Source organism: Rhizobium sp. UGM030330-04, from assembly GCF_003208455.1.
In the GTDB taxonomy this organism is placed as follows: Bacteria; Pseudomonadota; Alphaproteobacteria; order Rhizobiales; family Rhizobiaceae; genus Agrobacterium; species Agrobacterium rhizogenes_A.
The window spans coordinates 57,365-451,694 of record NZ_QKML01000002.1 but is presented as its reverse complement, the minus strand read 5'-3'; the positions used below and the strand labels follow the sequence as shown (position 1 = coordinate 451,694).

370 protein-coding genes, 2 tRNA genes and 2 pseudogenes (1 of these 374 only partly in view) are annotated in these 394,330 nt (G+C 60.4%); 196 read left to right on the top strand and 178 right to left on the bottom strand.

Annotated features, from left to right (window positions below):
* Positions 1–379: 379 nt before the first annotated feature.
* From N434_RS25705 to N434_RS05150, 9 genes are all read right to left on the bottom strand, one after another.
* Positions 380–1,687 (bottom strand): SecDF P1 head subdomain-containing protein, encoded by a 1,308-nt coding sequence (locus tag N434_RS25705; RefSeq protein WP_181423879.1) that lies wholly within the window; start codon positions 1,685–1,687, stop codon positions 380–382.
* 408 nt (positions 1,688–2,095) lie between these two features.
* Positions 2,096–3,139, bottom strand: coding sequence for an ABC transporter ATP-binding protein (locus tag N434_RS05185; RefSeq protein ID WP_110756435.1), 1,044 nt, complete (start codon positions 3,137–3,139; stop codon positions 2,096–2,098).
* A 15-nt stretch (positions 3,140–3,154) separates the two neighbouring features.
* Entirely contained in the window at positions 3,155–3,997 is an 843-nt protein-coding gene (locus N434_RS05180) for a carbohydrate ABC transporter permease (protein WP_080813145.1), read from the bottom strand.
* Entirely contained in the window at positions 3,987–4,913 is a 927-nt protein-coding gene (locus N434_RS05175) for a carbohydrate ABC transporter permease (protein WP_110756434.1), read from the bottom strand. The genes N434_RS05180 and N434_RS05175 overlap by 11 nt, the downstream gene beginning before the upstream one ends.
* Before the next feature lie 55 nt (positions 4,914–4,968).
* The gene (locus tag N434_RS05170; RefSeq protein WP_080819653.1) at positions 4,969–6,228 is read right to left on the bottom strand and encodes an ABC transporter substrate-binding protein; all 1,260 of its coding nucleotides are present in this window, start codon (positions 6,226–6,228) and stop codon (positions 4,969–4,971) included.
* A 29-nt stretch (positions 6,229–6,257) separates the two neighbouring features.
* Positions 6,258–7,868, bottom strand: coding sequence for an FAD-dependent oxidoreductase (locus tag N434_RS05165; protein WP_110756433.1), 1,611 nt, complete (start codon positions 7,866–7,868; stop codon positions 6,258–6,260).
* A gap of 1 nt (position 7,869) precedes the next feature.
* Positions 7,870–8,928: a LacI family DNA-binding transcriptional regulator gene (locus N434_RS05160; protein ID WP_110756432.1), complete on the bottom strand. Its 1,059-nt coding sequence runs from the start codon at positions 8,926–8,928 to the stop codon at positions 7,870–7,872.
* A gap of 293 nt (positions 8,929–9,221) precedes the next feature.
* Positions 9,222–9,596 (bottom strand): hypothetical protein, encoded by a 375-nt coding sequence (locus N434_RS05155; RefSeq protein WP_110756431.1) that lies wholly within the window; start codon positions 9,594–9,596, stop codon positions 9,222–9,224.
* Positions 9,597–10,144: 548 nt separating this feature from the next.
* Positions 10,145–10,585 carry an NUDIX domain-containing protein gene (locus N434_RS05150; RefSeq protein ID WP_210206040.1) on the bottom strand — a complete coding sequence of 147 codons (441 nt, stop codon included), beginning with the start codon at positions 10,583–10,585 and terminating at the stop codon, positions 10,145–10,147.
* 486 nt (positions 10,586–11,071) lie between these two features.
* Between N434_RS05150 and N434_RS05145 the strand changes: the two genes are divergently transcribed.
* Together N434_RS05145 and N434_RS05140 are read left to right on the top strand one after the other, a co-directional pair.
* A complete protein-coding gene (locus N434_RS05145; protein WP_110756428.1) occupies positions 11,072–12,235 on the top strand; it encodes a hypothetical protein in 1,164 nt (387 codons plus the stop codon).
* Positions 12,236–12,412: 177 nt separating this feature from the next.
* On the top strand, positions 12,413–13,252 hold the full coding sequence (locus N434_RS05140) for a hypothetical protein (RefSeq protein ID WP_110756427.1): 840 nt from the start codon (positions 12,413–12,415) through the stop codon (positions 13,250–13,252).
* Positions 13,253–13,559: 307 nt separating this feature from the next.
* Here the strand turns inward: N434_RS05140 and N434_RS05135 are convergent, their stop codons facing one another.
* From N434_RS05135 to N434_RS05100, 8 genes are all read right to left on the bottom strand, one after another.
* The gene (locus N434_RS05135) at positions 13,560–15,665 is read right to left on the bottom strand and encodes a beta-galactosidase (RefSeq protein ID WP_110756425.1); all 2,106 of its coding nucleotides are present in this window, start codon (positions 15,663–15,665) and stop codon (positions 13,560–13,562) included.
* 95 nt (positions 15,666–15,760) lie between these two features.
* Positions 15,761–16,639, bottom strand: coding sequence for a 2-hydroxy-3-oxopropionate reductase (locus tag N434_RS05130; protein ID WP_110756423.1), 879 nt, complete (start codon positions 16,637–16,639; stop codon positions 15,761–15,763).
* 11 nt (positions 16,640–16,650) lie between these two features.
* Positions 16,651–17,430, bottom strand: coding sequence for a 2-oxo-tetronate isomerase (gene otnI / locus N434_RS05125; RefSeq protein ID WP_110756503.1), 780 nt, complete (start codon positions 17,428–17,430; stop codon positions 16,651–16,653).
* A gap of 13 nt (positions 17,431–17,443) precedes the next feature.
* A complete protein-coding gene (locus N434_RS05120) occupies positions 17,444–19,141 on the bottom strand; it encodes an ABC transporter ATP-binding protein (RefSeq protein WP_110756501.1) in 1,698 nt (565 codons plus the stop codon).
* Positions 19,142–19,151: 10 nt separating this feature from the next.
* Complete coding sequence (locus tag N434_RS05115; protein WP_110756421.1) at positions 19,152–20,333, bottom strand: ABC transporter permease; 1,182 nt, start codon at positions 20,331–20,333, stop codon at positions 19,152–19,154.
* 10 nt (positions 20,334–20,343) lie between these two features.
* Entirely contained in the window at positions 20,344–21,330 is a 987-nt protein-coding gene (locus N434_RS05110) for an ABC transporter permease (protein WP_110756419.1), read from the bottom strand.
* 95 nt (positions 21,331–21,425) lie between these two features.
* Entirely contained in the window at positions 21,426–23,534 is a 2,109-nt protein-coding gene (locus N434_RS05105) for a family 10 glycosylhydrolase (protein WP_110756417.1), read from the bottom strand.
* An 86-nt stretch (positions 23,535–23,620) separates the two neighbouring features.
* Positions 23,621–25,546 (bottom strand): ABC transporter substrate-binding protein, encoded by a 1,926-nt coding sequence (locus N434_RS05100; RefSeq protein WP_065114177.1) that lies wholly within the window; start codon positions 25,544–25,546, stop codon positions 23,621–23,623.
* A gap of 151 nt (positions 25,547–25,697) precedes the next feature.
* On the opposite strand from N434_RS05100, the gene N434_RS05095 reads away from it, so the two are divergent.
* Positions 25,698–26,699 carry a LacI family DNA-binding transcriptional regulator gene (locus tag N434_RS05095; RefSeq protein WP_065114176.1) on the top strand — a complete coding sequence of 334 codons (1,002 nt, stop codon included), beginning with the start codon at positions 25,698–25,700 and terminating at the stop codon, positions 26,697–26,699.
* A 729-nt stretch (positions 26,700–27,428) separates the two neighbouring features.
* On the opposite strand, the gene N434_RS05085 is transcribed toward N434_RS05095, so the two are convergent.
* The gene (locus tag N434_RS05085; RefSeq protein WP_110756413.1) at positions 27,429–28,484 is read right to left on the bottom strand and encodes an alkene reductase; all 1,056 of its coding nucleotides are present in this window, start codon (positions 28,482–28,484) and stop codon (positions 27,429–27,431) included.
* Between the two features lie 171 nt (positions 28,485–28,655).
* The gene (locus tag N434_RS05080; protein WP_181423878.1) at positions 28,656–29,531 is read right to left on the bottom strand and encodes a LysR family transcriptional regulator; all 876 of its coding nucleotides are present in this window, start codon (positions 29,529–29,531) and stop codon (positions 28,656–28,658) included.
* 492 nt (positions 29,532–30,023) lie between these two features.
* Here N434_RS05080 and N434_RS05075 point away from each other — a divergent pair, with 492 nt between their 5' ends.
* A complete protein-coding gene (locus tag N434_RS05075; protein WP_065114173.1) occupies positions 30,024–30,983 on the top strand; it encodes a LysR family transcriptional regulator in 960 nt (319 codons plus the stop codon).
* Between the two features lie 147 nt (positions 30,984–31,130).
* Here the strand turns inward: N434_RS05075 and N434_RS05070 are convergent, their stop codons facing one another.
* On the bottom strand, positions 31,131–32,381 hold the full coding sequence (locus tag N434_RS05070) for a Zn-dependent hydrolase (RefSeq protein WP_110756412.1): 1,251 nt from the start codon (positions 32,379–32,381) through the stop codon (positions 31,131–31,133).
* A gap of 548 nt (positions 32,382–32,929) precedes the next feature.
* On the opposite strand from N434_RS05070, the gene N434_RS05060 reads away from it, so the two are divergent.
* Positions 32,930–34,246: an MFS transporter gene (locus N434_RS05060; RefSeq protein ID WP_246753462.1), complete on the top strand. Its 1,317-nt coding sequence runs from the start codon at positions 32,930–32,932 to the stop codon at positions 34,244–34,246.
* A gap of 60 nt (positions 34,247–34,306) precedes the next feature.
* The gene (locus N434_RS05055; RefSeq protein WP_110756406.1) at positions 34,307–34,945 is read left to right on the top strand and encodes an RraA family protein; all 639 of its coding nucleotides are present in this window, start codon (positions 34,307–34,309) and stop codon (positions 34,943–34,945) included.
* Between the two features lie 89 nt (positions 34,946–35,034).
* Here the strand turns inward: N434_RS05055 and N434_RS05050 are convergent, their stop codons facing one another.
* On the bottom strand, positions 35,035–35,439 hold the full coding sequence (locus N434_RS05050) for a RidA family protein (RefSeq protein ID WP_110756404.1): 405 nt from the start codon (positions 35,437–35,439) through the stop codon (positions 35,035–35,037).
* A complete protein-coding gene (lhpI, locus tag N434_RS05045; protein WP_110756403.1) occupies positions 35,436–36,398 on the bottom strand; it encodes a bifunctional Delta(1)-pyrroline-2-carboxylate/Delta(1)-piperideine-2-carboxylate reductase in 963 nt (320 codons plus the stop codon). Before lhpI ends, N434_RS05050 begins: the two co-directional genes overlap by 4 nt.
* Positions 36,399–36,569: 171 nt before the next feature.
* Between lhpI and N434_RS05040 the strand changes: the two are divergent.
* Positions 36,570–37,016, top strand: a pseudogene (locus N434_RS05040) (transposase family protein); the annotation flags it as partial.
* Positions 37,017–37,388: 372 nt separating this feature from the next.
* Here the strand turns inward: N434_RS05040 and N434_RS05035 are convergent.
* The 3 genes from N434_RS05035 to N434_RS05025 are packed head-to-tail and all read right to left on the bottom strand — an operon-like array spanning position 37,389 to position 39,143.
* Positions 37,389–38,144, bottom strand: coding sequence for a YggS family pyridoxal phosphate-dependent enzyme (locus tag N434_RS05035; RefSeq protein WP_110756401.1), 756 nt, complete (start codon positions 38,142–38,144; stop codon positions 37,389–37,391).
* Positions 38,141–38,890 (bottom strand): glutamine amidotransferase, encoded by a 750-nt coding sequence (locus tag N434_RS05030; protein ID WP_110756498.1) that lies wholly within the window; start codon positions 38,888–38,890, stop codon positions 38,141–38,143. The genes N434_RS05035 and N434_RS05030 overlap by 4 nt, the downstream gene beginning before the upstream one ends.
* A gap of 16 nt (positions 38,891–38,906) precedes the next feature.
* Positions 38,907–39,143 carry a thioredoxin family protein gene (locus N434_RS05025; RefSeq protein WP_065114164.1) on the bottom strand — a complete coding sequence of 79 codons (237 nt, stop codon included), beginning with the start codon at positions 39,141–39,143 and terminating at the stop codon, positions 38,907–38,909.
* A gap of 116 nt (positions 39,144–39,259) precedes the next feature.
* Here N434_RS05025 and pdxR point away from each other — a divergent pair, with 116 nt between their 5' ends.
* Positions 39,260–40,696: a MocR-like pyridoxine biosynthesis transcription factor PdxR gene (gene pdxR / locus N434_RS05020; protein WP_110756400.1), complete on the top strand. Its 1,437-nt coding sequence runs from the start codon at positions 39,260–39,262 to the stop codon at positions 40,694–40,696.
* A gap of 143 nt (positions 40,697–40,839) precedes the next feature.
* Here pdxR and ycaC read toward each other — a convergent pair whose 3' ends face one another.
* On the bottom strand, positions 40,840–41,466 hold the full coding sequence (ycaC, locus tag N434_RS05015; protein WP_065114162.1) for an isochorismate family cysteine hydrolase YcaC: 627 nt from the start codon (positions 41,464–41,466) through the stop codon (positions 40,840–40,842).
* Positions 41,467–41,612: 146 nt separating this feature from the next.
* Between ycaC and N434_RS05010 the strand changes: the two genes are divergently transcribed.
* On the top strand, positions 41,613–42,551 hold the full coding sequence (locus N434_RS05010) for a LysR substrate-binding domain-containing protein (RefSeq protein WP_110756398.1): 939 nt from the start codon (positions 41,613–41,615) through the stop codon (positions 42,549–42,551).
* A 42-nt stretch (positions 42,552–42,593) separates the two neighbouring features.
* On the opposite strand, the gene N434_RS05005 is transcribed toward N434_RS05010, so the two are convergent.
* On the bottom strand, positions 42,594–43,520 hold the full coding sequence (locus N434_RS05005; RefSeq protein WP_110756397.1) for a LysR family transcriptional regulator: 927 nt from the start codon (positions 43,518–43,520) through the stop codon (positions 42,594–42,596).
* A 141-nt stretch (positions 43,521–43,661) separates the two neighbouring features.
* Between N434_RS05005 and N434_RS05000 the strand changes: the two genes are divergently transcribed.
* From N434_RS05000 to N434_RS04990, 3 genes are all read left to right on the top strand, one after another.
* Entirely contained in the window at positions 43,662–44,528 is an 867-nt protein-coding gene (locus tag N434_RS05000; RefSeq protein ID WP_110756395.1) for a pirin family protein, read from the top strand.
* A 94-nt stretch (positions 44,529–44,622) separates the two neighbouring features.
* The gene (locus N434_RS04995) at positions 44,623–45,303 is read left to right on the top strand and encodes a hydrolase (protein ID WP_006311664.1); all 681 of its coding nucleotides are present in this window, start codon (positions 44,623–44,625) and stop codon (positions 45,301–45,303) included.
* 69 nt (positions 45,304–45,372) lie between these two features.
* The gene (locus tag N434_RS04990) at positions 45,373–47,064 is read left to right on the top strand and encodes an amidohydrolase (RefSeq protein WP_110756393.1); all 1,692 of its coding nucleotides are present in this window, start codon (positions 45,373–45,375) and stop codon (positions 47,062–47,064) included.
* A gap of 26 nt (positions 47,065–47,090) precedes the next feature.
* On the opposite strand, the gene N434_RS04985 is transcribed toward N434_RS04990, so the two are convergent.
* The gene (locus tag N434_RS04985) at positions 47,091–48,011 is read right to left on the bottom strand and encodes a LysR substrate-binding domain-containing protein (protein WP_110756392.1); all 921 of its coding nucleotides are present in this window, start codon (positions 48,009–48,011) and stop codon (positions 47,091–47,093) included.
* 395 nt (positions 48,012–48,406) lie between these two features.
* Here N434_RS04985 and N434_RS04980 point away from each other — a divergent pair, with 395 nt between their 5' ends.
* Complete coding sequence (locus N434_RS04980) at positions 48,407–48,814, top strand: DoxX family protein (protein ID WP_065114156.1); 408 nt, start codon at positions 48,407–48,409, stop codon at positions 48,812–48,814.
* Between the two features lie 44 nt (positions 48,815–48,858).
* On the opposite strand, the gene N434_RS04975 is transcribed toward N434_RS04980, so the two are convergent.
* On the bottom strand, positions 48,859–49,731 hold the full coding sequence (locus tag N434_RS04975; RefSeq protein ID WP_110756390.1) for a helix-turn-helix domain-containing protein: 873 nt from the start codon (positions 49,729–49,731) through the stop codon (positions 48,859–48,861).
* A 131-nt stretch (positions 49,732–49,862) separates the two neighbouring features.
* Between N434_RS04975 and N434_RS04970 the strand changes: the two genes are divergently transcribed.
* From N434_RS04970 to N434_RS04960, 3 genes are all read left to right on the top strand, one after another.
* Positions 49,863–50,801 (top strand): phytanoyl-CoA dioxygenase family protein, encoded by a 939-nt coding sequence (locus N434_RS04970; RefSeq protein WP_110756388.1) that lies wholly within the window; start codon positions 49,863–49,865, stop codon positions 50,799–50,801.
* 166 nt (positions 50,802–50,967) lie between these two features.
* The gene (locus N434_RS04965; RefSeq protein ID WP_110756386.1) at positions 50,968–51,696 is read left to right on the top strand and encodes a L,D-transpeptidase; all 729 of its coding nucleotides are present in this window, start codon (positions 50,968–50,970) and stop codon (positions 51,694–51,696) included.
* 34 nt (positions 51,697–51,730) lie between these two features.
* Entirely contained in the window at positions 51,731–52,393 is a 663-nt protein-coding gene (locus N434_RS04960; RefSeq protein ID WP_110756384.1) for a DsbA family protein, read from the top strand.
* A gap of 98 nt (positions 52,394–52,491) precedes the next feature.
* Here N434_RS04960 and N434_RS04955 read toward each other — a convergent pair whose 3' ends face one another.
* Both N434_RS04955 and dsbD read right to left on the bottom strand, forming a co-directional pair.
* Positions 52,492–53,100: a DsbA family protein gene (locus N434_RS04955; RefSeq protein WP_210206039.1), complete on the bottom strand. Its 609-nt coding sequence runs from the start codon at positions 53,098–53,100 to the stop codon at positions 52,492–52,494.
* Entirely contained in the window at positions 53,097–54,959 is a 1,863-nt protein-coding gene (gene dsbD / locus N434_RS04950) for a protein-disulfide reductase DsbD (protein ID WP_110756380.1), read from the bottom strand. Before dsbD ends, N434_RS04955 begins: the two co-directional genes overlap by 4 nt.
* A 142-nt stretch (positions 54,960–55,101) precedes the next feature.
* On the opposite strand from dsbD, the gene N434_RS04945 reads away from it, so the two are divergent.
* Entirely contained in the window at positions 55,102–55,764 is a 663-nt protein-coding gene (locus N434_RS04945; RefSeq protein WP_046801585.1) for a response regulator transcription factor, read from the top strand.
* Entirely contained in the window at positions 55,764–57,122 is a 1,359-nt protein-coding gene (locus tag N434_RS04940; RefSeq protein WP_110756378.1) for an ATP-binding protein, read from the top strand. The genes N434_RS04945 and N434_RS04940 overlap by 1 nt, the downstream gene beginning before the upstream one ends.
* Positions 57,123–57,147: 25 nt before the next feature.
* Here N434_RS04940 and N434_RS04935 read toward each other — a convergent pair whose 3' ends face one another.
* Positions 57,148–59,184: an NADH:flavin oxidoreductase gene (locus tag N434_RS04935; protein WP_110756376.1), complete on the bottom strand. Its 2,037-nt coding sequence runs from the start codon at positions 59,182–59,184 to the stop codon at positions 57,148–57,150.
* Positions 59,185–59,325: 141 nt separating this feature from the next.
* Here N434_RS04935 and N434_RS04930 point away from each other — a divergent pair, with 141 nt between their 5' ends.
* The 4 genes from N434_RS04930 to N434_RS04915 all read left to right on the top strand — a co-directional run bounded on the left by N434_RS04930 (position 59,326) and on the right by N434_RS04915 (position 63,147).
* Positions 59,326–59,964, top strand: coding sequence for a TetR/AcrR family transcriptional regulator (locus tag N434_RS04930; RefSeq protein WP_181423877.1), 639 nt, complete (start codon positions 59,326–59,328; stop codon positions 59,962–59,964).
* Between the two features lie 196 nt (positions 59,965–60,160).
* Positions 60,161–60,835 carry a response regulator transcription factor gene (locus N434_RS04925; protein WP_110756374.1) on the top strand — a complete coding sequence of 225 codons (675 nt, stop codon included), beginning with the start codon at positions 60,161–60,163 and terminating at the stop codon, positions 60,833–60,835.
* A 35-nt stretch (positions 60,836–60,870) separates the two neighbouring features.
* Positions 60,871–62,262, top strand: a complete 1,392-nt coding sequence (locus tag N434_RS04920; protein WP_181423876.1) for a sensor histidine kinase — start codon at positions 60,871–60,873, stop codon at positions 62,260–62,262.
* A gap of 258 nt (positions 62,263–62,520) precedes the next feature.
* Positions 62,521–63,147, top strand: coding sequence for an outer membrane protein (locus N434_RS04915; RefSeq protein ID WP_065114146.1), 627 nt, complete (start codon positions 62,521–62,523; stop codon positions 63,145–63,147).
* Between the two features lie 115 nt (positions 63,148–63,262).
* On the opposite strand, the gene N434_RS04910 is transcribed toward N434_RS04915, so the two are convergent.
* Entirely contained in the window at positions 63,263–63,652 is a 390-nt protein-coding gene (locus tag N434_RS04910) for a hypothetical protein (RefSeq protein ID WP_065114145.1), read from the bottom strand.
* Positions 63,653–63,775: 123 nt separating this feature from the next.
* Positions 63,776–64,207 carry a MarR family winged helix-turn-helix transcriptional regulator gene (locus N434_RS04905; protein WP_065116053.1) on the bottom strand — a complete coding sequence of 144 codons (432 nt, stop codon included), beginning with the start codon at positions 64,205–64,207 and terminating at the stop codon, positions 63,776–63,778.
* A gap of 205 nt (positions 64,208–64,412) precedes the next feature.
* Here N434_RS04905 and graD point away from each other — a divergent pair, with 205 nt between their 5' ends.
* The 7 genes from graD to N434_RS04870 all read left to right on the top strand — a co-directional run bounded on the left by graD (position 64,413) and on the right by N434_RS04870 (position 71,062).
* Positions 64,413–64,952 carry an FADH(2)-dependent resorcinol hydroxylase reductase component gene (graD, locus tag N434_RS04900; RefSeq protein ID WP_065114144.1) on the top strand — a complete coding sequence of 180 codons (540 nt, stop codon included), beginning with the start codon at positions 64,413–64,415 and terminating at the stop codon, positions 64,950–64,952.
* Positions 64,953–65,003: 51 nt separating this feature from the next.
* A complete protein-coding gene (gene graA, locus N434_RS04895; RefSeq protein ID WP_110756371.1) occupies positions 65,004–66,233 on the top strand; it encodes an FADH(2)-dependent resorcinol hydroxylase oxygenase component in 1,230 nt (409 codons plus the stop codon).
* 45 nt (positions 66,234–66,278) lie between these two features.
* Positions 66,279–67,262: a gamma-resorcylate decarboxylase gene (tsdA, locus tag N434_RS04890; RefSeq protein ID WP_110756369.1), complete on the top strand. Its 984-nt coding sequence runs from the start codon at positions 66,279–66,281 to the stop codon at positions 67,260–67,262.
* Positions 67,263–67,265: 3 nt separating this feature from the next.
* A complete protein-coding gene (gene graC / locus N434_RS04885; RefSeq protein WP_110756368.1) occupies positions 67,266–68,321 on the top strand; it encodes a maleylacetate reductase in 1,056 nt (351 codons plus the stop codon).
* A gap of 12 nt (positions 68,322–68,333) precedes the next feature.
* Positions 68,334–69,224, top strand: a complete 891-nt coding sequence (gene graB, locus N434_RS04880) for a hydroxyquinol 1,2-dioxygenase (protein WP_110756366.1) — start codon at positions 68,334–68,336, stop codon at positions 69,222–69,224.
* 14 nt (positions 69,225–69,238) lie between these two features.
* Positions 69,239–69,556: a YciI family protein gene (locus N434_RS04875; RefSeq protein WP_286172111.1), complete on the top strand. Its 318-nt coding sequence runs from the start codon at positions 69,239–69,241 to the stop codon at positions 69,554–69,556.
* Positions 69,557–69,775: 219 nt separating this feature from the next.
* Positions 69,776–71,062 carry an MFS transporter gene (locus tag N434_RS04870; protein ID WP_181423875.1) on the top strand — a complete coding sequence of 429 codons (1,287 nt, stop codon included), beginning with the start codon at positions 69,776–69,778 and terminating at the stop codon, positions 71,060–71,062.
* Positions 71,063–71,108: 46 nt separating this feature from the next.
* Here N434_RS04870 and telA read toward each other — a convergent pair whose 3' ends face one another.
* The 3 genes from telA to mprF form a co-directional block, all read right to left on the bottom strand.
* Complete coding sequence (gene telA / locus N434_RS04865; protein WP_065114137.1) at positions 71,109–72,437, bottom strand: telomere resolvase TelA; 1,329 nt, start codon at positions 72,435–72,437, stop codon at positions 71,109–71,111.
* Between the two features lie 294 nt (positions 72,438–72,731).
* Positions 72,732–74,102 carry a virulence factor gene (locus tag N434_RS04860; RefSeq protein ID WP_110756360.1) on the bottom strand — a complete coding sequence of 457 codons (1,371 nt, stop codon included), beginning with the start codon at positions 74,100–74,102 and terminating at the stop codon, positions 72,732–72,734.
* Positions 74,099–76,699, bottom strand: a complete 2,601-nt coding sequence (gene mprF, locus N434_RS04855) for a bifunctional lysylphosphatidylglycerol flippase/synthetase MprF (RefSeq protein ID WP_110756358.1) — start codon at positions 76,697–76,699, stop codon at positions 74,099–74,101. The genes N434_RS04860 and mprF overlap by 4 nt, the downstream gene beginning before the upstream one ends.
* 278 nt (positions 76,700–76,977) lie before the next feature.
* On the opposite strand from mprF, the gene N434_RS04850 reads away from it, so the two are divergent.
* A complete protein-coding gene (locus tag N434_RS04850) occupies positions 76,978–77,271 on the top strand; it encodes a hypothetical protein (RefSeq protein ID WP_065114134.1) in 294 nt (97 codons plus the stop codon).
* 58 nt (positions 77,272–77,329) lie between these two features.
* Here N434_RS04850 and N434_RS04845 read toward each other — a convergent pair whose 3' ends face one another.
* Positions 77,330–78,370, bottom strand: coding sequence for a dipeptidase (locus tag N434_RS04845; protein WP_110756496.1), 1,041 nt, complete (start codon positions 78,368–78,370; stop codon positions 77,330–77,332).
* Between the two features lie 235 nt (positions 78,371–78,605).
* Between N434_RS04845 and N434_RS04840 the strand changes: the two genes are divergently transcribed.
* From N434_RS04840 to N434_RS04810, 7 genes are all read left to right on the top strand, one after another.
* Positions 78,606–80,201, top strand: a complete 1,596-nt coding sequence (locus N434_RS04840) for an ABC transporter substrate-binding protein (RefSeq protein ID WP_110756357.1) — start codon at positions 78,606–78,608, stop codon at positions 80,199–80,201.
* A 2-nt stretch (positions 80,202–80,203) separates the two neighbouring features.
* On the top strand, positions 80,204–81,217 hold the full coding sequence (locus N434_RS04835) for an ABC transporter permease (protein ID WP_065114132.1): 1,014 nt from the start codon (positions 80,204–80,206) through the stop codon (positions 81,215–81,217).
* Positions 81,214–82,116, top strand: a complete 903-nt coding sequence (nikC, locus tag N434_RS04830) for a nickel transporter permease (RefSeq protein ID WP_110756355.1) — start codon at positions 81,214–81,216, stop codon at positions 82,114–82,116. Before N434_RS04835 ends, nikC begins: the two co-directional genes overlap by 4 nt.
* A gap of 3 nt (positions 82,117–82,119) precedes the next feature.
* Positions 82,120–82,950 carry an ABC transporter ATP-binding protein gene (locus tag N434_RS04825; protein WP_004433197.1) on the top strand — a complete coding sequence of 277 codons (831 nt, stop codon included), beginning with the start codon at positions 82,120–82,122 and terminating at the stop codon, positions 82,948–82,950.
* Positions 82,947–83,687 carry an ABC transporter ATP-binding protein gene (locus N434_RS04820; protein WP_065114131.1) on the top strand — a complete coding sequence of 247 codons (741 nt, stop codon included), beginning with the start codon at positions 82,947–82,949 and terminating at the stop codon, positions 83,685–83,687. Before N434_RS04825 ends, N434_RS04820 begins: the two co-directional genes overlap by 4 nt.
* 116 nt (positions 83,688–83,803) lie before the next feature.
* Positions 83,804–85,315, top strand: coding sequence for a serine hydrolase domain-containing protein (locus N434_RS04815; protein WP_110756354.1), 1,512 nt, complete (start codon positions 83,804–83,806; stop codon positions 85,313–85,315).
* 87 nt (positions 85,316–85,402) lie between these two features.
* The gene (locus tag N434_RS04810) at positions 85,403–86,299 is read left to right on the top strand and encodes a LysR substrate-binding domain-containing protein (protein ID WP_065114129.1); all 897 of its coding nucleotides are present in this window, start codon (positions 85,403–85,405) and stop codon (positions 86,297–86,299) included.
* Positions 86,300–86,364: 65 nt separating this feature from the next.
* Here the strand turns inward: N434_RS04810 and N434_RS04805 are convergent, their stop codons facing one another.
* The 9 genes from N434_RS04805 to N434_RS04765 form a co-directional block, all read right to left on the bottom strand.
* Positions 86,365–87,231, bottom strand: coding sequence for a D-amino-acid transaminase (locus tag N434_RS04805; protein ID WP_065114128.1), 867 nt, complete (start codon positions 87,229–87,231; stop codon positions 86,365–86,367).
* A 20-nt stretch (positions 87,232–87,251) separates the two neighbouring features.
* On the bottom strand, positions 87,252–88,310 hold the full coding sequence (locus N434_RS04800; RefSeq protein WP_110756494.1) for a P1 family peptidase: 1,059 nt from the start codon (positions 88,308–88,310) through the stop codon (positions 87,252–87,254).
* A gap of 144 nt (positions 88,311–88,454) precedes the next feature.
* Positions 88,455–89,414, bottom strand: coding sequence for a sugar kinase (locus N434_RS04795; protein WP_110756353.1), 960 nt, complete (start codon positions 89,412–89,414; stop codon positions 88,455–88,457).
* Positions 89,415–89,434: 20 nt separating this feature from the next.
* Positions 89,435–90,493, bottom strand: a complete 1,059-nt coding sequence (locus tag N434_RS04790; RefSeq protein WP_110756351.1) for an ABC transporter ATP-binding protein — start codon at positions 90,491–90,493, stop codon at positions 89,435–89,437.
* Positions 90,494–90,593: 100 nt separating this feature from the next.
* Positions 90,594–91,415 (bottom strand): carbohydrate ABC transporter permease, encoded by an 822-nt coding sequence (locus tag N434_RS04785; protein WP_031233854.1) that lies wholly within the window; start codon positions 91,413–91,415, stop codon positions 90,594–90,596.
* A gap of 14 nt (positions 91,416–91,429) precedes the next feature.
* Positions 91,430–92,368, bottom strand: a complete 939-nt coding sequence (locus N434_RS04780) for a carbohydrate ABC transporter permease (protein ID WP_065114124.1) — start codon at positions 92,366–92,368, stop codon at positions 91,430–91,432.
* Positions 92,368–93,699, bottom strand: a complete 1,332-nt coding sequence (locus tag N434_RS04775; RefSeq protein WP_110756348.1) for an ABC transporter substrate-binding protein — start codon at positions 93,697–93,699, stop codon at positions 92,368–92,370. Before N434_RS04775 ends, N434_RS04780 begins: the two co-directional genes overlap by 1 nt.
* 105 nt (positions 93,700–93,804) lie before the next feature.
* Positions 93,805–94,461, bottom strand: coding sequence for a GntR family transcriptional regulator (locus N434_RS04770; protein ID WP_110756346.1), 657 nt, complete (start codon positions 94,459–94,461; stop codon positions 93,805–93,807).
* Between the two features lie 21 nt (positions 94,462–94,482).
* Complete coding sequence (locus N434_RS04765) at positions 94,483–95,367, bottom strand: dihydrodipicolinate synthase family protein (RefSeq protein ID WP_110756344.1); 885 nt, start codon at positions 95,365–95,367, stop codon at positions 94,483–94,485.
* Positions 95,368–95,678: 311 nt separating this feature from the next.
* Between N434_RS04765 and N434_RS04760 the strand changes: the two genes are divergently transcribed.
* The 7 genes from N434_RS04760 (at position 95,679) to rutF (ending at position 100,954) form a co-directional block, all read left to right on the top strand.
* A complete protein-coding gene (locus N434_RS04760) occupies positions 95,679–96,290 on the top strand; it encodes a biliverdin-producing heme oxygenase (protein WP_110756343.1) in 612 nt (203 codons plus the stop codon).
* A gap of 460 nt (positions 96,291–96,750) precedes the next feature.
* Positions 96,751–97,842, top strand: a complete 1,092-nt coding sequence (gene rutA, locus N434_RS04755) for a pyrimidine utilization protein A (protein WP_046801552.1) — start codon at positions 96,751–96,753, stop codon at positions 97,840–97,842.
* The gene (gene rutB, locus N434_RS04750) at positions 97,839–98,579 is read left to right on the top strand and encodes a pyrimidine utilization protein B (RefSeq protein WP_006312121.1); all 741 of its coding nucleotides are present in this window, start codon (positions 97,839–97,841) and stop codon (positions 98,577–98,579) included. Before rutA ends, rutB begins: the two co-directional genes overlap by 4 nt.
* Before the next feature lie 24 nt (positions 98,580–98,603).
* Positions 98,604–98,990 (top strand): pyrimidine utilization protein C, encoded by a 387-nt coding sequence (rutC, locus tag N434_RS04745; RefSeq protein WP_045023399.1) that lies wholly within the window; start codon positions 98,604–98,606, stop codon positions 98,988–98,990.
* Positions 98,991–99,003: 13 nt separating this feature from the next.
* Positions 99,004–99,795 (top strand): pyrimidine utilization protein D, encoded by a 792-nt coding sequence (gene rutD, locus N434_RS04740; RefSeq protein ID WP_181423874.1) that lies wholly within the window; start codon positions 99,004–99,006, stop codon positions 99,793–99,795.
* A 17-nt stretch (positions 99,796–99,812) separates the two neighbouring features.
* The gene (locus N434_RS04735; RefSeq protein WP_110756341.1) at positions 99,813–100,403 is read left to right on the top strand and encodes a malonic semialdehyde reductase; all 591 of its coding nucleotides are present in this window, start codon (positions 99,813–99,815) and stop codon (positions 100,401–100,403) included.
* Between the two features lie 26 nt (positions 100,404–100,429).
* The gene (rutF, locus tag N434_RS04730; RefSeq protein ID WP_110756340.1) at positions 100,430–100,954 is read left to right on the top strand and encodes an NADH-dependent FMN reductase RutF; all 525 of its coding nucleotides are present in this window, start codon (positions 100,430–100,432) and stop codon (positions 100,952–100,954) included.
* Between the two features lie 247 nt (positions 100,955–101,201).
* On the opposite strand, the gene N434_RS04725 is transcribed toward rutF, so the two are convergent.
* From N434_RS04725 to N434_RS04715, 3 genes are all read right to left on the bottom strand, one after another.
* The gene (locus N434_RS04725) at positions 101,202–102,635 is read right to left on the bottom strand and encodes an NAD(P)(+) transhydrogenase (Re/Si-specific) subunit beta (protein ID WP_110756338.1); all 1,434 of its coding nucleotides are present in this window, start codon (positions 102,633–102,635) and stop codon (positions 101,202–101,204) included.
* A 19-nt stretch (positions 102,636–102,654) separates the two neighbouring features.
* Positions 102,655–104,229: a Re/Si-specific NAD(P)(+) transhydrogenase subunit alpha gene (locus tag N434_RS04720; protein ID WP_110756336.1), complete on the bottom strand. Its 1,575-nt coding sequence runs from the start codon at positions 104,227–104,229 to the stop codon at positions 102,655–102,657.
* 197 nt (positions 104,230–104,426) lie between these two features.
* Entirely contained in the window at positions 104,427–106,310 is a 1,884-nt protein-coding gene (locus N434_RS04715; RefSeq protein WP_110756335.1) for an MFS transporter, read from the bottom strand.
* A gap of 507 nt (positions 106,311–106,817) precedes the next feature.
* Between N434_RS04715 and N434_RS04705 the strand changes: the two genes are divergently transcribed.
* Together N434_RS04705 and N434_RS04700 are read left to right on the top strand one after the other, a co-directional pair.
* Positions 106,818–107,852, top strand: coding sequence for an aspartate-semialdehyde dehydrogenase (locus N434_RS04705; protein WP_003522626.1), 1,035 nt, complete (start codon positions 106,818–106,820; stop codon positions 107,850–107,852).
* Positions 107,853–108,066: 214 nt separating this feature from the next.
* Complete coding sequence (locus tag N434_RS04700; RefSeq protein ID WP_065114111.1) at positions 108,067–108,882, top strand: lytic murein transglycosylase; 816 nt, start codon at positions 108,067–108,069, stop codon at positions 108,880–108,882.
* Positions 108,883–109,061: 179 nt separating this feature from the next.
* On the opposite strand, the gene N434_RS04695 is transcribed toward N434_RS04700, so the two are convergent.
* Positions 109,062–109,703 carry a carbonic anhydrase gene (locus N434_RS04695; RefSeq protein ID WP_003522624.1) on the bottom strand — a complete coding sequence of 214 codons (642 nt, stop codon included), beginning with the start codon at positions 109,701–109,703 and terminating at the stop codon, positions 109,062–109,064.
* A gap of 174 nt (positions 109,704–109,877) precedes the next feature.
* Positions 109,878–110,753, bottom strand: coding sequence for a pyridoxal kinase PdxY (gene pdxY, locus N434_RS04690; RefSeq protein ID WP_110756490.1), 876 nt, complete (start codon positions 110,751–110,753; stop codon positions 109,878–109,880).
* A 267-nt stretch (positions 110,754–111,020) separates the two neighbouring features.
* Between pdxY and N434_RS04685 the strand changes: the two genes are divergently transcribed.
* Positions 111,021–112,481, top strand: a complete 1,461-nt coding sequence (locus tag N434_RS04685) for a phospholipase D-like domain-containing protein (protein WP_110756333.1) — start codon at positions 111,021–111,023, stop codon at positions 112,479–112,481.
* 28 nt (positions 112,482–112,509) lie between these two features.
* Positions 112,510–113,355 carry an endonuclease/exonuclease/phosphatase family protein gene (locus N434_RS04680; protein WP_065114109.1) on the top strand — a complete coding sequence of 282 codons (846 nt, stop codon included), beginning with the start codon at positions 112,510–112,512 and terminating at the stop codon, positions 113,353–113,355.
* A gap of 49 nt (positions 113,356–113,404) precedes the next feature.
* On the opposite strand, the gene N434_RS04675 is transcribed toward N434_RS04680, so the two are convergent.
* From N434_RS04675 to N434_RS04660, 4 genes are all read right to left on the bottom strand, one after another.
* Complete coding sequence (locus N434_RS04675) at positions 113,405–113,608, bottom strand: hypothetical protein (RefSeq protein WP_065114108.1); 204 nt, start codon at positions 113,606–113,608, stop codon at positions 113,405–113,407.
* A 290-nt stretch (positions 113,609–113,898) separates the two neighbouring features.
* Positions 113,899–117,093 carry an efflux RND transporter permease subunit gene (locus N434_RS04670; RefSeq protein WP_065114107.1) on the bottom strand — a complete coding sequence of 1,065 codons (3,195 nt, stop codon included), beginning with the start codon at positions 117,091–117,093 and terminating at the stop codon, positions 113,899–113,901.
* 130 nt (positions 117,094–117,223) lie between these two features.
* Complete coding sequence (locus tag N434_RS04665) at positions 117,224–118,411, bottom strand: efflux RND transporter periplasmic adaptor subunit (protein ID WP_065114106.1); 1,188 nt, start codon at positions 118,409–118,411, stop codon at positions 117,224–117,226.
* A 181-nt stretch (positions 118,412–118,592) separates the two neighbouring features.
* Positions 118,593–119,402, bottom strand: a complete 810-nt coding sequence (locus N434_RS04660) for an alpha/beta hydrolase fold domain-containing protein (protein ID WP_065114105.1) — start codon at positions 119,400–119,402, stop codon at positions 118,593–118,595.
* Between the two features lie 148 nt (positions 119,403–119,550).
* Here N434_RS04660 and N434_RS04655 point away from each other — a divergent pair, with 148 nt between their 5' ends.
* On the top strand, positions 119,551–120,450 hold the full coding sequence (locus tag N434_RS04655; protein WP_065114104.1) for a LysR family transcriptional regulator: 900 nt from the start codon (positions 119,551–119,553) through the stop codon (positions 120,448–120,450).
* A 9-nt stretch (positions 120,451–120,459) separates the two neighbouring features.
* On the opposite strand, the gene N434_RS04650 is transcribed toward N434_RS04655, so the two are convergent.
* A complete protein-coding gene (locus N434_RS04650) occupies positions 120,460–121,359 on the bottom strand; it encodes a LysR family transcriptional regulator (RefSeq protein ID WP_110756331.1) in 900 nt (299 codons plus the stop codon).
* Positions 121,360–121,555: 196 nt separating this feature from the next.
* Here N434_RS04650 and N434_RS04645 point away from each other — a divergent pair, with 196 nt between their 5' ends.
* Together N434_RS04645 and N434_RS04640 are read left to right on the top strand one after the other, a co-directional pair.
* Positions 121,556–122,737, top strand: a complete 1,182-nt coding sequence (locus tag N434_RS04645) for an MFS transporter (protein WP_110756330.1) — start codon at positions 121,556–121,558, stop codon at positions 122,735–122,737.
* 61 nt (positions 122,738–122,798) lie between these two features.
* Positions 122,799–123,632, top strand: coding sequence for an aldo/keto reductase (locus N434_RS04640; protein WP_110756328.1), 834 nt, complete (start codon positions 122,799–122,801; stop codon positions 123,630–123,632).
* A 149-nt stretch (positions 123,633–123,781) separates the two neighbouring features.
* On the opposite strand, the gene N434_RS04635 is transcribed toward N434_RS04640, so the two are convergent.
* Positions 123,782–123,856 (bottom strand) — tRNA-Gly (locus tag N434_RS04635).
* A 371-nt stretch (positions 123,857–124,227) separates the two neighbouring features.
* Here N434_RS04635 and N434_RS04630 point away from each other — a divergent pair.
* A complete protein-coding gene (locus N434_RS04630) occupies positions 124,228–124,449 on the top strand; it encodes a hypothetical protein (protein ID WP_004443464.1) in 222 nt (73 codons plus the stop codon).
* A 68-nt stretch (positions 124,450–124,517) separates the two neighbouring features.
* Here the strand turns inward: N434_RS04630 and dps are convergent, their stop codons facing one another.
* The 10 genes from dps to N434_RS04580 all read right to left on the bottom strand — a co-directional run bounded on the left by dps (position 124,518) and on the right by N434_RS04580 (position 134,077).
* Positions 124,518–125,006: a DNA starvation/stationary phase protection protein Dps gene (gene dps / locus N434_RS04625; protein WP_110756326.1), complete on the bottom strand. Its 489-nt coding sequence runs from the start codon at positions 125,004–125,006 to the stop codon at positions 124,518–124,520.
* Between the two features lie 122 nt (positions 125,007–125,128).
* A complete protein-coding gene (locus N434_RS04620) occupies positions 125,129–125,887 on the bottom strand; it encodes an iron ABC transporter ATP-binding protein (protein ID WP_110756325.1) in 759 nt (252 codons plus the stop codon).
* Positions 125,884–126,852, bottom strand: coding sequence for an iron chelate uptake ABC transporter family permease subunit (locus tag N434_RS04615; protein ID WP_110756323.1), 969 nt, complete (start codon positions 126,850–126,852; stop codon positions 125,884–125,886). Before N434_RS04615 ends, N434_RS04620 begins: the two co-directional genes overlap by 4 nt.
* Positions 126,845–127,810, bottom strand: coding sequence for an ABC transporter permease (locus N434_RS04610; RefSeq protein WP_110756321.1), 966 nt, complete (start codon positions 127,808–127,810; stop codon positions 126,845–126,847). Before N434_RS04610 ends, N434_RS04615 begins: the two co-directional genes overlap by 8 nt.
* Before the next feature lie 193 nt (positions 127,811–128,003).
* A complete protein-coding gene (locus N434_RS04605) occupies positions 128,004–128,942 on the bottom strand; it encodes a siderophore ABC transporter substrate-binding protein (protein WP_110756488.1) in 939 nt (312 codons plus the stop codon).
* A 262-nt stretch (positions 128,943–129,204) separates the two neighbouring features.
* Entirely contained in the window at positions 129,205–129,465 is a 261-nt protein-coding gene (locus tag N434_RS04600) for a hypothetical protein (RefSeq protein ID WP_065114096.1), read from the bottom strand.
* Between the two features lie 130 nt (positions 129,466–129,595).
* The gene (locus N434_RS04595; protein ID WP_065114095.1) at positions 129,596–131,113 is read right to left on the bottom strand and encodes a tripartite tricarboxylate transporter permease; all 1,518 of its coding nucleotides are present in this window, start codon (positions 131,111–131,113) and stop codon (positions 129,596–129,598) included.
* A gap of 105 nt (positions 131,114–131,218) precedes the next feature.
* Positions 131,219–131,713, bottom strand: a complete 495-nt coding sequence (locus tag N434_RS04590; RefSeq protein ID WP_110756320.1) for a tripartite tricarboxylate transporter TctB family protein — start codon at positions 131,711–131,713, stop codon at positions 131,219–131,221.
* Positions 131,710–132,654 carry a Bug family tripartite tricarboxylate transporter substrate binding protein gene (locus tag N434_RS04585; RefSeq protein WP_065114093.1) on the bottom strand — a complete coding sequence of 315 codons (945 nt, stop codon included), beginning with the start codon at positions 132,652–132,654 and terminating at the stop codon, positions 131,710–131,712. The genes N434_RS04590 and N434_RS04585 overlap by 4 nt, the downstream gene beginning before the upstream one ends.
* A gap of 355 nt (positions 132,655–133,009) precedes the next feature.
* A complete protein-coding gene (locus N434_RS04580) occupies positions 133,010–134,077 on the bottom strand; it encodes an ABC transporter substrate-binding protein (protein ID WP_065116048.1) in 1,068 nt (355 codons plus the stop codon).
* An 81-nt stretch (positions 134,078–134,158) separates the two neighbouring features.
* Here N434_RS04580 and N434_RS04575 point away from each other — a divergent pair, with 81 nt between their 5' ends.
* Both N434_RS04575 and N434_RS04570 read left to right on the top strand, forming a co-directional pair.
* Positions 134,159–134,839, top strand: coding sequence for a response regulator (locus tag N434_RS04575; protein ID WP_010972345.1), 681 nt, complete (start codon positions 134,159–134,161; stop codon positions 134,837–134,839).
* Positions 134,836–136,221, top strand: coding sequence for a sensor histidine kinase (locus N434_RS04570; RefSeq protein ID WP_110756318.1), 1,386 nt, complete (start codon positions 134,836–134,838; stop codon positions 136,219–136,221). Before N434_RS04575 ends, N434_RS04570 begins: the two co-directional genes overlap by 4 nt.
* 612 nt (positions 136,222–136,833) lie before the next feature.
* On the opposite strand, the gene purU is transcribed toward N434_RS04570, so the two are convergent.
* From purU to hmuQ, 4 genes are all read right to left on the bottom strand, one after another.
* A complete protein-coding gene (purU, locus tag N434_RS04565; RefSeq protein ID WP_110756317.1) occupies positions 136,834–137,718 on the bottom strand; it encodes a formyltetrahydrofolate deformylase in 885 nt (294 codons plus the stop codon).
* 207 nt (positions 137,719–137,925) lie between these two features.
* Entirely contained in the window at positions 137,926–138,702 is a 777-nt protein-coding gene (locus N434_RS04555; protein WP_110756315.1) for a YbaY family lipoprotein, read from the bottom strand.
* 332 nt (positions 138,703–139,034) lie between these two features.
* On the bottom strand, positions 139,035–139,556 hold the full coding sequence (gene hutX, locus N434_RS04545) for a heme utilization cystosolic carrier protein HutX (RefSeq protein ID WP_110756312.1): 522 nt from the start codon (positions 139,554–139,556) through the stop codon (positions 139,035–139,037).
* A gap of 8 nt (positions 139,557–139,564) precedes the next feature.
* Positions 139,565–139,912, bottom strand: a complete 348-nt coding sequence (gene hmuQ, locus N434_RS04540; protein ID WP_065114087.1) for a heme-degrading protein HmuQ — start codon at positions 139,910–139,912, stop codon at positions 139,565–139,567.
* A gap of 196 nt (positions 139,913–140,108) precedes the next feature.
* Here hmuQ and N434_RS04535 point away from each other — a divergent pair, with 196 nt between their 5' ends.
* The 3 genes from N434_RS04535 to N434_RS04525 are packed head-to-tail and all read left to right on the top strand — an operon-like array spanning position 140,109 to position 142,866.
* Positions 140,109–141,002 (top strand): heme/hemin ABC transporter substrate-binding protein, encoded by an 894-nt coding sequence (locus N434_RS04535; protein WP_110756310.1) that lies wholly within the window; start codon positions 140,109–140,111, stop codon positions 141,000–141,002.
* Positions 140,999–142,087: a FecCD family ABC transporter permease gene (locus tag N434_RS04530; RefSeq protein ID WP_065114086.1), complete on the top strand. Its 1,089-nt coding sequence runs from the start codon at positions 140,999–141,001 to the stop codon at positions 142,085–142,087. The genes N434_RS04535 and N434_RS04530 overlap by 4 nt, the downstream gene beginning before the upstream one ends.
* Entirely contained in the window at positions 142,084–142,866 is a 783-nt protein-coding gene (locus tag N434_RS04525) for a heme ABC transporter ATP-binding protein (protein WP_065114085.1), read from the top strand. The genes N434_RS04530 and N434_RS04525 overlap by 4 nt, the downstream gene beginning before the upstream one ends.
* A gap of 8 nt (positions 142,867–142,874) precedes the next feature.
* On the opposite strand, the gene N434_RS04520 is transcribed toward N434_RS04525, so the two are convergent.
* Entirely contained in the window at positions 142,875–143,231 is a 357-nt protein-coding gene (locus N434_RS04520; RefSeq protein ID WP_065114084.1) for a YbaN family protein, read from the bottom strand.
* A 252-nt stretch (positions 143,232–143,483) separates the two neighbouring features.
* Here N434_RS04520 and N434_RS04515 point away from each other — a divergent pair, with 252 nt between their 5' ends.
* The 5 genes from N434_RS04515 to N434_RS04495 all read left to right on the top strand — a co-directional run bounded on the left by N434_RS04515 (position 143,484) and on the right by N434_RS04495 (position 147,647).
* Complete coding sequence (locus tag N434_RS04515) at positions 143,484–143,879, top strand: VOC family protein (protein WP_065114083.1); 396 nt, start codon at positions 143,484–143,486, stop codon at positions 143,877–143,879.
* Positions 143,880–143,902: 23 nt separating this feature from the next.
* A complete protein-coding gene (ung, locus tag N434_RS04510) occupies positions 143,903–144,616 on the top strand; it encodes a uracil-DNA glycosylase (RefSeq protein WP_065114082.1) in 714 nt (237 codons plus the stop codon).
* 70 nt (positions 144,617–144,686) lie between these two features.
* Complete coding sequence (locus N434_RS04505; RefSeq protein WP_110756308.1) at positions 144,687–145,763, top strand: DUF2218 domain-containing protein; 1,077 nt, start codon at positions 144,687–144,689, stop codon at positions 145,761–145,763.
* Between the two features lie 165 nt (positions 145,764–145,928).
* Complete coding sequence (locus N434_RS04500; RefSeq protein ID WP_110756306.1) at positions 145,929–146,873, top strand: VOC family protein; 945 nt, start codon at positions 145,929–145,931, stop codon at positions 146,871–146,873.
* 159 nt (positions 146,874–147,032) lie between these two features.
* Entirely contained in the window at positions 147,033–147,647 is a 615-nt protein-coding gene (locus N434_RS04495) for an alpha/beta hydrolase (RefSeq protein ID WP_110756304.1), read from the top strand.
* A gap of 54 nt (positions 147,648–147,701) precedes the next feature.
* Here N434_RS04495 and N434_RS04490 read toward each other — a convergent pair whose 3' ends face one another.
* Positions 147,702–148,286: a transglycosylase SLT domain-containing protein gene (locus N434_RS04490; RefSeq protein WP_065114078.1), complete on the bottom strand. Its 585-nt coding sequence runs from the start codon at positions 148,284–148,286 to the stop codon at positions 147,702–147,704.
* 675 nt (positions 148,287–148,961) lie between these two features.
* Between N434_RS04490 and N434_RS04480 the strand changes: the two genes are divergently transcribed.
* Complete coding sequence (locus N434_RS04480) at positions 148,962–149,495, top strand: transglutaminase-like cysteine peptidase (RefSeq protein ID WP_110756303.1); 534 nt, start codon at positions 148,962–148,964, stop codon at positions 149,493–149,495.
* Between the two features lie 52 nt (positions 149,496–149,547).
* Here the strand turns inward: N434_RS04480 and N434_RS04475 are convergent, their stop codons facing one another.
* On the bottom strand, positions 149,548–150,435 hold the full coding sequence (locus N434_RS04475) for a DMT family transporter (protein WP_065116046.1): 888 nt from the start codon (positions 150,433–150,435) through the stop codon (positions 149,548–149,550).
* A gap of 240 nt (positions 150,436–150,675) precedes the next feature.
* Here N434_RS04475 and N434_RS04470 point away from each other — a divergent pair, with 240 nt between their 5' ends.
* Entirely contained in the window at positions 150,676–151,974 is a 1,299-nt protein-coding gene (locus N434_RS04470) for an adenylosuccinate synthase (RefSeq protein ID WP_065114076.1), read from the top strand.
* 70 nt (positions 151,975–152,044) lie between these two features.
* Complete coding sequence (locus N434_RS04465) at positions 152,045–154,327, top strand: hypothetical protein (protein WP_181423873.1); 2,283 nt, start codon at positions 152,045–152,047, stop codon at positions 154,325–154,327.
* Positions 154,328–154,769: 442 nt separating this feature from the next.
* Here N434_RS04465 and rpoH read toward each other — a convergent pair whose 3' ends face one another.
* The 3 genes from rpoH to N434_RS04445 form a co-directional block, all read right to left on the bottom strand.
* Positions 154,770–155,672, bottom strand: a complete 903-nt coding sequence (rpoH, locus tag N434_RS04455) for an RNA polymerase sigma factor RpoH (RefSeq protein WP_065114074.1) — start codon at positions 155,670–155,672, stop codon at positions 154,770–154,772.
* A gap of 166 nt (positions 155,673–155,838) precedes the next feature.
* Positions 155,839–156,663, bottom strand: a complete 825-nt coding sequence (locus N434_RS04450; protein ID WP_110756299.1) for a class I SAM-dependent methyltransferase — start codon at positions 156,661–156,663, stop codon at positions 155,839–155,841.
* A gap of 274 nt (positions 156,664–156,937) precedes the next feature.
* Entirely contained in the window at positions 156,938–157,960 is a 1,023-nt protein-coding gene (locus tag N434_RS04445) for an RluA family pseudouridine synthase (protein WP_110756298.1), read from the bottom strand.
* 38 nt (positions 157,961–157,998) lie between these two features.
* Here N434_RS04445 and N434_RS04440 point away from each other — a divergent pair, with 38 nt between their 5' ends.
* Together N434_RS04440 and N434_RS04435 are read left to right on the top strand one after the other, a co-directional pair.
* The gene (locus N434_RS04440; protein ID WP_059754555.1) at positions 157,999–158,391 is read left to right on the top strand and encodes a hypothetical protein; all 393 of its coding nucleotides are present in this window, start codon (positions 157,999–158,001) and stop codon (positions 158,389–158,391) included.
* Entirely contained in the window at positions 158,381–159,235 is an 855-nt protein-coding gene (locus N434_RS04435; RefSeq protein ID WP_110756296.1) for a TrmH family RNA methyltransferase, read from the top strand. The genes N434_RS04440 and N434_RS04435 overlap by 11 nt, the downstream gene beginning before the upstream one ends.
* Before the next feature lie 187 nt (positions 159,236–159,422).
* Here N434_RS04435 and N434_RS04425 read toward each other — a convergent pair whose 3' ends face one another.
* Both N434_RS04425 and N434_RS04420 read right to left on the bottom strand, forming a co-directional pair.
* Positions 159,423–160,652, bottom strand: coding sequence for a coiled-coil domain-containing protein (locus tag N434_RS04425; protein WP_110756293.1), 1,230 nt, complete (start codon positions 160,650–160,652; stop codon positions 159,423–159,425).
* Positions 160,653–160,966: 314 nt separating this feature from the next.
* Positions 160,967–161,563, bottom strand: a complete 597-nt coding sequence (locus N434_RS04420; protein WP_065114069.1) for a DUF1134 domain-containing protein — start codon at positions 161,561–161,563, stop codon at positions 160,967–160,969.
* 248 nt (positions 161,564–161,811) lie between these two features.
* Between N434_RS04420 and chpT the strand changes: the two genes are divergently transcribed.
* From chpT to N434_RS04405, 3 genes are all read left to right on the top strand, one after another.
* On the top strand, positions 161,812–162,459 hold the full coding sequence (gene chpT, locus N434_RS04415) for a histidine phosphotransferase ChpT (protein ID WP_110756291.1): 648 nt from the start codon (positions 161,812–161,814) through the stop codon (positions 162,457–162,459).
* A gap of 86 nt (positions 162,460–162,545) precedes the next feature.
* Positions 162,546–163,085, top strand: a complete 540-nt coding sequence (locus N434_RS04410) for a GNAT family N-acetyltransferase (RefSeq protein WP_110756289.1) — start codon at positions 162,546–162,548, stop codon at positions 163,083–163,085.
* Between the two features lie 107 nt (positions 163,086–163,192).
* A complete protein-coding gene (locus N434_RS04405) occupies positions 163,193–164,239 on the top strand; it encodes an alpha/beta hydrolase family protein (RefSeq protein ID WP_110756287.1) in 1,047 nt (348 codons plus the stop codon).
* A gap of 78 nt (positions 164,240–164,317) precedes the next feature.
* On the opposite strand, the gene N434_RS04400 is transcribed toward N434_RS04405, so the two are convergent.
* Both N434_RS04400 and ctrA read right to left on the bottom strand, forming a co-directional pair.
* Entirely contained in the window at positions 164,318–164,833 is a 516-nt protein-coding gene (locus tag N434_RS04400; protein WP_065114066.1) for a GNAT family N-acetyltransferase, read from the bottom strand.
* A 138-nt stretch (positions 164,834–164,971) separates the two neighbouring features.
* Positions 164,972–165,676, bottom strand: coding sequence for a response regulator transcription factor CtrA (gene ctrA / locus N434_RS04395; protein WP_065114065.1), 705 nt, complete (start codon positions 165,674–165,676; stop codon positions 164,972–164,974).
* Between the two features lie 481 nt (positions 165,677–166,157).
* Between ctrA and N434_RS04390 the strand changes: the two genes are divergently transcribed.
* Positions 166,158–166,508 (top strand): flagellar export protein FliJ, encoded by a 351-nt coding sequence (locus tag N434_RS04390; protein WP_003491821.1) that lies wholly within the window; start codon positions 166,158–166,160, stop codon positions 166,506–166,508.
* Positions 166,509–166,789: 281 nt separating this feature from the next.
* Positions 166,790–166,993, top strand: a complete 204-nt coding sequence (locus tag N434_RS04385) for a DUF1059 domain-containing protein (protein ID WP_110756286.1) — start codon at positions 166,790–166,792, stop codon at positions 166,991–166,993.
* A gap of 218 nt (positions 166,994–167,211) precedes the next feature.
* Here the strand turns inward: N434_RS04385 and N434_RS04380 are convergent, their stop codons facing one another.
* The 4 genes from N434_RS04380 to cysQ all read right to left on the bottom strand — a co-directional run bounded on the left by N434_RS04380 (position 167,212) and on the right by cysQ (position 170,369).
* Entirely contained in the window at positions 167,212–167,493 is a 282-nt protein-coding gene (locus tag N434_RS04380) for a GNAT family N-acetyltransferase (RefSeq protein WP_065114063.1), read from the bottom strand.
* A 222-nt stretch (positions 167,494–167,715) separates the two neighbouring features.
* Positions 167,716–167,991, bottom strand: a complete 276-nt coding sequence (gene sciP, locus N434_RS04375) for a CtrA inhibitor SciP (protein ID WP_003513963.1) — start codon at positions 167,989–167,991, stop codon at positions 167,716–167,718.
* A 191-nt stretch (positions 167,992–168,182) separates the two neighbouring features.
* Positions 168,183–169,223, bottom strand: coding sequence for a DUF2793 domain-containing protein (locus N434_RS04370; protein ID WP_110756285.1), 1,041 nt, complete (start codon positions 169,221–169,223; stop codon positions 168,183–168,185).
* 357 nt (positions 169,224–169,580) lie between these two features.
* Entirely contained in the window at positions 169,581–170,369 is a 789-nt protein-coding gene (cysQ, locus tag N434_RS04360) for a 3'(2'),5'-bisphosphate nucleotidase CysQ (protein WP_110756283.1), read from the bottom strand.
* Positions 170,370–170,702: 333 nt separating this feature from the next.
* On the opposite strand from cysQ, the gene N434_RS04355 reads away from it, so the two are divergent.
* The 7 genes from N434_RS04355 to N434_RS04325 all read left to right on the top strand — a co-directional run bounded on the left by N434_RS04355 (position 170,703) and on the right by N434_RS04325 (position 177,231).
* On the top strand, positions 170,703–171,605 hold the full coding sequence (locus N434_RS04355; protein ID WP_004430050.1) for a branched-chain amino acid ABC transporter permease: 903 nt from the start codon (positions 170,703–170,705) through the stop codon (positions 171,603–171,605).
* 4 nt (positions 171,606–171,609) lie between these two features.
* A complete protein-coding gene (livM, locus tag N434_RS04350; protein WP_110756281.1) occupies positions 171,610–173,007 on the top strand; it encodes a high-affinity branched-chain amino acid ABC transporter permease LivM in 1,398 nt (465 codons plus the stop codon).
* The gene (locus N434_RS04345; protein WP_065114059.1) at positions 173,007–173,885 is read left to right on the top strand and encodes an ABC transporter ATP-binding protein; all 879 of its coding nucleotides are present in this window, start codon (positions 173,007–173,009) and stop codon (positions 173,883–173,885) included. Before livM ends, N434_RS04345 begins: the two co-directional genes overlap by 1 nt.
* A complete protein-coding gene (locus tag N434_RS04340) occupies positions 173,885–174,613 on the top strand; it encodes an ABC transporter ATP-binding protein (protein ID WP_046797799.1) in 729 nt (242 codons plus the stop codon). The genes N434_RS04345 and N434_RS04340 overlap by 1 nt, the downstream gene beginning before the upstream one ends.
* A 166-nt stretch (positions 174,614–174,779) precedes the next feature.
* On the top strand, positions 174,780–175,133 hold the full coding sequence (locus N434_RS04335; protein ID WP_065114058.1) for a DUF6867 family protein: 354 nt from the start codon (positions 174,780–174,782) through the stop codon (positions 175,131–175,133).
* A gap of 118 nt (positions 175,134–175,251) precedes the next feature.
* Entirely contained in the window at positions 175,252–176,370 is a 1,119-nt protein-coding gene (locus N434_RS04330) for a branched-chain amino acid ABC transporter substrate-binding protein (RefSeq protein ID WP_065114057.1), read from the top strand.
* 144 nt (positions 176,371–176,514) lie between these two features.
* Entirely contained in the window at positions 176,515–177,231 is a 717-nt protein-coding gene (locus N434_RS04325) for a polysaccharide deacetylase family protein (RefSeq protein WP_110756279.1), read from the top strand.
* A gap of 28 nt (positions 177,232–177,259) precedes the next feature.
* Here N434_RS04325 and N434_RS04320 read toward each other — a convergent pair whose 3' ends face one another.
* The 5 genes from N434_RS04320 to N434_RS04300 all read right to left on the bottom strand — a co-directional run bounded on the left by N434_RS04320 (position 177,260) and on the right by N434_RS04300 (position 184,369).
* Positions 177,260–177,784: an AAA family ATPase gene (locus tag N434_RS04320; RefSeq protein ID WP_110756278.1), complete on the bottom strand. Its 525-nt coding sequence runs from the start codon at positions 177,782–177,784 to the stop codon at positions 177,260–177,262.
* 266 nt (positions 177,785–178,050) lie between these two features.
* On the bottom strand, positions 178,051–178,980 hold the full coding sequence (locus N434_RS04315; protein WP_065114054.1) for a response regulator transcription factor: 930 nt from the start codon (positions 178,978–178,980) through the stop codon (positions 178,051–178,053).
* Positions 178,977–182,372: a hybrid sensor histidine kinase/response regulator gene (locus N434_RS04310; protein WP_110756276.1), complete on the bottom strand. Its 3,396-nt coding sequence runs from the start codon at positions 182,370–182,372 to the stop codon at positions 178,977–178,979. The genes N434_RS04315 and N434_RS04310 overlap by 4 nt, the downstream gene beginning before the upstream one ends.
* A 31-nt stretch (positions 182,373–182,403) precedes the next feature.
* The gene (locus N434_RS04305; RefSeq protein WP_110756274.1) at positions 182,404–183,174 is read right to left on the bottom strand and encodes an SDR family oxidoreductase; all 771 of its coding nucleotides are present in this window, start codon (positions 183,172–183,174) and stop codon (positions 182,404–182,406) included.
* A gap of 160 nt (positions 183,175–183,334) precedes the next feature.
* Positions 183,335–184,369 carry a glutamine synthetase beta-grasp domain-containing protein gene (locus N434_RS04300; RefSeq protein WP_065116044.1) on the bottom strand — a complete coding sequence of 345 codons (1,035 nt, stop codon included), beginning with the start codon at positions 184,367–184,369 and terminating at the stop codon, positions 183,335–183,337.
* A gap of 480 nt (positions 184,370–184,849) precedes the next feature.
* Here N434_RS04300 and N434_RS04295 point away from each other — a divergent pair, with 480 nt between their 5' ends.
* From N434_RS04295 to urtD, 5 genes are all read left to right on the top strand, one after another.
* Positions 184,850–185,056, top strand: a complete 207-nt coding sequence (locus tag N434_RS04295; protein ID WP_181423872.1) for a DUF2735 domain-containing protein — start codon at positions 184,850–184,852, stop codon at positions 185,054–185,056.
* A gap of 486 nt (positions 185,057–185,542) precedes the next feature.
* Entirely contained in the window at positions 185,543–186,832 is a 1,290-nt protein-coding gene (gene urtA, locus N434_RS04290) for an urea ABC transporter substrate-binding protein (protein WP_065114050.1), read from the top strand.
* Positions 186,833–187,113: 281 nt separating this feature from the next.
* Complete coding sequence (gene urtB, locus N434_RS04280; protein ID WP_110756484.1) at positions 187,114–188,727, top strand: urea ABC transporter permease subunit UrtB; 1,614 nt, start codon at positions 187,114–187,116, stop codon at positions 188,725–188,727.
* A complete protein-coding gene (gene urtC, locus N434_RS04275) occupies positions 188,724–189,896 on the top strand; it encodes an urea ABC transporter permease subunit UrtC (protein ID WP_110756272.1) in 1,173 nt (390 codons plus the stop codon). The genes urtB and urtC overlap by 4 nt, the downstream gene beginning before the upstream one ends.
* A gap of 4 nt (positions 189,897–189,900) precedes the next feature.
* Entirely contained in the window at positions 189,901–190,662 is a 762-nt protein-coding gene (gene urtD / locus N434_RS04270; RefSeq protein ID WP_110756270.1) for an urea ABC transporter ATP-binding protein UrtD, read from the top strand.
* A gap of 149 nt (positions 190,663–190,811) precedes the next feature.
* Here the strand turns inward: urtD and N434_RS04265 are convergent, their stop codons facing one another.
* Positions 190,812–191,096 (bottom strand): GIY-YIG nuclease family protein, encoded by a 285-nt coding sequence (locus tag N434_RS04265; RefSeq protein ID WP_110756268.1) that lies wholly within the window; start codon positions 191,094–191,096, stop codon positions 190,812–190,814.
* Positions 191,097–191,332: 236 nt separating this feature from the next.
* Between N434_RS04265 and urtE the strand changes: the two genes are divergently transcribed.
* The 16 genes from urtE to aidB all read left to right on the top strand — a co-directional run bounded on the left by urtE (position 191,333) and on the right by aidB (position 203,039).
* A complete protein-coding gene (gene urtE, locus N434_RS04260) occupies positions 191,333–192,028 on the top strand; it encodes an urea ABC transporter ATP-binding subunit UrtE (RefSeq protein WP_110756266.1) in 696 nt (231 codons plus the stop codon).
* Positions 192,029–192,282: 254 nt separating this feature from the next.
* Positions 192,283–193,539, top strand: coding sequence for a CE1 family esterase (locus N434_RS04255; RefSeq protein ID WP_110756264.1), 1,257 nt, complete (start codon positions 192,283–192,285; stop codon positions 193,537–193,539).
* On the top strand, positions 193,443–194,297 hold the full coding sequence (locus N434_RS04250; protein ID WP_181423871.1) for an urease accessory protein UreD: 855 nt from the start codon (positions 193,443–193,445) through the stop codon (positions 194,295–194,297). The genes N434_RS04255 and N434_RS04250 overlap by 97 nt, the downstream gene beginning before the upstream one ends.
* Positions 194,298–194,403: 106 nt before the next feature.
* The gene (locus tag N434_RS04245; protein ID WP_110756262.1) at positions 194,404–194,706 is read left to right on the top strand and encodes an urease subunit gamma; all 303 of its coding nucleotides are present in this window, start codon (positions 194,404–194,406) and stop codon (positions 194,704–194,706) included.
* An 11-nt stretch (positions 194,707–194,717) separates the two neighbouring features.
* Positions 194,718–194,975, top strand: a complete 258-nt coding sequence (locus N434_RS04240) for a DUF1272 domain-containing protein (RefSeq protein WP_110756260.1) — start codon at positions 194,718–194,720, stop codon at positions 194,973–194,975.
* A gap of 20 nt (positions 194,976–194,995) precedes the next feature.
* A complete protein-coding gene (locus tag N434_RS04235; protein WP_046797816.1) occupies positions 194,996–195,301 on the top strand; it encodes an urease subunit beta in 306 nt (101 codons plus the stop codon).
* 1 nt (position 195,302) lies between these two features.
* Positions 195,303–195,659, top strand: coding sequence for a GFA family protein (locus N434_RS04230; RefSeq protein WP_110756258.1), 357 nt, complete (start codon positions 195,303–195,305; stop codon positions 195,657–195,659).
* Positions 195,660–195,662: 3 nt separating this feature from the next.
* Positions 195,663–196,085: a lysozyme inhibitor LprI family protein gene (locus N434_RS04225; protein ID WP_181423870.1), complete on the top strand. Its 423-nt coding sequence runs from the start codon at positions 195,663–195,665 to the stop codon at positions 196,083–196,085.
* Between the two features lie 5 nt (positions 196,086–196,090).
* Positions 196,091–196,735 carry a Urease operon accessory protein gene (locus N434_RS04220; protein ID WP_110756257.1) on the top strand — a complete coding sequence of 215 codons (645 nt, stop codon included), beginning with the start codon at positions 196,091–196,093 and terminating at the stop codon, positions 196,733–196,735.
* A 4-nt stretch (positions 196,736–196,739) separates the two neighbouring features.
* Positions 196,740–198,449, top strand: a complete 1,710-nt coding sequence (gene ureC / locus N434_RS04215; RefSeq protein ID WP_110756255.1) for an urease subunit alpha — start codon at positions 196,740–196,742, stop codon at positions 198,447–198,449.
* A gap of 9 nt (positions 198,450–198,458) precedes the next feature.
* On the top strand, positions 198,459–199,127 hold the full coding sequence (locus N434_RS04210) for a TIGR02117 family protein (protein WP_181423869.1): 669 nt from the start codon (positions 198,459–198,461) through the stop codon (positions 199,125–199,127).
* 153 nt (positions 199,128–199,280) lie between these two features.
* A complete protein-coding gene (locus N434_RS04205) occupies positions 199,281–199,817 on the top strand; it encodes a peroxiredoxin (RefSeq protein ID WP_046797821.1) in 537 nt (178 codons plus the stop codon).
* A 354-nt stretch (positions 199,818–200,171) separates the two neighbouring features.
* The gene (gene ureE, locus N434_RS04200) at positions 200,172–200,663 is read left to right on the top strand and encodes an urease accessory protein UreE (protein ID WP_046797822.1); all 492 of its coding nucleotides are present in this window, start codon (positions 200,172–200,174) and stop codon (positions 200,661–200,663) included.
* A 3-nt stretch (positions 200,664–200,666) separates the two neighbouring features.
* A complete protein-coding gene (locus tag N434_RS04195; RefSeq protein WP_181423868.1) occupies positions 200,667–201,338 on the top strand; it encodes an urease accessory protein UreF in 672 nt (223 codons plus the stop codon).
* A gap of 261 nt (positions 201,339–201,599) precedes the next feature.
* Positions 201,600–202,211, top strand: coding sequence for an urease accessory protein UreG (gene ureG, locus N434_RS04185; RefSeq protein ID WP_065114033.1), 612 nt, complete (start codon positions 201,600–201,602; stop codon positions 202,209–202,211).
* A 3-nt stretch (positions 202,212–202,214) separates the two neighbouring features.
* A complete protein-coding gene (gene aidB / locus N434_RS04180; RefSeq protein ID WP_110756248.1) occupies positions 202,215–203,039 on the top strand; it encodes an AidB family quorum-quenching N-acyl homoserine lactonase in 825 nt (274 codons plus the stop codon).
* 71 nt (positions 203,040–203,110) lie between these two features.
* Here the strand turns inward: aidB and N434_RS04175 are convergent, their stop codons facing one another.
* The 10 genes from N434_RS04175 to N434_RS04125 all read right to left on the bottom strand — a co-directional run bounded on the left by N434_RS04175 (position 203,111) and on the right by N434_RS04125 (position 216,281).
* Positions 203,111–203,800, bottom strand: a complete 690-nt coding sequence (locus N434_RS04175) for a Crp/Fnr family transcriptional regulator (protein ID WP_065114031.1) — start codon at positions 203,798–203,800, stop codon at positions 203,111–203,113.
* Between the two features lie 466 nt (positions 203,801–204,266).
* Entirely contained in the window at positions 204,267–207,587 is a 3,321-nt protein-coding gene (locus N434_RS04165; protein WP_065114029.1) for an efflux RND transporter permease subunit, read from the bottom strand.
* Between the two features lie 13 nt (positions 207,588–207,600).
* Positions 207,601–208,794, bottom strand: a complete 1,194-nt coding sequence (locus N434_RS04160; protein ID WP_065114028.1) for an efflux RND transporter periplasmic adaptor subunit — start codon at positions 208,792–208,794, stop codon at positions 207,601–207,603.
* 585 nt (positions 208,795–209,379) lie between these two features.
* Positions 209,380–210,372, bottom strand: coding sequence for an ABC transporter substrate-binding protein (locus N434_RS04155; protein WP_110756244.1), 993 nt, complete (start codon positions 210,370–210,372; stop codon positions 209,380–209,382).
* Positions 210,373–210,393: 21 nt separating this feature from the next.
* Positions 210,394–211,266, bottom strand: coding sequence for an ABC transporter permease (locus tag N434_RS04150; RefSeq protein ID WP_110756242.1), 873 nt, complete (start codon positions 211,264–211,266; stop codon positions 210,394–210,396).
* Entirely contained in the window at positions 211,263–212,138 is an 876-nt protein-coding gene (locus tag N434_RS04145) for an ABC transporter permease (protein ID WP_110756240.1), read from the bottom strand. The genes N434_RS04150 and N434_RS04145 overlap by 4 nt, the downstream gene beginning before the upstream one ends.
* Before the next feature lie 210 nt (positions 212,139–212,348).
* Positions 212,349–213,143 carry an ABC transporter ATP-binding protein gene (locus N434_RS04140; RefSeq protein WP_065114024.1) on the bottom strand — a complete coding sequence of 265 codons (795 nt, stop codon included), beginning with the start codon at positions 213,141–213,143 and terminating at the stop codon, positions 212,349–212,351.
* Positions 213,144–213,148: 5 nt separating this feature from the next.
* Positions 213,149–213,583, bottom strand: coding sequence for an NUDIX hydrolase (locus N434_RS04135; RefSeq protein WP_181423867.1), 435 nt, complete (start codon positions 213,581–213,583; stop codon positions 213,149–213,151).
* Positions 213,580–215,034: a dihydropyrimidinase gene (gene hydA / locus N434_RS04130; RefSeq protein WP_181423881.1), complete on the bottom strand. Its 1,455-nt coding sequence runs from the start codon at positions 215,032–215,034 to the stop codon at positions 213,580–213,582. Before hydA ends, N434_RS04135 begins: the two co-directional genes overlap by 4 nt.
* Positions 215,034–216,281: a Zn-dependent hydrolase gene (locus N434_RS04125; protein WP_110756237.1), complete on the bottom strand. Its 1,248-nt coding sequence runs from the start codon at positions 216,279–216,281 to the stop codon at positions 215,034–215,036. Before N434_RS04125 ends, hydA begins: the two co-directional genes overlap by 1 nt.
* Before the next feature lie 260 nt (positions 216,282–216,541).
* On the opposite strand from N434_RS04125, the gene N434_RS04120 reads away from it, so the two are divergent.
* From N434_RS04120 to N434_RS04110, 3 genes and pseudogenes are all read left to right on the top strand, one after another.
* Positions 216,542–217,183: a TetR family transcriptional regulator C-terminal domain-containing protein gene (locus N434_RS04120; RefSeq protein ID WP_065114021.1), complete on the top strand. Its 642-nt coding sequence runs from the start codon at positions 216,542–216,544 to the stop codon at positions 217,181–217,183.
* 254 nt (positions 217,184–217,437) lie between these two features.
* A pseudogene (locus tag N434_RS04115) lies at positions 217,438–217,761 on the top strand (DUF2325 domain-containing protein); the annotation flags it as partial.
* A complete protein-coding gene (locus tag N434_RS04110) occupies positions 217,742–218,029 on the top strand; it encodes a hypothetical protein (RefSeq protein WP_110756235.1) in 288 nt (95 codons plus the stop codon). The pseudogene N434_RS04115 and the gene N434_RS04110, both read left to right, overlap by 20 nt.
* A 6-nt stretch (positions 218,030–218,035) precedes the next feature.
* Here the strand turns inward: N434_RS04110 and N434_RS04105 are convergent, their stop codons facing one another.
* The 3 genes from N434_RS04105 to uppO form a co-directional block, all read right to left on the bottom strand.
* Positions 218,036–218,401, bottom strand: a complete 366-nt coding sequence (locus tag N434_RS04105) for a DUF423 domain-containing protein (RefSeq protein WP_110756232.1) — start codon at positions 218,399–218,401, stop codon at positions 218,036–218,038.
* Positions 218,398–218,799 (bottom strand): group II truncated hemoglobin, encoded by a 402-nt coding sequence (locus N434_RS04100; protein ID WP_110756231.1) that lies wholly within the window; start codon positions 218,797–218,799, stop codon positions 218,398–218,400. The genes N434_RS04105 and N434_RS04100 overlap by 4 nt, the downstream gene beginning before the upstream one ends.
* A 131-nt stretch (positions 218,800–218,930) precedes the next feature.
* Complete coding sequence (gene uppO, locus N434_RS04095; RefSeq protein WP_110756473.1) at positions 218,931–220,346, bottom strand: polysaccharide biosynthesis phosphomannomutase UppO; 1,416 nt, start codon at positions 220,344–220,346, stop codon at positions 218,931–218,933.
* 258 nt (positions 220,347–220,604) lie between these two features.
* Here uppO and uppM point away from each other — a divergent pair, with 258 nt between their 5' ends.
* Entirely contained in the window at positions 220,605–222,236 is a 1,632-nt protein-coding gene (gene uppM, locus N434_RS04085; RefSeq protein WP_181423866.1) for a polysaccharide biosynthesis protein UppM, read from the top strand.
* 19 nt (positions 222,237–222,255) lie between these two features.
* On the opposite strand, the gene N434_RS25700 is transcribed toward uppM, so the two are convergent.
* Positions 222,256–222,465 carry a hypothetical protein gene (locus tag N434_RS25700; RefSeq protein WP_003509414.1) on the bottom strand — a complete coding sequence of 70 codons (210 nt, stop codon included), beginning with the start codon at positions 222,463–222,465 and terminating at the stop codon, positions 222,256–222,258.
* A 248-nt stretch (positions 222,466–222,713) separates the two neighbouring features.
* Here N434_RS25700 and uppL point away from each other — a divergent pair, with 248 nt between their 5' ends.
* Both uppL and N434_RS04070 read left to right on the top strand, forming a co-directional pair.
* Positions 222,714–223,508, top strand: a complete 795-nt coding sequence (gene uppL, locus N434_RS04075) for a polysaccharide biosynthesis UDP-hexose transferase UppL (RefSeq protein WP_065114016.1) — start codon at positions 222,714–222,716, stop codon at positions 223,506–223,508.
* 265 nt (positions 223,509–223,773) lie between these two features.
* Positions 223,774–224,019: a hypothetical protein gene (locus tag N434_RS04070; RefSeq protein WP_110756227.1), complete on the top strand. Its 246-nt coding sequence runs from the start codon at positions 223,774–223,776 to the stop codon at positions 224,017–224,019.
* 24 nt (positions 224,020–224,043) lie between these two features.
* On the opposite strand, the gene uppJ is transcribed toward N434_RS04070, so the two are convergent.
* Positions 224,044–224,988 carry a polysaccharide biosynthesis UDP-hexose transferase UppJ gene (gene uppJ, locus N434_RS04065; RefSeq protein WP_110756226.1) on the bottom strand — a complete coding sequence of 315 codons (945 nt, stop codon included), beginning with the start codon at positions 224,986–224,988 and terminating at the stop codon, positions 224,044–224,046.
* A gap of 8 nt (positions 224,989–224,996) precedes the next feature.
* Positions 224,997–225,908 (bottom strand): polysaccharide biosynthesis endo-1,4-beta-xylanase UppH, encoded by a 912-nt coding sequence (gene uppH / locus N434_RS04060; protein ID WP_236773771.1) that lies wholly within the window; start codon positions 225,906–225,908, stop codon positions 224,997–224,999.
* A 212-nt stretch (positions 225,909–226,120) separates the two neighbouring features.
* On the opposite strand from uppH, the gene uppI reads away from it, so the two are divergent.
* Positions 226,121–227,188 (top strand): polysaccharide biosynthesis UDP-hexose transferase UppI, encoded by a 1,068-nt coding sequence (uppI, locus tag N434_RS04055; RefSeq protein WP_065114012.1) that lies wholly within the window; start codon positions 226,121–226,123, stop codon positions 227,186–227,188.
* 2 nt (positions 227,189–227,190) lie between these two features.
* The gene (gene uppG, locus N434_RS04050; RefSeq protein ID WP_065114011.1) at positions 227,191–228,270 is read left to right on the top strand and encodes a polysaccharide biosynthesis glycosyltransferase UppG; all 1,080 of its coding nucleotides are present in this window, start codon (positions 227,191–227,193) and stop codon (positions 228,268–228,270) included.
* Between the two features lie 145 nt (positions 228,271–228,415).
* On the opposite strand, the gene N434_RS04045 is transcribed toward uppG, so the two are convergent.
* Positions 228,416–229,486 carry a GNAT family N-acetyltransferase gene (locus tag N434_RS04045; protein ID WP_181423880.1) on the bottom strand — a complete coding sequence of 357 codons (1,071 nt, stop codon included), beginning with the start codon at positions 229,484–229,486 and terminating at the stop codon, positions 228,416–228,418.
* Between the two features lie 524 nt (positions 229,487–230,010).
* On the opposite strand from N434_RS04045, the gene uppW reads away from it, so the two are divergent.
* From uppW to N434_RS04000, 9 genes are all read left to right on the top strand, one after another.
* Positions 230,011–231,381: a Wzy-type polysaccharide biosynthesis protein UppW gene (gene uppW / locus N434_RS04040; RefSeq protein ID WP_161991727.1), complete on the top strand. Its 1,371-nt coding sequence runs from the start codon at positions 230,011–230,013 to the stop codon at positions 231,379–231,381.
* A gap of 120 nt (positions 231,382–231,501) precedes the next feature.
* A complete protein-coding gene (locus N434_RS04035; protein WP_065114009.1) occupies positions 231,502–232,281 on the top strand; it encodes an ABC transporter ATP-binding protein in 780 nt (259 codons plus the stop codon).
* 40 nt (positions 232,282–232,321) lie between these two features.
* The gene (locus N434_RS04030; RefSeq protein WP_110756219.1) at positions 232,322–233,092 is read left to right on the top strand and encodes a transporter substrate-binding domain-containing protein; all 771 of its coding nucleotides are present in this window, start codon (positions 232,322–232,324) and stop codon (positions 233,090–233,092) included.
* Positions 233,093–233,112: 20 nt separating this feature from the next.
* Complete coding sequence (locus N434_RS04025) at positions 233,113–233,835, top strand: ABC transporter permease (protein WP_110756217.1); 723 nt, start codon at positions 233,113–233,115, stop codon at positions 233,833–233,835.
* Positions 233,836–233,844: 9 nt separating this feature from the next.
* Positions 233,845–234,534, top strand: a complete 690-nt coding sequence (locus N434_RS04020) for an ABC transporter permease (protein WP_110756215.1) — start codon at positions 233,845–233,847, stop codon at positions 234,532–234,534.
* Between the two features lie 20 nt (positions 234,535–234,554).
* Complete coding sequence (locus N434_RS04015; RefSeq protein ID WP_110756213.1) at positions 234,555–235,469, top strand: homocysteine S-methyltransferase family protein; 915 nt, start codon at positions 234,555–234,557, stop codon at positions 235,467–235,469.
* Between the two features lie 131 nt (positions 235,470–235,600).
* Entirely contained in the window at positions 235,601–236,173 is a 573-nt protein-coding gene (locus N434_RS04010; RefSeq protein ID WP_065114004.1) for an NADPH-dependent FMN reductase, read from the top strand.
* 2 nt (positions 236,174–236,175) lie between these two features.
* The gene (locus N434_RS04005) at positions 236,176–237,375 is read left to right on the top strand and encodes an MFS transporter (protein WP_110756211.1); all 1,200 of its coding nucleotides are present in this window, start codon (positions 236,176–236,178) and stop codon (positions 237,373–237,375) included.
* A 439-nt stretch (positions 237,376–237,814) separates the two neighbouring features.
* Positions 237,815–239,764, top strand: a complete 1,950-nt coding sequence (locus tag N434_RS04000; RefSeq protein WP_110756469.1) for a methyl-accepting chemotaxis protein — start codon at positions 237,815–237,817, stop codon at positions 239,762–239,764.
* Positions 239,765–239,862: 98 nt separating this feature from the next.
* On the opposite strand, the gene N434_RS03995 is transcribed toward N434_RS04000, so the two are convergent.
* From N434_RS03995 to N434_RS03980, 4 genes are all read right to left on the bottom strand, one after another.
* The gene (locus N434_RS03995) at positions 239,863–240,300 is read right to left on the bottom strand and encodes a DMT family transporter (RefSeq protein WP_110756467.1); all 438 of its coding nucleotides are present in this window, start codon (positions 240,298–240,300) and stop codon (positions 239,863–239,865) included.
* A gap of 10 nt (positions 240,301–240,310) precedes the next feature.
* Positions 240,311–240,823, bottom strand: coding sequence for a GNAT family N-acetyltransferase (locus tag N434_RS03990; RefSeq protein ID WP_065114002.1), 513 nt, complete (start codon positions 240,821–240,823; stop codon positions 240,311–240,313).
* 69 nt (positions 240,824–240,892) lie between these two features.
* On the bottom strand, positions 240,893–241,441 hold the full coding sequence (locus N434_RS03985; protein ID WP_286172095.1) for a helix-turn-helix domain-containing protein: 549 nt from the start codon (positions 241,439–241,441) through the stop codon (positions 240,893–240,895).
* 150 nt (positions 241,442–241,591) lie between these two features.
* Positions 241,592–241,668: transfer RNA gene (locus tag N434_RS03980), tRNA-Arg, on the bottom strand.
* Positions 241,669–242,188: 520 nt separating this feature from the next.
* On the opposite strand from N434_RS03980, the gene N434_RS03975 reads away from it, so the two are divergent.
* Entirely contained in the window at positions 242,189–242,695 is a 507-nt protein-coding gene (locus N434_RS03975) for a MarR family winged helix-turn-helix transcriptional regulator (RefSeq protein WP_065113980.1), read from the top strand.
* 253 nt (positions 242,696–242,948) lie between these two features.
* Positions 242,949–243,224 (top strand): hypothetical protein, encoded by a 276-nt coding sequence (locus N434_RS03970; protein ID WP_110756207.1) that lies wholly within the window; start codon positions 242,949–242,951, stop codon positions 243,222–243,224.
* 47 nt (positions 243,225–243,271) lie between these two features.
* Here the strand turns inward: N434_RS03970 and N434_RS03965 are convergent, their stop codons facing one another.
* Together N434_RS03965 and N434_RS03960 are read right to left on the bottom strand one after the other, a co-directional pair.
* Complete coding sequence (locus N434_RS03965) at positions 243,272–243,733, bottom strand: hypothetical protein (RefSeq protein ID WP_110756465.1); 462 nt, start codon at positions 243,731–243,733, stop codon at positions 243,272–243,274.
* Positions 243,734–243,807: 74 nt separating this feature from the next.
* Entirely contained in the window at positions 243,808–244,812 is a 1,005-nt protein-coding gene (locus tag N434_RS03960) for a LysR family transcriptional regulator (RefSeq protein ID WP_110756206.1), read from the bottom strand.
* A gap of 255 nt (positions 244,813–245,067) precedes the next feature.
* On the opposite strand from N434_RS03960, the gene chvE reads away from it, so the two are divergent.
* The 4 genes from chvE (at position 245,068) to araD1 (ending at position 250,066) form a co-directional block, all read left to right on the top strand.
* Entirely contained in the window at positions 245,068–246,132 is a 1,065-nt protein-coding gene (chvE, locus tag N434_RS03950; protein WP_065113976.1) for a sugar ABC transporter substrate-binding protein ChvE, read from the top strand.
* Positions 246,133–246,223: 91 nt separating this feature from the next.
* Positions 246,224–247,762: a sugar ABC transporter ATP-binding protein GguA gene (gene gguA, locus N434_RS03945; RefSeq protein WP_065113975.1), complete on the top strand. Its 1,539-nt coding sequence runs from the start codon at positions 246,224–246,226 to the stop codon at positions 247,760–247,762.
* On the top strand, positions 247,759–248,955 hold the full coding sequence (gene gguB / locus N434_RS03940) for a sugar ABC transporter permease GguB (protein ID WP_110756204.1): 1,197 nt from the start codon (positions 247,759–247,761) through the stop codon (positions 248,953–248,955). The genes gguA and gguB overlap by 4 nt, the downstream gene beginning before the upstream one ends.
* A 115-nt stretch (positions 248,956–249,070) precedes the next feature.
* Entirely contained in the window at positions 249,071–250,066 is a 996-nt protein-coding gene (gene araD1, locus N434_RS03935; protein ID WP_110756202.1) for a 2-keto-3-deoxy-L-arabinonate dehydratase AraD1, read from the top strand.
* Between the two features lie 199 nt (positions 250,067–250,265).
* Here araD1 and N434_RS03930 read toward each other — a convergent pair whose 3' ends face one another.
* The gene (locus N434_RS03930; protein WP_110756463.1) at positions 250,266–250,676 is read right to left on the bottom strand and encodes a VOC family protein; all 411 of its coding nucleotides are present in this window, start codon (positions 250,674–250,676) and stop codon (positions 250,266–250,268) included.
* 166 nt (positions 250,677–250,842) lie between these two features.
* Between N434_RS03930 and N434_RS03925 the strand changes: the two genes are divergently transcribed.
* Positions 250,843–251,355 carry a GNAT family N-acetyltransferase gene (locus N434_RS03925; RefSeq protein WP_110756200.1) on the top strand — a complete coding sequence of 171 codons (513 nt, stop codon included), beginning with the start codon at positions 250,843–250,845 and terminating at the stop codon, positions 251,353–251,355.
* Positions 251,356–251,419: 64 nt separating this feature from the next.
* On the opposite strand, the gene N434_RS03920 is transcribed toward N434_RS03925, so the two are convergent.
* From N434_RS03920 to N434_RS03900, 5 genes are all read right to left on the bottom strand, one after another.
* Positions 251,420–251,884 carry a GNAT family N-acetyltransferase gene (locus N434_RS03920; protein WP_110756198.1) on the bottom strand — a complete coding sequence of 155 codons (465 nt, stop codon included), beginning with the start codon at positions 251,882–251,884 and terminating at the stop codon, positions 251,420–251,422.
* 117 nt (positions 251,885–252,001) lie between these two features.
* Positions 252,002–252,598 (bottom strand): class I SAM-dependent methyltransferase, encoded by a 597-nt coding sequence (locus tag N434_RS03915; protein ID WP_110756462.1) that lies wholly within the window; start codon positions 252,596–252,598, stop codon positions 252,002–252,004.
* 4 nt (positions 252,599–252,602) lie between these two features.
* The gene (locus N434_RS03910; protein ID WP_110756196.1) at positions 252,603–253,424 is read right to left on the bottom strand and encodes a transglutaminase family protein; all 822 of its coding nucleotides are present in this window, start codon (positions 253,422–253,424) and stop codon (positions 252,603–252,605) included.
* A 21-nt stretch (positions 253,425–253,445) separates the two neighbouring features.
* Positions 253,446–254,387, bottom strand: coding sequence for an alpha-E domain-containing protein (locus N434_RS03905; RefSeq protein ID WP_065113969.1), 942 nt, complete (start codon positions 254,385–254,387; stop codon positions 253,446–253,448).
* 3 nt (positions 254,388–254,390) lie between these two features.
* The gene (locus N434_RS03900; protein WP_065113968.1) at positions 254,391–255,800 is read right to left on the bottom strand and encodes a circularly permuted type 2 ATP-grasp protein; all 1,410 of its coding nucleotides are present in this window, start codon (positions 255,798–255,800) and stop codon (positions 254,391–254,393) included.
* Positions 255,801–256,286: 486 nt separating this feature from the next.
* Here N434_RS03900 and N434_RS03895 point away from each other — a divergent pair, with 486 nt between their 5' ends.
* The 4 genes from N434_RS03895 (at position 256,287) to N434_RS03880 (ending at position 259,582) form a co-directional block, all read left to right on the top strand.
* Complete coding sequence (locus tag N434_RS03895; RefSeq protein ID WP_110756194.1) at positions 256,287–257,183, top strand: DMT family transporter; 897 nt, start codon at positions 256,287–256,289, stop codon at positions 257,181–257,183.
* A gap of 78 nt (positions 257,184–257,261) precedes the next feature.
* On the top strand, positions 257,262–257,879 hold the full coding sequence (locus tag N434_RS03890; protein WP_065113966.1) for a L,D-transpeptidase: 618 nt from the start codon (positions 257,262–257,264) through the stop codon (positions 257,877–257,879).
* A gap of 240 nt (positions 257,880–258,119) precedes the next feature.
* Positions 258,120–258,509: a DoxX family protein gene (locus N434_RS03885; protein ID WP_181423865.1), complete on the top strand. Its 390-nt coding sequence runs from the start codon at positions 258,120–258,122 to the stop codon at positions 258,507–258,509.
* 164 nt (positions 258,510–258,673) lie between these two features.
* Positions 258,674–259,582, top strand: coding sequence for a DMT family transporter (locus tag N434_RS03880; protein ID WP_110756460.1), 909 nt, complete (start codon positions 258,674–258,676; stop codon positions 259,580–259,582).
* Between the two features lie 265 nt (positions 259,583–259,847).
* On the opposite strand, the gene N434_RS03875 is transcribed toward N434_RS03880, so the two are convergent.
* Positions 259,848–261,317 (bottom strand): DEAD/DEAH box helicase, encoded by a 1,470-nt coding sequence (locus N434_RS03875; RefSeq protein ID WP_110756192.1) that lies wholly within the window; start codon positions 261,315–261,317, stop codon positions 259,848–259,850.
* Between the two features lie 505 nt (positions 261,318–261,822).
* Here N434_RS03875 and N434_RS03870 point away from each other — a divergent pair.
* Positions 261,823–265,494 carry a response regulator gene (locus N434_RS03870; protein ID WP_110756191.1) on the top strand — a complete coding sequence of 1,224 codons (3,672 nt, stop codon included), beginning with the start codon at positions 261,823–261,825 and terminating at the stop codon, positions 265,492–265,494.
* Positions 265,495–265,527: 33 nt separating this feature from the next.
* On the opposite strand, the gene mnmC2 is transcribed toward N434_RS03870, so the two are convergent.
* On the bottom strand, positions 265,528–266,283 hold the full coding sequence (gene mnmC2, locus N434_RS03865) for a tRNA (5-methylaminomethyl-2-thiouridine)(34)-methyltransferase MnmC2 (protein WP_110756189.1): 756 nt from the start codon (positions 266,281–266,283) through the stop codon (positions 265,528–265,530).
* On the opposite strand from mnmC2, the gene N434_RS03860 reads away from it, so the two are divergent.
* The 9 genes from N434_RS03860 (at position 266,282) to N434_RS03820 (ending at position 272,242) form a co-directional block, all read left to right on the top strand.
* Positions 266,282–267,505, top strand: coding sequence for an NAD(P)/FAD-dependent oxidoreductase (locus tag N434_RS03860; RefSeq protein ID WP_110756187.1), 1,224 nt, complete (start codon positions 266,282–266,284; stop codon positions 267,503–267,505). The two genes, mnmC2 and N434_RS03860, sit on opposite strands and share 2 nt — an antisense overlap.
* A gap of 96 nt (positions 267,506–267,601) precedes the next feature.
* Positions 267,602–268,309, top strand: coding sequence for a DUF1045 domain-containing protein (locus N434_RS03855; protein ID WP_110756185.1), 708 nt, complete (start codon positions 267,602–267,604; stop codon positions 268,307–268,309).
* A gap of 204 nt (positions 268,310–268,513) precedes the next feature.
* Positions 268,514–269,437, top strand: coding sequence for an allantoinase PuuE (gene puuE / locus N434_RS03850; protein WP_110756183.1), 924 nt, complete (start codon positions 268,514–268,516; stop codon positions 269,435–269,437).
* Positions 269,437–269,934 (top strand): 2-oxo-4-hydroxy-4-carboxy-5-ureidoimidazoline decarboxylase, encoded by a 498-nt coding sequence (gene uraD / locus N434_RS03845; protein WP_110756181.1) that lies wholly within the window; start codon positions 269,437–269,439, stop codon positions 269,932–269,934. Before puuE ends, uraD begins: the two co-directional genes overlap by 1 nt.
* Positions 269,935–269,986: 52 nt before the next feature.
* Positions 269,987–270,277 (top strand): nucleotidyltransferase family protein, encoded by a 291-nt coding sequence (locus N434_RS03840; protein WP_035220685.1) that lies wholly within the window; start codon positions 269,987–269,989, stop codon positions 270,275–270,277.
* The gene (locus N434_RS03835) at positions 270,274–270,636 is read left to right on the top strand and encodes a HepT-like ribonuclease domain-containing protein (protein WP_065113955.1); all 363 of its coding nucleotides are present in this window, start codon (positions 270,274–270,276) and stop codon (positions 270,634–270,636) included. Before N434_RS03840 ends, N434_RS03835 begins: the two co-directional genes overlap by 4 nt.
* Positions 270,637–270,639: 3 nt before the next feature.
* Positions 270,640–271,140 carry an ureidoglycolate lyase gene (locus tag N434_RS03830; protein WP_110756179.1) on the top strand — a complete coding sequence of 167 codons (501 nt, stop codon included), beginning with the start codon at positions 270,640–270,642 and terminating at the stop codon, positions 271,138–271,140.
* Positions 271,137–271,493, top strand: coding sequence for a hydroxyisourate hydrolase (gene uraH / locus N434_RS03825; RefSeq protein WP_110756178.1), 357 nt, complete (start codon positions 271,137–271,139; stop codon positions 271,491–271,493). Before N434_RS03830 ends, uraH begins: the two co-directional genes overlap by 4 nt.
* A 5-nt stretch (positions 271,494–271,498) precedes the next feature.
* Positions 271,499–272,242, top strand: coding sequence for a metallophosphoesterase family protein (locus N434_RS03820; RefSeq protein WP_110756176.1), 744 nt, complete (start codon positions 271,499–271,501; stop codon positions 272,240–272,242).
* A 3-nt stretch (positions 272,243–272,245) separates the two neighbouring features.
* On the opposite strand, the gene N434_RS03815 is transcribed toward N434_RS03820, so the two are convergent.
* The gene (locus N434_RS03815) at positions 272,246–273,514 is read right to left on the bottom strand and encodes a D-alanyl-D-alanine carboxypeptidase (RefSeq protein ID WP_174034434.1); all 1,269 of its coding nucleotides are present in this window, start codon (positions 273,512–273,514) and stop codon (positions 272,246–272,248) included.
* Positions 273,515–273,717: 203 nt separating this feature from the next.
* Between N434_RS03815 and N434_RS03810 the strand changes: the two genes are divergently transcribed.
* Positions 273,718–274,290, top strand: coding sequence for a TetR/AcrR family transcriptional regulator (locus N434_RS03810; RefSeq protein ID WP_110756173.1), 573 nt, complete (start codon positions 273,718–273,720; stop codon positions 274,288–274,290).
* Positions 274,287–274,631: a DMT family transporter gene (locus N434_RS03805; protein WP_110756171.1), complete on the top strand. Its 345-nt coding sequence runs from the start codon at positions 274,287–274,289 to the stop codon at positions 274,629–274,631. Before N434_RS03810 ends, N434_RS03805 begins: the two co-directional genes overlap by 4 nt.
* A 213-nt stretch (positions 274,632–274,844) precedes the next feature.
* Here N434_RS03805 and N434_RS03800 read toward each other — a convergent pair whose 3' ends face one another.
* The 4 genes from N434_RS03800 to puuD form a co-directional block, all read right to left on the bottom strand.
* Positions 274,845–275,978, bottom strand: a complete 1,134-nt coding sequence (locus N434_RS03800) for an alpha-hydroxy acid oxidase (protein WP_181423864.1) — start codon at positions 275,976–275,978, stop codon at positions 274,845–274,847.
* Positions 275,979–276,058: 80 nt separating this feature from the next.
* On the bottom strand, positions 276,059–276,778 hold the full coding sequence (locus N434_RS03795; RefSeq protein WP_110756167.1) for a sulfite exporter TauE/SafE family protein: 720 nt from the start codon (positions 276,776–276,778) through the stop codon (positions 276,059–276,061).
* 304 nt (positions 276,779–277,082) lie between these two features.
* Complete coding sequence (gene guaD, locus N434_RS03790; RefSeq protein WP_110756165.1) at positions 277,083–278,393, bottom strand: guanine deaminase; 1,311 nt, start codon at positions 278,391–278,393, stop codon at positions 277,083–277,085.
* Complete coding sequence (gene puuD, locus N434_RS03785; RefSeq protein ID WP_065113945.1) at positions 278,390–279,652, bottom strand: urate hydroxylase PuuD; 1,263 nt, start codon at positions 279,650–279,652, stop codon at positions 278,390–278,392. Before puuD ends, guaD begins: the two co-directional genes overlap by 4 nt.
* 462 nt (positions 279,653–280,114) lie before the next feature.
* Here puuD and N434_RS03780 point away from each other — a divergent pair, with 462 nt between their 5' ends.
* Positions 280,115–280,453 (top strand): hypothetical protein, encoded by a 339-nt coding sequence (locus N434_RS03780; RefSeq protein ID WP_161991717.1) that lies wholly within the window; start codon positions 280,115–280,117, stop codon positions 280,451–280,453.
* On the opposite strand, the gene N434_RS03775 is transcribed toward N434_RS03780, so the two are convergent.
* The 5 genes from N434_RS03775 to N434_RS03755 form a co-directional block, all read right to left on the bottom strand.
* Entirely contained in the window at positions 280,429–281,358 is a 930-nt protein-coding gene (locus N434_RS03775; protein ID WP_110756164.1) for a LysR substrate-binding domain-containing protein, read from the bottom strand. The two genes, N434_RS03780 and N434_RS03775, sit on opposite strands and share 25 nt — an antisense overlap.
* A gap of 237 nt (positions 281,359–281,595) precedes the next feature.
* Positions 281,596–282,450, bottom strand: a complete 855-nt coding sequence (xdhC, locus tag N434_RS03770) for a xanthine dehydrogenase accessory protein XdhC (protein ID WP_181423863.1) — start codon at positions 282,448–282,450, stop codon at positions 281,596–281,598.
* 195 nt (positions 282,451–282,645) lie between these two features.
* Positions 282,646–284,985, bottom strand: coding sequence for a xanthine dehydrogenase molybdopterin binding subunit (gene xdhB, locus N434_RS03765; protein WP_181423862.1), 2,340 nt, complete (start codon positions 284,983–284,985; stop codon positions 282,646–282,648).
* Positions 284,986–284,988: 3 nt separating this feature from the next.
* Complete coding sequence (gene xdhA / locus N434_RS03760; protein ID WP_110756454.1) at positions 284,989–286,458, bottom strand: xanthine dehydrogenase small subunit; 1,470 nt, start codon at positions 286,456–286,458, stop codon at positions 284,989–284,991.
* A gap of 137 nt (positions 286,459–286,595) precedes the next feature.
* Complete coding sequence (locus N434_RS03755; RefSeq protein ID WP_065113941.1) at positions 286,596–287,372, bottom strand: 3-hydroxybutyrate dehydrogenase; 777 nt, start codon at positions 287,370–287,372, stop codon at positions 286,596–286,598.
* 232 nt (positions 287,373–287,604) lie between these two features.
* Here N434_RS03755 and N434_RS03745 point away from each other — a divergent pair, with 232 nt between their 5' ends.
* The 4 genes from N434_RS03745 to sbmA all read left to right on the top strand — a co-directional run bounded on the left by N434_RS03745 (position 287,605) and on the right by sbmA (position 292,421).
* Positions 287,605–288,666, top strand: a complete 1,062-nt coding sequence (locus tag N434_RS03745) for an LLM class flavin-dependent oxidoreductase (protein ID WP_110756158.1) — start codon at positions 287,605–287,607, stop codon at positions 288,664–288,666.
* Between the two features lie 54 nt (positions 288,667–288,720).
* A complete protein-coding gene (gene map / locus N434_RS03740; protein WP_110756156.1) occupies positions 288,721–289,473 on the top strand; it encodes a type I methionyl aminopeptidase in 753 nt (250 codons plus the stop codon).
* A gap of 297 nt (positions 289,474–289,770) precedes the next feature.
* Positions 289,771–290,961 (top strand): MFS transporter, encoded by a 1,191-nt coding sequence (locus N434_RS03735; protein WP_110756154.1) that lies wholly within the window; start codon positions 289,771–289,773, stop codon positions 290,959–290,961.
* Positions 290,962–291,152: 191 nt separating this feature from the next.
* A complete protein-coding gene (sbmA, locus tag N434_RS03730; RefSeq protein WP_110756152.1) occupies positions 291,153–292,421 on the top strand; it encodes a peptide antibiotic transporter SbmA in 1,269 nt (422 codons plus the stop codon).
* A gap of 262 nt (positions 292,422–292,683) precedes the next feature.
* Here sbmA and N434_RS03725 read toward each other — a convergent pair whose 3' ends face one another.
* Positions 292,684–293,667 (bottom strand): polysaccharide deacetylase family protein, encoded by a 984-nt coding sequence (locus tag N434_RS03725; RefSeq protein WP_110756150.1) that lies wholly within the window; start codon positions 293,665–293,667, stop codon positions 292,684–292,686.
* A gap of 149 nt (positions 293,668–293,816) precedes the next feature.
* Here N434_RS03725 and N434_RS03720 point away from each other — a divergent pair, with 149 nt between their 5' ends.
* The 5 genes from N434_RS03720 (at position 293,817) to N434_RS03700 (ending at position 298,355) form a co-directional block, all read left to right on the top strand.
* Entirely contained in the window at positions 293,817–294,401 is a 585-nt protein-coding gene (locus tag N434_RS03720; protein WP_110756148.1) for an NnrU family protein, read from the top strand.
* A 155-nt stretch (positions 294,402–294,556) separates the two neighbouring features.
* Positions 294,557–295,228: a tetratricopeptide repeat protein gene (locus N434_RS03715; RefSeq protein WP_065113933.1), complete on the top strand. Its 672-nt coding sequence runs from the start codon at positions 294,557–294,559 to the stop codon at positions 295,226–295,228.
* Between the two features lie 133 nt (positions 295,229–295,361).
* A complete protein-coding gene (gene der, locus N434_RS03710; RefSeq protein WP_110756147.1) occupies positions 295,362–296,792 on the top strand; it encodes a ribosome biogenesis GTPase Der in 1,431 nt (476 codons plus the stop codon).
* 210 nt (positions 296,793–297,002) lie between these two features.
* A complete protein-coding gene (locus tag N434_RS03705; protein ID WP_110756145.1) occupies positions 297,003–297,611 on the top strand; it encodes a DUF2026 family protein in 609 nt (202 codons plus the stop codon).
* A 120-nt stretch (positions 297,612–297,731) separates the two neighbouring features.
* Positions 297,732–298,355: a hypothetical protein gene (locus tag N434_RS03700; protein WP_174034272.1), complete on the top strand. Its 624-nt coding sequence runs from the start codon at positions 297,732–297,734 to the stop codon at positions 298,353–298,355.
* A 164-nt stretch (positions 298,356–298,519) separates the two neighbouring features.
* Here the strand turns inward: N434_RS03700 and N434_RS03695 are convergent, their stop codons facing one another.
* On the bottom strand, positions 298,520–299,569 hold the full coding sequence (locus N434_RS03695) for a bifunctional monoglucosyl/glucuronosyl diacylglycerol synthase (RefSeq protein ID WP_110756143.1): 1,050 nt from the start codon (positions 299,567–299,569) through the stop codon (positions 298,520–298,522).
* A gap of 172 nt (positions 299,570–299,741) precedes the next feature.
* Positions 299,742–300,662 (bottom strand): sugar kinase, encoded by a 921-nt coding sequence (locus N434_RS03690; protein WP_181423861.1) that lies wholly within the window; start codon positions 300,660–300,662, stop codon positions 299,742–299,744.
* Between the two features lie 154 nt (positions 300,663–300,816).
* On the opposite strand from N434_RS03690, the gene bglA reads away from it, so the two are divergent.
* Positions 300,817–302,481, top strand: a complete 1,665-nt coding sequence (bglA, locus tag N434_RS03685) for a beta-galactosidase BglA (RefSeq protein WP_110756139.1) — start codon at positions 300,817–300,819, stop codon at positions 302,479–302,481.
* Complete coding sequence (aac(6'), locus tag N434_RS03680; RefSeq protein ID WP_110756138.1) at positions 302,478–302,930, top strand: aminoglycoside 6'-N-acetyltransferase; 453 nt, start codon at positions 302,478–302,480, stop codon at positions 302,928–302,930. Before bglA ends, aac(6') begins: the two co-directional genes overlap by 4 nt.
* Before the next feature lie 99 nt (positions 302,931–303,029).
* Here the strand turns inward: aac(6') and ade are convergent, their stop codons facing one another.
* The gene (gene ade / locus N434_RS03675) at positions 303,030–304,724 is read right to left on the bottom strand and encodes an adenine deaminase (RefSeq protein ID WP_110756136.1); all 1,695 of its coding nucleotides are present in this window, start codon (positions 304,722–304,724) and stop codon (positions 303,030–303,032) included.
* Positions 304,725–304,996: 272 nt separating this feature from the next.
* On the opposite strand from ade, the gene N434_RS03670 reads away from it, so the two are divergent.
* Positions 304,997–305,944 carry an HD-GYP domain-containing protein gene (locus N434_RS03670; RefSeq protein WP_110756134.1) on the top strand — a complete coding sequence of 316 codons (948 nt, stop codon included), beginning with the start codon at positions 304,997–304,999 and terminating at the stop codon, positions 305,942–305,944.
* On the opposite strand, the gene N434_RS03665 is transcribed toward N434_RS03670, so the two are convergent.
* Complete coding sequence (locus N434_RS03665; protein WP_110756132.1) at positions 305,941–306,450, bottom strand: GNAT family N-acetyltransferase; 510 nt, start codon at positions 306,448–306,450, stop codon at positions 305,941–305,943. The two genes, N434_RS03670 and N434_RS03665, sit on opposite strands and share 4 nt — an antisense overlap.
* The gene (locus N434_RS03660; protein WP_110756131.1) at positions 306,450–308,639 is read right to left on the bottom strand and encodes an anthranilate synthase; all 2,190 of its coding nucleotides are present in this window, start codon (positions 308,637–308,639) and stop codon (positions 306,450–306,452) included. Before N434_RS03660 ends, N434_RS03665 begins: the two co-directional genes overlap by 1 nt.
* A gap of 281 nt (positions 308,640–308,920) precedes the next feature.
* Here N434_RS03660 and N434_RS03650 point away from each other — a divergent pair, with 281 nt between their 5' ends.
* A complete protein-coding gene (locus N434_RS03650; RefSeq protein WP_110756127.1) occupies positions 308,921–309,829 on the top strand; it encodes an extensin-like domain-containing protein in 909 nt (302 codons plus the stop codon).
* Positions 309,830–309,884: 55 nt separating this feature from the next.
* On the opposite strand, the gene N434_RS03645 is transcribed toward N434_RS03650, so the two are convergent.
* Positions 309,885–312,131, bottom strand: a complete 2,247-nt coding sequence (locus N434_RS03645) for a TonB-dependent hemoglobin/transferrin/lactoferrin family receptor (RefSeq protein WP_110756125.1) — start codon at positions 312,129–312,131, stop codon at positions 309,885–309,887.
* 356 nt (positions 312,132–312,487) lie between these two features.
* Here N434_RS03645 and N434_RS03640 point away from each other — a divergent pair, with 356 nt between their 5' ends.
* On the top strand, positions 312,488–313,009 hold the full coding sequence (locus tag N434_RS03640) for a TIGR00645 family protein (protein WP_065113919.1): 522 nt from the start codon (positions 312,488–312,490) through the stop codon (positions 313,007–313,009).
* A gap of 99 nt (positions 313,010–313,108) precedes the next feature.
* Positions 313,109–313,825, top strand: a complete 717-nt coding sequence (locus N434_RS03635; RefSeq protein ID WP_110756123.1) for a helix-turn-helix transcriptional regulator — start codon at positions 313,109–313,111, stop codon at positions 313,823–313,825.
* A gap of 27 nt (positions 313,826–313,852) precedes the next feature.
* Here the strand turns inward: N434_RS03635 and N434_RS03630 are convergent, their stop codons facing one another.
* The 3 genes from N434_RS03630 to N434_RS03620 form a co-directional block, all read right to left on the bottom strand.
* Positions 313,853–315,010 carry a DUF2333 family protein gene (locus N434_RS03630; protein WP_065113917.1) on the bottom strand — a complete coding sequence of 386 codons (1,158 nt, stop codon included), beginning with the start codon at positions 315,008–315,010 and terminating at the stop codon, positions 313,853–313,855.
* 241 nt (positions 315,011–315,251) lie between these two features.
* A complete protein-coding gene (locus N434_RS03625) occupies positions 315,252–315,704 on the bottom strand; it encodes a pseudoazurin (protein WP_065113916.1) in 453 nt (150 codons plus the stop codon).
* Positions 315,705–315,816: 112 nt separating this feature from the next.
* Positions 315,817–316,398 carry a thymidine kinase gene (locus N434_RS03620; protein ID WP_065113915.1) on the bottom strand — a complete coding sequence of 194 codons (582 nt, stop codon included), beginning with the start codon at positions 316,396–316,398 and terminating at the stop codon, positions 315,817–315,819.
* Positions 316,399–316,780: 382 nt separating this feature from the next.
* Between N434_RS03620 and N434_RS03615 the strand changes: the two genes are divergently transcribed.
* The 4 genes from N434_RS03615 (at position 316,781) to N434_RS03595 (ending at position 320,740) form a co-directional block, all read left to right on the top strand.
* Positions 316,781–317,692 carry a choline ABC transporter substrate-binding protein gene (locus N434_RS03615; RefSeq protein WP_286172093.1) on the top strand — a complete coding sequence of 304 codons (912 nt, stop codon included), beginning with the start codon at positions 316,781–316,783 and terminating at the stop codon, positions 317,690–317,692.
* 290 nt (positions 317,693–317,982) lie between these two features.
* A complete protein-coding gene (choW, locus tag N434_RS03610) occupies positions 317,983–318,834 on the top strand; it encodes a choline ABC transporter permease subunit (protein ID WP_065116031.1) in 852 nt (283 codons plus the stop codon).
* On the top strand, positions 318,831–319,877 hold the full coding sequence (gene choV, locus N434_RS03605) for a choline ABC transporter ATP-binding protein (protein ID WP_065113913.1): 1,047 nt from the start codon (positions 318,831–318,833) through the stop codon (positions 319,875–319,877). The genes choW and choV overlap by 4 nt, the downstream gene beginning before the upstream one ends.
* 542 nt (positions 319,878–320,419) lie before the next feature.
* Positions 320,420–320,740, top strand: a complete 321-nt coding sequence (locus N434_RS03595) for an ArsR/SmtB family transcription factor (RefSeq protein ID WP_045019117.1) — start codon at positions 320,420–320,422, stop codon at positions 320,738–320,740.
* A 153-nt stretch (positions 320,741–320,893) separates the two neighbouring features.
* Here N434_RS03595 and N434_RS03590 read toward each other — a convergent pair whose 3' ends face one another.
* A complete protein-coding gene (locus N434_RS03590; RefSeq protein WP_110756120.1) occupies positions 320,894–322,069 on the bottom strand; it encodes a DUF3095 domain-containing protein in 1,176 nt (391 codons plus the stop codon).
* 285 nt (positions 322,070–322,354) lie between these two features.
* On the opposite strand from N434_RS03590, the gene N434_RS03585 reads away from it, so the two are divergent.
* From N434_RS03585 to queF, 4 genes are all read left to right on the top strand, one after another.
* Positions 322,355–323,461, top strand: a complete 1,107-nt coding sequence (locus tag N434_RS03585; protein ID WP_110756118.1) for a branched-chain amino acid ABC transporter substrate-binding protein — start codon at positions 322,355–322,357, stop codon at positions 323,459–323,461.
* 68 nt (positions 323,462–323,529) lie between these two features.
* Entirely contained in the window at positions 323,530–323,931 is a 402-nt protein-coding gene (locus N434_RS03580) for a glyoxalase superfamily protein (protein WP_110756117.1), read from the top strand.
* 155 nt (positions 323,932–324,086) lie between these two features.
* Positions 324,087–324,989 carry a cation diffusion facilitator family transporter gene (locus tag N434_RS03575; RefSeq protein WP_065116030.1) on the top strand — a complete coding sequence of 301 codons (903 nt, stop codon included), beginning with the start codon at positions 324,087–324,089 and terminating at the stop codon, positions 324,987–324,989.
* Positions 324,990–325,006: 17 nt separating this feature from the next.
* Positions 325,007–325,471, top strand: a complete 465-nt coding sequence (queF, locus tag N434_RS03570) for a preQ(1) synthase (protein WP_110756115.1) — start codon at positions 325,007–325,009, stop codon at positions 325,469–325,471.
* A 24-nt stretch (positions 325,472–325,495) separates the two neighbouring features.
* Here queF and N434_RS03565 read toward each other — a convergent pair whose 3' ends face one another.
* Both N434_RS03565 and N434_RS03560 read right to left on the bottom strand, forming a co-directional pair.
* Complete coding sequence (locus N434_RS03565; protein ID WP_110756113.1) at positions 325,496–326,248, bottom strand: DUF2076 domain-containing protein; 753 nt, start codon at positions 326,246–326,248, stop codon at positions 325,496–325,498.
* 100 nt (positions 326,249–326,348) lie between these two features.
* Entirely contained in the window at positions 326,349–326,939 is a 591-nt protein-coding gene (locus tag N434_RS03560) for a HupE/UreJ family protein (RefSeq protein WP_110756111.1), read from the bottom strand.
* A 230-nt stretch (positions 326,940–327,169) separates the two neighbouring features.
* On the opposite strand from N434_RS03560, the gene N434_RS03555 reads away from it, so the two are divergent.
* Positions 327,170–327,751 carry an ATP-dependent Clp protease proteolytic subunit gene (locus N434_RS03555; RefSeq protein ID WP_065113906.1) on the top strand — a complete coding sequence of 194 codons (582 nt, stop codon included), beginning with the start codon at positions 327,170–327,172 and terminating at the stop codon, positions 327,749–327,751.
* 109 nt (positions 327,752–327,860) lie between these two features.
* Here N434_RS03555 and N434_RS03550 read toward each other — a convergent pair whose 3' ends face one another.
* Entirely contained in the window at positions 327,861–328,118 is a 258-nt protein-coding gene (locus N434_RS03550; protein ID WP_110756110.1) for a pentapeptide MXKDX repeat protein, read from the bottom strand.
* A gap of 186 nt (positions 328,119–328,304) precedes the next feature.
* Between N434_RS03550 and N434_RS03545 the strand changes: the two genes are divergently transcribed.
* Together N434_RS03545 and N434_RS03540 are read left to right on the top strand one after the other, a co-directional pair.
* Positions 328,305–328,853, top strand: coding sequence for a sigma-70 family RNA polymerase sigma factor (locus N434_RS03545; RefSeq protein WP_110756451.1), 549 nt, complete (start codon positions 328,305–328,307; stop codon positions 328,851–328,853).
* Positions 328,850–329,494 carry an NrsF family protein gene (locus tag N434_RS03540; protein ID WP_110756108.1) on the top strand — a complete coding sequence of 215 codons (645 nt, stop codon included), beginning with the start codon at positions 328,850–328,852 and terminating at the stop codon, positions 329,492–329,494. Before N434_RS03545 ends, N434_RS03540 begins: the two co-directional genes overlap by 4 nt.
* An 82-nt stretch (positions 329,495–329,576) precedes the next feature.
* Here N434_RS03540 and N434_RS03535 read toward each other — a convergent pair whose 3' ends face one another.
* Complete coding sequence (locus N434_RS03535) at positions 329,577–330,659, bottom strand: esterase-like activity of phytase family protein (protein ID WP_110756106.1); 1,083 nt, start codon at positions 330,657–330,659, stop codon at positions 329,577–329,579.
* 282 nt (positions 330,660–330,941) lie between these two features.
* Here N434_RS03535 and N434_RS03530 point away from each other — a divergent pair, with 282 nt between their 5' ends.
* The 4 genes from N434_RS03530 (at position 330,942) to leuA (ending at position 334,669) form a co-directional block, all read left to right on the top strand.
* Entirely contained in the window at positions 330,942–332,120 is a 1,179-nt protein-coding gene (locus N434_RS03530; protein ID WP_110756449.1) for a benzoate/H(+) symporter BenE family transporter, read from the top strand.
* Between the two features lie 24 nt (positions 332,121–332,144).
* Complete coding sequence (locus N434_RS03525; protein ID WP_353618449.1) at positions 332,145–332,423, top strand: BrnT family toxin; 279 nt, start codon at positions 332,145–332,147, stop codon at positions 332,421–332,423.
* Positions 332,404–332,640, top strand: a complete 237-nt coding sequence (gene brnA / locus N434_RS03520) for a type II toxin-antitoxin system BrnA family antitoxin (protein WP_110756104.1) — start codon at positions 332,404–332,406, stop codon at positions 332,638–332,640. The genes N434_RS03525 and brnA overlap by 20 nt, the downstream gene beginning before the upstream one ends.
* Before the next feature lie 319 nt (positions 332,641–332,959).
* Positions 332,960–334,669 (top strand): 2-isopropylmalate synthase, encoded by a 1,710-nt coding sequence (gene leuA / locus N434_RS03515; protein ID WP_110756102.1) that lies wholly within the window; start codon positions 332,960–332,962, stop codon positions 334,667–334,669.
* A gap of 211 nt (positions 334,670–334,880) precedes the next feature.
* Here the strand turns inward: leuA and N434_RS03505 are convergent, their stop codons facing one another.
* A complete protein-coding gene (locus tag N434_RS03505) occupies positions 334,881–335,831 on the bottom strand; it encodes a metallophosphoesterase family protein (RefSeq protein WP_110756100.1) in 951 nt (316 codons plus the stop codon).
* 66 nt (positions 335,832–335,897) lie between these two features.
* Here N434_RS03505 and N434_RS03500 point away from each other — a divergent pair, with 66 nt between their 5' ends.
* Complete coding sequence (locus N434_RS03500) at positions 335,898–336,389, top strand: NUDIX domain-containing protein (RefSeq protein WP_110756098.1); 492 nt, start codon at positions 335,898–335,900, stop codon at positions 336,387–336,389.
* Between the two features lie 17 nt (positions 336,390–336,406).
* On the opposite strand, the gene N434_RS03495 is transcribed toward N434_RS03500, so the two are convergent.
* The gene (locus tag N434_RS03495) at positions 336,407–337,399 is read right to left on the bottom strand and encodes a glutathione S-transferase family protein (protein WP_110756096.1); all 993 of its coding nucleotides are present in this window, start codon (positions 337,397–337,399) and stop codon (positions 336,407–336,409) included.
* Positions 337,400–337,695: 296 nt separating this feature from the next.
* On the opposite strand from N434_RS03495, the gene N434_RS03490 reads away from it, so the two are divergent.
* Entirely contained in the window at positions 337,696–338,265 is a 570-nt protein-coding gene (locus tag N434_RS03490) for a GNAT family N-acetyltransferase (protein ID WP_110756094.1), read from the top strand.
* Positions 338,266–338,313: 48 nt separating this feature from the next.
* On the opposite strand, the gene N434_RS25475 is transcribed toward N434_RS03490, so the two are convergent.
* Positions 338,314–338,541, bottom strand: a complete 228-nt coding sequence (locus N434_RS25475; protein WP_146227639.1) for a hypothetical protein — start codon at positions 338,539–338,541, stop codon at positions 338,314–338,316.
* Positions 338,542–338,601: 60 nt separating this feature from the next.
* Here N434_RS25475 and N434_RS03485 point away from each other — a divergent pair, with 60 nt between their 5' ends.
* A complete protein-coding gene (locus tag N434_RS03485; RefSeq protein WP_110756092.1) occupies positions 338,602–339,915 on the top strand; it encodes an MFS transporter in 1,314 nt (437 codons plus the stop codon).
* A 57-nt stretch (positions 339,916–339,972) separates the two neighbouring features.
* On the opposite strand, the gene N434_RS03480 is transcribed toward N434_RS03485, so the two are convergent.
* Positions 339,973–340,938 carry an MBL fold metallo-hydrolase gene (locus N434_RS03480; protein WP_110756090.1) on the bottom strand — a complete coding sequence of 322 codons (966 nt, stop codon included), beginning with the start codon at positions 340,936–340,938 and terminating at the stop codon, positions 339,973–339,975.
* A gap of 87 nt (positions 340,939–341,025) precedes the next feature.
* Between N434_RS03480 and N434_RS03475 the strand changes: the two genes are divergently transcribed.
* Positions 341,026–341,979 (top strand): LysR family transcriptional regulator, encoded by a 954-nt coding sequence (locus N434_RS03475; RefSeq protein WP_110756088.1) that lies wholly within the window; start codon positions 341,026–341,028, stop codon positions 341,977–341,979.
* 13 nt (positions 341,980–341,992) lie between these two features.
* On the opposite strand, the gene N434_RS03470 is transcribed toward N434_RS03475, so the two are convergent.
* The 5 genes from N434_RS03470 to N434_RS03450 form a co-directional block, all read right to left on the bottom strand.
* Entirely contained in the window at positions 341,993–342,406 is a 414-nt protein-coding gene (locus N434_RS03470) for a GNAT family N-acetyltransferase (protein ID WP_065113892.1), read from the bottom strand.
* An 84-nt stretch (positions 342,407–342,490) separates the two neighbouring features.
* Positions 342,491–344,575: a hypothetical protein gene (locus N434_RS03465; RefSeq protein WP_110756087.1), complete on the bottom strand. Its 2,085-nt coding sequence runs from the start codon at positions 344,573–344,575 to the stop codon at positions 342,491–342,493.
* Between the two features lies 1 nt (position 344,576).
* A complete protein-coding gene (locus N434_RS03460) occupies positions 344,577–347,387 on the bottom strand; it encodes a DUF4159 domain-containing protein (protein ID WP_110756085.1) in 2,811 nt (936 codons plus the stop codon).
* A complete protein-coding gene (locus tag N434_RS03455) occupies positions 347,384–348,298 on the bottom strand; it encodes a DUF58 domain-containing protein (RefSeq protein ID WP_110756083.1) in 915 nt (304 codons plus the stop codon). The genes N434_RS03460 and N434_RS03455 overlap by 4 nt, the downstream gene beginning before the upstream one ends.
* A gap of 36 nt (positions 348,299–348,334) precedes the next feature.
* Entirely contained in the window at positions 348,335–349,345 is a 1,011-nt protein-coding gene (locus N434_RS03450) for an AAA family ATPase (protein WP_110756081.1), read from the bottom strand.
* 175 nt (positions 349,346–349,520) lie between these two features.
* Here N434_RS03450 and N434_RS03445 point away from each other — a divergent pair, with 175 nt between their 5' ends.
* The 3 genes from N434_RS03445 to N434_RS03435 are packed head-to-tail and all read left to right on the top strand — an operon-like array spanning position 349,521 to position 352,038.
* The gene (locus tag N434_RS03445; RefSeq protein ID WP_110756080.1) at positions 349,521–350,150 is read left to right on the top strand and encodes a DUF1285 domain-containing protein; all 630 of its coding nucleotides are present in this window, start codon (positions 349,521–349,523) and stop codon (positions 350,148–350,150) included.
* Entirely contained in the window at positions 350,147–350,785 is a 639-nt protein-coding gene (locus tag N434_RS03440; protein ID WP_080816253.1) for an NUDIX hydrolase, read from the top strand. The genes N434_RS03445 and N434_RS03440 overlap by 4 nt, the downstream gene beginning before the upstream one ends.
* The gene (locus N434_RS03435) at positions 350,782–352,038 is read left to right on the top strand and encodes a CCA tRNA nucleotidyltransferase (protein WP_110756078.1); all 1,257 of its coding nucleotides are present in this window, start codon (positions 350,782–350,784) and stop codon (positions 352,036–352,038) included. The genes N434_RS03440 and N434_RS03435 overlap by 4 nt, the downstream gene beginning before the upstream one ends.
* A gap of 26 nt (positions 352,039–352,064) precedes the next feature.
* On the opposite strand, the gene N434_RS03430 is transcribed toward N434_RS03435, so the two are convergent.
* The 3 genes from N434_RS03430 to hemF all read right to left on the bottom strand — a co-directional run bounded on the left by N434_RS03430 (position 352,065) and on the right by hemF (position 353,663).
* Entirely contained in the window at positions 352,065–352,250 is a 186-nt protein-coding gene (locus N434_RS03430; protein ID WP_004442982.1) for a DUF1059 domain-containing protein, read from the bottom strand.
* Between the two features lie 109 nt (positions 352,251–352,359).
* A complete protein-coding gene (locus tag N434_RS03425; protein WP_065113885.1) occupies positions 352,360–352,629 on the bottom strand; it encodes a hypothetical protein in 270 nt (89 codons plus the stop codon).
* 122 nt (positions 352,630–352,751) lie between these two features.
* Complete coding sequence (gene hemF, locus N434_RS03420; protein ID WP_065113884.1) at positions 352,752–353,663, bottom strand: oxygen-dependent coproporphyrinogen oxidase; 912 nt, start codon at positions 353,661–353,663, stop codon at positions 352,752–352,754.
* A gap of 131 nt (positions 353,664–353,794) precedes the next feature.
* On the opposite strand from hemF, the gene N434_RS03415 reads away from it, so the two are divergent.
* Positions 353,795–354,070, top strand: coding sequence for a hypothetical protein (locus N434_RS03415; RefSeq protein WP_065113883.1), 276 nt, complete (start codon positions 353,795–353,797; stop codon positions 354,068–354,070).
* Positions 354,071–354,077: 7 nt separating this feature from the next.
* On the opposite strand, the gene N434_RS03410 is transcribed toward N434_RS03415, so the two are convergent.
* The 3 genes from N434_RS03410 to N434_RS03400 form a co-directional block, all read right to left on the bottom strand.
* Positions 354,078–355,730, bottom strand: coding sequence for a Na/Pi cotransporter family protein (locus N434_RS03410; protein ID WP_110756076.1), 1,653 nt, complete (start codon positions 355,728–355,730; stop codon positions 354,078–354,080).
* A gap of 173 nt (positions 355,731–355,903) precedes the next feature.
* Positions 355,904–356,365, bottom strand: a complete 462-nt coding sequence (locus N434_RS03405) for a tRNA (cytidine(34)-2'-O)-methyltransferase (protein WP_065113881.1) — start codon at positions 356,363–356,365, stop codon at positions 355,904–355,906.
* Between the two features lie 53 nt (positions 356,366–356,418).
* Positions 356,419–356,979: a nucleotidyltransferase family protein gene (locus N434_RS03400; protein ID WP_110756074.1), complete on the bottom strand. Its 561-nt coding sequence runs from the start codon at positions 356,977–356,979 to the stop codon at positions 356,419–356,421.
* Between the two features lie 144 nt (positions 356,980–357,123).
* On the opposite strand from N434_RS03400, the gene N434_RS03395 reads away from it, so the two are divergent.
* From N434_RS03395 to N434_RS03375, 5 genes are all read left to right on the top strand, one after another.
* Positions 357,124–357,999, top strand: a complete 876-nt coding sequence (locus N434_RS03395; protein ID WP_110756072.1) for a phosphodiesterase — start codon at positions 357,124–357,126, stop codon at positions 357,997–357,999.
* Between the two features lie 381 nt (positions 358,000–358,380).
* Entirely contained in the window at positions 358,381–360,231 is a 1,851-nt protein-coding gene (locus N434_RS03390; protein WP_065113878.1) for an ABC transporter ATP-binding protein, read from the top strand.
* Between the two features lie 177 nt (positions 360,232–360,408).
* Positions 360,409–360,840 (top strand): GNAT family N-acetyltransferase, encoded by a 432-nt coding sequence (locus tag N434_RS03385; RefSeq protein ID WP_110756447.1) that lies wholly within the window; start codon positions 360,409–360,411, stop codon positions 360,838–360,840.
* 107 nt (positions 360,841–360,947) lie between these two features.
* Positions 360,948–362,813 (top strand): ABC transporter ATP-binding protein, encoded by a 1,866-nt coding sequence (locus tag N434_RS03380; protein WP_110756446.1) that lies wholly within the window; start codon positions 360,948–360,950, stop codon positions 362,811–362,813.
* A gap of 198 nt (positions 362,814–363,011) precedes the next feature.
* Entirely contained in the window at positions 363,012–364,925 is a 1,914-nt protein-coding gene (locus N434_RS03375; protein ID WP_110756070.1) for a HAMP domain-containing methyl-accepting chemotaxis protein, read from the top strand.
* Positions 364,926–364,997: 72 nt separating this feature from the next.
* Here N434_RS03375 and N434_RS03370 read toward each other — a convergent pair whose 3' ends face one another.
* Positions 364,998–365,930 (bottom strand): endonuclease/exonuclease/phosphatase family protein, encoded by a 933-nt coding sequence (locus N434_RS03370; protein ID WP_110756068.1) that lies wholly within the window; start codon positions 365,928–365,930, stop codon positions 364,998–365,000.
* A gap of 307 nt (positions 365,931–366,237) precedes the next feature.
* Here N434_RS03370 and petA point away from each other — a divergent pair, with 307 nt between their 5' ends.
* From petA to N434_RS03350, 4 genes are all read left to right on the top strand, one after another.
* The gene (gene petA, locus N434_RS03365) at positions 366,238–366,816 is read left to right on the top strand and encodes a ubiquinol-cytochrome c reductase iron-sulfur subunit (RefSeq protein ID WP_065113875.1); all 579 of its coding nucleotides are present in this window, start codon (positions 366,238–366,240) and stop codon (positions 366,814–366,816) included.
* A 14-nt stretch (positions 366,817–366,830) separates the two neighbouring features.
* Positions 366,831–368,114 (top strand): cytochrome b, encoded by a 1,284-nt coding sequence (locus N434_RS03360; RefSeq protein ID WP_065113874.1) that lies wholly within the window; start codon positions 366,831–366,833, stop codon positions 368,112–368,114.
* Positions 368,115–368,136: 22 nt separating this feature from the next.
* On the top strand, positions 368,137–369,021 hold the full coding sequence (locus tag N434_RS03355) for a cytochrome c1 (RefSeq protein ID WP_110756066.1): 885 nt from the start codon (positions 368,137–368,139) through the stop codon (positions 369,019–369,021).
* Between the two features lie 230 nt (positions 369,022–369,251).
* Entirely contained in the window at positions 369,252–369,794 is a 543-nt protein-coding gene (locus tag N434_RS03350) for an adenine phosphoribosyltransferase (RefSeq protein WP_110756065.1), read from the top strand.
* A gap of 15 nt (positions 369,795–369,809) precedes the next feature.
* On the opposite strand, the gene N434_RS03345 is transcribed toward N434_RS03350, so the two are convergent.
* The 4 genes from N434_RS03345 to ychF form a co-directional block, all read right to left on the bottom strand.
* Positions 369,810–370,445: a class I SAM-dependent methyltransferase gene (locus N434_RS03345; protein ID WP_110756063.1), complete on the bottom strand. Its 636-nt coding sequence runs from the start codon at positions 370,443–370,445 to the stop codon at positions 369,810–369,812.
* A 63-nt stretch (positions 370,446–370,508) separates the two neighbouring features.
* Positions 370,509–370,976, bottom strand: coding sequence for a MaoC family dehydratase (locus N434_RS03340; protein ID WP_065113870.1), 468 nt, complete (start codon positions 370,974–370,976; stop codon positions 370,509–370,511).
* Positions 370,973–371,446 carry a MaoC family dehydratase gene (locus N434_RS03335; protein WP_110756061.1) on the bottom strand — a complete coding sequence of 158 codons (474 nt, stop codon included), beginning with the start codon at positions 371,444–371,446 and terminating at the stop codon, positions 370,973–370,975. The genes N434_RS03340 and N434_RS03335 overlap by 4 nt, the downstream gene beginning before the upstream one ends.
* 299 nt (positions 371,447–371,745) lie before the next feature.
* On the bottom strand, positions 371,746–372,849 hold the full coding sequence (gene ychF / locus N434_RS03330) for a redox-regulated ATPase YchF (RefSeq protein WP_110756060.1): 1,104 nt from the start codon (positions 372,847–372,849) through the stop codon (positions 371,746–371,748).
* A gap of 252 nt (positions 372,850–373,101) precedes the next feature.
* Between ychF and clpS the strand changes: the two genes are divergently transcribed.
* The gene (gene clpS / locus N434_RS03325) at positions 373,102–373,413 is read left to right on the top strand and encodes an ATP-dependent Clp protease adapter ClpS (RefSeq protein WP_065116025.1); all 312 of its coding nucleotides are present in this window, start codon (positions 373,102–373,104) and stop codon (positions 373,411–373,413) included.
* Between the two features lie 214 nt (positions 373,414–373,627).
* Here clpS and N434_RS03320 read toward each other — a convergent pair whose 3' ends face one another.
* From N434_RS03320 to N434_RS03300, 5 genes are all read right to left on the bottom strand, one after another.
* Positions 373,628–374,080, bottom strand: coding sequence for a GNAT family N-acetyltransferase (locus N434_RS03320; RefSeq protein ID WP_110756058.1), 453 nt, complete (start codon positions 374,078–374,080; stop codon positions 373,628–373,630).
* A 7-nt stretch (positions 374,081–374,087) separates the two neighbouring features.
* A complete protein-coding gene (gene pth / locus N434_RS03315; protein WP_110756056.1) occupies positions 374,088–374,804 on the bottom strand; it encodes an aminoacyl-tRNA hydrolase in 717 nt (238 codons plus the stop codon).
* A 91-nt stretch (positions 374,805–374,895) separates the two neighbouring features.
* Entirely contained in the window at positions 374,896–375,609 is a 714-nt protein-coding gene (locus N434_RS03310; RefSeq protein ID WP_065113866.1) for a substrate-binding periplasmic protein, read from the bottom strand.
* Between the two features lie 16 nt (positions 375,610–375,625).
* The gene (locus N434_RS03305; RefSeq protein ID WP_110756054.1) at positions 375,626–378,013 is read right to left on the bottom strand and encodes an EAL domain-containing protein; all 2,388 of its coding nucleotides are present in this window, start codon (positions 378,011–378,013) and stop codon (positions 375,626–375,628) included.
* A gap of 299 nt (positions 378,014–378,312) precedes the next feature.
* Positions 378,313–378,921, bottom strand: coding sequence for a 50S ribosomal protein L25/general stress protein Ctc (locus tag N434_RS03300; RefSeq protein ID WP_065113864.1), 609 nt, complete (start codon positions 378,919–378,921; stop codon positions 378,313–378,315).
* A gap of 306 nt (positions 378,922–379,227) precedes the next feature.
* On the opposite strand from N434_RS03300, the gene N434_RS03295 reads away from it, so the two are divergent.
* From N434_RS03295 to adh, 3 genes are all read left to right on the top strand, one after another.
* On the top strand, positions 379,228–381,312 hold the full coding sequence (locus N434_RS03295) for a putative bifunctional diguanylate cyclase/phosphodiesterase (RefSeq protein WP_065113863.1): 2,085 nt from the start codon (positions 379,228–379,230) through the stop codon (positions 381,310–381,312).
* 108 nt (positions 381,313–381,420) lie between these two features.
* The gene (locus N434_RS03290; protein WP_065116024.1) at positions 381,421–382,380 is read left to right on the top strand and encodes a helix-turn-helix domain-containing protein; all 960 of its coding nucleotides are present in this window, start codon (positions 381,421–381,423) and stop codon (positions 382,378–382,380) included.
* Between the two features lie 152 nt (positions 382,381–382,532).
* Positions 382,533–384,050 (top strand): aldehyde dehydrogenase, encoded by a 1,518-nt coding sequence (adh, locus tag N434_RS03285; RefSeq protein ID WP_065113862.1) that lies wholly within the window; start codon positions 382,533–382,535, stop codon positions 384,048–384,050.
* A 334-nt stretch (positions 384,051–384,384) separates the two neighbouring features.
* On the opposite strand, the gene N434_RS03280 is transcribed toward adh, so the two are convergent.
* Positions 384,385–386,649, bottom strand: coding sequence for a methyl-accepting chemotaxis protein (locus N434_RS03280; RefSeq protein ID WP_110756052.1), 2,265 nt, complete (start codon positions 386,647–386,649; stop codon positions 384,385–384,387).
* Between the two features lie 188 nt (positions 386,650–386,837).
* Between N434_RS03280 and N434_RS03275 the strand changes: the two genes are divergently transcribed.
* The 4 genes from N434_RS03275 to N434_RS03260 are packed head-to-tail and all read left to right on the top strand — an operon-like array spanning position 386,838 to position 390,306.
* Positions 386,838–387,677 (top strand): glycosyltransferase family 2 protein, encoded by an 840-nt coding sequence (locus N434_RS03275; protein WP_065116023.1) that lies wholly within the window; start codon positions 386,838–386,840, stop codon positions 387,675–387,677.
* A 20-nt stretch (positions 387,678–387,697) separates the two neighbouring features.
* Positions 387,698–387,985 (top strand): lipid-A-disaccharide synthase N-terminal domain-containing protein, encoded by a 288-nt coding sequence (locus N434_RS03270; RefSeq protein ID WP_065113860.1) that lies wholly within the window; start codon positions 387,698–387,700, stop codon positions 387,983–387,985.
* On the top strand, positions 387,960–389,468 hold the full coding sequence (locus tag N434_RS03265; protein WP_110756051.1) for an ArnT family glycosyltransferase: 1,509 nt from the start codon (positions 387,960–387,962) through the stop codon (positions 389,466–389,468). The genes N434_RS03270 and N434_RS03265 overlap by 26 nt, the downstream gene beginning before the upstream one ends.
* On the top strand, positions 389,458–390,306 hold the full coding sequence (locus N434_RS03260) for a phosphatase PAP2 family protein (protein WP_110756049.1): 849 nt from the start codon (positions 389,458–389,460) through the stop codon (positions 390,304–390,306). Before N434_RS03265 ends, N434_RS03260 begins: the two co-directional genes overlap by 11 nt.
* A gap of 243 nt (positions 390,307–390,549) precedes the next feature.
* On the opposite strand, the gene N434_RS03255 is transcribed toward N434_RS03260, so the two are convergent.
* The 4 genes from N434_RS03255 to pgeF all read right to left on the bottom strand — a co-directional run.
* A complete protein-coding gene (locus N434_RS03255) occupies positions 390,550–391,482 on the bottom strand; it encodes a ribose-phosphate pyrophosphokinase (RefSeq protein ID WP_065113857.1) in 933 nt (310 codons plus the stop codon).
* Positions 391,483–391,702: 220 nt separating this feature from the next.
* Positions 391,703–392,470, bottom strand: coding sequence for a hypothetical protein (locus N434_RS03250; protein WP_110756047.1), 768 nt, complete (start codon positions 392,468–392,470; stop codon positions 391,703–391,705).
* Positions 392,471–392,560: 90 nt separating this feature from the next.
* On the bottom strand, positions 392,561–393,712 hold the full coding sequence (locus N434_RS03245; RefSeq protein WP_110756045.1) for a M24 family metallopeptidase: 1,152 nt from the start codon (positions 393,710–393,712) through the stop codon (positions 392,561–392,563).
* 1 nt (position 393,713) lies between these two features.
* A protein-coding gene (pgeF, locus tag N434_RS03240; protein ID WP_065113854.1) for a peptidoglycan editing factor PgeF crosses the window boundary here: on the bottom strand, positions 393,714–394,330 show its 3' portion. Its footprint extends 178 nt past the window's final position; the window shows 617 of its 795 coding nt (coding positions 179–795); its start codon lies beyond the right edge, outside the window; its stop codon occupies positions 393,714–393,716.

The window sequence follows — 394,330 nt, the reverse complement described above, 5'->3', positions numbered from 1 at the left end:
TGCCCCCGCAACCAAAATTTACCGGAATATCAAGACTTTGTCGGCCTCCCAACGGGAGGCCTAAGTCGTTTTTAAGCCTAGCACAACGCAAGCACAGAATCCGGTGTCAAAATGATGTGCCTGGACGATGACGGCCTGAAACCTCGTGTTGAATTTGTCATTCAATCGCATTTGCTGATCTCATCAGATTGGGAGATAGCAATGGCCGCAAGCGCACTTGTCCAAACATGTATTGATGCCGAGATTCGGGATCGTGCTTATGAAGCCCATTGAGCACAATTCCGGACGATCAGCGATTGTAGTACGAAGACTCTCGGTCTGTCCGACATTCGAAAACACAGGGTGCGCCCGCCTACCGGAAGAAAACTTTATCGCAGGGTCATGGCGCCAGCCGCACGATGACCGTGGCCTCAGAAGACGACAATTGCCGCTCGACCATTTCTGCTTGCGATGAATCAAGGCCATTGATGGTCACGTTGCCGCCCTTAATTGGCTCTCTCACCACCGGCTCGAAGATGACGTCTCCATTGACCAGCAACTGGGTCTTCTTCCCGAGAGCTGCGCGCGTGAAATCCTCGAAGGCCTTGGCGCTTTCCGGTGTCAATGCAATTTCCACCGCAGGTCCGGCAGCGGCATCGACCGAGGTTTTTACCTTTGCGACCCTGAGCGAAATCGGTGCGATGTCCCCGCCGCCGTCGGCAGCAGTTTTGCCGCCATCATTCTGGTTGGGGGAGGACGCGGTATCGGCTTCGGTTTTCGGGCGGTACTGATCCAGATCGATCGAAGCCTGGGTATTGTTTTCGGGTAACGGCTCGACGCGTTGGCCAGACAGGGTCTCGGCGGTCCATGCATGCGGCGCAGGCAGGACCGGTGGCTGATCCTCCCGCCAGATATGCACAGCCATGGTGACCTTCATGCCGCCGACACTTGCGACCGTGTTTTCCAGCACCTCGATTGTCGAGCCGTCGCGTGTTGAGTTCACATAGGTCACAGTCCGCGATTTGCCGGCGCTTCTGGCCTGCGCCAGCTGGGCATCGGTCAGTTGTTTCGCCCGGTCTGCGAAGCTTGCGATCATGCCATCGATAGAGGATTGCTGGGATTGCAGCAGGGCAGCCGGATCGTAGGTTACCTTCGCGCTGAAGGTGGCTGTTTGCCTGATCTTGTCGGCAGCTTCGAGTTTCCAGACGGTGCTTGTCGGAACGAGCACCCCTTTCAGCTCTTCGTTCCCCGCAACCGTCCATTCCCGCCCGATATCTGTCGTGAAAGCTTCGGAGGACTGCCCAAGCGCAAGGATCATGCTTTCCGGCGCAAGCACGTCTATGACCACAAGGGGATTGCCTTTAACGGTCTGGAGCATGCGGGAGGCCGTATTATCGGGCGCGGAGGTGGACAGAAGCATTTCCATATTGGCAATGATCTGATCGGCGCCGAGAAGCGTCATCGGAGCACCGCTCGGATCTGCATCGAATTCCAGCTCTTTAATGCCATAAGCAGCGAGCGAATTGCGAAACATGGCGTTCATCGCATAGGAATCCGCAGCGCCTGCCGCATCCGGGGGAATGTCGGCGGAAAGCCTCCATTTCACCCGCATTCCCTCGTCGTTTCGCGACAGGACCGTTGCTGACTGACGGAAATCGCCCCGCATGACAGCGGACGATGCTTCCGGCCTGTCGAACCAAAGCGACATGTCGGTCTCGGTCGTCTTTTGAACGCGATAATGAAGCTCAGCTCCTACCGCAGGCTCATAAGGTGGAACGGTGACGCTCTCCGCTGCGTGCGCCGGACCGACTGCCATGGTTGCCTGGAATATCAGCCCGGCAGCGAGAAAGAGGGGAGAGACCAGACGGATATTACGGCGCGTTATGTTCGTGCGAATTTGCATGCCCCTCCGATTACGGCTTTCCAACACCTGACACGTCGATTTCATACTGTCTATCCCGCGTTCAATGCCGCGAGGCTCCTATAAGCCGCGACCTTTAATCTCCATGAGGAACCCGATGTAATTTCGGATGGTGACAATATGCCGGGAGGTGGCGTGTCGGAGCGGCGCTTCTTCAGATCCGGTTTGCGATGGCGTGTCATGGCGAGCGGTCCGCTAGTTGAGGCGTTGACTCGTTCCGGCATCGAACAGGTGGATCGATGCCAGATCCGGCTGAATCTGGATGGTCGCGCCCGGCTGCGCCTGTACGCGCTCGCGGAAAACACCGATGACCTGGTGATTGCCGAGCATCATCGTAACCTGCGTTTCCGATCCCATTGGCTCCACCAGCAAAACCGTTGCGGTGAGGCCTTGGTTGACCAGTTCGAAATGTTCCGGGCGGATGCCGTATATCGCTTCGCCTGTGGCAGAACCGGGCGGGAGGGGCAAAACGACGCCATCAGCCTCGAAGCCATTGGCCGTAAGTTGTCCCTTGATGAAATTCATCGCCGGCGAACCGATGAAGCCGGCGACGAAGGGATTGGCGGGCCGGTCATAAAGCTCGAGCGGCGCCCCGCATTGCTCGACCCGCCCGGCATTCATCACCACGATCTTGTCGGCCATGGTCATGGCTTCCACCTGGTCATGCGTGACATAAACGGTCGTGACCCCCAGACGCTGGTGCAGCCCCTTGATTTCACCGCGCATCACCACGCGCAGTTTGGCATCGAGATTGCTGAGTGGTTCGTCGAACAGAAAAACCTGAGGATTGCGGACGATTGCGCGGCCCATGGCGACACGCTGCCGTTGGCCGCCGGAAAGCTGGCGGGGGAACCGTTCGAGCAATGGCGTCAGCCCCAATATCTCGGCTGCCCAACTCACCCGCTCGGCGATCTCGGTCTTGCTGCCGCCGCGATGCTCGAGCGAGAAGGCCATGTTCCTGGCGACGCTCATGTGCGGATAAAGCGCGTAGTTCTGAAAGACCATGGCGATGTCGCGGTCTTTCGGTTCGATCTCGTTGACGACACGGCTGCTGATCGAGATATCGCCGCTGGTCACGGTTTCAAGGCCTGCGATCATCCGCAGCAAAGTGGATTTGCCACAGCCCGAAGGGCCGACGAGGACAACGAATTCGCCATCGGCAATATCGATATCGACACCATGGATGGTGGCGAATGCGCCATAGCTTTTCTTGACGGATCTAAGGGTAACGGGTGCCATGGGTCAGCCTTTCGATTAGCCTTTAAGCCCGGTATGGGCGAGGCCTTCGACGAATTGTTTCTGCGCAACGATGAAGACGATGAGTACCGGGATGGCGGTCATTGTTGCGGCGGCAAGCTGGATGTTCCACATCGGTCCGCCATAGGCGTCGGTAAATTGTGTTAGTGCCTGGGGCAGGGTGAACTTGTCGGGGCTGGAGAGAAAGACGATGGGTTCGAGATAGAGGTTCCAGCTGCCGAGAAATGTGAAGATTGCAACGGCCGCCAGCGCCGGACGGGCAAGCGGCAGGGCGATGGTCCAGAATATCTTGAACCGGCCGAGGCCATCGACCCGCGCAGCCTCCTCCAGTTCCACGGGCAGGGAGATAAAGAACTGGCGCATGATGAAGGTGGCGAAGACCGCCGGTGCGCCGAAGATCGGCACCAGGATCAGCGGCCAGTGTGTGTTGATCATGCCCCATTTGAGAAACATCCGGAACAGCGGAACCAGCGTCACTTCTGACGGGATGAGCAACCCCACCAGCACCACCATGAAGATGGCGTTGGCGAAGGGGAACCTGATGCGCGCAAAGGCATATCCGGCCATCGACGCCACGGCCATGGTGCCGATGGTGACGATTGCGGCGATATAGGCGGAGTTCCAGTATTGCAGCGCGAAGGGCTGTATTCTGAAAACGTCGGAATAGGAGGAAAAATCAAAGGCACGCGGCCAGATATCCGGCGGAAAGGCAAATATCTGGCTGACGGGTTTGACCGACGACGTGACCATCCACCAGGTCGGAAAAACGAAGGGGACAAGCAGCACGCAGAGTATGAAATAGATCAGCGTCTGCGCGCGTGGGCTGAGTTCAGTTTTCATAGAATACGAACTTTCTGCGCAGGTGCCATTGGATGAAGGTGAGCGCGCCGACAATGACCAGCAGGATGATGGAGAGTGTCGAGCCATAACCGAAGAGGTAGAACTGGAAGGCCTGCTGGTAGAGGTAATAGACGAGAACCGTCGTGGAAAAGCCCGGCCCGCCCTGCGTGAGGATCATGATCTGCGCAAAGACCTGCAACGCGCCGACGATGGTGACGATGGAGGCGAGCAGGATCGTCGGGCTGATCATCGGCAGGGTGATGCGATAGAATTGCTTGAAGCGCGGCACACCGTCGACGCGTGCGGCTTCAAACAGTTCCCGCGGCACGCCCTGTAGTGCGGCAAGAAACAGGATCATGTTGAGACCGAGATTCTTGAGTGCCTGTACAACGATGACCGAGATCATCGCGGTTGTTGGGTGGCGCAGCCAGTTGGGCCCCCCGACGCCGATCATTTGCAGGAGGCCGTTGATGCCGCCATTGTTCTGCAGAAGGAAACTCCAGACGATTGTCCAGGCGACCAGTGACACCACGACAGGCGAAAAGAACAGTGTACGGAACACGGTCATGAAGGCCAGCTTCTGGTTCAGGAGCAACGCAAGCCCCAGCGCCAGGCTCATATTGAGCAGGGCAAGCCCGGCGGAGAACACGGCGGTCACACCCAGCACTTCGCCCATGGCCGGGTCGCTGAGCAGCTTCTGGTAGTTGGTGACGCCGGTGAACCGGAACGATCCCGCCAGCACGTTCCATTCATGCAGTGAATACCAGAAGACCAGCACCAGCGGCACGAGCACGAAGACAACGATACCGATGAGTTGCGGCGCTATGAACAGATAACCGGTGGCGGCGTCACGGCGCGCCATGGTCCAGAAGCCACGCCGGGCCTGTGTCTGCGCTGTCTGGAGGGCAAGCGTCATGGCTTTTCTTCCTTCTGCTTTTCACATCCACGAAAAATCGGATGACTACCAAGCCTCAATTGGCCGCCAGCAACGGATCGAGACGGCCGCAAAGCGCTTGCAGGACAGCCGTGACGTCGGCATCGGGACGCCAGAGACCGTCAAGGCCAGCGCGAACGGTCTGTTGCAGCCGGGCAAAATTGAGGACCTGCTGCGTTGATTGACCGGTGGCGACGCCACGAATGACCACGGCCTCTATCTGTTTACGCGACAGCAATGGGTTGGCGGCTGCGAGGACATCGGCGGTGAGCAGGCTCTGCCGTGCCGGCGGAAAAAACCGCGCGAGCTTGGCCACATTAGGCTTGGAGGAGAAAAACGCCAGGAATTCCGCCGCAAGCTTCGGGTTTTTGCCGCTGGCCATGACGCCAATGCCTGCCCGACCTGTTACGGCATAGTCACCTGCGGGTCCTTTAGGCAACGGCACGAGATCCCAGTCGAAGGCCTTGTCGCCTTTCGGCAGCAGCGCTGCGCGGCTGATCTGAGTGGTCGTCATCGCCGCATCCCCGGCAAAAAAGTCGGCAGAAACACCGGGGCCTGGCATGGCTTTTTTCACGAAGATCGCATCGTGGATGAAGCGCATCGCATCAACCATCTCCGGGCTGGCAAAAGCGCAGGACTTGGTGTCTTTCGACCAGGGATAGGCATTCCAGCCGGTATAGACTTCGGCAAGGTTTTCCCAGGCCTTGTATTCGAAATCACGAATGATCAATCCCTGTTTGCCGGTGGCCGCGACTTTCGCCGCCGTCGCAATGGCATTGTCCCAGTTCCATTCGCCGGCGGCGATCATCTCGGCTGGTGTCTTTGCGCCTGCCGCCCGGATCATGTCATTGTTGACGAAAACGCCGAAGGGCGATGTCGAGAAGGGATAGAGATATTGTACCCCTTCATACGACCAGGCGGTGAGTGTTGCCGGAGGAAAGTCGCCCATGTCGTAACCTTCGGTATTGGCAAAGGTTTCGGTGAGGGGATAAAGCGCCCCGGCCGCCATGAAGTCAGGTGCAGTCGTGTCGAAAAGCCAGGCCAGATCGGGAGGGTTGCCGCCGGCAATCTGGGTGGTCAGGGTGGTGGCATAACCTTCGTAGGCAAGCGAATCGTAGGTGATCTTGACGCCGGGATGGCTGGCCTCGAACTCATCGGCGATCTCGTTGAAGAGGGCGAGATGGGCTTCGTTGGCGCTCCAGATGGCCATCCGCAATTCTTGCGACAAAGCCGGCGAAACCAGCCCGGATGTGACCAGAAAACCGGTCAAAGCAATTTTGACTATACTCCTGCGCATGAATAATCCTCCCAGATTATACGTTTTGGCTAGTAGCCGCGAATATCAGGCCAATGGCGCTCCACCCCTTGGCGTTCGATGTGGGTGTGAAACTCCGCCAGCCGCTTTTCATCGGCATGCACGCCATGCGGGGTCTCGCCCCTGTCAAGGCAATAGGCGGCCAGCATGCCGGCCACTTCCCCGATGTTCCATTCGACCGGATGCAGCCTGTAACAACCATTGGTGATATGCGTCGTGCCGATATTCTTGGATGCTGCCAGCAGGTTCGTTTTGTGGCGGGGAATAAGGGCACCCAGCGGAATTTCGAAAGGGCAGGCGCCGACATCGATATAGTTATCGCCGCCCGTCGAGGGGTGCAGGTCGATGCGGTACATGCCGATACCGATACTGTCGGGGTAGTGCACCGCGCCGCGATCGCCGCGCACGGCAAGCGACAGATCCTGTTCGACCACCGTGGTCAGGGCACGAATGCGACGGCTTTCACGGATATAGGGCGCCATGGCCAGGCCATGCTCCGTGCCGGTAATGTCGCCGCGCAGGCGCAGGCCCGGAAAACCCTGACCACCATCCGGGCGGGGCGCCTCGGTCTGCATCCAGTAGAACATGGAATAGGAGAGGCTTGCCGCATCGGCCAGCCGCTCGGCATATTGTTCGGGAGTAACGTCGATGATCGGCGCCTCGAAATAATCGATCATTGGCCAGTTCACGAGGCAGATATCGCTGGCATAGGCGCCGGGCCGAAATGTATGGCGGGCGGCAATGCGGCGGAATATCCACAGGCTCATATCGCCGGCGCTGTGGCGTTGGTCGGCAACGTCGCGTGTTGCGTTGTCAACCGGGTTGGGATCGAAGAACCGGCGGCTGCGCTCCAGTGTCCGCGGATTGGGCGAGTCCCAGCTCAACAGCGGGCCGCCCCAGAATTCGGGGGCAACCTGACGCCAGTGGTCGTACCGGGCGGGCTTGTCGATGACATGATTGCCGTCAACCTGATCGACGGCGAAACAGATCGAGACGGCCTGCTGATTGTGCGGTTGCGCCTCTGCCGGCGCGCTCGGCTCGCCGGTTTCGGATTGCGCTTCGAAACCAGTGACATAGTCGGTTGCGGTCAGCGGCAGCAGATCGCCCAGTTCGGTGGCGTCGATGATATAGCGGGCCGAACAGGAAATGAGGTCGCCGGTATTGCAATGGCGCAGCGTCACGGCCTGCACGGTATCGCCGTCGACCTCCGCTGATATCGGCTCATAGGGCTTGAGGATGGTCAGCTTGCCGCCTGCCGCGTAAGGCGCAAGCATTGCCTCCATCACCGCCAGCGAAACGCGTGGTTCATGACACAGGCGAGATACATTGCCGTCACCGGGGTTGAGTGTCAGATCCGCGCGGGCGGTGTCGGTGAGCGGATAGTGGTCGCGGTAATATTGCCGCACACCCGTGCGCAGGGCGCGATAGCTGGCGGTGATCCCGAACTGTTCCACCCAGCTGTGTTCGTCGGGCGGTACGGCCTGGCTGGTCAGCTGGCCGCCAATCCATTCGAATGCTTCGGTCAGGATAACGCTGCGGCCGTTGCGCAAGGCTCCAAGCGCCGCCGCCACGCCGCCAAGTCCGCCGCCAACCACAAGAATATCTGCATTGTATTCTCTCACGTCAGGTTCTCTTTCCTTGAGTTGGGCCTTGAATTGGGGAGGCAAGCGTTTCGCCCGCCACGATGTCGCAGCCCAGCAATATCTGCTTTACGGGGCCGGGGGGGCTGGTGAGGGTCTCGACCAGCATGGAAGTCGCCTGCCTGCCCATTTCTTCGCGGGGGATGGCATAGGAGGTGAAGACGCGTTGCAAGCGAAGCGTATGCGTGCGGGTGCCGCTGCCCAGCACCACGATGGAAAGATCGCCGGGGACGCTCACCCCCTGCGCACGGGCATGATTGTCGAAGACCACCGCTTCGGCCACCTCGGCAAAAAAAACGACGCTTGCTCCGCTGGCGCGAACGGCGGCCAGCTGCTCGGCCGGATCGCCATTTTCACTTTCGTGGGAATAGACCAGCTCCGCCGCGCCCTCGATTGCGGCGAGAAAACCACGCCAGCGGTCGCTGATGGATTCCGCCGGACCCGTCGAGCCGATAAAGGCGAAACGGCGATGGCCGGCGGCAAGTGCTTCGCGGACAAGAGCATGCGTGGCTGTCACGTAATCCGCGCCAACATAACGCACCGGCCCGCCGGCATCGTCACGGCGACCGACTGCGACGTAAGGATAGTCACTGGCAACCAGTCGGGCCAGCTCATCGCGGTCGAACTGGCTGCCCAGAATGAGGCATCCGTCGGCTAGTCGAAGCCGACCCGTTTCCCCGAAGATACGCTTGCGGCCGTTATCGTCGCGCGTCGCCGCCGTCATCAGCAGGAGGTCATAGCCCAGCTTCTCCGCTTCCTCCTCTATTCCCATCAGAAACGGCGTGTAGAAATCCGCCTGCGCGATCGGGAAAGCCGGCTGATAGGTGAATACGCCCAGAATCCGGTTGGCGCCCTTGACCATGCTGCGTGCGACGGGATCCGCCACATAACCGGTGTCGCGAATGGCCTTCAGCACGCGCTCTCGCGTTTCAGGCGGGATACGACCCTCAGCGGATTTCGCCTCGTTGAGCACGAGCGAAACCGTTGCCTGGCTGACCCCCGCGAAGATCGCAATGTCACGTTGCGTCAAGCGCCTAACCATCGAAACCCCATTTTCTGCATCTGCTAATTCGTATTAGCTGCTTATGCGTATAAACAAGGTTTGCGAGAGGATGTCAAGAGTGAGACGTTCCACGCTGGTATGTCAGCGCGGACCGCTCCATTTGTGGGGTCTATCAGACATTACCCAGCGATGGACTTGGTGCCGTCAGCAGCATCGTGTTGTTTTGAAAACGTTTTCTTTCGATGTATTCGAGTTCGAATCTCATCAAGACCACAGAAGGAGTGTGAAGAGCTTTGATAAATCTTCGGCATCCACCAGGCCGCCGCCAGCAGTCATTTCGTGAGTAATGCCGCTCCGCTATTGGTTGCCAGGCAGATCAGACCGGAGCCGATAGTGGTGTATTCTTTATCACCGTGGGGCCAGCCTGCTCCGACCTCTTCTATCATCTTTTTCCAATAGGCCTGGTATGTGGACCACATGGCGGGGTCTGCAGGATCGGCCTCAAATGGCTTCATGATAAGAAAGCGATCGAAGTCGCGCATGTTTCCGATGGAAAATCCACCACCAAGAAGAGGATCAAGGACATCGCGGGCGATCCGGGTATGGCCGGGTATGAGGCGGCCTTCACGATCAACCAACGCGTCAGTCAGAATAGGAGCAACCTTAGCTGGCAACCCGTCTTTTTTGCCTGCCCCACGATGAAGCATCCCGCGATGCACCGTCGGCCACTGAGGCGCGCCAGTATTTCAGAACGGATGGATTGGCTTTCATGTGTTGCCTCAAGAAGGTGCATATTGTTCACGCCGGAGCCCGGCCGTCTAGTGCGCACCTTTGCAATTTACGCGTTAACGCTTTGTGTCGCGCTCGCGGAAAACTAGTTGTCCAGGCTGGCAATGTGCCGCCGACGGTTCCTATTTCACCGGGAATTTTGCGCTCGATGTTGCCGAACTCTCAAGGGAATATTCTGTCCGCGGTGATGTTTGGGCCGCTCAGTGCCCGTCTTCCGGCTGCAAGGAGTCAACCAGCCGAGCCTCAATAAAGACCATCTAGTGGATAGGGCACGGCGGCATGTTCGCGCCTTCTTTGCGGTCGTTGGCACTTCGTTTGCTTAGCGGCACAGGGTCGCATTCACCGCTTGGCGCGGCGGCAACCGGAATTGGCGTCATCGATGCGCGATATCAGAAGCCCATCTCAAACGGCGTTCGGGGAGATACCTGACTGAGTAAGGTGCCGTGATACTTCGCGCCACCCGACGCTAGGCATCAAAAGGGATCACGACCCGCAAGCGTTCCAGCACTTCGGCGCACATATGGCTGGTTTCCGAGAGCTTCAAAACCTCAATCGCATCCGTGATTGGAAATGGTTTCCGTTCCCGCACCCCTTGCTCAGGGTATTGGTCAACGATCCGATCTTGCACAAGAACGTGAACCGCCAGTCGGTACCGATCGACGTTACCGTGTTTTGTATAATCGAAGTGTCCGACGGGTGACGATTCCGCGACACCGATGACTCCGGCCTCTTCAAAAGCCTCACGTTCTGCGGCCTTCCGGCTTGGTTCTCCCGGCTCTATCTCGCCCTTCGGAAGCCCCCACTGACCTGTCCGCCTGCTACGCACAAGCATCACCTGAGGGTCATTGCCCTCGCGGATGGCCAAGCAAATGGCAGCCGCCTGGGGAACTACTCTACTGGTGATCAACAATTGATCCTCGGCACGGCGCCTTTGGTGCAACATGTCGGTTGTTCCTGTTGGGACGTAGAACCGCGCACTTCGAGGGGCGTTATGTCAGAAAACTGTTATAAAGAGAAGGGCCTCAAGTGGCGCCTCGATAGCCTGGTTCAGTACCAGTCCAACAAGATATGCAATGCTGCGGCGCCTGGATTGCAGAGAAAAAATTCACCTAATGACCTGTATTCATTTGATATTTCAGTGATTGCGATGGTGGGGTGTGGTTCTCTTTTTCGGCGTTCCCGGGTACGGTGCCGCAGTTTCCGCTCTAAAAATAGCTGCCGGCCGAGTTGTGTGAGAGTGCAATCAATGGAACGAAGAGGATCTTCGGAAAAGCGGGCGGAACTGAAATTACCCATTGAAACGGTGCGCGATACTTCCGGAAAATGGACAGATATAATGCACATAAGGAATTTCAGGGCGATGATTATGGGGAGAATATATCGAAGCAGATTGATGGCGGCCGTTGGCGCATTGCTACTCTCTGCCCTGGTTTTTTCTGATGCGGCCATCGCCCGGAACTATTCGGCGGAGCGAATTTTTGCGACCATTAACGAGGTCTCGGGCAATTTTTCCCGAAAGAGGGTCAAGCTTGGAAATACGGGTTTCAGCTTCTCGACCATCCTGCAGAATGGCATGAATATCTGGGCAGAGGCCAATCCCGACGGAAAGGAAGGCGTAATCGCTCGCATTTACGAGCCTGAAAACCGCGACAAGCTGATGATCGAGGTTCATCATATCCGCTTCCCGTCATTTGCGGAGGCGCCGACAGCGGGACACGGGTTCCTTGCTCTCAACAACTACAATCGGATCATCACGGATCGTCAGAAATCAAATAGCGTTTTTGGTTTTCTTGCTGGTGGCGAGTTCCAGGACGGGAGGGGTTACGGCCGGATGGCGCGCATCGCCGCTATCAGTCACGGGCGTGACGTTCTCATTATCCACGCGGCGTTCGATTACGATGATTACCCCAAATACGAGAATGCTCTTGCACGTTTCTTCGGCGGGCTGGAGATGGAGAATGAGAGCGACGCGCTTAAAAGCTTGAACGAAGAAACAGCAAAAGGGGGCGAAGTCTTCCTCTATCCGCAGGGCTGGAAAGTAAAGGAGGCGGACACGGGCGACAAGCCGCGAGGGACGTCCGACTACAATCTGTCCTTGGAAGGTGAGGAATATCCCAATCTCGTTGTCCATATCCGCCCGGTCGATCTCGCCAAGGGACGGGAAGTGGCCGCTGGTATGATATCTGCTTTCACCAAGCAGATCAGCGAGAGCCCCAAGGCGTCTTTCGCCGGTGAGGCCGAAATGGAAACGGTCAGGAATTCGTCAGGCGAGAATTTGGCATATTCCTATGCGCGCGGCTGGGATACGACGCAGGGCGGCCGTTTTGTTACCGAGATTTACGTCCAAAAAAACGCGGCATTATCATCAATTTCCATTCTCGGGTTGAACACCTACGATGTCCGGAGAAATATCGGCTCCTTCGATAAGGATGCCCAGCACATCATCTTCAAAGGCTGGGTGACTGGCGTATCTGCTTATTTGCTGGCTCAGAACTCGCTGGCGCAGGACAGGAATGACGTAGTGCGGAATTTCGATTTGAAAGAGATTGTCCGCTGATCGTTGCTAGTTCAGATTGCTGGACGGGAAGCAGGCAGCGTTCGCAGGTTCGGTGGGAGGCGGCAAATGTGACCGGAGGATTGCTCGGTACACGCGATGGGAAATCGGAGAATCGTCTAATGCGGTCGGGTCCGATGCGACCCTTCCCGAAAAGATATTTCCGTTGCGGAGTGTAGCATGTCCGACCATGTGAAAGAGATATTGAGACAACCTTCCGAAGCTCTTCCGCTCTACCTCCGTTCTTTCCGTCTCGAGATTGTCTATAATGACGGTGCAGCCCCCGATGCGGAGCGCCGTCAGGTGCTGGAGGCCGCTTTCGCTGAGCTGAAGGATGCTTTGCGCCTCGGTTTTTTCTGTGGTGAACGGTTTTCTGCGCGTGCGACGACCGACATTGGCATCAGCTGGAGCGGCCGGGGCGATATGTCAGTCACCGTGTCCGCCGATGGCATTCATTACAACGCACTTGTCGCAGCCGTTCGGATCGCCGTCCGGCTGCATCATATGAGTCGTGAAGGATATGAGGCGATGAGAGCGATCCTGGGGGACGACGCCGATGTTCTTTCTCCGCCGGTGAGTTTAAGGGAGAATATAGCCAATCTTGCCATCGTTGATGTAATGGGCACTGGACGGGATGGGGTCGCCACGACGGATGTCCTGAATTATACCTCCGAGGGCATGGGGCTGCCAGCCTACACTCCGCTTCAGGGTGATATCGCAGAGAATTATGAGGGAGACAGACTGGTCATCACGTCGCGTGCCAACGGCGCCTTTCGGGCAGGTGATCTTGACGACATCGAGGATTGTTTCCTGCGTCTGTTTGGCAGCGGTGTTTTTACGTCCCTCGATGATCTCGATTGTGAGGTGTCCGACGATGAAGCGGAAATCTTCACACGCGGTAGCGATGGCCGCATCGAGCTTCTATTTGGCAATTATCGCGACCAGAAATACGGAGTGATTGAATTCCTCAACGTCGTTTCTGCCGGGAACATGATGAGCCTCACAATCCGTCGCGAATAGCGATCTCGAATGTCCCTTGCACGATACAAGCCGTTTTCCTCATCTTTCATCCGGACGTCTGGTCGGTTTTGGAGCGCGATCGGATGGTGGGTTTCCCTGCCAAACGGTTCCCATCGCGTCGATGTGAAGGCAATCGCCAGATCGCGCGCCAGCGCCATCGTGGTTAAAACATTCAGGACATTGGTCATGAAGGTGATCCGGACAGCGCAGTAAAAAAGCCGACAGCATTCGAAGAAGAACGTTTCGCCGTTTGGCCGCGCGGCCATGGGATGATCGCGCGGGTTCGCTGGCGGATGTTGTCCGGTGATTATGCAAGCTTGAGGATCAGCACGTCGCGGGCCGGAACGACGACGCTCGTGCCGCTGTCTTGAACATGGCCGATGGGCCAGATCGCCGGTCCCGCCGCAAGTCCGCCAAGTCCCTCGGCAATCGACACCTCGATGGTCTGTGGTGTGCGTGAAGGGTTGACTAGCCACAGGAAGCAGCCGCTTTCACCCTTGTGTACGCGGGCGAACACCGCCCTGTTCGAGAGGGTTACATGCGACGTGGCCCCGCTCCATTTCAGGAGTTCGGCAAAGAACCTGCCATTCGCCTTGCCATCGGTCTGGTGATAGGCAACGGAGGGGTTGGTGCCTATCAGGAGGGTGCGTCCCCTGCCGAAGCTGTTTTCCACCACGGCCAGACGTCCGTCCGAAAAGTCGCCGCGGCCGTTGCCGCCATTCAGGGCGTAGGATTGCAGATAGCCGCCACCATCCACAGCCATGTCGCCGAACCTGAACTTGATGCGGTCGCCGATATCGGGCATGAATTCGACGTCGGCCTGACGAACGCCGAAAAGCGTATCCAGCCCCATATTCGGCTGCACCTGTCCAACATGGCCGCGGTCGCCAAAATAACCGGGGCAGGCCTCGGCAATGAGTGTGCCGCCTTTTTCCACCCAGGCCTTGATGCGTGCCGCCTGCTCAGCGGTGAACATGATTGGATAAGGGAAGTACAGGATGTCATAGGCATCTATGTCATCAATATGCACCCAGTCCGGCTGGACACTGTTGTCGAGGAAGCCACGGAAGGCTCCCCACATCGCATCGCGATAAGGTTTCTCGTCGCGATCGAAATTAAGAAGATAGTCCCAGTCCTGTGTTTCGGGGATGAGCAGGATGCCGATCTCTCCGCGTATCGGCCTGGCGGCCCATAGATCGGCCTGTGCCGGATCGTTCGCCCATTTGGCCATCAGGCTCTGCATCTCGGAACGGGGCGTGCGCGAGCCGTCCATGTCATAGGCACCGAAGGCGCCGAAAAGCGGGCCATCGAGCAGCGGTCTCCAGCGCAGATTGAGAATACCGCGTGCGCCGCCGGCAAACGATGTCATGCTCCAGATGCGGATATCCTCCGGCTCTGCGACGCGGCCATCCTCCTTGTCGCGACCGATTACCTGTGGCTGCAACCATAATGGTCCGCCCTGGCGTTCGGCGTGCCAGAAGGGCTTGCCGCGCGCCGCACCGCGATTGATATCCACTCCGTACCAGGTCTTCCAGGGTTCGGTCCCTTTGCGTGCCTGAATCCAGGTGAAGCCGTAAAGCTCGACCTTTGATGCTGCCAGCCAGTCATCGCAGCCATGCTTGGCCATATAGGGAATCGAGCCGGAAATGCCGTGCGCGGCAATGAGATTGGTCTTGTCCACGGCGCGGATCGTGTCGATGCGCCACTGCATCTGTTCGTAAAAATTATCACGCTTGAAGCGCAACCAGTCGAGGCATTCCGGGTAGGCGGCCATCTGCACTGGCGGCTGGATATCGTCCCATTCGGCGTAGCTGTAGCGGTACCATGCCTTGGCCAAAGCCTTCAGACTTCCATACTTGTCTTTCAGCCAGTTGCGGAAAGCGGCCTTGGAATAGTCGCTGTAATCCACGTCCTCGGCATAATTGCATTCGTTCCAGATATCGTAGCCGTAAATGGCTGGATGATCCCTGTAGCGTTCGGCGAGTGCCGTCAGGAAGTTACCGGCGGCCTCGCGCACCTCAGGGCAATTCAGCGTCAGCGTGCCGCCGCCATTCTTGCCGAAACCGCCCGTGGCCGTGGACACACCCATGTTGAGCGTCATCTTGCGACCTTCCGCGGTTAATTGCACGGCCTGCGGATATTTGCGCAGCGCCCAGTCGGGCATTGATTGCACCATCTCGGCGATAATCGTCTTTATGCCGTTTTTGGCGGCAAGGTCGAGCTGGCGGTCATATTCCTCCCAGTCATAGACGTCGGGTGCCACCTCGATCGCGCTCCACATGAACCAGTGGCGGAAGATATTCATGCCGTCTTCGCGGGCGACGCCATAGTCCCGCTCCCAATGTTCCTGCGGTGGATTGGATTTTCTGAAGTAAACGGCTCCGGTTGGGAACTGAATATCGTTTCTGGGCATGATGTTGTCCTTCGGTTTTTGGACACGGCTTCGCCGGTCCGGATCGTGTTCCGGTTGGAAAATTAACTGTCGGGATGATGGTGGGTTTGGCGGACTTACATTCGTCCGCCCCCTGCGATCCGTTCAAGCGTGCGGATCAGGGCGGAATGGTCCTGGTCCCCATCGCCGCCGGCAATCGCGGCGTTCATCAACTGCTGTACCATCGCCGTATTCGGCAGTGCCAGATCAAGCGCCCTTGCGGCGTCAACGGCAAGCGTCATGTCCTTTCGATGCAGCCTCATGCGGAAGCCCGGACCGAAGGTTTCCCTGACCATGCGCTCGCCATGCACCTCAAGAACCCGCGACGCGGCGAAACCGCCCATCAGTGCTGACCGCACTTTGGCCGGGTCTGCTCCGGCGCGTTTGGCAAAGAGCAGGGCTTCGGAGACGGCCTCTATGGTCAATCCGACAATGATCTGATTGGCGACCTTGGCGGTCTGCCCGTCGCCCACGCCGCCGACGAGCGTAATGTTCTTGCCCATCGCCTCGAACAGGGGCCTGGCACGATCGAAGGCGGCCTGTCTGCCGCCGATCATGATCGTCAGCGAGGCCGATCTGGCGCCGACCTCACCGCCTGAAACGGGCGCATCGAGATAGTCGCATCCGAGCGCCTCGATACGGGCAGCGAAATCCTTGGTGGCAACCGGTGAGATCGAGCTCATGTCGATAACCAGCTTGCCTTTCGACAGGCCTTCGGCAACGCCATCCTTGCCAAACAGCACCGCTTCGACATCCGGCGTGTCGGGCAGCATGAGGATGACGATGTCGGCGGACTGCGCCACCGCCCGCGGGGTGTCCGCGGCCTTGCCACCCTTGTCCAGGAGATGTTGTGAGACCGGTTTGATGCGGTTGAGAACGAGCGCGTGTCCGGCATCGATGAGGTTTTCCGCCATCGGGCGCCCCATGACGCCAAGTCCGATAAATCCGATATTCATGATGCTTCACCTCACTTCTGCAATGATTTCATCCAGCCAAGGCCTTCGCTGGTGCCGGCCCTTGGCCTGTATTCGCAACCCACCCAGCCGTCGTAACCAAGGCGATCGAGTTCAGAGAAAATGAAGCCGTAAGCGATCTCGCCGGTGCCCGGTTCGTTTCTGCCGGGATTGTCGGCGATCTGGACATGGGCGATCTTCTCCTGAAGCCGCAGGAAGGTTGGTATCAGGTCGCCCTGCATGATTTGCATGTGGTAGAAATCATACTGGATAAAGAGATTGTCTGAGCCGACCTTGCCGAGGATGCGCTCGGCGTGATCCGTGGTGGACAGGAAGAAGCCGGGCATATCGCGCAGGTTGATCGGTTCGATCAGCAGCCTGACGCCGGCTTCGGCGCAACGCGCTGCGGCATACTTCAGATTGTCCACCAAAACGGCTTCCAGCGTCCCCGTATCGACGCCCACAGGCTCGAGGCCGGCAATGACATTGACCTGAGGGCATTGCAGCGCGACGGCGTAGTCGAGAGCGAGGCCGACACCTTTGCGAAACTCGTCTATCCGGTCTGGAAGGCAGGCGATCCCGCGTTCACCTCCAGCCCAGTCGCCGGACGGCACATTGAACAAGGCCTGCTGTAACCCGCTTTCGGAAAGTGCGGCCGATACCCTTTCCTTCGGGTCGGAATAAGGGCCCAGATATTCGACGGCGCTGAAGCCGTCCCTGGCAGCGGCGGCAAAGCGCTCCAGGAATGGCAGGTCCTGATAGAGAAAGGACAGGTTGGCTGAAAATCTTGGCATCATATCTTCCTTGCTATTCGTTGACGGGTGCGACGAAGCGATGCCGGAGCAGCAGGCGCTTGTCGCGCGGGTCGGGATTGGGAACGGCTGAAATCAGGCTCTTGGTGTAGGCCTCGCGCGGGGCGGTGCAGATCTGCTCGGCCTCGCCAAGTTCGACGATCTTGCCGCGATGCATGACGGCAACGCGATCGCAGAAATATCGCACCACTGAAATATCGTGGGAGATGAAGATGAAACTGAGATTGAGCCGCTGGCGAATGTCGAGCAGGAGATCGAGAATCTGGCTGCGGATCGACACGTCAAGCGCTGCAGTCGCCTCGTCAGCGATGATGATCTTCGGGTCGAGTGCCAGGGCCCGCGCGATACAGATACGTTGCCGCTGGCCACCCGAAAAGGCATGCGGATAACGCTCCATGCTCATCGGGTCGAGACCGACGAGCCGCATGAGTTCAGCGACACGCTCGTCAAGCGACCGACCTTTGGCCAGCCCGTTGACGATCAGCGGGTCGCCGATCACCTCCTTGACCGTCATGCGCGGATTGAGCGAGGAGAAGGGGTCCTGGAAGACGAGCCGGACATCGCGATGGAAGCCGCGCAATTGCTTCTTGTCGAGACGCGCGACATCGGTTTCGCCGCCGCGGCCATCGCGGTAGATGACGGACCCATTGCTCGGTTCGATGATCCTGAGGATCAGCCGGCCGAGCGTCGTCTTGCCGGAACCGCTCTCGCCGACAATGCCGAGATTTTCTCCCGGATACAGATCGAAGCTGGCATCATCGACCGCGCGCAGCGCCGCCGGGTTCGACGGCGTACCGAAGATCTTGCTGAGATTGCGCACGGAAAGGACCGGGGCAGGGGCATCGGCGGAAAAGGTCTGCGCTGCGGGCACCTTCGCATGCCGGGTGAGCTTCACCGTCGATGCAAGCAACTGCCGGGTATAGGCATGTTCAGCGTGGTGGAAGATCTTGTCCACGGTGCCGCTTTCGACGATGCGGCCGTAGCGCATGACTGCGACGTCATCGGCGACTTCGGCAACGACGCCCATGTCATGGGTGATCAGCAACATGGACATGCCACGCTCCACTTGCAGTCGCTTGATCAGGTCGAGGATTTCCGCCTGCGTCGTCACGTCGAGAGCCGTGGTCGGTTCGTCGGCGATCAGGATGTCGGGATTGCCGGCAAGCGCCATGGCGATCATGGCGCGCTGGCGCATGCCGCCGGAAAACTCGAACGTGTAGCGATCGCCCATTGTCTCAGGATTGGGGATTTCGACCTGCCGCAACAGTTCGATCATGCGGGCGCGGGCAGCCTTCTTGTCGAGGTTGCTATGCAGACGGATCGCTTCGACGATCTGCGAACCGATCGTATGGACGGGTGACAACGAACTCATCGGCTCCTGGAAAATCAGGCCGATACGCCGGCCGCGGATGGCCCGCATCTCGCGGCTGCCGGGTGCGAGTGCGGTGATGTCGACGGTCTGGCTGCCGGCATTCAAGAGGATGCTGCCGCCGACGATGCGGCCGGGACGGTCAACGATTTGCAAGAGCGATCGCGCCGTGACGCTCTTGCCGGAACCGCTTTCACCGACGAGGCAGAGCGTCTTGCCTCGCTCCAGCTCGAAACTCACCTTCTCCACGGCATGCAGGATATGCGTTCTGAGCGGGAAGTCGATTGACAGGTTCTGCACCGAAAGAACGGTTTTCTCGGACATGGTCAGCTCCTCAGTTCTCGTAGGGATCGGCAGCATCGCGCAAGCCATCACCGAAAAAGTTGAAGGACAGAACGGCGAGCACCACCGCCAGCGAGGGCCATATCAACAGCCATGGCGCGGTTGCCACGGTGCGGATATTCTGGGCGTCCTGGAGCAGCACGCCCCAGCTGACAACGGGGGGCTTCAAACCGATGCCGAGGAAGGAGAGCGAGGTCTCCGCCACGATCATTGTCGGCACTGCGAGCGTCACCACCGCCAGGATGTGGCTGGTGAGCGACGGCAGGATATGGCGGAAGATCAGCCGCATTTCGCTGGAGCCGTCAAGCTTGGCGGCCGTGACGAAATCTTCCCCCCTCAGGGACAGGAACCTGCCTCGAACCTCGCGGGCGAGACTGGTCCAGCCAAGCAGCGAAACGATCACGGTAATCACCAGATAGACGTTGACCGGCGACCAGGTGAGCGGGACCGCGGCCGCCAACCCGAGCCAGAGCGGGATTGTCGGCATGGCGCTGATAACCTCGATGATGCGTTGAATGAAAGTATCGACGCGGCCGCCGTAAAAGCCGGAAATCGAACCGATTACCACACCGAGCACCAGCGAAATGGCAACGCCGATCAGGCCGATCGACATCGATACGCGCGTGCCATAAACAAGGCGCGAGAACACATCGCGACCGAGGCGATCGGCACCAAGCAGATACATCGGGTCGTTCGGATTGATCGGGCCGATCAGGTGGCGCTCCATCGGGATGATACCCCAGAGCTTGTAGGCCGGGCCTTTGACGAAAAGGCCGATCGGCACGGTCTTGGTGTCATCCACGACGAAGGTGCGGCGTAGCGCTACCTTGTCGATCTCCACCTTGTAGCCTTTGACATGCAGCTGGAATTTCGAGCCCCCGTCGGGCGTCGGTGCGAAGAGGCTGATGCCCTGAGGCGGTGCATAAGTATATTGCGACTTGGCGGTCATTGGCAGGGCAGGCGCCAGAAATTCGGCGAACAGGCCGACGAGATAAAGGAATATGATAACGCCGCCAGCGGTCATCGCCACTTTCTGGCGGACCAGCTTGCCGAAGATCAGCCGCCACGGACCGACCGCAGCGTTTGAAACAGCCTTGCCCTGTTTGAGCGGGCTGATCGAAGGACCATCGGCCAATGCCGACGTCGTTCCGGTGAGGTTCTTGTTTACGGTCATGGGCTTCTCCTCAGTTGAACCGGATGCGCGGGTCGAGCAGCGCAAGCAGCAGGTCGGAGAGCAGGACGCCTATAAGCGTCAATGCGGAGAGCAGCAGAATGAAACTGCCGGCGAGATACATGTCCTGCGAGACCAGAGCCCGAAAGAGCAACGGCCCGGCTGTCGGCAGGTTGAGCACGATGGCGATAATCGTGACACCGGAAACGAGATGCGGCAGAACCCAGCCGATTGCCGATACGAACGGATTGAGGGCGATGCGTACCGGATATTTGAGGATGACCTTGTATTCCGGCAGGCCCTTTGCACGTGCCGTGATCACATAGGGCTTGTGCAATTCGTCGGTGAGGTTTGCGCGCAGGATGCGGATCAGTGCGGCGGTGCCGGAGGCGCCGATGATGATGACGGGAATCCAGACATGCTTCAGGAAATCCCAGACCTTGGCGGTGCTCCAGGGCGCTTCTGCGAAGGCCTGCGAATTAAGGCCACCGACACTCTGCCCGAGATAGCGGTAAGCGACATACATCAGAGTCAGCGCCAGAATGAAGTTTGGCACGGCGAGACCGATGAAACCGAGAAAGGTGAAAACGTGGTCGCCGACGGAATGGCGGCGCACAGCCGAATAAATACCGATCGGAAGAGCCACAATCCAGACGAACAGCAGGCTGAGCAGCGAGATTACCAGCGTTGAACCCATGCGCGCCCAGATCAGCCCGGATACGGGTTGGTTCCACTCGAAAGACCAGCCGAAATCGCCGCGGCTGAGGATTCCCCACATCCACTTCATATATTGAATGTAGAACGGGTCATCGAAGCCATAGATTTCCTTCAGGCGCTCGATCTGGGCCGGATCGACCGGCTGGCCGTTTTCGCTCATTGTCGCGATCATCGAGGTCAGGTAGTCGCCGGGCGGCAGCTGGATGATCAGGAATGCAATCAGCGACATGCCGAACAGGGTCGGGATCATGTAGAGCATACGCTTGCAGATATAGCCAAGCATCGGTTGTTTTCCTCCCATTCCGATGCGCCGGAGCGCAAGGCCAATATGCGATCCGCTACGGTCTCCTCCAGCCGCAGCGGATGCTTCATGTCAACTTAGCTCCAGTTCAGATGGAGCACCTCCAGCCGCTCGATTTCGGGAACCGTGATGATCGCCCGCCCATTCTCGATCGACAATTCCGCAGCGCGATCGGCCACCACCAGCCATGCCCGATGCAACGTCTTGCCGTTCGGAATTTCGACGGCGACCTTTTGTTTCGACAGCGGAATATTGTCCCTGACCGGTCCTTTCATCATCATCGGATTGGTAAGGTTGAGCAGGCTGATCGCAAGTCCGTCTTCACTCTCGCGCACGGCTATATCAACCACGCCCGGCCCTTCGACCTCGACGCGCTGCGCCTTGCCGAGCGCCCAGCGCACCGCATTTGAAACCAGTCGGCCATGATCGGCCGCCAGCACTTCCCAGAAAATCTCCCCGATATTCCATGGAATATAAACGGTGCGTCCGCCTTTGCCAGTCTCGCGGGCGATGACGGCAGCGCCATCCGCCTGCTTGCGGGGATAGACTTCCTCCATCGGAAGATCGGGGAAATCCGGAACGTAGAGGAACGGTGTGGAGGTCCCGGCCGCTGGCTTGACATCAATGAGACGTGTACCGCCCATGATCCGCTCGGCGCCGTCATAGCCGTCATTGATCGGGTGATCGCCGGAGATTTCCACATAGGTGTTCTTGACGATGCCGCGCGGGCCGGAGACGAGATTGACGCCCAGCACGTCGGCAAGGCCGAAGTCGGATCGGAGTATGCCGTTCTCGTCCCTGAGTGAGGTTTCATAGGCGGCAACGACGCTGCCGCCTCGATCGGCATAGGCGCGTATCGCCACGATCTGTTCGTCCGACAGGCAGGAGGCGTTGGCGAGCACGATCACCTTGAAGCGATCCAGATGATCCGCCGTCAGTACCTGGTCGGAGACCAGTTCGAAGGGGATGCGTGCTTCCACCAGCGCATGATAGAGGCCAAGATCATGGCGCTCCGCCATGCTGCGTTCTTCCGGTGCCCAGTGGCGCAGCGTGGTGGAGGGATCGACGACGGCAACTTCCGCGGTTGGCGTCATGGTGTTGATCACGGGTTCCACCGCCGCCTGTAGCAGGAAGGAATCGACCACCGGCTCGACCCAGCGCTTGTCGGGTACGACACCGTTGAATTTGGTGAACCACGCATAGAGGCCGTGCGCCGTGCCGTTATTCATCCAGAGCTGCATTTCCTCCGGCGTCGTCACGGCATCTTTCCAGCGATATTCCTCTTCAGGACCGATCGAGGTGATCAGCACGACGGGGCGATCCGGGAAAGTCGCTCGAATGCGCTTGCCGTTGCGGCCGGCGGACCAGCCGATCTCCACCCCGCGCCGTCCCTGGTGGTCGACGACCAGGAACGGGCAATGCTTGCGGATGACTGACAGATCGAATTCCATGAGAGAGGAACCGGACATATTGGGGATGAAGCTTGCATGCGGACGGATCGCCTTCACCGCGTCATCCCACTGGACGATGATATCGGTCAGCACATGGCGGCGCCATTGCAGCCAGGCGCGCCAGGCAGGATCTTCCGCATCGGGTTTCAGGGGCAGATCATAGCCGGACATGTCCTTGAAACGCCGGGCACTATCCTCGCTGTAATCGACACCATGGCCCTGCCATCGGTTGGCGAAGACCGCATCGATATCGTAATCGCGGACGATTTCCTTCACTACTTCCGGCATGAATTCGGTGTTGTAGGAGCCATAGGCATTGGTGATCCAGATGCCGGGGTAGGCCCAATGTTCGCGGGGCGTGCCGTCGGCATTGATCATCACCCATTCCGGATGGGCCTTGGCGGCATCGTCATGGATGGCATGGGGGTCGACACGCGCCATGACATGCATGTCCAGCCTGCGCGCTGCATCGACAAGAGCGCCGAAGATGTCGCGATCACCCAGCACGTTGCTGACATAATGATAGGGAATCCTGCTCGGATAAAAGGCGATGTAGCCGCCGGCGCTGAGGCAGACCGCGTTCGACTTGGTGCGCTTGAAGACATCGATCCAGAAGGCCGGATCGTATTTCTCCGGGTCGTTTTCCACGAAGGTCAGCTGGGTCCAGCGTGTCGCGGACCTGAACCATTCGGGCGTGCGGAGAGTGTCGATATTCTGTTGTCTCGCGTCGAGCATTCTTCGGTCCTATCTTCAGACAATGAGGGAGCGTTCGGTGCCGGCACGTGGCCGGCACCGCAGACATTCGTATGAGGCGCGTGGGCTCAGACCTTGTAGAACTGTTCCGGCATGGTCGGGGCAGGGGTTGGCCAGCCGAAGGAGTTCGGCATCGTCTTCAGGATGTTACGCATGTTGTTCTTGACGATGCCGTAGCCATCGGACGGCAGCGAGATGCCGAAGACGTAGAAATTATCGGCGGCCCCCTGCAGGATCTGCTTCATCACGTCCTGCTGGCTGGCCGCGTCGGGTTTGGCCTTGAGGTCATCATAAAGAGCAAGCTGCCGTTTGGTTTCTTCTGGCGGCTCTTCGGCACTCGGATTGTTCGGGTCGACATACCAGAGAGACCATGCGGGGCCATAAACGGCATTGTTGTCCGTAGGCGCATAATAACGCGGATCAAGCATTGCCGCGACGCCGCCATTGGCGCCGAACTGATGCGCGGTGGCATCGAAACTGCGGCCACGGCGTACGCGCGTTTCCCACAGCGAGCGATCCATGGTGCGCAGCTGTGCGTCGATGCCGACCGCCTGGAACATGGGTATCGCAAGCTGAAAGAAATCCAGGAAGATCGGGCGAGCCTGATCGATCTCGAAGATGATCGAGACACGACGTCCGGCCTCGTCCAGTCGAAAATTCTGATCATCGCGTTTGGGGATGATGACGTCGAGCAGAGCATTGGCCTTGTCGATGTCATACTCGGTAAACTGACCAGCGAGCTGCTCATTGTAAAGCGGATCATCCGGCTTGATCGAAGGCTGGGCCGGAGCCCCCTGACTGACCAGCACGGCGTCGATCAATGTCTGCCTGTCGAGAGACATGGAAAGCGCGGCACGAAAATCCCTGTTGCGGAAGAGTTTGCGCTTCGTCTCGTCACTATGGTTGAGGTTGAGGATGAAATTCATCACATTGGCCTCCGTCGAGGTCAGCGTGTAGAAATCATAGTCGCCCTGCGCGCGGGCGTCGTAAAGCACCGCCTTGTTGGTCGGCGTCCCGATATACTGGTCCATCATGTCGATTTCGCCCTGCATGGCCTTCAGCAGAAGAACCTGCGGGTCGGCGACCATCTGATAGACGATGCGCTCCATGTAGGGGAGCTGGTTGCCCTCGGTATCGACTTTCCAATAGTACGGATTGCGTTCCGCGACGGCGCGTTCGGTGTTTTCGCCCGGCGCAATCGTAAACATCCAGGCATTCAGGCAAGGCTTCTTCGATGAATTGAGGAAGAAGGAATTGTCGTCCTGAAAGCCGGCAATTGCCTGGAAAGCGGCGATCCAGCCTTCAAAACCTCTCTGCTTGGCAGCCTCGTCGGCTTTCGGATTATAGTCGATGTGGAACTGCTGGAGATAATGTTTCGGGCAGCGCGTGGTCTGGTCCAGATTCGACCATGCGACCTGCAATGGAAAGAGACCGTTAGGCTCGGCGAAGATAACCCGGAAGGTCTGCTCGTCGACCACTTCAAGCCTGGCGGGTTCGCCGTTGCTTCGCCAGTGGCCTTGCCCGGCAAACGCGACACGATCGTCTGTCAGAACCGTATCATACCAGAATTTGATATCGGCGGTGGTATAGGGATGCCCATCCGACCATTTCATGCCCTTGCGCAGCCGTATCGTATACTGCGTTGCATCTTCGTTGGCATCGAAGGCTTCCGCGACATTCAGCGTTACGCCGGACCAGTCGGGTGAATAGCGCACAAGCGGCTCGTAGGCCTGGAACCGAAAGATATGTGAGAGAGAGCCGCCGCCAACCAGCGCCAGATTCCATGTGCCGCCATAAGTGCCGACACTTTCATGAGGCTTGATCACCAGCGGCTTTTCCGGCAGCCGTTGATCCAGTGCGGGCAATTCGCCAGCGTCCACTTTCGTCTTGAGGCTTTCTGCCTCCCGGAACTTTGCTGCGACGACCGGCAATGCCGGCAGGATTAGGGCGGCCGAGGTCCCGGCCAGAAACGCTCGGCGTTTCAGCTCAAACATGGGTTTTTCCTCCTCAAAAATCCGATCTGCTTTTCTCTGTTCGGATAACAAAAGAGATTCCATGTGAATTTTGTTAGGTAAAGCGTTATGTTACTGATTGCTAATTTTATTGCGACGCAATATGTATTGTTAGGTAATTGCGAGGGATAAGATGAGAGCAAAAAACCGGGTTACGCTACAGGCGATCGCGGATGAGGTCGGACTTTCAAAATATGCCGTCTCCCGGTCACTGGCAGGAAAGTCAGGCGTGAGCGAGGAGACGCGCCAGCTTATTCTCGGCGCTGCCGAACGCCTCGGATATACCAAGCAGGCAAGTCGTCATGACACGCTGGAGCTCGGTTTGGTGTTCCATGACGTCGATCTGGTCAACAGCGAGCTCAATCAAGAAGTTCAGGCGGGTGCGCAGCGCGAAGCCGAGCGGCTTGGTGTCAATCTTCGCGTTCGATGGGCGCATGGCGACGACATTCTTGCGCAGCACGCGAAGTCATTTTCCGGCCTTATCCTGGCTGGGCCTCACTCGCGCGATGCGATAGCCAGAGCAGAAGCAGTCGGACGGCCGATCATTCGCATGGGCTGGACGGAGCCCCTTGAGCAGGTTGACTATGTTGGCGGGACGGACCATGAGGGTGGGCAGGCAGTCGTCAAGTTTTTGCTTGGACTGGGCCACAAGACAATCGCCTATGTTTATGGATCGACGGTCTATCGGGGGCGGAACGAACGCTATTACGGCGCGCGCGAGGTCATCGAGCAGGCAGGTGATGCGGAACTTCACCTCATGAAGTTTGATGAGACCCTGGGCTTTGCCGGCGCTCTTGGGAAACTTGAGTCGAACGGGATTTACCCGACGGCATATTTTTGCGCCCACGACGGTCTGGCGCTCACTGTCGTATCCGAATTGCTCGGTCGTGGCTATCGGATACCGGATGACGTATCGGTCGTTGGATTTGGCGATTATTCTGCGGCCACCCAGATTTCACCACCGCTAACGACAGTTCGCGTGTTTGGTCGCGAAGCTGGAGCCGCCGCGCTTGCCTTGCTGCTAGAGCGGATTGACCGGCCGCGAAACCAGGATCAGCCGCCCCGTAGCATAAGGATCGTGTCGCGCCTGATCGAGCGGAAATCCACTGCGCAGGCGAAGCTCTTGCACACGTAGTCGTACAAATCGCTGAAGCAAGGAGCCATGAATACTTCCTGATGGTTCTACTGCGTAAACCCCGGAGCGGGAAAACAGCTTCCGGGGCGGCAACGTTGTGCATCAGATCGGCAACTCCATGGGTACGGCGCCCTCATCGCCATAGCCGCGATCGGTTCGCTTGACGAAAATGCCAGCAGCTTCTTCGATCATCGTGATCCGGCAATGGTGCAGTGACCTTACACGCGCAAGTTCTGATTTAAGACTGCCGGGTATGGTGCCTGGCCGGATTCCAGGTATTGAACCAGTGCCTTTGCGTTTCGCTCGACTTCGACGATGACCTGTTGCAGCCGTTCTCGACAGTGCCGGACCTGACGCCGGCAGCCATCGGGATAATCGCGGACGATGATCTTTTGACGGGCGAACCACTTTGCAATAGCACCGCGCGCACGTCCTGCGGCGCACGGCTTCATCGCGGTGTGGGAACGGTGAATGTCGTTCGGATTGCCCGGTTATTTGCAAGGCCGTGAATTCAAATCCGCAATCAACTCAGGTGTATAGGCGTTGGCTTCGATCGTAAGCCGCTGTCACCTGTGCGAGGATTGAACCTGGGAAAGAGGATATCTATCCTGAAGCTACCGACGATATGATCTTTCTTCATGGAACGGCGGGGTTTGATGGGAGCATTCATTGCTCTTACTCTCCTCGAGAATGGTTCAGGCGGGACTGTACCCGCCCGATTGTTGAGGCTCAAAGCGCTGGATAGTCAGTGTAGCCTTTCTCGGCACCGCCGAAGAAAGTCATGCGGTCGGCTTCGTTGAAGGCGGCGCCCGTCTTCATGCGCTGGACGAAATCCGGGTTTGCCAGAATCATCGCACCATAGGCCTCCATGTCGGCGAGACCCGACGCGACATCGGCACCGATCTGGTCACGAGGTCGCCCCGGCCGATTGACGATCAGTGTACCGGTACGCAGCTTGCGGATGTCGGTCAGCAATTCCTCATTGCCCTGGTGCATGATGTGGACATAAGCAGGGTTCAGCTTGTCGAGTACACCGACCAGATGGCGATAAAGCTCGGGGCCTTCCGGACCCTCGTCGATGCCCCACATCGCCGTGCCGGGCGAAAGACGGATCGCGGTCTTGTCGGCGCCGATTTCCTCGGTGACCGCTCTGGCAACTTCAATTGCAAAACGGGCCCGGTTCTGGATTGATCCACCGTATTCATCCGTGCGCACATTGGCGCTCGGCGCCAGGAACTGTTGGATCAGATAGGCATTCGCACCGTGGATCTCAACGCCGTCAGCACCCGCCTCGATCGCGCGCTTGGCCGCATAGGCAAAGTCCCTTACCGTCTGGCGCACTTCCTCGGTGGTCAGCGCGCGTGGGGTCGGAATATCCTGCATGCCGGTCGCCGTGAACATGCCGGCACCCGGTGTGATCGCCGACGGTGCCACGCCCTGACGATGATGCGGCGTGTTGTCGGGATGTGACATACGGCCGGCATGCATGAGCTGAATATAGATATGGCCGCCTTTTGCATGCACCGCATCGGCAACCTTCTTCCAGCCGGCGACATGGGCGTCGGTGTAGATGCCCGGCGTGGTAAGATACCCCTGTCCATCGTCGGAAGGCTGAGTTCCTTCGCTGACGATCAGGCCGACGCTGGCGCGTTGCGCATAATATTCAGCGGCGAGGGGGCCAGGCGTGCCATCAGGGTTGGCGCGTGAGCGGGTCATCGGGGCCATGACGAAACGGTTGGGAAACTCGGTGTTGCCGAGCGTGATAGGCTGCCAGATGTCGGTCATTGTCAAATATCTCCGGTTCGCACTGATACTGCGGATGCTGTGTTTGTCTCGGGAAATCCGTCGAGACAGGATGCCAACCTAGATATGGGACAAGCTTAATCCGGGATAAATCCGGTAAACAGGAAATCATTGATCCATAAATGGAGCAATAATTGTGGTGTACGATCCGGCTCATGCTTGCTTCAGATGCTCGCGCAGGAATTCGATGAAACGCTGGGTTTTTGCTGGCAACAACCGTGTCTCGGTAAGCGCATAGACCGGCAAGGACGTCCCCTGCCACTCGGGAAGGATACGACGCAGCCGACCATCGGCGAGATACTCTGCGACAACCTCCGGCGGGATGAGGGTGATGCCGAGATCAAGTGTTGCAAGGCGGCAGATCATGCCTCGGCTGTTGAGGTGGAACCGGCTGCCGACTGGAATTTCGACAGAATGACTTCCATTGTTCAACTTCCAGTGTGCCGCCTTCGGAAAGTCGAGGCATTCGTGCCGTGAGAGATCCGAAGGCTGGGTCGGTTCACCGAACCGTTCAAGGTATTTGGGCGAAGCATAAAGGTAAGGCGTTAGCTTGGCCAAGGGGCGCGCTATAAGAGCGGAATCCGATTGCGATCCCATACGGATCGCAACGTCGAACGGTTCCGCGACCAGATCTACGTTTCGCGGCGTAAGATCGAATTCGAAGCTGATGCCCGGATAGCAAACAGAGAACTTGGCGATCAGCGGTGCAAGATATGTCGTTGCAAAGTCGACCGGCAGTGAAGCGCGCAAGATGCCGCTCGGTTGCTCCAGCATCTCGCCAAGTTGCTCATGCGCAAGCCGCGCCTCATCGACAATGCGCTTGCAGCGTTCGAAATAAATCTGCCCCGCCTCAGTCAGTTCGATCTTCCGGGTGGTCCGATGAAGGAGCCTCAAACCGATGCTCTTCTCCAGCCCGCTAATCCGGCGAGACAGCGTGGAGTTTGGCATACTGAGGCTATCGGCCGCCCGGCGGAAGCTCTTCATTTTTACGACCTCAACGAACAGGGCCATGTCGTCGAGATGCATCATTTCTATTGCTCCGCAGATGGATCAGTTTTTCAAGACTAGCCTATTTATCCCAAAATCTGAGCGGGTAACAATGCGCTTGCCCGGTCTGTGGGGCCTCGGGGTGAAGCATGCTTGAGGCTGCAATAATGCCCTGTGCCAGAATATGTACCCCCTGGGCACCTTCGGCAAACGTCGCTCACCGCTCCAGCCGTTGTCAGTGGTTATGCTGCTCGATATCTCTTTGCAGGCCCATACCTTGCTGAGAGTGCCTTTGGCATATCGGTTTTTGATACGGTGGAAATTGGCGGCCAGGTTTTTGACCGGGAATATCTGACGCTCCCATCTTTTCCGGCACAAAAAACACATGCCATTGTCCTGAAGGCCAAGAAAGTGTCTGGCAGGTTGACGCCGCCATTTCGCAAGCCGGGTAGTCGAACTCTCCGATGAAGAATCGCTATTGGTTCAGGAATAAACTATAGCGAAACCGCCAACGCTGTTTTTGAGGATCGATAGTTGCCAAACAACACGCCCCGCATCCAGCATTTGAACTGGAACCTGCTGCGGACCTTTCTGGTCATCGTTGAGGAAGGCAGCATCACACGGGCGGCCAACCGGCTTTTCGTGCGCCAGCCTTCCGTAACTGCGGCCCTGCAAAAGCTGGAGGAAACGCTGGGGTGCCAGTTGATTCAGCGCGACAGCCGCCGTTTCGTGCTGACGGTCCAGGGTGAAATGCTTCGCCAGGAATGTGCCGAAATTTTCCTGCGTGTCGAACGTATCGGCGAAAAACTGTCGACCGAGGCGGATGATCTGACGGGTCAGGTGCGTGTCCTCATTGTCACCAATCTCGTGCTTCCACAGCTCGATCAGGCTCTTCGTCAATTGCGGCGGCGCCATCCATCCGTCACCATCCGCATCGATGTCGCCAATACGCAGGATATCGTTCGCGCCATCGGCCAAAAACAGGCTACCTTCGGGATTTGCCTGCTGCCGAAACCGCTCGCCGGAATGGACTGCAAATTTCTGCTCAGGGAAACATTCGGGATTTATTGCGGTGCTTCCCATCCCTTTTACGGCCGTGGCGACATCACCATGGAGGAATTGCGGCAGGAAGCCTTCGTGGCCTTCGCCTGCAGCCAGGAAGGCGGCGCGCTGGAGCCGATGATCGCCCTCCGCGACGGCGTGGGGCTCGGCAAATGGACCGTCGGCTCCAGCCCGCATATGGAAGAAGTCCGGCGAATGATCATCGCCGGCATCGGCGTGGGCATTCTGCCACTGGATGCGGCGCGCGGTTTTGAGGAAGACGAGCTTTGGCAGATCCCGCTGCTTCAGGATTCGCTGGGAGCCGACGCCTATTTCCTCCGCAACCCCGATATGGAACTCGGCGGCGCCGAGCAGGCGTTCCTGACGATTTTCGAAAACGAGCTTTTCGATGCCCAGGCTGCGGCCGCCCTTGTGGAACCGGGTGGAGAATAGGAAAACGGCGAAAAGTGATCACACCGTTCGCCGTTCCATTTAAAGTATTTTCCAACGAAACCGGACCCGGCATTGCCGGTCGGGAATACGCTAAAACAGGGTATTGGAGCCCTTTCGCGCTTCATAGAAAAGCGAAAGCGCTCCAGCTCAGTCCGCCCGGTTTGCGCGTTCCAGCACGGCCTGAACGAGAACGTTCACACCGGGTTCGATGTCAGCAACCGTGACATTTTCCGCCTCGTTGTGGGAAAGACCGCCCTCGCACGGGGTGAAGATCATCGCTGTCGGCAGATATTCGGCGACATGCATGGCGTCATGCCCTGCCTCGGTGAGAAGGTCCATCGAGGAATAACCGAAAGCACCCGTGGCATTGCGGATGAGTTCGATGCAGCCGGCGTCAAAATGCATGCCGCCATAGGCCCAGCCTTCCTTGACGACGATCCTGCAACGGGACCGCTCTTCCAGCTCGGGAAGTCTCGCCTTGAAGGCATCAAACATGGTGCTGACCACCGCATCATCGGGGTGGCGCATGTCGCAGGTCATTTCCACGAAATTCGGCAGCGCGCCAAGGAGATTGGGTTCCGCCCTGATGCGCATCGTCGTGGACTTGCCGCCGGTCTCGTGATTGGCCCAGCCGATCTCGTTGATTGCCAGCGTCACCTCAGCCGCGCCCACCAGCGCGTTCTTGCGCGCCGGCATCGGCGTTGGGCCGACATGGCCGGTTTCGCCGTGTACTTCCACCACGAAACCACGCACGCCGAAGGCGCCGGTGACGATACCGAGTTGTTTGCCCGCTGCCTCCAGGCGCGGCCCCTGTTCGATATGCAGCTCGAACAGACTGTCGAAAGCCTCCGCCGAAATCGCGTCTTTACCCTTGAAACCGATGCGCTCCAACTCGCCGCCAAGCGTAAAGCCATCGCGATCCTTGCGGGAATAGGCGAATTCCGCCGCCTTGGCGCCGGTAAAAACCGCCGAACCGATCATCGGCGGCTCGAAACGCGCGCCTTCCTCGTTGGTCCAGTTCACAAGGGTGATCGGCCGGCGTGTGGCAATGGCATGGTCATTCAGTGTGCGCACGAGTTCCAGCCCGGCCAGCACGCCAAGAATACCGTCGAAGCGGCCGCCATGAACCTGCGTGTCGAGGTGGCTGCCGACCAGTACGGGCTTGGCATCCGCATCGGCTCCTGCCCGTTCGGCGAAGATATTGCCGACGGCGTCGACCCTGACCGTCAGGCCCGCCTCCTCGCACCAGTGAATGAACTGGTGACGCATCGCCGCATCCTCGTCGGAAAGCGCCAGCCGCTTCAGGCCGCCCTTTTCGGTCGCGCCGATTTCGGCGGAACGCATCAGCGTTGCCCAAAGGCGTGACATGTCTGGCCGGATATTGCTCAATCTCTTCATTTCGGTCCCCTGTTATGGTCTCGCTGCTGCAATGCCCCGGCGTAACCGGCAGCCCGCAGGCGACCTCTTTTCAGTCCATGGAGTGACAAAGGGGATAAGACCAAACCGGAAAATTCAAAAATAGATAGATTCGATACTTAGAATAAGAGTGGCGTTTTTTCCGGTCGAAAAAGAAATTTCAGCCGGTCAAAAGACAGGCAGGGGCTGCGCAGCCGAGCGGCAAAGAAAAACAGTGCCTGCGATATTTCCCTGATTTTATTATCTATTTCAAAATTTATATTCGGCGCCGAGATGCCCGAAAATGCTCAGGATTTGGTCTATAGCGCCGCCCTATGGAAGAAATCTGCATTATCTATTTGTCGGGAGCCTCCCGCTTTCCCATCATTGCGCAAAACAGGGGAACATCGCAGCATGTCGGACTGACGGAGAGAACCGAAAAACGGTTGCTCCGCCGGAAATGGCTATCGGCATCTCATGCCTTCGGCATGCGGCCGCTCCGCTTCGTCGTTTCCCCGTTTTCCTTCACGGCAACATAAAGGGGAATGTTCATGCAAGGGGAAACCGCACTCGTGGGCTCCGTCGAAAAACAGCCGGTCGGCGTTCGGCGGATCGCCGTCGCAAGCGTCATCGGCACCACCGTCGAATGGTACGATCTTTTCGTCTTCGCCACCGCTTCGGCACTGGTCTTCAACAAGGTCTTCTTTCCAAGCTTCGACGCAATCGTCGGCACGCTTCTGGCTTTCGGCACCTTCGCCTCGGCCTACCTCGCCCGCATCGTCGGGGCAGCGCTTTTCGGCCATTTCGGTGACAGGATCGGCCGCAAGTCGATGCTGCTTGTTTCCCTGATCATGATGGGTGTTGCGACCTTCGCCATCGGCCTTCTGCCGAACTACGAACAGATCGGCGTCTGGGCGCCCATCCTACTTTTGGCGCTGCGCGTCGTGCAGGGTCTTGCGCTCGGCGGCGAATGGGGCGGGGCGGTGCTGATGGCGGTCGAGCACGCGCCGCAGAACCGGCGCGGCCTTTATGGCTCCTGGGTGCAGATCGGTGTTCCGGCCGGCACATTGATCGCCAACCTCGCTTTCCTTGCCATTGGTTTCACGATGGCGCCCGAGGACCTGATTTCCTGGGGCTGGCGCATTCCGTTCCTCGTCAGCATTCTTCTGGTCGCTGTCGGTGCCTATGTTCGGCTCAACACCGCCGAAACGCCGTCCTTCGCCAAGGTGAAGACCGAAGAGGCGACCGTGCGCGTGCCCTTCTTCGAACTGCTTTCCAAATCCTGGAAGACGGTTCTTCTTGGCGGCATTGCCACCATGTCCACCGGATCGTCCTTCAACCTTATCGTCGCCTTCGGTCTGAGCTATGGTACGCAGGCGCTCAACATCTCCCGCAACGAAATGCTGGTGATCGTGCTGATTTCCTGCATGGCGTGTATTTTCCTGCTGCCGCTCTTCGGCCTGCTTTCCGACAAGATCGGCCGCCGGCCGGTCATTCTCGGCGGCATTCTGGCCGAAGCGCTCGTCGCTTTCCCGATGTTCTGGCTGATGGATACCGCCACCTTTGCCGGCGCACTTGCGGGCTACCTGCTGATGATGACGGCCTTTGCCGCCAATTACGGCCCGATCGCCACCTTCCTCGCCGAACTTTTCGGCACCAAGGTTCGCTATTCGGGCCTGTCCATCGCCTATATGCTCTCGGGGGTTCTGGGCAGCGCGCTTACTCCCGTCATCACCACCTGGCTGCTTTCCGCAACCGGCAGCGGCGCATCCGTTGCGTGGTACATGATCGGCTCCGCGCTGCTCTCTGCCGTCGCCCTGCTGGCGCTGACCGAGACCGTGAAACGCGATCTGGCCAAGACCAACTGATCCATATTGCCATATCACGGACGCCGGCCCCACGCCGGCGTCTTTCTTTTGGAGAAGTCAATGGAAAGTCCAGACACAATCAATGAGGCGCTCGAACTGCTCCGGAGCGTCGAGACGGCGACGATCGGTCATTTCAGATCGGATGGATTTATGGATCCGGCGATGCAATGCGTCATCGATGGCGTTCGCATCGCCGGTCGCGCGCTGACCGTCAGCCTGCCGGGAGATGACGGAACGGCGCTTCCGCATGCTCTTTCCCGCGCCATGCCCGGCGATATCCTCGTTATCGAGCGACTGAGCGACGATCGGCACGCCTGTTGGGGCGCGGTCATGACCGCCGCAGCGCTCGCGCGTGGTGTCACCGCCATCATCCTCGATGGTTATGTCACGGATATTGGTTCGATCCGCAGCGCCGGCTTGCCGGTCTGGTGCCGGGGGCGCTCGCCCGTCACCACCAAGCTCAGAGGTCGGGGAAATGTCGCGGGGCCGGTTGTCTGCGGCGGGGTCAAGGTTCAGAACGGCGATATCGTGCTGGCCGATGAAAACGGCGTGTGCATTTTGCCACCCGAGGAAGCATTGGCAACGGCACGGCATGCTTTCGCCATTCAGGAAAAGGAGCCCGGCATCGTTGCAAGGCTCGAAAAGGGGGAAGATATCGTGGCGGTTTATGGACTTTCACCGCTGGAGCAGTCCACGTAAAGCCGACCTGCAATCTTGCGCCCTGGGAAATGCTTGTGGGCGCGTCAGCCGATCCGGCCGACGCCCCCTTTTTTCATGCCCACCTGACCTCAGAGGACAGCGAGGCACTCGATTTCGATATCGAAGGGCAAGGGCCAGGGTTTGATGGTTGCCGAGGTGCGCGCCGGAAAACCGGCTGCGAAATATTCGCGGTATATGTCGTTCACTGTTCCCATCAGCGCTGCATCGGTGACATAGATGGTGGTCTTGATCACATCTTCGAAGGTGGCGCCCGCTGTGGCCAGTGTCACCCGCAGGGCTTCCAGCGTGGCCCGCGTCTGGGCGGCGATATCGCCCCTGACGATGTCGCCCGTTTCAAGATCGACGGGCGGCATGCCGCAGGTGGCGATGATGTTGCCGGAGCGGACAAGCGCCGAGGTCGGCGCTCCCAGCCGGCGGACCGCCTCTGAAACCACCGGCACTTCAAGGATTTCGCGTTTGGCCATGTCTGTCATCCTTTTCTGTTCAGCGTCGCGGCCTCATAGACCATGGTGGCCGCCGCAAGATCGGCAAGTGCGGTTCCGACAGCCTTATAGAGCGTGATCTCATCGTCACCACTGCGCGCAAACCGGTTTGCCCTGCAAAGTCCGGCAAGTGTGGATCTGACGCTCTCCTCAGAAAACAGGCCCGCTTCGATCGGTTGAACGAGATCGCCCGCTTCGTGCAGCGCTTCCTCCGTGTCGATAAAGACCGAGGCACGGCTTATGGCCTCGTCATCCGCCTCGCGCATGCCGGGTGTGAAGCCACCGATGAGATCGACATGCGTGCCGGGGCGCAGCCATGCGCCCCGGATGAGCGGCGTGGTGGCGAGCGTCGCGGCGCTGACGATATCGGCCTCGGCAACCGCCCTCTCCAGATCATCGACCACCGTGGCCGCAAGCCCCGACGCTTCGATGGTTTGCGCCAGCCGTTCGGCATTGCCACGATCGATATCCCAGACGGCCACCTGCTCAAGTGGTCTGATGGCCCGGTAGGCGTCGGGAATGAGGCTCGCGACGCGGCCGGCGCCCAACACCAAAAGCCGGCTGGCATTCTTGCGCGCCAGATAATCCGCTGCAAGCGCCGACGCCGCAACAGTCCGGCGGCCGGTAATGACATTGCCGTCCAGTGTGGCCAGTTGGATGCCGGTCTGTGCGTCGTAAAGCATATAGGTCGAGGTCAGTCCCGGCAGGTTTCTGTTAGCATTTCCAGGAAAAACGGTGACGATCTTGATCCCCAGATAACGAGAGGACCGCTGGGAGCCATGCCAGGCGGGCATCAACAGCAGTGTCGCGGCGGCCTCATCTGGCACATCGATCGTGTGATGGTGCCGGACCGGCATCTCGCAACCTTCCGCGAAGGCGGAAGCAAGCGCTTTGATGAGCCCGTCAAACGGCAAAAGACCGGCTGTTTCCTGTGAATTGATCATGAGCATATGCGCCTCCCTTCAGCTTTCTGGCGGAGGTCAAAATGGCGCAAGTCAGTGCGTTTTATAACGTCGAATCTCGCTATTCTATTTATAGCCTATATGAAGGCAACATAAACGCATGCCGCAAAGGCGGAATGTCACGTTCCCCGGGTTTGAACGATGCCTGGGAGATTGCGGATGGGATCGATGGCGATGAGCGAGCGCGATCTGCGGCGGATCGGAATTTTATCAAAAGTGACGCCGGTCGGATGACCATGGTGTCAGCGACACACGTGCTTGACCTGGACACGCTCCAGGTGCGTTGGGTGCTGGAGCGGATACGAATTGGCGGCGCGGCGTCGATCCGGCGCAAGGCGATCGGCCGGCCATCGAACAATCGGATCAGCGACGGGGTTCGGGATTATGCGATGACGCTGGTTTGCGAACGTTATGCGGATTTCGGGCCGACCTTGGCGACGGAGAAGTTGACTGCGCGAGACGGTGCGCGGCCGGATGTCAGAGGCCGGACCATGGCTGTCACGCAGGCAGCGCCGGAGATTTTATCAGCCGCGGTTGTGACGCGAAGCCTATGGCGCGCTGGTGCAGATCGACGGGTTGGAGCATCGCTGGTTTGAGGATCGCGGATCATACTCAAAACAAGCCTGTCGCCTGCTCCACCGCCCGATAACCGTGTAGGCAGCAAGCGGCCGTTGCCCGAGCGAAGCGCAAGTTGCCAAAATGGAGTCGGAAACAGTTGGCAAGGGCACAGCATGCCTAGCGACAGCTTATCGATGCCTGACCTCCGAAATCAGACTGTCTGGAGATGGCCCCGCATCGGATACCATTCCACATGGAGCGCCTGGTTTCTTTCAGTGCGAGTCGGAGGAGAAAATGATTTCTGCCAATGCCGGACCTATCGAGCTGCATTTACAAGTCTCCGTGCAGTCAGGCTCCTGCAACCAGATCAAGAAACAAGACAGACAAGAAAGCCGTCCAACATCGCCGCCTCCGGATACCTCACATAGCTCCCGCAGCGCCGGGCCAGTAATGGGACGCAGAAAGCAGCCGTCGGCCGAAAACTGCCTGGCCAACGCGGATGATCGTCGCGCCCTCTTCAATCGCCCATTCAAAATCTCCCGACATCCCCATCGACAGTTCCGTCAGCGCGGATCCTTGCGGTGCATCGCAAAGCGCACGGTCGCGGATGTCGCGTAGAACACGGAAGCAACGGCGTACCTCCGTTTCTTCCGGCGTGAAGGTTGCCAGCGTCATGAAGCCCCTTGGGCGCAATGCGTCAAATGCGGTGAGCTCCTTGAGAAAAGGAGCCACGGCATCGGGCGTCAGGCCGAACTTGCTGGCTTCGCCGGATGTATTGACCTGCACCAGCACGTCCAGACCGCGCCCCAGAAACTGCAGGCGCTTTTCAAGCGCTGTCGCCAATGACAGGCGGTCGAGCGACTGTACTTCAGAGGCGAAGCGCAGGACATCCTTGACCTTGTTGGACTGAAGATGGCCGATCATCGACCATTGCGCCGGTTCGCCGGAAAGCGCTTCGGCCTTGCTGCGCCCTTCCTGCACCTTGTTTTCACCGAGATCGCCTGCGCCGAGCCGGATGGCCTCACGGACGCGCTCGGCCTCGATCGTTTTCGTGACCAGCACGAAGCGGACCGCTTCGGCTGGCCGGCCGGCGCGCGACGCGGCGGCGGCGATCCGCGCCGTGACGCTGGAGAGATTGGTGGCAAGAGTGTTCGTCTTTTCGGGAGTGCAGGTCATGTGTGAGCCAGCCTGTGCGTGTTGTAGTGGCCCATTTCGTTTTCGAGATCGAGGTCCTGCAGCCATTCGGCGAACATCCTGCGGGCAGCTTCGCGCAGCGCTGGTCCGTGACGCAGGGCATCCCTGCGCATGGTGCGCGGATCGATCCCCGCATTCGCCAGTTCAGCGGCATGGCCGACGAGCCATTTTTCAAGGCCGGAACCCGCATCAACCTCGGGGTGGAACTGAAGCGCCAGGACGTTGCGATCAATCGCGAAGCCCTGCGTTGCGCAAAGAGGCGTTGTTGCCAGATTGGTCGCTTCCCTCGGGGTTTCGAAGGTATCGCCATGCCAATGCAGCATGGCGACGCCCTCAAGATGCCGCAGCGGCCCCAGCCGTCCCGCATCGGTCAGCGTCAGTTCCGAAAAGCCGATTTCCTGGTAGCCCATCGGCTCGACATTGGCGCCGAGTGTAGCAGCGATCTGCTGCGCGCCGAGGCAGATGCCGAGGATCGGCCGCCCCGTGTAAAGTCGATGGCGGATCAAGGCCCGTTCCTCGACAAGAAAGGGATAGGCCTCGGTTTCGTAAACGCCGACCGGACCGCCCAGTATGATGAGCAGATCCGGTTCCGTCGGCTTGAAGGTTGCAAGATCCACCTCACCCAGATCGCAATAACGCAGGTCGTAACCGGCTTCGAAAAGCACGCTTTCGAAACTGCCCAGATCTTCGAAATGAACGTGGCGAATGGCTGTTGCAGTCTTCGGCATCATCCTGCTCCCGGCATCAGCGAAGGGCTGCAAGATCGGCGCCGTGGTTTATATGATAGACGGTGCCTTCGATAACGAAAGCCGGCACGGACTTGACGCCCGCCCGCTCGGCTTCCGCGAGGCGAAGCTTGTTTTCTCCCAGATGAACGATCTCGACGTCGAATTTGCTTTTGTCGAGGGAGGCTGCGAAGCGCTGTTCTGCATCGACGCAGACCGGGCATCCGGCATGATAGAATATTGCTTTCTCGGCCATCGTATTTTCCTTTCGGCTTCATCGGAGCGGCGGGGTTGTCGCGCCGGTATCTGCCATGCAATAAATCCTATCCGGCCTAGTGTAGTGAGCCGGATTTGAGAAAATGGATATGCCGGATGGGCAAGGGTGCGACACTTGTGATCGAATGGCGGCAGAAGGAGGGGGAGCCTGTCTTTCTTGCCATAGCGCAGGCGATCATTACGGAGATCGAACGCGGGCGGCTGAAACCCGGTGATCCCCTGCCGGGTACCCGCGCACTTTCGAAAAACCTCGGTGTGAACAGGAATACCGTGGATGCGGCCTATCATGAGCTGCTGATGCAGGGCTGGCTGGTGGCCGAGGCATCGCGGGGCACATTCGTTGCAAGAGACTTGCCGGACTTTGCACAACACCGGCCCATACAGGAGCCCGACGGTGCGAGGAAGGCCAGTGCCGCATCTGGCTTGCAGCCGGTGCTGAACCTCTCCGATGGCGCGCCTGATTCCCGCTTGGCGCCGACCGTGCCGCTGGCGCAGGCATTTCGCCGTGCGCTGAATTCGCCCGTATTCAGCGCCGATCATGGTTATGGCGATCCACGCGGCAGCGCCCATCTGCGAAGTACGCTGTCTGACTACCTCAAGGACGAGCGTGGGCTTGCGGCGGATGCCGGCGATATCATGGTGACACGCGGCAGCCAGATGGCGCTTTTCCTCGCTGCCGCAACCTGTGTCGAGCCGGGCTCGGCCATCGCGGTTGAAAATCCGGGTTATCCGCTGGCCTGGGCGGCATTCCGCGCGGCAGGAGCCCGGACTGTCGGGGTGCCGGTGGATGCCGGCGGGATCGATATTGATGCGCTGGAACAGCTCGCGGCACGAGACGCAACGCTCAGAGCCATTTATGTCACGCCGCACCATCAATATCCCACCACTGCCACCCTCAGCGTCTCCAGGCGTTTGCGTTTGCTCGATCTGGCGCGCCGTCACCGTCTGACGATCATCGAGGACGATTATGACCATGAATATCGCTTCGATGGGCGTCCGGTCCTGCCGCTTGCTGCCAGAGCGGAGACGGAAACGCCTGTTATTTACATCGGGTCGCTTTCCAAGCTCATCGCACCGGGGATCCGTATCGGCTACGCGGTTGCATCGCCGATCCTGCTGCGCCGGATGGCCGATCTGCGCGAAGCGGTTGACCGGCAGGGTGACCTGCCACTGGAACATGCCCTTGGTGAGTTGATCCTCGATGGCACGCTCAAGCGTCATGCACGCAAGGCACGCCGGATCTATCATGCGCGCCGGGATCATGCCGCCGCCCTGCTTGCCGAGCATTTTTCCGAAGTGGCGGATTTCACGCTGCCCGCCGGTGGGCTGGCCATCTGGCTGCGCATACGTCCGGGGGTGAGTGCTGAAAGCTGGGCGCTGAACGCTGGCCGGCTTGGCCTTGGCATTCTTCCCGGGCTTCGCTTCGCGCTTGATCCCGCGCATCCGCCGGAAGCTTTCAGGTTCGGCTTTGCCAGCCTCAGGGAAGCGGAGCTTGAGCGGGCGGTGAGAATATTGAAACAGGCGGGACCGTAATGGCAGGCCTGCGATCCGCGGGAATGCGCTTTGCGAAGACAGGAAACGCCGGGCTTTTGGCCCGGCGCCGTCCAACAAGGGGGCAAACCCTTCTTATATGGTCTCGATGCAGGTTCAGCGTGTTCGCCTGCTGCCGCGACGGTTTATTTTTTGGATGTCAGCGTGCTGTAGCTGGTCATCAGGTTGCGGTAGTCGGGAATGTGGTTCGCGAAAAGCGCGCCCAGCCCTTCAATATCGTTACGCCAGTCCCGATGCAGTTCGCAGGCAACTCCGAACCAGCTCATCAGCTGCACGCCGGCCGCACTCATGCGGTCCCATGCCGAATGGCGGGTGACCTCGTTGAAGGTGCCTGATGCGTCGGTGACGACAAATACGTCGAAACCGGCCTCGATGGCTGACAATGCGGGGAAGGCCACGCAGACTTCGGTCACGACGCCAGCGATCAGCAGCTGCTTCTTGCCGGTCGCCTTCACCGCCTTGACGAAGTCCTCGTTGTCCCAGGCATTGATCTGGCCGGGGCGGGCGATGTAAGGCGCGTCAGGGAACAGTTCCTTCAGTTCCGGCACCAGCGGCCCGTTCGGCCCGTCTTCGAAGCTGGTGGTGAGAACGGTCGGAAGTTTGAAATATTTTGCAAGATCGCCCAGTGCAAGAACGTTGTTCTTGAACTTGTCCGGATCGAAATCCCGTACCAGCGACAGCAGGCCGGTCTGATGGTCGACGAGAAGAACGGCAACATCGTCCTTGTTGAGACGTACATATGGCTTGGTCATTGACGTGTCCTTTCATGAGCCGAGGTTGGATCGCCGCCCGTATGATTGGTCTTGCGGTCGGCGTCTGTGGAATGAATTAAAGCTATATCAGCAACAAAATCGGGAAAAGGTTGTCATAATCGACGCTGCGTTCTATCAGTGAGACGATGGATGATTTGAATGATCTTTATTATTTCGTGCAGGTGGTGGACCACGGCGGTTTTGCCGCGGCCGGCCGCGCCATCGGCCTGCAGAAATCCAAGCTCAGCCGCCGTATCACGCTGCTGGAGGCGCGGCTGGGCGTTCGCCTGATCCAGCGTTCCTCACGCCGTTTCTCCGTTACCGATATCGGGCAGGAATATTATCGTCGCTGCCTGGCTGTTCTGGTCGAGGCGGAGGCCGCGAATGCGTTGATTGCGCAGCATCACGACGAACCCCGGGGCCTGTTGCGGGTAAGCTGCCCCACCGCGCTGATCTCATTCCAGTTTGGCGCCCTGTTCGCGAAATTTCTCACCGCCTATCCCAAGGTTGATCTGCATCTGGAGAGTACCAATCGCCGGGTGGATGTGATCGGCGAACGGTTCGATGTTTCCATTCGCGTGCGTTTTCCGCCGCTGGAACAGGCCGATCTGATGATGCGGAAACTGGACGACAGTTCGCAATATCTCGTCGCGCGACCGGGGCTCCTTAAAACACCTGTCACGACGCCTGCCGATCTGGCCGGGTTGCCGAGCCTTGCATGGACATCCGCTTCGCAAAATTACGAATGGCGGCTGGAAAGCGAGAATGGTGAACGGGTGGTCATCCCGCATCGTCCCCGTCTCCTCACGGATGACATGGCCGCCCTGCGCGATGCGGCGCTTGACGGCGCCGGGATCGTGCAATTGCCGACGATGATGATCTGGCAGGACCTTTCCGCCGGCACATTGGTTCCTGTCCTGTCAGGATGGCGCCCTGCATCGGGCATCGTGCATGCCGTTTTTCCTTCGCGGCGCGGTTTGCTGCCATCGGTGCGCACGCTGATCGATTTTCTGGCGCGGGAATGTGCCGCGCAACGACAGGCAATCGATGAGAGTCTTTTCCTGCGGAAAACGGACGCGATGTAACAGAGGCAGTGTGGGCAGGTTCCGGCTGATGCGCCGCAGCGGTCATTTATTGGTAACGGCCGTTGTCTTCTCCTCGGCCGAAATCATCGCATATTCATCCGCCAGAAAATCCAGCAGCGCGCGCACCGATGGCAGCAGGCCGCGGCGGGACGGGAAGGCGGCATGAATGATGCCGCTTCGCGGTGCCCAGTCCGGCAGGAGGTCGATCAGCCGCCCTGCCGCCACATCCTCCCTGACGACCATGGTGGGAAACTGGCAGACGCCAATGCCCTGGAGCGTTGCAAGCCGCAGGGCCACCATGTCATCGGTAATCAGCAGCGGCTGATAGGGAATGGCTGCCGAGGCACCGTTGGGACCAAGCAGGTTCCATTCGAAACTGCTGTGGGATGAACCCCAGGCGAGGCCGGGCATGTTGACGAGATCGGCCGGAACGGTGACGCCTGATTTGACGATTTTTGGACTTGCGACCAGCCGCTGCTCACTTTCCGCCAGCTTGCGGATGACGAGATCGCTGTCTTCGAGCGGTGGAAACCGCACCCGGATGGCAAGGTCGAAACCCTCGCGGATAACATCCACCCGGCGGTTGGTGCTTTCGAGATGGACTTTCACCTTGGGATATCTGGCCATGAAGCGGGCGATCATTTCTCCGACCTGAAAATAGATCACCGATGCGGGGCAGCTGACCCGCACCGTGCCCTGCGGTTCCGCCCGCATGCGATCGATCACTTCCAGCGCGGCGTCCGCCTCCACCACCATCGCCAGACAATGGCGGTAGAACTCCTGGCCGATCTCGGTAATGGCAAACTGCCGGGTCGTGCGCTGCACCAGCCTCACGCCAAGATCCTCCTCCAGCAGGCCGATGCGGCGGCTCAGCCGTGAGCGGGGTACGTCCAGTTTCCTGGCGGCGGCCGAAAACCCGCCTTGTTCCACAACGTCGACGAAGAGGCGCAGATCGTTCAGATCGGTCATGATGGTGGCCTTTCATTGTCCTGTTTTCAGGACGGTATATCCTGATCTTCGATCTACCGGCCAGTTTGTTCCAGAACTATTTTGCTCTCACACGATCACCAGTGACCCTTCGCAAGAAAGAAGGGCATCCAGGAGACTATGATGAGACAGGTTCTTGGTATTTACAGCAGCACATCGCCGCATTGGGTGGGGGACGGATTTCCGGTTCGTTCCATGCTTTCGTACATGACCCAGGGCGAACATATCAGCCCCTTCCTGCATCTTGACTATGCCGGGCCGGAACGGTTTGCGCCGGGCAAGACGCCACGGGGCGTCGGCGCTCACCCGCATCGCGGGTTCGAAACGGTGACCATCGTCTATCAGGGCGAGGTGGAGCATCGCGACTCGACCGGCAGCGGCGGTCTGATCGGCCCGGGCGATGTTCAATGGATGACGGCCGCTGCTGGCATCCTGCATGAGGAACGCCATTCGCAGGCCTTTACGAAACAGGGCGGTACGCTGGAAATGGTGCAGCTCTGGGTGAACCTGCCGGCCAGGGACAAGTCCGCGCCGCCCGCCTATCAGACCGTGCTCGACGGCGATATTCCCGCCGTGGCGCTGCCGGACAATGCCGGAACCGTGCGTGTCATCGCCGGCGACTATGCCGGGCACAAGGGGCCGGCGCGCACCTTCACGCCGATCAATGTGTGGGATTTGCGCCTGACGCAGGGAGGGCGCACGATATTCGATCTGCCGGAAGGGCATAGCGTCGGTCTTGCCGTTCTCCGCGGAACCATCACGGTCAACGGCACGCGATCGGCACGGGACGTCCAGTTCGTCATGCTTGATCGCGAGGGAGGCAGTTTCGAGATCACCGCCGACAGCGACGCAACGGTGCTTCTGCTGAGCGGTGCGCCGCTTGGCGAGCCGGTTGCCATGCAGGGGCCGTTCGTCATGAACACGCCTGAAGAATTGCAGGAAGCCTTCATGGATTTCCGGGCCGGAAAATTCGGCGGCATTCCTGCCTGAGCCATTCCCGTGGCTTTGCAAGGAGCCACGGGCCTCACCGGGCGGAAGTGATTTCGGCCCACAAGTCCATGCCTACCAACCAAGGAGACTTACAATGAGTACACCTGCCAATTTTAACGGCCAGCGGCCTGTCATCGATCCCGATGATGCGGTGATGCTTTTGATCGACCACCAGAGCGGTCTGTTCCAGACGGTGGCGGACATGCCGATGCCTGTTCTGCGCAACCACGCCACAGCGCTTGCCAGAATGGCAACGCTGACGAAGATGCCCGTTATCACCACGGCATCGGTACCGCAGGGCCCCAATGGTCCGCTGATCCCGGAAATCCATGAAAACGCACCGCATGCGCAATATGTCGCGCGTCGCGGCGAGATCAATGCCTGGGACAATCCGGAGTTCGTCGCCGCCGTCAAGGCGACCGGCCGCAAGACGCTGATCATTGCCGGCACCATTACCAGCGTGTGCATGGCCTTCCCGGCGATTGCAGCGGTTCAGGATGGCTACCGGGTGTTTGCGGTTGTTGATGCTTCCGGCACCTATTCCAAGATGGCGCAGGAAATCACCCTTGCACGGGTGGTTCAGGCCGGTGTGGTGCCGATGGACACGGCTGCGGTTGCCTCGGAACTGCAGAAGACATGGCATCGCGACGATGCCCAGGAATGGGCGGCAGTCTACACCAAGATCTTCCCTCCCTACCAGCTTCTGATCGAAAGCTACATGAAGGCGCAGGCGGTCGAGAAGAACCACGAACAGCTCGATTCACAGCGCGGCTGATCGCAAGAGGCAAAAGGGCGGCGCAGCTTGCGCCGCCCCTGTGGTTTATTTTCAGGAGGTTTCGGGACCATGAGGCAAGCTTTAGGTAAAACGGCTTTTCTGGCGGCGGGCTGGTTTCTTTTGGCCGGTACGGCCCTTGCTGGAAGCCCGGATTTGATCCTCTATAACGGTGCCATCGTAACGATGGATGACAGCAGACCGCGCGCCAGCGCACTGGCGATCGCTGGTGACCGCATTTCCGCCGTTGGTGATGACGAGACGGTCAGGGCGTTGAAGACGGACGCCACGCGACTGGTGGATCTTGAAGGAAGAACCGTCATTCCGGGTCTGGTGGATACCCACATCCATGCCATTCGGGGTGGCCAGACCTACAAGTTCGAGACCTACTGGTACGACATGTCTTCGCTTGAAGAAGCGCTGGACCGTCTTGCGCAGGCGGCAAGAGCGCGGCCAAGAGACGCATGGGTTGCCGTTGGCGGCTCATGGATTCCCGAGCAGTTCGATGAAAAGCGGCCGCCCGCCGTCGAGGAACTGGATCGCGCGGTGCCCGATCATCCCGCATATGTGCAATATCTCTACGACTACGCCCTGCTGAACACCAAAGGTATGGAAAGACTGAAGCTCGACAGTCCCGAACCCGCCGTTCCCCCTGGTATCAGGATCGAACGTGATGAAAAAGGCGTCGCCACCGGCAAGCTCTACGGCCATATCGGTGCGTTCAACGCCCTGTTCGCCGCAATCGACCGGACTGGCGAGGAGGCGAAGACAGCCAGTCTGGTGGCCTTTTTCGAGCGGCTGAACCAGGTGGGCGTGACCGGCCTCGTCGACCCATCCGCCGGTCCGGCGGAGGCCTATGAACCGGTCTTCGCGTTGCAGCGGCAAGGCAAGCTGACGCTGCGCGTGGGTTATCGCATACCCGCGCTGCAACCGGGCAATGAAGCCGCCTGGTTCACCGATGTCATGGCCTTCCGGCCTGCGGTGCAACCGGAGGGAATGGTCAATTTCCTTGGCATGGGTGAAAATCTGGTGTTCGGCATGAATGACGGTGTGCTTATGGGGTCCGGGTTCAATCCGCCGCAAGCCTCTCGTCTTGAGCTCGCGCGGGTCGCCACTTTTGCGGCAAAGCGGAAAATTCCGCTGGAGATCCATGCCTATACCGATGATGCGGCGAGCGCGATCCTGGACGTGTTCGAAGTGGTCGACCAGACCTATCCGCTCAAAGGCCTTCGCTGGGCAATGGCGCATCTGAATACGGGCTCCCTGCGGACCCTTGATCGGATGAAGCGGCTCGATATTGCGTTCAGCGTGCAGATGGGCCCCTATTTCGAAGGCCCGTCCATTCTGCGGGCGAATTCGCGCAAGATCGTCGAGATGTCGCCGCCGACGCGGCAGGCGCTGGACCGGGGCATAATGGTTGCGGGTGGGACGGATTCGACCCGGATCGGTGTTTTCGGTGTTTGGCAGGCCATCGAATATCACGTGACGGGACGTTCGCTCGGCAATGCTATCCGGAAGCCGGAGGATCAGCTGCTGACGCGCGAGGAAGCATTGCGGCTTTATACCAAAAACGCCGCGTGGATCAGTTTTGCCGAAGAGAGCCGCGGCACATTGGCGGAAGGCAAGCTCGCCGATCTGGCGGTCCTCGATAAATCCTATCTCACCATTCCCGTGGAAGAAATCGACCGGATCCGTTCGGTTCTCACCATCGTCAATGGCAATGTCGTGCACGACCAGATGGCCGCGTCCGGGCTGCGGCGTTAGCGGCGGATAAACGCTGTCACGCTCAACTAGGACCGAAGCGCCTGATCCGTGACGCCCCTCTCAAGGGCGCATTCCTGTGCGAGAAAGTCGAGCAGCGCGCGAACCGATGGCAGCAGCCCGCGCCGCGAGGCGAATACGGCGTGTACGATGGCGGATCGTGGTCGCCAGTCCGGCAGCAGGTGGATCAGACGTCCGGCCTTGACGTCCTGCCAGACGAGGGATGTCGGAAGTTGAACGACGCCCAGCCCATCCATCGCCGCCAGATGCAGGGTCGTCAGGTCGTCGGTGACGATACGGGGATTGTGGGACACTCTGACGGTTTGCCCTTCATGGTTTTCCAGTTCCCATTGATAGGCCGGCCGCGACTGGCCCTGTTCGAGGCTCGGAAGGCTGTGAAGATCGGCGGGTGTGTTGACTTCGCCGGAGACGAGGCGAGGGCTGGCGACGAGGCACTGATGGCTGTCATCGAGCTTGCGCATGACGAGACCGGTATCGTTGAGCGGCGGAAAGCTTGCGCGGATTGCCAGATCGAAACCCTCGGCGATAACGTCGACCGGCCGGTTGAAGCTCTTGAGATGCACCTCGACGGCGGGATGCGCCCGGGCAAAACGGGCGACTATCGCCCCGAACTGGAATTGCAGCAGGCCAACCGGACAAGCCATGCGGACGACGCCGCGCGGCTCGGCATGAAATTCGGCAACGGCCTGTTCGGCGGCATCGGCCTGGGTGAGCATGGCGACGCAATGGCGGTAATATTCCTGGCCGACTTCAGTGACCGAGAAGCGGCGTGACGAGCGGTTGAGCAATCGGACGCCCAGCCGATCCTCGAGAACGCAGAGCCGTCTGCTCAATTTGGACTTCTGCAATCCAACCGCGCGTGCGGCTGGCGCAAAGCCTCCGTGGTCGACGATCTGAACGAAGTAATAAAGGTCATTCAAATTTCGCATCGTTTCCCAGTTAGAACGATGCGTCCGAAAAAGCAACCTATCGAGCTGAAATTGGAACACTCATACTCTTTCAATGGCTGCTCCCAAAAGCCTCCGGCCTTGCTGTCCGGTATTCGTATGAGCCTGAATTAAAAAGGCTTTTTATCGAAAATGCCACCAGTCAGTGGCGTGCCCTCCAAATGAAAAGGAAGATCCGCGAATAAAACAGCCAATTTTGAAGGTCTGCGTCCTGTTATCGATCCCGATGACGCGGTGACGTATCGAGTGGCTACCAGACATGCACACGACAAGTTGTTCAGGTCGTTACTGCCGCTCCCCCAATCGTCAATTTCAGAGGTGCGCGGCGATGATAGATTTGCCGAAAGCACCGAAGCAAGATTCACCAGGAACCTCCCATGACTGCAAAGATAAACGATGTGATAATCCTTCTGGCGCGCCTTTCCATCAGCGCCCTCTTCCTGCAGGCCGGTGTCGGCAAGCTTTTCGAAATTTCCGGTTTTGCCGGGTCTTTGGCTGCAAAGGGCGTGCCTTTTGCCGGCCTTGTCGTATACCTCGTGATCTTGGTGGAAATCCTCGGCGCCGCTGCCTTGATATTCGGAGTAAGGGCCAGAGAGACAAGTGTGATACTGCTGGCTTTCACCTGTGTCGCGACCTTGCTCAGCCATGCGTTCTGGTCGTTTCCGGAAGAGGCGCGTTCTGCCCAGCAGGGGCAGTTCTTCAAGAACCTGGCCATCGTCGGGGGCCTGTTCTTGTATTTTGTAACCGGGCCCGGCAGGTACCGCCTGGGGCAGGGTGCGAAGTAACGCAGGCCGCTGCGGCATAGGGGCAATCCGGTGGTGTCGGTACGTTACCGGATTTTCCTGCCGCTGCCGTGAAACGAGGCGCGATAGTCGCGCGGTGTCATGCCGCGCAGACGCAGGAACTGGCGATTGAAATTGGCCAGCGAGGCATAACCGACATCGGCAGCGATATGCCGGATTGGCTGGGTGGTGCCTGAAAGCCGGGCGCAGGCTTCGCCGACCCTGAGGCCGATCAGATAATCCGACATGCTGACCTGCGTATGTTTCCTGAACATGCGGTGCAGGCCGGATTCGCTGAGAGCGGCTATTGCGGCAATCTGCTCCATGCGGAGCGGCTCATGGTAGTGACGGTGCAGATGGATCAGGACACGGTCAATCCGCGAGCGGTCCCCTTCCACCTGCTGCGGCACGACGGTCGAAAGAGGCGCGCCGTTGTCCTCTGCCGCCAGCCGCGCCAGAATATCCAGAAGTCCGATCAGCTGCCCGACTGGCGGACGGGAAAATATCGCTTCAAAATCATCCGCCAGAGCCCGGCCAAGCGCGGGATCGAACGCCAGCCCGGTTGCGGCGTTCTGGATGAGACGTCTGACGGGCGCCAGTTCCACCGATCCGCCGGCCAGTCCTTCGATCCATTCTTTCCTGAACCAGAAGACAAGGGCGACATGTGGTTCAGCCGGATCGAGTTTGTCACGCGACGCCCAGGTGTGCGGCAGGTTTGGGCCGATGAGCACGAGGTCGCCGTGATCGTAATCGGCAACATGATTACCCACGAACCGCTGCCCGCGGGAATTCAGCGTTAATGTCAGCTCGAACTCGGGATGGTGGTGCCATTCGAACGGAATGGCGTCGTCAAGCCGCCGGTTGAGCCTGCTCCAGGATGACTCCGGCGATGTCGGCAGATGTTCGAGATGTGGTCTCATTCCGCGCCTTTTGGGATCTATACGCTGGAATAGTATCAGTATTGTCCATCTGCGGACAACACGTCCGCCCGGAAAGCCGTAGTTTTCCTTTCATCGCCTGATGGTCAGGGAGATGATGATGGGAGAACGACATGCAATCCACCGCAGCAATCAAACGCGACAGCCATCCGACGACGGTCGCCACGACCCAACTCAAGGATATCAAAAAGACCTTGCCGCTGCGCGTCCTGTCGGAAGCGGACTGGCAGCACTGGACGACGAGGGGATATATCATTGTCCGTCAGGCGGTGCCTGCGGCGAATGTGGAACGCCTTGTCGATCTGCTCTGGAAATTCGATGAGAAGGATCCCGCCGACGCTTCGACCTGGTATGCGCCGCAAAGGCGCGAACACAAGATGAAGGAATTGAACAATACCGGCATGCTGGAGATCTATAATCACCAGTATCTCTGGGACAATCGCGTAGAGCAGCGGGTCTATGACGTCTTCGTCGACATATGGGACCGGGAGGATCTGTGGGTCACCATCGACCGCGCCAATCTCAATCCGCCGAAAAAGGTGAAAGGCAATCCCAATGGTTTTATCCACTGGGATGTGGATACGTCCATCCGCCCGCTGCCGATCGGCGTACAGGGCGTGCTGAGCCTGCAGAAACAGGATGGCGATGTCGGCGGTTTTCAGTGCGTGCCCTATCTTTTTGAGCATTTTGACGAATGGGTGAAGACGCAGCCGGAAGATCGTGATCCGATGCATCCGGATATGGCTGGCCTCTCCGTCGTCAATATCGATATGGAACCGGGCGACCTGATGATTTTCAACTCGCTGCTTGCCCATGGCGTGCGTCCCAATCATTCCGATGGCCGCGTGCGCATGGCGCAATACATCTCCATGCACCCGGCGGAATTCGACAATGAGGCAGAACGGCAGGAGCGGATCCGGCTCTGGAGGGAACTCGATCATCCGCAGCGCGACGCCTTTCCGGGTGATCCGCGTGAATGGGAGAAACGCCATGCCGAAACCGCCAGGCTCAACCCGCTCGGCGAAAAGCTGCTTGGCCTGACCCGCTGGTGAACTGCATCGAGCACAGAGAAAATGACCGCTCCAGGGGGCGGTCATTTATCTTGTCGATGATCCGCAGTAACGCCGATCCGAACGAATTGCCGTGCGGGTGGTGGCCTTAAGACTGGCTTAAGGTGGGGACCGGCTATGTGTCGCCGAATAGGAGACACAGCCCAGAATGCACGATATCCCGATTTTCACCACCCGCAGAAACCTTCTTGCCCTTGGGCTTGCGGGCCTGCTGGCGGGTTGCGCCACGTCCGGTCAGCCGCCAAAGCCGGCGACGCTGTCGAGGAACGACGACCCCTTGCCCGAGACGCCTGCGCCGGTCACGCCGGCAATGTATGCGGCGCTTCCCGATGAGACATTCCCGATCCCGGCGGTGAACATCAAGCAGGTGGACCCGCGCTTCTGGCGGCAGGTCGTCGATTATCCGACCGACGAAAAGCCCGGCACACTGATCGTCGATACGCCGAACAAGTTTCTCTATCACATTCTGCCGGGCGGCAAGGCGACCCGTTACGGGATCGGCGTCGGCCGCGACGGCTTCTCATGGGCCGGCCGGGCGATTGTCGCCTACAAGCGGGCATGGCCGAAATGGACCCCGCCGGACGAGATGGTGGCGCGGCAGCCCAGTCTTCAGCCCTACAGCATCGCCAATGGCGGAATGCCGCCCGGCCTCAAGAACCCGCTCGGCGCGCGGGCGCTCTACATTCATCAGGGCGGCCGGGACACGCTTTACCGCCTGCACGGAACACCGGAGGCCTTTTCGATCGGTAAGGCGGTTTCCTCCGGCTGCATCCGGCTGCTGAACCAGGATGTCATCAACCTCTTCAACAATGTGAGGGACGGCAGCACCATCGTGGTTATTCCCGACCCCTCGAAACGCCAGCAACTCGCCGCCTGACGAACGGTACGGAAAAGAAAGAAGGCCCATCACCATGGCACATGATGTTCGAAACCGCGCGGATGTTTCAGCCCTTGCCGGGCTCAGACGCCGTGCCTTTCTCCTCGGCTCGATTTCGGTGGTCTCGGCCGTCGCATCGCCGGCAGCAGCCTCGCCCAACGGTCTGAAGCTCGAGATGATCCTGCGCGATCCAGCGGCACCCGTCTCCGGCAATCCCGCCGGCAAGCTCACCATGGTCGCCTTTCTCGACTATAATTGCCCCTGGTGCAAAAAGACGGCCGTTCCCATGAGCAATGCGGTCACGGCAGACGGGGATGTCAGGATGGTCTACAAGGACTGGCCGATCATAACGCCCGACTCCGTCGAGGGAGCGCGACTGGCGCTGGCGGCGAAATATCAGGACGCTTATCACATCGTCCATGATGCGCTGATGGCGATCAAGACGCCGAAGGTGAAGGCCGACGAGATGCGCGACACCGTGCGTGCGACAAGCATCGACTTTGCCCGTCTCGAGCGCGACATGAAGTCGAAAGCGGCGGAGATCGATGATCTGCTTGCGCGCAATCATGAACAGGCGATGTCGCTGCAATTGACGGGAACGCCTGCTTTCATCATCGGCAAGTTCCTCGTCCCCGGTGCGGTACAGAGCGCGGAAGCCTTTACCGATCTTTTCAAAAGAGCGCGTGAACAGGCTTAACGTTCGGAGAATGATGGTTTCAGGTCCAGTCGGACTGAAACCATCGCTTTAACATTCCGGCCGGGCATCGCAGTGGCGATGCCCTTTGCCGTCTCGTCCTATCCCCGTGCCTTGGCGATTGCTTCCTTCAGGCCCTTGCGGTCGAGGACACCGGCAAAGCTCGTCGTTCCCACCACAAATGATGGCGTGCCGACGAATTTAAAGGCGGCGGCCTGTACCCAGTTCCGGTCCAGCAGGCCGGAAATCCATGCCTGATGCTCGATGACGGCCTTGCCGACGCCGTCGAAGGTCAGGCCCGCTTTCTTGAGGGCCTTTTCGACATCGGCCTGCTGCAGCTTGTTCGGCGTGTGAAACATGGCGTCGAGCGTTTTTTCATATTTGCCGAGCCTGGCGCTGGCGAGCACCGCCTGCGCGGCCATGACCGATGCGCCACCGAAGACCGGCCAGTCTTTCAGCACAAGCCTCACCTTGCCATCCTGTTCGACCACGTCGCGCACCATGCCGTAGGAGGATTTGCAATAGGGACACTGGTAGTCGAAATATTCCACCACCGTCACGTCGCCTTTCGGATTGCCAAGGACCGGGGCATCCGGATCGTGCAGCACCATCTCCCGGCTTGTCGGGTCTGTCTCGGCAAAAACAAATGAGGGGGGAGCAATGGCGGCAAGGCCGGCCATTGCGACAAGCTGTCGGCGTGTAAGGGTCATTGGCGGGCTCCTGCGGTATTGTCGATTGCCGGTTTTGCAAGCGCCTGCTGCGTTTGCGCGGCCGCATCGATGAGTGAACGGACCGAAATTTCGCCCACCATGCGGATGGAGGGGAGTTCGGTTCCTTTTCTGTCGAAGAACAGCATGGTCGGCGGGCCGATGACATTGCTATCCTTCATCAATTGCTGTTTGTCTGACGTCATGTCCGAAAGATCGACCGAGATAAGGTTCGTATCCTTAAGGCTTTCCGCGACCTGTGGATCGCTCAGAACGGAGCGTTCGATGACGCGGCAGGAAACGCACCAGTCCGCGGTGAAGTAGACGAGGCTTGGCTTTCCTGCGTCAGCGACCGCGGCTTTCAGTTCTTGATTGGAACTCACCGTTGCAAAACTCGCCTTTGTCAGGCCGGGCAGGGAGCGGCTGGCGACCGGGCTGCCGGAGAATTGCAGCGGCTGGAGCATGCTGGTGCTGCCGCTTGCCGCGCCAAAAGCGAGAAACGCTCCGTAGAGCATGGAAAGAAGGCTGGCCGATTTCATCAGCCGGCGGCCAATGCCGGCCTGTTGCGGCAGCGCGTCGAGAGCACCGAAAAAAACACCGATGATAACGAGCAGCGCTGCGGAAAGCGCGAGCGTTGCGGATGGAGGAATGAGCCGGTCGAGATACCAGATCGCGGTGGCAAGGAAGATGAAGCCGAACAGCCAACGTATCTGCGCCATCCATGCGCCGGCCCGCGGCAGCAATGCCGCGCCGGAGGTGCCGATGAGGATGAGGGGAATGCCCTTGCCGATGCCGAGCGCAAAGAGCGCTGCTGCGCCGAGCAGCAGGTTGCCGCTCTTGGCGATATAGAGAAGTGCGCCTGCAAGCGGCGCCGTCACGCAGGGGCCGATCAGCAGCGCCGAGCTGAAACCGAGAATGGCGGTCGAGCCGAACGATCCGCCGAGCGAACGCTGCGATCGCGCCAGCCGGTCGCGAAGGCCGGCCGGAAGCTGGACCTCGACCATGCCGAAACTGGCGATCGCCAGAATGATAAAGACGGCGGCGGTGATGAGAATGGCCGGTGGCGACTGGAGGGCAATCTGGAAGCTCTGGCCAAGCCATGCGGCCAGTATGCCGAACAGGCTGAAGGCGGCGGCAAGCGCGACGACATAGGTTGAGGAGAGGAGAAAACTGCGACCGGGCGACAGTGAAGCGCCCTGCCGGCCGAGCGTGGCCGCGAGGATGGGGTACATGGGAAATACGCAGGGCGTGAATGCGAGGAGTACGCCAAGACCCATGAAGGAGGCGAGAAGCAGCGCCGTGCCGCCCCGGGCAAGAAAACCTTCCACCATGCCCGGCTCGGCCGGGGGTACGGGTGCGGGTACTGACTGCTCAGCCTTTTCCGGTTCTGCGGACGGCGCGATCAGGGCGAAGGACTGAAATTCGGGTGGATCCTGCGGCCTTATGCCGAACGGCGCTTCTGCTTCGATCCGCAAACCGTCGATGGCGACCGTTCTGAACGGATAGCAGATGCCGCCATCCTGGCATCCCTGAAATGTCAGCTTCATTGTCTGCGGCGCGTCGGCAAGCGTGGCGGCGGCTTGCCCGAAATAGACTTCGGTATTGCCGAAACCGGGATCATCCTTCATCTCGCCGGCCTGCGTCCTGAGATCGAGCTTCGTTCCGTCCTCAGTGCTGGCCTGCAGGCTCTCCCGATAGAGATAATATCCCTCGGCGATTTGCCAGCGGAAGGTGGCCGCCGTTCCCGTGCGGTCTATCGAAAGCTTGAACGCATCCGCCATGTCCATCGGCGGACCGAGCGCGAGCGCCGGTCCGCAAATGGACATGAGAATAAGGAGCACGAACGAAAAATTGAAACGCATTCTCTTTCCTTATGGGGTAGGCCTTGTGGGATAAGCCATGGATGGCGCAGGCTTCCGGCTGGAAGCTTAAGCCAGCCTTAAGGTTCGTTTCTCAGGTTCCCGCGCATCAAAATACCCCTGTGCCGGAATGATGGAGTGCTCAATGCGTCTGTTGGTGGTCGAGGACGATGATGTCCTGCTTGATGGTCTGCGTGTCGGGCTGCAGCTTGCCGGCTTCACCGTCGATGCCGTCATGACGCTTGGCGACGCAAAAATCGCCCTCGAGAATTGCCGTTTCGATGCCGTTGTCCTTGATGTGATGTTGCCTGACGGGTCAGGTCTCGATCTTCTGCGCCACACCCGTAATGAACGCAACCGGGTGCCGATCCTCCTGCTCACCGCCAAGGATGCGACCACGGACAAGATTTGCGGCCTCGATGCCGGCGCGGATGATTATCTGGGCAAGCCTTTCGATCTTGATGAGGTTGCCGCCCGGCTGCGGGCGATCATCCGCCGTGGCGAGGGGCGTTCCGAAGGCACGCTGTCGGCGCTGGGCGTGACGCTCGATCCGGCGAAGATGGTGGCGAAGAAGGATGACAGTGTCATTGCGCTGTCGCGCCGTGAATTTGCGATCATCCATGCTCTCATGCAGAATCCCGGCATGATTTTTTCAAAGCCGGTTCTGGAAGAAAAGCTCTATGGCTGGCAGGAGGATGTGGAAAGCAACACCATCGAGGTCCACATCCACAAGCTTCGTTCCAAGCTGGGCGCTGGTTTCATCGAGACGGTGCGCGGTGTCGGTTACCGCGTCGGGAGGGTTGCGTGATGTCGATCCGGGCAAGATTGTTTACCGTGCTTCTGTTGATGACGGGCCTCGTCTGGCTGTCGGCCTGCGTGTGGATCTACACCAGCACGAAGGCGCGGCTGGAGCACGTTCTCGATGCGCGGCTGGTGGAATCGGCAAGAATGGTCGGATCCCTCGTCGGCGACCGCCCGGTCGATATCCGCCTGATAGACGGCCATTCACCGACGCATGATGAGGACGCGAACGCTGATGCGGCGGCGATACCCTCCTACGAACGCCAGCTCGCCTGCCAGATATGGTCCATCAGCGGCCGTCTGCTCAGCAAATCGGACAGCGCCCCGGATGCTTCCCTTTCGGATCATGCCTCGGGCTTCCAGAATACGGTCATCAACGGCATCGAATGGCGCGTCTATGCGGTCGTGAAACCCGACCTCGGTGTCAGGGTTCTGGTGGGCGACAGTGTCGAGGTTCGCGACCGGCTGGTTGACGATGTCATCAAGGGGCTTCTTTATCCGGCGCTTTTCATCATGCCGCTGATGGCTGGCCTTATCTGGCTATGTGTTTCCCGGGGGCTTGCGCCCCTGCAAAAGCTCGCAAACGGCATGAAAGCACGCGACGCGACTGAGCTCCACGGCTTTGCCGACAAGGGAACGCCATCGGAGCTTCGGCCGATGATCCATGCGCTGAACAGCCTTCTGGCGCGTGTTCAGGCGACGCGGGAAAGGGAACGCGAGTTCACGACCTATGCCGCACATGAATTGAAGACGCCGCTTGCCGGGCTGAAGACGCAGGCGCAGGTGGCCATGCGTTCCACCGATCCCGAGGTGCAGCAACAGGCGCTGCGGCGCATCGAGCAGAGCGTCGACCGGACAAGCCGGATGGCAAAACAGCTTATCGACCTGGCTGCCGTCGATGCCACTGAAGCGCAGGCGACGAAAGCCGGCGTCGACATTCCCCGTCTGATCCTCGATGTCATACAGGAGCTGGAGCCGCTCAGGCGAGCGCGCGAGGTGGAAATTACCTGCCGGCTTTCGGAAGAGGCGGATACGATCCTCATCGAGGCGGATCGGTCCCTGCTTCGTCTTGCGATCCGCAACGTGATGGAAAACGCCGTGCAGCATTCGCCGAAGGGATCGACGGTGGAATGCCGGGCGGAATTGGCAAACGGCAAGGTCAATGTCGTGGTCATCGACGAAGGGGCGGGGATCGCGGTGGAGGAGCAGGAACGGGTGCTGCAGCGCTTCTACCGTTCGCCGCGATCGGAACCGGGTGGAAGCGGCCTTGGGCTTGCCATCGTCAAGATGGCAATCGACCGGTTGGGCGGGCGACTGCAGTTTTCGCAATTCGGTCAGCGGTTCGCGGTATCGCTTGAGTTATGAAGGAGGCCGCCACGGGGCAGCTCTCTCAGAGGTCCTTTGCGAGGCGCAGCGCGTCATAGATTGCCGCATGGGTGTTGCGCGCTGCGACCGCATCACCAATCCGGAACAGCCGATAGGCGCCGGCAGGATTGCGCTCGACGGTCTGGGCCGCGCCCGCAATCAGCGCGTCATAGGATATTTCGCCGAGGTTCTTTGAGCCGGGCTTCAGCTCGAAATAAAGCTCGTCCAGCGGGATTGTGCCGTGATTGACGACGATCTGGTCGACAACGCGCTGTTTCGAAACGCCGCCATAATCGCTGCCGACATGGGCGATGATCTGATTGCCGCTTCTTTCCGCCGCCTCCAGCCGGTAGGTGACGGTGAATGTCGTGTCGTGTTTCTGCAGCGAACGCATATAGGGCACGAGATTCATGGCCATGACTTCCGGGGCGAAAGAGCGATCCGGCGTCATGATCTCGACCTTGCCGCCCGCCTTGGCGATGAATTCCGCGGCCTGAAGCCCGGTGTGGTCGCCGGCATCGTCATAGACGAGAACATTGGTGCCCGGCTTGACGTCGCCGGAAATGATATCCCATGCGGAGACGACCAGCTCGTTGCCCTTCGAAAGCACCTCGGTATGCGGCAGTCCGCCGGTGGCGATAATCACCACGTCGGGTTTTTCGGCGACAACCGTATCCGCCTCCGCCCAGCTGTTGAAATGGAAGATGACGCCGAGCTTCTCGCACTGGCTCATGCGCCAGTCGATGATGCCGATCATTTCACGGCGGCGTTCGCTCTGTGCGGTCAGGCGGATCTGGCCGCCGGCGTCGCTGGCGGCTTCGAAGACCACGACCGCGTGGCCGCGCTCGGCGCAGACCCTTGCGGCTTCAAGGCCTGCCGGGCCAGCGCCGACAATCACCACCTTCAGGCTTTTCTCAGCCCGGGTGATTTCATGCGGCATGGTTTCCTCGCGGCCGGTTGCCGCATTGTGAATGCAGAAGGCGAGGCCGCCCTGATAAATGCGATCAAGGCAATAATTGGCGCCGACGCAGGGGCGGATGTCCTCCTCCCGCTTTTCCATGATCTTGCGGACGATATGCGGATCGGTCATGTGGGCGCGGGTCATGCCGACCATGTCGACCTTGCCGGCGGCAATCGCATGCCGGGCGGTGGCGACATCCTGGATCTTGGCGGCATGGAAGATGGGGAAGCTGGTCGCCGCGCGGATTTCGCCTGCGAAATCAAGATGCGGCGCGCTGGCCATGCCCTGAATGGGGATGACGTCGGTCAGGCCGGGATCGGTGTCGATATGCCCCCTGATGACGTTGAGATAGTCGATCAGGCCACTCTCCTTCAGCCGTCTGGAGATTTCGATGCCTTCCGCCTTGCCGGTGCCGTTCTCAAGACATTCATCGGCGGTGTAACGAACCCCGAGGATGAAATCGTCGCCGACGCGTTGGCGTATCGCCCTGAAGACGTCGAGACAGAAGCGCATGCGGTTTTCAAGCGAGCCGCCATAGGGGCCGTCAAGCTCGTTGGTCAGGGGTGAGACGAACTGGTCGATGAGGTGGCCATAGGCTTCCAGTTCCACGCCATCCATGCCGCCCGCCTTCATTCGTTCGGCAGCGTCGGCGAAATCCTTGATGATGCGCTCGATATCCCAGTCCTCGATCTTTTTCGGAAAGGCGCGGTGCGCCGCTTCCCGCTGGTGTGATGGCGCGAGGACCGGCAGCCAGTCGCCCTTGTCCCAGCGGGTGCGGCGGCCAAGATGCGTCAGCTGGATCATGATCGCCGAACCGGCCTCATGCACGGCGTCGGTCATTTCCCGGATCCACGGAACGATTTCATCCTTGTAGGCCAAGAGATTGTTGAAAACGGGCGGGCTGTCTTTCGACACGGCGGCAGAGCCCGCCGTCATCGTCAGCGCCACGCCGCCCCTGGCCCGCTCGACTGTATAGGCGCGGTAGCGCCCTTTCGGCATGCCGTCTTCGGGGTAGGCGGGTTCGTGGGAGGTGACGATGATGCGGTTGCGCAGCGTCAGATGCTTGAGCTGATAGGGCTGAAGAAGGGGATCGTTCGACATGTGCCTGCTCCAAAACGGTTATGACACAAGGCTAAGAAAAATGTACATATGTGTCAATTAAGAAAACACTGGTGTTTGTGAGTTCGACAAGAGTGTACGCTTTGCCTTGTCGCGCAGGGACTGATTTGCTACGCAATTGTCATGGAAGCGACATTGAACGAAACCGGTTGGCGTGGATCGCAGGAGGGTTGGCTTGAGGCCGCCTACGAGGCGCTGCTGGAATCCGGGGTGGATTCCGTCAAAATCCTGCCTCTGGCGAAAAAGCTCAATCTCTCGCGCACCAGCTTCTACTGGTTCTTCAAGGACCGGGAGGAATTGCTGGCGGCGCTGTTGTCCCGCTGGCGCGACAAGAACACGGGAAGCATCCTCAGGCAATCGGAGGCCTATGCGGAAACCCTGGCCGAGGCGATGCTGAATGTTTTCGATTGCTGGCTGGATTCCTCGCTTTTTGACAGCAAATTCGAATTCGCGGTTCGCAGCTGGGCGCTGCAGTCCGATGATATTCTTGCCGAGCTTCGCAAAGCCGACCAGGTGAGAATGGAGGCGCTTTCGCGCATGTTCATGCGTTACGGCCACCCTGAAAATACGGCAGACGTGCGCGCCCGCACCACTTATCTCGTGCAGATCGGTTACATTTCCATGCAGGTCGAAGAGGATGTGGCGGTGCGGATGAGAAGGATTGCGGACTATATCGCGATCTATACCGGCGAGGTGCCGCAGCAGCGCGAGCTTGACCGCTTTTATGCGAGACACGGATACAGGCCAAACCCCGAGGCCTGACGCCTGTTTGCTGATCACAACATGCCCGGACGACACACGGGACAGCAATAAGTGGAGTCGCCAAAACACCGGCGATGCCAGTCGGATTATGTTGGTTGCGGTGCTACAAGAAGAAGGTCGGCCCGCCTGCAATCTACCTGCAACCTTCACCGAACAGTGGTGAGGACGGCAAGAGCTCGTCTTTGGGGGAAAGTCATTGCGAATCCTGCTTCTTGAGGATGAACCCGAAATGGCGCGTGCGCTGCTCGAGGCCCTGCGCCGGCGTGATGTGCTTGCCGATCATGTCAGCACCATCAGCGATGCCGATGCGCTTGCGCGGGATGGCTCCTACGATGTGCTGGTTCTGGATCGCCGCCTGCCGGATGGCGAGGGGCTGAGCCTCGTATCCTCACTTCGCCGCCGGAAACATTCCGTACCGATATTGGTTCTGACGGCGCTTGGAAGCGTCGATCACCGGGTCGATGGGCTGGATGCGGGGGCGGATGATTATCTCGCCAAGCCTTTCGCAATCGAGGAGTTGCTTGCCCGCCTAAGAGCCCTTCACAGGCGCGGCCCTTCGATTTCCGACAAATATACCAGCTTCGGAAATCTCAGTATCGATCCGAAAAGCAATGAAGTCAGCGTTGCCGGTTCCGTCCTCGAGTTGCGGCGTCGGGAATATCTGGCCCTTGAAGCGCTGATGCGGCGTCCGAACCGCATCGTGACACGGTCGAGCCTGATCGAGGCGGTTTATACGCTCGACGATGAGATCGAGTCCAATGCGCTCGATGCGCATATCTCGCGCATCCGGAAGAAGCTGGCGCAGGCCGAAGCGACGGTGGAGATAAGAGCCGTGCGCAATATCGGTTATCTCATCCGGGCAAAGACATGAGACCGGAGCGCAACCGATCTCTGCGATGGGGGCTGATGAAGCGCCTTTTCGCCTTGCAGGCATTTTTTCTCGTTCTTTTCGTCATTCTTCTCGTCGGCTGGATCTGGATCATCGATCCGCGGCTGGAAGGCGCCAATGAAGAGGCCGCGCGCATCATTGCGGAAAGCGTGAAAAAGGATGGGCAGGGTCGAGCACAGGTGTCGGCGACGCCCGATCTGGAAGCGCTGAAGCAGCGCTATCCCGATCTCTGGTTCGTGGTGCGGGACGCCGACGAAATCGTCCTGCAATATGGGGATATCCCGGCGGCCGCTCTGGAAGCGGTGTTTCCCCGGGGCATCGAGAGAGCGCGTCTGGAGGCCGGGGAAACAGTCCGGGCCACCATGGAAAACCGCGATACGCCGGCCGGGCGGCTGCAGTTCATTGCCGGGACGGAAAAAGGCTTCCCGAATGACGGCATCAGTCTGTGGATCAATGTGCAGCTGGATCTCGAAAAGGATGCCGATGGTGCCATCCGCTGGCTGACCGTGCTGCCCGGCGTGGGGTTCATCATCCTTGTCGCCGTCGTGCCCATGCTGCTCTTGACGGGTATTGCGACATTGCTGGTGACGCCCCGTGCGGTTGGCCGTTCGCTGAGCGGCCTCATGGAAACGGTAGCCGAGGCACAATCGATCAATTTCGAGAACCGCTCCGCGCGGATCGATCGTTCGAAGGTGCCGAGTGAAATCATTCCGCTGGTGGATGCCTTCAATGTTGCGCTCTCGAAACTGGACGAGGGCTATAATCGCCGCAACCGCTTTTTGGCCGATGCCGCCCATGAACTGAGGACGCCGATTGCGATTGCGCGCGTCCGGGCCGATCTTCTTCCCGATGACGAGTTGAGCCGGCAGCTGCGGGCGGATATCGACCGCCTCACCCGCGTCGCGCATCAGCTTCTCGAGATGCAGGCGGTGGGCGCGGTGGAACTGCCTGCCGAAGAGCAGGATCTGAACGTTCTCGTCGAACGCATCGCGACCGATCTTGCGCCGATTGCGATGGATGCCGGTTATGAGTTCGATTTCGAACCGAGCGAAGGAAAGGTTCTCTTTACGGTTCAGACCTCGATCATCGAGATGGCGGTCGTCAACCTCATCCGCAATGCCATCGATCATGGCGGCGGCAGGGGCGCAATTGTCGTTCGGGTTGGGGCAACCGGAACCATAGATGTCTGTGATGAAGGTCCGGGCATACCCGTTGCGGAACGCGAGCAGGTATTCGAGCCGTTCCATCGCATCAACACCAATTCCTCCGGTGCCGGCCTTGGCCTCAATCTCGTGCAGAAGGCGGCCGAGCTTCATCGGGGCACGGTGCTGTTCCTCGACCTTGATCCCGGCTTCTGTGTTCGGCTGGAGATTCGCTCCGTCGCACCACGGAGCGGCGCTGGGCCATGAATCATTTCCGGCGCAATCCGGATCGCGGAGATTCTTAAAATTAAGTTAAAGAAATGAGCATAAGTGCATTAAAAATATCAATTATTTTTAGATAAAATATCTGCGTGCAATCCAGACGTAATTCTCGTGGGGAAAATACCCGTATCTGCTGCGCTCATCCGCACAGGAGACCACGGGGGCCGGTTTTCGGCTCTTCAACACGAACGGAAACCCTGCCGCGTCAGAATGTGACGCACCTGGTTTCGTCTGGAGTCATTCATGTCGCTCATCGCAAAATCGCTTGTTACCATCACGGCCGCCGTCATGGCAGCAACCAGTGCCTATTCCGCCGATCTTGCCAACTACAATGCCCAGCAATTCGATTATGCCAACCCGCCGGCCTTTTCCTGGGGCGGGGCTTATATCGGCGCTCATGGCGGCGTCGCCTCCCCGAGATTCAATCCTCTGGCCGGCGGCCGTGGTCTGACGGGTGGTGTACAGGCCGGTTACAATTTCCAGTTCGGCTCCGGTGTCGTCGGGGCGGAACTCGAAGGCTCCTATCTCGGCAACGATGCGCGCGTGCCGAATGGCCGCCTGAGAGAGCGTTTCCGTGGCGCCGCCAAGCTGAAGGCCGGTGTGGCGCTCGACCGTACCCTTCTCTACGGCACCGCAGGCCTGACCACGACGAAGTTCAAGGATGGAAACGGCGTTACAGGGCCGGATGACTGGAAGCGGGGTTATCTGGTGGGAGCGGGCGTCGAACAGAGTTTCGGCGGCGGTCTGTCGGCCAAGTTTGAATATAACTATGTGAACACGGGAAATGTGTCGACGACGACCTCCAGCGGCAGATCGAAGACAGATGTCAGCGATCACGTCATCAAGGCCGGCCTGAACTATCGTTTCTGATCTGGCCGCCCTGATAGATGCCGGAAAAGAAAATCCAAACAAAGCCGCCGCTTTCAGGACCAAGGCGGCGGCAAACGGGGAATGGCATTGAACGGGCGGCGGGACGGTAAGAGGATCATTCGCATTCGAGCGAGGGTTGCCGGAAGCTCGTCACATACCAGTCGTTACCGGAGCTGCGGGTGTAGAAAGTATAATAGCAATCGATGCGCTCGACATAACCCGGCGTTTCGGACACTTCATAACGTTCGCCGTGCCGTGTCGAGCGTACTTCACCGCTTGATGATCCGGCCACAACCTGCGTCTTGTTCTTGCGCCATTGATAGGCCTGCTGGCCGGGGCCCAGGCTGTAGACATTGTCCGGCGGCCCATAGTCCAGCATCACGCTGGTGATGGGCGCGCCGATATAGCTTTTCATGACGGTCGATGCGCAGGCTGTGAGCACAATCGATGCGGCGGCGATGAGGATGATCGCTGCCGGGACTGCAAGTGATGACCTGTCGGACATGGGAATTCCTTTCAGCTGCGGTGAATTTCCGCAGGGATAGGAACAGGTCATTGCAAGTACATTGCACCGGAAAACTGTGCAGCGAGCTGCGGATGGCTGCGCGTCCGATGTCCTTTGCCGCTGTCAGAGACCGGCAATGTTGCGGCCGATATGGCGCAGGATGCTTTTGAACAGTTTCACTTCGGCGGGATCGAGGCCTTCGATGGCGGTTTTTTCAAACATCGCCGCGATCGGCATCAGTTCGTCGGCCAGTTCCTCGCCCTTTGCGGTCAGCGTGATACGCACGATGCGGGCATTGTCGGCCGGCCGCTCACGGCTGACGAGGTTGCGCCGGACCATCAACCCCACCAGGCGGGACAGCGTGGAAATCTCCACCGACACCATGTCCGAAAGTTCGGTCAGCGTCTTGCTTTCCTGCTGTCTCAGTGTCGCCAGCACGCGGTACATCGGCAGGGTGATGTCATAGGATACCAGTCTCAGCGAGAAACGCTCGCCAAGCCGAACGCCCACCCAGTTGAGCAGGTAGGGTACCGAGTCGGTGAACTGATAAGACACGAGCAAATCCCCGTTTGAGAACCATCTGCGCAGATGCTGATGTGCGCCTATCGGCTGTACCGGCACAATCCATCCGTTTCAATAGCGTCGCTCCAGAAGGCCGGGGAGTGGCAGGTTTCCCCGTTGGATAAAATGACAAAAAACATTTGCATTGACAAATATTGCAAATGCAAATAAATAGAAATGCAGGATTTGGGAGGATCTCATGACATCAGCATTGTTCGCCCCGAACAGCCTTGCGCCGGAAGGCGTCGGCCAAACTTTCCGCACGACGATGCGCCGTTTTCCGGCCACCGTGACGGTTATCACTGCCTGCGCTTCCGGTGATCAGCGCGATCACGGCATGACCGTCACCGCCGTTACCTCGGTTTCCATGGAACCGCCATCGCTTCTGGTCTGCCTGAACAACCGCACGCTGCTGCATGAACTGCTGCTGTGCCGGCCCGATTTCATCGTCAACGTGCTGACGCAGGATCAGGCCGCGCTCTCGGATGCTTTCAGCGGCAAGGTGTCGCCGGAAGAGCGTTTCCGCGACGGTGACTGGCAACGTCACGAAAACGGCGTCCTCTATCTGCCCACGGCCCACGCGGCCATCGCCTGCCGCCGGGTGGCGGCGATGCCCTATGGAACGCATACCGTGTTCATCGGGCAGGTGGTTTCGGCCGATGTCCGCGAGACGACGCGGCCGCTGCTTTACGAAAACGCCCAATATTGCGCCGCAAGTCCGGCTGGCTTGCCGGCCTGATATTTCCGGCCAGATAATTCCCGGCCAAGTCACTTCCGGAAGGAGACAATCATGAACGATATGAGCCATGCGCCGCAGCCGGCGCAAACGACCCCGCGTGTCCGCCTCACCGGCCGTGTTGCCGACATAGCCGATCTTTTCCGGGCGAGCGCCCGCCAGACGGAAGAGGCGCGACGCGTGCCCGCCAGCCATATCGAGGCGCTGCGCGGCATCGGTTATTTCGATATCGTCAAACCCCGCGCCTTCGGCGGAAAGGGCGGTGAATTCGCTGAACTGGTCGAGGCCAATATCGAGCTTTCGGCGGCCTGCGCATCGACGGGCTGGGTGGCCGGCCTGCTTTCCGCCCATCAATGGTTGCTGGCGATGTTTCCGGAAGAGGCGCAGGCCGATGTCTGGGGTGAAAACCCTGACGCGCTGCTGTGTGGTTCCTACGCACCGGTGAAAATGGCTGACGTCGCCGAGGGCGGTTATCGCCTCAGCGGCAAATGGGCCTTCGCCTCGGGTTGCGAAAATGCGCAATGGTCTCTCTGCGCCGCCATTCTGCCGCCGCAGGGTGAGGGCAGGCCGGTTCCCGCCTTCCTTCTCGTTCCCGCCAGCCACTATGTCATTGAAGATACCTGGCATGTGGTGGGGCTGGCCGGCACTGGCTCCAAGACGCTGGTTCTCGATGATGTCTTCGTTCCCAAACATCGGGTTCTGACCTTCCCGGACGCCACCAGCGGCAAGACGCCCGGCGGGCAATATTATGCCGAGGAAGGCCTGTTCAACATGCCGCTTCTGACCGGCATTCCCTCCTGTCTTGCGGCGGCCGGCGTTGGCGCGGCCAAGGGCGCGCTTGTCGCTTATGTCGACCATGTCGGCGGCCGGGTGACGCGCGGCGCGGTGGCCGGCGGCAACAACCGCATGGCCGAATTCCCGACCATTCAGCTGCGCGTTGCCGAAGCGGCCGCGAGCGTCGATGCGGCCTGCGAAATCCTGCTGCGCGATGTGGCCCGCGCACAGGTGCTGGCGCAGGCCCGGATTGAAGGTCGGGCGGAATTCACGGTGGATGACCGTCTTCTGAGCCGCCGTGGCCAGGCCTTTGCGGTGTCGCTGGCGCTGCGCGCCGTACAGGCGCTGAACGATTCCACCGGCGGCGTCGGGCTTGATCTTGCCAACCCCGTGCAGCGGGCCTGGCGCGATGCCAATGCGGTTGGCCGCCACATCAGCATGAACTGGGATGCCGTGGGCACCATGATCGGCCAGAGCATGCTCGGGCTGGAACCCAAGGGCCAATATTGACCGCGCATCAAGCGGCACGTGAACAGCAATTTCGGAGGAAATACTATGCAAGGCAAGGTCGCTCTCGAGGAGCATTTCGCAATCCCGGAAACACTTCAGGATTCGGCCGGTTTTGTACCCGGCGACTACTGGAAGGAGCTGCAGCATCGCCTGCTCGACATTCAGGATACGCGCCTGAAGCTGATGGATGCGCATGGCATCGAGACCATGATCCTGTCGCTGAATGCGCCGGCGGTGCAGGCCATTCCGGACAAGAAGAAGGCGATCGAGATTGCGCGGCGGGCCAATGACGTGCTTGCCGAAGAATGCGCCAAGCGGCCGGATCGTTTCCTGGCTTTCGCTGCCCTGCCATTGCAGGACCCGGATGCGGCGACGGAGGAACTTCAGCGCTGCGTCAACGATCTTGGTTTCGTCGGTGCGCTCGTCAATGGTTTCAGCCAGGAGGGCGACGGCCAGACGCCGCTTTATTACGATCTGCCGCAATATCGCCCCTTCTGGGGAGCGGTCGAGAAGCTCGATGTGCCGTTTTACCTGCATCCGCGCAACCCGCTGCCGCAGGATTCGCGCATCTATGACGGCCATCCCTGGCTGCTCGGCCCCACCTGGGCCTTTGCACAGGAAACGGCTGTTCACGCGCTGCGTCTCATGGCGTCCGGCCTGTTCGACGAGCATCCGCGCCTCAACATCATTCTCGGCCACATGGGTGAGGGGCTGCCTTACATGATGTGGCGTATCGACCACCGCAATGCCTGGGTGAAGCTGCCACCGCGTTATCCGGCCAAGCGCCGTTTCGTGGATTATTTCAACGAGAATTTCCACATCACGACGTCAGGCAATTTCCGTACCCAGACGCTGATCGACGCCATTCTGGAAATCGGTGCCGACCGCATCCTGTTTTCCACCGACTGGCCGTTCGAGAATATCAACGATGCATCTGACTGGTTCAACGCGACGAGTATTGCGGAAGCCGATCGGGTGAAGATCGGCCGCACCAATGCCCGCCGCCTGTTCAAGCTCGACGGGGCCTGAGCCATGCAGCCCTTCGTCTACATGGCAGCTCCTGCCCGCATCGTCTTCGGAGCGGGCAGCTCGACGGGGGTGGCGGAGGAAATCCGCCGCCTTGGCCTGTCGCGGGCGCTGGTGCTCTCCACACCACAGCAGAAGGGCGATGCGGAAGCGCTGGCCGCCCGGCTCGGCCAGCTTGCCGTGGGTGTCTTCTCCGAGGCTGCCATGCACACGCCGGTCGAGGTGACGAAAAAGGCGGTCGAAGCCTATCGCGCCACTGGTGCGGATTGTGTCGTGGCGCTGGGCGGCGGCTCGACCACCGGTCTCGGCAAGGCGATTGCACTGCGCACCGATGCGGCGCAGATTGTGATCCCGACGACCTATGCCGGCTCCGAGGTGACGCCCATTCTCGGCCAGACCGAAAACGGGGTGAAGACCACCATGCGCGGGCCGGAAATCCTGCCTGAGGTCGTGATCTACGATGCGGAACTGACAGTCGGTTTGCCTGTGGCCATCAGCATGACCAGTGGGCTGAACGCCATGGCCCATGCGGCCGAGGCGCTCTATGCTCGGGATCGCAATCCCATCGCCAGCCTGATGGCGGTGGAGGGATTGCGGGCAATGGTCGAGGCGCTTCCTGGCGTGAAGGCCGAGCCGCAGGATATTACGGCGCGCGAGACGGCACTTTATGGCGCATGGCTGTGCGGCACGGTACTCGGTGCTGTCGGCATGTCCCTGCATCACAAGCTTTGCCACACGCTGGGCGGCAGTCTCGATCTGCCACATGCCGAAACCCATGCGGTGCTCTTGCCGCACACCGTTGCCTATGTGGAGCAGGCAGTGCCCGATCTGCTCGCGCCGCTTGCCGCACGTGTCGGCGGCAGGGCCGGGGCCGGGCTTTTCGATTTTGCCGCCCGGCTCGGCGCGCCAGCGAGCCTCGTAGCGCTTGGTGTGCAGCAGGGTGATCTCGACCCCATGGCCGAGCTTGCGACGGCCAATCCCTATTGGTGCCCGCGGCCAATCGAAAAAACCGCGATCCGCGACCTGTTGCAGCGCGCCTTTGACGGCGCGCGGCCGGAGTGATGGGAGGAAGACATGACGGATACGAAGATGACCAGTGATGATGGCTATTTCGTTGAGGAGCGTTCGGCGGAGACGGTGATTGCCCGTATGCGCGACTGTGACGATCCGCGCCTGAAGGAGATCATGGCGGTCGTTACCCGCAAGCTGCACGAGGCGGTGAAGGAAATCGAACCGACCGAGGAGGAATGGATGAAGGCCATCCATTTTCTCACCGAGGTTGGCCAGATCTGCAATGAATGGCGGCAGGAGTGGATCCTGTTTTCCGATATTCTCGGCGTTTCTATGCTGGTCGATGCCATCAACCACCGCAAGCCGAGCGGCGCGTCGGAATCCACCGTTCTCGGGCCTTTCCATGTGGCCGATGCGCCGGAAATGCCGATGGGCGCCAATATCTGCCTCGATGGCAAGGGTGAGGATATGGTCGTGACCGGCCGCATTCTCGATACCGACGGTGCACCGGTTGCCGGCGCGCGCATCGATGTCTGGCAGGCCAATGACGAGGGTTTCTACGACGTGCAGCAGAAGGGCATCCAGCCCGATTTCAACCTGCGCGGCGTTTTCATCACCGGCGAGGATGGGCGTTACTGGTTCCGGGCGGCGAAACCGAAATATTATCCGATCCCGGATGACGGCCCGGTCGGGCAATTGCTGCGGGCCATGGGGCGCCATCCTTACCGGCCGGCGCATCTGCACTACATCGTCTCGGCAGAAGGTTATGGCACGCTCGTCACGCATATTTTCGATCCCGACGATCCCTACATCCGTTCGGATGCGGTCTTTGGTGTGAAGGAGAGTCTGCTGGCCGATTTCCAGCGGGTGGAGGATGCGCAAAAGGCGCATGATCTGGGTTTCCTCGGCGGCTGGTTCTGGTCGGTGAACCACGACTTCGTGCTGGCGCGATGAGCAGCGGTGGCCAGATGGAACTTTATGTGCGTTTTGCTGAAAGCGATCCGGCCGCTATCGAGCAACGCACGGCGCAGATGGAGGCTCACAAGGCCCATTTGCGCGATGAAAAGGCCGCGCCCGAGGGTTTCAGGATTCTGGCCTCCGGTCCCATGCGGGTGGAAAGCGGTAAGACCACCGCCGCGCTCATCATCGCCGAGGCCCGTTGCATCGAGGATATGACCGCTTTCAGCGATGCCGATCCTTTTGTCATTCACGGTGTCTACAGGCAGGTTCGTATCCTGCGCTGGACACCGACATTGTCGAGGATTTCCGGGCTGAAACCTGACTGAGATTTCGGCCAGGTCTCGCATCTGGCAATCGTCAATATTGCATTTGCAAAAATTGCATTTGCAATATTTAATCGAAGACGGGTGATATCGGCGGCATGTGTCTTGACAGGAGTAAGACACATAGCAGGGTGGAGCAAGCCGGGCACTCGCGGAGCTATCGCATGAACGGGAGACGTCAATCCATACCGGATGGCGCGTTCACGCGTGAAAGGGAGGAACATGTCCACGAATTATATGAGCGCCGCTTCGGCGCGGACGAAGAACCCGGCTGGCGTCATCGCGACATGCGGTCTTATGATCATGTTCGACGGTTACGATCTGGTCGTTTATGGCGCGGTTGCGCCGGCATTGCTGAAAGAGGGGGCGTGGGCGCTCAATCCCGCCATGGTTGGGCGGGCCGCCGCGCTGACGCTGGTGGGCATGCTGCTCGGCGCGCTTTTCGCCGGCACGATGGCTGATCGTATCGGCCGCCGCAAGGTTGTCCTCATCAGCCTTGCCGGATTTTCGGCGATGATGATCGCCTCTGCCATGACACCGAATTTTCTTGCCTTTGAAACCACCCGCTTCTTCGCCGGTCTCGGGCTCGGCGCGCTGTTGCCGACGGTAACGGCGCTGGTGCTGGAATTTTCACCGCCCAAGCGCAGGGCGCAGGCCAATTCCCTGTCCTTCCTCGGTTATCTGATCGGCGGCATCATCTCCGGCGTCATGGGTATCCTTCTGCTGGAGACCTATGGCTGGCGGCCGCTGATGCTGATCGGCGGACTGCCGCTCGTGCTTTTGCCGATCTTCATGCGGTTTCTGCCGGAATCGCCGGAATGGCTGGCAAGCAAGGGCCGGCAGGCGGAGGCAGACGGCATCTGCGACAGCTACGGCCTGCAACGCATCGTGCCGCATGCGAAAATCCAGAAGGGTGGCGTCGGCGCGCTGTTTTCGGAAGGCCGGCTGATTTCGACGCTGAATGCCTGGGGCATTCACTTCTGCTCGCTGCTTCTCACCTTCGGCATGGTCAACTGGCTGCCCACCATCATGAACAAGATGGGTTACGATATCAGTTCGGCGCTCAGCTTTTCCGTCATGCTCAATGTCGGCGCGGCAATCGGCATCCTCGTGGGCGGACGTTTTGCCGACAGGGGCAACGTCAAGGTGGTCGTTGCGGTTCTGTTCGCCATCGGTGCGGCCTCTATCTGGGCTCTGACGGTGAATAAGGGACCGTTGCTCTATGCTTTTGTCGGGCTTGCCGGTGCCGGAACCATCGGAACCCAGATCCTTGCCAATGTTCTGGTCGGCCGGCTCTATCCCGTCCATATTCGCGGTACGGGTCTCGGTTTCTCGCTCGCGGTCGGTCGTTTGGGCGGTATTGCCGGCCCGATGATTGGCGGCCTCGTCCTGCAGCGGGGGCTGGCCCCGGAGTGGAATTTCTACATTTTCGGTTCGGTCGCACTGGTGGGTCTGTTGCTGACCGTGTTGACCCTGCTTTACCGCACATCCGGTGACGAGCGGGTTTGATGAATGAAGTCGCGAGCCGTGGGACTGAAAACCCGCGGCTCGCCCGTCACGCCTTGCGGGAAACCGGCGTGACCGTTGCCATTTGCTGCAATGTCCGCTCGTTGATGCGTCTGGCGCGGGCCAGCGCATCGTCGCGATCTTCGGGCAGCGTGTAGGTCATGTAGGACAGCGAGGTTTCGAGGTCGTTGTTATTGTGCCCCAGAATGGCGGCGAAGTAGCTGTTCTTGGTGACGTGGGGTGGCGCGAAATTGTGATAGGCGACCTCGGCATAAAGGTGCCGCAGGCCATAGGGCTTGGGAAGCTCTTCCTTCGGCCAGAAATCCTCGAACAGGTTAAAAACCGTGTCCCGGAGCAGCAGGCGGGTTTCCGACGAAAAATCGTCGATCGACATACCGTGCCACAGTTTTCCCTGCCCGCTTTCGCGCAGGCGCCTGTAGGCGGAGAGGATGGCTTCGGACCGGGCAAGGACCGGAATTTCGTAGGTCACGCCAAATTTCGTTCCTTCGCCCTGCTTCGTCTTGGCCTGGCCGTTGAACAGGATGCTCCATTTGGAAACGCCCCTGCCATAGGGGGCGGGTGAAAACTCGGCCTGGGTGAAAACCTCGTATGGGCGCCGTCCCGTCATGCCGATCAGGCCGATGCCGATCATCAGCGGATCGGCGGACTGGAGGCAATCGGCGCAAATCTTCAGAACCTGCCGGTAATTCTCGAATGTGATCAGGGCGCCGTGCTTGTTGGCGATCTTTTCCATCTTGACCCGGCGGGCGTCGTCATACATCGCCGCATCGCCCGTCGCGATCTTCAGCATCGGGTGGTCGTCGCCGAAGGCTTCGCGGATCGCATTGCGATATCTGGTGATGTAGGAGATGATCGTCGTCTGCGCCCTGTCCTTCATGGTGCCGAGTTCGGCGTTCCACAGGGCCTGCATTTCCTCTTTCGTGGCCACGCCGTTCATCGCCGCAATGAAATCCGCTATGCGCAGAAGAACCGTCGGCTTGCGGCCGGCGGTGTTGAATTCAGCCCGCTCGATTTTTTCGACGATGGATGTGGCGACGCCGGTTTTCGGATAGTCGGCCCGCTCGATATAGGTCTTCAGCCGCTCGCGCAGTTTCTTCATGTTGCAGATGGCGAGCGGGGTGCTCTTGACGCCGAATTCGGCCTTCAGAGCGTAACGGTATTTCATGATATAGAGTTCGAGTGTCTTTTCCGTGCGGCCATTGTCGAAATGGTAGCGGACCTCGGCGTCCCACAGGTCGCGGATCTTTCTGTTGCGCACCGCATCGTCGCTCTTCATCGCCTCCCTGACGCGGGCGACAAACTGGTCGATACGTTCCACGAGGACGGGTGTTTTTGTCTTTCGCTTTAAGGCGGGCATGCGGCGGCTCCCTGAACCGGTCCGAAAATATAAAATCCATGGTTGGCAATCAACTGAAGCACGGTTGAGGAAATGCCATGATCATTCGCCGCCGGCCGGTTTCTTTTGAATAATAGTTTAATTGATTCCGCAAGCACGGCGGTGATGCGGGAAACCGTGAGAGAGGGTTTCCGGCGCGTCGCCCGCTTGGAAGCCGCCAAATACTGCCGGCTTCCATGGTTCACGCGGACGAGGCCCGGCGGGATTGTTCACGCGGCTTCGAAATGTCTGCGAAGCCTGTCGGGACAGGGAGGCTTATTTCGGCAGCCGGGTCTTCAGTGCCGCCACGATCTTGTTGGCCAGTGCCTCGTAATCCTCATCGAAATGATGGCCGCCCTCGATACCGAGCGTTTCCACGCCTTTCGCCTTCAGGCCGGGGCAGGGGTCTTCATCTTCCTCTTCCGTGCCGTAGATGCATTGCACCAGTTTCGGATCGATCTTGGCGATATCATCCACGGTCTTGCCGCCCTTGCCTTCTCCGGCAACGCCGAGCCAGCCCTGCACGGAGATTTCGAAATCCACCTCCGTGGACAATCCCATGAGGGTAAGCTGCACGACATGTGATTTCGCGCGGTCGGGCAGGAGGTTGTAGGTTGCAGGAATGATATCGGCACCGAAGGAATAGCCGATCAATACGACGTTTCGAACCTTCCATTGCTTGCGATAGGTGTCGATGATGCGGGCAAGGTCGCCCGCCACTTCCTGCGGCTGCTTTTCCTTCCAGAAATAACGCAGGGCATCGACGCCGATTACGGGAATGCCCTGTTTCTGCAGCGCGCCGCCCACTTCTTCGTCAAGATCGCGCCAGCCGCCGTCGCCGGAATAGATCACCGCCATGGTGTCCATGACAGGGCTCGTTTCCAGAACCTTGATCGGCAGGCCAAGCGGGCTGTCGGTGTCACCCGCGGCATCGATCTGGTCGGAAAGGGTCTGGGTCAGAACCTCGTCCGCCTTGTCCTCCACGTCCGTCACGTCGATGTCAGGATGCAGCTTGACGAGCGCGCTGACGTGGTCGCGACCCTTCTGATCCGCGCCGGGCGTGAACAGCACGCTGACTGGCGCGGGCAGCGGGCCGTCGGTGAGGCCATAGACCGTTTCGCCGTCCACCTTGTCCTTGGTGGCGGGGGTGCAGAGGATTTTCTCAAGTGGCAGGCCTGCCTTGGGGTCGACGGCGATGGCTTCCCGCACGGTGGAGACCGGGCTCTGCGCGATCATCGCCAGCGCCAGCGTTCCGCCCTTGCCGATGCCGGTAAGGATCGGCTGGCGATAGCTGCTGGTACCGGCGGTGCGCTGGATCTGCTGCGACAGCGACTCGATATCCGAGATCATGTAGATGCACTCGTCGTCATCGGCCTCGAGCGCCTTCAGATATTCCTTGAAGTCGATGCCGACCACGGCGGCGCCCTTTTCCACCAGCGCCTTGGCGCGGGTCTCGTCGGCGGCTGTCCAGCCGTCGGCGTCGGAAATCAGGAAGACGCTGGCGAGAATATCGCCGTCCGGCACCATGATGTGCTCGGCAGGGATCATGCCGGTCTCATAGGCGGGCTTGTCCTGCGCAAAAACAGGGGTGGAAGCGAACAGGGCGGAGGCGGCAAGGGCTGCCCTCAGCATGGTGGATTTTTTCATTTTCCGATCACTCCTCTGACACCGCCACTGATCAGAACCGTCGCATCCATCAGCGCCAGAGCGGCGTCCGCGCCGTTCTGAACTGCGAGATAACGCGGTTCCCATTTCGGGTGGAACTTTGCCTTGAAAGCGCGAAGTCCCTTGAAGTTGTAGAAACGTTCGCCGTGTTCGAACAGCGTGCTGCCGATGCGGTCCCAGACGGGGGCCGCGTCGCGCCTCGACATGCCGGACATGGGCGCCATGCCGAGATTGAAGCTCTCATAGCCCGCCTCCCGCAAATATTGCATGATGCTGACGAAGAGGAAATCCATCGCGCCGCGCGGCGCATCTGGAGAAAAGCGCATGAGATCGACGGTTGCTTCCTTTTTCGTGTCCGTCACCATCAGATTGGCGAAGGCGGTGATCTTTCCATCCTTGCGCAGCACGGCGACGGGCTGCGACAGGATGTAGTCCGGCTCGAAAGCGCCGAGCGAGAAGCGTTTTTCCCGCGTGTTATGGTGCGCGAGCCAACCGTCGGAGACCTGTTTCAGGTCGTCCAGAATATCCGCCACATGCGCTTTTTCGACCACTTCAAAGGTCAGCCCGTCGCGTGCGCCACGGCTCAGCGACTGGCGGAGGGTTGCGAGCTTGCCGCCCTTCAGTTCGAAGGCGGTAAGATCCACCAGCGCCAATTCACCGAGTTTGAAGGCGCGAAGGCCCGCATCGGCGCAATGGGACAGAAGATAAGGCGAAATCTGGTAGAAGGCGGCGCGTGCGCCCGCCGAACGGGCGGCTTCCACGAATTGCCAGACGAGATCGGGGAAATCGTCCTCATCGCCGACCGGATCGGCGAAGGCGATCCAGGAGCGGCCCTGAATGCCGTACATGATGAAGGCGTTGCCGCTTTCGGAAAACATCACGTGCTTGTCGCCCATGCGTACCAGATTGGCGTCGGCCGCATCCTGTGTCATGACGATGCCGGTTGCGCTGGCGACGTCATCGGCCTTGATGGCATCCGGTCGGTAGGCCACCGGCCGCATCAGGCTGAAGATGGCGATGGTGGACGACGCAAGCACGAGACCGAGAAGCGCGCGCAGGCCGCGCGGGGCTTCCTCGGAGAATTCGAACTGCCACCACAGCGTATGGCTGTAATCCGTATCGCGATAGACGAAGAGCAGGATCGTGGCCGCGCCGGCGATGATGACGGCCATGGCGGCGAGCCAGCTCGGTCCCAGCGCCTGTTTCACCAGCGAGGCATGGCGGTTGAAGCTGCGCATATTGGCGGCGAGGGCGGCGATGAAGACACCGAGGATGGCGGCTTCGAAGACCGCGATCGCCTTGAGTATGGAGAGAACCAGCGCCACGGAGGCGGCGACGAGGGCGATCCACCAGGCGCCGTCCAGCCGCTGCCCGAGACCGCGCGAGGCGACGACCAGCACCAGGCCGAGAATGCTGGTGAGAAAATGCGCGGCTTCGATGATCGGCAGCGGCACGAAATTCGACAGGAAATCCAGATTGCCGTCCGGGGTGGGCGTCACGCTGGAAAAGATCAGCATGGTGCCGAGGATCATCGCGAAGGTTGACAGCAGCGGCGGTGCGAGCCGCACGGCAAGCTGGCTGATATCGGAGACCACGGGTTTTGCCGCGAACTGCTTCATTTCGGAAACGAGCATCACCAGAATGGCAACAAGCAGCGGCAGGACGTGGTAGATCACGCGGTAGAGAACGAGGCTTCCGAGCAGCTGGTCGACGCTGATCGCATTGCCGAGACCCGCGACCATCACCGTTTCAAAGACACCGAGACCGGCCGGCACATGGCTGAGAACGCCAAGGCCGACGGCGGTGGCATAGATGGCGAAGAATGTCGGCCAGCCGAGATGCGTCTCGGGCAGCAGCACATAAAGCACGGAGGCGGAGGCGGCGATATCGAAGGCGGAAACGAGGAACTGCCGCGACGATGTCCGGCTGTCCGGCAGGCGAAGCCGCCATGCGCCAAGCCGGATGGCGTGGCCGTTGCGCCCGACATAGGCCGCCACGACGAGGACCGCGATGACGGCCAGTGCCGCCGCGCGCAGGATCAGGGCGTCGACACCGATGATGGCGGTGATGCGCGGCGCGACGATGAAGGTGGAGATGGCGCTGACCGAAAGCAGCCCAAGCCCGAAGGACAGGGTGACGAAGGCGATGACGCGAGCGATCTCGCCGGGCGACAGCCCGAGCCGCGAATAGGCGCGAAAGCGGATCGCGCCGCCGCTCAAGGGGCCGAAACCGGCGGTATTGCCGATGGCATAGGCGGCAAAGGCGGTTGCCGCCATGGGCGGAAAGGGCAGCTTGCGGCCAATATATTCGATGGCATTGGCGTCATAGAATATCAGCGCCAGAAAGCTGAGCGCCGTGAAGAGGATGGCAAGCAGGACGGCGGAAGCCGAGGTCTGCGTCAGCGCGTCGATGACGTCATCGTAGCGGACTTCGGACGTCAGGTGATAGATGGCAAATGTCATCATCACGAAGACGAGCGTGATGGCGATCGCAGTCAGATAGGGGCGGTTTCTGGCAAAAAAGCTCTCAACCGCGGATTCCGTGACATCGATTTGTGTGGTTTCGCTCTTGTCTGCCATTTGCTTTGTCCAGCGCCCGTTCCCAAGCTTGGCGAACCACAGGAATGTGTCGCTAATTCGTTTCGGTTGAGGAAATGTGATTAGCAGAAAAGCATGAAGTGTCGATGTGAACTTTGCCTCCGGTTATTCGGGAATTACGCGCAGTTTAACGGCGGAAATGCAACTAAAGAATGCATGATTTTGGGGATTGTTCCCAAAGGGACAAAATTGACCGCTGCGGTTGCCTGGTGGTGGCGTTTGATGCCATTACACGCTCCTTTTGATTGAAGGAGATGCAGATGAACACGCCTACAAGAATAGCGCTTTCGCTCGTCGTCGCCCTCGTGGCGGGCGGCGGATACATGGCGGTGGACAAGATGCGCGGTGCCGAATGGGTCGTTTCGCCGCAGCAGATTGCGGAGGCCAAGGCAAAGGGGCAGATGGGGTATGAATCCCGTCCGGGCACCGTGACCGTGCTGCCGATCCGCAGCGAGACGGCGGATGTGCTGCCGATGAAATGGGCGATGATCGGTGTCGTCGCCGGGCTTCTGGCCTTCCGGGCGAGCGGCAGGAAAAAAGCGGCAAAGGCTTGAAGGCCTGCCGCTTCGTGTCTCCGGCGCCCTGCGCCGGAGATGAAATGCAATTTATGCCTCATGCACCCCAGGTTTTTTCGAGTACGCGGACCCAGTTGCCGTGGCAAATCCTGGCAAGCGCCTCGTCGTCATAACCGCCCTTGCGCAGGGCTTCGACCAGCAATTGCAAATCGGCTGCGTCCTTCATGGCGGCGGGAATGGTGGTGCCGTCGAAATCCGAACCGAGCGCGACATGCTCGATGCCGATGCGGTTGACGATGTAATCCACATGGCGGACGAGTTCGCTCAGGTCGGTATCCGGATTCTTCACGCCGTCCTGGCGCAGGAAAAGCACGCCGAAATTGATGCCGGCAAGGCCGCCCGTATCGCGGATGGCGTCCAGCTGGCGGTCCGTCAGGTTACGGCTGTGGTTGCACACGGCATAGGCGTTGGAATGCGAGGCGACGAGCGGCGCGTCTGAAATCCTGGCGATGTCCCAGAAACCCTGCTCATTCATGTGCGACAGGTCGACCATGATCTTCAGTTCGTTGCAGGTCTTTATCAGCCGCTTGCCGGCATCGGTGAGGCTGGGGCCGATATCCGGCGTCGAGGGGAAACGGAAGGGAACGCCATAAGCGAAAATGTTCGGGCGGCTCCAGACCGGTCCGAGCGTGCGAAGGCCCGCCTCGTAGAGCACATGCAGCGCATCGAGATCAGCGCCGATCGCTTCCGCGCCCTCGATATGGAAGACCGAGGCAAAAGCGCCCGATGCCATGGCGTCGCGGATATCGGCGGCCGTGCGGCAGACCTTCAGCGCGCCCTTCGACTGCTTCTCGGCACGGAACAAAAGAGCGGCCATGGCAAGCGTTGCCTTCAGCGCATCTGCCTCATCGGGTGTCGGGTAGTCGCCGTTGGCGTCCTTGTCCATGCTGGGCGAAGGTACGTAGATGGCGCAGAGGCCGCCGGCCAGCCCACCCTTCCTGGCGCGTGGCAGGTCGATGTGGCCAACCGTGTCACCCTCGATGAGCAGGGTCTCGGGAGAGGCATTGCCCGACCGCCATAACCGCAGAAGCACGTCGTTGTGGCCGTCGAAGACGGGTACGGTTTTTTCATCGGTCATGGTCATTCACCTTCGGATAGGGGGAGGGCGCGGATGCGCGCCTATTCAGACTTTTGGGAATTGGTAGAGGAAAGGTCAAGGCGGGAGCAAATGCAATCCGTGCATAGGCTCTGCCAAATTTGGAATTGGTCGGGCCTCGTTTGCTCGTGGTAATCGCGGGAAAACATAAAAAAAATGACTGGATTGGGGCAAACCCACCGTTTTCCGAAAAATAAGGTCCGAAAGGGGATTTTCGATGATTTCAAGACGCAACCTGTTGATTGCCGGCGCTGCCGTTCCGTTCCTGTCCTATGCGCGCATTCCGGCATTTGCCGCGACACCGAAGGACATTCTTGTCGTCGCGCAGCAGCTGGACAATATGACGAGCCTTGACCCGCATGAAGGTTTCGAAGCCGTCGGCGGTGAAATCATCTCCAACATGTATCAGAAGCTGGTGCGCGCCAACCGTGAAGATTCCACCAAGGTTGATCCGGTTATCGCGAAATCCTGGGAAGCCGATGCGGACAGCAAGGTTTTCACCTTCGTCATCGGTGACGAAGCGACCTTCGCGAGCGGTGCGAAAGTGACCGCGGAAGACGTCGCGTTCTCGCTGCAGCGCGCCATCAAGATGAACAAGAGCCCGGCCTTCATCATCAGCCAGTTCGGCTTCACGCCTGAGAATGCCGAAACGACCATCGTTGCCGCCGACGACAAGACGGTGAAGCTGACGACGGCAAAGCCGACCGCCATCTCCTTCCTGCTTTATTGCCTCTCCGCCAATATTGGTGCGATCGTTGAAAAGAAGGCGGTTCTTGCCAATGCGTCGGGTGAAGACCTCGGCAATGGCTGGCTGCAGAAGAACAGCGCCGGTTCCGGCGATTTCATGCTGCAGGCCTGGAAGCCGAGCGAAAGCGTCGCACTCACTGTCAACCCGAACGGTCCTTACAAGGGCAATATCAAGCGTATCGTGCTGCGCCATGTCACCGATCCGTCTTCCCAGCTGCTGATGCTGCAGAAGGGCGATATCGACATTGCCCGCGACCTGACGTCGGAGCAGCTGCGCACCGTCAAGGACGACGCCAATATCGAACTGGAGCGCAAGTCCATCGCCTCGCTGGTGCTGATCTCGCTCAACCAGGGCAATGAGAACCTTGCCAAGCCGCAGGTCTGGCAGGCGATCAAGTGGGCGCTGGATTATAAGGGCATGCAGGAAAACATCGTGCCGCTGACGCACGAGATCCACCAGAGCTTCGAGCCGAAGGGCTTCCCCGGCGCTGTCAACGACATTCCGTTCCAGCGCGATGTCGAAAAGGCGAAGGCGCTGATGGCCGAAGCCGGCCTTGCCGACGGTTTCGAGATCAGCATGGACCACTATTCCGCCCAGCCTTACCCGGATCTGGCGCAGGCCATTCAGGCCAACCTTGCCGATATCGGCATCAAGGTGCGTCTGCAATCGGCTGAAAACCGTCAGGTTCTGACCAAGATGCGCGCCCGCGAACACCAGATGGCGCTGTCCGCATGGGGCACGGATTATTTCGATCCGCATTCCAACGCCGATGTCTTCAACATCAACAAGGACAATGGCGACGACGCCAAGTCGAAGCCCTTCCTGTGGCGTTCGCGCTTCAAGAACGACGACTTCGCCGCCAAGGCGGAAGCCGCCCGTGACGAGAAGGACCCGGCAAAGCGCGTGGAGCTTTATGAAGCCCTGCAGCGCGAGCACATGGAAAACAGCCCGTTCGTGTTCATGTTCCAGACCACGAAGACGGCAGCTTTCCGCAAGGGCGTTTCAGGCTTCGAACTCGGCGTTCTCTCCGAGGGCAATTCCTACCACGATGCGAAGAAAGCGTGACATTGAACAAGCGCGTTAAAAGCATATCGTCGATACTGAGCAGCGTCCTCCTGACGCTGTTCGGTTTGATGGTCATCACCTTCATGATCGGGCGCGTCATGCCCGTCGATCCCGTCATCGCGGCGGTCGGCGATAACGCGCCCGAAGACGTCATCGTGCGGGTGCGGGCCGAAATGGGCCTCGACCAGCCGCTGGTCGTGCAGTTCTTCCATTATGTCACGCAGGTCCTGCATGGCGATTTCGGCAATTCGATCCTGACCCGCAATCCGGTCTGGATCGATATCAAGCGCGTTTTTCCCGCCACGTTCGAACTTGCTACCGCAGCCCTCATTCTGGCCGCGCTGATTGGCATTCCGCTCGGCGTCTGGGCCGCCGTGAAGCAGGGCAAGCTGACGGATCAGGTGATCCGCGTCGTCTGCCTTGCCGGTCACTCCGTGCCGGTCTTCATGCTGGCGCTGATTTCGCTGCTCGTCTTTTACGCCACGCTTGGCGTCGCACCGGGACCGGGCCGGCAGGACATCATCTATGACGGCATGATCACGCAGGTCACTGGCCTGATGACGGTCGACACGCTGCTTGCCGGTGACTGGGACGCCTTTTACGACGCCATCGCCCATATGGTGCAGCCCGTCTGCATTCTCGCCTATTTCAGCATGGCCTATATCACCCGCATGACGCGCGCCTTCATGATCGACGCGCTGAAGGGTGAATATGTCATCACCGCCCGCGCCAAGGGGCTTTCGGCCATGACCGTGATCTGGGGCCACGCCTTCCCGACGGTCGCCGTGCAGCTCGTCACGGTTCTGGCGCTCACCTATGCCGGCCTTCTCGAAGGTGCCGTGGTGACGGAAACCGTCTTCAGCTGGCCGGGCCTTGGTCAATACCTCACCGTCTCGCTCATGAACGCGGACATGAACCCGGTCGTCGGAGCAACCCTGTTGATCGGCTTCATCTATGTCGCCCTCAACCTGCTCGCAGACGTGCTTTACAGAGTTATGGATCCTCGCGTTCGATGATGTTAGCTAATTTCAGAAACTGGGCGCTGGATGAGACGCCGCATTCCCGCACACAGGCTGCCTGGGGAAACCGGTATCGCATCTGGCTCAACCTCAAGTCCAATCCGCTGGCGGTGATCGGTCTGACCATCATCGTCCTCTTCATCGCGCTGTCGCTTCTGGCGCCGCTGCTCGCGCCCTTTGATCCGGCAACGCAGAATCTCGGCAACCGCCTGGCATTCCCTAGCGCCGAACACTGGTTCGGCACGGATGAGCTGGGCCGCGACATTCTCTCGCGCATTCTCTATGGCGGCCGCGTCACGCTCGGCATGGTCATTGCCGTCGTCGTTCTCGTGGCACCCATCGGCCTCGCCATCGGCTGCATCGCCGGTTATTTCGGCGGCATTGTCGATACGGTGCTGATGCGGGTGACGGATGTGTTCCTGGCCTTTCCGCGCCTCATCCTCGCGCTAGCCTTCGTCGCGGCGCTGAAGCCCGGCGTTGAAAGCGCCATTCTCGCCATCGCGCTCACCGCATGGCCGCCCTATGCGCGCCTTGCCCGCGCCGAAACCATGACGGTGCGCGGCAGCGACTTCGTCGCGGCCTATCGCCTGACCGGCGCTTCCGCCTGGCGCATCATTGCGCGTCACATTGCGCCGCTCTGCGTGCCGAGCCTTATCGTGCGTATCACGCTCGACATGAGCTCGATCATCATCACCGCCGCCAGCCTCGGCTTCCTCGGCATGGGCGCACAGCCGCCTTCGCCGGAATGGGGTGCGATGATTGCGACGGCCAAGCGCTTCATCTTCGAACAATGGTGGGTCGCCACCATTCCCGGCATCGCCATCTTCCTCGTTTCGCTCGCCTTCAACTTCCTTGGCGATGGCTTGCGTGACGTTCTCGACCCGAAGGGACATTGAGCCATGCTGGTCGAAATCGAAAATCTGAAGATCGCTTTCCAGACCCGCACCAGCCGTTTCGAGGCGGTGCGTGGCGTGTCCATGAAGCTCGGTACTGAAAAGCTCGGCATTGTCGGCGAATCCGGTTCGGGCAAGAGCCTGACGGCGCGGGCGCTGATGAAGCTTCTGCCCTCCAATGCGGATATCCGCGCCGACAAGCTCGCCTTCGACGGCATCGACGTGCTGTCCGCCAGCGAAAGGCAGATGCGCCAGATCCGCGGCAAGCGGGCGGGTTTCATTCTGCAGGACCCGAAATATTCGCTGAACCCGGTGAAGACTATGGGTGCACAGATCGCGGAAGCCTGGCGCGCCCATAAGGGCGGCAGCAAGCGGGCCGCCATGGAAGCGGCCATCGGCCTGCTCGATCAGGTGAAAATCCGCAATCCGCGTCAGGTTGCCTCGTCCTATGCGCATGAGGTTTCCGGCGGCATGGGCCAGCGCGTGATGATCGCCATGATGCTGGCGCCCGATCCGGAATTGCTGATCGCCGACGAGCCGACCAGCGCGCTCGATGCCACGGTGCAGGCGGAAATCCTGCGGCTGATCGAGGAACTGGTGTCGGAACGCGGCATGGGCCTTATCCTCATCAGCCACGACCTGCCGCTGGTTTCGCATTTCTGCGACCGCGTCGCCGTCATGTATTCCGGCCGGGTGATGGAAGAGCTGAAGGCGTCCGAACTCCTGAAAGCCGAACATCCCTATACAAAGGGACTTCTGAACTGCATTCCCTCGCTGACGCATCCGCGCGAGCGTCTTCCCGTTCTCAACCGTGATGCAGCGTGGTCCAGCCAATGATCGACGTCGATAATCTCCGTATCAAGTTCGGCGACCGCGAAGTGGTGAAGGGCGTGTCCTTTTCGGTGGAAAAGGGCGGCAGCTTTGGCATCGTCGGCGAAAGCGGATCGGGCAAGTCCACCATCCTGCGCGCCATGGCCGGCCTCAACGAAAGCTGGGAAGGGCGCATCGCCTTTGCCGGCAAGGATGCACCGCTGAAGCGCACGCCGGAATTCTTCCGGCAGGTGCAGATGGTGTTTCAGGACCCCTATGGCTCGCTGCATCCGCGCCAGACCATCGACCGTATTCTCAGCGAATTGCCGCTGGTGCACGGCATGGACAATATTGAAAAACGCATCCAGCAGGCCCTGTCCGATGTGGCGCTGCCGCAGGCGGTGCGTTTCCGTTTTCCGCACCAGCTCTCCGGCGGCCAGCGCCAGCGCGTAGCGATTGCCCGCGCGCTGATTGCCGATCCGCAGGTGCTGCTGCTCGATGAACCGACTTCGGCACTCGATGTGTCGGTGCAGGCGGAAATCCTGAACCTGTTGCAGGACCTGCGCGCGGCGCGCAACCTCACCTATATTCTCGTCAGCCACAATCTCGCGGTCATTGCGCATCTGTGCCCGCAGGTTGGCGTGATGCTGAACGGGGACATGGTGGAGCAGCTGAGTGCCGGCGATCTGCGAGATGGCCGGACCAAACATCCGCATACGGAAGAGCTGCGTAGCCTGAGTATCCGGCTGGAAGAACCGGCCTGAGTCTACGTTGCCAATAAATCGAGCGGGTGCCACGAGTTTCTTCTCCCCCTCGGGGAGAAGAAACAAGCGGCGATGCCGAGGCTTTCTGTAGAGACGACAAGACACGAGACCGAGCCATGCCAAAAGAATTCGACTGGAACGCCGCTTCAACCCTTTCTGAGAGCTTTGTCTCGCAATGGGCGGACAATGAGCCGGGCGGGGCGGTCATCGGTTTTGATCTCGATGGCATCCGTTTTGCCCATGCCGGCGGTGTCGAGAGCCTCTCGACCTTCGCGCCCTTTACGCCGCAGAGCGTGGTGCGGTATGCCTCGGTCACCAAACATGCCTTCTGTGCCATGGTGCTTGCGCATTCCGATCTGATCGGCCTTGACGATCCACTCGGTAAACATCTGCCGGAGTTGCAGTCGCCGCTCCGCGACGTCACGGTGGGGCAGGCGCTGGATATGAGCGGTGGCCTGCCGGATACGCGTGAATGCCTCTCGCTGCTTGGCCTTTCCGTTTATACCGAAACGAAGGCCGGACCGCTTCTCGACTATCTGTCGCGGCTCAACCGGCTGAATTTCCCTGCCGGTAGTGAGGTGTCCTACTCCAATACCGGTTACCGGCTGGTGGAGGCGGCGTTGGAGCGTCGCGGTTTCCGTTTCGATGATTTTGTGCAGACACAGATTTCCGGCCCGTTCGGCGTGTTTCTGAAGGCGCCGGATGTCTGGAACGATCCTGTCGACGGGCTGGTGCCGGGCTACTGGAAGGCTGAAAACAACTGGCAGCTTTCGGCCGCCGGCCTGCATATTTCCGCTTCGGGTAGCCTTGCGGGCAGCGCCGAAGCACTTACCCGTTGGTTGCAGGGGCTGATGCGGGGCGAGGGAAGCTTCGCGGGTGTTCTGGATGCGCTTTCGGCTGAGCGGCCGCTCGCCGATGGACGGATGAGCGAATATGGCCTCGGCCTGCGCTGGTCGCATCTCGGAGACAGGCGTTTCGTCGGTCACGGCGGTTCGCATCCGGGTTACAAGACCTACTTTCTGCTTGATCCGGAAAACGGCACTGGCTTCGTCGTGGTGTCGAACCGTGAGGATACCAATGGTTTCAAGATCGCGCTGGAAGGCATGGCGGCTTTGACCGGCCTGCCTTTGCCCAAGCCTGCCGCCAGCCTGCCGGAAGGCCTCTATGTCACCGAAAGCGGGCCGTGGTGGCTGGAGATCAAAGACAGCACATCCACTTTCATCGATGGCGACGACACGCTTTATGAAGATGCCGATGGCTGGGTCTCCTCCCGTTCCGCATCCTCTCCGATGCGTCTCAGGCTGGATGGTGCCGCCATTGTCGGCGAGGCCGGTCACGCCGCTCGCCGCTTCCCGCCGGTCGGCCAGCATGTCGTGCCGGACGATCTTTCGGGCTTGTGGCGCTCGGATGAGGGAGCGGAATTTATCATCAGCGGTTCCTCTCTGACGATGGGCATCGGCCCCACGCGCCGGAGCATGCCCTTGAAAGCGCTCGGCAATGGCCGCTTTCTGTTCACGCTCATCGATGGGCCGTGGACGAAGCGCGTCTGCCTCAACCGGCTGGGTGACGACCGGATCGAGCTGGTGTCCAGCCGGGCGCGGATGATCGAATATTCCCGCGCGCGGTAAAGGGGATTTCAAAGACGCCTGAATGCTCCTAATAAAGACCCGTGTTCCCGGCAGGCCGGGACAACATCTTTGTGGGAGAACAGGCCCTTGGAAGTCAAATGGCTTGAGGATTTCCTGGCGCTGGCCGGAACGCTCAATTTCTCGAAGGCGGCGGATGAGCGGCATGTGACGCAATCCGCCTTCAGCCGGCGCATCAAGCAGCTGGAAGCCTGGGTGGGGGCGACGCTGGTCGACCGCGCTTCCTATCCGTCGCGGCTCACCGAGGCCGGGGTGAAATTCGTGCCGGTGGCGCAGGAGACGCTGAAGCAGCTTTACCATGCACGGCGCACGCTTCTTCAGGAAGAAGGGGCCGATGCCAGAACCGTTCGGCTGACGGCGCTGCATACCCTGTCCTTCACCTTCTTTCCCGACTGGCTGAAACGGGTGAACGAGACGGCCGGACCGCTGTTTTCAGTTCTGCGGCCGGATTCCGGCAGCATGGAGGAAAACCTCAATTCGCTGGTGGACGGGCAGAGTGATTTCCTTCTGACCTATGCCCATCCCGAAGTGCCGATGCTGCTCGATGCGCAGACCTTCGAATTCCGCGTGCTGGGTGCAGAAAACATCATTCCGGTTTCCGCGCCGGCGAAAGATGGTTCACCGCTGCATGCGCTGGTGGAAAATGCGCGAAAACCCTTTGCCTATCTGGATTATGAAAAGGCCTCGTTTTTCGGGCCGCTGCTGCGCGATCTCCTGAGCGCGCGGCTGCCGCAATTCGAGCGGGTGCATGAGGGCAGCATGTCGGTGGGGCTGAAAGCCATGGCGATGGCCGGCTGGGGTGTCGCCTGGGTGCCGGAAAGCCTGATGCGGCACGAACTGGATAGCGGCGCTCTGGTGCGCGCCGCCGATTCAAGTTTCGATATTGCCGTCGATATCAGGCTTTATCGTTCCAAGGAGAACCGCCGGCCCGTGGTTGAGCGCATCTGGGCGGTTCTCGAAGGTTAGAGCATTTCCGGGAAAAGTGGCCCCCGGTTTTCCATCCGGAAATGCGACAAACAAAACGCTTTCGATCAGATGGCCGTGCGGCGGGCGTTTTCGAGATAGAGCGCGCGCAGGCGGCTCACCATCGGGCCGGGCTTGCCGTTACCCACCGGCTTGCCGTCGATCTTCGTGACCGAAACCACGAAGTTGGAGGCGCTGGTCAGGCAGGCCTCGTCGGCATTCAACGCCTCTTCCAGCGTGAAGGGGCGTTCTTCCAGCGTGAAGCCGGCTTCCTTGGCCAGTTGCAGGGCGGCAAGACGGGTGCAGCCGGGCAGCGTCTTGTTGCTGTTGCCGCGGGTGATGATCTTCTTGTCGGCGGTGACGATGTAGGCGGTCGAGGACGCGCCTTCGGTGACGAAACCATCCTCGATCATCCACGCCTCGTCGCAGCCTTCAGCCTTGGCGATGCGTTTGGCCATGACCTGCGGCAAAAGGCAGACGGTCTTTATATCGCGACGTTCCCAACGCTGGTCGGGAACCGATTTGACGGCGATGCCGGCTTCTTCGACCGGGGTGCCGATCAGCTTCTTGGCCTGGGTGAACATGACCAGCGTCGGCTTCAGATCGGCGGAGAACAGGAAATTGCGGTCTTCGGCGCCACGCGTCAGCTGCAGATAGATCATGCCTTCGACGAGATTGTTGTCGGCAATCAGCCGGCGTTCCGCCTCGACGATCTCTTTCGTGGTGACCGGCAGCGGCACGTCGATTTCGCGGGCGCTACGCTCCAGCCGGGCCATGTGCAGGTCGCTGTCGATCAGCTTGCCTTCCAGAACGGAGGTAACTTCATAAATGCCGTCGCCAAACAGGAAACCGCGGTCGAAGATGGAGAGGCGGGCGTCCGCTTCGGGCAGGAATTCGCCGTTGACGTAAACGATGCGACCGGATGGGCTAGTCATGAAAACTCCGTCTGGAAAAGTCAGGCTGAAAGAAGGGTTTTAAGGGCGTCGATGGAAATGGCCTCGAGCGTGGACACCTTGCCGGTGCCGGCATTGAAGCCCGTGGTCGCTGTTGCCGTACAGAGCGAATTGAGGATCGCCTCCTCCGTCGCCTCAATCGCTGCTTCGAAGAGCGGCGAAATCGCATCGTTGGAAAGTTCTGGATAGTCTGCGACGGCCTTGCGGCGCGCGGGCGTGCGGCGCAGCCGCTCATCGGTGGAAAAGGCCAGAGCGTAATCGCCGGAGCCATTGCTGAGTGCTGCACCCGTGCGCGCCAGCCCGCCGAAGCTTCTGGCCGCCAGACGCTTCAGGTTGCGGGAGGAGAGCGGCGCGTCGGTGGCGACAATGATGACGATCGAGCCGTCCTTATCCTTATGGGCAGGGCTGACATAGGGTTTGCCGCAGACCAGCAGATGGCCGCCGTAATTGGACTGGACAAGAATGCCGATCGTATAGGTCGTTCCGGCGATAGTGACGATGCGGGATGCCGTGCCGATGCCGCCTTTCATGCCGAAAGCGACCGTACCGGTTCCGGCACCAACGCCGCCCTCGGCCACGGGGCCTGTGGCCGCGGTTTGCAGTGCGGCCGAGATTTCCTCGACCGTCGGGCGGCCGGCGCGGATGTCGTTCAGGCGGGAATCGTTGGTTTCGCCGACGACGGCATTGATCGAGACGACTTTCTCATTGCCCGGCTGCGCCAGTGTATGGTGGTTAATCGCCTCGATGGCCCGGCCTGTCGCCAGCGTATTGGTGAGGATAACAGGTGTTTCGAGTTCGCCGAGTTCCTCGATCTGGGTGGAGCCGGCAAATTTGCCGAAGCCGTTATAGACGGCGAAGGCGGCGGGCACCTTGTCCTGAAACAGATTGCCGCCATGCGGCAGGATCGCGGTTGCGCCGGTGCGGATCGTGTCGCCTTCGATGACGGTCGAATGGCCGATGGTCACGCCTTCGACATCGGTGATGGCGTTGAGCGGGCCGGTTTCGAAATGGCCGGGCCGGAAACCGATATCGCGCAGTCTCGGGCGGGTCGTCTGATGCATCGGGCGATCACTTTTGCGGAATGCAGGCTCAAGGTGGAACAGGCGCGGCTTCATGAAAAGCTTTGCTCTGACTTGACGTTAGACTACTTCGCCGGGAAACGGCATCGCAAAAATGGAATAGTTTTATGCGGGCAATGGATGCGCTCAGGAGGCGCGCAGCGCGGCTTCGCCTTCACGCTCCAGCCATTGCCGCATCGCCTCTTCCGTCTCTTCGCGCGTCGGTGCGCCGATGCGACCGCCGAAGACGGTGCATTTCAGCGCGGCGGCGACAGAGGAGAGCCGGATGGCGGCGCGGCTTTGCATGCCTTCAGCCATCGCCAGCGCAAATGTGCCGTGGAAGATATCGCCCGCCGCCAGCGTGTCCACCGCTTTGACCTGCATGGTCGTCTGGAAATGCACCGTGGGATCACCGGCGTCCGTCCACCAGCAGCCTTGCGGACCGGCGGTGACGGCGACGAAGGTCTGCGGGTAGCGGGAATGCAGCACCGGCAGCATGTCCTTCACCGTTTCAAGTCCGGTCAGCCGGGCGGCGGCGGGTTCGGAAAAGACGATATGGGTTGCGGCGGGCGCAAGCTTCTCCAGCGTTTCCACCGGCGCCACATCGCCATCCAGAATGGCCGGTTTGCCAAGTGCGCGCGCCACGGTGAGCACATCGAGTGCCAGTTCCGGCCAGCGCACATCCACCAGAACGGCATCAAACGGGGCAATATCTGCCGGCGTGCAGGAGCGTTTTTTCTCATGCAGACGATGATCGTAAAAAGGCACGATCAGCCGTTCTCCCCGGTCATCGATGATGATCGTCGACAGGGCCGAGCGCGCGCCGGCGGCGATGGTCATGCCGGCAACATCGATGCCGCCTTCGGCGAGATCGCGCAGGATGCGGGTGCCGGTTTCGTCGTCGCCCACCGCACCCCAGAGGCTAGCGCGGCCGCCCATGCGATGGGCGGCATAGGCGGCGCTCGACGCCATGCCTTCGGCAATCTGCAGCATCTCATAGGGCAGGACCTTGCCTTCGCCCTTCGGCATGTCATGCACACGGAACAGGGTGTCGAGCACGGCGGCGCCCACGCAGAGCACATGCTTGCCGCCCGCTTCCTTTACCATTCTCTTCGCTCCTGCCGTGTTCAGATACGCTTGCCGCTGTCCTTGTCGAACAGATGCACGGTTGCCGGATCGATGGCAATGTGGATCGTATCGCCGAAGCGGACATCGAGGCGCTCGCGGAACAGGCAGGCGATCTCGTCACCCTTGCAGTTCAGCTTGGCGTAGATTTCCGAGCCGGTGCCTTCGACCAGTTCTACCCGGCCTTCGATGCCGGTCTCGGCGGCGCGGATATGTTCCGGCCGCACGCCGTAGACGAGGTCGCGGCCGCCCAGTTTGCCGATATCGGCATTGGCGGGCAGCGGCAGGCTGAGGCCCTTTGCGGTGCGGAAGACGCCTTCCTCCACCCGACCACGAATGAAATTCATGGCCGGCGAACCGATGAAACCGGCGACGAAGAGATTGGCGGGATTGTCGTAAAGCTCGAGCGGCGCGCCGATCTGCTCGATGACGCCATCATGCAGCACCACGATCTTGTCGGCCATGGTCATGGCTTCCACCTGGTCGTGGGTGACATAGATGGTGGTCGTGCCGATGCGCTGGTGCATGGCCTTGATCTCGCCGCGCATCTGCACGCGCAGCTTGGCATCGAGGTTGGAAAGCGGCTCGTCAAACAGGAAAACCTGCGGATCGCGCACCAGCGCGCGGCCCATGGCGACACGCTGGCGCTGGCCGCCGGAAAGCTGGCGCGGATAACGGTCCAGCAGCTTTTCCAGCCCTAGAATGGCGGCGGCCCTGTCGACCTTGGCTCTGGTTTCCTCGGCGCTGACCTTCTTCAGCTTCAGCGCGAAGCCCATATTATCCTTGACCGTCATATGCGGATAAAGCGCGTAGTTCTGGAAGACCATGGCGATATCGCGGTCACGGGCGGGCAGGTGGCTCACCTCGCGCGCGCCAATGTGGATTTCGCCGTCACTCAGTTCCTCCAGTCCGGCTATCATCCGCAGCAGGGTGGACTTGCCGCAGCCGGAAGGGCCGACGAGGACGACGAACTCTCCGTCCTTGATGTCGATATCGATACCGTGGATGACGTTGACCGAGCCGAAGCGCTTCTGGACGTTTTGAATATTGACCGGTGCCATGTTTTGGTTCCCGTTACGAGCAATTCCAGCAAAAGTGTGTCGCGGTTTTGCGTCCGGAATTGCGTTAAAAGAGTAAGGGCATGGAATGCCCTTCGTGGGTTCAGCCGCCCTTGACGGCGCCGGCGGTGAGACCCGCCACGATCTGTTTCTGTGCGAACATGGTGAGCAGCAGCACCGGCAGCGTCACGATGAGCGCGGCTGCAGCAAGCGGCCCCCAGCTGACCTGTTCGAAGGACAGCATGTTGTAGACCGCGACCGGCAGGGTGCGCGTTTCACGGCTGGCCAGCACGATGCCGAAGACGAAGTTGTTCCACGAGAAGATGACCGCGAGGATGAAGGAGACGACGATGCCGGGCTTGGCAATCGGCAGCGCCACCAGCCGGAACACCTGCCAGGAGGATGCGCCATCGATGCTTGCCGCCTCTTCCAGTTCCTTCGGTGTGGTCTCGAAATAACCGATCATGATCCAGACGACGATCGGAACCGTCACGACAAGATGGATGATGATCTGCGGCCAGAGTGTGCCCAAGAGGTTCAGCCATTGGAACAGCAGGAACAGCGGAATGAGGAATGAGAGGCCGGGCGTCATGCGGGCGATCATGATGACGACGGCGGATTTTTCCGCCTTCAGCCGGGCGATGCCGTAACCGGCGGGTACGCCGATGACGAGCGCCAGAATGGTGGCCGCACCGGTGACGAGCACCGAGTTCCAGAAATAGAGGAAGAAATTATTCTCCTCGAACACCTTCACATAGTTCGACCAAGCGAAACGTTCGGGAATGAGGATCGGCGGATAGGCGCCGTTGTCGATCTCATATTTCAGCGAGAGCGAGATCATCCAGATGAAGAACAGGATGACCGGTGAGATCATCACCAGCGCCACGAAGAAAAGGCCGATGCGATCGAGTGTCTTGCGTTTCAGGATTTTTCCAGACATCAGCGATCCTCCATCTCGTTCCACTGCGAGCGCTGGCGCACCATCAAAAGCACGAAGGACAGCGCCACGATGATGATGAAAAAGACAACGGCCATGGCCGAGCCGTAACCGATGTCGTAATAGGAAAACGCCGTATTATAGAGATAGATGTTGATGGTTTCAGACGCCGTGCCAGGCCCGCCTTGCGTCATCGCATAGATGATGTCGAAGCTTTTGACGGCATCGATGGAGCGGATGATGACGGCGATCATCAGAAACGGCGCAATCATCGGCATGGTCAGGTAACGGAATTTCTGCCAGGCGTTGGCGCCGTCAATTTCAGCACTTTCATAGGGTTCGCGCGGCACTGCAGCCAGCCCGCCGAGCACGATCAGCATGACCAGAGGCGTCCACTGCCAGGTTTCCACCAGCACCAGCGAGGGAATGACGGTCGACTGGTTGTAGATCCATTCCAGCGGTCCGATGCCGATGAGCGACAGCAGATAGTTCAGGACGCCGAGCTGCGGGTGGAACATCATGGTCCAGACGAGCGCGATGGCGACCGGGGTCGCCATCATCGGCATGACGAAAACGCCGCGCAGAAAACCGCGCAGCGGAAACTGCGCATCGAAAACCAGTGCCGCCAATGTTCCGAGGAACAGCGGGGCGACCACCGACAGCACGGTATAGATGAGCGTGTGCCAGAGCGATTCCCAGAACCTGATATCGCCGGCGAGCCGGATATAGTTCTCGAAACCGATAAAGCTCTGCTCCTGTCCGAGCGTCCAGCGGTGCACGCTCATCCACAGGGTAAAGACCCATGGAAAAACGATGACAGCCAGAATGACGATAAGTGCCGGTATGACGAAGGGCCAGTAGTTGGGAGCAAGCCTTGCCGGCCTGCTCCCTTCTCTACGACTGACGCCTGTCTTGGTGTTTTCGATGCTCACGGAGGCCATTATCCCTCGCTACGTGCCAGAACGGGTGCGAATTGCTCCGTCGCCTTTTTCAGCTCGGCTGCCGGGTCCGCGCCGCCGATCATGTTGGTGAGGCCGACGCCGTAGATGTCGCGGAATTCCGTCACCGGAATGATGACGGGAAGCGCAAGCTGCGAGACCTTGCCGGAACCGACAACGGCATCCAGCCAGGCGGCCGGCATCTTCACGCCTTCGCGGACCTTCTGGTCTTCGAGGATGGACTGCCGGAATGGAACGCCGGCACCGGCCTGCAACAGACGCGCGCCCATTTCATGCGAGATCGCCCATTGGCAGAAGAGATAAGCGGCTTCCTTCTTGCTGCTGGCTTCGACGACGCCGAGACCATCGCCGAACGTGCCGGCGGCCTGAACTGCCGGGCCTTTCGGCATGACGCCGTAACCGACCTTGCCGACGACGCGGGATTTTTCCGGGTTCTCGATCGGCGGCGCAAAACCGACGCCATCGAACCACATGCCGATCTTGCCCTGCAGGAAGGCCGATTGCGCTTCCGCCCAGTTGAAGCCGGAGACGCCGGGAGGTGCTGCCTTGGTCATCAGGCGTTGGTAAAGCGCTGCCGCTTCCACCGCTTCCTTGGATTCGGTGTCGATCTTTCCATCCGCACCGATCGGCTTTGCGCCATAACCCAGCATCAGCGAGGTCCAGACTGGAGTATTGGCGTTCTTCAGGCCACGGGCGACGAAACCATAGGTGTTTGTGGCGGGATCGGTGATCTTTTCCGCCGCCGTTACCAGTTCCTCGAAGGTTTCAGGGTATTTCAGGCCCTTGGCTTCGAAGAGTTCCTTGTTCCAGTAAACGATCCAGTAATCCACCGAGAAGGGCAGCGAGCGCAGCACGCCGTCGCTATCCTTGGCAAACAACATGCCGGCTTCAGCGAAATCCTTTTCGACCAGCGACGGATCGGTGAGCGACGGATCCTTCAGGAAGCCGCTGATATCGGCCAGCCACTTGCCCTTTTCGAACTGGCGCTTCTGGACGTGATAGCTCAGATGCACGACGTCGAAGCTCGGCTTGCCGGAGGAAAGCTCGATCACCACCTTCTGGCGTTGCTGTTGTTCAGGCGTTGCCTCGGCATTGACCTTGATGCCGGTCAGTTCTTCGAATTCGCCGAGATATTTGATCAGCGTTTCGCTGCGCGGGCTTTTGACGAGGTTGACCTCAAGCGTGGTGCCGGCGTGTTTTTTCCAGTTCACCGCCGCCGATGCCGGGCGAATGCCGAACATCGCGCTGCCGCCAATCGCGGCCGTGCCTGCCAGAAAGGCGCGACGCGTGGGGTTGAGCAATGAATGCGTCATGTCAGTTCTCCTCCAGATTAGCCGGAAATTCTCCTCACCCCGGCTTGTTGCTTATTTTCCTGCAATCCCGAATTGAAGCCGTCCCATGGCTTCTCCGGAATTGCCCTATACCGCCAGCGCCCTGTCCCTTGCGTTGCGGATATGGGCGGTCAGCCGTTCCACGGCGTCTTCAACGGATCGTTTCTCGATGGCCTCGAGAATGGCGAGATGTTCCTTCATCACCGACTTCACATGGCCGGCGATGCGAAAGCGCTCCTGGTTGATGAGGCGCATCTTGATGGAATTGACGCGGTAGGCATTTGATATGATCGAATTGCCGAGACTATCGATGAAGGCATCGTGCATGCCCCAGTCCACCTGCTGGGCATGCTGATCGAGCTCCGGCGATTCTCCGCTATTTTCAGCTGCTTCGGCAATATCGCGATGCTGTTTCAAAAGCTTGGCGATGGCCTCATCTGAAGCCGAGCGGGTGAACAGCGCCACGGCCTCCTTTTCAAGGAAGATGCGGAACTGGAATGCTTCACGGATAAGGTTGATGTCGATATGGGCGACCTGCAAGCCCCGCTGCGGCACGGTCTTGATCAGCCCTTCCGCCTCCAGCCGCGGAATGGCCTCCCGGATCGCCCCCAGCGGCAGACCCGTCAATTCCACGAGGCGGCGTTGCGAGATGAATTGCCCCGGGCGAACATCACGCGAGAGAAGGTGATGCGTAAAGCTCTCATACGCCCGTTCCCGCAATGTCTGTTCGCCGGTATCGTCCATGCTCAACCTTTCAAGGTCTGTTCAAGCGGCCTGTTTGCGAAACAGCGCGTCGAAAGCGCCTTCGATCTGCCGCCGGTCCTCGGGTGAAATGGCGACGAGCGGCGCGCGCACGTCCGGCCAGATGTTCTCCCCTGTCGTATGTGATACCAGCACCTTGACGGCTGGCGTAACCGGGAATTTCAGAAGTTCCACAACAAGATCTTCAACGCGCTTGTCGTCCTTGCCGTCAACGGCCATGGCACGGACTTCCTGTGTCAGGAAATTGGCGACGCCCGAGATTGCGCCCTGGCCGCCGAGGCGAACGCCCTTCGCCAGATCGCGCTCATCGCCGATCAGGATGACGAGGTCGCCATGCTCTTTCAGCAGGCGTTCGGTATGGCTCCAGTTGCCGGAGGAATCCTTGACGCCGGTGACGATGCCGGGGAATGCCTTTTTCAGCCTTCCCACCAGCTCGACCGACAGTGTCACCATGGTCACGGAAGGAATGTTATAGACGAGGATGTCACGGGCGCCCTTGCCGATCTTTGCGAAAACCGCCGAAAACCAGGCGAACAGGCCGTCATCGCTGACATTCTTGAAATAGGAGGGCGGGGCGAGAAGAATATTGCGGGCACCGGCTTCCAGGGCCTCGGCCGACTGGTCCGCCGCATCCTCGATGGAATCCACGAGAACGCCGGTGACAAGGCGGGACGGCGCAATACCGGCTTCGATGAAACGGGAGAGGATGACCTGCCGTTCGCGGCTACCGACGGAGCATCCCTCACCGGTGGTGCCGAACAGTGTCACGCTGTCACAACCGTTTTGAAGGCAGCGGCGGGCATGAGCGATCATGGCGTCGATATCGACGGTTCCGTCCGTCTTGAACGGGGTTGTCAGGGCTGCCGAAAGGCCAAATTTCTGGGTCAATTAAGATGCTCCTCCAAGGTGACCACGGATTGATAGCGTACTGACATGTTAGTTGTAAATATCTAATTGCAGGATGACTGTTTGAGGTGTCGGGCGGAGGGAGATTCGGATTTCGGATCGCGTGGCGCATTGTCTTCCTGCCGTGACGCATGGAGCCATCGCAGGGAATTGAAGCGGATGCCCTTTCGTACCGCTTCTCTCAGGGCACATTCCTTGTCAGGGCTTGCGAAAAAATGCGAAAATAAAATTTGACTGTTCGAGTAAAGATTTTTATCAGGCAATCTGAATATAGGGATAAAGGGACCATCACCATGACTATTGCGGAGCCTTCAGCGCCTGTAGCCGAGATCGAACAGAGCCGCGTCAAGAGACTGAAAGCAGCGACGCGCGAGGCGCATGGTGAACTCGATGCCTTCATCATGGCTTCGAAGCCGTTCGAGAGTCGGGAGAACTTCGGCAAATTCGTCGAAACGCAATATCTTTTCCATCGCGATCTCGACGCCTTCTTCTCCAATGCCACGCTTGACAGCCTGCTTCCTGACCTTAAAGGCCGCCGCCGTCTCGCCATGATCGAGCAGGACCTTGCCGATCTCGGGCTCGCTATTCCGGAAGCCAGGGCTGCGCGTTTCACCGGCGAAACGCCGTTCGATCTGCCGGAGGCGATGGGCTGGCTTTATGTGGTCGAAGGTTCCAATCTCGGTGCGGCTTTCCTGCTGAAAGATGCGGCGAAGCTCGGTCTTGGCGAAGAATTCGGCGCGCGCCATCTGGCCGGCGCACCGGAAGGGCGCGGCCTGCATTGGCGCACATTCACCGCAGCGCTGGATGAAATTGCGCTGACGGTTGAAGAGGAAGAGCGGGTTGTCGCGGGCGCCGAGGCTGCGTTCCGGGCCGTCCATGCCTACGCGCAGCAGCGGCTGGGTTGAGGTTTTGGCATAGCTGCGCGATTGTTGTCCTCATCGCACAGAAGTGCCCCGTCGCGCGTGCGCGTTTGATTGAGTGTTAACACCCCAGCGCCGTCACCCCGGACTTGATCCGGGGTCCAGCGCGATCAAGTCCTTGATCACGAAAGACTCTATTCACGGCGCAGACGCGTCGTGGCTGGATGCCGGATCGCGTCCGGCATGACGAAGGAGAGCCTTCGGATTTCCTACATCGGTCTGGGATTGTGGTGAGGGCCGCTCGCCTTTGACGTATCGCTCTCTATATTTGCCGAATAAACAGGCAAATATTTTTACCAAATGATAAAAATTTTGCCTTTTGATCAAGGCTCGATGCGCCCCAAAATTTTATCCATTTGATAAAATTATTTTATTTGGTCTGGCACGGAACCTGCTACTCTTTTGTCAAGTCAGGAGACACCTGACGTAAAAAGGGAACAGCAAAATGGAAGTTGGTGTTTTTATCCCGATCGGGAACAATGGGTGGCTTCTTTCTGAAAACGCGCCGCAATACAAGCCGAGCTTCGACTTGAACAAGGCGATCACACTGAAGGCGGAGCAATATGGCTTCGACTTTGCGCTGTCGATGATCAAGCTGCGCGGCTTTGGCGGCAAGACAGAGTTCTGGGATTATAATCTGGAATCCTTCACGCTGATGGCAGGCCTTGCCGCCGTCACCTCCAAGATCAAGCTTTTTGGCACGGCCGCCACGCTGGTCATGCCGCCTGCCATTGTTGCTCGTATGGCGACGACGATCGATTCCATTTCCGGCGGCCGTTTCGGCATCAATCTGATTACCGGCTGGCAGCGTCCGGAATACAGCCAGATGGGACTGTGGCCGGGCGATGATTATTTCGGTGATCGCTACGAATATCTCGGCGAATACACCACCGTTCTGAAAGAGTTGCTGACGGACGGGCAATCGGATTTCAACGGCAAGTTTTTCAAGATGGAAGATTGCCGCATGAAGCCGGTGCCGCAGGGTGATGTGAAGCTCATCTGCGCTGGCTCCTCCAATTCCGGCATGGCGTTTTCGGCCAAGTTTGCCGATTACAGCTTCTGCTTCGGTGTCGGCGTCAATACACCGAAGGCCTTCGCGCCCACCAATGAGCGGCTGCTGGCAGCAACGGAAAAGTCTGGCCGCGAGGTGAAATCCGTCGTGCTGACGATGGTGCTTGCCGAGGAAAAATCCGAAGACGCCTGGGCGAAGTGGGAGCATTACAAGGCGGGTGCGGATGAGGACGCGATCAAGTGGCTCGGCCTGCAAAGCGCCGTCGACACCAAATCCGGCTCCGACACCAATGTGCGGCATATGTCCAATCCCGTCTCGGCGGTCAACATCAACATGGGAACGCTGATCGGCTCCTATGAGGAAGTGGCGGCCATGCTGGATGAGATGAGCGAAGTGCCGGGAACGGGTGGCGTGATGCTGACCTTCGACGACTTCCTCGAAGGCGTCGAAAAATTCGGCAAATATGTGCAGCCGCTGATGAAGAGCCGGGCGCATGTTCAGGCCGGACTGGAGGCTGCGGAATGAGCGAAGCCGTTGTGGCGGGTTACAAGGGGCCGGAAAGTCGTTCGGAAAGCGTCACGCTTCCCGCAAGGCCGGAGCCTATCACCCTGAAACCCAGCGAGACCGCCGTTGTCGTGGTCGACATGCAGAACGCCTATTCGACGGAGGGCGGTTATGTCGATCTGGCCGGGTTCGATATATCTGGGGCCAAGGGCACCATCGCCAACATCAAGAAAACGCTGGATGCAGCACGTGCGGCGGGCGTGCAGGTCATCTATTTCCAGAATGGCTGGGACAAGGATTATGTCGAGGCGGGCGGCCCGGGTTCGCCCAACTGGCACAAATCCAATGCCTTGAAGACCATGCGCAAAAGGCCGGAACTGCAGGGCCAGCTGTTGGCCAAGGGCACATGGGATTATGCCATTGTCGACGAGCTGCAGCCGCAACCCGGCGATATTCTGGTGCCGAAGACGCGTTACAGCGGTTTCTTCAACACCAATATGGACAGCGTTCTGCGCGCCCGCGGTATCCGCAATCTGGTATTCGTTGGCATTGCCACCAATGTCTGCGTGGAAAGCTCGCTGCGCGATGCCTTCCATCTCGAATATTTCGGGGTGATGCTGGAGGATGCCACGCATCATCTCGGTCCAGACTTTATCCAGCAGGCGACGGTCTACAATGTCGAGAAGTTTTTCGGCTGGGTCGCCACCGTCAATGATTTCTGCGGTGTCATCTCGCAGGCCGCACCCGTCAGCGCTTGATATTCAACACAAGAGGAGAACGAAATGCCGAAAAAGATTATCGTGCCTGCCGGTACCAGCAAACCCATCGCTCCCTTTTCGCCGGGAACCCTTGCCGACGGCGTGGTTTACGTGTCCGGCACGCTGCCCTTCGACAAGGACAATAACGTCGTGCATGTGGGTGATGCGAGCGCCCAGACCCGCCATGTTCTCGAAACCATCAAGTCTGTCATCGAAACCGCCGGCGGCACGATGGAGGACGTGACCATGAACCACATCTTCATCACCGACTGGGCGAATTACCAGGCCGTCAACACGGTCTACGCCGAATATTTCCCCGGCGACAAGCCGGCGCGTTATTGCATCCAGTGCGGCCTTGTGAAGCCCGACGCGCTGGTGGAAATCGCCACCGTCGCCCATATCGGCAAATAGGGCGAAACGGCAGATGATGCATTTCGAGGTTCATGGCCGGACCGATCCTGAGGCGGCCACTATCCTGCTGTCTTCGGGGCTGGGCGGATCAGGCACTTACTGGACGCCGCAGATCGATGCCCTTTCCGACCATTTCCGCATCGTCACCTATGACCATCGCGGAACCGGCAGGACCGGCGGCGAGGTGCCGGCAGAGGGCGGCATATCGGCGATGGCGGATGACGTGCTGGAGATTGTCTCGGCCCTGAACCTCGAAAAATTTCACTTCATGGGCCATGCGCTTGGCGGCCTGATCGGTCTCGATATCGCGCTGCGCCAGCCCCGCCTCATCGACCGGCTGGTGCTCATCAATGCCTGGAGCAAGGCCGATCCGCATTCCGGACGCTGCTTTGACGTACGGATCGAGCTTCTGGAAAAATCCGGCGTCGAGGCATTCGTGAAAGCCCAGCCGCTGTTTCTCTATCCGGCCGCATGGATGTCGGAACATCAGGAGCGTCTGGCGCGGGACGATGCCCATGGCGTCGCGCATTTCCAGGGCAAGGCAAATGTGCTGCGGCGTATTGCGGCGCTTCGGGCTTTCGATATCGATAGCCGGCTTGGCGAGATCGACAATCCGGTGCTGGTGGTGGCGACGAAGGACGATCTTCTGGTGCCCTATACCCGTTCGCTGCGGCTGGCGGAGGGCCTGCGGCAGAGCGAACTTTGCCTTCTCGATTTCGGCGCGCATGCGGTGAATATCACCGAAACCGACCTTTTCAACACAAGGCTTCTGCAGTTCCTGCTGCCGGCCACCCGAACATTCTGACAGGATTTTAGAGCAAGATGACGAAAGCACTCGATGACGCGGCACTGGCAACGCTTTTCACCGAAGCACGCACCCATAATGGCTGGGCGGACAAGCCGGTCAGCGATGAAACGCTGAAGGCGCTGTACGACCTGACGAAGATGGGGCCGACCTCGGCCAATTGCTCGCCGGCGCGTTTCGTCTTCGTGCGCAGCGCGGAAGCCAAGGAGAAGCTGAAGCCCGCGCTGTCTTCCGGCAATCTGGAAAAGACCATGGCCGCGCCGGTGACTGTTATTGCCGCCATCGACGCTGAATTTTACGAAAAGCTGCCGGAACTGTTTCCCCATGCCGATGCGCGTTCATGGTTCACTTCCAGTCCGGCTGTGGCCGAAGAAACCGCCTTCCGCAATGCCACGCTTCAGGCGGGGTATCTCATCCTCGCGGCCCGGGCTTTGGGGCTGGATACCGGGGCCATGTCCGGTTTCGACAAGGGCAAGGTGGATGCGGCATTTTTTGCCGGCACGACGTGGAAATCCAATTTCCTGATCAATCTCGGCCATGGTGATCCGTCGAAGCTTTTCGGCCGCCTGCCGCGGCTTGCCTTCGAAGACGCCTGCGTGCTGGCTTGATGGCCTGTTAAGGAAGGATGGGTTAGATGCAGATGAAGTCTCTTGAAAAGGAAGCGGAAATGGAGACGAAGACTGCACAGGAGCGCAGCCTCGAATACAGAAACGCCATGGCGCGGCTCGGTGCGGCGGTCAATATCGTCACCACCAACGGTGCGGCAGGCCGCGCGGGCTTTGCCGCGACGGCCGTTTGCAGCGTTTCCGACAATCCGCCCACGCTTCTCGTCTGCCTCAACCGCAATGCTTCCGCCTACAGGGTGGTGAAGGCCAATGGCGTCATCTGCGTCAATACGCTTGCCGCACATCACGAGGTGCTGAGCACGCTTTTCGGTGGCAAGACGCCCGCCGATGAACGCTTTGCCGCCGGAAGCTGGGGCGTGCTCGAAACCGGTGCCCCGGTTCTCGAAGATGCGCTCGTTTCCTTCGATTGCCGTATCCGCGAAGCGCATGACGGTGGCACGCATGACATCCTCATCTGCGATGTCGTCGATATGAAGATCAATGAGGGCGAAGAAGCGCTGATGTATTTCAACCGGCGTTACCGGGTGCTTTGAAGGCGGTCTATCGACAACATCCCGCGGAACGGTTCTGTTTGGCGCGGCCATAGCATCCGCACACCGTCGCCCCGGACTAGATCCGGGGTCCAGCGCGATCAAGTCCTTGATCGCGTAAGACCTATTTCTCACGTCGCAGACGCGCCGTGGCTGGATGCCGGATCAAGTCCGGCATGACGGACGAAACGTATCGTCGTTTCTCAGAAATTCGAAGGGCGTTTCCGGTTTCCCGGAAACGCCCTTTTCGTTACTTGATCAGCGGCAGGAGGTCGTTGATCGACTTCTTGGCGTCACCGTAGAACATGCGGGTATTGTCCTTGTAGAACAACGGGTTCTCGATACCGGAATAACCCGTTCCCTGGCCGCGCTTGGAGACGATGACGAGCTTCGACTTCCACACTTCCAGTACCGGCATGCCGGCAATCGGCGAATTCGGATCGTCCTGGGCTGCCGGGTTGACGATGTCGTTGGAGCCGATGACGATGACGACGTCGGTATTGGGGAAGTCGTCGTTGATTTCGTCCATTTCCAGCACGATGTCGTAGGGCACCTTGGCTTCGGCCAAGAGCACGTTCATATGGCCGGGAAGACGGCCCGCGACGGGGTGGATGGCGAAGCGCACGGTCTTGCCGTCGGCGCGCAGCTTGCGGGTCAGTTCGGAGACTGCGCCTTGAGCCTGTGCCACCGCCATGCCGTAACCCGGTACGATGATGATGCTGTCAGCGTCATTCAGAGCAGCCGCCACGCCTTCGGCGTCGATTGCCACCTGCTCGCCCTCGATTTCCATCGCCGGACCCGTGGTGCTGCCGAAGCCGCCGAGGATGACGGAGACGAAGGAGCGGTTCATGGCCTTGCACATGATGTAGGAGAGGATCGCACCCGAGGAGCCGACCAGCGCGCCGGTGACGATCAGGAGATCGTTGCCGAGCGTGAAACCGATCGCCGCCGCCGCCCAGCCGGAATAGCTGTTCAGCATCGAGACCACCACTGGCATATCGGCGCCGCCGATGCCCATGATCAGGTGGTAACCGATGAAGAATGCGGCAAGCGTCATCAGCACCAGCGTCCAGGCGCCGGCACCATTGCAATACATGATGAGCAGCACGAGCGAGAGGATCGCGGCGCCGGCATTGAGGATGTGTCCGCCCGGCAGTTTCTTCGCCTTACCGTCCACCTTGCCGGCAAGCTTGCCGAAGGCGACAACCGAGCCGGTGAAGGTGACCGCGCCGATGAAGACGCCGAGGAAGACCTCGACCTTCATGATCGCCAGTTCCACCGGCGTTTTATGGGCGAGGATTGCGGAAAAGCCTGTCAGCAGCGAGCGCGCCGCCTCATCGAGCGAGGCGACATGCGCTTCCTCGATATGGGCGTTGAAGCCGATGAAGACGGCGGCGAGGCCAACGAAGGAGTGAAGGGCGGCCACAAGCTGCGGCATTTCGGTCATCTGTACGCGGTTTGCGACGTAATAACCGAGGACGGAGCCACCCGCGATCATCAACAGGACGATGAAGCCTATGCCGACATCAGGCCCGAAGACCGTTGCGACAACGGCAAGACCCATGCCCGTTATGCCGTACCAGACGGCGCGTTTGGCACTTTCCTGTCCGGAAAGACCGCCAAGAGAAAGGATGAAGAGAACGGCTGCGGCAACATAGGCCGCGGAAACGATACCAATGGTCATGAAATGTCCCCCACCCGGCTCAGGACTTCTGGAACATGGCGAGCATGCGCCGTGTCACGAGGAAACCGCCGACGATGTTGATCGTCGCGATCAGGACGGAAAGCGAAGCGAGGATCACCACCAGCCAGTTACCGGAACCGATCTGCAGCAGCGCACCGAGGATGACGATGCCGGAAATCGCATTGGTCACCGCCATCAGCGGCGTGTGCAGCGAATGGCTGACACTCCAGATGACCTGGAAACCGACGAAGCAGGCCAGTACGAAGACGATGAAGTGGCTCATGAAGCTTGCCGGCGCATAAAGACCGACGAGAAGCAGGATGGCCGTGCCGGCGACGAGCAGGCCGACCTGGTTCTTCGTCTGCGCCTTGAATTCGGCCCGTTCCTTGGCGTGCTTTTCCTCGGGTGTCAGCTCCCTGGCCTTTTCCTTCGGCTTCTGCGCGGCGATCGCCTGGATTTTCGGCGGTGGCGGCGGGAAGGTTATCTCACCCTGATAGGCAACGGTCGCACCGCGGATGACGTCGTCTTCCATGTTGTGAACGACCTTGCCGTCCTTAGCCGGTGTCAGATCGGTCATCATGTGGCGGATATTGGTGGAATAGAGCGTCGAAGCCTGCGCCGCCATGCGGCTCGGGAAATCCGTGTAGCCGATGACGATGACGCCATTGTCGGAAACGACACGCTGGTCGGGAACCGTGAGATCGCAATTGCCGCCGCGTTCGGCGGCGAGGTCGATGATGACAGAACCCGGCTTCATCATCGCCACCATGTCGGCGAGCCACAGTTTCGGGGCGTCGCGGCCCGGAATGAGCGCCGTGGTGATGACGATATCGATCTGCGGTGCGAGTTCGCGGAACTTCTCAAGCTGCTTCTCGCGGAATTCCGGCGAGGAGGGGGCGGCGTAACCGCCGGTGGCGGCGCCGTCCTGCTGCTGGTCGGCGAAATCGAGATAGACGAACTCAGCGCCCATGGATTCGATCTGCTCGGCCACTTCCGGGCGAACGTCGAAGGCATAGGTGATGGCGCCGAGCGAGGTGGCCGTGCCGATGGCGGCAAGACCGGCGACGCCGGCACCGATGACCAGCACTTTGGCGGGCGGCACCTTGCCGGCGGCGGTGACCTGACCGGTGAAGAAGCGGCCGAAATTATTGCCGGCCTCGATCACCGCGCGATAACCGGCGATATTGGCCATGGAGGACAGCGCGTCCATCTTCTGGGCGCGGGAAATGCGCGGCACCATGTCCATGGCGATGACGTTGGCGCCCTTTTCCTTGGCCTGCTCCAGAAGGTCCTTGTTCTGGGCGGGATAGAAGAACGAGATCAGCGTCTTGTCCGAAGACAGGCGATCAATCTCCGACGTTTCCGGCGGACGAACCTTGGCGATGATGTCTGATCCGGCGTAAAGCGCATCCGCGCTATCGACGACGGTGACGCCGGCTGCGCGATAGGCGTCGTCGGAAAATCCCGCCGCCTTGCCCGCACCGGCCTCAACGATGCAATCATATCCGAGTTTCTGCAATGCCTGGGCGCTGTCGGGCGTCATGCCGACGCGCGCCTCGCCCTCATATAATTCCTTAGGCGTCCCGATTCTCAAAATGGCTCTCCCTCTGCCTGATAATATAGGGGGGTCATATCCTATTCAGGGGGGCTTTGTCTCCATATTGATTTTGTCTTGCCTGCGACGGAATGACAGCCTGCTGCGACAGGCTCTTTCGACATTCCGGCGCGCCGCGCAATAAAAAAACCCGGCGCCTGCGCGCCGGGTTTCGAAAATGTCGATTGGTATATGGCTCAATCCATGGCGTGGATATCGCGGTCCTTGGTTTCCGGCAGGAACAGCAGGCCAACGACCAGCGTGATGCCCGCGAAGATGATCGGATACCAGAGGCCATAATAGATGTCGCCCTTCGCCGCGCTCATCGCAAAGGCGGTGGCGGGCAGAAGGCCGCCGAACCAGCCATTGCCGATGTGGTAGGGCAGCGACATGCCGGAGTAGCGGATGCGGGTCGGGAACAGTTCGACCAGCAGGGCCGCGATCGGGCCATAGACCATCGTCACATAGATCACGAGGACGGTCAGGACCGCGATGATGACGATCCAGTTCACGGCTGCCGGGTCGGCCACCATGGAGAAGGCACCGCCGCCGGCAATGGTGTAGACGGCCATTTCCGCCGCACCACCGGTCTCGGACGAGGTCAGCAGCTTGTCCGCCACCAGCTTGTCGGTCGCAACCATCTTCTTATCGGTGGCGCGAACCGCCTCGGCGTTCAGGCCGAGTTCCGGGTTGGCGGCAATGAAGGCGTCCAGTTTCGCATCCGGCACCTGTGCCGCACCACGCACCAGCGGATAACCGCCGTCATGCAGGGCGATGTTGACCTGCTTCTGGAAGGCCTTGTCCTGTGCCGCCGCATCCGCGCCGGCTGCGATCGCATCGTAGCTGGCGATGGTTGCATCGCCGATCTTGACGCTGGCCGGCTGGCCGGCCGTTCCGGCAACCACGTCATAGGGCACGGAGTTGCGGGTCAGGAACGAGGTGGCGATATCGCAGGATGTGGTGAATTTCGCAGTCCCCGTCGGGTTGAACTGGAACTTGCAGTCGCCGGGTGCTGCGGTCACGGTAGCGCGGACGGTGGACTGGGCTTGCGCCAGCGCCGGGTTGCCTGCCCATGTCAGTGCCTTGAACAGCGGGAAGTAGGTCAGCATGGCAAGGACGAGGCCGGCCATGATGATCGGCTTGCGGCCGATCTTGTCGGAAAGCCAGCCGAAGATCACGAAGAAGCTGGTGCCGAGGATGAGCGCTGCCGCGACCATGATGTTGGCCGACTGCCCGTCCACCTTCAGGATGCTCTGCAGGAAGAACAGCGCGTAGAACTGGCCGGTGTACCAGACGACGGCTTGACCGATGACGGCGCCGACGAGGGCGAGCAGGGCGATCTTGGCGTTTTTCCACTGGCCGAAAGCTTCGCTGAGCGGAGCCTTGGAGGTCTTGCCCTCTTCCTTCATCTTCTTGAAGGCGGGGGATTCGTTCATTTTCAGACGAATCCAGACCGATACGCCAAGCAGCAGAACCGAAACGAGGAAGGGAATGCGCCAGCCCCAGGCCGCGAAGGCTTCCTTGCCGAGTGCGAACTGCACGCCGAGGATGACAACCAGCGAAAGGAACAGGCCAAGCGTCGCGGTCGTCTGGATCCACGAGGTGTAATAACCCCTGCGGCCGTTCGGCGCGTGTTCGGCGACGTAAGTTGCGGCACCGCCATATTCACCGCCAAGCGCCAGACCCTGCAGCATGCGCAGCGCGATCAGGATGATCGGGGCGGCAATGCCGATCTGCGATGCACTCGGCAGGACGCCGACGAGGAAGGTCGAAACGCCCATGATCAGGATCGTGACGAGGAAGGTATATTTGCGGCCGACAATGTCGCCGAGGCGGCCGAACACCAGCGCGCCGAAGGGGCGCACGAGGAAGCCGGCGGCAAAGGCCAGAAGCGCGAAGATGTTGCGTGTCGTTTCCGGATACTGGCTGAAGAAATTCGCGCCGATATAGATCGCAAGCGAGCCGTACAGATAAAAATCATACCATTCGAAGACTGTTCCGAGAGAAGAGGCGAAAATCACCTTCTTCTCCTCACCCGTCATGGGACGGGCGGCGCCGCTTGCGGCTGCAACATTTGCCATTTTCTGTCCTCCACAGATGTCCAATCGACGCATTGCAGAGCCCATCTCTCTCCTCCGGGCTCGCCTTGCGGCTGCAATGCGCAGAGTGTCAGAGTGACAGAAAATTAACCCCAATAAGAGCGATGCTTTCGGATTATGACTTTAGTCTAATGTATAATGTGCAAAAATGTCGCAGGGCCGTTCTGGTCCGTCCGCATCGACGGGCAGCAGGCTCGCCTTTTTTCTTGACACAAACAAGAAACCTTCTAATAGCTTCTCGCGAAGAAGGAGCATCACCTTGCGCATGCATGTTGCAGACATGTTCGTCATGGAAGGACCGGCACAATTGGCCGGCGATGATCCGCGCCTTTCTCATTCTACCCGAATTACGGCCAAAACGACGATTAAAACCGTCTAACGTCTCTGGCCACCGCTCTCTCCCCGGTTTGGCTGGGGATCGAGGAAGCCGCGATCTGATGCGGGTTCCCACCTCACCAAAAAGAGGAGAGACAGAAAGAGAGCTTGATCATGGGTTTCAAAGTTGCAATTGCAGGCGCTACCGGCAACGTCGGTCGCGAAATGCTCAATATCCTGGCCGAACGCGGTTTCCCCGCCGATGAAGTCGTGCCGCTCGCTTCCGCCCGCTCCCAGGGCACGGAAGTCTCCTACGGCGATCGCACGCTGAAGGTCTCGAACCTCGAGAACTACGATTTTTCCGACACGGATATTTGCCTGATGTCGGCCGGCGGCGATGTTTCCAAGAAGTGGTCGCCGAAGATCGGCCAGCAGGGCTGCGTTGTCATCGACAACTCTTCCGCATGGCGCTACGATCAGGACGTTCCGCTGATCGTTCCGGAAGTCAATGCCGATGCGGTTGCGGGCTTCACCAAGAAGAACATCATCGCCAACCCGAATTGCTCCACGGCACAGCTCGTTGTCGCGCTGAAGCCGCTGCATGACTTCGCCAAGATCAAGCGCGTCGTCGTCTCCACCTACCAGTCGGTTTCCGGCGCCGGCAAGGAAGGCATGGACGAACTGTTCCAGCAGACCCGCGCCGTCTTCGTGGCCGATCCGGTCGAGGCCAAGAAGTTCACCAAGCGCATCGCCTTCAACGTCATTCCGCATATCGACGTCTTCATGGAAGACGGCTACACCAAGGAAGAGTGGAAGGTTCTGGCCGAAACCAAGAAGATGCTCGATCCGAAGATCAAGGTCACCTGCACGGCCGTGCGCGTTCCCGTCTTCATTGGCCATTCGGAATCGGTCAATATCGAGTTCGAAAACGAGATCACCGCCGATCAGGCCCGTGACATCCTGCGCGAAGCGCCGGGTTGCCTCGTCATCGACAAGCGTGAAAACGGCGGCTACATCACTCCGGTTGAATCCGCCGGTGAGGACGCGACCTATATTTCGCGTATCCGCGAAGATGCGACGGTCGAAAACGGCCTCAACCTGTGGGTTGTTTCCGACAATCTGCGCAAGGGTGCGGCTCTCAACGCCGTCCAGATTGCCGAACTCCTGATCAATCGTGGTTTCATCAAGCCCCGCAAGGCGGCTGCCTGATACCATTTTTTAAGGTTCGTTAAGTATAACCCGTCTGTTCTGTGTGGGGCAGGCGGGTTTTTCGATTGGCGATGATCACAGCCAGTTTATTTGCAGGCCTTGCTGCCGAAAGGCAATTTAGGCCGCCAAAAGGCAATTTGGCACCTGAATCATACAGCAGCGATGGTTTGGTTCTCGGGATGAATTCCCCAAAGGATATCGAAGGCAGATTTTGATGCGGGCAATGAAGGCAATTCTGGCTGGTGTGGCCATGGTCTCGGTTCTGGCAGCGACGCCGGTTATGGCTGCGCAATGCGGCAACACTTCGGCAGGCTTCGATGCCTGGGTCGGCGCTTTCAAGAAGGAAGCGGCGGGCCGTGGCGTCAGCGCTTCGGTGCTCGACCGTGCTTTCTCCGGCGTCTCCTACAACCAGGCGACGATCCGCGCCGATCGCGGCCAGCACAGTTTCAAGCTGTCCTTCGAACAGTTCATGCAGAAGCGCGGCGGTCAGACGATCATCTCGCGCGGCAAGACCATGAAGAAGAACAATGCCGCTCTCTTTGCATCCATCGAGCGCGCCTATGGCGTGCCGGCCGGTCCGCTGCTCGCCATCTGGGGCATGGAAACCGGCTTTGGCGGCTTCATGGGCAACCAGCATACGCTTTCCGCCGTCGCGACGCTCTCCTTCGACTGCCGCCGGTCGGATTATTTCACCGAGCAGCTTTATGCGGCGCTGAAGCTTGTCGGCAGCGGTTCGCTCAACGTCAACGCCAAGGGTGCGGCTCATGGTGAAATCGGCCAGACGCAGTTCCTGCCGCTCAATGTTGTGCGTTATGGCGTGGATTTCGACCGCGATGGCCGCATCGATCTCGTCGGCTCGCGCGCCGATGCGCTGGCCTCCACGGCGAACTTCCTTGTCGGCCATGGCTGGCAGCGCGGTGCGGGTTACCAGCAGGGACAGGCAAATTACGCCGCCATTCAGGGCTGGAACGCCGCAAGCGTCTATCAGCAGGCCATTGCCTTCATCGGCAAGGCGATCGACGGCCAATAAGGTCGCTTTCCAAGGACTAAAGGCCCACTTTTGTCATGCCGGACTGAATCCGGCATCCAGCCATGGCGCGTCTGCGCCGTGAAAGAGGCTTACGCGATCAAGGACTTGATCGCACTGGACCCCGGATCAAGTCCGGGGTGACGAAGTTGAATGTTATTGGCGGCGACTACACGTTTCAGTCACAGATCCGGGCGGCGGAAGTCGCCCGTTTTGCCGTCCATCACCCACAATTCGCCGGTCGAGATATCGAACCAGGCGCCGTGCAGCTTCACCTTGCCGGCGGTTTCCTGCGCCTTGACGAAGGGGAAGCCGCGCAGGTTGGCGATGGAGGTGCGGATGGAGACGCGTTCCAGCGCCGTCTGCCGTTCGGAAGCGGTCATCACGTCATTGCTCTGAATCTGCTCGGCCGCCGACTTGACCATGTTCATCCACTTGCCGATGAAATCGCCGGGAGACAGCGGCTCGAGATTGGGATCGAGCGCTGCCTGAATGCCGCCGCAGCGGCCATGGCCCATGACGACGATGTCCTTCACCTTCAAGACCTGCACGGCATATTCGATGGCTGCCGAGGTGGCGTGGTACTGGCCGTCAGGCTCGAAGGGCGGCACCATGTTGGCGACGTTGCGGACAACGAAAAGCTCTCCCGGTCCGCAGTCGAAAATGGTTTCCGGCGCCGAACGGGAGTCACAACAGGCAATGAACAGGGTCTGCGGTTTCTGTCCGGTGTCGGCCAGAACGCGATATCTTTCGCGTTCGTCGACATAGCGGCCGCTCATGAAGTTCTTGTAGCCGTTGAGAAGGGTTTCCGGAAAATCTTTCATCTATCGCAGTACCGTTATGCTTGGACCAAGATCACGGGGCGAACCTGGCGCGTTGAAGACCAATCCTTTAGAGCATTTTCGCTTTTCTTCGAACCGCGAAACCGCTCCAACTTCCTGTTGCCGCATTTCCGGACGGAAAACCGAGGGCCACTTTTCCTGGAAATGCTTTAGCCGCTATTTGCGCTTGCTGCGTGAAGGATGCAAGAGATGACGCATCTGCACCATGGCCATGGGTGTGGAGAGGCTTGAAGAGTCTGTCTCCAGCGTCAGTTCGTTCATCTCGCGTTTTTTCGTGCGCGCCAGAATTTCGAAAACGCTGGCGGTTGCCAGTTGCAGTGCCTTTTCGTCGTCCATGCCTTCCAGCAGGCGGGCGAGGAACAGCGCCGACATCAGGTCGCCAAGGCCGTTCGGCGCATTCTCGATGGCACGGTGTTCGGCAAGCAGTGCGTGGCGGCCGCTGAGGTAGAGATTGCCGGTGCCGCCCGTCATCATCGGCACGGCCGAGGTGACCAGCATTTTCGGCGGGCCGAGTGCGAGGGCCGCATCCATGATGGCGTTGTTGGTTTCAAGCTCGGCGCCGCTCATCCAGGCCAGTTCATAACGGTTCGGTGTCGCGACGGTCGCAAGCGGGATGAGGTGGTCGCGGATGGCTTCGGCGGTCTCAAGGGGAATGTAAAGCCCTCCCAGATCGCCCATGACCGGGTCACAGGCATAAATCAGCCCCGGGTTCTTTTCCCTGAGGTTGCGGATCAGCCTTGCGACGGAGCGAACCTGCGCCGCGCTTCCGAAGTAACCGGTCAGAACAGCCTTGACCTCGCCGACCCATTTGGCGTTTTCAAGGTCGGTCATGGCCTTGTCGAAGTCGTCGTCCTGAAAGCGCATCCGCGTGGACGGGCCATGGCCGGGATGCCAGGGCATGACAATGGTGGGTACCGCCCAGACGGGATAACCGAGTGTCTCCAGCGCAAAGACTGCCGCCCGGTTACCGACCGAACCACGCATGACGTGGCTGGAAATGACGATGACAGCGCCCTGTGTATTTTCCTGCATCACGGCCTTCTTGCTTTCAAATGTCGCAGAAGCGCGCAAGCGCCCCTGCCTAGAGATCAAGATGCGCTCTCATGACATATCGCAAGGCCGGTTTCCACCGTTAATCCCGCAAGGGTCTGTCCCGCAAAAGGATGGGCGGGGCCGGGCGTTCCTGCCTGCCGGGTTGCCTTCCTGTCATTGCGCGATGGGCGAGGTGCCTTTTATTGGCGCACTGGGTTCTCGCAAAAGCGCGTTACACTTTTCGGTCCGATGCCCTATAGTTGTAATATGCTCGATCTCGTCATCGCCTATTGGCCCCATATCCTTGCCGTTCTTTCCATTTTGATGGGAACCGTGGCGGCCGTACATGCCACGATGACGAAGGAGGAGGTCCGCTCCGCACTCGGCTGGGTCGGCGTCATCGTGCTGTCTCCGATCGTCGGCGCGGTCATCTATGCCATTGCCGGCATCAACCGCATTCGCCGGTCGAATATCACGCAGCAGCGGTCTTTCATGCAGGACGAGATCATGGACCGCGTGGCGCGTTTCGATGCGGACGGGGAACTGGTCGCCACCCGGTTCGGCCGTCGTTTCGAGGCAATGAAGACGCTGGGTGACCGGGTGACGCGCCACGCGCTGACAACAGGCAACACCATCGAGCCGCTGGTGACGGGTGACGTCGCTTATGCCGCCATGCTGGAGGCGATCGGCGAAGCGAAGCGGTCGATCATTCTCGAAACATATATTTTCGACAATGACAGGATCGGCGCCCGCTTCGTCGACGCGCTCGCGCGGGCAAAATTGCGAGGTGTGGAAGTCAGGGTGCTCATCGATGCCGTGGGTGCGCGTTATTCCGTGCCGAGCATCCTGCCGACGCTCAGGGAAAAGGGCATCATCGCCGATGTCTTCAACGGTAATGTCATCATGGGGCTGCGGCTGCCCTATGCCAATCTGCGCACCCACCGCAAGATTCTCGTGGTGGACGGGCGCATCGTGTTTAGTGGCGGCATGAATATCCGCGAGGGCTTCACCGTGGAATTCGGCGGCGAGAAGCAGTCGCACGACACGCATTTCAAGATTACCGGGCCGGTGGTGTCGGATTTTTTCTCCATCGCGGCGGAGGACTGGCGCTTCACCACGAAAGAACTTCTGGATGCCCCGGTCTGGGATATCGCCATTCCCGACGGCGTGCCGGGTTCGCAGATCGTCGCACGCGTCTCCTCCTCAGGGCCGGACAAGAGCATCGAGACCAGTCACAAGATGCTGATGGGCGCCTTTTCGGTGGCGCGCTCCTCCATTCTTATCATGTCGCCCTATTTTCTCCCCGATCGGGAGCTTATTTCGGCGCTGATTACCGCAGCGAGGCGGGGTGTTGTGGTGGATATCATCGTGCCGCAAAGCAACAATCTGGTGCTTGTGGACAGGGCGATGACGGCGCAGTTCGATCAGATGCTGAAGAATTATTGCCGCATCTGGCGGGCGACGGGGGCTTTCAATCATTCCAAGCTTCTGGTGATCGACGAGCGCTGGACCTATATCGGTTCTTCCAATCTCGATCCGCGTTCGCTGCGGCTGAATTTCGAGATCGATCTCGAAGTCATGGATGAGGCGTTTGCCGGGGTGATCGGGGAGCGCATCCGGGATGCGCGTGCGACCGCCTTGCCGGTGCGGCTCAGCGAACTGAATGCGCGCCCATTCGTTGTTCGTTTCGTGGAGCGTGTCCTGTGGCTCGCTTCGCCCTATCTTTAGAGCCTTGGATGTGCGGAGACATTGACGCGTGAAGAAAAACGGTTTGCTGAACAGCGAAAAAACGGCCCTGGCGGCAAATAGCAGTTTGCCCGCCTTTGTCATGCAGTCGCTGCGCGACCGCCGCCAGCGGCAGAACGTGATGCCGGCGGCGAAAGACCATTCCTTCCCCGTCATCGCTTCTTACAATGTGCATAAATGTGTCGGCCGCGACCGCAAGTTCGACCCTGATCGCACCAGCCGCGTCATTCAGGAAATCGGCGCTGATATCATTGCCCTTCAGGAGGCGGACAGCCGTTTTGGCGAGCGAACCGGCCTGCTCGATCTTGCCCGGCTGGAACGGGAAAGCGGCCTCATCCCCGTGCCGGTGCAGGCAGGGGTGAAGGCGCATGGGTGGCATGGCAATGTCGTGCTGTTCAGGGAAGGCGCCGTCAGGGACGTGCATACGCTGAAACTGCCGGGGCTGGAGCCGCGCGGGGCGCTTGTCGTGGAGCTGGACCTGAAAAGCGGTGGCACGCTGCGGGTCATCGCCGCCCATTTCGGCCTTCTCAGGCATTCCCGTGCCCAGCAGGCGAAGGCGCTGATCGGGCTGCTGGAAGCGCGCAACGAATGCGCGACCGTCCTCATGGGAGACCTGAACGAATGGCGCCTCGGCAACGGCTCGTCGCTCAACACGTTCCGGGATGCTTTCGGCGCGCTGCCGCCGGCGGTGCCGAGTTTTCCCTCCAACCTGCCGGTGCTGGCGCTCGACAGGATCATCGCCAATCGGGAAGGTCTGGTCGAGCAGGTGGAGGCGCATGACAGCGCGCTGGCGCGGATCGCTTCTGATCACCTGCCGCTGAAGGCCGCAGTCCGGACCGATCTGCTTCAGGCCTGATTTCGCCGGGGTCTGGTGTGCGGCAAGCGCCAGCACTGGCGGGGCCGGATTAAAGCCGTTGCGCCGCCGTCAGGTGGCTGCGTGAGCGGGCCTCGAGCAATGACGTGCGAATGGCTTCCATCAGCCGCTCACGATTGTTTCTGGTCTTGCCCCTGTCCAGATTCTGCGCGGAAAGCGCGAGATCAAGACCCTCATGCATCACTATCGAATAGGCAACGGTGGTTGCCCAGCTTTCGTCGTCCTGCTCCATCATGTCGCCCCTGAACTAAATCATTTAGTCCGAATCACCCTGTTCTTTAAAATTACCACAAAATACAAAGCATAAAATAGCATTGTTTCTTTCCTGCCTTGTCTGCTGAGATGGATATATTGTTTTTTGGCGGATTGTACGTACGGCAATATAGGCATGTTTGCCGCCTAAGCATTTGAAACTGATTCCATTTCAGGAGGCTCGCATGGATGTTTCCGCCCATGAAAAACGCCGCGCATCTGATGATGCGCGGCGGCCTTGCGTCGAAGGTTGCGGTGGATGGGAGTAGGGTTTCAGCCGGCCTTTTCGAGCTTGTAGTCCGAATTGGCCGGTTCTTCCTGCTTGTGCTGGATGAGCGGGCGGTTGCCCGCCAGCTTGCGCACCAGCACGTAGAAAACCGGTGTCATGAAGATGCCGAAGAACGTCACGCCGATCATGCCGGAGAACACCGCCACACCCATGGCGGCGCGCATTTCAGCACCCGCACCGGTGGAGATGACCAGTGGTACCACGCCCATGATGAAGGCGAGCGAGGTCATCAGGATCGGGCGAAGGCGAAGCCGGCTTGCCTCGATGGCCGCCTGAAGCGGCGTTCGTCCTTCAAATTCCAGTTCCCGGGCGAATTCCACGATCAGGATCGCGTTCTTCGCCGAAAGGCCCACAAGGACGACAAGGCCGATCTGCGTAAAGATGTTGTTATCCCCTCCTGTCAGCCAGACGCCGGTGAGGGCCGCAAGTACACCGAGCGGGACGATCAGGATGATCGCGATCGGCAAAGTGAGGCTTTCATATTGCGCGGCGAGCACGAGATAGACGAGCAGCAGCGCCAGGGGGAAGACCACGATGCTGGAATTGCCGGCCAGGATCTGCTGGTAGGTCAGGTCCGTCCATTCGTAGTCGATGCCTGCGGGCAGGGTTTCAGCAAGGATTTTTTCAATCGCCGCCTGTGCCTGTCCCGAGGAGAAGCCCGGTGCCGGCCCGCCGTTGATATCGGCCGCAAGGAAGCCGTTATAACGGTTGGTGCGTTCCGGTCCCGTCGTCGCATTCACCTTCAGCAGTGTCGAAAGCGGGATCATCTGACCCGTTGCCGAACGAACCTTCAGGCGGCCGATGTCTTCCGCATGGGCGCGGAATTGCGCATCGGCCTGAACGCGCACGCTGTATGTGCGTCCGAAGGCGTTGAAGTCGTTGACATACAGCGAGCCCAGATAGATCTGCAGCGTCTGGAAGACGTCGCTGACGGAGACGCCAAGCTGTTCGGCCTTGGCGCGGTCGAGATCGGCGAAGAGCTGCGGCACGTTGATCTGATAGCTGGAGAAGATACCCGCCAGCTCCGGCGTCTGGTATGCCTTGGCGATCACGGCTTTCGCCGCCTCGTCGAGCGTCTGGTAACCGTAGCCGGCGCGATCCTCGATCTGCAGCTTGAAGCCGCCCGTTTGGCCGAGACCGTTGACCGGCGGCGGCGGGAACATAGCGATGAAGGCATCCTGAATGCCGGCATATTTCTGGTTCAGCTGCATGGCGATGGCGCCGCCGGACAGTTCCGGTGTCTTGCGCTTTTCGAAGTCGTCGAGAACCGCAAAGACGATGCCGGAATTGGAGCCGATGGTGAAGCCGTTGATCGACAGGCCAGGGAAGGCGATGGCGTGGCTGACGCCCGGCTGTTCCATGGCGATATCGCTCATCCGCTTGATGACGCTTTCCGTGCGGTCAAGCGTCGCGCCATCCGGCAGCTGGGCAAAACCGATCAGGTACTGCTTGTCCTGCGCCGGCACGAAGCCGCTCGGCACTGTCGTGAACATGCTGTAGGTGGCGGCGACCAGCGCCATATAGACCAGCATCACCAGGCTCTTGCGTGTCACCAGCCCGCCCACGGTCTTGCCGTAGCCGTTGGAGGCGGCGCCGAAGGCGCGGTTGAAACCGCGGAAGAACCAGCCGAATGCCCGGTCCATGAAGCGGGTCAGCCAGTCTTTCGGCGCACCGTGTTCCTTCAGCAGCAGGGCCGAAAGCGCGGGAGACAGCGTCAGCGAGTTGATTGCCGAAATGACGGTGGAGATGGCGATGGTCAGCGCGAACTGCCGGTAGAACTGGCCGGACAGGCCCGAGATGAAGGCGAGCGGCACGAAGACCGCGACCAGAACCAGCGCAATCGCGATGATCGGCCCGGACACTTCGCGCATCGCCTTGTAGGTGGCGTCACGCGGTGAGAGCCCGTTTTCGATGTTTCGCTCGACGTTTTCGACGACCACGATCGCGTCATCCACCACGATGCCGATGGCGAGCACGAGGCCGAACAGGGTCAACGCGTTGATCGAGAATCCGAAGGCATACATGACGGCGAAGGTGCCGATGATCGAGACCGGAACGGCGATCAGCGGAATGATCGAAGCGCGCCAGGTCTGCAGGAACAGGATGACGACAAGCACCACGAGGCCAACGGCCTCGAGGAGTGTGTCAACGACCTTCTCGATGGAGGAGCGCACGAATTTCGTCGTATCGTAGACGATCTCGTATTTCACACCATCAGGCATTGCCAGCTGCAGATTGTCCATCGTGGCGCGGACATTGTCGGCGATTTCGATGGCGTTGGAGCCCGGAGCCTGAAGCACGGCGACAGCCACGGCGGGTTCGCCGTCGAGCAGCGAGCGCAGCGTGTAATCGGCCGCACCGAGTTCAATGCGGGCGACATCGCGCAGGCGGGTGATTTCGCCATTGGCGCCGCTCTTGACGATGATGTTGCCGAATTCTTCCGGCGTCGTCAGACGGCCCTGCGCATTGACGTTGAGCTGTAGGTCGACACCATTAGGGCTTGGGGAAGCGCCGATGACGCCGGCTGCGGCCTGCACGTTCTGCTGGCGGATGGCGTCGGAAACGTCGCTTGCGGCCAGATCATGCTCGGCCACCTTCTGCGGGTCGAGCCAGACGCGCATGGAATAGTCACCGGCGCCGAAGACCTGCACCTGGCCAACACCTTCGATGCGGGCGAGGCGATCCTTGACGTTCAGCGTCGCGTAGTTACGCAGATAGGTGATGTCATAGGCGTCGGTCTTCGAGACGAGGTTGACGACCATGATGAAGTCGGGCGAACTCTTGACTGTCGTGATGCCGAGCGCGCGGACTTCCGCCGGCAGGCGCGGTTCGGCCTGCGACACGCGGTTCTGCACCAGCTGCTGCGCCTTATCGGGATCGGTGCCGAGCTTGAAGGTGACGGTCAGCGTCAGTACACCGTCAGACGTCGCCTGGCTGCCCATGTAGAGCATGTCCTCGACGCCGTTGATCTGTTCTTCCAGCGGTGTCGCGACGGTTTCGGCGATAACGGTCGGGTTCGCGCCGGGATAGGTGGCGCGCACGACGACGGATGGCGGAACGACTTCGGGATATTCCGAAATCGGCAGGGCGCGCATGCCGAGAAGGCCTGCCACCACAATCAGGACCGAAAGCACGGCAGCGAATACCGGCCGGTCGACAAAAAATCTGGAAATATTCATATCCAGTCCCTCTCCGGGTCTTTGGGAATGCGAAGGCCGTTCCGGCGGCAATCCTGCCGCCGGTGAAGGCCGGTTCTGTCTGAAGGGGCGTCTCGCGGGAGGCGGGACGCTTACTGATCAAAGAGGCGGGTTACTGCGAGGCAACCTTGTCTTCCGCCTGCGGTGCGATGGTGGCACCGGGGCGAATGCGCTGCAGGCCGTTGACGACGATCGTATCACCGGCGGCAAGGCCGCTTTCGATGATGCGCTGGCCATCAGCCGGTGCACCGGGCTTGACCTGGCGGTAACTTACCTTGTTTTCGGCGTCGACCACGAAGACGAAGCGCTTGTCCTGATCCGTGCCGATGGCGCGGTCGCTGATGACGATGCGGTTTTCCGGCTTCGGTTCGCCCATGCGCACCCGCACGAACTGGCCCGGAATTAGCCTGCCATCCGGATTTTCGAAGACGGCGCGGACACCGATGGTGCCGCTTGCCGAATCCACCTGGTTGTCGATCAGGTGCAGCGTGCCCTTGATCGGTGTGCCTTCATCCGAAAGCGTGCCGATTTCCACCGGGATCTGTTCGAGAGCCGGCAGGGCGCCGTCCGTCTGCGGCAGTTCGGCAAGGGCCTTGGCCACCACGCCTTCGCTGGCATTGAAGCTGGCATAGATCGGGTTGACCGATACCAGTGTCGTCAGCGCCGGCGATGTGGAGCCGGCGGCGACGAGGTTGCCGGCGGTGATTTCGATGCGGCCGACACGACCGGAAACCGGGGCGAGGATTTCGGTGTAACCAAGATCGAGCTGGGCCGTCGTCAGTGCGGCGCGGGCGGCGCGAAGCTGGGCTTCGGCATCCGCAAACGAGCTTTGACGCTGGTCGAGATCGCTCTGGGAGATGGTGCGATTGTCGGAAAGCCGGCGGCCACGGTCGAGTTCCGTCTTCGCAAGGCTGACCTTGGCTTCAGCGGAAGCGACCTGGCCTTCAGCGCCGGCAACGGCGGCCTGATAGGGGGCGGGGTCGATGGTGAAGAGGGGGTCGCCTTCCTTCACCAGCGCGCCTTCGCGGAAATGCACGGCCTTGATCTGGCCGGCGACGCGGGAGCGGATCTGCACCCGGTCAACGGCTTCGAGACGGCCGGAAAATTCTTCCCAGCGCATGACGTCGCGGCTTTCCACCTTGGCGACGGTGACCGGGATTGCGGGCGTTTCGGCGGGCGTGGAAGCCGCCGTCGCGTCACGGCTGGTGGGCAGGTCGAAAAACAGCGCTGCGGCTGCAACGGACATAGCAAGCCCGATACCGGCGCCCGTCAGGGCCCGGCGCTTTGTGTTCAGCGTCATGGGTATCTCCTTGGCTCGGATCACGAGCCGGTCAGTTTCTCTATCTCTTTGTTTCGTCGCATGATCGGTGCGTAAAACCGCTACGCACTTTTACTGGACATGCTCAAACTCTTTAGTTCTGTCGCATTTCCGGGCGGAAAACCGGTGGCCACTTTTCCCGGAAATGCTCTCGATGCAGTATTCAGTGTTTCAACTGGTCAACGAAGGTCCTGAACTCCGAACAGACGGATGAGACCCATCCGCCGCCCTCTCCTTGATAAAGCCCCGTCCAGCCGGCGCCGGCGGGGAAAACATGCTGCCGGACGCTGACACCGGAGGCGATGAGCCTGTCGGCATAACCGACCGTTTCGTCGCGCAGAGGGTCGTCCTCGGCGGTAAAGATCAGCGCCGGCGCCACCCGGTTCAGCCGCGTACACTGGCAGGGCGCGGCATAGGGGTGGAAGAACCCACATGCCTTGGCGAGATAATGGCTCCAGCCATCCGCCCAGCGCTCACGCATGCCGATCCTGTCCGCGTCGCGAAAGGATTCCGTCGTCATCATCGGGTCGATCATGGGCGACAGAAGAATCTGGCCTGCGAGCTTGCCCGGCATGCGGTCACGGGCCTTCAAGGCAAGCCCCGCCGCCACATTACCGCCAGCCTCTTCGCCGGCCACGAACAGCAGCGATTTCGCGCTGCCGTAATGCTTGAGGTCCCTGCTCAGGTGATCGAGCGCTTCGAAAGCACAGTCGATCACCATCGGGAATTCGTTGCCGGACGGCCTGCTGTAATCGGCCTCGACGACGATGGCACCGCTTTCCGCCAGCGCCCGCGCCACCGGAAGCTCCGGGCAATTGCCGCCCGGTTCGACGCCGGGTTCCAGAAACGAGCCGCCGCGCAGATAAAGCACGACCGGCGGATGGCTGCACGGGCACGGCCCCTCATAACGGCGCACGGATAGCTTCGGCGCGGACGCCTCGCTGCTGCCCATGTTTTCCCAATGCGCCTTCATGAATCCAGATCCTTTGCGCCGCCACCAATAGGCGGATCATATTGCAAAATCTGAAATGCATATTATTGTTCGGATCGAAACGATCAAGTACGTCAAATTGAATACACTATTCCGAAATCAGGGATAATCATTCCTCCTGAGGCAACCAATGGATCAGCTTTCCGCCATGCGGGTTTTCACGCGCGTCGTCGAGACCGGCAATTTCAGCCGCGCCGCCACCGCGCTGAACATGCCCAAAACTACTGTTACCAATATGGTGCAGGCGCTGGAGGCGCATCTGCAGACCACGCTTCTCAACCGCACCACGCGGCGGGTGATGCTGACGACAGACGGCGCTCTCTATTACGAGCGGGCCTCACAGATTTTGTCGGAAATCGAAGAACTTGATGGCAGTATGTCCAGCGCGCAGGTGCAGCCATCCGGTCGATTGCGTGTGGAAATGGCGGGTGTCTTTGCGGACCTGGTGGTTATCCCACATCTTTGCGAATTTTACCAGCGTTATCCGCAAATCCGTCTCGATCTCGGCGTCGGCGACCGGCTGGTCGACTATATTGCCGAGAATGTCGACTGTGCGCTCCGGGTTGGCGTGCTGCGCGACCAGTCGCTGATTGCCCGCAAAGTGGGCGAACTCCGGTTCGAGACATTCGCCTCGCCATCCTATATCGAAAACTTCGGCATGCCGCGCGTGCCGGAGGATCTGGAGACGGATCATTATTCGGTGGGTTATCTCAATGCCACCACCGGCCAGATCATGCCGGCTTCCTTCGACAATGGCGTGCGCAGCGTCGAACTGACCCCGAATTATGTCGTCTCGGTCAATGACAGCCGTACCTATCTCAATGCCGCGCTGGCCGGCATGGGCATCGTGCAGCTTCCCGTCTTCATGGTGAAGGACGCGCTTTCGCGAGGTGAACTGGTGCCGGTGCTTTCCGAATGGCGGCGCGAAGCGATGCCGATCTATGTGGTCTATCCGCAGACCCGGCATGTGACCAACAAGGTGCGCGTTTTTGTCGACTGGCTGGCCAAGCTGGTGCACGGTCTGGTCTGAGGCGGCCAGTCACCGCCCGACCCTTGCCGCGACAAAGTCGATAAAGGCGCGCACGCGCGCGGCCAGGTGTTCGTGGCCGGCATAAACCGCGTGGATCACTTCCATCTCCTCGGCATTATAGTCTTCCAGCACCGGCACCAGCAGGCCGGCCTCGATATCCGGTTCGATATGAAACTCGCCGACCCTTCCGAGCCCTAACCCCGTCAGGCAGAGCCTTCGCATGGCCATGCCGCTGTTGACCGCGACATTGCCGGTGACGGGAAGGCGATAGACTTCCGCCGAGCCGGGGTCGCGAAACGGCCATTCGTTGAGGCTGCGGCTGAAATTGAAGCTGAAGCAATTGTGCTGCGCCAGATCCTGCGGTGTTTCCGGCATGCCGTGTTGTTCGATATAGGCGGGGGAGGCGACGATGATGCGGCGCACCTCCTTCAGCTTTCTCGCCTTCAGGGACGAATCTCCCATCGCGCCGGAGCGGATGGCGATATCGGTGCGTTCCTCGATCAGGCTGATGACGCCGTCGGTCAGCGAGATATCCAGCTCGATTTCGGGATAAAGCGACAGGAATTCCGGTGCGAGCGGCAGGAGATAACGTTCGCCGAAGCCCAGCGTGGCGTTGACGCGCAGCAGGCCGCGCGGCACCACCTTGCCGCCGCTTGCCACGATCTGTTCCGTTTCGGCGATGTCGGCCAGAATGCGCCTTGCGCGGGAAAGGTAGACTTCCCCCTCCGGCGTCAGCGTCACCACACGCGTGGAGCGGGCAAGAAGACGGGTGCCGAGGCGGTCTTCTATCCGCGTCACCAGCTTGCTCACAGCCGAGGGTGAAAGCTTCAGCCTGCGCCCGGCAGCCGAAAAACTGCCGAGTTCAGCCGCCGCCACGAAGACTTCCATTTCTCCGGCCCGATTGTCCATCGCTGCTCTGCTTGTGAAATTAATTCAAAGGTATTTATCCATCTTTGCCGATTATCATGCAAGTCCCCTTCGCCCATATTGCGGTTCATAGATTTGATCCAACCGGACAGCACCGCTGTCGCTGTCCAAACGATCCAACCAGACAGCATCGCTGTCCAGAACGCCCGCGATCCCGCTGGGCGAAGAGGTATTCGTCATGCCATTGGCCATATTTGCCCTGACGATCGCGGCCTATGCGATCGGCACCACGGAGTTCGTCATTGTCGGCCTTCTGCCGACGGTGGCGACCGATCTCAACATTACCCTGCCGCTCGCCGGCCTTATCGTCAGCGTCTACGCGCTGGGCGTCACCTTCGGCGCACCGATCCTGACGGCGCTGACCGGCAGGATCGAAAGAAAGCCGCTGCTGCTTGGCCTCATGGCCCTGTTCATCATCGGCAACAGCGCCGCGGCGCTGTCACCCAGCTATGAGATGCTGCTTGTCGCCCGCGTCATCGCCGCTTTCGCCCACGGCGTCTTCTTCTCCGTCGGCGCGACCATCGCCGCCGATCTCGTGCCGGAAAACCGCCGCGCCTCTGCTATTGCCATGATGTTCATGGGGCTGACGGTCGCCATCGTCACCGGCGTTCCGCTCGGCACCTATATCGGCCAGGTCTTCGGCTGGCGTGCGACCTTCTGGGCCGTTGCCGCGCTTGGCGTCATCGCCTTCTTCGGCATTGCCGCCCTTCTGCCGAACACGCTCAAGAAGGCGCCGCCTGCCAGCCTGCTCGATCAGGTCCGCGTTCTCGGTTCCGGCCGCCTGCTCATCGTCTTTGCCATGACCGCGCTTGGTTACGGCGGCACCTTCGTCGCCTTCACCTTCCTTGCGCCGATCCTGCAGGATGTGACCGGCTTTTCGGAAAAGAGCGTCAGCCTGATCCTCGTGCTCTATGGCATCGCCATCGCGGCCGGCAATATCGGCGGCGGCAGGATCGCCAACCATAACCCGGTCAAGGCGCTGATCGGCCTCTTCCTGGCGCAGTCCATCGTGTTGCTCGTCTTTTCCTTCACGGCCTTCTCGCCGGTGCTGACGCTCATCACGCTTGCCGCGCTCGGTTTCCTGTCCTTCGCCAATGTTCCCGGCCTGCAACTTTATGTGGTGCAGCTTGCCAAGGAACATCGCCCCGGTGCCGTTGATGTCGCCTCGGCGCTCAACATCGCCGCCTTCAATCTCGGCATCGCCATTGGCGCATGGCTTGGCGGTCTGGTGGTGGAATCGCCGATGGGTCTTGCCGCAACCCCGTGGGTCGGCGCCATCCTCGTCGCCGTGGCCCTGCTCTTGACCCTCTGGAGCAGCGCGCTCGATCGCCGCGCCGCGCTGACGCTGAAAACCGCCTGAACTTTTCATGAAATTCCCGGCCGCTCCCAAGTCGGCCGGGCCACTTCAAAGGAGAAAATATATGTTTGATGTTACCGCAAATGGCGCTTCCATTCCTGCCCTCGGCTTCGGCACCTTCCGCATTCCCGGCCCGGATGTCCTGCGCATCGTTCCCCATGCGCTGAAAGCCGGTTTTCGCCATATCGACACGGCCCAGATTTACGGCAATGAGGCCGAGGTCGGAGAGGCCATCGCCGCTTCCGGCATTGCGCGGGGCGATATCTTCCTCACCACCAAGGTCTGGGTCGAGAACTACAAACATGATGCTTTCCTCGCTTCCGTCGATGAGAGCCTGAAAAAGCTGAAGACCGATTATGTCGATCTGCTGCTGCTGCACTGGCCGAACGAGGCGGTTTCGCTTGCCGAACAGATCGGTGCGCTGAACGCGGTGAAGGAAGCGGGCAAGGTCCGCCATATCGGCGTCTCCAACTTCAATACGGCGCTGATGGCCGAGGCGGTGAAGCTCTCCAAAGCTCCGATCGTCACGAACCAGATCGAATACCACCCCTATATCGATCAGGACGTGGTGATGGCGGCCGCCAGAGAAGCGGGCATGTCGGTGACGGGTTATTACGGCATGGCTGACGGCAAGGTGTTCGCCGATCCGGTTCTGAAGGAGATTGCCGCAGGCCGTGGCAAGTCGGTGGCGCAAGTGGTTCTGCGCTGGCTGGTGCAGCAGCAGGGTGTCGTTGCCCTTTCGAAAACCGTGAACGAAGCCCGTGTCGATGAAAATCTCGCCATCTTCGATTTCGAGCTTTCCGCCGATGAAATGGCGGCGATCCGTGCGCTCGCCGGACCGAATGGCCGCATCGTTTCGCCGGATGGGCTGGCGCCCGTCTGGGATCAGGCTGCCTGATGATGACGACCGGGGAGGGAACGCTCTTCCCGGTTTCCTCTTGCGTGGGAAACTCCGTACATTCGGCACGGCGATACATTTCTACAGCCGCAAAAACGACGCGTCTCACATCCGGGACGGTGAAAATCTATCTGTCTGATCTGGAAGACTGGAGCGGGCGAAGGGATTTGAACCCTCGACCCCAACCTTGGCAAGGTTGTGCTCTACCCCTGAGCTACACCCGCTCAAAAACCGCTGGTCCGGGGTAGTTCGCTGGACTGCGGACCGCCGAAGTTCGGCGACGGGTGCTATATCGCTCAATCGATTTTGGAATGCAACAGTTTCTTTTGCGGTTTCGGTGGAAATCCTTCTGTCTGGGGCTTTATTCGAAACGGGCGGTCCGTCGCGGCCTCAGGAAGCCCCATGGCGGCGGAAGGCATTGTTTCGGCAGGCCTTTATTGTGGCGGTGAAAGGCGAATCGCCTGCCAAAGGGCCAGAAAATTACCTGTTTACATTTGGTTAAAATCTGATTCGACAAGTGATTCGTTCGGGTGTACAAATTTCATGTCCACGAAAAGAAGAAACGATACTTGGCATATCATCAGGAGGATGAGCCTTGTCGTATGCAGCTTTTGAACGGGTTGGCGCACAGTTGTCGCCGGAGCAGATCACCGATCTGCAGAATATTTTCGATGGCGTATGTTTCGAGTGCCTTCAAGATCGCAGCAGCCACGTTGCCAACGAGTGCGCAGCGGTTCTGATCCGCAGCGCCCAGCGCGGCATTCTCGATCATGAGATGCTGCGGGACATCGGGCTTGCCGTTCTGCGGCGCCACTGACGCTTGAATATGAAAAAAAAGCGCCCGGATGATCCGGGCGCTTTGCTGTTTGGCGGGCGGATTTCCGCTCAGCTCTTTTCCTGCACATGCGCTTCAAGGAACCACAGCGCCTTGTCGAGATCGCGCGAGGCGGCGGTGAAGATGTCGGCCGTTGTCGGATCGCCGGCCTCGTCGGAATCGTCGATCGCCTTGCGGATCATGTTCGCCACCTCGCCATAACGCTCGATCAATTGGTCGAGGTGGTCGTGGATTTTATAGATATCGGTTGGGTAGGCCTTGAGCTTCGTCGTCGAGGAGACGGCCTGCAGGCTGCCGAGTGCGGTACCGCCAAGCTGCACGACGCGTTCGGCAATCGTGTCGCCGTGATTGTCGAGCTGGGCGCGGAACGTGTCGAGAAGTTCGTGGACGGCGATGAATTGCGGGCCCTTCAGGTTCCAGTGCGCCTGCTTGGTGATAAGCGCAAGGTCGATCACCGAGGCCAGCGATTCATTCAGAATGCCGATCACGGTCGATTTCGCGTTGGAAGGCAGATCGTTTTTCGTCTTGTGCGTCTTCATCGATGTCTCCTGAAGTTGCGGACGGAATGCCGCTTTGGAAAAGTCTGTCGATTAACGTCCGGGCCTGTGGCCCTGTTCCATGTTAAGCACCGCAGCGGCAAAAATCCTGCGCAATCATCATGTCATTCGTAAAACAGGCAGATGCGCCGGCCGTCTATGTCCTCGACGCGGATCGGCATGTCGTAGATGTCCTTGAGAATCTCCGGGCGGATGATTTCTTCCGCCGGCCCCTGATGGCAGATGCGGCCCTCGCGCATGGCGATGATGGTGTCGGAATACCAGGAGGCGAAGTTGATGTCGTGCAGCACCAGAACCACGGTCTTCTTCAATTCGTCGGCTGCCTTGCGCATGATCTTCATCATGCTGGAGGCATGTTTCATGTCGAGATTGTTGAGTGGCTCGTCGAGCAGCACATAATCCGTGTCCTGACACAGAACCATGGCCACGAAGGCGCGCTGGCGCTGGCCGCCGGAAAGCTCGTCCAGAAAGCGGCCGGCCAGCGGTTCGAGATTGAGATACTCCAGCGCCCGGTCGATATGGACCTTGTCTTCCATGGTGGGGCGGCCCTTTGAATAGGGGTAACGGCCAAAACCGACGAGATCGCGCACCGTCAGGCGCGAGGAGATGTGGTTATCTTGCCGCAGGATCGAGAGGCGTTTTGCCAGCGTATCGGAAGCGGTCTTGCTCACATCCAGACCATCGACCGTCACGGTTCCTGCATCCATGGACATCAGCCGCGCGACGATGGAAAGCAGCGTCGATTTTCCCGCCCCGTTCGGGCCGATGATCGAGGTGACGCCGCCTGCCGGAATGGAGACGGAGACGCCGTCGACAACGAGCGTATCGCCATAGGATTTGCTGATCTGACTGGCGATGATCATCGCGCACCCCGCTTCAAAATAAGACCGATAAAGACGATGCCGCCCAGAAATTCGATGATGATGGAAAGCGCCGTATCGAAGGCGAAGACCCGCTCCAGCACCACCTGGCCACCGACGAGGCAGATTATGGCGATGAGGATCGCCGCCGGCAGCACATAGGCGTGTTTGCTGTTGCCGGTGAGATAATGCGCAAGGGCGGCGACCAGCAGGCCGAAGAACATGACCGGGCCGACGAGTGCGGTTGAGACAGCGACGAGCACGGAGACCAGCACGAGGATGATGGTGACCGTGCGTTTATAGTCGACGCCGAGGCTGATGGCCGTCGCGCGGCCGAGCGAGAGGACGTCGAGCGTGTGCATGAGGCGCAGCCCGATGATGGTCACGACACCGATGATGATCGCCGAGATCGTCAGAAGCGTGGGATCGATGGAGTTGAAGCTGGCGAAGAGCACATCCTGCAGCACCGTATATTCGTTTGGGTCGAGCACGCGCTGCATGAAGCCCGAGAGGCTGCGGAAAAAGACGCCGAAGACGATGCCGACCAGTACGAGAAGATGCAGGCTGCGTTCCGCGCCGACGAAAAGCCAGCGGTAGAGCAGGGCGGAAAAGGTGACGAGCAGCGTGGTTTCAACGATGAACTTCAGCTGCGGATCGATCATGACAACGGTTGCCGAGCCGAAGACGAAGATCAGCCCGGTCTGCATCAGCACGTAAAGCGAATCGAAACCCATTACCGAAGGGGTGAGGATGCGATTGTTGGTGACCGTCTGGAACAGCACGGTGGAGACGGCGATGGCATAGGCCACCAGCAAGAGCGACAGAAGCTTGATGCCGCGAAAGGGCAGCACGAAACTCCAGCTGCCTTTTGCGCCGAGCGTCATGAAGGCGGCCATGGAGATCAGTGCCAATGCCGCAAGCACGAGCAGAACGGTTTTTGCACGCCGGTCGGGGTGTCTCTCACGCATGGTGGCGTTTCCGCAGCAGGAGATAGAGGAACAGCGCGCTGCCGATGACGCCGACCACGGTGCCGATCGGTATTTCGTAAGGCGCGCGCACGGTCCGGCCGATGATGTCGCAGGAGAGCACGAAGACCGCGCCAAGCGTTGCCACCCAGGGCACGGAGCGGCGCATATTATCGCCGATCATCAGGCTGACGACATTCGGCACGATCAGGCCGAGAAAGGGGATCATGCCGACGGTGACGACGACGACGGCGCTGACCAGCGAAACGATGGTGAGGCCGAGCGCCATCACCCGGCGGTAGTTGAGGCCGAGATTGGTGGTGAAGTCGCGCCCCATGCCGGCCACGGTGAAGCGGTCGGCGGCGAGATAGGCGGCAATGGCGAAGATGAAACCGACCCACAGCAACTCATAACGGCCGCGCAGCACGCCGGAAAAATCCCCCGTCATCCATGCGCCGAGCGATTGCAGCAGGTCGAAACGATAGGCGAAGAATGTGGTGACGGCGGAAATGACGCCGCCGAGCATGATGCCGATCAGCGGCACCAGCAGCACATCGCGCAGCGGCACCTGTCTCAGGATACGCAGGAAAAGCGCCGTGCCGGCGAGCGCGAAAACGGCTGCCACCAGCATCTTGCCGAAGATCGGCGTTTCGGGTGCAAACAGGGTGACGACGAGAAGGCCGAGACCGGCGGATTCGGTCGTGCCGGCCGTCGAAGGTTCCACGAAGCGGTTGCGCACCAGCATCTGCAAGATGAGACCGGCAATCGCCATCGAGCTGCCGGCCAAGATGAGCGCCAGCGTGCGCGGAATCCGGCTGACGAGCAGCACGCGCAGCGCATCCGCGCTCGTATCAGGTGCGAAGAGCGTTGTGAGCGAAAGGTTGCTTACGCCGACGAACAGGCTGACGATGGCGAGCGTCAGCGCTAGCAGCAGGGCAAAGATGAGAGACAGAGATTTCACTTCGGCGGTTTTTCGAAAATGGTGAAAGCTCCCGGTGGCTTCGCAGGCTGTCGAAACAGTTGTTCGACCTCTCCTTTGTCATCCTCGGGCTTGACCCGAGGATCCACAACCTGACGCGCGATGGATCCTCGGGTCAAGCCCGAGGATGACGTCGGGTGTGGAGCAGCCTTCAGGATTGGATACCCGGCAGTCTTTACGACTTCTTCTCGGAGACGGCCTTGTAGACCTGATCGAGCAGGGTGTTGAGCGCCGTATAACCGCTGCTGACGATATAGGCCGCCTGCGGATCGAGATAGACGATCTGCTTTTTCTTCCAGGCATTGGTCTGGTGGATCAGTTCGTTGTCCAGCACCTGTGCGGCCGCCTTGCCGGGGTCCGTGGCACGGCCGATGCCGGCATCACGGTCGATCACGAACAGCCATTCGGGATTGACCTCGGCCAGATATTCGAAGGATACGACGTCGCCGCGGTCGAAGCGGTCATCGATGTCGGCGGCGACCGGCTTGAAGCCGATTTCGGTGTGCAGCCAGCCGGTGCGCGAGCTCGGGCCATACACGCCGACCTTGCCGGCATTGGTCAGGAGGATCATCGCCGTGCCGGAATTCGGGGCGATCTCTTTCAGCCTGGCGACTTTTTCGTCGAGGGCGGCATCGAGCTTCCTTGCCTCTTCCTGCTTGCCGAAGATATCGCCGAGCTTGGTGATGTTGCCTTTGACGCTGTTGATGAATTCCTTGGAATCGATCGACATGTCGATGGCGGGTGTGATCTTCGAAACGTCAGGATATTTCGCCCGCGAACGGCCGCCGACGATGACGAGATCGGCTTCAGCCGCATTGATCGCCTCGTAATCGGGCTCAAACAGCGTGCCGACCTTCAGATATTTGTCGTCGGCATATTTCTGCAGATAGGCCGGCAGGTTGGAGCCGACCACGCCTGTCGGCTCGACGCCCAGCGCATCGAGATTGTCGAGCGAGGGAATATCCAGAACCAGAACCTTCTTCGGTGCCGCTTTCAGTACGGTCTCGCCCTGCGCGTGCTTGATCGTCATTTCCTGCGCGCCCGCGGTCATCGCGCCAAGGCTGAAGGCCGCTGCCGCCAGCAGCCGAACGGGGAAGGTGAAGTTGATGGCCACGAATATGTCCCTTGCAATATGGTTCTGGACCGGCGGAAAGCTTTCCGTCGGGTTAACTTGATGTTCGTTATCAGCTTTATTGACAAGGTCGGCGGAAATCAAAAATATGTTTTAGAACGGTTCTGAATTGCGGTGAGCGGGAAATGTGGAGACGGTGGAGCATGGTTTGCAATCTCTCCGGACGTCATCCTCGGGACAAGCCCGAGCATGACGGAAACACCGTTTTCACTCACGTCGCAAACCCGGTCTGTGGCCGCACGCCTCACTCGGGCGGCCAGTCGCCGACGATTTCGCGTCTCTCCAGCTTCAGGGAGCGGTCCGGCTGTATCCGGTAGGTCTCGATCGCCAGCCGCCCGTCACCCATGACAAATTCATTGCTGAGCGTGCTGCCGATGGGGGATTTGGTCAGTTTGGTGCGGGGCTGGCCACCATAGGTGATGCTGCCGGGAATGGGCTCCACGTCGGGAGCGGCGGTGGCGCAGCCGGCAAGGGCCAGAACCATCATGATCGCGATCTTGCGCATGGTTTTCTCCTGGGGTTGGACCGGAATTATATCATGGTCACCTCTGCGCCAGATATCCCGTTGATGTGAATAAAAAAGCCCCGCATCCGGCAGGATGCGGGGCCAGTTGCCTTGGGAGGTTCCTGGTTTCTCAGTCCTCGTTGGCGGCAAGCTGCGTCAGCACCTCGCCACGGCCGCGGATGCGCATGATCAGCGGGATGATGAAAGCGGCTGCCGCGACGATGAACAGGCCAACGGCAATCGGCGAGGTGAACAGCACCGTCGGGTCGCCCTGACCGATGGCAAGCGCGCGGCGCAGCTGCTGTTCGGCAAGCGGGCCGAGGATGAGACCAACGACCGCAGGCGCAATCGGATAACCGAAGATACGCATGATGTAGCCGAGGATACCGAAGGCGAGCAGCATGCCGAGTTCGAACACCGACGGGTTGGCGCCGATGGTGCCGAGCGTCGCAAACAGCAGGATGCCGGCATAAAGCCATGGCTTCGGAATGGTCAGCAGCTTCACCCACAGGCCAACGAGCGGCAGGTTGAGCACCAGCAGCATCAGGTTGGCGATGAACAGGCTGGCGATCAGGCCCCAGACGAGCTGCGGATTGGTGGCGAACAGCAGCGGGCCGGGCTGCAGGCCATATTGCTGGAAGCCGGCGAGCATGATGGCGGCGGTTGCCGTGGTCGGCAGGCCCAGCGTCAGCAGTGGCACCAGCGTGCCGGCGGCGGACGCATTGTTGGCGGCTTCCGGACCGGCGACGCCTTCGATGGCGCCATGACCGAATTCTTCCGGATATTTGGTCAGCTTCTTTTCGGTGGCATAGGACAGGAAGGTGCCGATTTCAGCACCGCCCGCCGGCATGGCGCCGATGGGGAAGCCGATCAGCGTGCCGCGCAGCCAGGCTTTCCACGAGCGTGCCCAGTCCTGCGCGCTCATCCAGACCGAGCCCTTGACGGCTTCGACCTTGTCGGGGCCGGTGCTGCCCTGGGCGACGATGAACAGCGTTTCGCCGATGGCGAACATGGCAACGGCAAGCGTCGTCACTTCCACACCGTCGAGCAGATCGGGAACGCCGAAGCTCATGCGGGTCTGGCCGGTCAGCTGGTCGATGCCGACGATGGCAAGCGCAAAGCCGATGAACAGCGAGGTGAGGCCGCGCAGTGCCGAATCCCCGAAAGCGGAGGAAACGGTGACGAAGGCGAGCACCATCAGCGCGAAATATTCACGCGGGCCGAAAACCAGCGCCAGCTTGACGATATAGGGCGCGATGAAGGCGAGCGCGATGGTGGCGATGAGGCCGGCGACGAAGGAGCCGATGGCGGCGGTGGCAAGGGCCGGGCCGCCTCTGCCCTTGCGGGCCATCTTGTTGCCTTCGAGCGCTGTGACGATCGAGGCGCTTTCGCCCGGCGTGTTGAGCAGGATCGAGGTGGTCGATCCGCCATACATGCCGCCATAATAGATGCCCGCGAACATGATGAGCGAGCCGGCGGGATCGAGCCGGTAGGTGACGGGCAGAAGCAGCGCAACGGTCAGCGCCGGGCCGATACCGGGCAGAACGCCGACGGCGGTGCCGAGCGTGACGCCGATCAGCGCATAGAGCAGGTTCATGGGTTGGGCAGCAACCTCAAGACCGTGCAGCAGGAATTCAAACGTACTCATGGACAGATGTCCCCCAAAGTGGACCCGATGGGCGGGCGGAACGGCTGGCGTGCGTCATCGCGCGCCTGCGGTTTCCTGTGATCTCGAATTTGGCTGGAATGGCTGTTAGAAGAACAGCCGTTCCAGAGGTCCGGCGGGCAGCGAAAGCTGCAGCAGGCGCGCAAAAATGAACCAGATGGCAAAGCTCAGGACGACGCCGATGGGGATCGAATACCAGAGCTTGCGTTTGCCGAAGGCGCGCGCCGTGAAGGCGAAAAGCAGACCCGTGGCAATGGAGAAACCCGCCACATTCAGCAGCAGCATCTGAGCGGCGAGACCGGCAATGACCCAGACGACCGGAGCGATTTCCTGCCTGTCGCGTTCGGGAAAATCACCGCGCCAGGCCTCAACGGCTGTCCAGAGCGCCAGGCCGACAAGACAGAAGCCTATGGCATAAGGCACGGTTGCCGGGCCGACCGGCGAATAACCGGTGACGCTGGCGAGACGGGCGCTGTCCCAGAAGATCACGCAGGCGATGGCGACGAGGGCGATGGCAATCACCAGCGCCGCCCAGTCAGGGCGGCGCTTTTGATGTTGTGAAGGGTTGGAACCCTGGCTCATTTTACCAGTCCGATGTCTTTGAGGATCGTTTCGGTGGCGGCAGTGTCCTTGGCAAGCTGTTCCTTGAACTCGTCACCGGCGAGATAGGTGTCCATCCAGCTCTTGGTCTTCAGGGTTTCCTGCCACTTGGCGGACTTCGCCAGCTTTTCGACGTCGGCATTGACGGCCTTTTCCTGTTCCGGCGTCAGGCCGGGAGGAGCGGCGACCATGCGCCAGTTCTGCACGACGACATCAAGGCCGCTTTCCTTCAGCGTCGGTGCGTCGACGCCTTCCAGCTTCTCTTCGCTGGAAACAGCAAGCAGACGCAGCGTGCCGGCCTTTACCTGGCTTTCGAATTCACCATAGCTCGAAATGCCGGCCGTAACCTGCGAGCCGAGGATCGAGGCAAGTGCTTCGCCACCGCCGGAGTAAGCGATGTAGTTGATCTTGGTCGGATCGACGCCGGCTGCCTTGGCGATCAGGCCAACCGCGATATGGTCGGTGCCGCCGGCGGAGCCGCCGCCCCAGGACACGCTGCCGGGGTCTTTCTTGAGCTGGTCAACGAGGTCGCCGATGGTCTTCAGCGGCGAGGATGCCGGAACGACGATCGCTTCATATTCGCCGGTGAGGCGGGCAATCGGCGTCACGTCCTTGAGGGTGACCGGTGCATTGTTGGTGAGGATCGCGCCGACCATCACGTAGCCGCCGACGATGAGGGCGTTCGGATTGCCCTTCTGCTGGCTGGCGAACTGCGCAAGGCCGATGGTGCCGCCGGCACCCGGTACGTTCTGCACCTGAACGCTCTTGGAAATGCCTTCTTCCTGCAGCACGGTCTGCAGGGAACGCGCGGTCTGGTCCCAGCCGCCGCCGGGGTTGGCCGGGGCAATGATGGTGTAATCCGCTGCAACCGCCGGAAGAGCGATCACGCCCGCCAGAAATGTGCCGATAAGAAAATGTTTCACTTAGAAAACCCTCCTCAGGATGCCCTTTTGGGCGTCGTTTTTCGTTTATGCGGAAGGGGGCTTCAGGGCGCATCTGTGCCGGCGCTGAGAACTCAGCGCAGGGCCTTGGCAATCCTCAAGATTTCCTCCCGCATCTTCTTCCGCCTCCACGGAATGAAGAAGGATTGCAGAGCATCACAAAAAGCTGTCATCTAACTGACGCTACGCAAGTCCTAGCGCATTTACTCTCTATTAATTTGTGTCGGGCGTCTACAACGGTGTGTGCTGCGACTTTGCTTTGGGCGCTCACTCCACCCTCATTCCTGTGACAAGCACAGGGATGAGGAGAACTCCAGCACTCGGCATTCTCAACCCTTTATTGCGAGCGCAACGCCTCGTTCCAGCGCTCGATCAGACGGCTGCGCTTGACCTGGTCCAGATAGACCATCAGGCCGGGGCTGACGGGCACGGGGCGCAATTGTGCGCCGTGGATGGCTTGCATGGTGTTGGCGGTGTTTTCGCCCGCCACTTCCGGGCTGACGGCCGGGATCTGCAATTGCCGGGCCATGATCGTCTGGCCTTCCTTGGACATGAAGAATTCGAGGTAACGGCGGCCGAGTTCGGGATTGGCGGCGGCTTCCGGCACCAGCCCGATGCGCGACATGACCACGGTATAATCCTTGGGCAGCACGATGCCGACATCGGGGTGGCGTGAGGCCCAGTCCGCCGCATAGGAGCCGAGAATGTTGTAGCCCAGCACGAAACGGCCGTCGGAAACGCGCTCCAGAATGGCCGAGGAGGTGGAATAGACCTTCACGCCCGCCGCGCCCATGGCCTTGATGACACTCCATATATCGCCGAACTGCTCCTGATCCCGCGACATGAACAGGAACCCGACACCGGAGCGTTCGATGTCATAGGTGGCGATGCGGCCATGTACCTCCTTGGCGTGGTGCTCGAGATAATTGACGAATTCGGCGCGGGTGGCGGGCGGCTTTTCGGTGGTGAAGCTCGGCTTGTGATACACGAAGACCGCCGGCTCGAAGGTCAGCGCATAGGCGGTGTTGCGCCAGTTGGCCCAGGCGGGCCAGCGGGCGCTCATGGCGAGATCCGAGCGCTGGGCGTAACCGTCATTGCTCAGTTTTACTTGCAGATCCATGGCGGAAGAGAAGGCGAAATCGGCGGTTTTTTTGCCGGCATCGGTTTCCTTGACGATGCGGTCATAGATTTCGCCGGTCAGCATATCCTCGTAATGGACGGCGATATCGGGATTGGCCTTCTGGAAACCTTCGATCATCGGCGTTGCCAGAGGTTCATCCAGAGAGGAATAGACCACCAGCGTTTCGGCATCCGCCTTGCCTGAGGGGGCCGGAAAAACGGCAACCTGCGCAAGCGCGGGTGAAGCCATGCAGAGACAGAGGCAAAGAAGAAGACAGATACGCATGGAAAAGATCATGCCGCAGGCGCTTGCCATTCACAAGCGGTAAGGGCTTGGTTAAACTCGGGAATGCTGCAGGAGGAAGATTTGCGTATTTTGCTGGTCGAGGACAATCAGGTGCTGTCGGAAGGTCTTTCGGCGCTGCTGCGCGGCAGCGGCTATGCGGTGGACGTGGTTTCCGACGGCGCTTCCGCCGATGCGGCGATTGCGGCTGAAAGTTTCGATCTGGTCATTCTCGATCTCAACCTGCCGGAAATGGACGGTATCGAAGTGCTGCGCTCCATGCGTTCGCGCCAGGACAAGGCAGCGGTGTTGATCCTGACGGCGCGCGGCACGCCGGAGGAAAAGGTCAAGGGGCTTGATCTCGGTGCCGACGACTACATGATCAAGCCGTTCGACATTACCGAATTCGAGGCAAGGGTGCGGGTGCTGCTGCGCCGCAATGCTGGCCTGCGCTCCTCGGCGCTGAGTTTTGGCAAGGTGCTGTTCGATCTCACATCACGCACCTTTTCGGCCGATGGGCGTCCGCTTGATATTCCGGCGCGCGAGGTGGCGCTGCTGGAAGTGCTGTTCATGCGGGCCGGCAAGGTGGTTGCCAAGGAGGCGATCGTACAGTCGCTCACCGGCTTCGACGACGATATTTCCGCCAATGCCATCGAGCAATATGTCAGCCGTCTGCGCAAGCGGCTTGCCCCCCACGGGCTGACGGTGAAGACGGCGCGCGGCATCGGTTATTATCTGGAAAAGCTGCCGGAGATGGCTGAATGAGACAGGCCGCCTATTCGCTCAGGCGGCGACTTTTAGGCTGGCTTCTCATTTCCACCGCCATCATCGGCTGCATTGCGCTGACCGATACCTGGCGCGAGGCGGTCAACACCGCCAATGTCGTCTCCGACCGGGTGCTTTCCGGTTCCGCACTTGCCATTGCCGAGCGGGTGGTGGTGGCCGAGGATGGCTCGCTGGAAGTCGACATTCCCTATGTCGCGCTGGAAATGCTGACATCTGCGGCGCAGGACCGGGTGTTTTACCGGGTCGACGGGCCGAACGGGCAATTCCTCACCGGTTACCAGAACCTGCCGACGGTGGAGAACACGAATGGCGATACGCCCGCCTATCGCGATGCGGTGTTTCGCGACGAGCCGATCCGTATTGCCGCTATCAGGCGTTTTGCTTCCACCGGCATCAATTCCGTGCCGTTTTCCGTAACGGTTGCCGAAACCACCATTGCCCGCAGCCGGCTGGCGCAGGCCATCATTCTGCGTTCCGCGCTGCGGCTGCTTTTGATGATTGTGGGGGCGGCGATCATCGTCTGGATCGCGGTGACGATTTCGCTCAGGCCGCTTTACCGGCTCAGCGAAGCCATTGCCGAGCGCAGCCCGAACGACCTGCACCCCATCCGTCAATCCGTGCCGGTGGAGGTGGAAAATCTGGTGGAGACCGTCAATTCCTTCATGGTGCGGCTGCAGTCGGCGCTGGACGCGCTCCGGCATTTCACCGGCAATGCCAGCCACCAGCTGCGCACACCGCTTGCCATCATCAGCACCCAGCTCGCCCTTTCCGCCCGCGCGGGGAGTTTAGAGGAAGCGCAGGCGGCGGCGCTGAAGGGCGGTGCGTCAGTGGCGCATGCCGAACATATCCTCGCCCAGCTTCTGCGCATGGCCAATATCGATGCTGCCGGCTCCAGCGAAAAACACGATTTTTCCGCGATAGATCTCGTGGCCGTTGCGCAGAACGTGACCGCCGATTTCGTGCCGCGTGCGGCCGACGCCGGCATTGATCTTGGTTTCGAAGGCGAGGGTGAGGCGACCATTCTTGCCGAACCGCTCCTGATCGGCGAACTGATCGGCAATCTCGTTTCCAACGCCATCAACTATGCCGGGCGCGGCGCGGAAGTCACCGTGCGCGTCGGCGGGGAGACGGGCACGGTCTGGCTGGAAGTGGAAGATAACGGCCCCGGCATCCCACCGGAAAAACGCGCCATGGTGCGCCAGCGCTTCGCCCGAGGCGAAGCCAACGCCGCCCCCGGCGCCGGCCTCGGCCTTGCGATCATCGAGGAGATCGCCGGGCTGTTCGGCGGGCGGCTGACGCTGGAGGATGGTGCGGGCGGGCGCGGGTTGAGGGCACGGGTGGTGTTTGGTGGGATGAGGTGAGGGGCTTTGTGCCTTCCTGTTTGGCGGGTGCTGCGGCGTTTCAATCCTCGCCCCGGGGGCGACATATTCAGGCGGCCCATCAATTGACCTATGCCCTGTTTAAACCTAGGCCTCTGCGAGAGAGGCCAGCATCTGGATGATGTTGTTGACGACGCCCAGGCGGTTTCAATTCACGCCCCTGCGAATAAGGCGACCATATGCCGAAAAGATCATCGTGGTGCAGTTCAAGTTTCAATCCACGCCTCCGCGAGGGAGGCGACATTGGATCATCCGGAAGGGGCCAGCCGATTTTGTAGTTTCAATCCACGCCTCCGCGAAGGAGGCGACCAGCGCCACAAGCTTGTCAGCCGTGACCGTGCGGGGTTTCAATCCACGCCTCCGCGAAGGAGGCGACTGCCGGAGTCTGAAGCCCCGGAATTGACTGCGGAAAAAATGCGGATTGCGCGAACGGCGACGCGCGAGGGAAGAGCCTGCGGGGCTGGCAGGTCCTGATTACAAAAAATCGCTGCGATTTCAAAGAGCGGCGGCCGGTGCGAACCGGCCGGGGAACCATAGCACGCTTGTGGTTCGCGCCAAATCCCTGATCACGGGCTCTCTGGCTGGTCTCGGGGCTTATCCCATCCGTTCCGAAGCATAACTTCCAGGGCTTGGCGGGAAGACCACGGTGCGGTTGCCGTTGATGAAGGTGCGGTGGTGGATGTGGGCGTGGATGGCGCGGGCCAGCACCTGGCTTTCCACGTCACGGCCGAGCGAGACATAGTCGTCGGCGCTCTGGGCGTGGGTGATGCGCACCGTGTCCTGTTCGATGATCGGGCCTTCGTCGAGATCGGCGGTGACATAGTGCGCCGTTGCGCCGATCAGCTTCACGCCGCGCTCATAGGCCTGCTTGTAGGGGTTGGCACCCTTGAAGGAGGGGAGGAATGAGTGGTGGATGTTGATGATTTTGCCCGACATCTTGCGGCACAGGTCATCGGAGAGAACCTGCATGTAACGGGCCAGCACGACGAGCTCCGTGCCGCTGGTCTCGATCAGGTCCATCAGCTGGGCTTCGGCCTTCGGCTTGTTCTCCTTCGTCACCTTGATGTGGTGGAAGGGGATGTCGTGGTTGACGACCACTTTCTGATAATCGAAATGGTTGGAGACGACACCGACGATGTCGATCGGCAGCGCGCCGATCTTCCAGCGATAGAGCAGGTCGTTGAGGCAATGGCCGAAACGCGACACCATCAGCATCGTTTTCATGCGCTGGCCATCCGGGTAGATATCAGCCTCCATGCCGAATTTTTTCGCCACCGGCTGAAAGCCCTCGGTGATGGCCTCAAGTGAAGCGCCTTCCTCCGAAATAAAGGAGACGCGCATGAAGAACTTGCCGGTTTCCAGATCGTCGAACTGCGAACTGTCGACGATGTTGCAGCCTTTTTCCGCCAGATAACCGGAAATCGCGGCGACGATGCCGCGGGTCGATTTGCAGGCTACTGTCAGAACATAGGATGTCATGCGTTTTCCCTCAGAGGCTTCGCGCCGGGATGAACCGGCGCAGTTCGGCGCGTTCCATAGCGCAGCTTGGCGGCAGAGCAAAGCGCCAAGACGAACGCAGCCAAAGTCATAAAACGGGAAAGGCACCCGCGCCGTGCCGGAAGCGACATGGAATGTTCCACGGCCAGCACGGCGGCGGCAGGCGTTGCAGCGGGGTCGCTACCGGCCTCAGGCGCGGCGCAGGCGCATGGCCGTTCGGCCACGGCCGTCGATCAGTTCCAGCGTGCCTCGGCGCGGCTCCAGCCTGAAGGAGCGCGCGCCCTCCAGCGCATCGATGAACTGCCGTTCCTGGCGCATGATATCGGGAGCGCAGGCCATCTGGGTGGAAATCATCCGGCCGAAATCGACGCGGTTGCGGCTGATTTTCACTTCGCCGCCGATGCCGTTGCAGCCGGCATTGCCTGACACGCGGCCCTCGCGGGAAATTTCCAGCGTTGCCTGGCGGCGGCCGCGAACCCGCTCACCTCTGATGTCCTGCACCAGCCAGCGCCCGTCAATGCCGGCTTCCGGTTCCGGCCTGCCCGGACTTGCGTCCACACGCTCCAGCACGAGGTCGGTATCGTCGCGGCGGCCGGTCAGCACCGAATAACGCCGCGTGGTGGTGAAGAGCAGCCGGTCGCGGTCGTGGATTTCAGCGCGCAGCGCATAGGAAAGGTGGCCACGAATGTCGCGGTCGTCATAACGCAGCACAAAGGGCACGGGCACCTGGCCGCGCGGGCGAATTGTGGTTTCGGCAATCGTCTGCGACGGCGCATCCGCCCGCGAAACATCGATCAGGCGCACTGTCACGGTTGCGCCCGGCGGCAGGGCGATGCGTTCACGATAGGAGACGCTGCCGCGCAGGCTTGCCGGTGCGGCCGCCGCGCCGCCTGCCGCAAAAAGCGGGGCGAGCGCAACAAGCCCGGCGAAACTGCGGCGCGAAAGAAGAGGCTGGCGATCATTCATGGTGCTTGCTCCGTGCGGTTTCCGTTCGAATTTCAACGGATGATAGAAAACGGCACTGAACGGGCGATGAACCGATGGATGTTCCCCCGAATGCTCGAGGAGAGGTTCGGGGTGGGTGATGGCGTGTGCGGTTGCGAGAGCCGAGGCATCTCCACCCTCATTCCTGTGCTTGTTACAGGAGCCCAGCCCCCGCGCGTCCACGCGGCAGAGGAGTCTTTTCAGCCCAAGGACTTGGGCTGACTAGATTCCTGTGACAAGCACAGGAATGAGGGCTAGGAGAGGTCGCCGCAGCCACGGAAAGCAATTCCTCGGGCTGCAGCCTCCGGCTCACCTCAGCCGCGGAAACCGTCCCGCAATGCTTCGAACCTCGCCAGTTGCTCGGCGCGCAGTTCCTTGTTTTCGTCGCGGCGGACGAAAATCTTGAACATGGCGCCGCCGGCGGCATTCATGAACCAGACGGAACAGGAGCGGCGGCCGTGAAACCCGCGGTCGACGAAGGTGATGCCGGCGCAATTGTCCTTCTTGATGTGACCGCCGATCGGGCTGTCGCCATGGATGTTGAACCAGCCGTGGCTTTCCGTGCCTTCCGGCAGGTGGCCGGGCACTTCCAGCACGATATCGCCAGTCTGGACGATCATGAGGACTTCGCCCCAGCCGCGCATCTCGTTCCAGATCGCGTCGAAACGGTCGGCGGCAGCGGAAACGGCGGCACCTTGCGGCAGGATCGCCAGAATTTCGGCGGGCGTCACCTCGGCCTTGGCGGCGATGGCTTCGACGATACCGTCGGGCTTTTCGGCAAGGGCGGCGGCGGCGCGGGCCTGCCGGTCATCGGTCTTTTGGGCTGCGATGCTCATCGGTGGCCTCAGGCGGCAATCGAACGGCGTTCGCCATTCTTGTCTTCGTGAATGATGACGTCGAAGCCTTCGAAATGCGGGCCGGAAAGATATTCGACCTTGCCGCGGTTTTCGCCGGCCCTGGCGTGGGCGGCGCGGAACTGTTCGGATTTCGTCCAGGCAAGGAAATCGTCCTTGGTGGCCCATACGGTGTGCGAGGCATAAAGCGTGTGGTCGTCCGCCTTCGGGCCTTTCAGCATGTGGAATTCGATGTAGCCCGGCAATTCGCTGAGGTGCGACTTGCGCTCGCGCCAGATGGATTCGAAGGTTTCCTCGTAACCCGGCACGACACGAAATCGGTTCATTGCGATAAACATGAAAGTCTCCCTTTAAGTTTCCTGTTTCAGTCAGGATATCTAGCTCGGTTCGGGTTGGGAAGAGGCTCACGATAAAGCGAACAAATTTACTCCACTTATCGATTGCGCGGCTCATAAACATGTGCAAAGAACTCAAGTTAAATGGCGCGGGCAAACCCGCGCCCGCCCGTGTGCCTTTGTGTTTCAGGATCGCGCCATGTTGAATTTTCGCCTTCGTTCGCTTGTTTTCGCCGCCCTCGTGCCTGCCGCAATCGCCTTTGCGGCGCCGGCTGCCATGGCTTCGGACAAGGGCAATCCGGAAGCGAAACGTATTGTCGCGGTGGGTGGAACGGTGACGGAAATCCTTTATGCGCTGGGTGCGCAGGACCGTGTCGTGGCGCGTGACAGCACCAGCAGCTATCCGGCCGACGCACTGGCCAAGCCGGATATCGGCTATATGCGGGCGCTGTCGTCGGAGGGTATCCTGTCGCAGAAGCCCGATCTTATCCTCTCCGAAGACGGTTCCGGCCCGGCCGATGTCATCGCCATCCTGAAGGCGAGCGCCGTGCCTTTCGTCACCGTCGATACGCCGCCGCGCGGCGACGCCATACCGAAGAAGATCGAGGATATCGGCGCGGCCGTCGGTCTTTCCGACAAGGCGAAGACGCTGGCCGCGGACACAAGGGCCGGGCTCGATGCGCTGGCGAGAGATGTTTCGGCCGTACCGGAAAAGGGCCGGAAGCGTATTCTCTTCGTGCTCTCCAGCGCCGGTGGCCGCATCATGGCGGCGGGCAAGGATACGGAAGCTGCGGCGATCATCGAAATGGCCGGCGGCATCAACGCGGCTGAGGAGATCAGCGGTTACAAGCCGCTGACGGATGAGGCCGTCATCGCCGCAGCACCCGATGTGGTGCTGACCATGGCGCGCGGCGACCATGCCGCCAAGGCCGCCGAGCTTTTTGCGCTTCCTGCCTTCCAGTCCACACCGGCCGCCGCTGAAAAGGCACTGATCAGCATGGACGGGCTTTATCTCATCGGCTTTGGTCCCCGCACGCCGGCCGCCGGTCGCGAACTGGCAAACAAGCTGTACCCTGACGTGGTGAAGCCGTGAGCCTTGCCGCCTTGAGTTCCGCCGAAGGCGCCGTTCCGGGCGACAGGTCGCGGCAGGCGGTCATCACGCTTGTCGTGCTCGTCGGCATCCTGCTGTTTGCCTGTGGCGTGTCGCTTGTCAGCGGCCCCACGGGCGTCGGCATTTCCGAACTCTTCGCTTATCTTACCGGTGGCGCGGCCGGGCTCGATGCCCGTGACAGGATCATTCTCGAAGCCGTGCGCCTGCCACGCACCGCGCTTGGCATGCTGATCGGTGCGGCGCTTGGCGTCTCCGGCGCGATGATGCAGGGCCTGTTCCGCAATCCGCTTGCCGACCCCGGCATTGTTGGTGTCACCTCGGGTGCCGCCCTGTTCGCGGTTGCGGCCATTTCCCTCGGGGAAGGCGCGCTTGCCACGGTTGCGGTGTTCTTCGGCCCGCATTTCCTGCCGCTGATGGCGTTTTTTGGCGGGCTCCTGAATACCTGGGTGCTTTATCTGATCGCCACGAAGGATGGCGCCACCTCCACCACCACGCTCATTCTGGCGGGTATCGCGGTTGCGGCAATCAGCGGCGCGCTGACCGGCCTGATGATCTTCGTGGCCGATGACCGGGCATTGCGCGACATCACCTTCTGGTCGCTCGGTTCGCTGGGCGGGGCAACACCCGCCAAGGTGCTGGCCACCTTGCCCTTCATCATCGTCGTGCTGGCCATCATTCCCTTCGTCGCACGCGGGCTGGACGCGCTGATCCTTGGCGATGCGGCGGCTTTCCACATGGGCATTCCGGTGCAGCGGCTGAAGCGGGTCGTCATCCTGGCCGTTGCCGCCGCCTGTGGGGCAAGTGTCGCGGCGGCCGGTTCCATCGGTTTTGTCGGCATCGTCGTGCCGCATCTCCTGCGCCTCGCCATCGGTCCGTCGCATCGCTTCCTGCTGCCGGCCTCGGCGCTAGGCGGCGCCGCGCTTCTGCTTCTGGCCGACAGTTTCGCCCGCACGGTGGCGGCTCCGGCGGAACTGCCGATCGGCGTGGTTACGGCACTCATCGGCGCGCCGGTCTTCCTGTTCCTGCTGCTGGGCCGCGGCGGCTTTTCCATGCGGAATGCGTCATGATCCGGGCCGAAAACCTCACCCTCATCCGTTCCGGTCGCCGCCTGCTGGACGAGGTCAGCGTCGATCTGAAGCCGGGCAGGGTCAATGTCATCATCGGCCCGAACGGTGCCGGCAAGTCCACGCTGATGAAGGTTCTGTCGGGCGAAATGCGCGCCGAGGGCGGCTCAGTGACCTATAATGATGCGGCCCTAGCGCAGTTCACGCCGGTGCAGCTTGCCCGTCTGCGCGCCGTGCTGCCGCAGAGTACCCAGCTTGCGTTTCCCTTTACCGCGCTTGAAATCGTGCGCATGGGGGCGGTCGCGCAGGGGGCACGCGCGCCGGAAGAACAGGCCCGCCGGGCGCTTGCCAAGGCCGGCCTGCGTGGTTTCGAGCAGCGGTCCTATAACATGCTGTCGGGCGGCGAGCAGCAGCGGGTGCAGTTTGCCCGGGCGCTGGCGCAGGTGCCCTTTCCGGTGGAAAACGGCCAGGCACGGGCGCTCTTCCTCGACGAGCCGACGGCCAGCCTCGATATCGGCCACCAGATCTCCGTGCTTGAAACGGCGCGCGATTTTGCGAGCGGCGGCGGGCTGGTGCTTGCCATCCTGCACGATCTCAACCTTGCGGCGGAATTTGCCGATCAACTGATCGTCATGCATGGCGGCCGGGTGACGGCGAGCGGGCCATCGCTGGAAACGATCAGCGACGAGACGATCGCGCGGGTCTATGGCATTGGCGGCGTCGTCGGCCGGTTGCCGGCGCGGCACATTCCTTATGTGTTGCCGCAGTCGCGGCATCGTTAGGAGCGCGCTCAGCTTTCCGGGCGGGTGGCGATGAACAGCGCGGAACAGAGCATGACGGCACCGACGATGGCCGCGCGCAGAAGCGGCGGGTCGCTCAGGAACCAGAACGCGGCGTAACTCACCATCATGGCCGACAAGGCCGCGATCTTGGCCTTGCGGGCGATTGCGCCGCGTTCGCGCCATTGCCGAAGCGACGGGCCGAACCTGGGATGGGCCAGAAGCCATGCCTCGAGCTTCGGCGAAGAGCGGGAGAAACACCAGAGCGCCAGAAGCAGAAAGGGCGTGGTGGGCAAAACGGGAAGAAACGCGCCGACAATGCCGGTCGCGACCATAAGCCAGCCAAGACAGAGGTAAACAAGGCGCATGGATATGCCGGTATCATGACTTATCCACTCAGGATAGAGCGGGGCCGTGAAAACCGTGCCCCTTGTTGCCGCAGGCCCATGCCGCACCGACAAAACCGGAGGGCTTCGCCATCACATTTGCCGTGATCGGAGCGTTACGTTTCGTCGCAAGGCGCCTTTAGGGTTGAAAGCGCGGCGCACTGTCTTTATCCCCTTGGGCCGCGATGTCCGGAGCATAACCGGACCGTCAACAGGAAGAAGAAGGAAAACACCATGGCCAAGCTGATCCACTCGATGGTCCGGGTGCTGGACGAAAAGCGTTCGGTGGAATTTTACACGCAGGCTTTCGGGCTTGAGGTTGCGGAACGCGCCGAGTTCGAGAATTTCACGCTGATCTATCTCAGCAGTGCCGAGGGCGATTTCGAGCTGGAACTGACCGTCAACAAGGGTCGTGAAGTGCCCTATGCGCTGGGGGACGGTTATGGTCATCTTGCCGTCAGTGTTGCCGATGTGGATGGCGAACACCAGCGTTTCACCGAGATCGGTCTTTCTCCCGGCAAGATCATTGAAGCCGATTACAAGGGCCAGCCTTTCGCAAAATACTTTTTCATCTGCGATCCCGATGGTTACAAGATCGAAGTGCTGCAGCGCGGCAACCGGTTCAAATAAGCACCATCATGGGAGAGACGGGCATGGCAGAGGCAGGCGTCAAACTCGAAGACAGCTGGAAACGCGTTCTTTCCAGCGAATTCGCCAGTCCCTACATGCAGAAGCTCAAGGATTTCCTGCTTGCCGAGAAAACCGCCGGCAAGCGCATCTTTCCCAGGGGACCTGAATATTTCCGGGCGCTGGATCTGACGCCGCTGGATGAGGTCAAGGTCGTCATTCTGGGGCAGGACCCCTATCATGGGCTTGGCCAGGCGCATGGGCTGTGCTTTTCGGTGCGGCCCGGCGTGCGCATTCCGCCGTCACTCGTCAATATCTACAAGGAACTGCAGGCTGATCTGGGCATTCGTCCGGTCAATCACGGTTTTCTGGAAAGCTGGGCGAAACAGGGCGTGCTGCTTCTCAACAGCGTGCTGACGGTGGAAGAATCGCGCGCCGCCTCACATCAGGGGCAGGGCTGGGAAAGGTTCACCGACGCCGTCATCCGCGCCGTCAATGACGAATGCGATCATGTGGTGTTCCTGCTCTGGGGTTCCTACGCCCAGAAGAAGGCGGCCTTCGTGGATCAGAAGAAACATCTGGTGCTGCGCTCGCCGCATCCTTCGCCGCTGTCTGCCCATAACGGCTTTTTCGGCAATGGCCATTTTTCCAAGGCAAATGCCTTTCTCGTCTCCCACGGGCGCCCGCCAATCGACTGGCAATTGCCTGATGTGGCGGAAAGCGATAAAAACCTTCTCTAGACACTCATAAATACCTTTACGCTTTGCCGGTCTCGGGATTAAAGATAACCGGACTATAAAGTGAAGGATTATGCCCGTGTCTCTCCTGTCTGCAGAAACCTCCGTTCCGCTGCCCGATCCGCTGTCGATCGTCGATGCCTTCGAGGATCATTTTTCCGAGCATATGGAGATGGAGCGGGAAGGCCCGACGGTGCGCTTCAAGACGGAATACGGCCATGGCAGCTTCAGCGCCGAAGGCGGCCGGTTCGCAGCCCGGGTCAGCTGCATTTCCGAACATATATTGATGTCGGTCAAGGCCATGGTGGCCGAGCATATTGTCGAGTTTTCCGGTGAGACCGGGCTGGATTTCCGCTGGAGCGGCCATGGGGCCTACCAGCGCGAATTGCCCAATCTCTTCGTCGGCAAGGTTGCCCGCGCCTATAACCTCACGCCGCATATGCGCCGGCTTGTGGTGTCGGTCGAAAGCGGCATCGAAAGGCTGGTAACGGGCGGCATGCATGTGCGCCTGCTGCTGGTGCCGGATCAGGCCCGCGCGCCGGTCTGGCCCTATCTCGCGTCCACCGGGGCCATCGTCTGGCCGGCGGGTGACGATCTTCTGATGCGGCGTGTCTATACCATCCGTTCCGGCGATATCGGTCGCGGCGAGGTGGATATCGACTTCGTCATGCATGAGGGTGAAGATATGCCGGGCGCCACCTTCGGCGCGACGGCGAAGCCAGGCGATGTTCTCGGCATCATCGGCCCGAGCGGCACCTGCCCGGAGGCGGATCGCTACGTCTTTGCCGGTGACGAAACCGCGCTGCCGGTGATGCTGCGCATGGCGGCCGAAATGCCGGCTGGCAAGAAGCTCCACGTCTATGCCGAGATCGACAACGAGGCCGAGCGGCAGGAGATCGTCTGCGCGGCCGATGTTGAGTGGACATGGCTTTATCGCCGCGGCAAGCCCGCCGGGACCTCCGGCCTCATTGAAAAGGCGCTGCGCGATCACACCTGGAGTGCGGATCATGACGGCCTGCATGTCTTTGTCGCCTGCGAGAAATCCGAGGCACGGGCGGCAAAATCCTTCCTGACCGATGAGATCGCTTTCCCGAAGGCGGCGCTGCGCGCTGTCGGTTACTGGACGATGGGCGCTGCGGACGATCATTGATGCCGCCTTTCGCGGCTGATTGAACAGTCGATTTTATTGTTCACCGATCGGGAACAATCCGTTCCCGTTGCCCACTCTATGCCGGAGGCGGCTCTTACCCCATCTTTACGCCATGAACACGACAGGCCCGATTGCGAGGCCTGCCAGGCGAAAAGGGGTTTAATCATGCTCAACCAGATCAAGGGCCTGCACCACGTCACCTCGATGGCGGCCAGCGCGCGCCAGAACAACGGATTTTTCACCGACACGCTCGGCCTGCGCCGGGTGAAGAAAACCGTCAATTTCGACGCGCCCGACGTCTATCATCTCTATTATGGCGATGAGGTCGGCACGCCCGGCTCCGTCATGACCTATTTCCCGTTCCCGCATATCGCCCGTGGCCGTCCTGGCACCGGCGAGGTGGGCGCGACGCTGTTTTCCGTTCCAGAAGGATCGCTCGGCTACTGGCAGGAGCGTCTTTCGAAAGCCGGCGTGGACGGCCTGAAGGCCGATGAGGCCTTCGGCAACAAGCGCCTGCATTTTGCCGGACCTGACGGAGACGGTTTTGCGCTGGTCGAGGTCAGGGACGACAACCGCGCGCAGTGGACCGGCAACGGCGTCGGCGAGGATCAGGCCATCCGTGGCTTTCAGGGTGCGTCGCTGCGACTTCGCGATGAAGGTGCCACCGCCGAGCTTTTGAAATTCATGGGCTATGAGGAAGTGGATCGTCAGGACGGCGTGCTGCGCCTCGGTATTCCCGGCGGCAACGGTGCCGACTTCATCGACATCGAAACCATGCCGAATATCTCCGGCGCCCGGCTGGGTGCAGGCTCCGTGCACCACATCGCCTTTGCGGTCGACAACCGCCAAAAGCAGCTTGAGGTGCGCAAGGCGCTGATGGATACCGGTTATCAGGTGACGCCGGTGATCGACCGCGATTATTTCTGGGCGATCTATTTCCGCACGCCGGGCGGCGTGCTGTTCGAAGTCGCCACCAACGAGCCCGGTTTCGACCGTGACGAGGACACCGCCCATCTCGGCGAGGCACTGAAACTGCCGAGCCAGCATGCGCATCTGCGCCCCATGCTGGAAAAGCAGCTGGAGCCGCTGGGAGACGAGAAGGCGGTTTAACCTCTCGATAGCGTTTGGCAGGACATTGCCTCGTATTTCTTCTCCCCGTTCGGGGAGAAGAAACCAGCGGAAGCCCCTCGCTCCACGTGAGATTTTCGCGCTTGACTGAGAGGCCGCGCGGATGCCGTTGAACCTCTTCCTTCCAGAAAGGATTCTCCCATGACCAGCGACAGCTATTTCCACAAATCCCGCGCCGGTGCTGCCGGTGCTCCGCTTTTCGTTTTGCTGCACGGCACGGGCGGTGATGAGAACCAGTTTTTCGATTTCGGTTCCCGCCTGCTGCCTGAGGCCACCATTCTCTCACCCGTCGGCGATGTTTCCGAACACGGTGCGGCGCGGTTTTTCCGGCGCACGGGAGAGGGCGTCTACGACATGGCCGACCTTCAACGGGCGACCGGTAAGATGGCCGATTTCGTCAGGGCGAACCGGGAGCATTATCAGGCCGGTCCGGTCATCGGCCTCGGCTTTTCCAATGGTGCGAATATTCTCGCCAATGTGCTGATCGAAGAACCCGGGCTTTTCGATGCGGCGGTGCTGATGCATCCGCTCATCCCGTTCGAACCGAAGATTTCCCCCGCCAAGGCCTCGCGCCGGGTGCTGATCACGGCTGGCGAGCGCGATCCGATCTGCCCGGTGCCGCTGACGAAGGCGCTGGGAGAGAGCCTCAAGGCGCAGGGCGGCACGGTGGAAACCGTGTGGCACCCGGGCGGGCATGAAATCCGCTCCGGCGAGATCGATGCGGTCAGGGGTTTTCTGGCGGCTTATAACGCTTAGCTGGATGTCTGCGCTATGCCGGCTTTTAAGCCGGCATTCGCCTGTGCTTCCGCCTCAGCGATATCCGCATTGCTGCAGCTGCGCCTCGTAACGCAGCGCCATGTTGGCGGAGCGGCGGGCAGCCTTCTGGACGGCGGAATTGTTGCGCCAGCTGCCCTTGGCATAACCGGCATGGCCGGAATAATAAGCGAGGTAGAGATTATAGGGGTCGTTCAGCGAAATGCCGTTTTCGCGCCGGCTCTTGGCATGATACCAGCCGACGAAGTGGATGGCATCGGTGAAGTCGGTGCGGCTTGCCGACCAGCGGCCGGTTTCACGCTGGTAAACGCTCCATGTGCCGTCCAGCGCCTGCGCATAACCATACGCGCTCGACTGGCGTGTCCAGGGAATGAAGCCGAGAAGCTTGGTGCGCGGCGGGCGCGCATAGGGGCGGAAGGCGGATTCGGTATAGATCGTCGCCATCATGACAGGCACGGGCACGCCGAATTCGCGCTCGGCCGCGCGGGCATCGCGCCGCCAGTTGTTGAAGATGCCGTTCCGCTGCTCGAAAATCGCACAGGCATTGGTCACCTGCGACGGTGCGGTGGCGCAGCCGGCCAGAACGAGCATCAGAAAAACTACGGCAAATACGCCACGCATAACGGAACCCTTTCGTTCCGCCATTTTTAAATTGCTAACCATTAACGCCGGGTTTTAAGACAAGGTTAATTCAAATGCCGCCGATCAGGGGTTTGTTAACCCGTTGAAAAGTCCTGTGTTCAGGATGAGGCGAAACCGTCTGCCCCGCTCTTCCCCGTGCCCTTTTCGAGAGGCGGACGTCCCCGCGCATCCCCGGTCCGGCCGGACCGCCTATACTTGCCCCATTCCGGTCATCGAGCGTGCGCGCGGCGCAAGGTGGGCGGGGCAGGCGGCCAAGACCGGGGAGTTTCCCGATGTCACGGTTGAGGCGGCCGGCATATGTCCATCCTCCAAACAGGAACCGGTTTGGCGGGCGGATCATATGGTGAAACCGGGGCCGCATCGTCTGCAAAACCCTGCATTACCCTTCAATACCTCCGCAGCGATGCGGCCCATCTATCGCTTCTCGACGCCGCTCCGGAATTCGGGGCGGTGATATCGGCGCATATTCGAAAAAAAGCGCCCGCTGTACAAAAATGAAAACCGATAAAATTGTAGCAATCGGCTTAAAGCGGCCGAAAACAGTCCTGTGCCATTGTGGGATCACAGACGGAGAGCGGCCCTTGAAAAGAGACGCTTCCAGAAAACAGAAATCGAGACCGGCACAAGCCGGCGGATCGCCAAACGGGGTATGAAATGCTGAAGAAGATTATTGCTGCCGCCATCTGCGGAATTGCCGTCGCTTCCATGTCCACCCACGCCGATGCGGCCGGTGCTGCCGGTTTTGCCCGCGCATTTGCCGCCGTCGAGAAGTCTGCGGTGACGCAGATCGGTGTTTCGGCACCGGGCGGTTTCGATGGCTGCGTTCTTTCCGCCGGCCAATGCGTCTCCACCATCGCCGCGCCGCTGACCGGTGAGCGCCGCGAGGAACTGCTGCGCGTCAACCGCCATGTGAACGCCACCATGGGCGCGCTCGATGATTATTTTTCCGGTTTTGCAACCGATGTTCCGGCAACACCTTCGGCAAGCCTTGGCGATTGCGGTGACTGCGCCGCCATCAAGCGCACGGCGCTGGCCGGTGCCGGCTGGTCTTCGAGCGCACTGCGCCTTGCCTTTTCGCTGAACAATGACGGATCGCTCGAAAAAGTGCTTATTGTCACCACCGACAAGGGCGACATCGTTCTCGGCAATGCCGTCTTGTCTCCGGCTGAGCGCGAAACCGCGCTTTAAGCCCATCTTTTCATGCCTGCCAGACTGCGCCGGTTTTCCTGACCCTGTTGGTTCAGGAAGCCGGCGATTTTTTTCGTTCGGCCACGGCAATGCCCGCCAGCGCCATGACGAGTGCCATGATCTGGTAGGTGTGCAGGGTTTCGCTGAGGACGACAACGGACAGCAAGGTGCCGAAGACCGGCACGAGGTTGATGAAGAGGCCGGCGCGGTTGGCGCCGATCTGCTCCACGCCCTTGATGTACAGGATCTGTGCGATGAGCGACGCAAAAATGGCCGCATAGACCACCAGCACCCAGCCCTTCTGATCCGGCCAGACGACGCTGTTTCGCGACATTTCCCAGAAGACCAGCGGCACCGAGGTGAGGAGGGCGAAAAAGGCGGGGATGGCCATCAGCGTGCGCCAGTCGACGGCGGGTTTCCAGCGCAGGATGACGGTGTAGATGGCATAGACCAGCACGGCGAGCAGCATGACGGCGTCGCCGACATTCATTTCCAGTTGCAGCAGCGAGACCGGATCGCCATGCGAGGCGAGCAGCGCCACCCCTGATATGGTGAGGCAGAAGCCGGCGATCTGGCCGAACAGCACGCGGGTGCGGAACAGGATGAAGTTCAGGACGAAGATGACCATGGGAATGCCGGCCTGGATGACGGCGGCATTGATGGCCGAGGTGTGCTGCAGGGCCGTGTAGAGAAACACGTTGAAGGCGGTGTAACCGACGCTGCCGAGCACGAGGAAATAGGGCAGGCGCTTTTTCACCACCGGCCAGTCCCTGATGAGCTGCGGCACGGAAATGGCGAAGATGATGGCGACGGCGAAGACCCAGCGCAGGAAGGTGAAGGCCATGGGGCTGATGTGGCCGACGGCCAGCTTGCCGGCAACGGTGTTGCCGCCCCAGCAGAGCGTGGCGATGATGAGGGCAATATAGGCTTTCGAAGGCACGCTGATGTTTCGCTTCTTCACGGGGCGGGAAAACGGAGAGGGGTGAGCGGCGGCCTTGCGCCCGCGCCTGGCCCCCACGGGGCGAGATAATGCGGGAAATCCGCGCCTTGTCACGGAAAAAGCAAAATTCTCCATAAGAAACAGGGTCGCTTTCCGTAAAACAACACAGTATACATTCGCGGGTTTGGGTTTCCCATCGGGTTATCGGGCGCGCAAGCGCCATGAGCAGGAAAGCAAGAAATGACGAATGTTGTGGTGGTCGGCTCGCAATGGGGCGACGAAGGCAAAGGCAAGATTGTCGACTGGCTGTCCGAGCGGGCAGATGTCGTCGTGCGGTATCAGGGCGGCCACAATGCCGGCCATACGCTTGTCATCGATGGCATCAGCTACAAGCTTTCGCTTCTGCCGTCCGGCGTCGTGCGTCCCGGCAAGCTTGCGGTCATCGGCAATGGCGTTGTGGTCGATCCGCATGCGCTGATCGCCGAAATCGGTCGTCTGGAAGCGCAGGGCGTCAAGGTCACGCCGGAAAACCTGCGTATCGCCGACAATGCCACCCTCATTCTTTCGCTGCACCGTGAACTGGACGGCATGCGCGAAGACGCCGCTTCCAACAGCGGCACCAAGATCGGCACCACCCGTCGCGGCATCGGCCCGGCTTACGAAGACAAGGTTGGCCGCCGCGCCATCCGCGTCATGGATCTCGCCGACATGGAGGCGCTTTCCGCCAAGGTCGACCGTATCCTCACGCATCACAATGCGCTTCGCCGTGGTTTCGGCGCCGCCGAAGTTTCGCATGAGACGATCATGGAAGAGCTGGGCTCGATTGCCGAGCGCATCCTGCCGTTCAGCGAAACCGTCTGGCTGCTGCTCGACAAGAAGCGCCGCGCCGGTGCGCGCATCCTGTTTGAAGGCGCTCAGGGCTCGCTGCTCGATATCGACCACGGCACATATCCCTATGTGACCTCTTCCAACACGGTTGCCGGCCAGGCCGCCGCCGGTTCCGGCATGGGTCCGGGTTCGCTGGGTTACATTCTCGGCATCACCAAGGCTTACACCACCCGCGTCGGCGAAGGTCCGTTCCCGACCGAGCTGAATGACGAGATCGGCCAGTTCCTGGGCGAAAAGGGTCATGAATTCGGCACCGTCACCGGCCGCAAGCGCCGCTGCGGCTGGTTTGACGCCGCACTGGTGCGCCAGTCGGTCGCCACCAACGGCATTACCGGCATCGCACTCACCAAGCTCGACGTGCTTGACGGTCTCGATGAGCTGAAAATCTGCGTCGGCTACAAGCTTGACGGGCAGGAAATCGACCATCTTCCGGCCAGCCAGGGCGCGCAGGCGCGGGTCGAGCCGATCTACATCACGCTGGAAGGCTGGAAGGAATCTACCGTCGGTGCCCGAAAATGGGCGGATTTGCCTGCTCAGGCAATCAAATATGTCCGTCAGGTCGAGGAATTGATCGGGGCGCCTGTCGCGCTTCTGTCGACAAGTCCGGAGCGTGACGACACCATACTTGTGACTGATCCGTTTGAGGATTAATGTCCTCGGCGATCTAGATTCATAAACCATATCGGGCCGGTACGTCGCCGGTCACGACGAGAAAGTGCTTATGGCGGATTTTGTAGCAGTCATTCGCAAGGCCGTGGATGGCTTGGCGAACAATACTCCCGAAAACCGGGCGAAGGTTTACGACAAGGCGCGCAGTGCGGTTGTGCGCCAACTCGAGAATATGAAGCCACGTCCGCCGGAAGAATTGTTGCGTCGGCAGATCGCCAAGCTGGACGCCGCCATTGCCGAGGTGGATAGCGAATATGCCGAGGCGCTTCCGGCACTGGAGGAGGATGAGGAATTCTCCTCCGCAGCCGAAGAGGCTGCGGCACCTTACCCTCAGCACGAGATCGACGAGGACCGAGCGGACCACGCCGCCGAGCCGGCGGACGAGGAGCCTGCGCGGGCCGAGGCTGAAGAGCCCGAGCCGGTTCATGAGGAACCCGCCGCGGAAGAACCACGCCACGAGACGCCCGTTTCCACTGTTCCGGAGCAGGACGAAGAGGTTCACGAGGAGCAGCGCGACGAACGGCATTACGAAGAGCGCGAGCCGGAAGAGCTTTATGAGGCACCTGCGGCTCCGGTCGCTCCTGCCGTTGCCGACGAAACGCACGGAACCTATTTCACCCGTGCGGAGGAAGAGCCGGCCTATCGTTCGGCGGATGAGCACGACCGCGAATTCGAGACCGCGCCGCCCGAAGAGGATGCTTCCGTTCCCGCCCATTGGGCAAAGCCCGTGGAAGAGGACGACTGGCGCAAGCTTGAAGAAACGCAGGCCGACGATGTGCGCCCCGCCGACGACTATGCCGACGTGCGTGCCGAGACGGACGAGCGCCCGCTGGTTGCCGGTTATGCCGCGCAGCATTATCAGGAACCGGCGGTGAATTTCGAGCCGGAGAAGCGCGAGACGGATGACCGGTTCGGCCATGCGGCTGCGGTGGAGCACGATCCGGTCTTCGGCGCTCAGGATGATTTTTCCGAGCCGCGCCAGACGGACGATGCGAGCCAGAAAAAGCCGGCCGTCGTCGAGGATTTCTCGTCCTATTTCCAGGATACGGATATCGCCATTCCTGCAAAGGATGCACCGGCGCTGCCGCGCGCCGACAATGATCCCTTCGGGGATCAGGCATCGGCCAAGGACAACAAGGAACGCACGCCCTGGGACGATCTGGACGAGCTGATCGGTTACGACGGCGCGTCGTCGGCCAGCCGGGCCGGTGCGGACGAAACGCCGGCGGTTGGCGCCGGTGCTGCGACGCCCGCCTATATGGTCAAGAAGAAGCCGCGCCGTAACTATGCGTCGCTGGTGCTTGCCCTTGTCGGCGCCGGGCTTCTGGCGGGCGGCGGTTATGCGCTGTGGATGAACCGCGATGCCTTGAACGACATGGTCGGCGGACTGGTGCAATCGGCGCAGAATGGCGGCGAGACGCAGACGCCTCCGGCCAATACTCCTGGGGGTGAGGCGCAGACATCGACGCCGCCGGCAACCCAGCAGCCGCCAGCCAACGGCCAGCAGCAGCCGGTCAATCCGGCCAACCACCAGACGCCGACGCATAGTGACGACGGTTCCGTCACCGGCACGAAGTTCACGCAGCGGCTGCTGGCTGACGGCACCGAGCGTGACGAAGGACCAGCGCCGGGCGCAAACGGCCAGCCCGTCACCGCCGAAGGCCAGTCGGTCTATGAACAGAACGTCGCGCCGCCGCCTGCGGGTGAGGCTCCGGCCAATAATGCCGCTACTCCGGCCGGCACGCCGCCGGCGCAGCAGCCTGCCGCCGCCGCGACTGGCGACCGCATGTTCCTTTACGAGGAAGTGCTGGGCCAGACGGTTCCGACCGCCATCCAGGGCAGCGTTTCCTGGTCGCTGCAGCAGGAAAATGACGCGGAAGGCAAGCCGTCTCCGACCGTTCAGGGCCAGATCACCGTTCCCGGCCGTGGCCTCAGCGCGCTGATCACCTTCAAGCGCAACACCGATCCGTCGCTGCCGGCAAGCCACCTGATCGAGATCGTCTTCTCGGTTTCGCCCGGCTTCGAAGGCGGCGCGATCGACAGCGTCCAGCGTATCGCGATGAAGAGCACCGAGCAGGATCGCGGCAACGCGCTGATCGCGGTTCCGGCCAAGATCACCGACGATTTCCACATGATCGCGCTCAACGACTTCCCGGATGCGATGAAGACCAATCTGGAGCTTCTGAAGAGCCGCAACTGGATCGATATTCCGGTGTCATACCGCAACGGCCGCCGTGCGCTTCTGACCCTGCAAAAGGGCAATGACGGCATTGCCGCCTTCGACAAGGCGCTCAGCGAATGGGCGGCGGCGGCGCCTGCTGCCGGCGGTCAATAAGGATTGAAAGGGCGGCTCGGGTCGCCCTTTTCGTTATATGGCTACGGCGGTGTCTTTGCGTTTGCCGGGTGATGGGTGGGTTAGTTGGTGCTGGTGGGTGTGGCTCACCCCCTCTGCCCTGCCGGGCATCTCCCCCACAAGGGGGGAGATCGATATGCCGCGAGGTCTCGACCAACTCAACGGTCGAGGATGAAGCGGCGGTAGAGCGTCTTGCCGATCTCCCTCCTTGTGGGGGAGATGCCCGGCAGGGCAGAGGGGGTAAGCGGCATCCCCCGAAGCATGGATATTTTTCCTGCCGGTTTTCCTCCAGCGCAATCGCCGGTCTCGGATGGCAGGCCATTTCCAGTCGTCAGCCTTTTACCAACAAAAAATCCCCGGCCGAGGGCCGAGGATGATCCATGGCACGGACGCAAAACCGCTCCGCACTTTCGCTGGATATGCTTTACGCATCCACCACGCGCAACGCGCGCGCAGCTTCAAGCGCTTCCTTCTGCACGGCTTCCTGCACCTTCTCGAAGGCGCGCACCTCGATCTGGCGCACGCGTTCGCGGCTGATGTCGAACTCGGAGGAGAGCTCTTCCAGCGTCACCGGATCTTCGGCAAGGCGACGGGCCTCGAAGATGCGGCGTTCGCGATCGTTCAGCACGCCCATGGCCTTGGCCAGCATGCGGCGGCGGGTTTCCAGCTCGTCCTGTTCGATCAGCACGTCTTCCTGGCTGTCATGGTCATCCACCAGCCAGTCCTGCCATTGGCCGGATTCGCCTTCCGACGCCTTGATCGGCGCATTCAGCGAGGCGTCGCCATGCAGGCGGCGGTTCATCGAGACGACTTCTTCTTCCGAGACCTGCAGCTTCGTCGCGATTTCCTTGACGTGCTCCGGCTTCAGATCGCCGTCATCGATCGCCTGGATACGGCCTTTCAGCCGGCGCAGGTTGAAGAACAGGCGCTTCTGGTTGGCGGTCGTGCCCATCTTCACCAGCGACCACGAGCGCAGGATATATTCCTGGATCGAGGCCTTGATCCACCACATGGCATAGGTGGCGAGGCGGAAACCGCGTTCCGGATCGAATTTCTTGACCGCCTGCATCAGGCCGACATTGCCTTCCGACACGACTTCGCCGATCGGCAGGCCATAACCACGGTAACCCATGGCGATCTTGGCGACGAGACGCAGATGGCTGGTGACGAGCTTATGGGCGGCGTCGCGGTCGCCATGCTCGGCGTAACGCTTGCCAAGCATGTATTCTTCCTGCGGCTCCAGCATCGGAAATTTGCGGATGTCGTCGAGATATCTATTGAGACCGGCTTCGCCGGCGGTAATCGTAGGCAAACTATTGCGGGCCATAAAGCACCCCCTTATCTATGGTCTGGAACGGCACCCTCTTTGGATTGGCGATCACCCGCCGGAGGCACACCGTAAGCTGCGGGTCGTTACCGACCCCGCACGAACCCATGTGACAGATATGTACGCACCCGCCGCGTTTCAAGCGAACGCTGCGTTCACACATACGTTATGTTCCGGTCACACCTTCTCTGACCTGTTTAACTTTCGAACGGTAGATTCGTTCCGAAAAACCGCCGAGGCCGGAACGCACCATCAGCTCATACATGACCCTTCGGCGCATGGGATTGTGCAGGCGCACCACCTTTGAGCCGAGGAACTGCGTCTCGACATGGGAAAGCGCCTGCAAATCAGGATCTTCGGCAATCGCACCGGCATAGGTGGCGTGAAATTCCCGGCGGCAGACATAGGTCTTGTATTTGGTCATGCCAAAGCAGACGAGGCTGTGGCCATGGGTGCGCAGAAAATCGGCAACGCCCACCGTCACCTCCGGCCAGGCCGGGTTGAAGGTGTCGTCGAAGACGATGATGCCGTGCGGGGCGATCACCTCCATCGCCAGTTTCGCATCGGCCAGCACGTGATGCAGATGGTGGCCGCCATCGATGCTGAAGAAGCGCGCGGGGCCGATGCGCGAGGTGATGTCGGCGGGTGCCAGCCGGGTGCTGTCGCCCCTGATGATCAGCCCTTCATCCATGGCGAAACCCATCCGGCGACCGTTTTCCATCAGACGTTCATATTGGTCGAGGCTGCCATCTTCGGGCGGATCGAGATCGAAGAGATCGACGCCCAGCACCTTTTCCTGCCTCCCGGCGAATTTGCGCAGCAGGAAATAGGAGCGACCGTAATAAACGCCGATTTCCGCCATGCCGCCCTGGAGGCCGCTTTTTGTCTGGGCCTGCAACAGCGCCTTGAAGACGAGCGCATCGGGCGGGTCGATATAGCCTTCGACGCTGCGCAACTCCTGAAAGATAAACCGGCGGTCTTCGATATTCATGCGATAGATCCCGTCATCATGCCGGTTCCGTTCGGGGGCGGATCGAACGAATGGCGTCCCTGCGGTTTTATTTGGCAGGCTTGAAATCGCCTCGGTTTAATGGCGGCGATTTCAGGCTTTGCGGGGCCGAGGAGGTGTGACGATTGAAGCGAAATTGGGGCGGTCTACAAAAAGGACCGACTGCGGAATATCGCTATCCGCTAATCTTTTTTTATTATCGGGGGCTTCGGGTAAAATGCATGGCGCAGTTTTTTTGACTGCGCCATACAGGTTTTCAGCCGCGCAGGGCGGCGGTCAGTGTCTGCATGTCATCCGGCAGGTCGGTTTCGAACTCCATCACCTCGCCGGTGCGGGGGTGTTCGAAGGCGAGCAGATAGGCATGCAGCGCCTGACGCGGAAAGCCGCGGACGGTGCTTTTTGCCGGTTCTTCGAGAAGGTTCGCCTTGGTGCGGAAGGCCGCGCCATATTCGGGATCGCCGATCAGCGGATGGCCGATATGGGCCATGTGCACGCGGATCTGGTGGGTGCGGCCGGTTTCCAGCCGGCATTCCACCATCGAGGCGAGGCAGGTGGCATCCGGTCGTTCATGGTAACGCTCCATCACCTCGTAATGGGTGATCGCCTCGCGGGCATCGTCCGAATCCTCGTGCTTGACGGCGCGTTTGGTGCGGTCGGTGCTGCGGCCAAGTGCGGCGTCGATGGTGCCGCGCAGGGTGCGCGGGCGACCCCAGACGACGGCCTTGTAGGCGCGCTCCAGCGGGCCGGTGCGGCCATGGTCGGCAAATTGCGCGGCGAGATGGCGGTGGGCATTGTCGTTCTTCGCCACGACCATGACACCGGAGGTTTCCTTGTCCAGCCGGTGCACGATGCCCGGCCGCCTGACGCCGCCAATGCCGGAGAGGCTGTCGCCGCAATGGTGGATGAGGGCGTTGACCAGCGTGCCGGTCCAGTTGCCGGCGCCCGGATGCACGACGAGGCCGGCGGGCTTGACCAGCACGATCAGGTCTTCATCCTCATATTCCACGTCGAGCGGAATGTCCTCGCCCTTGGGTTCCGGGTCTTCCGGCTCGGGCATGGTGATTTCGATGCGGTCCTTCGGATGCACCTTCTTTTTCGGCTCCGTCACCGGTTGGCCGTTGATGGAAACAGCGCCCTGTTCGATCAGCGCCTTCAGCCGGCTGCGGGAGAAGTCACCGCCCACTTCGCCCACCAGCCAGGAATCGAGGCGGCCTTCGGCGTCTTCGCCGGCAATCAGGACTTTCCTTGCGTCTCCGCCTTGTTTAAAGGGGTCGTTCATTCTTATTTTTCCGATCCATCAGCATTTCAGGGAACCCGATGACGCAGATCGAGCAAGACGAACAGGAAGACAAGCCGCTTGATCCGGCCATGGAAAAAGTTCGCCGCAAGATGATCCGTTTGCAGATCGTGTCGGGCTCCGTGATGTTTATCAGCCTTATGGCTGTCTTCGGTGCGGTTGTCTACAAGGCGATGGGGCCGTCGAAGGCCGTTCAGACGCAGAGCGAAGCGCCGAACCTTGCCGTTCCCACGGGTAACGGGCCGCTTGCCGTCACCGCCAGCCTGCCGCAGGGCTTCGTGATCGACAATGTCAGCTATTCCGGCGGCGACATGCTGTTTTACGGCCGGCTCGCCAACGGCACCCGCAAGGCGCTGGTCTTCAACGTCGCGGCCGGCCGGTTCCTCGCCGATGTGACGGTCGATGGCCAGTGACGCCAATAACCTGCTGGACGGGCGGGCGCTGATCCCGGTCGAGGACCCGGCCGATCCGCGCATCGCCGCCTTTCGCGATATTCGCGAGCGCGACCTGACCGGGCGTCAGGGCCGCTTCATTGCCGAAGGAACGGTGGTGCTGCGCATGCTGGCCGCCGCCCATAAAGCGGGCGGCGCCTTTGCGGCCGAGAGCATCCTCATCCTCAGAAACCGGCTTTCCGGTGTCGCGGATATCCTTGCCGATTTCCCTGATGATGTTCCCGTTTATGTGGCCGAAGCGCCGGTGCTGGATGGTATTGTCGGTTTTCACCTGCATCGCGGCATCCTGGCGCTCGGGCGACGGGTTCACGATCGCGGGCTGGAGGAGATGACGGCGGCACTTCCGGCCTCGTCGCTGGTGCTTGTCGGCTGCGGCATTTCCAATCACGATAATCTCGGGGCGATGTTCCGCAATGCGGCGGCTTTTTATGCCGATGCGGTGCTGCTGGACGAGACCTCGTGCGACCCGCTCTATCGCAAGGCGCTGCGCGTTTCCGTCGGCTCTGTCCTGTCGGTTCCCTGGCATCGCGGCGGCGGGGCGGTGGTGATGCTGGAGCGGCTTTCCGAGGCCGGTTTTGCGATCTGGAGCCTTTCGCCGAATGGCGAAACCGAGATCCGCGATATTCCCCGATCCGAGCGCATGGCGCTTGTCATCGGCACGGAAGGCGAGGGGTTGCCGCAATCGGTGCTGTCGCGGTTTCATACCGCACGGATCGCGCAGTCGCCGCAGCTCGACAGCTTGAATGCGGGCACGGCTTCGGGGCTGGCGCTTTATCAGATGGCAGGGGCGATCGGGCGGGTATGATGCCGCGGCGTATGCGGCTTACCCCCCTCTGCCCTGCCGGGCATCTCCCCCTCAAGGGGGGAGATCGACAAGCGGCTGCGTCTCGCCTCTTTCGACGTTTGCGAATGGAGCGGTGGTAGGGCCTCCTGCCGATCTCCCCCCTTGAGGGGGAGATGCCCGGCAGGGCAGAGGGGGGTAAGCCGCGCCCTCAGTGCTTCCGCTTCTCCATCACCACCTTCGCCTGCTTCGCAAGGCTCTCCCGCCCCGATGAGCCGGAGGCCTTGGCGAGCAGCTCCGGAATGGGCGATTTCTCGCCTTCCCGTGCAGCGGTGAGCGCGATCATCTCGGCGGCGATCCTTGCGATTTCGCGGCGGATCGGCTCGTCATTGCCGGTGCCGCGCACGTTCAGCAGGCGTTCGGTAAGCGCCGTGCCCTGATTGCGGATATCCTCGATTTCCTGCTCCAGACCTTGCGACGCCGCTGGCTCCGTCACGACCGGGGGGGCTGGCTCCTCTGCGGCCATCGCCGGTGCCGCCTCTTCTTCGGCGGCGGGTGCGGTTTCAAGCGCGGCGGCTGGGGCAGGGGTCGTCGGTTGCGATGGGCTAACCGCTTTCTCGACCGGCACGGCCGGGTTCGGCAGGCGGATGATCATGTCGTTCTCGCGGCCGCCGGCTGCGGCAAGCTGTTCCCTGAGGCGGGCGGCTTCCTGATTGCGCAGCGTCAGCATGGTGTCGAGATCGGCATTTTTCGCCATGAGGGTGGCGACCTGTTCTTCCAGCCGGGCGACCTTGCGGCTTTCGCGCGCAACGGCGCTCATCGCCTCCTTGTTGCGGGCCGCCACATCCTGCAATTCGCGGCTGGCGGTCTCGCCTTCCTTGCGGAAGCGCGTGGCGCTCTGTTTCGCCTGCTCGGCCTCCAGATCGCGCGTGGCGGCGAGGATTTTCGAATCGTCCAGTTCGCGGGTGAGATTGGTCAGGCGGGCGGTAAGGTCGGCCATCTGGCTGGCGCGCTCGTTTGCGGCCTGTTCCTGCTGCGTAAGGCTTGCCGCAATTGTGCCGGCGCGTTCCTCGCTGGCATCGAGGCCGGTGCGCAACTCGCCGATTTCCAGCGTCATTTCCTCGATCTTCAGCGACAGGCTGCGGTTCTGTTCGCCGAGACGATAGGCATCGCTGGAAGCGGCTTCGTTGGCGAGGCGCAGCGAGGTGTTCTTTTCCCGTTCCGTTTCCAGTTCCTGCCGGACCTTGGCGTTTTCGGCGGCGTAAAGCGCGCGCGCCATGTCCTTCTGGGCGCGGACTTCCTGCGGGCTGATGGGCATCGTCGCGCGCAGGCGGTTTTCCGTATAGGCGACGATGCGGCGGTGGATCGCGGGTGCGATCAACAGGGCCAGCAGGGTTGCGGTGAGAAAACCCAATCCGAAAAGAATGGCATATTCGATCACGCGGGACAGTCTCCGAAACTCAGATACGCGCGCATTCGGAAAGAGGAGCGCGAAAGCACGTTACGCTATTCTTGCAACCGTGGGGAGGGGTCTCCCGGCAATTGCACAGGCGGTGTCAGTGTCGCCTGTTTCTTCTCCCCGAGGGGGAGAAGTCCGCGGCAGCGGGATGAGGGGGTAACGGTCGAGATATGCAGAGAGCTAGCCCCCTCATCCGACCCTTCGGACCACCTTCTCCCCGGCGGGGAGAAGAAACCTGCCGCAATCTCTCGTCCTATATGCCACCGCTGGCTCCGCTGCACCTTGACTTCAGCGAATCAGAAGGGGTTCCAGGTCGGCTGCTGGGTGAGCTTCAGATAACCGACATTGATGCCGAGGCGCGCGCCGATGCCGGTGCGGATGGGAGCGAGCGTCACATCGCTGCTTTTCAGATAGGTCATGCCGACACCGGCGACGATGAAGGCGGAGCCGCTGACGCCGCCATAACGGCGGTAAAGCGCATCGACGGAAGGCAGGTTGTAAACGAGCATCATGGCGCGGGTGCCCTGGCCGCCATAATCCAGCCCGAGCGACGGGCCCTGCCAGAAGACGGGGTGCTGGCCGGCATTCTTGGTGTAAAGCGTGCCTTCGCCATAGGTGAGGCCCGCGACGAAGGCGCCGGAGCCTTCCTGGCCTAGAATATAACCGTTCGGAAGACCGTATTGCTGGAAGGCGCGCTCCACCACCTTGGCGAGGCCGCCGGTGGTTTCACCGAAGAATCCGTGGCCTGCATCCACGACTTCCTGGAAAGAATATTGATCGCTGTTCTGGGCCGCGGCCGGTGCGACCCACATCAGGAGGCTCGCAAGGAGCGCGAAAATCTTTCCCAGTCCGAGGCGTGCAATGGTGCGGGTTTTCGTAAGGCGCATCGTCATGTCCGTCCGTCTGTTTCGTTAGCGCATCGGTTCGAAAATCCGAATCGATTTCCGACTCGATGCGAAGATTCAAAAATGCTGGAACATCCTTGTGGCGTCAGAATGGACGCGAAGGCTTCCAGTGTGGCCTGTTAAGGCATTTGGCATTTTGAAACCATCCTATTAACAATCGGTTTACCAAATATGGTGTCATTATGGCTTAACAATTTCCACACCGTCCGCGCCCCCCTTGCGCAGGAGAGAATTTTATGACGAGCAAACTCAATATCACGCTGTCCGGTCCCGATCTGGCGGCTCTTCTGTGCAGCCGTGTGTGCCATGACGTTATTTCTCCTGTCGGCGCCATCAATAACGGTCTCGAACTTCTCGATGAGGGCGGCACCGATGACGATGCGCTGGATCTCATCCGCACGTCAGCCCTTAACGCATCCGTGCGGCTTAAGTTCGCCCGTCTTGCTTTCGGTGCTTCCGGCTCCGCCGGCGCGTCCATCGATACCGGCGAGGCCGAAAAGGCCGCCAAGGATTTTGCCGAAGCCGAAAAGAAGGCGGAAGTCAGCTGGAACGGTCCGCGCGCCATCGTTGCGAAGAACCGCGTCAAGCTCCTGCTCAACCTCTTTCTCGTCGCTTATGGCGCGATCCCGCGCGGCGGCAATGTGGATGTGCTGCTGGAAAGCCCGGATGGTGACGCGAAGTTCGAAATCACCGTCAAGGGCCGGATGATGCGCGTTCCCGCCAAGTTCGTGGAGATTTACGAAGGACGGCTGGAAGAGGCGGTCGACGCCCATTCCGTGCAGCCCTATTATACGCTGCTTCTGGCGGAAGAGGCCAATATGGCGGTGGAATACAAGGTGCACGAGGACCGTATCGTGTTTACCGCAAAGACGGTTGCGGAATGACCGCTCGATTGCGGATGTGACGTGATGAAAGGGCCGGAGCCGCGTCTGCAGACGTGCCGGCCTTTTTTCGTTTCGGGAGCGTGTTCATGACCTTTCTGACGACCGATCGCCTTGTTCTGCGGCCGCACGCCATTGCGGATGAAATGCATTATTGCGCGTTCTGGGGCGCCGATGCCCCACCGATAAAAGGCGTCCGGTCAATCGCGCCGCTCGATCCCGAACTCGCCTTTGCCCGTCTTTTGCGTTTTATCGGCCACTGGTCGGTTTTCGGCTTCGGCCCCTTCGCGGTGGAGGAGCGCGCCACGGGGCGCATCGTCGGCGAGGTGGGCTTCGCCCATATGCGGCGAGGCAACGGGGCCGATTTCGATGCCGCGCCCGAGGCCATGTGGAAAATTGACGCCGGGCTGAACGGCAAGGGCGTTGCGACCGAAGCGGTGGAGGCGGCGATCCGATGGTTCGATGGCCGCGGAATTTCGCAGCGGACCGTCTGCATGATCGATCCGCTGAACAGCCCCTCGCTGGCCATCGCTGCCCGATTCGGCTTTCGGCCATTCCGCGAAACGACGTTTCGCGAACACCCGATCCGGCTTTTCGAACGTGTGGCCGGGATTTACACGATTGCGTGAAGGTGCTGCCTTGATCGTGTTTCAGTCCGTCCTGAAACCCGTTTGAGGTCTCGGGCGGCTGCGGTTTGAGCCAAGGGGTTGGTGCATATCAACTCCTGGAGCATCTCATGCGCAATTTTCTTCTGGCGACAATTGTCATCTTCTCCCTTGCTCCCGCCGCGATGGCGGAAAGCACCATCGGTTTCAGGCAGATCAAATTGCCGGATGATGCCGGTGCAAGAGCGCTCAATGTCTCATTATGGTATCCGGCCATTCCATCGGGAAAAACGGAGGTGGTGGGTGAAAACGCCGCCTTTTACGGCCTTGAGGTTCAACCGGGCGCTTCCATACCGCCCGGTTCCCGCCCTCTCGTTCTGCTCTCACACGGGTTTGGCGGAAGCTGGCGCAATCTGAACTGGCTTGCCGGAGAACTTGCGCAGGACGGTTATGTCGTGGCCGCGCCGGATCATCAGGGCGAATCATTTACCGAAGAAAATGCAGCCGAGGTCATCCCTTTATGGGAGCGACCGCGCGATATCGGCAGAACGCTGACGGCACTTCTTGATGACGATCGGCTGGCCGGCGAGATCGACAGGACGCGCATCGCCGTCATCGGCCATTCGCTTGGTGGCTGGACTGCGATGGAGCTGGTGGGAGGCCGCTATAGCGCCGAGCTTGCCTTGAAAGATTGCAATGCGGGGAAAGCGCCACCGCAATGCAGGGCGCCGCGGCTGCTGGCCAAGGTCGGCATCATCGGCGGTGGCAAGGCCGATCCGCGCCTTTCGATGGATTTGCGGGATATCCGCATCCGTGCGGCCGTTGCGCTTGATCTCGGCCCAGCGGCCGGGTTTCTGCCGGAAACGCTTGAGGGGGTGGATGTGCCGGTTCTGGTTCTGGCTGCCGGTGTGGAGACGCCACAGATCGCCGCGATCAGGGCCGATTCCGATTATATCGCCCGGCATCTGCCAAAAACCACGACGGTCTATCGGGAAATACCGGATGCCAGTCACTTCAGCTTCATGCAGCTGTGCAAGCCCAGTGGCGAAAAAATCGTCGAAGAGATGTCACCGGGCGAAGGTTTCGTCTGCCGGGATGGCGGGGGCAGGGGCCGGGCTGAAATCCACGTGCAAATCGTGGAGACAATCGGCGGCTTTCTCAAGGAGGAGCTGCATTAGGAGGGCTGTCCGCCCGATAGTTGAGGGGGGCGAGACGCATCGCTGAAACCTTTCGGCTCTGCGTAGCGTCCCGATCCTTCAAGCGGCGTTGAGCGGGTAGTATCGAAAAACGAGATCTTCCGGGTCGCTGCGCGGCGCGGATGGGTCGGGAGAACCACCGATTCGCCTTGCGACGGCTGCGGATTTGCTGTTTTGCGGGGATACGTAGCTCACCAGTGTCGGCAGCCTCAGGGTTTCGAAGGCCCAGCCGCGCAGCTTTATGGCGGCTTCGGCGGCATAGCCTTTACCCTCGTGCCCGTCATAGAGCAGCCAGCCCAGTTCCTTTTCGGGAAATAGCGGGCCGTGATTGATGCCGACCTGGCCGATGCATTCACCCGTCTCATCAAGCTCGATCATCAGCGCGCCGTGGCCGAAGAAGTGCCAGTTGGCCAGATCGTGACAGAACACACCCCATGTCGACGGCAGGTCGTAGGGGCCGCCGACGCCGAGGGAGCGTGGTGACGCCATGAAGGCCAGATAAGCGGGGAAATCCGCCATGGTCTGCGGGCGCAATGTCAGGCGTTGGGTTTTAAGGGTCGGGATAGGGTGGTTCATGGCATTGGTCCTTTTTGGGAGTGCCAATATGCGCTTTCTGTTGCGTCTGAATGAAGCGGCATGTTTCGGCTGTGACGCACAACAAAAAACCCGCTGTCGCCAGCGGGTCTTTTAAAACTGTCCTGTTCTTATAAGAGATCAGGCGGTTTCGAGGAATTCCGTGCTGCCATCCGGCTCGCGCAGAACATAGCCGCGGCCCCAGACGGTTTCGATGTAGTTTGCGCCGCCTGCGGCATTTGCGAGCTTCTTGCGCAGCTTGCAGATGAAGACGTCGATGATCTTCAGTTCCGGCTCGTCCATGCCGCCGTAAAGGTGGTTCAGGAACATTTCCTTGGTCAGCGTCGTGCCCTTGCGCAGCGAAAGCAGCTCGAGCATCTGATATTCCTTGCCGGTCAGGTGAACGCGCTGGCCACCCACTTCAACCGTCTTGGCATCGAGATTGACGATCAGCTCGCCGGTCGAAATGACCGACTGCGCATGACCCTTGGAACGGCGGACGATCGCGTGAATGCGGGCAACAAGCTCGTCCTTGTGGAACGGCTTCGTCATGTAATCGTCGGCGCCGAAGCCGAGGCCGCGCACCTTGTCCTCGATGCCGGCCATGCCGGAGAGGATGAGGATCGGCGTCTTGACCTTGGAAAGGCGCAATGTTCTCAAGACTTCGTAACCCGACATGTCAGGCAGGTTGAGGTCGAGAAGAATAATGTCGTAATCGTAGAGCTTGCCAAGGTCCACGCCTTCCTCGCCGAGGTCGGTCGTGTAGACGTTAAAGCTTTCCGACTTGAGCATCAGTTCAATGCTCTGCGCTGTCGCGCTGTCGTCTTCAATAAGTAGAACCCGCATAATTATCCCCTTTGCCGCCCGCGAACCGGTAAATCATTGCCTCGCGCGATGCGGATCCAGACGTTGCCTGATTTGCAGGCTGCCACCAAATGGTTAACAAATTCTAATTGCCTTTGGCAAGGTGTATCGAATTTATTAAGCAAAGTTGGCATTTCGCTGTTTTTGCACGTGAATCCACCATCGCCAAAATTGAAGCTTAACGTGAGGATTTCCCGCTAAGTGATTCAATCGACTCTTACATCGTCGGGTCCGTTTTTTTGGACCTGGCATTTACCGACCCTTAAATGATCGTGGTTATCATTAACGATGCCCGTAAACGAAAGGTTAACGGCGGTGGTTTTTTATTAACGCCGAGTAACTTTTGGGAATCATTCCGGCACAACGGGTTAGCCCGGTCGGTTGAACGGGCGGGTTAAACGGGCCGGTCAGGGGGGCATAGTGCCTTTTTGATCCGGGTCTCGCTATCCATGGAGTATTGCGTATGAAGTCGCGTGACAGCCTGGTTCGCCTGAAGGAATTTCAGGTCAATGAAAAACGTCGGCAACTTAACCAGTTGCAGCAGATGATGTCCGAGTTCGAGCGGATGGCCAAGGAACTGGTGCATCAGATCTCGCTGGAAGAGAGCAAGTCGGGCATTACCGATCCGACGCATTTCGCCTATCCGACCTTCGCAAAGGCCGCGCGCCAGCGGGCGGATAATCTTCAGGTCTCCATCCGGGAACTGAAGGCCCAGCAGGAAGCCGCCGAGGCTTCGCTGGAAGAGGTGCAGGCCGAATATGAAAAGGCCGCTGCCCTCGAAAACCGCGACGGAGCAATCCGCGCCCGCGCCTGACCACAGGCGCAGGAACTGACGAATTTCGTCCTCATTGACGGCTGCCGGTGGATCAGGAGGCGGCTTTCAATGACGGGACGCCATGCATTTTTTTAAAAGGCCGCCCTTTGAGGGCGGCCTTTTTTAGTGCGGTTCCCCGTGTCTTGCCGCGGGACGGCGTCGCCTGATTTTTATTGTCCGGGTATGGGGAAAGGCGTAATTTAAGGGGGTTCCGACCGTGAGCCGGAGGCTTTGCTTGCGCGCCTCAAGCGGGCGCGCACGGCTATGGCAGGGAGGGAAAAATGGCCCGCCAATATATTGATTGCCGCGAATTCCCCAGTGACAGCAAATGCACGATCGCCATCTCCGCCGATTCTCCGGAGGAGCTTATGGAGGCAGCGGTGCACCATGCCGTGGCGGTGCATGGTGCCAAGGATACGCCCGAATTTCGCGAGGAAATCCGCCACAGCATGCATGCGGGAACGCCGCCGCTGAAGGTGGCGTGACGCGCATTTATGAATGACGCGATATTTGGAACGGCTGTGAGGGATCGGGCGTAAGCCGCGTGTTTCGTCTCCCCGCCGGGGAGAAGTCCGCGGCAGCGGGATGAGGGGGCAAGCTCTCGGTCTACCGCTAGCGTTGCCCCCTCATCCGACCCTTCGGGCCACCTTCTCCCCGGCGGGGAGAAGAAAGACGTGGCGACGTTTGTGACTATCCTGTCGGTTTACCCCTGGATAACATCCGCCCATTCTTTATGGCGCAGCGTCTGGGCCTTGAAGAAGGGGCAGAGCGGAATGATTTTCCAGCCACCCTTGCGGGCCTCATCAATGGCATGGGCGGCGAGCGCCTGGCCCACACCCCTGCCGCGCAGGGCATCGGGCACGCCGGTGTGATCGATGATGATAAGGGTGGGGGAGGTGCGCGAATAGGTCATCTCGGCCTTGTGGCCGTCGATGGTTGCCGAATATTCGCCGCGCGATCCGGTTTCGGTTGTCTTGATGTCCATGATGGGCGCCTCCGTTTAAGTTCGTTTGCGCCACTGTAACGGCTTGCGCCTGAATTGAAACAGCGGCAAAGCGAACGCAGCGGACACAAACCGGAGACAATCATTTCACCGGCGACGGACATGCTTGCAAGGGAAGTTGGAAATCAAACCGAAAGCCCCGTCGATGATCCGGCGGGGCGTTTTGAAAATTCGGCTTTGGCGCGTTGCCGCGCGGGCGCAGTATCAGTGACGATATTGCTGAATGCGCGTGGTGCGCAGGCCGGCAAGGCCATGATCGGCGATCGAGGACTGCCAGGACAGGAATTCTTCAACGGTAAGCGTATAACGCTCGCAGGCTTCCTCGAGGCTCAATAGTCCTCCGCGTACCGCTGCAACCACCTCCGCCTTTCTGCGAATGACCCAGCGACGGGTATTCGACGGCGGAAGATCCGCGATCGTCAGAGGGCTGCCATCGGGGCCGATAACATATTTAACTCGTGGGCGTATCATTTCGGTCATTGGACACTCTATACAAACTCAAGACCATATGACGGGAACTCTAGCCCCGTACCTTTAAAAATTGCCTAAGCAGCTCGTGACAATTTATTAAGAATTTGAACGGTTTCGCCTGATTTGTTCGTGTCGCCTTATTTTGTCGGGAAAAAATTTTTCCAAAAAACGCAAATTTTCTCGCTCATCGGTTGTTTCCTTCACAGCGCCGCAAGCGAAAGACATGTTTTCCCGCTGCCCTGGGTAAATTCCGCCACTCCCTCATGCTGGAGCCGCAGGCGGTCGCCCGTTTCAAGGGCAAGAAGGGAGGTGGCCGACTGCGAGGAGCCGGCGGTGGACGCATTGCCGGCAATGCCGAAACTGGCCGCCGCGCCGTTGACGAAAAGCGTCACCCTGTGGCCGGACGAGGAAACGACGGCAAGCGACAGGGTCACCAGATATACCCCCTTTGCCGGTACGACGAGTTCACGTCCGCCGCCGCCGACCGCGTCACCGAGCGCAAAACCGCCCTCGGCGATGAAGAGCAGGGAAAAGCCCGCGGCTGAACCGCTTGCGGGTTTTGTCGTGCCCGCCGGCAGGCCGGCGAAGGCAAGCGGGCGGTTCGGCATCGATACCCGGCCATCGCCGCTGCACAGGAGCGCGGTGTGCCAGGAGGTGCCGTCCGCACTGGTCTTGATCGAAAAACCGTCATGGCCGGCAAGCCCCATTTCCGCCCGGCCGCTCCAGCCGGACTGGAACAGCAGCGAGGCGGTATCGGTCTTGTCCGCTTTGTTGACCGTCAGGCGGTGGCTGCCATCGTCCGGCGTATGGGTGAAAAGGCTGGCAGGGGAGGCGAGCGCCAGGCGGTTGGCGGCATCGGCCTCCGTGCCGATGCCCAGCCCTTCCAGCCGGCCCGTGGCGGGCAGCGGCATGTCGCGCCATGCCCCGTCGCGCAGCAGACGATACCTGCCTTCCGTTGCAAACCACGCCGTCCAGCCGGGCTGCGGGGTGATGAGCAACCATGCGCCGTCCTGCCGGAAGGCGAGCCTTCCGCCTTTGCCGGTCCACTCGCCGGTGGCGTCCGTGGCGATGAGGAAGCATTCCCCTTCCGCCGCAGTCCCGGGCGGTGTGGCGACGACGGCCTTGACGGTGAGCTGCACGATCGCATCCAGCCTTTGCAGGGCTTCGTTGTGGGTCACGTGTTTCTGTGCCTGCGAGGGCAGGATATAGGGAAGGTGAAGTCTCGCCGTCTGTTCCGTCATGGTGTTTCTTTCGCGCTCGGGTGCCGTTTGCGAGAGAGTTTGATGCGGTTGCGCGGGGTGGGGATGCGCGGGGATGAGATTATTTTTGTTGGCGTTGGTGGGAATGTTTTTCGGGCTTTGGAGTATGCGGCTTACCCCCCTCTGCCCTGCCGGGCATCTCCCCCTCAAGGGGGGAGATCGACAAGCGGATAGGCCTCGCCCATCTCAATGTTTGTGAATGAAGTGGCGGTAGCGCTTCCTGCTGATCTCCCCCCTTGAGGGGGAGATGCCCGGCAGGGCAGAGGGGGGTAAAGCCGCACACGCCGAAGCTCACCAATGCCACACGCTGCAAGAGCCGCAGGAGACGGCAAGCGCGTATTACCCGGCGATTTCCACCGCCATCGCGCCCTCGGCAATAAAGTCCGGATTGGCCAGCGCATCCTCGCCATCGCCCCTGACCTCATAAGCAAGAGGCCTGCCTTCGCAATCGAGCGTTCGCCCGCCTGCGGCACGCAGCACGGCGTCGCCGGCGGCCGTATCCCACATCATGGTGCGGCTGAAGCGGGGATAGATATCGGCGGCCCCTTCCGCCAGCATGCAGAATTTCAGCGAGGAGCCGACGGAAATGCAGTCCTTCAGGCCGTGTTCGGCCACGAAGGCTTCCGTCTTTGCCGTGCAATGCGAGCGGCTGATCAGCGCCACGGGCGAAGCGCCGCGCTGGCGCGCCCGGATGGGGTGGCGCGACAGGATCGCTCCTTCGCCGGAAATGGCGAGCTTTTCGGCCTTGTCGCCTTCGCCCGTCCAGGCCTGCCCGCGACAGGGGGCATAAACCACGCCGGCAACCGGAGCGCCGTTGCGGATGAGCGCGATATTGACGGTGAAATCGTCCTTGCCGGAAATGAACTCCTTTGTCCCATCCAGCGGGTCGACCAGAAAGAACTCCGCGCCGGTTTCCGGCAGGATGCCGCTTGAAACGGCCTCTTCGGCGATGACGGGGATATCGGGAAAATGGGCGGCCAGCGCGGCGAGAATGATCGCCTCGGCCCGCTGATCGGCTTCGGTCACCGGCGAGCAGTCATCCTTGTAGGAGACATGCGGGCCGGCACGGTGGACCGCCATGATGGCCTGCCCGGCGTCCAGCGCCGCTTTCGTCAATATGTCGATCATCTCTTTGCCGTTGCCATCCCGTGCCGGGATATTCCGATCCTCAACGTCGCTACTCCTTTGCCCGTCGCCCGTCAAACAATGGCATCAGACAAGACTAAAATAAGCGTTCCGCCGTCATTTTTTCAGCACTTCCTGCCAAAATCATGGCTCTTTTGATCGGGAAAGCGGCAGTCCATGTGGAAATTCCAAATTTTGTGCAGGATCGCCCGTTTTTGACTTCACATTTTTAACGAACACGATATGCATTTTGGGAGTGGGGCTGCCCGCAGGGGCTCCCCCCATAATTAACATAACGAGGTGTGGCCCATTCGAGGTCGTGCCCGGGGGAAAGACATGGAGTATTTTATCCAGCAGCTCATCAACGGGCTGACTCTTGGATCGATCTACGGCCTCATCGCTATCGGCTATACGATGGTTTATGGCATTATCGGCATGATCAACTTCGCCCATGGCGATATTTTCATGCTTGGCGGCTTCGCCGCACTGATCGTTTTTCTGATTGTGACATCCTTTGTCGCCGGCATTCCGGTGGCGCTGCTTCTGCTTCTGATGATGGTCGTCGCCATGCTGATGACCGGTCTGTGGAACTGGGTGATCGAGCGTGTGGCTTACCGCCCGCTCAGAGGTTCCTTCCGTCTCGCACCGCTGATCACCGCCATCGGCATGTCGATCGCGCTGTCCAACTTCATCCAGGTCACCCAGGGTCCGCGCAACAAGCCGATCCCGTCGATGGTGACGGAAAGCTATCATTTCGGCGCCATTACCGTGTCGCTGAAGCAGCTGATCATCATGGTGGTCACTTCGGTTCTGCTTTTCGCCTTCTGGTATATCGTCAACAAGACTCCGCTCGGCCGGGCGCAGCGCGCCACCGAACAGGATCGCAAGATGGCGGCTCTCCTCGGTGTTGATGTCGACAAGACGATTTCCATCACCTTCATCATGGGTGCGGCGCTGGCTGCGGTCGCGGGCACCATGTATCTGATGTATTACGGTGTTGCCTCCTTCAGTGACGGCTTCATTCCCGGCGTCAAGGCGTTCACCGCGGCCGTCCTCGGCGGCATCGGCTCGCTTCCGGGCGCTGTTCTCGGCGGCCTCCTGATCGGCCTCATCGAATCGCTGTGGTCGGCCTATTTCTCCATTGCCTACAAGGATGTCGCGGCTTTCGGCATTCTGGCTTTCGTGCTGATCTTCAAGCCGACCGGCATTCTCGGTCGTCCGGAAGTCGAGAAGGTGTGAACCCATGACCAACATCGCTTCCGAAAATGCCGCTTCCAGCCCGAGCATCATGGCGACGGCTGTGAAGGAGGGCCTGATTGCGGGTGTCATCTCGTTCGGCATGTTCATTCTTTATGTCGGCATCGTCACCTATCAGGACATCAACAACCAGCTGATCTGGGGCACCCGCTGGGGGCTTCTGGCGATCTTCGTCGCTGTGGCCGCCGTTGGCCGTTTCCTTGTGGTCGGCTTCATCAAGCCGTCGCTGGATCGGCGCAGGCTTGCCAAGGCAAAAACCGGCATTCTGGAAATCTCCGAGAAGAAGGGCTTTTTCCACAAGCACTTCCTCAAGCTGGCGCTGGTTCTGCTGCTGCTTTACCCCGTTATCGCCGTGCAATTGTTCGGTTTTCAGGGTTCGTTGAAATTCGTCGACAATTTCGGCATCCAGATCCTCATCTATGTGATGCTGGCCTGGGGCCTCAACATCGTCGTTGGGCTCGCCGGCCTGCTCGATCTCGGTTACGTGGCCTTCTACGCGGTCGGCGCTTATTCCTATGCGCTGCTGTCCAGCCAGTTCGGCCTGTCCTTCTGGGTGCTTCTGCCGCTTGCCGGCATTCTTGCCGGCTTCTGGGGCATCATCCTCGGTTTCCCGGTTCTGAGACTTCGCGGTGACTATCTGGCGATCGTCACGCTCGCCTTTGGTGAAATCATCCGTCTCGTGCTCCTGAACTGGACGGATGTGACCAGGGGCACCTTCGGCATTTCCGGCATCGCCAAGGCTTCCGTCTTCGGTATCTGGTCCTTCGATGTCGGTGCGCCGAACAACTTCGCCAAGGCGTTTGGCCTGTCGATGTCCTCGGCCTATTACAAGATCTTCCTGTTCTACGTGATCCTGCTTCTGTGCATGCTGACGGCCTACGTCACGATCAAGCTGCGCCGTATGCCGATCGGCCGTGCCTGGGAGGCACTGCGCGAGGACGAGATCGCCTGCCGTTCGCTCGGCATCGATACCGTCATCACCAAGCTCACCGCCTTTGCGACGGGCGCGATGTTCGGTGGTTTCGCCGGGTCGTTCTTCGCCGCGCGTCAGGGTTTCGTGTCGCCGGAAAGCTTCGTCTTCCTCGAATCGGCCGTCATCCTCGCCATTGTCGTTCTCGGCGGCATGGGCTCGTTGACAGGTATTGCCATTGCAGCCCTCGTCATGGTCGGCGGCACCGAGCTTCTGCGCGAAATGGAGTTCCTGAAGCATGTCTTCGGGCCTGATTTCACGCCGGAACTCTACCGTATGCTGCTCTTCGGCCTTGCCATGGTCATCGTCATGCTGTTCAAGCCGCGCGGCTTCGTCGGCTCGCGTGAACCCACGGCCTTCCTCAAGGAACGCAAGGCCGTGTCCGGCAGCTTTACCAAGGAAGGTCACGGTTGATGGCTTCCGGAATGGCTAACATGACACCCAATACGACTGGCGATACGATCCTCAAGGTCGAACATCTCTCGATGCGCTTCGGCGGCCTGATGGCCATCAACGACTTCTCCTTCGAGGCGAAGCGCGGCGAGATCACGGCGCTGATCGGCCCCAATGGTGCGGGCAAGACCACGGTCTTCAACTGCATCACCGGCTTCTACAAGCCGACCATGGGCATGATCACCATGCGCCAGCAAAGCGGCGAGGCGCATCTTCTCGAGCGCCTGCCGGATTTCGAAATCACCAAGAAGGCGAAGGTGGCGCGCACCTTCCAGAACATCCGCCTGTTTTCGGGCCTCACCGTTCTGGAAAACCTGTTGGTGGCGCAGCACAATGCGCTGATGAAGGCCTCTGGTTACACGATCCTCGGCCTTCTTGGCCTGCCCGCTTACCGGCGGGCGGTGGATGCCTCTATCGAAAAAGCCAAATACTGGCTGGAAAAGGCCGATCTGATCGATCGCGCCGACGACCCGGCCGGTGATCTGCCCTATGGCGCGCAACGCCGTCTGGAAATCGCCCGCGCCATGTGCACGGGGCCGGAGCTTCTGTGCCTCGACGAGCCGGCCGCGGGTCTCAACCCGAAGGAATCGCTGGCGCTCAATACGCTGCTGCGCGGCATCCGCGACGAGGGCACGTCGCTGCTCCTCATCGAGCATGACATGTCCGTGGTGATGCAGATTTCCGACCATGTGGTGGTTCTGGAATATGGCCAGAAGATTTCCGACGGCACGCCGGACCATGTGAAGAACGACCCGAAGGTCATCGCCGCCTATCTGGGTGTCGAGGATGATGAAGTGGAAGACGTGATTGCGGAAGAACTCGACGGAGGAGCGGCCTGATGTCCGGTGAACCGCTTCTGAAAGTCCAGGGTGTCGAAACCTATTATGGCAATATCCGCGCGCTCGCCGGTGTCGATGTCGAAGTCAACAAGGGTGAAATCGTCAGCCTGATCGGCGCCAATGGCGCCGGCAAATCAACGCTGATGATGACCATCTGCGGCAGCCCGCAGGCCCGCGCCGGCCAGGTGATCTTCGACGGCGAGGACATTACCCAGCTGCCGACGCATCTCATCGCCCGCAAGCGCATTGCCCAGTCGCCCGAAGGCCGGCGGATTTTCCCGCGCATGACGGTGCTGGAAAACCTGCAGATGGGCGCCAATCTCGACAACCTGAAATATTTCAAGGAAGACGTCGAGAAGATCTTCGTGATGTTCCCGCGCCTGAAGGAACGCCAGAGCCAGCGCGGCGGTACGCTTTCCGGCGGCGAGCAGCAGATGCTCTCCATCGGCCGCGCGCTGATGGCACGGCCGAAGCTGCTTCTTCTCGATGAACCATCGCTGGGTCTCGCGCCGCTGATCGTCAAGGGCATCTTCGAGGCGATCAAAAAACTCAACCAGGAGGAAGGGCTGACCGTCTTCCTGGTGGAGCAGAACGCCTTTGCCGCGTTGAAGCTTTCCGACCGCGCTTATGTGATGGTCAACGGCAAGGTGACGATGAGCGGTTCGGGCAAGGAACTGCTGGCCGATCCGCAGGTGCGCGCCGCCTATCTGGAAGGCGGACGGCACTGAAAGATTTTACTTGCGCCGGAAGTTTTGCGGCGCAAGATTGCAGACACTGTCCCGCCGGCGTTTCAGGCAAGGCGGGATGCAAACAATAAAATGCCCGGCGGCAAACGTCGGGACGACAGACAAGGCAGGGCAGGGGCGTTTGCGTCCGGCACTGATGGGGAAAGAGATGCAGGGCCTTTTTTTCGAAACCGATAACGGCGTGCGTTATGTTCTGCGCGCGCTGGTTGTTCTTCTGGGCTTCTGGACGGCGTGGCGCACGGGCAGATCCGTGGCCGATGGCTGGGGCGATTATACGCGGGTGGTGATCTACACGCTCGCACTGGGGCTGGTGATGCGCTTCCTGCATCACGCGCTCTTCAACGGGCCGTTCATCAACGGCTTTTATTACGTGTTTGACGTCGTTCTTCTTCTGGTCTTTTCCAGCATCGGTTTCCGCATGCGCCGGACAAGCCAGATGGTCAATAACTACTATTGGCTCTACGACCGGACGTCGGCATTTTCCTACAAGAAGAAAGATTGACAGGCGGATTTTTCCGGCTGCACAATGCTCGTCAGAGTGGAACGGTTTCTGTTCGGTTAAGGTGGGTACCGAACAGGTCCTTGCAATCAACCCATCCAAAGGAACTGGGAGTAAAGTAATGAAGAAGTCTCTTCTTTCCGCTGTCGCGCTGACCGCCATGGTCGCCTTCGGCGGTTCGGCCTGGGCCGATGTCGTGATCGCTGTCGGCGCACCGCTGACCGGCCCGAACGCTGCTTTCGGCGCTCAGATCCAGAAGGGTGCCGAACAGGCCGCGAAAGACATCAATGCCGCCGGCGGTATCAATGGCGAGCAGATCAAGATCGTGCTGGGCGATGACGTATCCGACCCCAAGCAGGGTATTTCGGTCGCCAATAAATTCGTTGCCGACGGCGTGAAATTCGTCATCGGTCACTTCAACTCCGGCGTTTCCATTCCGGCTTCCGAAGTTTATGCCGAAAACGGCATTCTCGAAGTGACGCCGGCTGCAACCAACCCGGTCTTTACCGAGCGCGGCCTGTGGAACACCTTCCGCACCTGCGGCCGTGACGACCAGCAGGGTGGCATTGCCGGCAAGTATCTGGCCGACCACTTCAAGGACGCCAAGATCGCCATCATTCACGACAAGACCCCTTACGGTCAGGGCCTTGCCGATGAAACCAAGAAGGCTGCCAATGCCGCCGGCGTGACCGAGGTCATGTATGAAGGCGTCAATGTCGGCGACAAGGACTTCTCGGCGCTGATCTCGAAGATGAAGGAAGCCGGCGTTTCCATCATCTATTGGGGCGGTCTGCACACCGAAGCCGGTCTGATCATCCGCCAGGCGGCCGATCAGGGCCTGAAGGCGAAGCTGATCTCGGGTGACGGCATCGTCTCGAACGAACTGGCTTCCATCGCCGGTGACGCCGTCGAAGGCACGCTCAACACCTTCGGCCCCGATCCGACGCTGCGCCCGGAAAACAAGGAACTGGTAGAGAAGTTCAAGGCCGCCGGCTTCAACCCGGAAGCCTACACGCTCTACTCCTATGCAGCCCTGCAGTCGATCGCAGGCGCGGCAAAGGCCGCCGGTTCCGTGGAGCCGGAAAAGGTTGCCGAGGCCCTGAAGTCCGGCACCTTCCCGACTGCACTGGGTGACATCTCCTTCGACGAGAAGGGCGACCCGAAGCTTCCCGGCTACGTCATGTACGAGTGGAAGAAGGGCGCGGACGGCAAGTTCACCTACGTCCAGCAGGGCAGCTAAGCCTTTCTGCGATGCACGATCGAAGCCCGGCAGCGATGCCGGGCTTTTTTGTTTGTTTGACGACACCTTACCCACCCTGCCTGCCACACTGGAGACAACAAGGCGCGAAACAAACATCTCGCGAAACTGCGATGAGGGGCAGCAATGACGATAAAGCGGGCCTTGTTTCTGTTCCTTGGTCTGGCTGCGCTGGCGGCGGTGCTCTTTAGCCTGCATCTCTTCAGCAAATCGCGGACGGTGCAATCATTCGGAACCATCATCGCGCGGGTCGAGACAACAAAGCCCTTGGTGGCGCTGACATTCGATGACGGACCTTCTGCGGGCTTCACGCAGGGTGTTCTGGCGATCCTCCGGGAGCGCGGAGTGAAGGCGACTTTTTTCCTGACGGGCAGGGAGACCGAAGAAAACCTGCCGCAGGCGCGCATGATCGTCGACGAGGGACACCAGGTCGGCAACCACAGCTTTACCCATTCCAACATGAAGTTGATGGGGACGGCGCGGATAGGTGAGGAAATTGAGCGCACCGATACGGCCATTCGGGCGGCGGGTTATGAAGGCGAGATCATGTTTCGCCCGCCCTATGGCAAGAAGCTGCTGACTTTGCCGTGGTATCTTTCCCGGCATGAGCGGAAAACCATCATGTGGGATGTCGAGCCGGAATCGTTTCCTGAAGTCGCCGGAGACACGGCTGCCTTTGCGAAACATGTCATCGAGCAAACGAAAAACGGTTCGATCATCATCATGCATGTCATGTATCGAAGCCGCGAAATATCCCGGCAGGCCTTGCCCCTGATCATCGACGGTCTGCGCCAACGCGGATTTGAGTTCGTCACCGTTTCGCAATTGCTGGACAGTCGCTGAGGCCAGTGTTGCTGCGTGCAGGTGCCGTTCAGCCGATCCGCGTCAGGATAAAATCTGCACGTTCTGCGATGCCCGATTTCGGGAGCACGACGATGTCGTAGCCAAGCGCGTCATAGTCGCGGAGCAGACGCTCGTATTCCTCCACTGCCGCATCGAAATCGTGCCGGCGCTCGTCATCGCCCCGGTAGATTTCCGGCCAGGGCGGGGTGAGGAAAACCAGCCTGTTGTAGCGATGCGTATGGCGCAATGTATCGATAAAAGCATCGCCGCTGACATGGTGCAGCGCGGAGGCGGCGTCGATCAGGCCACGGTCGAAGAAGACGAGGCCGTCCGGCGGCGCCTTTTGCCGGTCTTCGAGTGCCATGGCGATGGCGCGGCGGGCGAAGGCTTCGATGTCGATCCACGGCAGGGCGGTGCCGTTATTACGGGTTTCTTCGATGACGATGCGGCGGCCGGGTTCCTCGACGGTGGCAAAACCGCGCCGGAATAGCTCGGCAAGCAGGGTGGATTTGCCGCCGCCCGAGCAGCCGGAAAGGATGATGAAACGGTTCATGGGTGTTTGTTCCTGTGTTGGGTTCATCGGATCGGACGGTGATTTTGGGTGGTGGTTTGCCGCGAGCATCTTCTCCCCGAGGGGGAGAAGGTGGCCCGAAGGGTCGGATGAGGGGGAAACGTTGCCGGACTTCGGAGGGCTTGCCCCCTCATCCCGCTGCCGCGGACTTCTCCCCGGCGGGGAGAAGAAACGAGTGGCGCGGGCTCGCCTGGACGCGACTGTTCGGAAAGCTGTCAGCAGCAGTCTAACGCATCACACGAGGAAATTCACCCCTGATGCAGAACATGCGCCGCCTTGACGGCCGCCGACGCGCGGTTTTCCACTCCGAGCTTCACATAGATCTGTTCCAGATGTTTGTTCACCGTTCTCGCGGAAAGGCCGAGAATATCGCCGATATCGCGGTTGGATTTGCCCTTGGCGATCCACAGCAGCACTTCTGATTCCCGCGCGGTGAGGGAGAAATGCTCGCGCAGCAGGTGGTCGTCGGATTTCTCGCTGGCAGCGGTGAGGCGGAAGAGGAATTCGTCCGGCCCCATGGCGCCGAGGAATGACAGCTGCAGGGCAGGCCGCCCGGCCTCGGTGATCGTCAGCGGCACGTCGCGGCCGGTTTCCGCTGCCGCCCGTTCTGCGAGCCAGCGGCCGATATGGGTGACGACGGTTTCCATGCCGTCGTCACGGCCGGTGGCGGCGTTGACGAGCCGGGTCGCCTGCGGTGTGGACCAGTGGATGGCGCCGCTGGCGCGCACGGCAAGCAGGTGACGGCCGGCGGCATCGAGCGCCACGCGGGCGCTCTGGGCCGAGCGGGCATTGGAAAGATGCACGCGGATGCGGGCGCGCAACTCGTCAATATTGATCGGCTTGGTCAGATAATCGACACCGCCGGATTCGAGCGCCCGCACGACATGTTCGGTCTCGGTCAGCCCGGTCATGAAGATGACAGGCACCTGCGCCACCGCCGCATTGGCCTTCAGGCGGCGGCAGGTCTCGAAACCGTCCATGGTGGGCATGACGGCGTCGAGCAGGATGATATCGGGCGTGATGCGTTCGGCAATGTTGAGCGCGGCCTGTCCCGAGGTGGCGATCAGCGCCGAAAAGCCGGACTGTTCCAGCGCATCGGTCAAAAACCCGAGCGCTTCCGGGCTGTCATCCACCAGCAGGACGATGTCTCTTGGAGCCGCTGTTGCCTGAGCGCTCATGCGTTGCCGTCTCCCGTGTCTTTATCCGCAAACCGTTCGAGAAAATGCGCGTAACCGGCCAGATCGAAGGCCTGCACATAGGTGCCAAGCTCCTGCGTGAAGGGCAGGTTTTCCGTGTTGCGGGCGAGATCGGCGAGTTTCGCCTCGATGCCGCGTATGTAGCCGATTTCGCCGAGCTGCTGCAAATCCCTGATATGGATAGCGCCCGGATGGATGATCCGTGCAACCGGCTGCGGAGCGGGTTCCGGGGGCAGGTCCGTATCGTAAATCCATTTCAGGCCGAGATGCACGGCAAGCCTGTCGCAAAGGTGGCGGATATCGACCGGCTTGGCGATGGCGTCGTTATGGTTGTCTTCGCCAGCACCCGCCACGGTGCCATCGCCGATATTGGCTGACAGCATGATAAGCGGGGCGGTCTGGCCGGCCTCGCGCAGCTTTGTCACAAGCTGCCAGCCGCTCATGCCGGGCATGGAAATATCGATGAGGAAAAGATCAGGCTTCACGCCTTCGATGAGCGTCAGGCATTCCGGCCCGCTCTGGGCCGTCAGCACCACAAAATCGAGCGGTGAGAGCACCTGCCGCATCAGTTCGCGATGATCCTCATTGTCGTCGACCACAACGATGGTGCGGCGCGGGCCGGAATAGGATCGGATGGTCTTTTCCGGCGCCGGCGCCGTGCTAGGCCGGTGCACGGCTGACAGCATCAGGCGGACGCGGAAGGTGGAGCCCTCATCCTTTTCACTGGAAACGGAAATCTCGCCGCCGAGCGTGTTGGTCAGGAGCCGTGTGATGGTGAGGCCAAGGCCGAGCCCCGGCATTGGGCGCACGCTTTCGGCCTCGCCGCGCTGGAAGGGTTCGTAGATGCGGGCGAGGTCCTTTTGTGCGATACCGCGGCCGGTATCGGAGACGGTGAAACTCGCGACCTGGCTGCGATAACCGACATCGAAGGTGACGGCGCCATCATCGGTGAATTTGATGGCGTTGGAGATGAGGTTGACGAGGATCTGGCGCAGCCGCTTTTCATCGGTGCGAACATATTGCGGCAGGGCGCGGGAACGGTCGTGGCGGAATTCCAGACCCTTGGCCTGCGCCTGCGGGCGGAACATGTCGACGATCTGGTCGAGGAAATCCTGGATATTGATCTCGTTGGAATAGACCTGCAGGCGGCCGGCCTCGATCTTGGAAATATCGAGAAGCCCGTCGATCAGGCCCGACAGGTGATCGGCCGAGCGGCGAATGACCTTTATCGCCGATTGTCGGGGAGGGGGAATGGTGTCGTCGCGTTCAAGGATCTGGGCATAACCCAGAACGGCATTGAGCGGCGTGCGCAATTCATGGCTGAGGCCTACCACGTAGCGGCTTTTGGCGCGGTTGGCAGCCTCAGCCGTTTCCTTGGCATCCTGAAGGGCGGCGTCGGTCTTCTTGTGGGCGGCGATTTCCTTCAGCAGCAGCGTGTTCTGGCGGGAAGATTCCTCTTCCGCCACAACGCGGCTGTCATGAGCAAGTACGAGGAACCAGCAGACGATGCCGGCAATGACGGCGAAGACAAAAAACACGATGAGGATGGTGCGGTTCACCACATCGGCCGTTGCCGGCGAGGCGGTGCCGACCTGATGGGCGATCAGAGCGAGAATGCCGCCGATGGCGGTGACGGCAATCGCCGCCGCCATGCCGTAACGTCCGAGCCGGGTGGCGAGCTTTGCCACCAGTTGTGCGGGCAGGAAGGATTTCGCGACGGTGGCGACCTGATAATTCAGCTTCGCCTTCGGCTTGCACATGTCATGGCAGCGGCTGTCCAGCGAGCAGCAGAGCGAACAGATCGGCGCGGCATAGGCGGGACACCAGGCCATATCCTCCGGCTCGAACGGGTGTTCGCAGATGGAGCAGGTGATGCTGCTTTCTTCCCGCCATTTCTGGCGCGGCTTGCGGGCGAGATAAAATTTGCCCTTCGTGCCCCAGGCGATGAGTGGCGAGGCGATGAAGGCGACGATCAGCGTCAGATAGGGCGCGAGCGATGCGGCAAGTGGGCCGAAGGCGCCGAAATGCGCCATCAGCGCAATGGTGGCTGAAAGCGCCATGGAGCCGACGCCGACGGGATTGATATCGTAAAGATGGGCGCGCTTGAATTCGATGCCGGGCGGGGCAAGGCCAAGCGGCTTGTTGATGAAGAGATCGGCTGAAATGGTGCAGAGCCACGCCATGGCGATGATGGAGAAGATGCCGAGCGTTTCTTCCAGCAGCCGGTAGATGCCGAGTTCCATCAGAAGCAGCGCGATCGCCACATTGAAGACCAGCCAGACGACGCGGCCGGGGTGGCTGTGGGTAAGCCGCGAGAAGAAGTTCGACCAGGCGAGCGAACCCGCATAGGCATTCATCACATTGATCTTCAACTGCGAGACGACCACGAAGGCGACCATGAGCAGCATGGCCGCTGTCTCGTTGGGGATCATGTAACCGAAGGCGGTGAGATACATCTGCGCCGGATCGGCGGCGCGGTCCACCGAGACGCCGGAGCTGAAGGTCAAGACCACGAGGAACGAGCCGGCCAGCAGCTTCGGCACACCGACGACCACCCAGCCGGCGCCGGCCAGAAAGACGGCGATGCGGTGGCGCAGGCGGCTCTGGCCTTGCGCCGGCAGGAAGCGCAGGAAATCCACCTGTTCGCCGATCTGCGACATCAGCGCCAGAATGACGGCGGAGGCCGCGCCGAATTCCACGAGGTTGAAATCCGCCACCGTGCCTGATGGCCCCGAGGCGTGGTGGATGCCGGCAAAGGCCCGCCAGAGATCGTATTTCTCCCAGTCCATCAGGGCAATGAAGACGAAGGGCAGGATGTTGAGGACGATCCAGAAGGGCTGGGTGATGATCTGGAAGCGGCTGATGAGGCGCACGCCATGGGTGACGAGCGGAATGACCATGACGGCCGAGATGATGTAGCCGATCCACAAGGGAATGCCGAGCGCCAGTTCCAGCGCGCCGGACATGATCGATGCCTCGATGGCGAAGAGCATGAAGGTGAAGGCGGCGTAGATCAGCGAGGTGATGGTGGAGCCGATATAACCGAAGCTCGCGCCGCGCGTCAGAAGATCGATATCGACGCCGTGGCGGATGGCATAACGGCTGATCGGCAGGCCGACGGCGAGCATGGCGATGGCGGCGGCGAGGATGGCGTAAAAGGCGTTGGTGGTGCCGTAGGAGAGCGTGATCGCCCCGCCGATGGCTTCCAGCGCCAGAAAGGAAATCGCGCCGATGGCGGTGTGGGAAATGCGGTTGGAGGAAAATTGCCGGGCGCTCTTGGCGGTGAAGCGCAGCGCATAATCTTCCAGCGTCTGGTTGGCGACCCAGCGGTTATATTCGCGCCTGACGGGGATGATGCGTTGCCGTGCGGCCATGCCTATCGAGCGCCTTTCCGCAAATGCCCTCTCACAGCCGCACCGACATGCCGCCATCCACCGTCAGCACATGGCCGTTGATGAAGGAGGCCGCGTCGCTGGCCAGAAACAGGGCCGCACCGGCAATCTCATCCGGCCGGCCCCAGCGCTCCAGCGGCACGCGCAGCTTGGCGAAGGCCACCATCTCAGGGTTTTCGGAGAGTGCGGCATTGGTTTCGGTGGCGAACATGCCGGGTGCTATGGCGTTGCTGGTGATGCCGCGGGCGCCATATTCCACGGCAATGGCGCGCATCAGCCCGGTCAGCCCCTGTTTGGCGACGGGATAGATTGCATCCCCCGGCCGAACGATATGGCCGAGAATGGAGGTGATGGTGATGATGCGGCCGTAACCATTGATGTTCATGGCCTCTGCCGCATCGCGCGACAGCGAAATGGAGGAGGTGAGATCGGTGCGGATCAGCTCCAGCACATCCTCGTCGGTGAATTCGGCAAGCGGGCGGCGGTCACGCGCGCCGACATTGTTGACGAGGATATCGAGATGGCCAAATTCCTCCATGATGCGGCGGACAAGGGCGCTGCCGGCGGCCGTATCGGCGATATCGAAGGCGGCATAATCGGCCTTGCCGCCGGCCTTGCGCAGCGTTTCGACCGCCTGTTGCAGCGTTTCGGCATTGCGGCCGGTCAGCCACACATGGGCGCCCGCTTCGGCAAAGGCGCCGGCAATTTCAAAACCGAGGCCGCGGCCGCTGCCGGTGATGATGGCCGTGCGGTTTTCGAGAGAGAATTTGTCGAGAATGCCCATCGCTCACCTTCTTGCTTGACGTGCTGCAACTTCTTCGAGTTTGCGCATAAGAAGAATATGTCGCGCGGGGCAGGGGGCGAAAGGTTGCCCGTCCGACCCGGCCGTTCGGTGGACACAAAAATGGCGTCGCCCGGTTCGGGGCGACGCCATTTTTTGCTTATCAGGCAGCAGCCGACTTTGCGAGCGGCACTTCTGCGATCGTCTTCAGAACGACGGAAGCGATCTGGTAAGGGCAGCCTTGAGAGTTCGGGCGACGGTCTTCGAGGTAACCACGGTAACCGTTGTTGACGAAGGAGTGCGGAACGCGGATCGAGGCGCCACGATCTGCCACGCCGTAGGAGAACTTGTTCCACGGAGCGGTTTCGTGCTTGCCGGTCAGGCGCATGTGGTTATCAGGACCGTAAACGTCGATGTGCTCTTTCCAGTTCTTGGCAAAAGCGGCCATGAGGGCTTCGAAATAGTCCTTGCCGCCAACTTCACGCATGAACTTGGTGGAGAAGTTGCAATGCATGCCCGAGCCGTTCCAGTCGGTATCGCCGAGCGGCTTGCAATGGAATTCAACGTCGATGCCATACTGTTCGCACAGACGCAGCAGCAGGTAACGGGCGATCCAGATCTGGTCGGCGGCGCGCTTGGAGCCCTTGCCGAAAATCTGGAATTCCCACTGGCCCTTGGCCACTTCGGCGTTGATGCCTTCGTGGTTGATGCCGGCTTCGAGGCAGAGGTCGAGATGCTCTTCAACGATTTCGCGGGCAACCGAACCGACGTTCTTGAAGCCGACGCCGGTGTAATACGGGCCCTGCGGAGCCGGGTAACCCTGTTCCGGGAAGCCGAGCGGGCGGCCGTCCTGGTAGAAGAAATATTCCTGTTCGAAACCGAACCATGCATCCTCGTCCTCGACGATGGTGGCGCGGCTGTTCGAGGCATGCGGGGTGACGCCATCGGGCATCATGACTTCGCACATGACGAGTGCACCGTTGGTGCGGGCCGGGTCGGGGTAGATCGCGACGGGCTTCAGCACGCAATCCGACGAATGGCCTTCAGCCTGCTGGGTGGACGAACCATCAAAACCCCAAAGCGGCAGCTGCTCGAGTGTCGGGAATTCGTCGAATTCCTTGACCTGTGTCTTGCCGCGCAGGTTGGCGACCGGCTTGTATCCATCCAGCCAGATGTACTCGAGTTTGAACTTAGTCATTACGAACCTCTCATAGGTAAAAATGCGAAGCCTTGAGGCTTCCGTGGCTTTCGCCGCCGGAAGCGCATTCGCGTTCAAGGGCTGACCCCTTAGATGCATGCCGCGTGCCAGATTGGCGATGTTTCGCAAATTCTTCGAAAAATCTTTCAGAGGCTCTGGAACGCAAGGGCTGCGATATTGCGCGAAGCCGCTCCTGCTGCACTGCGGAAGGCAAATTCACCCCTCATGTTTCATCATTGAATCCTGATAGATAGCCGGCGTCCGGGCATGAAATGCCCTGTTGCGGTGCAATGATTTCAATTGCGCGCGACGGATCGGCATTTGCCCCAAAAACCGGCGCTCTCGGAATGGTTTTTCTTGCTGATCGGCCGTTTAATGCCTATATTTTTCGCAACGTGATTTTTTTTTAATCAAACGGAGCGAATCCGGTCTTTGTGGGTTTGCTCCAGACATAAAGTGCTTCGATGCAAACAGAGTGAGATGGTCGAAATGGCAACTGGCTTTCATCGCGAGACGGCAACGATCTATCAATTCCCGGTTGGCGGGCGCGCGGGGCTTTCCAAGTTCCACAACAGCGGCCTGAGCGAGCTTGAGCGTGAGGCGAAAGAGCCGCATGTGGATTTCGGCTCCTGGTATCATGATGACGCGATCCGCGACGAAGAGCGGGGCGACAAGCCGCATTCCTGATGTGAGACTGTGCCGCAGGCTTCTTCTCCCCGAGGGGAAAAGGTGGCCCGAAGGGTCGGATGAGGGGGAAACCCCTCCGTATATCTCGACGCTCGCCCCCTCATCCCGCTGCCGCGTACTTCTCCCCGGCGGGGAGAAGAAACAAGCGGGAAACTATCGTTCCGTTTTTTTGAGCTTGGGCGGTTTGCCCGTATGCCTCCACTTTCGATCCATCACTCGGCGTCATCCTCGGGCTTGACCCGAGGATCCACCCTTTCGAGCAGCTATGGATCCTCGCCTCAAGGGCGAGGATGACGGCGAATGAATTGCGGCACCGTGTCGAGTGCTGGTACCTACCCCAAAACCTCCCCCTGCACCTTTCGCCACCCCGCCTACGTCAATTGACGTATACGGTTTCGCATCCGCGAGACCGATAGTCCCTCCCAGCAGCGGCCGCAGATGCCGCTGAGCCTCCGCGAGAGGCCAACAAGGAGAGGGGTTCTTCCGATGATATTCCGCAAGACGCTTAGTGCCGCGCTGCTTGGCGCGATCCTGTCCACCACCGCCTTCCATGGCGCCTTTGCCGCTGACGACACCATCAAGGTCGGTGTGCTGCATTCGCTGTCCGGCACCATGGCGATTTCAGAGACGACGCTGAAGGACGCCATGCTGATGCTCATCGACGAGCAGAACAAGAAGGGCGGCGTGCTCGGCAAGAAGCTTGAAGCCGTGGTGGTCGATCCGGCCTCCGACTGGCCGCTATTTGCCGAAAAGGCCCGCCAGCTGATTTCGCAGGACAAGGTCGCCGCCGTTTTCGGCTGCTGGACGTCTTCCTCGCGCAAGTCTGTTCTGCCTGTTTTCGAGGAACTGAACTCGATCCTGTTCTACCCGGTTCAGTACGAGGGTGAGGAATCCTCGCGCAACATCTTCTATACGGGTGCTGCACCAAACCAGCAGGCCATTCCGGCCGTTGATTATCTCGCCAGCACCGAAGGTGTGGAGCGCTGGGTTCTGGCCGGCACGGACTATGTCTATCCGCAGACCACCAACAAGATCCTGAAGGCCTACCTGATGTCGAAGGGCGTCAAGGAAGAGGACATCATGATCAACTACACGCCGTTCGGCCATTCCGACTGGCAGACGATCGTGTCCGACATCAAGAAATTCGGCTCGGCCGGCAAGAAGACCGCCGTGGTTTCCACCATCAATGGTGACGCCAATGTGCCGTTCTACAAGGAACTGGCAAACCAGGGCGTCAAGGCCGAGGATATTCCGGTCGTCGCCTTCTCGGTCGGTGAAGAAGAGCTGGCCGGTCTCGATACCGCGCCGCTGGTCGGCCACCTTGCCGCGTGGAACTACTTCCAGTCCGTCGATACTGAGGTCAATGCCGAGTTCATCAAGACCTGGCATGCCTTTACCAAGAACGACAAGCGCGTGACCAACGACCCGATGGAAGCTGCCTATATCGGCTTCAACGCCTGGGTAAAGGCCGTCGAATCCGCCGGCACGACGGATACGGACAAGGTGCTGGACTCGATCATCGGCGTTTCCGTGCCGAACCTTTCGGGTGGTTACTCCACTGTCATGCCGAACCACCATATTACCAAGCCGGTGCTGATCGGCGAAATCCAGGCCGATGGCCAGTTTGAGATCGTGCAGCAGACACCGCAGGTGGTGGGGGATGAATGGTCGGATTACCTGCCGGACTCGAAGGATTTGATTTCGGATTGGCGCAAGCCGATGTCTTGCGGGAACTTTAATGTGGCCAGTGGGAAGTGCGGCGGTAAGGGTAGCTGATAGGGACGCAGTTGCCGCCCCTCTCGGGAGGGGCGGTTCTATTTGGAAACTCAGCAAGAATTACCCCCCTCTGCCCTGCCGGACATCTCCCCCTCAAGGGGGGAGATCGGCAAGATGCTTTCTCGCCACTTCATTCTCAAACATTGAGAGGGGCGGGATCTCGCCGCAGGTCGATCTCCCCCCTTGAGGGGGAGATGCCCGGCAGGGCAGAGGGGGGTGAAGCCGCATACTCAAGCCGCGCCACACAAACGCCCCGTCGCAAACCGCCCAAGGACCCCGACATGACGATCCGATCTTTTCTCGGAGCCATCTTCCTCTGGCTCACCCTGGGGATCGCCGCCCAAGCCTTAGCGCAAAGCGATCCGAAGGCGCTGATCGACGCCCTCGGCACGGCTGATTTCAAGCAGGCCGAAACGCTGATCGGCCAGATTGCCGCCACCGGCGACGCGCGTGTCGTGCCGGCGCTTGAGGCTTTTGCGGCGGGCGATCTTTATGTGCGCAAATCCGACAATCTCGTCTTCATGACGAAGGCCGCAGGCTCCAATTTTACGCTGATCGACCCGCTGACCGGTGAAAGCGCCGGTGAAGCACCGAAGGCTGCCGTTTCCAAGATCAGGGTCAATAACAATCTGCGCCGCGTCATCCGCGCCGCGATGGGCGGTCTGACGCTGCTCAGCCCGGAACGCTCCGTGCGGTTTTCCGCCGCCGATGCGGTTCTGAAAGCGCCAAGTGCTGAAAATCTTGAATTGCTGGAAGCGGCCATCGCCAAGGAGACCGATACTGAAGTGCGGACCCGGATGGAGGAAGCGCGGGCTGTCTCGCTGCTCTCCTCCGACCGTCCGCTCGACCAGAAGAAAGACGCGATTGCCACCATCAAGAGCCTTGGCGGGCGCGATGCGATCGGCATCCTCATGGCGGCGTCCTCTTCCGTGGACCAGAGCCTGAAACCCGACATAGACGAGGCGATTTCCAGCATCGAAAGCGCGCTTGCCTTCTGGGATTACGCCCAGAATGTCTGGTACGGCCTGTCGCTCGGTTCCGTGCTGCTGCTCGCCGCCATCGGCCTTGCCATCACCTTCGGAGTGATGGGCATCATCAACATGGCGCATGGCGAGATGGTGATGATCGGCGCTTATTCCACCTTCATGGTGCAGGAGGTGATCCGCAGCCATTTCCCCGGCCTGTTTGACTGGTCGCTGGCGATTGCCCTGCCGGCCGCCTTTCTGGTGACGGGTTTTGTCGGCCTGGTGATGGAGCGCGGCGTCATCCGCTTCCTCTATGGGCGGCCGCTGGAAACGCTGCTCGCCACCTGGGGCATCTCGCTCATCCTGCAACAGGGCGTGCGCTCCATCTTCGGCCCCACCAACCGGGAAGTCGGCAGTCCGAGCTGGATGTCCGGCTCCTTCAGCGTCGGTTATCTCAACTTCACCTGGAACCGGGTATGGATCGTCTGCTTCTCGCTCTCGGTGTTCTTCGCGCTGCTGGTTCTCCTGAAACGCTCCGCCTTTGGCCTGCAGATGCGCGCCGTGACGCAGAACCGCCGCATGGCCTCTTCCATGGGCATTCGCACGCCGTGGGTGGATGCCTTCACCTTCGCGCTCGGTTCGGGCGTTGCCGGGCTCGCGGGTGTGGCGCTGTCGCAGATCGACAATGTCTCGCCCAATCTCGGCCAGAGCTACATCATCGACAGTTTCATGGTCGTGGTGTTCGGCGGTGTCGGCAATCTCTGGGGAACGCTGGTCGGCGCGCTGTCGCTCGGTGTGCTCAACAAGTTTCTCGAGCCGACGGTGGGCGCCGTGCTCGGCAAGATCCTCGTGCTCGTCCTCATCATTCTGTTCATCCAGAAGCGGCCGCGCGGTCTCTTCGCACTCAAGGGAAGGGCGATCGAAGCATGATTACCGGCTTCCTCCTGCGCGCGCTCGATCGCCGCATCTCCATCGCCATCGGCATCATCCTTGCCATCGCCGTGCTGGTGCCCGCCTCCAACCTGCTATTGCCTGAGGGTAGCGCGTTTCGCATCCCGACCTACATCATGTCGATGCTCGGCAAATATCTGGCCTATGCGCTCTTGGCGCTGGCGCTTGATCTGGTCTGGGGTTATTGCGGCATTCTCTCGCTCGGCCATGCCGCCTTTTTTGCGCTCGGCGGTTATGCCATGGGCATGTATCTGATGCGGCAGATCGGCACACGCGGGGTTTATGGCCATCCGGTGCTGCCTGACTTCATGGTGTTCCTCAACTGGAAGGAACTGCCGTGGTTCTGGCAGGGTTTCGACATGTTCTGGTTTGCGGCGCTGATGGTGCTTGTCGTGCCGGGGCTGCTGGCCTTCGTGTTCGGCTGGTTCGCCTTCCGCTCGCGCGTCAACGGCGTTTATCTCTCGATCATCACCCAGGCCATGACCTACGCGCTGCTGCTTGCGTTCTTCCGCAATGACATGGGTTTCGGCGGCAATAATGGCCTTACCGATTTCAAGGATATTCTCGGCTTTTCCGTGCAGGCGGATGGCACACGCGCCGTGCTGTTTGCGATGACGGCCGTGATGCTGGCGCTGTCGCTGCTGATCGCATCCGGCATCGTCAATTCCAAATTCGGCAAGGTGCTGGTGGGCGTGCGTGATGCCGAAAGCCGGGTGCGCTTCCTCGGTTTCAGGGTGGAAAACATCAAGCTTTTCACCTTTGTCGTGTCTGCCATGATGGCGGGCATTGCCGGCGCGCTGTTCGTACCGCAGGTGGGCATCATCAATCCCGGCGAATTTTCCCCCGCCAACTCCATCGAAGTGGTGGTGTGGACGGCGGTGGGTGGGCGCGGCACGCTGATCGGGCCGATTATCGGTGCGCTGCTGGTGAATGGCGGCAAGAGCTATTTCACCGGCGCATTCCCGGAATTCTGGCTGTTCGCGCTGGGTGGTCTCTTCATCGCGGTGACGCTGTTCTTCCCCAAGGGCATTGTCGGTACCCTGCAGCATTATCTCGCAGGGCGTCGCGAAAAGCGCGTTGCACGGGCGCTGAGCGTTGGTGAGCAGCCGGGCAATGACAGCGCGGTTGCGCAACAGGCGGCGGAGTAAGCCCATGAACACGGTTTCCGAAAACAGAACCAAAAGCCTGCTTTATCTCGATGGTGTCTCCGTTTCCTTCGATGGGTTCAGGGCGCTGAATTCCCTCTCCTTCGTCGTGGAACCGGGCGAACTGCGCGCTATCATCGGCCCGAACGGTGCGGGCAAGACGACGATGATGGACATCATCACCGGCAAGACGCGGCCGGACAGCGGCACGGTGCTGTTCGAAGACAGCATCGACCTTACCAAAAAGGACGAGGCGGATATTGCCCAGCTCGGGATAGGCCGAAAATTCCAGAAGCCGACGGTGTTCGAAAGCCACACCGTCTGGGATAATCTGGAACTGGCGCTGAACCGCAAGCGCGGCGTGTTCGCCACGCTGTTCTACCGGCTGACGCAAGAGGATAAGGTCCGCATCGAGGAAATCCTCGCCACCGTGCGTCTCGGCCACCGCCGCGGCGACCTTGCTGCCAATCTCTCGCACGGGCAGAAACAGTGGCTGGAGATCGGCATGCTGCTCGCACAGGAGCCGAAGCTGCTGCTGGTGGACGAGCCGGTGGCGGGCATGACGGATGCGGAAACGGCCGAAACTGCGGTGCTATTGAAAGAAATCGCCAAGACCCGTTCGGTTGTGGTGGTGGAGCACGACATGGGTTTCATCCGCGAGCTAGGGGTGAAGGTGACGTGCCTCGCCGAAGGTTCGGTGCTGGCGGAAGGGTCGATCGATTTTGTCTCCAGCGATCCGAAGGTGATCGAGAATTATCTGGGTCGGTGATGGAGGCGGGTGTCACAAGGACATTTGGGCGTTTGCCGCTTTGGATCCTCGGGTCAAGCCCGAGGATGACGGCAGGGGGTATGTTGTCAGCAGTGCCCCATTCTCCGCCGTCATCCTCGGGCTTGACCCGAGGATCCACCCCCAAGCACTTAGCCAAACTCCTCATAAAGATCACGCCATTCCGGATTAAAATCTTCAATCAGCTTGATTTTCCAGTCGCGATACCAGCGCTTCAACGATTTCTCCCGCTGGATGGCGGTTCCGATGCTCATATGCTCCTCATACCAGACGAGGCGCGTACATCCATAACGACTGGTAAAACCTTCCGTCAGACCCTCGCGGTGTTCGTAGATTCGCTGCTCGAGGTTGGACGTGACGCCGATGTAGAGCGTTCCGTGTCTGCCGCTCGTGACGATATAAACGAAGCCGGTCATGGTGGGCTCCCGGAGGTGGATCCTCGGGTCAAGCCCGAGGATGACGGGTGGGGTGTGGTTACGCCCGGAGCTTATACCTGCAATGTTGCACGAACATTTTTACCCCCTGACGTCCCACAGCCAGGGCGAAATCTCGATGTGGTGGCGTCGTTTTCCGTCCCGCGCCTAGCTACGTCATCCTCGGGCTTGACCCGAGGATCCACAATCCGCTCCCCGATGAAGCTACAGGTGGCACCATGCTGACAGTCGAAAACATCAACCTCCATTACGGCGCGGCGCAAGCCTTGCGCGGTGTTTCGCTCAAGGCGGAGATGGGCAAGATCACCTGCGTTCTCGGCCGCAACGGTGTGGGTAAAAGCTCGCTTTTGCGCGCCGTCACCGGCCAGCAGGCCACCAGTGCCGGGACGATCAGTTTCGGCGGCGCGGCGCTGGATGGGCTGGCGCCCTATCAGCGGGCGAAGCGCGGTGTCGGTTATGTGCCGCAGGGGCGTGAAATTTTTCCGCTGCTCAGCGTTCAGGAAAATCTGGAAAGCGGTTATGCGCCGCTGCCGCGCAGGGAACGGTTCATCCCGGACGATATTTTCAGCCTGTTTCCGGTGCTGCAATCCATGCTGTCACGGCGCGGCGGCGATCTTTCCGGCGGCCAGCAGCAGCAGCTCGCCATCGGCCGGGCTTTGGTGACGCGGCCGAAAATCCTCGTTCTCGATGAGCCGACCGAGGGCATTCAGCCGTCGATCATCAAGGATATCGGCCGGGCGATCAAATATCTGCGCGATTCCACCGGCATGGCGATCCTGCTGGTCGAGCAATATCTGGACTTCTGCCGCGAGCTTGCCGATTACGTCTACATCATGGATCGCGGCGAAATCGTGCATGAGGGGCTGGCCGAAACGCTGGATACGCCGGAAGCGCGGCGTCATCTGACAGTATAAATCGAGACTAAAAATGCCGCACGCCGATCACGGCGTGCAAACGGCCGATTAATATTTTGAAAGCCTATGCGCCTGAGCATAGCTTTTATGCGCAATTTTAGCATTTCGTTGAATAAAAGCCTGTGATATTGGCAGCGCAAATGCTGCATGCGAGACACAGGAAAAGTCTATTCGCACGCCGCGACAGTTGATCCCTTACATTCCATGCACCTCCGATGTATCGTCGGAGACATAGTGCCAATAAAGGCGTGTCAATGATTCCAGACTTTGCAATTGGCCGGGCTTGCCGGCTGCTCCGCTCCGTCCGCACCGTGGTTCTTGGCCTTGCGATGTGCGCGAGCGCGGGTGTCGCAGCGTCGGCATCGACCTGCGGCCAGTTGCCCGGACCCGGCATGGAACCGGGTCGGCATGATTTTTCCATCCTCTCCAGTGGCGAGAAACGCGACGGCGTCTATTTTGTTCCCTCCGCCTATGACGGAAAAAAGCCGCTGCCGGTGGTATTCGATTTCCATGGCTCCAACAGCAATCCGCATGGCCAGCTGAACCGCAGCGGCTGGGACAAGCTGGCCGAGCGTGACGGTCTGATGGTCGTGGCGCTGGCCGGCAGTCTGAACGGCGAATTGCCCGGAACCCATGCCTGGAACGTGCCGGGCGTTACGACGCGTCCTGGCGGGCTGGATGAGGTGGGTTTCATTCGCAATGCGATTGACATGGTCAAGGGCAAATTCTGCGTGGATGAAGAGCGCTTCTATGGTTCCGGTTATTCCGGCGGCGGGCGCATGCTGTCGCAATTCATCTGCAATGGCAGCGCGGATTTCACCGCCGCCGGTTTCGTCGCCTCGCTGCGCGCGGGTTATCCGCTGGAGACCGAAGGCAAATGGGGCCCGGATGCGGCAAGCTGCGCACCGGCGCGGCCGATGTCGATCATCGCCTTTGCCGGGCTGAAGGACCCTGCCAATCCCTATCAGGGCGGCGGCAAATCCTACTGGCAATATGGCGGCGAGACGGCGCTGAAGCGCTGGGCCGAGATGGATGGCTGCAAGGGCGCCGCCAAAAGCAAGGTGGGCGAGAGCTTCACCGTTAATTCCTACGATGTCTGCAAGGCTGGTGCGCGTATCCAGTCCTATGTCATCGAAAACTGGGACCACGCCTGGCCGCGCGCCACCATGAAGGCCGAAGTGCTGGCCGCGAGCGCCGTCGTTACCCGCAAACCCGGCGGCGAACAGACGCCGAAGGCCGAACCCGCCGTGGAGCGCAAGATGCCCACAGGCGAAGTGACGCGCACGGTTGATGCGGCTGAAAGAATGTGGGACTTCTTCCGTAATACGGAAGGGCAGCTGGTGGTGGACGCCGTCGTCAAGAAGGACTGTGGTGCCAAGGCCGCGTCCGCTTCCGCAAGTACATCGGAGACCGCGTGCAGCAGCAACAGCAAGCCATCGGCCCTTCCGGTTGTGAAGACGCTCAACAACCTGTCCGGCAGCAGCGCGCCCGTGGCAGAGGACGCATTGTAACCAAGGCGGTTGAAGGGCGCAGCCGGCTGGACGAGCTGTTTCAGGAAGGCTGCGCCAAAATCCGACTGCCGGATACGTTTTCAAACGAAGCCGAGGCCATTCTCATCAATTCCTCCGGCGGGCTGACCGGCGGAGACCAAATAGAATGGCAGGCCACCGCCGGTGCTGGCACCTCGCTGGTGGTGACAACGCAGGCCTGCGAAAAGGTCTACAAGGCATCATCAGGCACAGCCACCGTAACCGCCCGCGTTTCGGCCGGGCCGGGTGCCCGGTTACACTGGCTGCCGCAGGAAACCATTCTTTTCGACCGCGCTTCCCTGACCCGAAGGCTGGAAGCCGATCTCGACCAATCTTCCGAATTCATCGCCGTCGAAGCCGTGCTGCTGGGCCGTCAGGCCATGGGCGAGATGATGACGCATGGCCTTTTTCGTGACCGCTGGCGCATTCGCCATGGCGGCAGGCTGGTGCATGCCGAAGAGCTTCTGCTTGAGGGCGAGGTGGGGGAGCTGACCGCGAAGACGGCGGTTCTGGCCGGTCAGGTGGCCTTCGCCACGCTGCTTTACATCGGGCCTCTCTCCGAGGCGCTTCTGCCTAAAATCCGGGCGATTGCCGGTGAAAGCGGCGGTGCCAGCGAATGGCAGGGCAAGCTTGTGGTGCGGGTTGCCGCCGCCGATGGTTTCTCCTTGAGAAAATTGCTTTTTCCGATCATTTCGCTCTTGCGAAACGGCGCGCCAGTGCCGAAAGTCTGGAATCTGTAAACCCTTCGGATCGTCGGCAACCGGCGGCGTTCGGGGTCTGTCAAATGTCGGATCTGATCTCCCGCAAACCTGCTTTGCGGAGCAGATGCCAAGCTGCGGGACGACGATGAACCTTAGCCCAAGAGAAAAAGACAAGCTTTTGATTTCCATGGCCGCCATGGTGGCGCGCCGCCGGCTGGAGCGCGGCGTGAAGCTGAATTATCCCGAAGCGATTGCGCTGATTACCGATTTCGTCGTCGAGGGTGCCCGCGACGGCCGCGCCGTTTCCGAGCTGATGGAAGCCGGCGCGCATGTGATTTCCCGCGATCAGGTGATGGATGGCATTGCCGAGATGATCCATGATGTGCAGGTGGAAGCGACATTTCCCGATGGCACCAAGCTGGTGACCGTCCACGAACCGATCCGATAGAGGAGGGTGGCATGGCGCTGGAACTGAGGCCCAATTGCGAATGCTGCGACCGCGATCTCGCGCCCGACAGCCGGGATGCGATGATCTGCTCGTTCGAGTGCACCTTCTGCGTTGATTGTGTGACGGATGTGCTTGACGGCGCCTGCCCGAATTGCGGCGGTGAGCTGGTGCGCAGGCCGGTCCGCCCGGTGGCGAAACTCGTCAACAATCCGGCGTCAACGAAGCGCGTGCTGAAGGCCGAAGGCTGCGCGGCCGCGACCGCCGCCTGAAACAGATAAGGGAGAGCACCATGAAGCCAGGCGAAATCATTGCCGCAGAGGGCACCATCGAGCTCAATGCCGGCCAGCCGACGGTGACGATCGAGGTGGCCAATTCGGGCGACCGGCCGGTGCAGGTGGGCAGCCATTACCATTTTTTCGAGACCAATGCCGGGCTCATCTTCGAGCGTGACAAGGCGCGTGGCATGCGTCTCGATATTCCCGCAGGCACGGCGGTTCGTTTCGAGCCGGGCCAGAAGCGGGAAGTGACGCTGGTGCCGCTTTCCGGCAAGCGCGAGGTTTACGGTTTCCGTCAACAGGTCATGGGGAGGTTATGAAATGGCGACGGCGCATTATCATGGAAGCTGCCAGTGCGGCAGCGTCAGCTTCGAGGTCGATGCCGATCTCGATCACACCATTGTCTGCAATTGTTCGCGCTGCAAGCGTCTCGGCTCGACGCTGGCCTTTGCGCCGCGTGAGAAATTCACCCTGCTTTCCGGTGAGGACAAGCTGAGCGAATATCTCTTCAACAAACACAAGATCCATCATCTTTTCTGCTCCACCTGCGGCATAGAGAGCTTTGCTTATGCCGACGGGCCGGATGGAACGCCGATGGTGGCGGTCAACGCCAATTGTCTCGATGGCGTCGATCCCCGGGCACTGAAGCCGCAGGCTTTTGACGGCGCGGCGGCCTGAGGGATGACGATGAGCCGAAAAAATCTTCTCCTGGCGGCTGTGCTGCTTACCGCAACAGCCGGCTTGTCGATGCCGGCGGTGGCGCAGGCCGAGCCGGATTGCAAGGCGCCGGAAACGCAGGCGGACATGACCATCTGCGCCGGCAAGGATTATGAAAAGGCCGACAAGCAGCTCAACGCCGAATATCAGAAGCTGCGCAAGCTGCTTACCGAGCGCGACAAGACGGCGGATGCAGACGGCAAGGGTGCGACCGATGCTCTGGTGACTGCCCAGCGCGCCTGGGTGGCGTTTCGTGATGCCAATTGCGCGCTTGCCGGTTTTCAGGCGCGCGGCGGCTCGATGGAACCGATGCTGATTTCGTCCTGCCTGGCCGAGATGAGCGGCAAGCGTGCTGAAGAGCTACGCCAGCTTGCCGAGGGTTTCTGAACGGCATGGGGCGGCGCATCACGATTGTCGGAAACGGGGAACTGTCGCCGGGCGCGGCTGATTTTATCGACCGTTCCGACATCGTCATCCGCTTTAATGACTGCCGGTCGCTGGGCCCCGGCGGCACGCGCACCGATGTGGTCGCCGTCTGCAACACCGGGCGGCCGGGCCATGAGATGACGGAAGGCACCGACTGGCGCGAGAGCGACGGCGTGCGGCAGGCCGCCGCCATCTGGTCGGTGCGCGATCCCGCGAAGTTTGCCGAAATGGAGCCGGATATTCGCGCGCGCTGGCCGGAACTGACCGATTTCTGCGCCGATTATACTCCCGGTTTTGCCGCCATCGCCCGCGAGACCGGCAAGAGCCATATCGTCATTCCCCGCGGCGTGCATGAAAGGCTGGATGCGGCGCTCGAAGCCTATTCGCCCGCACCCTATGTCTGCCCCAGCACCGGCCTTTTCACCATCGCCCATGTTCTTGAGAGTGTGAGCGGTGATGGTGACGAGGTGGCGATTGCCGGTTTTGGCCATCAGGGCTGGAGCGGTCATCCATTTGCTGCCGAACAACAGCTGGTCGAGGCCCTTGCGGGCAAGGGCCGGCTCAAACGAATTTCTCCCACATCGATTTTCTCCGCATCCCAAGGAGCCTGAGCCCATGCCTTACAAGATTTCCCGCGCCGCCTATGCCGGCATGTTCGGCCCGACGGTTGGTGACAAGGTGCGTCTTGCCGATACCGAACTCTTTATCGAGATCGAGAAAGACCACACCACCTATGGCGAGGAAGTGAAATTCGGCGGCGGCAAGGTCATTCGCGACGGCATGGGCCAGAGCCAGGCGACGCGGGCGGAAGGGGCTGTCGATACCGTCATCACCAATGTCGTGATCGTCGACCATAGCGGTATCTACAAGGCGGATGTGGGCCTGAAGAACGGCCGTATCCACGCCATCGGCAAGGCCGGCAACCCGGACACGCAGCCGGGCGTTACGATCATCGTCGGTCCCTCGACGGAGGCGATTGCCGGCGAGGGCAGGATCCTGACCGCCGGCGGCATGGATGCGCATATCCATTACATCTGCCCGCAGCAGATCGAGGAAGCGCTGATGAGCGGTGTGACCTGCATGCTGGGCGGCGGCTCCGGCCCGGCGCATGGCACGCTTGCCACCACCTGCACCGGCGCATGGCATATCGAGCGGATGATCGAGAGCTTCGATGCTTTTCCGATGAATCTGGCACTGGCCGGCAAAGGCAATGCCTCGCTGCCCGCGCCGCTGGAGGAGATGATCCTTGCCGGCGCGTCTTCGCTGAAGCTGCATGAGGACTGGGGCACGACACCCGCCGCCATCGACAATTGCCTGACGGTCGCCGACGAATATGACGTGCAGGTGATGATCCACACCGATACGCTGAACGAGAGCGGCTTCGTGGAAGACACGGTCGCCGCCATCAGGGGCCGCACCATTCACGCCTTCCACACCGAAGGTGCGGGCGGCGGGCACGCGCCTGATATCATCAAGGTTTGCGGCAATCCCAACGTCATCCCGTCTTCCACCAACCCGACGCGGCCCTATACCGTCAATACGCTGGCCGAGCATCTCGACATGCTGATGGTGTGCCACCACCTGTCGCCGTCCATTCCGGAAGATATCGCCTTTGCCGAAAGCCGCATCCGCAAGGAAACCATCGCGGCGGAGGATATTCTCCACGATATCGGCGCGTTTTCGATCATCTCGTCGGATAGTCAGGCCATGGGCCGTGTCGGCGAGGTGGCGATCCGCACCTGGCAGACCGCCGACAAGATGAAACGCCAGCGCGGCCGCCTGAAGGAAGAGACCGGCGAAAACGACAATTTCCGGGTACGCCGTTACATCGCCAAATACACGATCAACCCGGCGATTGCGCAGGGCGTCAGCCATGAGATCGGCTCCGTCGAAGTCGGCAAGCGTGCCGATCTTGTCCTGTGGAACCCGGCCTTTTTCGGCGTGAAGCCGGAGATGGTGCTGCTTGGCGGTTCGATTGCCGCTGCCCCGATGGGCGATCCGAATGCCTCCATTCCCACACCGCAGCCGATGCATTACCGGCCGATGTTTGCCGCCTATGGCAAGCTGCGCACCAATTCCTCGGTCACCTTCGTCTCGCAGGCGTCGCTGGATGCCGGTCTTGCCCAGCGCCTCGGCGTCGCCAAGAAACTTTTGGCGGTGAAGAATGTGCGCGGCGGCATTTCCAAGGCGTCGATGATCCACAATTCACTCACGCCGCATATCGAGGTTGATCCCGAGACCTATGAAGTGCGGGCGGATGGCGAATTGCTGACCTGCGAACCCGCCACCGTGCTGCCGATGGCGCAGCGTTATTTCCTGTTTTAACGGGGCGTTGTGTTGAGAACTGCCCTCAGATGGATCGGCGGCGGCGTGCTGCTGGTCATCCTGCTGCTTGTGTTTGGCACTGTGGTGCCGCGGCCCTTTTTCGCCGATGATGCAAGCGGCGTGAGGGATCGAGAAATCCTGCTCTTGTCCAACCCGATCCATACGGACATTGCCCTGCCGGTGGATGATGATCTGCGGCGGGTGTTCTCCGAATTGCAGGAGGATGGGATAGCGGTCAATCATCCCGCTGCCGCCTATCTGGTGTTTGGCTGGGGTGGACGGTCGTTTTATATAGAGACGCCCACCTGGGCCGATCTGAAGCCGATGCCGGTGCTGCGCTCGTTTACGCTGGACCGGTCGGTGGTGCATGTGGACGTGACGGGAGACTTTCCCGCCAATATGGCCGGAGTGAAACGGCTTCGCATTTCCGAAGCAGGGTATCAGCGTCTTCTCGCGGGTATCAGGGCAAGTTTTGTCAGACATGACGGCAAGGTCCAGCTTGTCCCCGGGGCCGCCTATGGTCTGACCGACGCGTTTTTCGAGGCGAATGGCTGGTTTAATGCGCTGGCCGGCTGCAACACGTGGTCGGCCGCCATGTTGCGTAAGGCCGGTATTCGGACCGGCTGGTGGACGCCCTTGCCGCCGTTGCTGCGCTGGTCGGTCGATCTCCACAATTGATCCCGCGCCGATGCGACATTTCGTACATTCGATGACTTAAATCCGATTTTTATGCTGCACCGCAGCGCATCTTGCGCTATGGAAACGGCAAAAGAATTCCGCGCGGATTGATCCCAAGCGATCCGCGTAAAACACCTGATCAGGAGAAAAGACATGCTCGGCAAAAAAGTGCCCGCCGTAACTTTCCGCACGCGCGTTCGCGACGAGGCCGTTGGCGGCCCCAACCCGTTCCGCTGGCAGGACATGACCTCCGACGATTATTTCAAGGGCAAGAAGGTCGTTCTGTTTTCGCTGCCGGGCGCCTTCACGCCGACCTGCTCGACCTATCAGCTTCCCGATTTCGAAAAGCTGGCGGGCGAGTTCCGCGCGCTCGGCGTCGATGAGATCTATTGCCTTTCGGTCAACGATGCCTTCGTCATGAATGCCTGGGCAAAGGGCCAGAACCTCGAAAACGTCAAGGTCATTCCGGATGGCTCGGGCGAGTTCACCCGCAAGATGGGCATGCTGGTCGCCAAAGATAATCTCGGTTTCGGCATGCGCTCCTGGCGTTACGCCGCCGTCATCAATGACGGTCTGGTGGAGCAGTGGTTCGAGGAAGAGGGTTATCAGGACAATTGCGAATCCGACCCTTACGGCGTTTCCGCGCCGCAGAACATTCTGGAAAACCTGAAAAGCCGCGCTGCGGCCTGATTTGCGGTTTTGTTATTTTGTGAAGGCCCGGCAGCAATGCCGGGCTTTTTCGTTTTCTGAGGCGTGTTGATCTTTGGCGCAAGGGCCTCTCCACATTCCGTCACCCCGGACCTGATCCGGGGTCCAGCGCGATCAAGTCCTTGATCGCAGGCGAGTCTTCTCACGGCGCAGACGCGCCGTGGCTGGATACCGGGTCAAGCCCGGCATGACGGAAGAGAGGTTTTTTGATATCGTCAACCCTCCCGGCCGACGATGCCAATAGTCTTTTCGATGTTCTGAAATCGCGCCTTGAAATCACCCCGGCGATCCGTCAAAAATCGTCTTCCCAAGACTGTTTCTGAAACGGATCACCCCATGCTGCGTGTCACCTCTTACCACCCCGCCGGAACCCCTGGCGACGAGCCTTCCGGTTATGTCACGCTGGCGCATGACCAGCGGCATCTGCGCCGCAAGCTGCTGCATCTGCAAAATGACGAGATGGTGATGCTCGATCTGAAGGAAGCCGTGCTGTTTGCCCATGGCGATCTGCTGGTGGTGGAAAACGGTGATCTGATCGAGGTTCGGGCCGCGGCTGAAAAGCTGTTTGAAATCACGCCGAAGGATCGGCTTCACCTGATCGAGCTTGCCTGGCATCTGGGCAACCGGCATCTTTCGGCGCAGATCGAGGAGGAGCGCATTCTCATCCTGCGTGACCACGTCATCCGCGCCATGCTCGAAGGTCTCGGCGCCACCGTGCGCGAGGTGGAAGAACCTTTCCAGCCGGCGCGCGGTGCCTATCACGCCCATGGCGGCCATTCCCATGGTCACGGGCACGGCCATGATCACCACCATCACGATCACGGCTGATCCGTGGGCGACGATCGCGGCGTTGCCGCGCTGCTGCGGCTGATGGCGTGGCTGTCGCCGGCCTTTCCGGTTGGCGGTTTTTCCTATTCCGGCGGACTGGAAAAGGCGGTTGAGGACCGGCGTGTGCGCGATGCCGCTGAACTGGGCGGCTGGGTGGAAACGCTGCTGCGCCACGGCAGCCTGTGGAACGATGCAGTGTTTCTGGCGGAAGGCTGGCACAGGGGCAGTGATGCCGCCGCCCTGAATGAAACAGCCAATCTGGCGCGGGCGCTGGCCGGCTCGGCGGAGCGATATCGTGAAACGGTGCTTCTGGGGGATGCGTTCGTTGCTGCCGCAGGCGCATGGCCGCATGTGGTTCTGGAACTGTTGCCGGAGGAATGTCCATATCCTGTCGCCGTCGGGGCCGTGGCCGCCGCGCATGGGGTGCCGCTTAAGGAAACGCTCGCCGCTTTCGCACATGCCGGCGTCTCGCAAATGGTTTCGGCCGGCATCCGCCTCGGCGTCGCAGGCCAGAAGGATGGCGTCGCCATTCTGGCCGCAAGCGAGGCGGTGATTGCGGAGATGGCCGCACGGGCCGTGCAATCCACGCTGGATGACCTCGGCAGCGCCACGATCCTCGCGGATACGGCGGCGATGCGCCACGAGGTTCAGGGCACGCGGCTTTTCCGTTCCTGAAAGTTACAGCATCGATGGAGCGAGCGCATGCCACTTGTTTCTTCTCCCCGAGGGGGAGAAGGTCGCGGCAGCGGGATGAGGGGGCGAGCTCTCAGTTTGTCGCTGGCGTTGCCCCCTCATCCGACCCTTCGGGCCACCTTCTCCCCCTCGGGGAGAAGAAACAGGCGGCACGGTTCTTGCTTTCTTTTGAAGCGTTGGTCCAAGGCATTAAGGTAGAAAATACCAAAGCATAGTGAAGGAAACACAGTCGTGAAATCGGGCATGAAATCGGGCAATGGCCCGCTGCGCGTCGGCATTGGCGGGCCGGTTGGTTCGGGCAAGACGGCGCTGACGGAAAAGCTCTGCAAGGCGATGAGCGCTGATTATTCCGTCGCCGTCGTTACCAATGATATCTACACCAAGGAAGATGCCGAGGCGCTGGTGCGCATGCAGGCGCTGCCATCGGAAAGGATTGTCGGCGTGGAGACGGGCGGTTGCCCGCATACCGCGATCCGCGAGGATGCGACGATCAATCTGCAGGCGATTGCCGGGCTCAATGCGCGCTTTCCCGATCTGGATGTCGTCTTCATCGAATCCGGTGGCGACAATCTCGCCGCGACCTTTTCGCCCGATCTTGCCGATATCACCATCTATGTGATTTCCGTCTGCCAGGGCGAGGAAATTCCGCGCAAGGGCGGGCCGGGCATCACCCGCTCCGATCTTCTGGTCATCAACAAGAAGGATCTTGCGCCTTATGTCGGGGCCGATCTGACTGTCATGGACAATGATGCGACCCGCATGCGCAATGCCATGCCCTTCGTGTTCACCGATATGAAGCGGGGCGATGGGGTGGAGCGCATCGTCGGTTTCCTGAAAGAGCAGGGTGGTCTCTGAGCCATGAATACGCCTCTTCATTTCGGCCCCTATGCCGTGTCCCGCTTTGTCGACGGCGTCTACAAGGCGCCGGTCGGCCATCTCATCCACCGGCAGGGCGAGGCGGCGCTGGCCGCGGTTCTCGCCGGGCTTGAAGGCGAGACGGTGGATGTGGACGTCAATTGTTTCGCGCTCTCCGGGCCCGATGGCATCTGGCTGGTCGATGCCGGTTGCGGCACGGCTTGGGGCGCCGCCTATGGCCATGCCCGTGCGGCGATGATCGCCGCCGGTATTCAGCCGGCCGATGTGAAGCGTGTCATCCTCACCCACATTCACGGCGACCATGCGCTTGGTCTCATCGATGGCGACAAGCCCTATTTTCCCAATGCGGAAATATGGGTGCCGGAGGCCGATCTCGGCTTTTTCTCCAGTGCGGATGCCCGCAGGAGCCTGCCGCCTGCCCGGCAGGGCGGTTTCGATCTCGCCGCCCGGCTGCTCGATATCTGCGGTGCCATGCTGCGGCCGATCCCCATGGGCATGATTGCCGAGGATATCGAGGCGATCGCCATGCCCGGCCACACGCCGGGACATGCCGGCTATCTCATCGGCAGCGGCGATAACCGGCTGTTATTGTGGGGTGATGTGCTGCATGTCAGCGGATTGCAGGCTGACGATCCTGAAATCGCTTTCGTTTACGATATCGATTCCGAACTTGCCTATGCGACCCGTGTTGCGGCGCTGGCCAAGGCGGCCGATCACGGCTGGCTGGTGTCCGGCGGTCATCTTGGCGGCTTTTTCCATATTGAACGGCAGGGTGACGGCTTCCGCTTCGTGCCGCAGCCGGGTTGATCTGCCCTTTCCGGAACGGCGAAAGGCGGGCTGCCGGCTGGCATCCCGCCTTTCTTCCTCTCCCGCTATCTTCAGATCTGCTTCAATGCTGCGACGTCATTGACCTGCACGATGCGGCCACGCACGGTGACGCCTGATTTTTTCAGTGCCGAGAAGGCGCGCGACAGGGCTTCCGGCGCAAGGCCGAGCTTGCCGGCAAGCAGGCTTTTCTGGAACGGCAGCCGCAGCGAAAAGGATGTCGCGTCGCGCGGGCCCTGATTGATGAGATAGTGCGCGACGCGCTGTGGCGCGGTCTGCAACCGGTCGTTGGCGATGCAATCCATGGTGCCGAGCAGGCTGTTGGAAAGGCAGCGCATGACGGCCTTGGCGATTGCCGGCTCCTGATCGATCAACGTGCGGATTCTCGCGAGCTCGAAACGCGCCACCGTGCAGCTTTCCGCCGCCTGCGCACTGTAGCGATAGGTGTCGCTGCCGAAAATCAGGCATTCGTTGAACGTATCGCCCGGACCGCTGACGCGCACATCCGCCTCGCGCCCATGCCTGTCCAGCCGGTAAAGGCGGACATAACCCGACAGAACGCAATAAAAATGCTGCGCCGCTTCGCCTTCCTTGAAGAGCACATGGCGGGCGTTGACATTGGTGATGGTCGCCGCCTCCATCAGTTTCAACGCCACTGCGTCATCCGCTATCCCGATCAAGGGCGCTCGCAGCAGAATGTTCCTGTCCCTGTTGCTCAGCTTCACGGTCTTGTTCACGTCCATCCGGCTCCCGCTCAAACCTTTTGCCGGGCTGTCAGAAGCGATACGAAACCGGGGATGTTCGTGTTCCCTCACGCCTATCTGAAAAGAGCTCATCACATTATCCTTCGACCGGCAATTCCCGATGCGAGGGAGACTAGCAGTTCATCTGAAAAGCGAATTGATTTCGATCAAACAGGATTTGAGTTGTCATTTGGGGCAGCGGGAATGCGGCGAGACCATTCCTGCTCAAGAGTGTGAGGAGGAATATGGAGCGGGCGGGTGCCGCATATTTCTTCTTCCCGAGGGGGGCGAAGGTCGCGGCAGCGGGATGAGGGGGCGACGGTTGAGATAAACCGAGAGCTTGCCCCCTCATCCGACCCTTCGGGCAGCTTCTCCCCGGCGGGGAGAAGAAACGTGTGGCGACGCTTCGGGCAAAACAAAAACGCCGGGCACAAGGCCCGGCGTTTTAATCTTCATTCTGCGAGCTTCACTCCGCAGCGAGCGGCGGCAGCCGCAATATGTTGCTGCCCTTGTCTGCGGTTTTGTCGCCGCTGCCCTTTTCCATGCTGGCGACCCGCGCCTCCAGCGAGGAGAGAGCCAGGCTGTTTTCGCGGGCGATCTCCGAGAGTTTCTCGTTGGAGAGGGCTTCCTCCTCCTCTTCCTTCTTGCCGACGAAGCGGCCGAAGAGGTGGGCGAGCAGGCGCGACAGGTCGTCCATGATCAGGAAGAAGGCCGGAACCACGATCAGGGACAGCACCGTCGAGACGATGATGCCACCGATCACCGCGATCGCCATCGGCGCGCGGAACGAGCCGCCTTCGCCGACGCCGAGTGCCGAGGGCAACATGCCCGCAGACATGGCGATGGAGGTCATGATGATCGGGCGGGCGCGCTTGCGGCCGGCCTCGATCATGGCATGTACCCGTTCCATGCCGTGGCGGCGCATCTCGATGGCGAAATCCACCAGCAGGATGGCGTTTTTGGTCACGATGCCCATCAGCATCAGGATGCCGATGAGAACGGGCATGGAGAGCGCGTTCTGCGTGATGATCAGCGCGACGGCCACGCCGCCGATGGCAAGCGGCAGCGAGAACAGGATGGTGAAGGGCTGGATGACATCCTTGAACAGCAGGATAAGCACGACCAGCACCAGCATCAGGCCGAGCAGCATGGCGTTGACGAAGCCCTGCTGCATTTCGCCCTGCACCTTGGCGTCGCCGCTTTCGGCAAGGCGCACGCTCGCCGGCAGCTTGGTTTCCTCGACGATCCGCTTGAATTCGGCCGTCGATGTATCGAGCGCCGTGCCGAAGGGCACATCCGAGCCGATGGAGACGACGCGGTTGCGATCATTGCGCTTGATCGAGCTTGGACCTTCCGCATAGTCGATATCGGCAACGCTGTAGAGCGGCACCAGCGAACCGGACGCTGTCTTGATCTTCAGCGCGCGGATGGTGGCCAGATCCCGGCGGGTGTCGAGCGAGGCCTGCACGCGGATCGGGATCTGCCGGTCATCAAGCGAGATCTTCGTCAGCTGCGCATCGATATCGCCGATGGTGGCGACACGCACCGTCTGCGAAATCTGCTGTGGCGTGATGCCGAGACGGGCGATCTCATCCTTGCGCGGGCGGATCTGCAGTTCGGGCCGCGGCAAGGCGCCTTCCGAGCTGACATTGGCAAGGATGGGCGAAGCGCGCAGGCGGCTTTCGAGGATGCCGACGGCGTCGTTCAGATCCTTTTCGTTGCTCGAGAGGAAGTTGAAGCTCAGTTCGCGTTCCGCACGGTCGTTCAGCTTGATGATGCGGACATCCGGTATGCCGCGCACCTTCGCGAAGATATCCCGCTCGACATCCCATTGCGGACGCAGGCGACCCTTTTCCTCCACCTTCGGAAGATACTGGCCGATCAGCGGAATGGAGCCGAGACCCTTGTTGACGAGGGTTTTCAGCAGCGAGTGGTCGATATGCTGGAGGATGACGTTGACGGTGGCGCGGCGAAGCTCCAGATCGCCCTTGGGCGAGGCGCCGCCGAGGATGAAGACGCTTTCCACGCCGTTGATGTCACGGATGGCGTGATAGATTTCGGTCGTCGTCCGGTCGGTTTCATCCAGCGTCGCATTGGGCGGCAGTTCCACCGAAAGCGTGACGCGTGAGGCATCATCCGGCGGCAGGAAACTGCCGGGAACGCCCGCGAGAAGAATGACGGAGGCGACGAGGAAGCCGATCGCGCCGATGAGCGTGAGGTACCGCGCCCACCACTTGCGGGTGGTGGCGGAAACCATGCGCGTATAGGCCTTCATCAACCGGCTGTCATTGTCGTGATGGTCGTCCATCGCGTCTTCGGCGCGCATCAGATAGGCCGCCATCAGCGGCGTGATGAGGCGGGCCACCGCCAGCGAGAAGAACACCGAGAAGGCGACGGTGAGGCCGAACTGGATGAAGTACTGGCCGGGAATGCCGGGCATGAACGAGACGGGCACGAAGACGGCGATGATGGTGAAGCTGGTGGCGATGACGGCGAGGCCGATTTCATCGGCCGCCTCCAGCGCCGCCCGGTAAGGCGTCTTGCCCATCTTGATGTGGCGGGCGATGTTCTCGATTTCCACGATGGCGTCGTCCACGAGAATACCCGTGGCGAGCGTCAGTGCCAGGAAGCTGACGAGGTTGAGCGAGAAGCCCATGATATCCATGATCCAGAAGGTCGGGATCGCGGAAAGCGGCAGGGCGACGGCGGCAATCAGGGTCGCGCGCCAGTTCCTGAGGAAGAGCAGGACGACGATGACGGCGAGGATCGCACCCTCGATCAGCGTGTCCAAGGCCGCCTTGTAGTTGCCATAGGTGAAATAGACGGCATCGTCGACCATCTCGATCGAGACGTCCGGATGGTCCTTGCGGACCTTTGCAAGGCTTTCCGCCACGGTTTCGGCGACAGAGACCTCGCTTGCGCCCTTGGAACGGAACACCGCGAAGGTGACGGCGGGGTTGCCGTTGAAGCGCGAGAAGGATTTCTGTTCCTGATAGGTATCGGTCACCGTGCCCAGCTCGGAAAGCTTGACGAAGCGGCCGTTGGAGAGCGCGATCGTGGTGTTGGCGAGCTGGCTCACGTCGCGCGTGTCGCCGAGCGTGCGGATCGTCTGCTCATTGCCGCCAATCTGGCCACGGCCGGAGCCGAGATCGATATTGGTGCCGCGCAGCTGGGTGTTCACCTCGCTTGCCGTGATGCCATAGGCATCCAGTTTTTCGGGGCTCAGCGATACACGCACTTCACGGTCCGCGCCGCCGTAACGGTCGACCTTGCCGATGCCGGACTGGCCCTGCAGCGAGCGCTTGATCGTGTCGTCGACGAACCAGGACAGCTCTTCCAGCGTCATGTTGGGCGAGGAAACGGCGAAGGTCTGGATCGCCTGGCCTTCGACGTCGATCTTGCTGACGATCGGCTCCTCGATATCGGCGGGCAGGTCGCTGCGGATCTTGTCGATGGCGTCCTTCGTGTCCTGAACCGCCTCTTCCGTCCGCTTTTCGATACGGAAGACGACTGTCGTCGTCGACTGGCCGTCGACCACGGTGGACTGGATTTCATCGACGCCGCTGATGGCGGCGACGGCGTCTTCGATTTCCTTCGTCACCTGCATTTCCAACTCGGAGGGCGAAGCCCCGCTCTGGGTCACGGTGACGGCAACGACGGGAACGTCGATATTGGGAAAACGGGTGATCGGCAGGGTCTTGAAGGCCTGCATGCCGAGGATCATCAAAAGCGCGAAGCCGAGAAGCGGCGCAATCGGGTTACGGATTGACCATGCGGAAAAGTTCATTTCATTCCCTCAGTCAGTTGGACGCAGCCGTCTGGGCTTCCACCGGTCTGATCCGGTCACCATCACGCACGAATGCTCCAGCTTTCTCGACAACCTTGTCACCAGCGGCAAGGCCGCTGACAATCTCTATGAAACCGCCGTCTTCTATGCCGGTCTCGATCTTCACCTGCTTGACGATGTCGCCCTCCACCCTGCGGGTGGTCGAGCCGTCGCGTCCGGAGGTGACGGCCGACAGCGGCAAAGCGAGCGCGTTCGTCTCTTCGACGATGACTTCCGCGCTGGCATACATGCCTGATCGTGCCGGGCTGTTTTCCGGCAGCACCACATGTACCGAACCGAGGCGCGTCGTGGGATCGACGGTGGGCGAAACGAGGCGCACCTTGCCCTCTATTTTCGTGGCTCCGCCGGCAACCGTCAAATAGGCCTTCTGGCCCGCCTTCACCTTCTGGATATCGGTTTCGGAAAGATCGGCCACGAGTTCGATCGCACCGTCCTTGATGACGGTGAAGAGCGGATTGCCGGCGCCGCTGGCAATTGCGCCCACCTTGGCATTCTTGGCGGATACGATGCCGGCGACGGGGGTTTTCACGCCGGTGCGCGTCAGCTTCAGGTCGATGTCGTCGATCTGTGCGTCGACGACCTTGATGTCGGCCTCGCCGGCGGAAACGGCCTGCTTGGCCGCATCCAGCCGCGCCTGCGCCACCTGGGCGGCTGCCTCGGTCTTTTCCGTTTCGGAAACGGAACCGGAGCCGCTCTGGCCGAGCCTTGCGGCACGGTCGCGCTGGCGAACGGCGTCGTTGAGATTGGCCTGTGCTTCCAGCACCTGCGCCTTCGACTGGGTGACGGAAGCTTCGGCCTTGGCCTTGTTGGCCTCAAGCTGGCTCTTCTGCAGCACGAGGCTGTCGGAGGACAGCACGGCCAGAACCGCATTCGCCTCCACCCGGTCGCCGATATCGGCATTCAGCGTGTCGATAGACAGGCCATCGACCAGCGGCTGGACGTAGATTTCATCCACGGGGCGGATCGTGCCCGTCGCGATGATCCGGTCCACGAGATCGCGTTTTGCGGCGTGCGCCACGATGATGGAGGGCAGGTTCTGCTGTTTGACCGGTGCCTGCGCCTCTCCCTCGGCGGCTGCGGAAAGGGGGAGCGCCGTTGCGGAAAGAAGAAGGAATACAAAGCGGTTAAACGTGACTTTATGCTGCATGTGTCGTGGCTCGCGCAATATTCGATCGCATGTCCTGCAGCCTTGGGGCGTGTCTTAAAAGGTCATGCGATAACGAATGTGAAACAAGGGATCACAATACTTCCTTTTCGATCCTCCCGATTCGAACGCCCCTCAACGCGAATCTTAAGCACTTTGCCCTCGTGCTTTTTTTACAAGATCAAATTTGGCAGTCTTGTGGGCGGGACTCTAATTGTTGTTGTCGTACAAATCAATCCGCATAGCCGCGATGGTTGATATACATTTTTGTATAGGCCCGGATATTGTAATTCGTCAAACGGGTTACCATTGGAGTGTCCGGCCGGCTGCATGTTCGCATTGTTCGTAAAGTTTCGCAAAATCTGTGCGTTTTGGCAAAACGTTTCATCCGCATACCGTCACCCCGGATTAGATCCGGGGTCCAGCGCGACCAAGTCCTTGATCGCGAGAGACTCTCATGACGGCGCAGACGCGCCGTGGCTGGATGCCGGATCTAGTCCGGCATGACGGAGGAGAGGTTTTAAATTTTCTTCGTGAATCCGAACGCGCGGAAATACCGCGCGTTCGGTGATTTGGCGGTCGGTCCGACTATTTCAGCGCCGCATCGGTGATGTCGGTGGTGTAGGCGCCTGTCGGTTCCTTGGTGATAACAGGATCGGACCCGCCGCCGAGCAGCGTCTTGACGGTACGGTCATAGTCCGCCTTGTCGAGCGCGCCTTTCGAGCCGGCGGTGAGTTTTGCCACTTCGCCCATCATGCGCTTCTGGTGTTTTTCGGTTTGGGCGCCGGAAGCGTCGTTTTCGAGAACGATGTCGGCGGCATCGTCAGGGTTTTCTTCCGCCCATTTCCAGCCCTTCATGGAGGCACGGACGAATTTGACCATGTCTTCCTTGAACTTGGCGTCCTTCAGCTTGTCTTCAAGCACATAGAGCCCGTCTTCCAGCGTCGCCACGCCTTCCGCCTCGTATTTGAAAGTGACGAGTTCCTCCGGCTTGATGCCGGCATCGATGACCTGCCAGTATTCATTGTAGGTCATGGTGGAAATGCAGGCGGCCTGCTTCTGCAGCAGCGGATCGACATTGAAGCCCTGTTTCAGAACGGTCACGCCATCGGCCCCGCCGGTGGTCGGGATTTTCAGGTGCGCCATCCACGACAGGAACGGATATTCATTGCCGAAGAACCAGACGCCCAGCGTCTTGCCCTTGAAATCCTCCGGCTTGGTGACGCCGGTTTCTTTCAGGCAGGTCAGCATCATGCCTGACGATTTGAACGGCTGGGCGATATTGACCAGCGGCACGCCTTTTTCGCGGGTGGCGAGTGCGGATGGCATCCAGTCGACGATGACGTCAGCGCCGCCGCCGGCCAGAACCTGCGCCGGCGCAATGTCCGGGCCGCCCGGCTTGATGTCGACATCGAGGCCTTCGGCTTCGTAAAATCCCTTGTCCTTGGCGACGTAATATCCGGCGAACTGGGCCTGGGTGACCCATTTCAGCTGCAGGGTGATCTTGTCGGCGGCCTCAGCCCCGAATGGGGTCAGGAGTGACGCGCCGGCAAGAAGCATGGATGCAAGTTTCATTTTCATCGCTGTTCCCTTTTTCGTTATTTACGTTCGTCCCCCACGGACGGACGGATGCCAGAAGGTGACGGCCCGCTCCGCGAGCGCCACCAGACCGTAAAAGCCGGAGCCGGCGAGTGCGGCGACCGCGATTTCGGCCCAGACCATGTCGACATTGCTGCGGCCCATTTCCGCCGAGATGCGGAAACCCATGCCGACGATGGGCGTGCCGAAAAATTCCGCGACGATGGCGCCGATCAGGGCGAGCGTGGAATTGATCTTCAGCGCGTTGAAGATGAAGGGCCAGGCGGCGGGCAGGCGCAGTTTCACCAATGTCTGCCACCAGCCGGCGGCATAGGTGCGCATCAGGTCGCGCTCCATGTGGCTGGAAGCGGCAAGTCCTTGCACCGTGTTCACCAGCATGGGGAAAAAGGTCATGATGACGACGACGGCGACTTTCGACTGCCAGTCGAAGCCGAACCACATGACCATGATGGGTGCTACGCCGACGACCGGAAGGGCCGAGACGAAATTGCCGATGGGCAGCAGCCCGCGCTGGAGAAAGGGCGAACGGTCGATGAGGATGGCGACGATGAAGCCAAGGCCGCAGCCGAGCACATAACCCGTCAGTACCGATTTGATGAAGGTCTGGCGGAAATCGGCCCAGAGGATCGGCAGGGAGCCGGCGAGCCGTGCTAGGATGGCGCTGGGGGCCGGCAAGAGGATGGGCGGCACGGAAAAACCGCGCACCACGCCTTCCCAGAGCACGAGGATGGCCAGCCCGAAAAGGAGCGGCACGGCGATGCGGCCGATGCGTTTTGCCGCTGGCGTGGAGACGTGGCGGCGCACCAGCCATTCGTTGAAGGCCCAGGCGGCAAGCCAGAACAGGATCGCGCCGAAAAACCAGCCGGGATGGGTCATGGCCGGGCTCCCATTTTCTTGAGGACGGCGGCATGGGCGATGCCGATGACGGATACCAGAAGCGCCGCAACACCGGCGGCCATGAACAGCGCCGCCCATATCTGCACCGTCTGGCCGTAATAGGAGCCGGAAAGCAGGCGCGCGCCGAGCCCGGCAACGGCGCCAGTCGGCAATTCACCGACGATGGCGCCGACCAGGGCGATGGCGACGGCGATCTTCAGCGAGGTGAAGAGATAGGGCAGCGCGGCGGGCCAGCGCAGCTTCCAGAAAATCTGGCCGGGCGAGGCATTATAGGTGTGCATCAGGTCGAGCTGGATGGTTTCCGGGCTTCTGAGACCCTTCACCATGCCGACGACGATGGGGAAGAAGGAAAGATAGGTGGAGATCAGCGCCTTCGGCAGCAGCCCGGAAATGCCGATGGAGTTCAGGACGACGATGATCATCGGTGCGACGGCGAGAATGGGGATGGTCTGGCTGGCGATGATCCACGGCATGACGGAGCGGTCCATGGCGCGGTTATGCACGATGGCGACGGCAAGCAGGATGCCGAGCGCAGTGCCGATGGCGAAACCGAGCAGGGTGGCCGAAAGCGTGACGCCGGCGTGGTAGACGAGGCTGCGCTTGGAGGTGATCGCCTTGTTGACGGTGGTATCCCAGAGTTCGGCGACGATCTGGTGCGGGGCGGGGAGGACCGGGCGCTCCTGTGCGAAGGTTTGCGGCAGGAGTTCGAGGAAGCCCGGCGTTTGACCGGCGCGGGTGGCCTGATCGCGGGCGAAGGGCATGTTGAGGTAGATGACCGCGAGGTGCCAGAGGATGAGGATGACGAGGAGGACGGTGAGGATGGGAAGGATGCGGTGGCGGAGGAGGGTCATGGGTTTTTGCTCCGCCGCTCACTGTGAGGGTGCGGTTTACCCCCCTCTGCCCTGCCGGGCATCTCCCCCTCAAGGGGGGAGATCGATGTGAGGCGATGTTTCGTCCATCTTGAAGCTTGAGATTGAAGCGGTTCCAGCGCGTCTTGCCGATCTCCCCCCTTGAGGGGGAGATGCCCGGCAGGGCAGAGGGGGGTAATACTGGCGCGGACCTCACCCCTCATAGCTATGCCCCGCCTTCAACCCCTCCCGCACCCGATGCGCAATCGCCAGAAATTCCGGCGTCTCGCGAATCTCGAGCGGCCTTTCCCGCGGCAATGTGGATGTGATCACATCCGTCACCCGGCCCGGCCGCGGCGACATGACGACGATCCTGGTCGAGAGATAGACCGCTTCGGGAATGGAATGGGTGACGAAGCAGATGGTCTTGCCGGTCGTATCCCAGAGCTTCAGCAGCTGTTCGTTGAGGTGATCGCGGACGATCTCATCCAGTGCGCCGAAGGGCTCGTCCATCAAAAGCAGGTCGGCATCGAAGGCGAGAGCGCGGGCGATGGAGGCGCGCTGCTGCATGCCGCCGGAAAGCTGCCAGGGATATTTCTTGCCGAAACCGTTGAGGTTGACGAGATCGAGCGTGCGCTCGATGCGCTCGCGCTGCTCGGCCTTGCCATAGCCCATGATTTCGAGCGGCAGGGCGATGTTCTTTTCGATGCTGCGCCAGGGATAAAGGGCGGCGGCCTGAAAGACATAACCGTAGGAGCGGTCCCTGCGGGCGTTTTCCGGCGTCGTGCCGTTGACGGTGATGTCGCCGGACGTGTGTTTTTCCAGATCGGCGATGACCCGCAGGAAGGTGGTCTTGCCACAGCCCGATGGGCCGATGAAGGAGACGAAATCACCCTTGCCGACTTCCAGATCGACATCGGACAGCGCGTGGACCGGGCCATCCCCCGTTTCGAAGGTGAGGCCCAGCTTTCTGGCGGAAACGACGGAATAGGGAGAGGCCTGGTTCATCTTGGCTAATTGTCGCTTTCCGTCAGCGCCGCGCGCGCCAGCGGCAGCATTTGGGTTTCCGTGAGCCTGGCGATCATCACGCCGGGGTGGTGGTCGAGATCGAGCCAGCGCACTTCCTCGATTTCCGCCTGCGGTGTGACCTCGGTATGCAGTCTGGCGGTGAAGGCATGGGCAACGACATCGGCTCCCGGCTCATTGGCGGCCTCTTCCCGGAAAATACCCTCGTAACGAACCGCATGGTCAGGCAGCGTCAGGCCGATTTCCTCGGCGAGTTCGCGGCGCAGCGCCTGTTCCGGCGTTTCGCCCGGATCGATCTTGCCGCCCGGCTGCATGAACTGCGTCGTGCCGCGCTTGCGCACGACAAGCATCTGCCGCTTCTCGTTGAGCAGAATGGCGGCGGCGATGAGAATTTCACGTCTCGTTTCAGTGCTCATGGTCATACACCCGATGCCGGAATGCCGCTGCGTTCCACCCGGCGCGGCGAAACGAGCTCTTTCCAGGTGGAAAGTGCGCGGCTGACGGCGGGATAGGGATCGCGGGCCACGAACTGGCCGTGGCCGGGCTGGGTTTCAATGGTGGCTTCCTCGACGCTGACGAGGCCGCGCGAGAGGGTGAAGCGCGGCAGGCCCTTCACCTTCTGCCCTTCGAATACATTGTAATCGATGGCCGACTGCTGGCTCGCCGCGCTGATGGTTTTTGCAAGCGCCGGGTCCCAGACGACGATATCGGCATCGCTGCCGACGAGGATCGCGCCTTTTCTGGGATAGATATTGAGGATCTTGGCGATGTTGGTGGAGGTGACGGCGACGAATTCGTTCATCGTCAGGCGGCCGGTCGCCACGCCATGGGTCCAGAGCAGCGGCATGCGGTCCTCGAGCCCGCCGGTGCCGTTCGGAATCTTGCGGAAGTCGCCGATACCGAAGCGTTTCTGCTGGGTGGTGAAGGCGCAATGGTCGGTCGCCACACATTGCAGGGAGCCGGAGGCCAGCCCCGCCCAGAGGCTGTCCTGATGCTGCCGGTTGCGGAAGGGCGGCGACATCACCCGGCGGGCGGCGTGATCCCAGTCGGCATTGGCATATTCGCTTTCATCGAGGATCAGGTGCTGGATCAGCGGTTCGCCATAGACCCGCATGCCGTTTTGGCGGGCGCGGCGGATCGCTTCATGCGCCTGTTCGCAGGATGTGTGGACGACGTAAAGCGGGGCGCCAGCCATATCGGCGATGATGATGGCGCGGTTGGTGGCCTCGCCTTCCACCGAGGGCGGGCGGGAATAGGCGTGCGCCTCCGGCCCGGTATTGCCTTCCGCCATCAGCTTTTCCTGCATCTGCGCGACGATATCGCCGTTTTCCGCATGCACGAAGGGAATGGCGCCCAGTTCGGCGCAGCGCGAGAAGGAGGCGAACATCTCGTCGTCATTCACCATCAGCGCGCCCTTATAGGCCATGAAGTGCTTGAAGGAGTTGATGCCCTTTTCCCGAACCACCGTCTTCATCTCATCGAAGACCTGCTCGCCCCACCAGGTGACGGCCATGTGGAAGGAATAATCGCAATTGGCGCGGGTCGCCTTGTTATCCCATCTTTGCAGGGCATCGAGAAGCGACTGGCCGGGTTCCGGCAGGCAGAAATCCACCACCATGGTGGTGCCGCCGGCAAGCGCCGCGCGCGTGCCGCTTTCGAAATCATCGGCGGAATAGGTGCCCATGAAAGGCATTTCCAGATGCACATGCGGATCGATGCCGCCGGGCATGACGAAACATCCCGTCGCGTCGAGTACCGTGCCGCCCGTCAGATCCGGTCCGATCTCGGTGATCCTGCCATCTTCGATCTTCACATCGGCCTTGTAGGTGAGATCGGCGGTGACGATGGTGCCGTTCTTGATGATGGTGGCAATCATTCGACGATCTCCGCAGTCTCCAGCACCGCATGCAGCAGCACATCGCAGCCGGCGGCTGCCCATTCGGGGGAGATGTCTTCCGCCTCGTTGTGGGAAAGCCCGTCCACGCAGGGGCAGAAGATCATGGTGGAGGGGGCGACCCTTGCCGTCCAGCAGGCATCGTGGCCGGCGCCGGAGATGATGTCCATGTGGCTATAGCCCAGCCTTTCGGCGGCGGAGCGCACGCGGCCGACCAGCACGGGATCGAAGGTGACGGGGTCGAAATGGCCGATGGCTTCGATGACGCAGCCGACGCCGAGTTCTTCGGCGATAACAGGCACCTCGCGCTCGAAGATGGCGCGCATGCTGTCGAGTTTCGCCTGAGACGGTGTGCGAAGGTCGATGGTGAAAACCACCTTGCCGGGCAGCACATTGCGGGAATTGGGTGTGAAGATCATCTGGCCGACGCCGGCCACCGCACCCGGCTGGTGGGCCATGGCCACCTCCTGCACCTTTTCAAGGATGCGGGCGGCGGCAAGACCGGCATTGACGCGCATGGCCATCGGGGTGGAGCCGGTATGGGCTTCCTTGCCGGTCAGCGTCACTTCCAGCCACCACAGGCCCTGGCAATGGGTAACGACGCCTATCTGTTTGCCCTGCGCCTCCAGAATGGGTCCCTGCTCGATATGATATTCGAAATAAGCGTGCATCCTGCGTGCGCCGACCTCCTCCTCGCCCAGCCAGCCGATGCGTTTCAGCTCCTCGCCATAGGTCTTGCCGTCGGTATCTGTGCGGCCATAGGCATAGTCGAGATCGTGGATGCCGGCGAAGACGCCTGACGCCAGCATGGCGGGCGCGAAGCGCGCGCCTTCCTCATTGGACCAGTTGGTCACGACGATCGGGTGCCTGGTCCTGATATTGAGGTCGTTCAGGCTGCGTACCACTTCGAGCCCCGCCAGCACGCCGAGCACGCCATCGAACTTGCCGCCGGTCGGCTGGGTGTCGAGGTGGCTGCCGATATAGACGGGAAGTGCATCCGGATCCTCGCCGGCGCGGGTGGCGAACATGGTGCCCATGCGGTCGACGCCCATCGTCAGGCCCGCTGCCTCGCACCAGCGCTTGAACAGGTGGCGGCCTTCTCCATCCTCATCCGTCAGTGTGCGGCGATTATTGCCGCCGGCGATGCCGGGGCCGATCTTCGCCATGTCCATCAGACTGTCCCACAGACGGTCGCCGTTGACCGTCAAGTTCTTACCCGCCGTCATGAAGTGTCGTCCTCACCTGTTTTGTTTTTATCGAAGCAAAGCTTGTGCCGTTCCCGTTTTTGCCGGCTAAGATAACAGCCATTGCCTTGTGCTGGCGATGGTGGATAAATTGACCGGCTGGTAAACAATGCAAATTCGCGATGGCGTCAGCAAGGGACTTTCGTGACAAATCGCAGTAATTTTGCCTAAACTGTACGCGTCGATTATTTTTTAATCATACTGTAACGGCAATTGCACCGAAAAGAAACAGAGAGCAGAGAATGGCCATACCGCGAGCAGCGAAAACACAGAAGCGGACCCGCATTCAGGAAGAGAAGCAGGAAGCTATTCTTGAGGCCGCGCTCAGTGTCTTTTCCATCAATGGCTTTCGTGGTTCCACCATAGACCAGATTGCCGAGGCGGCCGGCATGTCGAAACCGAATGTGCTTTATTATTTCCGCACCAAGGAGGCGATGCACCGCGCGCTTATCGAGCGGGTGCTGGATACATGGCTCGACCCGCTGCGCGCTTTTGATGCCGAAGGCAATCCCGAAAGCGAGATTCGCTCCTATATTCGCCGCAAGCTGGAAATGTCGCGGGATTTTCCGCGGGAGAGCCGGCTGTTCGCCAATGAAATCCTGCAGGGCGCCCCGCATATCGAGGATGAGCTGAAAGGGCCTCTCAAACAACTGGTGGATGAAAAGGCCGAGGTGATCCGTGCCTGGGTGAAGGCCGGGCGGATTGCCAAATGTGACCCCTACCACCTCATCTTTTCTATCTGGTCGACCACGCAGCATTATGCGGATTTCGACGTGCAGGTGCGGGCGGTGCTGGGCGACCAGAATGGCGGTGACGGCCGTTTCGAGGATGCGGCCCGGCATCTGGAGCAGCTTTTCATGGGCGGATTGCGGATAAACGGCTGAGCGCGGCGGTTCTCGCGAATATGTGATCGGGTTCTCGCGCTAAAACATGAGAAAAATGATCACCTTTATACTTTACTCCAAAACTCATCTTTATTATGGTGCCGCCATCCCGCTTATCGGGGCAATGGAAAAATCAACCGGCAGGTGAGGGAATGGCACGCAAGGAAAAGAAGAAGGCCGAACGCGGCGGCAAGCAGGGTAAGGGCGCATCTCAGACCGAACGGGATGTGGTCGAACAGCAGCTTTCCGGCCCGAAAAGCTTTCTTTATGTCGGCGGCCGTGACTGTCAGGTTGCCCATCTTCGCCAGATCGCCAGCAATTTCGGCGCGGAGCTGATCCATCACGATGGCGGCCTGCGCGAGGCGGTATCGCGCATCGACACCGTGCTTCCCTCCGTCGACTGCGTTTTCTGCCCGATCGACTGTATCAGCCACGATGCGTGTCTGCGGGTGAAGTCGGGTTGCAAGAAATTCGGCAAGACGTTCATTCCGCTGCGCAATGGCAGCAAATCCAGTCTGGAGCGGGCGCTGCAGACGATGAATGAACGGACCTCCGGCGATGAGCGACGAGCGCAATAATTTTCACGATGAAGAGCCGGCGGCGGCAGAAGCCAGCCGCGTGGAACTGCACAAGATGGCCGAACAGGCCGCCGACCCGGCGCTGACGGAAATATATGAAATCGTCGGCGAGCGGGAGCGGCGCAGCCGCGCGGCGGCAGAGGGCGGCAATGTCGTCACCTTTCCGCATCTGCGTACCCGCCAGCCCGGCGAAGCGCCGGCCTTCGTTGTCGGCACGGCGGCGGCAGAGGGCCGCAATATCCTGTCGTTTTGCTGGAGACGGCGCTAAGACCGCTCAACCCTTCGGTTTCAGAAACGCCCCGGCGCAGAGCACCAGCCATCCGGCGATCATGCCGAGGCCGCCCGTGGGCGCGGCAAAGGGAAACAGGCTGTGGCCGGAAAAATGCCTGACGACGAGATCACCGACGAAGATCGCGGTGCCAAATCCGAGAATCAGGCCGGCCGGAATGGCGGTCCTGATACGATCCGCACCGATATGGAGCGCCACCAGCACCGGGGCATGGGCCAGCGCCATGGCCGAGGCATTGCCCAGCATATAGGTCTCGCCCGTATGCGTGGCGGCGGCGGCAAGCATGACACCGGCAGCCCCCAGAAGGCCGCCGAGCAGCAGAATGAAGGCGCGCAATCTGTCGTGGGTCATGAGTTTTCCGCTTCCTGATTCTGCATATGAAAAGCCAGCCGCTCCACCGGTGCCCAGATGATCTCGCGCAGCTTCACGTTCTCGATGGTCTCGTCCATGGCGCGGCGGAAGCAAAGCAGCCATTCATCCCGCTCGGCAGGGCCGATGGGCGCGACGAAATGGCGGCGGCGCAGCATCGGATGGCCGTGTTTCTCGACATAGACGGGTGGTCCGCCAAGATATCCCGTCAGATAATCGTAAAACTTCGCCTCGCTGCCGGAAAGATCGGCGGGATGGATGGCGCGGCAATGCGCCGCTTCCGGCAGGGTATCCATCAATTCGTAAAAGCGCCGGGTCAGGGCCCTGACGGTCGCATCGCCACCTATCGCTTCATAAAGGGTAATGGTCTCGCCGCTCATCATCCGCCTCTTTTGGCCCTGCGGTCCTTATCGCTCTGCGAAGCGGGAAGAGCAACAGGGCAATGACGGGGTGCGACATTTGCGACAGTCTCGGGACGATGCCGGGCCTGAGCCCGGCATCGCGCAAAGCGTCACCCAAAATTGCGGATGAGATCGAGCCCCTTGTTCAGAAGCGTTTCGGCCGCATCCTGATTGGCGGCTTCGACGTAGCAGCGCATTTCGGGCGCGTTGCCGGAAGGGCGGAAATGGATGGTGCTGCCGTCGGTCAGCGCCACGCGCAGGCCGTCGATGTCGCTCAGCGCTTTCACGGTGCCGACCGGTGCGAGGAAGGCCTCGAGATTATCGCGCGACGCGCGCAGATGCGTCATCAGGGCGGTGCTTTTTTCCTGGGCGAAATTCTCCAGACGGTCGGCGGCGGCGACCGGCAGGTTGTAGGCTGCGGCAATCTCCGACAGCGGCTTCTTCTGTTCGGCCGAGAGAAGCAGCACGGCGAGAACCGGCAGGAAGCTGTCACGTGTCGGCAGCGGCGAAAGCGCCCTGCCGTTAAGTGTGAAGGCGGAAGCCGTCAGCAGGCCGCCATTGGCCTCGAAACCCATGACGCCGCTCTTGCCGGCGGCGAGCGCCTCAGCCATGCCCGCGATCACGAAGGGGGAGCCGACTTTGGTGCGGACGACGTCGAACGAACCGTTGGCCTCGATGCCGGAATTGGAGGTGACGGGGGTGACGACCACGCCGGCGCCGAGGAAATTGGCGGTGATCAGGCCGATGAGGTCGCCGCGCAGCGGCACGCCGTTTTCATCGGTCAGCAGGGGACGGTCGCCGTCGCCATCGGCGGAAACGATGGCGTCGAGACCGTGCTCCGGCGACCATTTTTTAAGAAGGGCCAGCGTTTCCGGCGAGACCGCCTCGGTATCGACAGGGATGAAGGTTTCGGAGCGTCCGAGCGCAACGACGTCGGCGCCATAATGGGCGAGAACGTCGACAAAGAGATCGCGCGCCACCGTGCTGTGCTGGTAAACGCCGATCCTGAGGCCGGAAAGCGCCTTTTCCGGCAGCAGCGCGACGTTGCGCTCGTAGAAAAGTTCGGCTGCGGCGGCGGAATGGTCTTCGGCGGTCGCCGCCTCGTCGCTGATGCCTTCCGCTTCGATTTCGGCGGCAAGAGCGGCAATCGCCGTCTCGTCCTGCTTGTCGATTTCGCCGTCCGGGCGGTAGAACTTGATGCCGTTGCGGTCGGCCGGGATATGCGAGCCGGTGATCATCAGCGCGCCCGCCTTCAGCGACAGGCCGTAAAGCGCCAGAGCCGGCGTCGGCACCGTGCCGCAGTCGAGCGGCGTAAGGCCGGCCTTTTTCAGCGCGGCGATGCAGGTGGCGGAAACATCCGGGCTCGAATCGCGGAAGTCGCGGCCGACGAGAATGGGATCGCCCGCCTTTGCCTGACCCGATGCGAGAAGGTGCCTTGCAAATGCCGTGGCATAGACGGCCGAGGCTTTTCCTTTCAGATCGACAGAGAGACCACGAAGGCCGCTCGTTCCAAATTTCAGGCTCATGCCAAACTCCGTTTCGATAAAATCTTTGAGGTTCAAATGGATAATACAAAAATATAACGGCTGAAAGAACCGTATCGATCCATTCAAGTCAATCATCTCTTTCATGCTGGCCCTGAATGGGCGATGATTGCGACAATGATGCGGGTAACCTAAAATTCACCCGTCATATTTAAACTTCTCCGTCGATAGCGGCTCTGGCGACAATGGGAATCATCTGTTGCCGGCCTTTTTTGTGGTTCGTTCGAGTTGGATTGGCTGATGTACAGGCTTCAAAAGGCGGGACATAAGCAGGCACGTCCGCTTGAAGAAAAGACGGCGCCCGCCGCCAGACCCCACGGTTCCCTGCTGGATGATCTGGTGGATGAGGACGAGGTTTTCGAACGTACCGTGCTGAAAGAGCATCTGGAGCCGAAACCGGCCGTTGCCCCGGCTGCCGAGCCGGTTCCGGCCGAGAGGCCGGCAAGACCTGCCTCGCCGGGCGGCAGTCTGGCGACCGCGCTGCCGGGTCTGAAACATATCGACAGGATCGGAGTGGATGACGTCATCGTCTGGCTGCGCGACGGCATCGTCTGGATCGTGCTTGCCATCATCCTCTGCGTCGCGGCGGCACTCACCTATGCCTATATGACGCCGCCGCGCTACACGGCCTATACGGATATCGTCGTCAATCCGTCCAACCTCAACGTGGTCAATGACGGCGTGTTTTCACCGAGCCAGCAGCGCGACACGCAGATTCTCGAAGTGGAAAGCAAGCTGCGCACCATCACCTCGCGCAACGTGCTGGCGCGGGTGGTGGATGAGCTGAAGCTCGATCAGGATGCCGAATTCATCAGCCCGCCGCCGCTTGCCCGGCTGAGGTCGATGTTTTCGTCGGCGCCGGAAGACGGCGACAACCGGGTCGGCGCGCTGCGCTCCCTCGGCGACCGGGTGGCTGCGGAGCGCGATCCGCGCTCCTTCGTGGTAACGCTTGCGGTCTGGACCAATGATGCCGAGAAATCCGTGACTGTTTCCAGGGCCATCGTCAAAGCCTTCGAAAGCGAACTGTTTCAGACGACTTCCGACAGCAGCCAGCGCGTTGTCGACGATCTGAGAAAGCGGCTGGAGGAAATGCGCGAGAATGTCACCGCCGCCGAAAAGCGCGTGGCGGATTTCCGCCGGGAGAACGGTCTTCAGGAAAATAACGGCCAGCTGGTCAGCAATCTCGCCTCGGGTGAGCTGAATGCGCAGGTTCTGGCGGCGCAGCAGCGTGTCATCCAGGAAGAATCGCGGCTGAAGCAGATGGAGGCGGCGATTGCCCAGAACCGCACGCAGAGCGACGCCATCTTCGACAGCCAGACCATGAACACCATCCGGGCACAATACAGCACCCTGCAACAGCAGATCGGCGCGATGACACTGACCTATGGCGCACGCCATCCGCGGCTGGCGACCGCAGGGGCGGAGCGCGCCATGCTGGAACGCGGCATGGCGGACGAGGCGCGGCGCATTCTGCAGGCGGCCAAAACCAATGTCGCCGAAGCCCGCTCCTCGCTCGATGCGCTCCGGCTGAAGGCCGTGGCGGAGCGTGCCAATGTCTTTACCGACAACGAGGCGCAGGTGCGGCTTCGGGATCTGGAACGCGACGCCCGTTCGGCGGCGGCGATCTACGAGACCTACCTGACCCGCTCACGCCAGCTTGCCGAACAGCAGTCGATCGATTCCACCAATGTGCGGGTGATCTCGCAGCCGGTCGCGCCCAATTCCAGAAGCTGGCCGCCGGGCAAGCTGACCTTCCTGATCGCTGGTGGGGCCGGCGGGCTGTTCCTTGGCCTCGGCATTGCCGTGGCCCTGGGGCTCCTGCGTTATCTGCGCCGGGACGACCATGATGAAAGCCCGGCGCGTTACGCCTGAAGGCGCAATCGCGTCGCACCTATTCTTCCGAAATCAGGCCGTCATAAACTTCGAGCAGGGCGGCGGCGATGGCCGCACCCAGCGCATTGCCGGCATCGCGGATGCCGGCCTCGTCGCCGTCGCGAACCGAGATGGCGAGATCGGACGCCTCGTTGGCGACGATTTCCTTTGCCCGCTCGATTGCCCAGAGGCCGAAATCGCCGCGGTTGTCGATCGATATGGTTTCCATGGCCTTGACCTTTTCTGTGGCGTGGTTTCGCCGTTCCCTACCCCATCGTCCGGCAAACCGGAATAGGTAGGGGTGAAGGGATTTCAACCTTCGGGCGTGTGAATTGTCCGCTTCAAACGTCGGGTTTATAAAAATATTAATGATAGTTCTTCGTAGTGTTTGAAGCCTTATACCCTAAGCATAAGCGTGATTATAACAGTGAAACGATGCCTATCTTGGACACCGGACAGATTATGACAGGGAGAGACATGCCGGATGTGAAAGGGCCGAATAAACCCTGGCCCGTTATTCCGCTTGCGGCTTTGCCCATCACCGATGCGACGATCGAAGAAACGGCTGAGGATTTCATCCTGCGGGCGGGGCTGGCGCGTGCGCCCGGCGCCAGGCCATTTTATTCGACCTCGGCCAACGGGCAGGTCATCGCGCTCTGCCATCACGACAAAGAATTCGACGCCATGCTGCGGCAGGCGGACCAGATTCATGCCGACGGCATGTCGCTGGTGATCTTTTCCCGCAAGTTCTGCCCGAGGGCGCTGAGGGAACGCGTGGCGACGACGGACCTCGTTCACGCCGTTGCCCGCCGCGCCGAAGAGACGGGTGCGCGGTTTTATTTCCTCGGCGGCTCCGAAGAGGTCAATCGCGCCGCGGTCGAGGAAATGCAAAGGCTCTATCCGCGTCTGGTCTTTTCCGGACGGCGCAACGGTTATTTCAGCCGGAGCGAAGAAGAGGCGGTCCTTGCCGACATCGCCGCATCGCGGACCGATATTCTCTGGGTGGGCTTCGGCATACCGCTGGAGCAGCGTTTCGTCTCGCGCCATCTGGACCGGCTTTCCGGCGTTGCGGTGGTCAAGACCTGCGGCGGCCTGTTCGATTTTCTCGCCGGCAAGAACAGCCGGGCGCCGCAATGGATGCAGGATATGGGGCTGGAATGGCTCTACCGGGCCATGCTCGAGCCGAGACGTCTCGGCAAACGTTACCTGCTGACCAATCCGATCGCCATCTACTCCCTGCTGAAACACAGTCGCGGGTCGGCGGGTCGCTAGGGGCGAGGCGCCGTGAAAGCGGAGAGGGGAAGGCTTTCGCCTTTCCCGGCTTTGCCTGCGATGCCGATTTTCGACGGTTGCATCGCTTCCGCCGTTCGGCGCGGCGCCGTGAAAGCGGCCGGCCTCGCCGGCAGACTATATGAGACGACCCTAACGTATTGAATCGATGCGCCTTGCCGCCGAAATTCGTTGCAACTGCGCGCGACGGCGCTACACTGGGGCAATATTATAAATTTATTCAAATCAGAGATATTTGAGGACAGCGATGGTGATTACGTCCATTTCTCTTTTTGTCTATGGGATCGGCACCGTTACCTCTCTCGCCATGACCTATATTGAAGGCGCCCGCCGCGACCGGGAATGGGATTTTTATCGGGTGGCCGGTATTGTTCTTTGTTTCTTCTGGCCGATCCTCGTGCCGCTCCTCATTCTGGCAACCTTCCTTTCGTCCTTCGGTATCCAGAAACGCATGAGTGCCATTGCGCTGGGCCGTGAAAAGACGCTGGGCTGAAATAGCTGGTTGGCGCGGGGGATATCAGGCCTTTTTTACCGGCGCCTTGTAGGGCGTAAGCGTGATGCCGAGGCTTGCCATGACGCGGCCGATGGACATCAGCGGCGGATGCGTGGCGGGCAGCAGCGCGCCGGTTTTCAGGAAGGCGGAAACGGCGCGGACGAGCGACAGGCACAGGCTGACGACGTTTTTGGCGGCGAGCAGCAGTCCGCCCTTCAGGCCGGGGCGGCGGGCGCGGTCAATGCTGTAATTGATGATGCCTGTGCGGAGCGAGCGCTCCATGATCCAGCGCGGCGCCATGCGGCTTTCCGGCACATATTCGATGATGAGGGCTCTTGCATTCCAGGCGAACCGGAAGCCGGCCTTGCGGCAGCGGGTGAAGAAGTCCATATCGCCGCCGCCAAGGAAATTGAAGTGCACGTCGAATTCCGGTTTTGGCAGGGTTTCAAAAACCCGCCGTGAAATCAGGCAGTTGCCGGACCCGTGGATTTGCTCGACGGGACCGGTCGGCGCTTCGATGGAGCCGAACAGCGGATGCGACAGCACCGCTTTTGATGCCGGTGAGTCAAATTCCCGGTCGACCGGCCCGCCGACGATATCGACGTCGAAGGATTTTGCCGCAGACACCATTTCGGCAAGCCAGGCGGGCGAGGCGGCCTCGTCGTCATCGATCATCAGGAACCACCGGGCGGAAGGATAGCTCTGCCGGGCGGTGCGGAAGGCGGTATTGATGGCGTAACAATTGCCCTGCGTCGGCTCGACAAGGGTCTGACCGGCCATTCCGGTTTCGGCGAAAAACGCGCGCGCCACGGCGAAGCCCTGCTGGCCCGCGCCATCATTGTCGACCACGACGATGGCGAAGGGGAAGTCGACCTTCTGGGCCTCCAGCGATGCGAGCGTCTTTCGCAGGCCTTCCGGCCTGCGGAAGCTCGGAATGCACACGACTGCTTCCGGCATGATCTCGGGCATGGAAACTCCTAAATTCCGGCAAGCGCTGCGGCGGAAAAAACGATGGCCCTGAGGCTCTGGCGCGGGCGATTGAGAAAGGTATCGGCAAGCGCCGAGATGGCCTCACGGTACCGGCGGGCACGGAAAGCCTGCGCCACGGTATAGGCATTCATGTGGTTTTCGGATCGGCGCCGGAGCCGTTGCAGCTCCTGCGGGGGAATGGCGGCGACGATGGCGGGATCGGAAAACACCGCCTCGATCGCCGGTTCGCAATCCCGGAAGGTCAAAAGCCTGTTCATCATCACGCTCGTCCTGTGCACCCGGTAATCCAGCACATGGCGGCCGGGCAGGTAGACGAAGCGGCCGGCGGCGGCCAGCCTGCACCAGCCATACCAGTCTTCGGCATAACGCAACGTCTCGTCGAAACCGCCGAAGTCCTGAAAGGTGCGGGTTCTGACCAGCATGATGCCGCCATTAACGATGAAGTTTCCGCCGAGCAGCGGCTGGAGAATGAAACCGTCAGGTTTTTCTCGGCGGCGGATGAGGTTGCGCCGACCGATCTTTGCGCCGTTTTCGTCGATGCGCTCGTAATCGCCGTAGACGGCAACGACATCCGGCCCGGAAATGCCGGCGCAAAGGGCTGCAATGGCACCCGGCTTCAGGCGGTCGTCAGCATCGAGAAACATCGTCCATTCGCCGCGTGCCTGCGACAGGCCGAAATTGCGCACCGCGGAAACGCCCTGCCGGCCCTGCGGGCGGGCCAAAAGCTTGACGCGCGGATCGGAAAAACCTTCCACCTTCTGCGCGGTGGTATCGGTGGAGCCGTCATCGACCACCAGCACCTCGCGGATCGGCTCGCCCTGCAGCAACACGCTTTCGATCGCTTCCACGATGTAACGCTCGCCATTGCGAACGGGAATGACAATCGAAACGGAAACCAAGACTTTCAACTCCATGAGGGTGGGCCAAGAATTCGCACAGCGAAGTTACTACCGGATTAAACGGGTCTCGCCAATTATGACGTGGTATAGCGTCGGTTAACCTTGCAAATCTTTAATATCCTTTTGGCATGATCGAGATGTTATGTTTTGAGAATTAGAGCGCGGTTGCGTCCATTCGGACGCGGATGCGTTCGGGTTGCGGAGGCGGGTGAATGCGGATCGGGCGGCGGAATTTTCTCGGCGGTGCGGCAAGTGCCGGCCTGTTGCATGCCATGGCCGACCCGGCCTTTGCCGCGCAGAAGAAAGCGACTGCCAAGACCGCGCCCTACGGCGCCGCCATTTACCTGCCGGATCTCAATGCCGACAGCCGTATCGGCGAGGCGGTGGTGAAATATTGCTCGCGCATCACCCCCGTCACCGAAATGAAATGGGAAGTCATGCGGCCTTCGGAGGAGGTCTTCGACTTTGCCGCCGCCGATGCGCTCGCCAATTTCGCACGCCAGCACAAGCTGTCCATGCATGGCCATCCGCTGATCTGGTATGCCTCCAACGCGCCCTGGCTTGCCGGCATTGGCGGCGCGAAGGTCGAGAAGCTTATGGAAAACCACATCGTCAGGGTGATGGAGCGTTACAGGGACGTGATCCGCAGCTGGGACGTGGTCAATGAGCCGATCCCCGACGTGCCCGGCAATGTACGCGCGCGGCGCGACGCCTGGTATTATGGCGCGGGCACGGACGCCATCAAGAAGGCCTTCGATATCGCCCATTCGGTCGACCCCAGGGCGCAGCTCGTTCTCAACGAATATGACGTGGAATTCGCCGTCGAAAAATCACCGGCCAAACGCGCGGCGTTCCGCAACCTCATTCTCGAACTGCTTGAGAAGGGTGCGCCGATCAACGCCATCGGCCTGCAGGGGCATCTGCGCGGCGGCTGGCCGATCGCCAAGGACGAGCTTGCCGCCTTTGCCACGGAAATGCGCAGTTACGGCCTTGCCATTCTGGTGACGGAACTGGATGTCATGGACCAGACGCTGCCTGGGCCAGAGGCGGAAAGGGATATGCTGATCAACGCTCAGGTGCGCGATTTTCTGGAGGCGGCCTCGGCCGGCGGCCCGCTTTCCTCGATCACCACCTGGGGCATATCGGATCAATACAGCTGGATCCGCTGGGCCTATCCCCGCCGGGACGGCACGGCGAACCGGCCGCTGCCGCTCGACTGGAGCTTCAACGAAAAACCGATGATGGCCGTCATCAATGAATTCCGGAACCGTGGTGCATGACTATGAGCGCTGAAACGTCGCTTCCTCCCGTGCAGAAAGCGCTGCAGGTCAATCTGCATCCCTTCGATGCTCCGCATGCGGCCCTTACCCTGCCGCATCAGCTGCGCGTCTGGGGCGGGCAGGTGGATCGCATTCTCCTGACTGTTGATACCGGACAGGTGGGGGCGGGCCGTTACAAGGGCAATGGTTTCGAAGCGGCCAGCAAGCGCCTGTTCGACATGCTGGAGGAAATGCAGACCAACTATCCGCATCTCCACGTGGATATCGTCGATTACAGCGACGCGGCACGCAGCCTGGTGGCAAAGACCTTCTTTTCGCGCTCGCCGATCCCCTATCCCGCCAAGGCTTTCGATGGCGGGCCGTTTCATGTTTATTTCTACGGGCTGAAGCGCGCCAATGCCCGCTATGTGCTGCATATGGACAGCGACATGATGTTCGGCGGCGGCAGCCAGAGCTGGTTTGACGAAGCGATCGCGCTGCAGAAGGCCAATCCCGATGCCCTGTGCATCACGCCGTTTTCCGGGCCACCGACCGTGCGCGGCGATCTCGACATCTCCCGCCATGTCGGCATGCCGGGGGTCAAGAATATTCCGGAACCGCGCAAGCTGCCGTCGCGCATTCCCACCTGGCGTTTCGCGACCGTTTCCACCCGCCTTTTCATGATCGACATGGAACGTTTCGCCAAGCGGGTCGGCTCGCTGGAACTGCTGCGGCCCGATGCCAAACGGCGCATCCGCTCCTATGCCTATAACCAGCAGCCGGTCTCGATGCCGGCCGAGGAGGTGCTGAGCGACAATATGATGCGTATCGGCGTCTACCGGCTGGATTTTCTCGGCAGGGGAAAGGGCATGTATTCGCTGCATCCGCCCTATCGCTCGCCGGAATTCTACGCGGCGCTCGGAACCATCGTCGAGCGCATCGAGAAGGGCGATATTCCCGAAGGCCAGCTCGGCGATTTCGATATCAACGGATCGATGGTGGACTGGACCAGTGCGCTTGCGGCCAAGACGCGTTCCAAGCGATATGCGAAGGCGCTTCGCCACCTGATCTCGGCGAATGTGCAGCGTTTCACCAAGGCCTAGAGCGCTTTCGTTTCTCCCGGAACAGCAAAGACGCTCCAACTCTTTGTTCTCGCGCGTTTTCCGGACGTAAACCGCGCGACGCACCTTTACTGGACATGCTTTAAAGCGCTGCGGCCCGCCTGCCGCGGCGAGGCCGTGGGGCGGCTCAATAATCGGTTATCAGCTTGCTCCAGCTTTCCGAGCACAGCCCGCCAATATAGATGTCGCCGGCAATCGCCCGGTCCCTCAGTGCCTCATCCCGGGTTGCCATGCAGAAATATCCGTCATGACGGAAGCTCATGTGGTTCTGGCGATAAAGCGCGTTTATGAGAAAGGGCTGCGACATGCCGGTGACATGGGCGTAGTTCTCGTCATCGAAATGCCGGAACAGGGCATTGAGCACATCGTTTTCACGGCCGGCATCGCAGACGAGGTTCAGCACGTAGGCGGTTCGTCCCGGCTGTCCGAAAAACAGGGCGGCGCCCATGACATGGCCGTTGTCATTTTCGATCGTCAGGCTTTTCAGTGCGCCCAGGCTCTCATTGGTCCTGCTCATCTCCACAAGCCAGTGGAACTCCTCGTAAGACCACTCCGGACGAATGGAAAAACGCTCGATCATCCGGAGCGCATGGTGGCGGAACGTTTCGAAATCCCCGGTTCTGACCGTGACGCCGGCGACCCGATGCGGTTTTATGCCCTTTTTCCATGATCGCAGGATACCGTCGACAAATCCGAGCGCGGTCAGCGCAAGGGTGGTCTTGGCCAGTTTCGAGCGGCGCGGCATGCGCAGGGCAATCGTGCAGAAGGGCTTGAGCGCCTTGTGCCATTGCAGGCTTTCAATCGGCAGCATGTTGCCGCCGGTCGCGACCCAGTGATCGGCGCTGACGGGAGAGGCGGTGTCCGAAAACAGCATTTCGTGCTTCGACGCCCGCATGCTGCGAGACAGGCGCGCGGCTCCGAGCGCGCCGAGTTTTCCATCCGATGCGAAAGCGCACAGCAATCTGGCGGTAATGGTCTTTCCATTCGCGATAAACCGCATGGGCACCGCGAGGATGACGCTCGTCACCCGGTTTTCCCCGGCATCATAGACGACGCTGCCGTAATCGGGATCAAAGGCGGGGCTGCTGAAAAACAATGTCTCGATATAGGCGCGGAAATTGAAGTTTCGCTCGTGCCCGGTCTTCTTGAAAGCGCTGTTGAGCACCGCCTCGACAGCCGGGACATCTTCCCTGCGCATGGCGCGAATGCCGACCGCGCCGGGCTTTGCCGGGCATGGTGCCGACTGACCGCTATCGCCATCGTCCATGCTGGTGTGTCTTGGAACGTCCACCTTGGGTCTCCAGCCTTTATGCGCAGTTATGAAGTCAACTCGAGGGTATATCTTTAGTTGTTAATATACGCTGAAGAGAAACCCGGTCCATTTTCTCAATACGACAAAACGGCTCCTCAATTGCGCCGATGCGAGCGATCTTTTTTTTGATATATTTCGTGAAAATATGAATTAAATCATACATTTGAAATTAAGCGTCAGGATTTTTCCACAAGGCCTGTGACAATATTCCGCAGCGGAGTTCGAGAATCCGGCTCTGTTTTTCCGTCTCCGCGTCCGTTCATCTATACCGGAGGAAATAACGGAATTACTATTCTTCCGTGCATTATGCATAACTAAATAATAGGATTTTTACGACATATTCCTGTGACCGGGATGAAGCATCGGATACGATGTGTGCAGGCATGGAAAGAGGAAGAGAAAAATCCCTTATGGATGCATCGCATGACGGACAGGGGCGTGGTTACTGGCGGGACGCATTGTTTTATGTGACCTTCCTTTATTTCACGGTCGGCTTTTCGCCCTACGTCTCCCTTTCCTCCACCTATGAGGGCTCGGCCATGGCGGCCGGCTCCAATCTGCTCAACCAGTTCACCGCGATCATTCTGCTTTTCAGTTTCGTGGCGTTCATGGCGAAGGAGCAGTCGTTCTCGCTCCTGCTTGCGCCGCGCCTGCTGATGGCGGCGATCTTTGGCTGGTATGCGTTCACCTCGCTGGTGGGTGAAGCGCCGATGTTTTCGCTGCGGCGCCTTGTCATGTGCATCATCATCTGCGTGCTTGCCGGCGGCTTCCTGCAATTGCCGCGCACCGAGCGGCATTTCACCTCCCTGCTGGCCGTCTGCGCCCTCATCATATTGTTCCTGTGTTATTTCGGTATCGCCGCGCTGCCGTCGCGTTCGATCCATCAGGCCAGCGACGCGCTGGAGCCGTTTCTCGCGGGGGACTGGCGGGGCGTCTTCAATCATAAGAACGAAGCCGCCTCGGTCATGTCGGTACTGATCATTGTCGGGATTTATCTTTGCAGACGCTGGTCATTTATCGGCGGCCTGACGGTTTTGCTGCTTTCGCTGATATTTCTGGTCAAGTCAGGCGGCAAGACGGCGCTCGGGCTGATGCCGATCATCATTGCGACCGGCTGGTTCATCGTCCGCTGGCCCCAATGGCGATATCTGGTCGTGACCGGGCTGATGGTGGTCTTCACCGCAGTGGTGATCGGCACCACCGTCGATCCGGTCTTTTCACAGATGCTGACCAGAATGGGGATCGATGCCAGTTTCACCGGCCGAACCGATATCTGGACCATCGCCATCGATTATATCCGCAAAAGCCCGATCCTTGGTTATGGCTATCAGGCCTTCTGGCGCAGCGATGCCCTGATATCGGGTTTCACCGAAAGCAACAGCTGGGCGGCGACCGCGCCGGCTTCGCACAATGGTTATTTCGACCTTGTGCTCGCCGGCGGGATGCCGGGTCTGGTGCTGGTGCTGCTGTGGATTTACCTTTTGCCGCTTCACTATCTCGGTAAGATGGACGATGCCACGCGCAGGAGCCCGCTGACGAAGCTTTATGTCGGCGTGTGGCTCTATGTGCTGCTCTACGGCTTTCTGGAAACACTGTTCCTGCTGAGCGCGGGGTTCGTGTGGTTTTTCCTCGTCGTCGCCGTCGTGGGCCTGCATCTGCAGGCGAATGCCAGCCTTGTCGAGGATGAGAGGGGGCCGGAACCGGCCCGGCGTGGGGGCGATGACGCGGTGGTGCCGACGCCCGTTTTGCGGCAATCATCGCAGGCTGTTCGTCACAGATGATATTTTGAAATGTTTTTTCGTTGCGGATGTGTAAAAGAGCCGATTGTTGCGCGCGTTTGCATTTGATTTTGCTAAACATGCGGCGCGACAGGCATTAAACCGGATCGGCAAGGTCGACAGATGACAGAGACAGGCGCCTGTGCGCTCGAGGCGGATGATATCCACAAGAGCTTCGGCACGCATGAAGTTTTGAAGGGTATTTCGCTGAGAGCCCACAAGGGTGACGTCATATCGATCATCGGCTCGTCCGGTTCCGGCAAGAGCACCTTTCTGCGCTGCATCAATTTTCTCGAGACGCCGGATCGCGGACGGGTTGTCATCAATGGCGAAGAGATTGCCATGAAGACCGGCCGTGACGGCAGGGCGGTGCCTAAAAGCTGGCGGCAGGTGGAAAAGCTGCGCACCGGCCTTGGCATGGTGTTTCAGAATTTCAATCTCTGGGCGCATCGCACCGTGCTTGAAAACGTCATCGAGGCGCCGGTCCATGTTCTCGGCGTCCGGCGGCAGGAGGCGATTGAAAAGGCCGAAGCCCTGCTGAACAAGGTTGGCCTCTACGACAAGAAAAACGCCTATCCGGCATTCCTGTCCGGCGGCCAGCAGCAGCGCGCGGCGATCGCGCGGGCGCTTTGCGTCGAACCGGCGGTGATGCTGTTCGATGAACCGACCTCGGCGCTCGATCCGGAGCTTGTGGGCGAGGTGCTGAAAGTCATCCGCGATCTGGCCGAGGAAGGCCGCACCATGCTTCTCGTCACCCACGAGATGCGCTTTGCGCGGGATGTTTCCACGGAGGTTGTGTTTTTGCATCAGGGCCGCGTGGAAGAGGCGGGGCCGCCCGCACAGGTGTTCGGCCAGCCCAAAAGCGCGCGATGCAGGGAATTTACCGGCGCGCTGGCGCATTGACCGTCTTGCTTTACCGCCCGTTCTAACAGGAGAGACTTGAATGAAATTCTTCGCCACGCTGCTTGCCGGAACGGCATTTGCGGTTTCCGCCTTCACCGCCAGTGCCGAGGTTCGCTTCGGCATCATGAACGAAGCCTATCCGCCTTTCTTTGCCAAGGATGCCAGCGGCAAGTGGCAGGGCTGGGAAATCGATCTCATGGATGCCGTCTGCGCGGAAATGAAGGAAAAATGCTCGATCGTCGAGCTTTCCTGGGACGGCCTGATCCCGGCGCTGCAGACCAAGAAATTCGACGTCATCTGGTCGTCCATGTCGAACACGGAAGAGCGCCAGAAGGTCATCGATTTCACCGACAAATATTACAATACGCCGAGCAAGCTGATCGGCGCCAAGGGCGAAAAGCCGGGTGCTGCGGCCGAGGACGTCAAGGGCAAGACCATCGGCATTCAGGTCGCGACCATCCAGTCCGAATATTACAAGAAATATTTCGCGGCCGTTGCCGATGAAAAGACCTATCAGACGCTCGATGAGGCGTTTCAGGATCTGGCCGCGGGCCGCATCGATTACGTGTTCGGTGACTCGCTCGTTCTCGATGCCTTCGTGACGAGCGATGCGGGCAAGGATTGCTGCGCCGACATGGGCAACGTGGCTGACGACAAGGAAATCCTCGGTCTCGGCGTTTCCGGCGGTCTTCGCAAGGACGACACCGAACTCAAGGGCAAGCTGAATGCGGCGCTGGCCGCGGTGCGTGCCAGCGGGAAGTATGACGAAATTACCAGCAAATACTTCACCTTCGATATTTACGGTAACTGATCTCCCGGCCGGTCCCGCCAATGGCAAGTCTTGAAACCACGCTGCAACTGCTGTCACCCTATCCTCCGGGATGGGGCGGCACCCTGTTGAAGGGGGCTGCGTCCACGCTTGCCATTTCCGCCGGCGCTTATCTGATCGGTATCGTCATCGGGCTTGCCGGGGCGCTCGGCAAGCTTTCCGGCAACAGGCCGCTTGGCCTTTTGCTCAATCTCTACACCACGGCCATCCGCGCCGTTCCGGAACTCATCCTGATCGTCGGGCTTTATTATGCCGGCACGGACGGGCTCAACCGGCTGCTGCTGCTCTTGGGAATGCCGCCGCTGGAGGTCAATGGTTTCGTTGCCGCCGTGGCGGTTCTGGGGTTCGTGCAGGGCGCCTATATGACCGAGGTTCTGCGCGGCGCGATCCTTGCCATTCCAAACGGCCAGATCGAAGCGGCGCGCGCCTTCGGCATGTCGCCCGCCCTGCGTTTCCGCCGCGTGGTATTGCCGGGGCTGCTGCCGAACGCCCTGCCGGGCCTTGCCAATCTCTGGCTTTCGGTAACCAAGGACAGCGCGCTGGTGGCGGTGGTCGGGTATCAGGAACTGGCGCTGGCGACGCGCCTGGCGGGAGCCAGCACCAAGCAATATTTCCTCTTCTTCCTCGCGGCGGCGTTTCTTTATCTTGCCATCACGCTCGTCTCAAACCTCGTCTTTTCGCTGCTGGAGCGCCGCGTGCGGCGTGGTCAGCCGGTCTTGACCTAGGGGGACGGCATGGATTTTTCCTGGCTTGCCAAATATTGGCCGCTTCTTCTTTCCGGTGCCTGGCAGACGGTTGCACTGCTCGTCATCTCCGTCAGCATCGGCTTTCTGCTTGCCATCCTGCTTGCCTTCGCGCAGGTCAGCGGCGGGCGGGTGACGAAAATCCTGGCGCGCGCCTATTGCACCTTCTTTCGCGGCACGCCGCTCCTGATCCAGCTCTGGCTGCTTTATTACGGCATCGGTTCGCTGTTGCCGATGGTCCCCGGCCTGCGCCAGAGCTTCATGTGGCCGGTGCTGCGCGAGGGGTTTTTCTTCGCCGCCGTCAGCTTCACGCTGAATTATGCCGCCTATGAAGCCGAAGTTCTGCGTGGCGCGCTGCTGGCCGTGCCGAAAGGCGAGCTGGAGGCGGGCAGGGCTTTCGGCATGGGCCGTTTCACGCTCATTCGCCGCATCTGGCTGCCACGCGCCATCCGCATCGCGCTGCCGACGATCGCCGGCGAAGTGGTGATGCAGCTCAAGGCCACGCCGCTTGCCTTCACCGTGACGGTGATGGATCTTTATGCCGTGGCCTACAAGGTGCGGCAGGATACGCTCCTGGTCTATGAGCCGCTGATCGTCGTCACCGTCTTTTATCTCATTCTCACCGCCATCATTGCCCGCTGTTTCGGCCTTGTCGAACGGCAGGTGCCGGTCCGGCGGTAAACCGTCCAAGGAGTATGAACATGGGCACTATCCGTATTCTCGATGGCGGCATGAGCCGCGAGTTGCAGCGGCTCGGCGCGGAACTGAAGCAGCCGGAATGGTCGGCGCTGGCGCTGATCAACGCGCCCGATATCGTCCGGCAGGTGCATCAGGAATTCATCGAAGCCGGCGCCGATGTCGTCACCACCAATTCCTATGCGCTGGTGCCGTTTCATATCGGCGAGGAGCGCTTCCGGAAGGATGGCGCGTCGCTGATCGCCCTTTCCGGCAGGCTGGCGCGCGAGGCGGCCGATGCGAGCGGCTGCAAGGTGCTGGTGGCGGGCTCGCTGCCGCCGATTTTCGGCTCCTACGAACCGCAGAATTTCGATGGCGCGCGCGTCCAGGATTATCTCAAGGTTCTGGTCGATAATCTCACACCCTCCGTCGATGTCTGGCTCGGCGAAACGCTCAGCCTGATTGCCGAGGGCGAAGCCGTGCGTCAGGCTGTTGCGGCAACGGGCAAGCCGTTCTGGATTTCCTTCACGCTGAATGACGACGCGGCCGCGGTTGCCGGCGGCGAACCCGCGCTGCGTTCCGGTGAAACGGTGAAGGCGGCGGCCGAATGGGCGGCGCAGTCGGGCGCTGCCGCGCTGCTGTTCAACTGCAGCAAGCCGGAAATCATGAAGGCTGCCGTCGAGACGGCGTCTGCCGTATTTGCGGAAAAGGGCGCTTCGCTGGAAATCGGCGTTTATGCCAACGCCTTTGAGGGCGAACAGAGCGATTCCGCCGCCAATGAGGGCCTGCATGGCACCCGTGCCGATCTGACGGACGATGTCTATTCGCGTTTTGCCTGCTCCTGGGCGGATGCCGGCGCAACCATGATCGGCGGCTGCTGCGGCATTGGCGCTGCCCATATCCACAAGGTCGCGACGGCGTTGCGGCGCGCGGCAGCCTGAGGCGCTTTTAACGCCGTGATCGGAAATGGGGCGGCGGGCTGAAAGGCCTGCCGCTTTTTTTGTTTGCGGCTATTGACCTCAACTATAGTTGAGGAATTATCAGAACATGGAACACTGTTGAAGGACGTTCCATGAGCGACAATACACTTTCCATAAGGATCATATTTGGCAGCGCCCGCAATCCGCGGTTCTGCGATGTCATCGGCAAATGGCTGCTGGCGCGGCTTGAGCCGATGCCGGGGGTTGAACTTGCGGTACTCGATCCGCGCGAACTCGATCTGCCGCAGGGCCACACGCCGGGAGGGGCCTCGGTGCGGCAACTCCGGGAAAGCCTCGCCGGTGCCGACGCATTCATCATCGTCACCCCGGAATATAACCGCAGCTATCCCGGCGCGCTGAAGATATTGATCGATTCCGCCTATGATGAATGGGGCGCAAAACCGGTCGCCTTTGTTTCCTATGGCGGCATTTCGGGTGGCCTGCGTGCGGCCGAACAGCTTCGTCCGGTCTTTGCAGAGCTTCATGCCGTGACGGTGCGTGATGTCGTCAGCTTTGCCAATCCATGGGACAGCGTCGATGCCGCGGGGCAGTTCGAGCCGGGGCCGCCGGCGGTGAACGCGCTGGAAACGATGATGAACAAGCTCGGCTGGTGGGCGCATGCGCTGAAGCGGGCGCGTTTCGCAACCCCTTACAGGGAGGCGTGACGATGGCTGAAAATTCCACGGCGCTGAAAATCACGCTGCTGTTCGTCGCCACGCTCACCATCATGGCGGGAACGACGGTTGCGCCCTCGCTGCCCGCCATCGAGCAGAACTTCCTGTCGACACCCCATGTCGGGCTGCTGAGCCGCATGGTGCTGACGCTGCCATCGGTTTTTGTCGCGCTCTGCGCGCCGGTCGCCGGTATGCTGGCGGACCGCTTCGGCCGCAAACGGCTGCTGCTGGGCGCGATCCTGCTTTACAGCCTTTCCGGCATGTCCGGCCTTTTTGCAGACAGCCTTGCCGGCCTGCTCGTCGGCCGGGCCTTTCTGGGCCTGGCGATCGGCGGCATCATGACGATCGGCACGGCGCTTGTCGGCGATTATTTCGAGAGCCCGGCACGCGAACGTTATCTCGGGCTGCAGCAGGCTTTCACCCAGCTGGGCGGCGTGCTTTTTGTCGTGGCGGGCGGATTGCTGGCCGATATTCACTGGCGCGCGCCCTTTGCGGTCTATGCCGTTGCCCTGCTCATCCTGCCGGCTGCCCTGCTTTTCTTGCGGGAGCCGGAGAGGGGCGACGGCCGCGCCCGGGATGGCGGGCCGGCTGGCGTCGTCAACTGGCCGGTGGTCGCCGTGCTGGCGCTGACGGTGTTCCTCGTCAACGCGCTGTTTTACACCATTCCCTCGCAATTGCCGTTCTTCCTGCGGGAGCTCGGGGTGTTTTCCGGCAGTATCGCCGGATATGCGATCGGCATCTTCAATCTGGCGGGTGCGCTGACGGCGCTCAATTTTGCGAGGTTGCGCAGGCATATGGGCGTAGCCATCATTCTGGCGGTGGGGTTGATGCTGATGGCAACGGGGTTTGCGCTGCTTGCCATGGCAAAGGGGCTGGCTTCCATGCTGTCGGCGGTTGCCGTGACCGGGCTCGGTCTGGGCGTCGTCATGCCGGCGATCATGTCCACGACGATCATGCTGGCGCCGCTGCGGCTGCGCGGGCGTATCGCCGGCATTGTCACGGCGTCGATGTTCCTCGGGCATTTCATCTCGCCGCTGGCAAGCCAGCCGTGGATTGCCCGGTTCGGTTTTGCGATGGCCTATCGGGACATAGCGCTGATCTTTACCCTTATGGCCGTTCTCGCCGCCATGGCCGCCATTTTCCAGCGCCGGGCGGTGATGCGCAAAGCACGTTCCTTTGCCCGAAGCGGGTGAGGGGCGGGATGGGCGGCGGGGACCTGCGGCAGACACGCTGGTCAACCGGCGGGGTCGATGGCGAAGGCGCTGCTGCCGCCTTGCCGCCGATTTTTCGCGGGCCGTTTGGGCATGAAGGAATTGTAAAGTTTTTGACTATAATCATTTTATCGAACAAGAAATTGCAGCCGGCATCCCAAACCGGCCGCTTTCCGAAATCCCCGAAATGCGGCCCGGCGCCCCCGCTCGCTGGCGGGCTGCCCGCGTCCCGCGGAGGATGCCTGCCGACACCGGGAGGCAGGTCTCCTTTCGCTGGCGCATGCATGATGCAAATTGCGGCCCAAGCCGGTGATGCGTCTCGCGAAGCCCAGATGATCAGGGCGTTCGACGTGCAATGTCAGTTTTGCCGAACACCTCCGGCACGGGGAAGGAGCGGCTTTTCATTGACGTGAGGTTTTCCGTGTCCTTTCTTCAAAATGCCAGCATCCGCACCAAGATCCTGTCACTTATTCTGCCGCTCTGCATCGTCGGCCTTGGCGCCACGGCATTCATGTCCAACCGCTACAAGGAAGCGGATACGGCCTATTCGTTTTTCATTGTCAACGACAATGCCGCGCTGGTGGAGCTTGCCCGTGCCAACCGCAATCTGACGGCGGTCGCCTATAGCGCCTATCAGGTGATGGCTTATGATGCGGCCGGGCCGGATATCAAGGTTGCTCGCGACACCTACACCGAAAGCAAGCGGTTGCTGGCGACGCGCCTCAACAATGTGAAAACGGCTTTTCCGGAAGAGGCGGCGGTCCTTGACGGGTTCCTTGCGAAGTCGCAGGAGATTACCGCGATCACCGACAAGGCGGTCGAATTGGGCCTGGCCGACCGCAACGCGGATGCGGCGGCACAGATGCTGAAGGCCGATGCTTCCATCCGCCCGACCTCCGTGGAAATGATGGCGCTGCTGGACAAGCTGACCAAGGGCGTCAGCAAGGGAAGCGACGATCTGAGCAACCAGACCAATTCAACCATCCTGACATCCCTTGCGGTGATCGGGCTTGTTTTCTCCATCGGCGTCATTCTCGCGATTTTCGTGGCGTCGCGTGGCATCACCACGCCGATCGCCCGTCTGTGCCAGCGGATGGCCTCGCTTGCCAATGGTGAGACGGCGGCTGAGATCGACGGCACCGGACGTGGAGACGAAGTTGGCCAGATGGCCAGAGCGGTGCAGGTGTTCCGCGAAAATGCGGTCGAGCGCATTCGCCTCGAACAGGAGACCGAAGCCAATCGCAGCCTGTCCGAAAAGGACCGCATGGAGCGCGAGCAGCAGAAGGCAAGGGAAGCGGCCGACGTCAAATTCGCCGTCGACAATCTCGCTGCCGGCCTGTCGAAACTGTCCGAAGGCGATGTTTCCTACCGCATCGGTCAGCCGTTCACGGCGACGCTGGATGGCGTTCGCAACGATTTCAACATGTCGGCTGAAAAGCTGCAGGCGGCCCTGACCAAGGTCGCGCAGAATGCCGGCGGCATCGGTGCTGGCGCGGACGAGATCAAATCGGCCGCGGATGACCTTGCCAAGCGCACGGAACAGCAGGCCGCAGCCGTGGAAGAGACCGCCGCCGCGCTGGAAGAGATCACCACGACGGTGCGCGATTCCACCAGACGTGCGCAGGAGGCAGGCCAGATCGTGAGCCGGGCCAAGGCGGGCGCCGAACAATCCGGCGAGGTGGTGCGCCGCGCCGTGGTCGCCATGGAGCAGATTGCCAAATCCGCCAACGAGATCAGCAACATCATCGGCGTGATCGACGAGATCGCCTTCCAGACCAACCTTCTGGCGCTGAATGCGGGCGTCGAGGCGGCGCGCGCGGGCGAGGCGGGCAAGGGCTTTGCGGTGGTGGCGCAGGAGGTGCGCGAACTCGCGCAGCGCTCCGCAAGTGCCGCCAAGGAAATCAAGGCGCTGATCACCACTTCCAACGATCAGGTGCAGCAGGGCGTCCAGCTGGTGGGCGATACCGGCAAGGCGCTGGCGACCATCGTCTCGGAAGTGCAGGAGATCAACCGGCACGTCGTCTCCATCGTGGAATCCGCCCAGGAACAGTCCTCCGGCCTCCAGCAGATCAACACGGCGGTCAACCAGATGGACCAGGACACGCAGAAAAATGCGGCCATGGTGGAAGAAACCAACGCCGCGAGCCACAGCCTCGCCAAGGAGGTTGCGTCGCTCAACCAGCTGCTGTCGCAGTTCAGGCTGGCCGATGGCGCCTATCAGCAGAAGAGCCAGCCGGCTTCGCCGCGCAATGCCGGCGGTAACGACAGGCCCGTGGCTTCGCCCGTGCGCGCTCTTGGCCGCAGGCTTGCCTCCGCCTTTTCGGGCAATGCCGCCGTCGATACCTCAAAGGACGACTGGCAGGAGTTCTGACCGCCGTCCGGCGACCCTCACAAGCATCGGCGGGGATGTGCCCCGCCGGTGTCCGCGCAAGAAACGTCGCAATCACGACGCCTGCCTGATGGATCTCTCTAGACCGCCCTGAAGGCGACGAGGCCGGCACCGGCCAGCAGGAGGGCCGCCCCGAAAAGGGTTATTCCCGCAATATTACCCGATCGGAAGACATCCGTGAGCAGACCGAAGCCGAGCTGACTTGCGACAAGCACCGCGACCGTTGCCGCCGCGCCGATGCGCTGGTAACCGAGGATGCTTGCGAAGACGAAGAAGGATCCGAGCAGGCCGGGAAGGATGTTCCAGGGGCGGAACAGGTGCAGGATTTCCGATATCCCTGCAGCACCTGTCCGCCAGATCAGAAGAAGCGTCAGAACCGCCAGTCCCACGGCAGAATTCATGATGAGCGGGACGAGGATGGTGGTGGCGTTTCCCGAGATTTTCGCCATGAGAATGTTCTGCGCGACGATTGCTGCCCCGGCCCCGACCAGCAGCGCGAATGTTGCAAAATTGGCCATGGCCGCCGCCTTAGTCTGGCGTGGGCCGGTCATCGAGTTTCAGATACATGAACGTCAGGTCGAGCCATTCGCCGAATTTCATGCCAACCTGCCTGATCGGCTCGACACTGCCAAAGCCGAGCTTCTCGTGCAGCCGGATCGATGCGACGTTCCGGGATTCGATCCCGGCGATCATCACATGCTTGCCAATCGCGCGGGCGCGCCCGATCAGTGCCTGCATCAGCGCTTCCGCCACGCCTTTGCCCCGGTGGTCCATGTGAACATAGACGGAATGTTCCACCGTATGGCGATATCCATCGAATGCACGCCAGTCGCCAAAAGATGCATAACCCATGACCGATCCGTCTTCCCTGACGGCAACGAGGACGGGATATCCAAGCCGCGTCCGATCCGCGAGCCATGCGGCCCGGTTGGCCACGTCGACGGTCGAATCGTTGAAGATCGCCGTCGTGTTCAGGACAGCATGGTTATAGATTTCGGCAACCGTTTCGAGGTCGCCGGACTGTGCGTCGCGAATGATCATGAAGAAATCCGATTTGTCCACTATGATAATATTATATCTAACATAGTGGACAACTGGAGGCAAGCGGTCTCAGGATATTTTCAGGATGGCGACCGCATAGGTGCAGGGTTCCCTGGTGGCGTTGCGGAAGATGCAGTCAGCCGGCGGCCCAAGCTCCAGGCAGTCCCCCTGCTTCATCTCGTGGATCACTTCACCTTCCACGAAAACCAGCTCTCCCGAAAGAACCCAGATGAGCTGGCGCAGGAAGATATAGGCCGAGGCGGGCATCGGTACCTGCTTGCCGGGGGGCAGCGTGATGTGGATGATATCGAACGGCAGATCGGAACCTGGTGAAACATGCCTGCGCAGATATCCGGTCTCGGGATCCTGCCATGTCGGCTGCTCCTCCATGCGCAGCAGGCGGCCCTGCCTAGTCTCCGCGCGGGCCAGCAGCGTGGACATGCTCAAACCGAAAGCGCCAGACAGCTTGCCCAGAAGATTGGCCGTCGGGCTGCTCTCTCCGCGTTCGATCTTATGGATCATCGCCCGGGAAACGGACGCCTTTTCCGCGAGATCGCTGAGCGACCAGCCCCTGCTTTCCCGTTCCGTGCGAATGCGCGCGGCGATGCGCCTGTCCATGTCAATTTCGTTACCCATCGTGCTACGATAGTGGACGGCTTGGAAATGGCAACAGGGCGCAGGGACATTCGCTCGCCCGTTCGTGGCGAGATTTTGAAAACAGCGGCGGCGGTGGAGGTTTGCCAGTTGGGCGCGTGTCAAATCTGTGAATGGCGCACCCGACAGGATTCGAACCTGTGACCTTTGGAATCGGAATCCAACACTCTATCCAGCTGAGCTACGGGTGCAGCAGTCACGCTTGAATCGCGTGCAGCGGTTGGTTCATACCCTAGCTTTCTTTCCGCATCAATGTCTAAAAATCAGAGATTTGCGAAACCGTGCCTGTTTTTCTGCCAGCGCTGAGTGCAGTTTGTTGGGAGGGGCGGATGTCTTTCTGCGGGGCGGGGGAGCGGTGCGTCGTTTGACGTATTGCTTTTTTTGTTGAAATCGGGTTTCCCCTATAAGTAGTATGTTATGGCATCATCCGGCAGCTGTTCCGTCGTCATGGCGAACGGGTGGCCGGATTGGTGCAATGCCTTTCAAACACGGCGCGGCGGGCGGTGCGATACCCTCAAAACCGGCGGGTAAATAGTCATATTTTTCCCGGTCTCCGGAAGGGGCCGTGGAAGCGGGAATTGAGTTTTTGCGGATTAACTGTCAAATTATTATACAATATTAGTATCATCTACATTTATTTGGGATACAGTTTCGGAGCGTTGTCGGTTATGATTTCGGCAGGGTAAAGGAACGAATCAGGCGGGGGATCGGATGGCTTTGCGATTGGCACATAGCAACGGGCCGCGGGCGGAAAAAGCTGAAAGCGGCGGAGCGGAAGCGGCGCATCTGGCGGCGATCGACTATGGATTGCTGACGACGGCGATCGGCTATCATTTGCGGCACTCGCAACTTGCCGTGGCAAACGGGTTTTCCGATGTGCTGGCGGAGCGGGGATTGCGGCCGGCGGATTTTTCGGTTCTCGTCATCGTTGGCGGTAATCCGGGCCTGAAACAGAGCGATGTGGCCGAAGCGCTCGGTATCCAGCGCGCCAATTTCGTCGCGATCGTCGACAGCATGGAAGAGAAGGGGTTGCTTGTCCGCCGCCGGTCGGAAGAGGACAGGCGCGTTCATTTTCTCGACATGACCGAGGAAGGCAGCCGCCTTCTCGACTGCCTTTCCGATTCATGGCGCGACCGTGAGGAAAAGCTGATCGACAGGATTGGCGGCAAGAAGGCCCGCGACCAGCTTTTGTCGCTGCTTGGGCGTCTGCGGGACTGAACATCGCGGCCTCTGCCATGGCTGTCAATCGACGCGACGGCCCGCAGGCGCGGGGATCGTGCTGGTTTTGGTGGCCGGTGCGGTTATACGTTCCTTCTTTCAATCCCGGTTCTTCACGGCAGCCTGATCGGTCCAGGCCCGATTTGCATTGCAATTTTCGTGTGAAACGGCCAAGACGGCCTGATCACAGGCCTTTGGCGCACGCGATGCCCGCAGACCGCCACATGCCGGAAAGGCCGGAAACGGGAACGCCATGCTGAACATCGATACCAGCCATCCGCTTTATCGCCCCTTGTGGGTCAGATTGCTTATCGTCGGCTTTTGCGCGGCCTGGGCTGTGATCGAATTCGTCAATCGCGAGTTCTTCTGGGGAACGATCGTCGGCGGTATCGCGGCCTATGCGGCCTATGAGCTGTTGGTGAGGTTCAAACCCGCGAGCGCCGATGACGCGGCCAAGGGCGCAACAGAGAGGGCCGCACCGGACGAGCCCGGCGAAGGCGCGCCGGCCGACAAGAACGATGCCGGCTGAAATTCATACGGTTTGCAGGGAGCGTGCCGGGCTTTTCGTCCGGCGCCTTATGCCCTGAGCATCCGGATCGCCTGGTCGATCAGAAGATTTGCCGCGGTCATGCGCAGGGTCGCATTATGCCGGAATTCCGGCTTCACCCCGTCGGGGTGGTTGAACCGGGCGAAGGCGCGGCGTTTTTCCGCAAGCGTTGCGGCTGTGTCGGTTTCATGGATCGCCAGTTCTGCCGAAACATCTGCAAGAGAAGTCTTTTCAAGGTGTGCCGGCATGGGTTCCGGCTCAGGCTCCGGCTGGGGTTCGGGCGGCGGTGCGGGGTCGGCGAGAAAGGCGAGATAGGCATCGAGACTGCCATGTCCCGGTTGCGGTGCAGCAGAAGAGGTGCCGACGACGAAACCGGAGCTGAAACCCGCAATGCGATGGCCGGCGGGCGGCAGCGGTTGCGTGTCTTCGTCTTCCCTTTCCTGTTTCAGCCTTTCGACGACTGACTGAAAGACGGATTGTCCGAAAAGCATACGGTGTTTCCCTGCGCCGGCCGGTGTCATCCGGCCCTTTTAGAGGATGAAGGTGGCGTCTGGCTTGCCGCTCTTCATGGGGCGGTCAGCTTGCGGCTTTCGTCCAGAACCAGATCGTAAAGCAGGCGGGCACTGGGCGGCAGGACGCGGCCTTTGGTGGTGATGATGCTGTAAGGTTTGACGACAAGTTCGAAATCCGTCGGCAGGATGCGGGTGCGGCCGATATCGGCCTGCTGGCCGGTCACGAATTCGGCCATGTCCTGGGCGATCGGCGCAATCGCATTGGTGTTGCAGATCAGCGCGAGCGTCAAAAGCATGGAGGGCGTGTTGATGATGTTGCGCGGCATGGTGACGCCGTGGGAAAGAAACACATCCTCCATCGTTCGCCGCAACAGGGCGCCGGGCGGCTGGAAAACCCAGTCGTAAGCGGAAAGCTCATCCAGCGTCACCGGCTCGCCGCCAAGCAGGGGATGGCCCTCGCGCACCACCAGACAGGCCCGTTCGATGCCGATTTCATGGATGGAGAAAAGGCCGGGATCGAAATCGTCGGGGATGCGGCCGATGATGAAATCGTGACGCGCGGCCAGCAGTTCGCGGGCCAGCACGTTGCTGCTTTCCACCTGCACGTTGATTTCGATGCCGGGATAGGTATCCGTCGCCCGCCTGATGGCGGGAACCACGAGGCTGATGGCCGGCGCGGTGACCGCGCCGATATAGACCGAGCCGCCGCTGCCGGACTTCATCTGGTTGAGCTCGCGGCTCGCCTCGCGCAGCTCCAGCAATATGGTGCGCGCCCGGCGGGCCAGCGCCTCGCCGAACTTGGTCAGCACCACACCGCGCGAGGCCCTTTGACAGAGCGGGCTTTTGACGATGGCTTCCATTTCGGAAAGCATGCGCGAGGCCGCCGGCTGTGTTATGTTCATGGCGGCCGCGGCGGCGCTGACCTGCCCGTGCTCCTCGATCATGACCAGCATGCGCAGATGGCTCATCTTTAATCCTGCCCGCAGAAGCGGGTTGTCCTCAAAGACAAAAAGCGCGTCCGCTGTTTGCGTCTGCTCATACACTTTTGGGTTGCTCATCTGCCGTTTTATACCCCTCAGCGGTTATTGTATCGATTTAATATAACATAATTGATATAGGTAAACCGATATATTCTATTTGACAGTTATATGGATTCAGAACAGTTTGCGGGGTGCCGGGGAGGAGCGGCATCTGTTCCATTTCGCAGCTGCGAGATCGGAATGGGCCTAGCGCGGCTTCTTCCCCTGATGGCATGAATTTCATGGTGCGCCGCAGCAAGCGGGTGCCAGAGAAGGGTTCAAGGGAGAGAGTTAATGAAGTCCATTATTTCGCTGATGGCGGCTTGTGCCATCGGTGCTGCTTCCTTCGCAGCACCGGCTTTCGCGCAGGACAAGGGTTCCGTCGGCATTGCCATGCCGACCAAGTCTTCCGCTCGCTGGATCGATGACGGCAACAACATCGTCAAGCAGCTGCAGGAAGCCGGTTACACGACCGACCTGCAATATGCCGACGACGATATTCCGAACCAGCTGTCCCAGATCGAAAACATGGTCACCAAGGGCGTGAAAGTCCTCGTGATCGCATCGATCGACGGCACCACGCTGTCGGACGTTCTGAAGCAGGCTGGCGAGCAGGGCATCAAGGTCATCGCTTATGACCGCCTGATCCGCAACAGCGGCGACGTCAGCTACTACGCCACTTTCGACAACTTCCAGGTTGGCGTTCTGCAGGCGACTTCGATCGTCGACAAGCTGGGTCTGAAGGACGGCAAGGGTCCGTTCAACATCGAACTCTTCGGCGGCTCCCCGGACGACAACAACGCCTTCTTCTTCTATGACGGCGCGATGTCTGTTCTGCAGCCTTACATCGACAGCGGCAAGCTGGTCGTGAAGTCCGGCCAGACCGGCATGGACAAGGTCGGCACGCTGCGCTGGGATCCGGCAACGGCCCAGGCCCGTATGGATAACCTGCTGTCGGCCTATTACACCGACGCCAAGGTTGACGCCGTTCTGTCGCCTTACGACGGTCTGTCGATCGGCATCATCTCCTCGCTGAAGGGCGTTGGTTATGGCACGAAGGACCAGCCGCTGCCGGTCGTTTCCGGTCAGGACGCTGAAGTTCCCTCGGTCAAGTCGATCATTGCCGGCGAACAGTATTCCACCATCTTCAAGGACACCCGCGAACTCGCCAAGGTGACCGTGAACATGGTCAACGCTGTCATGGAAGGCAAAGAGCCTGAGGTAAACGACACCAAGACCTATGAAAATGGCGTCAAGGTCGTTCCGTCCTACCTGCTGAAGCCGGTTGCCGTTACCAAGGAGAACTACAAGCAGGTTCTCGTTGACGGTGGTTATTACACCGAAGACCAGCTGAAATAAGCCTGAAGACACATGCGGGGATGACTTGGCGTCATCCCCGTTTTTCCATAAAAATAAAAACGCCGGAATTAATCGGGCGCTGGATTGCGATATGGCCAATACCATTCTCGAAATGCGGAACATCACCAAGACGTTTCCGGGCGTGAAAGCGCTTGAGAACGTCAACCTCAAGGTTAAAGAGGGTGAGATCCACGCACTCGTCGGTGAGAACGGCGCGGGGAAGTCGACCTTGATGAAGGTCCTTTCCGGTGTTTACCCCGCCGGCACCTATGAGGGCGAAATCCATTATGAAGGCGCGGTCCGGAATTTTCGCGCCATCAACGACAGTGAAGATATTGGTATCATCATCATTCACCAGGAACTGGCGCTGGTGCCGCTCCTGTCGATTGCGGAAAACATCTTCCTCGGCAACGAGGTCGCCTCGGGCGGCGTCATCAACTGGCAGCAGACCTTCAACCGTACCCGCGAGCTTTTGAAGAAGGTGGGCCTGAAGGAATCGCCGGAGACGCTGATCACCGATATCGGCGTGGGCAAGCAGCAGCTGGTCGAAATCGCCAAGGCGCTGTCGAAGAGCGTGAAGCTGCTCATTCTCGACGAGCCGACGGCCTCGCTCAACGAAAGCGATTCCGAGGCGCTGCTCAACCTGCTGATGGAATTCCGCAAGCAGGGCATGACCTCGATCATCATCACCCACAAGCTCAACGAAGTGCGTAAGGTGGCCGACCAGATCACCGTTTTGCGCGACGGCATGACGGTGAAGACGCTCGACTGTCACAAGGAAGAAATCAGCGAGGATGTCATCATCCGCAACATGGTGGGGCGTGATCTCGAGGATCGTTATCCGCCGCGCGACGTGCCGATCGGCGAGACCATTCTCGAAGTGAAGAACTGGAACGCCTATCACCAGCAGCACCGCGACCGCCAGGTTCTGCACGATATCAACGTTACCGTGCGCAAGGGCGAAGTCGTCGGCATTGCCGGGCTGATGGGGGCAGGGCGCACCGAATTCGCGATGAGCGTGTTCGGCAAGTCCTATGGCCACAAGATCAGCGGCGAAGTGCTGATCCACGGCAAGCCCGTCGATGTCAGCACCGTGCGCAAGGCCATCGATGCCGGTCTTGCCTATGTGACGGAAGACCGCAAACACCTCGGTCTCGTGCTCAACGACAACATCCTGCACAACACCACGCTTGCCAACCTTGCCGGCGTGTCGAATGCAAGCGTCATCGACGACATCAAGGAAATGAAGGTGGCGAGCGATTTCCGCACGCGCCTGCGCATTCGGTCTTCGGGCATTTTTCAGGAAACGGTCAATCTTTCGGGCGGCAACCAGCAGAAGGTGGTGCTCTCCAAGTGGCTGTTCTCCAACCCTGATGTGCTGATCCTCGACGAACCGACCCGCGGTATCGACGTCGGCGCGAAATATGAAATCTATACCATCATCAACCAGCTCGCTGCCGATGGCAAAGGCGTTCTGATGATCTCATCGGAAATGCCGGAACTGCTTGGCAATTGCGACCGCATCTACGTCATGAACGAAGGCCGCATCGTCGCTGAATTGCCGAAGGGAGAGGCGAGCCAGGAAAGCATCATGCGCGCTATCATGCGCTCAGGGGAGAAGAACTCATGAGTTCGGCAAACACCACAAACGAAGAAAGTAACGTCATCTCGGTCGGGTCGTATATTCGCTCGAATATCCGCGAATATGGCATGCTGATCGCGCTCGTCGCCATCATGGTTTTCTTCCAGTTCTATACCGGCGGTATCCTGTTCCGCCCGGTCAACCTCACCAACCTCATCCTGCAGAACTCGTTCATCGTCATCATGGCGCTCGGCATGCTGCTGGTCATCGTGGCGGGGCATATCGACCTTTCGGTCGGCTCCATCGTCGCCTTCGTCGGCGCGATTGCGGCCATATTGACCGTGCAATGGGGCATGAACCCGTTTCTGGCGGCGCTGATTTGTCTTGTCATCGGCGGCATCATCGGTGCTGCGCAGGGTTACTGGATCGCCTATCACCGCATTCCGTCCTTCATCGTGACCTTGGCAGGCATGCTGGTGTTCCGCGGCCTGACGCTCTTCGTGCTCGGCGGCAAGAACATCGGTCCGTTCCCGACCGATTTCCAGATCATCAGCACCGGCTTCCTGCCTGACATCGGCGGTATCGAAGGTCTCAACACCACCTCGATGATCCTGACCGTGCTGATTACCGTGGTGCTGTTTTATCTGGCGTGGCGCCGCCGCGTGGTGAACGTGAAGCATGGCATCGACGTGGAGCCGTTCGGTTTCTTCATCGTGCAGAATCTGCTGATCTCAGGCGCTATCCTGTTCCTGGGTTACCAGCTGTCGACCTATCGCGGCCTGCCCAACGTGCTGATCGTGATGCTGGTGCTGATCGCGCTTTACAGCTTCGTGACGCGCCGCACGACCATCGGTCGCCGCGTTTACGCCATGGGCGGCAATGAGAAGGCGACCAAGCTTTCCGGTATCAACACCGAACGCCTGAGCTTCCTCACCTTCGTCAACATGGGCGTGCTGGCCGGTCTCGCGGGCATGATCATTGCAACGCGCCTCAACTCGGCGACGCCGAAGGCCGGTGTGGGCTTCGAGCTTGACGTGATCGCGGCCTGCTTCATCGGCGGCGCTTCGGCATCCGGCGGCGTTGGCAAGATCACCGGCGCGGTCATCGGCGCCTTCATCATGGGCGTCATGAACAACGGCATGTCGATCGTCGGCCTCGGCATCGATTTCCAGCAGATGGTCAAGGGCCTCGTGCTGCTCGCCGCCGTGTTCTTCGACGTCTACAACAAGAACAAGGGCTGATCGGCCCGAACCCTTTCGCAGTCAAAAAAGTGGCCGGTTTCCGGCCACTTTCATAAGATGCAGGCGTTGTGCGCCGAAGAAGATAAGGCGCGTCGCGCCGCAGGAAGGAAATCCCGTGCTCATTTCACAGATCAAAGATGCCAGTGGCAAAATCACCGTAGCGGTTCGCGAAGAAGGCGGGCAGGCGCGCGCCGTCAAGGGTGCCGACTCCGTCTACGCGCTCGCCATGGAAGCCGCCAATGGTGGCAAGAGCCTTGCCGATGTCATTTCCGCCCATGGTCTGGGCGACGCCGTCGATCTCGAAAAGGCCTATGCCGAAGGCCGTTTCCTGCCGCCGATCACCCATCCCGATCCGGCGCATCTGCATCTGACCGGCACGGGCCTCACCCATCTCGGTTCCGCTGCGACCCGCGACAGCATGCACAAGAAGACCACGGAAGCCGCCGAGGAAAGCCTGACGGATTCCATGAAGATGTTCCGCATGGGTCTGGAAAACGGCAAGCCGAAGGCCGGCGAAAAGGGCGTGCAGCCCGAATGGTTCTACAAGGGCAACGGCCATGTGGCGGCGGCACCGGGTGCGGCGCTTACCTCGCCGTCCTTCGCGCTCGATGGCGGCGAAGAGCCGGAAATGGCCGGCATCTACGTGATTTCGGACAAGGGTGAGGCGGTGCGCATCGGCTTTGCCGTCTCGAACGAGTTTTCCGATCACGTCACCGAACGGATCAACTACCTCTACCTCGCCCATTCCAAGCTTCGCCCGGCAAGCTTCGGCCCGGAAATCCGCGTCGGCGCCCCGCCGTCGGATATTCGCGGCACCTCGCGCATCCGCCGCGGCGACAAGGTCATCTTCGAAAAGCCGTTCGTTTCGGGTGAGGACAACATGTCCCACACCTTTGCGAACCTCGAATATCATCATTTCAAATACGGCCTGTTCCGCGCGCCGGGCGACGTGCATGTGCACATGTTCGGCACGGCGACACTTTCCTTCGCAGACGGCATCAAGCCGGAAGCGGGCGACGTCTTCGAGATCGAGGCCGCCGGTTTCGGCCTGCCGCTGAAGAACCCGCTGGCCGTGGATGCGGAAGAAGAGATCGTGGTCCGCCAGATCTGATCTGCGGGTCGAGCATGAAAATGGCCGAGGGTGAGGGCGTCTTGCGTCACCCCCTTGGCGCCATCCTTGAGCTTGGCCCGGGGATTTGCGATCGATTGATGTTACGCGACGTGGTTAGGTCCCCGGGATAAGCCCGAGGATGACGGAGAAGGGGATCGCGGTTTCTTTCTCGGCCCTTGTGTGACAGGTGGCTCGGACGTCACTCGAACCCCCACAGCTTGCCTTCCCCGACCTCCACCGAATTGCCCGCGGGATCGCGGATATAGACGGAATAGCTGTCATTCGGCCAGCGGTGGTAGTGCTCGAGGGGAATTCCAAGTGTTTCGAAGCGGGCCTTCCACGCGTCCACTTCCGATTTATCCTTTGCATAAAAGCAGAAATGGCCTTGCCCGACCGCACCATGGCGCGGGATCGGATTATCGGGATCGGCCCGGCCTGACTGCTGCGGATCGAAGATCAGCAGCATTTGCCGGCCGCACCTGAAGAAGACAAATTGCCCGGGCAGTCTGCGCACCACCTCCAGTCCGAAGACATCGCGGTAAAAGGCCTCGGCGGCGTCGAGATCGTCCGTGTAGAGTGCTGTTTCCATAATGGCAGATGGTGGTTTCATCATCGTCCTCTTCCCAAGATGACAAATTTTCCCGTACCGTCAGATATCCATATGCCACAGCCATGGCGATGGGAACATTGTGGCGGCTGTTTCTCCGGTGCGGCGGATCGGCCATGGAGTCGGAGCGGCTTACAGCACGGATGGCCGATGAAGGACGGAGTTCAGGGTGGTTGAAACGAGCATAAGGCGCCTGACGGAGAAGGATGTGGACATCTTCCGCGAGATGCGGCTCGAAGCGCTTCGCACCGAGCCTGAGGCCTATGCGAGCAGCGCTGCGGACTGGGAGAAGCTGACGGCAGACGAATGGCGTACACGATTGGCCCAGAACAGTGTGTTTGCCGCGTTTTGGGATGATGCGCCGGTGGGGATCATGGGGTTGATGCGCCAGAGTGCCAGCAAGATGGCACACAGGGCTACACTGATCATGGTCTATGTGCGGGCCGAGGCACGGGGAACGGGCATTGCCCGCGCGCTTCTGGAGGCTGTGAAGTCTTTTGCAAAGGACAACGGCATCCGCCAGATCGAGCTTGCGGTAAGCGCTGAAAATCCTGTCGCTGCCAACTTCTACAAAAGGGCCGGGTTTTCGCAGATAGGATGTGTACCGGGTGGATTTCTGCACGAGGGCAGGGAAATCGACGATATCATGATGGCCTGTCGCGTCGATGCCGAAGGCAAATGATCGAATGAAGAGGGGCGCCGGGAGGATCGCGCGGCCCTGCCGTTTCCGCGCCGGGTCCGGCCTCTCAGCCTGTTATGCTGAACGTCAGCACGGTCAGATCGTGTTTGCCGACGCCGCGTTCCAGAACGGTCCAGCCGCAATTGATGTAACAGGTTTCGAGATCGCGTCCGCAGCAGAGATAGCTGGTCTGGTGGCCGAGTTCGGCGGCCCTTTGCGTTGCGGCCTGCATCAGGGCGCGTGCGACGCCTGAGCGCCGTCGGCCTTCTTCCACCCAGAGTGCTGCGACCCACGGCAGATATTGCGGCCGTTCCTCCAGGTCGCAATGGATGAGGAATGCGGAACCGACATAGTCATCGCCATCATGGGCGACGAAACCGGTGGGCAGCGTGTGGGGGTTGGTCATGTCCTTCAGGTGTTCGGCGACGTCACCGACCTGAAGGCCGCTATCCTGCCACCATGCCGTCCAGACCCGTTCGGCGATGACGGGTCCATGGGACTGGCAGTCGCGGTAGTCGGAAATATTATACAAGGCCGTCTCCTGGCCGACTTCTTTCCGTCAGGTTGAAGCCGGATCATGCTTTCAAGTCGATGCCGCGATTTAAACGGTCGGGAGACGCTTTCGCAACCGGCAGGTTCAGGAAATGGATCAGGACTTCGTTGCCGTCACATGCAGCCAGTCGGTCGGCATGTTGTCGTAGCCACTGCCCTGACGGGCTTCGGTCTCGATGCTCGCCCAGTCAAACTGCCCGTAGACATCTTCAAGCCAGGCTTTCGACGGATAGTTGTAATAACGGCCGAATGTGTCGCGGCCTTCGGCCTTTCCGGCCTTGAAGCTGGCATAAAATACGCCGCTCGGTTTCAGCGCCGCGTGGATGCGGCCGATGATGCCGGCAAGTGCGGGGCGCGGCACATGCAGCAGGCAGGCATTGGCCCAGACGCCGTCATGGCGTTCACTGTCCTCGATATTCTCGAACAGCAAGGTCCTGACGGGAATGCCGAGCCGGGCTTCCGCCGCTTTCGCGATTTCGGGCGTTCCATCGGTGGGATGAACGTCGAAACCGGCGGCCAGCATGAATTCGCTGTCCTGCCCGCCGCCGCATCCCAGTTCGAGAATGCTCGCGCCCTGCGGCAGCCGCGCCAGAAATGTCTCCAGATGCGGACGGTCCGCCGCCTGCCCCCGGGCGGTGTAGGTGCTGGCATTATCGGTGTAGAAACCGATCGTATCCTCGTCCTTGGCGGCCATCATCTCAACTCTGCGACTGGCTCTGGCTCTGCGATTGCTGCACGGTGACAGAAACGCTGAGCGTCTCGCCGGCCGGGCCGATGCGCATGCCTGATATCGGCGCGCAGTCGCGGTAGCAGAGGCCGGATGCGATGCGCACATAGCGGTCGTCCGGGCAGATATTATTGGCGGCGTCGAAACCAACCCAGCCCAGCCCCTGAAGATACACCTCGGCCCAGGCGTGGGTGGCGGTCTGCTCCTCCACCTCTTCCATCATCAGATAACCGGAAACATAACGGGCCGGCAGCCCCATCAGCCGGGCGGCGGAAATCAGGATATGGGCGTGGTCCTGGCAGACGCCCTTGCCTGCTTCCAGCGCCGCTTCGGCGGTGGTTTCGATGTCGGTCGCGCCGGGCACATAGTCCACCTTGTGGTGAATGTTCTCCATGAGACTATGCAGGCGGGCAAGCTCGCTTTCGCCGGCGCTTGCCTTCACCAGCTCGCGCACCAGCTTTCCCGGCTTGGTCCGCGCAGTCTCGCGCTGGAAGAGCCACAGCGGCGCGTTGCCGATATGGTGTCCGAACACGCCGGCCTTGTCTTCCGTGCTCACCGTGCCGCTTGCCACGACCTTCACACGCTTTTGCGGGCCTTCGGTTTCCACCAGCGCAACGCGGTTGCCGAAGTGGTCGTCATAGGTCACTTCGACGGTGGCGCCATCGACCGAGACATCCCAGTTCTCCACCGTCTGGCCGGGGCCGGTCTGCGGTGTCAGGCGCAGCCGCTGCAACGCATAGGGCATCGGCTCGTCATAGACATATTCCGTCGTATGGGTGATTTTCAGACGCATAAGCTGTCCCCGTCCACGCGCTTATTGATAAAAGCGGTAGCCTTCCGTGATTTCCTGTCCCAGTTGCCCGTTGCGGTTGACGAATCTTTCCAGGAATTCGTGCAGGCCCTCGTCCATTACCCGGCCGATAGTGGTCGCGCGCAGGCTGTCGCGAATGCTCTCGGCCGTGTCATGCGCCTTGTGCCTCTCGCCGTAATCCTCGGCGATGTAGTTGAGGTTGCTGGCGATCTTCTCGTAGCAATAGGCCAGCGAGCGCGGCATGCGGCCGTTGAGAATGAGGAAGTCGGCAATATTGGCCGGCTTGTATTCCGCATCGTAGACCCAGCCATAGGAGCGGTGCGCCGAGACCGAGCGCAGGATGGATTCCCACTGCGCATTGTCAAGCGACGACCCCACATGCGCCACCGCCGGCAGCAGCACGTAATATTTGACGTCGAGAATGCGCGCCGTGTTGTCGGCGCGCTCGATGAAGGTGCCGATGCGGGAGAAGTTATAAAGATCGTTGCGCAGCATCGAGCCGTGGAAGGCGCCGCGCACCAGGCCGGCGCGATGTTTGATGACATCGATGGTCTGCGGCAGTTCGGCATGGTTGAGCTTGCGGCCGAGAATGTTCTTCAGCTCGATCCAGAATTCATTGGTGGCTTCCCATGTCTCGCGCGTCAGCGCCGTGCGCACCATGCGGGCATTGTTGCGGCCCGCCTCGATGCAGGACATGACGCTGGAGGGGTTCGATTTTTCCCGAAGCAGATAATCGATCGCATCCGCCGCCGTCACCTTCTTGTGCATTTCAAGGAAGGCTTCGCGCACGCCCGCACTTTGCAGCACGCCATCCCAGTCCTCATCGCCGCTGCCGCTGCGTGTCAATGAAACGCGCAGGCCCGCATCGATCAGCCGGGCGATGTTTTCAGCGCGCTCGATGTACCGGAACATCCAGTAGAGCCCGTTTGCCGTTCTGCCCAGCATGGCTTAATCCTCCAGTACCCAGGTGTCCTTGGTGCCGCCGCCCTGGCTGGAATTGACCACCAGCGAGCCCTTTTTCAGCGCAACACGGGTCAGGCCGCCGGGAATGATCTGCACCTTGTCCGAGACGAGCACATAGGGGCGCAGATCGACATGGCGCGGCGCGATGCCGTTCTTCACCATGATCGGCACGGTGGACAGCGACAGCGTCGGCTGCGCGATGTAATTGGCGGGACGGGCTTTGAGCTTTTCCGCAAACAGCGCCCGTTCGCGTTTCGTCGCCGTGGGGCCGACCAGCATGCCGTAACCGCCCGAACCGTGGACTTCCTTGACGACGAGATCGGCGAGGTTGTCGAGCACGTATTTCAGGCTGTCCGGCTCCGAACAGCGCCAGGTCGGCACGTTTTCGAGAAGCGGCTTGCGGCCGGTGTAGAATTCGACGATCTCGGGCATGTAGGAATAGATCGCCTTGTCGTCGGAAATGCCGGTGCCGGGGGCATTGGCGATGGTGATGTTGCCGGCGCGGTAGACATCCATGATGCCGGGCACGCCAAGCGCCGAATCCGGCCGGAAGGTCAGCGGGTCGAGGAAGTCGTCGTCGACGCGGCGGTAAAGCACGTCGATCGCCTCATAACCGCGGGTGGTGCGCATCTTGACCTTGCCGTCCATGACGCGCAGGTCGGAACCTTCCACCAGTTCCACGCCCATCATGTCGGCGAGGAAGGAATGTTCGTAGTAGGCGGAATTATAGATGCCGGGCGTCAGCACCGCGACGCGCGGCTTGCCGGAACAGCCGGGAGGGGCAAGCGAAGCGAGGGACTGGCGCAGGAGGTAAGGATAGTCCTCCACCCGCCGTACCCGGTTCTCATGGAAGAGTTCCGGGAACATCTGCATCATCGTTTCGCGGTTTTCCAGCATGTAGCTGACACCGGAAGGCGTGCGGGCATTGTCTTCCAGAACGTAGAACTGGTCTTCGCCGGTGCGGACGATGTCGGTGCCGACAATGTGGGTGTAAACGCCGCCGGGCGGAGTGAAGCCGATCATTTCCGGCAGGAAGGCTTCGTTCCTCTCGATGATTTCGCGGGGAATGCGGCCGGCGCGGATGATTTCCTGCTTGTGGTAGATATCGTCGAGGAAAGCATTGAGGGCGAGGACGCGCTGTTCGATGCCCTGAGCCAGTTTGCGCCACTCACGTCCGGAGATGATGCGCGGGATGATATCGAAGGGGATCAGTTTTTCCGAACTGTCGGCGTGGCCATAGACTGCGAAAGTAATACCGGTTTTCCGAAAGATGTTTTCCGCGTCTTTTGATTTCTGGATCAGGTGCGACCTGTCCTGTCGGCTGTACCACTCGTTATAGTTTTCATATGGGCTTCGCGGAGTGTTGTCCGCATTTATCATTTCGTCAAATGCCAACTTCTATGTCCCCTTTTTTACCATATGAATACAAGGCCAAAGGCAATGCAAGAACTATGCGGACCTCCTCATGAAGATTTTTTGTCGCCCTAGAGTTTTAAAAAAGAAGCGTTTTTTCGGTTTCAGCCTATAAATGCGGCATCGTCGAAATGGTTGCGCGGCGGGGCGGCGTGAAAGGGCATGGGCGCGCTGTCCGTGCGCTGGGCGAATGCACAAAATTTACTCGTTCGCTTTCGGTTGATGGATCATGGAAGTCGCATCAGAAAATCTGAAAGATGCGATCACGAAAACGCCTTTGACCTTTGGCGGCAATGGCGATACCGCCTTGGCAAACGATCCGGGCCTGACTGTCCTGACTGTGTGGTCCGCACGGCACCGGGTTCGATCATTCGCCTTTGTGCGTAGGCCGCAATATCAATTCGCTGCATGTCCTGCGTTCCGGGCAATGTCCGACAGGCGGTATCATGCGGCACAGGGGATGTTCCCATGTCGCTCGACCGCCTGGCTCCGGCCATTTTCGTGTTTCTCTGGTCGACCGGCTGGGTCACCGCCAAATATGCCGTCTATTATACCGGGCCGCTGACGTTTCTCTGTCTGCGCTATCTGCTGGCCGGCCTGATATTGTGGGCGATCTGCCGGCTGTCCGCCATTTCCTGGCCGAAGCAGCGTGCCGATGTCGTGCGGGCGATCCTGTCCGGCGTGTTCCTGCACGGCATTTATCTCGGCATGATCTGGTGGGCGATAGGGCAGGGCGTGCCGGCCGCGATCGGCGGCATCATCGCCGGTCTGCAGCCGCTGATGACGGCTGTGGCCGCCCGTTTCATGATCGGCGAAAGGATTTCGCCGCTGCAGCGCGCGGGTCTGCTGCTTGGTTTTGCGGGTATCGCGATTGCCGTTCTGCCGAAGGTCATGGCGTCGGGCGCGTTCGGCATGTCCGTGCCGCTTTATGCCGTGGCGGTGAATGTGCTGGGCATGGTGTCGGTGACCTATGGCACGCTCTACCAGAAGAAATATGTCCATGGCGGAAACATCATGGCGGTGGCGACGCTGCAATATGTCGGTGCGCTGCTGGTCACCATCCCCTTCGCTTTTTTTCTGGAGGACGGGCATGTGGACTGGAGCCTCGGGCTCGCGGCGACCCTCGGCTGGTCGGTCGGCGCGATCTCCATCGGCGCCGTGGCTCTGCTTCTTTATCTCATCCGGCGCGGGCAGGTGTCGCGCGCGGCTTCGCTGATTTATCTCGTGCCGCCGCTTGCCGCCGTCGAGGCCGCGCTGCTTTTCGGAGAAACGCTGACGCCGGCCATGATTGCCGGCACCGTTCTGGCGGTGACGGGGGTTTACCTTGCCAACCGCAAACCTGCCGCGTCGGTTGCGGCAGGTTAATTACTGCAACCTCATATTAGGGGTTTGTTAACCATAAAATTATACCTCTCGTTAATCCAAAGATTTGGCGGGGGTTATATGTCTATTTCACGTCGTGGTGTTCTGTTCGGATTGCCGCTGTTTCTGGCTGGCTGCGCCAATACCGGCATCGGCCAGCAAAGGTTGAATTATGCGGCAAAGCCGGAGGAGAAATTCCCGCTTCCCGCCATGCATCTCGACAAGGTCAAGCCGGAACTGCGCCGCCAGGAAGTTGCCTATGACACCAGCCATCCGGCCGGAACGGTTGTCGTGGATACGCCGGCGCGGCGGCTCTATTATGTTATGGGCGGCGGGCGCGCCATGCGCTACGGTGTGGGCGTTGGCCGTCAGGGCCTGGCACTCAAGGGTGACGCCTATATTGGCCGCAAGGCAGAGTGGCCCTCCTGGACGCCCACCGCGAACATGATGCGCCGTGATCCGCGCAACCTGAAATTTGCCGGCGGCATGGCAGGCGGCCCGAACAACCCGCTTGGCGCGCGTGCGCTCTACCTCTATCGCAGCGGCAATGACACCATGTTCCGCCTGCATGGCACCAACCAGCCGCAATCCATCGGCCACGCCATGTCGAGCGGCTGCATCCGCATGCTGAACCACGACATCATCGATCTTTATAGCCGCGTGCCGGTCGGTTCGAGGGTCGTCGTGCTGCAGGCGTGAGGTGAGGGCGGAGTTCTCCGCCTTTGCTGCATGAAAAAATATCTGAAGCCTTGAGTTGATTTCTCCGGATCGATCCAAATTTCATACGGTGAAATCAACTATTTGTAGAAAATCGACTTTTGCTTATTTTAGGTAGTCCTGCAATATCGGAAACGTGATTTCCGCTCTTGGGGGCGTGTATCCATAAACGTGCCAACGCGCCCTGCCGGCGCTTCATCACTTCAACGGGGACACATCAACATGGCAACTTTCGACAATCTCTCCCGCTACCGGCCTCATGCTCTTGCGGTCCTGCGTATCGTCACAGCGCTGCTTTTCATCGAACATGGAACGCAGAAGCTGTTCGGCTTTCCGGCATCGCAGATGCAGGGTTCCCTGCCAACCCTGATGCTGGTGGCGGCGCTTCTGGAATTTGTCGGCGGCATTCTGGTGCTGATCGGCCTGTTCACGCGGCCGGTCGCCTTCATCCTGTCCGGTCAGATGGCCGTCGCCTATTTCATGGCGCATGCGCCGCAGAATTTCTTCCCGGCCCTGAATGGCGGCGATGCGGCCATCCTGTTCTGCTTCGTGTTCCTCTATTTCGTCTTTGCCGGTCCGGGAGCTTTCTCGGTGGATGAGCGCCGGGCCTGATCCGGCCTGCGGATCGTCTCGATTTCTTTCCTGAAGCCCCGCATGGTCAAGCCATGCGGGGCTTCTTTTTTAAATTGGGTGGAAACTTCGGCCGCCGCCGAAGCACGGATGGTTGTTTTCGGGTTAGGAACGGTTCATCCTGAACGCAGTTGGAAAATCGATCCGTGACCCCTCAGAACACCATTGCCCGCGAATTGCTGCTTCTCGCCCTGTTGTCCACGCTGTGGGCGGCATCCTACACCTTCATCAAGATCGGGGTGGAGACGATACCGCCGATCACCTTCATCGCGTCGCGGACGCTGATTGCCGGCCTGCTGCTCGTGGCGGTAATCCGTCTGCGCGGGCTGCGGCTGCCGAAGGATCCTGCGACATGGCGGCTGTTCTTCATTCAGGCCTGCATCAACAGCGTCCTGCCCTTCACGCTGATCGCCTGGGCGGAACAGAGCATCGATGCCGGCCTTGCCGTCATCCTCAATGCAACGACGCCGATCTTCACCTTTCTTCTGACGGCGCTCGTCATCCGGCATGAAGCGGTGAGCGGGCGCAAGCTGTTCGGTACCATTGCCGGCATGACGGGGGTGTGCCTCATCATCGGCATGGAGGCGCTGAGCGGTGCGGGTGAGGCGATATGGAGCCAGCTCGCCGTGCTCACGGCGGCGTTTTCCTATGCCTGCGCGGCCATATTCGGGAGGAATTTCAAGGGGCTTGATCCGATCATGCCGGCCGCCGGTTCGCTGATCTGCGGCGCTGTGCTGCTTCTGCCGGTCAGCCTGATCGTTGACCGGCCCTGGACGTTGTCGCCCTCGGCGGCGTCGCTCACGGCGCTGGTGTGTCTCAGCGTCTTTTCGACCGCGCTCGCCTTCATGATCTATTTCCGGCTGATGCAGACGCTCGGCTCGGTCGGCACCACCTCGCAGGCCTATCTCAGGGTTCCGGTCGGTGTCGCCATCGGCATGGCGTTTCTGGGGGAGGTGCCGACACCCGCCATGTGGGTGGGTCTCGTCTTTGTGATCGCCGGCGTGCTGGCCATGACGCTGCCGTCACGGCGTCGTCCGGCCACGCAGGACGGGTGAGGGCAAAGAAAAACCCCGCAGGCTGGTGGCTTGCGGGGGGTGATCTGAAGGCGTCTCGGAAGAGAACAACCGCATAATGGACCGAGCGGGTGCCCCTTGTTTCTTCTCCCCGAGGGGGAGAAGTCCGCGGCAGCGGGATGAGGGGGGCGCTCCTGCCGGATTTCGGAGAGCTTGCCCCCTCCTCCGACCCTTCGGGCCACCTTCTCCCCGGCGGGGAGAAGAAACAGGCCGCGACGCCGAGCGTCCTCAATCCACGCGAAGCAAATTAACGGTTGCGGCCGCGATGGCCGTTGCCGGAAGCGCGCTTTTCCTGGCCGTTGCCGCCGGCAGGTGCGTGGCGGTTGGCGCCGCTGCCGCCGGGCTTGCGGGCCGGGCGGCGGTGCTTGCGCGGGCCGGCCGGGCGGCCTGCGTCGCCTTCAGCCTGCTTCACGCGCTTGAAGTCGGAGGTGACTTCAAGGTCGTTATCCGCTTCGCGCGGCGCATGGTGGCGCGACGGGCGGGATTCGCCGTTGTGACGTCCGCCTTCGCGCGGGCCACGCTGCTGGCCGCCATTATTGTTGCGGCCACGATTGTTGTTGCCGCGCGAGGGGCTGGCCAGACCGGCCGGACGTTCGCCTGATGCGACCGGGATTTCGATCTTCATCAGCTTTTCGATATCGTGCAGCAGGCGGGTTTCGTCCGGTGCGCAAAACGCGATGGCGATGCCGTCGCGACCGGCGCGGGCGGTGCGGCCGATGCGGTGAACATAGGCATCGGGCACTTCCGGCAGGTCGTAGTTGAAGACGTGCGTGACGGCCGGGATGTCGATACCGCGGGCGGCGACGTCGGTTGCGACCAGCACCTTGATGTCACCATCCTTGAAGCCCTTCAGCGCCCGCTCGCGCTGGCCCTGGCTCTTGTTGCCGTGGATGGAGGCGACCTTGAAGCCGATATGTTCGAGATGCTTGTAGAGCTTTTCCGCGCCGTGCTTGGTGCGCAGGAAAACGATGGCGCGGCCATCCGGGTTCTCGTTCAGCGACTTCTTCAGGAGATCGGTCTTGTCGTTCTTGCCGGCGACGAAATGGACATATTGTTCCACCTTGTCGGCTGCCTTGCCGGGTGGGGTCACTTCCACCTTGAGAGGATCGGTCAGGTAGCTGTGGGCCAGATCGGCAATCGCCTTCGGCATGGTGGCGGAGAAGAGCAGCGTCTGGCGCTTGGCCGGCACCATCTTCGAAATCTTGCGCAGATCGTGGATGAAGCCGAGATCGAGCATCTGGTCCGCTTCGTCAAGCACCAGATAGGTGACCTTGGAGAGCGAGATGGCGTTGCGGGCGATGAGGTCCAGCAGGCGGCCGGGGGTTGCCACGAGGATATCCGTGCCCTTTTCCAGCTGCAGCTGCTGCTTGTTGATCGATGCGCCGCCAACCACCTGGTTGATACGCAGCGGCGTCTTCTTCACGAAGGAGCGCAGGTTTTCGCCGATCTGGTTCACCAGCTCGCGGGTCGGTGCAAGGATGAGGGTGCGGCAGGTGCGGTTTGCCGGACGGTCCGCCTGCTTCATCAGCATTTCGATGATGGGCAGGCCGAAAGCGGCGGTCTTGCCGGTGCCGGTCTGTGCGAGGCCGATCAGGTCACGGCCTTCGAGCAGCAGAGGAATGGCCTTTGCCTGAATGGGGGTAGGGGTCGTATAGCCAAGCTGGGTAACGCTGGCCACGATCTTTTCGGAGAGGCCGAGTTCGCTAAAACTGGTCAATATATTGCCTTTCGGGGCGCCAAAAACCCATCGTCCGGAGCAGTGCTGCTGTCCGGCGGTTTTGGCGTCAAGAACCCCGCGTGAATTGGGAACTTGTGGGTTGGAATAACTTTCTGCGCATCAGTGCGGCAAATGCCGTCTTCTGTATTCGTTGCGCTTTTCCTTCATGCGGGCCAGATTTCTCTTGAAACAAGTCGTTCTGGACATACGCTGCAGCTCACGCGGCTGCCGAAGGTGAAAGCTTGACGGGGATGTGGGCGTTTTGCGTGTCAAAGTCAAGCGATAGTTTTGTAACACGGCTGTCCGGCGGCGCATGGCAGCCATGCGCAGGGACGGCCGGCACCTGACGCCGTGCGGAGGCGGAGAGCGAATAATTATGGTTAAAAAAGGGTAACGGCGCCGTTGAATACATAGCAAATGGTGATTTTCTCACATAACGTTTTTGCGAAGCCGTCTGGAAATATTTGATTCGACAGACAGGGAACTGCACGGTGTGGAGTATCGATTGACCGAAAGCAGCGGGTTGCTGGAAAAAGCCTGCAGGGCCGTTGCCGCCCTGGACCTGCCCGCGTGCATCAAGGACAGCGAGCTGCGCTACCTCGTGGTCAATGCAGCCTATGGCCGGGTCATGGGACGCCCGGTTGCGGCCTTTGCGGGGCAAACGAGTTTTTCGCTCTCCGCCGACATTCGCGATACCGAGCGGGAAGACAGGGAGCGCCGCTCGCTGGTCTTTGCCACGGATGAGGTGATCGCATGCCACGGCGCGGCCTCCTCCGGTCCATACAGGCTTCGCTGCGAGCGCTTCACCGGCGATGACGGCAATCTTTTCCTGTTCGAAGCCTTCGAGGAGATGCCGGCGATTGCCGTGGAGGGATTTTCCGGCGGAGACAGCGCCTCCAACCTCCTGTTCGGCAGCGGCGTGATCGATCTCATCGACGCCGGTATCGTCATCTATGACCATGAAAACCGGCTGATCTACTGCAATACCCGCTTCATGGAATTCTACAGTGCCTTCGGTGTCGAACTGAAGCGCGGCATGCGGCTCGAAGCGCTGATGGAAGCGGTCTATTTTTCGAGCGGCTACAGTGGCGCGCAGGAAGACGATCCGGCCTTCGAAGGCTGGATGCAGCAGCAGCTACGGGATTTTTCCCTGCCCTATCTGGAAAGGGTGGAGCAGTTTGCCGATGGCCGGTGGGTGCGCATCGTCAACAAGCGGTTGGAAAACGGCATGCTGGTCGGTCTGCGCATCGATGTGACCGAGTTCAAGGCGCATGAGACGCTGCTCAGCACGCAGATCCGCGAGACCTGGCTGCTGCGTGCGGCGCTGGAACAATTGCCGGTGGCGGTCTTCCTGCGCGATCACGACAGGCGGCTGACCTTTGCCAATACGGCTTATGAGAAATTCGTCGGGGGCGATCTCGCGCATTTTATCGGCAAGACCGAAAGCGAGATGTTTCCGGCGACCGGCGAGCAGTCCCGTCTTGAAAACGAGCGGCTGCTTGAAACCGGCGAGGCAATCGAGAAGGCGGAAACCCTGCCATTGCCGGATGGCGGTTCCCTTCCCGTCATTACCCGCCTCGGCCGGGTGGCGACACCTGACGACGAATATTATCTGGTCGGCTCGGTGACCGATGTCAGCCTGCTGCAGGACCGTGAAAATGCGCTGATCGCGGCGCAGGCCCAGGCCGAGGCGCTGCACCGCCAGCTGGAGATGATTCTTCATGCCCTGCCGGTGGGCGTGCTGCTCATCAACGCCGATCTCGTCATCGAATATGTCAATCCTTTCTTTTACGAGGTGTGGGGTGAAATCGGCGGCGAGAAATCGCTGGTCGGCAAAAGCTATCGCGAATTCATGGAATTGAATTTCGAAAGCGGCCTTTACGACTATGGCGACATGTCTTTCGACGATCTTTATAGTCAGCGAACGGCGCGGCTTCTCAGCAAGGAGGCCTCTGCGCCGCGCGAAGTGCGCAGTAAAAGCGGCAAGGTTACCGTCATCTCGAAAACCCGCCTCGATGGCGGGAAAATCCTCAGCACCTATGCCGACGTGACCGATGTGCGCATGCGCGACGCCGAGATCATGAAGGCCAAGGCCGAGCTGGAGCGGGTCGGCGAATATATGCAGGGCGCCACGCGCGCCATGGCGCAGGGGCTTGCGCTCGTCGCGCAGGGCACGATCATCATGTCCAACGAGGCGATGGCGCGGATGTTCGACGTGCCGCCGCATCTGCTGGAAAAAGGCCGCAACTGGTCGGGTTTCTTCGCCCATTGCGCCAGGCGCGGAGATTTCGGCACCTCCGAGGAGGCGGCGGCAACGCTTGCCGCCTGGAAAGACAATATTGCCGCCAACCGGCCATTCTCCTGGCTCATCCATGTCGCCGGCAAAACCTGGCTCAATCTGGAAGCGACCAACAGTTCCGGCAATTACTGGCTCGTCATCGTCACCGACGTGACCGAGATGAAGATGCGCGAGGAGGAATTGCAGCGGCTGCTTTCGCGGGCGGAAGCGGCGGATCGCGCCAAATCGGAATTCCTGGCCAATATGAGCCATGAAATCCGCACGCCGATGAACGGCGTGCTCGGCATGGCGGAGCTTCTGGCAAAGTCCAATCTGGATACGCGCCAGAAGACCTTTACCGATATCATCGTCAAGTCAGGCAATGCGCTTCTGACGATCATCAACGACATTCTCGATTTTTCCAAGATCGAGGCCGGGCAGATGAAGCTGCGCAGCGTGCCTTTCGATCCGGCCGAAGCGGTGGAGGATGTGGTTTCGCTTCTCTCCTCGGCGGCGCTGGAAAAAGACATAGAACTGGTCGTGCGGATCGACCCCTCGGTTTTCGGCAAGGTCATGGGCGATGCCGGGCGGTTCCGCCAGATCGTCACCAACCTCGTCGGCAATGCCGTGAAGTTCACCGAAACGGGGCATGTGCTGGTCGAACTTTCGGCGCAGTCGGCGGAAGCGTCGGAGACCATGCTCTCACTGCGCGTCGAAGACAGCGGCATCGGCATTCCGGCCGACAAGCTCGAAACCATCTTCGACAAGTTCAGCCAGGTGGACGGTTCAGCGACCCGCCGGCACGAGGGGACGGGACTGGGGCTGGCGATCACCGTCGGCCTTGTCGGCCTCTTCGACGGTTCGATCAATGTCGTGAGCGAGGTCGGCAAGGGATCGACCTTCGGGGTCAATATTCCGTTTCAGGTGACGGAGAGACGGCGCGATGTTCCGCTTCTGTCCGTGGCGATCGAGGATATCCGCGTGCTCGTCATCGACGACAACGATGTCAATCGCCGCATATTGACCGAGCAACTGCGCACATGGGGTATCGACGGCCATGCGGTGGAGGACGGTCCGTCCGGCATCGCCGTGCTGCAGGAGGCCGCGTCGCTCGGCTTTTCCATCGATGCCATCATTCTCGATTATCATATGCCCGTCATGAACGGGCTGGATGTGGTCGAGCGCATCAGGGCGGATGAGCGGTTCGATGACATCGCCATCGTGTTCCTGACCTCCATGGATGTGGTGGGTGACGAGACGCTGTTTACCGATCTCAACGTGCAGGCGCATCTGATGAAGCCGGCGCGGGCGCGGCTCTTGCGCTCCACCCTGTTCGATGTGGTGCGCGATGTACGGCTGAAACGCGCCCGCTCGCAGCCTTTGGCGCCGGGGGCAGGCGGCATACCCGTGCGCCCGGAAAAGCGTCTGGCTGAAAAGAAACAGCGCATTCTGCCAGCGGCCCCGGCTGTTTCCGAACGCCGCCGTCCGAGCCTGATCGACGTTCTGGTGGCCGAGGACAATGATGTCAACCAGATTGTCTTCACCCAGATTTTGCAACAGGCGGGTTTGCGTTTCCTGATCGTCGGCAACGGCAAGAAGGCGGTTCAGGCGTGGGAGGAGAACAATCCCGCCATTATCCTGATGGATGTCTCGATGCCTGTCATGAACGGCCATCAGGCGACGCTTGCCATCCGCGCCGCCGAGCAGGCCGCTGCCGATGGCAGGCATGTGCCGATCATCGGCGTCACCGCCCATACCCAGGAGGCCGACCGGGAACTTTGCCTGCAGGCGGGCATGGATGACTATCTGTCGAAGCCGATCAGTCCTGAAATCCTCGAGGACAAGATCGCGCAATGGCTGGGGGATGCCATGCCCCGCCGTGATGCGCCGGGCGTCTGATCATCCGGCGCGGCGAGGGTCTTCGGAATTGCCTCAGGCGGGCCGTTTGGTGCCGCAGAGCATCTCCCGCTTTCCGGCAAAGCCCTTGCGGCGCTCCAGGTCAAAACCGGCGGCGATGAGGTTGCGGCGAACGAAACCGGCGGCGGCATAGGTGGCGAATGTGCCCTCCGGCGCCGTTTTGGCAAAGAGTGCCTGCATGATTTCCAGCGACCACATGTCCGGATTGCGCGCCGGTGCGAAGCCGTCCAGAAACCACGCGTCGAAACTCTCGGTGCTGTTGGAGATTCCGGCAAAGGCCTCGCCGCAGACCACCGTCAGGCGCGTCTCGCCATCCAGTGCGATCTCGACCCTACCTTGCGGCTCTTCCGGCCAGAGGGCGACAAGCGCCTTGCGCTCAGTATCAATCTCCGGCCAGCGGGAAAGCGCCCGGTCGATCTCGTCCGCTTTCATCGGGTAAAGTTCGAAGGAGATGAAATGCAGCATGGAGCGACCGTTGCGCATCTCTTTCCACTGGCGCCATGTCTCGCAGAGATTAAGGCCGGTGCCGAAGCCCAGCTCACCGATGCGGAAGGTGCCTTCGCGGTCAAGCCAGCGCTGCGGCAGTCCGTTTCCGGACAGGAACACATGTCCGCATTCCAGCCTGCCATCCGTCTGGCAATAAAAATGATCGTCAAAGGCCAGCGAATAGGGCATATCCCCGTCACGCCAGTCGAGTGCGGTGCGGGATTCTGCGGTTGCCGAACCGGTCTCTGCGCCAGTCTCCGGAATAGTGTCGTTGGAATTTCTCATGGCTAAAGCCGATAATCCCGCTTTCGAACAGGGTCAATCTCCAAGATTGGCGGCGTCAACATTGCCCCGCTCCATATCGCTCCTCATCGTTGGCGGCGGCATCATGGGGCTATGGGCCGCCGTCAAGGCGGAACGGCTCGGCATGGACACCCTGCTGGTGGAGGCGGAGCAGCTTGGCAGTGGCGCAAGCGGCGGGCTGCTCGGCGCCTTGATGCCGCATATGCCGGATCGCTGGTCGGACAAGAAGCAGTTCCAGTTCGATGCGCTTGTGGCGCTGGAACAGGAAATTGCCGGGCTGGAGGCCGAGACCGGGCTTTCCGCCGGTTATCGCCGTTGCGGCCGGATCATTCCGCTGCCCAAGCCGCATCTGCGCGGCATCGCGGAGCGGCACGAACGGGATGCCGCGGAGAACTGGGTATCTGGCGAGCGCCGGTTCCACTGGCATGTCGGCGACAGGCCTCCGGCTGCGGGCTGGGTTGACGAGGCTGCGGGAGAAGCGGGTTTCGTGTTCGATACGCTGGCGGCGAGGGTTTCGCCGCGTGCGATGGTGGCCCTTCTCTCGGCTTTTCTCCGCACAGCGCGCCACGTGCGAGTGGCGGAACAGTGCCGCGTCGTCTCGCTTGATTCGGCAAAGGGGCGGGCGGTGCTGTCTTCGGGGGAAGAGATTGTCTTCGGCCATGCCATTGTCGCCAACGGGCACCGTTCCTTTCCGTTGATCCGCGATGCGCTCGGCCTTGCGGCCGGCATTGCGCTCGGGCAGGCGGTGAAGGGGCAGGCGGCGCTTCTCGATGCGACGGTTGACCCGGCCATGCCGGTCGTGTTCCTGAACGGCCTTTACATCGTGCCCCATGAGGATGGCACCGTCGCCATCGGCAGTACCAGCGAAGATTGTTTTTCCGAGCCTTTCGGCACCGACGAAAAGCTGGAAAAGCTGCTTGCCGACGCCTGTGCGGTGGTGCCGTCTCTCGGCCGTGCGCCGGTGCTCGAACGCTGGGCCGGATTGCGGCCGAAGGCGGTGGGACGGGACCCGATGGTGGGCTCGATTGCCGGCCATCCGAAGCTCGTCGCGCTGTCCGGCGGCTTCAAGGTCAGCTTCGGCCTTGCCCATTTTCTCGCCGGCGCGGCGCTGCAAACCGTTGGTGGGGAGACGCCCTCCCTGCCGTCCGGGTTCGGCCTTCAACAACACGTGAATATTGCCCTCGCGGACTTTAGAAAGTTCTGATCAGGCTGCTTACGTCGTTAATCTGTCACGCAAATCACTTATTTGCTGGCCTGCAACAAGGCCGGTTTGTCCGCTTTTGCGGCGAGGTGACAGCGCATGCGATACGCCATTCATTTCACGCCTTCCCCCAATGACCCCCTGACGCAGGCGGCCGCCGCGTGGTTGGGGCGCGATGCCTATTCCGGTCAGGCGGTGGAACCGCCGGGCATGATCGATCTCGGCATGCAGGAGATTTCCTACCACACGGCGCTGCCGCGCCGTTACGGTTTTCACGGCACGATCAAGGCGCCTTTCCGGCTTGCCGAGGGCCACTCCGAGGCCGCGCTTTTGCGCGACCTGATGTATTTTTCCGGCAAGCAGGACCCTTTCATGCTTCCACAACTCGTGGTGGCAAGGCATGGGAATGTCTTCAGCCTCGTTCCCGAGCGCCCCTGCGAAGTGCTGCATTTTTTTGCCGCCCGCGTGGTGCAGGAATTCGACCGTTACCGCGCGCCGCTGTCCGAGGCGGAAATCGAGCGGGCGGACCCGGACCGGCTTTCGGCATCGCAGCTTACCAATCTGCATCGCTGGGGCAGCCCGCATGTGATGGACGAGTTCCGGTTCCAGATGTCGCTGACGGGCGGTGTCGAACCGGCCAGCAGCCAGAGGATCGAGCGCGCCGTGCGCAAGGTTTTCGAGCCGTTGTTGACCCGCGAGCTGCAATTTTCCAGCCTTGCCCTCTTCATCGAGGATGAACCGGGTGCACCCTTCCGGGTGCATTCGCTGCATCCCATGGGCCGCGTTTCCGCCCGCAAGATCGCCTGAGAAACGGCTGCCCTCAATCGTATACAAAAAAGCTTCAGAATGTCGGCAAAATTGATCTCGACATTCCGGATGCGGATGATACCGTTCGGCATCGCATATCCGAAGTTTGCGCCGTTTCCCCATTCCGGGGCCGGCGTGCTTTGGAGATTTGTTTATGTCTCCCGAAATCGGTTTCCGCCGGGGAGAGATGTCTTGGGTGGCTGAATGATTTCCGACAATTACTCCCGCAATCTGGTGGGCTATGGCCGTAACGCTCCCGATCCGAAATGGCCGGGCAGCGCGCGCATCGCCGTGCAATTCGTCATCAATTACGAGGAGGGTGGCGAAAGCTGCATTCTCGACAATGACAAGGCTTCGGAATCGCTGCTGTCGGAAATCGTCGGTGCCCAGCCCTGGCCGGGCCAGCGCAACCTGAACATGGAATCAATCTACGAATATGGTTCGCGCGCCGGCTTCTGGCGGCTGTGGCGCATGTTCACAAGTCTTGGTGTCACCACCACCGTTTATGGCGTGACCGCCGCCATGGCCCGCAATCCGGAAGCCGTCGCGGCCATGAAGGAAGCCGGCTGGGAAATTGCCAGCCACGGTTATCGCTGGCTGGAATATAAGGATTTCTCCGAAGAGGAAGAGCGCAAACACATAACCGAAGCGGTGCGCCTGCATAAGGAGGTGACCGGTGAACGGCCTTACGGCATGTATCAGGGCAAGCCTTCGGACAATACGCTGCGCCTCGTCATGGAAGAGGGCGGTTTTCTCTATTCGTCCGATTCCTATGCCGACGATCTGCCCTATTGGGTGAAGGGCGCGAAAGAAGAGCCTTTCCTGATCATTCCCTACACGCTTGACACCAACGACATGCGTTTCGCCACGCCGCAGGGTTTTAATTCCGGCGACCAGTTCTTCACCTATCTGAAAGACGCCTTCGATGTGCTTTATCAGGAAGGCACGGAAGGCGCGCCGAAAATGATGAGCGTCGGTCTGCATTGCCGCCTTGTCGGCCGTCCCGGCCGCGCGGCGGCTCTTCGCCGTTTCATTGAATATGTGCTCAGCCATGACAAGGTCTGGATCCCGCAGCGGATCGAGATCGCCCGGCACTGGCATGAACATCACAAGCCGGTGGCTCCGTGATGTCGGCGCGGCAGGAATTTGTCGCCCGGTTCGGTGGCGTGTTCGAACATTCGCCCTTCATCGCCGAGCGGGCCTATGATGCCGGTGCGGTCGAGGGGGATTTGACGGCGAAGGTGGTTCATGGCGCACTCGTCGCGCAGTTTCGTGCCGCTTCCGAGGCCGAAAGGCTTGGCGTGTTGCGGGCGCATCCAGATCTTGCCGGCAAGCTGGCGATTGCGGGTAAGCTGACGGCCGATAGCCGCAACGAGCAGGCAGGTGCGGGGCTCGATCGGCTTTCGCCGGCGGAACATGCGCGTTTTACCGCGTTGAACAGCGCCTATACCCAAAAATTCGGCTTTCCCTTCATCATCGCGGTCAAGGGGCTGAACAGGCACGATATTCTTTCCGCTTTCGAGACCCGCATTGGCAATGATACGGCGCAAGAGTTCGCGACCGCGACGGCGCAGGTGGAAAAGATCGCCTGGCTGCGTCTTTCCGCGATGCTGCCGGAGGGCTGAATTGGCGAGCGGTGGCCGTTCTGCTAGGATCGTGCTGTCTGGAGATAAGATCATGAGACCCTCCGAGGTGCTGGAAAAGAACAGGGAAGCGATCCGCGAAGCGACGAAGCGCTTCAACGCGGCAAACCCCCGCGTGTTCGGTTCCGTCGCCCGCGGTGAGGACCGGCCGGACAGCGATCTCGATATTCTGGTGGATGCATTGCCGGGCACGACACTGTTTGATCTCGGCGGTTTGCTGGAGGAACTGAAGGCGCTGCTTGGTGTCGAGGTCGACGTCGTCACCTCAGGCGGTCTGCATTCGGATATACGGGCGCGTGTGCTGAAGGAAGCCAAAGCGGTATGAGTACGGATCGGCTTCTGCTCTATCTGAAGGAGATGGATGTCGCCGCGTCCAGAATACGGGATTTCATTCAGGACATGGATGAGGCCGCTTTTTCCTCCGACACGCGTACGCAGATGGCGGTCATGATGGGTCTTGCCCTGATTGGCGAGGCGGTTGCCAAACTCGACAAGCACTACCCCGCATTTTTACAGCAGCACCCGGAAATCCCCTGGATCAAGATGAAGGGTATGCGCAATCTGATCGTGCATGATTATTTCCGGGCGGAGCTCTCGGTCGTCTGGAAAACGATAACGCAGAGCATTCCGGATTTGCAGGCGCGTCTCTCCCTCCTCAGAAACTGGCATGCCCAAGGTGAATGACATTTGACCGATTTTCTCGACATAAAACCCCTTACCAAAGAGGCATTCGCATCCTTCGGCGATGTGATCGAAGCAACGCCTTCTTCCATGCGCCACATCAATGGCGGCCAGACCGAGCGGCACCACGCGCTTGCCGCACCCGAGGCGGCGGGCGAGGGCGCACGTATCATCCTCAATATTTTCCGTGGGCAGCCGCGGGTGTTCCCGCATAACATCGAGATGATGGAGCGGCATCCGCTCGGCAGCCAGAGTTTTTCGCCGCTGTCCGGCAGGCCTTTCCTCGTCGTCGTTGCGGAAGATGACGGAGGCCGTCCGGCCCGGCCGCAGGTATTTCTGGCACGCGGGGACCAGGGTGTGAATTACCGCCGCAATGTCTGGCATTATCCGCTGATGCCGTTGCAGGCGGTTTCTGATTTTCTGGTTGCCGACCGCGAAGGGCCGGGCAACAATCTGGAAGAGTATTTTTTCGATGAGCCCTTCATGATCGCGGAGCCCAAGCCATGACCGGTCTGACCACCCATGTTCTCGACGCCGCCCATGGTACGCCGGCTGAGGGGCTGACGCTCGAGCTTTACCGGCTCTCCGGCGATCGCCGCGAAAAGCTGAAGACGGTGAAGACTAATAGTGACGGCCGGGTGGATGGCGGGCCGCTGCTGGTCGGAGAGAGCTTCAAGGCCGGCGAATATGAGCTGGTTTTCCATGCCGGCGATTATCTGCGCGGCAAGGGTGTGGCGCTGCCGGAACCGGCATTTCTCGATATCATCCCCATCCGCTTCGGCATTGCCGATGAGAGCGGCCACTACCACGTGCCGCTGCTGCTTTCGCCCTATAGCTATTCCACCTATCGAGGAAGCTGATTGCCATGATCTTTGCCGCCATTGCCGATATTCACGGAAACTGCGCTGCGCTTGAAGCCGTGCTTGAGGATATCGCCAGGCTTGGCATCAAGGATATCGTCAATCTCGGTGATTGTTTCAGCGGGCCGCTGGAGGCGGGTTTCACCGGTGATGTGCTGGTCGGCAACTGGATTCCCAGCATTCGCGGCAATCACGACCGGGAATTGATCGAGCGGGCGCCGGAGGATATGGGCAGCTGGGAAAGGCCGGCCCATGCGCAGATGACTGCCGCGCATCTGGACTGGCTGCAAACCCTGCCTTTCAGCATGGTATTCAAGGACGTTGCCTATTGCTGCCACGGCTCGCCGCGTGACGATCTGGAATATTGGCTGGAAACGCTGTCCCCGGAAGGGGTGCTGAAGCTGCGCCCGCTGGCCGAAATCGAGGCCATGGCTGATGGTATCACCCAGCCGCTGATGCTGTGCGGCCATACCCATATTCCCCGCGCGGTGCAGCTTTCCGACGGCCGGCTGATCGTCAATCCCGGCAGCGTCGGCTGCCCCGGCTGGAAAGACGACACGCCTTTCGACCATCACGTCGAGGCGGGTCATCCGCTTGCCACCTATGCCGTGCTGGAAGAGACCGGGCGCGGCTGGCAGGTCTATTTCCGCAATATCCGTTACGACAATATGGCCATGGCCGAGATGGCGCGGGTCAACGGCATTCCGTATCTGGCGGATGCTCTGGAGAATGGCTGGCTCAAGCGGTAAAACTTACCCCTCGCTGTTCATCACCACGCAGGCGTAAGACTGCGCCTTCAGTTCCTTGCAGGCGGAAACCGCCGAAGACTGGTCTTCAAAGCCGGTGAAGCGGGCGCGGTAGAGCGTTGCCGAGCCGCTTTGCACCGCTTCGGTATAGGGGGCGATCCCGGCATAGCTGCCGATGTTGGAGCGCGCGTTGGCGAGCAGCGAGCGGGCGGCGGCTTCGCTATCGGCGGCGGCGATCTGCACTTCCCAGCGGCTTCTCTGGCCGGCGGGCTGGCCAACGGCGGCAGCGGGGGCGGGTCTCGGAATGGCGGAAACCTGGATCATGTCGGCCATCTGGTTGTTGGCCGTGGCGATCTGCATGGCGACCGGGTCGGAGCGGCGTTCCGCGAACATGGGGAGCGGTACGGCAGCGGGCGGCACATCGAAGGTGCGGCTGACATTGGCGCTGGCGACGAGCTGTTCGGTGTTGCGGCTTCTCGATGCCTGCGGCACGGCCTTGTCGAGAAGGGCCGCCATCTGGGCATCACGGCTGCGCGCGGTCTTGCCGCCCAGCACGACGCCGACAACACGGCGGCCATTATGGTTGATGGCGCTGACGAGGTTGAAACCGGAGGCATTGGTGTAGCCGGTCTTGATGCCGTCCATGCCCTGATAACGATACATCAGATTATTGTGGCCACGAATCCGTTTTCCCCGGAAACTGAAGGATTCCATGGCAAACAGGCCGTATTCCTTGGGAAAGTCGCGCTGCAGCGCAAGGCCGAGCTTCGCCATGTCGCGCGCCGTCGTCACCTGCGATTTGCTGGGCAGGCCAGAGGCGTTGCGGAACACCGTTTTCGTCATGCCCAGTTGGCGGGCCTTGCGGGTCATCATCTCGGCGAACCTTGCCTCGGAGCCGCCGAGGTGATCGCCCATGCCTTCCGCCATGTCATTGGCGGATTTGACGATCATGCCATAAACGGCTTCGCGCACGGTGAAGGTCTGGCCCTGGCGCACATAAAGCTTGGAGGGGATGACGGCTGCACCATTTTTGGACATCTTTATCTTCTGGTCCCAGCGAATCCGGCCGGCATGCAGCGCCTCGAAGGTCAGGTACAGCGTCATCATCTTGGTGAGCGAAGCGGGGTGGTTCAGCACATCGGCATTGCGGGACGCCAGAACCTTGCCGGTATTGGCATCCATGATGAAATGGGCGTAGCCGGCCTGCGCGGGCGATGCCTGCAATGAGAGGATCGCGCAAAAGAAGGCGAGCGCGAAGACCCATGTTCCCGCCATTCCCCGTTTGACCGTTCCCGACATAATCCGCCCCTTTTGTTTGACCGCCGCCGTTGATTTCAAGTTTTACTGACACTTTCCGGCAACAAAACCGCTAAAACTTTAGAGATCGCTTTCATGCTTAATTAAGTATGAATTTCAACCCGTCTGCTGCCCTCACAATTTCCTTGAAAAGAAACCTACCGTCCGGTATTTTTTGAAAAATGACAAATGCTCACGAACGAAAAAAGCAGCCCGAGATCGTGCGTCGCAGCCTCCTTGACTGCGCGGCGAAACTTGCTGCTGATCAGGGTGTTGCGGCACTTTCCATACAGGCTGTGGCCGATGCGGCCGGGGTGACGAAGGGTGGGCTGTTCCATCATTTTCCCTCCAAGCACGCCTTGCTGGAGGCCGTCATGGCCGACCTTCTTTCGGCGCTGGACGCGGAAATAGATGCGCTCATCTCACAGGATTGTGAAGCTTACGGATGCTTCACGCGGGCCTATGTGAAGGCGGTTTTCGATGATCGTGACCGGGATTCGGGCAGGCAATGGGCGGCAATCTCGGTTTCCATGGTCGGCGAGCCGTCGCTTCGGCGCATGTGGACCAGTTGGGTCGAGGGGCGCCTTGCCCGTCATAAAGATACGGATGACGGGGTGGTACTGGAGATGGTGCGGCTTGCGGCTGATGGCATCTGGTTTGCCGATCTTCTGGCCGATGATGGCAGGGCAAGTGGCGACAGGGCGGCTCTCAAGGCCCGGATGATCGCCCAGACGACAAAGGAAACGGAACGATGAACGCGGCACTTTTCACCTATGGGGCGCTTGTCGCGGCCATTATCTGCGAGGTCATCGCGACCTCATTCCTGCAGCAGTCGCAGCAATTCACCAGATGGCTGCCGACGGTGCTGATGGCGGTGTTTTACGGCGCGGCTTTTTATCTGCTGTCGTTCACGCTGCGCGTCATCCCTGTCGGCGTTGCCTATGCGATCTGGAGCGGGCTCGGCATCGTGCTGATTTCCGGCATCGGTTATTTCGTGTTCCGCCAGACGCTGGATATTGCCGCCGTTATCGGTCTCGGTTTCATCATCACCGGTGTGGTGATCGTGAATGTGTTTTCGAAGACCGTGGGGCATTGAGACTGGTTGCTGAGGTCGTTCGCGAGGGCAAGATCCGCACGACGTCACACCGGACTTGGATACCGGGGTCCAGCGCGATCAAGTCCTTGATCGCGGGAGAGTTCTTTCACGGCGCAGACGCGCCGTGGCTGGATGCCGGATCTAGTCCGGCATGACGGCGGAGAATGGAGCGGCCTCCGACGCATCTCCGGAGCACCTTCTGCCTCGTCACCATCACGCCAGAATGCTGCGATCCACATCGGTGATCAGCCTTTTGCCGCAAAGCGCCATGCTGACATCCATCTCCTTGCGGATGATCTCGAGCGCCGTCGTCACGCCCTGCTTTCCATCAGCGCCGAGGCCGTAAAGGAAGGGGCGGCCGATATAGGTGCCTTTGGCGCCCAGCGCCACGGCTTTCAGCACGTCCTGACCGGAGCGAATGCCGCCATCCATGTGCACCTCAACCCTGTCGCCGACGGCATCGACGATTTTCGGCAGCATGGCGATGGAGGAATGGGCGCCATCGAGCTGGCGGCCGCCATGGTTGGAGACGATGATGGCGTCGGCGCCTGTGTCGAGCGAGGCGCGTGCATCTTCCTCGTCAAGAATGCCCTTGAGGATCAGCTTGCCTCCCCAGCGTTCCTTGATCCATTCGACATCCTTCCAGGACAGGCGCGGATCGAACTGTTCCGCCGTCCAGGAGGAGAGCGATGACAGGTCTGAGACGTTTTTGGCGTGGCCGACGATGTTGCCGAAGCTGCGGCGCTTGGTGCGAGCCATGTCCAGGCACCATTGCGGCCGGGTCGCCATCTGCCAGATGTGCTTCGGCGTGAATTTCGGCGGTGCCGACAGGCCGTTGCGCAGATCTTTGTGGCGCTGGCCGAGGATTTGCAGGTCGAGCGTCAGCACCAGCGCCGAGCATCCGGCGGCCTTGGCGCGGTCGATCAGATTATTGACGAAGTCCCGGTCCTTCATCACGTAGAGCTGAAACCAGAAGGGTTTCGAGGTGACGGAAGCGACATCCTCGATGGAGCAGATGCTCATGGTGGAAAGCGTGAAGGGCACGCCGAATTCCTCCGCCGCTTTTGCGGCCAGCATTTCGCCATCGGCGTGCTGCATGCCGGTGAGCCCGGTGGGGGAGAGCGCGACCGGCATCGAAACCTTCTCGCCAACCATTTCGGTGGCCAGCGACCGGTCGGTCATATCCACCAGCACGCGCTGGCGCAGCTTTATCTTGGCGAAATCGTCCTCATTGGCGCGGTAGGTGCTTTCCGTCCACGCGCCGCTATCGGCATAGTCGAAAAACATTTTTGGCACACGGCGCTGAGCCTGTTGCTTCAGGTCCGCTATGGTCAGGATTTTGCCCATGGATAAAGCCTTCACATTTGAATGATGGCTTCACATAACATGAATGTGGCGGTCACGACATCAAAATCGACGGATTTCCATCACCAGAATGCCCGCAAAAACAGCTCGGCTCCGAGTATGAGCAGGCAGATGAGAAACCAGCGCCGGAATGTCGCCGGGCTGACGATGTACCGGATTTTCTGGCCAAGCCACATTCCGGCAAGGGCCGGCAGCACGGCCAGCGCGGAAAGCGATAGATGCTCGACGTGAAAGGCATTCTGGGAGGCAAGACCGGCGGCGAGCGCGACGGTTGAGACGGTGAAGGAAAGGCCAAGCGCCTGCACGAGATCATCCCGGCTGAAACCGAGCGACTGGATATAGGGCACGGCGGGCACGACGAAAATTCCGGTGCCGCCGGTCAACAGGCCGGTTGCCAGCCCCATGACCGGGGAGAGTTTTGATTCCAGCCCGGCTGGAATCGAGACGGGTCTGGCAAGCAGGCTATAGGCCGCGTAAGCCGCAAGGCACAGGCCGAGCGCCGAGGTGGTCCAGACGCCGGTGCCTGATGTCATCAGCCGGATGCCGATGAGGGTGCCAAGCGCAATGGCGATCATCATCGGCCACAGCCGCTTCACGATGGCCCGGAAATCAGGCCCGGCCAACAATTGCCAGATATTGGTGATGAAGGAGGGCAGGATGAGCAGGCCGGCGGCGATGACCGGCGGCATGAAGAGGCCGAGCACGCCCATGGCAACGGTGGGCAGTCCCATGCCGGTCACGCCCTTGACGATGCCTGCGATGATGAAGGTCGCGAGAACCATGAGCAGGGTGGTTGTGTCTAGATTCGGCACGGGGCACTCCAGAGGTCATTCGCATTTCGGCCGGGATGGTGCCAGCCAGTCATAGAAAGCGAGCGCGCGCCTCTTGTTTCTTCTCTCCGAGGGGGAGAAGGTCGCGGCAGCGGGATGAGGGGGCAAGCTCTCCGAAATCCGGCGACGTTGCCCCCTCATCCGACCCTTCGGGCCACCTTCTCCCCCTCGGGGAGAAGAAAGACGCGGCACCCGCTCGATCCAATATATGACTGTGTAAGTGAGTCGGCGGCTTTATGTTTCGGCCCCAACCGAACTATGCCAGCACGCTTTTCATTGCCCTGCCGGCCACATAGGTTTCCACCACGGTGCGGTCATCACCCATGGTCAGCATCAGGAACAGCTCTTCCGTCAGGCTTTTCACCACTTCCATTTTCAGGGCCATGGCGGGTGTCGAGGAGGCGTTCAGCACGGTGATGTCGGCATCCGTGCCGGCGTCCAGCGTGCCGATGCGATCGACCATGGAAAGCGCTTCGGCATTGCCGCGGGTCATCAGATACCAGCTTTCCAGCGGGTTGAGGCGCTCGCCCAGCAATTGCTGGACCTTGTAGGCCTCATCCATGGTGCGCAGCATGGAGTAGCTCGATCCGCCGCCGATATCGGTTGCCACCGCGATCCGCACCGGCTTTTCGCGCCGCTGCAGCTTCTTCATCGGGAACAGGCCGGAGCCGATGAAGAGGTTCGAGGTGGGGCAATGTACGGCCACCGCGCCGGTTTCCGACAGCACGTCCGCTTCGCGCTCCGAGAGGTGGATGGCGTGGCCGAGCAGGGTTTTGCTGCCCATCAGGCCATAGCGCACATAGATATCGGTATAGTCGGTTGCTTCGGGGTAAAGCTCGCAGGTGTATTTGATCTCGTCCAGATTTTCGGACAGATGCGTCTGGATGAAAAGATCGGGGAATTCCTGCGCCAGCGCCTGGGCGGCTTCCATCTGTTTCGGGGTGGAGGTGATGGCGAAGCGCGGCGTGATGGCGACGTGGTTGCGGCCCTTGCCGTGCCAGTCGGCAATCACCTGGCGCGTCTCGTCATAGGAGGTTTCCGGCGTGTCCAGCAGGCCCTGCGGGGCGTTGCGGTCCATCATCACCTTGCCGCCCACCATCAGCATGTTGCGCTTCATGGCCTCAGTGAAAAAGGCGTCGGCGGAGGTCTTGTGCACCGAGCAATAGGCAGCGGCCGTGGTGGTGCCGTGGCGCAGCAGCTCGTCGTAGAAATGCGTGGCGATGCGCTGGGCATGGGCGGTTTCGACGAAGCGGCATTCTTCCGGGAAAGTATAGGTATTCAGCCATTCCAGCAGATTGGCAGCGTATGAGCCGATGACCTGCATCTGCGGGAAATGCAGGTGCATGTCGATGAGGCCGGGCACGATGAGATGCGGCCGGTGATCCTTTTCCTCGACGTCTTCGGGGGCTGCCTTACGGATATCGGCGTATTCGCCGATGGCGGCGATCCTGCCATTTTCGATCAGCAGGCCGCCATCCTCGATATAGAGATAGCTTTGCGTATCGTCGATTGCGAGCGGCGCGCGGCGGAAGCTCAGCAGGCGGCCACGCAGCAGAACCATGCTCATTCAGTCTTTCCTTCGGCTTTTCCAGCCCCGGAAACCGCACTTTCATACCATGCGGTCAGCACCTTGCGCTCATCCGGGGTGATGGCGGTGATGTTGCCGGGAGGCATGGCATGGCTGCGGCCGGCTTGCAAATAGATTTCGCGGGCATGGGCGGCGATCTGTTCGTCGGTTTCGAGCTTCACGGATTTGGGTGTGAAGGGCACGCCTTCCCACACCGGCTCGGCCGCATGGCACATGGAACAGCGGCCCTGAACCACATCGCGCGCCTTGGTAAAATGAGCGTCGCTGACGAATTGCTGCTGCATGGGGGAGAGGGTGGCGGCCTTCTGCTCCTCCTCGCCGGTCAGCACTTTCGGCACGGTGGAAAGCCACATGATGACGATGAAGATGAGGGCGGTGAGAAGCCAGGTCCATGTCGGTTTACCCTTGCGGGCATGGGTGGTGTTGAACCAGTGGCGAATGGTGACGCCCATCAGGAACACCAGCGCTGCGATGATCCAGTTGAACTCAGTCGCGAAAGCCAGCGGATAATGGTTCGACAGCATGAAGAAGATGACGGGCAGCGTCAGGTAGTTGTTATGCAGTGAACGCTGCTTGGCGATGCGGCCATATTTCGGGTCCGGCGTGCGCCCGGCAATCAGGTCTGCGACGACGATCTTCTGGTTCGGAATGATGATGAAAAATACATTCGCCGACATGATGGTGGCGGTAAACGCGCCGAGATGCAGGAAGGCGGCACGCCCGGTGAAGACCTGCGTATAGCCCCATGCCATCGCCACCAGCGCGACATAGAGCACGATCATCAAGCCCCAGGTATTGTTGCCGAGCGGCGATTTACAGAGGAAATCATAAAACAGCCAGCCGATGGCAAGCGATGCCAGCGACAGACAGATGGCCTGGAACTGGGTGAGATCAAGCACGGAATGGTCGATGAGGAAGAGGTCAGCGCCGCCATAATAAACGATGCAGAGCATGGCAAAACCGGAAAGCCAGGTGACGTAGCTTTCCCATTTGAACCATGTCAGGTGTTCGGGCATCTGGGCAGGCGCAACCAGATATTTCTGGATGTGGTAAAAACCGCCGCCATGCACCTGCCACTCCTCGCCATAGGCCCCCGGCGGCAGATGCGCCCGTTTGACCAGCCCGAGATCGAGCGCGATGAAATAGAAGGACGAGCCGATCCAGGCGATGGCGGTGATGACGTGGAGCCAGCGGACGGCAAAGGCCATCCATTCCCACGCAATGGCGTATTCGTACATGCGGTTCCCCTGATCCTTGTGCAGCGCACCTTGCGAGAAATTTGACCGTTAGGAAAGGGAAAAGCAGCGCTCCGAGGGTGATTGTTCACAATCCGATGGTCTTGTGTTCACAACCCGGTTCGGGCCGCGAGCGGACCGCCGCAGGCCCGGTAAAGTTGCAATGTGTGCTTCCTGCCGCATAGTTTGTGCTTAGCTGGCTAACGCGACTCAGCTATTATCCTGTGAGCGGCCCGCCAATGTGCTAAAATATAGGGCTGCGGAGCTTTTAAAGCTCCCATGACATGTTTCGCTGGCGGTTATTCCGAAAGCGGGTGCTGCGAACCCTGTGGCGGGGCAGATCAGGGGCAGGTGTCGCAGTTTCCGGTGCCGTTGTGTCCGGGTGCGTGTTGATGTGTGGAATTTGAATGAAGGGACGCAATGACCTTCCGGCAGCCGCCGTTGTTTTCAACGGAGACCATGCCGATGCGCCTTGTTCTGACGGTCCTCTTCTTATTTCTGGCGTTCACCGCCACGGCACTTGCCCATGAATCCCACAAGGGGTTCAAATATGAAAGCTACTGCTGCAATGGCGATGCCCAGACGGGCGACTGCCAGATGATCCCCACGCGCAGCGTTCGTGTCACACCTGATGGTTATGAGGTTTCGCTCGCCCCCGGCGATCATCGCATGGTGACGCGGCGCCACACGTTCAACTGGTCGCAGAGCGAGGCAAGACGGTCGGAGGACGGCGAATATCATCTCTGCCTGTTTCCGGATGAGGATACGCCGCGCTGTTTTTATGCGCCGGACATGGGGTATTGATGGGGCTGCTGCGGTCGGCTTTCCTCGATCCGCTTCAGTATCCAGTCGCGAAACAGTTTGATCTTGCGGATGTTCCGGCGGTTTTCGGGATAGACAAGCCAGTAGTTCTTGCCTTCGCTGCTGAGATGTTCGAAGGGTTGGTACAGGCGGCCGAGCGCGATTTCATCGGCGTAGAGTTCAGGGGTGAGCATGGCCACACCCTGACCGGCGATCGCCGCTGCGGCTTCAAAAGCCTGCACGTTGAGGCGGCTGCGCGGATAACGCTCCAGATCAGGATTTTCGATGCCGACTTCCCGGAACCATTGGCTCCACCACACATCACCGGGATCGATGATACGCAGGCGAAGAAGGTCTTCGGGCGTCTTCAAACCATCTATGCTTTGCGCAAGATCGGGATGCAGCATCGGCGTGTAAACACCGCGAAGCAGCCGATGATAGGTCAATCCCTTGCCGTCGTCGCGGCTCCAGCGAATGGCGACATCGCAGTCCGATTGGTTGAAATCGATCAGTGTGCCCGATGTTTCCAGTCTGACGGCGATGGAGGGATGTTCAAGCTGGAAGGCCCCCAGATGTCGCGACAGCCAGCGTGATGCGAAGGTGGCCGTGGAATGTATGGTCAGGGTGGCATCCGGCGTGTCGCGCACACTGTCGACGGCCTCCCGCAGCGTATTGAAGGCGTCGGCAACCTTGGGCGCCAGTTTCTCCCCCGCCTCCGTCAGCGATACCTGCCGTGCCGTGCGCAGGAAAAGCGGCTCGCCAATATTCTCCTCCAGCAGCTTCACCTGATAGCTCACCGCCGTCTGCGTCATGCCCAGCTCTTCGCCGGCCCTGGTGAAGCTCAGATGCCTTGCGGCGGCATCGAAGACGCGCAGGGCATTGAGGGGGAACTGGCGAGACATCTTCATGGATAAGTTCTCTTTATGTCAAAGGCCAAAGGTTTCATTGGTTTTTCTCCGGAAACCAGAGCATTTTTAGCCAAATTCATCAACTGAGCTTCTGACATTTTTGAATGGAGACGAACATGCGCACAGCACTTTTGCGCGCGTGGTCCCGCCTGCGTGCGGGCCTGCGGACAGCGGAACGATTTACCCTTAAAAGCCTTGCACCGGACAATCTGGCGGATGAAAGCCTGCCGGATGGGCTCAAGCGTGATCTTGGTCTTGAGGATGGGCGTGTCGATTTTCGTTGCGACGGATTTCGGCAACGGAAAATGCTTGCAGCAACTCGGCTGCCACAAGGGCCGCTATGACGGCGGGGCGTTTGTCCCTGACGCTTGTGCCGCCGATGGGCAGGGTGAGCTTTGCAAGGCGGGAAGGGGGCTCTCCTTCCCGTTCCAGCCAATGGGCGAAGGTGGCGCGTTTGGTCTTCGAACCGATCATGCCGACATAAGCGAGATCGTCGCGGGCAAGCGCTTCCTTCGCAATCAGGAAATCGAGCGCATGATCGTGGGTGACGATGATGGCCGCGCCGTTTGCCGGGATTTTCGGAACGAATGCTTCCGGCATGGGGGTCAATATGGACGCCACCACCGGGGGAAGATCGCGCAGCTCGCTTTCACGGGTTTCCACCACCGTCAGGGTCAGGGGCAGCAGCGACAGGGCATCTGCCAGCGCCTTGCCGACGTGACCGGCGCCAAAAATGAAGACGGCTGGCTGCTGTTCGGTTTCGCCCTTCAGCCGCGCTTCAAGCCCGGCAGCGATCTCTGCCGTTATCCGCCGGAAGCGGATGAGGGTGCGACCGCCGCAGCATTGGCCTATTTCCGGCCCTAGCGGAATATCCATGCGGTCTTCGGCAGCACCTGTTCGCAGCATGGCGCGGGCGTGGTCTATCGCCATATATTCGAACTGTCCGCCGCCGATGGTTTCCCACAAGTCAGCCTGTGAGACCAGCATGAAGGTGCCGGCCTCACGCGGGGATGAGCCTTTCACTGCCTCGATTTCGACGAGGATTGCGGGGGCAGGGCGGGCGAGGAAATCGGAGAGGGGGGCGTCAGGCATTGGGGCTGGCCCCCTCATCCGTCCCTTCGGGCCACCTTCTCCTCGGCGGGGAGAAGAAAGGTCCCGCAAGCTCCGCACTACGACGGCAACATTTTTGAATTGCCGTGACGGCGCGGCAAATTTCTTCTCCCCGCCGAGGAGAAGGTGGCCCGAAGGGACGGATGAGGGGGCTCGGCCGCATGGGTACGTCCTCCCTCACACCTTCTTCAGCCGTTCCACTGCCATCAGCACCCGTTCCGGCGTTGCCGGCGCATCGAGGCGCGGGCAGACCTTGTAATCGGCGACGGAGGCGACGGCCATGGAGAGGGCTTCGAGAACCGAGATCGCCAGCATGAAGGGCGGTTCGCCCACGGCCTTGGAGCGGCCGATGGTGGGCTCGGCATTTTCCGCCCATTCCGCCAGCTTGACGTTAAAGCTCTTCGGCCGGTCGGAGGCGAGCGGGATCTTGTAGGTGGAAGGCGCGTGGGTGCGCAGCCGCCCCTTGCCGTCCCACCACAATTCCTCGGTGGTCAGCCAGCCCATGCCCTGCACGAAGGCACCCTCGATCTGGCCGATATCGATGGCCGGGTTCAGCGATTTGCCGACATCGTGGAGGATATCGGTGCGTTCCATCAGGTATTCGCCGGTCAGCGTATCGATCGATACTTCCGAGCAGGCCGCGCCATAGGCGAAATAATAAAACGGCGTGCCACGGCCGGCGGCGCGGTCCCAGTGGATTTTTGGCGTCTTGTAAAAGCCGGCGGCGGAAAGCTGCACGCGGGCGAAATAGGCCTTTTTGATGAAATCGTTGAAGGGGATTTCCTCAAGGCCGATGCGCACCCGGTTTGGCAGGAAGACCACTTCCTCTTCCGGCACGTTCCAGTTGTCAGTGGCGAATTTGACCAGCCTTTCACGGATTTGACGGGCGGCGTCATAGGCCGCCATGCCGTTAAGGTCGGTGCCGGAGGAGGCGGCGGTGGCCGACGTGTTCGGCACCTTGCCCGTCGTCGTGGCTGTAATCTTCACCCTGTTGATATCCACCTGGAAGGCATCGGCCACCACCTGCGCCACTTTGGTGTAGAGGCCCTGGCCCATTTCGGTGCCGCCATGGTTCAGGTGAATGGAGCCGTCATTATAGATATGCACCAGCGCGCCCGCCTGATTGAACGCGGTCATGGTGAAGGAGATGCCGAATTTGACAGGGGTGAGCGCGATGCCCTTGCGGATGATCCGGCTGGTTTTGTTGAACTCGATGATTGCATCACGTCGTGCGCGGTAGTCACTGGAGGTTTCCAGCTCCTCGACGACACGGGCGATGATGTTGTCTTCGACTTCCTGATGATAGGGCGTCGTGGTGCGGCCGGAGCCGGTCTCGCCGTAGAAATTCAGCTTGCGGATATCGAGCGGGTCCTTGCCGACGGCATAGGCGATCTCCTCGATAAACCGTTCCGCGCCGAGCATGCCCTGCGGCCCGCCGAAACCGCGAAAGGCGGTGTTGGAGACGGTGTGGGTTTTCAGCGGCCGCGAGGTGAGATGCACATGCGGGTAGAAATAGCTGGAATCGGCATGGAACAGCGCGCGATCCGTGACCGGGCCTGACAGATCGGAGGAAAAACCGCAGCGGGCGGCATAGGTGGCGTCGACGGCGTGGATGCGGCCTTCCTCATCGAAGCCCAACTCGTAATCGACGCGGAAATCATGGCGCTTGCCGGTGGCGCTCATGTCCTCGTCGCGGTCCGGGCGGATTTTCACGGCCCGGTTCAGCTTCTTGGCAGCGATGGCGCAGAGGGCGGCGAACTGGTTGCCCTGCGTTTCCTTGCCGCCGAAACCGCCGCCCATGCGGCGCACCTGCACGGTGACGGCATTGGACGGCACCTGCAGGATGTGGCTGACGATGTGCTGGATTTCGCTTGGATGCTGGGTGGAACTCCACAGCGTCACCTCGTCATCTTCGCCTGGCACGGCCATGGCGATGTGGCTTTCGAGATAAAAATGCTCCTGCCCGCCGATCCGCATCGTGCCGGTGAGACGACGCGGTGCGACATCCATTTCGATCTTCGCATCGCCACGTTTCAGCGTCATCGGATCGATGACGAGCGCGCCGCCATTCTCAATTGCCGTATCGATATCGGTGAAATGCGGCAGGTCCTTATAGGTGATTTTTGCCTTGCGGGCCGCCTTTCTGGCGATGTCGCGGGTTTCGGCAAAGACCGCGAAGATCGGCTGGCCGTGGAATTCGACCTTTGTCTCGGCCAGCAAAGGTTCGTCGTGGCGACCGCCTGACGAGACATCGTTTTCGCCGGGCACGTCCTTGCCAACCATGACCCAGAGCACGCCCGGTGTGGCCTCCACTTCGGAAAGGTCCATGGAGACGATTTCGGCATGCGCCCGGTCGGAAAGGCCGAGTGCGCCGTGAACGAGGCCGGCGGGCTCAGGGATATCATCGATATATTCGGCGCTGCCCGTCACGTGCTTGTGGGCGGAATCGTGCCGGAGCGACCTGTGGATGGGGCCGTCGATTTCGGTCTTGGTCTTGTCGAAGCTTGTGGTGTCCATGGTTCAAGCCTCCTCCAGCGTGAAGCGCGCGAGTTCCTGCTTCTCGCCCGAAGTCTCAAGGAAGAACCGCGTCAGCAGGTTCTTGGCCGTCATTTGCCTATATTCGGCGGTGGCGCGCCAGTCGGTCAGCGGGGTGAAATCCTCGTCCAGCACATCGCGCGCTGCGTTGATGGTATCCTGCGACCACGCCTTGCCGAGAAGAGCCGCTTCCAGATGAGCGGCGCGTTTCGGCGTGCCGGCCATGCCGCCAAAGGCGATGCGGATGTCCTCAATGGTGCCGTCAGCGTCGAGCGTCAGATTGAAGGCGGCGCACAGCGCCGAAATATCCTCGTCGCGGCGTTTGGAAATCTTGTAGACGGCGTAGTGGCTTTCCGGCTTCTGGAACGGAATGAAAAGCTTTTCGACGAATTCGCCGCTCAGCCGGTCCTGTTTGCCGTAATCGATGAAATAGCTTTCAAGCGGCACGGTGCGGCCGCCGGAAGACGAGCGCAGGGTGAGCGTCGCGCCAAGCGCGATCAGCGCTGGCGGTGTGTCGCCAATGGGCGAGCCGTTGGCGATGTTGCCGCCGATGGTTCCCATATTGCGCACCTGCTCACCACCGAGGCGGTTGAACAGCCGGGCAAGCGGTGGGAAATGGTCTGCAATGGTCTTGAATGCCTGGCTGTAGGTGACGCCGGCACCCAGCGTGATGCCATTTTCATCCACAGTGATGGTTTGCAGGTCTCCGAGATTGTTGATGAAGATGACCGGGTTCAGCGCCCGCATCTGCTTCGTCACCCACAGGCCGACATCGGTGGAACCGGCGACGATGGTGGCCTTCGGTTCAGCGGCGTAAATCTCGGTCAAATCGGAAAGCGTCGCCGGAATGATGGTGCGATCCTCGCCTCTGACGACGGTGATCGTCTCGTTTTCGCGGATCGCCCAGAGCCGTGCCATGATGTCGGTGCGGTCCCGTTGCAGCGGATCGAACAGCGCACTCGGGCGGGCCGCGGCGATTTTTTCGGCGGCTTTCACGATCGGCTCGTAACCCGTGCATCGACAGAGATTGCCTTGCAGCGCCTTTTCAATATCGGCGCGGCCGGGTTTTTCGCTGGTCAGCCAGAGACCGTAAAGCGACATGATGAAGCCCGGCGTACAGAAACCGCATTGCGACCCGTGGAAATCCACCATGGCCTGCTGCACGGGGTGCAGCGTGCCGTCGCGGGCGGCCAGATGCTCCACCGTGACGATGTGGGTGCCGTGCAGCGAGCCCAGAAAACGGATACAGGCATTGACGCTTTCATAACGCAGCGAACCATCCAGCAGCCGCCCGACCAGCACCGTGCAGGCACCGCAGTCGCCTTCCGCACAGCCTTCCTTTGTCCCGGTCAACCGCTTGCTGATGCGGAGGTAATCGAGAAGCGTGTCCGTCGGTCCGAAATCCCTGAGCGAGATGGTTTCGCTGTTGAGGATGAAGCTGATCGCGTCTTTCATGCAATGCCTTGCTGTTTTGACCGGCTGCCGAGCCGGTTTCTTGTCATTGTTCCGATACATCTATGCACGCCCTTGCGCGCATATCGATTTCCGTTTTGGCAATTCATTGTTTCCATAACGGAAAGAAAATCCGGCAATTATTGCGCCGTCCAGCCGCCATCCACGGAAATATGCGTGCCGGTGATATTGCTTGCGGCGTCGCTTGCCAGAAACAGGGCAGCCGCCGCCACGTCATCGACGGTGACGAATTGCTTGGTCGCCTGCAATTCCAGCATCACGTCGTTCTTCACCGCCTCTTCGCTGATGCCGCGCACCTTGGCCATTTCCGGTATCTGCTTTTCGACCAGCGGTGTCAGAACGTAACCGGGACAAATGGCATTGACGGTGACGCCGGTCTGCGCAAGTTCCAGCGCCGCCGTCTTCGTCAGGCCCATGATACCGTGTTTGGCCGCCACATAGGCCGATTTGAACGGCGAGGCGACGAGACCATGGGCCGAGGAAATATTGATGATGCGGCCTTTGCCGGCCTTCTTCATCAGCGGTATCGCGGCGCGCATGGTATGGAAGGAACTGGTCAGATTGATGGCGATGATCCAGTCCCATTTTTCCGTCGGAAACTCCTCGATGGGCGCGATGTGCTGGATGCCGGCATTGTTGACGAGCACGTCCACCGAGCCGAGCTTTTCGTGAGAAGTGTGGATGAGGTCGGCGATTTCGTCCGGTTTCGTCATGTCCGCCGGGTGATAAAGCACGCGCCCGCCGCTTTCGGCTTCCAGCAAAAGACGGAGTTTTTCAATCTCGTCCTCGTCGCCGAAACCGTTCAGCACGATATTGGCGCCTTCTCTCGCAAATCTCTGGGCGATGGCAAGGCCGATACCGCTTGTGGAGCCTGTCACGATAACTGTCCGATGCATGCTTTCCCCTTTTTGCATTACTTCGCACATGTTTAGGCAGGGTATGCCCAAAGGGGGCTGGCTGGCAATCGCCATTTCTGGCGCCATTTCGCGGGCCATTTCAGGCAAGGGTGGCGCAGCGGCGAATCCGGCTGCGCCTATCCATTTTTTCGAAGCTAAGCTTCCAGATTTTGCGTTTGTCTGAGGGGCTGTGCGTCCCTATCTCTGAGGCAAGCAAACAGAGGTATCGTTTATGGAACTCGGTCTTTACACATTCGCGGATGTCAATCCCAACCCCGCCGATGGCCGCGGGCCGGAAGGCGCGCGCCGTCTGAAGAATCTTCTCGAGGAAATCGAGCTTGCCGATCAGGTCGGGCTCGATGTTTTCGGGCTGGGCGAGCACCACCGCCCGGATTATGTCGCTTCCTCGCCCTCCACCGTGCTTGCGGCGGCGGCTGTCAAAACCAGGAACATCCGTCTCACCAGCGCCGTCTCGGTGTTGAGTTCGGATGATCCGGTGCGGGTGTTCCAGCAGTTTTCCACCGTCGATCTCCTGTCGAACGGTCGCGCCGAAATCATGGCCGGGCGTGGCTCCTTCATCGAATCCTACCCGTTGTTCGGTTACGACCTTGAGGATTACGACGTGCTCTTCGCCGAAAAGCTCGATCTGCTGCTGGCGCTGCGCGAACAGGAAATCGTCACCTGGTCCGGCACCAAACATCCGGCCATCAACGGGCGTGGGGTCTATCCGCGCCCGTTGCAGGAGCGTCTGCCGGTGTGGATCGCAGTGGGCGGCACGCCGCAATCGGTGGCGCGTGCCGGGGCCATGGGCCTGCCGGTGGCGCTTGCCATTATCGGCGGCGAATATCGCCGTTTCGCGCCGCTGTTCGATCTCTACCACGAGGCGGCCCGCCGGGCGGGGCAGGAGAAAACCAAGCTGCGCACCAGCATCAATGTGCACGGCTTCATTGCCGACACCACCGACAAGGCGGCGGACCAGTTTTACGGCCCGCAGGCGGAGGTGATGAACCGCATCGGCCGCGAGCGCGGCTGGGGGCCGACGAACCGCGCGCATTTCGACGCTGCACGCGGGCCGGAAGGCAATCTCTTCCTCGGTGAGCCGGAACTGGTGGCGGAAAAGATCATCAAGGCGCATGGCGTGTTCAGGAATGATCGCTTCCTGCTGCAAATGGCCATCGGCCCGATGCCGCACGACCAGATCATGCGCGGCATCGAGCTTTATGGTACGAAAGTCGCGCCGATCGTCAGAAAAGAATTGACGGGGAGCGCCGATCCGGTGAAAGCCACGGCTTGATGATTACCAAGGCGGGCGTTTTGAGACCCGCCAGGCAGAACGACGGACAGAGACATGGTCATTTCCACCGAAGAAGAACTGGTTCTGCTGAAGGATATCGGCCGTTTGTGCGCCGTCGCGATGCAGACCATGGCGGACGCGCTGGAACCCGGCATCACCACGGCCGAACTGGATGCTATCGGCCGCAAGGTGCTGGAGGATAATGGTGCGCAATCGGCGCCGGAATTCTGCTACAAGTTTCCCGGCGCGACCTGCATCAGCGTCAACGAGGAAGTGGCCCACGGCATTCCGGGGCCACGCATCATCAAGGCGGGCGATCTCGTCAATATCGATGTCTCGGCGGTGAAGAACGGCTTTTTCGGCGATACCGGCTCGTCTTTTGCCGTGCCGCCGGTGAGGAAGGATATCGAGCGTCTGTGCCGCGATGGCAAGCGCGCCATGTGGACGGGCCTGCAGCAGGTGAAAACCGGCCGGCCTTTCGCCGATATCGGCAATGCCATCGGCGCTTTTGCCAAAAAGAACCGCTATACGCTGATCACCAATCTGGCGAGCCACGGCATCGGCCGCTCCCTGCATGAGGAGCCGAAGGAACTGGCGACCTGGCCGGACAAGGACGAGCGGCGCATCATGCAGGAAGGCATGGTGTTCACCGTCGAGCCGTTTCTTTCGACGGGCGCCTATTGGGCCGAAGACGGCGACGATGATCCATGGACGCTCTACAGCGATCCGAGCGCGCCGACGGTCCAATATGAGCATACGGTTGTGGCGACGAAAAACGGGCCGCTGGTGCTGACGCTTGCGGAGTGACAGCCACACCTGCCTCCGTCACCCTCGCTTTTAAGGTTGGAGCGAGCGCGCGCCGCTTGTTTCTTTTCCCCGCCGGGGAGAAGTCCGCGGCAGCGGGATGAGGGGACAAGCTCTCCGAAATCCGGCAAGGTTGCCCCCTCATCCGACCCTTCGGGCCACCTTCTCCCCCTCGGGGAGAAGAATACGCGGCATTCTTGGAACGCATTGTCGCTCGCCACGTGACCGATAAAGGCGGCTTATGACGCCGATCAAAATAACTCGTTTGTCGCTCATCCACCCGGTTGCGATAAGCCATGCATGACCACCGACAAGCCACTTTCCGCCAGACATCTGACTGCACTCGGTTTCGCCGGGGCTCTCATGATGGCATCCGCCATGGGTTTCGGCCGCTTTTCCTTCACCCCCATCCTGCCCGGCATGATGGCGGATGTGCCGCTTTCGGCGGGCGATGCGGGCATCGTGGCGGCGGGCAATTTTGCCGGTTATCTGGCGGGTGCGGTGCTTTCGGCCTATTCCTGGGGTTCGGGGAGGGAGCGGCTTGTAGCACTTGGCGGGCTGTTTTCCACCGCCGCGCTGCTGCTGGCCATGGCCGCTTTCAATTCCGTCGCGGCCTTCACCGTCATCCGGTTTCTGGCGGGTGTCGCCAGCGCGCTGACCATGATCTTCACCTCGCAGATCGTCATCGGCCATGCCGCAAAGGCCGGCAGGGACGCGGTTCAGGCGCTGCATTACGGCGGTGTGGGTGCGGGTATCGCCATCTCCTCGCTCGCGGTTTATCTGATCGGTGTCGTTTTTGATGGCGGCGGCGCCTCCTGGCGGGAGGAGTGGATCGCCGGTGCCGTCTTTTCCTTCCTGACGTTCCTTCTCGTCTGGCGGGTGCTGCCCGCAGGCCCGCCGCGGCATGCGTCCTCGGTGGCCGAGCCGCCGCTTGTATGGACGCGGCCGCTCTTCCTGACGACGCTCGCCTATGGGCTTTTCGGTTTCGGCTACGTCATCACCGCCACCTTCATCGTTGCAATTGCCCGCATGGCTGCCGCAGGTGCCTTCGTGGAGTTTCTGGCCTGGTTCATCACCGGCTGCGCCGCCGCCGTTTCGCTGTTCCTGTGGAAACCGGTGCTGAAGTCGCAGGGGCTGAAACGCGCTTTTGTGATCGTTCTCGCCGTCGAAGCCATTGGCGTCTTCGCTTCCGTGATGCTGCCGCCGGTGCCGGGTGTTCTGGCGGGCGGCCTGCTGCTCGGGCTGACCTTCATGGTCATCACCGCTTATGGCCTGCAGCTTGGCCGGGAATTTGCCGGGCCAAGCCCGCGCCGCGCCTTCGCGCTGATGACGGCCGCCTTCGGAACGGGCCAGATCGTCGGGCCGCTGGCCGCCGGTTGGATCGCCGAGGTGACGGGCAGTTTTACCGCACCCAGCATTCTCGCTTCCGCCGTGCTTGTCGTCAGTATTGTTCTGATGCTGCCGGTGCTCGCCACGGAGCGGCGGCGCTAGGCCTCTCCGGTTTTCCCCGCGCCGATCCAGATATTTTGCGAGGTTTTCGCCGGGATTTATCCGCCGTTCGCGTCTTACATCTTGTTAAGGTCAGCGCTTCGCCGTTGCTGTGCACAAATTTCTGCCCTAGGTTCGGGCCATCTAGTGCTTCGCCAATAATGGCTGATTTCAAACGCGCGTGAGTTCTAAACGTGTTTCATTCTTTCTTTCCCAAGCCGAAAGCCTTCTTTACCTCCGCCATCGTTTGGGCCTTCTTCGCCATTCTTGCCTGGTATTTCATCGTTGAAAGGGTAGGGGCGTCCTGGGGCTATGTGATGCCCGAACAGGAACCCTACGATCTCAGCTATTTTCTGGTTCCCGCAAATCTGTTCTTTTACGGCTATCTCGCATCTTGCCTGGCGTTATTCGGCGTTATCTGGACTGTCATCGCCAGAGATCATCCCTGGAAGTTCTGGTCCATATGGGGATCGCTGCTGATTATCGCGGTGACCTATTTTGGCGTTCAGATTTCCGTCGTCATCAACAATTTCCGGCGGCCTTTCGGTGACCTTCTGCAAAATGCCCTTTCCAAACAACCGGGTATCGAAGTCTGGGATTTCTACAGCCTCCAGATCGTCTTCGCCAAGATCGCCTTTCTCAGCATGGCGGTTTCGATCCTGACGGATTTCTTCACCAGCCATTATATCTTCCGCTGGCGAACCGCGATGAACGACTTCTACATGTCCAAATGGGAAAAGCTGCGCCATATCGAAGGTGCTTCTCAGCGCGTTCAGGAAGATACGATGCGCTTCTCCTCCACGCTGGAGGCTTTGGGCATCACCCTGATCAATTCGGTGATGACGCTCGTCGTTTTCCTGCCGATCCTGTTTGCGCTGTCGTCCTATGTTTCCGAATTGCCGATCATCGGCGAAGTGCCGCATGCGCTGTTCTGGCTGGCGATCGTCTGGTCGATATTCGGTACGGTGCTTTTGGCGACGGTCGGCATCAAACTGCCCGGTCTGAACTTCCGCAACCAGCGTGTGGAAGCTGCCTATCGTAAGGAACTGGTCTATGGCGAGGATCACGCCGACCGCGCCCAGCCGCCGACAGTCAAGGAGCTTTATTCCAATGTGCGGAAAAACTATTTCCGCATGTACTGGCACTATCTCTATTTCAACGTGGCGCGGTATTTCTACATTCAGGCCGATGCGGTGTTCCTGCTCCTGATGCTCGTTCCCACCATCGTGGCCGGTAAGATCACCTATGGTATCTACCAGCAGATCGCCACGGCCTTTGGTCAGGTCAGCAATTCGTTCCAGTATCTGGTCAATTCCTGGACGACGATCATCGAGTTGCTTTCCATCCACAAACGTCTCGTGGCCTTCGAAGCGGCGATTGATGACAAGCCCCTGCCTGATATCGACGTGCGTTATCTGCAGCGGGAAGCGGAAGCCGGTGAACTGGCGGCCAACAAGCCCTGAAAAAAGGCGGTCGATTGGCCGCCTTCAGGTCTTGAGCACGTCCTACGGAGACGATGTGTTTGGTGAATTGCCTCATCCGCACCCGTCACCCCGGACTAGATCCGGGGTCCAGCGCGATCAAGTCCTCGATCGCAAAAGACTCTTATCACGGCGCGGATGCGCCGTGGCTGGATGCCGGGTCATCCTCGGGCTTGTTCCGGGGACCGGCATGACGGAGGAGAGGTGTTCGACCTTTGTCACGAAACGGAGAGTGTGAGGAAGTTTACCCCTCGGTCTTCTGCTTCTTGCGGGCCTCGATCATCGGCATGGCCTCAGCATAACTCACGCAGGCGACATCGTCTTTCCGGCAGACTTCGCGCAGCAGGCGCTCATAGGCGTTCCAATAGGCGCCGCCATTCATCTTCACGAAATGAAAGCCCATCTGCAGCGGAATGCGCTCGCCATTGTATTGCCTGTCGAAAGCGTTGCGGAAGGCCGTATAGGCACGGTCTTCAAATTCCCTGGCGCGATCCGGCGTCTCGACGCCGATGGAATGGCGGATGAAGAGATTGTAGTCCATGGCGATGATGGGGCGGTTGCCCGGACCTTCGGGAATGAGCGGCAGGCCGAAATGTTCGATGCCGTCGCGTTCCACCGGCCATTCCGGTCCCTTGGTGATGCTGGTGGCGTCGTAAACGAAACCGTGTTTTTTCTGCGCGGCGGTCAGCGCCGGCCCCTGCGACAGATAGGGCGCGCGGAAACCGTTGATGTTCTTGACCATGTCGCGCCAGCCTTCGGGTTCCTCGCCCTTCTTGCCGATCATCTGCCAGGCGTTTTCCAGCGTGCTGGTGAAGGTGGTGAATTCGCCGTCCCATTGTTCCGCGGTCCATTGACCGCCATCGAAATGGCCGCAGGTGTGGTTGCCGATCTCGTGACCTTCGCGATAAGCCGCCCAGATGTTCCTGAGCCTTGCCTCCACCTCTTCCGGCGATTGGCCGAAACCGACATTGGAGCGGCCCGCCTTCTGGCCGGGTCCCTGATAGGTCTTGGCGCTGGTCTTCCTGTCCATCACCAGCGTGCAGGCCAGGAAATAGGTGAAATGCGCGCCGACTTGCCTGCCCGTCGCCCGGCTTCTTTCCCACAGCGAATTGTCGCCCGCACCGTCGAAGGACACGATGACAAGCTGCTTCGGCTTCTCAGCCTCCTGCGCAAGAGCGGGAAGGGCGGCGAGAAGCGACAGGGAAAAGGCGGCAAATGGGCGAAACATCAGGTATCCGTCATATGAAACACCGTGGCCTTTTGCGGGTGGAATAAGGCGAAGCTTTGAATAGTCTGGCGTTTTCATGACTTTCGGCCTAATTCCTGTTCTCAACTGCGGTGATAAGGCCGCTTCGTTCCACCGGGGGACCGTGTTCCATGCTTTTTCTCGCACTCTGTCTTGCCTTGTTCCTGCTGACCCATCTTTTGAAGGTGGTCGCACCGCATTTTCGCGCGCGGATGATCGCGACGATGGGCGAAGGCCCTTTCAAGGGCGTCTATTCGCTCGTCAGCCTCATCACGCTCGGCCTCGTCATCTATGCCTTCGGCGAAGCGCGGCAGGAAACCGGGATGGTCTGGTATCCGCCGGTCTGGACGAGCCATCTCGCCGTGACCCTGATGCTGCCGGCGATGATCTGTCTTGTCGCCAGCCTCATCCCGGCTGGCCACATCGCAGTGAAGACGAAACATCCGCTCATTCTCTCGGTGAAGATCTGGGCGCTTGCCCATCTTCTGGCCAATGGCGAGACGTCCTCGATCCTGCTCTTCGCATCGTTCCTCGCCTGGGGCGTGGTGATGCGGATTTCGCTGAAGCGCCGGGAGCGAGCGGGCGAAAAAGTGGTCCGGGACTTCGTTTCGAGCCGCTACGATCTGGTGGCGGTTGTCGGCGGCATCGTTCTCTGGGGCGCTTTCATCCTGAAACTGCACGAATGGTTGATCGGCGTTCAGCCAATCGCGATGTAGGAAATCAACGTTTCCCCCTTACATATCAGGCAAAATAGGCTAGAAGGCCGACCAAGACCCGGTCGGCCTGACTTTTGCCAACCCGGGTAAGCGGCTTGGTATGTCCGCGAACGGATGGATCGGAAGCGATCTCCGCGCGGGTAACGGAGAATTTGATGGCAAACGAAAATGATACCTTTATCCGCGAAGTGAACGAGCAGATCCGCTCCGAGCAGCTGTCGCGCTTCTGGGGCCGGTACGGTATCGTGGTCGTGGGCGCCGCCATTCTCGTGGTTGTGGGCGCCGCCGGCGCAGGCATCTACGAATACTGGAACACCAGCCGCGCTTCCAATTCCGGCGACCAGTTTCTTGCGGCGCTGAAGCTTGCCTCGGACAACAAGACGGATGAGGCGCTGAAGGCCTTCGCCGATCTCGAAACCTCCGGTCACGGTAACTACCCCGTCCTGGCGAAGTTCCGCTCGGCCACGTTGCTGTCGCAGAAGGGCGATGCGGCCGGCGCCATCGCCGCCTTCACCGCCATTGGCAACGATACGTCCGCGCCGCAGGTCTTCCGCGATACCGCCAAGGTGCGCGCCGCATGGCTGCTGGTGGACAACGGCACCTATGATCAGGTCGTGGCGCTGGCCGAGCCGCTCAGCACTGAGGGCCAGACCATGCGCGCATCCGCCCGTGAGGCTCTGGGTCTCGCCGCCTACAAGGCCGGCGATTTCGCCAAGGCCAAACAATGGTTCGAACAGATCGTCAGCGACACGCAGGCGCCGCGCAACGTGACGAACCGCGCGCAGATCATGCTCGACAATATCACCGCTTCGGGCAAGGCTGCTTAAAGCCGCTTCGCCATACGAGATCGCCCCGGCATTTCTTCGCATTGCCAAAGCGATCCAACTCATTATTTTACGCATGTCCTTTGCCCAAAACAGGTAACGTTTTGGGCGGACTTGCTTTAAGGAACCAGGATCAATGAGCTTCACCGTCGCCATAGTCGGGCGCCCCAATGTCGGCAAGTCCACGCTTTTCAACCGTCTCGTCGGAAAGAAGCTGGCGCTGGTGGACGACACGCCGGGTGTTACCCGCGACCGCCGCCCCGGCGAGGCGAAGCTGGTCGACCTGCGTTTCACCATCATCGATACAGCCGGTCTGGAGCAATCCGGGCCGGAAACGCTTCAGGGCCGCATGTGGGCGCAGACGGAAGCGGCGATCGACGATGCCGATGTGACGCTGTTTGTCGTGGACGCCAAGGCGGGCCTGACGCCGGCTGACGAGACGCTGGCGGAAATGCTGCGCCGTCGCGGCAAGCCGGTCGTGCTGGTGGCCAACAAGTCCGAAGCGCGCGGCTCCGACGCCGGTTTCTACGACGCCTTCACGCTCGGCCTCGGCGACCCGTGCCCGATTTCGGCCGAACACGGTCAGGGCATGATCGACCTGCGCGACGCCATTGTCGAGGCAATCGGCGAGGACGTCGCTTTCCCGCCTGAGGTGGATGAGGCGGAGACGGATATCGTTCTGCCGCGCACCGAACCCGGCAGCGAGGACGAGGAAGACGAAGAGCCGGTTTACGATGAGACCAAGCCGCTGCGCGTCGCCATTATCGGCCGCCCGAATGCGGGCAAGTCGACGCTCATCAACCGTTTCCTCGGTGAAGACCGCCTGCTGACCGGCCCGGAAGCCGGCATTACCCGCGACAGCATCTCGGTCGAATGGGACTGGCGCGGCCGCACCATCAAGATGTTCGACACTGCCGGTATGCGCCGCAAGGCCAAGGTGACGGAGAAGCTGGAAAAGCTTTCGGTGGCGGATTCGCTGCGCTCCATCCGTTTTGCCGAAACCGTGGTGATCGTGTTCGACAGCACCATCCCCTTCGAAAAGCAGGATCTGCAGCTGGTCGACCTCGTCATCCGCGAAGGCCGCGCCGCCGTGCTTGCCTTCAATAAGTGGGACCTGGTGGAAGACCCGCAGGCCTATCTGGCCGATCTGCGTGAAAAGACCGAGCGCCTCTTGCCGCAGGCGCGCGGCATCCGCGCCGTGCCGATTTCCGGCCAGACGGGTTATGGTCTCGACCGGCTGATGCAGAATATCATCGATACCGACAAGGTCTGGAACCGCCGCATCTCCACCGCAAGGCTCAACCGCTGGCTGGATTCGCAGACCACGCAGCATCCGCCGCCGGCCGTTTCCGGCCGCCGCCTGAAGCTGAAATACATGACGCAGGTAAAGGCCCGCCCGCCGGCCTTCATGATTTCCTGCACACGGCCGGAAGCCATTCCGGAGAGCTATACGCGTTATCTGGTGAACGGTCTGCGCAAGGATTTCGACATGCCCGGCGTGCCGATCCGCGTGCATTATCGCGGGTCTGATAATCCGTTCGAGAGCAAGGCGAAGAAGAGGCGGTAATCGGTCGTCGTTTTTATGATGCACGAGGCTGCGGCGTGTTTCTTCTCCCCGAGGGGGAGAAGGTGGCCCGAAGGGTCGGATGAGGGGGCAACCTCTCCGTATATTGTTGGCCTCGCCCCCTCATCCCGCTGCCGCGGACTTCTCCCCCTCGGGGAGAAGAAACAAGCGGTGGACGCTCATCCAACGCCTTGTTTTGAAGAGTAAAAGACCATGCTGATCAAGCAGACCGACTATCACCGCATTTACCGCGTCATCAACAGCCTGCTCATCAGCCAAAATGCCGATCCCGCCTCGGCCTCCATGTATTTCAGCACTTTCGGCGCCTTCATCCTGCAGCAGCATTACAAGGTGAAGGCTGTGCCGAAGGGTGGGCTTGCAGCCTATAATCTCGGTGGAACCGTCCTGCTGTTCGCCGATCATCGCGACGATGGTTATGTGACGGGCGCGGGCGAGAACTTCCATTGCTGGGTGGAGGCGGATGGCTGGGCCATCGATTTCATGGCGCCTGCCTTTTCGCAAGGCGCCGATGGGCTTGCTGTGCCGGCAAAGATGTTCCAGCGACCGCTTGTCGCCATGGCGGCATCCATCAACGATCTCGGGCAATCCGGCGATTTCTTCTACCGCTCCGAACCGGAAGCCACGGCCAAGCGCTTTGCCGACTGGCACAAACAGGCGATGATCGGCGATATGGCGAGCGTTGCCGCCAACTGGTTCCGCAAGTCGCCGAAACAGATGGCCGCATCGCTTTCGGTAACGGATCGCGACGGCAAACCGCGCACCGTGCCGCTTTCCGGCCATATGCTCGCCGGAGCATGGTGAAGGCGGGTTACGCCGCAGGGCGTTATCCCGAAGGTTTTGTCAGCAAAAGGTCTTTTGATTTATAAGGGCAATGTTGCTACGCAGACTGGGCTTCAACTGCGACGGGATTGACGTGTTCCTATGGCCGATGACACGATTTCAATAAGCTTCACGCCCGATCCGAAACATGTGCCCGACTATGTTCACGGCTATCAAAATCAGGCCTATGAAAATTACAGCATGATTTGTGACAAGTCCTGGAAGCGCCATTTTGCCTCGGCCAGAGCGCATCTATCCTCGTTTGCGGGACTTGCTGCCGGTTTCATCTATTCCTTAAGCCTGCCGTGGTTTCCGGGCGTCTGGCCGGTGGTCGGTTATTGGGTGTTTGCACCCGCACCTTTTGTGGCCCTCGCCATATGGTTCATTATCTCGCGGGGCTCGAGAAACGAGATGAAATCCTACTACGAGGTTCTGGCACATTGGAATATTGCCAATGATCGGATGTATTCGCCTCACACGGAGGTTGAGATAGGACCCGAGGGTTACAAGCAGGTCACAAGACTGGACACCGTGCAGCTGAGCTGGGCGCGCTACCATCTCGCACTCACGCCGCCGGATAGTCTGGTGCTGGTTTTCCACGGGACGGTGGTCGTCATACCCAACAGCGCCCTGCCGATTGCTGCAAAGGACATCATCGAGAAGATCAATCACTGGTGCGCAGCCCAGCAGAAGGAGCTTCTTCCCTTATCCCGAAGCGGCATCTGAAGGTGGCGGTATCATCCGGAAACAGAGGACGGCCAGCGTGTTCTCGCGGCAGCCGCCTGACGTCAATCAGCAGCCCGACCCCGTTCTAAAGATAACGGCAGTCGCGTCCTGATCGCCTTGTGACATTCCCGCTCCGTTTCGTCCACCGTTTCCGAACGGAATCCTCAGGCAAGCTGCGAACGGGATAGAAGCGGCAAGGATTTTCCGGCGGCGTGGATGACATTGTCGAGGAATTGCTTTGAGGCTTTTTCCCAGCTGTAGCTCCTGGAAAGCGCCAGCGCCTCCTGCGGCGAACAATGAAGCGCCGCCAGACAGGCATCGCGAAGATTGTCGTCCAGCGCACCGGCTGCCGGGTTGCCGCCGAGAATATCGATCGGCCCGGTGACGGGGAAGGCGGCCACGGGCACACCGCTTGCCAGCGCCTCCAGAATGGTGTTGCCGAACGTGTCGGTCTTCGAGGGGAAAACGAAGACATCTGCCTGCGCATAGGCATCGGCCAGCTCCTCACCGGTCTTGACGCCGGTGAACAGCACATCCGGATATTTTTCCTGCAATTCATGGCGGGCGGGGCCGTCGCCGACGACGATCTTCGATCCCGGCAGGTCCAGTTCCAGGAATTCCGGCAGGTTCTTCTCCACCGCCACACGCCCCACCGTCATGAAGATCGGCCGCGGCAGGTCGAAAGGCAGCTTTGCTTTCGGACGGGGATGGAAAAGTTCGGCGTCAATGCCGCGGCTCCAGCGCTTCAGATTGCGCACGCCGCGCGCTTCCAGTTCGGTTTCAAGGCTCGGCGTCGCCACCATGCAGGTGTTGCCGCCATTGTGGAACCAGCGCACGAAGGCGTAAAGCCAGCTTTCCGGGACGGGGAAACGTGCCGCGACATATTCGGGAAAGCGGGTGTGATAGCTGGTGGAAAAGCGCATGTGGTTCTTCACGCACCAGCGCCGCGCCATGAAGCCGAGCGGCCCTTCCGTCGCAATATGCACGAAAGACGGCTGGCTTTTTTCGATCTCCGCCGCCACACGGCGATAACCGGCGACGGAAAGGCGGATTTCCGGATAGGTGGGGCAGGGGATGTTGTAGAAACTCTGTGGCGTGACCATGCGCACATCCACACCCAGCCGCGCGAGTTCGGTATTGGTGTTTTCTATGGAGCGAACCACGCCGTTGACCTGCGGGTGCCAGGCATCTGTGACAATCGTGATTCTCGTCATGAAACACTGATCCTGCTCATCTGCGCGCGGGCGAATCCCCATTGCCCGGCTTCTGCCCGTATATGCGGCGCGCGTGTTACAGGATCATGTCAGGGTGTGTGACGGCGGGGAAGCGTGGTTTTTGCGCAGAAGTTTGCGGTTATCCACGGCGCTCCCCCAGTGCGACGGAGCCTTATCCCACCAGCGGCAGCAGCTCGGGGCTGATTAGCGCGCCGTGATGGCCGATGACGGTTGCCGCCGCCCTTGCTGCAAAGGTGGCCGCTTCCTCCGGCGAGCTGCCGGTCACGTAACGGGCGAGGAAGGCGCCGTTGAAGCTGTCGCCGGCGCTTGTCGTATCCACCACGTCCACGGCCTTTTCCGCCGGGGCATGGCTGCGGCTGCCGCCGAAATCGAGCGTCGCGCCCTTGGCTCCATCCTTGACCACGATGTTCTCGACGCCAAGCGAACGGTAGCGGTTGATGGTCGCTTCAACGGAGACATCGCCGAAATGGCTCGCCTCGTCATCGAAGCTTGGCATGACAAGCGTTGCGGCGCGTGCGCCGTTGGAGATGGTCTCGAGCATCGTATCCTTATTCGCCCACAGGCGCGGGCGGATGTTGGGATCGAAGACCACCAGCTTGCCCGCCGCCCTGGCGCGGCGCAGCTCGGCCAGAAACGTATCGACATCATGGGCGGAGGCGAGAATGGCGAGCGTGATGCCGGAGAAATAAACGACATCGGCGCTTTCCACCGTCCTGCGCAGGTGGTCCGCATCGGCGGCGAGCTGCCTTGCGGCGGCGGCGTTGCGCCAGTAGCTGAAGGTGCGTTCGCCGTCCTTCAGGTTGATGAGGTAGAGGCCGGGCGTGCCGCCCTTGATGCGGCGGATTTTCTCCGTGCCGATGCCGGCATCCGCGATGAAGGTGAGCATGTCTTCCGAAAGCGGATCGTCGCCGAGTGCGGTGAAATAATCGACCGACCAGTCGCCCGGCAGGCAGGCGCGCGCATACCAGGCGGTATTGAACGTATCTCCGGCGAACCCCTTGCGCAGCAGCCCGTTGCCGGCCTGCGACAGCTCCACCATGCATTCGCCAATCGACAGAAACCGTCCGCCCACGCCGTCATCCTCCCGTTTTTTCCAGCCATGCGGCTTACGACGAGTGCGCGCCGCTGACAAGGGCGGTTGTGGCCGTTTGTGCATGTGCGAAGTTCCGGTTTACGCGGCCGCACAGGCTTTATATTCTCCCGCCAGACACATCAGGAGATCGCCGATGACGTTACCCCATGCCCCGGTCCACAAACCCCAAGCGCAATCGGACTGGTGGAAGGGAGCGGTGATCTATCAGGTCTATCCGCGCTCGTTTCAGGATACGACGGGTGACGGTTACGGCGATCTTGCCGGGGTGACGAAACGTCTGCCCTATATCGCCTCGCTCGGTGTCGACGCCATCTGGCTCTCGCCTTTCTTCACCTCGCCCATGGCCGATATGGGGTATGACGTTTCCGATTATTGCAATGTCGATCCGATGTTCGGCACGCTTGCCGATTTCGACGCGCTGATGGCAGAGGCGCACCGGCTGGGGCTGAAGGTCATCATCGATCAGGTCATCTCGCACACGTCGGACCGGCATCCATGGTTCGTGGACAGTCGGGCGAGCCGCACCAACAGCAAGGCCGACTGGTATGTCTGGGCCAATCCCAAACCGGATGGCACCGCCCCCACCAACTGGCTTTCCGTGTTCGGCGGCCCGGCATGGGAATGGGACGGCGTGCGCAAGCAATATTACATGCACAGCTTCCTCTCCTCGCAGCCGGATTTGAACTTCCACAATCGCGAGGTTCAGGATGCGCTTCTCGAAACCGTGCGTTTCTGGCTGGATCGCGGGGTGGACGGTTTCCGGCTCGATACCGTCAACCATTATTTCCATGACAAGCTTTTGCGCGATAACCCGCCGCTTTTCGACGAGGAAAGTTTCGGTCTCGATGCCTCGGACGTCAATCCCTACGGTATGCAGGACCATCTCTACGACAAGACGCGGCCGGAAAACGTGGCTTTCCTCAAGCGCTTCCGCGTGCTGCTCGATGAATATGAAGGCCGCGCCACCGTGGGTGAGGTGGGAGATGGGGCGCGCTCACTGAAGACGGTGGCGGCCTATACGTCCGGCAATGACAAGCTCAACATGTGCTACACGTTCGACCTGCTGGGGCCGGATTTCAGCGCGAAGCATCTGCGCGCCTCGGTGGAGACCTTCGGCAAGGTGGTGACGGATGGCTGGGTGTGCTGGGCCTTTTCCAACCATGATGTGGTGCGCCATCTCAGCCGTTTTTCCGAAAGCGTGGAGGAGCAGACACGGGTGGCGAAGCTCGCCATCTGCGTTCTCGCCAGCCTGCGCGGCTCCATATGTCTCTATCAGGGCGAGGAGCTGGGGCTGACCGAGGCCGAGCTTGCGTTTGAGGATCTGCGCGATCCCTACGGCATTCGTTTCTGGCCCGCCTTCAAGGGGCGCGACGGATGCCGCACGCCGATGGTGTGGGAAACCGGCAAGCCGAATGCCGGTTTTTCAAGCGCTGAAAAGCCTTGGCTGCCAGTGCCCTATGTCCATGCCATGCAGGCTGTGGATGCGCAGGAGCGCAAGCCGGGTTCGGTTCTGAACCATTACCGCGCTGTCTTGTCCTTCCGCAAAGGTCACGGCGCGCTGCGTGACGGGGACATACACTTCATCAAGACCAACCTCGATGTGCTGGCCTTCACGCGCAGCAAGGGTGACGAAAAACTGCTGTTCGTTTTCAACCTGACGCGTGAGGCGGTGGAGTTTCCGGTGCCGAAGGCCATGCGTGTCACGGATATTGTGCCGATGCCGGGTTTTGCGCCGCTGTTCGATGCTGATATCGTGAAGCTCGAGGGGCTGGATGTATTTTGCGGGATCGTTGCATGAGTGGTCAATTCGTCATTGGAAACGCCGCCGACTATCGGGATGACTGGTGCCTTTTGCGGCACCGGCTGTGGCCGGATACCTCGCCCGCCGAACATATGGCCGAATTGCAGGACGTTTCCGAAACCGGGGCTGGATTGATTGTCCACGATCCGGCCGGAGTGGCCATCGGTTTTGCCGAGGTCAGCCTGCGGCGGGATTACGTCAACGGCTGCGATACCTCTCCCGTGGCGTTTCTTGAGGGGATTTATGTCGAGGAGGCGTTTCGCAGACAGGGCGTTGCCGCCGCGCTGGTGGCCGAAGTGACCCGCTGGGCGGTTGGTCAGGGCGTGAGCGAGCTTGCTTCCGATGCCGATATTGCAAATGTCGATTCACATCGCATGCATACGGCGCTGGGGTTTGAGGAGACGGAGCGGGTGGTTTATTTCCGCAAGCTGCTGCCCTCGGATTGAGGGGAGACACAATGATTTTTGCCGATCCTCCACTCTTGTGACAAGCACAGGAATAGGGATCGGCGTTTCATCCTCCCAGCCGGGATGTTTTCCGGTCAATCAGATCAGCGCAAACCGGTCCACGTCCACCATGCCCATATCCGAAATCTTCAGATGCGGGATAACGGGCAGGGGCAGAAAGGCCACCTGCAGGAAAGGCTCTTCCAGTGTGGTGCCGAGCGCATAGGCCGCTTTTCTGAGCGTGTGCAGCGTATCGCGCACCGTCTCGTAGGGTTCGAGGCTCATCAGCCCGGCCACGGGAAGCGCGATTTCGCCGGTCACCCTGCCGTCTTCCACCACCACGAAACCGCCCTTGATTTCGCCGAGCCGGTTGGCGGCCAGCGCCATGTCGTCTTCGCTCACGCCGACGACGCAGATATTGTGGCTGTCATGGCCGACGGTGGAGGCGATGGCGCCTTTCTTCAGGCCGAAGCCCTGCACGAAACCATTGGCATGGTTGCCGTTCTTGCCGTGTCGTTCGATGACGGCGACCTTGATGATGTCGTTCTCGAGATCGACTGTCGTCTGGTTGCCATCCGTCGGCAGTTTATAGCGGCGATGTTCGGTGATGATCTTGCCGGGAAGCACGCCCATGACGGGTGTTTCGCCTTCGGTGACAGGCACGCCGAAATGGGAAGCGAGTACCGGTCGTGCCTTGACGCTGTCGAGACCAACGGGGGCGACCGGCTTGCGGGTGGCAAACAGGGCGTCATCGACGATCCGGCCGCCGGAAAGCACCATGCCGGCCTTGCAGTTCTGCAGGCTGTCGACGACCACGAGATCGGCGCGCCAGCCGGGCGCGATGAGGCCGCGGTCGCGCAGGCCGAAGGCTTTTGCGGCGGAAATCGAGGCGGCGCGGTAGATGGCGAGCGGTTCGACGCCATTGGCGATGGCGGTGCGGATCATGTAGTCGAGATGGCCCTGTTCGGCGATATCGAGCGGGTTGCGGTCATCCGTGCAGAGCGCCAGATAGGGCGACAGGCGTTCGGTGATAACAGGCATCAGCGCGTGCAGGTCTTTCGAGACCGAGCCTTCGCGCACCAGAATATGCATGCCCTTGCGGATTTTTTCGAGCGCTTCCGGTGCGTTCGTGCATTCATGTTCGGTGCGGATGCCGGCGGCGAGATAGCCGTTCAGCGCCGTTCCTGACAGAAGCGGTGCGTGGCCGTCGATATGCTGGCCCTGAAACGCCTCAAGCTTCGCCATGCATACCGGGTCCTTGTGGATGACGCCCGGAAAATTCATGAATTCGGCAAGCCCGATGACCTTCGGGTGATCGCGGAACGGCAAAAGTTTCTCGATCGGCAGATCGGCGCCCGATGTTTCCAGATGGGTTGCGGGTACGCAGGAGGACAGCTGCACGCGGATGTCCATGATGGTTTCCATGGCGCTGTCGAGGAAGAATTGCAGTCCTTCCACCCCCAGAACATTGGCGATCTCATGCGGGTCGCAAATGGCCGTCGTGACGCCATAAGGCAAAACGCAGCGGTCGAACTCATGCGGCGTGACGAGCGATGATTCGATATGAAGATGTGTATCGATGAAACCCGGAACGACGATCTTGCCGGTAATATCGATTTCCCGGCGGCCCTCATAGTTTTCGCAGGTGCCGACGATGGTATCGCCGCAGATGGCAATATCCGACGCAACAAGTTCCCCGGTCACGAGGTCGAAGAAGCGTCCGCCTTTTAGAACCATATCTGCCGGTTGACGGCCCGTACCCTGATCGATGCGCGTTTCAAGTTTCGAATTCATGCGGTTCTTCTTTGGCTCCAGCTTTGCGTCATGCGCGAGATTTTTTTGTGTTCACATTCTCAGGTTGTTTCTTGATGTATTCAGATTGATTCTTCGTGTTTTAAATATATCCTGAGTAAAAAATTTTCATATTCGTGCTATCTTATGTTCTGTGTTGCAGAGTTGAATAGTTCGGCGGGCTTATCTTTATCCGTCTGAGGGCTGGTTTTACGTTGGCCTTTACCAATAGCGGGTCACGTTACCATTCCCGGGAAGGAAAATAAAAGCGTCTGATGCTCAAGCGAATTTCCACCCGACAATTGACTGTTGGCATGTTTATCGAGGCGGTCGAGGGAACGCTGTCGAACCGGCACATCATGCAGCGGCATCGTTTTCTCCTGCGGCATGAGGATGTGGTGCGGCAGCTGAAGTCAAGCGGCGCGGAAAGCATCGTCATCAATACCGCCAAGGGAAATGATGTTGAAGGCGGGCCGGGTGCCGGCGCCGCCGCACCGGTGAAACCGGACAGTTCTTCCGAAACCATGGCGGCCGTCAGCCATGCCGTGCGCTCGGCCGCCGATGCGGTGGCCGAGACTTTTGCGGCTGTCGAAGCGGGGGGTGTCGTATCGCTGAAAGGCATGGCGGCGGAAACGGGCAAGATTTCCGAAGCGGTGCAATCGAACCCGGCGATTTTCATCGGCGTCACACGCCTGAAGTCGAAGGACGAAACAACCTTCGTCCACTCGGTTTCCGTCAGCGGTTTGATGATGCATTTCGGCAGCTATCTCGGGCTGGATAAGGCAACGGTCGATCTGCTGGGGATCAGCGGCCTGCTGCATGATATCGGCAAGGTGGAAATTCCCTCTTCTATCCTCAACAAGGCGGATGGGCTGAGCCCGAATGAGCGGGAGATCATCAATCTCCACCCCGCCTTCGGGCGCGATATCCTGTCGCGCAACGAGCAGATGCCGGAGATGGTTCTGGATGTCTGCTTCAATCATCACGAGCGGATGGATGGCGGCGGTTATCCGAGCGGGCGGTCTGGTGCCGAAATCAGCCTTTACGCCCGCATCGCGGCGATCTGCGATGTCTATGATGCGGTTACTTCGGTCCGGCCCTACAAGAAGCCGTGGACGGCGAATGATGCGCTGACCTGGATGCTGCGCCGGGAAGGCCATTTCGACGCGCAGCTTCTGAAGAAGTTCGCGCTCTGCATCTCCGCCTCGCTGCCGAGGGCTTAATCGCCGAAGATGGCCGCCATCTGCAGGCTGTCGGTGTAATGCCCGTCGATCAGAACGGCGTCGCGTGCCCGGCCTTCATGTACGAAGCCGATCTTTTCATAAAGCGCAATGGCTCTGGCATTGTCCCCATGCACGCTTAATTCAATACGATGCAGCCCGCATTGACGGGCGGCATCGAGCGTCCGCCGCATCAGCCGCGCACCCAGTCCCTTGTCACGATAGGCTGGCAGGATGCCCATGCCGAGCGTGCCGCAATGGGCGCGGGTTTCTCTGCTCACGCGGCGAATATCGCACCAGCCAATAACCTCATCGTCCACAATCGCCACGAATTGCGGATGGCCGTTTTCGATCATGTCATGCACGAAGGCGCGCACCGCTTCGAGCGGCGGCGCCTCCAGAAAGCTCAGATATTTCCGCTCGCGCGACACCGCATCGAGAGCACGATGAAAGCTTTCAACGTGCTCCGCCCGGATGGGTTCGATGCTGATGGCGTCGGCAGCAACCATCACGCGACTTTCGTCTTCGCCTTGCGGGTCAGATGGACCACGACGTTTTCGATCATCCGCATGCCGGCATCCTGGCCGAGCGTCATGATCGATTCCGGGTGGAACTGAACGGCGGCCACCGGTTCCTTGGCGTGTTCGATACCCATGATCGTGCCGTCCTCGCTTTCCGCGGTGATGATGAAATCACGCGGCAGGGTGGTGGGATCGGCGAAGATCGAATGGTAACGGCCAACGGTGACTTCCTTGCCGAGACCGGAGAAGACCAGACCTGGCTCCAGCACGCGGATGCGCGAGGGTTTGCCGTGCATCGGCACCGCAAGCTGGCGCAACTCGCCGCCATAGGCTTCCGCCAGGGCTTGAAGGCCAAGGCAGACACCGAAGATCGGCAGGTCACGGGCGCGGGCGGCCTTGATCGTCGCCTTGCAGTCGAAATCCGTCGGGCTACCGGGGCCGGGAGACAGCACGACCAGATCGGGCTGGAAGCGATCGAACACGTCCGCGGCGACCGGCGATCTGACGGTGGAGACGGTCGCGCCCGTCTGGCGGAAATAATTCGCCAGCGTGTGCACGAAGCTGTCCTCGTGGTCGACGAGCAGGATCTTGACGCCGGTGCCAACCTTGGCGGCATCGCGTTTGGTGGCGGCAGAGTTGGTGCCCTTGGCATCACGGATGGCCGATATCATGGCGGAGGCCTTCAGTTCGGTTTCTGCTTCTTCTTCCTGCGGATTGGAATCGTTAAGCAGCGTCGCACCGGCGCGCACTTCGGCGATGCCATCCTTGATGCGGATGGTGCGCAGCGTCAGGCCGGTGTTCATGTCGCCATTAAAGCCGACCATGCCGATCGCGCCGCCATACCAGGCGCGCGGGCTCTTTTCATGGCCTTCGATGAAGCGCATGGCCCAGAGTTTCGGTGCGCCGGTGACGGTGACGGCCCAGGCGTGGCTGAGGAAGCCGTCAAAGGCATCCATGTCGTCGCGCAGGCGGCCTTCGATGTGGTCAACCGTGTGGATGAGGCGCGAATACATCTCGATCTGGCGGCGGCCGATGACCTTCACCGAACCGGGCTCGCAGACGCGGCTCTTGTCGTTGCGGTCCACATCCGAACACATGGTGAGTTCGGATTCGTCCTTTTTCGAGTTGAGCAGTTGCAGGATCTGCTCGCTATCGGCAATCGGATCGTCGCCGCGCTTGATGGTGCCTGAAATCGGGCAGGTCTCGATGCGGCGGCCGGAGACGCGCACGAACATTTCCGGCGAGGCGCCGACCAGATATTCCTGATGGCCGAGATTGATGAAGAAGGAATAGGGCGACGGGTTGATCGCCTTCAGGCGACGCGAAATCGCCGACGGATTGCTTTCGCAACGCTCCATGAATTTCTGGCCGGGAACGACTTCGAACAGGTCACCACGGCGGAAGCTTTCCTTGGCCTTCACAACAAGTTCGGAATATTCACCGGGACGGTGATCGCCCTTGGGCGGGATCGTATCGGTGGTCTTGAAGGGCTCGGGCGTAATATCGGAGGACTTGCCGTCCGTCGTCACGCCGGCCTTTTCGAAATCGTAGCGGTCGATCCAGGCCTTGGCGGAATAGTGGTCAACGACGAGGATTTCATCGGGCAGGAACAGCACCATGTCGCGCTGGTCTTCCGGCCGCGAAAGCGACAGCTTGATCGCATCGAACTGGAAGGCGAGATCGTAACCGAAGGCGCCGAACAGGCCGATGGCCGAATCCGCATTGGAATAAAAGAGATCAACGACGGCGCGCAGCGCGGTGAAGACGGTCGGGATTTTCGAACGTTCTTCTTCGGTGAAGACGCGGTCCGGCTCGTTGACGGTGAGATCGAGACGGCGCGTGGTGGAAGCGCCAAGCGTGAGATCGGGCGTCGCCTTCAGCTTTTCGGCGATGAAGCCGAGCAGCACTTCGCCACGGCCATTATAGGCCTCGATCCACATCTTGCGGCCAAAACAGGAAATGCCGAGCGGTGGGTCGATGATGGCCGTATCCCAGCGGGTGTAACGGCCGGGATATTCATAATTGGACGAAAAAACCGCGCCGCGATGGGAATCGAGCTTTTCGATGTAGTTATCGATGGCGCTGGCATAATCGGCGGGCCGGCGCTTCCGGCTGACTTTTATGCCGCCTTTCGTCTCGTAGGTTTCCGCTCCGTCATCCTGAATGATCGTTACCATTTCTTTCTTACTTCCTGTTGTTCAGGCCCGATGACAGGCGGCAAAATAACAAAAAAGCCGCCTGAAAATTCGGGCGGCTTGGACTTTGTCTGAAGACATGACTGGTCAAGGCCGCGTAAAGCTGCCCCACCACCAGTTAGCAATGTTCATAGACACGATATTCATGGGAAAATTGTTAGCGTGCACGATCCGCCTTGGCAAGCGGATTCAGAGACGGAATGAACCTTACCTGCCGCTGCTGCGTTGCTCTCCTGCCGAAACGGTCAGGAGTACCCCGTACAATGCTTCATCGCCTGTGTCTTCTGGTAGCCAGCCTCGCATTGATTGCCGCCTCTGAACCGCCGCCCCAGGTGCCCGTGCCACAGCCCAAACCGGGCGAGGCGCAATCCTCCACCCCTTCGGAAAAGCCGCGGGAGGAAAAGCTGCAAAATCCGGCTGAAGCGCCGAAACCGGAGCCAAAGCCGCAGGTGCCGGAAGCATCGAAACCGGATGGCGAAAAGACAGCCGCTGACAAGGAGCCCGGTGATCCGAAAAAGGAAGGTGAGGGCAAGGGCCGCGAGGGACAGCAGAAACCGGCTGACGGGGTGAAAAAAGCGGAGGAGAAGCCGCGCGAACCGGTAAAGCCGGAAGACCCCGCAGAACTTGAGGCCTGCCTCGGTGCGCTGAAGGAGATCGGCGCGGAATTCAAAAAGCTTGAGCCGATCCGGGACGAGGAGCAGGGCTGTGGCATCGAAGCGCCGATTGAGCTTTCCGTGGTTCTGCCCGGCATCAAGCTCGAACCTTCAGGCACCATGCGCTGTGAAACCGCGCTTGCCCTTTCCCGCTGGACCAAGGAGATGATGCTGCCGGCGGCAGCCCTTGCCCTGCCGGAGAAGAAGGTGACGACGATCGCCAATGCCTCGACCTATATTTGCCGCAACCGTAACAGTGCCGAAACGGGCAAGATTTCCGAACATGCCAAGGGCAATGCCGTGGATATCTCCACCATCGCCTTTGACAAGGGCGAGCCGCTGGTGATGAAGCCGCGCGGCGAGGATGGAACACCGGAAGGCGCCTTCCAGCGCACGATTACAGCCGCCGCCTGCCTGTTCTTCCGCACGGTTCTCTCGCCCGGCAGCGATGCCACCCATCAGGATCACCTGCATCTCGACGTGCTGGAAAGAAAGGGCGGCTATCTCTATTGCCGCTGACAAAAAAGGGGCGACCCGAAGGCCGCCCCGACTGGAGATGGTGGTCCTGCCCGTTTTAGAATTTTTGGGTCAGGGAGATTTTGAAGGTGCGTCCGGCTTCGGAATAGAAGTCGACCGGCTGGTTGACGGTGCTGACGGCGTTGGGGTTGATGTCGCGGACGCCGACAGCGTTCCAGTATTTTCTGTCGAACAGGTTGTAGATGCCGGCCTGGATGCGCAGCCCCTTGGTCTGTTCCGGCTCCCACCAGCCACTCAGGTTGAAGATGCCGTAACCGGGGGCGTCAAAGGTGCTGGTCGCCTTGTCGTCACGCATGCCGGACGAGAAAATGCCGGTGAATTCCGTGCCCCAGGTTTCCTGCGCATAGCCGAGACCGACGACGGACTTGAACGGCGCCACCGTGCGGATGAACTCGTTGGTGTCGGTGTCCTTGCCATAGGCGTAAGCGAGAGACGCATGGGCGAAGAAGCCGTTTGCAAGATCCTTGCGAACCTTGGCTTCCACGCCGGAAATTTCGACATTGGCGCGGTTGCGATAGGTGAAGAGCGATCCGTTACCCCTGCCGCCGAAACCGGGGAAGAGGGTGGTCGAGGTCGTATATTGCTCGATGAAGTTCTTGTACTTGTTATGGAACAGGGTCAGGCTTCCGGCCAGATCGCCCGACGCATAGTTCGCGCCGATCTCGAAACCATTGCTGGTTTCGGGATTGAGGTCGGAGTTACCGATAACGGCGTAACCGGAACTGACGTTCGAGAAGTTCAGGTACAATTCGTTGATCGTCGGCGCGCGATAGGCCATCGACCATTGTGCGAAGAGCTGAAGTTCCGGCGTCACGTCATAGGTGGCAAGCAGTTTCGGCGAGAAGCGCGAGCCGCTGTTGCCGCTCGGCAGGCCGAAGGTATTGTAGCCGCTATTGCTTGATACCGAACCATCCGGATCGTAATCGTAGGAATCGAAGCGCAGGCCGGGGGTCAAACGGAAGCCGTTGCCGAATGCGATTTCGTCATCAAGATAGAGCCCTAGGCTCTTGCCGCTCACGTCAGGCATGTCGGATTGCGACGAAGACGTCACTCCGGCCGTGTTGGCGTAAAGCTCCTGGCTGAAATCGGTCGTCATGGCGTTGCCGCCGAAACGGACCGTGTGCTGCACGCTGCCAAGCTCGAAGCCGGATTCGAGGCCGCCAACGATGCCGAATGCGCTGTTGCGCATGCTGTCTTCGCGGATGTAGAGCGAATTGTTGGTCAGGCGGTCGCCGGCGCCGGATTCCTTGGAAAGACGCGTCCAGTAAAGCGAAAGATTGGCGGCATCGATGAAGCCGTCGGTCGAAGGGGCGTCGTATTCGTAATCGAGAGATACGCGATCGCGCTCGGTATCCTCATAACCGCGGTAATCGCCGATCCGATAGCTCGATCCCGTGCCCGTTATGCTGACGCCCTGCAGGGTTCGCATGTCGCTGCGGTTTCTCAGTGAATAACGCTCGGCTGTAAGACCGATGCGGTGGCCGCCTTCCAGATCCTGGCGGATCTTGAACATCAGGTTGCTTTCATAGGTGTCGGCGGGATTGGGCTTGGTGCGGCTCATTCCGTAGACATCGGCAGTGCCCTTGTTGTCCGTCTCGTTGCCGCGCTTGTAGGAACCCTGGAACAGGACCGAGGTGTTCTCGATCTTCTTGGCGACGGCGAGCGATCCGCCGACGCTTCTGTCTTCGCTGTCATAGGTGGTTTTGGCGACGCCGCCCCAATCCCTGCCTTCGCCGATCAGGTCTTCCGGCTCGAGCGTGCGCAACACCAGTGCGCCGCCAAGAGCGCCGGAGCCGATGCGGCTGGAATCGGCTCCGCGCACCACGTCCACAGTCGAAAGCGAGGAGAAATCGAAGCTCGAATTCGTATTGCTCAAAGTGGTGGTGGCCTGACCCTGACGGGCGAAGTTTTCGAAGAAGGGGACGGGGATATTGTCGATCAGCGTCACGACACGGGCGCCACCGAGACCACGGATGAACAATCCACCCGGCTTGCCGGGCTTGGCGTCCACGTAGTCGACGCCCGGCTCGGTCGAGTTTCCGAGGTCCCTGATGCTGCCGATGTCTTTCTTCCTGATCTCTTCCGCCGTTGTCTGGCTTGCCAGCGGCGTGTCGGCGGCGGCGTTGGCGCTTTGTACGCGCTTGCCCTTGACCACGATCTTTTCAAGCGTGGTGGTGCCGTTCGCCTGCGAGGCGGCTTCCTGCGCCAGCACGGGGCCGGCAACGGGCAGAAGAGACATGGCAGTGCACAGAAGCAGCGCGGATTGCGTGCGCGAGATGGACATTAAATACCCCCGGAAGGCGCGCGGACAAGCCACGGCGCGCGAAAACGCGCCGCACTCAGCGCGGCTGGAAATGTTCTGATTTGTTACGGGCGAGCCGATAGGTGAGGACTAGAAAACATGATGATAACTGTCAACATATTATATATGACTTTTTGCATCATGTTTTAAAGCATAACCGTATGTTGCAGAAATGTTACGGGTCGGCTTTGTCCACCCCCCCCGCGCGGAATGAAACGAAAAACGCCACGGTCCTGCCAAAGTCCCGACATTGCCGCTTGCTAGGATATTCGCAGCCAGTTTACATGGCGAAACAAAGCATGCCCCAACAATAGACAGTTTATTAATCGGATACGGAAATGAAGTCTCTTGAACTGCTCGTAGAGCGGATCATTCTCTCCAGCCGCTGGCTGCTCGTCGTTTTTTATCTCGGGCTTGTTGCGGCGCTGGCGGTTTATGCCTTTTCCTTCGCGCTGAAATTCCTCAAAGTTGCGAAGAATGTTTTCATCTACGATGAAGCGGACATGATCCTTGCCATGCTTGGCCTGATCGATGCGGCGCTGGTGGCCAGTCTGATCGTCATGGTGATGATTTCCGGTTACGAGAATTTCGTCAGCCGTTTCGATGATGCGGATGCCGAAGTTTCATTTCTGGGCAAGCTCGATGCCGGCAGCCTGAAGATCAAGGTCGCGTCGTCGATCGTGGCGATTTCGTCGATCCACCTGCTGCAGATATTCCTCAATGCCAACCAGTATTCTGACAGCAAGCTGATGTGGTTCACCCTCATCCATCTGGCTTTTGTCGTTTCGGCGGTCATGCTCGGTTTCCTTGAGAAACTGATGGCGAAGCCGAAAGACAAGTCCGAAAAGCCGGCGCTTTAGGCCAGGGGTCCGTCGGTTATGAAGGTCGCAACCCCGTTTGGCCATGGCATGTGTTCCTCCCTCCGGCTCGTCGCAGCCCGATATGGCGGCGGTGTGTGAATGGTGAAAACGGAGCGCCAGGCCAGACTGTGCCGGGACCTGTCGGCCGCCACCGACAAATCCCAGTGGCTGGAAGCGCTGCGGGAGGTGACACATGCGTTCGGTTACGCCTATGTGACGCTGCTGCGGTTGCCAGGCGGATCCAACGCTTATGCCTTGCCGACGGTTCTTGAAAGCAGCCTGCCGGTCTGGGTCGTGAATGCGATGACCAAGGACGGTGCGCTTGGAGACTGTCCTGTCATAAAGCGCGGCGCCTCATCGATGATGCCGCAATATTGGTCGCTGGAGGACCCGGATCTTGCCTGTGAGCCGCTCATGGAGGCGGTGGCCTCGGTGGGCAGCATGGGCATCGCCTCCGGCCTCATGGTGCCGGTGACCGGCATGTATGGAAACCGGCATCTGATAAATTTCGCAGGCGATCGCGAGCCCCTGTCGCAGGCGTCGCTGAACGAACTGGGCATGATCGCCCTGCACGCCCTGGAGGTCTATGACCGCCTTTGCCGCGTCGGCTCGAAGGGACCGTCACCCCTGACCAAGCGGGAACTCGACGTGGTGCGCTGGACGGCGCAGGGGAAGACCTCCGTGGAGATCGCCGAGCTTCTCTCCATCTCGGAGCACACCGTCAATACTTACATGAACAATGCCATGCGCAAGCTCGACTGCGTCAACCGCACGCAACTGGTGGCCAAGACCATACGCCTGCGGCTGATAGACTGAGCCGGCCGCAAGGGGCCGGCTTCATTGTCAGCGATCGAGAACGGAGCGAAGTTCGACAAGGTTCGAGCGCACCCGCAGAACGTAAAATCCCATGGTGGCGAGATGCGAGGGCATGATCCAGCCGCTTTCCTCGCCGTTGGAAATGATCGCCGGCTGGATACGAAGGGCGGCGCGGGTCTGTACCAGTGTGTCGTTCCACAGGTTGGTCAGATTGCGTTCGCGGATGACCTGCGCGAAGTCCGATCCGGCGGCGGACAGCACGCCGTAATAACCGTAGAGCTGGCCATAGGCGAACCAGAAACGGTCGTCGGCGCGGGTGTCGAACCAGCCGCCATTATAATTCTCCGAACGCTCGCGCAGAATTGCAGAGGTGGAGCCGATATCGCCGGCAATACGGTCGATGAACTGGATGAGGTTGTCGGCACGGGTATCGAAGACGGCCTTGCAGGCGGTCAGTTCGCCGTTGAAGGCCTGGAAGCTGCGGATGGCGGCGCGGTAGTAGCTGGGTGTCGGCGTCTTCGGGCCGAAGGGATCAAGGCCGAAATACCAGGAATATTCGCTGAACTGCATGTTGCCGCGCGCTTCCTGCAGATTGTTGTTGATACCCGATGTTCCGCGCACGCGGCCGAGCGTGTCGACCAGCTCCACCGAGGTGCGGCGCACCGCCTGGTTCACACCGCGCTGGAATGAAGCCTTGTTGTCCAGGAACGGCGTGCTGTCCCAGTCGATGCCGAAGAGGCCGAGACGATAGAGCAGCATGGAGGAAATCCACGCGTTCTGGTTGACGTTGAAATCGGTGAGATCGGCGGCGGCATCGACGATGGCCGAGCGCTGGCACACGGGTGCGGACGTATTGGCGGCAGCGCCGGTCGCGCCGGCCGCCGCAGCCGGGGTGGCGGCCGGTAATTCCTGTCCGGGCGGCACGGTGCGTTCGGCCAGCTTGTAACGGGCGATATAGTCCGGGTCGAAATTGCTCCAGACCTGCGTCTGCCAGACGAAATATCCGTAAAAGCCGGCAAGCAGGATGAGAACCAGAGCGATCGGTCCCTTGATGATCCAGTTGCGGTCGCGATACCAGCCATGGGCGGCCATGAAGGGCCACAAAAGCCAGGCGACGACCATGCCGGCGGCCTTGCCGATGGCGCTGAAGGCTGCCTGAATCAATGCGGTGATCCGGTCGATCATGTCGTCATAGTCTCCTCTGCCCGTGGGGCTGGACGCCGGAAGAAAAATCCGTGGCTCAATCCGCGCCCTTTCGGTGCTTCGGAAAAACCACGGTCATTTACTGTCTTCCAGATATGTCCCGGTCAACCGGGATACAACATGATTGCGAAACTTTTCTCAACCTGCGGTCCGCGTCGGCTATTCCGGCATGCTCAGACTGCTTAACCGGATATTGCCGCCGCGGAGCCGTGGGGATGTGTGGTTACAGGCCGAGTTTGGTGATCTCGGCATTCAGCCGGTCACGGGCTTTCTTCGGCAGCTTGCCGTTCTTGACAGCATCCAGATTGGCCGGCGGTGCGTCGCCAACGACAATGAGAGCGACCATGCCCATGCCCAGATGCGGTGTGCATTTGACGACATAGGCGCCTTCCTTGTCGACCGTCACCTTCACCGTCTCGTTCATCTTGCCTTTGAAGTCGGCGACGCCTTCGGGGATCATTTCCTTGACGGCTGCCGCATCATGGCCCTTGTCGACCGGAACGAAGGTGATGACGTCACCGACGGCGGCCTTGACGGTTGCCGGTTCGAAGACCATCGCCTGGCCGTCGCTGCCCTTGTTGAGCATCTTCACTTCGATTTCAGCCGACAGGGCGGGAAAGGCGAAAAGGCCCGCGATGATGGCGAGGCTGGCGAATTTGGCAGTTTTGTTCTGCATAATTTTGCTCCTGAGAGAAAGCACATCCACGCGAATGTGTCGCCTCGTCTTAGCGCAGGAGCAGGCAAGCCATCTTTGCGAAAAATCAAATGCGGCAACCGGACGCAGACACTCAGCCGCCCTTGACGGTCTCCACCCAATGGCGGCGGCAGAAGGAAACGTATTTTTCATTGCCGCCGACCTCGATCTGCGCGCCTTCCGTCACGACCTTTCCTTCATTGTCGAAACGGGCCACCATCGTCGCCTTGCGGCCGCAATGGCAGATGGTGCGGATTTCGCGAAGCTCGTCGGCGATGGCGAGCAGTTCCTTCGAGGCGGGGAATAGCTTGCCCTGAAAATCCGTGCGCAGGCCATAGGTCATGACCGGAATATTCAGCCTGTCGGCAATGTCGGCCAGTTGCCAGACGTGGTGTTCGGAGAGAAAATTGGCTTCGTCGATGAAAACGCAGGCGACCGGTGCTTCGGCATTAAGGGCCGATACCTCGGCGAAGAGGTCGGTATTTTCATCGAAGGTCAGGGCGTCGGAGGACAGGCCGATGCGCGAGGCGACGCGGCCGACGCCCGCCCGGTTGTCGAAGGCGGCCGTGAAGATCAGCGTGCGCATGCCGCGTTCCTGATAATTATAGGACGCCTGCAGCAGCATGGTCGATTTGCCGGCATTCATCGTCGAATAATTGAAATAGAGTTTTGCCATTATCCACTCCCGGAGCGCATTTGCGTCTTTCGGACGCTTCACAATGCTCCAACCTTTCGAATCGGCACATCGCGCCTCATGGAACCGATTCCTGTTTATGAGCCGATGCTGCAGTGAGCGTCTTTTGACGGCGAAGAAGCGGATTGAAAAGTGTGGCGATGGGAAAAACACAGATTTCCGCAATCCGCCAATTTCCTCATCAACCGGCGAAACACGGCCATTTTCACGATTTTGTCGCAAACGGTGCGCCAAAGCACGCAAATGCACGCGAGTTGATTGTGCCCGGCAGATATTGATAATGGCAAGGGAACGAAAAAACAGGGAGCAAGCGATGTTTGCAAATAGAAGTCGCTGTCTGGCCTTGGCCGCAGCAATCTCCTCCATGACGTTCAGCGCGGCCGGCGCGGCCGGCGCGGCCGAGCCGGCAAGTTGCGGTACGGTGCGTTTTTCCGATGTTGGCTGGACCGACATCACCGCCACGACGGCGACTGCCACCGTGCTTCTGAAAAGCCTGGGTTATGAAACCGACGTCAAGCTTCTCTCCGTACCCGTTACCTATACATCCTTGAAAAACAAGGACATCGACGTCTTCCTCGGCAACTGGATGCCGACCATGGAAGGCGATATCGCGCCTTACCGCGAAGACAAATCCGTCGAGACGCTGCGGGAAAACCTGACCGGCGCCAAATACACGCTGGCGACCAACGCCAAGGGTGCCGAACTCGGCATCAAGGATTTCAAGGACATCGCCGCCCATAGCGCCGATCTCGGCGGCAAGATCTATGGCATCGAGCCCGGCAATGACGGCAACCGACTGATTCTCGACATGGTCGCCAAGGACAGTTTCGGACTGAAATCGTTCGAGGTGGTGGAGTCGTCCGAGCAGGGCATGCTGTCGCAGGTCGCACGCGCGGAAAAATCCGGCGAGCCGATCGTCTTCCTTGGCTGGGAGCCGCATCCGATGAATGCGAATTTCAAGCTGACCTATCTGACCGGCGGCGACGAGGTCTTCGGCCCCAATCTCGGCGGCGCGACGATCCATACCAATGTCCGCAAGGGTTATGTCGAGGAATGCCCGAATGTCGGTGCCTTCCTCAAGAACCTGCAATTTTCCCTGCCCATGGAAAACGAGATCATGGGCAAGATCCTGAATGACGGGCTCGAGGGCGAGGCGGCGGCGACGACCTGGCTGAAGGCCAATCCGGCGGCGATCGAACCCTGGCTTGCCAACGTCAAGACCAGGGACGGCAGCGCGGACGCCTTGCCCGCCGTCAAGAAGGCATTGGGCCTCTAAGCCGCAAGACGTGCATGGCTGCGCCCGGTTCTCCCGCGAGAAGCCGGACGCAGCGGGAAACGACAATCTCCATGCATGACCTTGCTCCGCTGATTTTCCCGGCATGAGGTCATGCGTCAGCACCGCGTCCGGCAGTTTTGCTGCCGGCCATTGTTTCTGCATTGGCGTGTTGCCGGTCGAACGGCATCACCGTCAATGCTTCAAATCTTTTTGCCTGCGCAATTCCGGACGCAAGATCGCTCCGCTTTTTTGCTGGAATTGCTCTCATTCACGAAAGGTCTTTTCTTACCGTGGAATGGCTCAGCGCTCCTGAAAACCGCCTGCCTGTCGGCCGATATGCCAAGGAGGCCATCGACTGGCTGACCGGCAATCTCGCTTTTTTCTTCGATTGGCTTTCCTTCATTTTCCAAAGCGTCATCAACGCCCTGCTGTTTGTCCTGCAGGCGCCGCACCCGCTCATCATCGTCGCGATCGTGACGGCACTGTCGGCCTGGACACGCCGCTCCGTGGGCATGCCGGTGTTCACGGCGCTCGGCCTGCTGCTCATCATCAATCTCGGTTACTGGAAAGCGACAACGGAAACGCTTGCGCTGGTCATCGCCGCCAGCGCCGTGTGCATGATCATCGGCATACCGCTCGGCATATTGGCGGCGCGGCGCAAGTGGATCTATGCCGGCATGCGTCCCGTGCTGGACCTGATGCAGACGATCCCCACCTTCGTTTACCTCATTCCGGCGCTGGTGCTTTTCGGCCTCGGCATGGTTCCGGGGCTCATCGCCACCGTCATCTTCGCCATTCCGGCTCCGGTGCGGCTTACCCGCCTCGGCATCGTTTCGACGCCGCCGGCGCTGGTGGAGGCGGCGGTTGCCTTCGGTGCCACGCCGTCGCAGGTTCTGCGCAAGGTGGAGCTTCCCTTCGCTGCGCCGCAGATCATGGCGGGACTGACCCAGACGATCATGCTGTCGCTGTCGATGGTGGTCATCTCCGCCCTCGTGGGGGCGAATGGTCTGGGTGTGCCGGTGGTGCGTGCGCTCAACACCGTCAATATCGCCATGGGCTTTGAGGCTGGCCTGTGCATCGTCATACTGGCGATCGTTCTCGACCGGCTTTTCCGCCTTCCCGGCACGGAGGATGACCTATGAGCGACGCCATCATCTTCGGAAATGTCGATATCGTCTTCGGCGACCGGCCGGACGCGGCGCTGCCCATGATCGACGGGGGCAGCACCCGCGACGAGATCAATGTCGAGACCGGGCTGGTGCTCGGTGTCGCCAACGCTTCGCTGTCCGTCAAGGAAGGCGAGATTCTCGTGCTCATGGGGCTTTCCGGTTCCGGCAAATCGACGCTGCTGCGGGCGGTCAACGGGCTTGCGCCCGTGGTGCGCGGCAATGTCGGCGTGAAGACCAGCTCGGGTTATGTCGATCCCTATCGCTGCCCGGCGAAAACGCTGCGCGACCTGCGCATGCATACGGTTTCCATGGTGTTCCAGCAATTCGGCCTTCTGCCGTGGCGCAATGTGGCCGACAATGTCGGTTTCGGGCTTGAGCTTTCCGGCGTGCCTGAGGCCGAGCGCAAACGGATGGTGGCCGAGCAGCTGGAGCTGGTGAACCTTTCCGCCTGGGCCGACCGCAAGGTGGGCGAACTTTCCGGCGGCATGCAGCAGCGTGTGGGGCTGGCCCGGGCCTTTGCCACGGGAGCGCCTATTCTCTTGATGGACGAGCCGTTTTCGGCGCTTGATCCCCTCATCAGAAGCCGTCTGCAGGACGAGCTGCTGGAATTCCAGAGCCGGCTGAAGAAGACCATTCTCTTCGTCAGTCACGATCTGGACGAAGCCTTTCGCATCGGCAACCGCATCGCCATGATGGAGGGCGGGCGGATCATCCAGTGCGGCACGCCACAGCAGATCGTCAAGCAGCCGGCCACGCAATATGTCGCCGATTTCGTGCAGAACATGAACCCGATCTCGATGCTGACTGCGGCAGATGTGATGAAACCGGGTGTGGACGAGCGAAACGGACGGCTGGCGGTGGCCGCCACGGCCCGTCCGTCATCGCCGCTGATCGATATTCTCGATACGCTTGCGAAACATTCCGGGGCGATCGGCGTCGTCGACAATGGCGCCATCATAGGCACGATTTCCGCAGACGAGATCGTGACAGGGCTGACCCGGCACCGCAAAAAATAGTATTAATCCTGCCTGAAAAGCACAAAGGGCCTTCCGGACTGGAGGGCCCTTTGTGCTTTTCGGAGAGGCCAGCGGCGCAAGTTATACCTTCCTATGGTGGCAAAGAATATTTTTGATATCATAAGTTATGCATGAAAATAATTACTAATAAAAATCATATTGCAAATTTTGAGAAAATTGCGCAAAGTTAATCTAGATTCTGTAGCGCGTTGCTAAATTTAAGGTGGTATAAGATTATAGCCTCAAATTCGGGCATTGCCTGTCAGGATTTATACGCTCAAATTTTCATCGATTATTGCTTATAAATACTGCTGCTAATACATGAATTTATTGCGAAATTGACAAAAATCATGCAAAAGGATGATAATTTAGTCGCAATATTTTAAGTAAATAACCGGAGAAGAATAGTCTTTGAAAGGGACACGATATAAGCAAGATTTAGGTATATACAACGTATTCGCTGAATTATAAAAGCACCTTTTGGAACACCTATTATAGCCACCATGACGGTCTTTCCGACTGTCATCAGGAGACTTGAGCGTATGGATAACCAATCTCTGTCGGAACATAGCATCGCCGCTGCAGACTTGCTCTCAGCGATGGCGAATCCCAAGCGCCTGATGATCTTATGTACGCTGGTGGATACGGAAGTGCCGGTCGGTGTTCTCGCCTCACAGGTTGGTCTCAGCCAGTCCGCTCTTTCGCAGCATCTTTCGAAATTGCGTGCGCAGCGGCTGGTCAAGACACGACGGGATGCGCAGACCATCTATTATTCCAGCAACTCCGAATCCGTAAAAAAAATCCTCGCCTCCCTCGAGGAAATTTATTGTCAGGTGCAGAAGAGCAGCAAGACAGCGGCCTGAGCGCGCAGCCATTTTCCAGGGCCTTCACGGCAGCCTGTCCCATTGAAACCGGCGCACGACGCCGGTTTTTCGTTTTAGTCATCGCGTCCGGTGTGGGCCTTCGGCCTGACGGACCGTTGGCCGAGGCGACTGCGTTTCCCGATTCAGCGGGTTTCAGGGTGATGGCGCAGCCTGCATCTGTTGCTTGAGGCGGCTGGCCGCGGCCGCATATCCGCCGTCGGCGCCATCCACGAAATGCATGTGGTCCCTTGAAAGCGGGGAGGGCACGATACAGGTCATCAGGGCGGCGTCCTGTTCGTGCAGGCCGAAATAACAGGTTCCGGACAGGCGGCCCTGTTCCAGCCGGGCGCGGATTTCTTCAAGCCGTTCCGCATCGATGTCCACCGTCATCTTCAGGCCATCGTCGAATTTCCGGAAATCGGTGTTGCTGGCCACCGAACGCCGGTAACGTGTGGCGTTGAACCGGCCGAGCGACAGTCCCGTCAGGTCGAGAAGATTGACCAGCAGGGTTTCGCCGAGGATGCGCAATGAGCGGCGCTTCTGTCCCCATCCATCCCGATATGCCGCGCCAGCCCTGGCTTCGAGGCCAAGGCCTTCCTTCACGAAGCCGAGTTTCGGCCCGTCCTCCGGAACGGGGTGGCCATCTCTTGCATCCTGCGCGGCCAGGTCGACGAGATCGACGACGAGCTGGCGGAAGGCCGGCATATCCCGCGCCGGTCCCGGCACGGCGATGATCGAGACGACCTTGCCGTGGCTCGCCGGTATGGGATTCCAGCGGCATGAAAGGCCGGTGAGATCGGGGCGCTCACCTGTCCCGGCCGCTGGCAGGCTATATTGCCCCTGCTTCATCCTCGCTTCGGCCCAGCTGTTGCCGCCGCCCGAAAACATCGCATAGGAAACGTCTTCACTCGCCTGGAAGCGTGCGACGCGGACATCGAAGCCGTTGGCGCGGATGTCCTCTATGGGAACAAGGGCAACCCGCATCGCAAGGTCGAGATCGTCCTTCACCCAGCGCTGGACATTCGAAAGCGTGCGGCCAGCAAGAGGCAATCCATCGGCGGGCACCGCGACGGCGGCACCATCGCCGCCGAACACGAAGGGCAGGTCGTGGCGGCCGAGACTGTTCGAAATGCCTGAAATGACTGCCGCACCCGCCATGTTCACGGCCTTGTATCGGCCGGCGCCGATTGCCGCCGTCGAATCGACGATATCGGCGATGGCCAGCCCCCATCCCGAGGGCAGGGCGCGGTAAAGCGCCGGGTCTGCCACGTCTTCAAAATGCCGGAAGACGGGAAGGCCCGCCAGAAATGCGTCATCTGCTGCGATCATGCCGGCATTATCCTCCCGCGGCGGCCAAACGCCAAGGCTTTACGACGCGCGGATTATGGGTTCTGATGGCGCAATCATGACGGGCGGGGCGATTGATTTACAGGTAATAGACCTTATCCAACAAAGGTGACTTGCATAAGTCATCAAACCTTCCGTATGAGTTGAGACTGAAGGCTCGGAATTCAAACATGGAACGAGTTTTCGCCGGGAGGCGTCCGATAGTTTCATTCGGTCGACGCCCATGGCGCTCACCGGGTCCGCGACCCCTTTTAAGGAGACACCAGGATGAAACTGAAGACATTGACCAGCGTGACGCTCGCAGCGTCCTTCGCATTCGCACCCCTTGCCCATGCCGAAATCGTCATCGGCCTGATTGCACCGCTCACCGGCCCTGTTGCCGCCTATGGCGACCAGGTCAAGAACGGCGCCCAAACGGCAGTCAATGAAATCAACAAAAAGGGCGGCATCCTCGGCGAACAGGTCGTGCTGAAGCTGGCCGACGATGGCGGCGAGCCCAAGCAGGGCGTTTCCGCGGCCAACCAGCTCGTTGCCGAAGGCATTCATTTCGTCGTCGGTCCGGTGACGTCTGGCGTCGCCATTCCGGCTTCGGATGTCTTTGCCGAAAACGGCGTGCTGATGATCACCCCGACGGCAACTGCTCCGGGCCTGACCAACCGTGGCCTTTCCAACGTCTTCCGCACCTGCGGTCGTGACGACCAGCAGGCCGAGGTTGCGGCGAAATACGTTCTCGCCAACCTCAAGGACAAGAAGATCGCCATCATTCACGACAAGGGCGCTTACGGTAAAGGTCTTGCGGATGCCTTCAAGGCAACGCTGAATGCCGGTGGCGTGACCGAAGTTCTCTATGATGCCCTGACACCCGGCGAAAAGGATCTCGGCGCGCTGACAGCCCGCCTGAAATCCGACAATGCCGATGTCGTCTATTTCGGCGGTTACCATCCGGAAGCCGGTCTTCTGGTGCGCCAGCTGAAGGACATCGGCTCCAAGGCTGCCGTTATCGGCGGTGACGGCCTGTCGAACAGCGAGTTCTGGAACATCGGTTCGCAGGCTGGCGAAGGCACCATCTTCACCAACGCCTCCGACGCGCTGAAGAACGACGACTCCAAGGCCGCAGCCGAAGCGCTGAAGGCCGCCAACATTCCGGCGGAAGCCTTCACCCTCAACGCCTATGCCGCCGTCGAAGTACTGAAGGCCGGCATCGAGAAGGCCGGAAGCGCCAAGGACTCCGAAGCGGTCGCCACGGCTCTGAAGAGCGGCGATGCTTTCGCCACGGCAATCGGCAAGGTCACCTATGGCGAGAATGGCGACCTGACGTCGCAGACCTTCTCGCTCTTCAAGTGGCAGGATGGCAAGATCGTCGCCGCCGAATAAGTTGACGATACCGGCCGCACCTGTTGCGGCCGGTATTTTTTCATGGTCTTAAAAAGCGGGAAGTGGGCATGCGCGACGCCGAAAAGCACAGCCTTTCAGACATCGGTTTCGAGCGGACCTTCCCGATCGTCAGGATTTTCGACGAGGCCAAGGCCCGGGAATTTTATGTCGATTTTCTCGGTTTCGAGATCGACTGGGAACATCGCTTCGGCGATAATTTTCCACTCTACATGCAGGTTTCGCGTGCCGGAATGGGGCTGCACCTCAGCGGTCATCACGGCGATGCGACGCCGGGCTCCAACATCTTCGTCACCATGCGCGGCGTTCACGCCTATCAGCAGGAACTGGCGGCGCAAGACTATCGCTTCATGAAGCCGGGCGTCGAAGAATTGCCCTGGGGCGATGTGATGGAAGTCACCGATCCCTTCGGCAACCGCATCCGTTTCTGCGAACAGAAAAGCGGGGATTGAGGTCGTTGATGCGACCTTGAGGCTCTTGACCTTGCCTGCGGTTTGAACGATAGAAAACCCCAATAGCGAACCGCGCGCACGGAGACCCCGTGCGCGCGGTTCGTGCGTTTTGGCAGTCGGTCATGCAATTCGTTCGCATCCGCACGGGGGCAAAAATGAACAGTGAAGGCAATGCACTGGTAAGGAAGCTCGCATTCTGGGGCATTCCACTTTCTTTCGGCGTGCTGGGCCTCAAGCTTCTGGCATGGTGGGTCACGGGGTCCGTCGCACTTCTGTCCGATGGTCTGGAATCGACCGTCAACGTGGTGGCGGCCTTCATCGCCTATTTCGTCATTCGTTACGCGCAGAAGCCCGCCGATGACGACCACCAGTTCGGCCATCACAAGGCGGAATATATTTCCGCCGTGGTGGAAGGCGTGCTGATCGTCGTTGCCGCGCTGTTGATCGTGCAGGAGGCATGGGGCGGTCTCTTTAATCCGAAGCTGCCGGAGGCGCCGGTTCTGGGTCTTGCCATCAACGCGGCGGCAGCGGTCATCAATGCGGTCTGGGCAACGACCCTGATCCGGGTCGGCCGGAAATACGCCTCGCCGGCGCTTGCCGCCGATGGCCATCACATCATGTCGGATGTGGTGACTTCAGCGGGCGTTCTCGTCGGGCTCATTCTGGCGCTTGTGACGGGTTACGCCATTCTCGATCCGCTGCTTGCCATATTGGTCGCCATCAACATCCTGTTTCAGGGATCGAAGGTCATCATGCATTCGCTTGGCGGGCTGATGGATCGCGCGGTGGAGCCCGAGGAAGACGAGGCGATCAAGAAGGCGATCGCGGACAATTCCGGCGGCGTCATCGGCGTGCATGACCTGAGAACCCGCCGTGCCGGTTCGGCCGCCTTCATCGATTTCCACGTGGTCGTTCCGGCCACGATGACGGTGCGGGAGGCGCATGATATTTGCGACCGCCTTGAAGATGCCATAAGGGAGGTCATACCGGGCGCCAGCCTCGCCATTCACGTCGAGCCTGAGGGCGAAAAGGCGCATGGCGTCAAAGTCATTGTATAAGTAGTCAGGAGTTTTCCATGTCCGTGACGGATGTTTCCGGCCTGTCGCAGCTGGGTACGAAGGTCGATATGCCCGAGAGCCCGGAAAAGGCCATTCTCGAAAAGGTGCCGAACGGCAATGCCGGCACCGACTATGTGGTGCGCTTCACCGCGCCCGAATTCACCTCGCTTTGCCCGATGACCGGCCAGCCGGATTTCGCCCATATCGTCATCGATTATATTCCGGGTGATTTCCTGGTGGAATCGAAGTCGCTGAAGCTGTTCCTGCAGTCCTTCCGCAACCATGGCGCATTCCACGAGGATTGCTCCGTCTATATCGCCAAGCGTCTGGTGGAGCTGTTGCAGCCGAAATGGCTCAGGATCGGCGCTTACTGGTATCCGCGTGGCGGCATCCCGATCGACGTCTTCTGGCAGACCGGGCCGGCGCCCGAAGGCGTATGGCTGCCGGATCAGGGTGTTGCGACTTATCGCGGTCGCGGCTGATCCGGCTGTTTAGCGTGTGAAGATTCAGGCGAACGAACCGTCGTCGCCTGAATCGAAATCAGCGTCGTCAGCATTGTCGTCATAGTCGGCCTGCTGGATATTGTCGTCGTCGTCGTTATTTTGCTGATTGGCGCTGTCGCCGTAATAATTGTTGACGACGGTTTCCTCGACGGGGGCGTTGCCTGCGGCATTACCGCCGCCGAAGGGTGAACCGAGCCCCAGCGACGACATATGGCTGCCAAAAATGCCGCTCAACGAATTGGCAAGCAGCATGCCACCCGCGACGCCGGCGGCGGTGCCGAGCGCCCCCTGCAGAAAGCCACCACCCGAACGCCCGACGGCGGTGGGTTGCTGGCTCCACGGGCCGCCGGGTTGCTGCTGACCGGCCGGCGACCCCCAGGGGCCAGCCGTCTGGCCGGCGGTATCATTGCGCCATGAGGTTGGCGCGGCAGCAGGGGCTGGCGTCGGTGCGGGCGGCTGCGATTGTCCTGTGCCGAAGATTGAACTGAGGAACCCGCCCTGTGCGGCCGCCTGCGGGGCGTTATTACCGCTTTCCAGCGCATGGATGCGGTCTTCGAGCTGCCTGATATGGGCTGCTGCCGCCTCCAGCCCTTTTTCCTGAACGATCACCGCCTGGGCGAGATAATAGGGGGCCGCGGGTTGATCGCGCACGGCGTCTGCGATCAATGTTTCCGCCTCGCGGTCACGCGGGGTGGCGGATGCGGTTTTGGTCCTGTCGAACAGGCCCTTGAGAAGCTGGCTTTCTTCCGGTGACATATGCTGCCTCCTTACCGTGAAGCGTAAATCCACGATAAGGAGGTAGGCCTCAATTCAGGCTTTTCAAAGCGGCCCGAATTTTAAATTTCGGTAATGATCGTCAGCCGCCGAGGGCAAGCGACAGGCCGGCGATTGCCGTCAGCGCGCCGATGGTGCGGCTTGCCGCCGAGCCGAAACGGGCAATGCCAAGGCCGAGTGCTATGCCGGCCAGATGCAGCAGCGCGGTGGCGATCATGAAGCCAAGGCCGAATTGCCAGGCGCCGGCGCTGCCCAGTTCACCGCCATGGGCGTGGCCGTGGAAAAGCGCGAAAGCGCCGACAACCGCCGCAGCTGCCGCTGTCGGCAGCTTTACCGCCGCCGCGACCAGCAGGCCGAGGCCGATGACCGAGGCGAGAATGGCGGGTTCGACGAAGGGAAGATCGATGCCGTAAACCGCCATCAGGAAGCCGATGGCCATGGTGCCGACAAAGGCGGACGGCACGAGCCACAAGGCCTTGCGGTCACTGCCGGCCATGGCGATCTGCGAGGCCCAGATGCCGACGGCGACCATGGCGAGAATATGATCCGCGCCGAAAAACGGGTGGGAAACGCCGGCCATGAAAGAACCGTGTTCTTCCGGGTTCAAATGGGCGAAGGCGGGCAGGGCGGTAGCGCCGAGCGCGGCAGCGGCAAGGCTTAGTCTTTTCAGCATGGTTCCCTCTTTTGATTGTTGCCGCCGGACAGGATCTTGGGCTTCCGGCACGGGCGGCACTGCAATGAGGCACCGACGATATCGTGAACGTCAGGATGCTGTCCATGCGTCATCTGCCGGGGGTCCTGTTTATTGTTCGGGCGAAAACCTTGCCTTTTTCGCTCATTGCCTTACGTAACAAGTCGCACTATGTCCGAAGGGCATGCATGAATTACGCTGGAGAGCCGTTGATGAACGAAGACGAAGACGACAAGAGCAAGGAACTGCCGATCGGCAAGGAAACGGAAGCGAATCTTTTCAAGTCGCGTTCGATCTTCATCTATGGTGGCATCACGCAGGAACTGGCGCAGAAGGTCTGCACGCAGCTCGTGGCTCTTGCGGCCGCCGGTGACGACGACATTCGCGTTTACGTCAATTCGCCGGGCGGTCATGTCGAATCGGGTGATTCCATCCACGACATGATCAAGTTCATCAAGCCGAAGGTTTATATCATCGGCACGGGCTGGGTCGCTTCCGCCGGTGCGCTGATCTATGTTTCGGTGCCCAAGGAACGTCGCCTTTGCCTGCCGAACACCCGCTTCCTGCTGCACCAACCCTCCGGCGGTACGCGTGGCATGGCATCCGACATCGAAATCCAGGCCCGTGAAATCATCAAGATGAACCAGCGCCTGATCAAGATTTTCTCCAAGGCCACCGGCCAGAGCGAAGAAAAGATCGCCAAGGATATCGATCGCGATTACTGGCTGAGTGCGGAAGAGGCCAAGGATTACGGTCTTGTCGGCAAGATCGTCGAAAGCCAGTCGGAGCTCTGAGCTTCTGATATCTCTTTAAAAAGCCCGTACCGGCAGTGGCCGGTGCGGGCTTTTCCGTTCCTGGCGGCTTATACCGCGTTTCCGGTCCTGCGCTGTCGCAGGCCAGCCATCATTGCATGGTGTCGCAAGCCTTCATCATGTCGGCCTTCTTCATCTTGTCCATTTCCATGCCGGCCTTGTGCATGCAGTCCTTCTTGTCCGCCATTGGCATGCCGTCCTTTTTCGTCATTTCCGTCTGCATGGTGTCGCTGTGCATGGCGTCTTTTTTTATCGTATCGGTCTTCATGCTGTCGGCATGGGCGATACCTGTGAAAGAAAGGGCCGACAGCAGGGAAGCGGTGGCGATGGTCGCAAAAATGCGGGTCATGAAAGGTCTCCTCTGGGACGTCGTTTTATGTCCGGCGGCGTCGTGCCGTGGCTCACGATCGTCCATTCGCTCGGAAACAGCCCGCCGTTACAGCTTCACGTGCTTGTGACGGAATATTCGGGCGAGATTTTTTTTCAGCCATTATGTAACAATATCGTATGGACTGCGAATAACCCGACAGTGACGATGACAGGCAGCCTTTCGGAAGAGACATTAAAGATGCTGATGCTGCGTTCCCTTGACGGGGACGAAAGCGCCTACAGGCATTTGCTCCATGCGTTGCGCCGGCTGTTGGTCGCCTATTACGGGCGGCGCATGGCCTCCTCATCCCGAGGCGATGTGGAGGATCTTGTGCAGGAAACCCTGTTGTCGCTTCACGCCAAACGGGAGACCTATGATCGTGCGCGACCGTTCACGGCCTGGTTCTTTGCAATCGCGCGCTACAAGCTCATCGACCATTATCGGGGCAGGGGCGCGCGGATGCTGGCGGAAGTCGAACTGGATGAGACGCTGGAAGCCGAACCGACTGTCGATGCGGTGACGGCGCGCATGGATGTGGAACGACTGCTCGACGATTTGCCGGAGCGGCAACGGGACCTCATTCGCAATGTGAAACTTGAAGGTCAGTCAATTGCAGAAGCGGCAAAAAAGTCCGGCCAGACCGAGCTTGCGGCACGGGTCGGCATTCACAGGACGCTGAAAGTCCTGGCGGCAAGGTTGCGGGGAGACACGTGAGAAAGACGGAAGACATCATTGATCAACTGGCGGGCGACCTCAGGCCTGTGCCCGTTTCGGCGCTGGAGCGCAGGCTGCTGCTAGCCGTCTTGCCCGCGCTCTGCATTTCGCTTCTGCTGATGTTCGTCATTCTCGGGCTGCGCAGCGATATGGATGATGCTTTCACTGAACTGGGTTTCTGGATCAAGTCCGCTTACAATGCCGTGCTGGCCGTGGTCGCGTTCCTCGCTGTCCGGCGCCTTGCCCGGCCGGATGGCGATCGTGGCTGCTTTTTTGCATTGCTGGCGGTGATTTTCGTTGCAATGGCGGCAATCGCATTCGTCCAGCTGGGCTTTGCCCTGCCGGGCAGCTACCGCACCCTTATTCTGGGATCGTCGGCTCTGCATTGCCCGTTTTTGATCGTGGCTTTTGCATTTCCCATGTTTCTGGCGAATTTGTCGGTCCTTAAACGCTCCGCGCCCGCCGATCCCGCGCTTGCCGGTTTTGCGGCGGGCATCGCCGCGGGTGCAGCCGGGGCGTGGGTCTATTCCTGGTTCTGCACCGAAAACGGCATGGCATTCGTGCTGATCTGGTATTCGCTCGGCATTCTTGTCATGGGCCTGATCGGCGCTTTTGCCGGGTCCCGGTTTCTCCGCTGGTAGCTGCTTCCTTCGCCTGGCCGAGCCGGTTGCCAATACCGGCCCCGACCGTTGCCGGAGCCGGTATCCTGCGTCATCGCGGATCCTACTGACCCAAATTTGCGGGAATTGCGAAGAGCGCAAACTGGGTGAACTGCTTGCCCGGATTGAAATTGTCGTCCGAGGCGATGACGAAGAGCTGCTTGCCATCCACCACCGGCCCGAAGGCGAAGCTTTCGATATTGTCGATATCGAGGCCGAAATCGCCTTCGTTGATTTCGAACCACACTGATTTGGATACGGCGGTCACGGATGCCGGATCGATCTTGTCCCTGCCGAGAATATTGTCGGCGCGGGACAGGTCGGCGATGAAAAAGCGGATATGGTTGCCGACCCCGGAAGCGAAATTGCGCTCGACGGCAACGAAACGGCCATCCGGCAGGGCCTCGATGGCGGAGAGACCATTGTCGTTATATTTCGGCTCGGCGGCTGTCGGGGTCTTCGAGATCGCCTCGGTGACATAGACATGTTCCGCGACCGGCTTCAGCGTCGTCGTGTCGATCACGAGGATACGGGCCGGGCTGCCGGCCTGTGGCGTCGCCTTCGGGCCGTCCTGGATCAAGGTATTTTCGGTGGCGGCGATCAGCCGGCCGGGCATCAGCGTCAGGCCCTCGAAGGCGAGATTGTTCTGTACCCCCTTGGTCTTCGCGTCATCGACGAGATAGGCGTCGGGCAATTCCAGCCGCTTGACATTGCCGCCATCGAGGTCCGAGGCATAAAGCGCGGGCTGGTTCTTGAGGTCACGCTCGGAGGACCAGTAGAGCTTGCCGCCCTTACGGTCGAGCGCTATTCCCTCGGCATCGATGCCCTTTAGGGCGAAGGCTGCGCCGGCCTCATCCTTCAATTCCCGCGTGGCGGCGATGTTCAGCTTAACGACGCCTTCCGTGACGGCCAGTTCCAGCTCGTAATAGCGGGCGGGACCATTTTCCACACGATCATCGGAAACAGCGAGATAACGGCCGGTTTCACTGTCGAAGGCGAGATCCGAAATGCCGCCGAAGGCGACGCCATTGATGGAGAGGCCCGAAGGAACGACGATCTGGCCAAGAAAGGCCGGCGCTGGCGGGGTCTGCGCGGCGGCCGGAAGTGCCACAAGGCAAAAAGCGGCGATGGTGGCGATGCGAAACATGGAGACGATCCCTCTTGTGGCGGCTGCCCTGCTGTTGTGGATGCCGTGAGGATTAGCCCCCTGTCGCTAAACTTTGATGACGTTTTCCGCGTCTCCCGTACCTGAAGCCCGGCCGCTCATCTTGCCAAGCCTTGTCTTTTTTGATCCTGAATATAGTCATGCTTCATCCAAAGCGTGTCGCCATCTTCGGATTCGCGCTCCACGCTTCAAGTTTTGTTCCTGTCCGTCGTCAATGCAGACCGCTGCGGTTTTTGCGACAGGCAGCAGGCCGCAGAGTGCTTCATGCTGAAAGATTTTTCCGTCCAGAGCCTGTTCATGGGGTGCCTCACCGCCTTTGTCGGTTTTGCCAGCTCCTTTGCCGTCGTGTTGCAGGGCCTCAAAGCCGTCGGCGCGACGGATTTCGAGGCGGCTTCCGGGCTGATGGCGCTTTCGGTGGCGATGGGGCTTTGCGCCATCGTTCTTTCTGTCGCCACACGGCTGCCGATCAGTATCGCGTGGTCGACGCCGGGTGCGGCCCTGCTGGCGACCACGGGCGTGATCGAGGGCGGATTTCCGGCGGCGGTGGGCGGTTTCATCATCTGCGCCGTGCTGATCATCATCGCCGGCCTGTTCCGGCCGCTCGGGCGGGCGGTTGCCTCCATTCCCGCGCCGCTTGCCAATGCCATGCTGTCAGGTGTCATCATCGGCCTGTGTTTCGCGCCGATCAAGGCGATCGGTTTTAACCCGGCGCTTGGCCTGCCGATCATTCTCGCCTGGATCGTGGTGGGTGCTTTCCGGCGGCTTTTCGCCGTGCCTGCGGCGCTTGCCGCCTTCGTGCTCGTCATGATCTTCGGGGTCGATATTCCGGCGGGCGCGCTCGATAGCGTGGCGCAATCGCTGACGCCGCCGATGGAGTGGGTGACGCCCGTCTTCAGCCTGCACGCCATCGTCTCCATTGCGCTGCCGCTGTTCATCGTCACCATGGCCTCGCAAAACATTCCCGGCATCGCGGTGCTGAAGGTCAATCATTACGATCCGCAACCCGGACCGCTTTTCGCCACGACCGGTTTCTTCTCGCTGCTTTCGGCCCCCTTTGGCGGCCATGCCGTCAATCTCGCGGCGATCACCGCGGCAATGTGCGCGGGCGAGGACGCCCATGCCGACCCCAGACGGCGCTATTGGGCGGCGATCATCGGCGGTGTCGGTTACATCATCTTCGGCCTTTTGGCCGGCGTGGTCACAGCCTTCGTGGCGCTGGCGCCGCCCATCCTCATTCAGGCGGTGGCGGGGCTGGCGCTGGTCGGCGCCTTTTCCGGTTCCGCCGTCGCGGCCTTCAAGGAGCCGGAAACCCGCGAGGCAGCGGCGATCACCTTCCTCATCACGGCCTCGGGCCTTTCCTTCGGTGGTGTTTCCGGGGCCTTCTGGGGGCTGATCGGCGGCGGGCTGATGATGGCGTTGCAGCGGGTAGTGAAGCGTGGTTAGATAGGGAGCTTATTGTTTTAAGAAATATTTATTTATGGATTTCGAATTCGATCCCGCCAAAGCGAAAGTAATAAAGACAAACATGGAATAGATTTCGTCGAGGCAAGAGCGCTTTGGCTGGACGAGAAAAGACTTGTCGCACCTCTCGAAACCACGTCGGAAGAACGGTATATTATGATTGCGCAATTGCGCGGAAAGTGCTGGAGCGCCATCTACACCTATAGAAATGACCGGTTGCGGATCATTTCCGTGAGGCGTTCCAGAGACAAGGAGAAGCAGCGTTATGAAGACGATCAGCGCTGAAGATTTCGACAGGAAATTCGACGATGGCGAAGACATCGACGATTATGTCGACTGGTCAAAGGCTAGCCGGCCGGGAAAGGAACACACTCATTTCGATCTTCCGAATGGGATTTTGCGTCAGGTGGATGCGGAGGCGGCTCGCCTTGGAATGACGCGTGAGGCCCTCATCGTCAAATGGATATCGGAAAAGCTGGAGAGTAATCAGCGGGTAAAATAGGCGGGGAAGATAACAAGATCACTTGTCAGACCGCCAGCCGCTGTTTATACACGTCGCCATGAGCAACCGCATCGCAATCATTTTCGGCATGAGCGCGCAGATTTCTGCGAAGGCCTCGCCGTGCGGTGCACTCTCGCTTCTTAGCCTCGACCTTACACGCGGTTGCCGGGTCCAGTGAGGAGCGCCCGGCGGCCGAAAGCCCGCTGGTGCAAACGCTCCTCATCTCGAAATCTCATTTTATACTGGATTCAGGCCCTCAAGGGCCGCGCATCCGCCGATGGCTTGAAGAAGCCCGCGGACTGCGCAAGGAGGAAGCGAAATGGACGGCAAGATCACCAATATTTCCAAGGGCATGAACGACGCGAGCGTGAAGTATCGCCCTTACCCGACCATCAACATCCCTGACCGCACCTGGCCGGGCAAGACCATCGACAAGGCGCCGATCTGGTGTTCGGTGGATCTGCGCGACGGCAACCAGTCGCTGGTCAACCCCATGGGCCACGACCGCAAGGCCCGCATGTTCAAGCTGCTGCTCGAAATGGGCTTCAAGGAAATCGAGATCGGTTTCCCCTCCGCCTCGCAGACGGATTTCGATTTCGCCCGCTGGTGTGTGGAAGAAGGCGATGTGCCTGACGATGTATCCCTGCAGGTGCTGGTACAGTGCCGCCCGGAGCTGATCACCCGCACCTTCGAGGCGCTGCAAGGCGCCAACAAGCCGATCATCCACTTCTACAATTCCACTTCGGAACTGCAGCGCCGCGTGGTGTTCGGCAAGGATGTGCACGGCATCAAGCAGATCGCTGTCGACGCGGCCAAGATGATCACCGACATGGCGGCGAAGGCCGGCGGCGGTTACCGCTTCGAATATTCGCCTGAGAGCTTTACCGGCACCGAGCTGGAAGTGGCGCTGGAAATCTGCAACGCCGTGGTCGAGGTGGTGAAGCCGACGGCCGATAACAAGCTGATCCTGAACCTGCCTTCGACGGTGGAAATGGCGACGCCGAACATCTATGCCGACCAGATCGAATGGATGTGCCGCAATATCGATAATCGCGAAAACGTCATCATCTCGCTGCATCCGCATAATGACCGTGGCACCGGCATTGCCGCGACCGAGCTGGGCCTGATGGCGGGTGCGGACCGCGTCGAAGGCACGCTGTTCGGCAATGGCGAGCGCACCGGCAATGTCGACGTCGTGACGCTGGCGCTGAACATGTATACGCAGGGTGTCGATCCTGAGCTGGATTGCCGCGATATCGAGCGCATCAAGTCGGTTTACGAATATTCCAACGAGATGACGATCCCCGAACGCCACCCTTATGTCGGCGAACTGGTCTACACGGCCTTTTCCGGCTCGCATCAGGATGCGATCAACAAGGGCATGAAGGCGATCAAGGTCGCCAACCATCCCGTCTGGGAAGTGCCCTATCTGCCGATCGATCCGAAGGATGTCGGCCGTTCCTATGAGGCGATCATCCGCATCAACTCGCAATCCGGCAAGGGCGGCATCGCCTATATTCTGCAGCAGGATTACGGCATCAACCTGCCGCGCAACCTGCAGGTGGAGTTCCGCGAGGATATCCAGCGCATTACCGATGAAGAAGGCGTGGAACTGCCGGCCAAGCGCATCTATGAGCGCTTTATCGAGCGTTACGTGACGCAGCCGAAGGCGCGCATCAAGTTCGTCGATCACCACACCTATCCGGCCGGCGATTTCAAGGGCGTGCGCATTGTTGCCGCCGAGATCACCGACAATGGCGAGGTGAAGCGCATCGAGGGCAAGGGCACCGGTCCGATTGACGGGTTCATCAATGCGCTGTCGGTCTATCTCGGCATTGACCTGTCGGTGAATGATTATTCCGAGCATTCGCTGCAGCATGGCTCGAATGCTTCGGCCATCGCTTATGTCGAGATGGAGCATCCGGGCGGCAAGCTGTTCGGGGCGGGGGTCAATACGAATATTGTGGCGGCTTCGCTGGAGGCGATCGTTTCGGCGGCGAACAGGGTGCTGGAAGAGCGGGCTAAGTAAGTGGGCCTTGAGGGTGGGGCTTTACCCCCCTCTGCCCTGCCGGGCATCTCCCCCTCAAGGGGGGAGATCGGCAGGAGGCGCTACCACCACTTCATTCTCAACCTTTGAGATGGGCGAGACCCAACCACGAGTCGATCTCCCCCCTTGAGGGGGAGATGCCCGGCAGGGCAGAGGGGGGGAAGCCACACGCTCCAACCTCACGGCAGCGAACCTATTCCCCCAACAGGGAAAACCCCAGCGGCCGCCCGTTTTCATAAAACACCCTGATATCTTCCAGCGCCACACCCGTCCCCGTCTCATCAAGACTATGGCGCTCACAGGCGACATTCCATGTGCCGGGACCACCGGAAATGTGGAAGAGATTATAGGCCGCGCGTGGTTTTTCCCCACCCGGTCCCTGGCTGGCCGAGGCGATGCCGACGACCGGAATGTGGTCTTCCCCGTGATGCGTATTCAACCAGTAAACCGTGTTGAGATGGGTATGGCCATGCAGCACGAGTTCCGCGCCGCCGACGCCCAGCGCCGCTGCGAAACGACGGATGCCGATCATGCGCTTGTGGGTGGCGGTGGCGCCGCGGATGGGTGGATGATGGATCATCACCACCCGGAACAGCCCCTGTTCTCCGGCTTTTTTCAAAAGTTCCGCCGTGGCGCGCGCCTGCCGGTTGCCGAAATAGCCGGTGGCTGAAAAGGGCGGCGTGGCAATCGAGGTGGAGCAGCCGATCAGTGCGACCGGGCCGCGCACGCGCATATAGGGGAAAATCTTGCGGTCATCGTCCCATTCCGTCGGGTCGCCATCGCCGCGCACATAGGGGTACCAGGCCTGCATGGCCTTGTCGTGCGCGCCGGAAACATAGGCGTCATGATTGCCGGGAACGACGGATGTCTTTTCAGGATCGCCCACTTCCTCCAGCCAGTCGGCGGCGGCGCGAATTTCGATGCCGGTCGCAAGATTGACGAGATCGCCGGTGATAGCCAGATGGTCTGGCGACTTTGTCTCGAGATCGTCGAGCAGCTTTTCCAGCGTATCGGTGAAGAGATGCTTGCGGCGGTTGCGGTGCCAGTTGACGAAACCGGTGATACGCTTGGATGCAAGTTCCCGGAAAGTGAGCTTTGGCAGTGGCCCCAAATGGACGTCTGAAATATGCGCAAGTTTGAACATGGCGGCAGAGATAACCTATGATATGCGGCACGTCCAATAAAAGCCTGCCGGCGGGGAGAAACCAGGGTGAATGACGAGACAACCGGGCAGAAGGCCCGTCCGTTCCACATGCGTGTCTTCATCCGCTTTCTGCATTTCATTTTTCTGCTCACACGGGGTGCCACGCTTGGCGTGCGTGCGGCCTGTTTCGATGAAAAGGACAGGATTTTTCTGGTGCGGCACACTTATCTGCCGGGCTGGTATCTGCCGGGCGGAGGGGTGGAGCGTGGCGAAACTCTGCTGATGGCGCTGCACAAGGAAATCCGTGAGGAGGGCAACCTCGTGGCCGCCTCAACCCCTCAGCTTTTCCATGTCTATCTCAATCTGGAAGGCAGCAATCGCGACCACGTGGCGCTCTACCGGCTGGAGGTCAGCCAGACAGCTCTGAAAAAGCCGGACCATGAAATTGCCGAAAGCGGCTTTTTCGACCTTTCGGCTTTGCCGGAAGGAGTGACAGCCGCCACCCGCCGCCGCCTCGCCGAACTTGCCGGCGAAACGGAAATCGCCGACCACTGGTAGCGGCGGGAGGCTTCCCGTCAGGAGAGCGCCTCGCGGCCATGGGCCGTGATCAGGTCCAGCTCCGGGCCGACGGGCACGATGCCGGTCGGGTTGATGGTGCGGTGGCTGCGGTAATAATGTTCCTTGATGTGGCGCATATCCACCGTCTCTGGCACGCCCGGCGTCTGGTAAAGATCGCGCAGGTAACCCGTCAGGTGCGGATAGTCGTGGATGCGGCGGATGTTGCACTTGAAATGGCCGACATAGACGGGATCGAACCGCACCAAAGTGGTGAACAGGCGCCAGTCCGCTTCCGTCTGTTCTGAACCGAGCAGGAAGCGCCGGTCCTTCAGGCGATCTTCCAGCATGTCCAGCGTTTCGAACACCTTCACGGCATTCTGCTGATAGGCATCCTGCGTGGTGGCGAAACCGGCCTTGTAGACGCCGTTATTGACGGTGTCGTAGATGATGTCGTTCAGTGCATCGATCTCGGCGCGCAGCGCCTCCGGGTAATAATCCGCTTTCGATCCGGTGAGATCGTTGAAGGCGGAGTTGAACATGCGGATGATTTCCGCGGATTCATTGGAGACGATGGTGCCGCGCTGTTTGTCCCACAGCACGGGCACGGTGACGCGCCCGGAATATTTGGGGTCCGCCCGGGTATAGACCTGCCAGAGCGTGGAGGAACCGAACAGGTGGTCTTCCGTTGCGCCCGGTGTGCGCTCGCCCTCGGGCTTGAATTCCCAGCCGTTTTCCAGCATCAGCGGATCGACGACGGAGACGGAGATCAGGTCTTCCAGTTTCTTCAACTTGCGGAAAATCAGCGTCCGATGCGCCCAGGGGCAGGCGAAGGAGACATAGAGGTGGTAGCGATCCTTCTCCGCCTTGAAGCCGCCTTCTCCCGAAGGGCCGGGGGCGCCGTCGACCGTCACCCAGTTGCGGAACTGCGAGGCGCCGCGCTTGAAATGCCCCTTGGTTTCCTTGGTGTCGTACCAGACGTCTTTCCATACGCCTTCCACCAGCATGCCCATGACGATCTCCTTATGTGTTTCCTTGATGGCGATCTTACCCGTTTCACGCCACGCCGCGAACCCGCAAGGCGTTGAACAATGCGTTTCCGGTCCTGCATGGGCTGAATGGGGCAGGCATAAGATTTGTTCTGGACGGGTTTGAATTTTCCTGATAATTGCGATTTTCACAAATCTGAGGAAATTGCTGACTATGATCGAACCACGGATGCTCCGACGACGCTGACGCTCCTGAACGCCCTTACCGGCGCAGCCGTCATCTATTGTCGCATCCGCATTCTGGAAGTTTCGGTCTCTTCATGTCCAAGCACGATCTTGTCTACCTCACCGAGGACGCGTCGCACGACGCCATCATCGAAGTCATCAACGAAGAAGCTTTTGGTCCCGGCCGGCACACCCGTGCGGCAGCGCGCATCCGCGAGCAGGGGCCACATGACCGGTCGCTGTCCTTCGTCTGCGCCGATGATGGCGAGACGATTGCTTCGGTGCGCATGACGCCGGTTCTGGCGGGTGATGTGAAGGGCCATATGCTTGGCCCGCTCGCGGTTCGGCCTTCGCATAAGAACAAGGGCATCGGCCGGGAACTCGTGCGGATCGCCATTGCGGCTGCAAGGCGGAAGGGCTCCGAAGCCGTGATCCTGATCGGCGATCCGCCTTATTACATGCCGCTCGGTTTCGAGAAGGTCGCTTATGCGGCGCTCGATTTTCCGGGTCCGGTCGACCCGAACCGGGTGCTGGTGGTGCCTGTTGGTGACGACGTGCATCAGCGGCTGAAGGGCAAGATCGGCTGGCGCAAATGCGAGGCTGCGATGCCGGCCGCCGCGGCGGAAGATGAGGGTTTTGAGGAGCCGCTCAGGGTTTACGGCTGAGGGGGTATCCGAAGGGGCTTTGTGCTTTTTGGTGCAACATAAACCCCGTCATTCCGGCCTTGAGCCGGAATCCAGCCAGCCCAAGTCTTTGGGCTGAAAGGACTTTTCCCACGGCGCAGACGCGCCGTGACTGGATGCCGGATCAAGTCCGGCATGACGGAAGGGGCGTTGCGCGCTATGGCAAACATCGAGATTGCCGTGCACATCTTTTTGTGTGGTAAAATCTTCTTCCGATGGTCTGTCTCGAAACAACGCGTCTCCCTCCACAGAATTCAATTCCGTTTCCTCCCCCTATACGATAGCTAGTGAAAGTCGATTACTGCGAAGGGGCGGGGCATGACGGCGATTACCATGAACGATGCGCTGGAGCGCGCGGGTGCGGGCGCCTATCAGCGCAGGCTGATGGGCATTTTCGGCCTCGTCTGGGCGGCGGATGCCATGCAGGTTCTGGCGGTTGGTTTCACCGCCGCCTCGATTGCCGCAACCTTCGGCCTGACGGTGCCGCAGGCCTTGCAGACCGGAACGGCATTCTTTTTCGGTATGTTGCTCGGTGCTGCCGGTTTCGGGCGGCTGGCGGACCGGTATGGGCGTCGTCGTGTGCTGATCGTCACCGTCGCCTGTGATGCGCTGTTCGGTGTGCTTTCGATATTTTCGCCCGATTTCACCATTCTGCTCATCCTGCGTTTTCTCACTGGCGCGGCGGTGGGCGGCACGCTGCCGGTGGATTATGCAATGATGGCGGAGTTCCTGCCTGCCAAAAATCGCGGCCGCTGGCTGGTCTTTCTTGAGGGCTTCTGGGCTGTTGGTACGCTGATCGTGGCCTTGGCGGCCTGGGGTGCAAGCCTTGCCGGCGTGGCCGATGCCTGGCGTTATATTTTCGCCGTGACGGCTTTTCCGGCCGTTCTTGGTCTTGGCCTGCGTTTTCTGGTGCCGGAATCGCCGCTTTACCTGCTGCGCAGCGGGCGATTGGACGAAGCCAAGGCCGTCGTCAACCGTATGCTGGTGACAAATGGACGTGCGCCTCTCGATGCCGGGACGGGGCTTTTCCAGCCTGATGTGGCCAAGGGGCAGGGGATATTTTCGCCGGCGCTCCGGCAGCGCAGCATCATGATCCTCACCATCTGGTTTCTCGTCTCCGTTTCCTACTACGGTGTCTTCACCTGGATGCCGGCGAAACTGGCGGGCGACGGTTTCGGCTTTGTGCGCGGTTATGGATTTCTGGTGCTGGTGGCGCTGGCGCAGATCCCCGGTTACGCGCTTGCCGCCTATGGCGTTGAAAAATGGGGCCGCAAGCCGACGCTGATCGGTTTCTGCCTGCTCTCCGCGCTTGGTTGCCTGCTGTTTACGCTCGCTTCCGGCGGCGCGATGATTGCCGCCTCGCTCCTCATCATGAGTTTTGCCCTGCTCGGCACATGGGGCGCGCTTTATGCCTATACGCCAGAGCTTTACCCGACGGAATCGCGGGCGACCGGTATGGGTGCCGCAGGCGCCATGGCAAGGCTCGGCGGCCTGCTGGCGCCGTCGCTACTCGGTTATGCCATTGCGCAGGGCTTTGGTGTCGCGATCGGCATATTTGCCGGGCTGCTGGTGCTGGCTGCCATTGCGGCCACGATGATCAATGCGGAAACGCGGCAGGTGGCGCTGACTTAGTTGCCGCCAAGGGTGATGGCCTGATCTGATCCACGATCAGGCCATTCTGTTCTGCGCTTACAGCGTCGTATAATTGACCGGAAGCCAGTCGTAATTGGTGCTGTCGGTGCGCACATGGCCGATGCTGGGGAAAGCGATGTGGGCGCCGGCCACCAGATATCTGCCCTCTACCGCCTGTTTGAACGCCAGATCGCGCGCCACGACGGCGGCTTTCTGGTCGACATCGAACTCGATCGCCACGTCAGGCTCATCGAACTGGAGGATATCACCATGGGTGATATCGCCCCAGAAGACGATTTTCTGGCCGTCGCTTTCCAGAACAACAGCGCTGTGGCCGGGTGTGTGGCCGGCGTAAAGGATCGAGCCAAGACCGGAGACCGGTGCGGCATTATCGCCGAAAGTCTCGAATTTACCGGCATCGATATAGGGCTGGATGCTTTCCTTCGCTTCGGCATAACCCTTCTTCAGCGCTTCAGGGGCCGCCTTGGCCTTTGCCTCGTCAAGCCAGAAGGCGGCTTCGCGCGCATTGACCCGGAGCGTCGCATTGGCAAAGACACGCTTGCCATTCGAGGACAGCCCGCCGGAATGGTCCGTGTGGATATGGGTGAGGACAATGTCGTCTATCTCGTCAGTTTTGTAACCGGAGGCCTCGATATTGGCGACGAGCCTGCCAAGGCTTGGGCCGAGATAGGTGCCGGTGCCGGCATCGATCAGCACCAACCTGTCTCCGGTGTTGACGAGAAATGCATTGACCGAAGTGGGCGTCTCTTCCGGCAGGAAGGCATCACTTAGCACCTTGGCGGCATGTTCCGGCGTCGTATTGGTGTAGATTTTGGCGAGTGGCAATGCAATGACGCCGTCCGAAAGGGCGGTGACTTCCACCTTGCCGACCATCAGCCGATAAAAGCCGGGTGCCTGCGTGGCGGCCAGGGGCGCCTTGGCGAATGCGACGGTGGGCGCAACGAAAGGGGCGGCGAAGATGGCGCTGGCGGCGCCTTTGAGAAGCGAACGACGTGATGGCATGGGTGGCTCCTGAGTTTGGGGAACGTCTTGAAAGTTTCCGAACTCCAGCTAAGTGTAGAGAGGCCAGCAATCAAATCGATGTGACTTATGCAAACTATCGATCATTTCAATCTCCGTTCCTTCGACCTCAATCTTCTCATCGCCTTTGATGCGATGATGGAGGAAATGAATGTCACGCGCGCTGCGCGCCGGCTGAAAATCCAGCAGCCGGCCATGAGCCACAACATCTCCACCCTGCGGACATTGTTTCAGGATGAGCTTTTCATCCGCGTGGGACAGGAGATGAAGCCGACGGCACGGGCGCTCAACCTGGCCGGGCCAGTGCGGCAGGCGCTCCGGCAGGCGCAGGCGGCGGTGCTGACGGCGGATGTTTTCGATCCGGCGACGGAGCGCCGCACCTTCCGGCTGGGCATGTCGAGCGAGGTGGAACTGTTGCTGTTGCCGGACCTGACGGCGCGGCTGCGCGAGATCGCGCCCGGTATCCGCATTCTGGCCCGCAGCGGGCAGGAGGAGGAAATCACCGCGATGCTGGATACGGGTGTGATCGATATGGCCGTGGGATGTGCCTATTCGAAAGAGCAGCGCCATCATTGCGAGCCGCTTTATTCTTCCAGCGTGCTTTGCTGTTTCAACCCGGCTCTGCTCGATCTGCCCAATCCCGTCGGGCTGGACGCCTATATGGGGGCCAAACATGCGGTCATATCGCAGACGGACAGCCTGCATGGCTGCATCAAGGATGCGCTGGAACTGAGCGGATTGGAAATCGATGTCGTTGCAGCCGCGCCGGATTTCCTCTCGGTGCTGGCAACGGCGCGATCCTCGGCAGTACTGGCGACCGTGTCCTCACGCATCGCGCTGCGTTATGCGCCGATGCTGGGACTGGAAATAAGCCCGGTGCCGGTGACGCTGAATTTCCCGCCGGTCGCCATGGTCTGGACCTTGCAGACCGATGCGGATGCGGGAGCCGTGTGGCTTCGCCAGCAAATTCGCGAGGCCATGGGCCGCACGGTCGACAATGCGGTATCGGGGATCGCGGCGTAGCTGCTTTTGCAATCTAGAAGCGCTTCTCCAGCCAGGTGATCGACTGGCCACTGGAAAGGGGACCAAGCGAGCCGATTCTGGTGAAACCGTAGCGTTCGTAGGTTCTCAGGGCGTCAGGGTTCATCGTATCGATGTAAGCGCCGGTGCAGCCGCGCTTTCTGGCTTCTTCCTCCGCCATCGCAAGCAGTTTCGCAGCCGTGCCCTTTCCGCGCATGGTTTCCGGCACGAAAAGAAGCTGCACATAAAGCCAGCCGCGGCCGGTATATCCCACCAGACCGCCGGTCACAGCGTTTTCGTCATCGCGGATGGTGATATTGAGCTCGCGTTTGTCGCTTTCGCCGAAACGGGCGATATTATAGGCCACCAGCGGATCGCGGATGGCCTTTTCAGCTTCTGCATCCGCGACATCGCTCAAAACGAAATTCATGATTTTCTTTCCTGGACGCCGGACGGCGGCCGTTTGTCGTTTTCCAGTTCAAGACGCGGAAAGTCTTGCACTACTGCCAAGGTTCTATCGCCCTTCACGCCACCAGAGCGCGGAGAAGGCAAGCAGCAGGGCGCCAAGCCCGGCAAAGCCGGCAAAGAGCGGCAGGGTGTTGACGCCTTTCAGCACCGTCTCGTCGGTCAGACGTATCAGCATGCGATCCTCGTCGGCAACCCTGATGTCACCCCGCACCGGCAATATATCCGGCAGCGCGATGCGGCCGGAATTGTCGGCGACACGGTGCACGCTGCCCCTGGTGGCGTCGGCCAGCGGCTTCAGCGTCTCAGTCGTCGAAATCATCGCCTTGAACTCCGGCGCATCCACCGCGCCGACATGGACGAGGGTGGTGAAATCGCCGTTCTTGATTTCGAACAGGCCGGTTTCGTCCATGCGGCGCTCGATCTTGTAAAGACCGGGCTCGGTGGTGGTGAAGGCCATGTTTTCGGTCTTGCCAGAGGGGAAACGCACGCTTGCCTGACCGGGATCGTCGCCGATGGTCTGGCGGGTGATTTCCAATGTGCGGCCGTTGGCCCGCGCCGTCAGCGCCTCTTCTTCAAGCTCGGGCTCCTTCATCAGCCAGTGGGCGATGCGGCGATAAAGCGCCACATGCGGGCCACCGCCTTCGAAACCACGCGCCCACAGCCAGCCCTGATCGGACAGAAGCATGGCGACACGGCCTTCGCCCTGACGGTTCAGCACCAGCAGCGGGTCCTGCCCGTCGCCCAGCATCACGGTCTGGCCCTGCGGCGGGTCAACGCTGATGGTGCGGAACCAGCGGCCCCATTGCGGCGGCTCGTTGGCCGATCCATCCAGCCCGCGGGTGACAGGGTGCTTCTTGCCCGCTTCCGAAAGGCGGGGATAGAACGCCGCCTGATGCACCTGACCGGTCGGCTGAGCCGGCAACACGGAGGCGAGCGGCGTCATGGCGATCGAATCCTGACCGGCATGTTCCGGGCCTGCGGCAATCAGGAGCGCGCCGCCCTTTTCGACATATTGGGCGATGTAATCGTAATAGAGGATCGGCAGCACGCCGCGATGCTGGTAGCGGTCGAAGATGATGAGGTCGAAATCCTCGATCTTTTCGACAAACAATTCGCGGGTCGGGAAGGCGATCAGCGAGAGTTCGTTGATCGGCGTGCCATCCTGTTTTTCCGGCGGGCGCAGAATGGTGAAATGCACCAGATCAACCGAGGCGTCGGATTTCAGGAGGTTACGCCAGGCGCGTTCGCCGGCATGCGGCTCGCCGGAGACGAGCAGCACGCGCAGGTTCTGGCGGATGCCTTCGATCAGGTGAACGGCGCGGTTGTTCGCAGCAGTCACTTCGCCGGGAAGCTCGGCGACGGAAAATTCCATGACATTGTTGCCGCCACGCGGAACCTTGAAACTGAACGGCGTCGGCTGGCCGGGTGTGGCCTGAAGCGTGGCGATTTCTTCGCCGTTCATCTTCACGGTCACTTCTGCAGCGCCGCCGCCGGCGGGGCGGCCGTCATCAAACACACGCAGCGTCAGTTGCTGTTCCTCGTTGACGATGCCGAAGCGCGGGGCGCGGACGATCTCGATGCGGCGGTCGAATTCATCGGCCTTGCCGGTGATCAGCCCATGCACGGGCGCGCGGAAGCCGAGCGCCTGTTGGGCATTGGGCAGGGCATTCGGGATATCGTGAATCTGGCCGTCGCTGAGGAAGATAGCGCCGCCGACGCGGGATGGCGAGACATCGGAAACGGCGGAGGAAAGGGCCGAGAAAAGCTGGGTCGAGGGCGAATCACTCTCGCCATCGTCGCGCACCTCCACGATGCGCGGTTCGATGCGCGGGAAGCGGGAGAGCCGGTCTTTCAGCGTCTCCAGCGCCGTATCGGTCATTTGCGGCCGGTCCTGTACGTCCTGGCTCTGCGAGCGGTCAACGATGACGGGCACGATGGTGGAAAGCGGCTCGCGTTCCTCCTGCGTCAGAAGCGGATTGGCGATGGCAGCCAGCAAGGCGGCGAGCGCCAGCCCGCGCAGCCATGCGCCGCGCACGCCACGCCACAGGCCGATGAAGGAAAGCGTAAGAGCGGCGACGGCCAGAACGGCGATCACGATCCACGGCAGGAATGGGGAGAAGGTCAATGTCATGTCACTGCCCCAACCGTTCGAGAAGTGCGGGAACGTGGACCTGATCGGCCTTGTAGTTGCCGGTCAGCATATACATCATGATGTTGACGCCGGAGCGGAAGGCGTGTTCGCGCTGCATCTCGTCCGGGGGTACGGTGGGCAGAACCGGCGCGCCCTGCGGATCGACGGCCCAGGCGCCGGCGAAATCATTGCCCGTTATCATGATTGGCGTCACGCCATCGCCGGAAGAGGAGAGGCCCGAGGTGGTCTTGGCGGCTCCCTGTCGCGATTCCACCCAGAGTGGCGAACCATTGTAACGGCCGGGGAAATTGGTGAGCAGATAGAAGGACCGCGTCAGAACGTGGTCTTCCGGCACAGGCTCCAGCGGCGGAATATCGATATTGGCGAGGATCGCCTGCAGGCGTTCGCCGTTAGGGCTGGTCGCGCCGGTATCGAGCGAAGAGAACTGGTCACGCGTATCGAACAGCACGGTGCCGCCGGCGCGCATATAGGCGTCGATGCGCGAAATCGCGGCGCTTGACGGCATGGGTGCCGTGGCGGAAACCGGCCAGTAGATGATCGGATAGAAGGACAATTCATCCTTGGAAATATCGAGTCCAACCGGCTGACCGGGTTCCAGCGTGGTGCGCCAGGTCAGGAATTCGCTGAGACCCTGGAGACCCTGCTCGGAAATGCGGTCGACATCATCCTCACCGGTGCGGACATAAGCGAGATGGGTGGTGTCCAGCCGCTCGAAAATCTGCTCGTCGCCGGGTTTTGGATCGTCGGCGCGGGCGTCGGTTGGCGACATGGCGGCAAAGGCGCCAAGCGCCAGCAGCAGGGTGGCAACTGTCGCGCTGCGGGCTTTCGGCAGGCGCGCGAAGGCGCCGTTCATGAAGAGCACGATCAGGCTATCGGCAATCAGCATCAGGAAGGCGGCGATGAACAAAGCAGGGCGCAGCGATTTCGCGGTTTCGCCGATCAGCGCTTCACTGGTGGTGTTGACACCTGCGACGGATGCCTCGAGCGGGCGCAGCGTCGCACCTGCGGGCAGGAGATTGAGAGCCACGAAACCGTCCTCTGTGCCGTAAAGGCCGGGGGGATTGTCGAAACCGGTGCGCGGTGGCTGGCCGGCGCGCATTTCCAGCGGACGGGCAGTGCCGATTTCGGCAGACAGAGCGCCTTCGGCTGTCAAGAGGCGGAACGGGGGCAGGGCTGCGGCCGGGGCATTGGCGGAAGCCGAAGCGCCGCCCGCTTTCGACAATTGCACGATACGACGCAGCATATCGACGAAATGGCCTGAGATCGGCAGGTCGGACCAGCTCGCCTCGGCGCTGACATGGAAGAGCACGATGCGGCCTGCCTCGACAGTGCGGGTGGTGACGAGCGGCGTGCCGTCGGCAAGGCTTGCCCAGGTGCGTTCAGCCAGATCGGGTGTCGGTTCGGCCAGAACCTGGCGTTTGACGAGGATGCCATCGGCCTTCGGCATGCCGGCGAAAGCGCCGAAATTCGGGAAATCGGCAAGCGGCTGCGGCTCGGCCCAGGAGAGTGCGCCGCCAAGCGCGCGTTCACCCTGCCTGAGCGTCACCGGCACCAGCGGATCGTCGGCCGGGGCCGCTGCAAGGCGCGGACCGGCAAAACGGATCAGCGTGCCGCCGGCTGCAAGCCAGCGCTGCATCGGCTCATAGGTTTCCTGTGGCAGTCGGCCAATATCGGCCATGACGATGACCGACGGATTGGATTGCAGGATTTCCGGGATTGCCTGCGCCAGATCGGCCTGCCGCTGCGGAATGAGATCGACAAAAGGCTGAAGCGCGCGGCTGATATAATAAAGTGGCTGCAGCAGCGGCTGGAAATCATTGCCGGTTTCGCCGGCCAGCAGCGCCACGCGGCGGCGGCGGAAACCGTCATCCAGCAGATGCACGGCACCAGCCGTCGAAACGCCTTCGAGGGAGAGGCGGGCGAAATCGTTGCGCAGTTCGAAGGGGGCTTCCACCGTTGCGGTTGTTTCGGCCTCGCCGGGGGCGAAGCTGGCAGTGCCATTGGCGAGAATGCGGCCCTGGCTGTCCTGCGCATTGACGGTCAGCCGGGCGGCTTCGGCCGTGTCGAGCCGCGAAAGGGTGACGCTCATCGCATCGGCATTGTTGGTGGCGCCGGTGATGGCGGCGATGGCCTTGCCGTCGCCCTTCACGATGCGGAATTCGGCGGGTGAGAGGCTGGCAAGCGTTCTCATCGCGTTTTCATCCTGCGCGGTCTGAACACCGTCGGTAAGATAAGCGAGCGTGCCGGGGGTCGTGCCGTTCAGCGCCTCGGTGATGGCTTCGGCCGTGCGCACGCGGTCCGGCATCAGCGGTTTCGGCTTGGCGGCGGCGAGCTTTTCCAGCGCCACGGCTGTCGTTCCCGATACGGCATCATGTTCGGCATCGGCGGTGAAGCTGATGGAGACGGGGCGGTCGGCCCGCTCCGCATCGCCGATCAGGGCCTGAGCGGTGGCCACGCGTCTTTCCCAGTCGGGCGCGGCGGCCCAGCTGTTGTCGACCACCAGCACCAGCGGGCCGCTGCCGGCGATGCTGTTATTGCGCGGGTTCACCACCGGATCGGCCAGCGCAAAAATCACGGCGGCGGCAAGCGCCATGCGCAAAAGGGTCAGCCACCACGGGCTTTTCGACGGTGTTTCCTCGCGTTTCAGCACCGTCGCCAATATCTTCAGCGGCGGAAACACTTCCGCCTTGGGGCGCGGCGGGGTGAGCCGCAGCAGCCACCAGATGGCGGGTAGCGCCAGCAAGCCGAAGAGGATGTAGGGGCTGGTGAAGACGAAAGGCAATGCGCTCATCGGTGCCCACTGCCCTGTGCCGGCGCGCCGGAAAGATACATGTGAACGGCCACAAGCGCCTCGGAAGCCAGATGATCGGTGCGGTGGAAGACGAAGTTCCAGCCGAGACGGCGCAGCGACGAGGACAGCGCCTCGCGTCTTGCGAGATAGGCGCGGGTGTAATCCTCACGAATGGTCTCGGCGCGGCCGGAAACCAGTTTTTCGCCGGTTTCCGGATCGGTAAACTCGGTGCGGCCGGAATAGGGGAAGGTTTCTTCGGCCGGATCGGCGATTTCCACCACATGGCCGCGCAGGCCACGTCGCGCCAGAGGCGAAATCCGCTCCATCACGTTTTTCGCATCATCGAGAAAATCGCCAATCAGAACAATGTCGCTCGCGCCGCGGATCATGCCCGTTTCCGGCATGCCCGTGGTCAGCGGCGCGTGCATGATGGCGGCGGCCAGCCGTTCGGCGGCGTTTCTGGCCGAGACCGGCTCCATGATGCCCGGGCAACCGATGCGTTCGCCAGAGCGCGCCAGGATTTCCGCCAGCGCCAGCATCAGCACCAGCGCCCGGCTTTCCTTGGAGACGGAGCCGAGGGTGGATTTGAACATCATCGACGGCGACATGTCGGCCCAGAGCCAGATGGTGTGGGCTGCCTCCCACTCCCGGTCGCGCACATAGGTATGGTCGTCGCGGGCTGAGCGCCGCCAGTCGATGCGCGACAGGCTTTCGCCTTCGGCATAGGGGCGGAACTGCCAGAAATTTTCGCCGATGCCGCGTTTGCGGCGGCCGTGCCAGCCGGCGGTGACGGTGTTGGCGATGCGTTTTGCCTCGACCATGCAGTCCGGCACCAGTGCGGCACGCTGGCGCGCGCGCGCCAGAACTTCGCTACCCGGCGTCTTGTCTACGATCTGGCCGATGGATGCCACAGGCACTCCTTTCGCGAAAGGTTAGGCACGCGTCTTTTAATTCTTCGCCTGCTCCACGAGGGCCGCAATCACATCGCGCACCGACATGCCTTCGGCGCGAGCCGCAAAGGTCAGCGCCATGCGGTGTTCCAGCACCGGTTCGGCGAGCGCATGGACATCGTCCAGCGACGGGGCGAGCCGGCCTTCATAGAGCGCACGGGCGCGGGCCGTCAGCATCAGCGACTGGCCGGCGCGCGGGCCCGGACCCCAGACAACGTGTTTGTCGGTCAATTTGTTGCCATGGCCGGGGCGGGCGGAGCGGACGAGCGAAAGGATCGCGTCCACGACCTTGTCGCTGACCGGCATCTGGCGGATGAGGGCCTGGATTTCCATCAGGCGCTCGGCACCGATCACGCCGCGTGCTTCGCCGGTGGCGGTGCCCGTCGTGTCGAGCAGGATCTGGCGTTCGGCGGCAAGCTCGGGATAACCGACATCGACCTGCAGCAGGAAACGGTCGAGCTGGGCTTCGGGCAGCGGATAGGTGCCTTCCTGTTCCAGCGGGTTCTGGGTTGCGAGAACGTGGAACGGTTTCGGCAGCTCATAGGTCTGGCCGGCCATGGTGATGTGATATTCCTGCATGGCTTGCAAAAGTGCGGACTGCGTGCGCGGGCTGGCGCGGTTGATTTCATCGGCCATCAGCAGCTGGCCGAAAATCGGACCCTTGATGAAACGGAAGGAACGGCGGCCGTTTTCGTCCTGATCCATGACTTCGGAACCGAGGATGTCCGAAGGCATCAGGTCCGGCGTGAACTGGATGCGGTTGGCATCCAGCCCAAGCACGGTGCCGAGCGTGGTGACGAGCTTTGTCTTGGCAAGGCCTGGAACGCCGACCAGCAGCGCATGGCCGCCGGAGAGGATGGCGAGAAGCGTGTTCTGCACTACTTTTTCCTGGCCGAAAATGACCTTGGAGACCTCCGTGCGGATGGCCGCAATGTCGGAAAGCGCCTTTTCGGCCGAGGCGACGATGGCCTTTTCATCGAGGGTTTCGCCGGTATTCATCACGCCCATGTCGCTCTCCTCATACCTTCGCCGCTATCACATTCGCATCCCGGTTTTGCTGGTTGCCAACCGGGGCAGATTTTGCGCTGCATCTAGCTTATTGCTCTCTTGGCCGCTGACAAGCGCCATTCGAATGACTATGTCGTGACTTAGTATTTCCTTATCGGCAAAGCGAGACTCGAATATGGCAGCGGAGACGATAAATTCGGCTGATGATGCGGCGGGGCTTGCGGCGATGATTTCCCGCGCCGCCGAACAGAGCGGCGATGCCAAGCGCGGGCCGGCTCCGGTGGAGCGCTGGAATCCGCCTTTTTGCGGCGATCTCGACATGGAAATCCGTGCTGACGGCACATGGTTCTACCTCGGGACGCCCATCGGACGGGCACCTCTGGTGCGGCTGTTTTCCACGGTTTTGCGCAAGGATGAGGATGGTAAAACCTATCTTGTAACTCCTGTGGAAAAAGTCGGCATCCGGGTGGTGGATGCACCCTTCGTCGCCGTGGAAATGACGGTGACTGCGGCTGGTGCGGATGGCGAATCCCTGCTGACCTTTCGCACCAATGTCGGCGACGTGGTGGAGGCGGGGCCGGAGCATCCGCTGCGCTTTGAAATTTTCGGTGAAAACCGCGAATTGAAACCCTATCTTCTGGTGCGCGGCCGGCTGGAGGCGCTCGTCTCACGGGCCGTGATGTATGATCTCGCGGCGCTCGGCGAGGTGATCGACGTGGATGGCGTCGACATGTTTGCGGTGCGCTCGGGCGGGGTGATCTTTCCGGTGATGCCCGCCAAGGAACTGGAACGGCTTTCACAATGACGATGATGACAACGGGCCTCAAGGCTTTTACCGCCACCGATTTCCGCCGCCGGGTGCTGCAGGAAGGCGAGGGCGTGGCCGAGCGGGAAAATGGCGACCACGTGCTCAATCCGGGCGTGGTGCTGTCTGGCAACGGCATCCGGCTGAAGGATGCCGCAGTGCTGATACCGGTTATCGACGATGGCAACGATGCGCGGGTGATCTTCACCCAGCGCACCGCAACCCTGCGCCAGCATTCAGGCCAGATTTCCTTTCCCGGTGGCGGCATCGATGCCGAAGACCGCACGCCGGAAGAGGCGGCGCTGCGCGAGACGGAAGAGGAGATCGGTCTTTCGCGGTCTTTCGTGGAGACGGTTGGACGGCTGCCGGATTATATTTCCGGGACTGGTTTTCGCATCAAGCCGGTGCTGTCAGTCGTCCGCCCCGGCTTTGATTTGACGCTTAATCCCACTGAGGTGGATGAGGTTTTCGAGGTGCCGCTGTCCTTTCTGATGGACCCGGCCAATCACGGGCGTGGCAGCCGCATCTTTCAGGGGAAGGAGCGGTTTTTCTACGAAATGCCCTATGGCGAACGCTATATTTGGGGCATTACGGCGGGCATCGTGCGAACGATTTACGAGAGGTTTTATACATGAATAGCCTTGCCGGGCGGGACTGGTTTGAAAAACCGGCGCTGAAGCGCATCTTTACGCTTCTGAATGCCGATGGCGGCGAGGTGCGGATCGTTGGCGGCGCGGTGCGCAACGCGCTGATGGACCTGCCGGTCGTCGATGTCGACATGGCGACGACGCTCACCCCTGACGTGGTGGTTGCGCGAGCGAAGGCTGCGGGGATCAAGGCGGTGCCGACCGGCATCGAACACGGCACGGTAACGCTGGTGATCGATGGCGAAGGTTTCGAGGTGACGACGTTGCGACGCGATGTCGAAACCAATGGCCGCCACGCGCAGGTGGCTTTCGGCACCGACTGGCAGACCGATGCCGAGCGGCGGGATCTCACCATCAATGCTCTTTACGCCGATAAAAAGGGCGAGATCATCGACCTCATCGATGGTCTTCCCGATATTGAAACCCGCACCGTGCGCTTCATCGGCGAAGCGGCGATGCGGATTTCGGAAGATTATCTGCGGATTCTCCGGTTTTTCCGCTTTTTCGCCCACTATGGTTCCGGTCGTCCTGATGCCGATGGCTTGCGGGCGAGCGCGCGGGCCAAGGACAAGCTGGCGACACTTTCGGCCGAGCGGGTGTGGAGTGAGCTGAAAAAGCTGCTTTCCGCCCGAGACCCTTCCCGCGCCCTTTTGTGGATGCGGCAATCGGGCGTTCTTACGGAAATTCTGCCCGAAACGGAAAAATGGGGCATCGATGCCATTCACGGGCTGGTGGCGACGGAGCAGGCTCTCGGCTGGGCGGTGGACCCGATGCTGCGGCTTGCCGCCATCGTGCCGCCAGACAGGGACAGGATGGCCGCCCTTGCGGCGCGGCTGAGGCTGTCCAAGGCCGAGGCGGGTTATCTTGCCCATTGGGCTTCGGCTCCGGCGGCTGACCCCGAGATGAAGGAAACGGCGCTTGACCGGCTGCTTTATCGTCAGGGCGTCGAAGGTGTGAAGGTGCGGCTGAAACTCGCACTTGCCGCCGCCCGTGCCGATCTTTCGGCCGGCGACACGGCCATGCAGAAGGTCGCACGTCTTTCGACGCTGCTGGCAAGGGCGGAGAAGTTCCAGAAACCCGGCTTTCCGATAAGTGGCGCTGATGTGATGGCCGCAGGCGTGGCGCCCGGTCCGAAGGTGGGCGAAGTGCTGAAAAGCCTTGAGGAAAAGTGGATCGACGTCAATTTCTCGCTCGACCGGGCAGCGCTGACCGCCCGGCTGAAAGAAATACTCGGGAATTGAAGCCGCGATAGGCGCGGCGTTTCGGCTCAGGCCGCATTTGCCTCGTCGCGGATGCGGGCCTTGATGTTTTCGATCATGTTTTCGCGGATGACCGTTTCACCATGGGCAGAGCGCATGTGCTCCACCGTGCGGCGGACGACTTCCGCATCATCATCTGCGCGGGTATGCCAGGCACAGCCGGGCACGAGCGTTCCGCATTCAAACAGTCTCATGGTCTTGCCTCCCTGTTTCAGCGTGAGAGACAGCGGCTCAGGGTCCACTGTCTCTCCCACAGGAAACGAATGTTCGCCGCTTATGTTCCGAAGCGGCGTCTTTCAGCCCCTATTCGGGCATTGCCCAGCACTGGAAAACAGAGGATGTGCCAGCGGCCGGAATTTTGGTCCGGGGCATTTCGTCATTGGCTGCCCGCCGCGCCGTGATTTGCCCGGCAAGGCTGCGTTTGACCTGTTCGACGTAAAAGGAATGCGGCAGTTCACGATCGCCCGTGGCACGCATTTCCGCTGCCAGGCGGTCGATCAGTTCGGGGGTATCGATGGATTGCGGTGCTGCCTCGGGGGCAGCAGAAATAGGCATGCTGTTCGAAGTAATCATGACGATAGCTCCTCCAGTACGTCTGCGGGAGGAGACTACCACTGCCTTGATTTTTCCATAAGTCCTAATTTGCGCTATTTGCGACAAAATGGCTGATCAGCGTCAAATTTGCGTGAGGTTTTTTAAGGCCAGCGCACCACCGGCGGCAGGGACGACAGGATCGATTCGACATTGCCGCCGGTCTTCAGGCCGAAGATGGTGCCACGATCGTAAAGCAGGTTGAATTCCACATAGCGGCCGCGACGGATAAGCTGCTCGTCACGGTCCTCTTCCGTCCAGTTCTGGTTGAAATTGGCGCGGACGATTTTCGGATAGACGAGGTTGAAGGCACGGCCGACATCCTGCACGAAGGCGAAATTGGCGTCCCAGCCGCCCTTTTCTTCTTCCGGGTGCAGCCAGTCGAAAAATATGCCGCCGATGCCGCGGGCTTCGTTGCGGTGCTTCAGGAAGAAATACTCGTCGCACCAGCTTTTGTAGCGCGGATAATCAGCGACCGGGTGGCGTTTGCAGGTGATTTCGAAGGCGCGGTGGAACAGCTGGGTATCTGCGTCCTCCTGCGTCCGTCTGCGTCCCAATACGGGTGTCAGATCCGCGCCGCCACCGAACCAGTGACTGGTGGTGACGACCATGCGGGTGTTCATGTGCACGGCCGGGACATTGGGGTTGACCGGATGAGCGATCAGCGAAATGCCCGAGGCCCAGAAGCGCGGGTCTTCTTCCGCACCCGGTATCTGCTGGCGGAATTCCGGCGAGAACTCGCCATGGACGGTGGAGGTGTGCACGCCGACCTTTTCGAAGACGCGGCCTTCCATCATCGACATTTTGCCGCCGCCGCCTTCGCCATTGTCGCGCAGCCAGTCCTTCTGCACGAAGCGGCCGGGCTCCTGATCGGAGAGTGGGCCGGTCAGATCGTTTTCGAGCGTTTCGAAGGAGGTGACGATGGTGTCGCGCAGATGCTGGAACCAGGCTTCAGCTGTGGCCTTCTTGTCTTCGATGTCCTCGGGCAAGCCCTTCGGCAAGATTGGCCGTTCCATATCTTTTCTCTCCTGCGGTGAAGTCCGTTCCCTGCCGCGTCTAGCAGGTGTTTGCGCCGCGCACAAATTCGACTCGCCAAGGCGGCGTGCCGACACTATCTTTACCGATGTAGGTGCCAGAGGTGAATATCATGACGAAATTTGCCGGACCGCCGCCCCTCGAGGGTCTGAAGCGCAGGATCGCCAATCACCGCAAGGAACGCGAAAGCGCCGGCGGCGAACAAAAGCGCGACGGCATGTTCGTGCGCCAGACCTTCTGTCTCAGCCGCGAGGAAGCCCGCGCCAAGGCGCGCGAATGGTTCGACAGTTTTCCCAAGGCCGCCTATTGGACGGAAGTGGAAAGCTGGCGGCAACTGGAAGGCGACCGCATCGAATTCACCATGCGCAGGCTACCCTCGGCCGACTGAAATCGAATCAGGCGCGCGGTTCCGCGTAACGCAGGCGGCTTTCGATCAGCACGCCGCTTTCATCCAGAATGGGATGCGCCACCGAGACGATATGGGCGTTGATGCGCTTTAAATCCCGCAGCATGTCGAGATGCAGCGAGCTGGTCTGCATGCTTTCCGTCAGCCCGTCACGCAGCCGCTCCAGATGGCGGTTGGAGGACTGTTTTTCGAGGCGGCGTATATCCACCTTGCTTTCCATCAGCCTGCGGGCGAGCTCGAAATCGCCAGTCACCAGAATGCTCTGGGCGGCGCGCAGGTTCTCGATGGTCATGTCGAACAGGGTCTTCAGCTCCTCATAACCGTCATCGGAGAACTTGAAGCTGTTGAGCACCTTCTTGCGGATCTGCTCGCAGATGCCCTTTTCGATGATGTCGCCGATATGTTCGAGATTGATGGCATAATCGATGATGGCGATCGAACGGCGCGCTTCCTCGTCGGCAAGCCCCTTGCGCCCCAGTTGCGAGAGATAGACCTTCACCTCCTGCTGACGGCGGTCGACCTTCTTTTCAAGCAGGGAAACCTCCTGCAGCGGCGTCAGATCATTGTGCTTGAAGGCGTTTTCGGCGCGGATCAGCATCCGCTCGATGCTGTCGCCGACGCTCAGCACTTCGCGGGTGGCGTTGGCAAGCGCCACGACGGGCATGTCGAGAGCCTGCTGGTCGAGGAAGTTCGGGCCGTCTTCAGCCTTCGGATCGCCCGGCACCAGCTTTGCCATCAGGTCGGATATCAGGCCGGAGAAGGGCCAGGCCAGCGCCGCCAGAATGACGTTGAAGATGAGGTGGGCATCGACAGGCAGTTTCGCGGGTGAAAGCGGCAATTGCTGCAAATACGTGGCGCCATAGGAAGCGAGCGGCAGCGCGATGAGGCAGCCGATGGTGCGGACCACAAGGTTGCCGATGGTGATGCGCCGCGCGGATGCGGGACCGGACAGCGTGGCGATGACGGGCGGAACGGCGCCGCCAAGATTGGCGCCGAGGATGAGGACGATGATGAGGCCAGTGGACAAGGTGCCGGTGGCGGCCAGCGACAGGATCAGCACCACGACAGCGAGGCTTGAAGAGGAAACGAAGGCCAATACGGCGGAAAAGATCAGCGCGACGGGCCATGCGCCATCAAGCAGGCCGATGAAAACGCCCAGTGCCGGTGACGCGCGCATCGGTTCGGTCGCGCCGCTCAAAAGATGCAGCGACAGAAGCATCAGGCCGATGCCGATCAGCGCCGTTCCGCCACCCTGTCTGGCGTTGGAACTGCCTTTTTTGAGCACGATGCCGGAAAGGATCAGAAGCGGCGACAGCCATTCCACCCCGGCCGCCACGATCCATGCGGTGACGGCGGTGCCGACATTGGCGCCCAGCAGAACGACCTGCGCCATGCGCGGCCGGATGAGGTCGCGTTCGGCGAAGGAGGCGACAGTGAGCGCCGTTGCCGTCGAGCTTTGCAGGGCGACAGTTGCGAAGAAGCCGGAAAAGAAGGAGCGGGGGCCATTCTGGGTTCCCGTGGCCAGCACGCTTCTGAGTTTCATGCCGAAGGCGCGGGTAACGCCATCCTTGACCTGGGCAAGGCCGAACAGCAGCAGCGCGACCGCGCCGAGAAGGTTGACTATGACAATGGTGGATTGCATGCGACGTCTCCTCACACCCGCCGGCGGATGGTTCCGGCGAGAGCGATTTTTATTGTCCGGCTAATCAGTATAGGAGCGCTAACGCCTTCGGTACAGGCCGGGTTGCGACAGTTTCGCGGTAAAAACGGTCAATTTTCATATTTGCCTGAAAAAATGGCTGCAAAGATGGCAGGTCACACCCATGCCGTCTGGCGCAGCGCCTCGCCGGTGATCATCGCGGCCGACATGGCGACGTTGATGGAGCGTTGTCCAGCCACCATGGGGATGATGATTCGCTCATCGGCCTTGTCGTGCACATGGTCGGGCACGCCGGCGCTTTCCCGGCCGAAGAGGAGGATATCGTCGGGGTGGTAACCGATATCCGTATAGGGCAGGGCGGCCTTGGTGGAGGCGAGGACGAGGCGGCGGCCGGTGGTCGCACGCCATTCCTCGAAACGGTCCCAGCTGACATGGCGCGTCAGCGCCGCCGCCGCAATATAATCCATGCCCGCCCGTTTCAGATTGCGGTCGGAAATATCGAAACCGGCCGGCTCGATGATATCGACGCCAAGGCCGAGACAGGCGGCCAGCCGCAGGATGGTGCCGGTATTGCCGGGAATATCGGGCTGGTAGAGGGCGATCCTGATGTTGTTCATGTTTCTATGCCGGTGTTACGCGCTTCATACAGAACGCTTAACATGAGCGGACCTCAAACCGCCATCGTGAGCCAGGGCCATCTTGTCCGGTAGTCACGGCATTTGCGTTCGAAGAGATCGATTTGCGGATTGTTCGGATTGAGACGCAGGATGCCGTTCCACATGTCGTCCAGCCCGTCCGGCGCATAAAGGCTGCGGTCTCCAATCCTTATTCCGAGGCGCGTGCAGGCAACCAGATATCGGTCGATACCGTCTTCAACCCGCTTCAGGGGCGGACAGAAAGCACCGAATTTCCGTTCATACCACAGGTGCACGCGCGCCTGATTTCTGATCTCGACCTTCTCCGCCAGACCGCCGAGGAGCCGGTTGGCCCGCCGGATCACCGCGTCTTCCGCTTCCCATGAAAGATCGCCGGCATCAAAATAGAAGACGTCATAGTCCTTGATGGCCCGTTCAGGCTCGTAACCGCTCTTGAGGTTCCAGACGGTCTGGAACAGACATCCCGCCGTCAATGTGGCCTGCGGCAGCTGCAGGTCGGCAAGACCATCCAGCAGCCAGGCGTTGGTTTGGTTTTGCGTGACGTATTCGATGAATTGCCGTTCGGAAATCGCCATGGTGCGCCCTGAATCAGTCTGCCGGTCAGGTTTCCCATGTTCCAGCATGGATCGTCATTGTCACGGAGTTTCAGAGCGCCGGGTCATTCGGCTGTCATGCGCCGATGCTAGTCATCCTGCAGTAGCGATGACAGGAAAAAAGCCATGTCCGAACGGGTGAATTTCGTCCATCTGACCGATCTGCATATCGGTAATCCGCAGGTGCAGGATGATGATCTTTATTCCGAGACATCGGCCACGCTGTCTGCAACGCTCGCGCAGGTCAAGGCGCTGGTGCCGCCGCCGGAATTCATCGTCGTCAGCGGCGACCTGACCAACCGGGGCGATGCCGGCAGCTATGAGGAGCTGAAGCGGCTGATGGCTGAGGCGGAACTGGATGTGCCGGTCCTTTTTGCGCTCGGCAATCATGACCGCCGCGACGGCTTTTACCCCGTGATGCTCGACCGTCATGAGGATGTGGAAGAACCTTACGATCATGCGCAGGTCGTGGCCGGCATCCATGTCATCGTCATGGATACCAGTGTTCCCGGCAAGGTCGGCGGCGCTTTCGAGCCCGGTCAGCTCGAATGGCTCGAGGACGAACTTGAAAACCACCCGGAACTGCCGAAACTTCTGGTGATGCACCATGCGCCGGCGCTCGATTTCGACCGCGCCGAGGCGGAATGGGAATCCCTGTCCTTTGACGATACCGAGGCGCTGGACGAGCTGCTGTTCGAACATGATGTCATCGGCATCCTCGCAGGCCACATCCACTATGACCGCATGTCGCACTGGCAGGGCATTCCCGTGGTGGTCGGCATCGGCCAGCATTTCGCCACGGATCCGCTATGGCTGCATGAGGGCGTGCGCATGTTGTCCGGGGCGTCTTTCGCTATCGGCACGGTGCGGGATACGGGCCTGACCGTCACCTTCGCGCCGCAGCCCAGCGACCGCCGGGAACTCAAGCGCCATACGCAGGCCGGAATGGTCGAGCTGATCACGGAATATGAGAGCGGCAAGGCGCAGGACGCAGCTGAATAAGACGACACATTCGTGTCTGCTGCCGGGCGGAAACCTTAGCGGGTAAATCCGCCCATTTGGCCATGTCCGCCACAATCGAGAGTTTTCCAGCGCATCAGTATCTTTCCGACTGGTCATTGACTAATTTTTGCGCTACAAGGCCACATCTTCAACACCAGCTCAGGGAGGTTCGCATGGATATTTACGTTCGCTTTCGCCTCCCGGCCCCAGTAGTGCCGCTGCTGGCTTAGGTGTTACTTCGCGGTTCGACCGCGTTTCCCATATTCCGATTCGTCATGTGGCTGTCACGGCCATATCCAAAGACTTCTCCGTTCCGTCGTGAGCCATATTTGCGTCCGCTCACCTTTCACGATGGGGCGATTGATTGCCGGAGCTTGGCCTATGTTTGGCTGGTTTGAAAAACGCCTTGATCCCTTTCCGTCTTCGACGCCCTCCGTGCCGCCGAAGAAATTGCTGTCGTTCCTGTGGCACTATGTGAAGCCCGCATGGCCGTGGCTGCTGCTGCTCGGCCTGATGTCCATGGGCATCGCCATTGCGGAAGCCATGCTCTACAAATTCCTCGGCAATATCGTCGACTGGCTTTCCACGGCCAATCGCGAGACGTTTTTTGCCGATGAGGGCTGGCATCTGATCGGCATGGCCGGACTGGTACTTTTCCTGCTGCCGCTGATGGGCGCGATCCACACGATGACGATGCACCAGACGCTTGCCGGCAATTTCGGCATGATCGCGCGCTGGAAAATGCACCGCTTCCTGCTGCGCCACTCCATGAACTTTTTCGCCAACGAGTTTGCGGGCCGGGTCTCGACCAAGGTGATGCAGACGGCGCTGGCGATCCGCGAAGTGGCGCTGAAGGTGATCGACGTTTTCGTCTACGCCATCAGCTTCGTTGTCTCGATGCTGTTCATGGTGGCGGCGGCTGACTGGCGGCTGGTCATTCCGCTGCTGGCCTGGCTCGGCATCTATATGGCCATCCTTGCCTATTTCGTGCCGAAACTCGGCCGGCTGGCGCAGGAGCAGGCCGATGCGCGTTCGATGATGACGGGCCGGATCGTCGACAGCTATACCAATATCTCGACGATCAAGCTGTTCTCCCATGCGGGCCGCGAGGAGAGATATGCGCGGGATGGCATGAACGTGTTTCTCGGAACCGTTCACCGCCAGATGCGCAAGATCTCCGGCTTCAACATCCTGATCGACCTCAACAATGCCGTGGTGCTGTTTTCCACGGCGGCGCTCGGTCTTTATTTCTGGATGCAGGGTTCGGTGACGGCCGGTTCGGTCGCCATCGCCATCAGCCTTGCCATGCGCGTCAACGGCATGTCGCAGTGGATCATGTGGGAAGTCACGTCGCTGTTCGAAAATATCGGCACGGTCTATGACGGCATGTCGATGATGACGAAACCGCACGATATCGTCGATGTCGCCAAGGCGCCGCAGCTTGCGGCACCGCAGGGCGCCATCCGTTATGACAATGTCCGCTTCCACTACGGCAAGAACAAGGGCGTGATCGACGGGCTGACGCTGGATATCAAGCCGGGTGAGAAGGTCGGTCTCGTCGGCCGCTCGGGCGCCGGCAAGACGACGCTGATGAACCTGCTGCTGCGCTTTTATGATCTGGAAGCGGGCAGGATCACCATCGACGGGCAGGACATTTCCAAAGTGTCGCAGGACAGCCTGCGCGAGCTGATCGGCGTGGTGACGCAGGATACTTCGCTGCTGCACCGGTCGATCCGCGACAACATCGCCTATGGCCATCCCGAGGCCACTGACGAACAGGTGATCGCTGCGGCAAAGCGGGCGAATGCCTGGGACTTCATCGAAACGCTGGTCGACATGCATGGTCGCCAGGGTCTCGATGCCCAGGTGGGCGAGCGCGGCGTGAAACTGTCAGGCGGCCAGCGCCAGCGTATCGCGATCGCCCGCGTCTTCCTCAAGAACGCGCCGATTCTGGTGCTGGACGAGGCGACCTCGGCGCTCGACTCCGAAGTCGAGGCGGCTATCCAGGAGAACCTGTTCTCGCTGATGGAAGGCAAGACGGTGATTGCGATCGCCCACCGCCTTTCGACGCTGACGGAAATGGACCGGCTTATCATCCTCGACAAGGGCCAGATCGTCGAGGCGGGCAGCCATGCGGAGCTGGTGGCGATGGGCGGCATCTATGCCGATCTGTGGCGGCGTCAGTCCGGCGGCTTCATCGCCGACCACGAAGCGGAAGTGGCCGCGGAATAAGGAAAGAGAGAGGGCGGGAGCGATCCCGCCCTTTTTTGTCGAAGGCCTAAACCTCTCTGTCGTCATGCCGGATTTGAGCCGGCATCCAGCAATGGCGTGTCTGCGCCGTGAGAAACGGGTCTTTTGCGATCAGGCGCTGATCGCGTCGGATTCCGAAGCCGGAGCAAAGGGATGCGAATGGAGCTGATATCACCGCAAAAATCCGCCTCTTCCGGGTTTACGACCGAGTGGCGTGGAGCGTTCGGGAATGCCGAGGTCAATGCCCTCCATGCCGAGTGCTTTGAGCATCGAATCCTCACCGATGACTGGTGGTCACAGGTCAATCGCTTCAGTCTCGGCTGGGTGTGTGCCCGCCATTCGGGGAAGCTCGTCGGGTTCGTTAACGTCGCATGGGATGGCGGGGTTCACGCGTTTGTTCTCGACACAATGGTGTCGTTGACTTTCCAGCGTCGGGGCATTGCAAAGGCGCTGATGCGGGAGGTGGTTGATCGGGCGAAAGACACCACCTGCGAGTGGCTCCATGTGGATTTTGATCCGCATCTCCGGCCATTTTACTTCGACGCCTGCGGATTCCGCCCTACGGACGCTGGACTCATCGCCCTGAAGTAGCGACATCGCCTGGCGTCCGTTTCATTTCACGAACGTTACCGAAATATAATCTCTTCCCAAAGGCTCCGCGGCTGTTCGCCAGCCGGGAATCCGCCTATATCCGGATGATGGTCATTACGCGCATCTTCGAGTTCTTCGAGAACTGGATCAGGCCTTTCGCCCGGAAGGACGACCTGAGGCCGCCTGAAAACACATTCGCTTTCATCTGGTTTTATATTTCACAGGCCAAGGCGCCGTTTTTCGCCATGCTGGTGCTGGGCGGGCTGACGGCGGCCATCGAGGCGGCGTTGTTCTGGTTCGTCGGGCGGCTGGTGGATATTCTCTCGACTGTCAAGCCGGGCGATGGCTGGGCCGGGCTTCTGGCTGCCCATGGCGGCGAACTGGTGGGCATGCTGGTGCTGATCGGCGTCGTGCGTTTCATCGTCACGATGATCACGGCACTGGTGGACCAGCAGATCATCACGCCCGGTTTTTACAATCTGGTGCGCTGGCAGTCCTACATGCATGTGGCGCGGCAATCGCTTTCCTTTTTCCAGAATGATTTTTCCGGCCGCATCGTCACCAAGGTCTGGTCCGGCGGGCAGGCGGCGGGTGACCTCGTCACCTCGCTGATGGAAAGCGTCTGGTTTGTCGGCATCTATTCCGTCTCTATGCTGTTTCTGATCGGCGGGCTGGACTGGCGGCTTGCTCTTGTCGTCCTCGTCTGGGTGCTGATCTTTTCGGCGCTGGCGCGTTATTTCGTGCCGCGCATCCGTTACCATTCGAAAGAGACGGCGGAAGCCGCCTCCATGCTTTCCGGCCGCATGGTGGATGCCTATAGCAATATCCAGACGCTCCGGCTGTTCGGACGCGACGATGCGAATGACCGCTACATGCGGCAGGGTTTCGACATCTTCCAGAACGCGACCATGACCTTCACGCGGTTCATTACCGGCGTGCGCGCCTCCATGGCGCTGCTGTCAGGCGTGATGATCACCTCGATGGCGGCGTTGTGCATCGATCTGTGGCTGTCCGGCAGGATCAGTTCCGGTGCGGTCGCCTTCACGCTGGCGCTGGTGCTGCGTCTCAATTTCCTGCTCGGCCGCTTGATGACGCAGTTCAACGGCATCATGCGCAATTTCGGCACGGTGCAGAATGCTGCCGAGTTGATTTCGCAGCCGATCGGTCTGGTCGATGCACCGGATGCGGCGGTGCTGGAGGTCAAGAAGCCGAGCATCCGCTTTGAGAATGTCAGCTTCCATTACGGGCGGGCCAATGGTGTCATCGACAATCTCAATCTCGATATCAAGGCGGGCGAGAAAGTCGGCATTGTCGGACGCTCTGGCGCGGGCAAATCCACGCTCGTCAACCTGCTCCTGCGCTTTTACGATGTGGAGAAAGGCCGCATCCTGATCGACGGTCAGGATATCGCCCGGGTCACGCAGGAATCGCTGCGCGCCCATATCGGCATGGTCACGCAGGATACCTCGCTTTTGCATCGCTCCATCCGTGACAACATCATGTTCGGCCGCATGGACGCCACCGAAGCGCAATTGCGGGAGGCGACACGCCGGGCCAAGGCGGATGATTTCATCGAGCGGCTGGAGGATCAACGCGGCCGGACCGGTTTCGACGCACATGTGGGCGAACGCGGCGTGAAACTCTCCGGTGGTCAGCGCCAGCGCATCGCCATCGCCCGCGTGATGCTGAAGGACGCGCCAATCCTCGTGCTCGACGAGGCGACCTCGGCGCTCGATTCGGAGGTGGAGGCGGCGATCCAGAGCAATCTGGACGAGCTGATGCAGGGCAAGACGGTGCTCGCCATCGCCCACCGGCTGTCGACGATCGCGGCTCTCGACCGGCTGATCGTGATGGATCAGGGCCGTATTGTGGAGCAGGGCAGCCATTCCGACCTCGTCCTGCAGGGTGGGCTTTATTCGGAACTCTGGGCGCGGCAGTCGGGCGGTTTTCTCGCCGCTGAAGAGACGGCCTGAGGGTGGCAGGGGTGAGCCCGCATTCGTTCAAATATGCATAAATATAAAATCATTGGTTGCTAATACCTTTAGCTATTCCGTTCATAAAAAGATTTATTCAACCTAAAATTTATGATCCGGCGGTAAGCTCTTGTTTATCGATGCGTGTAAAAAAAGGCCGCGGGAGGAACGCGCTCATTTTTTTTGGGATCGAAAACAATGCATATTTTCAGAATTCGTATTCTTCTGCCGGCATTGTTCGGCATCACCGTCCTCTTTTCCCTCGCGCAGGGAATTGCGAGCATGCGATCCGTCACCGAGATGGAGCAGCAGGCGGACAATATCGTTCGCCGCATGGAGCGGTCGCTCATCATCGCCGATCTGGGCGACAGGCTTAACGATATTCGCCGGAACTATCTGGCGGTCATGACTGCCGCGACGCCAGAGGCGCGAAACGCCCTGTTCCAGCGCATTCTCAAAACCCAGCAGGAGCGTGCCGAAGCTTTCGACGCCTATGCCGCGCATCTGCAGCTGCCTTTAGCGAAGGAAAAATTCCAGCGCCTGAATACGATGGTCGCAAATTACGAGGCCATGGGTGCGGAGCTGAAAAAAATCGTCATCACCGGCGATGTCGATGCAGCGCGGGCGCAGGTTTCCAGCATGACGCCGGTGGGCAATGCCGCCGGTGCGCTGATGAAAGAGATGATCGAGGATAATCGCCAGCGTGGTCTGGCGGACCAGCAGGCGGCGGAAGCGGCCGGACAGTTTGCCTTCTTCACCTCGGTTGCCGCAATGCTTGTCGCCGCCGCGGTCGCGCTTGTTGCCGCACTCTTCAGTTTCCTGCGCATTTCGCGCCCGATCAACGACATCACCCGCGCCATGAACGGTCTGGCGGCAGGCGATAATGCGAGTTCCATACCGCATTCGGGCCGCAAGGACGAGATCGGGGAAATGGCTGCGGCCGTTGCCGTATTCCGCGACAATGCCATCGAGCGAGAGCGCCTGGAGCGGGAAACCGAGGCCAATCGCAGCCTCAGCGAGCGGGAACGTCTGGAGCACGAGGCACAGAAGGCGCGGGAGGCGGAAGAAATCCGTTTCGCGGTTGAAAATCTGGGTGCCGGGCTGAAGAAACTTTCGCAGGGCGACATGACCTGCCGTCTGGACATGGCCTTTGCCGAGCGGCTTGACGGTTTGCGCGGCGATTTCAACGAATCCGTCGCCACGCTGCAATCGGCATTGCGCTCGGTCGGTGAAAATGCCCGGGTCATCGATGCCGGTGCCGGTGAAATCCTGGCGGCGGCGGGTGATCTTTCCCGCCGCACCGAGCAGCAGGCTTCTTCGGTCGAGGAAACAGCTGCGGCGCTTGAGCAGGTGACGACGGCCGTGAAGGATTCGGCCCATCGGGCTGCCGAGGCCGGCCAGATCGTGGAACGGGCGCGCGAAAGTGCGGAAATGTCCGGCCAGATCGTTACACGCACGGTTCTGGCTGTACAGGATATCGAAAAATCCGCCAATGAGATCAGCAATATCATCAGCGTCATCGATGAGATTGCCTTCCAGACCAACCTTCTTGCACTGAATGCCGGAGTTGAGGCTGCGCGTGCGGGCGACGCCGGCAAGGGGTTCGCCGTGGTTGCGCAGGAGGTGCGCGAACTGGCGCAACGTTCGGCCAATGCCGCCAAGGAAATCAAGGTCCTCATCAATCGCTCCGGCGAGCAGGTGCGCGAGGGTGTCACGCTTGTCGGCAAGACCGGGGAGGCGCTGGCGGGGATCGTCGACGAGGTGCGTGAGATCAACCGCCACGTCGCATCCATCGTCATCTCCACGCGCGAACAGTCGACCGGCCTTTCGGAAATCAGTTCCGCTGTGAACCTGATGGATCAGGGCACCCAGAAAAATGCGGCCATGGTGGAACAGACGACGGCGGCCAGCGGCAGCCTCGCTTCGCAGGCAAGCGCTCTCAACGCGCTTCTGGCGCAGTTCCGACTGCGGGAGGCGGCAGAGACCATCCTTGTCGCCGGTCCGGCCTCCGTTCCGCAGCCTTCGCCGGCACGCGCCATGGGGCATAAAATCGCTGCCGCCTTCGGGGGCGGGCGACAGGCGGCGTCGGCACAGGAATGGTCCGAGTTCTGAACCGCGCCCGGCAGCGTCCTGAAAAACACAATGGCGGCTTTCGGGCCGCCGTTTTCTTATGGTTTGCGTCTGCTACCGGCCGATCATGAAATCCGAGATCAGCCCGTAGTGATTGGACCCGAGGCTGCCGGGCAGGCGGGTCGTCTTCATCAGGATTGCCGGCGCACGGGCGAAGACGTGGTCGATGGCGATGCCGAAGCGGCCGGCCTCCGTCGGCCATGTGGCCGGTTCCCAGGTCGCTTTCCTGAGGTCATTGGCGGCGAGGAAAGCGCGCATGTCGGGGGCGATGCTCGCCGAATTGAAGTCTCCGGCCAGAATGAGCGGCCCCGTGACACGAAAGAGAATTTCGCTGACTTCATCCAGCTCGTCGCGGTGATAATCGTCGAAATAAGGTTTGGTGATGTGCCCGGCGGCAAGCGTCAGCTCAGTGCCGTCGAAATCGACGCTGGCGATTGCGAAGCGGTCCCGGCGCAGATCGCTGAGACTGTGGAAACGGCCTTCCAGCAACGGCCGCTTCGACAGGATCAAAAGGTCGCATCCCGGCGTTCCGGCAAAACAGCCGAGCCTGTAGGGATAGGTTTGCTGCAGGCGCGGCAGGACCGACTGCAGCGCCGCCGCTTCGAACAGATAGACCGCGTCCGCACCCGAATCGAGAATGGTGTCGGCGATGGCATCGGCATTGGCGGCATTGTCCATCAGCACGTTGAAGGACAGGAGCCGGAAAGGCCGGGCATCGGGCGCCGAGGTTGCGGAGGTGGAGAATTCCAGAAGCATGACGACGGCATGGATGGCGAGCGCCAGCGACCAGACCACAAGCAGGCCGGCAACCGCGTCGCGCGTGAGCCAAAAGACGAGGCATGACAGCAGGATGCAGATGATGGCGATGTGAAGCTGGAAACTCGTGACGAAGGCAAGAAGCCAGAAATCCGTCACATAACGCAGGCTGGCAATGAAAAGAACGGCAGCCACCACCGTGGAGACCATGCAAGCGAGCTTCGCCGTCATCCGAATCCCTGCGTTCCAAGCTCTCCCTGCGCGTCTCCTAACATGGCGCAGGGGTGCGCACAATGTTGCCCGCCTGCCAAGGCGCGGGAAAAATGAGAAGCAAATCGGCCCCTTGGGCAGAATTACGGCAGCTTTGTGTGCTTTGCTCTTGCCAAGTCAGTCAATATTTTGCGATCAAACACAGTGACGCGGTTTCTTAATGCCGCAGTTGTGTCCAGGACGATGGGACGGAGTTTGTCCTGGATCAAATCATAGCGGGAGGACTCATGCGATTTACGGCAAAAACAGCGCAGAGGATGGTGTAGCGGTGAGCGAGCACGTAACCAATCACGACGCCTCGGGTGAACCGACCCGTCGCGATTTTCTATATCTAGTAACCGGAATGACGGGCGTCGTTGGCGCCGCTGCAGTCGCATGGCCTTTCATCGACCAGATGCGTCCCGATGCATCGACGCTGGCGCTCGCTTCCATCGAGGTTGACGTGGCGGCGGTCGAGCCGGGCATGTCGCTGACGGTGAAGTGGCGCGGTAAGCCGATTTTCATCCGCAACCGCACGGAAAAGGAAATCGAGGAAGCCAAGGCCGTCGCCCTTGGCGATCTCAAGGATCCGGTGGCACGCAATGCCAACATCGCTGTCGACGCGCAGGCGACGGATATCGACCGTTCCGCCGGTGAGGGCAAGGAAAACTGGATCGTCATGATCGGTTCCTGCACCCATCTCGGTTGCGTTCCGCTCGGCCAGGCCGGCGATTTCGGCGGATGGTTCTGTCCCTGCCATGGCTCGCACTACGATACGGCGGGCCGCATACGTAAGGGTCCGGCGCCGGAAAACCTCGCCATCCCGACATTTGCATTCACATCCGATACCGTGATCAAGATCGGATAAGGGGACAGATATTCATGAGTGGTCATTCCAGTTATCAGCCGTCCACCGGCATCGAAAGGTGGATCGATTCGCGGCTTCCCTTGCCGCGCTTGATCTATGACAGCTTCGTTGCCTATCCTGTCCCGCGTAACCTGAACTACGCCTACACCTTCGGCGCGATGCTTTCCGTCATGCTGATCGTGCAGATCCTTACCGGTGTCGTGCTTGCCATGCATTATGCCGCTGAAACGACGGTTGCCTTCAATTCCGTCGAAAAGATCATGCGTGACGTCAACCACGGCTGGCTGCTGCGTTATATGCACGCCAACGGCGCGTCGTTCTTCTTCATCGCGGTCTATCTGCACATTGCCCGCGGTCTTTATTACGGGTCCTACAAGGCGCCGCGCGAAATCCTCTGGATTCTCGGCTGCGTGATTTACCTGCTGATGATGGCGACGGGCTTCATGGGCTACGTGCTTCCCTGGGGCCAGATGTCCTTCTGGGGCGCGACCGTCATCACCGGCTTCTTCACGGCGTTCCCGCTCGTGGGTGAATGGATACAGCAGTTCCTGCTCGGCGGCTTTGCGGTGGACAATCCGACGCTCAACCGCTTCTTTGCGCTCCACTATCTGCTGCCGTTTATGATTGCGGGTGTCGTCATCCTGCACATCTGGGCGCTGCATGTGACCGGCCAGACCAACCCGACCGGCGTGGAAGTGAAGAGCAAGACCGATACGGTCCCCTTCACGCCCTATGCGACGCTGAAGGATGCGCTCGGCGTTTCGGTGTTCCTCATCGCCTATGCCTGGTTCATTTTCTACATGCCGAACTTCCTCGGCCACCCTGATAACTACATCATGGCGGATCCGCTGAAGACGCCGGCGCATATCGTGCCGGAATGGTACTATCTGCCGTTCTACGCGATGCTGCGCGCCATTACCTTCAATATCGGGCCGATCGATTCCAAGCTCGGTGGCGTTCTTGTCATGTTCGGCGCGATCATCGTGCTGTTCTTCCTGCCCTGGCTCGATACGTCGAAGGTTCGCTCCGCTGTCTATCGCCCTTGGTACAAGATGTTCTTCTGGGTGTTCGTGGCCAACGCCATCCTGCTCGGCTGGCTGGGTTCGCGCCCTGCGGAAGGCATGTATGTCGTCATGTCGCAGCTGGGAACGCTGTATTATTTCGGGTTCTTCCTCGTCATCATGCCGATCCTCGGTCTGGTGGAAACGCCGCGGCGTATTCCGAATTCGATTACCGAGGCCGTTCTCGAAAAGAACGCGGCCAAGAGGGGTGCCGCGCCAGCGGCCGCCGAAGTCTGAGCGCGAAGGAAGGATGACGACAATGAAGACGCTTCTCACGAGCATCGCGCTTATCGCCGCCATCGGCTGTTCCTCCGCCGCCTTTGCGGCCGAGGAGAGCCATGACCTTGCCGCGAAGACCGAACATGCGATTGCCGGCGGCCACTTCCCGGTGATCAAGCCCGAGGAACAGAGCTGGTCCTTTGCCGGACCTTTCGGCAAATACGACAAGGGCCAGCTGCAGCGCGGTCTCAAGGTCTATAAGGAAGTCTGCTCCGCCTGCCATTCGATGAACCTTGTTTCCTTCCGCACGCTGGGAGATCTTGGTTACTCGGAAGACCAGGTGAAGGCCTTCGCCGCCGAATATGAGGTGCAGGACGGGCCAAATGCCGATGGCGAAATGTATAATCGCAAGGCTGTGCCTTCCGATCATTTCCCTTCGCCGTTCCCGAACCATGAAGCGGCTGCCGCCGCCAATGGCGGGGCCGCACCGCCTGACATGTCGCTGCTTGCCAAGGCACGCGGCGTGGAGCGCGGATTCCCGCAATTCATCATCGACATGATCCCGATCGTCGGCGGTTATCAGGAAGGCGGCCCGGATTATATCCACGCGCTGCTGACCGGATATCAGGACCCGCCGGCCGGCGTCGAAGTTTCGGAAGGCACGCACTTCAACCCGTATTTCGTCAGCGCGGCGTCGCTGAAGATGGCGCCGCCGATCAGTGCCGATCAGGTGACCTATGACGACGGTGCACCGCAGACCGTGGATCAATATTCCAAGGACGTCTCCGCTTTCCTGATGTGGGCGGCGGAACCGCATCTGGAACAACGCAAGCGCACCGGCTTCATGGTCATGGTGTTCCTGTTCATCTTCACGGCGCTGATCTATCTCACCAAGAAGTCGGTCTACGCCAACAAGGAACATTGAACCGGTTTTAATCGGCTGGAATCATTGGCCCCCACGGTCTTCCGTGGGGGCTTTTTCATGGCCGGCCGGACAAGCTTGCCTGTATCGCCGCTCGTGCGCCCCGGGCTATCGAGGTTCCGTGCCAACAGATGATGGCCGTTGCCTGCGCCGGTCCTTTTTTGTTGGTCCGCAGCCGGCAAGTTGATAGGGTGGCCCGAACCTTCTGATCCATTCCCATCTATGGAAATACCATGACCGTTATCGCTTCGGAGCTTGCCGCCGCCATCCGTTCCATTCCCGACTATCCGAAGTCGGGCATCATCTTTCGGGATATTACGACACTGCTCGGCAATCCGCGCGCTTTCCGCCGGGCGGTGGACGAGCTTGTGCAGCCCTATGCGGGAACGAAGATCGACAAGATCGCCGGCATGGAGGCGCGCGGCTTCATTCTGGGCGGCGCGGTGGCGCATCAGCTCTCGGCCGGTTTCGTGCCCATCCGCAAGAAGGGCAAGCTGCCACACACGACGGTGCGGGTCGCCTACAGCCTGGAATATGGCGTCGACGAAATGGAAATGCATGTGGACGCCGTGCAGCCGGGCGAGAAGGTCATTCTCGTCGATGACCTGATTGCGACCGGTGGTACTGCTGAAGGCGCGGTCAAGCTTTTGCGGCAGATGGGCGCGGAAATCGTCTCCGCCTGCTTCGTCATCGATCTGCCCGATCTCGGCGGTCGCAGGAAGCTGGAGGATCTTGGTGTCGAGGTGCGGACGCTGGTGGAATTTTCGGGCCACTGAGGCCGAAGGAACGGCTCAGGGCTGCTGCGGCAGCCTGCGTTTTTGGCTCGTCTTTCGCAGGGCGATCCACGTCCAGTGAACACCCAGAGCGCGGTTCCCCGGCTGAATGGAGTCAACCTCCACCTGTCTGATGAGCGTGAAGCCGAAACGGGTGGCCTCGTCTATGGTTTCCATCGGGGAAATGGCAAAGGCGCGGCGGCCCCTGGGCGCCGGGCCGTGACGCAGCGACATGATCAGCAATCCGCCTGTCGCCGTCATCTCCGAGAGGCTTGCCATAGCGGTCTGCCTCACCCCGTGATCGATGTCGTGCCAGACGCCGCACAGGGCAACCAGATCGAAGGCGCCATAGCGGCGAGCCTTTGCCAGTGCGGGCAAAGTGTCATCCAGCCAGGTTATTCTGTTCGATGGATGCAATTGCATGCCGGGTTCACGAAGCTCTCCAACCGGCTCGACGGCCAGAACATCATGGCCCTGCGCGGCAAACCAGGCGGCATCGCGCCCGGTGCCGCTGCCGATATCCGCGATTCGGGATGGTGTCGCCGGCAGCAGGTCGATGACGGGTGCGTAAATCTCTCCGCAGTCCAGTCCGTCAAATCTGGAAATCAGCTCAGGCGTCGCGGCTTCGGCATAACCCTTTAGAATATCGTTCATATTTATCTGCCCGCCGCGATTCTTCCGGAAAAGGTATCGCGGCGGATTGAGATGGGCCAGCGCCTATTCGAATTCCAGAACCCCGCTGCGGAAGGTCAGCACCGTTTCTCCCGACTGGTTCACACCTTCATTGAAGGTGGTGTTGAGCCAGACGCCGGCGCGGGATTCCAGCGGACGGGCGTCGAGCAGCGTAACGAAATAGGTCACGTCGTCACCGGCGAAAACCGGCTTTTTCCATTTGAGTTCGCGAAAACCCGGGGAGGGGCCAAGCCGCGGTGGTTCAAGGCCCTGCTGTTTCAGCCTTTTGACCTCCTTTGCCCAATGGGACAGGAAACACTTCATCCAGCCCGCGCCGGTGTGCCAGCCGGAGGCGCACAGGCCACCGAAAACGCTGTTCCTGGCGGCTTCGGCATCGAGATGGAAGGGCTGAGGATCGAAATCCCGGGCGAAACGGATGATGTCCTCGGCGGAAAAATGCAGGGTGTCGAGGGTGACGCGCTCGCCGATCGGTGAAAGTTCCGCCAGTCTCATGCTGCAAGACCTCCGCCCGCCCGCATCAGGAACATTACGGTGTTTTCGCCCTGCGCGACCAGAATACCGCGCTGATTGTAAAGCTCATGGCGGAATTTCACGAGGCCGATACCGGGGCGCGATGCGGAAGGACGCTGTTCCAGAACGATGGATTTCCCCGAGAGCGTGTCTCCGGCCAGAACCGGTTTCTTCCAGTCGACGTAATCGATGCCGGGGCTGCCCTGCGAGGTCGAGTCGGAGATGTAGCTGTCGGCCATCATCCGCATCAGCAGGCTGCAGGTGTGCCAGCCCGATGCCGCAAGTCCGCCGAGAATGCTCTGGCGGCCCGCTTCTTCGGAAAGGTGCATGGGTTGCGGGTCGAATTCACTGGCGAAAGCAATGATCTGCTCTGCGGAAATCGATTGCGGCCCAAGGGGAAATTCCTGCCCGACGGGAAAATCCTCATAGGCATAAGTCGCGATCGGCGTCATGGCGTCCTCCCTTCGCACAGTCAAGGTCGGCGCATCTAAGATGATTTTTCCCTTTACGTAAAGGTCAAATCGAGGGGGCGACGTGCTCTATGGGGAGGTGGTGTGGAGCGTGGAGGCTCGTCGCCTTCTCCCGGGGGCGCAGTAGTGAGATGAGGGGCAAAGGAGGTGATATCCGGAAAGGATTTCCCATCTAACCCCTCGGGCTGGCTTCTCCCCCGAGGGGAGAAGCACAAGCGACAGGTGTTATGCCACTGGGACGTCAAAGAAACGACCCGGTTGTCACCCTGCTCAGGGCCAGATCAGGTATTGAAGCGGAAGTGGATGACGTCGCCGTCCTGAACCACATATTCCTTGCCTTCATCGCGGGCCTTGCCGGCTTCCTTGGCGCCGACTTCGCCCTTGAAAGCGACGTAGTCGTTATAGGCGATGGTATTGGCACGGATGAAGCCGCGTTCGAAATCGGAGTGAATGACGCCTGCGGCCTGCGGGGCCTTGGTGCCGCGCTCGATGGTCCAGGCGCGGCATTCCTTCGGGCCGACGGTGAAATAGGTGATGAGATCGAGCAGCTTGTAGCCGGCGCGGATCAGACGGTCGAGACCCGCTTCCTCGAGCCCGAGGGCGGAGAGGAATTCCTTCGCCTCTTCATCGGGAAGCTGCGCGACCTCGGATTCGATCGCCGCGGAGATGATGACGGTTTCAGCACCCTGGGCCTTGGCCATTTCGGCAACCGCCCTCGTATGTTCGTTGCCATCGACGGCGTCGCCTTCGGCGACGTTGCAGACGTAAAGAACCGGATGTGCGGTGAGGAGGTTAAGGCCCTGAAGGATGCGCAACTCTTCGGCATCGAGCGTGGAGAGCAGGGTGCGGACCGGCTTGCCTTCGTTGAGAAGCTTCAGCGAAGCTTCCATCAGCGGCAGCTGCGCGAGCGATTCCTTGTCCTTGCCGGTGGCGCGCTTGCGGGTCTGTTCCGTGCGGCGCTCGAGGCTTTCGAGGTCGGAGAGCATCAGCTCGGTCTCGATGGTTTCGGCATCGGCCACGGGGTTGATCCGGCCTTCGACGTGGGTGATGTCGTCATCCTCGAAGCAGCGCAGAACGTGCACCACGGCGTCGACTTCGCGAATATTGGCGAGGAACTGGTTGCCGAGGCCTTCGCCCTTCGATGCGCCGCGCACCAGACCGGCAATATCGACGAAAGAGATGCGGGTGGGGATGATTTCCTTCGAACCGGCAATCTCGGCGAGGGTTTTCATGCGCGCATCCGGAACCGCCACTTCGCCGGTGTTCGGTTCGATGGTGCAGAAGGGATAGTTGGCGGCCTGTGCGGCGGCCGTTTTCGTCAGCGCGTTGAAGAGGGTGGACTTGCCGACATTCGGCAATCCAACGATACCGCATTTGAAGCCCATGGCTTGAAACCTGTCCGTTTGAAAGAATTCGTTGAGGAGCCTTTTGCGGAAACGGCAGGGCAAGGTCAAGCCCGCGGGCCGATTTGTGCGGGCAAAGCCCTGCGAATGGCGCGGAATTTCGCGCAGTCACCGCGCCGGGCTTGTCGATGGCGCGGTTGCGGCGCAATATAGGCGGATCAAGCCACCGATCTTTCGTCATCAACGGGGTTTTCCATGAACAACCACGATGAGCGACAGGCACGAGCGACGATGATGAGTGACAGCCCTGTCGATCTCAAGCCCAAACCGAGCGTTAAACCGAAGCTGGAGCGGCCGAAGCTCTACAAGGTCATTCTGCTGAACGATGATTATACGCCACGCGACTTCGTCACCGTGGTGCTGAAGGCCGTCTTCCGGATGGGAGAGGAAACCGGCCACCGGGTGATGATGACGGCACATCGCTTCGGCAGCGCCGTGGTGGTTGTCTGCGAACGCGATATCGCCGAGACCAAGGCGAAGGAGGCGACCGATCTCGGCAAGGAGGCGGGATTTCCGCTGATGTTCACCACCGAGCCGGAGGAATGAGCGTTTTTTGAACGCCGGGGCGCGGCACACTGGATGCGTCCGTTCTCACTCGTCCTCATTCCTGCGCTAATCACGGGAAACCAGTTGACGCGCGTCTGCGCGGCCGGAAGGGCCCTTTCAGCCAAGAGATCCGGGCTGGCTGGATCCCTGTGACAAGCACAGGAATGCGCGGTGGGCAACAATTGCAGATAAAATTCCTATTCGTGCTCCGGGCCTAATCTTGCCGGATCTGGAAGCCGGTCTTGTTCTGCACGAAGCCGCAGTTTTCGTAAAAGGCATGGACTTCCGGTCGCTCCCGGCCTGTCAGCAGCATCACCTTGTAACAATTAGCGGCAAAAGCGGCCTCGACGGCATGGCGCACGGCCGCGCGGCCATATCCAAGGCCGCGACGGGTTTCCAGCGTCACCACATTTTCGATGAAGGCATAGGGGCGGGCGGCGCGTGTCAGGTTCGGGACAATCTGGAGCGTGGCGGTGGCAACGGCGTTCTCGCCATCCATTGCCAGAAACACGGTAAGGCCGGGCTGCCCGAGCATGGCGGAAAAGGCGGTGTTTGCCTCGTCCGCCGTTAATGCCGGATCGGACGGGTTAAGCGCGCGGTAAAGTTCAAGCAGGCCGGGCAGATCGCCGGCTTCGGCTTTGCGCAGGACGATGGGCTGAGCAGGCATCCGCGGTCTAGTCCTTCTTGCCGAACATGCGCTTCAGCATTTCGGCCATCGGGCCGGTTTCCGGCAGCTTTTTCGGCTGGGCGCTGTTGCGTGCCTGATGGATGTGGGATTGCGCGGCGGGCTTGGCTGTCTTGGCCGGCTTTTCAGCTTCCGGCTTGCTGCCCGTGGCGAGCGCGAGCTTGTTCATCAGCTGTGAATCCTCTGATTTCACCAGCATGGTGGCATTGTCGGCAATGGCGTCCAGAAGTGGATCGAGCCAGACCCGGTCGGCCTTGGCGAAATCGCCGAGCACGTGGCCATGTACACGCTCCTTGTCACCGGGATGGCCGATGCCGAGGCGCAGACGGCGGTAGTCCTTGCCGCAATGGGCGTCGAGCGATTTCAGGCCGTTATGGCCGCCATGACCGCCACCCGTCTTGATGCGCGCGCGGCCGGCCGGAAGATCGAGTTCGTCATGGATGGCGATGATGTCGCCGGGTGCCAGCTTGAAGAAGCGCATGGCCTCGCCGACGGATTCGCCTGACAGGTTCATATAGGTCAGCGGCTTCATCAGCAGGATCTTTTCGCCACCGATCTCTCCTTCGGAAATCTCCGCCTTGAACTTCCTCGACCAGGGCGAAAAGGAGGGCAGGCGCTGCAGCGCGTCGACGGCCATGAAGCCGATATTGTGACGGTTTCCCGCATATTGCGCGCCGGGATTACCAAGTCCTGCAATGATCTTCATGGGGCATGTCCGCGTTTTACCTGATGATGCTGTTGTCACCACCCCGAAATCCGCCGGCTGTCAATCTTTTTATGGATTTGCGGGATGCCGCTCACGGGCTGACGAGGTTGTAGCGGTCGAATATGCGCTGCTGCGTTCCGTCAGCGATCAGCCTGTCCAGCCGGGCCTGCAGTTTGGCGATCAGGGCGTCGGGAACGCTTTTATTGCAGGCAAGCCCCAGCTGTTGTCGCGTCAGGGTTATCACCTCCCTGAACGTATCCGCCGGCAGGCTTCTGAAGGTGCTTTCCGACATGGGCATCAGGTCGATGCGCCCGGCTTTCAGTTTGTGAAGCGTGATCTGGAAATCCGCCCCGACATCCACCTGCGGGAAACCGAGCGTTTCCAGAAGGGTTTCGGTATAATCGCCGCGCTGGGTGCCGACCCGGTATTTCCTGGCATCCTCAAGACTGGAGATACTGATATCCGCTTTGCGGCGAGCCACGAGGATGTTGCGGTCGATATGGATCGGCGAGACCCATTTGAAGAGCTTTTCCCGTTCCTGTGTCCTTGCCGTGGCAAAGACGCAATGCATGGCCTGTGTCGTGGCCAAGGCGATCGCCCGCGCCCAGGGCATGACGGCGACCTCATAACTGGTGCCGGTTTCCTCCAGCACGATCTTCAGCTGATCGAAATAGACGCCCCGCACGCTGCCGTCAGCGGCCTGCAGACTATATGGGGGGTAGATTTCGGTCGTCAGGAAAAGCTTGGCGGCGCAGGCCGGGCTGGCGAGAGCAAGAAAGATCAGGCAAAAGCGGATCAATCCCATATCTCTTCCCTCCGCCCTACGCCTGCCGTGCCGCAAGGCGGCCCATAGCGGATTGTCCTTCCAATGCGGTGATCAGTCCGCTGATAGGCTGCGGCCGGGCGAAGAAATAGCCCTGACCGTAATCGGCGCCTATATCGGCAAGAAGCTCCTTCTGCTCCTGCGTCTCGACGCCTTCGGCGATGACGGAGCAGTTCATCTTGTGCGAGATGGCGGCAATGCCTTCGACAAGCATGCGGTTGCGCTGCCTGATTTCCATCGCGTCGTCGCAGATCGAGCGCGTGAAGGACTGGTCGATCTTGACGATGTCGACCGGAAAGCGGCTGAGATAGCTGAGCGAGGAATAACCCGTGCCGAAATCGTCCAGCGCGATGCGGCAGCCCAGCTGGTGAATGGCATTGAGGATCGCCCGGATTTGCGGATCGTCCTTCATGATGACGGCTTCGGTTATCTCGATGACCAGCCGCTTGGGAAGAATGCCATGGCGGTGCAGCACGCCGGCGATGCGTGTCGGCAATCCCGGCTCGAACTGCAGCGGTGAGAAGTTCACCGCCACATAGGTCTGCTCCATGCCCGGCAGGCGCGACAGTCTGGCGAGATTGGCGATAGACTGATCGAGGATAACGTTGCCGATACGATGGATGGTGCCGTTTTCTTCCGCAAGGCTGATGATGGCGGCGGGAGAGAGCAGACCCTTGTCCGGGTGATTGAGACGCAGCAGGGCCTCGAAGCCGGCCGTCTGGCCGGTTGCGAGGTCCTGAATCGGCTGGAAGTAGGCTTCGAACCAGTTTTCGGAAAGCGCCTGCGCGATATCCCGCTCCAGTTCCGCATGTTCGCGCGCCCGATCCATGATCGAACTGTCGAAGACCTGGGAACCATTCTTGCCCGTTCTCTTGCGGGTATACATCGCCATGTCGGCATTCTGCAGAAGCTCGGAGGCGCTGGAAGCGTGCAGGGGGTAAACCGCCATGCCGATGCTGGCGCTGAGGCGGATGCTGTTGCCGGCAATCTCGAAAGGTGTGTCCAGTATGGCGCAGATGCGTTCGCAGAACTCGAGCGCGCGCTCTTCCACCTTGTCGCCGGCCAGCAGGATGGCGAATTCGTCGCCGCCGAGCCGCGAAGCGCTGTCCAGCGCCGTCAGCAGCGGTTCGAGCTTCAGCGTGAACTGCTTGAGAACCGCATCACCTGCCGCATGACCAAGATTGTCGTTGATGGCCTTGAAGCGATCGAGATCGATGAACAGGCAGGCCAGTTCGCTGCCGTTTCTGTCCGCTTCGCGGATCTGCAGGTCGAGGATCGCCTCGAAACCCTGACGGTTGAAGAGGCCGGTCAGGTGGTCGGAAATGGCCTGCTGACGGTTGCGCTTTTCCGACTGGCGCAGTTCGGTCACATCCGTCATGACGCAGAGGCAGGTGCTCTGATGCACGGCATCGCCGGAATCGAGAGGCTTTTCGAGGATAAGCGCATCCATCACGCTGCCATCCATGCAATGAAAGCGGACGGTAATGCCGGCATGCGAGACATCTGGCGACTGCTGTGCTGCCTTGCGTTGCCGGAAGAGCAGGCGATCATCCGTGTGGATGAGATCGGCGAAGTTCAGACCGAGTATCCTGGCGCGATCGTAACCGGTCGCCTGCACCCAATAGTCGCTGACGGCGGCGATCCGGTCGTGCCTGTCGAGCGAGAACAGCATGGCGGGTGTGCGGTTGTAGATTTCCGTCTTGCGTTCGTGGGCATTCTTGATCTCCAGCTCTTCCTTTTCGAGCTGGGTCTGCATTTCGTTGAAGCTTTTCGCCAGCCGGCCGATTTCGTCCTTCGACCGCCAGTCGACATGGTGGCGGGAGCCGAGACGACGTGTTGCCTCTATCGCTGCCGCAAGCCGCATCAGCGGCCGGATGACCATGAAGCGGTTGCCGGCAATCGCCGCCAGAACGATGGTGAGAATGGCGAGAACGAAAATCGTGATGAAGGCCATCTCGGTGCGGCTGAGGGAGGTGAGAAGGCTGACGCTGTTGTAGTAGACCGTCAGTTCCCCGACGGTGATCGTGCCTTTCGTCGTCTTGTAGGTCACCTCGCGCGTCGTCGTGGCCGCATCCTGAATGAACTCGCTGCCGGCCGTCTGCACGATGTCGAGCTGGCCGGACGTGTCCTTGACCTCGACCATCCTGATCATCGGGTCGGAAACGAGGGTTCCGGTAATCTGGTTTATCGTGTCGTCGTCGAGATCCCAGAGGGGGCGGGCGAGTGCCTGCGCATTGGTCGACAGCAGAATTTCCAGGTGATTGCGCTGGCTACGGATGGCCTCGTTGTAGGAAAGCGTCAGCAAAAGCGTGAAGAGCGGGGCGACCACTGTGAGAAGTGCGCCGGAAACAATCGCGATAAAGCGACTTTCGACGGAATGAGCCATGTTCGATTGCAGCTACCCTTTGCCCCAGAATTGCTGCGCTCCGTTTCACCCATCCGGAGAGAACTTCGTGAGGGTTTCGGCAAAAGCCCTGTTTCCTCACAATATTTCCCGGCCCGTCCGGTGTTTCCACGACAGCGCAAGGGTATCGTTTCATGGAAGTGTTAATCGACGCTGAAACAGGGGCCGCATCCTGCGCAGGCGGCAAGCTTTCTGGTTTTAAAGTTCATAAAAACTAAAAGGCCCGTTCCGGAAGGGAACGGGCCTCAAGTCTCGAAACTGTCCGGCCTTGCGGCCGCCGATTATTCCTCGGAAGCTTCTTCAGTCGCTTCTTCTGCAATGCCCGCAGCCGGAGCTACGATCGTTGCGATCGTGAAGTCACGGTCAGCGATGACAGGCGTGATGTTCTTCGGCAGCTTCACACTCGAAATATGGACGCTGTCGCCGATCTTCAGACCGGTCAGATCAACCGTGATGAATTCCGGAATGTCGTTGGCCGGGCAGTGGAACTCGACCGTGTGGCGAACGATGTTCAGAACGCCGCCGACCTTGATGTCCGACTTTTCTTCGTTTTCGAAGTGAACCGGAACTTCGACGTTGACGAGCGTGTTGCCCGAAACGCGCAGGAAGTCGACGTGCATGGTGAAGTCGCGGACCGGATCAAGCTGGTAGTCCTTCGGGAGGACCTTGATCTTCTTGCCGTCGACGTCGATGACCGCAACCGTCGTCATGAAGCCGCCAGCGTGGATACGCTTGGTCACTTCGTTGGTCGAAAGCGCGATGGAAATGGGGGCCTGCTTGTCACCATAGATGACAGCGGGAATCAAACCGTTGCGGCGAAGTTCACGAGAGGACCCCTTACCAACTCGTTCGCGCGCCTCGGCCTTGAGCTCATACGATTCTTTGCTCATGGCAATTCCTTTCGAGGTTATATGGAGAGTTCATGCCGAACAAAGCGGCCTGAACCGGAGAGGCCTTAAGGCCATCCCGCCCGCGTTGCCTCCAAGGGTGTCTACACGGGTGCGAGCGCTATAATACAAACGGCACATAAAGACAAGAGTGATCCGTTTTTGCCCGATACCTAGTCATGATTTCATTAGTTGCAACTAATGCACTCGCTTGTTGCAACCTTTAATATATACTTATCCATTCATATAAACCCCGTGAAAACCTGATAAATGATAAGGCTGCGCAAAATTCCAATAGCGTAGACGCCAATGCTCACAGTTCTTCAGTGCCTTACCATCGATCACGACTTCCGGTACACCGCCGCAGCGGTCTTCGTCTGCATGTTGGGAAGTTTCGTTACGATACGCCTTTTTTCGAGGGCGCGCCTGGCGACGGGGGTGCAAAAGATCAACTGGCTGTTTCTGGCCGGCGTAAATGGCGGTGCGGCGATCTGGACCACCCATTTCGTGGCGATGCTGGGTTATGTCGCGGCGGGCGATGTGGGTTACGATCCCTATCTGACCGGGCTGTCGCTGCTGATCGCCATTACCACGACCACCATCGGTTTCGGTATTTCCGCCTATGCCGGGCGCAGCGTGCTGGTTGAGGCGGGCGGGGTTACGCTCGGCCTCGGCATCGCGGCCATGCACTATACCGGCATGGCGGCCTATAACGTTCAGGGCATGCTTTTCTGGAACCAGACCTATGTCATCGCCTCGCTGGTGCTGGGGGCGGTGCTGGGCGCCGTTGCGGTCAACCGGGTTGCGCGGCCTCTCAATCGCTTCTGTCAGTATAGCGCGGTGACATTTCTCATCCTGGCCATCGCCTCGATGCATTATACCGGAATGGCGTCGATGTCCTTCGCCTTCGATCCGCGCGTGGTCATTCCCGAAAACCTGCTGCCGCCGGCTATCATGGGCGGCGGTGCCATCGCCGTGACCCTTCTGCTGCTGGCGCTCGGACTTTCCACCTATGTCATCGATGCCCAGTCCACCCAGCAGGCGGTTGCCCGCTATCGCCATCTTTCGCTGCATGACCCGCTGACGGGCATTCCCAACCGGGCGGCTTTCATCGAGCATCTCAACCGTCGCACGCGCCATGTGTCCATGGGTGCGCATACCGCGCTTCTGTCCATCGATCTCGACCGCTTCAAGGAAATCAACGACGTCCACGGTCACGCGGCGGGTGACGCCGTGCTGCGCGCCATCGCCGACCGTGCTAGCTCCGTGCTGAAGGCCGGGGAGTTTCTGGCGCGCATGGGTGGCGATGAATTCGTGGCGATGACCCATTCCTATTATACCCGCGCCGATGGTGCGGAATTTGCCCAGAGGCTGATCGAACAGATCAGCAAGCCGGTGGAATGGAACGGTCAGACGTTTTCCGTCGGCGCCAGCGTTGGCATATCGGTCCGAAACAGCGGCTCCATCGATGCCGATACGCTGATGGCGCAGGCCGACGTTGCCATGTACCGGGCAAAAGGCGGCAGTTCGGACACGATCTGTTTTTACGACAAGTCCATGGATGAGGCGGCGCGCGAACGCAATGCGCTTGCCATCGCCATGCGCAGCGGCCTCGCCAACAACGAATTCGAGCTTTATTACCAGCAGCAGAATGATACCCGCAGCGGCAGCATTGTCGGTTTCGAGGCGCTCCTGCGCTGGAAACATCCCGAACGCGGCATGGTCTCTCCCGCGGAGTTCATTCCGATTGCCGAACAGACCGGCTTTATCGTCGAACTCGGCGAATGGGTTCTCCGGGAAGCCTGCGTGCAGGCGGCGCTCTGGAAAAAATCGCTTGCGATCGCGGTGAATGTCGCGCCACAGCAGCTCGCGGACAATGATTTTCCCGAAAAGGTTGAGAAAATTCTCTCGGAGACGGGGCTTGCGCCGGAAAGGCTTGAGCTGGAGATCACCGAAGGCAGCATCATTGCCGACCACCGCCATGCGCTGCTGACCATCCGCAAGCTGAAGGCGCTGGGTGTCAAGATCGCCATGGACGATTACGGCACGGGTTATTCCTCGCTATCGACCCTGCAGAGCTTCCCTTTCGACAAGATCAAGATCGACCGCGCCTTCATAGACGGCCTTTCGACCAATGTGCAGTCGGAGGCGATCGTTCGCTCGACGCTCATCCTGGCGCACAGCCTCAATATTCCGGTGCTTGCGGAAGGGGTGGAGACCAAGGCCCATATCGAGTTCCTGCGCCGCGAAGGCTGCCTGCAGGTGCAGGGCTTCTTTTTCGGCAGGCCCGGTCCGCTGAACTCCATCGCCAATCTGGTGGATGACACGTTTCTTGCGCCCGAGGACGAGCCGGATGCCGCGGCTGATCGGCGTCGTTACTTCAAGGCGGTCTGATTTTCGGGCGCAGCCCGCGGTTGCGCCCCGCAATGGCGGTCGCGAAGTTTTTAGTTGAAACATGAACGCTTCCAGCGCACCATCGCCGAAAAGCTTTGGGAGGAGCGTATGCCGACAGACATCGCCCATGCAGAACGCGTGTATGAGACCGCACGCCACCGTTCCGCAGCCGCAAGTTCTCCGATTGTCGCCTCGTGGCGCCGCTGCATGGTCAAGCACCGTCTTGCGCCGGAGGAAAACCGCAAGCCGATCTTTCTCAGCGATTTCGAGTTTCGCCGCGCCCGCGAAAGCGCAGCCGGCCTGATCGCCGAAAGCACGGATGAACTGGACCGGATTTTTCACAGCGTCGGCAGGGCCGGCTGCTGCCTGCTTTTGACCGATGCGCAGGGTGTTGCGCTGGAGCGGCGCGGCGCTGCCGGCGACGACCGTGATTTTCGCGCCCTCGGTCTCTGGTCCGGCGCGGTCTGGAGCGAGGCGAGTGTGGGTACCAACGGGATCGGTACGGCGCTTGTCGACGAGCGCTCCGTGGTGGTCTATCGCGACCAGCACTTCTTTACGTCGAATACCGAGCTCTGCTGCACCACCGCGCCTATCCGGGATCACACCGGCCGGGTGACGGGGGCGCTCGATATTTCCACCTGCCGCGATGATATCAACGAGATGACCTTCTCCTTCGTCACGCAGGCGGTGAAGGATGCGGCGCAACGCATCGAGGGCAATCTCTTCCGCCGCGCCTTTCCCGGCGCGCGCATCGTTGTCGTGCCGACCGGTTTCGGCGCGGCGCTTTCGCTGCTGGCCGTGGATCAGGACGATCTCGTGCTGGGTGCGACACGCGCCGCACGCCTTGCGCTGAAGCTCGACGATCACGCCATCGCCCAGGGTTTGCCGGCCGCGGATATTCTGCAGGAACAGCGCCATGACAGCGGCTCCGACCTTGCTGAAGCGGAACGTTCGGCGCTGCGCCGGGTGCTGTCGCGCACCAATGGCAATGTCACGCAGGCCGCTTCCCTGCTTGGCATCAGCCGCGCCACACTGCACCGCAAGATGAAGAAGCTGGCCGTGCATTAGGCTGTTTCAGCCGTCCCGCCGCGTGTCTGTCGCAGATGTGAGACAATGTGCGCTGCGGAACCGCGCCACCCCTCTACCGAACCGCACCATCTGGGCCCACCTTCCTCTCATGCGATCCGTCGCGGATCGTTTTCATCAGGGAGGATGAAACCATGAATATTCAGGTTCAGCAGAAAGCCGGCGAAGCGCCCTTCAAGCTGAAATACGGCAATTACGTCGGCGGAAAATGGGTGGAGCCGAAATCCGGCCGCTACATGGATAATCTTTCGCCGGTCACGGGCCACAAGATCTGCGAAGTGCCGCGTTCGGATGCGGCCGATATCGAGTTCGCGCTGGATGCCGCCCACAAGGCCCGCGACAAATGGGGCAAGACGAGCATTACCGAGCGCTCCAACATCCTGCTCAAGATCGCCCAGCGGATCGAGGACAATCTCGACCTCATCGCCCGGGCGGAAACCTGGGACAACGGCAAGCCGCTGCGCGAGACCACCAATGCGGATATTCCGCTCGCCATCGACCATTTCCGTTATTTCGCGGGCTGCATCCGCGCCCAGGAAGGCACGATCGGCGAAATCGACAACGACACGGTCGCCTATCACTTCCATGAGCCGCTCGGCGTTGTCGGCCAGATCATCCCGTGGAACTTCCCGATCCTCATGGCCGCGTGGAAGCTCGCACCGGCGCTTGCCGCCGGCAACTGCGTGGTGCTGAAGCCGGCGGAACAGACACCGGCCTCCATTCTCATCGTGATGGAACTGATCGAAGACCTGCTGCCGCCCGGCGTCCTCAACATCGTCAACGGTACGGGCCTCGAAGCCGGCAAGCCGCTGGCGCAGAGCAACCGCATCGCCAAGATCGCCTTTACCGGTTCCACCTCGGTCGGCAAGGAAATCATGCGTTATGCCGCCGACAACGTCACCAACATCACGCTGGAACTGGGCGGCAAGTCGCCGAACATCTTCTTTGCCGATGTGATGAACGAGGACGACGCCTTCCTCGACAAGGCGCTCGAAGGTTTCGCCTTCTTCGCGCTCAACCAGGGTGAGGTCTGCACCTGCCCGTCGCGGGCGCTGGTGCATGAGTCGATCTATGACCGTTTCATGGAAAAGGCCATCAAGCGCGTTCAGGCCATCAGCCAGGACGATCCGCTCAATCCGTCGACCATGCTGGGCGCACAGGCCTCGCAGGAACAGTTCGACAAGATCATGAGCTATCTGGAGATCGGCAAGAAGGAAGGCGCCAGGGTTCTGACCGGCGGCGACCGCAAGACGCTGACCGGCGATCTGAAGGACGGCTATTACATCCAGCCGACCGTCTTCGAAGGCAACAACAAGATGCGGATTTTCCAGGAGGAAATCTTCGGTCCGGTTGTTTCCGTCACCACTTTCAAGACGGTGGAAGAGGCGCTCGAAATCGCCAATGACACGGTTTACGGTCTGGGTGCGGGCGTCTGGAGCCGTGATACCAACATCGCCTACCGGGCTGGCCGGGGCATCGAGGCGGGCCGCGTGTGGACCAATTGCTACCACGTCTACCCGGCGGGTGCGGCCTTTGGCGGCTACAAGCAGTCGGGCATCGGTCGCGAGACCCACAAGATGATGCTCGATCACTACCAGCAGACCAAGAACCTGCTGGTTTCCTACAGCCCGAACAAGGTTGGCTTCTTCTGAGGTCCTCCCCGGAAGCCGGCGACGGATCATCGTGATGTCCAGGACGCCGGCGTGTTCCCAGGGGCTTCGGCCCCTGGGAGCCCGGTTACAAACAAAAAGGCCGGAGGATTGCCTCCGGCCTTAATGATGGCAGGGATCGAAGCCTCCTCCGTCATGCCGGACTAGATCCGGCATCCAGCCACGGCGCGTCTGCGCCGTGAAAGATTCTCTCGCGATCAAGGACTTGACCGCGCTGGACCCCGGATCAAGTCCGGGGTGACGGTGTGCGGATGATGGATTTTTGTCCTTGGTCTGGGGCCGGAGATAATATCTCCGGCCTTTTTTTGTTGTTGCTTTACGCCGCGTAGCGCTGGTCCCGTTGCCGGCTGTCACCGACGGAGAATTGCCCGACCTGTTCGGTCAGCCCATCCGCCTCGCTTGCCAGCGAGAAGGCGGAGGCGGTGGTTTCCTCCACCATCGCCGCGTTCTGCTGCGTCACATGATCGAGTTCGTTGACGGAGGCATTGATCTCGCTGAGGCGGCCGGACTGTTCGCGCGATGCGGTGGCGATTTCACCGATCTGGTCGTTGACCGACTGGATGCGCTTCTGGATCTGCTCCAGGCTTTCACCGGTCTTCAGCACCAGCGCCACACCGCTTTCCACATCGCCCGCCGAGGTGGCGATCAGCGTCGTGATGTCACGCGCGGCGGCGGCGGATTTCTGCGCCAGTTCGCGAACCTCCTGCGCCACGACCGCAAAGCCCTTTCCGGCTTCACCGGCGCGCGCGGCTTCCACACCGGCATTCAGCGCCAGCAGATTGGTCTGGAAGGCGATCTGGTCGATGACGTCGATGATCTGGCGGATCTTGGACGACGAGGTTTCGATACGCTCCATGGCGACGATCGCCTCTTTCACGACGGCCGTGGACTTATGCGCATCCTGCATGGTGTCCGCCGTCGCCGCGACGGCGACGTTGCAGCGCGACAGCGAAAGATTGACGGCCTGCGTCATGTCTCCGAGTGCCGCTGCGGCTTCCTCCAGGGCTGCGGCCTGCCGTTCCGTGCGCCGCGACAGGTCTTCCGATGCGCTCTTCAGCTCGCCGGAGCCGGAGCGGATGGCGTTGGCGCTTTCGCCGATATTGGAGATCGTCGCCTCCAGCCCGGCCATGGAATTGTTGAAGTCGACGCGCAGATGATCGAGCGACGGTACGAAGGATTTTTCAATGCGAAGATCGAGCCTGCCGGCGGCCAGATTGGCAAGACCGGTCGCGAGCGCGTCGACGGCTTCTTCCAGTTCCCTGGCGCTTCTTGCCTTTTCCATTTCCCGCTGGGCGCGTTCCTCGTCCAGCTCCTCGCCCTTGCGCTGGGCTTCGGTCTCCATGCGCTGCTTGTCGAGAATGCCCTGGCGGAAGGATTCCAGCGCGCGTGCCATGGTGCCGATCTCGTCACCACGGGAAACCGCCTTGATCTCGATATCGTTCTCACCGCCGTTGAGGCGCTGCATCAGCCCGGCAAGGCCGGTCAGCGGTTTGGTGAGGCTCGCGGAAACGAAAATGCCAACAAGCGTCATGACACCGAGCACGGCAAGCGTGGCAAGCGTTGCCCAGAAGGCGAGATCGTTGGCGGCCGCGAGAACCTTGCTTTCCTGCTGGCCGATGGCCAGAAGATGCTTCTGCCCGAAGACGGAGACCGGACGATAGGCATAGAAAATATTGCCTGCAGGCGTCTGCGCCATCAAGGTTCCCGCCTCGCTTGCGCCCGCAAGGGCGGCGAGGCTTTCGGAAACGGCGGCATCCGCGCCGCCGGAGAGCACGCCGGCGCGGCGTTTGCCCTCGGCGCTCAGAAGAACGGCGTCATCGATGGTCTTGCCGGTTTCCTCAGGGGTGACGACCGCGCCGACGCGGTCGGCCGAAATGCGCATGATGACGGCGCCCTTGCGCTGGAGCTGGCCCCAGTTGGAGACGGCGAGCGGCATGCCGATCATGGCCGAGTCATCGGCGCCGTTGCTGAAGCCCGTGGTGCTGACGACGCCGTCCTTGCCGGCTTCGATACGGTCGAACAGGTCCTTGATCGCGGCGTTCTGCGGTTCCGTCACGCTGGTCAGGAAGTTCTTTCCCTTGGTGACGGTGTAAATAATGAGGCCGGTCTTGTCGATCACATAGATGTCGCTGACCCGGGTGTTGCGCCAGACGCTGGCGATGGTGGAATTGATGGTGGCGTGGCGGATGGCATAGAGCAGCCGCAATCCTTCGCCGTTGAAGGAGGCGCGCTCCTCCTCGGAGACGCCTTCGCGGCGGAACGCCTGGATGATCGCATCCTTTTCCGTCGGCACGACATTGGTCATGGTTTCCAGTGCCTGGGCGATCGCGGCATTCTGCGACAGTTCGGAAATGCTCTGTTCAACCCGCAGCGTATAGGCGTCCAGCTGCTTGGACTGGTTTCCCGCAACCGTCTCCAGCCGGATTTCGCTGGCGTCGATCAGACCGGACTTGCCTATCTCATAGGACAGGAGCCCGACGGACAGGCATGAAACCAGAGTGGCGCCCGTGACGAGCGCCGCAAATTTGGCCTTGATTGACAATGATTTAGCTTTGACAGCAGTCGGATTTACACCCGGCATCTGTTTCCTCCCCCCCAAAAAACGTGGCCGCAGCGTCGCAACAATTGTTTACGGCCACGTTAAAGGGCTGAAATTTGTATGATTATTTCCCGCATACCGTGAAAAAATCGCTGACCGGCAGGGGTGCCGTGCTCGTAATAAAACTGCAACAGAACGGGCGCATACCGTGCGAAGTTCAACGGTCGTTCATATTCATGCAAGCTTTTCGCGCTCCATCTCCTGCCACTATCGATGATGTTTGCGGAACCCGCGCAGACGGATATGACGGAGCCACCGTGAGATCTATCCCGGATTTCGCCGTTATCGTGCCCATGCACAATGAAGAAGCGAGTGTCGAAACACTCGTGGCGGAGATCGTGGCTGCGTGCCAGCCGGTCGGCCGGTTCGAGATCGTCGTGGTGGATGACGCATCCTCGGACCGCACGGCGGAGGCCGTTCTCGCGCTCGGCAACCGTTATCCCATGCTGCGGCTGGTGCGGCACGACCGCCAGGGCGGGCAATCGGCGGCAATCCACAGCGGCGTGCAGGCGGCGCGCGCGCCCGTCATCTGCATGCTGGACGGAGACGGGCAGAACCCCCCGGACAATCTGCCCGCGCTTCTTGCGCCGCTGCTCGCCGCCAATGCGCCAGGCCGGCTCGGCCTCGTGGCCGGCCAGCGCGTCGGCCGGCGCGATACGCTTGGAAAACGGCTCTCCTCGCGCTTCGCCAATGGCCTGCGGGCGCGCATCTTGAAGGACGGCACGCGGGACACCGGCTGCGGCCTCAAGGCTTTCCGTCGCGATGCCTATCTTGCCTTGCCCTATTTCGATCATCACCACCGCTATTTCCCGGCGCTGTTCAACCGCGACGGCTGGCAGGTGGCCCATGTCGATGTCACGCACCGGGCGCGGCTGCATGGCAATTCCCACTACACCAATATCGGACGCGCGCTCGTCGGCATCCACGATCTGATCGGCGTCGCCTGGCTGCTGCGCCGGCGCAAGCGGGCAAGCTGGGCCGAGACTTTCAAAACGGAGACATTGCCGTGAATGCACCGGCTTTATGGTCCATGCTGCATGTGAACAGCTGGAAGGAATTCATCTGGGTCTTGACCGGCTTCATGGGGCAGATGCTGTTCACCATGCGTTTTCTGGTTCAATGGATTTCCTCGGAGCGGGCAAACCGCTCGGTCATCCCCGTGGCCTTCTGGTATTTTTCCGTTCTCGGTGGGCTTGTGCTTTTGTCCTACGCAATCTGGCGGCGCGATCCGGTCTTCATTCTGGGTCAGGCATCCGGCCTGTTCATCTATGCCCGAAATCTCTGGTTGATCCATGCAGAACGCCGCCAGCACGCATAACGGGGCCACGTTGCCCCATGCGCAGGCGGGCGGGCAGCGGCAATGGATGACGCTGGCGCTTGCGGCCATCGTGCTGGTGACGGTGCTGCGTATCCTCGGGCTTGCCTTTAACCGCACCGATCTTTTCGTCGATGAGGCGCAATATTGGCTGTGGGGCCGCGAAATGGCTCTGGGGGCCTATTCCAAACCACCGCTGATCGGCTGGCTCATTCGCGCGGCAACCTTTCTTGGCGGCGGCGAGGGCACTTTTCAGGTGCGGCTGGCCGCACCCGTGGTGCATGGCGTCGCGGCGGCGGCCATTCTCGTTCTCGGGCGGATGATCTACGACGTCAGGCTGGCTTCGCTTGCCGCGGTCGTCTATCTGACGCTGCCCGCCGTGACGCTCGGCAGTCTGCTGATCTCGACCGATACGCCGATGATGTTGTTCATCGTGCTGTCGATGATCGCGGTGCGCAAGCTGGGGCAGGCCCGCAGCGAGGGCAGGGGGGCGATGCTCTGGAGCCTCGCGCTCGGTCTCTGTTTCGGCCTCGGCCTGATGTCGAAATATGCGATGATCTATTTTCTGCCCTGCTTCATTGCGGCCGGCTGGCTCTGCGAGGCATGGCGCATCCGGCTGCGTGACGCGGGGGTGGCGGCCCTGGTTTGTGTCGCCGTCATCGCTCCCAATCTGTGGTGGAACGCCGCGCATGATTTCATGACCGCGCGTCATACGGCAGACAATGCGAACTGGCATGGCATTCAGCTGAAGATCGGTCCTGCGCTCGAGTTTTTCTTCTCGCAGGCGGGCGTTGTCGGGCCTTTCGTCTTCGTTGCCATGATTATCGCGACAATCCGTGCGAAGAATGCTGAAACCCGGGCGCTGGTGGCGCTTTCCGTGCCGATCGTTCTTTTGATCACGGCGCAGGGGTTGATGTCGCGGGCGCTCGCCAACTGGGCGGTGGGTGCCTATGCGGCCGGTGTGCTGCTGGCGGTGCCGGTCCTGGCATCCCGACGCTGGCTGACTGTTTCCACGCTCGTTCTGGGCGGCATCGTCGCCGTCGCGCTGCCTGTCATGACGATTGCCGGGACGGAACTGCGCCTGCCGAGCGGCGAACTGGCGATGAAGCGGTATCTCGGTCGTTCCGAGCTGGTATCGACCGGCCTGTCGCGGGCACGTGAGGCGGGGGCAGATGCCATCGTTGCTTCCGACCGTTCCATACTGGCCGAGCTTTTTTATCAGCTGCGGGACGAGAAACAGGTCCTGACGCGCGCCTTGCCCGAAACGGGCGTGCCTTCCAGCCACTATGCGCTTCTTTACCCGTTGCAAGCCGGCGAAGCTGAAAATCCCCTGTTTCTGGCAAGCGCGGATGGTCTGCCGTCCTGCCTTGCCGGCGAGGCGCCGGTTGCGCGCTGGACCGCCGGACCGGGTTTCCTCGAGGGCCGGGAAATAGGGCTGTGGCGCCTGCTGCCGCAATGCATGCCGGAGGGCGCCAATGGACAATGATCTTTCCCATATGAGGATTACCATCTGGGTGACACTCGCGACATTGGCGATCGTTATCCTGTTCGCGACCTTTCCCTCTATCGACCTCCGGTTCTCCGCCCTGTTTTTTTCTCCGGTTGAGCAGCCCTGGTCCGGTCGCGAACCATTTCCCGAATGGCTGCGGGACACGCTGCGCGAAGGCACGGAGCTCGCCACTCTTCTGGCTTTTGTAGTCCTCGTCGGTAATCTGCGGCTGGGTACCCTGCAAAGAACCGGCTGGCGGGTCTGGGCCTTCCTGTGCGGGCCGGTGATCCTGTGCGCCGGGATTCTCGTCAATGGCGTGCTGAAGGCGACGATCGGCCGGGCGCGTCCGTTCAGCGTCACCGAATTTGGTGGGCAGCAGCTCTTCACGCCGCCTTTCCAGTTCAGCACGCAATGTTATTCGAACTGTTCGTTTTCTTCGGGCGAAACCGCGCTGATCGCGAGCTTCTTCCTGCCGCTTTGTGTGCTTGTCTGGCCCCGCCTGCGGTCGCGCGGCCGGTTTGTGGTGGGCACAATCGCCGCCGGAGCCGTCGTTCTCATGTCCGGTCTTCGTATCGCGGCCGGAGGACATTTCCTCAGCGATGTGGTGATGTCCGTGCTGTTTTCCGCCCTCACGACGCTGTTTCTTTACCGGGTTCTGGCAATAAGCCGCCACCGCCACCTGTTCACCGGCACTGCCGTCTCGGCCGACACGGTGAGCATTTGGCGCAACGGTCGCCATGCTGTGCTGACGCGGGTTCGGCGCTGGTGGCCGAAAATCAAGGCCGCCGCCTCCCGGCTGCAACGGCCACCGGATGCGGGTGCTGCCTCGTCTTAAGAGGACGTCGGGGCGCGGCATCAATGAGATGAAAGGCGAAGTGCGCCGGACACTCCCGTGTCATCCTCGGGCTTGTTCCGAGGATTTGCAGCCTGGTGATTCTATTCAACGCGATCATATCCCCGGCGCAGGGCCGAGGATGGCGTCGAGAATATCTGCACCGGACCTCAGGGCTGGCCGCAGCCTGCCCGGAAATTTAAACCGGACAGCGGTTGGCAGTCCCCAGGGGGATTGCTGAAGCTTTCAGTCAAACAGGCCGGAAACCGACTGTTCCTGCGCGGTGCGGTTGATCGCTTCGCCGAGCAGGCCGGCCGTGCTGACCACGCGGATATTGTGCGCGGATTGCACGCCGGTGGTCGGCTGGATGCTGTCGGTGATGACGAGTTCACGCAGCTTCGAGGAGGCCACGCGGGCAACAGCGCCGCCGGAAAGCACGCCGTGGGTGATATAGGCGGTGACGCTGGTTGCGCCCTTCTTCAGCAGTGCTTCCGCCGCATTGCAAAGCGTGCCGCCGGAATCGACGATGTCGTCGATCAGGATGCAATCCTTGCCGGCGACGTCACCGATGACGTTCATGACTTCGGATTCGCCTGGACGGTCACGACGCTTGTCGACAATGGCCAGCAGACAGTCGAGGCGCTTGGCCAGCGCGCGGGCGCGAACCACGCCGCCAACATCGGGCGAAACGACCATGACATTGTTTGTGTCGTAGTGGTCCTTCACGTCGCGGGCGAGAATGGGCGCTGCAAAGAGGTTGTCGGTCGGAATATCGAAAAAGCCCTGGATCTGGCCGGCATGGAGATCGAGGGTGAGAACGCGGTCGGCGCCGGCTTCGGTGATCAGATTGGCGACGAGCTTGGCGGAAATCGGGGTGCGGGGGCCAGCCTTGCGGTCCTGGCGGGCATATCCGAAATAGGGAAGCACCGCCGTGATACGCTTTGCCGAGGAGCGGCGCATGGCATCGATCATGATGAGCAGTTCCATCAGATGATCATTTGCCGGGAAGGACGTGGACTGGACGACGAAAACGTCCTCACCGCGTACATTTTCACCGATTTCTACGAATATTTCCTGGTCGGCAAACCGCTTTACGGTGGCATTTCCGAGAGGAACATTAAGATACTTGCAGATCGCTTCGGCAAGGTGCCGGTTCGAATTGCCTGCGAAAACCTTCATTGCGGCCGCCTGTTTCCATGCCATCGCCTTGCGCCACGGGGCTTAATCCGCCGTAACCAAGCGTCGTTCAAGGGGAGGAACATCCGGCTGAAAAGCCTTTGCCGGATACGCCTTGTTGCCATGCGCGCCTTAATAGCGCTGTTGCTTCCGATTGCAAGAGGACTCCGCGCTTTCGCAATGATTTTCGTGAAATCTCTGTGACTTCTCCCGCCGTTTCACCTCATCCCCGTTGAGTTTGCTTCCATGACGAATAGTCGTTCAGCGTTTTTGCGGCGATATCCTGCATGACCCTGTCGGTTACGGCGGCCCATGGATCGCTGCCCCTGGCCGTCACCGTTTCCTGTCCCTGAAGGCGGTGCAGCCGCACGCCATTGGCGTCCAGAATATCCCAGACGTAAACGACGTTGACCTTGCTGCCATCGGCGAAGGCGGAAAAATATCCCTTCAGGATGTTCTCGGCAGAATTGTCGTTCGAGGCGCGGATGGTCAGCCCCTTGGCCCGGGCTTCCGCACCGAGCTGCCGCGACAATGGCGTGACGGCCTGAACGGGGGCGCCGATGATCGGCAGGAAGCGGATGGTATTGCCGGAGGTGGCGGGTGCAAGCGACGCCGTCTGCTGCGAGGGCGGTGGCTGGCCGCCTGCGGGAGATGGCGCGGATGGCTGGTTCTGGCCACGCAGCGGCTCGCCATACTGGTTGCCGCTGGAAAGCGCCTGTGCCTGCGCCTGCAGGGAATTCTGCGGCGCATAGGCGGGCACGGAAGATGCGATTGCCGGGGCGCCTGCCGGCGCGCGGTCGGCGGCGGCGGCCATCTGGTCGAGATCGCCCTGCGTCACCGGCGTCGATTGCGAGGTATTGTGGCCGACATCCACCTGCGGTGTCAGCGCCTCCGTGGTGTTGCAGCCCGAGAGAGCCAGCAGCAGCGCCGGAACGACGAGAGCCGGAAAGGCAAAGGCTGGACAAGGGGAGGTAAGCCCCCTCCGGCTCATGTGACGTTTCCTCTCATGTTCCGCTCCTTCTTGCCCAAGGTGGCGGCAATGTAAGGGCGGTTTTCCCGCTCTGTCAAACCCGGCGGCGATTTAAGCTGTGAGAAGATCGAGGCCATGGCGCGACAGGGGCTCCGGAGCGCCGTCCGTGGTCAGATAGGTCTGGCCGAGCGTCATGGCGGTGCCGGAATCGGAATCCATGACGATCATGTGCACGAACAGCGTCATATCGCCTGTGATTTCCTGCGGATTGCCGGCATGGAACATCTGATGCTCCATCCAGGACGGGGAGAAACGCGCGCCCAGCGAATAACCGCAGGAGTTCAGCCGGTGGCGGGTCAGACCGCGCTCGTCCATGACGCGGGCGTGCATGTCGAAGACATCGCCGAAGGTCTTGCCCGGACGCAGCACGTCCTCGATGGCGGTGAGGTTTTGCAGGCAGGCGCTGTAAAGCTCCTTCTGGCGGAAATCCTGTTCGCCGATCACCACCGTGCGCATCATGGCCGCATGGTAATGGGCGCTGACGCCTGCCCATTCCAGCGTCAGCTGATCCCTGGTGTCGAGCTTGCGGCGGCCGGACTTGTAACGGCATAAAAGCGCGTCCGCTCCCGAACCGATGACGAACTCATTGGCGGGATAATCGCCGCCGCCAGCCAGAATCGCGCCCTGCATCGCCGCGAGAATTGCGGCTTCATCCGCGCCGGGCCTGATGAGCGGCAAAGCCGCTTCCAGCGCTTCGTCGGCCAGCTGGCCGGCCCTGCGGGCATAAGCGATCTCGGCAGGGCTTTTGACGAGCCGCAGGGTGCTGACCAGATAGGAGGCGTCGCTCATCTGGCAGAAGCTGGCAAGCTGGTTGTCCAGCAAGCGGGCGACGCGCCCCGTCATGCCGTGGGTGTCGTATTCCACCCCGACCTTTGCGCCGAGCAGATCAAGATCGCTGAGAAGATTTTTAAGATCGAGCGTCGGGTCGGCGTTGGGCCGGTCGACCCAGATGAGGATATTGTCGATGATCGAGGTATTGCGCGCCTGACGAAGATCGGCCGAACGGGTCAGCAGCGTCATGGAGCCGTCCGACTTGACCACCAGCGTCTGAAAGAAGCAGTAGCCAAAAGTATCGTAGCCGGTCAGCCAGTACATGCTTTCCTGCGCAAAAAGCAGCAGGGCGTCCAGTTTCTCTTCCGCCATTTTCGCAAGCAGCCGCTCGCGGCGGGCCTCGAATTCCGAAGGCTCGAAGTGCAGGGCCATGTCAGTCCTCCAGAATTGCGATTGCGGAAATCTGCCGGCCGTAATCCGGTTCGGCGCGGTGGGTCGTGCGGCGATAGGAATAGAAACGCTCTTCGTCCGGATAGGTGCAGAGGCCGAGGTTTTCCGCCTTCACACCGGCCCGGGTCAGGCGGTCTATTGTGAATTGCTTGAGGTCGAACAGCGCGTGTCCCTGCTTGTCCGTCGTGGCGAAATAATCCGCATAGGCCGGGTCGATATCGGTGAAGCGCGCGACATATTCCGGCCCCACCTCATAATTGCTCTGGCTGATGGAGGGGCCGAGCGAAGCGACGATGCGCTCGCGGCCGGCGCCGAGCTTCGTCATGGTCTCGATGGTGTTTTCAAGCACACCGAACAATGCGCCCTTCCAGCCGGCATGGGCCGCACCGACAACGCCCGCTTGCGGATCCGCAAACAGGATCGGGCCGCAATCGGCACTCAGCACGCCAAGCACGAAGCCCGGAGTTGCCGTCACCATCGCATCCGCCTGCGGGCGGCTGCCGTCATAGGTTTCATCGACCACGAGGACATCGGGTGAATGGATCTGATGGACGGTGGCGAGTCGCTCTGTGGACAGGCCGAACCATTGCGTCACGCGCC

Excerpts from the sequence above, each read along its gene's own strand:
- N434_RS25705 (WP_181423879.1), bottom strand. The coding sequence starts at position 1,687 with ATGTCGCTTTGGTTCGACAGGCCGGAAGCATCGTCCGCTGTCATGCGG.
- N434_RS05185 (WP_110756435.1), bottom strand. The coding sequence starts at position 3,139 with ATGGCACCCGTTACCCTTAGATCCGTCAAGAAAAGCTATGGCGCATTC.
- N434_RS05180 (WP_080813145.1), bottom strand. The coding sequence starts at position 3,997 with ATGAAAACTGAACTCAGCCCACGCGCGCAGACGCTGATCTATTTCATA.
- N434_RS05175 (WP_110756434.1), bottom strand. The coding sequence starts at position 4,913 with ATGACGCTTGCCCTCCAGACAGCGCAGACACAGGCCCGGCGTGGCTTC.
- N434_RS05170 (WP_080819653.1), bottom strand. The coding sequence starts at position 6,228 with ATGCGCAGGAGTATAGTCAAAATTGCTTTGACCGGTTTTCTGGTCACA.
- N434_RS05160 (WP_110756432.1), bottom strand. The coding sequence starts at position 8,928 with ATGGTTAGGCGCTTGACGCAACGTGACATTGCGATCTTCGCGGGGGTC.
- N434_RS05155 (WP_110756431.1), bottom strand. The coding sequence starts at position 9,596 with ATGCTTCATCGTGGGGCAGGCAAAAAAGACGGGTTGCCAGCTAAGGTT.
- N434_RS05145 (WP_110756428.1), top strand. The coding sequence starts at position 11,072 with ATGGCGGCCGTTGGCGCATTGCTACTCTCTGCCCTGGTTTTTTCTGAT.
- N434_RS05140 (WP_110756427.1), top strand. The coding sequence starts at position 12,413 with ATGTCCGACCATGTGAAAGAGATATTGAGACAACCTTCCGAAGCTCTT.
- N434_RS05135 (WP_110756425.1), bottom strand. The coding sequence starts at position 15,665 with ATGCCCAGAAACGATATTCAGTTCCCAACCGGAGCCGTTTACTTCAGA.
- N434_RS05130 (WP_110756423.1), bottom strand. The coding sequence starts at position 16,639 with ATGAATATCGGATTTATCGGACTTGGCGTCATGGGGCGCCCGATGGCG.
- otnI (WP_110756503.1), bottom strand. The coding sequence starts at position 17,430 with ATGCCAAGATTTTCAGCCAACCTGTCCTTTCTCTATCAGGACCTGCCA.
- N434_RS05120 (WP_110756501.1), bottom strand. The coding sequence starts at position 19,141 with ATGTCCGAGAAAACCGTTCTTTCGGTGCAGAACCTGTCAATCGACTTC.
- N434_RS05115 (WP_110756421.1), bottom strand. The coding sequence starts at position 20,333 with ATGACCGTAAACAAGAACCTCACCGGAACGACGTCGGCATTGGCCGAT.
- N434_RS05110 (WP_110756419.1), bottom strand. The coding sequence starts at position 21,330 with ATGCTTGGCTATATCTGCAAGCGTATGCTCTACATGATCCCGACCCTG.
- N434_RS05105 (WP_110756417.1), bottom strand. The coding sequence starts at position 23,534 with ATGCTCGACGCGAGACAACAGAATATCGACACTCTCCGCACGCCCGAA.
- N434_RS05100 (WP_065114177.1), bottom strand. The coding sequence starts at position 25,546 with ATGTTTGAGCTGAAACGCCGAGCGTTTCTGGCCGGGACCTCGGCCGCC.
- N434_RS05095 (WP_065114176.1), top strand. The coding sequence starts at position 25,698 with ATGAGAGCAAAAAACCGGGTTACGCTACAGGCGATCGCGGATGAGGTC.
- N434_RS05085 (WP_110756413.1), bottom strand. The coding sequence starts at position 28,484 with ATGACCGACATCTGGCAGCCTATCACGCTCGGCAACACCGAGTTTCCC.
- N434_RS05080 (WP_181423878.1), bottom strand. The coding sequence starts at position 29,531 with ATGATGCATCTCGACGACATGGCCCTGTTCGTTGAGGTCGTAAAAATG.
- N434_RS05070 (WP_110756412.1), bottom strand. The coding sequence starts at position 32,381 with ATGAAGAGATTGAGCAATATCCGGCCAGACATGTCACGCCTTTGGGCA.
- N434_RS05060 (WP_246753462.1), top strand. The coding sequence starts at position 32,930 with ATGCAAGGGGAAACCGCACTCGTGGGCTCCGTCGAAAAACAGCCGGTC.
- N434_RS05055 (WP_110756406.1), top strand. The coding sequence starts at position 34,307 with ATGGAAAGTCCAGACACAATCAATGAGGCGCTCGAACTGCTCCGGAGC.
- N434_RS05050 (WP_110756404.1), bottom strand. The coding sequence starts at position 35,439 with ATGACAGACATGGCCAAACGCGAAATCCTTGAAGTGCCGGTGGTTTCA.
- lhpI (WP_110756403.1), bottom strand. The coding sequence starts at position 36,398 with ATGCTCATGATCAATTCACAGGAAACAGCCGGTCTTTTGCCGTTTGAC.
- N434_RS05035 (WP_110756401.1), bottom strand. The coding sequence starts at position 38,144 with ATGACCTGCACTCCCGAAAAGACGAACACTCTTGCCACCAATCTCTCC.
- N434_RS05030 (WP_110756498.1), bottom strand. The coding sequence starts at position 38,890 with ATGCCGAAGACTGCAACAGCCATTCGCCACGTTCATTTCGAAGATCTG.
- N434_RS05025 (WP_065114164.1), bottom strand. The coding sequence starts at position 39,143 with ATGGCCGAGAAAGCAATATTCTATCATGCCGGATGCCCGGTCTGCGTC.
- pdxR (WP_110756400.1), top strand. The coding sequence starts at position 39,260 with ATGGGCAAGGGTGCGACACTTGTGATCGAATGGCGGCAGAAGGAGGGG.
- ycaC (WP_065114162.1), bottom strand. The coding sequence starts at position 41,466 with ATGACCAAGCCATATGTACGTCTCAACAAGGACGATGTTGCCGTTCTT.
- N434_RS05010 (WP_110756398.1), top strand. The coding sequence starts at position 41,613 with ATGGATGATTTGAATGATCTTTATTATTTCGTGCAGGTGGTGGACCAC.
- N434_RS05005 (WP_110756397.1), bottom strand. The coding sequence starts at position 43,520 with ATGACCGATCTGAACGATCTGCGCCTCTTCGTCGACGTTGTGGAACAA.
- N434_RS05000 (WP_110756395.1), top strand. The coding sequence starts at position 43,662 with ATGAGACAGGTTCTTGGTATTTACAGCAGCACATCGCCGCATTGGGTG.
- N434_RS04995 (WP_006311664.1), top strand. The coding sequence starts at position 44,623 with ATGAGTACACCTGCCAATTTTAACGGCCAGCGGCCTGTCATCGATCCC.
- N434_RS04990 (WP_110756393.1), top strand. The coding sequence starts at position 45,373 with ATGAGGCAAGCTTTAGGTAAAACGGCTTTTCTGGCGGCGGGCTGGTTT.
- N434_RS04985 (WP_110756392.1), bottom strand. The coding sequence starts at position 48,011 with ATGCGAAATTTGAATGACCTTTATTACTTCGTTCAGATCGTCGACCAC.
- N434_RS04980 (WP_065114156.1), top strand. The coding sequence starts at position 48,407 with ATGACTGCAAAGATAAACGATGTGATAATCCTTCTGGCGCGCCTTTCC.
- N434_RS04975 (WP_110756390.1), bottom strand. The coding sequence starts at position 49,731 with ATGAGACCACATCTCGAACATCTGCCGACATCGCCGGAGTCATCCTGG.
- N434_RS04970 (WP_110756388.1), top strand. The coding sequence starts at position 49,863 with ATGCAATCCACCGCAGCAATCAAACGCGACAGCCATCCGACGACGGTC.
- N434_RS04965 (WP_110756386.1), top strand. The coding sequence starts at position 50,968 with ATGCACGATATCCCGATTTTCACCACCCGCAGAAACCTTCTTGCCCTT.
- N434_RS04960 (WP_110756384.1), top strand. The coding sequence starts at position 51,731 with ATGGCACATGATGTTCGAAACCGCGCGGATGTTTCAGCCCTTGCCGGG.
- N434_RS04955 (WP_210206039.1), bottom strand. The coding sequence starts at position 53,100 with ATGACCCTTACACGCCGACAGCTTGTCGCAATGGCCGGCCTTGCCGCC.
- dsbD (WP_110756380.1), bottom strand. The coding sequence starts at position 54,959 with ATGCGTTTCAATTTTTCGTTCGTGCTCCTTATTCTCATGTCCATTTGC.
- N434_RS04945 (WP_046801585.1), top strand. The coding sequence starts at position 55,102 with ATGCGTCTGTTGGTGGTCGAGGACGATGATGTCCTGCTTGATGGTCTG.
- N434_RS04940 (WP_110756378.1), top strand. The coding sequence starts at position 55,764 with ATGTCGATCCGGGCAAGATTGTTTACCGTGCTTCTGTTGATGACGGGC.
- N434_RS04935 (WP_110756376.1), bottom strand. The coding sequence starts at position 59,184 with ATGTCGAACGATCCCCTTCTTCAGCCCTATCAGCTCAAGCATCTGACG.
- N434_RS04930 (WP_181423877.1), top strand. The coding sequence starts at position 59,326 with ATGGAAGCGACATTGAACGAAACCGGTTGGCGTGGATCGCAGGAGGGT.
- N434_RS04920 (WP_181423876.1), top strand. The coding sequence starts at position 60,871 with ATGAAGCGCCTTTTCGCCTTGCAGGCATTTTTTCTCGTTCTTTTCGTC.
- N434_RS04915 (WP_065114146.1), top strand. The coding sequence starts at position 62,521 with ATGTCGCTCATCGCAAAATCGCTTGTTACCATCACGGCCGCCGTCATG.
- N434_RS04910 (WP_065114145.1), bottom strand. The coding sequence starts at position 63,652 with ATGTCCGACAGGTCATCACTTGCAGTCCCGGCAGCGATCATCCTCATC.
- graD (WP_065114144.1), top strand. The coding sequence starts at position 64,413 with ATGACATCAGCATTGTTCGCCCCGAACAGCCTTGCGCCGGAAGGCGTC.
- graA (WP_110756371.1), top strand. The coding sequence starts at position 65,004 with ATGAACGATATGAGCCATGCGCCGCAGCCGGCGCAAACGACCCCGCGT.
- tsdA (WP_110756369.1), top strand. The coding sequence starts at position 66,279 with ATGCAAGGCAAGGTCGCTCTCGAGGAGCATTTCGCAATCCCGGAAACA.
- graC (WP_110756368.1), top strand. The coding sequence starts at position 67,266 with ATGCAGCCCTTCGTCTACATGGCAGCTCCTGCCCGCATCGTCTTCGGA.
- graB (WP_110756366.1), top strand. The coding sequence starts at position 68,334 with ATGACGGATACGAAGATGACCAGTGATGATGGCTATTTCGTTGAGGAG.
- N434_RS04875 (WP_286172111.1), top strand. The coding sequence starts at position 69,239 with ATGGAACTTTATGTGCGTTTTGCTGAAAGCGATCCGGCCGCTATCGAG.
- N434_RS04870 (WP_181423875.1), top strand. The coding sequence starts at position 69,776 with ATGTCCACGAATTATATGAGCGCCGCTTCGGCGCGGACGAAGAACCCG.
- telA (WP_065114137.1), bottom strand. The coding sequence starts at position 72,437 with ATGCCCGCCTTAAAGCGAAAGACAAAAACACCCGTCCTCGTGGAACGT.
- N434_RS04860 (WP_110756360.1), bottom strand. The coding sequence starts at position 74,102 with ATGAAAAAATCCACCATGCTGAGGGCAGCCCTTGCCGCCTCCGCCCTG.
- mprF (WP_110756358.1), bottom strand. The coding sequence starts at position 76,699 with ATGGCAGACAAGAGCGAAACCACACAAATCGATGTCACGGAATCCGCG.
- N434_RS04850 (WP_065114134.1), top strand. The coding sequence starts at position 76,978 with ATGAACACGCCTACAAGAATAGCGCTTTCGCTCGTCGTCGCCCTCGTG.
- N434_RS04845 (WP_110756496.1), bottom strand. The coding sequence starts at position 78,370 with ATGACCGATGAAAAAACCGTACCCGTCTTCGACGGCCACAACGACGTG.
- N434_RS04840 (WP_110756357.1), top strand. The coding sequence starts at position 78,606 with ATGATTTCAAGACGCAACCTGTTGATTGCCGGCGCTGCCGTTCCGTTC.
- nikC (WP_110756355.1), top strand. The coding sequence starts at position 81,214 with ATGATGTTAGCTAATTTCAGAAACTGGGCGCTGGATGAGACGCCGCAT.
- N434_RS04825 (WP_004433197.1), top strand. The coding sequence starts at position 82,120 with ATGCTGGTCGAAATCGAAAATCTGAAGATCGCTTTCCAGACCCGCACC.
- N434_RS04820 (WP_065114131.1), top strand. The coding sequence starts at position 82,947 with ATGATCGACGTCGATAATCTCCGTATCAAGTTCGGCGACCGCGAAGTG.
- N434_RS04815 (WP_110756354.1), top strand. The coding sequence starts at position 83,804 with ATGCCAAAAGAATTCGACTGGAACGCCGCTTCAACCCTTTCTGAGAGC.
- N434_RS04805 (WP_065114128.1), bottom strand. The coding sequence starts at position 87,231 with ATGACTAGCCCATCCGGTCGCATCGTTTACGTCAACGGCGAATTCCTG.
- N434_RS04800 (WP_110756494.1), bottom strand. The coding sequence starts at position 88,310 with ATGCATCAGACGACCCGCCCGAGACTGCGCGATATCGGTTTCCGGCCC.
- N434_RS04795 (WP_110756353.1), bottom strand. The coding sequence starts at position 89,414 with ATGGTAAAGGAAGCGGGCGGCAAGCATGTGCTCTGCGTGGGCGCCGCC.
- N434_RS04790 (WP_110756351.1), bottom strand. The coding sequence starts at position 90,493 with ATGGCACCGGTCAATATTCAAAACGTCCAGAAGCGCTTCGGCTCGGTC.
- N434_RS04780 (WP_065114124.1), bottom strand. The coding sequence starts at position 92,368 with ATGGCCTCCGTGAGCATCGAAAACACCAAGACAGGCGTCAGTCGTAGA.
- N434_RS04775 (WP_110756348.1), bottom strand. The coding sequence starts at position 93,699 with ATGACGCATTCATTGCTCAACCCCACGCGTCGCGCCTTTCTGGCAGGC.
- N434_RS04770 (WP_110756346.1), bottom strand. The coding sequence starts at position 94,461 with ATGGACGATACCGGCGAACAGACATTGCGGGAACGGGCGTATGAGAGC.
- N434_RS04760 (WP_110756343.1), top strand. The coding sequence starts at position 95,679 with ATGACTATTGCGGAGCCTTCAGCGCCTGTAGCCGAGATCGAACAGAGC.
- rutA (WP_046801552.1), top strand. The coding sequence starts at position 96,751 with ATGGAAGTTGGTGTTTTTATCCCGATCGGGAACAATGGGTGGCTTCTT.
- rutB (WP_006312121.1), top strand. The coding sequence starts at position 97,839 with ATGAGCGAAGCCGTTGTGGCGGGTTACAAGGGGCCGGAAAGTCGTTCG.
- rutC (WP_045023399.1), top strand. The coding sequence starts at position 98,604 with ATGCCGAAAAAGATTATCGTGCCTGCCGGTACCAGCAAACCCATCGCT.
- rutD (WP_181423874.1), top strand. The coding sequence starts at position 99,004 with ATGATGCATTTCGAGGTTCATGGCCGGACCGATCCTGAGGCGGCCACT.
- N434_RS04735 (WP_110756341.1), top strand. The coding sequence starts at position 99,813 with ATGACGAAAGCACTCGATGACGCGGCACTGGCAACGCTTTTCACCGAA.
- rutF (WP_110756340.1), top strand. The coding sequence starts at position 100,430 with ATGCAGATGAAGTCTCTTGAAAAGGAAGCGGAAATGGAGACGAAGACT.
- N434_RS04725 (WP_110756338.1), bottom strand. The coding sequence starts at position 102,635 with ATGACCATTGGTATCGTTTCCGCGGCCTATGTTGCCGCAGCCGTTCTC.
- N434_RS04715 (WP_110756335.1), bottom strand. The coding sequence starts at position 106,310 with ATGGCAAATGTTGCAGCCGCAAGCGGCGCCGCCCGTCCCATGACGGGT.
- N434_RS04705 (WP_003522626.1), top strand. The coding sequence starts at position 106,818 with ATGGGTTTCAAAGTTGCAATTGCAGGCGCTACCGGCAACGTCGGTCGC.
- N434_RS04700 (WP_065114111.1), top strand. The coding sequence starts at position 108,067 with ATGCGGGCAATGAAGGCAATTCTGGCTGGTGTGGCCATGGTCTCGGTT.
- N434_RS04695 (WP_003522624.1), bottom strand. The coding sequence starts at position 109,703 with ATGAAAGATTTTCCGGAAACCCTTCTCAACGGCTACAAGAACTTCATG.
- pdxY (WP_110756490.1), bottom strand. The coding sequence starts at position 110,753 with ATGCAGGAAAATACACAGGGCGCTGTCATCGTCATTTCCAGCCACGTC.
- N434_RS04685 (WP_110756333.1), top strand. The coding sequence starts at position 111,021 with ATGCTCGATCTCGTCATCGCCTATTGGCCCCATATCCTTGCCGTTCTT.
- N434_RS04675 (WP_065114108.1), bottom strand. The coding sequence starts at position 113,608 with ATGATGGAGCAGGACGACGAAAGCTGGGCAACCACCGTTGCCTATTCG.
- N434_RS04670 (WP_065114107.1), bottom strand. The coding sequence starts at position 117,093 with ATGAATATTTCCAGATTTTTTGTCGACCGGCCGGTATTCGCTGCCGTG.
- N434_RS04665 (WP_065114106.1), bottom strand. The coding sequence starts at position 118,411 with ATGACGCTGAACACAAAGCGCCGGGCCCTGACGGGCGCCGGTATCGGG.
- N434_RS04660 (WP_065114105.1), bottom strand. The coding sequence starts at position 119,402 with ATGAAGGCGCATTGGGAAAACATGGGCAGCAGCGAGGCGTCCGCGCCG.
- N434_RS04655 (WP_065114104.1), top strand. The coding sequence starts at position 119,551 with ATGGATCAGCTTTCCGCCATGCGGGTTTTCACGCGCGTCGTCGAGACC.
- N434_RS04650 (WP_110756331.1), bottom strand. The coding sequence starts at position 121,359 with ATGGACAATCGGGCCGGAGAAATGGAAGTCTTCGTGGCGGCGGCTGAA.
- N434_RS04645 (WP_110756330.1), top strand. The coding sequence starts at position 121,556 with ATGCCATTGGCCATATTTGCCCTGACGATCGCGGCCTATGCGATCGGC.
- N434_RS04640 (WP_110756328.1), top strand. The coding sequence starts at position 122,799 with ATGTTTGATGTTACCGCAAATGGCGCTTCCATTCCTGCCCTCGGCTTC.
- dps (WP_110756326.1), bottom strand. The coding sequence starts at position 125,006 with ATGAAGACGCACAAGACGAAAAACGATCTGCCTTCCAACGCGAAATCG.
- N434_RS04620 (WP_110756325.1), bottom strand. The coding sequence starts at position 125,887 with ATGATCATCGCCAGTCAGATCAGCAAATCCTATGGCGATACGCTCGTT.
- N434_RS04615 (WP_110756323.1), bottom strand. The coding sequence starts at position 126,852 with ATGCGTGAGAGACACCCCGACCGGCGTGCAAAAACCGTTCTGCTCGTG.
- N434_RS04600 (WP_065114096.1), bottom strand. The coding sequence starts at position 129,465 with ATGCGCAAGATCGCGATCATGATGGTTCTGGCCCTTGCCGGCTGCGCC.
- N434_RS04595 (WP_065114095.1), bottom strand. The coding sequence starts at position 131,113 with ATGAGTACGTTTGAATTCCTGCTGCACGGTCTTGAGGTTGCTGCCCAA.
- N434_RS04590 (WP_110756320.1), bottom strand. The coding sequence starts at position 131,713 with ATGAGCCAGGGTTCCAACCCTTCACAACATCAAAAGCGCCGCCCTGAC.
- N434_RS04580 (WP_065116048.1), bottom strand. The coding sequence starts at position 134,077 with ATGCGTATCTGTCTTCTTCTTTGCCTCTGTCTCTGCATGGCTTCACCC.
- N434_RS04570 (WP_110756318.1), top strand. The coding sequence starts at position 134,836 with ATGAGACAGGCCGCCTATTCGCTCAGGCGGCGACTTTTAGGCTGGCTT.
- purU (WP_110756317.1), bottom strand. The coding sequence starts at position 137,718 with ATGACATCCTATGTTCTGACAGTAGCCTGCAAATCGACCCGCGGCATC.
- N434_RS04555 (WP_110756315.1), bottom strand. The coding sequence starts at position 138,702 with ATGAATGATCGCCAGCCTCTTCTTTCGCGCCGCAGTTTCGCCGGGCTT.
- hutX (WP_110756312.1), bottom strand. The coding sequence starts at position 139,556 with ATGAGCATCGCAGCCCAAAAGACCGATGACCGGCAGGCCCGCGCCGCC.
- hmuQ (WP_065114087.1), bottom strand. The coding sequence starts at position 139,912 with ATGTTTATCGCAATGAACCGATTTCGTGTCGTGCCGGGTTACGAGGAA.
- N434_RS04535 (WP_110756310.1), top strand. The coding sequence starts at position 140,109 with ATGTTGAATTTTCGCCTTCGTTCGCTTGTTTTCGCCGCCCTCGTGCCT.
- N434_RS04525 (WP_065114085.1), top strand. The coding sequence starts at position 142,084 with ATGATCCGGGCCGAAAACCTCACCCTCATCCGTTCCGGTCGCCGCCTG.
- N434_RS04520 (WP_065114084.1), bottom strand. The coding sequence starts at position 143,231 with ATGCGCCTTGTTTACCTCTGTCTTGGCTGGCTTATGGTCGCGACCGGC.
- N434_RS04515 (WP_065114083.1), top strand. The coding sequence starts at position 143,484 with ATGGCCAAGCTGATCCACTCGATGGTCCGGGTGCTGGACGAAAAGCGT.
- ung (WP_065114082.1), top strand. The coding sequence starts at position 143,903 with ATGGCAGAGGCAGGCGTCAAACTCGAAGACAGCTGGAAACGCGTTCTT.
- N434_RS04505 (WP_110756308.1), top strand. The coding sequence starts at position 144,687 with ATGCCCGTGTCTCTCCTGTCTGCAGAAACCTCCGTTCCGCTGCCCGAT.
- N434_RS04500 (WP_110756306.1), top strand. The coding sequence starts at position 145,929 with ATGCTCAACCAGATCAAGGGCCTGCACCACGTCACCTCGATGGCGGCC.
- N434_RS04495 (WP_110756304.1), top strand. The coding sequence starts at position 147,033 with ATGACCAGCGACAGCTATTTCCACAAATCCCGCGCCGGTGCTGCCGGT.
- N434_RS04490 (WP_065114078.1), bottom strand. The coding sequence starts at position 148,286 with ATGCGTGGCGTATTTGCCGTAGTTTTTCTGATGCTCGTTCTGGCCGGC.
- N434_RS04480 (WP_110756303.1), top strand. The coding sequence starts at position 148,962 with ATGCTGAAGAAGATTATTGCTGCCGCCATCTGCGGAATTGCCGTCGCT.
- N434_RS04470 (WP_065114076.1), top strand. The coding sequence starts at position 150,676 with ATGACGAATGTTGTGGTGGTCGGCTCGCAATGGGGCGACGAAGGCAAA.
- N434_RS04465 (WP_181423873.1), top strand. The coding sequence starts at position 152,045 with ATGGCGGATTTTGTAGCAGTCATTCGCAAGGCCGTGGATGGCTTGGCG.
- rpoH (WP_065114074.1), bottom strand. The coding sequence starts at position 155,672 with ATGGCCCGCAATAGTTTGCCTACGATTACCGCCGGCGAAGCCGGTCTC.
- N434_RS04450 (WP_110756299.1), bottom strand. The coding sequence starts at position 156,663 with ATGAATATCGAAGACCGCCGGTTTATCTTTCAGGAGTTGCGCAGCGTC.
- N434_RS04445 (WP_110756298.1), bottom strand. The coding sequence starts at position 157,960 with ATGAACGACCCCTTTAAACAAGGCGGAGACGCAAGGAAAGTCCTGATT.
- N434_RS04440 (WP_059754555.1), top strand. The coding sequence starts at position 157,999 with ATGACGCAGATCGAGCAAGACGAACAGGAAGACAAGCCGCTTGATCCG.
- N434_RS04435 (WP_110756296.1), top strand. The coding sequence starts at position 158,381 with ATGGCCAGTGACGCCAATAACCTGCTGGACGGGCGGGCGCTGATCCCG.
- N434_RS04420 (WP_065114069.1), bottom strand. The coding sequence starts at position 161,563 with ATGACGATGCGCCTTACGAAAACCCGCACCATTGCACGCCTCGGACTG.
- chpT (WP_110756291.1), top strand. The coding sequence starts at position 161,812 with ATGACGAGCAAACTCAATATCACGCTGTCCGGTCCCGATCTGGCGGCT.
- N434_RS04410 (WP_110756289.1), top strand. The coding sequence starts at position 162,546 with ATGACCTTTCTGACGACCGATCGCCTTGTTCTGCGGCCGCACGCCATT.
- N434_RS04405 (WP_110756287.1), top strand. The coding sequence starts at position 163,193 with ATGCGCAATTTTCTTCTGGCGACAATTGTCATCTTCTCCCTTGCTCCC.
- N434_RS04400 (WP_065114066.1), bottom strand. The coding sequence starts at position 164,833 with ATGAACCACCCTATCCCGACCCTTAAAACCCAACGCCTGACATTGCGC.
- ctrA (WP_065114065.1), bottom strand. The coding sequence starts at position 165,676 with ATGCGGGTTCTACTTATTGAAGACGACAGCGCGACAGCGCAGAGCATT.
- N434_RS04390 (WP_003491821.1), top strand. The coding sequence starts at position 166,158 with ATGAAGTCGCGTGACAGCCTGGTTCGCCTGAAGGAATTTCAGGTCAAT.
- N434_RS04385 (WP_110756286.1), top strand. The coding sequence starts at position 166,790 with ATGGCCCGCCAATATATTGATTGCCGCGAATTCCCCAGTGACAGCAAA.
- N434_RS04380 (WP_065114063.1), bottom strand. The coding sequence starts at position 167,493 with ATGGACATCAAGACAACCGAAACCGGATCGCGCGGCGAATATTCGGCA.
- sciP (WP_003513963.1), bottom strand. The coding sequence starts at position 167,991 with ATGACCGAAATGATACGCCCACGAGTTAAATATGTTATCGGCCCCGAT.
- N434_RS04370 (WP_110756285.1), bottom strand. The coding sequence starts at position 169,223 with ATGACGGAACAGACGGCGAGACTTCACCTTCCCTATATCCTGCCCTCG.
- cysQ (WP_110756283.1), bottom strand. The coding sequence starts at position 170,369 with ATGATCGACATATTGACGAAAGCGGCGCTGGACGCCGGGCAGGCCATC.
- N434_RS04355 (WP_004430050.1), top strand. The coding sequence starts at position 170,703 with ATGGAGTATTTTATCCAGCAGCTCATCAACGGGCTGACTCTTGGATCG.
- livM (WP_110756281.1), top strand. The coding sequence starts at position 171,610 with ATGACCAACATCGCTTCCGAAAATGCCGCTTCCAGCCCGAGCATCATG.
- N434_RS04345 (WP_065114059.1), top strand. The coding sequence starts at position 173,007 with ATGGCTTCCGGAATGGCTAACATGACACCCAATACGACTGGCGATACG.
- N434_RS04340 (WP_046797799.1), top strand. The coding sequence starts at position 173,885 with ATGTCCGGTGAACCGCTTCTGAAAGTCCAGGGTGTCGAAACCTATTAT.
- N434_RS04335 (WP_065114058.1), top strand. The coding sequence starts at position 174,780 with ATGCAGGGCCTTTTTTTCGAAACCGATAACGGCGTGCGTTATGTTCTG.
- N434_RS04330 (WP_065114057.1), top strand. The coding sequence starts at position 175,252 with ATGAAGAAGTCTCTTCTTTCCGCTGTCGCGCTGACCGCCATGGTCGCC.
- N434_RS04325 (WP_110756279.1), top strand. The coding sequence starts at position 176,515 with ATGACGATAAAGCGGGCCTTGTTTCTGTTCCTTGGTCTGGCTGCGCTG.
- N434_RS04320 (WP_110756278.1), bottom strand. The coding sequence starts at position 177,784 with ATGAACCGTTTCATCATCCTTTCCGGCTGCTCGGGCGGCGGCAAATCC.
- N434_RS04315 (WP_065114054.1), bottom strand. The coding sequence starts at position 178,980 with ATGAGCGCTCAGGCAACAGCGGCTCCAAGAGACATCGTCCTGCTGGTG.
- N434_RS04310 (WP_110756276.1), bottom strand. The coding sequence starts at position 182,372 with ATGGCCGCACGGCAACGCATCATCCCCGTCAGGCGCGAATATAACCGC.
- N434_RS04305 (WP_110756274.1), bottom strand. The coding sequence starts at position 183,174 with ATGGGCATTCTCGACAAATTCTCTCTCGAAAACCGCACGGCCATCATC.
- N434_RS04300 (WP_065116044.1), bottom strand. The coding sequence starts at position 184,369 with ATGACTAAGTTCAAACTCGAGTACATCTGGCTGGATGGATACAAGCCG.
- N434_RS04295 (WP_181423872.1), top strand. The coding sequence starts at position 184,850 with ATGGTCGAAATGGCAACTGGCTTTCATCGCGAGACGGCAACGATCTAT.
- urtA (WP_065114050.1), top strand. The coding sequence starts at position 185,543 with ATGATATTCCGCAAGACGCTTAGTGCCGCGCTGCTTGGCGCGATCCTG.
- urtB (WP_110756484.1), top strand. The coding sequence starts at position 187,114 with ATGACGATCCGATCTTTTCTCGGAGCCATCTTCCTCTGGCTCACCCTG.
- urtC (WP_110756272.1), top strand. The coding sequence starts at position 188,724 with ATGATTACCGGCTTCCTCCTGCGCGCGCTCGATCGCCGCATCTCCATC.
- urtD (WP_110756270.1), top strand. The coding sequence starts at position 189,901 with ATGAACACGGTTTCCGAAAACAGAACCAAAAGCCTGCTTTATCTCGAT.
- N434_RS04265 (WP_110756268.1), bottom strand. The coding sequence starts at position 191,096 with ATGACCGGCTTCGTTTATATCGTCACGAGCGGCAGACACGGAACGCTC.
- urtE (WP_110756266.1), top strand. The coding sequence starts at position 191,333 with ATGCTGACAGTCGAAAACATCAACCTCCATTACGGCGCGGCGCAAGCC.
- N434_RS04255 (WP_110756264.1), top strand. The coding sequence starts at position 192,283 with ATGATTCCAGACTTTGCAATTGGCCGGGCTTGCCGGCTGCTCCGCTCC.
- N434_RS04245 (WP_110756262.1), top strand. The coding sequence starts at position 194,404 with ATGAACCTTAGCCCAAGAGAAAAAGACAAGCTTTTGATTTCCATGGCC.
- N434_RS04240 (WP_110756260.1), top strand. The coding sequence starts at position 194,718 with ATGGCGCTGGAACTGAGGCCCAATTGCGAATGCTGCGACCGCGATCTC.
- N434_RS04235 (WP_046797816.1), top strand. The coding sequence starts at position 194,996 with ATGAAGCCAGGCGAAATCATTGCCGCAGAGGGCACCATCGAGCTCAAT.
- N434_RS04230 (WP_110756258.1), top strand. The coding sequence starts at position 195,303 with ATGGCGACGGCGCATTATCATGGAAGCTGCCAGTGCGGCAGCGTCAGC.
- N434_RS04225 (WP_181423870.1), top strand. The coding sequence starts at position 195,663 with ATGACGATGAGCCGAAAAAATCTTCTCCTGGCGGCTGTGCTGCTTACC.
- N434_RS04220 (WP_110756257.1), top strand. The coding sequence starts at position 196,091 with ATGGGGCGGCGCATCACGATTGTCGGAAACGGGGAACTGTCGCCGGGC.
- ureC (WP_110756255.1), top strand. The coding sequence starts at position 196,740 with ATGCCTTACAAGATTTCCCGCGCCGCCTATGCCGGCATGTTCGGCCCG.
- N434_RS04205 (WP_046797821.1), top strand. The coding sequence starts at position 199,281 with ATGCTCGGCAAAAAAGTGCCCGCCGTAACTTTCCGCACGCGCGTTCGC.
- ureE (WP_046797822.1), top strand. The coding sequence starts at position 200,172 with ATGCTGCGTGTCACCTCTTACCACCCCGCCGGAACCCCTGGCGACGAG.
- ureG (WP_065114033.1), top strand. The coding sequence starts at position 201,600 with ATGAAATCGGGCAATGGCCCGCTGCGCGTCGGCATTGGCGGGCCGGTT.
- aidB (WP_110756248.1), top strand. The coding sequence starts at position 202,215 with ATGAATACGCCTCTTCATTTCGGCCCCTATGCCGTGTCCCGCTTTGTC.
- N434_RS04175 (WP_065114031.1), bottom strand. The coding sequence starts at position 203,800 with ATGGACGTGAACAAGACCGTGAAGCTGAGCAACAGGGACAGGAACATT.
- N434_RS04165 (WP_065114029.1), bottom strand. The coding sequence starts at position 207,587 with ATGAACTTTTCCGCATGGTCAATCCGTAACCCGATTGCGCCGCTTCTC.
- N434_RS04160 (WP_065114028.1), bottom strand. The coding sequence starts at position 208,794 with ATGCAGCATAAAGTCACGTTTAACCGCTTTGTATTCCTTCTTCTTTCC.
- N434_RS04155 (WP_110756244.1), bottom strand. The coding sequence starts at position 210,372 with ATGAAAATGAAACTTGCATCCATGCTTCTTGCCGGCGCGTCACTCCTG.
- N434_RS04150 (WP_110756242.1), bottom strand. The coding sequence starts at position 211,266 with ATGACCCATCCCGGCTGGTTTTTCGGCGCGATCCTGTTCTGGCTTGCC.
- N434_RS04145 (WP_110756240.1), bottom strand. The coding sequence starts at position 212,138 with ATGACCCTCCTCCGCCACCGCATCCTTCCCATCCTCACCGTCCTCCTC.
- N434_RS04140 (WP_065114024.1), bottom strand. The coding sequence starts at position 213,143 with ATGAACCAGGCCTCTCCCTATTCCGTCGTTTCCGCCAGAAAGCTGGGC.
- N434_RS04135 (WP_181423867.1), bottom strand. The coding sequence starts at position 213,583 with ATGACCATGAGCACTGAAACGAGACGTGAAATTCTCATCGCCGCCGCC.
- N434_RS04125 (WP_110756237.1), bottom strand. The coding sequence starts at position 216,281 with ATGACGGCGGGTAAGAACTTGACGGTCAACGGCGACCGTCTGTGGGAC.
- N434_RS04120 (WP_065114021.1), top strand. The coding sequence starts at position 216,542 with ATGGCCATACCGCGAGCAGCGAAAACACAGAAGCGGACCCGCATTCAG.
- N434_RS04110 (WP_110756235.1), top strand. The coding sequence starts at position 217,742 with ATGAGCGACGAGCGCAATAATTTTCACGATGAAGAGCCGGCGGCGGCA.
- N434_RS04105 (WP_110756232.1), bottom strand. The coding sequence starts at position 218,401 with ATGACCCACGACAGATTGCGCGCCTTCATTCTGCTGCTCGGCGGCCTT.
- N434_RS04100 (WP_110756231.1), bottom strand. The coding sequence starts at position 218,799 with ATGAGCGGCGAGACCATTACCCTTTATGAAGCGATAGGTGGCGATGCG.
- uppO (WP_110756473.1), bottom strand. The coding sequence starts at position 220,346 with ATGAGCCTGAAATTTGGAACGAGCGGCCTTCGTGGTCTCTCTGTCGAT.
- uppM (WP_181423866.1), top strand. The coding sequence starts at position 220,605 with ATGTACAGGCTTCAAAAGGCGGGACATAAGCAGGCACGTCCGCTTGAA.
- N434_RS25700 (WP_003509414.1), bottom strand. The coding sequence starts at position 222,465 with ATGGAAACCATATCGATCGACAACCGCGGCGATTTCGGCCTCTGGGCA.
- uppL (WP_065114016.1), top strand. The coding sequence starts at position 222,714 with ATGCCGGATGTGAAAGGGCCGAATAAACCCTGGCCCGTTATTCCGCTT.
- N434_RS04070 (WP_110756227.1), top strand. The coding sequence starts at position 223,774 with ATGGTGATTACGTCCATTTCTCTTTTTGTCTATGGGATCGGCACCGTT.
- uppJ (WP_110756226.1), bottom strand. The coding sequence starts at position 224,988 with ATGCCCGAGATCATGCCGGAAGCAGTCGTGTGCATTCCGAGCTTCCGC.
- uppI (WP_065114012.1), top strand. The coding sequence starts at position 226,121 with ATGCGGATCGGGCGGCGGAATTTTCTCGGCGGTGCGGCAAGTGCCGGC.
- uppG (WP_065114011.1), top strand. The coding sequence starts at position 227,191 with ATGAGCGCTGAAACGTCGCTTCCTCCCGTGCAGAAAGCGCTGCAGGTC.
- N434_RS04045 (WP_181423880.1), bottom strand. The coding sequence starts at position 229,486 with ATGCGCAGGGAAGATGTCCCGGCTGTCGAGGCGGTGCTCAACAGCGCT.
- uppW (WP_161991727.1), top strand. The coding sequence starts at position 230,011 with ATGGATGCATCGCATGACGGACAGGGGCGTGGTTACTGGCGGGACGCA.
- N434_RS04035 (WP_065114009.1), top strand. The coding sequence starts at position 231,502 with ATGACAGAGACAGGCGCCTGTGCGCTCGAGGCGGATGATATCCACAAG.
- N434_RS04030 (WP_110756219.1), top strand. The coding sequence starts at position 232,322 with ATGAAATTCTTCGCCACGCTGCTTGCCGGAACGGCATTTGCGGTTTCC.
- N434_RS04025 (WP_110756217.1), top strand. The coding sequence starts at position 233,113 with ATGGCAAGTCTTGAAACCACGCTGCAACTGCTGTCACCCTATCCTCCG.
- N434_RS04020 (WP_110756215.1), top strand. The coding sequence starts at position 233,845 with ATGGATTTTTCCTGGCTTGCCAAATATTGGCCGCTTCTTCTTTCCGGT.
- N434_RS04015 (WP_110756213.1), top strand. The coding sequence starts at position 234,555 with ATGGGCACTATCCGTATTCTCGATGGCGGCATGAGCCGCGAGTTGCAG.
- N434_RS04010 (WP_065114004.1), top strand. The coding sequence starts at position 235,601 with ATGAGCGACAATACACTTTCCATAAGGATCATATTTGGCAGCGCCCGC.
- N434_RS04005 (WP_110756211.1), top strand. The coding sequence starts at position 236,176 with ATGGCTGAAAATTCCACGGCGCTGAAAATCACGCTGCTGTTCGTCGCC.
- N434_RS03995 (WP_110756467.1), bottom strand. The coding sequence starts at position 240,300 with ATGGCCAATTTTGCAACATTCGCGCTGCTGGTCGGGGCCGGGGCAGCA.
- N434_RS03990 (WP_065114002.1), bottom strand. The coding sequence starts at position 240,823 with ATGATCATTCGCGACGCACAGTCCGGCGACCTCGAAACGGTTGCCGAA.
- N434_RS03985 (WP_286172095.1), bottom strand. The coding sequence starts at position 241,441 with ATGGACAGGCGCATCGCCGCGCGCATTCGCACGGAACGGGAAAGCAGG.
- N434_RS03975 (WP_065113980.1), top strand. The coding sequence starts at position 242,189 with ATGGCTTTGCGATTGGCACATAGCAACGGGCCGCGGGCGGAAAAAGCT.
- N434_RS03970 (WP_110756207.1), top strand. The coding sequence starts at position 242,949 with ATGCTGAACATCGATACCAGCCATCCGCTTTATCGCCCCTTGTGGGTC.
- N434_RS03965 (WP_110756465.1), bottom strand. The coding sequence starts at position 243,733 with ATGCTTTTCGGACAATCCGTCTTTCAGTCAGTCGTCGAAAGGCTGAAA.
- N434_RS03960 (WP_110756206.1), bottom strand. The coding sequence starts at position 244,812 with ATGAGCAACCCAAAAGTGTATGAGCAGACGCAAACAGCGGACGCGCTT.
- chvE (WP_065113976.1), top strand. The coding sequence starts at position 245,068 with ATGAAGTCCATTATTTCGCTGATGGCGGCTTGTGCCATCGGTGCTGCT.
- gguA (WP_065113975.1), top strand. The coding sequence starts at position 246,224 with ATGGCCAATACCATTCTCGAAATGCGGAACATCACCAAGACGTTTCCG.
- gguB (WP_110756204.1), top strand. The coding sequence starts at position 247,759 with ATGAGTTCGGCAAACACCACAAACGAAGAAAGTAACGTCATCTCGGTC.
- N434_RS03930 (WP_110756463.1), bottom strand. The coding sequence starts at position 250,676 with ATGAAACCACCATCTGCCATTATGGAAACAGCACTCTACACGGACGAT.
- N434_RS03915 (WP_110756462.1), bottom strand. The coding sequence starts at position 252,598 with ATGGCCGCCAAGGACGAGGATACGATCGGTTTCTACACCGATAATGCC.
- N434_RS03910 (WP_110756196.1), bottom strand. The coding sequence starts at position 253,424 with ATGCGTCTGAAAATCACCCATACGACGGAATATGTCTATGACGAGCCG.
- N434_RS03905 (WP_065113969.1), bottom strand. The coding sequence starts at position 254,387 with ATGCTGGGCAGAACGGCAAACGGGCTCTACTGGATGTTCCGGTACATC.
- N434_RS03895 (WP_110756194.1), top strand. The coding sequence starts at position 256,287 with ATGTCGCTCGACCGCCTGGCTCCGGCCATTTTCGTGTTTCTCTGGTCG.
- N434_RS03890 (WP_065113966.1), top strand. The coding sequence starts at position 257,262 with ATGTCTATTTCACGTCGTGGTGTTCTGTTCGGATTGCCGCTGTTTCTG.
- N434_RS03885 (WP_181423865.1), top strand. The coding sequence starts at position 258,120 with ATGGCAACTTTCGACAATCTCTCCCGCTACCGGCCTCATGCTCTTGCG.
- N434_RS03860 (WP_110756187.1), top strand. The coding sequence starts at position 266,282 with ATGGCTAAAGCCGATAATCCCGCTTTCGAACAGGGTCAATCTCCAAGA.
- mnmC2 (WP_110756189.1), bottom strand. The coding sequence starts at position 266,283 with ATGAGAAATTCCAACGACACTATTCCGGAGACTGGCGCAGAGACCGGT.
- N434_RS03855 (WP_110756185.1), top strand. The coding sequence starts at position 267,602 with ATGCGATACGCCATTCATTTCACGCCTTCCCCCAATGACCCCCTGACG.
- puuE (WP_110756183.1), top strand. The coding sequence starts at position 268,514 with ATGATTTCCGACAATTACTCCCGCAATCTGGTGGGCTATGGCCGTAAC.
- uraD (WP_110756181.1), top strand. The coding sequence starts at position 269,437 with ATGTCGGCGCGGCAGGAATTTGTCGCCCGGTTCGGTGGCGTGTTCGAA.
- N434_RS03840 (WP_035220685.1), top strand. The coding sequence starts at position 269,987 with ATGAGACCCTCCGAGGTGCTGGAAAAGAACAGGGAAGCGATCCGCGAA.
- N434_RS03835 (WP_065113955.1), top strand. The coding sequence starts at position 270,274 with ATGAGTACGGATCGGCTTCTGCTCTATCTGAAGGAGATGGATGTCGCC.
- uraH (WP_110756178.1), top strand. The coding sequence starts at position 271,137 with ATGACCGGTCTGACCACCCATGTTCTCGACGCCGCCCATGGTACGCCG.
- N434_RS03820 (WP_110756176.1), top strand. The coding sequence starts at position 271,499 with ATGATCTTTGCCGCCATTGCCGATATTCACGGAAACTGCGCTGCGCTT.
- N434_RS03815 (WP_174034434.1), bottom strand. The coding sequence starts at position 273,514 with ATGGCGGGAACATGGGTCTTCGCGCTCGCCTTCTTTTGCGCGATCCTC.
- N434_RS03810 (WP_110756173.1), top strand. The coding sequence starts at position 273,718 with ATGACAAATGCTCACGAACGAAAAAAGCAGCCCGAGATCGTGCGTCGC.
- N434_RS03805 (WP_110756171.1), top strand. The coding sequence starts at position 274,287 with ATGAACGCGGCACTTTTCACCTATGGGGCGCTTGTCGCGGCCATTATC.
- N434_RS03800 (WP_181423864.1), bottom strand. The coding sequence starts at position 275,978 with ATGGGCAAAATCCTGACCATAGCGGACCTGAAGCAACAGGCTCAGCGC.
- N434_RS03795 (WP_110756167.1), bottom strand. The coding sequence starts at position 276,778 with ATGGTTCTCGCGACCTTCATCATCGCAGGCATCGTCAAGGGCGTGACC.
- guaD (WP_110756165.1), bottom strand. The coding sequence starts at position 278,393 with ATGAGCATGGTTCTGCTGCGTGGCCGCCTGCTGAGCTTCCGCCGCGCG.
- puuD (WP_065113945.1), bottom strand. The coding sequence starts at position 279,652 with ATGTACGAATACGCCATTGCGTGGGAATGGATGGCCTTTGCCGTCCGC.
- N434_RS03780 (WP_161991717.1), top strand. The coding sequence starts at position 280,115 with ATGCGCCTTGTTCTGACGGTCCTCTTCTTATTTCTGGCGTTCACCGCC.
- N434_RS03775 (WP_110756164.1), bottom strand. The coding sequence starts at position 281,358 with ATGAAGATGTCTCGCCAGTTCCCCCTCAATGCCCTGCGCGTCTTCGAT.
- xdhC (WP_181423863.1), bottom strand. The coding sequence starts at position 282,450 with ATGCCTGACGCCCCCCTCTCCGATTTCCTCGCCCGCCCTGCCCCCGCA.
- xdhB (WP_181423862.1), bottom strand. The coding sequence starts at position 284,985 with ATGGACACCACAAGCTTCGACAAGACCAAGACCGAAATCGACGGCCCC.
- xdhA (WP_110756454.1), bottom strand. The coding sequence starts at position 286,458 with ATGAAAGACGCGATCAGCTTCATCCTCAACAGCGAAACCATCTCGCTC.
- N434_RS03755 (WP_065113941.1), bottom strand. The coding sequence starts at position 287,372 with ATGCATCGGACAGTTATCGTGACAGGCTCCACAAGCGGTATCGGCCTT.
- N434_RS03745 (WP_110756158.1), top strand. The coding sequence starts at position 287,605 with ATGGAACTCGGTCTTTACACATTCGCGGATGTCAATCCCAACCCCGCC.
- map (WP_110756156.1), top strand. The coding sequence starts at position 288,721 with ATGGTCATTTCCACCGAAGAAGAACTGGTTCTGCTGAAGGATATCGGC.
- N434_RS03735 (WP_110756154.1), top strand. The coding sequence starts at position 289,771 with ATGACCACCGACAAGCCACTTTCCGCCAGACATCTGACTGCACTCGGT.
- N434_RS03725 (WP_110756150.1), bottom strand. The coding sequence starts at position 293,667 with ATGTTTCGCCCATTTGCCGCCTTTTCCCTGTCGCTTCTCGCCGCCCTT.
- N434_RS03720 (WP_110756148.1), top strand. The coding sequence starts at position 293,817 with ATGCTTTTTCTCGCACTCTGTCTTGCCTTGTTCCTGCTGACCCATCTT.
- N434_RS03715 (WP_065113933.1), top strand. The coding sequence starts at position 294,557 with ATGGCAAACGAAAATGATACCTTTATCCGCGAAGTGAACGAGCAGATC.
- der (WP_110756147.1), top strand. The coding sequence starts at position 295,362 with ATGAGCTTCACCGTCGCCATAGTCGGGCGCCCCAATGTCGGCAAGTCC.
- N434_RS03705 (WP_110756145.1), top strand. The coding sequence starts at position 297,003 with ATGCTGATCAAGCAGACCGACTATCACCGCATTTACCGCGTCATCAAC.
- N434_RS03700 (WP_174034272.1), top strand. The coding sequence starts at position 297,732 with ATGGCCGATGACACGATTTCAATAAGCTTCACGCCCGATCCGAAACAT.
- N434_RS03695 (WP_110756143.1), bottom strand. The coding sequence starts at position 299,569 with ATGACGAGAATCACGATTGTCACAGATGCCTGGCACCCGCAGGTCAAC.
- bglA (WP_110756139.1), top strand. The coding sequence starts at position 300,817 with ATGACGTTACCCCATGCCCCGGTCCACAAACCCCAAGCGCAATCGGAC.
- ade (WP_110756136.1), bottom strand. The coding sequence starts at position 304,724 with ATGAATTCGAAACTTGAAACGCGCATCGATCAGGGTACGGGCCGTCAA.
- N434_RS03670 (WP_110756134.1), top strand. The coding sequence starts at position 304,997 with ATGCTCAAGCGAATTTCCACCCGACAATTGACTGTTGGCATGTTTATC.
- N434_RS03665 (WP_110756132.1), bottom strand. The coding sequence starts at position 306,450 with ATGGTTGCTGCCGACGCCATCAGCATCGAACCCATCCGGGCGGAGCAC.
- N434_RS03660 (WP_110756131.1), bottom strand. The coding sequence starts at position 308,639 with ATGGTAACGATCATTCAGGATGACGGAGCGGAAACCTACGAGACGAAA.
- N434_RS03650 (WP_110756127.1), top strand. The coding sequence starts at position 308,921 with ATGCTTCATCGCCTGTGTCTTCTGGTAGCCAGCCTCGCATTGATTGCC.
- N434_RS03645 (WP_110756125.1), bottom strand. The coding sequence starts at position 312,131 with ATGTCCATCTCGCGCACGCAATCCGCGCTGCTTCTGTGCACTGCCATG.
- N434_RS03640 (WP_065113919.1), top strand. The coding sequence starts at position 312,488 with ATGAAGTCTCTTGAACTGCTCGTAGAGCGGATCATTCTCTCCAGCCGC.
- N434_RS03635 (WP_110756123.1), top strand. The coding sequence starts at position 313,109 with ATGGTGAAAACGGAGCGCCAGGCCAGACTGTGCCGGGACCTGTCGGCC.
- N434_RS03630 (WP_065113917.1), bottom strand. The coding sequence starts at position 315,010 with ATGATCGACCGGATCACCGCATTGATTCAGGCAGCCTTCAGCGCCATC.
- N434_RS03625 (WP_065113916.1), bottom strand. The coding sequence starts at position 315,704 with ATGCAGAACAAAACTGCCAAATTCGCCAGCCTCGCCATCATCGCGGGC.
- N434_RS03620 (WP_065113915.1), bottom strand. The coding sequence starts at position 316,398 with ATGGCAAAACTCTATTTCAATTATTCGACGATGAATGCCGGCAAATCG.
- N434_RS03615 (WP_286172093.1), top strand. The coding sequence starts at position 316,781 with ATGACGTTCAGCGCGGCCGGCGCGGCCGGCGCGGCCGAGCCGGCAAGT.
- choV (WP_065113913.1), top strand. The coding sequence starts at position 318,831 with ATGAGCGACGCCATCATCTTCGGAAATGTCGATATCGTCTTCGGCGAC.
- N434_RS03595 (WP_045019117.1), top strand. The coding sequence starts at position 320,420 with ATGGATAACCAATCTCTGTCGGAACATAGCATCGCCGCTGCAGACTTG.
- N434_RS03590 (WP_110756120.1), bottom strand. The coding sequence starts at position 322,069 with ATGATCGCAGCAGATGACGCATTTCTGGCGGGCCTTCCCGTCTTCCGG.
- N434_RS03585 (WP_110756118.1), top strand. The coding sequence starts at position 322,355 with ATGAAACTGAAGACATTGACCAGCGTGACGCTCGCAGCGTCCTTCGCA.
- N434_RS03580 (WP_110756117.1), top strand. The coding sequence starts at position 323,530 with ATGCGCGACGCCGAAAAGCACAGCCTTTCAGACATCGGTTTCGAGCGG.
- N434_RS03575 (WP_065116030.1), top strand. The coding sequence starts at position 324,087 with ATGAACAGTGAAGGCAATGCACTGGTAAGGAAGCTCGCATTCTGGGGC.
- queF (WP_110756115.1), top strand. The coding sequence starts at position 325,007 with ATGTCCGTGACGGATGTTTCCGGCCTGTCGCAGCTGGGTACGAAGGTC.
- N434_RS03565 (WP_110756113.1), bottom strand. The coding sequence starts at position 326,248 with ATGTCACCGGAAGAAAGCCAGCTTCTCAAGGGCCTGTTCGACAGGACC.
- N434_RS03560 (WP_110756111.1), bottom strand. The coding sequence starts at position 326,939 with ATGCTGAAAAGACTAAGCCTTGCCGCTGCCGCGCTCGGCGCTACCGCC.
- N434_RS03555 (WP_065113906.1), top strand. The coding sequence starts at position 327,170 with ATGAACGAAGACGAAGACGACAAGAGCAAGGAACTGCCGATCGGCAAG.
- N434_RS03550 (WP_110756110.1), bottom strand. The coding sequence starts at position 328,118 with ATGACCCGCATTTTTGCGACCATCGCCACCGCTTCCCTGCTGTCGGCC.
- N434_RS03545 (WP_110756451.1), top strand. The coding sequence starts at position 328,305 with ATGACAGGCAGCCTTTCGGAAGAGACATTAAAGATGCTGATGCTGCGT.
- N434_RS03535 (WP_110756106.1), bottom strand. The coding sequence starts at position 330,659 with ATGTTTCGCATCGCCACCATCGCCGCTTTTTGCCTTGTGGCACTTCCG.
- N434_RS03530 (WP_110756449.1), top strand. The coding sequence starts at position 330,942 with ATGCTGAAAGATTTTTCCGTCCAGAGCCTGTTCATGGGGTGCCTCACC.
- brnA (WP_110756104.1), top strand. The coding sequence starts at position 332,404 with ATGAAGACGATCAGCGCTGAAGATTTCGACAGGAAATTCGACGATGGC.
- leuA (WP_110756102.1), top strand. The coding sequence starts at position 332,960 with ATGGACGGCAAGATCACCAATATTTCCAAGGGCATGAACGACGCGAGC.
- N434_RS03505 (WP_110756100.1), bottom strand. The coding sequence starts at position 335,831 with ATGTTCAAACTTGCGCATATTTCAGACGTCCATTTGGGGCCACTGCCA.
- N434_RS03495 (WP_110756096.1), bottom strand. The coding sequence starts at position 337,399 with ATGGGCATGCTGGTGGAAGGCGTATGGAAAGACGTCTGGTACGACACC.
- N434_RS03490 (WP_110756094.1), top strand. The coding sequence starts at position 337,696 with ATGTCCAAGCACGATCTTGTCTACCTCACCGAGGACGCGTCGCACGAC.
- N434_RS03485 (WP_110756092.1), top strand. The coding sequence starts at position 338,602 with ATGACGGCGATTACCATGAACGATGCGCTGGAGCGCGCGGGTGCGGGC.
- N434_RS03480 (WP_110756090.1), bottom strand. The coding sequence starts at position 340,938 with ATGCCATCACGTCGTTCGCTTCTCAAAGGCGCCGCCAGCGCCATCTTC.
- N434_RS03475 (WP_110756088.1), top strand. The coding sequence starts at position 341,026 with ATGCAAACTATCGATCATTTCAATCTCCGTTCCTTCGACCTCAATCTT.
- N434_RS03470 (WP_065113892.1), bottom strand. The coding sequence starts at position 342,406 with ATGAATTTCGTTTTGAGCGATGTCGCGGATGCAGAAGCTGAAAAGGCC.
- N434_RS03465 (WP_110756087.1), bottom strand. The coding sequence starts at position 344,575 with ATGACATTGACCTTCTCCCCATTCCTGCCGTGGATCGTGATCGCCGTT.
- N434_RS03460 (WP_110756085.1), bottom strand. The coding sequence starts at position 347,387 with ATGAGCGCATTGCCTTTCGTCTTCACCAGCCCCTACATCCTCTTCGGC.
- N434_RS03450 (WP_110756081.1), bottom strand. The coding sequence starts at position 349,345 with ATGGGCGTGATGAATACCGGCGAAACCCTCGATGAAAAGGCCATCGTC.
- N434_RS03445 (WP_110756080.1), top strand. The coding sequence starts at position 349,521 with ATGGCAGCGGAGACGATAAATTCGGCTGATGATGCGGCGGGGCTTGCG.
- N434_RS03440 (WP_080816253.1), top strand. The coding sequence starts at position 350,147 with ATGACGATGATGACAACGGGCCTCAAGGCTTTTACCGCCACCGATTTC.
- N434_RS03435 (WP_110756078.1), top strand. The coding sequence starts at position 350,782 with ATGAATAGCCTTGCCGGGCGGGACTGGTTTGAAAAACCGGCGCTGAAG.
- N434_RS03430 (WP_004442982.1), bottom strand. The coding sequence starts at position 352,250 with ATGAGACTGTTTGAATGCGGAACGCTCGTGCCCGGCTGTGCCTGGCAT.
- N434_RS03425 (WP_065113885.1), bottom strand. The coding sequence starts at position 352,629 with ATGATTACTTCGAACAGCATGCCTATTTCTGCTGCCCCCGAGGCAGCA.
- hemF (WP_065113884.1), bottom strand. The coding sequence starts at position 353,663 with ATGGAACGGCCAATCTTGCCGAAGGGCTTGCCCGAGGACATCGAAGAC.
- N434_RS03415 (WP_065113883.1), top strand. The coding sequence starts at position 353,795 with ATGACGAAATTTGCCGGACCGCCGCCCCTCGAGGGTCTGAAGCGCAGG.
- N434_RS03410 (WP_110756076.1), bottom strand. The coding sequence starts at position 355,730 with ATGCAATCCACCATTGTCATAGTCAACCTTCTCGGCGCGGTCGCGCTG.
- N434_RS03405 (WP_065113881.1), bottom strand. The coding sequence starts at position 356,365 with ATGAACAACATCAGGATCGCCCTCTACCAGCCCGATATTCCCGGCAAT.
- N434_RS03400 (WP_110756074.1), bottom strand. The coding sequence starts at position 356,979 with ATGGCGATTTCCGAACGGCAATTCATCGAATACGTCACGCAAAACCAA.
- N434_RS03395 (WP_110756072.1), top strand. The coding sequence starts at position 357,124 with ATGTCCGAACGGGTGAATTTCGTCCATCTGACCGATCTGCATATCGGT.
- N434_RS03390 (WP_065113878.1), top strand. The coding sequence starts at position 358,381 with ATGTTTGGCTGGTTTGAAAAACGCCTTGATCCCTTTCCGTCTTCGACG.
- N434_RS03385 (WP_110756447.1), top strand. The coding sequence starts at position 360,409 with ATGGAGCTGATATCACCGCAAAAATCCGCCTCTTCCGGGTTTACGACC.
- N434_RS03380 (WP_110756446.1), top strand. The coding sequence starts at position 360,948 with ATGGTCATTACGCGCATCTTCGAGTTCTTCGAGAACTGGATCAGGCCT.
- N434_RS03375 (WP_110756070.1), top strand. The coding sequence starts at position 363,012 with ATGCATATTTTCAGAATTCGTATTCTTCTGCCGGCATTGTTCGGCATC.
- N434_RS03370 (WP_110756068.1), bottom strand. The coding sequence starts at position 365,930 with ATGACGGCGAAGCTCGCTTGCATGGTCTCCACGGTGGTGGCTGCCGTT.
- N434_RS03360 (WP_065113874.1), top strand. The coding sequence starts at position 366,831 with ATGAGTGGTCATTCCAGTTATCAGCCGTCCACCGGCATCGAAAGGTGG.
- N434_RS03355 (WP_110756066.1), top strand. The coding sequence starts at position 368,137 with ATGAAGACGCTTCTCACGAGCATCGCGCTTATCGCCGCCATCGGCTGT.
- N434_RS03350 (WP_110756065.1), top strand. The coding sequence starts at position 369,252 with ATGACCGTTATCGCTTCGGAGCTTGCCGCCGCCATCCGTTCCATTCCC.
- N434_RS03345 (WP_110756063.1), bottom strand. The coding sequence starts at position 370,445 with ATGAACGATATTCTAAAGGGTTATGCCGAAGCCGCGACGCCTGAGCTG.
- N434_RS03340 (WP_065113870.1), bottom strand. The coding sequence starts at position 370,976 with ATGAGACTGGCGGAACTTTCACCGATCGGCGAGCGCGTCACCCTCGAC.
- N434_RS03335 (WP_110756061.1), bottom strand. The coding sequence starts at position 371,446 with ATGACGCCGATCGCGACTTATGCCTATGAGGATTTTCCCGTCGGGCAG.
- ychF (WP_110756060.1), bottom strand. The coding sequence starts at position 372,849 with ATGGGCTTCAAATGCGGTATCGTTGGATTGCCGAATGTCGGCAAGTCC.
- clpS (WP_065116025.1), top strand. The coding sequence starts at position 373,102 with ATGAGTGACAGCCCTGTCGATCTCAAGCCCAAACCGAGCGTTAAACCG.
- N434_RS03320 (WP_110756058.1), bottom strand. The coding sequence starts at position 374,080 with ATGCCTGCTCAGCCCATCGTCCTGCGCAAAGCCGAAGCCGGCGATCTG.
- pth (WP_110756056.1), bottom strand. The coding sequence starts at position 374,804 with ATGAAGATCATTGCAGGACTTGGTAATCCCGGCGCGCAATATGCGGGA.
- N434_RS03310 (WP_065113866.1), bottom strand. The coding sequence starts at position 375,609 with ATGGGATTGATCCGCTTTTGCCTGATCTTTCTTGCTCTCGCCAGCCCG.
- N434_RS03305 (WP_110756054.1), bottom strand. The coding sequence starts at position 378,013 with ATGGCTCATTCCGTCGAAAGTCGCTTTATCGCGATTGTTTCCGGCGCA.
- N434_RS03300 (WP_065113864.1), bottom strand. The coding sequence starts at position 378,921 with ATGAGCAAAGAATCGTATGAGCTCAAGGCCGAGGCGCGCGAACGAGTT.
- N434_RS03295 (WP_065113863.1), top strand. The coding sequence starts at position 379,228 with ATGCTCACAGTTCTTCAGTGCCTTACCATCGATCACGACTTCCGGTAC.
- N434_RS03290 (WP_065116024.1), top strand. The coding sequence starts at position 381,421 with ATGCCGACAGACATCGCCCATGCAGAACGCGTGTATGAGACCGCACGC.
- adh (WP_065113862.1), top strand. The coding sequence starts at position 382,533 with ATGAATATTCAGGTTCAGCAGAAAGCCGGCGAAGCGCCCTTCAAGCTG.
- N434_RS03280 (WP_110756052.1), bottom strand. The coding sequence starts at position 386,649 with ATGCCGGGTGTAAATCCGACTGCTGTCAAAGCTAAATCATTGTCAATC.
- N434_RS03270 (WP_065113860.1), top strand. The coding sequence starts at position 387,698 with ATGCTGCATGTGAACAGCTGGAAGGAATTCATCTGGGTCTTGACCGGC.
- N434_RS03265 (WP_110756051.1), top strand. The coding sequence starts at position 387,960 with ATGCAGAACGCCGCCAGCACGCATAACGGGGCCACGTTGCCCCATGCG.
- N434_RS03260 (WP_110756049.1), top strand. The coding sequence starts at position 389,458 with ATGGACAATGATCTTTCCCATATGAGGATTACCATCTGGGTGACACTC.
- N434_RS03255 (WP_065113857.1), bottom strand. The coding sequence starts at position 391,482 with ATGAAGGTTTTCGCAGGCAATTCGAACCGGCACCTTGCCGAAGCGATC.
- N434_RS03250 (WP_110756047.1), bottom strand. The coding sequence starts at position 392,470 with ATGAGCCGGAGGGGGCTTACCTCCCCTTGTCCAGCCTTTGCCTTTCCG.
- N434_RS03245 (WP_110756045.1), bottom strand. The coding sequence starts at position 393,712 with ATGGCCCTGCACTTCGAGCCTTCGGAATTCGAGGCCCGCCGCGAGCGG.